The organism is Paenibacillus thiaminolyticus (assembly GCF_007066085.1).
GTDB lineage: Bacteria > Bacillota > Bacilli > Paenibacillales > Paenibacillaceae > Paenibacillus_B > Paenibacillus_B thiaminolyticus.
The window spans coordinates 2,306,311-2,767,683 of record NZ_CP041405.1; the positions used below are offsets into that span (position 1 = coordinate 2,306,311).

The 461,373-nt window shown below is 54.1% G+C and carries 403 protein-coding genes, 7 tRNA genes, 10 pseudogenes, 1 CRISPR repeat array, 4 riboswitches and 2 other annotated features (1 of these 427 only partly in view); of the genes and pseudogenes, 131 read left to right on the plus strand and 289 right to left on the minus strand.

The features are described 5' to 3' along the window. Positions 1 to 72 precede the first annotated feature (72 nt). A complete protein-coding gene (locus tag FLT43_RS10365; RefSeq protein WP_087444959.1) occupies positions 73 to 1,137 on the minus strand; it encodes a nucleoid-associated protein in 1,065 nt (354 codons plus the stop codon). A 282-nt stretch (positions 1,138 to 1,419) separates the two neighbouring features. Between FLT43_RS10365 and FLT43_RS10370 the strand changes: the two genes are divergently transcribed. The 3 genes from FLT43_RS10370 (at position 1,420) to FLT43_RS10380 (ending at position 4,170) form a co-directional block, all read left to right on the plus strand. Further along, positions 1,420 to 1,968 (plus strand): acyl-CoA thioesterase, encoded by a 549-nt coding sequence (locus FLT43_RS10370; protein WP_087444958.1) that lies wholly within the window; start codon positions 1,420 to 1,422, stop codon positions 1,966 to 1,968. A gap of 295 nt (positions 1,969 to 2,263) precedes the next feature. Further along, positions 2,264 to 3,556, plus strand: coding sequence for a helix-turn-helix domain-containing protein (locus tag FLT43_RS10375; RefSeq protein WP_087444957.1), 1,293 nt, complete (start codon positions 2,264 to 2,266; stop codon positions 3,554 to 3,556). A 467-nt stretch (positions 3,557 to 4,023) separates the two neighbouring features. Then, a complete protein-coding gene (locus FLT43_RS10380) occupies positions 4,024 to 4,170 on the plus strand; it encodes an aspartyl-phosphate phosphatase Spo0E family protein (protein ID WP_255321586.1) in 147 nt (48 codons plus the stop codon). A 94-nt stretch (positions 4,171 to 4,264) separates the two neighbouring features. Here FLT43_RS10380 and rplT read toward each other — a convergent pair whose 3' ends face one another. The 4 genes from rplT to FLT43_RS10400 all read right to left on the minus strand — a co-directional run bounded on the left by rplT (position 4,265) and on the right by FLT43_RS10400 (position 6,969). Continuing rightward, the gene (gene rplT, locus FLT43_RS10385) at positions 4,265 to 4,624 is read right to left on the minus strand and encodes a 50S ribosomal protein L20 (RefSeq protein WP_087444955.1); all 360 of its coding nucleotides are present in this window, start codon (positions 4,622 to 4,624) and stop codon (positions 4,265 to 4,267) included. Between the two features lie 37 nt (positions 4,625 to 4,661). After that, the gene (gene rpmI, locus FLT43_RS10390) at positions 4,662 to 4,862 is read right to left on the minus strand and encodes a 50S ribosomal protein L35 (protein WP_006677982.1); all 201 of its coding nucleotides are present in this window, start codon (positions 4,860 to 4,862) and stop codon (positions 4,662 to 4,664) included. A 66-nt stretch (positions 4,863 to 4,928) separates the two neighbouring features. Further along, positions 4,929 to 5,426 (minus strand): translation initiation factor IF-3, encoded by a 498-nt coding sequence (gene infC / locus FLT43_RS10395; protein ID WP_115057834.1) that lies wholly within the window; start codon positions 5,424 to 5,426, stop codon positions 4,929 to 4,931. A 301-nt stretch (positions 5,427 to 5,727) separates the two neighbouring features. Beyond that, positions 5,728 to 6,969, minus strand: a complete 1,242-nt coding sequence (locus tag FLT43_RS10400; protein WP_087444954.1) for a glycosyltransferase family 2 protein — start codon at positions 6,967 to 6,969, stop codon at positions 5,728 to 5,730. A gap of 740 nt (positions 6,970 to 7,709) precedes the next feature. Here FLT43_RS10400 and FLT43_RS10405 point away from each other — a divergent pair. Both FLT43_RS10405 and FLT43_RS10410 read left to right on the plus strand, forming a co-directional pair. Further along, entirely contained in the window at positions 7,710 to 8,237 is a 528-nt protein-coding gene (locus tag FLT43_RS10405) for a phosphatase PAP2 family protein (RefSeq protein ID WP_373994960.1), read from the plus strand. Positions 8,238 to 8,295: 58 nt separating this feature from the next. Beyond that, complete coding sequence (locus FLT43_RS10410) at positions 8,296 to 9,507, plus strand: MGDG synthase family glycosyltransferase (RefSeq protein WP_244194387.1); 1,212 nt, start codon at positions 8,296 to 8,298, stop codon at positions 9,505 to 9,507. A gap of 139 nt (positions 9,508 to 9,646) precedes the next feature. Here FLT43_RS10410 and trmB read toward each other — a convergent pair whose 3' ends face one another. Next, positions 9,647 to 10,375, minus strand: a complete 729-nt coding sequence (gene trmB, locus FLT43_RS10415) for a tRNA (guanosine(46)-N7)-methyltransferase TrmB (protein WP_087444952.1) — start codon at positions 10,373 to 10,375, stop codon at positions 9,647 to 9,649. Positions 10,376 to 10,749: 374 nt separating this feature from the next. Between trmB and mnmL the strand changes: the two genes are divergently transcribed. The 3 genes from mnmL to FLT43_RS10430 all read left to right on the plus strand — a co-directional run bounded on the left by mnmL (position 10,750) and on the right by FLT43_RS10430 (position 13,643). Next, positions 10,750 to 11,712: a tRNA modification radical SAM protein MnmL/YtqA gene (mnmL, locus tag FLT43_RS10420; protein WP_087444951.1), complete on the plus strand. Its 963-nt coding sequence runs from the start codon at positions 10,750 to 10,752 to the stop codon at positions 11,710 to 11,712. 1 nt (position 11,713) lies between these two features. Next, the gene (gene mnmM, locus FLT43_RS10425; RefSeq protein WP_087444950.1) at positions 11,714 to 12,319 is read left to right on the plus strand and encodes a tRNA 5-(aminomethyl)-2-thiouridylate-methyltransferase MnmM; all 606 of its coding nucleotides are present in this window, start codon (positions 11,714 to 11,716) and stop codon (positions 12,317 to 12,319) included. A 355-nt stretch (positions 12,320 to 12,674) separates the two neighbouring features. Next, positions 12,675 to 13,643 carry a type I phosphomannose isomerase catalytic subunit gene (locus FLT43_RS10430; protein WP_087444949.1) on the plus strand — a complete coding sequence of 323 codons (969 nt, stop codon included), beginning with the start codon at positions 12,675 to 12,677 and terminating at the stop codon, positions 13,641 to 13,643. A 96-nt stretch (positions 13,644 to 13,739) separates the two neighbouring features. On the opposite strand, the gene FLT43_RS10435 is transcribed toward FLT43_RS10430, so the two are convergent. Further along, complete coding sequence (locus FLT43_RS10435; protein ID WP_087444948.1) at positions 13,740 to 15,665, minus strand: helix-turn-helix transcriptional regulator; 1,926 nt, start codon at positions 15,663 to 15,665, stop codon at positions 13,740 to 13,742. A gap of 126 nt (positions 15,666 to 15,791) precedes the next feature. On the opposite strand from FLT43_RS10435, the gene FLT43_RS10440 reads away from it, so the two are divergent. The 5 genes from FLT43_RS10440 (at position 15,792) to FLT43_RS10460 (ending at position 21,175) form a co-directional block, all read left to right on the plus strand. Further along, on the plus strand, positions 15,792 to 16,619 hold the full coding sequence (locus FLT43_RS10440) for a CPBP family intramembrane glutamic endopeptidase (RefSeq protein ID WP_244194386.1): 828 nt from the start codon (positions 15,792 to 15,794) through the stop codon (positions 16,617 to 16,619). Between the two features lie 109 nt (positions 16,620 to 16,728). Further along, positions 16,729 to 17,217: a DUF4358 domain-containing protein gene (locus FLT43_RS10445; RefSeq protein ID WP_087444946.1), complete on the plus strand. Its 489-nt coding sequence runs from the start codon at positions 16,729 to 16,731 to the stop codon at positions 17,215 to 17,217. Positions 17,218 to 17,264: 47 nt separating this feature from the next. Further along, positions 17,265 to 18,674 (plus strand): MBOAT family O-acyltransferase, encoded by a 1,410-nt coding sequence (locus FLT43_RS10450; protein ID WP_087444945.1) that lies wholly within the window; start codon positions 17,265 to 17,267, stop codon positions 18,672 to 18,674. A gap of 42 nt (positions 18,675 to 18,716) precedes the next feature. After that, positions 18,717 to 19,844 (plus strand): DHHW family protein, encoded by a 1,128-nt coding sequence (locus tag FLT43_RS10455; RefSeq protein WP_087444944.1) that lies wholly within the window; start codon positions 18,717 to 18,719, stop codon positions 19,842 to 19,844. Between the two features lie 92 nt (positions 19,845 to 19,936). Then, on the plus strand, positions 19,937 to 21,175 hold the full coding sequence (locus FLT43_RS10460; protein WP_087444943.1) for an aminopeptidase: 1,239 nt from the start codon (positions 19,937 to 19,939) through the stop codon (positions 21,173 to 21,175). A gap of 108 nt (positions 21,176 to 21,283) precedes the next feature. Here FLT43_RS10460 and FLT43_RS10465 read toward each other — a convergent pair whose 3' ends face one another. From FLT43_RS10465 to FLT43_RS10505, 8 genes are all read right to left on the minus strand, one after another. Continuing rightward, complete coding sequence (locus tag FLT43_RS10465; RefSeq protein ID WP_087444942.1) at positions 21,284 to 21,751, minus strand: hypothetical protein; 468 nt, start codon at positions 21,749 to 21,751, stop codon at positions 21,284 to 21,286. Positions 21,752 to 21,810: 59 nt separating this feature from the next. After that, positions 21,811 to 22,731 (minus strand): DUF2167 domain-containing protein, encoded by a 921-nt coding sequence (locus tag FLT43_RS10470; protein ID WP_244194385.1) that lies wholly within the window; start codon positions 22,729 to 22,731, stop codon positions 21,811 to 21,813. A 1,093-nt stretch (positions 22,732 to 23,824) separates the two neighbouring features. Continuing rightward, positions 23,825 to 24,457 carry an SMI1/KNR4 family protein gene (locus tag FLT43_RS10475; RefSeq protein WP_087444941.1) on the minus strand — a complete coding sequence of 211 codons (633 nt, stop codon included), beginning with the start codon at positions 24,455 to 24,457 and terminating at the stop codon, positions 23,825 to 23,827. Between the two features lie 114 nt (positions 24,458 to 24,571). After that, entirely contained in the window at positions 24,572 to 25,147 is a 576-nt protein-coding gene (locus tag FLT43_RS10480; protein WP_087444940.1) for a hypothetical protein, read from the minus strand. A 42-nt stretch (positions 25,148 to 25,189) separates the two neighbouring features. Beyond that, positions 25,190 to 25,813 carry a M23 family metallopeptidase gene (locus FLT43_RS10485; RefSeq protein ID WP_244194384.1) on the minus strand — a complete coding sequence of 208 codons (624 nt, stop codon included), beginning with the start codon at positions 25,811 to 25,813 and terminating at the stop codon, positions 25,190 to 25,192. A gap of 241 nt (positions 25,814 to 26,054) precedes the next feature. After that, positions 26,055 to 27,257, minus strand: coding sequence for a GNAT family N-acetyltransferase (locus tag FLT43_RS30655; protein WP_307719705.1), 1,203 nt, complete (start codon positions 27,255 to 27,257; stop codon positions 26,055 to 26,057). 3 nt (positions 27,258 to 27,260) lie between these two features. Beyond that, entirely contained in the window at positions 27,261 to 27,458 is a 198-nt protein-coding gene (locus FLT43_RS10500; RefSeq protein ID WP_087444938.1) for a DUF4177 domain-containing protein, read from the minus strand. 41 nt (positions 27,459 to 27,499) lie between these two features. Next, positions 27,500 to 28,063, minus strand: a complete 564-nt coding sequence (locus FLT43_RS10505; protein WP_087444937.1) for an AAA family ATPase — start codon at positions 28,061 to 28,063, stop codon at positions 27,500 to 27,502. Positions 28,064 to 28,205: 142 nt separating this feature from the next. Here FLT43_RS10505 and FLT43_RS10510 point away from each other — a divergent pair, with 142 nt between their 5' ends. Continuing rightward, a complete protein-coding gene (locus FLT43_RS10510; RefSeq protein WP_115057898.1) occupies positions 28,206 to 28,892 on the plus strand; it encodes a L,D-transpeptidase family protein in 687 nt (228 codons plus the stop codon). A gap of 100 nt (positions 28,893 to 28,992) precedes the next feature. On the opposite strand, the gene FLT43_RS10515 is transcribed toward FLT43_RS10510, so the two are convergent. The 8 genes from FLT43_RS10515 to FLT43_RS10550 form a co-directional block, all read right to left on the minus strand. Further along, positions 28,993 to 30,273, minus strand: a complete 1,281-nt coding sequence (locus tag FLT43_RS10515) for a Gfo/Idh/MocA family protein (protein WP_087444936.1) — start codon at positions 30,271 to 30,273, stop codon at positions 28,993 to 28,995. Positions 30,274 to 30,462: 189 nt separating this feature from the next. Further along, positions 30,463 to 32,658, minus strand: coding sequence for an alpha-L-rhamnosidase-related protein (locus FLT43_RS10520; RefSeq protein WP_087444935.1), 2,196 nt, complete (start codon positions 32,656 to 32,658; stop codon positions 30,463 to 30,465). A gap of 34 nt (positions 32,659 to 32,692) precedes the next feature. After that, entirely contained in the window at positions 32,693 to 33,532 is an 840-nt protein-coding gene (locus FLT43_RS10525; protein WP_087445427.1) for a carbohydrate ABC transporter permease, read from the minus strand. Positions 33,533 to 33,548: 16 nt separating this feature from the next. Continuing rightward, the gene (locus FLT43_RS10530) at positions 33,549 to 34,445 is read right to left on the minus strand and encodes a carbohydrate ABC transporter permease (RefSeq protein ID WP_087444934.1); all 897 of its coding nucleotides are present in this window, start codon (positions 34,443 to 34,445) and stop codon (positions 33,549 to 33,551) included. Between the two features lie 150 nt (positions 34,446 to 34,595). Beyond that, complete coding sequence (locus FLT43_RS10535) at positions 34,596 to 35,900, minus strand: ABC transporter substrate-binding protein (protein ID WP_087444933.1); 1,305 nt, start codon at positions 35,898 to 35,900, stop codon at positions 34,596 to 34,598. 49 nt (positions 35,901 to 35,949) lie between these two features. Then, positions 35,950 to 38,283 carry a glycoside hydrolase family 65 protein gene (locus FLT43_RS10540; RefSeq protein ID WP_087444932.1) on the minus strand — a complete coding sequence of 778 codons (2,334 nt, stop codon included), beginning with the start codon at positions 38,281 to 38,283 and terminating at the stop codon, positions 35,950 to 35,952. Between the two features lie 142 nt (positions 38,284 to 38,425). Next, complete coding sequence (locus FLT43_RS10545; RefSeq protein WP_087444931.1) at positions 38,426 to 39,436, minus strand: LacI family DNA-binding transcriptional regulator; 1,011 nt, start codon at positions 39,434 to 39,436, stop codon at positions 38,426 to 38,428. Between the two features lie 108 nt (positions 39,437 to 39,544). Continuing rightward, positions 39,545 to 40,495 carry an Rpn family recombination-promoting nuclease/putative transposase gene (locus FLT43_RS10550; RefSeq protein WP_164776441.1) on the minus strand — a complete coding sequence of 317 codons (951 nt, stop codon included), beginning with the start codon at positions 40,493 to 40,495 and terminating at the stop codon, positions 39,545 to 39,547. Positions 40,496 to 40,849: 354 nt separating this feature from the next. Between FLT43_RS10550 and FLT43_RS10555 the strand changes: the two genes are divergently transcribed. Beyond that, positions 40,850 to 42,040, plus strand: a complete 1,191-nt coding sequence (locus FLT43_RS10555) for an MFS transporter (protein WP_087444929.1) — start codon at positions 40,850 to 40,852, stop codon at positions 42,038 to 42,040. Positions 42,041 to 42,102: 62 nt separating this feature from the next. Here the strand turns inward: FLT43_RS10555 and FLT43_RS10560 are convergent, their stop codons facing one another. After that, positions 42,103 to 42,324 (minus strand): DUF488 domain-containing protein, encoded by a 222-nt coding sequence (locus tag FLT43_RS10560; protein WP_087444928.1) that lies wholly within the window; start codon positions 42,322 to 42,324, stop codon positions 42,103 to 42,105. Between the two features lie 161 nt (positions 42,325 to 42,485). Between FLT43_RS10560 and FLT43_RS10565 the strand changes: the two genes are divergently transcribed. Further along, positions 42,486 to 42,788: a hypothetical protein gene (locus FLT43_RS10565; RefSeq protein ID WP_087444927.1), complete on the plus strand. Its 303-nt coding sequence runs from the start codon at positions 42,486 to 42,488 to the stop codon at positions 42,786 to 42,788. A 400-nt stretch (positions 42,789 to 43,188) separates the two neighbouring features. Here the strand turns inward: FLT43_RS10565 and treR are convergent, their stop codons facing one another. The 4 genes from treR to FLT43_RS29680 all read right to left on the minus strand — a co-directional run bounded on the left by treR (position 43,189) and on the right by FLT43_RS29680 (position 47,986). Then, positions 43,189 to 43,923, minus strand: a complete 735-nt coding sequence (treR, locus tag FLT43_RS10570) for a trehalose operon repressor (protein WP_087444926.1) — start codon at positions 43,921 to 43,923, stop codon at positions 43,189 to 43,191. Positions 43,924 to 44,064: 141 nt separating this feature from the next. After that, positions 44,065 to 45,756 carry an alpha,alpha-phosphotrehalase gene (gene treC / locus FLT43_RS10575; protein WP_087444925.1) on the minus strand — a complete coding sequence of 564 codons (1,692 nt, stop codon included), beginning with the start codon at positions 45,754 to 45,756 and terminating at the stop codon, positions 44,065 to 44,067. A 75-nt stretch (positions 45,757 to 45,831) separates the two neighbouring features. Next, positions 45,832 to 47,253: a PTS system trehalose-specific EIIBC component gene (gene treP, locus FLT43_RS10580; protein WP_087444924.1), complete on the minus strand. Its 1,422-nt coding sequence runs from the start codon at positions 47,251 to 47,253 to the stop codon at positions 45,832 to 45,834. Between the two features lie 610 nt (positions 47,254 to 47,863). Then, entirely contained in the window at positions 47,864 to 47,986 is a 123-nt protein-coding gene (locus FLT43_RS29680) for a YjcZ family sporulation protein (protein ID WP_208620102.1), read from the minus strand. A 272-nt stretch (positions 47,987 to 48,258) separates the two neighbouring features. Between FLT43_RS29680 and FLT43_RS10585 the strand changes: the two genes are divergently transcribed. From FLT43_RS10585 to FLT43_RS10600, 4 genes are all read left to right on the plus strand, one after another. After that, positions 48,259 to 49,446: an MFS transporter gene (locus FLT43_RS10585; protein ID WP_087445426.1), complete on the plus strand. Its 1,188-nt coding sequence runs from the start codon at positions 48,259 to 48,261 to the stop codon at positions 49,444 to 49,446. A gap of 150 nt (positions 49,447 to 49,596) precedes the next feature. Beyond that, entirely contained in the window at positions 49,597 to 50,391 is a 795-nt protein-coding gene (locus tag FLT43_RS10590; RefSeq protein WP_087444923.1) for a fumarylacetoacetate hydrolase family protein, read from the plus strand. Beyond that, complete coding sequence (locus tag FLT43_RS10595) at positions 50,388 to 51,149, plus strand: fumarylacetoacetate hydrolase family protein (protein WP_087444922.1); 762 nt, start codon at positions 50,388 to 50,390, stop codon at positions 51,147 to 51,149. The genes FLT43_RS10590 and FLT43_RS10595 overlap by 4 nt, the downstream gene beginning before the upstream one ends. Positions 51,150 to 51,182: 33 nt before the next feature. Further along, positions 51,183 to 51,569, plus strand: coding sequence for a 5-carboxymethyl-2-hydroxymuconate Delta-isomerase (locus FLT43_RS10600; protein ID WP_087444921.1), 387 nt, complete (start codon positions 51,183 to 51,185; stop codon positions 51,567 to 51,569). A 538-nt stretch (positions 51,570 to 52,107) separates the two neighbouring features. Here FLT43_RS10600 and FLT43_RS10605 read toward each other — a convergent pair. The 12 genes from FLT43_RS10605 to FLT43_RS10660 form a co-directional block, all read right to left on the minus strand. Further along, positions 52,108 to 53,526: an aldehyde dehydrogenase family protein gene (locus FLT43_RS10605; protein WP_174818224.1), complete on the minus strand. Its 1,419-nt coding sequence runs from the start codon at positions 53,524 to 53,526 to the stop codon at positions 52,108 to 52,110. 19 nt (positions 53,527 to 53,545) lie between these two features. Next, positions 53,546 to 54,529, minus strand: a complete 984-nt coding sequence (gene hpaD / locus FLT43_RS10610) for a 3,4-dihydroxyphenylacetate 2,3-dioxygenase (RefSeq protein ID WP_087444919.1) — start codon at positions 54,527 to 54,529, stop codon at positions 53,546 to 53,548. Positions 54,530 to 54,555: 26 nt separating this feature from the next. Next, positions 54,556 to 56,025: a 4-hydroxyphenylacetate 3-monooxygenase, oxygenase component gene (hpaB, locus tag FLT43_RS10615; protein WP_087444918.1), complete on the minus strand. Its 1,470-nt coding sequence runs from the start codon at positions 56,023 to 56,025 to the stop codon at positions 54,556 to 54,558. Between the two features lie 51 nt (positions 56,026 to 56,076). Further along, positions 56,077 to 57,576 (minus strand): 5-carboxymethyl-2-hydroxymuconate semialdehyde dehydrogenase, encoded by a 1,500-nt coding sequence (gene hpaE / locus FLT43_RS10620; RefSeq protein WP_087444917.1) that lies wholly within the window; start codon positions 57,574 to 57,576, stop codon positions 56,077 to 56,079. A gap of 30 nt (positions 57,577 to 57,606) precedes the next feature. After that, on the minus strand, positions 57,607 to 58,536 hold the full coding sequence (gene hpaI, locus FLT43_RS10625; RefSeq protein ID WP_174818225.1) for a 2,4-dihydroxyhept-2-ene-1,7-dioic acid aldolase: 930 nt from the start codon (positions 58,534 to 58,536) through the stop codon (positions 57,607 to 57,609). Further along, positions 58,533 to 59,303 carry an ABC transporter ATP-binding protein gene (locus FLT43_RS10630; RefSeq protein WP_087444916.1) on the minus strand — a complete coding sequence of 257 codons (771 nt, stop codon included), beginning with the start codon at positions 59,301 to 59,303 and terminating at the stop codon, positions 58,533 to 58,535. Before FLT43_RS10630 ends, hpaI begins: the two co-directional genes overlap by 4 nt. Then, positions 59,303 to 60,085 carry an ABC transporter ATP-binding protein gene (locus tag FLT43_RS10635; RefSeq protein WP_087444915.1) on the minus strand — a complete coding sequence of 261 codons (783 nt, stop codon included), beginning with the start codon at positions 60,083 to 60,085 and terminating at the stop codon, positions 59,303 to 59,305. Before FLT43_RS10635 ends, FLT43_RS10630 begins: the two co-directional genes overlap by 1 nt. After that, complete coding sequence (locus FLT43_RS10640; RefSeq protein WP_087444914.1) at positions 60,051 to 61,133, minus strand: branched-chain amino acid ABC transporter permease; 1,083 nt, start codon at positions 61,131 to 61,133, stop codon at positions 60,051 to 60,053. Before FLT43_RS10640 ends, FLT43_RS10635 begins: the two co-directional genes overlap by 35 nt. Positions 61,134 to 61,142: 9 nt before the next feature. Continuing rightward, entirely contained in the window at positions 61,143 to 62,024 is an 882-nt protein-coding gene (locus FLT43_RS10645) for a branched-chain amino acid ABC transporter permease (RefSeq protein ID WP_087444913.1), read from the minus strand. A gap of 34 nt (positions 62,025 to 62,058) precedes the next feature. Continuing rightward, on the minus strand, positions 62,059 to 63,258 hold the full coding sequence (locus tag FLT43_RS10650; RefSeq protein ID WP_087444912.1) for an ABC transporter substrate-binding protein: 1,200 nt from the start codon (positions 63,256 to 63,258) through the stop codon (positions 62,059 to 62,061). Between the two features lie 211 nt (positions 63,259 to 63,469). Continuing rightward, the gene (locus FLT43_RS10655; RefSeq protein ID WP_087444911.1) at positions 63,470 to 63,940 is read right to left on the minus strand and encodes a flavin reductase family protein; all 471 of its coding nucleotides are present in this window, start codon (positions 63,938 to 63,940) and stop codon (positions 63,470 to 63,472) included. A 226-nt stretch (positions 63,941 to 64,166) separates the two neighbouring features. After that, complete coding sequence (locus FLT43_RS10660) at positions 64,167 to 64,835, minus strand: GntR family transcriptional regulator (protein ID WP_087445424.1); 669 nt, start codon at positions 64,833 to 64,835, stop codon at positions 64,167 to 64,169. A gap of 317 nt (positions 64,836 to 65,152) precedes the next feature. Between FLT43_RS10660 and FLT43_RS10665 the strand changes: the two genes are divergently transcribed. Continuing rightward, positions 65,153 to 66,421 (plus strand): esterase/lipase family protein, encoded by a 1,269-nt coding sequence (locus FLT43_RS10665; protein ID WP_087444910.1) that lies wholly within the window; start codon positions 65,153 to 65,155, stop codon positions 66,419 to 66,421. Between the two features lie 83 nt (positions 66,422 to 66,504). Here FLT43_RS10665 and FLT43_RS10670 read toward each other — a convergent pair whose 3' ends face one another. From FLT43_RS10670 to FLT43_RS10685, 4 genes are all read right to left on the minus strand, one after another. Further along, positions 66,505 to 67,836, minus strand: coding sequence for a CitMHS family transporter (locus FLT43_RS10670; RefSeq protein WP_087444909.1), 1,332 nt, complete (start codon positions 67,834 to 67,836; stop codon positions 66,505 to 66,507). Positions 67,837 to 68,012: 176 nt separating this feature from the next. Beyond that, a complete protein-coding gene (locus FLT43_RS10675) occupies positions 68,013 to 68,735 on the minus strand; it encodes a response regulator (protein ID WP_087444908.1) in 723 nt (240 codons plus the stop codon). Beyond that, the gene (locus FLT43_RS10680; protein ID WP_087444907.1) at positions 68,732 to 70,354 is read right to left on the minus strand and encodes an ATP-binding protein; all 1,623 of its coding nucleotides are present in this window, start codon (positions 70,352 to 70,354) and stop codon (positions 68,732 to 68,734) included. Before FLT43_RS10680 ends, FLT43_RS10675 begins: the two co-directional genes overlap by 4 nt. A gap of 165 nt (positions 70,355 to 70,519) precedes the next feature. Continuing rightward, positions 70,520 to 71,284, minus strand: a complete 765-nt coding sequence (locus FLT43_RS10685; RefSeq protein WP_087444906.1) for a TrmB family transcriptional regulator — start codon at positions 71,282 to 71,284, stop codon at positions 70,520 to 70,522. 265 nt (positions 71,285 to 71,549) lie between these two features. Here FLT43_RS10685 and FLT43_RS10690 point away from each other — a divergent pair, with 265 nt between their 5' ends. Next, positions 71,550 to 72,323 carry an effector binding domain-containing protein gene (locus FLT43_RS10690; protein ID WP_087444905.1) on the plus strand — a complete coding sequence of 258 codons (774 nt, stop codon included), beginning with the start codon at positions 71,550 to 71,552 and terminating at the stop codon, positions 72,321 to 72,323. 327 nt (positions 72,324 to 72,650) lie between these two features. Continuing rightward, entirely contained in the window at positions 72,651 to 74,981 is a 2,331-nt protein-coding gene (locus tag FLT43_RS10695; protein WP_087444904.1) for a S9 family peptidase, read from the plus strand. Positions 74,982 to 76,063: 1,082 nt separating this feature from the next. Here FLT43_RS10695 and FLT43_RS10700 read toward each other — a convergent pair. From FLT43_RS10700 to recQ, 3 genes are all read right to left on the minus strand, one after another. Continuing rightward, a complete protein-coding gene (locus FLT43_RS10700) occupies positions 76,064 to 77,827 on the minus strand; it encodes a B12-binding domain-containing radical SAM protein (RefSeq protein ID WP_087444903.1) in 1,764 nt (587 codons plus the stop codon). A gap of 69 nt (positions 77,828 to 77,896) precedes the next feature. Then, a complete protein-coding gene (csaA, locus tag FLT43_RS10705; RefSeq protein WP_255321637.1) occupies positions 77,897 to 78,262 on the minus strand; it encodes a chaperone CsaA in 366 nt (121 codons plus the stop codon). 44 nt (positions 78,263 to 78,306) lie between these two features. Beyond that, positions 78,307 to 80,136: a DNA helicase RecQ gene (gene recQ, locus FLT43_RS10710; RefSeq protein ID WP_087444902.1), complete on the minus strand. Its 1,830-nt coding sequence runs from the start codon at positions 80,134 to 80,136 to the stop codon at positions 78,307 to 78,309. A gap of 375 nt (positions 80,137 to 80,511) precedes the next feature. On the opposite strand from recQ, the gene rlmD reads away from it, so the two are divergent. Beyond that, positions 80,512 to 82,020, plus strand: coding sequence for a 23S rRNA (uracil(1939)-C(5))-methyltransferase RlmD (rlmD, locus tag FLT43_RS10715; protein ID WP_244194382.1), 1,509 nt, complete (start codon positions 80,512 to 80,514; stop codon positions 82,018 to 82,020). 411 nt (positions 82,021 to 82,431) lie between these two features. Here rlmD and FLT43_RS10725 read toward each other — a convergent pair whose 3' ends face one another. From FLT43_RS10725 to FLT43_RS30500, 10 genes are all read right to left on the minus strand, one after another. Then, a complete protein-coding gene (locus FLT43_RS10725) occupies positions 82,432 to 82,956 on the minus strand; it encodes a recombinase zinc beta ribbon domain-containing protein (protein ID WP_087444901.1) in 525 nt (174 codons plus the stop codon). A gap of 470 nt (positions 82,957 to 83,426) precedes the next feature. Further along, positions 83,427 to 84,146 carry an ABC transporter permease gene (locus FLT43_RS10730; protein WP_087444900.1) on the minus strand — a complete coding sequence of 240 codons (720 nt, stop codon included), beginning with the start codon at positions 84,144 to 84,146 and terminating at the stop codon, positions 83,427 to 83,429. Then, positions 84,146 to 84,931, minus strand: coding sequence for an ABC transporter permease (locus FLT43_RS10735; RefSeq protein ID WP_087444899.1), 786 nt, complete (start codon positions 84,929 to 84,931; stop codon positions 84,146 to 84,148). The genes FLT43_RS10730 and FLT43_RS10735 overlap by 1 nt, the downstream gene beginning before the upstream one ends. A gap of 1 nt (position 84,932) precedes the next feature. Beyond that, a complete protein-coding gene (locus FLT43_RS10740; protein WP_087444898.1) occupies positions 84,933 to 85,649 on the minus strand; it encodes an ABC transporter ATP-binding protein in 717 nt (238 codons plus the stop codon). A 41-nt stretch (positions 85,650 to 85,690) separates the two neighbouring features. Continuing rightward, entirely contained in the window at positions 85,691 to 86,377 is a 687-nt protein-coding gene (locus FLT43_RS29685) for an ABC transporter ATP-binding protein (RefSeq protein WP_208620101.1), read from the minus strand. 63 nt (positions 86,378 to 86,440) lie between these two features. Continuing rightward, positions 86,441 to 87,298 (minus strand): ABC transporter transmembrane domain-containing protein, encoded by an 858-nt coding sequence (locus FLT43_RS29690; RefSeq protein WP_208620100.1) that lies wholly within the window; start codon positions 87,296 to 87,298, stop codon positions 86,441 to 86,443. Then, positions 87,273 to 87,710 (minus strand): lasso peptide biosynthesis B2 protein, encoded by a 438-nt coding sequence (locus tag FLT43_RS30840; protein ID WP_208620099.1) that lies wholly within the window; start codon positions 87,708 to 87,710, stop codon positions 87,273 to 87,275. Before FLT43_RS30840 ends, FLT43_RS29690 begins: the two co-directional genes overlap by 26 nt. After that, positions 87,710 to 87,958 (minus strand): PqqD family protein, encoded by a 249-nt coding sequence (locus FLT43_RS10750; RefSeq protein ID WP_087444897.1) that lies wholly within the window; start codon positions 87,956 to 87,958, stop codon positions 87,710 to 87,712. Before FLT43_RS10750 ends, FLT43_RS30840 begins: the two co-directional genes overlap by 1 nt. A gap of 34 nt (positions 87,959 to 87,992) precedes the next feature. Continuing rightward, on the minus strand, positions 87,993 to 89,561 hold the full coding sequence (locus tag FLT43_RS10755; RefSeq protein WP_087444896.1) for an asparagine synthase-related protein: 1,569 nt from the start codon (positions 89,559 to 89,561) through the stop codon (positions 87,993 to 87,995). Between the two features lie 365 nt (positions 89,562 to 89,926). Beyond that, complete coding sequence (locus FLT43_RS30500; protein WP_115057833.1) at positions 89,927 to 90,055, minus strand: putative RiPP precursor; 129 nt, start codon at positions 90,053 to 90,055, stop codon at positions 89,927 to 89,929. A 218-nt stretch (positions 90,056 to 90,273) separates the two neighbouring features. Between FLT43_RS30500 and FLT43_RS10765 the strand changes: the two are divergent. Further along, a pseudogene (locus tag FLT43_RS10765) lies at positions 90,274 to 90,963 on the plus strand (transposase). Between the two features lie 201 nt (positions 90,964 to 91,164). Here the strand turns inward: FLT43_RS10765 and FLT43_RS10770 are convergent. Next, positions 91,165 to 91,338: a transposase gene (locus FLT43_RS10770; protein ID WP_115057832.1), complete on the minus strand. Its 174-nt coding sequence runs from the start codon at positions 91,336 to 91,338 to the stop codon at positions 91,165 to 91,167. A 737-nt stretch (positions 91,339 to 92,075) separates the two neighbouring features. On the opposite strand from FLT43_RS10770, the gene FLT43_RS10775 reads away from it, so the two are divergent. From FLT43_RS10775 to FLT43_RS10790, 4 genes are all read left to right on the plus strand, one after another. Continuing rightward, the gene (locus FLT43_RS10775; RefSeq protein WP_087444895.1) at positions 92,076 to 92,789 is read left to right on the plus strand and encodes a LytR/AlgR family response regulator transcription factor; all 714 of its coding nucleotides are present in this window, start codon (positions 92,076 to 92,078) and stop codon (positions 92,787 to 92,789) included. Next, complete coding sequence (locus FLT43_RS10780) at positions 92,789 to 94,078, plus strand: sensor histidine kinase (protein WP_087444894.1); 1,290 nt, start codon at positions 92,789 to 92,791, stop codon at positions 94,076 to 94,078. Before FLT43_RS10775 ends, FLT43_RS10780 begins: the two co-directional genes overlap by 1 nt. 210 nt (positions 94,079 to 94,288) lie before the next feature. Beyond that, positions 94,289 to 94,357, plus strand: coding sequence for a hypothetical protein (locus tag FLT43_RS30110; RefSeq protein WP_244194423.1), 69 nt, complete (start codon positions 94,289 to 94,291; stop codon positions 94,355 to 94,357). A 138-nt stretch (positions 94,358 to 94,495) separates the two neighbouring features. Continuing rightward, a complete protein-coding gene (locus tag FLT43_RS10790) occupies positions 94,496 to 94,834 on the plus strand; it encodes a hypothetical protein (protein WP_115057831.1) in 339 nt (112 codons plus the stop codon). Between the two features lie 23 nt (positions 94,835 to 94,857). Here the strand turns inward: FLT43_RS10790 and FLT43_RS30850 are convergent, their stop codons facing one another. Further along, positions 94,858 to 95,229: a GNAT family N-acetyltransferase gene (locus tag FLT43_RS30850; RefSeq protein WP_087444893.1), complete on the minus strand. Its 372-nt coding sequence runs from the start codon at positions 95,227 to 95,229 to the stop codon at positions 94,858 to 94,860. Positions 95,230 to 95,400: 171 nt separating this feature from the next. Between FLT43_RS30850 and FLT43_RS30855 the strand changes: the two genes are divergently transcribed. From FLT43_RS30855 to FLT43_RS10840, 9 genes and pseudogenes are all read left to right on the plus strand, one after another. Further along, the gene (locus FLT43_RS30855; protein WP_115057830.1) at positions 95,401 to 95,595 is read left to right on the plus strand and encodes a GNAT family N-acetyltransferase; all 195 of its coding nucleotides are present in this window, start codon (positions 95,401 to 95,403) and stop codon (positions 95,593 to 95,595) included. A gap of 29 nt (positions 95,596 to 95,624) precedes the next feature. Further along, positions 95,625 to 96,134 (plus strand): GNAT family N-acetyltransferase, encoded by a 510-nt coding sequence (locus FLT43_RS10805; protein WP_087444892.1) that lies wholly within the window; start codon positions 95,625 to 95,627, stop codon positions 96,132 to 96,134. A 128-nt stretch (positions 96,135 to 96,262) separates the two neighbouring features. Next, entirely contained in the window at positions 96,263 to 96,853 is a 591-nt protein-coding gene (locus FLT43_RS10810) for a DUF3238 domain-containing protein (RefSeq protein WP_164776623.1), read from the plus strand. Between the two features lie 162 nt (positions 96,854 to 97,015). Next, positions 97,016 to 97,540 carry a DinB family protein gene (locus FLT43_RS10815; RefSeq protein ID WP_087444890.1) on the plus strand — a complete coding sequence of 175 codons (525 nt, stop codon included), beginning with the start codon at positions 97,016 to 97,018 and terminating at the stop codon, positions 97,538 to 97,540. Between the two features lie 210 nt (positions 97,541 to 97,750). Beyond that, a pseudogene (locus FLT43_RS10820) lies at positions 97,751 to 98,530 on the plus strand (dihydrolipoamide acetyltransferase family protein); the annotation flags it as partial. Positions 98,531 to 98,547: 17 nt separating this feature from the next. Beyond that, positions 98,548 to 98,988 carry a GNAT family N-acetyltransferase gene (locus FLT43_RS10825; RefSeq protein WP_087444888.1) on the plus strand — a complete coding sequence of 147 codons (441 nt, stop codon included), beginning with the start codon at positions 98,548 to 98,550 and terminating at the stop codon, positions 98,986 to 98,988. Positions 98,989 to 99,303: 315 nt separating this feature from the next. Continuing rightward, a complete protein-coding gene (locus FLT43_RS10830) occupies positions 99,304 to 100,686 on the plus strand; it encodes a branched-chain amino acid transporter BcaP (protein ID WP_087444887.1) in 1,383 nt (460 codons plus the stop codon). A gap of 434 nt (positions 100,687 to 101,120) precedes the next feature. Then, on the plus strand, positions 101,121 to 102,071 hold the full coding sequence (gene rsgA, locus FLT43_RS10835; protein ID WP_164776621.1) for a ribosome small subunit-dependent GTPase A: 951 nt from the start codon (positions 101,121 to 101,123) through the stop codon (positions 102,069 to 102,071). A gap of 16 nt (positions 102,072 to 102,087) precedes the next feature. Further along, positions 102,088 to 103,071 (plus strand): phosphotransferase enzyme family protein, encoded by a 984-nt coding sequence (locus FLT43_RS10840; RefSeq protein ID WP_087444885.1) that lies wholly within the window; start codon positions 102,088 to 102,090, stop codon positions 103,069 to 103,071. Between the two features lie 910 nt (positions 103,072 to 103,981). Here the strand turns inward: FLT43_RS10840 and FLT43_RS10845 are convergent. Next, positions 103,982 to 104,719, minus strand: coding sequence for a WecB/TagA/CpsF family glycosyltransferase (locus FLT43_RS10845; RefSeq protein WP_087444884.1), 738 nt, complete (start codon positions 104,717 to 104,719; stop codon positions 103,982 to 103,984). A 78-nt stretch (positions 104,720 to 104,797) separates the two neighbouring features. Then, entirely contained in the window at positions 104,798 to 105,280 is a 483-nt protein-coding gene (locus tag FLT43_RS10850; RefSeq protein WP_087445420.1) for a GNAT family N-acetyltransferase, read from the minus strand. 106 nt (positions 105,281 to 105,386) lie between these two features. Here FLT43_RS10850 and FLT43_RS10855 point away from each other — a divergent pair, with 106 nt between their 5' ends. Both FLT43_RS10855 and FLT43_RS10860 read left to right on the plus strand, forming a co-directional pair. Further along, positions 105,387 to 106,250: a helix-turn-helix transcriptional regulator gene (locus FLT43_RS10855; protein WP_244194380.1), complete on the plus strand. Its 864-nt coding sequence runs from the start codon at positions 105,387 to 105,389 to the stop codon at positions 106,248 to 106,250. A gap of 97 nt (positions 106,251 to 106,347) precedes the next feature. Continuing rightward, positions 106,348 to 106,938, plus strand: coding sequence for an ankyrin repeat domain-containing protein (locus FLT43_RS10860; RefSeq protein WP_307719662.1), 591 nt, complete (start codon positions 106,348 to 106,350; stop codon positions 106,936 to 106,938). Here FLT43_RS10860 and FLT43_RS10865 read toward each other — a convergent pair. The 5 genes from FLT43_RS10865 to FLT43_RS10885 all read right to left on the minus strand — a co-directional run bounded on the left by FLT43_RS10865 (position 106,935) and on the right by FLT43_RS10885 (position 110,384). Then, positions 106,935 to 107,285, minus strand: coding sequence for a RidA family protein (locus tag FLT43_RS10865; RefSeq protein ID WP_087444882.1), 351 nt, complete (start codon positions 107,283 to 107,285; stop codon positions 106,935 to 106,937). The two genes, FLT43_RS10860 and FLT43_RS10865, sit on opposite strands and share 4 nt — an antisense overlap. Before the next feature lie 203 nt (positions 107,286 to 107,488). Further along, entirely contained in the window at positions 107,489 to 108,220 is a 732-nt protein-coding gene (locus tag FLT43_RS10870) for an aminoglycoside 3'-phosphotransferase (RefSeq protein ID WP_087444881.1), read from the minus strand. Between the two features lie 40 nt (positions 108,221 to 108,260). Next, positions 108,261 to 108,962, minus strand: coding sequence for a class I SAM-dependent methyltransferase (locus tag FLT43_RS10875; RefSeq protein ID WP_087444880.1), 702 nt, complete (start codon positions 108,960 to 108,962; stop codon positions 108,261 to 108,263). A gap of 67 nt (positions 108,963 to 109,029) precedes the next feature. Further along, positions 109,030 to 109,974, minus strand: a complete 945-nt coding sequence (locus tag FLT43_RS10880; RefSeq protein WP_087444879.1) for a DMT family transporter — start codon at positions 109,972 to 109,974, stop codon at positions 109,030 to 109,032. 89 nt (positions 109,975 to 110,063) lie between these two features. Then, positions 110,064 to 110,384 (minus strand): ArsR/SmtB family transcription factor, encoded by a 321-nt coding sequence (locus FLT43_RS10885; RefSeq protein ID WP_087444878.1) that lies wholly within the window; start codon positions 110,382 to 110,384, stop codon positions 110,064 to 110,066. A gap of 332 nt (positions 110,385 to 110,716) precedes the next feature. Between FLT43_RS10885 and FLT43_RS10890 the strand changes: the two genes are divergently transcribed. The 3 genes from FLT43_RS10890 (at position 110,717) to FLT43_RS10900 (ending at position 113,968) form a co-directional block, all read left to right on the plus strand. Next, complete coding sequence (locus tag FLT43_RS10890) at positions 110,717 to 111,613, plus strand: putative RNA methyltransferase (protein ID WP_087444877.1); 897 nt, start codon at positions 110,717 to 110,719, stop codon at positions 111,611 to 111,613. Positions 111,614 to 111,816: 203 nt separating this feature from the next. Continuing rightward, on the plus strand, positions 111,817 to 112,494 hold the full coding sequence (locus FLT43_RS10895; protein ID WP_087444876.1) for a response regulator transcription factor: 678 nt from the start codon (positions 111,817 to 111,819) through the stop codon (positions 112,492 to 112,494). Next, complete coding sequence (locus tag FLT43_RS10900; RefSeq protein WP_087444875.1) at positions 112,484 to 113,968, plus strand: sensor histidine kinase; 1,485 nt, start codon at positions 112,484 to 112,486, stop codon at positions 113,966 to 113,968. The genes FLT43_RS10895 and FLT43_RS10900 overlap by 11 nt, the downstream gene beginning before the upstream one ends. A 209-nt stretch (positions 113,969 to 114,177) precedes the next feature. On the opposite strand, the gene FLT43_RS10905 is transcribed toward FLT43_RS10900, so the two are convergent. After that, positions 114,178 to 114,816, minus strand: coding sequence for a DUF5701 family protein (locus FLT43_RS10905; RefSeq protein WP_087444874.1), 639 nt, complete (start codon positions 114,814 to 114,816; stop codon positions 114,178 to 114,180). A 179-nt stretch (positions 114,817 to 114,995) separates the two neighbouring features. On the opposite strand from FLT43_RS10905, the gene FLT43_RS10910 reads away from it, so the two are divergent. Continuing rightward, positions 114,996 to 115,700 carry a MerR family DNA-binding transcriptional regulator gene (locus FLT43_RS10910; RefSeq protein WP_087444873.1) on the plus strand — a complete coding sequence of 235 codons (705 nt, stop codon included), beginning with the start codon at positions 114,996 to 114,998 and terminating at the stop codon, positions 115,698 to 115,700. A 57-nt stretch (positions 115,701 to 115,757) separates the two neighbouring features. On the opposite strand, the gene FLT43_RS10915 is transcribed toward FLT43_RS10910, so the two are convergent. From FLT43_RS10915 to FLT43_RS10970, 12 genes are all read right to left on the minus strand, one after another. Continuing rightward, positions 115,758 to 116,057 carry a YrdB family protein gene (locus tag FLT43_RS10915; protein WP_164776145.1) on the minus strand — a complete coding sequence of 100 codons (300 nt, stop codon included), beginning with the start codon at positions 116,055 to 116,057 and terminating at the stop codon, positions 115,758 to 115,760. A gap of 290 nt (positions 116,058 to 116,347) precedes the next feature. Then, the gene (locus FLT43_RS10920; RefSeq protein ID WP_087444871.1) at positions 116,348 to 116,554 is read right to left on the minus strand and encodes a cyclic di-GMP-binding domain-containing protein, MshE-related; all 207 of its coding nucleotides are present in this window, start codon (positions 116,552 to 116,554) and stop codon (positions 116,348 to 116,350) included. Between the two features lie 492 nt (positions 116,555 to 117,046). Next, entirely contained in the window at positions 117,047 to 117,964 is a 918-nt protein-coding gene (locus FLT43_RS10925; RefSeq protein WP_087445419.1) for an N-acetylglucosamine kinase, read from the minus strand. A 155-nt stretch (positions 117,965 to 118,119) separates the two neighbouring features. Further along, positions 118,120 to 119,262 carry an exo-beta-N-acetylmuramidase NamZ family protein gene (locus FLT43_RS10930; RefSeq protein ID WP_087444870.1) on the minus strand — a complete coding sequence of 381 codons (1,143 nt, stop codon included), beginning with the start codon at positions 119,260 to 119,262 and terminating at the stop codon, positions 118,120 to 118,122. Positions 119,263 to 119,293: 31 nt separating this feature from the next. Next, on the minus strand, positions 119,294 to 119,998 hold the full coding sequence (locus FLT43_RS10935) for a PIG-L deacetylase family protein (protein WP_087444869.1): 705 nt from the start codon (positions 119,996 to 119,998) through the stop codon (positions 119,294 to 119,296). Beyond that, positions 119,998 to 120,966, minus strand: coding sequence for a GNAT family N-acetyltransferase (locus FLT43_RS10940; protein WP_087445418.1), 969 nt, complete (start codon positions 120,964 to 120,966; stop codon positions 119,998 to 120,000). The genes FLT43_RS10935 and FLT43_RS10940 overlap by 1 nt, the downstream gene beginning before the upstream one ends. Before the next feature lie 17 nt (positions 120,967 to 120,983). Beyond that, positions 120,984 to 121,844: a carbohydrate ABC transporter permease gene (locus tag FLT43_RS10945; RefSeq protein ID WP_087444868.1), complete on the minus strand. Its 861-nt coding sequence runs from the start codon at positions 121,842 to 121,844 to the stop codon at positions 120,984 to 120,986. 21 nt (positions 121,845 to 121,865) lie between these two features. After that, positions 121,866 to 122,768, minus strand: a complete 903-nt coding sequence (locus FLT43_RS10950; RefSeq protein WP_087444867.1) for a carbohydrate ABC transporter permease — start codon at positions 122,766 to 122,768, stop codon at positions 121,866 to 121,868. Between the two features lie 92 nt (positions 122,769 to 122,860). Continuing rightward, a complete protein-coding gene (locus FLT43_RS10955; RefSeq protein WP_087444866.1) occupies positions 122,861 to 124,291 on the minus strand; it encodes an ABC transporter substrate-binding protein in 1,431 nt (476 codons plus the stop codon). 31 nt (positions 124,292 to 124,322) lie between these two features. Continuing rightward, the gene (gene murQ / locus FLT43_RS10960) at positions 124,323 to 125,237 is read right to left on the minus strand and encodes an N-acetylmuramic acid 6-phosphate etherase (RefSeq protein ID WP_087444865.1); all 915 of its coding nucleotides are present in this window, start codon (positions 125,235 to 125,237) and stop codon (positions 124,323 to 124,325) included. A 187-nt stretch (positions 125,238 to 125,424) separates the two neighbouring features. Continuing rightward, positions 125,425 to 126,285, minus strand: coding sequence for a MurR/RpiR family transcriptional regulator (locus FLT43_RS10965; RefSeq protein ID WP_087444864.1), 861 nt, complete (start codon positions 126,283 to 126,285; stop codon positions 125,425 to 125,427). Positions 126,286 to 126,689: 404 nt separating this feature from the next. After that, entirely contained in the window at positions 126,690 to 127,280 is a 591-nt protein-coding gene (locus tag FLT43_RS10970) for a TetR/AcrR family transcriptional regulator (RefSeq protein ID WP_087444862.1), read from the minus strand. 210 nt (positions 127,281 to 127,490) lie between these two features. On the opposite strand from FLT43_RS10970, the gene FLT43_RS10975 reads away from it, so the two are divergent. Further along, positions 127,491 to 128,723, plus strand: coding sequence for a cytochrome P450 (locus FLT43_RS10975; protein WP_087444861.1), 1,233 nt, complete (start codon positions 127,491 to 127,493; stop codon positions 128,721 to 128,723). Positions 128,724 to 129,026: 303 nt separating this feature from the next. On the opposite strand, the gene deoD is transcribed toward FLT43_RS10975, so the two are convergent. From deoD to FLT43_RS10990, 3 genes are all read right to left on the minus strand, one after another. Then, on the minus strand, positions 129,027 to 129,743 hold the full coding sequence (deoD, locus tag FLT43_RS10980) for a purine-nucleoside phosphorylase (RefSeq protein ID WP_087444860.1): 717 nt from the start codon (positions 129,741 to 129,743) through the stop codon (positions 129,027 to 129,029). Between the two features lie 38 nt (positions 129,744 to 129,781). Continuing rightward, positions 129,782 to 130,786 carry a DNA-binding transcriptional repressor DeoR gene (locus FLT43_RS10985; protein WP_087444859.1) on the minus strand — a complete coding sequence of 335 codons (1,005 nt, stop codon included), beginning with the start codon at positions 130,784 to 130,786 and terminating at the stop codon, positions 129,782 to 129,784. A gap of 253 nt (positions 130,787 to 131,039) precedes the next feature. Beyond that, positions 131,040 to 132,902, minus strand: a complete 1,863-nt coding sequence (locus FLT43_RS10990) for a bifunctional metallophosphatase/5'-nucleotidase (protein WP_087444858.1) — start codon at positions 132,900 to 132,902, stop codon at positions 131,040 to 131,042. A 365-nt stretch (positions 132,903 to 133,267) separates the two neighbouring features. Between FLT43_RS10990 and FLT43_RS10995 the strand changes: the two genes are divergently transcribed. From FLT43_RS10995 to FLT43_RS11035, 10 genes and pseudogenes are all read left to right on the plus strand, one after another. Further along, positions 133,268 to 135,628, plus strand: coding sequence for a S9 family peptidase (locus FLT43_RS10995; RefSeq protein WP_087444857.1), 2,361 nt, complete (start codon positions 133,268 to 133,270; stop codon positions 135,626 to 135,628). A gap of 71 nt (positions 135,629 to 135,699) precedes the next feature. Then, positions 135,700 to 135,810, plus strand: a riboswitch (SAM riboswitch). A gap of 119 nt (positions 135,811 to 135,929) precedes the next feature. Continuing rightward, positions 135,930 to 136,934, plus strand: a complete 1,005-nt coding sequence (locus FLT43_RS11000; RefSeq protein WP_087444856.1) for a methionine ABC transporter ATP-binding protein — start codon at positions 135,930 to 135,932, stop codon at positions 136,932 to 136,934. Further along, entirely contained in the window at positions 136,935 to 137,594 is a 660-nt protein-coding gene (locus FLT43_RS11005; RefSeq protein ID WP_087444855.1) for a methionine ABC transporter permease, read from the plus strand. It abuts the gene before it with no gap. Between the two features lie 45 nt (positions 137,595 to 137,639). Next, positions 137,640 to 138,485 (plus strand): MetQ/NlpA family ABC transporter substrate-binding protein, encoded by an 846-nt coding sequence (locus FLT43_RS11010; RefSeq protein WP_174818132.1) that lies wholly within the window; start codon positions 137,640 to 137,642, stop codon positions 138,483 to 138,485. Between the two features lie 83 nt (positions 138,486 to 138,568). Further along, the gene (locus tag FLT43_RS11015) at positions 138,569 to 139,672 is read left to right on the plus strand and encodes an iron-containing alcohol dehydrogenase family protein (protein ID WP_087444854.1); all 1,104 of its coding nucleotides are present in this window, start codon (positions 138,569 to 138,571) and stop codon (positions 139,670 to 139,672) included. A 312-nt stretch (positions 139,673 to 139,984) separates the two neighbouring features. Next, positions 139,985 to 141,040 (plus strand): DUF2332 domain-containing protein, encoded by a 1,056-nt coding sequence (locus FLT43_RS11020; RefSeq protein ID WP_087444853.1) that lies wholly within the window; start codon positions 139,985 to 139,987, stop codon positions 141,038 to 141,040. A 395-nt stretch (positions 141,041 to 141,435) separates the two neighbouring features. Beyond that, positions 141,436 to 141,993: pseudogene (locus tag FLT43_RS31000) on the plus strand (ATP-binding cassette domain-containing protein); the annotation flags it as partial. A 24-nt stretch (positions 141,994 to 142,017) separates the two neighbouring features. Next, positions 142,018 to 142,974 (plus strand): ABC-F family ATP-binding cassette domain-containing protein, encoded by a 957-nt coding sequence (locus tag FLT43_RS31005; protein WP_438944421.1) that lies wholly within the window; start codon positions 142,018 to 142,020, stop codon positions 142,972 to 142,974. 181 nt (positions 142,975 to 143,155) lie between these two features. Further along, on the plus strand, positions 143,156 to 143,893 hold the full coding sequence (locus FLT43_RS11030) for an MBL fold metallo-hydrolase (protein ID WP_087444851.1): 738 nt from the start codon (positions 143,156 to 143,158) through the stop codon (positions 143,891 to 143,893). Between the two features lie 68 nt (positions 143,894 to 143,961). Continuing rightward, entirely contained in the window at positions 143,962 to 144,438 is a 477-nt protein-coding gene (locus tag FLT43_RS11035) for an NUDIX hydrolase (protein WP_087444850.1), read from the plus strand. 446 nt (positions 144,439 to 144,884) lie between these two features. Here FLT43_RS11035 and FLT43_RS11040 read toward each other — a convergent pair whose 3' ends face one another. Then, the gene (locus FLT43_RS11040) at positions 144,885 to 145,634 is read right to left on the minus strand and encodes a class I SAM-dependent methyltransferase (RefSeq protein ID WP_087444849.1); all 750 of its coding nucleotides are present in this window, start codon (positions 145,632 to 145,634) and stop codon (positions 144,885 to 144,887) included. 496 nt (positions 145,635 to 146,130) lie between these two features. Here FLT43_RS11040 and FLT43_RS11045 point away from each other — a divergent pair, with 496 nt between their 5' ends. Continuing rightward, a complete protein-coding gene (locus FLT43_RS11045; RefSeq protein WP_087445416.1) occupies positions 146,131 to 146,895 on the plus strand; it encodes a class I SAM-dependent methyltransferase in 765 nt (254 codons plus the stop codon). Positions 146,896 to 146,970: 75 nt separating this feature from the next. Here FLT43_RS11045 and FLT43_RS11050 read toward each other — a convergent pair. Further along, a pseudogene (locus tag FLT43_RS11050) lies at positions 146,971 to 147,679 on the minus strand (ArsR/SmtB family transcription factor). Positions 147,680 to 147,721: 42 nt separating this feature from the next. Between FLT43_RS11050 and FLT43_RS11055 the strand changes: the two are divergent. From FLT43_RS11055 to FLT43_RS11075, 5 genes and pseudogenes are all read left to right on the plus strand, one after another. Next, positions 147,722 to 148,183 (plus strand): annotated as a pseudogene (locus FLT43_RS11055) (flavin reductase family protein). A 160-nt stretch (positions 148,184 to 148,343) separates the two neighbouring features. Beyond that, the gene (locus tag FLT43_RS11060; RefSeq protein WP_087444848.1) at positions 148,344 to 148,874 is read left to right on the plus strand and encodes a PadR family transcriptional regulator; all 531 of its coding nucleotides are present in this window, start codon (positions 148,344 to 148,346) and stop codon (positions 148,872 to 148,874) included. Continuing rightward, positions 148,871 to 149,614, plus strand: coding sequence for a CPBP family intramembrane glutamic endopeptidase (locus tag FLT43_RS11065; protein ID WP_087444847.1), 744 nt, complete (start codon positions 148,871 to 148,873; stop codon positions 149,612 to 149,614). Before FLT43_RS11060 ends, FLT43_RS11065 begins: the two co-directional genes overlap by 4 nt. A gap of 121 nt (positions 149,615 to 149,735) precedes the next feature. Continuing rightward, positions 149,736 to 150,452, plus strand: coding sequence for a DUF421 domain-containing protein (locus tag FLT43_RS11070; RefSeq protein ID WP_208620098.1), 717 nt, complete (start codon positions 149,736 to 149,738; stop codon positions 150,450 to 150,452). 20 nt (positions 150,453 to 150,472) lie between these two features. Further along, positions 150,473 to 150,844 carry a DUF4363 family protein gene (locus FLT43_RS11075; protein WP_087444846.1) on the plus strand — a complete coding sequence of 124 codons (372 nt, stop codon included), beginning with the start codon at positions 150,473 to 150,475 and terminating at the stop codon, positions 150,842 to 150,844. Here FLT43_RS11075 and FLT43_RS11080 read toward each other — a convergent pair. Both FLT43_RS11080 and FLT43_RS11085 read right to left on the minus strand, forming a co-directional pair. Next, positions 150,841 to 151,830, minus strand: a complete 990-nt coding sequence (locus tag FLT43_RS11080; protein ID WP_087444845.1) for a hypothetical protein — start codon at positions 151,828 to 151,830, stop codon at positions 150,841 to 150,843. The two genes, FLT43_RS11075 and FLT43_RS11080, sit on opposite strands and share 4 nt — an antisense overlap. A 20-nt stretch (positions 151,831 to 151,850) precedes the next feature. Continuing rightward, the gene (locus FLT43_RS11085; protein ID WP_087444844.1) at positions 151,851 to 152,609 is read right to left on the minus strand and encodes an RNA polymerase sigma factor; all 759 of its coding nucleotides are present in this window, start codon (positions 152,607 to 152,609) and stop codon (positions 151,851 to 151,853) included. Between the two features lie 284 nt (positions 152,610 to 152,893). Between FLT43_RS11085 and FLT43_RS11090 the strand changes: the two genes are divergently transcribed. The 4 genes and pseudogenes from FLT43_RS11090 to FLT43_RS11105 all read left to right on the plus strand — a co-directional run bounded on the left by FLT43_RS11090 (position 152,894) and on the right by FLT43_RS11105 (position 157,173). Beyond that, the gene (locus tag FLT43_RS11090) at positions 152,894 to 153,802 is read left to right on the plus strand and encodes an ABC transporter permease subunit (RefSeq protein WP_244951377.1); all 909 of its coding nucleotides are present in this window, start codon (positions 152,894 to 152,896) and stop codon (positions 153,800 to 153,802) included. 14 nt (positions 153,803 to 153,816) lie between these two features. Then, positions 153,817 to 154,719 (plus strand): ABC transporter permease, encoded by a 903-nt coding sequence (locus FLT43_RS11095; protein ID WP_087444842.1) that lies wholly within the window; start codon positions 153,817 to 153,819, stop codon positions 154,717 to 154,719. 1,296 nt (positions 154,720 to 156,015) lie between these two features. Beyond that, positions 156,016 to 156,624: a DUF2087 domain-containing protein gene (locus tag FLT43_RS11100; protein WP_087444841.1), complete on the plus strand. Its 609-nt coding sequence runs from the start codon at positions 156,016 to 156,018 to the stop codon at positions 156,622 to 156,624. A 112-nt stretch (positions 156,625 to 156,736) separates the two neighbouring features. Next, a pseudogene (locus tag FLT43_RS11105) lies at positions 156,737 to 157,173 on the plus strand (NUDIX hydrolase). 204 nt (positions 157,174 to 157,377) lie between these two features. On the opposite strand, the gene FLT43_RS11110 reads toward FLT43_RS11105, so the two are convergent. The 5 genes from FLT43_RS11110 to FLT43_RS11130 all read right to left on the minus strand — a co-directional run bounded on the left by FLT43_RS11110 (position 157,378) and on the right by FLT43_RS11130 (position 163,398). Continuing rightward, positions 157,378 to 158,391 carry a zinc-dependent alcohol dehydrogenase gene (locus tag FLT43_RS11110; RefSeq protein WP_087444840.1) on the minus strand — a complete coding sequence of 338 codons (1,014 nt, stop codon included), beginning with the start codon at positions 158,389 to 158,391 and terminating at the stop codon, positions 157,378 to 157,380. Between the two features lie 24 nt (positions 158,392 to 158,415). Further along, entirely contained in the window at positions 158,416 to 159,237 is an 822-nt protein-coding gene (locus FLT43_RS11115; protein WP_087444839.1) for a carbohydrate ABC transporter permease, read from the minus strand. A 43-nt stretch (positions 159,238 to 159,280) separates the two neighbouring features. After that, complete coding sequence (locus tag FLT43_RS11120) at positions 159,281 to 160,213, minus strand: carbohydrate ABC transporter permease (RefSeq protein WP_087445414.1); 933 nt, start codon at positions 160,211 to 160,213, stop codon at positions 159,281 to 159,283. Between the two features lie 123 nt (positions 160,214 to 160,336). Continuing rightward, entirely contained in the window at positions 160,337 to 161,656 is a 1,320-nt protein-coding gene (locus tag FLT43_RS11125) for an ABC transporter substrate-binding protein (RefSeq protein ID WP_244194378.1), read from the minus strand. A 350-nt stretch (positions 161,657 to 162,006) separates the two neighbouring features. After that, the gene (locus FLT43_RS11130; RefSeq protein ID WP_087444838.1) at positions 162,007 to 163,398 is read right to left on the minus strand and encodes an extracellular solute-binding protein; all 1,392 of its coding nucleotides are present in this window, start codon (positions 163,396 to 163,398) and stop codon (positions 162,007 to 162,009) included. A 354-nt stretch (positions 163,399 to 163,752) separates the two neighbouring features. Between FLT43_RS11130 and FLT43_RS11135 the strand changes: the two genes are divergently transcribed. Next, complete coding sequence (locus tag FLT43_RS11135) at positions 163,753 to 164,688, plus strand: helix-turn-helix transcriptional regulator (protein ID WP_087444837.1); 936 nt, start codon at positions 163,753 to 163,755, stop codon at positions 164,686 to 164,688. A 257-nt stretch (positions 164,689 to 164,945) separates the two neighbouring features. Beyond that, on the plus strand, positions 164,946 to 165,695 hold the full coding sequence (gene map / locus FLT43_RS11140; protein ID WP_087444836.1) for a type I methionyl aminopeptidase: 750 nt from the start codon (positions 164,946 to 164,948) through the stop codon (positions 165,693 to 165,695). 121 nt (positions 165,696 to 165,816) lie between these two features. Here the strand turns inward: map (FLT43_RS11140) and FLT43_RS11145 are convergent, their stop codons facing one another. Further along, positions 165,817 to 166,209: a rhodanese-like domain-containing protein gene (locus tag FLT43_RS11145; RefSeq protein WP_087444835.1), complete on the minus strand. Its 393-nt coding sequence runs from the start codon at positions 166,207 to 166,209 to the stop codon at positions 165,817 to 165,819. 248 nt (positions 166,210 to 166,457) lie between these two features. On the opposite strand from FLT43_RS11145, the gene FLT43_RS11150 reads away from it, so the two are divergent. After that, entirely contained in the window at positions 166,458 to 166,820 is a 363-nt protein-coding gene (locus FLT43_RS11150) for a VOC family protein (protein ID WP_087444834.1), read from the plus strand. 101 nt (positions 166,821 to 166,921) lie between these two features. On the opposite strand, the gene FLT43_RS11155 is transcribed toward FLT43_RS11150, so the two are convergent. Further along, complete coding sequence (locus FLT43_RS11155; protein ID WP_087444833.1) at positions 166,922 to 167,254, minus strand: MazG nucleotide pyrophosphohydrolase domain-containing protein; 333 nt, start codon at positions 167,252 to 167,254, stop codon at positions 166,922 to 166,924. Between the two features lie 78 nt (positions 167,255 to 167,332). Here FLT43_RS11155 and FLT43_RS11160 point away from each other — a divergent pair, with 78 nt between their 5' ends. Beyond that, on the plus strand, positions 167,333 to 167,911 hold the full coding sequence (locus tag FLT43_RS11160; protein WP_087444832.1) for an LOG family protein: 579 nt from the start codon (positions 167,333 to 167,335) through the stop codon (positions 167,909 to 167,911). A 416-nt stretch (positions 167,912 to 168,327) separates the two neighbouring features. Here the strand turns inward: FLT43_RS11160 and FLT43_RS29315 are convergent, their stop codons facing one another. Continuing rightward, on the minus strand, positions 168,328 to 168,504 hold the full coding sequence (locus FLT43_RS29315) for a hypothetical protein (protein ID WP_164776147.1): 177 nt from the start codon (positions 168,502 to 168,504) through the stop codon (positions 168,328 to 168,330). Between the two features lie 351 nt (positions 168,505 to 168,855). On the opposite strand from FLT43_RS29315, the pseudogene FLT43_RS11165 reads away from it, so the two are divergent. The 4 genes and pseudogenes from FLT43_RS11165 (at position 168,856) to FLT43_RS11180 (ending at position 171,694) form a co-directional block, all read left to right on the plus strand. After that, positions 168,856 to 169,775, plus strand: a pseudogene (locus FLT43_RS11165) (IS1595 family transposase). A gap of 347 nt (positions 169,776 to 170,122) precedes the next feature. Further along, the gene (locus FLT43_RS11170) at positions 170,123 to 170,872 is read left to right on the plus strand and encodes a hypothetical protein (RefSeq protein ID WP_087444830.1); all 750 of its coding nucleotides are present in this window, start codon (positions 170,123 to 170,125) and stop codon (positions 170,870 to 170,872) included. After that, positions 170,839 to 171,084: a hypothetical protein gene (locus FLT43_RS11175; RefSeq protein ID WP_115057828.1), complete on the plus strand. Its 246-nt coding sequence runs from the start codon at positions 170,839 to 170,841 to the stop codon at positions 171,082 to 171,084. The genes FLT43_RS11170 and FLT43_RS11175 overlap by 34 nt, the downstream gene beginning before the upstream one ends. 199 nt (positions 171,085 to 171,283) lie before the next feature. Continuing rightward, a complete protein-coding gene (locus FLT43_RS11180; RefSeq protein ID WP_087444828.1) occupies positions 171,284 to 171,694 on the plus strand; it encodes a YjdF family protein in 411 nt (136 codons plus the stop codon). Positions 171,695 to 171,953: 259 nt separating this feature from the next. Here FLT43_RS11180 and FLT43_RS11185 read toward each other — a convergent pair whose 3' ends face one another. Then, the gene (locus FLT43_RS11185; protein WP_087444827.1) at positions 171,954 to 173,696 is read right to left on the minus strand and encodes a protoglobin domain-containing protein; all 1,743 of its coding nucleotides are present in this window, start codon (positions 173,694 to 173,696) and stop codon (positions 171,954 to 171,956) included. 226 nt (positions 173,697 to 173,922) lie between these two features. Here FLT43_RS11185 and FLT43_RS11190 point away from each other — a divergent pair, with 226 nt between their 5' ends. Continuing rightward, complete coding sequence (locus FLT43_RS11190; protein WP_087444826.1) at positions 173,923 to 175,416, plus strand: gluzincin family metallopeptidase; 1,494 nt, start codon at positions 173,923 to 173,925, stop codon at positions 175,414 to 175,416. A gap of 39 nt (positions 175,417 to 175,455) precedes the next feature. Here the strand turns inward: FLT43_RS11190 and FLT43_RS11195 are convergent, their stop codons facing one another. The 7 genes from FLT43_RS11195 to FLT43_RS11225 form a co-directional block, all read right to left on the minus strand. Next, positions 175,456 to 176,331 carry a sugar phosphate isomerase/epimerase family protein gene (locus FLT43_RS11195; RefSeq protein ID WP_174818133.1) on the minus strand — a complete coding sequence of 292 codons (876 nt, stop codon included), beginning with the start codon at positions 176,329 to 176,331 and terminating at the stop codon, positions 175,456 to 175,458. 84 nt (positions 176,332 to 176,415) lie between these two features. Then, positions 176,416 to 178,392 carry a hypothetical protein gene (locus tag FLT43_RS11200; RefSeq protein WP_087444824.1) on the minus strand — a complete coding sequence of 659 codons (1,977 nt, stop codon included), beginning with the start codon at positions 178,390 to 178,392 and terminating at the stop codon, positions 176,416 to 176,418. A gap of 36 nt (positions 178,393 to 178,428) precedes the next feature. Further along, positions 178,429 to 179,496, minus strand: coding sequence for a Gfo/Idh/MocA family protein (locus tag FLT43_RS11205; RefSeq protein ID WP_087444823.1), 1,068 nt, complete (start codon positions 179,494 to 179,496; stop codon positions 178,429 to 178,431). 76 nt (positions 179,497 to 179,572) lie between these two features. Beyond that, positions 179,573 to 180,436, minus strand: a complete 864-nt coding sequence (locus tag FLT43_RS11210; RefSeq protein WP_164776151.1) for a sugar phosphate isomerase/epimerase family protein — start codon at positions 180,434 to 180,436, stop codon at positions 179,573 to 179,575. A gap of 715 nt (positions 180,437 to 181,151) precedes the next feature. Further along, positions 181,152 to 181,892 carry an ankyrin repeat domain-containing protein gene (locus FLT43_RS11215; RefSeq protein ID WP_174818134.1) on the minus strand — a complete coding sequence of 247 codons (741 nt, stop codon included), beginning with the start codon at positions 181,890 to 181,892 and terminating at the stop codon, positions 181,152 to 181,154. A gap of 129 nt (positions 181,893 to 182,021) precedes the next feature. Beyond that, entirely contained in the window at positions 182,022 to 184,034 is a 2,013-nt protein-coding gene (locus tag FLT43_RS11220) for an endonuclease MutS2 (protein WP_087444822.1), read from the minus strand. Between the two features lie 605 nt (positions 184,035 to 184,639). Then, positions 184,640 to 185,584, minus strand: coding sequence for an AraC family transcriptional regulator (locus tag FLT43_RS11225; protein WP_087444821.1), 945 nt, complete (start codon positions 185,582 to 185,584; stop codon positions 184,640 to 184,642). A 684-nt stretch (positions 185,585 to 186,268) separates the two neighbouring features. On the opposite strand from FLT43_RS11225, the gene FLT43_RS11230 reads away from it, so the two are divergent. Together FLT43_RS11230 and FLT43_RS11235 are read left to right on the plus strand one after the other, a co-directional pair. Beyond that, complete coding sequence (locus FLT43_RS11230) at positions 186,269 to 186,799, plus strand: matrixin family metalloprotease (RefSeq protein WP_164776153.1); 531 nt, start codon at positions 186,269 to 186,271, stop codon at positions 186,797 to 186,799. 27 nt (positions 186,800 to 186,826) lie between these two features. Further along, positions 186,827 to 187,369, plus strand: a complete 543-nt coding sequence (locus tag FLT43_RS11235; protein WP_087444819.1) for a hypothetical protein — start codon at positions 186,827 to 186,829, stop codon at positions 187,367 to 187,369. Between the two features lie 63 nt (positions 187,370 to 187,432). Here the strand turns inward: FLT43_RS11235 and FLT43_RS11240 are convergent, their stop codons facing one another. From FLT43_RS11240 to cobD, 17 genes are all read right to left on the minus strand, one after another. After that, entirely contained in the window at positions 187,433 to 188,134 is a 702-nt protein-coding gene (locus tag FLT43_RS11240; RefSeq protein ID WP_087444818.1) for an ABC transporter permease, read from the minus strand. A gap of 15 nt (positions 188,135 to 188,149) precedes the next feature. Next, positions 188,150 to 189,046, minus strand: coding sequence for a glycine betaine ABC transporter substrate-binding protein (locus tag FLT43_RS11245; protein WP_087444817.1), 897 nt, complete (start codon positions 189,044 to 189,046; stop codon positions 188,150 to 188,152). A gap of 62 nt (positions 189,047 to 189,108) precedes the next feature. Then, positions 189,109 to 189,768 (minus strand): ABC transporter permease, encoded by a 660-nt coding sequence (locus FLT43_RS11250; protein WP_087444816.1) that lies wholly within the window; start codon positions 189,766 to 189,768, stop codon positions 189,109 to 189,111. A gap of 3 nt (positions 189,769 to 189,771) precedes the next feature. Next, positions 189,772 to 190,935 (minus strand): ABC transporter ATP-binding protein, encoded by a 1,164-nt coding sequence (locus tag FLT43_RS11255; RefSeq protein WP_087444815.1) that lies wholly within the window; start codon positions 190,933 to 190,935, stop codon positions 189,772 to 189,774. A 335-nt stretch (positions 190,936 to 191,270) separates the two neighbouring features. Then, positions 191,271 to 191,786 carry a DUF2179 domain-containing protein gene (locus FLT43_RS11260; protein ID WP_087445410.1) on the minus strand — a complete coding sequence of 172 codons (516 nt, stop codon included), beginning with the start codon at positions 191,784 to 191,786 and terminating at the stop codon, positions 191,271 to 191,273. 370 nt (positions 191,787 to 192,156) lie between these two features. Then, positions 192,157 to 193,008 carry an alpha/beta fold hydrolase gene (locus tag FLT43_RS11265; RefSeq protein WP_087444814.1) on the minus strand — a complete coding sequence of 284 codons (852 nt, stop codon included), beginning with the start codon at positions 193,006 to 193,008 and terminating at the stop codon, positions 192,157 to 192,159. 755 nt (positions 193,009 to 193,763) lie between these two features. After that, the gene (locus FLT43_RS11270; protein ID WP_087444813.1) at positions 193,764 to 195,377 is read right to left on the minus strand and encodes a cobyric acid synthase; all 1,614 of its coding nucleotides are present in this window, start codon (positions 195,375 to 195,377) and stop codon (positions 193,764 to 193,766) included. A gap of 5 nt (positions 195,378 to 195,382) precedes the next feature. Beyond that, entirely contained in the window at positions 195,383 to 196,222 is an 840-nt protein-coding gene (gene cobS / locus FLT43_RS11275; RefSeq protein ID WP_087444812.1) for an adenosylcobinamide-GDP ribazoletransferase, read from the minus strand. After that, positions 196,219 to 196,830: a bifunctional adenosylcobinamide kinase/adenosylcobinamide-phosphate guanylyltransferase gene (cobU, locus tag FLT43_RS11280; RefSeq protein ID WP_087444811.1), complete on the minus strand. Its 612-nt coding sequence runs from the start codon at positions 196,828 to 196,830 to the stop codon at positions 196,219 to 196,221. Before cobU ends, cobS begins: the two co-directional genes overlap by 4 nt. After that, complete coding sequence (gene cobT / locus FLT43_RS11285) at positions 196,827 to 197,906, minus strand: nicotinate-nucleotide--dimethylbenzimidazole phosphoribosyltransferase (RefSeq protein ID WP_087445409.1); 1,080 nt, start codon at positions 197,904 to 197,906, stop codon at positions 196,827 to 196,829. The genes cobU and cobT overlap by 4 nt, the downstream gene beginning before the upstream one ends. A gap of 421 nt (positions 197,907 to 198,327) precedes the next feature. Then, complete coding sequence (locus FLT43_RS11290) at positions 198,328 to 199,263, minus strand: ABC transporter ATP-binding protein (protein WP_244194377.1); 936 nt, start codon at positions 199,261 to 199,263, stop codon at positions 198,328 to 198,330. Next, positions 199,260 to 200,303, minus strand: coding sequence for a FecCD family ABC transporter permease (locus FLT43_RS11295; protein ID WP_087445408.1), 1,044 nt, complete (start codon positions 200,301 to 200,303; stop codon positions 199,260 to 199,262). Before FLT43_RS11295 ends, FLT43_RS11290 begins: the two co-directional genes overlap by 4 nt. A gap of 20 nt (positions 200,304 to 200,323) precedes the next feature. Continuing rightward, entirely contained in the window at positions 200,324 to 201,319 is a 996-nt protein-coding gene (locus tag FLT43_RS11300; protein WP_087444810.1) for an ABC transporter substrate-binding protein, read from the minus strand. A gap of 326 nt (positions 201,320 to 201,645) precedes the next feature. Continuing rightward, a riboswitch (cobalamin riboswitch) is annotated at positions 201,646 to 201,867 on the minus strand. 119 nt (positions 201,868 to 201,986) lie between these two features. Then, a complete protein-coding gene (locus FLT43_RS11305) occupies positions 201,987 to 202,871 on the minus strand; it encodes a histidine phosphatase family protein (RefSeq protein ID WP_087444809.1) in 885 nt (294 codons plus the stop codon). Between the two features lie 32 nt (positions 202,872 to 202,903). Then, the gene (gene cbiB / locus FLT43_RS11310) at positions 202,904 to 203,866 is read right to left on the minus strand and encodes an adenosylcobinamide-phosphate synthase CbiB (protein ID WP_087444808.1); all 963 of its coding nucleotides are present in this window, start codon (positions 203,864 to 203,866) and stop codon (positions 202,904 to 202,906) included. A 92-nt stretch (positions 203,867 to 203,958) separates the two neighbouring features. Further along, the gene (locus tag FLT43_RS11315) at positions 203,959 to 204,696 is read right to left on the minus strand and encodes an adenosylcobinamide amidohydrolase (protein WP_087444807.1); all 738 of its coding nucleotides are present in this window, start codon (positions 204,694 to 204,696) and stop codon (positions 203,959 to 203,961) included. Between the two features lie 243 nt (positions 204,697 to 204,939). Beyond that, the gene (cobD, locus tag FLT43_RS11320) at positions 204,940 to 206,037 is read right to left on the minus strand and encodes a threonine-phosphate decarboxylase CobD (protein ID WP_087445407.1); all 1,098 of its coding nucleotides are present in this window, start codon (positions 206,035 to 206,037) and stop codon (positions 204,940 to 204,942) included. 345 nt (positions 206,038 to 206,382) lie between these two features. Here cobD and FLT43_RS11325 point away from each other — a divergent pair, with 345 nt between their 5' ends. Then, entirely contained in the window at positions 206,383 to 206,841 is a 459-nt protein-coding gene (locus FLT43_RS11325; RefSeq protein ID WP_087444806.1) for a phosphatase, read from the plus strand. Positions 206,842 to 206,933: 92 nt separating this feature from the next. Here FLT43_RS11325 and FLT43_RS11330 read toward each other — a convergent pair whose 3' ends face one another. After that, positions 206,934 to 207,491 (minus strand): nitroreductase family protein, encoded by a 558-nt coding sequence (locus tag FLT43_RS11330; RefSeq protein ID WP_087444805.1) that lies wholly within the window; start codon positions 207,489 to 207,491, stop codon positions 206,934 to 206,936. A 150-nt stretch (positions 207,492 to 207,641) separates the two neighbouring features. Here FLT43_RS11330 and FLT43_RS11335 point away from each other — a divergent pair, with 150 nt between their 5' ends. After that, positions 207,642 to 208,646, plus strand: coding sequence for a lipoate--protein ligase (locus FLT43_RS11335; protein WP_087444804.1), 1,005 nt, complete (start codon positions 207,642 to 207,644; stop codon positions 208,644 to 208,646). A gap of 94 nt (positions 208,647 to 208,740) precedes the next feature. Here FLT43_RS11335 and FLT43_RS11340 read toward each other — a convergent pair whose 3' ends face one another. Further along, positions 208,741 to 209,598: a MurR/RpiR family transcriptional regulator gene (locus FLT43_RS11340; protein ID WP_087445406.1), complete on the minus strand. Its 858-nt coding sequence runs from the start codon at positions 209,596 to 209,598 to the stop codon at positions 208,741 to 208,743. A gap of 208 nt (positions 209,599 to 209,806) precedes the next feature. Here FLT43_RS11340 and FLT43_RS11345 point away from each other — a divergent pair, with 208 nt between their 5' ends. Next, positions 209,807 to 210,721, plus strand: coding sequence for a DMT family transporter (locus tag FLT43_RS11345; protein ID WP_087444803.1), 915 nt, complete (start codon positions 209,807 to 209,809; stop codon positions 210,719 to 210,721). A 92-nt stretch (positions 210,722 to 210,813) separates the two neighbouring features. Continuing rightward, the gene (locus FLT43_RS11350) at positions 210,814 to 211,614 is read left to right on the plus strand and encodes a Cof-type HAD-IIB family hydrolase (protein ID WP_087444802.1); all 801 of its coding nucleotides are present in this window, start codon (positions 210,814 to 210,816) and stop codon (positions 211,612 to 211,614) included. A 43-nt stretch (positions 211,615 to 211,657) separates the two neighbouring features. Here FLT43_RS11350 and FLT43_RS11355 read toward each other — a convergent pair whose 3' ends face one another. After that, positions 211,658 to 212,539: an MBL fold metallo-hydrolase gene (locus FLT43_RS11355; protein ID WP_087444801.1), complete on the minus strand. Its 882-nt coding sequence runs from the start codon at positions 212,537 to 212,539 to the stop codon at positions 211,658 to 211,660. Between the two features lie 234 nt (positions 212,540 to 212,773). Here FLT43_RS11355 and FLT43_RS11360 point away from each other — a divergent pair, with 234 nt between their 5' ends. Further along, on the plus strand, positions 212,774 to 213,520 hold the full coding sequence (locus tag FLT43_RS11360; RefSeq protein ID WP_087444800.1) for a glycerophosphodiester phosphodiesterase: 747 nt from the start codon (positions 212,774 to 212,776) through the stop codon (positions 213,518 to 213,520). 789 nt (positions 213,521 to 214,309) lie between these two features. Here FLT43_RS11360 and FLT43_RS11365 read toward each other — a convergent pair. From FLT43_RS11365 to FLT43_RS11400, 8 genes are all read right to left on the minus strand, one after another. Next, positions 214,310 to 215,596 carry a helix-turn-helix domain-containing protein gene (locus FLT43_RS11365; protein WP_087444799.1) on the minus strand — a complete coding sequence of 429 codons (1,287 nt, stop codon included), beginning with the start codon at positions 215,594 to 215,596 and terminating at the stop codon, positions 214,310 to 214,312. A gap of 261 nt (positions 215,597 to 215,857) precedes the next feature. Continuing rightward, positions 215,858 to 217,749: direct repeats of the CRISPR family, unit length 32 nt; unit sequence ATTTCAATCCACGCATCCGCGTAGGATGCGAC. Positions 217,750 to 218,303: 554 nt separating this feature from the next. Then, on the minus strand, positions 218,304 to 219,455 hold the full coding sequence (locus FLT43_RS11370; RefSeq protein ID WP_087444798.1) for a sulfate ABC transporter substrate-binding protein: 1,152 nt from the start codon (positions 219,453 to 219,455) through the stop codon (positions 218,304 to 218,306). A 16-nt stretch (positions 219,456 to 219,471) separates the two neighbouring features. Further along, the gene (locus tag FLT43_RS11375; protein WP_087444797.1) at positions 219,472 to 220,542 is read right to left on the minus strand and encodes a sulfate/molybdate ABC transporter ATP-binding protein; all 1,071 of its coding nucleotides are present in this window, start codon (positions 220,540 to 220,542) and stop codon (positions 219,472 to 219,474) included. Between the two features lies 1 nt (position 220,543). Then, a complete protein-coding gene (locus FLT43_RS11380) occupies positions 220,544 to 221,416 on the minus strand; it encodes a sulfate ABC transporter permease (protein ID WP_087444796.1) in 873 nt (290 codons plus the stop codon). Beyond that, positions 221,413 to 222,228 (minus strand): sulfate ABC transporter permease subunit CysT, encoded by an 816-nt coding sequence (gene cysT / locus FLT43_RS11385; protein ID WP_087444795.1) that lies wholly within the window; start codon positions 222,226 to 222,228, stop codon positions 221,413 to 221,415. The genes FLT43_RS11380 and cysT overlap by 4 nt, the downstream gene beginning before the upstream one ends. Positions 222,229 to 222,712: 484 nt before the next feature. After that, a complete protein-coding gene (locus FLT43_RS11390; RefSeq protein WP_087444794.1) occupies positions 222,713 to 223,315 on the minus strand; it encodes a TetR/AcrR family transcriptional regulator in 603 nt (200 codons plus the stop codon). Positions 223,316 to 223,329: 14 nt separating this feature from the next. After that, the gene (locus tag FLT43_RS11395; protein ID WP_040732978.1) at positions 223,330 to 223,962 is read right to left on the minus strand and encodes a YigZ family protein; all 633 of its coding nucleotides are present in this window, start codon (positions 223,960 to 223,962) and stop codon (positions 223,330 to 223,332) included. A gap of 149 nt (positions 223,963 to 224,111) precedes the next feature. Then, the gene (locus FLT43_RS11400; RefSeq protein ID WP_087444793.1) at positions 224,112 to 225,467 is read right to left on the minus strand and encodes a glucose-6-phosphate isomerase; all 1,356 of its coding nucleotides are present in this window, start codon (positions 225,465 to 225,467) and stop codon (positions 224,112 to 224,114) included. Between the two features lie 250 nt (positions 225,468 to 225,717). Between FLT43_RS11400 and FLT43_RS11405 the strand changes: the two genes are divergently transcribed. Further along, positions 225,718 to 226,608, plus strand: a complete 891-nt coding sequence (locus FLT43_RS11405; protein ID WP_087444792.1) for an NAD(P)-dependent oxidoreductase — start codon at positions 225,718 to 225,720, stop codon at positions 226,606 to 226,608. A gap of 171 nt (positions 226,609 to 226,779) precedes the next feature. Here the strand turns inward: FLT43_RS11405 and rarD are convergent, their stop codons facing one another. From rarD to FLT43_RS11425, 4 genes are all read right to left on the minus strand, one after another. Continuing rightward, positions 226,780 to 227,724, minus strand: a complete 945-nt coding sequence (gene rarD / locus FLT43_RS11410) for an EamA family transporter RarD (RefSeq protein WP_087444791.1) — start codon at positions 227,722 to 227,724, stop codon at positions 226,780 to 226,782. Between the two features lie 145 nt (positions 227,725 to 227,869). Beyond that, the gene (gene tkt / locus FLT43_RS11415) at positions 227,870 to 229,888 is read right to left on the minus strand and encodes a transketolase (RefSeq protein WP_087444790.1); all 2,019 of its coding nucleotides are present in this window, start codon (positions 229,886 to 229,888) and stop codon (positions 227,870 to 227,872) included. A gap of 338 nt (positions 229,889 to 230,226) precedes the next feature. After that, the gene (purU, locus tag FLT43_RS11420) at positions 230,227 to 231,132 is read right to left on the minus strand and encodes a formyltetrahydrofolate deformylase (protein ID WP_087444789.1); all 906 of its coding nucleotides are present in this window, start codon (positions 231,130 to 231,132) and stop codon (positions 230,227 to 230,229) included. Between the two features lie 107 nt (positions 231,133 to 231,239). Further along, positions 231,240 to 232,358 (minus strand): deoxyribonuclease IV, encoded by a 1,119-nt coding sequence (locus FLT43_RS11425; RefSeq protein WP_087444788.1) that lies wholly within the window; start codon positions 232,356 to 232,358, stop codon positions 231,240 to 231,242. Positions 232,359 to 232,590: 232 nt separating this feature from the next. Between FLT43_RS11425 and FLT43_RS11430 the strand changes: the two genes are divergently transcribed. From FLT43_RS11430 to FLT43_RS11460, 7 genes are all read left to right on the plus strand, one after another. Next, positions 232,591 to 233,004 carry a DUF2621 domain-containing protein gene (locus FLT43_RS11430; RefSeq protein WP_087445405.1) on the plus strand — a complete coding sequence of 138 codons (414 nt, stop codon included), beginning with the start codon at positions 232,591 to 232,593 and terminating at the stop codon, positions 233,002 to 233,004. A gap of 39 nt (positions 233,005 to 233,043) precedes the next feature. Further along, complete coding sequence (locus FLT43_RS11435) at positions 233,044 to 233,949, plus strand: TIGR01777 family oxidoreductase (RefSeq protein ID WP_087444787.1); 906 nt, start codon at positions 233,044 to 233,046, stop codon at positions 233,947 to 233,949. A gap of 298 nt (positions 233,950 to 234,247) precedes the next feature. Continuing rightward, a complete protein-coding gene (locus tag FLT43_RS11440; protein WP_087444786.1) occupies positions 234,248 to 235,960 on the plus strand; it encodes an ABC transporter substrate-binding protein in 1,713 nt (570 codons plus the stop codon). Between the two features lie 72 nt (positions 235,961 to 236,032). Beyond that, on the plus strand, positions 236,033 to 236,986 hold the full coding sequence (locus tag FLT43_RS11445; protein WP_087444785.1) for an ABC transporter permease: 954 nt from the start codon (positions 236,033 to 236,035) through the stop codon (positions 236,984 to 236,986). Positions 236,987 to 237,002: 16 nt separating this feature from the next. Continuing rightward, positions 237,003 to 237,953, plus strand: coding sequence for an oligopeptide ABC transporter permease (gene opp4C / locus FLT43_RS11450; protein WP_373994936.1), 951 nt, complete (start codon positions 237,003 to 237,005; stop codon positions 237,951 to 237,953). After that, a complete protein-coding gene (locus FLT43_RS11455) occupies positions 237,950 to 238,948 on the plus strand; it encodes an ABC transporter ATP-binding protein (RefSeq protein WP_087444784.1) in 999 nt (332 codons plus the stop codon). Before opp4C ends, FLT43_RS11455 begins: the two co-directional genes overlap by 4 nt. Then, on the plus strand, positions 238,929 to 239,894 hold the full coding sequence (locus tag FLT43_RS11460; RefSeq protein ID WP_087444783.1) for an ABC transporter ATP-binding protein: 966 nt from the start codon (positions 238,929 to 238,931) through the stop codon (positions 239,892 to 239,894). Before FLT43_RS11455 ends, FLT43_RS11460 begins: the two co-directional genes overlap by 20 nt. A gap of 361 nt (positions 239,895 to 240,255) precedes the next feature. Here the strand turns inward: FLT43_RS11460 and FLT43_RS11465 are convergent, their stop codons facing one another. The 13 genes from FLT43_RS11465 to FLT43_RS11525 form a co-directional block, all read right to left on the minus strand. Further along, complete coding sequence (locus FLT43_RS11465) at positions 240,256 to 242,115, minus strand: DUF6382 and FHA domain-containing protein (protein ID WP_244194376.1); 1,860 nt, start codon at positions 242,113 to 242,115, stop codon at positions 240,256 to 240,258. Between the two features lie 24 nt (positions 242,116 to 242,139). Beyond that, positions 242,140 to 242,661, minus strand: coding sequence for an A24 family peptidase (locus tag FLT43_RS11470; protein WP_244194375.1), 522 nt, complete (start codon positions 242,659 to 242,661; stop codon positions 242,140 to 242,142). Between the two features lie 50 nt (positions 242,662 to 242,711). Then, the gene (locus FLT43_RS11475) at positions 242,712 to 243,662 is read right to left on the minus strand and encodes a TadE/TadG family type IV pilus assembly protein (RefSeq protein WP_244194374.1); all 951 of its coding nucleotides are present in this window, start codon (positions 243,660 to 243,662) and stop codon (positions 242,712 to 242,714) included. 40 nt (positions 243,663 to 243,702) lie between these two features. Next, positions 243,703 to 245,955, minus strand: coding sequence for a coiled-coil domain-containing protein (locus tag FLT43_RS11480; RefSeq protein WP_087444782.1), 2,253 nt, complete (start codon positions 245,953 to 245,955; stop codon positions 243,703 to 243,705). Positions 245,956 to 245,977: 22 nt separating this feature from the next. Further along, the gene (locus tag FLT43_RS11485; protein ID WP_087444781.1) at positions 245,978 to 246,673 is read right to left on the minus strand and encodes a TadE/TadG family type IV pilus assembly protein; all 696 of its coding nucleotides are present in this window, start codon (positions 246,671 to 246,673) and stop codon (positions 245,978 to 245,980) included. A 35-nt stretch (positions 246,674 to 246,708) separates the two neighbouring features. After that, complete coding sequence (locus FLT43_RS11490; protein WP_087444780.1) at positions 246,709 to 246,900, minus strand: Flp1 family type IVb pilin; 192 nt, start codon at positions 246,898 to 246,900, stop codon at positions 246,709 to 246,711. 43 nt (positions 246,901 to 246,943) lie between these two features. Beyond that, positions 246,944 to 247,822, minus strand: coding sequence for a type II secretion system F family protein (locus FLT43_RS11495; RefSeq protein WP_244194373.1), 879 nt, complete (start codon positions 247,820 to 247,822; stop codon positions 246,944 to 246,946). Between the two features lie 50 nt (positions 247,823 to 247,872). Further along, positions 247,873 to 248,646, minus strand: a complete 774-nt coding sequence (locus tag FLT43_RS11500) for a type II secretion system F family protein (RefSeq protein WP_087444779.1) — start codon at positions 248,644 to 248,646, stop codon at positions 247,873 to 247,875. Then, positions 248,621 to 249,919 (minus strand): TadA family conjugal transfer-associated ATPase, encoded by a 1,299-nt coding sequence (locus FLT43_RS11505; protein ID WP_244194372.1) that lies wholly within the window; start codon positions 249,917 to 249,919, stop codon positions 248,621 to 248,623. The genes FLT43_RS11500 and FLT43_RS11505 overlap by 26 nt, the downstream gene beginning before the upstream one ends. After that, positions 249,916 to 251,058 (minus strand): nucleotide-binding protein, encoded by a 1,143-nt coding sequence (locus FLT43_RS11510; RefSeq protein WP_244194422.1) that lies wholly within the window; start codon positions 251,056 to 251,058, stop codon positions 249,916 to 249,918. The genes FLT43_RS11505 and FLT43_RS11510 overlap by 4 nt, the downstream gene beginning before the upstream one ends. Before the next feature lie 297 nt (positions 251,059 to 251,355). After that, positions 251,356 to 253,560, minus strand: coding sequence for a methyl-accepting chemotaxis protein (locus tag FLT43_RS11515; protein ID WP_422732035.1), 2,205 nt, complete (start codon positions 253,558 to 253,560; stop codon positions 251,356 to 251,358). 377 nt (positions 253,561 to 253,937) lie between these two features. Further along, a complete protein-coding gene (locus FLT43_RS11520; RefSeq protein WP_087444776.1) occupies positions 253,938 to 255,431 on the minus strand; it encodes a potassium/proton antiporter in 1,494 nt (497 codons plus the stop codon). A gap of 177 nt (positions 255,432 to 255,608) precedes the next feature. Next, entirely contained in the window at positions 255,609 to 257,504 is a 1,896-nt protein-coding gene (locus tag FLT43_RS11525; protein ID WP_087444775.1) for a heavy metal translocating P-type ATPase, read from the minus strand. A 322-nt stretch (positions 257,505 to 257,826) separates the two neighbouring features. On the opposite strand from FLT43_RS11525, the gene FLT43_RS11530 reads away from it, so the two are divergent. Next, complete coding sequence (locus FLT43_RS11530; RefSeq protein ID WP_087444774.1) at positions 257,827 to 259,164, plus strand: Nramp family divalent metal transporter; 1,338 nt, start codon at positions 257,827 to 257,829, stop codon at positions 259,162 to 259,164. Positions 259,165 to 259,224: 60 nt separating this feature from the next. On the opposite strand, the gene FLT43_RS11535 is transcribed toward FLT43_RS11530, so the two are convergent. The 4 genes from FLT43_RS11535 to FLT43_RS11550 all read right to left on the minus strand — a co-directional run bounded on the left by FLT43_RS11535 (position 259,225) and on the right by FLT43_RS11550 (position 262,552). Next, the gene (locus tag FLT43_RS11535) at positions 259,225 to 259,467 is read right to left on the minus strand and encodes a hypothetical protein (RefSeq protein WP_087444773.1); all 243 of its coding nucleotides are present in this window, start codon (positions 259,465 to 259,467) and stop codon (positions 259,225 to 259,227) included. A gap of 25 nt (positions 259,468 to 259,492) precedes the next feature. After that, a complete protein-coding gene (locus FLT43_RS11540) occupies positions 259,493 to 260,797 on the minus strand; it encodes a DUF4097 family beta strand repeat-containing protein (protein ID WP_087444772.1) in 1,305 nt (434 codons plus the stop codon). After that, on the minus strand, positions 260,787 to 261,110 hold the full coding sequence (locus tag FLT43_RS11545) for a PadR family transcriptional regulator (RefSeq protein ID WP_087444771.1): 324 nt from the start codon (positions 261,108 to 261,110) through the stop codon (positions 260,787 to 260,789). The genes FLT43_RS11540 and FLT43_RS11545 overlap by 11 nt, the downstream gene beginning before the upstream one ends. Positions 261,111 to 261,298: 188 nt before the next feature. Continuing rightward, entirely contained in the window at positions 261,299 to 262,552 is a 1,254-nt protein-coding gene (locus tag FLT43_RS11550; RefSeq protein ID WP_244194370.1) for an MFS transporter, read from the minus strand. A 265-nt stretch (positions 262,553 to 262,817) separates the two neighbouring features. On the opposite strand from FLT43_RS11550, the gene FLT43_RS11555 reads away from it, so the two are divergent. Beyond that, positions 262,818 to 263,030: a Ni2+-binding GTPase gene (locus FLT43_RS11555; RefSeq protein ID WP_087444769.1), complete on the plus strand. Its 213-nt coding sequence runs from the start codon at positions 262,818 to 262,820 to the stop codon at positions 263,028 to 263,030. Positions 263,031 to 263,150: 120 nt separating this feature from the next. After that, complete coding sequence (locus FLT43_RS11560) at positions 263,151 to 263,561, plus strand: GNAT family N-acetyltransferase (RefSeq protein WP_087444768.1); 411 nt, start codon at positions 263,151 to 263,153, stop codon at positions 263,559 to 263,561. A gap of 172 nt (positions 263,562 to 263,733) precedes the next feature. Here FLT43_RS11560 and FLT43_RS11565 read toward each other — a convergent pair whose 3' ends face one another. From FLT43_RS11565 to FLT43_RS11655, 20 genes are all read right to left on the minus strand, one after another. Continuing rightward, a complete protein-coding gene (locus tag FLT43_RS11565) occupies positions 263,734 to 264,606 on the minus strand; it encodes an alpha/beta hydrolase (protein WP_087444767.1) in 873 nt (290 codons plus the stop codon). A 34-nt stretch (positions 264,607 to 264,640) separates the two neighbouring features. After that, positions 264,641 to 265,672 (minus strand): FecCD family ABC transporter permease, encoded by a 1,032-nt coding sequence (locus tag FLT43_RS11570; protein ID WP_087444766.1) that lies wholly within the window; start codon positions 265,670 to 265,672, stop codon positions 264,641 to 264,643. Continuing rightward, a complete protein-coding gene (locus tag FLT43_RS11575) occupies positions 265,665 to 266,672 on the minus strand; it encodes a FecCD family ABC transporter permease (RefSeq protein ID WP_087444765.1) in 1,008 nt (335 codons plus the stop codon). Before FLT43_RS11575 ends, FLT43_RS11570 begins: the two co-directional genes overlap by 8 nt. A 10-nt stretch (positions 266,673 to 266,682) precedes the next feature. Next, on the minus strand, positions 266,683 to 267,690 hold the full coding sequence (locus FLT43_RS11580) for an ABC transporter substrate-binding protein (RefSeq protein ID WP_164776155.1): 1,008 nt from the start codon (positions 267,688 to 267,690) through the stop codon (positions 266,683 to 266,685). Between the two features lie 143 nt (positions 267,691 to 267,833). Further along, complete coding sequence (locus FLT43_RS11585) at positions 267,834 to 269,450, minus strand: AraC family transcriptional regulator (protein WP_244194369.1); 1,617 nt, start codon at positions 269,448 to 269,450, stop codon at positions 267,834 to 267,836. A gap of 1,441 nt (positions 269,451 to 270,891) precedes the next feature. After that, the gene (locus tag FLT43_RS29700; RefSeq protein ID WP_167386831.1) at positions 270,892 to 271,032 is read right to left on the minus strand and encodes a hypothetical protein; all 141 of its coding nucleotides are present in this window, start codon (positions 271,030 to 271,032) and stop codon (positions 270,892 to 270,894) included. Positions 271,033 to 271,282: 250 nt separating this feature from the next. Beyond that, positions 271,283 to 271,368: transfer RNA gene (locus FLT43_RS11590), tRNA-Leu, on the minus strand. 90 nt (positions 271,369 to 271,458) lie between these two features. Beyond that, the gene (locus tag FLT43_RS11595) at positions 271,459 to 272,058 is read right to left on the minus strand and encodes a response regulator transcription factor (RefSeq protein ID WP_087444760.1); all 600 of its coding nucleotides are present in this window, start codon (positions 272,056 to 272,058) and stop codon (positions 271,459 to 271,461) included. Positions 272,059 to 272,069: 11 nt separating this feature from the next. Beyond that, positions 272,070 to 273,191, minus strand: coding sequence for a sensor histidine kinase (locus FLT43_RS11600; RefSeq protein ID WP_087444759.1), 1,122 nt, complete (start codon positions 273,189 to 273,191; stop codon positions 272,070 to 272,072). 57 nt (positions 273,192 to 273,248) lie between these two features. Next, positions 273,249 to 274,304 (minus strand): Delta(5) desaturase DesA, encoded by a 1,056-nt coding sequence (desA, locus tag FLT43_RS11605; RefSeq protein ID WP_087445398.1) that lies wholly within the window; start codon positions 274,302 to 274,304, stop codon positions 273,249 to 273,251. Between the two features lie 227 nt (positions 274,305 to 274,531). Next, on the minus strand, positions 274,532 to 275,902 hold the full coding sequence (locus FLT43_RS11610; RefSeq protein ID WP_087444758.1) for an MATE family efflux transporter: 1,371 nt from the start codon (positions 275,900 to 275,902) through the stop codon (positions 274,532 to 274,534). After that, positions 275,886 to 276,794 (minus strand): metallophosphoesterase family protein, encoded by a 909-nt coding sequence (locus FLT43_RS11615; RefSeq protein WP_087444757.1) that lies wholly within the window; start codon positions 276,792 to 276,794, stop codon positions 275,886 to 275,888. Before FLT43_RS11615 ends, FLT43_RS11610 begins: the two co-directional genes overlap by 17 nt. Next, positions 276,791 to 277,693 (minus strand): CehA/McbA family metallohydrolase, encoded by a 903-nt coding sequence (locus FLT43_RS11620; RefSeq protein WP_087444756.1) that lies wholly within the window; start codon positions 277,691 to 277,693, stop codon positions 276,791 to 276,793. The genes FLT43_RS11615 and FLT43_RS11620 overlap by 4 nt, the downstream gene beginning before the upstream one ends. A 210-nt stretch (positions 277,694 to 277,903) precedes the next feature. Further along, complete coding sequence (locus tag FLT43_RS11625; RefSeq protein ID WP_087444755.1) at positions 277,904 to 278,803, minus strand: carbohydrate ABC transporter permease; 900 nt, start codon at positions 278,801 to 278,803, stop codon at positions 277,904 to 277,906. Between the two features lie 80 nt (positions 278,804 to 278,883). After that, complete coding sequence (locus tag FLT43_RS11630; RefSeq protein ID WP_087444754.1) at positions 278,884 to 280,614, minus strand: extracellular solute-binding protein; 1,731 nt, start codon at positions 280,612 to 280,614, stop codon at positions 278,884 to 278,886. 65 nt (positions 280,615 to 280,679) lie between these two features. Further along, positions 280,680 to 281,654 carry an ABC transporter permease gene (locus FLT43_RS11635; protein WP_087444753.1) on the minus strand — a complete coding sequence of 325 codons (975 nt, stop codon included), beginning with the start codon at positions 281,652 to 281,654 and terminating at the stop codon, positions 280,680 to 280,682. Positions 281,655 to 281,684: 30 nt separating this feature from the next. Next, entirely contained in the window at positions 281,685 to 282,494 is an 810-nt protein-coding gene (locus tag FLT43_RS11640) for a glycerophosphodiester phosphodiesterase (protein ID WP_087444752.1), read from the minus strand. A 293-nt stretch (positions 282,495 to 282,787) separates the two neighbouring features. After that, positions 282,788 to 283,600, minus strand: coding sequence for a DeoR/GlpR family DNA-binding transcription regulator (locus FLT43_RS11645; RefSeq protein ID WP_087445397.1), 813 nt, complete (start codon positions 283,598 to 283,600; stop codon positions 282,788 to 282,790). A 65-nt stretch (positions 283,601 to 283,665) separates the two neighbouring features. Further along, entirely contained in the window at positions 283,666 to 285,420 is a 1,755-nt protein-coding gene (locus FLT43_RS11650; protein ID WP_087444751.1) for a LamG-like jellyroll fold domain-containing protein, read from the minus strand. Positions 285,421 to 285,444: 24 nt separating this feature from the next. Continuing rightward, on the minus strand, positions 285,445 to 285,987 hold the full coding sequence (locus tag FLT43_RS11655) for a 5' nucleotidase, NT5C type (RefSeq protein ID WP_244194367.1): 543 nt from the start codon (positions 285,985 to 285,987) through the stop codon (positions 285,445 to 285,447). Between the two features lie 477 nt (positions 285,988 to 286,464). On the opposite strand from FLT43_RS11655, the gene rocF reads away from it, so the two are divergent. Both rocF and FLT43_RS11665 read left to right on the plus strand, forming a co-directional pair. Further along, positions 286,465 to 287,373 (plus strand): arginase, encoded by a 909-nt coding sequence (gene rocF / locus FLT43_RS11660; RefSeq protein WP_087444750.1) that lies wholly within the window; start codon positions 286,465 to 286,467, stop codon positions 287,371 to 287,373. A 143-nt stretch (positions 287,374 to 287,516) separates the two neighbouring features. Then, positions 287,517 to 288,698: an ornithine--oxo-acid transaminase gene (locus FLT43_RS11665; RefSeq protein WP_373994959.1), complete on the plus strand. Its 1,182-nt coding sequence runs from the start codon at positions 287,517 to 287,519 to the stop codon at positions 288,696 to 288,698. Positions 288,699 to 289,861: 1,163 nt separating this feature from the next. Here FLT43_RS11665 and map (FLT43_RS11670) read toward each other — a convergent pair. The 14 genes from map (FLT43_RS11670) to FLT43_RS11735 all read right to left on the minus strand — a co-directional run bounded on the left by map (FLT43_RS11670) (position 289,862) and on the right by FLT43_RS11735 (position 302,841). Beyond that, complete coding sequence (map, locus tag FLT43_RS11670) at positions 289,862 to 290,611, minus strand: type I methionyl aminopeptidase (RefSeq protein WP_087445396.1); 750 nt, start codon at positions 290,609 to 290,611, stop codon at positions 289,862 to 289,864. Between the two features lie 160 nt (positions 290,612 to 290,771). Continuing rightward, positions 290,772 to 290,857, minus strand: a tRNA-Leu gene (locus tag FLT43_RS11675). Positions 290,858 to 290,905: 48 nt separating this feature from the next. Beyond that, positions 290,906 to 290,981, minus strand: a tRNA-Lys gene (locus FLT43_RS11680). A gap of 46 nt (positions 290,982 to 291,027) precedes the next feature. Then, positions 291,028 to 291,102 (minus strand) — tRNA-Glu (locus FLT43_RS11685). Between the two features lie 374 nt (positions 291,103 to 291,476). Continuing rightward, positions 291,477 to 292,868 (minus strand): magnesium transporter, encoded by a 1,392-nt coding sequence (mgtE, locus tag FLT43_RS11690; protein ID WP_087444747.1) that lies wholly within the window; start codon positions 292,866 to 292,868, stop codon positions 291,477 to 291,479. Positions 292,869 to 293,117: 249 nt separating this feature from the next. Then, positions 293,118 to 294,353 (minus strand): alpha-L-fucosidase, encoded by a 1,236-nt coding sequence (locus tag FLT43_RS11695; protein ID WP_087444746.1) that lies wholly within the window; start codon positions 294,351 to 294,353, stop codon positions 293,118 to 293,120. A gap of 144 nt (positions 294,354 to 294,497) precedes the next feature. Then, positions 294,498 to 296,177, minus strand: coding sequence for an ABC transporter substrate-binding protein (locus tag FLT43_RS11700; RefSeq protein WP_087444745.1), 1,680 nt, complete (start codon positions 296,175 to 296,177; stop codon positions 294,498 to 294,500). A gap of 56 nt (positions 296,178 to 296,233) precedes the next feature. Then, positions 296,234 to 297,130 (minus strand): carbohydrate ABC transporter permease, encoded by an 897-nt coding sequence (locus FLT43_RS11705; protein ID WP_087444744.1) that lies wholly within the window; start codon positions 297,128 to 297,130, stop codon positions 296,234 to 296,236. A gap of 15 nt (positions 297,131 to 297,145) precedes the next feature. Beyond that, positions 297,146 to 298,108, minus strand: a complete 963-nt coding sequence (locus tag FLT43_RS11710) for an ABC transporter permease (RefSeq protein WP_087444743.1) — start codon at positions 298,106 to 298,108, stop codon at positions 297,146 to 297,148. Between the two features lie 815 nt (positions 298,109 to 298,923). Next, entirely contained in the window at positions 298,924 to 301,170 is a 2,247-nt protein-coding gene (locus FLT43_RS11715; RefSeq protein ID WP_244194366.1) for a helix-turn-helix domain-containing protein, read from the minus strand. 91 nt (positions 301,171 to 301,261) lie between these two features. Continuing rightward, positions 301,262 to 301,350: transfer RNA gene (locus FLT43_RS11720), tRNA-Ser, on the minus strand. 9 nt (positions 301,351 to 301,359) lie between these two features. Then, positions 301,360 to 301,435: transfer RNA gene (locus FLT43_RS11725), tRNA-Asn, on the minus strand. 88 nt (positions 301,436 to 301,523) lie between these two features. Beyond that, positions 301,524 to 302,351 (minus strand): uroporphyrinogen-III synthase, encoded by an 828-nt coding sequence (locus tag FLT43_RS11730; protein WP_087444740.1) that lies wholly within the window; start codon positions 302,349 to 302,351, stop codon positions 301,524 to 301,526. After that, entirely contained in the window at positions 302,344 to 302,841 is a 498-nt protein-coding gene (locus FLT43_RS11735; RefSeq protein WP_087444739.1) for a SprT family protein, read from the minus strand. Before FLT43_RS11735 ends, FLT43_RS11730 begins: the two co-directional genes overlap by 8 nt. Positions 302,842 to 302,931: 90 nt before the next feature. Here FLT43_RS11735 and FLT43_RS11740 point away from each other — a divergent pair, with 90 nt between their 5' ends. Together FLT43_RS11740 and cmpA are read left to right on the plus strand one after the other, a co-directional pair. After that, a complete protein-coding gene (locus tag FLT43_RS11740) occupies positions 302,932 to 303,297 on the plus strand; it encodes a hydrolase/acyltransferase (RefSeq protein ID WP_087444738.1) in 366 nt (121 codons plus the stop codon). A 183-nt stretch (positions 303,298 to 303,480) separates the two neighbouring features. Continuing rightward, positions 303,481 to 303,600, plus strand: coding sequence for a cortex morphogenetic protein CmpA (cmpA, locus tag FLT43_RS11745; RefSeq protein ID WP_006677697.1), 120 nt, complete (start codon positions 303,481 to 303,483; stop codon positions 303,598 to 303,600). A gap of 153 nt (positions 303,601 to 303,753) precedes the next feature. Here the strand turns inward: cmpA and FLT43_RS11750 are convergent, their stop codons facing one another. Then, the gene (locus FLT43_RS11750) at positions 303,754 to 305,988 is read right to left on the minus strand and encodes a Tex family protein (RefSeq protein WP_087444737.1); all 2,235 of its coding nucleotides are present in this window, start codon (positions 305,986 to 305,988) and stop codon (positions 303,754 to 303,756) included. Between the two features lie 573 nt (positions 305,989 to 306,561). On the opposite strand from FLT43_RS11750, the gene FLT43_RS11755 reads away from it, so the two are divergent. Further along, positions 306,562 to 309,033, plus strand: coding sequence for a M60 family metallopeptidase (locus FLT43_RS11755; RefSeq protein ID WP_087444736.1), 2,472 nt, complete (start codon positions 306,562 to 306,564; stop codon positions 309,031 to 309,033). 665 nt (positions 309,034 to 309,698) lie between these two features. Here FLT43_RS11755 and FLT43_RS11760 read toward each other — a convergent pair. From FLT43_RS11760 to FLT43_RS11785, 7 genes are all read right to left on the minus strand, one after another. Then, the gene (locus FLT43_RS11760) at positions 309,699 to 310,049 is read right to left on the minus strand and encodes a type II toxin-antitoxin system PemK/MazF family toxin (RefSeq protein ID WP_087444735.1); all 351 of its coding nucleotides are present in this window, start codon (positions 310,047 to 310,049) and stop codon (positions 309,699 to 309,701) included. Positions 310,050 to 310,052: 3 nt separating this feature from the next. Then, entirely contained in the window at positions 310,053 to 310,334 is a 282-nt protein-coding gene (locus FLT43_RS11765; protein WP_040731899.1) for a CopG family ribbon-helix-helix protein, read from the minus strand. Positions 310,335 to 310,584: 250 nt separating this feature from the next. After that, positions 310,585 to 311,778: an alanine racemase gene (alr, locus tag FLT43_RS11770; RefSeq protein WP_087444734.1), complete on the minus strand. Its 1,194-nt coding sequence runs from the start codon at positions 311,776 to 311,778 to the stop codon at positions 310,585 to 310,587. Positions 311,779 to 312,019: 241 nt separating this feature from the next. Beyond that, the gene (locus FLT43_RS11775; protein WP_087444733.1) at positions 312,020 to 313,138 is read right to left on the minus strand and encodes a DUF4367 domain-containing protein; all 1,119 of its coding nucleotides are present in this window, start codon (positions 313,136 to 313,138) and stop codon (positions 312,020 to 312,022) included. Between the two features lie 248 nt (positions 313,139 to 313,386). Next, a complete protein-coding gene (locus FLT43_RS11780) occupies positions 313,387 to 316,389 on the minus strand; it encodes an S-layer homology domain-containing protein (protein WP_087444732.1) in 3,003 nt (1,000 codons plus the stop codon). Between the two features lie 28 nt (positions 316,390 to 316,417). After that, complete coding sequence (locus FLT43_RS29320; RefSeq protein ID WP_164776382.1) at positions 316,418 to 316,594, minus strand: hypothetical protein; 177 nt, start codon at positions 316,592 to 316,594, stop codon at positions 316,418 to 316,420. Between the two features lie 166 nt (positions 316,595 to 316,760). Next, on the minus strand, positions 316,761 to 319,100 hold the full coding sequence (locus FLT43_RS11785) for a 5'-nucleotidase C-terminal domain-containing protein (RefSeq protein ID WP_087444731.1): 2,340 nt from the start codon (positions 319,098 to 319,100) through the stop codon (positions 316,761 to 316,763). Positions 319,101 to 319,423: 323 nt separating this feature from the next. Between FLT43_RS11785 and FLT43_RS11790 the strand changes: the two genes are divergently transcribed. Beyond that, complete coding sequence (locus FLT43_RS11790; protein WP_087445395.1) at positions 319,424 to 319,705, plus strand: hypothetical protein; 282 nt, start codon at positions 319,424 to 319,426, stop codon at positions 319,703 to 319,705. 24 nt (positions 319,706 to 319,729) lie between these two features. Here the strand turns inward: FLT43_RS11790 and FLT43_RS11795 are convergent, their stop codons facing one another. The 8 genes from FLT43_RS11795 to FLT43_RS11830 all read right to left on the minus strand — a co-directional run bounded on the left by FLT43_RS11795 (position 319,730) and on the right by FLT43_RS11830 (position 328,568). Beyond that, positions 319,730 to 320,551, minus strand: a complete 822-nt coding sequence (locus FLT43_RS11795; protein WP_087444730.1) for a carbohydrate ABC transporter permease — start codon at positions 320,549 to 320,551, stop codon at positions 319,730 to 319,732. Continuing rightward, a complete protein-coding gene (locus tag FLT43_RS11800; protein ID WP_087444729.1) occupies positions 320,552 to 321,532 on the minus strand; it encodes a carbohydrate ABC transporter permease in 981 nt (326 codons plus the stop codon). Positions 321,533 to 321,633: 101 nt separating this feature from the next. Further along, positions 321,634 to 322,971 carry an ABC transporter substrate-binding protein gene (locus FLT43_RS11805; protein WP_087444728.1) on the minus strand — a complete coding sequence of 446 codons (1,338 nt, stop codon included), beginning with the start codon at positions 322,969 to 322,971 and terminating at the stop codon, positions 321,634 to 321,636. A gap of 330 nt (positions 322,972 to 323,301) precedes the next feature. Next, positions 323,302 to 324,687 carry a response regulator gene (locus FLT43_RS11810; protein ID WP_087444727.1) on the minus strand — a complete coding sequence of 462 codons (1,386 nt, stop codon included), beginning with the start codon at positions 324,685 to 324,687 and terminating at the stop codon, positions 323,302 to 323,304. Then, positions 324,662 to 326,125, minus strand: coding sequence for a sensor histidine kinase (locus FLT43_RS11815; RefSeq protein ID WP_087444726.1), 1,464 nt, complete (start codon positions 326,123 to 326,125; stop codon positions 324,662 to 324,664). The genes FLT43_RS11810 and FLT43_RS11815 overlap by 26 nt, the downstream gene beginning before the upstream one ends. A gap of 6 nt (positions 326,126 to 326,131) precedes the next feature. Continuing rightward, positions 326,132 to 327,124 carry a substrate-binding domain-containing protein gene (locus FLT43_RS11820; protein ID WP_087444725.1) on the minus strand — a complete coding sequence of 331 codons (993 nt, stop codon included), beginning with the start codon at positions 327,122 to 327,124 and terminating at the stop codon, positions 326,132 to 326,134. A gap of 188 nt (positions 327,125 to 327,312) precedes the next feature. Then, positions 327,313 to 327,543 carry a cupredoxin domain-containing protein gene (locus tag FLT43_RS11825; RefSeq protein WP_087444724.1) on the minus strand — a complete coding sequence of 77 codons (231 nt, stop codon included), beginning with the start codon at positions 327,541 to 327,543 and terminating at the stop codon, positions 327,313 to 327,315. Continuing rightward, a complete protein-coding gene (locus FLT43_RS11830; protein ID WP_087444723.1) occupies positions 327,540 to 328,568 on the minus strand; it encodes a TIR domain-containing protein in 1,029 nt (342 codons plus the stop codon). Before FLT43_RS11830 ends, FLT43_RS11825 begins: the two co-directional genes overlap by 4 nt. Positions 328,569 to 328,755: 187 nt before the next feature. On the opposite strand from FLT43_RS11830, the gene FLT43_RS11835 reads away from it, so the two are divergent. Beyond that, on the plus strand, positions 328,756 to 330,582 hold the full coding sequence (locus tag FLT43_RS11835) for an adenine deaminase (RefSeq protein ID WP_087444722.1): 1,827 nt from the start codon (positions 328,756 to 328,758) through the stop codon (positions 330,580 to 330,582). A gap of 187 nt (positions 330,583 to 330,769) precedes the next feature. Here the strand turns inward: FLT43_RS11835 and FLT43_RS11845 are convergent, their stop codons facing one another. The 9 genes from FLT43_RS11845 to FLT43_RS11885 all read right to left on the minus strand — a co-directional run bounded on the left by FLT43_RS11845 (position 330,770) and on the right by FLT43_RS11885 (position 341,026). After that, positions 330,770 to 332,095, minus strand: a complete 1,326-nt coding sequence (locus FLT43_RS11845) for a DRTGG domain-containing protein (protein WP_087444721.1) — start codon at positions 332,093 to 332,095, stop codon at positions 330,770 to 330,772. Between the two features lie 162 nt (positions 332,096 to 332,257). Beyond that, positions 332,258 to 332,437: a hypothetical protein gene (locus tag FLT43_RS11850; protein ID WP_087444720.1), complete on the minus strand. Its 180-nt coding sequence runs from the start codon at positions 332,435 to 332,437 to the stop codon at positions 332,258 to 332,260. Positions 332,438 to 332,461: 24 nt separating this feature from the next. Beyond that, positions 332,462 to 334,060: a malate synthase A gene (gene aceB, locus FLT43_RS11855; RefSeq protein WP_087444719.1), complete on the minus strand. Its 1,599-nt coding sequence runs from the start codon at positions 334,058 to 334,060 to the stop codon at positions 332,462 to 332,464. A gap of 49 nt (positions 334,061 to 334,109) precedes the next feature. Continuing rightward, positions 334,110 to 335,393 (minus strand): isocitrate lyase, encoded by a 1,284-nt coding sequence (aceA, locus tag FLT43_RS11860; RefSeq protein ID WP_087444718.1) that lies wholly within the window; start codon positions 335,391 to 335,393, stop codon positions 334,110 to 334,112. 487 nt (positions 335,394 to 335,880) lie between these two features. After that, positions 335,881 to 337,680, minus strand: a complete 1,800-nt coding sequence (locus tag FLT43_RS11865; RefSeq protein ID WP_087444717.1) for a flavocytochrome c — start codon at positions 337,678 to 337,680, stop codon at positions 335,881 to 335,883. A 564-nt stretch (positions 337,681 to 338,244) separates the two neighbouring features. Next, complete coding sequence (locus FLT43_RS11870) at positions 338,245 to 338,436, minus strand: hypothetical protein (RefSeq protein WP_087444716.1); 192 nt, start codon at positions 338,434 to 338,436, stop codon at positions 338,245 to 338,247. 494 nt (positions 338,437 to 338,930) lie between these two features. Further along, positions 338,931 to 339,233 carry a DNA glycosylase AlkZ-like family protein gene (locus FLT43_RS11875; protein WP_315974105.1) on the minus strand — a complete coding sequence of 101 codons (303 nt, stop codon included), beginning with the start codon at positions 339,231 to 339,233 and terminating at the stop codon, positions 338,931 to 338,933. Then, on the minus strand, positions 339,163 to 339,444 hold the full coding sequence (locus FLT43_RS11880) for a hypothetical protein (RefSeq protein ID WP_087444714.1): 282 nt from the start codon (positions 339,442 to 339,444) through the stop codon (positions 339,163 to 339,165). Before FLT43_RS11880 ends, FLT43_RS11875 begins: the two co-directional genes overlap by 71 nt. Before the next feature lie 94 nt (positions 339,445 to 339,538). Further along, positions 339,539 to 341,026 (minus strand): serine hydrolase, encoded by a 1,488-nt coding sequence (locus FLT43_RS11885; protein WP_244194365.1) that lies wholly within the window; start codon positions 341,024 to 341,026, stop codon positions 339,539 to 339,541. A 440-nt stretch (positions 341,027 to 341,466) separates the two neighbouring features. Between FLT43_RS11885 and FLT43_RS11890 the strand changes: the two genes are divergently transcribed. After that, positions 341,467 to 342,618, plus strand: a complete 1,152-nt coding sequence (locus tag FLT43_RS11890) for a serine hydrolase domain-containing protein (protein ID WP_087444712.1) — start codon at positions 341,467 to 341,469, stop codon at positions 342,616 to 342,618. Between the two features lie 87 nt (positions 342,619 to 342,705). Here FLT43_RS11890 and FLT43_RS11895 read toward each other — a convergent pair whose 3' ends face one another. Further along, positions 342,706 to 342,951, minus strand: a complete 246-nt coding sequence (locus FLT43_RS11895) for a hypothetical protein (RefSeq protein ID WP_087444711.1) — start codon at positions 342,949 to 342,951, stop codon at positions 342,706 to 342,708. 351 nt (positions 342,952 to 343,302) lie between these two features. Here FLT43_RS11895 and FLT43_RS11900 point away from each other — a divergent pair, with 351 nt between their 5' ends. Beyond that, complete coding sequence (locus FLT43_RS11900) at positions 343,303 to 344,445, plus strand: trypsin-like peptidase domain-containing protein (RefSeq protein ID WP_087444710.1); 1,143 nt, start codon at positions 343,303 to 343,305, stop codon at positions 344,443 to 344,445. A 103-nt stretch (positions 344,446 to 344,548) separates the two neighbouring features. On the opposite strand, the gene cysC is transcribed toward FLT43_RS11900, so the two are convergent. From cysC to FLT43_RS11930, 6 genes are all read right to left on the minus strand, one after another. After that, on the minus strand, positions 344,549 to 345,079 hold the full coding sequence (cysC, locus tag FLT43_RS11905) for an adenylyl-sulfate kinase (RefSeq protein WP_087444709.1): 531 nt from the start codon (positions 345,077 to 345,079) through the stop codon (positions 344,549 to 344,551). After that, positions 345,072 to 345,962 (minus strand): STM4011 family radical SAM protein, encoded by an 891-nt coding sequence (locus FLT43_RS11910; protein ID WP_087444708.1) that lies wholly within the window; start codon positions 345,960 to 345,962, stop codon positions 345,072 to 345,074. The genes cysC and FLT43_RS11910 overlap by 8 nt, the downstream gene beginning before the upstream one ends. After that, positions 345,959 to 347,305 (minus strand): STM4012 family radical SAM protein, encoded by a 1,347-nt coding sequence (locus FLT43_RS11915; protein WP_373994958.1) that lies wholly within the window; start codon positions 347,303 to 347,305, stop codon positions 345,959 to 345,961. Before FLT43_RS11915 ends, FLT43_RS11910 begins: the two co-directional genes overlap by 4 nt. 173 nt (positions 347,306 to 347,478) lie before the next feature. Continuing rightward, complete coding sequence (locus tag FLT43_RS11920) at positions 347,479 to 348,261, minus strand: STM4013/SEN3800 family hydrolase (protein ID WP_087444706.1); 783 nt, start codon at positions 348,259 to 348,261, stop codon at positions 347,479 to 347,481. After that, the gene (locus FLT43_RS11925; protein ID WP_087444705.1) at positions 348,258 to 349,517 is read right to left on the minus strand and encodes an STM4014 family protein; all 1,260 of its coding nucleotides are present in this window, start codon (positions 349,515 to 349,517) and stop codon (positions 348,258 to 348,260) included. Before FLT43_RS11925 ends, FLT43_RS11920 begins: the two co-directional genes overlap by 4 nt. A 2-nt stretch (positions 349,518 to 349,519) precedes the next feature. Next, positions 349,520 to 350,359, minus strand: coding sequence for an STM4015 family protein (locus FLT43_RS11930; protein WP_087444704.1), 840 nt, complete (start codon positions 350,357 to 350,359; stop codon positions 349,520 to 349,522). A gap of 385 nt (positions 350,360 to 350,744) precedes the next feature. On the opposite strand from FLT43_RS11930, the gene FLT43_RS11935 reads away from it, so the two are divergent. Continuing rightward, positions 350,745 to 351,128 carry a hypothetical protein gene (locus tag FLT43_RS11935; RefSeq protein WP_087444703.1) on the plus strand — a complete coding sequence of 128 codons (384 nt, stop codon included), beginning with the start codon at positions 350,745 to 350,747 and terminating at the stop codon, positions 351,126 to 351,128. Positions 351,129 to 351,254: 126 nt separating this feature from the next. Here the strand turns inward: FLT43_RS11935 and FLT43_RS11940 are convergent, their stop codons facing one another. The 8 genes from FLT43_RS11940 to mgrA form a co-directional block, all read right to left on the minus strand. After that, positions 351,255 to 352,832 (minus strand): FAD-dependent oxidoreductase, encoded by a 1,578-nt coding sequence (locus tag FLT43_RS11940; RefSeq protein ID WP_087445394.1) that lies wholly within the window; start codon positions 352,830 to 352,832, stop codon positions 351,255 to 351,257. 211 nt (positions 352,833 to 353,043) lie between these two features. After that, positions 353,044 to 353,187: a hypothetical protein gene (locus tag FLT43_RS29325; RefSeq protein WP_164776380.1), complete on the minus strand. Its 144-nt coding sequence runs from the start codon at positions 353,185 to 353,187 to the stop codon at positions 353,044 to 353,046. A gap of 30 nt (positions 353,188 to 353,217) precedes the next feature. Next, positions 353,218 to 353,823: a response regulator transcription factor gene (locus FLT43_RS11945; protein ID WP_087444702.1), complete on the minus strand. Its 606-nt coding sequence runs from the start codon at positions 353,821 to 353,823 to the stop codon at positions 353,218 to 353,220. Continuing rightward, complete coding sequence (locus tag FLT43_RS11950) at positions 353,820 to 354,956, minus strand: sensor histidine kinase (protein ID WP_115057823.1); 1,137 nt, start codon at positions 354,954 to 354,956, stop codon at positions 353,820 to 353,822. The genes FLT43_RS11945 and FLT43_RS11950 overlap by 4 nt, the downstream gene beginning before the upstream one ends. Positions 354,957 to 354,959: 3 nt before the next feature. Continuing rightward, the gene (locus FLT43_RS11955) at positions 354,960 to 355,697 is read right to left on the minus strand and encodes an ABC transporter permease (RefSeq protein ID WP_087444701.1); all 738 of its coding nucleotides are present in this window, start codon (positions 355,695 to 355,697) and stop codon (positions 354,960 to 354,962) included. Continuing rightward, a complete protein-coding gene (locus tag FLT43_RS11960; RefSeq protein WP_087444700.1) occupies positions 355,697 to 356,608 on the minus strand; it encodes an ABC transporter ATP-binding protein in 912 nt (303 codons plus the stop codon). The genes FLT43_RS11955 and FLT43_RS11960 overlap by 1 nt, the downstream gene beginning before the upstream one ends. A gap of 1,127 nt (positions 356,609 to 357,735) precedes the next feature. Then, entirely contained in the window at positions 357,736 to 359,421 is a 1,686-nt protein-coding gene (locus FLT43_RS11965) for an alpha/beta hydrolase family protein (RefSeq protein ID WP_087444699.1), read from the minus strand. 156 nt (positions 359,422 to 359,577) lie between these two features. Continuing rightward, on the minus strand, positions 359,578 to 360,570 hold the full coding sequence (gene mgrA, locus FLT43_RS11970; RefSeq protein WP_087444698.1) for an L-glyceraldehyde 3-phosphate reductase: 993 nt from the start codon (positions 360,568 to 360,570) through the stop codon (positions 359,578 to 359,580). 254 nt (positions 360,571 to 360,824) lie between these two features. On the opposite strand from mgrA, the gene FLT43_RS29705 reads away from it, so the two are divergent. After that, complete coding sequence (locus FLT43_RS29705; RefSeq protein WP_220182437.1) at positions 360,825 to 360,929, plus strand: DUF6254 family protein; 105 nt, start codon at positions 360,825 to 360,827, stop codon at positions 360,927 to 360,929. A gap of 138 nt (positions 360,930 to 361,067) precedes the next feature. On the opposite strand, the gene FLT43_RS11975 is transcribed toward FLT43_RS29705, so the two are convergent. Beyond that, complete coding sequence (locus tag FLT43_RS11975; RefSeq protein WP_087444697.1) at positions 361,068 to 361,847, minus strand: DeoR/GlpR family DNA-binding transcription regulator; 780 nt, start codon at positions 361,845 to 361,847, stop codon at positions 361,068 to 361,070. A gap of 335 nt (positions 361,848 to 362,182) precedes the next feature. Between FLT43_RS11975 and FLT43_RS11980 the strand changes: the two are divergent. Next, a pseudogene (locus tag FLT43_RS11980) lies at positions 362,183 to 362,682 on the plus strand (aldehyde dehydrogenase family protein). Positions 362,683 to 362,753: 71 nt separating this feature from the next. After that, entirely contained in the window at positions 362,754 to 363,608 is an 855-nt protein-coding gene (fba, locus tag FLT43_RS11985) for a class II fructose-1,6-bisphosphate aldolase (RefSeq protein WP_087444696.1), read from the plus strand. 101 nt (positions 363,609 to 363,709) lie between these two features. Here the strand turns inward: fba and FLT43_RS11990 are convergent, their stop codons facing one another. The 22 genes from FLT43_RS11990 to FLT43_RS12095 all read right to left on the minus strand — a co-directional run bounded on the left by FLT43_RS11990 (position 363,710) and on the right by FLT43_RS12095 (position 383,973). Then, positions 363,710 to 365,023, minus strand: coding sequence for a serine hydrolase domain-containing protein (locus FLT43_RS11990; RefSeq protein ID WP_087444695.1), 1,314 nt, complete (start codon positions 365,021 to 365,023; stop codon positions 363,710 to 363,712). Beyond that, complete coding sequence (locus FLT43_RS11995) at positions 365,020 to 365,559, minus strand: shikimate kinase (RefSeq protein WP_244194364.1); 540 nt, start codon at positions 365,557 to 365,559, stop codon at positions 365,020 to 365,022. Before FLT43_RS11995 ends, FLT43_RS11990 begins: the two co-directional genes overlap by 4 nt. Positions 365,560 to 365,843: 284 nt before the next feature. Further along, positions 365,844 to 366,359 carry a hypothetical protein gene (locus FLT43_RS12000; RefSeq protein WP_087444693.1) on the minus strand — a complete coding sequence of 172 codons (516 nt, stop codon included), beginning with the start codon at positions 366,357 to 366,359 and terminating at the stop codon, positions 365,844 to 365,846. Between the two features lie 32 nt (positions 366,360 to 366,391). Then, the gene (locus tag FLT43_RS12005; RefSeq protein ID WP_087444692.1) at positions 366,392 to 367,690 is read right to left on the minus strand and encodes a hypothetical protein; all 1,299 of its coding nucleotides are present in this window, start codon (positions 367,688 to 367,690) and stop codon (positions 366,392 to 366,394) included. Between the two features lie 475 nt (positions 367,691 to 368,165). After that, positions 368,166 to 369,275, minus strand: a complete 1,110-nt coding sequence (eutH, locus tag FLT43_RS12010) for an ethanolamine utilization protein EutH (protein ID WP_087444691.1) — start codon at positions 369,273 to 369,275, stop codon at positions 368,166 to 368,168. Between the two features lie 120 nt (positions 369,276 to 369,395). Further along, on the minus strand, positions 369,396 to 369,941 hold the full coding sequence (locus FLT43_RS12015; RefSeq protein ID WP_087444690.1) for a BMC domain-containing protein: 546 nt from the start codon (positions 369,939 to 369,941) through the stop codon (positions 369,396 to 369,398). Then, the gene (locus FLT43_RS12020; RefSeq protein WP_087444689.1) at positions 369,934 to 370,212 is read right to left on the minus strand and encodes a EutN/CcmL family microcompartment protein; all 279 of its coding nucleotides are present in this window, start codon (positions 370,210 to 370,212) and stop codon (positions 369,934 to 369,936) included. Before FLT43_RS12020 ends, FLT43_RS12015 begins: the two co-directional genes overlap by 8 nt. Positions 370,213 to 370,228: 16 nt before the next feature. Then, positions 370,229 to 370,930 carry an ethanolamine utilization protein gene (locus FLT43_RS12025; RefSeq protein WP_087444688.1) on the minus strand — a complete coding sequence of 234 codons (702 nt, stop codon included), beginning with the start codon at positions 370,928 to 370,930 and terminating at the stop codon, positions 370,229 to 370,231. A gap of 24 nt (positions 370,931 to 370,954) precedes the next feature. Further along, entirely contained in the window at positions 370,955 to 371,590 is a 636-nt protein-coding gene (gene eutD, locus FLT43_RS12030; RefSeq protein WP_087445393.1) for an ethanolamine utilization phosphate acetyltransferase EutD, read from the minus strand. Positions 371,591 to 371,600: 10 nt separating this feature from the next. Continuing rightward, positions 371,601 to 372,398 (minus strand): cobalamin adenosyltransferase, encoded by a 798-nt coding sequence (locus FLT43_RS12035; protein ID WP_087444687.1) that lies wholly within the window; start codon positions 372,396 to 372,398, stop codon positions 371,601 to 371,603. A gap of 146 nt (positions 372,399 to 372,544) precedes the next feature. Beyond that, positions 372,545 to 372,832, minus strand: a complete 288-nt coding sequence (gene pduA, locus FLT43_RS12040; RefSeq protein ID WP_006676866.1) for a propanediol utilization microcompartment protein PduA — start codon at positions 372,830 to 372,832, stop codon at positions 372,545 to 372,547. A gap of 135 nt (positions 372,833 to 372,967) precedes the next feature. After that, a complete protein-coding gene (locus FLT43_RS12045) occupies positions 372,968 to 374,434 on the minus strand; it encodes an acetaldehyde dehydrogenase (acetylating) (protein ID WP_087444686.1) in 1,467 nt (488 codons plus the stop codon). 30 nt (positions 374,435 to 374,464) lie between these two features. After that, entirely contained in the window at positions 374,465 to 375,139 is a 675-nt protein-coding gene (locus FLT43_RS12050; protein ID WP_087444685.1) for a BMC domain-containing protein, read from the minus strand. Positions 375,140 to 375,150: 11 nt separating this feature from the next. Further along, complete coding sequence (eutL, locus tag FLT43_RS12055; protein WP_087444684.1) at positions 375,151 to 375,804, minus strand: ethanolamine utilization microcompartment protein EutL; 654 nt, start codon at positions 375,802 to 375,804, stop codon at positions 375,151 to 375,153. A 39-nt stretch (positions 375,805 to 375,843) separates the two neighbouring features. Continuing rightward, positions 375,844 to 376,647 carry an ethanolamine ammonia-lyase subunit EutC gene (gene eutC / locus FLT43_RS12060; RefSeq protein ID WP_373994957.1) on the minus strand — a complete coding sequence of 268 codons (804 nt, stop codon included), beginning with the start codon at positions 376,645 to 376,647 and terminating at the stop codon, positions 375,844 to 375,846. Between the two features lie 165 nt (positions 376,648 to 376,812). Beyond that, positions 376,813 to 378,177, minus strand: coding sequence for an ethanolamine ammonia-lyase subunit EutB (locus FLT43_RS12065; protein WP_087444682.1), 1,365 nt, complete (start codon positions 378,175 to 378,177; stop codon positions 376,813 to 376,815). A gap of 47 nt (positions 378,178 to 378,224) precedes the next feature. Further along, positions 378,225 to 379,655: an ethanolamine ammonia-lyase reactivating factor EutA gene (gene eutA, locus FLT43_RS12070; RefSeq protein ID WP_087444681.1), complete on the minus strand. Its 1,431-nt coding sequence runs from the start codon at positions 379,653 to 379,655 to the stop codon at positions 378,225 to 378,227. A gap of 137 nt (positions 379,656 to 379,792) precedes the next feature. After that, the gene (locus FLT43_RS12075; protein WP_373994956.1) at positions 379,793 to 381,214 is read right to left on the minus strand and encodes a sensor histidine kinase; all 1,422 of its coding nucleotides are present in this window, start codon (positions 381,212 to 381,214) and stop codon (positions 379,793 to 379,795) included. A 1-nt stretch (position 381,215) separates the two neighbouring features. Next, positions 381,216 to 381,788 carry an ANTAR domain-containing response regulator gene (locus FLT43_RS12080; protein WP_006676858.1) on the minus strand — a complete coding sequence of 191 codons (573 nt, stop codon included), beginning with the start codon at positions 381,786 to 381,788 and terminating at the stop codon, positions 381,216 to 381,218. A 47-nt stretch (positions 381,789 to 381,835) separates the two neighbouring features. Then, positions 381,836 to 382,267 carry a EutP/PduV family microcompartment system protein gene (locus tag FLT43_RS12085; protein ID WP_087444679.1) on the minus strand — a complete coding sequence of 144 codons (432 nt, stop codon included), beginning with the start codon at positions 382,265 to 382,267 and terminating at the stop codon, positions 381,836 to 381,838. An 11-nt stretch (positions 382,268 to 382,278) separates the two neighbouring features. Further along, a complete protein-coding gene (locus FLT43_RS12090) occupies positions 382,279 to 382,632 on the minus strand; it encodes a BMC domain-containing protein (RefSeq protein ID WP_111156031.1) in 354 nt (117 codons plus the stop codon). Positions 382,633 to 382,830: 198 nt separating this feature from the next. Further along, positions 382,831 to 383,973, minus strand: coding sequence for a 1-propanol dehydrogenase PduQ (locus FLT43_RS12095; RefSeq protein ID WP_087444677.1), 1,143 nt, complete (start codon positions 383,971 to 383,973; stop codon positions 382,831 to 382,833). A 383-nt stretch (positions 383,974 to 384,356) separates the two neighbouring features. Continuing rightward, a riboswitch (adenosylcobalamin (AdoCbl) riboswitch) is annotated at positions 384,357 to 384,508 on the minus strand. Between the two features lie 270 nt (positions 384,509 to 384,778). On the opposite strand from FLT43_RS12095, the gene bluB reads away from it, so the two are divergent. Continuing rightward, a complete protein-coding gene (bluB, locus tag FLT43_RS12100) occupies positions 384,779 to 385,420 on the plus strand; it encodes a 5,6-dimethylbenzimidazole synthase (protein WP_087445392.1) in 642 nt (213 codons plus the stop codon). A 494-nt stretch (positions 385,421 to 385,914) separates the two neighbouring features. After that, positions 385,915 to 386,844, plus strand: a complete 930-nt coding sequence (locus tag FLT43_RS12105; RefSeq protein WP_087444676.1) for a manganese-dependent inorganic pyrophosphatase — start codon at positions 385,915 to 385,917, stop codon at positions 386,842 to 386,844. A 757-nt stretch (positions 386,845 to 387,601) separates the two neighbouring features. Here the strand turns inward: FLT43_RS12105 and FLT43_RS12110 are convergent. From FLT43_RS12110 to FLT43_RS12130, 5 genes are all read right to left on the minus strand, one after another. After that, a complete protein-coding gene (locus FLT43_RS12110; RefSeq protein WP_006676852.1) occupies positions 387,602 to 388,462 on the minus strand; it encodes a MurR/RpiR family transcriptional regulator in 861 nt (286 codons plus the stop codon). Between the two features lie 93 nt (positions 388,463 to 388,555). Further along, positions 388,556 to 389,245 carry a hypothetical protein gene (locus FLT43_RS12115; protein ID WP_087444675.1) on the minus strand — a complete coding sequence of 230 codons (690 nt, stop codon included), beginning with the start codon at positions 389,243 to 389,245 and terminating at the stop codon, positions 388,556 to 388,558. A gap of 12 nt (positions 389,246 to 389,257) precedes the next feature. After that, a complete protein-coding gene (locus FLT43_RS12120; RefSeq protein ID WP_087444674.1) occupies positions 389,258 to 391,405 on the minus strand; it encodes a hydantoinase/oxoprolinase family protein in 2,148 nt (715 codons plus the stop codon). A 61-nt stretch (positions 391,406 to 391,466) separates the two neighbouring features. Beyond that, positions 391,467 to 392,759, minus strand: a complete 1,293-nt coding sequence (locus tag FLT43_RS12125; RefSeq protein ID WP_244194363.1) for a citrate transporter — start codon at positions 392,757 to 392,759, stop codon at positions 391,467 to 391,469. 46 nt (positions 392,760 to 392,805) lie between these two features. Continuing rightward, positions 392,806 to 394,164 (minus strand): FAD-dependent oxidoreductase, encoded by a 1,359-nt coding sequence (locus FLT43_RS12130; protein WP_087444672.1) that lies wholly within the window; start codon positions 394,162 to 394,164, stop codon positions 392,806 to 392,808. A gap of 305 nt (positions 394,165 to 394,469) precedes the next feature. Here FLT43_RS12130 and FLT43_RS12135 point away from each other — a divergent pair, with 305 nt between their 5' ends. Next, a complete protein-coding gene (locus FLT43_RS12135) occupies positions 394,470 to 395,540 on the plus strand; it encodes a hypothetical protein (protein WP_244194362.1) in 1,071 nt (356 codons plus the stop codon). Positions 395,541 to 395,677: 137 nt separating this feature from the next. Here FLT43_RS12135 and FLT43_RS12140 read toward each other — a convergent pair whose 3' ends face one another. The 3 genes from FLT43_RS12140 to FLT43_RS12150 form a co-directional block, all read right to left on the minus strand. After that, positions 395,678 to 396,343, minus strand: coding sequence for an N-acetylmuramoyl-L-alanine amidase (locus FLT43_RS12140; RefSeq protein ID WP_087444671.1), 666 nt, complete (start codon positions 396,341 to 396,343; stop codon positions 395,678 to 395,680). Positions 396,344 to 396,679: 336 nt separating this feature from the next. Beyond that, positions 396,680 to 397,015 carry a type II toxin-antitoxin system PemK/MazF family toxin gene (locus tag FLT43_RS12145; protein ID WP_087444670.1) on the minus strand — a complete coding sequence of 112 codons (336 nt, stop codon included), beginning with the start codon at positions 397,013 to 397,015 and terminating at the stop codon, positions 396,680 to 396,682. Next, positions 397,012 to 397,281: an AbrB/MazE/SpoVT family DNA-binding domain-containing protein gene (locus tag FLT43_RS12150; RefSeq protein ID WP_307719709.1), complete on the minus strand. Its 270-nt coding sequence runs from the start codon at positions 397,279 to 397,281 to the stop codon at positions 397,012 to 397,014. The genes FLT43_RS12145 and FLT43_RS12150 overlap by 4 nt, the downstream gene beginning before the upstream one ends. Positions 397,282 to 397,890: 609 nt before the next feature. Between FLT43_RS12150 and FLT43_RS12155 the strand changes: the two genes are divergently transcribed. The 4 genes from FLT43_RS12155 to FLT43_RS12170 all read left to right on the plus strand — a co-directional run bounded on the left by FLT43_RS12155 (position 397,891) and on the right by FLT43_RS12170 (position 404,507). Beyond that, positions 397,891 to 399,381 (plus strand): peptide MFS transporter, encoded by a 1,491-nt coding sequence (locus tag FLT43_RS12155; RefSeq protein WP_087444668.1) that lies wholly within the window; start codon positions 397,891 to 397,893, stop codon positions 399,379 to 399,381. A 561-nt stretch (positions 399,382 to 399,942) separates the two neighbouring features. After that, positions 399,943 to 401,997, plus strand: a complete 2,055-nt coding sequence (locus tag FLT43_RS12160; protein ID WP_087444667.1) for a methyl-accepting chemotaxis protein — start codon at positions 399,943 to 399,945, stop codon at positions 401,995 to 401,997. Between the two features lie 137 nt (positions 401,998 to 402,134). Further along, positions 402,135 to 403,007 carry a ComEC/Rec2 family competence protein gene (locus FLT43_RS12165; protein WP_087444666.1) on the plus strand — a complete coding sequence of 291 codons (873 nt, stop codon included), beginning with the start codon at positions 402,135 to 402,137 and terminating at the stop codon, positions 403,005 to 403,007. Positions 403,008 to 403,526: 519 nt separating this feature from the next. Next, complete coding sequence (locus FLT43_RS12170) at positions 403,527 to 404,507, plus strand: EndoS/ChiA family endoglycosidase (RefSeq protein WP_087444665.1); 981 nt, start codon at positions 403,527 to 403,529, stop codon at positions 404,505 to 404,507. A gap of 211 nt (positions 404,508 to 404,718) precedes the next feature. Here FLT43_RS12170 and FLT43_RS12175 read toward each other — a convergent pair whose 3' ends face one another. Next, positions 404,719 to 405,102 (minus strand): SDR family NAD(P)-dependent oxidoreductase, encoded by a 384-nt coding sequence (locus FLT43_RS12175; protein WP_244194361.1) that lies wholly within the window; start codon positions 405,100 to 405,102, stop codon positions 404,719 to 404,721. Between the two features lie 116 nt (positions 405,103 to 405,218). Between FLT43_RS12175 and FLT43_RS12180 the strand changes: the two are divergent. Next, positions 405,219 to 406,300 (plus strand): annotated as a pseudogene (locus FLT43_RS12180) (IS3 family transposase). 230 nt (positions 406,301 to 406,530) lie between these two features. On the opposite strand, the gene FLT43_RS12185 reads toward FLT43_RS12180, so the two are convergent. Together FLT43_RS12185 and FLT43_RS12190 are read right to left on the minus strand one after the other, a co-directional pair. Continuing rightward, positions 406,531 to 406,986: a PPC domain-containing protein gene (locus tag FLT43_RS12185; RefSeq protein WP_127510930.1), complete on the minus strand. Its 456-nt coding sequence runs from the start codon at positions 406,984 to 406,986 to the stop codon at positions 406,531 to 406,533. A 161-nt stretch (positions 406,987 to 407,147) separates the two neighbouring features. Beyond that, positions 407,148 to 407,229 (minus strand) — tRNA-Met (locus FLT43_RS12190). 225 nt (positions 407,230 to 407,454) lie between these two features. Here FLT43_RS12190 and FLT43_RS12195 point away from each other — a divergent pair. Beyond that, positions 407,455 to 407,709 carry a type II toxin-antitoxin system HicA family toxin gene (locus FLT43_RS12195; protein WP_242069290.1) on the plus strand — a complete coding sequence of 85 codons (255 nt, stop codon included), beginning with the start codon at positions 407,455 to 407,457 and terminating at the stop codon, positions 407,707 to 407,709. 51 nt (positions 407,710 to 407,760) lie between these two features. Beyond that, the gene (locus FLT43_RS12200) at positions 407,761 to 408,159 is read left to right on the plus strand and encodes a type II toxin-antitoxin system HicB family antitoxin (RefSeq protein ID WP_087444662.1); all 399 of its coding nucleotides are present in this window, start codon (positions 407,761 to 407,763) and stop codon (positions 408,157 to 408,159) included. Positions 408,160 to 408,479: 320 nt separating this feature from the next. Here FLT43_RS12200 and FLT43_RS12205 read toward each other — a convergent pair whose 3' ends face one another. Both FLT43_RS12205 and FLT43_RS12210 read right to left on the minus strand, forming a co-directional pair. Beyond that, positions 408,480 to 408,845, minus strand: coding sequence for a hypothetical protein (locus tag FLT43_RS12205; RefSeq protein WP_087444661.1), 366 nt, complete (start codon positions 408,843 to 408,845; stop codon positions 408,480 to 408,482). A gap of 15 nt (positions 408,846 to 408,860) precedes the next feature. Next, the gene (locus FLT43_RS12210; RefSeq protein WP_087444660.1) at positions 408,861 to 409,088 is read right to left on the minus strand and encodes a hypothetical protein; all 228 of its coding nucleotides are present in this window, start codon (positions 409,086 to 409,088) and stop codon (positions 408,861 to 408,863) included. A gap of 746 nt (positions 409,089 to 409,834) precedes the next feature. Here FLT43_RS12210 and FLT43_RS30860 point away from each other — a divergent pair. Together FLT43_RS30860 and FLT43_RS30120 are read left to right on the plus strand one after the other, a co-directional pair. Beyond that, a pseudogene (locus FLT43_RS30860) lies at positions 409,835 to 410,263 on the plus strand (Arm DNA-binding domain-containing protein); the annotation flags it as partial. Beyond that, entirely contained in the window at positions 410,214 to 410,606 is a 393-nt protein-coding gene (locus FLT43_RS30120; protein WP_244194360.1) for a site-specific integrase, read from the plus strand. The pseudogene FLT43_RS30860 and the gene FLT43_RS30120, both read left to right, overlap by 50 nt. A gap of 317 nt (positions 410,607 to 410,923) precedes the next feature. Here FLT43_RS30120 and groL read toward each other — a convergent pair whose 3' ends face one another. From groL to ftsW, 8 genes are all read right to left on the minus strand, one after another. Then, a complete protein-coding gene (gene groL, locus FLT43_RS12230) occupies positions 410,924 to 412,552 on the minus strand; it encodes a chaperonin GroEL (RefSeq protein WP_087444659.1) in 1,629 nt (542 codons plus the stop codon). Between the two features lie 118 nt (positions 412,553 to 412,670). Beyond that, a complete protein-coding gene (gene groES, locus FLT43_RS12235) occupies positions 412,671 to 412,952 on the minus strand; it encodes a co-chaperone GroES (protein WP_006676838.1) in 282 nt (93 codons plus the stop codon). Positions 412,953 to 413,340: 388 nt separating this feature from the next. Next, positions 413,341 to 414,123 (minus strand): twin-arginine translocase subunit TatC, encoded by a 783-nt coding sequence (tatC, locus tag FLT43_RS12240; protein ID WP_087444658.1) that lies wholly within the window; start codon positions 414,121 to 414,123, stop codon positions 413,341 to 413,343. Positions 414,124 to 414,192: 69 nt separating this feature from the next. Then, the gene (gene tatA, locus FLT43_RS12245; RefSeq protein ID WP_087444657.1) at positions 414,193 to 414,465 is read right to left on the minus strand and encodes a twin-arginine translocase TatA/TatE family subunit; all 273 of its coding nucleotides are present in this window, start codon (positions 414,463 to 414,465) and stop codon (positions 414,193 to 414,195) included. A gap of 113 nt (positions 414,466 to 414,578) precedes the next feature. Continuing rightward, positions 414,579 to 415,070 carry a MogA/MoaB family molybdenum cofactor biosynthesis protein gene (locus FLT43_RS12250; protein ID WP_087444656.1) on the minus strand — a complete coding sequence of 164 codons (492 nt, stop codon included), beginning with the start codon at positions 415,068 to 415,070 and terminating at the stop codon, positions 414,579 to 414,581. A gap of 118 nt (positions 415,071 to 415,188) precedes the next feature. Beyond that, positions 415,189 to 415,872: a 5-formyltetrahydrofolate cyclo-ligase gene (locus FLT43_RS12255; RefSeq protein WP_244194359.1), complete on the minus strand. Its 684-nt coding sequence runs from the start codon at positions 415,870 to 415,872 to the stop codon at positions 415,189 to 415,191. A gap of 267 nt (positions 415,873 to 416,139) precedes the next feature. Then, positions 416,140 to 417,303 (minus strand): FtsW/RodA/SpoVE family cell cycle protein, encoded by a 1,164-nt coding sequence (locus tag FLT43_RS12260; protein ID WP_164776445.1) that lies wholly within the window; start codon positions 417,301 to 417,303, stop codon positions 416,140 to 416,142. A 43-nt stretch (positions 417,304 to 417,346) separates the two neighbouring features. Continuing rightward, complete coding sequence (gene ftsW / locus FLT43_RS12265) at positions 417,347 to 418,456, minus strand: putative lipid II flippase FtsW (RefSeq protein ID WP_087444654.1); 1,110 nt, start codon at positions 418,454 to 418,456, stop codon at positions 417,347 to 417,349. A gap of 182 nt (positions 418,457 to 418,638) precedes the next feature. Then, positions 418,639 to 418,813, plus strand: a riboswitch (M-box (ykoK) riboswitch). A 367-nt stretch (positions 418,814 to 419,180) separates the two neighbouring features. On the opposite strand from ftsW, the gene mgtE (FLT43_RS12270) reads away from it, so the two are divergent. After that, complete coding sequence (gene mgtE, locus FLT43_RS12270; protein ID WP_087444653.1) at positions 419,181 to 420,527, plus strand: magnesium transporter; 1,347 nt, start codon at positions 419,181 to 419,183, stop codon at positions 420,525 to 420,527. A gap of 327 nt (positions 420,528 to 420,854) precedes the next feature. After that, on the plus strand, positions 420,855 to 422,828 hold the full coding sequence (locus tag FLT43_RS12280; RefSeq protein WP_087444652.1) for an ABC-F family ATP-binding cassette domain-containing protein: 1,974 nt from the start codon (positions 420,855 to 420,857) through the stop codon (positions 422,826 to 422,828). 136 nt (positions 422,829 to 422,964) lie between these two features. Here FLT43_RS12280 and FLT43_RS12285 read toward each other — a convergent pair whose 3' ends face one another. The 6 genes from FLT43_RS12285 to tsaE all read right to left on the minus strand — a co-directional run bounded on the left by FLT43_RS12285 (position 422,965) and on the right by tsaE (position 429,231). After that, entirely contained in the window at positions 422,965 to 423,441 is a 477-nt protein-coding gene (locus FLT43_RS12285) for a YbaK/EbsC family protein (RefSeq protein WP_087444651.1), read from the minus strand. A 402-nt stretch (positions 423,442 to 423,843) separates the two neighbouring features. Further along, on the minus strand, positions 423,844 to 425,472 hold the full coding sequence (locus tag FLT43_RS12290) for a 2-isopropylmalate synthase (RefSeq protein WP_087444650.1): 1,629 nt from the start codon (positions 425,470 to 425,472) through the stop codon (positions 423,844 to 423,846). Between the two features lie 60 nt (positions 425,473 to 425,532). Next, positions 425,533 to 425,783 (minus strand) — a binding site (T-box leader). A gap of 40 nt (positions 425,784 to 425,823) precedes the next feature. After that, positions 425,824 to 426,142: a binding site (T-box leader), on the minus strand. A 155-nt stretch (positions 426,143 to 426,297) separates the two neighbouring features. After that, a complete protein-coding gene (gene tsaD / locus FLT43_RS12300) occupies positions 426,298 to 427,350 on the minus strand; it encodes a tRNA (adenosine(37)-N6)-threonylcarbamoyltransferase complex transferase subunit TsaD (protein WP_087444648.1) in 1,053 nt (350 codons plus the stop codon). 14 nt (positions 427,351 to 427,364) lie between these two features. Next, positions 427,365 to 427,892: a ribosomal protein S18-alanine N-acetyltransferase gene (gene rimI / locus FLT43_RS12305; RefSeq protein WP_087444647.1), complete on the minus strand. Its 528-nt coding sequence runs from the start codon at positions 427,890 to 427,892 to the stop codon at positions 427,365 to 427,367. Between the two features lie 15 nt (positions 427,893 to 427,907). Continuing rightward, positions 427,908 to 428,747: a tRNA (adenosine(37)-N6)-threonylcarbamoyltransferase complex dimerization subunit type 1 TsaB gene (gene tsaB / locus FLT43_RS12310; RefSeq protein WP_087444646.1), complete on the minus strand. Its 840-nt coding sequence runs from the start codon at positions 428,745 to 428,747 to the stop codon at positions 427,908 to 427,910. A gap of 4 nt (positions 428,748 to 428,751) precedes the next feature. Next, a complete protein-coding gene (gene tsaE, locus FLT43_RS12315) occupies positions 428,752 to 429,231 on the minus strand; it encodes a tRNA (adenosine(37)-N6)-threonylcarbamoyltransferase complex ATPase subunit type 1 TsaE (RefSeq protein WP_040731209.1) in 480 nt (159 codons plus the stop codon). 488 nt (positions 429,232 to 429,719) lie between these two features. Between tsaE and FLT43_RS12320 the strand changes: the two genes are divergently transcribed. Together FLT43_RS12320 and FLT43_RS12325 are read left to right on the plus strand one after the other, a co-directional pair. Further along, on the plus strand, positions 429,720 to 430,310 hold the full coding sequence (locus FLT43_RS12320; protein ID WP_087444644.1) for a TetR/AcrR family transcriptional regulator: 591 nt from the start codon (positions 429,720 to 429,722) through the stop codon (positions 430,308 to 430,310). A 2-nt stretch (positions 430,311 to 430,312) separates the two neighbouring features. Beyond that, complete coding sequence (locus FLT43_RS12325; protein WP_087444643.1) at positions 430,313 to 430,870, plus strand: HXXEE domain-containing protein; 558 nt, start codon at positions 430,313 to 430,315, stop codon at positions 430,868 to 430,870. Between the two features lie 90 nt (positions 430,871 to 430,960). Here the strand turns inward: FLT43_RS12325 and FLT43_RS12330 are convergent, their stop codons facing one another. Then, positions 430,961 to 431,149, minus strand: coding sequence for an H-type small acid-soluble spore protein (locus FLT43_RS12330; protein ID WP_087444642.1), 189 nt, complete (start codon positions 431,147 to 431,149; stop codon positions 430,961 to 430,963). A gap of 228 nt (positions 431,150 to 431,377) precedes the next feature. Between FLT43_RS12330 and ku the strand changes: the two genes are divergently transcribed. The 3 genes from ku (at position 431,378) to ligD (ending at position 434,395) form a co-directional block, all read left to right on the plus strand. Then, positions 431,378 to 432,394, plus strand: a complete 1,017-nt coding sequence (ku, locus tag FLT43_RS12335; protein ID WP_087444641.1) for a non-homologous end joining protein Ku — start codon at positions 431,378 to 431,380, stop codon at positions 432,392 to 432,394. Then, positions 432,394 to 433,389 (plus strand): ATP-dependent DNA ligase, encoded by a 996-nt coding sequence (locus FLT43_RS12340; RefSeq protein ID WP_087444640.1) that lies wholly within the window; start codon positions 432,394 to 432,396, stop codon positions 433,387 to 433,389. The genes ku and FLT43_RS12340 overlap by 1 nt, the downstream gene beginning before the upstream one ends. An 85-nt stretch (positions 433,390 to 433,474) precedes the next feature. Next, positions 433,475 to 434,395 (plus strand): non-homologous end-joining DNA ligase, encoded by a 921-nt coding sequence (gene ligD, locus FLT43_RS12345; RefSeq protein WP_087444639.1) that lies wholly within the window; start codon positions 433,475 to 433,477, stop codon positions 434,393 to 434,395. Positions 434,396 to 434,429: 34 nt separating this feature from the next. Here ligD and cls read toward each other — a convergent pair whose 3' ends face one another. Further along, positions 434,430 to 435,857, minus strand: coding sequence for a cardiolipin synthase (gene cls, locus FLT43_RS12350; protein ID WP_087444638.1), 1,428 nt, complete (start codon positions 435,855 to 435,857; stop codon positions 434,430 to 434,432). Between the two features lie 429 nt (positions 435,858 to 436,286). Here cls and FLT43_RS12355 point away from each other — a divergent pair, with 429 nt between their 5' ends. Then, the gene (locus FLT43_RS12355) at positions 436,287 to 437,450 is read left to right on the plus strand and encodes a M23 family metallopeptidase (RefSeq protein WP_087444637.1); all 1,164 of its coding nucleotides are present in this window, start codon (positions 436,287 to 436,289) and stop codon (positions 437,448 to 437,450) included. A 45-nt stretch (positions 437,451 to 437,495) separates the two neighbouring features. Next, positions 437,496 to 437,939: a bactofilin family protein gene (locus FLT43_RS12360; RefSeq protein ID WP_087444636.1), complete on the plus strand. Its 444-nt coding sequence runs from the start codon at positions 437,496 to 437,498 to the stop codon at positions 437,937 to 437,939. Between the two features lie 808 nt (positions 437,940 to 438,747). On the opposite strand, the gene FLT43_RS12370 is transcribed toward FLT43_RS12360, so the two are convergent. From FLT43_RS12370 to rfbC, 4 genes are read right to left on the minus strand one after another with little or no spacing between them, the layout of a single operon-like run. Continuing rightward, the gene (locus FLT43_RS12370; protein WP_087444633.1) at positions 438,748 to 438,954 is read right to left on the minus strand and encodes a diaminopimelate decarboxylase; all 207 of its coding nucleotides are present in this window, start codon (positions 438,952 to 438,954) and stop codon (positions 438,748 to 438,750) included. A gap of 28 nt (positions 438,955 to 438,982) precedes the next feature. Beyond that, positions 438,983 to 439,699, minus strand: coding sequence for an ATPase (locus FLT43_RS12375; protein ID WP_087444632.1), 717 nt, complete (start codon positions 439,697 to 439,699; stop codon positions 438,983 to 438,985). 28 nt (positions 439,700 to 439,727) lie between these two features. Continuing rightward, on the minus strand, positions 439,728 to 440,600 hold the full coding sequence (rfbD, locus tag FLT43_RS12380; protein ID WP_087444631.1) for a dTDP-4-dehydrorhamnose reductase: 873 nt from the start codon (positions 440,598 to 440,600) through the stop codon (positions 439,728 to 439,730). Between the two features lie 4 nt (positions 440,601 to 440,604). Continuing rightward, positions 440,605 to 441,174: a dTDP-4-dehydrorhamnose 3,5-epimerase gene (rfbC, locus tag FLT43_RS12385; protein WP_087444630.1), complete on the minus strand. Its 570-nt coding sequence runs from the start codon at positions 441,172 to 441,174 to the stop codon at positions 440,605 to 440,607. A gap of 613 nt (positions 441,175 to 441,787) precedes the next feature. Between rfbC and FLT43_RS12390 the strand changes: the two genes are divergently transcribed. Then, complete coding sequence (locus tag FLT43_RS12390; RefSeq protein ID WP_087444629.1) at positions 441,788 to 442,156, plus strand: helix-turn-helix domain-containing protein; 369 nt, start codon at positions 441,788 to 441,790, stop codon at positions 442,154 to 442,156. Between the two features lie 565 nt (positions 442,157 to 442,721). Here the strand turns inward: FLT43_RS12390 and FLT43_RS12395 are convergent. From FLT43_RS12395 to FLT43_RS12415, 5 genes are all read right to left on the minus strand, one after another. Then, the gene (locus tag FLT43_RS12395; RefSeq protein ID WP_244194358.1) at positions 442,722 to 444,128 is read right to left on the minus strand and encodes an MFS transporter; all 1,407 of its coding nucleotides are present in this window, start codon (positions 444,126 to 444,128) and stop codon (positions 442,722 to 442,724) included. Positions 444,129 to 444,246: 118 nt separating this feature from the next. Then, on the minus strand, positions 444,247 to 448,875 hold the full coding sequence (gene gltB / locus FLT43_RS12400; RefSeq protein WP_087444628.1) for a glutamate synthase large subunit: 4,629 nt from the start codon (positions 448,873 to 448,875) through the stop codon (positions 444,247 to 444,249). Positions 448,876 to 449,266: 391 nt separating this feature from the next. Continuing rightward, on the minus strand, positions 449,267 to 450,118 hold the full coding sequence (locus FLT43_RS12405) for an EamA family transporter (protein ID WP_087444627.1): 852 nt from the start codon (positions 450,116 to 450,118) through the stop codon (positions 449,267 to 449,269). Between the two features lie 240 nt (positions 450,119 to 450,358). Continuing rightward, the gene (locus FLT43_RS12410; RefSeq protein WP_087444626.1) at positions 450,359 to 452,548 is read right to left on the minus strand and encodes an Ig-like domain-containing protein; all 2,190 of its coding nucleotides are present in this window, start codon (positions 452,546 to 452,548) and stop codon (positions 450,359 to 450,361) included. A gap of 446 nt (positions 452,549 to 452,994) precedes the next feature. Then, positions 452,995 to 453,567 carry a TetR/AcrR family transcriptional regulator gene (locus FLT43_RS12415; protein WP_087444625.1) on the minus strand — a complete coding sequence of 191 codons (573 nt, stop codon included), beginning with the start codon at positions 453,565 to 453,567 and terminating at the stop codon, positions 452,995 to 452,997. Between the two features lie 211 nt (positions 453,568 to 453,778). Here FLT43_RS12415 and FLT43_RS12420 point away from each other — a divergent pair, with 211 nt between their 5' ends. From FLT43_RS12420 to FLT43_RS12430, 3 genes are all read left to right on the plus strand, one after another. Further along, a complete protein-coding gene (locus tag FLT43_RS12420) occupies positions 453,779 to 454,900 on the plus strand; it encodes an MGDG synthase family glycosyltransferase (protein WP_087444624.1) in 1,122 nt (373 codons plus the stop codon). A 21-nt stretch (positions 454,901 to 454,921) separates the two neighbouring features. Next, positions 454,922 to 455,299, plus strand: a complete 378-nt coding sequence (locus tag FLT43_RS12425) for a permease (protein ID WP_087444623.1) — start codon at positions 454,922 to 454,924, stop codon at positions 455,297 to 455,299. A gap of 1,105 nt (positions 455,300 to 456,404) precedes the next feature. After that, positions 456,405 to 456,611 (plus strand): hypothetical protein, encoded by a 207-nt coding sequence (locus FLT43_RS12430; protein ID WP_140399045.1) that lies wholly within the window; start codon positions 456,405 to 456,407, stop codon positions 456,609 to 456,611. Between the two features lie 484 nt (positions 456,612 to 457,095). Here the strand turns inward: FLT43_RS12430 and FLT43_RS12435 are convergent, their stop codons facing one another. Continuing rightward, on the minus strand, positions 457,096 to 457,893 hold the full coding sequence (locus tag FLT43_RS12435) for a C40 family peptidase (RefSeq protein WP_087444620.1): 798 nt from the start codon (positions 457,891 to 457,893) through the stop codon (positions 457,096 to 457,098). A gap of 330 nt (positions 457,894 to 458,223) precedes the next feature. On the opposite strand from FLT43_RS12435, the gene FLT43_RS12440 reads away from it, so the two are divergent. Further along, positions 458,224 to 459,252, plus strand: coding sequence for a hypothetical protein (locus FLT43_RS12440; protein WP_244194357.1), 1,029 nt, complete (start codon positions 458,224 to 458,226; stop codon positions 459,250 to 459,252). A gap of 242 nt (positions 459,253 to 459,494) precedes the next feature. Here the strand turns inward: FLT43_RS12440 and FLT43_RS12445 are convergent, their stop codons facing one another. Then, a complete protein-coding gene (locus FLT43_RS12445; RefSeq protein WP_127510980.1) occupies positions 459,495 to 460,481 on the minus strand; it encodes a hypothetical protein in 987 nt (328 codons plus the stop codon). Positions 460,482 to 461,056: 575 nt separating this feature from the next. Beyond that, positions 461,057 to 461,373, minus strand: the end of a protein-coding gene (locus FLT43_RS12450) for a cation diffusion facilitator family transporter (RefSeq protein ID WP_087444617.1). 598 nt of this gene lie beyond the right edge of the window; the window shows 317 of its 915 coding nt (coding positions 599–915); the start codon falls outside the window, past its right edge — the gene reads right to left on this strand; the stop codon is at positions 461,057 to 461,059.

The window sequence follows — 461,373 nt, forward strand, 5'->3', positions numbered from 1 at the left end:
CCTTCCATCTCAAATCTGGGTCTCGCAAGCTCTTAATCTGCTCTTCATCCTGCGCTGTCACCAGCCGCGAATCTATTCTTCCTCGTTATAGAAAACTTTATAGTAATGCATGCCCCGCTCTTCATCGAAGCCCTTCTCCACGTAAGCGAAGCTCTCGCTCTTCAGCTTCAGCTCGACCCCCGTATCGGTCCGGATATTATTTTTATACGTTCGTTTCGCCTTTTTCAAGGCAGCCTGGGAGATCGGAAATTCATTCAGCGGAGGCAGCTCATTCGCTTCCTCATAGGTCTCCTTGTATGCTTTGAAGATCGGCACAATCTCCGGCTGCACGATAACCTCCTCGGCAAAGGCCTCCTCCTCGAACTGCTCATGCTTGGCGAAGTACTCCATCGTATGGTGAATGAACTCCAGCTTTTCTTTCTTCTCCGGCGGTTCCTCCGCCGAGGCGGCGATGACATCCTCGTAGAAATGCGTACACATTTCGATATATTTATCCGTCAAATAATGCTCGTCCTCCAGCAGCCGCACATTCAAAAAATCTTCCTGCCAATAGCGGGCCGCTTCGTTGTTCTTGCCTGCCGAAGTATCGACGATGCCGACCGAATAGCCCGCTTCCGCGCGCACGTTGAGGATGAGACAGCCCTTGTCCAGCTTGCGGATGTTCGTTCCTTCCTGGATGCTGACCTGAAGCTCCTCCGGATTGCGCTCCTGCACCTGCAGAAAGACATCCTTATGCTCGGATTTCATGATGCCGATGGCGTCGATGCTGAAGTTGTTGTACAAAATGTTGTTCAGATGAACGACATACAGCTCCCCAGGCTTAATCTGCGGATGGGAGGATTGCTCGTACAGATGATTCAACAAATGAACGGACTGCTCGTGAAAGGAGTTCGCCTGCTGAAACATGCGGCTCACGTAGGTGTATACCTCATTCAACGGCAGCTCGGCCTCATGATGGAAGCGGTAGAAGGCGTCGAATTTGAAGCCGGAAATGAAGTACTTCATCAGCGTCGCCTTCACTTCGTCGCTCGGCACGTCATACAGCGCGTGAGAGACGCGAACCCCCTCTTCGCGGGCCTTGCTTCCGACCTGATGGACAACCATTTGCTGGATTTCCGCTTTGGATAAATCGATCATAACATTCCCTCTTTTCTCGAAGTCGCATCTCTCTATTGTATCGAAAATACGCGCCAATGGAAACGGAAACCGAAGGCAATCCTCCATGGCATGCCGCCGTATTTTCCCCTGTCGATCCAGACCAGAAAAGGCTCTGCTTCGCCCCGGGGGTCCGGGAGTCTGCCTTGGCATTGAGTTGGCTTATCCCCTGCTCTGGAGTACAATAGAAGGATGAGAAGCGCAGCCGTTCAGGCTGCCCCGCATTCGTGCGGAAGAGCTGATGCATGGAAAGGACGATTGAGTGTGAAGAAAGCTGATACGGATGTTCATCAATCCGTGCTTGCCCCCAAGCTATGCCGCGAATCCCGCGTGTTCAAGACGAGCCGCGTATTTCCGAACGATGTCAATAACCATGATTCCCTGTTCGGCGGCAAGCTGATGAGCGCCATCGACGAATTGGCCTCCATCTCGGCCGTGCGGCATTGCCGGTACAACGTCATAACCGCTTCGACCGATTCGGTAGATTTTCTGCGTCCGATACTGCAGTCCGATTCTGTCTGTCTGGAATCGTATGTCACCTGGACGGGACGAACGAGCATGGAGGTATTCGTCAAGGTCGTCTCGGAGAATCTGTTCTCCGGCGAGCGCGCCATCGCGGCGACTTCCTTCCTGACATTCGTAGCGGTGGATGAGCACGGCACGCCGATGATTGTGCCGCCTGTCATCCCTGACTCCGAGGAAGAGAAGCTGCTTCACGAATCGGCGCAGGAGCGGGCAGAACTGCGGAAGAAGAGACGGGCGGGAAGCAAGCAGCTCGCCAGCGAGCTGTCGACCCGCAAATATTGGGAATAATTTGCACAGTAAAAAGGGGCTGTCCCATAAGTAGTTTCTACTGCCTGTAGGATGGCCGCTTCCTTTTGCCTTGGTGCAGGCTGCTTTGAGAGAGCAATCCGAGCAGTCCTGAGTTTGGTAATGCCTCAATTGAATTTCATACCCACGATCGTTTTGCTGGCAATCTGTACACTATAAGCAGTGAGCGAATTCCAGCTCCTTTTTATGTAGCTCGCCCTCTACACCTCTTATTTACATACGATTCTTCTTATGGCAAAATATAGATAACCAAATCATGAAGCAAGGAGGGCTGATATTGGAAGCCGCAGTCGTCAGAACAATCGGGGAGCTAATCCAAGATACAAGGCGAGCGTTAGATATGACGCTCACTCAGTTATCAGAATTATCAGGTGTTCCTAGAGGGACGATATCAAGAATTGAGAATGGCGAAGTAAAGCGTCCAGAATTTTCGAGTGTTCATCCATTGGCAATGACATTGGATATCCCCTGTGAGACATTGATTGCTTATTACGTAGAGGTTGAGAAAAGATCGGATTCATTGCTACATATTCTGCAATCAACGATTCAGCAAGAAAGTTCTATTGAACTGATTCGAAAAGTCGCAACCAAATTTCTTGAATCTCCAAATGAAGACAGCTTTGACTTAACACAGAAGCTTTATCAATCCATTGACTCCGTTGATAATACCTCCGTTAAATTATCATTATACAACCTCATCATTGACTACTCGCGATCACATGGAATTATGCCTTACATCGCCAAAGGGATGTATCAACGATACCTGATTGAACGAAATGATTTCAGCAAACTGAAGGAAACGTATTATAGCGGAAAGTATATTCTTCATTATGCTGATTTCTTACCCCAACAAGAACGGGTAGAACTTTACTACAAGTTAGGAATTCATGCATACAATCTGAGACTCTATAACGATAGCATTGCACACTGCAAGAAAATTCTTACGGAAGATGCTGGTTCAAATCCATATAGGGTACATGCACTTGGTATCCTTCGAAATTCGTACTATTGTCTAGAAGATTATGAACAGACTGAACTATATGCATTACAATATAAACAATTCGACTATCCTTACACCCGAGAAAACGTTGTACTTATGGAAGCATTATTAAGTGCTAAAAAGGGGAAAATCGAACAATCCATCGATCAGCTCCTTTTATTCTTGAAATCATGCAGTAATGATTATGTCGTTCCTGCTACCAATCAACTGCTTCGCCTGTATTTACAACAAGACAACTTCGAAGGCATTAAAAACCTACTAAGCACTATCAAAATAGATCCATCCGTTATTAACAAGAACAATCCCTTAATCTGTTCAAGATACGCTGATTATCTTCAAATCAATGGAGAATATTATTTAACTATAGGTGATTATGAGACTTGTATCAATCACTTATTAGAGGCAGCACTGAACTATTCAAAGGTTAACGACACAGTTGAGGAGAAACAATGTTTGAATATGGTTATGCGTATCCATTTAGAAAAAAATGTCCCTATGCACATTCAGACAGTTGAAAAGTTAAGCTCATACTTTACTCAAAGTGTTCGAGAAACGGAGGATTTGGCATGAAACAGTTCATAAAAAAAATGTATACCCGCTATTCCCTTTATGCAATCACGATCTTGACGATAACAGCAGTATCAGGAAACGACCAAGGAGGAATTTTCCCTTGGTAAGCGCAGCGTTAAGCATTTTTTAAGTTGAATATTTCACAGCGAAGAAGCAAAAGTTAAGCGCATATTATGCTCATAGCATTAAAGAAACGGAGGTTTCAGCATGAAGCAGTTTTTTTTCAAAAAATGGTACGTTAAATCCATTCTCTGCGCAGTCATCCTTGTAACAACGGCAGCGGCATTCTCAGGAGATCATGGCAGCATACATCCGTGGTAGTCGAAAAAGCACCTAAAGGGTGCTTTTTCATTTTCCGACAAAATGTGCAAGTAACACAATTATACATTTTTGACTGAAACGTACATTACACTCAATAGAGTTAGATGCATGTGAGGTGAACAGCCATTAAGTCTATTGAGGATAAAATAAACGAATTAAGGAAAAAGTTAGTTGAGGCGGTGGGAACTAAAGGGAAATTTACGGATGAAGAAGTGGTTCGGATCAGCCAACAACTGGATTCATACATAGTTGAGTTGCAGTCGCGTCAAGCTGCAAAAAGAAGGGATCAATAAGTTTTGAAGCACCCCAATATTATACATGCCTGTTGTATTATAACGAACGCCGCACTGCCGTTCCCGGCGATGCGGCGCTCTATATGAATCCAGCTTACGCGTTTACTTTTTCTTTGGCTACCGCTGCAAGAGAGCTGAATGCATTGGCATCGTTAACTGCCATGTCAGCCAGCATTTTGCGGTTGATGTCCACGCCTGCCAGCTTCAAGCCGTGCATCAGTTTGCTGTAGGACAGTCCGTTCATGCGAGCTGCCGCGTTGATGCGGGCGATCCACAGCTTGCGGAAGTCACGCTTCCGTTGACGGCGATCGCGGTATGCATACAGCAACGATTTCATCACTTGCTCGTTCGCTGTTTTGAAGATGCGGTGTTTGGAACCGAAGTATCCCTTTGCCAGTTTCAATACTTTCTTATGACGACGACGTGTCGTAAATCCGCCTTTTACTCGTGCCATTTCGTATTAACCTCCCGATTCGATGTCTCCGAATTGCTTATTTCAAGTTTTTCAATTGCTGCTTCATGCGGTTAACGTCGCCTGCTGCCATCACTGGGCTCGTTGCCAGGTTGCGCTTTTGGCGTTGCGATTTATGGGAAAGCAAATGGTTGCGGTACGCTTTGTAGCGACGCACTTTACCAGTACCCGTAATTTTGAAGCGGCCCTTCAAGCTGCTATGCGTTTTCATCTTAGGCATAATCAATTATCCTCCTCAAGTTCGGTGTTCATCCATCCCGCCGCCTTCTCCAGCGCGGCAGGTCGTTTAGGTGCTCTTCGGCGCCAAAATCATAATCATGCTGCGGCCTTCCAGCTTCGGAACGCGTTCTACGATGCACAGTTCGTTCGCTTCGACGAGAACACGGTCAAGAACCTTCTTACCGATAGCGGCGTGAGCAATCTCACGGCCGCGGAAGCGGACCGAGCATTTAACCTTATCGCCTTCACGCAGGAACTTCAAGACGTTGCGCAGCTTCGTCTGGAAATCATGCTCGTCAATGTTCGCGCGGAACCAGACTTCCTTGATATCGACCGTCTTCTGATTCTTGCGCGCTTCTTTCTCTTTCTTCTGCTGCTCATAGCGGAACTTGCCGTAGTCCATAATCCGGCATACGGGCGGCTTCGCCTGCGGAGCCACATTCACTAGGTCCATGTTCGCATCGTAAGCCATCTGCAGCGCTTCGCGGTACGGCTTGATGCCGATCTGCTCGCCTTCCGGGCCGACTAGTCGAACTTCCTTCGCACGAATCTCCTCGTTAACCAAATGATCTTTGCTAATGGTGTGCCACCTCCATAATCGAATTCCCACTTCGCTCTTGCAAACTTCTATTGTATGCAAAAAGGGATGCGGGCTCAAGAGCCCACATCCCTCACATCGACTAATTATCATCATGTGAAACACCGCCAACGCGGCAAATCGTCAGAACCAGCCAACCTACGTCGGACAGGTGAGAAGCGGGCGCTCCTGCTTAATCAAAATCATATGCAATTTGAACACTCAATTACTATATCACTCTTGCGGATTCATTGTCAAGACATTCTTTCCGCTCCAGGATAATCCCGAATCAGGATACCTGCTTGCCCTGCATTTCCTCCAAGCGCACGACCCGCGTATGCTCGGTATGGCTCCATACTTTGTTGTTCTGCGTGAAGAATGCATAGAACGTAATCGGCCACCAGGACAGCAGATAAATTGGGAACGTGATGAGCGACGCGTAGATGCGCCATGACTTGACGCCCTCCAATACGAGCGCCAGCACGAACACGCTGCACGTCAGCACAAACGACACCACCGTCACCCATGACGGCAAATATTCAAAGAACGTAGCTACATTCGGCCCGTTGAAAATCGCCGCGTCCACCCACAAGAAGGCGGTCATAAGAAACGTCAGCAGGACGGTGTATACCGTAATCGTATAGAGCGCCATATCGAACTTCGCCATATTGCGCTCCTTGATGCTCTTCCACAGCAGCGGGAAGAAATAGCGGCGCGCCACCGTAAAGTGGCCCTGCATCCAGCGAAGACGCTGGCGTGCCGACGCCTTGAACGTCAACGGCTTCTCGTCGTATACGCGCGCATTGTAATTGAGCACCGGATTGATGCCGTTCATGACGCAGCGCGCCGTGAATTCCAGATCCTCGACCAGGCTTGTCGCGCCCCAGCCCATATCCTTCAGCAGTTGGCTCTCGAAGCACATACCGGTTCCGCCGAGGAAGTTCGCCAGCTTCAGATTTTTGCGGGACAGCTGCCACAGCCGGTTGCAGTACCAGTAAGTGACCCCGTAAGCGGCCGTAATCCACGAGTCATGCGGGTTCTTGGTATCGATATAGCCCTGGATGACGCGCGCGCCGGAGCACAGATCATTGTTCATTTCACGCAGGAAATCCATGCTGACCAGATTGTCCGCGTCGAGCATGACGATCGCATCGTATTGGCGCGGCATCTCCCACAGATTCTTCAGCATCCATTCAATGGCATAGCCTTTGCCTCGCTGATGAGGATTGTGGCGCTCGCATGCCGTCACGCCATGCTCTCTTACGATGCCCGCCGTGTTGTCGGTACAGTTATCGCAAATGACAAAGATGTCATACATTTCCTTCGGATAGTCAAGCTGCTTCAAGTTCTCGACAAGCGCTCCAATTACCGCTTCCTCGTTATGTGCGGCCACAATGACGGCGAACGATTTCTGCGGGTCGTAGGCTTGTCGTTTCTTTTCACGGTAAATGCCGAACAGCGACAAGGTGAATTGATACACCCCGAGCGCGGCCAACAACACCTGCAAGCCGATAAATAACTTATCCACCATGTTGGTGTCCCCCTTTTAACCCCTGATGATATTTCACTTTTTCTGTAAGCACGCCTTTTCTTTGTTTTTCATGGCATGCCTCGGTCATGTTTACCCCGGCAGAAAACGGTCGATCCCGATTTTCTAACGTTTGCATCCGTTTGTCAAAAGCCTAATATTGGCTTTCATTCGTTATTTGCTTCATTTTCATGCAAAAATGATCATGAAGTGGCAGGCGTTCGGGCTCTGACGGGGTATTTTCTTTATTTTCGTCCAAATGCTAAGAAATTATGGCTTTGGACCCCCATTTCGTCAAAAAAAGATAACGAACCCGACTATAGAGGCATTCCGCCTTCCCTTGGACCGCATGGGCATACGCCTACATCATATAATAACGTAACCGCTCGCGCAAAGGTTGCTGTCCAAAATCAACCTCCCAAGGCTGACTTGCAGCTATCACCATGTTACCCCTAGCGTTCGAAAGTGAAACATCCGTCAGGCGCTGCCGCCGCAATCAGGAGAAACGTCCTACGGACAGAAGAGACCGAACGGGAGGATGGAACAGCTTTCGTCAAGCTTCGCCGTTGGTCTGTACGCTCTTCCCAAATTAGATTGAAATCATGAGCAAATATAAATATGATTAAGTATGTTTGCCGCTCCCAGGAAGGGGTACATCAAAAATTCACAAATTCCTTATCTTCTGTTAATGTAAAGTTGTTACGATTGCATCAAAATCTATCGCATAACGGAGGGGTGACATGTTGACCCGTGTTATCGCGTGGCTTGGATACCGTGAACGGCAGTTGTTTCTGTGGATTAATCAGCGTCTTCATCATCACTGGATGAACTTGGTGCTCTATACAATGACTCATCTCGGGGGAGCGACATTCACGATCGCATTCTCGCTTATCCTTGGCCTGTTCGCGCCTGACCCTTGGAGCCGGATTGGCTGGCAGTGTCTGGTTGCGCTGGCTGTAAGCCATATTCCTGTTTTCCTTATAAAAAAATGCTACCCGCGGGTTCGCCCCCACCTGGCGCTGCCCGATATACGAACATTTCGCAAGCCGCTCATCGACCATTCTTTCCCGTCGGGACATACGACGGCCATCTTTTCGATCGTTATGCCGATTATGATGGCTTTTCCGATTCTAACCTGGGCACTGCTTCCCGTCGCCTTGATCGTGGCGTTGTCCCGGATGTATCTTGGCCTTCATTATCCTTCCGATTGCTTGGCCGGGGCCTTGATCGGAACCGGGGCGGCCGTAGGCACGGTCTCTTTCTGGACATAATGGAGGCGGGTTCGGACAACCAAGCAGTAACACTAATTAGAATAGAAGGGTGACCAACATGGAGGAACCTGTCACATGGTCCGTGCCGGCAGGCTTCGCTTTTATACACGATAACGAAGGCAAGAAGCGGATTCTCGTCCTGTCGGAGCGCTTCGGAGCCGGACACACTCAGGCCGCGCACGCCCTGGCCGTCAGTCTTCGGAAGCTGTCCCCGCATGTGCAGACGCGCGTGATTGAGTTGGGCAGCTTTTTGAATCCGCGGACGGCTCCGCTCATTATCGAGGCTTACCGCAAGACCGTCACCGTGCAGCCTAGATTGGTCGGCTTCATGTACAGGACTCAATATAACAAATCATTGAACCGGCTGACCACGATGGCGCTTCATCGCGTCTTCTATACGCAGGCGATGACGGTCATGCGCCAGCTGAGGCCAGATATGATTGTATGCACCCATCCGATTCCGAATGCCGTCATCTCGCGGCTGCGCCGGCTGGGCCTGAATGTGCCGCTCTGCACGGTCATTACCGATTATGATGCGCATGCTACCTGGGTCAGTCCCGGGGTAAGCCGTTATCTCGTGCCGACGCCCGAAGTGCAGGCGAAGCTGGAATCGCATGGGGTGCCGGCCGAACGCATCCAGGTGACCGGCATCCCCGTTCATCCGAAGTTCTGGGAGACGCATGACCGGAATACGAAGGCGGCCATCCGCCGGCGCTTCGGCCTGAAGGAGATCCCGACCGTCCTCGTCATGGGCGGCGGCTGGGGACTCATGGACCCGAGCTGCTCCAGCGAACTGCTGACCCGTTGGCGCAATGACATCCAGTTCTTGTTCTGCATCGGTGACAATGAGAAGCTCCGCCAGCGCCTGCTGGACACCCCGAGATTCCGCCATGAGAACATCCGTCTCATTGGCTACACGCAACAAATCGATCAACTGATGGACGTATCCGATCTGCTGATCACGAAGCCGGGCGGAATGACCTGCACCGAAGCGATGGCGAAAGGCATTCCGATGCTGTTCTACGAACCGTTGCCGGGCCAAGAAGAAGAGAATTTGCATTATTTTGCAGAAAAAGGATACGGCGAACCGATCGGGAGCTCCCATACGATAACGAGCTGGATGAACAAGCTGGCCTATCACTATGAGGAGGTCGCCTCGCGCCGGCGCGAATTCGAGCTGAACGCCTCGCGGTATCATCCGAAGGCGTGCGCCGACGCCATATTGAGCATGCTATACGAGCAGCCGCCCACCGGCAGCTCCTCTGCCTGACTTGTCATTTCTTAAGTTAATACGCCTATTCCCCGCCCGGGTCTGGACTCGCATCCAGGACCGGGCTTTGTGTTGCGGCCGGACATGACAAAGCCGCCGGCTTCCGGGCATCGCCCAAGCCGGCGGCTAACCTGACGCCTTATTGCTGCGGGACAGGCTGTCCTCCCTTGCCAAACGGCAGTGAAGCCCGGTATTGCTCGTAAGCCTCGCGCCCCACCAGAACTTCCACACGGTGAATGTTCATGCCTCTGCTCGAGAACTTCTCTTCATATTCCGTCATGACATGATCCGGATGAGGACCGTCCCGGTGCAGGTCAAGCGAGATATTCCGCATCTGAAGACCGACCTCGGCGTAGGAATTCAAGGAGTATTCGAACAGTGTCACCGAGTCAGTCTTCTGATGGATCTCTCCGCGTTCATTCAGAACATGCTTATATTTCTCGATAAAACGGGGATGAGTCAAGCGCCGGCGCGCATGGCGCTTCTTCGGCCACGGATCGCTGAAATTCAGAAAAAGTCGCTCGATCTCGCCCTCCGCAAACATCGATTCCAAGTATTCAATGTTCGCCCGCACCAGCCTCAAGTTCGCATCGGTGTCCACACCCAGCTCGCCGCGGATCGTCTCGGCCTTCTCGCAGGCGCGCGCGATTAATTCATCGTACATATCGATGCCGATGAAGTTCACATCCGGGTGCCGACGGCTCATTGCGCTGATGAACTGGCCTTTGCCCATGCCCAGCTCCACATGGATCGGGCGGCCGTTGCCGAAAATATCATGCCAGCGGCCCCGTGCCGATTGAGGGTCCAGGATCGCAATCTTCGATTGCTCCAGCAGCTCAGGAGCCCCTTTTTTGCCTCGTAAACGCATCTGTTTTCCTCCAACCTCAGTATGCTCTAATCCTCTATTCTGCATGACCGGCACGCAATTGTAAAGAGCCGCCTGCCATCGCCCTGCCTTGCGCTTCCCTGCACATCAGCAAGACGCCGTCTAGTTCAAACATGAACACGAAATTATCAGCCTCTCGGCTCCCCTCCGTCCCTCTTCCGGTTCCCCCCGCGGACGGTGCCGTATCTTCGCTTTTCAAGCGAGATCTGCTACAATAAAACCACGGCCGCCTGCCGCTCGCCAAGCGCGCTGCGGCAGGCTGGCGGCGGGTTGCAGGCGCAACCGGACGCCACAGACTGCCGGAAGCCGCTGCTTCCCTCCGAGGCCGACTTAGATGAGGAAAGGGCTTGTCATCATTGAAATATCCGAAGCTCGAACGGCCGCCTGTCCCCCTCGATTGGGGAGACAAGCGGTTCCATACATGGAACGCCGAGATGCGCCGCCAGTTCGGGGGCAAAGTCTTCAAGGTGATGCTGGATGCCGGCTTCACCTGCCCGAACCGGGACGGACGCATCGCCATCGGGGGCTGCACCTTCTGCAGTTCACGGGGCTCCGGCGATTTCGCGGGCTCCCGCCGCAACGATCTCGTTACCCAATTCAACACGATTCGCGACCGCCAGCATGAGAAATGGCCGAATGCAAGCTATATCGGCTACTTCCAGGCCTACACGAATACGTATGCGCCGGTCGACACGCTGCGCGAGTATTTCGAGGTCATCCTGGAGCAGCCGGGGGTGGTCGGCCTGTCGATCGCCACCCGTCCCGACTGCTTGCCGGACGATGTCGTCGAGTATTTGGCCGAGCTGAACGAGCGCACGTACCTCTGGCTGGAGATGGGCCTGCAGACGATTCACGAATCGACCTCTACGCTCATCAACCGGGCGCATGACACCGCCTGCTATGAGGAGGCGGTCGCGAAGCTGCGCAAGCACAATATCCGTATCTGCACCCATATCATATATGGACTGCCGCAGGAGACGCATGAGATGATGATGGAGACGGCCGCAGCGGTCGCCCGCATGGACGTGCAGGGCATCAAGCTCCATCTGCTCCATCTCATGCGCAAGACGCCGATGGTGAAGCAGTATGAAGCGGGCCTGCTCCGCTTCCTGGAGATGGACGAATACGTGAAGCTCATCGTCGACACGCTGGAGATTCTGCCGCCCGAGATGATCGTGCACCGCGTGACGGGCGATGCCCCGCGCGACCTCTTGATCGGGCCCACGTGGAGCCTGCGCAAGTGGGAAGTGCTGAACGCGATCGACGCCGAGCTGCGCCGCCGCGATACGTGGCAGGGCAAGCTGTGGAGGGAGAGCTAACATGGGCTTCCTCTCCGTACTCAGCTTCGCGCAGCAGGCCGTGAAGGAGCGCGTGCAGCCGGGCGACCGCGCCGTGGACGCGACGATGGGCACCGGCGTGGACACGCTCTTCCTTGCCCGGCTCGTCGGGCCGCGCGGGTCGGTCGCGGCCTTCGATATCCAGGCGGCGGCGCTCGAGCTGACCCGCCGCCGCCTGGAGGATGCCTTCGGCGCGGACGGCGGCGCGCAGGTCGAGCTGCTGCAGCACAGCCATGCAGCGATGACCTGTGCGCTGCCCCCGGCATGGCACGGAACGACGGCAGCCGTCATGTTCAACCTCGGCTATCTGCCGGCGGTGGACGCGGACAAGCGCGTCATGACGGAGCCGTCCACGACGCTGGCGGCGCTGGAGGACGCCCTGACGCTGCTGCGTCCGGGCGGGGTGCTGACCGCCGTCGTGTACCCGGGCCATGCCGGGGGCGACCGTGAAGCGGACGCCGTCCGCGCCTGGGCGGAGACGCTGCCCGCCGCCAGAGGCCAGGCAGTCGTCTACCGCATGCTCCAGCGGCCGGAGGCGCCTTACGTCATCGCGGTCGAGAAGGCACGCTCCCGAAGCGCGGAGCAATAACCATAGAAGACAGGGCGGTTCAGGCGCGGCGACGCGGACGCTGACCCATACGAATGGCGTACTTCGCCTCGCCTTTCTCGGCTTCCCGGGAACGGATGAATCCGGGATCGAGTTAATCGAAGGCTGCCGCGAGGCGCTCCCGGCCGAAGGACTCGTTCATCATATCGCCTTCACCGTTGACGATATCGATGCCGAATTGGCCCGCATTCAGTCGCTCGGCTCCGTCGAGCTTATTGATCAGGAAATCGTCACTTTGCCGAACGGCAGCCGCTACTTTTTTTCAAGGTGCCGGACGGCGAGTGGCTTGAATTTTCCATACGACCACCAAATAGAGATAACGGGAGTGAGAGACATCATGACAACACCATACCCACTGAAGTTTCAACCTGAGTTCAAGGAACGTGTCTGGGGCGGCCGCGCGCTGACCCAATTCGGCCTGGATCTGCCGGAAGGGCATATCGGCGAAGGCTGGATGATCGGAGACCATCCGAACGGAACGACGAAGGTTATCAACGGCGAGCTGGCCGGCCAAGGCCTCGATCAAGTGCGCGAGCAATACGGCAAGGAATGGTTCGGCTTGAAGGGCTTCTCCGAGAAAAACGGCCGCTTCCCGCTGCTGATCAAGCTGCTCGATTGCAACGATGATCTGTCGGTGCAGGTGCATCCGACCGACGATTATGAAGGGCTGCCGACAGGCGAGCTGGGCAAGACCGAGATGTGGTATGTGCTCGATGCCAAGCCAGGAGCCAAGATCATCTATGGCTTGAAGGATGGAGTCGACCGCGAGGCACTGGCGGCAGCAATCGCGGAAGGCCGCATCATGGAGGCGCTGCAGGAGGTTCCAGTCCAAGCCGGCGATTCCTTCTACATTCCGGCCGGCACGGTGCATGCGCTGTGCGCCGGCGTCGTCGTCGCCGAGGTGCAGCAGAACTCCGACACGACATACCGCCTGTATGACTATAACCGTCCGGGCCTCGACGGCAAGCCGCGCGAGCTGCACATCGAGGATTCCTTGAATGTCATCGCCTATGAAGGCGCTGGCGCGACCCGGATGAAGACCGACAACGCGGAGCCGAATGAATGGCTGACGCTGGCGGAATCGCCATACTTCCGGGTAGAAAAAGGCATCGTCACGCAGCCGTGGAGCCTGTCCACGACGGCGGACAGCTTCGTCATCCTCGTCGTATGCGAAGGCAAGGGCACACTGCGCTGGGCCGATCAAGAGCTGACGCTGGCGGCCGGAGAATGCTTCCTTCTCCCGGCGAACCTCGGCGCGTACACGCTGGAAGGCGGCTGCACGGTGCTCCGTTCCGTTGCCCCTTAATGCGATAGGAACCGTCCCGCTCTTCTCTTGCGAGCAGAGCGGATAATAGATGGACATGCAGCAAGAAGCCGGGGAATCCCCGGCTTCTTGTCCTATTCACGGCTTGGAACTCGCCGCCGGGATGGCACTCCCTCCCGTGCCGTCCCTCAGTAGCCCGGCCTCGCGCCCGACGTTCGCGGCCGACTGGCGATCGCGGACGCCGAGCTTCGCGTACAGCGTGGATATGTAATTGCGCACGGTCCCCTCCGACAAATACAACCGCTCGGCAATTTGCTGCCGGTACTTCAAGCCTTGGGCCAAACCGTCCAGCACCTCGCGCTCCCGCTCGGTCAACCCGAACGGATCCGCGGCCGCATCGGCTTGAGGCGGAATGTCCCGCGCTTCCCGCTCCCGCAGCCGCTTCATCTGAGCGATAAGCGTGCGCGCCATCGCCTGATCGACCAAGGTTCCTCCTTGATACAGCATGCGCACGCTCGCCAGCAGCTCCCGGGGATGAATCGATTTGAGCAAATATCCTTCCGCGCCGGCTTCGATCGCGGCCATCGCCAGATCGACCTCGTCCACCGTCGTAATCAGAATCACCTTCACCTGCGGATAGCAGGCCTTCACCTTCTTCGTACAGGCAAGACCGTCCATCTCGGGCATGCGCACATCCATCAGCAGCACATCGGGAGGCTCCCGCTCCAGCAAGGCGAGAACCTCTTTGCCATGAGATGCCGTCCCTATCACCTCAATGCCGTCTTCTTGGCCGAACAGGAAATGAAGGCTCTCTCTCACCAACTGCTCATCATCGGCGATCAGAAGGCGAATCGGGCGCTCCCCTTTGTCGAGAGGCATATTCGACAGCGGCAGCGCGCAGCGCACGGAGGTGCCGGCCTCCCGCTCTGAACAAATGTCCAATGAGCCGCCATAGGCCTGCAGCCGCTCGCGCATCGAGGATAAGCCGAAGCCCGGCTCCAACTGCTCCGCTCCCTGTCCGTCATCCCGGACAAGCACCGCAACCTCATCCTTCGTATAGGTGAGCAGGCAGTCCACCTGCCTCGCATGACCATGCTTGACTGCATTGGTGATCGCTTCCTGGGCGCAGCGGATCAGCAGCAGCCGATGGGAGGAAGGGACGGTCAGCCGTTCCCCCTCCACCGCGAATGTGCCTGCGATCCCGGTATTCTCCTGCAGCTGCTCCGTAATCCTGCTCAGCGACTCCGCCAGCTCCTCCCCTTCTGCCGGCGCCAGACCGTGAATATGGCTGCGGATTGACCCGAAGCTGGCTCTCGCATGCTCCAGCAGCGAAGCCAACCGCTGCTGCGCCTGTCCGGGGTCGCGCGCGATAGCCGATTGCACCGTCTCCAGCCCCATGACAAGCGAGACATGGGCATGTCCGATCGCGTCATGCAGCTCAGCCGCCACCCGGGAGCGTTCCTCCTGGAGCGTAAGACGTTCCACCTGCTCGGCATACTGCCGGATGACGCGGTACTGCCGCTCATTGTCCTGAAGCAGCTGCTTCAATCGCGATTGTGTATGAATAAGGAGATTGAATCCGATGCCGATCCCGTACAGCACAAAATGATTTACGCTCTGATCGACGGCTTGGGGTACGGACAATTTGCCGCTGAACAGTCCGATAAGCGGGAACAAGATCAGAATGGGAGCCGACCAGCGGACGGAGCGCGCCGTTGCCAGATACCCCGCCAGCAGCGTCGCCAGCACCATATTATCGACATACTCCCCGGCAGAGAAATGCATGATCAGATTGATGCTGCCGAGGCCGATGATTTCCGAGGCAATAAACCATTCCGCCCAAATATGCGACGGCCGCCAGAACAGCAGCGGAACGAGGCTGGAGATGAGGAACAGCGTTACCGCGGGCCACTTCGGATCTCCCGCCACCTCAGAGAAGCCAGCCACATAGATGGCGCTCGTCGCGATCCAGAATAAGTACAGTCCAAATAATGACCAATCTATCCACTGCCACGGACGATCGGCTGCAATCCGATCAGGCAGTGACAATCGTTGTCTATCCATGAATTGCTCCTTCTTCACTATCATATATTCGTATGGTCACAGACACGATATTCCTCACTATGACTGCATTTCCCATTGTAATATGCTGTTCCTGCGAACAAAAGTAAAAACTTTGGAGGAATGCACATGTTTCCACGAATGAATGACACAATAAAAGCACTTACCTATGCTGCAATCGTGCTGCTGCTCGGCATCGGCTTCGCCTTCCTGCCGCAGGTCAATACGCTGCTCTATATGATGACACCGGCTATCGCCGCACTTCTTATGATGTTCCTCGTTACCGGAGAGGGCTGGCGCAAGCCCGGCTGGACAAGTCTTGGCCTGTTCCGCTTCGGCTGGAGGGGAATGCTTCCGGCCCTGGTAATCCCGCTCGCCATCATGCTCCTGAGCTATGGCACCGTATGGCTGGCCGGCCTCGCGGACATCCATATCCCCGACCAGTTCGGCGGATATCCATGGAGCGGCTTCCCGCTCATTCTCTTCGCCACGTTCCTCGGAAATATCGTGACCACCTCGCTGGGAGAAGAATTGGGCTGGCGCGGCTATTGGCTTCCGCTGCTCGTCCGGGCATGCGGGGAGCGGCGAGCTTATCTTATCAACGGCTTCATCCATGGGGTATGGCATCTGCCGATTATTTGGCTGACTGGGCTGTATCATTCGGAGCAAGCACCCTGGTACGCTTCCCTCATGATTGTGCTAAGCTGCTTGGCCCTCGCTCCGGTTATCGGCAGCTTGCGGCTGCGCACGGACAGCGTCTGGCCGGCCTCTGTGCTGCATACGGCGCATAATCTGTCCTGGAATGTGCTGTCCGGCCTGACGGCTGCCAGCTCGCCGCTTGTCTACTACATTAGCGGGGACAACAGTATCATGATTACGCTCTGTTATGGAATGATAAGTCTGTTCGTATGGGCCCGCACCGGGACGGCACGAACCTCCCAATCCGTCGACCGTTGACCGGCGCGATCCAATTTGTGGATGCTGCAACCTATTCTCTGCTTTGCCCGTCTACAATTTTGCAAATATGAAAACATGAATAAGACCTTAGAAGAAAGAGGGGATCAAGATGAGAAAATGGTTGGCGGTTATGATCATACTGGCGATTGCTGTCGCCGGATGCACCACGAAAAAAGAAGAGGCCGTTCAAGTGCCTGTGGCCGATATTATGGCGAAATTAAAGGAAAGCGCGGAGTTCCCTCCAATGGCTGAGGAGATTGATCTGAAAGCCGATGCGGATATGGCCGGAAAGCTTCATATCGATCCTGCCCAATTGGCCGAGGGACGGATGCTGAAGGCGATGCTCAACGTCAAAGCGGACGAAATTATCGTGCTCAAAGCAGCAGACGAGAAATATATCGCAGACCTGAAAAAAGCGCTGGAAGAAGAAGGTGCGACGCAGGAAAATCTATGGAGCACCTACCTTCCCGATCAATACGAGATTGTCAAAAACCGGATCATCAAGCAGGAAGGCGCTTATCTGGCGCTGATCATTTCGGAAAAAGCGGAAGATGTCGAGAAAGCATTCATGGCAGCGCTGAAGCCGGACGGCAAGTAATGTTACCGCCTTGCGCGTATCGGCAGACTTGAGGGGAGGAACAGCTAGTGGTATTTAGCTCAGTCGTCTTTCTGTTTACGTTTCTCCCCGCAGCGCTGCTGCTTTACTATGCATCTCCCCGGCGGGGGAAGAACGCGGCGCTATTGCTGATCAGCCTCCTGTTCTATGCGTGGGGCGAGCCGGTATATATTGTGCTGCTGCTGTTCTCTGCGGTCACCGACTACGTGAACGGACTGCTGATCGAACGGTTCCGGGGCAGAACAGCGCTGCAGCGCCTCACGCTCATCTTCTCCCTCGCGGTGAATGTGGGCGTGCTTTGCTTTTTCAAATATGCCGATTTCCTGATTGATTCGCTGAACGGCGCATTCGGGACATCCATCGCTCCGCTTGACCTGCCGCTTCCGATCGGCATCTCATTCTATACGTTCCAGACAATGTCCTACACGATTGACGTCTACCGCGGCCGCTGCAAGGCGCAGCGCAGCTTTATCGATTTTGCCGCCTTCGTGTCAATGTTCCCCCAGCTTGTCGCTGGGCCTATCGTGCGCTACGACGAGGTGGAGAAGCAACTGTCCGAACGAAGCATCTCGCTGGAGCAGATCGGATACGGGGTAAGGCGCTTTATTATCGGGCTTGGCAAAAAGGTGCTGCTTGCCAACAATATCGGCATGCTGTGGGATATGAGCCGCAGCGGAATCGATGATCTCACGACGGCGGGCGCATGGATAGGCATTATCGCTTTCGCGTTCCAAATTTATTTCGACTTCAGCGGGTATTCCGATATGGCCATTGGGCTGGGAAGCATGCTCGGCTTCCGCTTTCCGGAGAACTTCAACTATCCGTACATTTCCGCGAGCGCTTCGGAATTTTGGCGCCGCTGGCATATGACGCTTGGCGCCTGGTTCCGGGACTATGTTTATTTCCCGTTGGGCGGAAGCCGCACCAGCAAGCCGAGGCTCGTATTGAATCTGTTCGTCGTCTGGTTCCTGACCGGATTATGGCATGGCGCGAGCTGGAATTTTATCTTGTGGGGACTCTATTTCGGCCTGCTGATCGGATTGGAAAAGCTGTTCCTCGGTCCATGGCTGGAACGGCTGTGGCGGCCCGTCCGGCATGCCTACCTGATCGCGGCGGCCCTGTTCGGCTGGGTGCTGTTCGGACTCGACGACATCGCTTCGATCGCGAACTATATAGGGACGATGCTCGGACTCGGGGACAGCGTTCTCCTCAGCGGAACGGATATGTACAATCTGCGGAATTACGGCTTGCTGCTGGTCATCCTTGTCATCAGCGCGACGCCTCTCGCCGCCCGGGTAGGCGCCCTGCTGCAGCGCCGGCCTGCCCTCCAAGCCGCCGTCTCGGTTGCCGATTACGCGCTGCTAGCCGGAATGCTGTTCGCCAGTACCGCTTATTTGATTGACGGAACGTATAATCCCTTTCTCTATTTCCGCTTCTAACAGCGAGACGTACCCCGATCATTTCAGGAAGGAGAATGGAACATGACCAACAGACGCGCCGCCTGGCTAACGGCCGGCTTTGTCGCCTATCTCGCCGCGCTGAGCCTGTGGAGCATCGCGCAGCCGGACCGCAAGCTATCCGAGTTCGAGAACCGGGCCCTGCAGCAGTTCCCTTCCTTCTCCGCCGCGAAGCTCTGGGATGGGCGTTATACGGAGCAGTTAGGGAATTATTTCGCTGATCAATTCGCTGCCCGCGACGCTTGGGTCGGCATCAAGTCGGATCTGGAGCGCATGAGCGGCAAGACGGAGAATCGCCAAGTCTTTTTCGGCAAAGACAATTATTTATTCGAGCGCTTCCAGACGCCCGGGGCACAGTACGAAGCGAACTTGAACGAGATCCGCCGGTTCGCTGCCCGGCATGCCGTCACCCCGATGCATATGCTGCTCGTCCCTTATTCGCAAGCCGTATACGCCGACAAGCTTCCGGCATACGCCGAGGCGACGAGCTATGATACCGCGGAATTCATTCGCGGCACGTATGATACGCTGGGCAGCGCCGTGACGTCCGTGTCTGTGTTGGATGCACTGAAGCGGCACAAGTCCGATTCGGTCTTCTTCCGAACCGACCATCATTGGACGATGCGCGGCGCTTATTATGGGTATGCGGAATTCGCCCGCGCCGCCGGCTTCGAGCCGATTCCGCTGGAGAGCGTGCCATCACGCGTCATCAGCAGCAGCTTTTACGGGACCTATTACACAAAGGCGAACAACCGCCATCTGCTCCCAGACAAGCTGGAGCTGCTGGAACAGTCCCTCCCGCCCTATAAGGTCTGCTATTCCGATGCCTCCGCATGCTCGGATTCCTTCTATCATATGGAGGCGCTGTCCGTCCGCGATCAGTATAAGGTGTTCTTCAACGGCAACCGCGCATGGACGACGATAGAGACGGGAGCCGGGACTGGCCGCAGCATCGTCATATTCAAGGATTCGTATGCCAACGCGTTCGTTCCGCTGCTCGCGCCGCACTATTCCAGCATCCATATGATTGACCTGCGTTTTTTCCATGAATCGGTAGACGACTATCTGACCAGGCATAACTTCGATCACATTCTGTTCCTGTATGGCGTGAAGACGGTGGCGGAAGATGATATTTTCAAATGGCTCAATTAATCGAAGCTTATCATCCCGCCGGCTTTTGATTGCATTGCGGAAATGAGTTATATTGGAAACATAGGTCCATTTTCAAATCGAGGAGGATTCCGATGACTGCAGCAACATTCGAACAGAATTTGAAGAAATATGCCAACCTCATCGTCAAGGTCGGCGTCAACGTGCAGCCGGGACAGGAAGTGTATGTGTCGGCCACTACCGAAGTCGCGCCGCTGGCCCGCCTGGTAGCACGCGAAGCGTATGAAGCTGGCGCTTCCAACGTCCATGTCGATTGGATCGACGAAGAACTGTCCCGCTTGAAATATGAAAAGGCCGCTGACGAGATGTTCACGGAGTACCCGGAATACGAGGCTTTGAAGCGGAATACGTTCGTCGACAAGCGCGCCGCCTTCGTCGCTATCGTCTCATCCAACCCGGATCTGCTCAAAGGAATCGATCCGAAGCGCATCGGCAGCTTCCAGAAGGCTTCCGGTCAGGCGCTGGACCATTACCGCAAGGCCGTGCAGTCGGACAAGGTCAGCTGGACGGTCGTCGGTGCAGCCAGCGCAGACTGGGCAGCCAAAGTATTCCCGGATGCAGGCCGCGAAGAAGCGGTAGAGAAGCTGTGGGACGCGATATTCGCTTCCGTGCGTCTCCATGCGGACGATCCGGTGCAAGCCTGGGAAGAGCATAATGCCACCTTACATAAAAAGGTCGATATTTTGAACGGCCATCATTTCCACAAGCTGCATTACCGCGCTCCGGGAACCGATCTGACTATCGAGCTTCCGGAAAAGCATCTGTGGGTAGGCGCAGGCAGCACGAACGAGCAGGAGACCCCGTTCATGGCGAACATGCCGACGGAGGAAGTGTTCACCGTGCCGCAGAAGGAAGGCGTCAACGGATATGTGTCCAGCACGAAGCCGCTCAGCTACGGCGGCAATCTGATCGACAACTTCAAGATCACGTTCGAGAACGGACGCATCGTCAAAGTCGAGGCCGAGCAAGGCCAGGAAATTTTGCAGCATCTGGTCGATACGGACGAAGGCTCGCATTATTTGGGCGAGGTGGCGCTTGTGCCGCATCATTCGCCGATCTCGGAGTCTAATATTTTGTTCTACAATACGCTGTTCGACGAAAATGCCTCCAACCACCTGGCCATCGGCAGCGGCTATGCCTTCAACATCGAAGGCGGCAAAAAAATGTCCCGCGAAGAGCTGGATGCGAACGGCGTCAACAACAGCATTACACATGTTGACTTCATGATCGGCTCCGCCGAGATGGACATCGACGGCATCCTCAAGGATGGCACCGTTGTTCCGGTGTTCCGCAAAGGGAACTGGGCCATCTAATCGCCCGTGAATTTCGCGCGATTTCACGCACAGCGCCCCTGCGTCAGGCGGACTGGAGATGTTCTCCGGCCGCCCGGACGCAGGGGCGCTGTATTTCTTTACGATATTTTAGATCGTCTGCAAATCAGAGAGAAGGTGCTTCAGCCCCTCTTCGTCGTCTACATGACGGGCCAGCTCCTCTGCCCTCATTTTGTATCCGGCGGAGTCTTCGGCCTTGTTCATCAGACTGGAGGCTCGTGCCAGCGCTTCATACGCATAGGCGGTGTCGAACGCCCCCAAGGTGAACTTGCGGCAAATATCCATGCAGCGTCTGGCATGATACATGGACGCTTCCGCCATCCCCGCGACGGCATAGACGCGGGAGATCTGCCACTCCCCGCGGGCGAACTGGAGCTCGCGACCAACGACGCCCCAATGATACCGCGATGCATGCGCCGCATGGATCATCATATCCGTCTCCTCCGGCGTGCGATCCGTCTTCTCCATCCATTCCCATACCTTGTTGAATAATTGCTTTGCGCTTTGCTCATGGAGGTCCAGATCGGTTTGCGCCGGGTAGTTCATCATGGAGGTCATGGACATTGCTCCTTCTTCTATTTAAGTTGTCATGATTGACATGCTTTATCCTGATTCGATTACGTTGCCGGCGGAGGCGGCGTATTGTTGTCCCGCACCGACTCGTTCTGCATCTCGTTCTGCGCCTCGGCCGGTTCTTCCTGTTTCTTCTTCTTGCCTGTAATAAGACGCCATACGCCGACTATCGCCGCGACAATGACGATCCAGAACTTCTTCAGCAAGGCCAAAAATCCAAGCTTCTTGGCCACCGCCAATCCGGCTCCGCCCAGCACGAGTCCGGTCAATCCGTACTCCGCTTTTTTGTCCGTTGATTTGTCGAAGTCCTCATACCGCTTGCCTGCCGTAACCTGGAAGGTAGACAGCACCCGCTGCTCCAGTTCCTTCCGATCGGCCTGCAGATGCTCCGGATCGGATACAAGGATAATCGAAATATAACCGGTCCGCGTCAATACCCGCATATTATAGTTAATAATTTTCTCATTCTGCGCATTATGCGCTAGCAGGGACCAGACGAGTCTGTTGCTGTCCGCATCATACGTTGGCTTGACATCCCAATCATCGACGAACAGATGCATGCTCGGATCCTTTTCCTTATTATCTTCTTCCGTGCCTTCCTTATAACTGTCAAGAAGAGCATCCGCGTCAATGTTGTCTTTCTCGCTGTCTTCGATATATCCGGAATCCGTATATTCGAAGATCGCAATCCAGGTCGAGTCCTCGTCATCCGGAATGACTGTGCCTATTTCTTCTCCGCTTGGCACCGACTGGATCTGCTTTTTCCAAGCCCTCGTATTATTGCCGTCCAAGAAAATCAAGCCCTCATCCAGCTTAAATGAAGCGATACCGGTATCAAGCTGAACTTGCTGTCCCTCACCATCAACCCATTGGACTTCTTCCTCCGCTGCCGCAGGCATGGCTCCGCCGACCAGCAACACGAGAGCAATCAGGGCTGCCGCGCCTTTATGAATCCATCGTTTCAACTTACTTACCTCCCAGAACATGGTAGTATGTATTTTTCCAAATACATACTATACAGGATTGCATACACCTTGGATATCCTCTGTTCGCAAATTGTTCCTATTGACGCAGGTGATGCAGCACAATTTCTGGATAAACAATGACTATATAACCAAGACTTTGGAACCAATGATATAAAAAGAAGCGATTTTTCTTGAGGGAAAAGGGACAGGCAGTCCATGCCTCCCTTCTTTACGACAATCTCCCGTTGGCTCAGGTTCGTATTTCCACTTTGGGGACCTTCATTCCCCCTCCGAGCCAAGATACCCTCGTCTGCCCTTTGCACCACTCTCCCCTTGAGTCAGGACCGATCCTTTTTATTTTTAGCCACATCTTTCTCCTCCCTAGCGTTGTTCAAGCTCCCTTGCCCTACTGACTTCGCGAGAGGCAACATTTCAACAATGAAGATCTCGCCCTGTATCTAATTACTGAGTGGTTGGGAGAATGCTTGTAAGGAGGATAACATATGCTCATTTCTGAACAATGGGGATATCGTCTGTAAGGACGCAGGACATTTACCCATTCCTGAACAGTGGGGATATTGCCTGTAAGAGGCAGGACATTTGCTCATTCCCTGACTAGCGGGGATATTGCCTGTAAGGGGCTCACATACAGCTCCATCCATCATCCCAACAAAAAATGGGGCGGCAACCCGCCCCACCCGTATGTTCAAAAAACAGCGCTGTCCCATAATCCGATACAGCGGTGCTTCTCGTTGAAATCAATGTTCTTCTGTTATGGCTGCATATAGATGCGAAGCTCGCTCTCCGCCTCTTGGCGCACGTTGTGGTTGCTATGCTGTGCCAGTTGTTCCGCGACGTTCGGGCTTCTGCCTTCATCTGCGGTGTCATCGCGCCGAAGCAGCGGATCACGGTGGACGTAGCCGCTTGAAGAGTTGATGAATCGCTATCCCGCAGGCTCGCGATAAGCATCGGGAGCGCAGGAAGCACGTCCTGACGCTGTTGGAATTGATCATCATCCGATGTCTCCAGATTATCGGGTGACACTCTCAACTCCTAATCCATATCCTCGTTATACTCCCTCGATGGAGCTTCCTTACTCCCTAGCCGGCTGCAGGCCGCACAGCGTCTCCATCATCTCCCGGAAGGAACTGAACAGTTCTCTCTCCCAAGGCTGCACCCGTTCCCGGATCCGGCTTTGTTCCTCTCCCAGTTCATGCAAATGGTCGTGCAAAAACCAGACGACAGGGTAATCCCCGCTGTCATCGATCCGGGTCATATCGAAGCAGACCGGCCCCTGACTGTCTTCCGCTTCCGTGAAGGGAAGGTAACCGGCCGCGAGCAGCGGTTCCCATGCCTGGATAATATCCCGGTAGCGGGTCAGCCTGTCCTGAGAGGACATCGGAGGCAGCTCAATGAACTGGCAATCTCCCCTGTGCCCCGTCTCATCCTCGATGTTGTTAAAATGCAAATCCATATAATGATATGTACGGAACAGAGCTTTCATCAATGGCGGAAAGGAGATGGAGAATTCGTTCTCCAGTTCCTTGATCTCCTCTTCGGTAATGGTCGAAGGGATGCATTTCCAGCATACCCAGCCGTCCTCGTCAATGGCGCCGTCTCTCATCTCCACGGGAACCCCTTCAGCTACCGAATGGAACAACACCGGATGCACATGGGCGAGATGAATGTCCAACTGCCTTGTGATGAAATCGATGTCCTCCTTCATTAGCAACATGTCTCCTTCCTCAACTGCTAGATTATGTCTATTATTATAGTAGCTGTGTCCAAAGACAACAAACCCAGCGCCGCATGGCACTGGGTCAGCCCGTTCATTCACTCGTCAGGGACGGACGGCTTCCACTTGATCGATTAGCAGCTTATCCGCCAAAATCGTTACCGTTTCCTCAACCTGCACCTCTATCAGTTCTTCCAGGCTGTCGCTATACTGTCCGGAGATGTGAATCCGATAGCGTCTGTCCGCCTCTGTCTTGCTCAACTTCAAGCCGAAATGAATCGAGGACAGAACGCCGAACGATTCCTGCTCTTTGAAGGAATAGTTTCCTCCAGGGCCCGCTTCAAAGTACGAATCGAACAAGCGCTTGGCCTGCTCTTCACTGTAATAGCGTCCCAGGGCAGTCAGAAAAGCTGTTTTGTCCTCTTCACTCAGGGTCAGGCGCTGCGAGTAGCGAAGCACTCCGTTCGTCCACGTCTCCGCATCGCGCAGCCATAGAAAGAGCGGGATTGCGGAATTGTGTTCCATCGTCTCCTTCGTCAACGGCGGAGGCGCGGTCTCCTCCATCACCTGCAGGACCGTCTGAACCGTTACCTTCTTGCCTTCTTTCCCCGGAGAAGAAGGCGACGTGCATGCTGTTAATAACAAGATGACGGAGATGAGTGCCAGCACAGTTTTTTTCATCGGTTAACTCCTCTGTCTGTAATAGGTTCCTCTAGAGTAGCGCTAGTCTAACGGAATTCCCTTCGATAACCGCTCATCCGCGGTCATGTTCAGAATCTCCTCCACGCTGTAGAAGATGTCATCCAGTACATCATCGATCTTCTCCGGGTCTGTTTCTCCAAGTTCAATTGATTTTGGAACTTTGCCCGCATGTTCAGGAAAGAAATTCGTGATGGGATTGACCGGATTGGAGGAATTGTCTGTCTTGCAGGCGCCCGTGCATTTTCTTGTCTCGAAATGAAGATGGACTCCTGTTGCATCTCCCGTCTTGCCCATATACCCGAGGGTGGCCCCTTTTCCTACCTTCTGGTTGGTAGACACGGCAGGCGTCTTATTCATATGAGCGTAGCGGGATTGATAGTTGGCGCTGTTGATGACATGATGAACATAGACGACCCAGCCATAGCTGTCGGACCAGCCTGATCGGGAGACGGTACCGTCATAGTAGGCGACGATCCGATTGCCGGCTACGCCGGCCGTCTTCGCCCCAATGTCGATTCCTTTGTGTGTGTTGCCTTTGAAGCCTTGGGTAATTCGCGTGGAGTCGGGTACGGGCCAGGTGTATTTACTGTTAGCGGAAGCAATCGTGGAGAGCGAGGCAATGCATAAAGCAACTACGGATAACATCGTTACCAACCTCTTCATTACTCCAATCATCCCCTTTTTTAGGTAAATACACTCTAACCATAACATATTTTTTCTACTTGTAAATATATGTAATTATTTACATTGAATGTTCTCCTCCCTCCCCTATGGCGCTTCTGTCCTGTAGCTGGGGAACGGAAAATAACATTTATAGATCGAAAAAAACAGACCGCCATATGAACGGTCTGCCATGTGAGCAGCGAGCCTCTTCCCGCTGCGTCAGTTATAGATGACGATTCTGGTCGATAAGGCTCTGCAAATGATGCAGAACAAACGTAAAATAAGCCGGCTCATGGGGGACGATATCCGTCAATGTCAGCTTTATCCCCGTGCCGCGTTCGCCATGTCCCCGACTGAACTCCTCCGCGGCAGCGGAATCCGCTTCGCCGAGGCAAAGCTTGCGGAATGCTTCCGCTTCGACCCGGACGATGGAGTCGACCTCATCTTCCTGCAGGCGAAAATCGGAGATTGCTCCAGCATGCCGATAGAAAAAGACATGGCAGAACTCATTATCGGTCATGTCCGGCTGCATGATGGAGTCGGCAATGACGCCGGCATAGACCAGCTTCCCCGGTTCCGGTTCGATGCCCAGCTCCTCGCGCAGCTCTCGCACGCCGTCCTGCGGCGTCTCCCCCGCTTCCAGATGGCCTGCCGCCGTAATATCAAGCATATTAGGGTAATCCTTCTTATGTATATGTCTGCGCTGCAACAGAAGATAGGCCGTACCCTGCTCCTGCATCCATAGCCAGCAGTGGAACGTCTGATGCCATAGCCCCTCGGTATGCACCTCATGTCTTGTTCGCACGCCGGCCGGCTTCATGGCGTCCGTAAACGTGTCGATATACTCGATGTCTTCCGGGTTGCTCTTCTGCATTGGGGGCCGCGCGCCGTCCTGCATATCATATGCAATAAGCCAGCAATCGCGCATCTCGCCCTCATGGTATTCATGCTTCGGCAGCAGGGCCAACTTGCGGAAGCCGCATTTCTCATACACATGGAGCGCGCGCTCATTCCACGTCTGCGGATCCATCACGATCCGTACCGCTTGATGCTGCGCGATCAAGTAATTCACCATCGTCTTAATCAGCTTCGTGCCGATGCCCTTGCCCCAATAGGCGGTCTCCCCGATAAATTGATCCATGCCGAACACACGGTTCATCGTGGGCTTGATCCCGTATTGGGCTTGATCCTCATGCGACAGCGGGTAGAACTGGAGATATCCGATTGCCTGTCCATCGTACAGAATGATGCATGGTGTTATCTCCTCCCGGTCCTCATAGAAATGCTTTCTTACCATCTCCATGTCATGCGGACGATCCCGGCCTTCGTAATAGCGAAGCACCTCCGGATCGGACAGCCAACGGACGAGCAAGGGAGCATCGGCAGCCCGGAGCCTCCGAACCGCGAGCTTACCGCTCTTGAACACAGCTTATCTCCCCTTTCTCCGCTTGCAGACCGCGATCACATCCCGGGATTGGCCCTGGATACTCGTATCGAAGCAGGATACCAGCTCCCATCCGTCCAGTCCGAGCCGGTTCAGTTCCTCCTCGAACTCCTGTTCGTTAACCTTTCCTCCCAGAAAACCTCCGGTTTTGAGTTTAAGCGTCTTGTATTCCCATTGTTCCATAATGTATCCTCCTTGCGGCTAGCAATCTACTCCATTGTATCTTACGTCCGGACGATCGCTTCTGTCCATGCCCGCCGCTCAATCTCACGGACCGTCTCTTCCGGCGTCAGATCGGACGTGTCGAGCCACATGCCGACCCGAGGCGAATCCTGGCGCAGAATGCGATCGAGCTCGTCCACGGTCCATATGCCATAGCCTTGCTTGGAGCGGGACGACTCCCTCGCCGCCACGACTTCCGCCCGCGGGCAGAGCACGACGGCATATAACGGCCGCGTATTGACCAATTCAATGAATGTGCCTAATTCGGGACCGACGATGACATCCTGCACTACCGTGCTGAATCCCGCCTCGACGTAACCATCGGCAGCTGCAGCCGCCATGCGGTAGCGAATATGAAGCTGACGAACCGCTTCGTCCGACGGCTCGGGAAGCATCTCCTCCCGCCCGCTCACAATCATGCGGCGGAAGGCGTCGCCGCGTACATGAACGCCCCGCTCGAATCGTTCGGCGAGCATCTGTGCGACCGTAGATTTGCCGGATGCCATAATGCCTGTAATCAGGAACAGGCTTGGATCCGTCGGTGCAGCAATTGGATTCGGGTTCATAGTAGACCTCCTGCCTATGGAATGGCTCACCGTTGAATGAAAATAAAGCATCTGGATACACTACCTCCAACTACTTGGATCCGTTGAGGTGGTGGAGGTAGAAATGATGCATTCTATTCGAATCTATCCATACCGTGCCCATATGATTGCCATGGCGGTCTTCCTGCTGAGTCTGACTCCGGGGATACATCATATCTCTGCTTACGCGGATTCCTCCCACCCGGAGGATCCGCTTCCGATCGTCGCCGACCAAGGCTTGTATTCGATAGATATTTATCCAGATCGTCATAAGCTGATCGTACGGGCACAGGGTGAAAAATTCAAGACCTATACCGTCGCCGTCGGCAACCCGTCAACCCCTACTCCCGTCGGAGAATACAAAATCATATATAAAGGCAAGGATTGGGGCCCTTCCTTCGGTCCCCGCTGGCTCGGATTAAATGTCCCTTGGGGATATTACGGCATTCATGGGACGAACAAGCCTTATTCCATCGGGCAGCATCTGAGTCATGGCTGTGTCCGGATGCGCAATCGGGATGTCATCGAGCTGTTCGAGCTCGTTCCGGTCGGTACGAAGGTGACGATTCACGGGCATGTATTGGGCGGGTTGAGGCATGATCCGAGAGTCGTAGCCGAAGGCGACGTGGGCGGAGAGGTGCAGCTGGTCCAGTCCCGGCTGAAAAGCGCCGGCTACTTCAAGGGCGTGTGCAACGGGAAATTCCGCGCCGATACAACCTATGCGGTCAAGCGGTTCCAGCGCGACCGGCAATTGCCGGAGGACGGAGTCGTAACCATTCGAGTCTATGAGGAACTGGGGCTGTATGAGTAAAAAGAGAAGAAGGAATCGGACGGAGCAAGCGCAACAGTGCTGCCGCAGTCCATTCCTTCTTCCGTGCTGCGGCCCGTGCAGGCCGCATATGGTTCTGCCGTTATACTCCTGCGGAAGCCAATGCTTTGGCGGAGGTTAACCGATAACGCATGATCATCTCCTGAATCTCGATCGGCATGCCTTGGCTCAACCGGGACTCCTCCGCCGCGAACGCCATCATATGGCTCTGCAGGGAGCCGCGCAGTGATGCTGCCGCATGGGGGTTGTCCGGTTCGGCGGCAAGCCGGCAGAATTCCCGCATCATCTGAGTGCAGCCTTCGCTGCCTTCATCATGAACCCGAACTTCCCGCGCCGTCCCGCTGACAAAGTCGTAGACGGTGAACGCCTGATCGGTCATATTGCCCCGAATCTCCCCGCGCGTTCCCGAGATATGGACGGTGCGCGTGCTGTCATGCGTGAAGGCCGACAGCGTGAACGAAGCGGTCGCTCCGTTGGCGAACTCCATGTTGATGACTTGATGGTCGACAACGTCGTTGTCGCATTGGTAGACACAGCGGCCAAAAGGCGTGCTCCGGATCGTCTCCCGGATGCTCTCGTCCGATCCGTCCTGCGTAAAGTGCAGCGCGCGGCGGCGTCCTTCTCCCAAATAGAAACGCAAATCGGCATAGCAGCAATTGTCCGCGTGAATGCAGCCGTCCGTACAATATTCGGTCGCGCCCTCCGGCATATTCTCCTTTTTGAAATGAAAGAGGGAACCGAATGACGTCAGCCGTCTGCAATCCTGGTTCATCAGCCACAGGATGATGTCAAGATCGTGGCATGACTTCGCCAGCACAAGCGGGCTCGACTCCGCCGTACTGCGCCATGGGCCCCGCACATAGCTGTGCGCCATATGGCCGAAGCCGATATTTTCGCGCAGCTGGATATTCACGACTTTCCCGATACCGCCCTGCTCGATGACTTGACGTATTCCGGACCAGAACGGCGTATAGCGGAGAACATAGCATATGGTCAGCACCCGCTGATTGCGGCGGGCGGCAGCTTCAATCTCAATGCATTCGGTCGGAGAAGGCGACATCGGCTTCTCCAGCAGCACATGGTAACCTCGCTCCAGAGCTGCCATTGCGGCTTCGTAGTGCATCCGATCCTGCATGCAGATCAACACCGCATCGGCAAACCGCGGCCGTTCGAACACTTCCCGCCAATCTTCATACGTTTGCCCGGCATCGATATGATGCAAGCCCGCAAACGCCTCTCGTTTCTCCACATCCGGCTCCGCGACGGCGACGAATTCCAGTTCTTCCGGGTACTGCAGCGCATGCTTGGCATATACTTCCGCGCCCCGGATACCTGCCCCGAGCAAGATTGCCTTAATACTCATTGCGTCAACACCTCTTTGCAGGCTATCTGCGTTGTCAATTGGTATGGAACTTCGGTTGAAGTATCTCTACCATAACAAATGATTCGGATCGGTACTATAATTATCTTCCGAAATATTTGCACAAACAGCCTGCCGCGTAACTTCGTTGCGTAAGCGCAAACATAGCTGCCCGACTACAGGGGCGTCCCGTTAGAGCGTAACGCGAATCATGCGCTCCGTAGACGTGATCGCTTTGCCATTCCATTCCACGGTCACGCGCAGTCCTTGCTCATTATTCACGCTGGCCTGCAGCTCGCCCGCCTCTTGGCGCAGCTCCACATCGAGCCACGCCGCGCCGATGCGGATTCGCTTCAAGGCGACACGCTTGCCCTGCCAAGCCTGGGGCAGATCTGGCGCGATCCGCACCTCGCTCCGGTGAGCATCCGGCTGAATGCCGATCAGATGCTTCACTATCGGCACGGCCAGCGCATAAATGGTCCATGCCTGCACCGCACAGCCGTAATCCGGCGACATCTCGCTCATCGAGCCCGGCAGGGCCAGCGAAAACGTGTTCATCATGCGCTCTAACAGATCGAGCGCCGCGTCGGGATTGCCGTACGCCGCTTCCGCCACGGCATGCGCTCCGGTCGAGATCGTCATCGTGCCCTGCCGGAACATGCCGGACAAGTAGGTGCCATAAGTTCCGATAAATTCAGGGGTTCGCATGCGCTCAAGGGCCAGCTTCCCCTTCTCCCGGTCGGCTATGCCTGCTTCCATCGGCGTCACGATGACCCAGTTCTTATTCAGCAGCCAGCCTCGATCTTCCTGGTCATCCCCGGCCGCCTGAAGCAGCTTGTCCACATAGTCCCGGTAATGTTCGACACCGTGCTTGGCCGCCATCGCCACCATGAAGTCGGCCTTCGGCTTGACATCCTTCTTCGGCGCCACCGCATCGGCGTACAGTCCTTCCTGCTCGCACCAATAGACCCGGTTGATCGCTTCTGCCAATTGCTCCGCCTTGGCCGCATAGCGATCCGCTTCCGCTTCGTAGCCGAGCACCCGGCTCATCGCGGCCAAGGCCGCTGCCGCCTGCGCCGTATAGACGGCCGAATCGATCAGTTCCATATTCAATCCGGCGATCTCGATGATGCCGTAGCCGGACGGGAACCCGTCGCCGTCCGGATCCATCTCGCCAAGCAGCCATTCCATCCCCAGCGCGCATAACGCATAATGCTCCGCTAGCCATTGCTTGTCGCCCATCCAGCGGAACACGTCCCAGATGAGCGCGATATAATGCGCGGTCTCCTGCGTATTGCCCGGATTGGACACCGCCCCCATCGTCGTCACCTCATGGATAATCCGCCCGTTCCCGTTCGTCTGCAGCGAAGTGTCGCGGATCAGCTTCAGCGTGTCCCGCACCAGCTCGAAGTCTCCGATCGCGGCGACGCCCTGCAGAGCGTAGGAGTTGTCGCAGCCGAACCACCACGGATAATGGGGCGATCCCGCCGTCAACCCTCTGCCGATGCCGTCGACGCGCTGCACGAGCCATTGATTATTCCATTTTGTCCACGCAAAAATATCATTGAGGCGGGACTCGCCCTCAATCTGCAGCTGCGCCTGTCCCTCGATACGCGCGTACAGGCGCTGCTTGGCCGCCAGCAGCTCCGCGTGCGACGATACCAATCGCTCGTACGTCGCCTCGCACTCCGCCCGCGATGCGTATGAGCCCGCAACATATACCTGGAAGCGCAGCCGCTCGTCCGGCTTGAGGACGACATCGGTCTTCATCGACACGCCTGCGCCGTTCCCGCTCGTCCATTCCGGACCGATAAGTCCGCGTTCAAAGCGGATCTCCGGCTTCGTCCAATCGGTGCCGACCATGACGTACCAGTCATGATCGCAGTCCTTGGCCAGACAGGCGGATGCCGATACTTGCTGCCATTCGTCCCGTTCCCCGTCATGAATGCCGATCTCGTCCGAGAACCAGACCGGCCGCAGATCGGAACGCGCGACCAACTCCAGTTCCAGGGCGGTGTCCTCACTGGCGTAATTGCAGATTTCATAGCTGACGACGAGGCCTTTTTCCTGCTCCGGCGCGAACTGGACCCGGCGAATCGATACCGGAATATGGCCGAGGCCGTGATCGTAGCGGAACTCGTTCCCCCACGGATGGGTGATGAATTCATCCGCCTTGGTCCATACGGCAATGCCGCGCCGTGCGTCCGTCACGCGCAGCCAGAAGCCGTCCAGCAGCTTGATCGGATGCAGCCAGACGCCGCCCATTTCATTCGCGACATGATGGCCGAAGTCAGGAAAATGCCCGTCCTGCGTTCCGATCGCTTTCATATATTCGCCAGCGGTCACGTAGATCGGAAAAGGACGCTGGTTGCCCACGCTTTTTATCATATTCGCTCGCCTCGGTTCTCCATAGGATGGAGCATCATCCCTTCATCGCAGAAGAGAGGGAGATGCCTTCGATGAAATATTTCTGCGCGAAGAAAAATACGATTAGGGCCGGCAGCATAATGAGCACGGTCGCGGCCATCAGCATATTCCACTCGACGTTATACATGCCCTTGAACATGGACAAGCCTAGCGCCAACGTATATTTTTCCGTCGTATTCAAGTAAATCAGCGGCCCCTGAAAGTCGTTCCATACGCCCATAAAGGTGAAAATGGAGACGGCAATCAGCGGCGGCTTGCACAGCGGCAGCATCACGCGCGTGAAGATTGTCCAGCGATTGGCCCCATCCACAAAAGCAGCCTCATCCAAATCCCGCGGGATGCCGCGCATGAACTGGCGGATTAAGAAGATGTTGAAGGCGCCCCCGCCGAAAAAGGCCGGGATGATGAGCGGCAGAAAGGTATCGACCCAGCCCAGCTCTTTGAACAGGATGAACATCGGGATCATCGTTACTTGACCCGGCAGCATCATCGTCGCCAGCAGGATGAGGAAGAGAATCTTCTTCCCCTTGAACCGGAAGCGGGCGAACCCATAGGCACATAACGCCGCGGAAAAAACCGTTCCGATCATGACGGGAATCAAAATGATTAGCGTGTTTTTCAAGAACAGGAAAAAGGGAATGGCGCTGACCGCGCTTGCATAATTGTCCCATTTCCATTGCTTCGGCAAAAACGAATCCATAAACACTTCGGCAGGCGTCTTCAAGGAAGTAGATATCGTCCAAAGAAGCGGCACCAGTACGATTGCCGCCCCGACGATGAGCAGAACTAAGGATAGAAGACGTGAGATGTCGGTTTTGTGGCGTAAGGCTTGCATATTCTTATTCCCCTCCTTAATCCCGCTCGTCGTCGCCATGGTAGTACACCCACATGGAAGAGCTTCGGATAACAATCAATGTAAATATGAGAATGATGGCAAACAAGATCCACGACAAGGCGGAGGCGTATCCCATCTCGTAGCTGACGAATGCTTTGTTATACAGATACAAGTTATAGAACAGCGTCGAGTTCAGCGGTCCGCCGTTCGTCATCACGAAGGCCTGGGTAAAGTATTGGAACCCGCCGATGATGCCCATAATCAGGTTGAAGAAGATCGTCGGAGAAATCATCGGAATCGTGACGCTGGCGAACCGGCGGAGCCGCCCGGCCCCATCCAGTTCGGCCGCTTCATACAATTCCTCGGGGACCCCCTGCAAGCCGGACAAATAAATGATGATCGTATTGCCGATTCCCCAGATGCCCATCACGATCAGGGCGCCGAGGGCATACTTCGGATCCTGCAGCCAGGCTGGCCCCTCGATGCCGAACCAGCCCAGCGCGCGGTTCAAAATCCCGTATTCGGGGTTGAAGATCATTATCCACATCATCGATACCGCTACCGCCGGAATGACCGACGGCATGAAAAAGATCAAGCGGAAAAACTTCATCCCGCGCGCTCTCATATTGAGCAGCATCGCAATCAGCAGCGACATGATCTGATATAACGGCACCGAGACGAGCGCAAAGATAAAGGTGACTTTTAAGGACTGATAGAACAGCTCATCCTGGAAGATGGCTTTGAAATTATCAAGCCCGACAAATTCGATCGATTGAATCCCGGTTATGATATCCCACTTGCTGAACGAGAGGACGAATGAAAATAGCATCGGCCCCAATGTAAACAGGAGCAAACCTAAAAACCAGGGAAGAATGAATAAGTACCCTGCCTTCTCCGAGCGTAAATTGCGCATAGGGACCTCCTTGGCGATCAGAAATGGACGCGCTGCCAGGAGTGGCCATTTCCGTTAATGAATAAGCGCAGTCTTTTCATGAATGTTCGTTGTCATTGCTTACTCACGAAAGGGAAGGTGAGGCATCGTTCCAAGCCCCACCCGCGTTGATTATTTGCTGATTTTGCTGTCCACTTCCTTGGCGGCCTGATCCAGCGCATCCTTAACTGTCGCGTCGCCGAGCAAAATGCGTTCGACAGCTTTGTTGAACTGCTCCGTGAAGACAGGCGCATTGGCCGATCGCATCGAGATAGGCTTTTTGGCGAAATCCATCATTTCAATGACCGGCTTGTCCACCACTTCTGTTGTCTTCACTTCATCCAATTCCTTGACGGTCGCCGGAAGAACCTTGCCGCCTTCCGATCGCGCCTGTTGCGCTTCCGTTCCGGACAGCCATTTCATCAGCTCATACGCTTCCTTCTTATGCTTGCCGTTGGCATTCATCGCCCAGCCCGCCGCAGCAATGATGCTTGCCCGCTCCCCGTCAGGACCTGTCGGAATCAAGGCCGAGCCATACTGCACATCGGATTTGTCCAGATCGGACTTGACCCAGCGGCCGGTAATCATCATCGCCAGCTTGTCCGTCATGAACATAGAGGAGTCTCCGCCCATCGTCTCGGTATCCTGCGGCGTCGGCGACACGCGGTCATCGCCCTTGGATAGGGCGATATAGCTCTCCATCGCGGCGATCGTCCTGTCGCTGTTCATGTAGCCTTCCGCCTTCGTTCCATCCTCGCTGCCGATATCTGCCCCATGCAGCCACAGATAGATGTAAATCGGATACTCCCATTTCGTCGCATTGAAGCCGAATTCTTTGATTTTGCCTTTATCGTCTTGCTTCGTTAATTGCTTCGCGGTGTTGATCATGTCATCCCATGTCCAGTCGTTCGTCGGATAAGGGATGTTCGCTTCATCGAACATGCGCTTGTTGTACCAGAGCGCGAGCGGGTTGAAATCCTTCGGCAAATAATAGAGCTTGCCGTTGATGTTCCCCATATTCAACAAATCCGGCTGAAAAATATCCGTATTGAATGCGCTGTCAGCCTGAATGTACTCGTCCAGCGGTTCAATGACGCCTTTATCCACATATTTAAAGTAATCGCCTTCCCCAATCAGGAATACGTCCGGCGCTTGCCCCGAAGCCAGCGAGGTCGTTAGCTTAGTGGCATAGCCGTCACCCGGCACCGGCTCGAACGTAACCTTGATGTTCGGATGGGTGTTGTTGAATTCCTCGGCCAGCTTCGCTTCCACCGAATCGCTGTTCAGTTCGCCCCAGGTCGTGAACTTCAGCTCAACGACATCCGCGGCCTTGCCTCCGTCCGCTCCCTGGGTGGAGCTGCCCCCGCCTGACGAGCAGGCGCTTGCCAACAGGCTGACAATCAAAGTAAGTACGAGAGCTGCAGACCATTTTTTCATTTTCTGTGACCTCCCTAGTCATGACAAGGAATATGTTGATGATGCTACCTTAGAAATGAAGTTCAAGCTGGTTCACGAAGCTCGTTGCTGTACCGCGGATAATCAGGGTCAATTCCTCATTCGCGTCGGTGGAGATCCGCAGCGCATCATGCGTTATGTCCACCTCCAGGCGCGCACTTTTCCAATACAGCGGGAAGGTTAAGCGCTCCCACTCCTGCGGCAGCTTCGGGTTCAGATGCAGCGCGCCGTCCAGCATCCGAATGCCGGCGAAGCCCATAACGACGCATTGCCATACCCCGCCCAGCGAAGCGGAATGAATGCCCGCATCGGAGGAATGCATATGGGTGCCCAGGTCAATCTCGGCCGCCTTGCGGAACAGCTCATAGGCAAGCTGGCTGTCATCGAAGTCGTTAGCCAGAATGCAGTGCGTGGAATACGACAGCGAAGAGTCGTGCAGTGTTTTCGGCTCATAATAATTGTAATTGGTATGCTTCAAATGGGCAGAAAATCTATTTTCCAGCAAGTAAAAGAGCATCATGATGTCCGCTTGCTTCGAGACCTGAATCCCGTTGACCTGATCCAGATTGTAATCTTCGAACAGCGTCCCGACCTTCTGCTGCGCCTTATACTTCGTCAAATCGATCAATTGCTTCTGCAAATACGTATCGTCCTGCGGAATGACGCCGTCTTCGTTCGGCTGCGGCAAATACATTCGCCCAAGCTTCTGCTTCCAGTCCGCATAGGCGCGTTCCAGATCGAGTTGCTCATTCAGACGCCGGAATAATTCAGGCTGCTCCCGCCGCAAAAGCTCGTAATATTGTATCGCCAGTTCCATATTGAAGTGAGCCATATAGTTCGTAAAGGCGTTGTTATCGACATGCTCCTTGTACTCATCCGGCCCGATCACTTCATTAATCTCGTAGCGGGCGAGCGCTTCATTCCACTCCAGACGGCTGGCCCAGAACTTCGCCGTGTCCAAAATCATCTCGTAGCCGCAGCGATCCATGAAGTCCCGATCGCCGGTCGCCTGAACATAATGCCAGACGGCATACGCGATATCCGAGGTGATATGCTGCTCGATGAAGCCGGACCATATCTTCGTCTGCTTCCCGGTCACGATGTCCACGGCGCCCCATACCGGCGTCACCTCCCCGTCGGTCGGCCAAGCGGCCTCCCATGGATACATTGCGCCTTCGTAGCCATTCTCCTTCGCTTTGCGCCGGGCGCCTTCCAGCCCTTGATAGCGATATTCCAGCAGCCTGCGCGCCACGTCCGGACCGCTGTAAATGTAGAACGGCAAAATGAAGATCTCCGTGTCCCAGAACGAGTGCCCCTTATACCCTTCGCCGCTCAGCCCCTTCGCTCCGATTCCCATCCGGTTGTCATGAGCCGGTGTCATGACAACGAGATGATAGACGGCAAAGCGGAGCGCCAGCAGGTCGAAGTCATGCTTCGATTCAATCCGGAAGAGGTACTTGTCCCACACCTCCGCCCAGGCTTGCCGATGGCGCTCGAACAAGGCGTCATACCCTGCGTCAAGCGCCAGCCGGATCTCTTCGCGGGCTTGCTCACGCATGACGGCCAAATCATAATCCGTAGCATGCTCGGCATCTCTGCTCGTATGCACGCTCGCCAGCTTCTGCAGCTCGAAGGTCTGGCCGGCCTTGATATCGCATCCGTACTGCATCGCCATTTTGCGGCGTTCGATCTCCATCTTGGGCTCGATAGAGAGCGGCTGCCCATCCAGGCTGAAGCGGTGGGCGGCATGGATGACGAAGTCCACCTTGGATTCTGTCGTCGTCTGGATCAACTGCATCACCGTCTTATCGAAGATGCGTTTCTCCCCTTCATGGAAATGCTGGCTCCCCGAATTGCCAAGCTGGGCATCGATGCCGGATACGGCGCGGAGCGAAATATCCGCATCAAGCGGCGTCACCTCCGCCTTCATGCCGATAAGATGCAAATTACCGAGCGAGACGAAGCGGCGAAAGGCAAAGCGCACCCTCTTGCCTGCCCGGTTCTCCCATACGAACGATCGGGTCAGCTCAGCATCGCGCATATTTAGACTGCGGGCATATTCCGCCGTCTTGCCTGTATCGAGGCTAAAGCGCTCGCCATCGATATAAATGTCCATCCCGGTGACATCCGCCGCATTCGGCAGCTCAGTCACCTCGAACTCGTCGAACCGGTTGAACGTTCCGTTGACGAACAGATTGCGGGTCTGGCCGATGTATGCTTCCTCCGTCGCGGAACGAAGCCCCATATATCCATTCCCCAGCGACATAATCGATTCGCACTTGCCTTGAGCCAGCGGGTTGAATTCTGTCTCAGTGAAGCTCCATTGCGTCAAGTCCGGTCGCGATGTGTTGTCGTACGCAAGCATTGTCCTCTCTCCTCGTTGTGATCTCTATTTATCTCGATGTCAGACCAGAACCGAAATCGTTTTCGATAGCAGATAAAAAAATCGAAATCGTTTTCGATTTCGGGGAAAATAATAAGGCTTGCAGAAAGCGCTTTCGGGTCGATTATAGCATCCTTACCGATTCTCTGTCAATTCGCTCAAATGAAATCGTGATATGCTTTCCTTGCTCCTTGTGTTCGATAATTTGCACGGCATGATCGAAGGCCGCCATCGCACTGCCTTTGAAATTCTGGCGGATCGTCGTCAGCCGCGGTGTCGTATAGTCCGACAGCACAATATCATCGAAGCCGATTACGGACAGATCTTCCGGTATGCGGATGCCCAATTCGCGGCAGCGCTTCATGAATCCGATAGCCATCAAGTCGCTCGCACAGAAAACCGCCGTCATCTCCGGGTTATCCTTCACGTACCTGTCGGCAATGTCGTAAGCGATACTCTCCGAATAGTCCGCATGGACAACCAACGCCGGATCATACGGAATCCCGTTGGCCTCCAGCGCCAGGCCGTATCCTTCGTGCCGCTGCTTGCTGACGACAGCGAAGTCGTGCCCATTGATCATGCCGATCCGCCGGTGCCCGCTATCGATCAAATGCTGTACCGCATGCCGGGCCGCCTTCACGTTGTCCGTCATTATCGAGCCCGTATACTCTCCCACGATATCCGCATCGATGACGACACAAGGGAAATTGCTGTCCACAATTTCGAGGAAATAGGGGTCCGTCGTCTTCAGACCGGTAATGATCGCGCCGGACAGCTTATGCTCCTTGCAAAATTGCCAATATGACTTATCCTGCTGCTCCGATAGACTGCGCGTATAGATAACGACCTCATACTTATAGTTCATCGCTGCTTCGTAGATGCCGCTCATAATTTGAAAAATGACGCCGTCCTTGCCACTGGAGCGCTCGAAGTTGGAGAAGATCAGCGCAATCGATTTCGTTACCTTTTGCTTTAAATTTTTGGCCACCATATTCGGGGAATAGTTCAATTCCTCCACGGCCTTCATCACTTTCTTCTTCGTTTCCTCGCTCACGTCGGAATATCCGTTCAATGTTTTCGATACGACGGTTACCGATACGTTCGCATACCTTGCCACATCTTTAATTGATACCACGTTATCACCCAGTCTCCTGTTCCTTCATATTCCCGCCGACATGCGGCATTCCTATCATATCGTAAAAAGGTATGCGCTGCCATTGAAAATCTCCAAGCTGCCTGATGCTCAATTCACCGATGTTCCGTTCGACTTAGGCTCAAGCAGCATCGTTTCCCTCACACGTTCAAGCTGTGCGCCATCAAGCCCTGTGATGCGGCTAATGAAGGTCGTCTCCAGCCCTTCCCTCAGCATGTTTAGTGCCGTTTGATATATACCTTGTTCAAAACCTTGCTCAATACCCCGCTCAATCCCTTGCTCGATCCCTTCCTGGAACCCGGCCGTACGCGCATCCTGCAGGAGGCTGGCGCGATCATGCAAGGCCTTTTCCCGCAGGGCATAGCGCCGGCGCGTCTCTGCGTCGCTAGCCAAGCGGGCTAGACGGTCCTCGGCTTCCTTGAATACCTTATCCAACATCATCAACTCCTCCAATTGTTCGGCAGTGGCTTTCTGTTCCAAAAACCGCAGCCAGCGATGCAGCGGATCATGGAGGTCAAAGGGCAGCTGCCGGAATTTCGGGCATTCGATAAAATGGATCTCCAAAATATCTGTCAGCATATAGTGGCGATCATCGTCTTCATATAAATGAAAGGTGCTGTGATATTTTTCTAGCGGAAGATAGTAGTGGTCGAGAATATTGATTCCAATGGAGCGCTGCATGCGATCATAAGGTTCGCCATAGTGAAGCGACTCGGTCAGCAGCTTGCCCACATAGAACAGGCTCCGGTAATCCATCCGTACAAAGCGGCGCACTTGCATTTCAACATTCACTTTTTCGCGGCCATCGATTTCACATAAAATATCGAGAACGGCTTCCTTATCTTCCACTAGCTCGCGGGCGAGCTTCGTATCCTCCAGAATCGCCACATCGGTGATCTGCCGGGCGCCTTCACGTTTAAGAATGGCATTGAGTAAGCTAATGAGGAGTTTTTTACCTTCCTCCTCGCCAAAAAGGCGCTTGAACAAAAAATCATTTTTTGGGTTAAGTCTTTCCGTCTGCTGTATATTAGCGGATATCACCAGATTTCCTCCTCATTGTATCATATTTGACTGCCCTTTCCATACGAATCCAAACATGTAAAAAGCACGCGCTATCCACAGCTCCTGGTTAAAGGAGATGCAGACAACGCGTGCTTCGCGGTTATCGTTCAGCTATAATGTTTAATTCAAAAGCCGGTATCTTAATCGGTTTATATTTCCAGTATATCACATATTAGGTGCTGTGGCGAATCCCAGTAATACCGAAAGCATGTATAGACCTGTAAAATATATCCTTGTCGTTCGCCCAAGATCGGCCGCATAATGGTAGGTAAAGTTTCGCTCAATAGATGTTGAACTACCCTAAAAGCGCTTCCAGGAAGGAGTTTCTCTCCCATGCGTATATGGCAAGATTTCAATGTATTTGTCAAAATTCCGGGGGCTTGGCTGCTCGTGCTCACCCTCTTCTTGTACGGAATCGGAACCGGGATTCTCGCTCCGATGAACGCTGTCTATCTGCAGGAATCAGTGCAGCTGGGCAAGATCGAAATCGTCTCGATCTTCGCCATCTCGCTCTTCCTGAATATGGTGCTCACGATTACGGTCGGCATCCTAAGCGACCGCATCAAGCGGAAGAAGACGATTCCGATGATCGCGTCCCTGCTGTGCATCGGCGGCCTGCTCATCTATATGAATGCGGACGGCTACGCCACGGCCCTCGCCGGGATGGCGCTCGCTACCGCGCCTTCGGGCATGATTATGGGGCAATTGTTCGCCATGGCGCGCAATCACTTCACGCGCCTCGCCCCCGACGTCGTGGAGATTGCGCAGATCTGGCTCCGCGCCACATACAGCGTCGGCTTCTTCACCGGCCTGCTGCTCGGCGCCAATCTGTATCTGGCCGCTACGTTCCATGGCGTCCTATGGGGCAATCTGGCCGGCTATGCCGCCTTATTCCTGCTGCTGACGTTCTACCGGGAGATTACTGCCTCGCCGCTGACGGCGAAGCAATCCAGCACGGGGGAGCCGTTCTCGCTCATCATGCTGTTCGCCATCCTGCTGCTCTCCTGCGCGGACGCGATCCGGGGCTTGTATCTCCCGCTCGTCGTGCACGAACTGTTCGGCGATCCCCGGCTCATGTCCTATATCTGGAGCACGCAGGCCGTCTTCGAGCTGCTGTTCATGACGATGGCCGGCTACTGGGCCGCCAAATACGGCAGCAAGCGGATTCTGCTGCTCGGCAGCGCCTTCGCCCTGATGACGTATTTGACGTACAGCATGATCGGATCGCTGCCTGTCTTTTTCCTGGTGCAGCCGCTCTATTCCTTCTTCGTCTCGGTGCTGTACGGCGTCGGAATGGGCTATGTGCAGCGCATGTTCATCCATCGTGCGGGCTTCGGAGCCAGTCTCTATGTGTTCATCTCGCAGACCGCTTCCTTGATCGGATATTTCCTGCCGCTCCTGATCGAAGGAGTGTCGCCAGCGATATTCTGGATTCCGTCGCTGCTCATCGCCGCCTCGATGGGGCTGATGATCAAGGTGCTGTATACGGATCGGAGGCTGAACCGGCAGCGGCTAACGATGTAACTATAGAAAAAAGGGCCGAAGACAGTGCGCAGGCGGTGAGCGGACTTCCGGGTACAACAGCTTTAGTGCATCATCCGCGATCGGTTCGTCAAAAACCGATGCAGGATTAGAGCCTGATTATACTGCTCGTCTTTGGCGGCATACAGCAGCGTCACATCGCTCTCCCGCACCCAGGAGATCAATTGCCGGATATCGTCCTGCATCGCTGCGCTCGTCAATTCGGCTTCATACCGGCGCTGGAACTCCGGGAATTTCGCAGGAATATGGTTGAACCATTTGCGCATGACCAATTTCCTCCCTGTCAGAAAATCGGGCTGACCTTATAATCTGTTCCGAATACCTGTTGCCAGCTTCGTTATCGAACCAATAAAAGGGATGAAAAATGAGGAGGGGCAAGACGGGACAGCGGCGATTGCGGAGGCGGGACAACGGGGAGATGTGACGAATGCGGGGTGTGGAGACGGACGCGGGACGAGCGGCAGAAGAGGGGGAGGCAGCGAGTCCTGCATATGTGCAGGAATTTACGCGATTTCAACAGCGATCTGATGCCATTCCTGCAAAAAAACTGCACCATTTCCCTAGATACGTCTATCCGGCAGGCGAAATCCGCAAAACTGCACGATTTCTCCAGACACGCCTATTCGGTAAGCGAAATCCTGCGCAAATACAGCAATTCGATATGGGCGACTTTCCCAGAAAGGGAATCCTGCAAAACCGCAGCAATTTCACCCGTTTCGCCTCAGCTTGAAGCACAAGGGCCTAAAATGATGTAGATTTGCAGCAATTCCTCGGGATGTGGACTCATTGAGCCGAAATTCCTGTAAAATAGCAGCAATTCCCTCCACACATTCAAGCCCCAGGAGGCAACGATGCCTCCATCTCGTCTCTCAGAAGAAAAAATCGATTTAAAACGCTATGGGTGGCGAGTTTTGCTTAGGTAAATGGACATCTCCACCCTTCGTAAAAAACAGGGGTTTTCACCAGCCTGGGTATTGCAGGAATTCCTTTAACGGAGGGACCTTCACCAGGGAAAACTGTAATTTCGCAGTTTTTTTGGCAAATCGAGCTGTGAGAAGCAAGCGGGGTTGTCTCAGTGCAGCTAAACACTGCCATTGGACAACCCCTGCATGCCTGGAGCTGGCTGCCGATCACTTGAACGGCAAACCGATATGTTCGCGTCTGGCGAAATCGACAAACCTGAATTTATCGGGCCGATGCCGCGACTCAGTATACTGCAACAAGGCGGTATCATTCAAATAGACATGGTTCCTGACGACGACGACATACGTGTGTTCGCCTAAATCCATGTATTCGCGATCGGCCTCGGTCGCCTGCTCCACCGTGATTTCTTTTTTGGCGAAGCTAATGACAAGTCCCAGCTGCGACTCGAAATACGCGTAAAGCGAATGCTCCACAATATCTTTCGTAATCGTGGGGACAAATTCTTTATTGACGTAATCGATATCTAAAATAATCCTCTCGCCGGCGATTTCTCTGGATCGGACAATTTTCCATACTTCCGCTTTACTGTTGATTTTAAGCTCCTTCTGAATAAAGCTATCCGGCTTGGCAAGGACCAACTCATGGACAATCGTTCGCCATTCCTTCCTTGACCGGTTAGCGATTTCCTTGAAGCTGACCAACCCCGAGATGGGAAAATTGAATTTCTCGATATCCAAGACGACAGAGCCTTTTCCTCTTACCTTGTGGATATAGCCGTTCTGCGACAATTGGTTCAACGCCTTGCGAATCGTCTCGCGAGAAGCATCGTACATCTTGGCTAATTCATGCTCCGAAGGCAGCAAACTATTGGATTTCAATTCGCCGGTTTGAATTTTTTTGGCGAGATCATAATAAATCCCTGAAAATTTATTGTTTCTCATTCCATTTCTCACCATTTCTCCAATAGCATAATCATCATTATAAGCATATATCCTTTTATTCCATTAAGCAACGGATGACACGCTTGGACGAGCGGTTGACGTCCTGTCTAAGCTAAAGCTTGCTTCGGGTTGGCCTTATTCTTACTCTCCCCTCCAATAATAAACGACGGACTCGTAAGGCCGCAGTTGCAGCGCCCGGAAATCTTCCGGCGAGCCGGCATAATTGGATAGTAAAATGCTGCCTTTCCCGTGCTCAGGTGACATTCCAATCTCGTCGGCTGTGAGCGTAACCGGTTCGCGGTAAAAGTTATTGACGACGAGAAGCGTTTCATTTTGCCATTGTCGCGCATAAGCAAATACCTGTTCATGTTCCGCAAGCAGCAGCCGATAATCTCCATAGGTGAGAATGTCATATTGTTTGCGCAGTTGTATTAGTTTTTGATAATGATAAAAAATCGATTCCCGATCTTGTAACGCAGCCTCCACGTTGATCTCCGGATAATTGGGAGCCGCTTGAATCCAAGGCATGCCTTTCGTGAATCCCCCGTGGGCGCTGCAATTCCATTGCATCGGCGTTCTCGAATTATCGCGAGATTTCTGCTTTAATATGTCCATGATCGTGTCATGGCTTTTTCCCTGTTCCCGCAGCATGTTATACATATTTAGCGATTCGACATCACGATAATCCGCCAGATGATGGAATTCCGGATTCGTCATCCCGATTTCTTCGCCCTGATATATAAAAGGCGTCCCTTGCATCATATGAATCGTTGTTCCCAGCATTTTGGCGGCTTCCACCCGATACTCGCCGCTGTCGCCGAATCGCGATACAATGCGCGGCTGATCATGGTTGCACCAGAACAACGCGTTCCAGCCTCCGCCGGCATGCATGCGAATTTGCCATTCCGACAAGATTTGCTTCAATTTGATAAAATCAAAATCGGATTTCGCCCATTTCTCGCCTCCCGGATAATCGACCTTGAGATGGTGGAAGTTAAAGGTCATATTTAATTCCTGCCGCTCGGGATTCGTATACTTAATGCATTCCTCGATCGAGGTGGAAGACATCTCCCCGACCGTCATCGTGTCATGCCGGGCAAACACTTCAAGATTCATTTCATGCAAATATTCATGAATACGAGGTCCGTCCGTGTAATATTTGCGGCCGTCCGCCTGCGCATGCTCGCCAGTGTCATTCGGGAAATTCTGATCTTTCGAAAGCAGATTAACGACATCCAGACGGAAGCCGTCGACTCCTTTGGCGAGCCAAAAATTCATCATTTGATACACTTCCTGACGCACGTCCGTGTTTTCCCAGTTGAGATCCGCCTGAGTGACGTCAAAAAGATGCAAATAATACTGCTTCGTCTTGTCATCGTATTTCCACGCGCTTCCGCCGAATTTCGACTGCCAATTGTTCGGCGGTTCCTGCCCGTTAGCCGGTTCTCTCCATATATAGTAATCCCGGTATGGATTATCGAGGGAAGTGCCTGACTGTTGAAACCACGAATGCTCCGTCGAGGTATGGTTCACTACAATGTCCATGATCACCTTTATTTCCCTGCGGTGAGCTTCGTCTAATAGCTTGTCGAAGTCCTCCATCGTTCCATATTGCGGATTAATCGCGTAATAATCGCTGATATCATAGCCATTGTCTTTTTCAGGCGACACATAAATCGGGGTTAGCCAGATCACATCCACGCCCAGTTCGTGAAGATAATCCAATTTGGCGATAATCCCGTTAATATCTCCAAGACCGTTGCCTGTCGTATCCAGAAAACTTTTCGGATAGATTTGATAGACGGCCGCTCTTTTCCACCAAGGTTCTTGCATCGTTACACTCCTCTACTGTAATCCGCTCAAATGCCTGCATGAATGCCTGCGCACTCGCCCATTCTTGTCTGACTCTTACTTTTCGGTTCCTTTTACTTTGGCAAACAGAAGGGTCAGCACAAACGGGACGGCAACGGCGATGCCCATAGCTATAAAGTAAATGCCCCAAAAGTCAGTGAAGATAGACAAAAATGCCGGAATACCGCCAATTCCGATCGAAGAAGCCGTGACATGCTTCCAGGCGACCAGCATGCCCGCACAAGCCGCGCCGATCATAGCGCTGATAAAAGGAAACTTAAAGCGTATATTCACGCCGAACATCGCAGGTTCCGTCACGCCCAGGAAGGCGGAAATGCCCGAGGTGAGCGCCGTCCCTCGCAATTTATCGTCTTTGCTGGCGAACATCATCGCAAGCGCCGCCGCTCCTTGTGCGATATTGGACATGACAATCACCGGCCACAGGTAGGTTGTGCCGATACTCGATATCAACTGCAAATCAAGCGCCAGGAACGTATGGTGCATCCCCGTCATGACAAGCAATGCGCCGATTCCAGCATAGATAAACCCTGCCAGCCAGCCGAAGTGATGGAACATCGCGACGACGGCATCGCTAATGGCGTTGCCGATCTGAAACGTAACCGGCCCGATAACCGCAAATGTAATAAAACCGGTAACCAGCAGCGCGATGGGCGCCACCAGCAGCAATTGAATCGAATCAGGAATGCGTTTTCTTAACAAGAGTTCAATTCGGGCAAGCAAATAGGATGAGAGCAAGACAGGAATGACTTGACCCTGATAACCGATTTTATTGATAGACAATCCAAACAGATCCCAGCGAGGAATGTCTCCGCTGCTTAACGCATCGCTGGCAGGGGCGAGACTCGGGTGAATGAGCATCAACCCTAGCACAATGCCGAGCAGCGGGCTTCCGCCGAAGCGCTTCACTGCAGACCATCCAATCAGTCCCGGCAAGAAGGTAAATGCCGTGCTCGCAATCAAGCTGACAATGTCGGCAAATCCTTCCCAGGCCGGATAAACTTCAATCAACGACTTTTCTGCGTAAAAAATGCCCGGTCCCACCAGTAAATTATTGAGTCCAAGCAGCAAACCGGATGTGACAATGGCGGGAAGGAGCGGAATAAAAATATCCCCCAGCACCTTTACGAATCGTTGCAGCGGATTTATTTTTCTCGCTTCCCCGGCTGGCGCTGTCCCCTGTGCCGGAGCGGGTGCGGAAGTCCCTGCCATTCCTGCGATTTGCACCAATTCCTTATGCACTCTATCCACGATTCCCTGGCCAATGACAACTTGGAACTGACCATTCGTGGAAAAGCTGCCTTTCACTAAGTCATTCTGGTCGAGCGCTTCTTTATTGACTTTCCCCTCATCCTTCAAGGAAAATCGCAGTCTGGTAATACAGTGTATAACATCTGAAATATTGTCCGAGCCTCCAACAGCCTCAATAATCTGTTCCACGGACTTTCTCTTTATTGCCATCGCTAGCTCCTCCAAAACTCTATGATGCGGTATATATATTGCTACAAAAATATCCAACTGTCCAATCGGAGCATCGTTTTTCATGGTGATCGCATTCCGCGATCTTATCGTGAATCATTTCACTTCCCTTGCCTCGCTCTGTCTTCCATTTTTCACATACATCATGTCATCTATCCATCTAGTAACGCTTACAATCTCCTTTCTTCACATAACTTGTATATACAAATTACAGGGAAATAATATCATGTATATACATGTTGGTCAACCGCCGAATAGGAGTCTGCCTTCAAAAAAAGCTTCCGCTATGGGTAGAGGTTACTCCTTCAAGACAGAACCTTTCCGTCTTATAAATGATTTTCGGGTAACACTTTGCCGCCTCTGTTTTAGTAGGCATGCTAATGAAGATCATAGATACGCTCAAAATAATTCCAGTTATTTCATGCAACCAAATAAAAAAGGAGCCCCATCAGCACAATGCCAGCAGAGCTCCTTTTCACCGGTTCCTCCGGATCTGTGTACAGTATACCAAATAAAATAGCCCTGCCTCTTCAGCAGGGCATGTAATGAAGCTGCTCCATGGGTATAGACGCAGGTCTTGCCAATGATCTTACTAGTAGATAAATCCACGAGAAATAATGACAAGCAAGATAAACAGAACCAAGATTACACCAATAGAAGTAAAGCCTCCGAATCCACATGAGAAGCCTCCAACACCTCCAACAACACCGCTCATAAGCCAACCTCCTCTCTCCTAGGTACTCATATGATATGAAATGAGCCGAGTTTTGACTTGGCTTGGACCCAGTAAGAGAAAATTAGGCTTTGTCCCCTAGCGTAAAATGCCGAGGATCAGGCGTGCCCGCGCGCGGATAACCGGCGGCAGGCACATAAGTTCGCCTGTGGGAAAAAATTAATTGTTGTGTTCTTTCACCTAGGTTACTATAATGGTAGTAACTTTTTTAATCCTGCAGATTGGAGTTGTTTCCTTTGAATTTCCGGGTATATATGCTGGCGGTCGCCGCCTTCGTCGTCGGCACGGTGGAGCTGATTATCGGAGGGCTGCTTGACCAGATCGCAACCGACCTCGGCATTACGGTCAGTGCTGCAGGCCAGTTAATCACGATCTTCTCCGTCGCCTTCGCCATATCCGCGCCGATATTGATGAACGTGACCGCGCGGTTCGAACGGAAGAAGCTGTACTTATTCTTTTTGCTCGTCTTTATGCTGTCCAATCTGATTGTCGCCTTCAGCTCCGATTACGGGGCGTTGATGGCCGCGCGGGCGCTGTCCGCCGCCAGCGGATCGCTCATTATCGTCCTGTCGGTCACGATCGCGTCGAAGCTGGTGAAGCCCGAGTATAAGGGCCGGGCCATTGGAATTATCTATATGGGCGTCAGCGGCTCGCTCGTGCTCGGCGTCCCGATCGGCATGGTTATCGGTCATGCTTATGGCTGGAGAGCGCCATTCTTGTTCGTCGCGCTGCTTACGGTCGTCGCCATGATTGCGATTTTCTTCTCGCTGCAGCCTGTCGCGCCGTCGCCGGCGGCGCCGCTTCGCGCCCAGTTCGCCTCGCTGAAGAACGCCAAGCTGGTAAGCGGGCATCTGCTGGCCTATTTCATGCTGACCGGCCACCTGACCTTGTATGCGTACTTGACGCCATATCTCCAGGCAACCTATCAATTAAGTCCGGAGATGACGAGCGTCGCCTACTTCCTGTTCGGCATCGCCGCCGTCGCCGGCGGGGGAATCGGGGGCTGGATTGCGGACAAATGGGGCACGAAGCGCTCCATCCTGACCGTCGTAGCCAGCTTCGCCTGCATCATGTTCATCCTGCCCTTCGCGGCCCATCTGCCGTTCTACCTGTTCATGGCGGTGGTCATGATGTGGAGCGCGCTGAGCTGGGCGCTAACTCCGGGACAGCAGAGCTACCTGATGCAGTGCGCGCCCGATACCGCAGACATCCAGCTGAGCCTCAGCTCCTCGGTGCTGCATATGGGCATCGCGACCGGCTCGGTCGTCGGCGGGGCTGTGATCGAGAAGAGCGCCGTCACCTACAACGCCTGGGTCGGCTGCTCCATCGTTCTGATAGCGCTGGCCGTGGCAGTCTATTCCTTGACCCGCCCGTTCCGCGGCAAGGCGGCGGCAGCTCATCAAGCAAGCGCCGGCGCTTCCGCGCCATTAGCTGAATCGTAACCAGAAGCCGCCCCGGGGCAGTGAGCCTCGGGGCGGTGTTATGATCAGGAGGCATATTCACTGCAGAACAATGAAACCATATTGCCCTCTTCAAATCATATATGATATGATATATGAAAACTATTACAAATAGAAACTGAGGCGAAGCACATGGGCAATGCAATGATTAAGCTATGCGGCATGCAGCAGTGGGCGGAGGCAATGGTATATCCGGAGAATAATACGGTCGAACAAAATGGTAAGCGCATTCATTCCTCCAAGCTGGCGTTGGCTACTCCCGTAACCGGCATGATGTACGGAACGCTGCTCAATTACAAGGGAGTGCTTGAAGCACTGGGGAATGCGGTGAATGAACCGCCTTACAACGCCCCCCCTGTCGGCCCGGTCCTGTATATCAAGCCCGCGAATACTCACATCGGGTACGGCTCGGCCATTCCTCTTCCCGCAGATGCCGAACAGGTAGCCATCGGCGCCGCGTTAGGCGTCGTCATCGGCCGCACCGCAACCCGGGTAAGCGAATCCGAAGCGCTTGATTATGTGGCAGGCTACACGATCGTGAATGATGTCCAGATCCCGCATCAGCAACTGTTCCGGCCCGCTATCCGCCACCTGTCGCGGGATGGCTTCTGTCCCGCAGGTCCTTGGGTAATGAAGCCGGAAGCGATCGGCGACCCGCATAATCTGAAGATCCGCGTATATGTGAATGGGGTACTGAAGCAAGAACAGACGACGGCCCGTCTGATTCGCACTATCCCCCGCTTGCTTGTGGAGATTACGGATTTTATGACGTTGAACGCAGGGGATATGCTGCACGTCGGCATTCCCGAGAACGCGCCGCTCGCTGCAGCGGGAGATGTTGTTCGGATTGCAATCGATGGCATCGGCTGCCTGGACAATCCCGTTGTACGTAAGCAGGGGAGAGCCGAAGGAGGAGAAGCAATATGAGACACGCACGCGTCGCTTATTCAGGATCGATTCATCACGCGATAGACTTGGGCGGACGGTTGAAGCTTGATGACGGACGAGAAGTTAGCGAATCGGACGTCGTATGGCTTCCGCCGCTGCAGCCCCGTACGATATTCGCGCTAGGCTTGAATTATGCTGATCATGCCAGAGAACTATCCTTTGCTGCTCCGGCTGAACCGCTTGTGTTCCTGAAGGGACCCAACACATTAATCGGTCATCGCGGGCATACTCGCCGTCCCGCTGACGCCGCTTATATGCATTATGAGTGCGAACTTGCCGTCGTGATCGGCCGTACTGCACGCGCCGTGAAGCAAGAAGAGGCTTACGATTATGTAGCTGGATATACGGTAGCGAATGATTATGCCATCCGCGATTATCTGGAGAACTATTATCGGCCGAATCTGAGGGTCAAGAACCGCGATGCATGCACTCCAATTGGCCCTTGGCTCGTAGATGCCGGCGATGTGCCCGATCCGATGAATTTGACTCTTCGTACCTGCGTGAACGGCGTCTTGACCCAGGAAGGCTCTACCACCGACATGATCTTCAGTATTCCTGCACTTATCGAATATTTGAGCAGCTTCATGACGCTGAAGCAAGGCGATATCATCCTGACCGGCACGCCCGAGGGATTGGTTAACACCGAGATCGGGGATGAAGTGGTTACCGAAATCGAAGGCATTGGCCGGCTAGTGAATACGATAGCGGGCGATGATGTTTTTCATATACAGGTCTGATTCCCTGTGGACAACGATTGAAGGAGGAAGTGTATGCCGCATATTATCGTGGAATATACGAGTAATATTAAAGAGGAAGCCAATATTCCATCCCTATTACAAACGATCCACCATGTGCTCCTCGCACGGCGCGATAGTTTCCCTATCGGAGGGATTCGTTCGCGGGCGATCGAGCTGCATGATTACCTCGTTGCCGATGGCGCGGAAGATGACGCTTTCGTTCACATCACCTTAAAAATTGGCTCCGGCCGTTCGGAACAAGTCAAGCGAAATACATGCGACGCGCTGTTCGATGCGGTCAAGGCCCATTTTTCCCCGTTGTTCGACCAACGATATTTGGCGCTGTCGCTGGAGCTGGCGGAATTTAGCGAAGGCGGCACCTACAAGCATAATAATATTCACGCAAGATATGCAACTTAGCCTGCATCGGCCAGTCAAAAGAGGGTGTCTCATAGGCATTGCATCATGATTGGGGGGTATCGGGTCAATAGAGAACAGGGGTGGTATAAAACGGTATGAGGCAAAGCGGTGGAGGAGGGATGAGGCAGTGAAATGCTGCGTCAGTGCAGCAATTTTCGTCATTTGAGGCGACATTTGATAAAATTACTGCAATAGTACATTATTTACATCGATTTTTGTGTTTTATCTATTTGAAAGTCTGAAATTGATGCCGTTTTGCAGGATTCCCTGGAACGGAGTACACGTCAAAAAGGAAAGGTGCATTATTGCAGTTTTTCGGCGAATCGAGCGTCGAGATTCAGGGGGCTGTCTCACTGTAGTGAAATACTACTTGCGGGACACCCCCTTTCTCGTTCTGATTTGGAGACTCTGCTTCGTCTTTGGAGATTCTACTTCGGATTTGGAGACTCTCGTTCGAATTTGGAGAATCTCCTTCGGCTTGGGAGACTTTCCTTCGGCTTACCCTGTTGAATCCGTCCCCTGATGAGTGAAGCTCACTTTACTTTTTCCAGACGACAAGCTTCATTTCTGTCATCTCTTCTATGGCATATTTAATTCCTTCACGCCCGATCCCGCTCTCCTTCACGCCGCCATACGGCATATGATCAACACGGAAGCTCGGGATGTCGTTAATCATGACGCCGCCGACATGCAGTTGGTCGGCAGCATGCAGCGCTGTATGCACATGCTCCGTATAAATGCCGGCTTGCAGGCCGAAGCGGGATTCATTCACCTGTTGAATCGCCTCGTCAACCGACTTCACCTGATTAATCACGACAATCGGTCCGAACACTTCCTGGCAAGAGACCTTCAGCTTAGACCCCGCCTCCAGAATCACCGTCGGATGCAGCACATTGCCGTCGGCATAGCCGCCAGCTGCAATCGTCGCTCCGGACTGCCTTGCTTCTTCAATCCAATCCAGCAATCGCCGGACATCTTCAGGCGAGATCACGGCCGATACATCCGTAGCAGGGTCAAGCGGATCGCCAATCTGCAGCTGCCGCGTTCGCTGAATGAATTTGTCCACAAATTCATCATATGCCTCTTCATGGACATACACACGCTGCAACGAAATACATACTTGGCCCTGATAAGCAAAAGCGCCTGTGACGGAACGCTCGATCATATCGTCTAACCGAACGCCTTTGTCCACAATAAGCGCCGAATTGGAGCCAAGCTCCAGGGTTACGCGCTTGAGACCGGCCTGATTGCGAATCCCGATGCCAACCGCCGGACTGCCGGTGAACGTAATCATCCGAATCCTGTCGTCTGTCACGATTCGCTCGCCAATGAGGCGGCCGCTGCCGGTCACGACGTTCAAAGCACCGGCCGGCAGTCCGGCCTCCTGCAGCAATTCGGCGATGAACAGGCTCGACAGGGGCGATTGCGAGGCAGGCTTGAGCACCATCGCATTGCCCGCTGCGATCGCCGGGCCTACTTTATGAGCGACCAGATTCATGGGGAAGTTGAACGGGGTAATCGCCCCTATCACTCCAAGAGGTTCTCGCAGCGTATAGGCCAATCTCCCCTCGCCGCTCCTCGATGCGTCCAGCGGCAGTGTTTCCCCGTGTATCCGCTTCGCTTCTTCCGCCGCGAACCGATACGTCTCAATCGTACGCTCCACTTCAAGCATGGCCGTCCTGATCGGCTTGGCCACCTCGAGCGCGAGAAGCCGAGCTGCCTCGCCCGCGCGTGCTTCGAGCAAGCTGGACAAGCGGTCAAGGATTGCCGCGCGCTGATGTGCGGGCATCCTGGCCATGACGATTCTAGCTTCATAAGCAGCTTGGATAGCCTGCTCGATGTCTTCTTCCCCGGCGGCGGGAATCTCCGCAATCACTTCGCCTGAATAGGGAGAACGCAGCATACTGTAATGCTGCGTGTCCACCCATGCACCGTTAATGAACAGTCTTCTCTTCATCTTCGTCACCTGAATATCCTTAGATCAAGTGCTGCGGCTGCCGGGAAGGCAGCGCCGCCGTCAGCAGCTCAGCATGCTCGCCGGTCTCGATATCGACGAATGGCGTCCCTTCATTGAACCAGGATTCCGGTGTCGCGCTTCCCCAGAACGTCTGCCGTCTCGGATCGTGGATGTCCCATTTAATCGGTCCAAGATCAGGATCGCTTGTTAAATAATCTCCATTATACAGTTCAATCCGAATGCCATCGGGATCTCTCAAATAGAGGAAGAAGGCATTAGACAACCCATGTCTGCCGGGTCCGCGTTCAATGCTGCCCTGATAACCAAGCGATGCCAGCACGTCGCACGCATGAATCAGCGCCAACGGATCCGGAAGCCAGAAGCCAACATGATGCAGTCTTGGACCCGGTCCATTCATGAAGGCTTGATCATGTACGTTATGCTTGCGATGCAGCCAAGCTGCGTACAAACTGTCATCTTCGAGCGCCGTATACTCGGAGCAGGCGAAGCCCAGTTCATTGACGAAAAAATCATAGGCCCGGGCCACATCGGAAACAAAGCAATTGACATGGTCAATGCGCTGGATGCGCGCACCCGTATATAAATCATACCGCTGCAGCAATCTTTCCACCTTATCCATCTCCGCGTAGAACTGCAACGGAAGTCCGCTGACATCCTGCACATGCAAAGCCCGGCCCATCGCATGCAGCGTCCCTGGCGGTATCCACCGGGTCGGAAGGCCCCGGGACGCAAAGAGCCGTTCCAGTGCTTCCAGGTCGCTTTCCCGCATGACTTTGTAGCCTAGAGCGACGATTCCCGGCTTGTCCGCTTTGACCAGATGCAAGCAGTGATGGTTATGCTCTTCCAGACCGCGGAGATATAAATTGTTTTCGTCGCTTTCCGTTTCAATGAAGCCCAAGGCATCCACATAAAATTTCCGCGACTGTTCCAGATCCGTAACATTCATAATGACATTTCCGATTCGAATAATGGAGAAATCCAAATCTATCGCCTCCTCACCTCAATGGATTAATGAGTAACAAGTTGCTCGGAACGCTCCAGAAACTCCTTGACCCGATCGACATATTCCTGCTTATCGTAGCCATTGTATAACGCTCCGGCCATTCTTACCGGATCGCCGAAGAAGTACCGTTCATACAAGGTTTGGCGGCTTCCAAAGGCGCTCATGCACACATCCCATGCCAGCCGGTACAGCTTGACGCGATGGTATGCGTCCTGATTCGCAGCCTGCAAATATTTGTCCAGATCTGGCCGAAGCACGGATTGAAAATCCGCCTCGTTCGGAAGCGCCATGAGCCCGCTTGCGCCAAGGAGCTGCATAATCTCTGAAAAACGGGGGTACATCTTCGGGAAATAGTTCCGCGCGGCATTCAGAGGCCCAAAATCAGGGGTCATCACGCCCCAACGATCGAGCTTGGCGTTGGCCTCCGAAGCGGTTAAGAACGCTTTCAATGTTTCCAAGGCAATGATGACTTCCGCCATTTTCTCCTGCACATGCTGGTATTGGCCGATATTAATGGTCTCCACCATCAGCTGAAGGATGCCAAGAATGAATTCGGTTTTCGCTACGTTCTTCGAGACGACCTGGTGTGTCATATGAACCGCGGCGTTGCTGTCCGCATATGCGCGGTTGCAAATATCGGTATTGCCCAGGGCAAAGATTCGATTCCATGGCACCGTCACATCATCGAAGACAACGATCGCGTCCATTTCTTCAAAACGGGAACCGAGCGGGTGATCAAAAGGAGATTTGCCGTAATCGAACGATTCCCGGCATATAAATTTCAATCCAGGCGTGTTGTTCGGAATCGAGAATGCAAATGCATACGGATTCTCCTCTTCCGATTGCTTCAATACCGTTGAGGGAAATACCATAATTTCATCCGTAATCCCGCCCTGGGTCGCAAGCAGGCGGGCGCCGCGAATCACCAAGCCATCGTCATTCTTCCTTACGATTCGAGCCGCGATATAAGGATCGGACAACTGATGAGTCTGGACTCCCCGATTCACTTGCGGCTGAATTAACGTATGGGTAAGCGACAGATCGTTTTCACGAATGTATTCAATATATTGCCGCATATTGTCGGCATACATCGTATCTTGTGCACCGAATATATCTGCTGCCGCGCCATAGGCCATCATCCCCGAATTGATGTAGTCAGGAGAGCGTCCCATCATTCCGCCATTGAACTTGGCCCACTCCTGTATCATGTTTCTTCGTTTCTCCAGATCTTCTCTGGTGCTTGGCTGGAGGAAGGATGTTCCTACCCGCTCCCCTGTTGTTGGAGATACGCAGGTCATGATCTCGATCTTGTCAGGGTCGAATTGCATATCATACAGAGCGGCCTGACTTCTCATCACCCCCCGGAACGCCGGATGCTCGGACACTTTTCCTTGGACTTGCTGTCCGTCAATCCAGACATTGGATTTCGCTGCATCAATGCGGTCAATATATTGTTGACCTGTCTTGGCTGGCATAGAATGACCTCCTTGGCTTCATTCGGATCAGGCAATCTGCCTGTCAGATAACTATCTGGCTGCCTTCTTGCCGAAAGCAGGAATATGTTGTTCATCAAGCGCGACGTGGATAATCTGGGTTTCCGTATAGAAGTCGAACCCGTAATGGCCCCCTTCTCTGCCGATTCCGCTTGCTTTGGTCCCGCCGAACGGCGTGCGCAAATCCCGCACATTTTGGGAGTTAACCCAGACCATCCCGCACTCCAGCTGCTGTGCCATCCGGTGCCCGCGCTTCATATCGTTCGTCCAGACATAACCGGCCAGCCCGTATTTGGAATCATTGGCCATTCTAAGCGCTTCCTCCTCGGTGGAGAAGGGAATGACGGTGAGCACGGGGCCGAATATTTCCTCTTGGGCCACCGTCATTTGATTGTTGGCGTTCAGAATAAGGGTGGGCGCTACATAATTGCCTGCGCTCAGTCCGTCAGGGATCGAAGCGGAGATGACTTCTGCGCCCTCATTCCGCGCTGTGCCGATATAGCGGTTGACATGGTTATAATGTTCGCGGTGAATCAGCGGGCCCACTTCCGTAGCCGGATCTTGCGGATCGCCGACGATAATATTCCGCAATCTGTCCTTCAGCCTGTCAACAAACGGATCATGGATGGATTCGTGAATAAGCAGTCTCGAATTGGCAGTGCACCGCTCTCCGTTGAAGGAGAAAATCTGCCATACGACCGCGTCCAATGCCGTATCCAGATCAGCATCCTCAAATACGATGGCCGGTGACTTGCCACCCAATTCCATCGAGACGCGCTTCAGCGTATCTGAACCGTTCTTAATAATTGCCGACCCGGTCGTCGTCTCCCCCGTGAAAGAAATCAGCTGCACGTCAGGGTGAGCGACTAACGGCGCGCCGCAAGTCTCGCCATATCCATGGACGACATTGAATACGCCTGGAGGCAACCCGGCTTCATGAATAATCTCGGCCAGCTTGTTCGCCGTAAGCGGAGACCACTCGGCCGGCTTCAATACACAAGTATTTCCGGTCGCGAGGGTTGGAGCCACTTTCCAGGTGGCCAGCATGAACGGCGCATTCCACGGTGTAATCAAGCCCGCAACACCGACCGGCTTATGAATCGTATAGTTGATAAACGAGTTGTCCACTTGATACGATTCGCCGACAAGACGCGTCTTGACCATCTCTGCATAGAAGCGGAAATTGGCAGCCGCGCGTTCGGCCTGCTTCTTCGTCTGGGCAATCGGCAACCCGCTATCCAGCGATTCCAGGTACGAGATATCTTCCGCATATTTCTCTATCAGCTCGGCAATTCTGATGATATATTTCATTCGTTCGTTAACGCGCATCGTCCGCCAAGGCCCTTCATCGAACGCTCGGCGCGCTGCCGCCACAGCAAGGCCGATATCCTCGGCGAATCCTTCTGCCACTTCATTGATCGGCACATTGTTGAACGGATTGAGGTTGCTGAATGCGCGGCCAGACACGCTCTCTACGAATTGGCCGTTAATATAATGCAATACGTTGCCGATATGACTCTGTGACTTCTTCATGTCTTCTCTCCTTCCTCTCCGAGTATGTCATCACGAAGACGCATTCATTTGCTTGGTTAAGATCCCGTACTGAACGAGCGTCTCCTCGATTTCCTGACGAAGAGCTTCGGATGGGGGGCCAAGCGGGAGCCTTACTGCCGGATTGATTTTCCCCATCATGCCCAATGCCGTCTTGACAGGTACCGGATTCGTATCCTTGAATAGAACGTCATTCAGCGTCAGCAAATGGTAATGAAGTTCTGCCGCGCCTTCGACATCCCCCGCAGTCCAGCGATTATACAGCTCGGCGACTTCCTTCGGCGCTACGTTCGCTGTGGCTGCAACATGGCCTGCCCCGCCGATCGCCAGCATCGGGTAACACAACAACTCAATCCCTGAATACAGCAGGAAATCCCTTCCACAGCGATGAAGAACCCGGTTCACATGTTCGAAATCTTTGTTGGACTCTTTGATTCCGACAATGTTATCGCAATCTTCTACCAGACGAGCCAGTGTGCTTACCTCCAAATTCACGCCTGTTCGGCCCGGGATATTATACAGAATGATCGGAATATCCACGGAATCGGCAATCGTTCTGAAATGTTGATATAATGCTTGCTGGTTCGGACGATTATAATACGGCACGATGACAAGCGCCGCATCTGCCCCCATCTCTTGGGCAAGCTTCGTCAAGTGCAGCGCTTCCTCATGATTCGTTGATCCCGTGCCCGGAGCAACAGGAACGCGTTGATTGACCGTACGAATGACATGCTCCATAATCATCTCGCGTTCCGCAAGCGTGAGCGAGCTTGGCTCTCCGGTCGTTCCGGTAACCGAAATTCCGTGAGAGCCGGATTCAAGATGCCATTCAATCAAGCCGCTCATCGTCTGCAAATCCACTTGATTATTGCTGTCAAACGGAGTTACAATCGGCGAGATCGAACCTCTCAATCGTTGTTTCATTTCTTTCGCGTTGATCATTTTGCCAACATCCTTTCGTTCTGTATTGGGATTGATTCCGCTTCCGCTGCCCTGCTTTTGCCGAAATACGCGCTTCGAACATCGGGGTGATCCATGATCTCCGCCGCTGCTCCATGCAATGCGATCTCTCCCCGCTCAATGACGCACGCATAATCGGCAACGCCTAGCGCTGCCTTCACATTCTGTTCGACGAGAATGATCGTCGTCCCGATGTCTTGCTTGAGCTGTACAAAAATGTTCATCATGTCAGTGACGATCAGCGGCGCAAGTCCAAGCGAGGGTTCGTCCAGCAGCATTAGAGCGGGGCGGGACATCAAGCCGCGGCCAATCGCCAGCATCTGCTGTTCACCGCCGCTCAACAGGCCTCCCGGACGCGAAAGCATCGTCTTCAGCTTCGGGAACAACTCAAGCACCCGATCAAAGTCTTGCTGGATTCGGCGCTTGTCCTTCCTTCTGCGGTGGTACGCGCCCAGCAACAGATTGTCCTTTACCGACAGGGAGTCAAAGATCTGCCGCCGTTCAGGCACGAGACAAATCCCCTTCGCGACAACCTGCTCCACAGAGAGCCGCGTAATATCAGCGCCTTCGAACATAATCCTTCCTGCCCTTGGTTGGAGCAATCCTGCCAAGGTTCCCAACAGCGTGCTCTTACCGGCTCCATTCGATCCGACGATGGCTAGCAGTTCTCCCTTCCTGACTGTGAATGAAATTCCTTTAAGAGCATGTAAATGGCCGTAATACGTATGCAAGCCCGTTACTTCCAGCATTAGAGCGCGATCTCCTCATCTCCCAAATAAGCGGCTATAACCGCAGGGTTATTGTAGATTTCTTCCGGCGTGCCTTCTCCAATGTTCTTGCCAAAATCAAGCACAACGATATGATCCGCCATCGACATCACGGTTTCCATGTCATGCTCAACAAACAGAAATGTCAACCCTTCTGCCCGCATTCGTTCGATTGTCGTTACCAGCTTCTTGGATTCTTGCGGATTTAAGCCAGCCATCGGCTCATCAAGCAAGATCAGCTTGGGGGCCGATGCCGCAGCCCGGGCGATTTCAAGAAGCCGTTGATTGCCGTAAGGGAGCTTGTCTGCTTCTTCATAGGCATATTCAAGCAATCCTACATTCTCCAGCAGCTTCAGAGCGTTCTCGTGAGTCCTTCTTTCCTCGCGGCTTACCGTAGGCGGCCGGAATGCCGACCGTATCATCCCCGTCTTGAGCTGCGTATGCGCGCCTGTCATCACATTCTCCACAACGGACATATTCCCGAAGATTTGCAGGTTCTGAAATGTTCTCGTTATGCCTAACCTCGCAATTTGCGGAGCTTTCATCCCGGTAATCTCGGTATTCTCCAAAAAGATGCGGCCGCTTGTCAGCGGGAGAATAGCCGTGATCAAATTGAACAGAGTCGTCTTGCCCGCACCGTTCGGGCCAATGACTGCCGTGATTTGCCCTGGATACACGTCAAAGGAAACCGCTTCGACCGCGGCGACTCCACCGAACCATTTCGTTACCTTACACATCCGAAGAAGGGGCGCTCGCGCTGCCATGTCCACTCTCACCTCCCGAAGAACCCGCCAGATGGTCTCGTGCGGCTTGCTTCTTCGCTGCCGGTCTCAGCTTCCTCATCATCTTCCCAATAATAGGCGCCAACCCGCCAGGCATGTAGATTAATATCGCAACAAGCAGCATCCCGAAAAAAATAATGTTGAATTCATCGCTGACATTCGGCAGGAAGAACGGGACGATATCCTTCAACGCTTCGCCGAGCGTTACATAAGCGAGAGCGCCAACGAACCCGCCCCATATACTTGTCCCTCCGCCCAGAACCGACATGATTAGAAATTGAATAGATGCGTTGGAATGAAAGAGCATCGGGTTAATAAACGAAATATAATGGGCATATACGCTTCCGGCAATCGAGGCAAAAACGGAACTCATCACAAATACTTGCAATTTGTATTTCTGGGTATCAATGCCAATCGAAGCGGATGCGATTTCACTGCTCTCAATCGAGCGCAGTGCGCGGCCGACACGGGAATGAATCATGTTCCGAGCAGCCAGAATACCGAGAAGCACCAGGCACCAGACGACGTAATAATATTGAACGTCCGTATCAATCATTAGCCCGAATAGGGATAATGACGGTATATTTAGAAACCCGTCCAGCCCTCCGGTGATCCCCTTGAGCTGCTTGAACAAGGCAAACATAATCATTCCGAACCCGAGCGTGGCGAGCGCCAAGTAATGACCGGTTAATCGGAGGGTAGGGATGCCGACGATATAAGCAATGAGCGCTGCCAGCAATATGCCGACCGCCATGCCTGCCAGCGGCGGCATGCCCAGCTTTACGGTAACGAAAGCAGATGAATAGGCGCCGACTCCATAAAACGCGGCGTGACTCAACGAGATTTGACCTGCATACCCCATTAGCATGCCAAGACCGGTGCCCACCAAAGAATAAAGCCCGATGATGACCAACGTGCTTAGAATATAGGCTGACGGAGAGAAGAGCGGAATGATCGCCAACAGCAAGGCAACAACGGCAATTCCCGTCAAACTCCGATTATATACATTACCTGTTCCCGATTTGATCATGAGGGCCTCCTATACTCGCTTACCTGACATTTTGGCAAACAGGCCGTTAGGCAAAATGAACAACACGAGCAGCAACACCCCAAAAATGACGAGGTCTTTGTAACCGCTGGACCACAACCCTTCCGTGAACGATTCAAGCAAACCGACGATCAAGGCGCCGACAATCGCTGCCGGAGCGTTCGTCAGACCGCCGATCACAGCGGCGATGAACGCCTTCATCCCGAGCATGAGGCCCATCTCGTAAGAGGCGCCGGAGATAGGGGCGATAATAATGCCGCCGATCGCTCCGAGCGCGGCGCTTGCGCTGATCGACAACAGCGACATCTTCTCCGGCTTGATACCCATTAACCGGGCTGCAAAGCGATTGATCACACAGGCGGTTACCGCTTTGCCCATAAATGTGCGCTCAAAGAAAACATACATCGCGATTAAACTAATCATGGCTACCCCGATGGCCCAGAGACTCTGTAATTGAACGACGGCCCCGAACAGGTTGAACGGTTCACCCGGGGTAAAAGGAGGCAGCATCTTCGGATCGGTCCCCCAGATGAAGAGCGCAATCCCGCGGACGGCAATCGCAACGCCGATCGTAATAATAATCATGGCCGAGCCTGTGGAATGTCTGGCCGGGTGAATCGCTGCCCGCTCGAACAGCGCGCCGCTAACCAGTACAATCAGAATGGCCATGATAAATGCCAGCATGCGGGAGACCCCTGCAGCAACGAGCGAAATGGCGATCATGGCCCCAAGCATGGCAAACTCCCCTTGAGCAAAATTCAATACACCAGTAATGTTGTACGTAATGACGAACCCTGTCGCGATTAACGCATAGATACTGCCAATGGTTAATCCCGAAATGATTAATTGAATGATTTGCTCATGGAACCCCATTCGTCATGTCCTCCCCCCAAATCATGTTCGTCCCCTACTGTGTCAATATCCATTTCTTATCTTTGATCTTGATCATCGACAGCGCATCCGGCTTCAGTCCATTATGATTATTGGCCGACATGGTAAAGATTCCGCTCACACCTACAAGGTCCTTCGTCCCGCTTTCCAATTCATCCCGCAGTGCAACCGGGTCCGTGCCTGCCGTCTCAGCCGCTCGCTTAATCATTTCAAATGCATCCCAGACATGACCGCCAAAGGTGCTCGTCTCATATCCGAATTTGTCTTCAAATTGCTTCTTATACTGCTCCAGCACGTTCTTCTGTACATTGTCATCTGCTAGCTGACTGGATACGAGGAGGCTGCCTGCCGGAAACACGATACCTTCTGCAGCATCGCCCGCAAGCTCAATGAATTGGGAATTCGCAATGCCGTGGGACTCAATAAGAGGCAAGTCAATCCCAAGCTCGCGCACGTTCTTCGTTACGATGGCCGACTCCTGTGCCGTGCCCCAGATGATGATGGCTTGCGGATTGGCATTCTTCACACGTGTCAGCATCGGCTTCGCATCGTTCACCGAAGGTTCGAACACATCCTCGATGACAATCGTAATTCCGGCCTCAGACGCCATATTCTTGAATTCTTCATGCGCGCTGGAACCGAAGGAGTTGTCCACATTGAGCCAGGCAATCTTGGTCAGGTTATGTTCTGTGGCATATTGAATGACACGCGGGACGACCAGATCGTCACCCTGGGCTGTTTTGAAAACAAACGGTTTCGTCGGGACATTAATGTTTTTGCTCGCTGCCACGGCGATGAGGGGAACCTTTGCCTTTTCCGCAAGAGGAATGATGGCCAGCGCATTGCCGGATATGGTGCCCCCGATCACAACCGACACGTTGTCCTGCTCCAGCAATTTCTTCATAGTAAGAACGGCTTCGTTCTGATCCGACTTATCGTCATACGTATACAGCTCGATCATCCTGCCGCCAATGCCTCCGGACGCATTGGCTTCTTCAACTAGCATTTTGAGTGTATCCATCTGAGGCTTGCCAAGGGTGGAGGCTCCTCCCGACACGGAGAACAAGCCGCCGATTTTAATCGTGTCTGAACCGTGTGCCGAGGAATTCGATGGCGAATGGCCTGCGGAAGATATCCGGTTGGCATCCCCTCCCCCGCAACCTGACAGAACGAATACAAGCAGCAAGCTGATGAATATGGACCAACTCTTCCTCATAGAAATCCTCCCATATTCCGAATTGCGAGCAGATACTTTTCTCGACATCAACATCTCGTCATCAGGGCGCATAGCTCTCGAAGTTAGCAGCCACTCGATGGTATAAGCTTATTGGTAGATTGCGGTTGATACGTAACAAGCTGAACGAAACTGTAATTGTGACGGTCGTTCTAGATGAGGGAGACTTACAAAGGCGGGACGGCCATTGAGTTTAGAGCGATGAGGCTTGCAGCATTCGATAGTTGCCGCCAAAAAATAATAAGGGTTCAAGCTCATGTGTCGTTATATGATTAACCTTCCCGATAAATAAAGTGTGGTCGCCGGCGGCATGCGCATCATACACGTCACAGACAAGCGCCGCAAGAGAATTGGGCAGGACGGGCATATCGTTCACCAACGTAAATTCAATTTCCCGCCGCTCCTTCGCCTGACCCGCAAAATATACCGACATTTCTTTCTGTTCCTGACTCAGGACACTAACGGCAAATGCTCCGGATTCTTTCATCGTTTCAAGCATTTTGGCGTTCTTGCTTATCGACACCAAAATCAACCTGGGATCCAAAGATACCGATACGAAAGCGTTTGCAGTCATGCCGTGAACTTCCCCTTGCAAGCATGTCGTGATGACGGTGACGCCCGTGGCAAACTTACCCATGGCCCTTCGAAAAGCTTTATCGTCCATTCCAAAACCTCCCATACTTTAGAATGAGTTCATTCTACAATAAATCATATATGATTTCAACTAATATACTATATTTTATTTTATATTTTAATATATTATATAATTGATTGATCATATATCTATTGATGTGTGATGCTTAATCTCGCAACCTTCCAAACCGATCCGAATATATTCTCCTGATAGAAAAAAAAGGAGTGCTGATTAAGCACCCCAAAAGGTCCTGCGGCTACGTATCCAGTACGATATCCGAATCTTTGCGCTCCTTAAAAGCTTTGACGGTATTGAGCTTATGCTGCCGCACGAATTGTTCATCAAGGTTCTGTTCCTTGATCATCGCGATCATCTGTTCATGCTCTTTTATCGATTCCTTGGCACGCTTGGGCATAAAGGGAAAACCGGATTTGCGAACTCGACTGAGACGATCCCAGCATTGACGTATTTGTTCCTTCAAATACTCATTCTCGCAATTGTCGATCAGGACATCATGGAATTTACGATTCAATTCACTGAATTGTTCAAACTCAAATTCATACAATGCATCGCTCATGCTGTGGTTAATCTGTTCCAGAAGCCGAATGCCATCCGGATTCATTCGCTTGGCACTAAGTGAAGACGCATATCCTTCAAGGACTGCCAACACGGCCAATGTCTCCATATATTCTTCTTCGTTGATTTTACTGACTATCGCGCCGCTGTATGGCTTGTATTGGATTAAGCCATCGGCTTCGAGCTGGCGAATCGCTTCCCGGACGGGAATAATGCTAAGTTTAAGCTCTTTGGCAATCTGATCAATCACGATGCGATAGCCGGATCCGAACACGCCGTTCACAATTTGCGAGCGAATGTAATCATAAGCTAACTGTTTCTTATTTACACTTGGTTTTGTCGTTTTCATATGATAATCATAAATAATATCATATATGATTTCAAGTGCTTTGTATAAGATAAGCGCCACATCACCCCTCCTTGCACCAGGATGAAAGCTGCGTTAAGCTGGATTCAATGAGTTGTAATTTATGGTTTCATATGGTAAATATGTATATAGAACATAATATCCTTGCCGCCACACCACGTTACACCGACCCGCCATGCATACTCGCATCAGGAGTTCCATTGATGTCTTCATGAATCCAGCAGCAGTGCAGCAGAAAATGAGACGTACATTTGCAAACAACCCCATTGAAAGCGATTACAATATGAAGGAGGCTGTTTATGATCCGCAAACTGTCACTTTATGTGGCGCTCTTCTTTCTTCTATTCTACTCTATTTTTCTTGTCGGCTTGCCGTCTGCCCGCGCACAGGCCACACATGCCAACAATGATTACCCCATCATTCTCGTCCATGGATTTGGCGGCTGGGGAAGAGACGAGATGTTTGGATTTAAATACTGGGGCGGCTTCGGCGATATTCAAGAGAAGCTGCGTAAAGACGGGTATTCCGTCTTCACGGCCACGGTAGGAACGGTATCTAGCAATTGGGACCGCGCCTGCGAGTTATATGCGCAGATTAAGGGAGGCACCGTAGATTACGGCAAAGCCCACTCGGAAATGTACGGTCATGCGCGCTATGGAAGGACGTATGAAGGTCTGTATCCGGAATGGGGAGAGATCGACCCGGATACGGGGCAGCCGAGGAAGATTCATCTGATCGCACATAGCATGGGGGGACAAACCGCACGGATGCTGGTTCATCTGCTGGAGAACGGAGACGCCGCCGAGCGCGATGCTGCCGCTGCATCTGAGCTATCGCCCTTATTTAGCGATCGGCCGCTGCCGCATGTAAGCAGCCTCGTGTCCATCGCCACGCCGCATGACGGCACCAGCTTCACGCACTTCGTTGAAGGAGTCGCGCCCTATACCCACCAGTTGATAGGCCTGGTTGCCGCAGCCGTCGGCAACTTCGAACACCCTCTATATGATTTCAAATTGGATCAATGGGGGTTGAAACGATTGCCCGATGAATCATGGCTCCGTTATTCCAAACGCGTCATAAACAGCGAATTCTGGACGCTATCGAAGGACAGCTCGCAATGGGATCTAAGCCCTGACGGGGCCAAAGAGTTGAACGAGCGGGTACAGGCCCAGTCCCGCGTCTACTACTTCTCGATCGCAGCCAACAACTCCTATCGGGTGCCGCTACTGGGCTGGCATGTGCCGAAAACGTTCATGAATCCGTTTTTATTGCCGTCCAGCTTTTTTGTCGGCTCCTTTACCTATCATGCCCCGGGGCATGTCACCATCGATCGGACATGGTGGCCGAATGATGGCCTGGTCAACACGATTTCAATGAACGGGCCGAAAAACGGGTCAACCGATCATATCGTGGCTTACCACGGAAAGCCGCAGCGCGGCAAATGGAACTATATGGGCCTCATGAATTCCTGGGATCATCTCGACGTGGTGGGACTGGGGATGAAGCCAACGGATGATTTTTTTCGCAACGTAGCGAAAATGGTCGCGGGTTTGCCTGTTGGGGATTGAGGGAACCCAAAACAAAAACCTTGATCGGCACAAAGCCAATCAAGGTCCATGAACAAGTAACAATTAAGTCCTGCTATTCATCTTTAAATAATTCCCATAAATATAGCCGTAATGACGAGAACAATACTGATGCCCCATATCCAGAACAGCGAATAGCGGATATGGCGGCCCATCTCCAGGCCCGCTAACCCTAGCGCCAGCCACAAGGCCGGGGACAGCGGGCTCACGAACGTGCCGACGATATTGCCGATCACCATCGCGTACGCCGTGGATAGCGAAGCGACGCCGAAGCCGGAAGCAATCTGATCGACGACAGGCAGCAGGGCGAAGTAATACGCATCCGTGCTCAAGATTAAATCGAACGGCACGCCTAGCAAGCCGACAATAATATGCAGGTATGGCGCGATGCTGCCTGGAAGTATCGTCACGGCATCATTCGCGATGGCCGTAAGCATGCCGGTTCCGTTCAGTATCCCCAAAAATAAGCCGGCCGCAAGAATGATCGAAGCCATCGTGAGCGCATTGGGCGCATGGGCGCGCAACCGTTCCATCTGATCATTCACCTTGAAGAAGTTAAGCGGCAAGGCGATGCTTACCCCAATCATGAAGGCTAGGCCCGCCGGGATAATTCCGGCCACGAGCACGCCCACGACCGCGACAGCCAGGCAAGCATTGACCCACAGCAATCTAGGACGAGCGAGACCATTCGCTGGTCCGGTCTGGACGGAAGCGGAAGCATCCGGCCCTGCAGCTGTCGCTTCAAGCGTGGCGGCAACCTCCAAGGAGCCGTACTTGCGGATGATTCTCCGCTTCTCCCTGATGCCGAGAAGTACGGCCAGTCCAATCATGAGCACCATGCCGATGATCTGGATAGGAATGAGCGGCTGCCATAATTCCGTGACATCTGCTTCCAGGACCGTAGCCGTTCGTCCCAGAGGACCGGCCCACGGAATCATATTCATAATACTTGCGCTTCCCCCAACTAACAGGAGCAGCAAATACGGATTCATTTGTAAGCGCTTGTAAACAGGTAAAAGCGCAGGAATCGTAATTAAAAAGGTCGAAGCTCCCGATCCGTCCAAATGGGCGATCGCGGCCACCAATACCGTTCCGACACTTACCGTAATGACGCTTCCGCGCGAAACAGCGACCATTTTATTAATTAAAGGATCAAAGAGCCCAACGTCCTGCATAATGCCGAAAAAGATAATCGCAAAAATAAACATTATCGCGACATTAATAACCGAGCTGACGCCATTGCCAAAAAAGCCGCCGATTTCCGTGAAACTGTAACCAGCGAGTAAGGCGCCAAGGATCGGTGGTATGACCATGGCTACAATCGGGGTCACTTTGCCGCTGATAAGCAAGGCGACAATAATTAAAATCGTAATCAGACCAATCAAACTAAGGCTCAATAGGATATCCCCTTTCCGTGATGTGCTTGCCAGCGTTCCACACCTAACCTCATTCCACACCATATGAATGCGTTTACAATTCGGTGTAAAGCATAATCCTTTGTAGATTAGTATGAAATTTATCACAGATAGAACGAGGGATAAATATTGTGAGCATAAAAACAATATCGCTCATTTTACTGATTTTGTTCATAAGTGTCACAGATCATATATCTTCGTTCCGGCCTTCCTACCGTGCCATAGATGAGCTTCGTCCTGACCCTCTTCAAGGACACTAAATATTCTAAATAACGCCGCGCCGTCGAACGGCTGATGCCGAGCTCGGAGCTTAATTCTACAGCTGTAATTCCGCCGATCTCCTTGTGCGTGAAGACGCGGTGAATCTTATCCAGCGTGATCGAGTCAATCCCCTTCGGGAGCGCCCCATCCGCCCTGGCGGAGGAGCCCGAAGCGCGATGCAGTCCGAATACAGCGTCGATTTCGGTCTGTTCCATTTCTTTGGCAGAGCGCAGCAAGCTCCGGTATTCCTTATACTTTGTCAGCGTATAGGTGAAACGCTCCTCATCAACGGGCTTGACGATATAATCGAACACGCCGGCGCGAAGCGCTTCCTGAACCGACTTCGCTCCCTTCTCCGCCGTGACGATAATGATATCGCTGTCATGACTGGACTGACGAAGCTCCCACAACAGGTTCATTCCTTCCACATCCGGGATATATACATCCAATAAAATGAGATCGGGAGCCGCTTCGCCGCTTTCCATATAAGCCAGCGCTTCTTTTCGGCTCTTGGCGATGTGTGGTACGGCAAAGCCGATTGTTTTTTCAACATATTGACGATGAATATCCGCTACGCGAAAGTCATCCTCGATAATCAGCACCGACAACAAGTCCTTCACAGCGATCCCCTTTCATCCTGCGGCATGATAATCATAAAACAAGCTCCTCCGAGCTCCCCTTCCCCTGCTTCTAACAAAATCTCGCCGCCAACGCCATTCAGCATCAGCTTCGACAGCGCAAGCCCCGTTCCCCGATAGCTGCCCTGCTTCGTCGAAAATCCTTGCTCAAAAATGCGGGGGATATCCGCCTCGGCCACCCCTGGACCAGAATCTTCAACCTCAAAAATACAATCCTCTCCGATATCCGTAAAAAAAATGGCCACCTTGCGTTGACCGTCTTCCTTCTGCTTGACCGACTCCAGCGCATTTTCAATGACGTTGCCCAGTGCGGTTAACAGCGCATCCTGCTTCTCCTCTGCAAATGAGCCTTCCAGCCGGCTGTCCGGATGAATGACCATGGAGATGCCCAGCTCATTGGCTTGGTTGAACTTCCCTTGTAACAATGCCTGAAGCAGAGGGTCCGCTACCTTTTCCGATAAAAATGTCAACCTGGCCTGCTGCATATTGCTTTCCTTTTTAATAAAATCGATTGCTTCCTTATACCGCTGGTTCTGCACCAGACCAAGGATGATATGCAGCTTATTGGAGTACTCATGCGTCTGCGCCCGCTGTGCATTCGCATATTGCTTAATGCGGGACAGCTCCTCCGTCACCGTTTCCAGCTCTGTTTTGGCGCGGAACGTATAGACGCTCCCCGTAACTGCATTCTCCCTTACAATAGGAGTCTGATTGACGAGCACGACATCCTCGCCCAGCACCATTTCCCGGTTCACCAAGCGGCTTCTCTGCTTGCCATGCCTGTTCAAGGAAGGAACAATCTGTTGAATGGATGCGCCTGCATAATTGGTTTGTTGCTCCGCCATATCCGTGAACAGAATCTCCTTGGCCGCTTTATTCATCGCCGTAATGGCCCCATCATTATCCACCGCGATAATGCCTTCATGCGTGGACTGCAGAATCGCTTCCTTCTGAAGATACAGATGAGAGATCTCCTCGGGCTCCATATTATGCAATAATCTTTTGATATAAGAGGCAATGAAGACAGCTCCTGCGACGCCGAACAGAATTATGAGACTTAAGGTCAGCCAGAGGGCTTTGCTCTGGTCCGCCACGATGCGGTGCACATCATTATTGAGAAAACCGACCGACACGACCCCCACGATCTTCCCTTCATCGAAAATGGGCACCTTCCCCCGAATCGACAACCCGAGCGTTCCTTCCTTCTTCGAGACGTACGACTCGCCATGAAGCAAGGCCCTGTCATTGTCGCTTCCGACCATTTTGGCTCCGATAATGCTAGCATTGGGATGGGATTGCCGGATTTCCTGCGTATCCCCGACAACAATGAACTCCGCGCCCGTCTCCCGCTGTATCGGCTGCACGATCGGTTGAATCACCACGGAGGGGGTGTCCGAGCGGAAGGCTCTTTGGATTTCCGGTATATTTGCGACGCTTTGCGCCAAATTCAACGCTCGTTTTCCGGTCTGATCCTCGGCCATATTCCAGATAAACCGTTCCAGAAACACCGCGAAAATCGCACAGATTCCAATAATCAAGAGGCTGATAAGCAAAATCATCTTCAGCCGTAAATTACATTTCAGATTCAATAATCGGCCCATTCTCGTACTCCTAAAAATTGAAATCAATATTTTTGAGTTACCTATCGTCAAATAATTCCATTATATCATTATCCGCTTTTCTGAGCAGAAGGGAGATTGCTCGTAAGGAACGCAACATAAAAAACACTCCCGCAGCGGCAGAGCCATGCAAGAGTGTTTTCCCTTCTAATAACGAAGCTGCATCAACAGAGCCTTCATTTCCTCGTCCTGCATCAGCTCGTCATAATATTTTTGCGAGATGGCCGCGAGCGCGACATCATGGTAGAAAAATTCCGTGAAGAAGGTGACGAACGGCTGCGCGCCCGTCTGCATCGCCTGCCAGTTCCCGTGGTCGAGTCCGCCGAACATCAGACGCTCGCCATCGACGACGATGATCGCGAACCGCTCCAGCCGCTGATGCTCGTCCGTCGGCGTAAGAGTATGCAGCTTCGACAGCCGGGCCTCCGGCACATGGTAGCCGGTCACCATCGCCTCGACCCGGACTCCCTCCTGCTCCTTCCGTTCCAAGAGCGGCACATAGGCGGCGAAGTCGTCCTTCCACATCGAGATCAGAATCGATTGCTCCGCGCCCTCGATCAGATGCTTGCCATACGCTTGAATGCTCGTGTCCGATTTGATGGTCCACACCTGATCGTCGACGTACGCCCTGCGTTCGCTGCTTCGTCTCAGTTGGGCAATGCTGTTCTCGAATTCCTGGGCCAGCTTGTCGATGACGACCTCCAGCGGCAGCGCCGCATACAGCTTCTTCTTGCCGGAGATCGTGTCGGACGCGACGCCCTTGTCGATAAGCCGGGCCAGCACCTCATAGATTTTCGCTTTGGGGACGCCCGAATATTTCACGACGGTCGTCGCGTCCAACGGTTCGCCGCTGGAGACGAGCGCCTCGTATACTTTGCTTTCATATTGGGAAAATCCAAATTTCTGAAGCATGGCTCCTCCTTCTTCCCTTCGTACTCAGCTTACCGCCGCTTAGATACCTGTTATTTATTTTACCATGTTCTATCACCGAAAATAGAGAAAACCGGCTTAGCCCGATGTCTCCCAGTGTGTCCGGCGCCTCGTTCATTCATTCTTTACTCCTGCAAGAAGCAGGATCACTCCAAAAAACAATTTACTCTACCTGTCTAACCTGACACAGGGTTGTCAAGTTCCATGGCGTATACTAAAGCCATCATAGGATGAGGAGTGATTGTTCATGGAACAAACCCTGCAACGCGAATGCCAAAGCTGCGGAATGCCGCTGCGCAGCGAGGAACAGCTTGGAACGGACAAGGATAACAATAGAGTGCTGGATTACTGTATCTATTGCTATGAGGGCGGAGCCTTCAAGCAGCCGGATATGACGATGGAAGAGATGATTGAGGTGTGCGTCCCCTTCGTCGTCGAGAACGGGATGGAAGAACAAGCTGCGCGAACGATGCTGAACAATTATCTTCCGACGCTAAAGCGATGGGCTGCTCAAGCAGGGACGGTTGTTCCGGATCTGAAGCCGGTAAAGATCATCGAGCGCGGAGAGATGATGCTGGCCGGCATCTCGGCTCGCACCTCGAATATGCGCGAATATACGCCGGAGGCCGTCATTCCGCAGATGTGGGACCAATTCTGGAAGGAAGGCCTGCTGGAGCGTATTCCAAATGCAGCCGAGCCCGGCGTCGTCTACGGCTGTTACCATGACTATGAGAATGGGGCGGCGGGCGAATATTCGATGCTGATCGGCACAAGCATCATTACCGACGCGGCGCTGCCGGAAGGAATCGCGACGGTCACCGTCCCCGCGGCGAAGTACGCGGTATTCACGACGGAACGCGGACCTGTGGCCAAGGTCGTGCCGGAAGCATGGGCGGCCATCTGGACATGGGCCGCGGCCTCGGGAATGACGCGCACGTTCACCGGAGATTTCGAGCGGTATGACGAACGGTGCGCCAATCCGGAGGACGCGCAGGTGGATATTTATATCGCGGTGCAATAATGAAGCGGGCACCGGGCCAGTCGGCTCGGTGCTGCTGTTCCAGGCGAGGTAAAAATTTCCCTCAACTTTTCTCCTGACCTCCCGTATTATTAAGAAGAGCGGCCCAGTCTGACAACGCCTAGGTCGATGTGATGGATATAATGGAAGAAAGAAGGTACTCATTGCGGGCAATGACGCATGCGGACACCGGAATCCCGGCCGTCAAGCCCGTACTACATAATCGCAGCTGCGCTCACCTGACGTTGAAGAATGGAAGCCGCCGGAACATGGAAGAAGATGGCGGCATATTCGCATGTCTTCCATAGGCATAAAGGGGGAAGATTCAAGTTGAAGAAAAGAATCGTAGCGGCTGTACTGGCCGCAGTCATGGCATGCTCCATGCCGTTGACCGTCATGGGAGCAGAGACAGGCTCATCTGCGCCCTGGTATGCCCATGGCGTGAATTCGCTTGTCACGGCAGGAGCCGTCGACGCCAAGGCCGATCTGACCGCCAAGGTCACGGCCAATGAGTTCATCCGCTATGCGGTGACGGTGCTCACGTACAAGCACGGCGTCGATCCGATGAAGGTCGCACTGGAGGAAGGCTGGATCCGGGAAGGCGAGCTCGCAACCCCGGATGACGCGATTACGCGCGGCGAGGCCGCCCGCATGTTGGTGCGCGCCTTCGGGCAGGACAGCGGGGAGAGCAGCCTGACCGCCTATGCGGAACAGGCCAAGTCGCTCGGTCTGCTGCACGGTTATCGCGATGGCAGCCTCCGCGCCGACGAGGCGGTTACGTTAAGAGAAGCGGCTGCAGCGCTGGACAACGTGAAGAAGCTGCGCTTGGCCTCGATCAGCGATAACGGCGTCGATCCGATTCCAGTCGAAGACTTCATGCGCAATCCGGGCAGTCTCGCCTACCAGATCTCTTCGGACGGCAATTATTTGACATTTATGGCGCCATGGGAGAACCGGGCCAACGTATTCGTGAAGAATATGGGAGGCAGCGGCGAACCGGAGCGGGTAACCAGCTCCAAGGATCGGGATATCGCGGGCTTTTTCTGGAAGGGCGACACGCTTCTGTATGTGAAAGATAACGGCGGAGATGAAAACTTCCATATCTACTCGTCCAGCTTCAACGGAGCGCAGGAGAAGGAGCTGACGCCGTATTCAGGAGTGCAAGCCGGTCTGGTCAGCCTGCTGTCGGGAGTCAAGGACGAGATTCTCGTCACCTTGAACAAAGAGAATAAAACCGTCTTCGATGTCTACAAGCTGAACATCAAGACAGGCGCGCTCCAGCTCGTCGCCAAAAATCCGGGCAACGTCCAGGGCTGGCTCGCGGATCGCAACGGCAATATTCGCATGGCCGTCGTATCGGACGGAGTCGTGGGCGAAATTATGTACCGCGAGTCGGATAAGGAAGAATTCCGTTCCTTCCTGAAGCTCCAAGCCGGAGACGAAGTGAACCTGCTTGGCTTCACGCAGGACAATCAATCCGTCCTCGCCGTATCCAATCAAGGACGGGATAAGGCAGCCCTCGTCCGCTTCGATCTGCAAGCGAACGAGAAGGTGCTCTTCGAGCATCCCGAAGTCGATATTGCCAAAGCGGTGTATGATTCGAAGCGGGACCGGCTGCTCTACGCGGCTTATGCGACAGACAAGGTTAATCTGAAATTTTTCGATAGCGAATTCGAAGGGCTGTACCGCAAGCTGATGGCGAAGCTGAAGGTGAGCGCAAGCGAAATCGGCATTAACGATTACAATCAGGACATGAACAAGTTCATCGTCAGCGTATCGAACGACAAGACCTACGGCCGGTACTACTATTACGATTCCACGACCGATCAGTTGACAGAGCTGGCCAATCTGAGCCCGTGGCTGAAGCCGGAGCTGATGTCTGATATGCATCCGATCTCTTATCAGAGCCGGGACGGTCTGACGATTCACGGATATTTGACGCTGCCGAAGAACAAGAAGCCGGAGAATCTGCCGCTAATCGTCAATCCGCATGGCGGGCCATGGGCGCGGGACATGTGGGGCTTCAATCCGGAGGTGCAGCTGCTGGCGAACCGCGGCTATGCGGTGCTGCAGGTGAATTTCCGTTCGTCTACGGGCTATGGCAAGGAATTCCTGAATGCCGGCAACAAGCAGTGGGGACGGAACATTCAAAATGATATTACCGATGGCGTTCAATGGGCGATCAAGCAAGGTATCGCCGATCCGGATCGCATCGGCATCTACGGCGCATCCTTCGGCGGATACGCGACCTTGGCCGGCATCACCTTCACCCCGGATCTGTATGCCGCCGCCGTGGACTATGTCGGGGTCTCGAATATCTTTACGCTGCTGGAGACGCTGCCGCCGTACTGGGAGACGTTCCGCAATATGTTCTATGAACGGGTCGGACATCCGGAGCAAGACAAGGAGCTGCTGAAGGCCGTCTCACCGGTCTTCCATGCCGACCGCATCAAGACGCCGCTCTTCGTCGCTCAGGGCGCCAACGATCCGCGCGTCAATCAGGCGGAATCGGATCAGATTGTCGAAGCACTGAAGAAGCGCGGTGTCGATGTCCAGTACATGCTGAAGGACAACGAAGGACATGGATTCAACAACGAGGAGAACCGGATCGAGTTCTATAACGCGATGATCAAGTTCCTCGACGATCACTTGAAGAAATAAGCAAGGATACGGGCCGGCTCTCGCTGTAGCAAGGCCCGATTCTGAAGGAAAAGAAGCCCGGGAGGTTCCTCTGCGATATGCAGGGGGCTTCGCGGGCTTTGATTCGGGTACATCCGCCTCGGCCTTCACCGCAGATAGCGCGCAGATAGCGGCCATTGCGCGCAGATAGCGGCGATTGCGGCGATTGCGGCCGCTCGCCGCTCGCTAGGAACCGCCCTATCCCCAAGCCTCAGGCCGGATCACGGCACGAATAAAGTCCCTTGGACTTTCTCAACAGCCTGATTTACGGGATCCAAGAGAAGCGTTGGCTCCTGGGGGCATCATCGCCTTCTGGAGGCATCGTTACCTCCTGGGGCTTGAACGTGTCGATGGACTTGCTGCTATTTTACAGGAATTTCGGCTCAATGAGTCCACATCCCGAGGAATTGCTGCAAATCTACATCATTTTAGGCCCTTTTGCTTCAAGTCGAAGCGAAACGGGTGAAATTCCTGCAGTTATGCAGGATTCCCTTTCTGGGAAAATCGTCCATATCGAATTGCTGTATTTGCGCAGGATTTCGCCTACCGGATAGACGTGTCTGAAGAAATCGTGCAGTTTCGCCTACCGGATAGACGTGTCTGGACAAATCATGCAGTTTCGCCTACCGAATAGACGTGTCTGGACAAATTGTGCAGTTTCGCCTACCGAATAGACGTGTCTGGACAAATCATGCAGTTTTGCGGATTCGCTTACCGAATAGGCGTGTCTAGGGAAAGTGTGCAGGTGTCAGGCCGTTGGAAACTCCTTTTTTTTACGAAAGCGTGGAGATTATCCATTTTCCTAACCAAAGCTTGGCACTCAGAGCGTTTAAAATCAATTTTTTCTACTGAGAGACGAGTCCAAATGATGTGCCGAAAAATACATAGCGCACTGTTTTGCTAATTCAATGTGCTGCTTCTCTTCAGCGTTCTGCTTCTTCAGCGCCGGCCACGATTCACGCTGAGGCGGAAAGACCTGCTTACCCCAAAAAATTTATAAATTCCATAATATTGCACAAAAACGCCGGGGACGCAAATCCTCCGGCGCTGTCAAATTGTTTTACTTACTGGGCACCTGCCCCGATGGAAAAGAGCAGCGGCTTCTCGTCTTCCGTCTGCTGATAGACGACGAGCAGATAGCTCGGGGCGTCTTCCACATCCAGCCTCCCCGCCGCTTGGACGGCATCCGCCTTCCATGCAAAGGGGATCCGCTCGACGACGGCATGCTTGTGCAGCTCCTTCTCGCTCAAGCCCAGCGCCGCGAAGGAGGGAGACACGTCCTCCGGCCGCTCGGCAGCTTGCCGCATAACGCGGGCCGCTTCTTCCTTCGGCACGATCGTCTCCCACCACGTCTTGCGCGGCTTGTATTTGTGATTGCGGAAGTAGTCCAGCTTCATCAGCCCGTTCGCCACGTCCGGCCGCCGCAGACCGTGCGCGTCCAGGAAGGCTTGCAGGCGAACGAACAGATCCTCCAATTGATGCCCGATCTTCTGCCACCCGTTCTCTTCCCAGAAATCACCGAACGCCTGGAAGAAATCGAACGGCGAATCGAATTCCTCCTGCATCAGATGCTCCATCGTATAGTCCATCCGGTGGGCATTCCAATATTTCTCCAGCACATCCTCCAGCCGCTTCAGGCGTACGACGTCGCTGAAGGGCAGTACGTCGTTGCTCAGCATTTCGTAGGGAGCTTGATCCATATATACATATCCGTACTTGTCCGCGTCATTGCGCAGCCCGGTGCCCCGCAGCATCTTCAGGAAGCCGAGCTGCAGCTCTTCCGGACGCAGCTCGAACACATCATTGAACGTTTTGCGGAATGTTCCATAGTCTTCGAGCGGCAGACCGGCGATCAGATCGAGATGCTGATCGATTTTGCCGCTGTCCTTCACCTTCGTTACGGTGCGGGTCAGCTTAGTGAAGTTCTGACGCCGCTTCACGAGCTCGTTCGTCGGATCATTGGTCGACTGGACGCCGATCTCGAAGCGGAAAATGCCTGGCGGCGCGTTCTCCGCCAGGAAATCAAGCACCTCCGGCCGCATAATGTCCGCCGTAATCTCGAACTGGAACACGCAGCCGCGGTGGTTCTCGATCAGGAAGCGGAACATTTCCATCGCGTAATCCCGCTTGATGTTGAACGTGCGGTCGACGAACTTGATCAGCTTCGCCCCGTTGTCGATCAGGAACAGCAGATCCGCCTTCGTTCGCTCGATATCGAAGTAGCGGACCCCGACCTCGATACTCGACAGGCAGAATTGGCAGCTGAACGGACAGCCGCGGCTCGTCTCGAAGTAGACGACACGCTTGCCCAGATACGGCAAATCCTCCGCGAACCGGTGCGGAGACGGGATCGCGTTCAGGTCGAGCTTCGGACGGCCCGGATTGATGCGGACCTCGTCCCCTTTGCGGTACGCGAGGCCGAACACGAAGTGATACTTCTGTTCGTCGCGAATCTCGCGCAGCAGATGCAGGAAGGTCTCCTCCCCCTCCCCCATCACGATGAAGTCCACGTCCGGCAGCCGATTCATCCAGTACACGGTGTCATAGGATACTTCCGGCCCGCCCAGGACGATGCGCAGCTCAGGCCTAACCTTCCGCAGCATGCCGATGACCCGGATCGTCTCCTCGATGTTCCAGATATAGCAGGAGAATCCGATGACATCCGGCTCGCGGCGGAACAGATCGGAGACGATATTCATCGCCGGATCCTTGATCGTATACTCCGCCAGCTCGACGTCGAACTCGTCGCCGCAGTGTGCCTTCAGGCAGCGGATGGCAAGCGAAGTATGAATATATTTCGCGTTCAATGTGGATAGTACGACTTTCATGTTGACTCCCTTCTATCGTCACGCAAGGGCGCCAGACAGCATTCTGTCCGGCTCGCCTTGCGCCATGGCCTATGCAATCGGCGTTCCGTTCGGCACCGCCTCGTCTGTCCGCAGCAGCACGACATCCCCTTCTTCCGGCACGCCGCCGAGCACGAGCACCTCCGAGGAGAAGCCCGCAATCTTCCGCGGCGGGAAATTGACCACCGCGGCAACCTGACGTCCGATCAGCGTTTCCGGCGTATAGCGGACCGTAATCTGCGCGCTCGAGCGCTTCAGGCCGAGCGGACCGAAATCGATCAGCAGCTGGATCGCGGGCTTGCGCGCCTTCTCTAACGGGGCCGCCTCCACGATCGTGCCGATCCGGATGTCCAGCTTCATGAAATCTTCGATGGTCGCCTGGGCAACTTGCGGCTGCGCTTCTTCCGCCGCATTCACGCTGCCCGTATCGGCGCCATTGCTATGCTTGTTGTTAGCATCCATCATGCCCATTCCTCCTGTGCGTCAAGCCGGGCCGACTCTTCTTCCCGTTGACGGAAGAAGGCCATGAACGGCTCGCCGAATTGTTTTAGCTTCGCTTCCCCGATGCCTTTGACGAGCATCATCTCGGCTTCCGTCGTCGGCATCCGCTCCGCCATCTCCCGCAGCGTGCTGTCGTTGAACACGATATAAGGCGGCACGCCCGCCTTGCTCGCCAGCTCGCGCCGGATCAGGCGGAGCTGCTCGAATATCGTCTGGTCGACCGCGCCGGCGGCCTTCGGCTTCAGCGAGGTCGCGACCCGCTGCGTCACCTGGCGCTGCCCCTTCAGCACCTCGGCCGCGGGCGGCAGCAGGCGGACAACCGGATACTGTCCTTCGCTTAACTGCAAATAGCCTTCCGCGATCAGCACATAAATCAGGTCGGCGATCGCCTTCTCGGTCAAATGCCGCATCTCTCCGTGCGTCGGCAACTTTTCGAAGCCGTATTGGACCACCTTTTTGTTGCGCGATCCCTTCAGCACAGAGGCTACCATCGAGACGCCGAACCGTTCCCGCATCCGGAAGATGCAGGAGAAAATTTTCTGCGCTTCCGTCGTAATGTCGATCGATTCGCGCTCATCCTTGCAGTTCCCGCACATGCCGCAGGTCTCGTCCGACATTTCGCCGAAGTAGCGCAGCATGTACGTCTGCAGGCAGCCAGTCGTGTAGCAGTAATCGATCATCGCCTGCAGCTTCTTATATTCATGTGTCTTCCGCTCTGGCGCGGCTTCACTCTGTTCAATAAAAAACTTCTGCGTCAAAATATCCTGCGGATGGAACAGCAGCACGCATTCGCTCGGCTCGCCGTCCCGGCCCGCGCGCCCGGCCTCCTGCACATACGCCTCCATATGCTTCGGCATATTGTAGTGCAGCACATAGCGCACGTTCGATTTGTCGATGCCCATGCCGAAGGCGTTCGTCGCCACGATGACGCGCAAGTCGTCATACAGGAACGCCTCCTGCATATGCGCGCGCTCCTCGTCCGACATGCCGGCATGATACCGGCCGGCGGCAAGACCCGCCTTCCGCAGCATCTCGCACAGATCCTCGACTTCCTTCCGCGTCGAGGCATAGATGATGCCGGGCTGATGCGTGCGCTCCCGCACATAATTGAGTGTAAATGCCCGGCGCTCCTCGCCGCGCAGCACGGCGAACGCCAGGTTGTCCCGCTTGAAGCCGGTGACCACCAGCTCCGGCTCCCCAAGCTCGAGCAGCCGGATTAAGTCCTCCGTCACCTCCGGCGTCGCGGTAGCCGTAAAGGCCGCCATGAGCGGGCGCGGACGTCCCGCCTCCTCCAGCTCCTTCAGGAAAGGCGCGATCGCGCGGTAGCTCGGGCGGAAATCATGCCCCCACTGCGACACGCAGTGGGCCTCGTCCACCGCAATGAACGCGATCGGCAGCGACTTCGCCCGCTCACGGAACCATTCGCTCTCCAGCCGCTCCGGCGCGACATAGAGCAGCTTCAGCCGCCCTTCCTCCGCCCGGCGCACAATTCGTCCCGCCTCCCCCATCTCCTGGGTGCTGTTGATGAACGCCGCCTCCACGCCCAAGCTGTGCAGCGCATCGACCTGATCCTTCATCAGCGAGATGAGCGGCGAGACGACCAGCGTCACGCCCTGCAGCATCAGCGCCGGAATCTGGTAACAGATCGACTTCCCGCCGCCGGTCGGCATAATGCCTACCGTATTTTTACCTTCCAATATATATTCAATTATTCGCTTCTGTCCCTCGCGGAAGTCATCGTAGCCGAACACCCGCTTCAATGTGCTCCGTGCTTGGTCCATTGATATCATATCCTCGAACTCCTTCTCGCTCTCCCTGCTATTGTTCTAGTATAACCTAACGCGAAGCCGGTTGGGAGGGCCAGGCCGGATTCTCTCGGGGCAAGGTTGAATTCGTGCCCCGCTCTTTGGTCTTGATATTGGCTGCTGCATTAAGGCCGCATTCAACAAACACGAAGCCTAGGGCATTCATATCCCCGGTCCATAAGCATCAATCATTGGGCATTAGAATCACGCCATATGCAACATCGACCCTATCGGCCCGTCCTAGCTTGCCTGCGTGCTTCGTCCTCGCTGTTCAGACCCCGTTGCTGGCGGTTGGCGCCCACCCGTTCTTTTTGCTATAGTGAGAGCAGTTGAATCTGAAGGCAGGAGCGAAGACCAGACATGAACGAACGAAGAACCGGTACGGACCGGAGTCATAGAGGAAGCAATCCTAAGGAGCGGGCAGGTTGGAAAAAGGGACCCCGTCCCGGCGCGTCCGGAGCGCGGCCGCGGGTGACCGATGCCTCTGCGGAGCAGGTGAAGAGTGGTGATCGCATCGTCGTCACGATCAAGCGGATCGGCATTAACGGAGAAGGCGTCGGCTATTATCGGAAAAAAGCCGTCTTCCTCGACGGCGCTCTTCCGGGCGAGGTCGTGCGGGCGAAGGTAAGCGCCGTGCACGATAAGCATATCGTCGCCGCTGTGACGGCGTACGAGAAGGAATCGCCGGACCGGCGCCAGCCGCCTTGTCCGGTGTATGATCGCTGCGGCGGCTGCCAGCTGCAGCATCTCGCTTACGAGAGCCAGCTCCGGGCGAAGGAGGAGCTAGTGCGGGAGGCGTTCCGCCGCTATGCCGGCATCGAAGGGCAGGCACTGCCGCTCAAGCCGATGCTAGGCATGGACGATCCGTGGCATTACCGGAACAAAGCCCAACTGCAGCTCGGCGCCGGACGGGACGGCCGCATCGTCGCCGGACTATATGAGGCCCAGTCCCATCAGCTCGTCGATATTACGGGCTGCACGATCCAGCATGACTGCATCAATCAGACGGTCGAGGAGGTCAAGGCGATTCTGGAGCGGCTGCACATTGCGCCGTATGACGTGAAGCGCCGCAGCGGCGTCGTCCGCACGATCATCGTGCGGACGGGCTTCCAGTCCGACGACCTGCAATTGACGCTCGTCACGGGCACAGAGACGCTGCCGAAGAGCGACCAGCTCGTCAGCGAGCTGCTGCGCAAGGTCCCCGGTCTGACCACAATCGCGCACAATATCAACACACGCAAGACATCGCTCGTGTTCGGCGACAAGACGCGCATTCTCTGGGGCAAGCCGACGATGGAGGACTCGCTCGGCGACTTGAAATTCTCGCTGTCGCCGCGCGCCTTCTTCCAGCTCAACCCGCAGCAGACGCTGAAGCTGTACGAGGCGGTGCGCGTGGCCGCGGCCTTGAGCGGGCGGGAACGGGTCGTCGACGCCTACTGCGGGACGGGCACGATCGCCCTCTGGCTGGCCCCGTATGCAGCCGAGGTGCGCGGGATCGAGATTATCCCGGAGGCCGTCGACAACGCCCGCCAGAACGCCGATCGCAGCGGCCGCACGAACGCCGCCTTCTATGCCGGAGAAGCCGAAGCGCTGCTTCCCCGCTGGGTGAAGGACGGCTACCGCCCCGACGTCATCGTCGTCGACCCGCCGCGCACCGGCTGCGACGAGCGTCTGCTGCGGGCCATCCTCGCCGCCAAGCCGAAGCGGCTCGTCTACGTTTCCTGCAATCCGTCCACCTTGGCGAAGGATTGCAAAGCACTGCTGGCCGGCGGCTACGAACTGGCCTCCGTCCAGCCGGTGGACATGTTCCCGCAGACGGCGCATGTGGAGGTGACAGTGAGACTTGAAAGAATAGATACAGCCAAGTAAACTGTACCTAATTTGAGGGGAGAGGGTGGGAAAGTTTGTAGTGAATTTTAATCTTTCCGCCCTCGAATACTTCAATTTTGTGGATTAGCCTTTGGAGGATTTGCTTCAACACCTGTTCACCTTCAATGTCTAGGTTAACGAAGGTCCTACTTCTTTTCTAAAGGCTTGTAGCTGTTCGTTGAGGTATTTCTTTGCTTCTACAATTCAGCTTTCTTGTTCGCTAGGTCTTACTGTTGTTGAGTGATACGCTCATTCTGTTGCTTGAATTGCTCCGTTGAGATAGCCCTCTCAACGTGAAGCCTTAACAACCAGTCAAAGCGTTTGTCAAGTTGGGCTAACTCTCTATCAACTCGTTTTAGTTCTTTTTATGGTAGAGGACTGTAAAGCGTTCGCTTTTTCCTCCGCTATTCCCTAAAGATCCTCTATCTTTACCCTGTCCTGTATCAATGCTCCTAGGTCATTCTTGACGGTCTGCAACAGGGCTTGCTCCTCAATGATATGGGAGGAACAGTAGGAGGATGTAAACTTCACATAACCGCCACACACATACGCCCCATTACGTCTATCTGGCTTGAAGTGCATACCGCTTCCGCAATCGGGGCATTTCACGATATAAGAAAACAGGCTTTCTTTGCCGTTGCTCTTATGCTTCCCTTTCCTTTGCATGAGTTCCTGTACAGTTTTATAGTCATCCTCTGAGATGATAGGAGGGTGGGCGTTCTCAATGACAATATGCTTATCACTTTCAATCTTTCGTCTTTCCTTGTAAAGTTCAGCTTTTGCTAGTGTTCCTGTAGTCTCTTCCCGATAGTCTTGTAACATTTCTAGTAACGGATCAACGCCAATTACTCGATTACCATTCCATTCGTGCAAATTTGCATATAGTCGAATTAATTCTTGATACGTGTTGGGTACCTGCATTAATGACCTTTGCAAATAGGCTGCCTCATCAAGTAGCCTCTGTTTTAGTTACTTCCCGATAAAAGCAATAGTTAAATAATAAGGATATAGGAAGTAACACTAGTAGCACGGTTTTAAGGATTTTACTGTGTCTTAACATGCATTTCACCCTTTACCGAAAAAACAGGTATTGGCGGCCTTAGGCCGCCAATTATAAATATAAAACTATTTTTTCACTTGATATTGGAATGTAATTTCCTTGCTTTTAAAATATGTATTCTGATTGGCTTTATTCCGTTGTACACCAACTTTGGCGTCGGGATCTGAAAATGTTTTTTCGCAATTGCAAGTTTCTTTATCTTCACAGCTACAGCGTTTCTTTATTTCGCTAAAGGTGCATTTTTATTTTAGAAGAAAAATAGGAGCTTTTTGAACACACTCTGCTAGATAAAAAATTATGCTAATAAAATAAGTTTTACATTAGCATAAGCCACTCGCTTACTATATTAACGAACACTACGATATGAAAACAACCAAGCAGAAATAGTTAATAATAATACTACCCAAGAAAATTGAACCGCTAGTCCGGGCCATTTATCTAAATAGACATTTACCGCAGGTAGAGAAAAAAGATTCATTGTAGCCAGAGTAGGTAAAAACTTAGCTAACTGAGAAAATGAAAACAACATGTGGCTAAGTCCCAAAACAAGCGGGAGCATGATAGCGACAGGTGCTATAAACGATTTTGTCATAATAGATAAGGCAGAGGTAATCCAAGCTAATTGAATCCAACTAAGTATCCCAAGAGAAATACTTCCAAGTAACCGGATCATGAAAGAACCAGTCCATTCGATATCATGTTGAAACATAAGAACGATTAAACCAATTACACTTGATACTATTCCCGTAACTAATATAATTATGGACATGTTAACAAATTTCGCACATAAAAGTTTTAATCTAGATGGTTGTGTGAGAAGTGTTGTTCTTAGAGCAGAGTGCGAATATTCTTGACCAAAATAACCTGCACTGGCAACAATAACTCCATGTTGGCCTAAATAGAGAGCTTGCAAGCAAAGAGAAAGAACTTCCTGCTCTCTCCCTGTCTTTGGTGTATCTGATGTTAATAAGTAGAGTAAGGGAATGATAATAGCTCCAACTGCACCTAGAACACACCAACCATAAGAAAAAAATTTAGTTTTCTCACTACGGAGCGCAGCATGCATCAATATTTCCCTCCTACATCATTACGAGTAAAAGCATAATATGAGATGATTAATGTTAATATCACCCATACCAGAAGTACGATGCCACCTTGTAATGGATCATGTTCAAAAGGGTCTGTTGGTCTTGCAATGAGAAAATTACCTGCTGCCACAGGGAGATACTCCGCCCATTCCCACCTTTGTGCTAAATAACCTCCAAGATTGTATAGCTGAGGAACTAAAAAAGCTAAAGGGACGAGGGCATTTTTGAAGAGCATCCCTATCCCGAAAGAAAGTATGGTTAGTAAAATCCAATTTAGCGCTGAAAATCCAATAAACTGCCATGCTATTGTACTTAAATAAAATGGATGTAAGCCTAGTTCACCCAAGCCAACATGTGTGATAGAAATCGTAGCATAAATTGTTAATAGTGATATGAATACACTACATATTAAAAGTGCGAGTACTTTCGCCCAAAACACCTTAATTCGACTACTTTGACATAGTAAAGTTGTACGTAATTGATGATTTTTATATTCACTTGCCCCTATCATTCCTCCAAAGATAACCATTGGTAAATTCCCAGTCAGAGAGGAAAAACCCAAATAATCCAATGGGGGTAATGCTTGCGCTAATTCCGGGTGAGTTTCTGGTGTCGCGTCTAAACCAATCTTAACAAAGCTTTTTGCTGCGATAAGTGCCATTAATGGTTGAATAACGATAACTAAAGCACAAATTACCCACCACACTCTACTTGAACCAATCTTTATCTGTTCAATTCTTATGGTTCTAGAAAAAGTCTTCATCTTATGCTCCACCTTCTGTAAGAGAAAAGAACACATCCTCCAATGATTCTAGGTTCTTCATAACATGCCGAAGTTCACCAGCTGCTATTATTTTTCCATGATTAATAATAACTACATCGTCCGCCACAGCTTCCACTTCAGAAAGAAGATGTGATGACAACAAAATAGTCTTTCCCATGTCTGATTGCTGACGAATAAATTTTCTAAACCAGCGAATTCCTGTTGGATCAAGTCCATTAGTTGGTTCATCAAGAACAAGATATTGAGGGTCTCCCAAAAGAGCCGCTGCAAGTCCAAGACGTTGTCCTTCACCCAATGATAAAGTTCCCAGCCTCGCTTTGCTTTTTTCTGATAAACCGACTATTTCCAATACCTCGGACACACGCCGGAAAGAGATGTTGTTGCTTTGTGCTATGATCTTCAGATGGGTTTTTACCCTTCTAGAAGGAGCACCTCCTATACCATCAAATGCTGCTCCTACCACTTTCAATGGAGTATCAAATGTTACATAGTTACTTCCGCCAAAAGTTGCCGTTCCTGTTGAACGATCAAGTCCTAACAAAATACGAAGTGTTGAGCTTTTTCCTGCACCATTTGGTCCAAGAAAAGCTGTGATTCTCCCTTGTTTTGCTTCAAATGACACATCTTTTAATATATTTTTTTCTCCATGTCGCTTACATAATTGTGATATAACAATATTGTTTGTAGTATTCGTCAATATAAATATCTCCTCCGAAATAAATTAGTCTTGATATTTATTTAAATGGCCCTGACAAGAAATTGTTCTTTAGCTAATTTTCTATATAATGGTACTTTATCCAGTAACTCATTGTGATTACCTGAACCAACAATTCTTCCATGTTCAAGAACATAGATTATATCTGAATCAACTATTGTCGAGAGACGATGTGCTACAACAATGACAGTTTTAGACTCTCTCATCTTGTCAACAGCTTTTTTCAATCCAATTTCATTTAAACTATCTAAATTGGATGTCAATTCATCAAGAAGAACAATCTTTGCCTTTGATAAAAGAGAACGAGCCATAGCTAAACGCTGGCGTTCTCCACCAGATAAAGTAGTACCCGATTCTCCAATTTTCATGTCGAGTTTGTCAGGAGAACGTTCTATCAAATAGCTAAGGTTTACCTCTTTTAAAACATCGTAACATTCTTGATCAGATACATTAGAATTTCCTAAAAGGAGATTATCTCGTAAAGTCCCTGCTACAACAGGGGCATTTTGTTCAACATAAGTAATAAGTTTACGAAGTTCTTCACGAGAATAGCTTCGATAATCCTTTCCGTCTACATAAATTTGCCCGCTGATAGGATCATAAAATCTTTCTATTAATTGTAAAATAGTACTTTTTCCTGCACCAGAAGGCCCGACAATAGCTGTGCGCTTCCCATATTCTGCACTTAAAGTAACTTCTTTAAGTATCATTTCCCCTTCTTTTTGAGCAATATCTGCTCCAAACTCTAATTTGTTATATCCAAAACTAACTTTTTAAAAAAGTACCATCCCTTTTTGTGCAGAAGAATTGGGTGAAAATGTTACTGTAGAATTTGTATCATAATCAGTTTCTAAAGCAAGATCTAATAATTCTTTAATTCTTGCAAAAGCTCCAAGTGATTCGCCTATTCCAGAAAAAGCACCAAAAATTTGCCCCACTGGTCCAATCATTATAAATAGTAGTAAAGCAAAAGCAATTAAATCTGCAATCGTCATATATCCCATAGAAACACGATACCCGCCAAAACCAAGGACAATCAGACCACATACTTGTAAACTCAAATTTGAAATTGGCGTCATAAATGACTGTATTTTTGCTAAACGTATTCCTAACTTTCGTAAATGCTCTGCCTGTAGCTTAGCTTTATTCTCCTCTATTGAAGTAGCATTTGTAGAACGAATAGTTCTAATCGCCTGTAAATCACGTTCAACAAGTCCACTAAGTTTTCCGAGTTCTTGTTGGACCCTAAAACTTGCCTTTTGTATCAAATGGCTAATCAGATTGCTTCGTGCTTCAAAAACAACACCTTCGCCTATTTTCTGTAACAAATAATATTGTATAGTAGTTAAAATCATAGAAACTGATAAAACCAAAATAAGAAGCACTAAAGTAATATTGACTGTAAATCCTGAGCTTGATTGCTTTACTAAATCTGCCACTAAGTTTGGTTGAATAAGTGTTAAAATCGCACTTAAAATACCAAGTATTACTACCAAGATGAATTCTAAATTATGTCCCTTAGTTAAAGCGAACAATTGTCGTAAACTAGCTCTTGGAATCGGTTCATATCGCTCATCTTGTTCAAGTTCTTTAGGTTTGGGATTATTATTTTCCGTTTTTTTCCTCAACATAATTAGATACACTTATAACTTTAGAATATAAACTTACTTCATCCGGCTCTCCAACTGGAGTACTGTTTAATTCAACCCATGCATGTGCCCTAAAAGGTTCTAGGGCGTATCCAGTACACCAACTAACAGATCTTCGTATTAACCACGTTGCTACTACAACTGCAAGTGAACGTCTCAGACAACCCTCTTGACTTCGACATCTCTTACTTACTGTACATACTGCATCACGAATAACCTGAACTTGTTCCTTTGAAGCCGATGGATATCTTCTCGTTAAACGAGATAATATCTTTTCTACCATACTTGGAGAGAGCCAATTCAGAGGTGCTGATAGAAGTATAGCTAGTCTAGCAAGCCATCTTGCTCCATTTGATACTTGTTCTGGCTGCTCTGGAAAAAGTGGTATGTCCATTATGCTAGTCCCACCTCTCTAAGCATGGAAAGAAATTCATTAACATCATTCTCTGCATTAGCACTCTCTAAACCAAAAGTCTTTTCTAATTCAGCCACTAATTCATTCCTAGTTTTTCCTTCACCTAATCCTTGAATTAAAAGTCTTCCAACGTGATTTACTTGAAAATAAATTCCTCTTCTTTTGTCAAAAATCATTGCCCCATTATCTTGTTCAATTATTTTAAGTTCTCTTTTTATCTTTTTCATAAAATTGCCCCCTTTCTAATTAATATTGTCACATTTATGACGGATAACTCATTGCATTATGAAGCCATCGCTCAACAGCAGATAGTCTTTCAAAGGCTTCAATTCGATTATGTAAAGCAGTTGGCATAGATAATTCAGAGACTAGTATGTCGGGGTCAACAATTCCTAGCTCAACAACTTTGAAATCTCTAACGAAATGAATATTTTTTTTTACAGATTCCTTATATCCTTTGTATAAAAATGTTGAATAATCTCCTTTAAAGCCTCGAGTAAATACTTCACGGGGAACAATTCCTTTTGTAGCTTGATACAACATGGGTTTCGTCATCCCAGATTTTAAGTGATACCGCATTGGTATAGATAATGCAGATTCAATAATCTTTGAATCTAAAAATGGAGCTAGCCAAGTTAATCTACTTCCATAAATAACATTAAGTTGGCTTAGTAAACGCCTTTGAAAAAGCAATGACTCTAGTGCTTGATGTTTAGAACGGTCAGAATCAAGACCTCCAGAAATTTCATTTAGAGTTTTCATAGCAATCTGATAACATGGAACATGATAATCTTTTGCAAGCCATGCTGGAATCGTAATTTTTCCGAACCAATCCAAAACAGACTCTTTCCTCCGTGATTTAGCATAGCCAAATCCAATATCTATTTCCGTTTTTAGTGCTTCTTTAAATGATGTATTGTTCATAAGATTAGATACACCTTGTAGGAATGATGTTCTCGTAAGTAAACAATATTGGAAGCCAAACGATAAACTACGCATTCTGTTCTGCCTTACAACGGACCACGCATATGCTGGCGTAGGTGTAAACAATTCATCACCACCAACACCTATGAAATGAACTGAATCTCCATAATTCTCATTGAAATTAACTATTTTTTCAACATAGCCCTCTGTATCTGCCCAAAATACTGGGGAATCCGGAAGAGTTAATCCTGAGTATGGCATGTCTGTTTCAAATCTACGACCAGACACACCGATTGATGGCAATAAATTTAGCGATACATTCATATCATTTGCAATCATAGCGGCCCACTTCGAATCACTGTTCCATTTACTATCTGTTTTTGCATGATATAGCTTAATGTCTGCATAATATGCTTTTAAAACATATGCAATTGCGGCTGAATCAACACCTCCAGAGAGGTCAGCAGATATATTAGCATAGCTCTTAGTATGATTCCTTAGTAATCCAAAAAACCGCTCTCTTATATTGTGCAGCGTCAATTCTACATCATTACTTAGTTCTGGCGGCATCCAAACTTTGAATTCTTCAAATTGTTGTTTTTTCCCATATTTCAAAACGCAAAATGGGTGGATTTTATTCACACCTTCCCATAAAGGTATGTCTTGAAAAGGATAATATGGTAGACTACTTATCAAGTTCAATGCAACTGCTGCTTTTGATATATTTAAATCACAATATCGCGCAATATCACTAGCCGAATCACTAATAATTAAAATATCATTTAACATTTTCCATGATAAAGAAACATCAAATAATGCTCCTCCTACAATAACTTCGTGATTATCAACTAGAACAAAGATCCCTTTAGAAAGAATCTTTTGAAAAATTACCGCTAATTTTGACATCTCAAATTCCTTAGTTCCCTGTATCTGGTCTGCAACTTTTGGATATTCACATCGTATACAGTATATCTCTAGGTCGCCTTTAGAATGCTTAACATACTCATGTTGAGAAATAAGCAAAATGCTTGCCGAAACTGTTTTTATATGTACTTGAAATGGTACTTTATCAGAACTTGATTTTGTTAACTTTTCTTTTAACTGAGTGCGAATAATAGTCTCCCCTCTCGCTTAATTTTAAATATTTTCAACAAAATTTACATACGAGTCTCTAAAACAATCGATTTTTCACAAAAAGTGGTCACTGGACATCTCAAAATTATCCAATGACCACTTTTCTCTCAGTTGTTTACAATCCATAATATTGAGCTCTACAACCAAAAAGATTGAGATCTACCACCAAAAAGATCTCTGTAGTAACCAAACCTTTGCCCTTTAGTAGACTCTTTAAAAATAGCAACTTTCTCAATTGTTGGTTTAGAGTAAACAACGTTTGTCATTGAATTCCACCTCCTTTACTATATGCTCACACCACACACATTAGATTCAAAATAGAAATTAATATTCTATTTGTTTTAATAATAATCTATTTTTAACTCTTTTTTTCTTTCATGTAACAAACTGCAACTTAAATGTAATCATTGGCTTATTCGCCGTTAAAAATACAAATACCTATTAAGACTGGAAATCAAGAGACAAGTAGAAGATGAGGTTTCATATGTTTGTCAATCTAAAGGAAGGGCAACTAGAGGAGCTTCTTCATACCGTGGTACATTCGTGAGGTGGAGTTCAGCCTGGAAGCCAAAGCAATTGGACGTATACGTCAAGTTTCGAAAGCGGGCGTTATTCCCATGTGCAAAGTGGTGCAATTCCATCACCCGAGTCAATGTTCCGTGGGCACTGGATAAACCGAAGCATTACTTTCCCCTGCTCTTCGATGCGCTCATCATCAAGCTGGCCAAGGATATGCCGATGAATGCCGTCAGTCGATTGCTCGGAGAACATGAAACTCGGCTGTGGCGTATGCTTCATCATTACGTGGACAATGCGTTCGTGGCGCAGGACTTGTCCTACGTCACTAAAATAAGTACGGATGAAACGTCGGCTAAGCGCGGTCACAACTACATAGCCATCTTCATGGATCCTGAGCAAAAAAACATTATTTACGTAACTCAGTGGGGGCTGCGCTGCCGTTTAGATCCGATGGTTGAAGTCGCAAAAATGCTGCAGAAGCATGATGACGGTGTCATTCGACGGTTTTACATCCAAGCTGAACAACGGTTTACTGGAAGGTGTGAATAGTCTCTTCCAAGCCGCCACACGAAAGGCAAGAGGTTACCACTCTGAGAAAAACATCATCGCCATGGTCTATGTACTGGCAGGGAAGCTCAATTTCGCCTTGAAATGAAAAAAGAATTGGCAACAGCATGGAGCCACGCATCGCTAGCGGCGAAGATTCCATTATTGACATCATTTTCTATTCTAGTATAATAATTGGATATAGAGAACAGGATCTTTGGCTCTTCGCTCTACTGGGTGGGTACAGTTTTGAATATTAGTTTAAGAGCCCCTTCCGCCTTTAAGAGATTTTCAGATGTAGAAATATCTGTCAAGTATACACCATCGCGATCAAGTTCTCTACGTTCCTGTGGCCTCTGGCCCGACGTTTAGCTGCTTGAACCAGACCATTAATGCCTTCCAACAAGCCGTTCGTCATCTTACTATGGAACCATCGAAGGCTCCCTTCTTCATGCTGCTTAATCGTTCTAGCCAAACTTACCATGGGTGGAAGTTGGGACGAATAGCCCACCCAATCCACTCCTATTATCGTAATATTGAGCAGTATTGACCATTTTTCTATGATTCAGACTTTACGCCATTCAGTATAGCGAGGAAGCATAATTTTTTAGCAACATAAATATGATTTACTGTCAATAAAGTAGACAAAATAAGACGGCTATGCAGTTTTGCTTCTGTAATATTGGGACTCAAATCGATCGGGTGAAAGATACCCCAACGAGCTATGGATTCTCTTTCGATTGTAGAAGAATTCAATGTACCAATGGACTCGACGAGTTATTCTTTGATGTCGCTTAGATCTTTCCGATTCTTTCGCATTCAGCCACTTGTAAAATCCGCTCCGTGATACGCTAAGAATTGAGCACATCTTCTCGCTCCGAAACACAGAGCGGTGTTCCTTGATAAAGCTAAACTTTATTTCGGATCTTTGGTGAAGTAGTGCATGGCTTTTTTTAGGATGGCATTTTCCTCCTCAAGATCTTTTATCCTTTTTTCCAATTCTTTTTGTGCTTGATCCTGAGGTCGTAAATTACCGCTACCAACAAAAGCCTCATCTCTAAATTGCCGGTTATTATCTACTCAATCCATTCGTTGTGTCTACTTATTAGTCTAATTGCAATATATACTAATTGTAAAATAATATTCTTTACACATAAATTGTTGTTTATACCACGATCGTGCATCATAGCTACAATTCACCATTATTAAAGGAGTAAAACGATGGTAATAAAAGTTGCTATTTGTGATGATGTTCCTGTTATTGCAAAAGCTATCGAAGATTTAATGTTAGAATATGACTCCTCGTTATTTGAAATTGATATATTCTACAATCCATTTCGTTTAATTGAATTACTTAAAGGAAATACATATGATTTGTTTATTTTAGATATTGAGTTTCCTAATCTATCGGGAATAGAGATTGCCGAGATCATTAGAAAGAATAATTATACTTGTCCAATTATCTTTATTACAAGTTTCAGAGAATATATGGAAGAGGCTTTTAAGGTTAACACTTTTGATTACATTTTAAAACCAGTAACAAAAGACAAACTATATCCTGCCTTGAATCGCGCTATTAAATATTTAGATTTAGATGATTCAAAATTTATGTTTACATTTAACAAAGTTTTTTACAGTCTTTCTTTTAGTGAAATTATTTACTTTGAAAAAAATAAAAGGAAAGTACTTATTCACACACCCTCTGATATATATGAAACGATTCTTCAAACAAGAGCCCTTTTATCCAAAGTTAATGATAATTTTGTGCAGGTACACACCTCGTTTATTGTTAATGTTAGATATGTAAAACAAATTGGCAATAATATAATTATTGCCAATTTAAGTGATAAGCAAACTGTTGAAATACCAATAAGTCGTAAATTTATAGATAGTGCCAGAAAACAAATTTTGATGAAATTAAGAGACTTAATATAATGAATGATACTATCGTTGCATTATTCAACTTTGTTGTTAATTTAGTGTTGGCTAATCATTATTTTCCAAATAACTCCATCCATAAACTGTTTTCTAAAGAAAACGTAATTATTACATTCTTGACTTTTTTTCTTACCGCATTTTATCTGTTTTCTAATCAACAATCATATATTCTTATGAATATCATCTTCACTGCTTTATTGTTTTTAGTTATCGCAAAGAGGAATCAGATAGATATGAGAAAAGAGTTCTTTTGGTTAATTTTCTTACTTTTAATGTTTTTAATTTGTGATTCCGTTTCGTTTTTTATTACGAAAGCGGTATCGCTATCAGAAGGTTATGATTCAAATTTACTCTTTATGGCTGGAGGAGGAGGTATTGCTATAATTTTAAAACTAATGGCTGTAGCTGTTCTTAAAATTATCGTTCTCCAAAAGCGTAAATTAAAGAGACCAATAAATGTTTTTCTCCTAATGACACTACTTTCTATACCAATGATATCGGTATTTGTATTAAGTACTGCTGAAATTAATTTTATTAATCCTCCTAATTCTATATTTATATTGATTGCTACTTGTATTATTTATATGAATATATGCATACTATATCTTTATATAACCCTCGGAAGTTATTTTGAAAAGCTTGAAAAAACTACAACGCAAAAAATAGTATTTGAATCAGAATTGAATTTTTTTAAACAACTAAAGCATTCACAATCCAAACTATATTCAATGAAGCATGACTTAAAAAACCAATACGTAGTTCTAATGGGGATGTTAAGTCAGGGAGATACTGCTGGAGCTGAAAAATATCTTCAAAATTCGATACAGAAAATCGAACACATTGATTATTTTTTTACAAATAACTATGTGCTAAATTATCTTCTGAATGAAAAAAAATCTATTGCTGAAAGCAATGGAATAACTTTAAACGTTAAATCTTTCCTTCCTGAAAAGATTAATTTAGATACTGATATTTTTGCAGTTGTGCTAGGAAATTTAATAGATAATTCCTTAAACGCAGTCTTACGTTTATCTAATTCTAAAGAAAAAGAGATTTCACTTCTTATCAAACAATTTGATAATAACCTACTTATAGAAATTTCAAATTTATTTGATACTGTGGAGCTTAAAATTCGAAAGAATAGACGATTCGAGGGAATAGGAATTAAAAATGTGAAAAGAATTGTAGAAGAGAATGGTGGAATTTATAATCAATGGGTTCAAGATAATCAGTATATCGTAAGTATACTTTTACTCAATGTATATGATAAAGAAGATGAAGAATAGAAAAGACTGGTAGGGTCGCTCCTGGATCGGCTACACTTAATTGGACAGTAGCAGCAGGAAGACAACATCACGAAGCCCATCATTGAAATCTTCGAGAAGAATCGAAAAGCATATGGCACAAGCTTCATGAACGTGGACTCCGGAGCCGACCGAGCTTGATGCGTACAGCGGCAAATTCAAGTACGTTCCCCGAAGATTCTTCACCGGCAGCTGGCGGAGCAGGCAGAACGGGAAGGCGGATCCTTAAACCAATACGTGCTTTACAAATTGAGTCGCTGAATAAGCGGTTTTTTCTTTTGCAGAAACCCAATAACCTTACAATAACCTTACAATAGCTCTAAATATATTGTGAAATGTTAAATTATAGATTACGATGACCTTGCTACAAAAAATAACAAAATTGTGGAGGTTGTTACAGTGAAAAAAGGTCTTATCGTATTAAGTGCGGCGGCAACACTGCTGGCAGGTGTCTTGGTTCCAACAACAGGTTTTGCAGCTGAAAGAAGTAGCACACAACCAGAAACTAAAAATGTAAAAGCCAATGCTGGCTATGACTATGTGCCTTCTTTTATTTCGGTAGGCGGTTTTTTCTATTTTCCAAGCAGATATAAACACCCTAATGTCTGGTTTGATAATGGTGTGGTATCAATTGATGTCTTTGGTAGAGTAACAGGTCTGAAAAAGGGTTCGGCAACAATTCGGGTATGGGATGAAGAAGAAAAGGAGACAAAGACGTTCTGGATTTCAGTATATTAATTTTGTTTTAGGTCGCTGATTATTCAGCGGCTATTTATTTTATCGAGGGGAGATGATGTACATGGCATTGACGGACAAGCAGAAGGCGTTTGTCTAGGAGTACCTGATAGACCCCAATACCACGGATTCGGCAGACGGCGCATGTGGAGAGTTGTTCGCTGCTGATACGAATTGGAGGTGTAGCGGCGTTCTCCATATAACGGGAACGTATCGAGTTTAATGATATCGCACTCTTTCTCCTTAGCGAGCTTTTCGGCCTCTAATAAAAGCTTCTTCCCATAGCCTAATTTACGAACCTGTTCATCAATAACAAGATAGTGAATCTCCATCCAGTTCCAACATATTTCGCCGGCGAGTCCCCCAAGAGTTTGACCTTCATCAATTTTTAAAAACAAATTTACCTCTTACAACCCCATACTTCGACATATTCAACGATGATTCCATCCGGATGCTGTACGCATGTTTTTCCGGTTGGAACTTCCTTCACTCTCGAACGAACCTTGTCCCTATTTCCTTACGCCTGTCCCATATCTCCTATGGTAAAATAAGTATACTCTTCTGAATAGGTGACAACAAAAGAGAACAACCAACGACAAGGATTATCGACCTCACTCGTGAAATTATTATTACATAAGTTCAATGAAAAACAGATTATTGCCTGGTGGGAGTGCATGGAGAGCAATATCGCTTCTCAAAAAACAGCCGAGAAGGCAGGCTTATGTAAAACGCATCGTTACAAAATAAATTGGTTTTCTTTTTAATTTAACTAAATGAAAATGAGTGATAAAACATGACTATCATGGAAACTCCAAGGTTATACCTAAGGCCATTCGATGATGAGGATGCCGCCTCCCTCCATCCTATTTTTTCAGACCCGGAGACGATGGCGTATTATCCGGCTCCTTTCAGCTACAAGCAAACCCAAGCCTGGATCATGAGAAATCAAGACCGATATGCGAATGACGGTTATGGATTATGGGCCGTTTGTCTGAAGGATTCGGGGCAGGTTATTGGGGACTGCGGACTTATTAATCAAAATGTAGACGGCAAAACGGAGGTTGAAATCGGCTACCATATTAACAAAAACTATTGGTGCAAAGGCTATGCTTCGGAAGCAGCCGCAGCTTGCAAGGAATATGGATTTCACCGTTTAAGATTAAGCAGATTGATTAGCATCATCGCTCCCCAAAACGCAGCATCGATACGTGTAGCTGAAAAGATCGGATTTTCCAAGGAAAAAGAGGCTTATATTTTCGGCAAAAATCATTATATTTTCTCGGGTACTAGGGCTACTGATTAATCTTTTTTCCATTGATGGTGATGATTCGTTGTAAAGCATCACGACTTTCTCTTTTCAATTCGACATATATATCGATAATGACCCTATACAGCATGGGTGTTCATCAATCAATAAAGGAGGTTGTTCCTATGGCACACATTGTTGAGATACGCTTCGCTGCATTTATTCCTGAAGCATGGATAGAGCATAAGCGAACCGCGAGTGCGCTCATTCAATTCAATGGCAACAACAGAAGCTTTACTTATTTCACCGAAGATCAACCCGAGCTTTCGAAAATGGCACAGCATATTGTCGTGGATTTCGAGAAAACGAAAATAAAACATTTTCGGTCGACAGGCCCGACAATCGAAAGAACCGTTGAACTAAGCAGCGGTAACGTTTTGCGGGAAGTATTCGGCCATGCCTCTGATTCAGGACTGACCATCTCGAATGAGAGTATCTCAAGCACGTCAGCGTCGTTTTTCATACAAGGCAGTGCGGCAAATCCTTTGAACGCCGATGCTTCTCCACTTGACTGGGAGTATGACGTAACGGTTGACACTACAGGAAAGGTAACCGTTAAGGGGCGCCATGACGGCTTTCCGGCGCATGAAATTTATAAACGTGTAGATAAGGGCGAGCCGGTTACTATCTATACTCACGATCCGCGCGTTACAGGCGATACGCCCCTGTCTCTGCTCCCTCCAATGGAACGTATTGTAGACAGAATCGCTCCTTAAACCCTCATACTGTGCTTCGCCTTCTCCTTCACCCAAACCCATTTCGATGTAGCAGAGATCCGTGAAAATTCGGTAAACTGCAAATATAGACCAAAAGCTGGCATATCTTATTGATGGATTGAGAAGAGGAGCTTGGCATGAATCACGGGAAGGAGCTGGCCCATGAATTTTAAGATGACGGAAGCCATCGAGGTTCTGGAACGCACACCGCAGACATTGGAGTGTTTTTTGTCTGGTTTATCGGAGGGGTGGCTGCAAGGCAATGAAGGCGAAGGAACTTGGAATGCCTCTGAAGTGATTGAGCACCTTATTGAGGGAGAGAAGCAGAATTGGATGCCACGGCTTGAGTTTATTTTGCAGGAAGGGAAAGACAAACCCTTTCCCCCGTTCGATCGCTATTCTCACCTGCATGACAAGCATGACCGATCCATGGAACACAAGCTGCTCGAATTTAAAACGATAAGAACGCAAAATATAGCCAGACTGAAGGAGCTTATGGAAACGGAAGCGCAGCTTGAATTGTCGGGCTTTCACCCTGCGTTTGGTGTCGTGAAGATAAGGGAATTGATTGCGACGTGGGCGGTTCATGATTTAACGCATATGGCTCAGATCGTTCGCGTCATGGCTAAGAGATACACTACCGATGTCGGGCCTTGGATAGAGTATTTGGGAATCTTGAAAAAGTAGGCATGAGGGGCGGCGAACCCCTCTTTTTTGTTGTTAAGCCGGCTATCGTTCGGTGCCAGTGACTAGTTGGCGGATGTCAAAATAGATAGTTGAAGCATTCCAATAATTGGGCTATCATAATTAGTATCTGATACTAATAGCAATTACTAAGTCCGTTTATTCGTCTGCAGGGTATCGAATGGAGGAATGATTTTGGAGGACCTGTCTGCTCCACAACGTCGCACTGATAATCATCAACCCGATCATCAACCGCCAACTCCATGGACAGAAGTTGACACACAGGTCACCGGGGCCGGCGATTATGTTATCGATGTAACCCCGATTCGCCATACTATCGCTTCGCGTACGAGGCTGAGCAGAACGGAAATCCCTCATGCCGGGATGATGATAGAAGCGGATGTTACTAATTTAGTATTGCTGCGGAATAAGCGTAAAGATGAGTTTATGCGCCAGGAAGGGATTCATCTTACGTATTTGCCCCTCTTTGTCAAATCGGTGGTTAGCGCGATCAAAGATTATCCCATCATGAACGCGGCGTGGGCGGCCGACAAAATTATTGTCAAACGCGGCATCAACCTGTCCCTTCTTATTAGGAACGAGGATTCCGTACTTTCACCTGTCATCCATCACGCCGATCAGAAAAGTATAGCCGGTCTCGCCCTGGCTATCGACTCCCTAACGAAAAAAGCCCGTTCCGGCAAACTGACCCCTAACGATATGCAAGGGGGGACATTTACGGTCAACAATACCGGCTCGTTCGGTTCCGTATCCTCTAGCCCAACCATTATTTATCCGCAAGCAGCCATCTTAACGCTAGAGTCCATCGTGAAGAAGCCTGTCGTCATCGGCGAGATGATTGCGATACGCTCGATGGTGAATCTATGTTTATCCATTGACCACCGCATTCTCGACGGCGTCATATGCGGACGTTTTTTGCAAAGGGTGAAAGGGAATCTGGAAAGCTACGAGTTGAATACGAAGTTGTATTAAGAAAGGAACATCATTCAATGGAAATTAGAAAACCGAACAACGCAGAATTGGAGACTATTTTAAAACTGTCGCCACAGGCATTATTTGAAGGAACATTGGGGAGGGTGAGGCCAACAGAAGAGAAGATCAAGCGGCTTGTTGAACCTCTCATGGAGAAAGGCTGCTGCTATTTAATTGCGGCAGAACAAGATACTCTCACAGGGTGGATTCTGATAGGATCAGCCACAGACCAATTCACCGATGAGACGATTGGTTTTATATACGAGCTATACGTAATCCAAGAGTTCCGAGGCAATGGCATTTCCAAGCGCCTCATGAAAAGTGCCATGGAACACCTGCAAGCAGAGGGATACCGCGAGATACGTCTGGGTGTGTTCGCAGGCAATCATGCGATTGAACTATATAAGCAAATGGGGTTCACAGAAAGAAACACAACGATGAGCCTGATGCTGTCGTAAGGAGAGATTGCATGCTTATTCGCAAGGCAATCCCGAATCGACGGTTTTTCCGGGACGCAAGCTGAAATTGCTGGAGATTGATATCAGAAATTGACATCAACGCAGCCCCCAGCCCTTCCCACATGCAAATTAGTGCAAAAATTTAACGAAATTCTAAGTGATATATATCACCATCCCCCTATTTCCTCCTGTGCTACATTCTTAAAACGACAGCATAGTAGTGGTGTGCAGAGTAATGAATTTCTCAATCATTGGGATACTATCTGTGTCTTTATGTATCTTCTTCTGCGTACCCTTTGCATGGGAGGAATAATATTGAATCAGCTTTTCCGCAAAAAAACACTAAACCTCATGCTTGCTCACAGTGAGAAAAAAGAATTAGCGCGAACGATGTCGCTGATGGATTTAATCTTTCTTGGCGTGGGCTGCGTGATCGGGACCGGAATTTTTGTTGTGACGGGTGTCGTTGCGGCAGAATCCGCAGGACCCGGTATTATGTTATCCTTTGTTATCGCAGGTATTGCCTGTGCGCTCGCTGCCTTCTGTTATGCCGAGTTCTCCTCCGCCGTACCTGTCTCAGGAAGTGTATATACGTACACGTATGCCACGTTAGGCGAACTGTTTGCTTTCCTGATTGGATGGGATCTAATGCTTGAATATGTACTGGCGGTTTCTGCCGTTTCAACAGGCTGGTCTGCATACTTTCAATCCTTGCTCGCAGGCTTTCAAATACACATTCCCGCAGTTATCTCCTCCGCTCCCAGTGTGGGAAAAGGGGGAATCATTGATTTACCGGCCGTTCTGATCATCTTGGCAATTACAGCACTCGTCAGCAAAGGCGTTAAGGAAAGCATTAAATTCAACAATATTATGGTGTTCGTCAAATTAGCTGTTATCTTACTATTTATTGTAGTAGGGGTTTGGTATGTAAAGCCAGATAACTGGGTGCCTTTTGCGCCCTTCGGACTTCAGGGGATCGTAACCGGAGCAGCGACGGTGTTCTTTGCCTATATCGGGTTCGATGTTATCGCTACGGCATCAGAAGAAGTGAAGAATCCGAAAAAAACCATGCCGATCGGGATTATCGCGTCCTTGCTTATTTGCACTCTATTGTATATGACCGTATCCGGGGTATTAACAGGAATGATCTCGTATACGAAGTTGAATGTTGGCGCGCCTGTCGCGTTAGCACTGGAATCTGTAGGGCAAAACGCTATAGCGGGTCTCATTTCAGTTGGAGCGGTATTTGGCATTACCACCGTAATTCTTGCATTAATCTATGCTCAGGTTCGTTTATCCTACGCCATGAGTCGTGATGGATTATTGCCGAAAAAGTTCTCACAAGTCAATGCAAAAACCAAAACTCCATTCGCAAACACATGGGTAACCGGATTTGTTGCCGCAGGCATTGCAGGTTTTATTGATCTAACGACACTCGCGCATTTGGTGAACATGGGCACATTAGCCGCGTTTACCCTAATCTCTCTTGCCGTCATCGTCTTGCGGAAGAAGTTCCCTGACATCAAAGCTTCCTTCCGGGTCCCGTTCGTACCTGTGCTGCCGATCATTAGCGCATTGTTTTGTCTTTACCTTGCATTGAGTTTGCCGTTAATCACCTGGATTTCCTTTGTGATATGGATTGCGATTGGTACGGGCATTTACTTTATTTATTCGCGGAAGCACAGCAAATTGAATTGATTTCGTTATAGCAATTGCCTCCACCCAGCTTCTGATGTATGATGGGAATACCTTACTTTGAAGGGAGTGATCGGCATGACACGCCGGACTAGATTGACTACTGTTGCTAATAAGGTGATCCTGAACTGAATACGACAGGCAGACGCAACCGGTCTGCCGCAACTTAAGGATATCGCTGCCCATTTTTCCTGTTTACATTGAGGGTCTGTTTGCTTATGCGTCTTTTACCCTCTCATATGGATAATGCAGACCGCAGGCGTTAGCCTTGCGGTCTTTTTGCGTGCAAAAAAAAGAGTGGTTCGGAGGAAAAGATGGTAACAAAATCATTGCAGTCATTAGGCTGGGGCTCTTTTTTTCATGATCAATGCCTGCCTTCGGCACATCACAGCTATATTCCGGCGAGAGTTATCTCTCAACATAATGAGAGGTACCGCGTGATTTCGGAATTTGGCGAGTTTACGGCCAAGGTTACGGGGAAATTCCGGTATACGGCCCTTCGCCTTGCAGATTACCCCGTCGTGGGGGATTTTGTATGGATAGAACCGAATGGAGACCAAGCACGGATTCATACGGTTCTGCATCGAAAAAATAGTTTCTCGCGAAAAATGCCGATCTCAGGCGGACGGAAGATGAAGAACGGCGTAATAGAAGGCGGAGTCACCGAAGAACAAGTGATTGCCTCGAACCTGGATACCCTTTTCATCATGTGCGGGGTGGACGGCAATTTCAGCATTCCAAGATTAGAACGGTATCTGACGCTTGCCAGACATCAGAAGCTGGAGCCAGTTATCCTTATTAATAAAATCGATCTGTGCAAGCAGCCTGACAACTATGCAGCGCAGGTAAAGGAAATTGCCGGAGGAGCAGCCGTCCTGCCAATAAGTGCCGCACACCGCACAGGACTCGACCCGCTGGCAGCTTATATGGCCCCGGGCCAAACGATTGTCTTCCTTGGCTCATCCGGCGTGGGAAAGTCAACCCTGCTGAATACGCTGCTTGAACGGGAGGTTCAGACAACCCGCCACACAAGCCATTATTCCGGCAAGGGCAAGCATACGACGACCCATAGACAAATGTTTTTTCACTCTTCCGGCTGTATGATCGTGGATACGCCAGGAATGAAAGAATTGCAGCTATGGGCAGATGACGATGATCTGGATTCGGTATTCGCTGACGTCATCGATGTCATATCACAATGTAAATTTTCGAATTGCACACATCGAAGCGAGCCGGGCTGCGCTCTTCAATCAGCGCTCAAGAGCGGCACCCTGCCACGGGAACGTTATGAGCGGTATATCGCCCAGTTAAGGGAACTGAAGCGGCTGCAAGACAAGAAAAAAGAATACACAAGAATGCAAGGCAAGAAAAATAAATACCAATCATAAAAGGAGCTGCAACCGAATGTTGAAGCTGAAATATTTATTTAATAATGTGAACTTGGCGGAAATGCTTTTGAAAAATTGGGAGTACGATTCAGAATCGTTAGATATGTTTCAATACTATCGCATCTCATCCAATGCCATTTATCCGTTCCGATATGAAGGAAAGACCCGTCTCTTGCGGTTTGCTCCCTCGTCAGAGAAATGCAAATCGAATATCGCAGCAGAGCTCGGATTTATTTCGTACTTGCGCGGCAACGGCTACGGAGCATTGGAACCTGTTGCATCGTTAGGCGGGGAGGAAGTTGTCGAAGCATGCACTCCGTGGGGAACTTACTATGCCTCCGTCTTTAAGCGTGTACCCGGAGTACAGATCAGCCAGACCGATTGCAACGACGAGATTATGTTCTGCTATGGCAAAGCTCTAGGGAAGCTTCATCAATTATCCAGCGAGTACGTTCCTGTCATGGCCAAGCGCTGGTCCTGCCTCGATGTGTTGGCTTGGATTGAGGAGCTGTTCATCGATTCTCCACAGGAGGAAGCCGCGTTGGCGGAGGCGAGATTGCTTCGGAACTACTTCGCTTCGCTTCCCGTCACCAAGCACAATTTTGGGCTCGTTCATTATGATTTTGAATACGACAACGTGTTCTATGATGAGGCATCTTATTCATGCCATGTCATCGACTTCGATGACGCGATGTATCATTGGTATGCGATGGACATAGAGCAAGCATTGGCCTGTTTGCAGGACTGTGTGTCCCCGGACAGCTTCAACACGAAAAAACAATGCTTTTTAGACGGTTACCGCACGGAATTTGACATCTCGGATGATATGGAGGCGCTCCTCCCGGCATGCCGGCGGTTCGCCGCTGTGTACGGTTATGCCCGCGTATGGAGAGCCATGGCCGAAGAATGGGCGAACGAGCCGGATTGGCTCGTACAGTTGCGAGAGAGCTTGAGAGGGCATCTAACAGAAGATTCTTCCTGCTTCGGGAAGGAGCTCTAGGAAGCCGATCGCGATAGCCAGGAAAATGTAGAAGAGGGGCTTCCCCTCTTCTTTCCTTATGGCTCGGTTCGATCATTTGCACTCGCCAAGCCGGCGAGAACGCTAGGAATCGACTGGAATATGCCGTTCAGCCATCTGCAGGAGCGGCAATGGGGAGATTTGTTCCACGCCAGCTTCGGCATGTAGAGCCTTTTCGCTGGCCGAGGATGCCGAAGAAAACTTGGCACTCAGAGCGTTTTAAGTCGATCTTTTCTACTGAGAGACGAGGGATCCTGGGGGCATCATCGCCTTCAGGAAGCATCATTGCCTTCTGGAGGTTTCGTTGCCTTTAGGAGGCATATCATTGCCTCCTGGGGCTTGAACGTGTGGAGGGAATTGCTGCTATTTTACAGGAATTTCGGCTCAATGAGTCCACATCCCGAGGAATTGCTGCAAATCTACATCATTTTAGGCCCTTTTGCTTCAAGTCGAAGCGAAACGGGTGAAATTCCTGCAGTTTTGCAGGATTCCCTTTCTGGTAAAGTCGTCCATATCGAATTGCTGTATTTGTACAAGATTTCGCTTACCGAATAGGCGCGTCTGGAGAAATCGTGCAGTTTTGCGGATTTCGCCTCCCGGATAGACGTGTCTAGGCAAATGGTGCAGTTTTCAGGCCGTTGGAAAACCCCTGTTTTTTACGAAGGGGTGGAGATTGTCCATTTTCCTACAGGCTTGCATCGGGGTCCCCTTCCTGTACAGCAAGTGATTTTCACGTTTCCCGAACAGGCGACATGACCAGGCATTTTCCACATGATTCCCGGTGTTAACAGATTAACAACCGAACCTATACCAAACCTATACATACATGTCGATGTACGCCAAAAAACCCCTGTCACTAGACAGAGGCCTCGAACTCAAATGAAGTTAGGTCCTACAACCTTTCCCTGTAAAACAGCGCTCGCACCGCAAAGCGAGGCAAGATTAACTGTCTTCGCCATCTCGACGGCTGTTGAATGAGCCGATACAGCCATTCGGCGTGAAGCCTTTGCCAGAGCTGCGGCGCCCGCTTCACTGTCCCGGCGATAATATCGAGGCTTCCGCCGACGCCAATCGCGACCTTGGCTTGCAGAATCTCCCGATGCTTATGTATCCAATGCTCGGCATAAGGCGCTCCCAGCGCGACGATTAAGAAGTCAGGCGCGCAAGAGCGGATTTCTTCCACAATCTTCGCTTCTTCCTCCGGCTGAAAAAAGCCATGATGCCTGCCCCGAATCGCCACATTCGGGTAGGTGCGGGCAATAACTTCCGCCGCCCTGCGGCTTGTCTCCTCCTCGGCCCCCAGCAGATAGAAGGACCATCCCTTCCGATTGCCGGTCTCCAGCAGCTTCAGAAGCAGGTCGCATCCGGTCACTCTTTCCGGAAGATGCCCGCCGCGGAGCCGGGATACCATCACGATGCCGATCCCGTCCGCCGTGACAAGCCCCGCCTCGTCCACGATGGAGCGCAATAGCGCATCCTGCTGACAGGACATGACGATTTCGGGATTCCCCGTCACGACGTGGAACAGATCGGAACGCTCCTCGGCGACGACCTCGCCAAGCGTATGCAGCGTCTTATCCATCGTCATCTGGGGGAACGATATCCCCATAATCTTGGTGACATTATCCATGAGCGTACTCCACCTTCGACTAAGATATCCATATCGTACCATGCTTCGACGCCTCGAGCCATCACCGGACCGTCCGCATTAACAAGGAGTACCTATTTTTTTGAAGAACAAGACTCTGCTTTCTCCCCGCCTGTCATAATTGGAATGAACGGAGACACCCTCCGCCTCGCTGTCGCCCGGCTCAATACGGAACCCCATTCGCGTATGGAACGCAATCGAGGTGGTATTGAGGGGAGAAGTGATACAGCGGACCGTATCGCACCCGAGCTGTCCTACGTTATCTATAAATGTCTCATACAACCTTCTCGCCACACCGTTCTTCCGGTGATCGGGATGAACGCCAATGAAATGAATGTACGCTTCTTGCGGATAAGTCTGGGATGGGAACCCGATGAGGAACCCGATAATTGCTCCATCCTGTTCCGCAATGAAGCTGGTCGGCTGGAAATGGACAAAAAACAGCTTCGGCAGCATATCAGACATCGGCCTGCCTCCCCACCAATCATTAAGGACCGCAATCACTTCCGCATAGTCCGACTCTTTAACCGTGCGAATGTTCAATAGGCTGACTCCCTTCGTTATGTATAGGATTCCATCTTTTTCTAACCGCTGATATACTAATAACATTACATCTATAAGATAACATTTTCCAGACATAGGTGAAAAAATGACGATTGCGAACCGAACGGCCCGGCCATTCGCCCCTATCCTGCACGCCATCTCCACAACCCATTATTGGAAGGGGCATGGCGCCTTGTCCATTAAGACGTTCCGGAACGGTCGCGCTTTTTACGAGGCGGGCCAGGGCCATTTTTCCGTGGACGAGAACAGCTATCTTGTGCTCAATCAAGGCCAGGAATATGCCATCACGATAGAAGCCGAACAGCCGGTTGAATCCTTTTGCGTCTTTTTCCCCGATTCTGTGGCAGAAGCGGTCTTGCATGATCTGACGGTGTCGGACAAGCAACTGCTGGACGACCCCTTCTCGCCGAAGCGTGGGACCATCGAGTTCGTGCAGAAAACATACCCGCATGATCAATGGGTCGCTCCCGCTCTTCGGAGGTTGCGGTCCGAGTATGCCTCCAGACAAGGCGAACCGATGTGGCTGGAGGATAAGCTGCATGGGCTGGCACAGGCGCTCCTGCAGGTTCACCTTCAAGTCCGGCGGGACATATCGAAGCTTCCGGCTCGGAAATCAGCGACGCGCTCAGAGTTGTACAAGCGGGTCCATATAGGCCATGACTATATGTCAGCCTATTACGATCGCCCGATTACCTTGACCGACATCGCAAGGGCAGCGTGCCTGTCGCCCAACCATTTTCTCCGGAGCTACAAGCAACTGTTCGCCAGATCTCCCCATCAATATATTATGGAAAAAAGGCTTCAAACAGCGAAGCAGCTGTTACTTCACACCGAGAAGTCCGTAACCGAGATTTGCCTGGAGGTCGGATTTCACAGTCCCGGTTCGTTCAGCAGCCTGTTCTCCAGGCGGTTCGGCATTCCTCCATCCCGGCTGCGGATAAAAAGGTGATTTTCAAGAAGCGCATCCGCTTGAATTCGGCTAACGTAAAGATCGCAGCATCACGAGAACATAACTCAATCACTCGAAAGAGAACGGAGGATGCCAAGTGATCGAAGAGGTATGTCAAGCGGCGCAGTCCGGCGACGCTTCGCGGCTGTCCGTCCTGCTGGAAGCGAATCCGCAGCTCGCCAATGAAGAGAATGTCGACGGACTTCTTCCATTGGGAATTGCCGCCCATTGCGGCCGCACCGAAGCGGTCCGGACGCTATTGGACTCGGGTGCCGACGTCAATGCCATATCCCGCTCCGCCATCTCCATCATCCCGTCCAACACTGCATTGCATGCCGCGATTGCAGGAGCCCGGGACCGGGAGGTCATCCAATTGCTTCTGGATCGCGGCGCGAACCCCGCTTTGCTCGACAGCAACGGTCATACTTGTCTGCATGTGGCGGCTCTGCACGGCGACGGCATAGAAGTGATTCGTCTGCTGCTGGACCACGGAGCCGACGTCAACGCCCGAGTAGAGGGCGGCGACACCGCCTTGTCGCTTGCCCTGGCGCAAGGGCATCAGCATCAGCCCCGTTCCTGCGCCGGAACGGGGCCAGAGAGTAGGCGAGACGCAGGCTCTGCCTATAGCTTCCAGCGAGGCGAGGACAGGACAGCGATTCAGCCGCTGTCCTGTCTCGTATTTATTTAATGAGAACTCGGATGATAGGCTACTCCATCCATCATGAGCAGGCAATCCGAATCGATGAACTCGGTTGTCGAGGTCATCCTTGCAGGACACGCATCCGCTTCAAAATAATCAAAGAACACCTTTTCCATCTCGGGTAAATCCTTTATGTTCTTGAGATATACATTTACTTTTACAACGTGATCTAACGAGGCATTACATTGTTGGAGCGTCTTTGTCAGATGTGCGAATGTATCGTGAATTTGTTGCGTAAAAGTATCGCCGAAGCCCCGATGCAAACCGATAAATACATAATCCCCTGCTGCTACTGCCGATGAATAACTAAATGGAGTCGGAATTCGCTTCACCATGAGACACTTCTCCTTATTGATTAGAATAAACATCCACTTTATCCAACTATAGAACATGCGTTCGTTTTAGACAACCCATTATTCTCCTATGCATAAAAAAAATAACGCACAAACTGTCGCCAGCTTGCACGTCATCATTTCTCTTTATAACCATAGGCTTATGCACTCATCCGAACGGAGAAACCGAGTGGTAGCACCGCCTGTTACGCTGAGTGCTCTATGAAACTCGTGAAATCCGCCAGACGATCCGCATCAACATCCTGTCTTCCATACGCGTCAAGAAACCGCTCATGATACCGGTCTGTCTTCAGATTATAGCGAAGCGTCCACAATCCCCAATACAGATCGAAATGTCTGTCGCCGACTCCGCCATTTCCCACATCGATAAACGATCGAAATGAGAAGCGATCCAGAATCACATTCGGCAGGCAATAATCCCCGTGAATCAAGACATCATCGCTGGTGAAATTCTCCAAGCGATACACAAGTCCGGAATCGATCCCCTTGCCGATCGCTTCCTCCAGCATCTCTGCCGTCCGGTGCCGATAAGGACAGCCGCCTACCGGAAGCGAATGCAGCATCCGCAGCGATTCACCGAAGACAGCCGCCAATCTGTCCGGCTGTTCAAGATGCACGGCCTCGGCGCCATCCTGCCCTTCCACGGCCTCGGTCAACAAATAATCCCGCTCCCCGTCCGATTCATACACAATGACGTCTGGCGCGAGGCCAAGACCGTGCATGAACCGCGTCATCCGGCATTCCCGTTCCAGACTGCCGCCGGCGCATATTTTAAGGAACGCGTGCTCCGCCCCCTCTACGAACAAGGTCTTCGCCGCTTCCGAACAGCTGCTGTCATAAATAGTTGCCTGTTCAAGATACGGCCGCATGGCACCCGGCACCGTTCCGATATCAAAAGCTATTTCCGTTCTCTTCATTTCTCTTCCTCCTGCCGCCAAAGACGCTCCCCCTGCCCGCTTATGCTCTCCGGGACAGCTTCAGCATCGTATCCGCATTCTTCTGGAAGCGATACGGAACGCGCACCTCTTCCGCGTCCCAACCTTGGCTGTCAATATACTCGAGCAGCGGTCCGGCATGCTCATACTTGCGGTTCGACAAGTCCGCCAGCGGGAAAATGCGAATCTCTTCACGCGTCACCCGCATCAGCTCGCGAATCGTCCGCATATGAAAATCATAATCCAGCCGATCCGCATACATGAACAGGAAATGGGCCGACAAGGTGATGTCGAAGGCCTCGTCCGGGAACGGCAGCTCGGGCAGCACGGCCGGCACATAGCGCTCCGGGGCCTGCTTCATGTCTGCCGCGCAATCACGCAGCGCCTGCATCCGAGTCCGCTTCAATCCGGCTACCGATTGATATTCGTCCCAGATGTAGTTCGCCTGCGCCTTCTCCATATGCTCCATCGCATGCTCAATATCCTGCAGTCCTTTGCGTTCCAGTTCTTCCGCCGCATAATAGTAAGCGATATCGGCTGCCGTCACATCCACCCCCTGCCGACTGGCGACAGCCGTGAAGGAGCATGCCCCGGACGGACAATCCAATATCCGCTTCTCCGCCATCTGCTCCGCCGACAGATCGAACATCTTCACATACTCTTCGAACGTCCTTCCAATAAACACGATCCGGCTCAAATCCAGCTTTACCTCGGCTTGACTCATCTCTGCTCAACTCAGCTTTCTCCGCTAAATAATAACTCATTGGCATTGTACCATATGGTGGAGAATTTTACTGCATATCCGCCTGCCTCGCAGACGGCTTGCCGCCCGGTCTGCGGGGAGCGGAGGTGGCCAGGTATACCCCGGCCAGGACGACAGCCATCCCTGCGGCTTGCTCCCAGGTAACGGTGCTGCCATAGACGGCAACGGACATCAGCGTCGCCACGATCGGCGTCAGGTTCAAGTACATGCTGGCCATGTTCCCGCCCAACAACTCTACCCCTTTATTGAAAATAAGATATCCGATCAGCGTCCCGCCGACAATCATATAGATCATCTCCGCCCAGCTCTGGGCCGACATCGCCGCTGCCCGTTCCCAGCCTCCTTCGAACAGCGTCCCGGCCGCAAGCAGGACGGAGCCCGACAGCATCATGACCGCATTTGCCGGCAATGCGGGAACACCTTGCAGGATCGATTTGCCTGTCAGGCCATACAGAACCCCGCACACTAGGGCCGCCACGAACAGCAGATCCCCGTAATTCAAGCGCAGCGAGAGGAGCGCCGAGAGGGAGCCGTTCACGATGACGGCAATGACACCGACGAGCGACAGCGCCATACCGAGTCCGGCACGCGGATTCCACGCCTCCTTGCGCAGAAGAACGGAACCGAGCAGGGTGAAGGCCGGCATCGCCGCAATGATGAGCGCTCCATTGGTCGCAGACGTATATTTCAACGCGGTGAAGAACAACGCATTATAACCGAATATGCCGACCACGCCGATAAAAAGCAGCCCCTTCCAGCGGCTTGCGATCTCGGACCAACGCCATTCCTTCCGCACCGTCACGACGAGCGCAAGGAGAAGTCCGGCGATGCCGAAGCGGATTGTCGCCGCGACAAGCGGGGGAATTTCGGTAATGACATGTTTGGCCGTCGCGAACGCGCCTCCCCAAAATAAAGGTACGAGCAGCATCAGCCAATACATCACTTTCGGTTTCGTCCCATCCTCTTTTCCCATCCTGGTTTCACATCTCCCATGTCCGATTCATTTCCGCTATATGTTTATATGTTTAAAACCTTAAACCTATAAGTCGAAAAAAGAACAAATTAACAATCCGACTCGATCGCCAAGCACAGATCTTTAATTTGCTTCAGGAACTCCCTCGAGCTCAACGCATAATATTTTTCATTTCCTTGCTTGTCGAACCCAATCAGTCCGGCCTGTCTCAATATTTTCAAATGATGGGACACGGCGGGCCGCGACAGCTCCATTCTCTCTGTAATCTGGTTCACATTCAAGCGTCCCTGTTCCAGCAGCAGCATAATGATCTGCTGGCGGTTCTCGTCCCCCAGCGCCTGAAAAATCGGCGTCGCCAAACGGAACTTCTCCAATACAAGCTCTTTGTTCGTACATCCGGAAGATTCCATATGATTCACCCTTGTAGGTTTAAATTTTTAAACATAGATCATTATCTTCGAATCATCTCCTCGTGTCAAGCCACCCCTTGCCTGCGTCCGTCCGGGAAGGCCGCCCGAGCATATGTATGCCAACCTTATGTTATAATAAAACTTGTCAGGAGCCATGCTGGCCCTGCCTATGAGAATGTTCAGAGAGGGTGCTCCCGTTCATGATCCATTACATTCGGTTGCGTTAATGAGAGGTGCGGATGAAGGCTCAGCCATTTTTTTGAGTAATGGCCTGGGTTTATTTTTCTGCGCCTTTTTTCATTCACCAATCCGAATGAATGGGGTGTTTTTGCATGTCTATCTATGGCAAAAAACAGATGAGTATCCGTCTCCTAACCGAATATGAAGCGATGCTGGCCTGCCCAATCTGCTCCGGCCCGATACAAGTGATGCAGGCGGCGAACACAGGCAGCTTGCGCTGTTCTCGCGGGCATTGCTTCGATATCGCCAAGCAGGGGTATGTGAACCTGCTTCCGCATCCTCCGCGCGCCGCTTACGACAAGTCGATGTTCGAAGCCCGCAGGAGAGTATGCGCCAGCGGTTTTTTTGAACCGCTGCTGGAACGGATCAGCGGCCGAATTTCCCGGGAGCTCGCCTTCGATGCAGAGCCGCCGCTTCTGTTGGATGCAGGCTGCGGGGAAGGCTCCGCTTTAGCCCGCATTGTACACCAAGTACACGAACGTACATCAGCCAAGCTGCTGGGCATAGGCGTCGACATTTCCAAGGAAGCCATCCGGATCGCGGCAAGAGAATCATCGCGGGCGATATGGTGCGTTGCGGATCTGGCCCAGTGCCCTTTCGCCGATCGGACCTTCAGCTTCATCCTGAACCTGTTGTCACCTTCGAACTATGCCGAGTTCCGCCGGCTGCTGTCCGATGACGGAATGGTCATTAAGGTTATTCCCGGAAGCGCCTATTTGCGCGAGCTCAGAGAGGTGCTGTATCGGCAGACGGATAGACAGCACTACGATAATGAGCGTACGGCAGCGCTCTTTGGCCGTCATTTTCATCTGATAGAGACCGAGTTGGTGCAGTATCGTCTCCCGGCTGGCCCCGCATTCCTGGAGGATGTGATCCGCATGACGCCCTTGTCCTGGGGCGCGCCGGAAGAGCGGATCCGTCAGGCGCTGCATATGGAGAACGCCGAGATTACCGCAGACTTCACGATCCTATACGGGAAGAACAAATAAAAGCTTGAATCAACATCCCCCCCCTCCTGTCGGGGTGGATGTTTTTGCTTGTGCCCGGGTGCGCTGACATCTTCCTGACACCTTCATCCTGTACGCTGTCGGCAGGGGAACTGAGGCCGCCAGATTAATCTTTTTTAAGGCAACGCTCCCCTGCCTGCTGGTACAATAACCTGTACGTATGAAGCTCGAAAGGATGTCATGCCATGAAAAAAATATTGCTGATCGAAGATGAAGCGCCCATCGCCCGCTTGCTGCAGGCGTATCTGGCGCGTGAACAATATGAAGTGCGCTGGGATGCGGGAGAGGGAGATCTGGAGGGACTTTTTTTGTCATGGAGGCCGGATCTGGTGCTTCTCGATTTAACCTTGCCCGATCAGGACGGGATGGAGATCCTGAAGCAGCTAAGGCAGTATGGCAGCTGCCCCGTCATTATTGTGACGGCGCGCGGCGCCGTGCCGGATCGGCTGCGGGGACTGCAGGAAGGGGCCGATGACTATATTCCGAAGCCGTTCGATCCGGAAGAGGTTGCCGCCCGCGTCCAAGCGGTTCTGCGGCGCTCCACCTATATGGCCGATCACGAGGCTGTACGGCTGGGAGGCCTGGTCATCGACTTCACCTCCTGTGCCGCTTACTTGAACGAGCAGGCGGTGCCGCTGATCCCGCGCGATTGGAATGTGCTCGCCTTCCTTGCCCGGCATCCCAATCAATGCTTCAGCCGTGAGCAGCTGCTGGACAACATATGGGGAATCGATTATGAAGGCGGCGATCGGGCGGTAGACACGACAATCAAACGGCTGCGGCAGTGCCTGAAGGATTGGCCGGAATCTGAAGGCGCTATTCGGACCATGCGGGGAATGGGGTATTCTCTCCATGTCCGCTAGACAACCGCTCCCGATGCTGCGCGTCTGGACGTGGCGCTACGCTCTGATTCTGTTCGCCGCGCTGCTCCTCATCGGTCTCCTCGCCGGTATCTGGATCTATGCGAACACATACCGGCACAGTTATGATGTGCTGCAAGCGCGGGCGGAGCAGTTGGCCGATTCCTATGTCCGGTTCTCCAGTCTGGCCAGCCTGCAGGCCGAGACGCAGACCTCAGCGAACAGTCTCGAGTCGGAGCTGGCCGGCCGGCTTATCATTCCGTTCGAATCTGCCCAAGCGACCGTAGTAGCAAGACCTGCGAATGGCGAGACGATGCAGATTGTTGATGCGAAGGGCATGGTGCTTAATACAGCGGAAGATGGCGGGAACGACGAATCCGGAACCGCCGCCGCACCTTCCGACTACAAGACCGTGCTCACCGGGCAGCCGACCCGGGAACGCCTCATCAAGCAGGATGTGACGTGGCTGCGCATCGGCGTGCCGCTCAAGCAGCAGTCGGGTGTGGCAGGGGCGCTGTATTTGAGCGCGCCGATTCAGGAGGATATCGACAACACGAAGCAGCTTTATGTCCTGATCGCGTTGATGGCCTTCGGCATCGCCGCGGCCGGCTGGGCGGCGATCTATCTGCTGCTGCGGAAGCTGACACTGCCGCTGCGCCAACTGGCGCATGCCGCGCTGCAGGTCGCCGACGGGCAGTATTCGCCGGCGCTGCCCGCCGTCCACGGGATCAAGGAGCAGGAGCTGAGGCAGCTTATCTCCTCCTTCGGCGACATGACCTCGCGTCTCAAGCAGCTAGAACAGATGCGCACCGATCTGCTAGCCGGGGTGTCGCATGAGCTGCGGACGCCGCTCACCTCGATTCGCGGCATGGTCCAGGCCGTGCATGGACGAGTCGTCGCGGGGAGCGAAGCCGATGAATTCCTCCAGATCTCGCTAGAGGAAGCGAAGCGGATGCAGTCTATGGTCGACGATCTGCTCGAATTCTCTTCTCTGGAAGCAGGGGCCATCAAGACCGAGCCCGAGAAGGGTCCGCTCTCCCCGCTCATCCGCAGCGTCATTCGGCAGCTAAGATCCTTGCCGTCGTTCACCTCGATACAGTTGAATGCCGTCCTGCCGGACGAAGAACTCGAATGCGATGGGGATCAGGGGCAACTCAAGCAAATTTTGACGAATTTGATTATGAACAGCTCGGCAGCCGGGGCGACCGAGATTGCCGTGGAGGCCGCGGTGGTCGAAGAGGACATCGTCATCGAGGTCCGGGATAACGGCGGCGGCATCCGGGAATCCGAGGTCCCGTTCATCTTCGAACGATATTACCGCGGCAGCAGCCGGCGCAAGAAGAAGCAAGGACTCGGACTGGGCCTGCCGCTCAGCCGGCTGCTGGCCCGCGCCAATGGCGGGGAGCTCGTCCTTCATGCCACCTCGCAGGCCGGCACCGTGTTCCGGCTGTCCCTGCCCAAGCCGCCCGCGCCATAGCTGCCCGGCTGCCCGCGGCTGTCCTGGCGCACGGGTGAACATTGCCTGCCGGAACAGTTGTGGATGTTGCGCAGCAAGATCAAGGCCGCCCCCGGAAGCGGAGCGGCCTTCATTTCATGCCAGGCCGGCCGGGCTCTCCGGGCTGGGCGGGTTTGCCAGGCGGGACGCCTTGCGCCGCTGGGATAATGGCGGGCCGAGGCGCCTTGCCTTTATCCCCCGATTCGGCGGCCGCATGAAGCGGAGCCGAGCCAGGTATGCGGATTGCCCGCCCAGCACCAACCCAGCTTCGGCCGGCCGCCGCTTATCCAGAGCGCGGTGACCCTGCGGTCGCCGCAGCGGGAGGCAAGCAAGGAGAAGCCGTTATTTTTCTGCAAAATGTCCGGGTAATGGGTAAGAAGCGCAATTCCCTCCTCGATCGTAAGGGGAGAGCGGCCCTGCTGCACTAGCGTCTTGAGCGCTTCATTCGGCGTCACGTTCAGCGTCTCCATTCCCCTGTCGATATCGGCTGCCACATATGCGATGCCGGCGGGAAGCTCAACGCCCTCGATCGGTTGGAAGCCGCGAAGCTCTTCGGCATCCATGATGCTGAAGCCCCGCTTGCCCTGCCGCTCGACCTGCTCCATGGCCTTATCCCCAGACAAGCCATCGCTCCTCACGACGATAATGTAAGGTACATGCCCTTGCCGGGCTTCGATCTCTTCTGGCATAGGCAGCAGCTGGACGCGCTCCCTTAGAGGCGCAAGCTGCTCCTTGAACGCCTCTTCGTCCAGCCCGACGAATGCTGGATAGCCCGCCTGAATCAAGTTGCCTACCTGCCGATCGAATTCATTCCTATCCGGTCTCCTCATCTGTTCTCCTCCTCCATGCTTCTCTCGCTATCCATCTACAAATCCATCGTACAACATGGAAGCTAATTATAAGCTTCGGCGGCAACAGTACCTGTCATTATCGCTCCAGCTTGCCAAAACATTATAAGTCAGCTTTAATCTTTAGTAACGAAGACAATTGCCGGGGAGGACAGAATACGATGAGACCGATCGATGCAGCAAGACGATTGAAGCTGAGCACCAGCGCCCTCCGCAATTACGAGGCTCAGGGCATCATTCCCCCTGCGCTGCGCGATCCGAACGGATACCGGAAATATACCGAGGAGCATCTCGCCTATCTGGAGTGCATTGCCGCCATGGCTGCCGGATATGGCATGGAGGTGACTTCCGATGTGATGCGGCTGCTTCGAGCCAGGGATACCGCATCCGCCCTGTGGCTGGTGAATGAAGCACAAGCGCTGCTTCATCGCGACCGCGGCCTGGCCGAAGAGGCGATTCGCCGCTTCGAGCTGGAAGAACGCGGCCCTTCCGAGCCGGACGCGGACAACGATGGGATGACGATCGGCGAAGTGGCGGCCGAGACCGGTGTCCCCCGCTCCACCCTCCGCTACTGGGAGAAGGAAGGGCTGATCGCCTCATCCCGGGACGAACAGAACGGCTACCGCCGGTTCAGCCCGCCCCAGCTTCGCAAAATCTGGCTGCTCCGCACGCTGCGGACCGTCCTCTACTCAGCGGATTCGGTCCGGCTGAAGCAAGCCATTCGGAAGCTGAAGGACAACGACGCGGAGCGCGCCTGGGACATTGCCCATGAATCGCTGCAATATTTGAACCGGCTTAATCAGGAACAGCTTCGCGGCTCCTACTATTTGTTCCGGCTGTGCCGCCGCTTGAAGCTGCTGCAATAACCGGCGCGCGAATAAGCCATTTGGAACTGTCCGGGGCCGAAACGGCCAGTTTCGCTCTTACTGCTTCCAGACATACATCAATATTAGGTTAAGCAGAGCCACGGCCCCATAGCCGATCGCCCCGCCCGTTCGGCCAAGCAGCGCCAGGAACACAACCGGAAGACCGAACATGGCAAGCTGTAACAGGAAATAATAAGGTTCGCCCAAGCGGATCGAAGCCTTGGGCGAGCCCATCATGCTCCACAACAAGGCGAGGACGAGCGGGAGACCGATCCCTGCAATCCCTCTCCACATCCATCCTTGCGCCGTATGGAATCCCCAATAGCTGGCAATCGCGAGCACCCCTAGCTCCAACAAAAAAACGAACGCCGAGATTGGCATATTGCAGTACCGTCAACAAGCCCATTAGCGAGCGCCTCCTCCCTTTTGGCACGATTCAAAACTAATATGATTAGTTAAAATTCTATGCTAAGATTATTAGTTTAGCAATCGTTTTTTCCTATTCCGCCAAGAAATCCATCCCCGGAAGGAGTGTGTCAGACAAAGGCCACGTTCGCATGCCCCGAGGAAATAAGCGCATAGCTGCATAACCAAGAGAGGCGTCCGCATAAACGGCGCCCCTCCTGCCCTTCTATATGATGTTCCAATCAGAGAACAGCTTCAGCATTCCCAGCACCGCAAGCGCAATCCAGCACCTCGATTAATTGCTCTTCGGTAATAAGGCCCTCCGACAGCAGGACATCGCCAAGCCGCCCTTTATGCTTCGCCTGAACCGCCAACGCGTGCTGCAATTGCGCGGGGGTGATGAGACCGACCTCGACCATCAATTCTCCAATTCGCTTGCGCTGCTTCATGAGTTCACCTCATCTGGAAATCGCGACGGCAATCCCGTCCCGCAGGTATGTACAAGTGCATGAAAACCTCGACTGAAAAAGGCATTCTTCGACAACTTACCCTATAAACTAAAAGCAAGATTCGATGTCAAGCCGCTCCCTGATTGGGTTCATCGCTTTCAGCTATTTAAAATTTTAGCGTTTAAACTATTTATAAGGATATGTAATCACAGGCTATCATCACTGTAAATATATCCCATGTGGTTTATTCCCTAAATTTCCGAACTTTACCGTTAACAAAGTCGAAAACGTTCACAATTTTGTAAATCCAGGAATGATTATTCATTTTTCCGACACAAACGAACGGTTCCTGCCTTCCCCTCCAGAGATGTTCCCTCTCTACAAGCTAGCGTGGCCAGCCGCTTCCCGAAAACGCAAAAAAAGAGCGCGAACCGCTTTCCCCATTCGCACTCTTTCTGTATGTTTGCTTCAATTCCGAACATTGCTTCAACTTCATCCCGCGGCCAGCTTCCCTAATGCCAGCAGCACCGCGCCATAGGCCGCATTCTTCTCGGCGTTAATGCACTGCATCCCGGGGTACCGCTCTGCCAACAAAGCGGTCAAGCCATTCCGCACATCGTTGTTCTTCAGCAGCACGCTGCCGGCCATCGCCACCGTTCCCGCTTGCAGGCCAAGCTTCTCCACGACTGGAACGATGAGCTGGCACAGGGAGCGGGCGCATTTGTCCGCGATGGAGAGAGCGGTCTTGTCCCCGAGCGCACAGGCCTGCGACAAAATCGGGGCCAGGGCCGCGATATCTTTTTTGTTCGTGCGCTGATCATACACGAAGCGGATAAGCTGCTGAATCGATTCCATCTGCAGCTGACGGTACACCATCCCCGTAATGGGCGTCTCGGGGAGGCGGCCGTCATGCGCGCGCACGACCGCCGACAGCAGTTCGCGGCCAATGCTGTAGCCGCTGCCTTCATCATCGATCAGATGGCCATAGCCGCCCGCGCGATGGGACTGGCCCGCTTCATTCTGGCCATAGCAGATCGACCCCGTGCCCGCGATGAGGATGACGCCGACGGCCTTGCCGTGCGCGCCCCACAGCGCCGTTGCTTGATCGCCCGTAATGGCCAAGCCGCCTTCATACCCGCATTCGCGAACGCTCGCTTCCAGGCGGGGAACGACCGTCGGATTGCTGATCCCAGCCGCGCCGATACAGACCTGCACGCAGTGATCCAGCCCTCCGCATACCTTCGCAATCATCGCGAAAATATCCCGCAGGCTGCTTCGCACACTCGCCTCGTCCTGTCCGTTGTAGTTGATCGCACCAGATGTGAACGTATGCACTACCGTCCCCTTCACATCCGCAACGGTGACGGCCGTCTTCGTGCCGCCGCCGTCCACCCCTGCCACATATTTCAACGTAAGCTCACATCCTTCTTCTGCCTTAAGCTCCGCGCAGACGCTCGACGCACTGACACCAGACGCACGACCGCGCAGACATACGACGCGCTGACGCACGAACAGCGCTCATTCCGGCATGCGGCGACGTTTGGCCCTATTCGCCCTACTCGGCCCTATGAATACAAATGATATTGCCGCTTCATGTCCCCAAATTCCCGGCTTTCTTCCCGGAACCGCTCCAACATCGCCGGAACGTCCGCCGGCTCCGCGCGGTAGATGCTGTCCCCGCCTAACAGATCAATGAACGGCCGCGAATTCTCCTTCACCGGGGGCAAAAAGGAAAACTGCTCATAATTGCGCTTGATGGCATACAGTAGCTGAACGCCCGTTGCCAGCGGCTGCAGGGCGCGGCGATCGAGCACATGAAGCTGCACCCCGCCGCATTGCTCATCCCGGAACTTCGAGAACGATGGCTTGAAATAGACCGGACGGAAGATGACTCCCGGCAGCTTCATCCGGTTCATCTCCTCAGCCAGCTTCTCCGCTTCGATGAACGGCGCTCCGATGATCTCGAACGGAGCCGTCGTGCCGCGGCCCTCCGAAATGTTGGTCCCTTCGAACAGGCAAGTGCCTGAATACAGCAAGGCCGAATCGAAGCGCGGCAGCCCCAGGGACGGCATGACCCACGGGAGCCCGGCGTCAGGGAACTGCATCGTCCGTTCCCAGCCTTCACAGCGCACGACATGCAACCGGCCGTTCCACTTCATCTGCTCGTTCGCCATCTCCGCCACCTCGCCTGCCGTCAAGCCGTAGCGGACGCAGAGCGGATAATTCCCGACGAAGGAGTGATAGCCCGGCTTCAATAGATTCCCTTCCACCGTCACGCCGTCGAGCGGATTGATCCGATCCAGCACGACGAACTCCTTGCCTGCCTTCGCGCAATCTTCCAGGGCGTACAGCATCGTGTAAATGAAGGTATAATACCGGACCCCGACATCCTGAATATCGTACACGACCACATCGACCTCATCCAGCATCTCCCGGTTCAAGCGCTTGGAATCTTTGCGGTACAAGCTGTACACGGGCACCTGCGTATACGGGTCCACATACGTCTCTACCTGGGCCCCCGCGGCCTGATCGCCGCGCACGCCGTGCTCCGGCGAGAACAGCGCGGCCAGATTGAATTTCTCGTGCAAAATTTGAATCGTCGAGACGAAGTCCTTCGTCAAGCCGGTCGGGGCCGTAATTAGCCCGATACGCTTCCCTTGGAACAAATGCGCATACTTATCGATACAATCAATCCCGTTGCGGATCATAGCAGCCTCCTCTTCATGTGCGCATCCGCCCTTACAATTCGGACTGGCGCAGGCGCATGCTTTCTTCCGGAATCATGAACGTCTCCGCGAATTCCTTCCGTGCCTCGATGCCGCGCACCCGGGCCAGATGCTTATAATACTCCAGATAAGGGAACGAGGTGCTGCCCGTCACGAACCAATGCAGCGATACCGCCTTCACCCACAAATCATAAGCCTCTTGCGAAAAGTCGACATAGACGTAAGGCTTGTAGTCCACCGCGTCCTCCCAGTTCTCGGCATAATAGAGCTTGGAGGCGAAGAAGGCGGGCAGCTCCCGCTGGAACGACGGCAAGCCGGCGAAGAAGCGCGCGTCATTGACAATGCGGTGCGTCGTCATATGATCCTTGTGCATGCTGTTCTTGAAATGCGTAATGATAATATTCGGGCGCACCTCGCGAATGACATCGCATACCTTGAAGCGGTTCTCTTCATTGTCCTGCAGCTCGCCGTCCGGCGTATCGAACACGATAGCCTCGCCGCCCAGCATCTCAGCGAACGCCTTCGCCTCATTCACCTTCTGCTCGCGGTACTCCGCCATATCCCTGCCTGCCGGGACCCCGCGTTCCCCTGCGGTCAACGCCAGAGTGACGATGCGATCCCCCTTCAGCGAATGGCTTGCCAATACGCCGCCCGCGGTCAGCTCCATATCCCCGACATGACCGCCAATAGCCAGAATCGTTATCTTGTGCTCCCTCATTAGACAAGCTCCTTTCTCATCACAGCGAATGATTTGACCGTGCGGAAGCCAGCCTTCTCATAAATGCGAATCGCGGGATTCTCGCGCCCGGTATACAGCGACATATACTCAGTTCCGATGGTTCGGAACGCCTCGCACAGCTTGAAAAACAACACCGTTCCCAAGCCATGCCCTTCATGCCCGGGATGAACGCCGATGCCCGCGAAGTAGCCGCGTCCGTTCTCCTGGCGAATAACCGGACCGGCGAAGCCGGCGGCCTTCCCTTCATGCGCCGCGACGACGAACGGCACGCCGTTCGCAGCCGCTTGGGCAATCTCCCGCTCCCAGAGCGGATTGTTCAATCGCCGCAGCATCTCCTTCAGACCGCTATGCCGAGCCGGGTCAAACCGCTCGACCGCATAGCCTTCGGAGACGGCACGCGCCTCTTTGGCCCGGATGTCTTCGGGGATGGCGAACCCGGCCAGCGGCATATACATGGCGCATTCGATCGCGCGCTCGATATACCCTTGCCGCAGCAAAAATTGATGATACGCGCTGCCGACCGGCACGCCGGGCGCGTTATTATGCTCATACTTCGGCGTATCCGGGATGTACCAGGGCAGCATCATCGGATTGAAGAACAGCACCTCCGCCTGCTTTTTCCCCAATGCTTGCAAGCGGCGCTCCACCGCCTCCAGCATCACCTTATAGTTCTCATCGCTGCCGCGATCGCGGGACAGCACGATGCAGGTAATATAGCCGGCCGCCTTCCCGAGAGGCAGGTCCTGTCCGGTGCACCCGCACGCAAATCCGATAACCCGGCCCGCGTCCAGCAGCACAAACGTATTTTCCGGGTCGAAGTACGCATTCGATACAAAAATCGCTTCAAAGCTTGCCTCCGTCAACTCCTTGTACCCGTCTCTCACGGCTTCTTCATTCCATAGCGCAATCACATCGCCGCTATACTTCCGGTCCCAGGTTGCGAGCATCATAAGCACACCTCCCATTAGCCTTTGACCGCGCCTACCGTTACCCCCTTCAGGAAATACTTCTGTAAGCTGAAGAAGAGAATGAACATCGGCAGCGCAGAGATCGTAGCGCCTGCCATCATCGGCGCGAAGTAGGTCGTGTTGGCGAAGCGGAAGTTTTTAAGACCTACCTGAATCGTCTGCATATCCATCGTATTCGTGACCAGGAACGGCCAGAAGAAGGTGTTCCAGCTATCCATGAAGGTGAGAATCGCCATGACGGCCAAGACCGTTTTCGACAACGGCAATATAATTTTGAAATAGACCTGAAGCTGGTTGCAGCCCTCAATCTTCGCGCATTCCAGCACCTCGGTCGGAATGCTGCCCATGAACTGCTTCGCAAGGAAAATATTATATACAGTAACGAGACCAGGCATGATTAAGGCACTGTACGTATTTTGGATTTGAAAAATGTTGACGATCAAAATGTACAATGGCACTTGCGTTACCTGATACGGAATCATCATCGCTATTAACAGCAGAGTGAACAGCGCCGTTCTGCCCTTGAATTTAATTTTGGAGAAGGCGTATCCGGCCATGCTCGCAAAAAACACGTTCGACACCGTCACGACACTTGCCACAAACAAGGAATTTAACAGCCAACGAAAGGAATGTTCGCTGTATTCGAAGAAAAATTTGTAGGATTCAAGTGATATCTTCGACGGAAAGAGCGAGTAGCTCATCGCACCGGCTTCGACAGGATCCCCGAAGGAAGAAATAATCATAAAATAGATAGGGAAGATCGTGGCCAAAGCAAAAAGCAAAAGTACGGTAATGATGACAGCATTTCTAATATATTTGACTGCCACATTGCCATTATGTGAATGATAGAGTGACATTATCGGCTTCTCCCCTTCCCCTTAATATTCCACGTCTTTGCCCATAAATTTGAACTGAATTAACGAAATTATCGCAATAATGGCGGCCAGCACTAACGATTGTGCCGCGGCTTTCCCGAATTCAAAGTACTTAAATGCGTTGTTGAAAATAAGCAACCCAACCATTGTCGTTGAATTGTCCGGGCCGCCGCCCGTCATCAGATAAGCGTTCTGGAACACCTGGAAGGAACCGATAACGCCGGTTACAAGCAAGAACAACGTTGTTGGCTTCAAAAAAGGAATGACGATATACCACAGCTTCTTCAAAAAGGATGCCCCATCCAATTCCGCTGCCTCATAATAACTGTCATCAATGCCGAGCAGGGCCGCCAAGTAAATAATAATGGCCGTGCCATGGCTTGCCAGCCAGGACATCAGGACGAGAGAGAACATCGACGTCGAGCTTGATCCGAGCCAGTTCAAATTGCTGATGCCGAACAGGCCAAGCAGCTGGTTCAAAATTCCCGCTTCCATCGGATCGAAGATCCACAGCCATACGACAGACATCGCCACCCCGGACGCTACAGCAGGCAAATAGTACACCGCCTTGAACGTCGTCTGCAGCTTTTTATTCAGCGGCAAAATAAGAATGGCCACGACAAAGGAAATGATCAGGGCCACGGGAACCGTCAACACCGTATAGACGGCCGTATTGACGATCGATTTCCAAAACAGCGGATCCTTGAAGGAATTAATATAATTGTCAAAACCGATAAACGTAGAGCCTAGCGGCTTATAATCCTGGAAGCTGATAATAAAGGCGCTGACAACCGGATAGGCCGTAAATACGGCGAACACAACCAGGGCTACGGCGATAAACGCATATCCCCAGCCTGAATCCCCTCTAATTTTCCGTCTCTTCAACGGCTTCGTTAATTGGGCCATAATGTGAAACCCCTTTCAATACGCAGTGGTGCAATCATTTCCGGATAGCCGCATGCGGGCGGTTCCATGCGGCTATCCGAATACTGTTCTGTCTAGTCTGTGACAACTCCGTCTTCGCCGAATGCAGCTATGGCTGCCGATTTCACCGCATCATACATTTGCTCAGGCGAAATCTCGTTGGCGATCAAGGCCTGCAGCTTCGGAACAATCACTTCGTCCTCGAGCTTAATCGCCTTGGCGCCCAGATCCGTCGGAATATCCGGACGTGCCGGCGTCGCTTGCTTGAGCAAGGTTTCTACAGCCGCTTTATTGTCCTCGCTTCTTTCAATCGGCATGCTTTCCGCCGCTTTTCTGCCGGACTCGGTAATATGTGCGGCGAACAGATCATTGTTCGTCGTAGCTGCAACCTTGCCGCTGGCCAAGAAGTAAGCCGCTTTGACGACATTGGCCTTATGCTCAGGTGTCGGCTCCTGCTTGCCGCGGAAGGTTACATAACCGTCAACCGCGACGCTTGACTGCTGCTTCTCGCCCAAGAACGTAGGAACCGGCAATACGACATAATCGACCGGGATGCTTCCTTTGACTTCACTGCCGTCTTTTTTCTCGATTTTTTCGTTATTTTGGTTCGCATTATTTTCGAAAGTGGCCAGACCTTTGCCTGTAATCATCGTTTGACCTGTCAGGAACATATTCCAGCGCTTCCCGGCATCGACCGAGCTGAGCTCCTTCGGCATGGAACCGTCATCAATGAGTACGCGAATCGCTTTGAGCACTTCCAGGAAGTTTTTGCTCGTGTACGCATATTTCAAATCTTTGTCGAACGCGGCCGGCATGCCCGCATTTTTAAGCAAAATAGCCAAGTAGTCCTTGGACGCTACGCCCGCGGTCGCAAAGACGAAGCCGTAACGGGACGTTTTGTCGCCATCCTTCACGACGCCTTTTTTGACGTCTTCACGGAATTGCTCGAACGTCCAGCCTTCCTTCTGCACCTTCTTCCAATCAATGCCCGCTTGCTCCAGGAACTCTCGGTTGCCGCCAAGCGCGTGAACCTCCATGTACGCCGGGAAGCCGTATAATCCGTTGCCGTTCTTCATATATTCCAGCGGAATTTCATCGTAATCGGCAATCATGTCAGGCGTGGCAATATCGGTAATATCCATCAGCATGCCTTGTTGGATATACTTCGGAATTCCGGCTGAGCCAATGAACGCAATATCCGGCGGGCTGCCCGCATTCACTTGCGTATCCAGCTTCTGCGTCATGTCTTCCCAGCTCGCCGGCTCGATTTTCAACGTCAGATCCGGATACAATTCATTGAATTCCTTCTCCATTTGCTTGAAGTTGTCTTGGAAATTGCCAGACACCGGCGGGAGCAACGCGGTTATCGTATCTTTTGCACTGTTCCCTCCGTTAGCGCCCGCATCTGGCGATTTCGCATCATTATTCGAGCTTCCGCATGCCGTTAAAGAGGACAAAGCCAAGGTTAATGCCAAAATGGATGCCAATACACGCAACTTCCTCATTGATATAAGCCCCCTCAGGTTATCGAATGAATTACACCACTTTTGTAAACGTGCCGATCGCTTTCTTCAAGCTGCCCTCGCATTGCTCCAGCGCTTGCTCTGCCGCGGCCGCATCCAGACCGGTCTTAATCATCATGATGGCCAGCTTGCAGTTCATGGAAGCGCTTTCTAAATACGTAGCAGCGGTACCCGCATCAACGCCTGCAGCTGCCTGTATAATCCGTACGGACCGATCGCGCAGCTTGATGTTGCTCGCCTTCACATCGACCATTAAGTTGTTATACGTCTTGCCCAGCTTCACCATCGTACAAGTGGTAAGCATGTTCAGAACCAGCTTCTGCGCTGTACCCGCTTTCAATCGGGTCGATCCCATAATGACTTCCGGTCCTACAATAGGTGATATGCAGATATCGCAGACGCTCTCCAGCAAGGATTCCTTGTTATTGACTACGCCGATGGTGGTGGCCCCGATGTCCCGCGCCTTCTTCAAGGCTGCGATGACAAAGCGCGCGCTTCCGCTCGCCGTAATGCCGACAACCGCATCCTTGTCTGTCACGCCGCAACTCTCGATTAATGCAACCCCCTCCTCCGCATTATCTTCAAAGCCTTCTACGGCCCATCTCAGCGCAGTGTCTCCCCCGGCGATATGTCCTTGCACCAGCTCAGGGTCTGTTCCGAACGTGGGCGGACATTCCGAAGCGTCGAGGACGCCCATTCTCCCTGAAGATCCAGCACCGACGTAGAACATCCTGCCACCATGTTTGAGCACTTGATGAAGTGAATTAACCGCTTTCACAATTTGCGGAATTTCAGCCGCAACCGCTTGTGGAACCTTCGCATCCTGCTCGTTCATGAGGCGGAGCATTTGCTCGGTTGTACACTCATCAATGGCCGCTGTCTCCGAATTGATTGCTTCCGTCGTTAGACCCGCTAGATACTCATCCATAGCCATCCTCCTATCCTGTTTGTGTAACTTGCTTATACTGCAATCTTAGCCCCAAAGACATTTATGGTCAACAGTTTTTGAAATAAAATTTTATTATAAAATAAATTGTTGTTTTTTATTTTCTTCATTTCAACAAAAAAAGACATCGGATGCGAGCCGATGTCTGACCGTCAAGCCGCTCTCAACATTAGCGATGCTTGCTTGCCAGTATATTGTGCGTCTTCGTCAAATATTTCTTTACATGCTTGTATTCGGCGCTGGCGACGCCGGCGAATAAAATGTCGATCACCGTCAGCATCGCAATCCGCGAGCCCATGGCGCCGCTGCGGATCGTAATCTCGGGCGTGGAAATGCTCAGCACGATATGGGCGTTTTCCGCCAACGGGCTTTTCGTATACTTCGTAATCGCGATGATGCAGGCGCCGTTCTTTTTGGCGATGTCCAGCGCATCAAGAATATCGGCCGTATTGCCGGAATTCGAGATAAAGATCGCCACGTCATTCTTCTCTAGCAGCGTCGCCGCGGTAAGCTGGCTATGGCCGTCGGTGTACGCATGGCAAATCTTATTAATGCGCGAAAATTTCTGCTCTGCATCGATCCCGACCAGACCGGAAGCGCCGATGCCAAAAAACACGATCCGCCGGCTCTCCCTTAGCACCTTCACCGCGCGCTCGATTTCTTTTCTATCAATGACACAAAGCGTATCCTCGATAGACTTGCTATTATTGCGGGAAATGTTCGAAATAATCGTATTCAGATCATCTCCAGGCTGAATATCCGTGTACTGATCCTTTTGCTCATCCTCCATTGAGCCAAGCGAAGCGGAAATACTGACAATAAAGCTCCGGTAGCCGGTATAGCCCATCGTCTTGCAAAAACGAAGAACCGACGCGTCACTCGTCTTCGTCAACTGAGCCAGACTCTTGATGGAGAGATGCGGAATTTCCTCCAAATTAGCCAGCACATACTCTGCGACTACCCTTTCCACCGGCGTCAGGCTGTCCTTCATGTCACGAATCTTAATTAAAATATTGTCGTGGATTGACATCGTTTTTCCCTACTATCTTTTGAAATTTTATTTTAAAGTTTTGCTCCAATAATAAATTTTATTTTATACTGTACCCCTGCTATTTGCAATACGATGCCGTACATCCCGCGAGGCCGATCTATCCTTGGCCGCCCTTGCTGCCATTCGCCTTTGTCCCGTCCGGTCGGGACTACCCTTCTCGTGCTCTTGTCAGCACTCTCCCATCGAGTCAGAAGGCCCTGCCCGCTCCTTGTCAGCACTCTCCCATCCGGTCAGAAGGCCCTGCCCGCTCCTTGTCAGCACTCTCCCATCCGGTCAGAAGGCTAGTAGAGGCAGAACAGTCACCTAACTCGACGTCACAGACCGAATACAAAACTAAACTGATATATTTTATGTTCGGATAACAAATCCACATTTGCATTTGATTACAGATCATGGGTAGTTAGTAAGTAAAGTTGTTTTGCGAGGAAACCTGGCGTGTACGGCATGTCGTTACGCAGCCAGCCCACGATGGTCCCAATTAAAGCAGAGGATCCATACCAAATGGCAATATCCTTCTGAATGACTGCTTTAGAACCCGATGAAGCGGTCTCCCTATTCTCGAACCTTGCCGTAATTAACTCGGTAAACATCTGTAACAGACGTTCGGTAAAAATATGGGGCCGCCTCGATCCTAAAATAACCTTGTAAAATGGTGCATTTTCAGCAATATGTTCAAGCATCTTTACTAACCTCAACCAATCTTTATCTTCAGGAGATGTGGGCAGGGCTGGATTACTGTTCATGGCGTGCTGAAGATCTTCAATCATCTCATCCGCCATCTTATCCAACATGTCCGGGATATCGCGATAATGCAGATAAAATGTAACACGGCTAATGGTCGCACGCTCCGCAATACTGCTGATAGACATTTTCTCAATATCCATCTCTTGCAGCAGAGCAACAAAAGCATCCTTTATCAACTGCCTTGTACGGCGTATTCTGGGGTCTGTTTGGTGTTTGGAAATGCCCGGCATTTCGTTCCTTCCTTTCTGAATTAGAGTAAAAATAAACAATTTCTAAATAAATTGTACTAAATCCCCAGTTTCTTTTACACTTTGAAGCCAAGTGATAACTAATTCTGTTCATCATGATTGTGGGCCTCACAACATGGAAGCAGACGATCATGAGGTGACCATGCCGGACTTAAACATGAACCTTAAAATTCAAATTTGGGAGGGAGTATTATGCAGAAGGAAATTATCCAGGCAGCTAAAATTACTCAGTTTCGATCCGCCGTCGAAGAGTTTAGCCCCTTTGAATGGTGCAAGCACCAATTGGAGCATGAACCGATTAGCTACAACGAAGCTACGAATACTTGGAACGTTTTTCGGTATGGCGATGTCAAAAGAGTACTTAGCGATTACGAGTATTTCTCCAGCGAGAGAGTCCGAACAACAATCAGCGTCGGAGCCGACAATGAGGTGGGAAGCACTCCTGAACGAATCAGTTTGAGCAAGGATCCTCCGCTACACCGAAAAAGCCGAAGCCTGTTATCCGCTGCATTTACGCCTAAAAGCCTAAGTTTGTGGGAGCCTCGAATCCATGCTGTGGTCGGTATGCTGATCAAGGATATGGGAGATGAACCGATTATTGATATCGTCAAGAGCTTTTCCAGCGCGCTGCCGACCATCGTCATTGCAGATCTGCTTGGTGTTCCATCGGAGGATCGCTTCCTCTTTAAGGAATGGGTGGATCATCTGTTCCTTCCGCTTCCGATCGATAACATTGAGGATGTCCGGGAATTGAAGCGGCAAGCAGCGAGAAACTATTACAACTATCTCTACCCGCATGTGGTTGCCAAAAGAACTCATCTGACCGACGATATCATCTCCGACTTGATTCGAACGGAAGTCGATGGTGAGCGATTAACAGATGACGAGATCGTCCGGATGACCATGTTCCTTCTAGGAGCCGGCATTGAGACGACAAGTCATTTACTAGCCAACACGTTCTATTCTTTTTTATATGATAATGATCAGATCTATGCTGAGGTACAGTCGCATCGCGAACTGCTTCCGAATACGGTGGAAGAAATGCTCCGCTACCGTTTCCATACAGCCAGAATGGATCGGACGGTGAAGCAGGATAACAATGTTCTTGGAGTGGAGCTCAAAAAAGGCGATGTCGTCGTTGCCTGGATGAGCGCCGCCAATCTGGATAAGACGGTGTTTGAGGATCCGTTTACGCTGAACATCCACCGTCCCAATAACAAACTGCATTTAACCTTCGGTAACGGTCCGCATTTCTGCCTAGGCGCTCCGCTTGCACGGCTGGAGGCGAACATTGGCCTTGCCTTGTTCATGGATCATTTTCAAAGCATTGAGCCTGTTCCCGGTTTCAAACTGGAAGCGAATCTGACGCCTTTTGCCGCTGGGCAGACGTTAACTTATTTGCCCGTACGTGTAACACGATGGTAGCAAAGTCGTTCGATTGGGCAGCCTGTTGATTTTCACAATCAACGGGCTGTACTCGCTCACTTTCCAATCAAGCTTGCAAACGAACTTCATTGTGACCGTGCAACGGCTAGGGGGAAATTGGCGTCCTGGTTCAAGGAAGATGTCCTCTGAGCAATGGGGATAATGCTCATAAGATGCGCAGCCCCCTAATCATTCAGCACCAACAGCATGCCCTCTCCTCCATTTCCAAAAGAAAAAACGACATCTCTGTCGTTTTTAGCGATGATTCCTGATCAAGCTTCATCCGTTCATCATTCTGTGTGCTTACTCCTGCGCCTGCGCCACCGCCAGATCCAGGGCGAGCTCAATCATCTCCGTGAACGTGCTCTCCCGCTCCTCGGCGGTCGTCATCTCGCCCGTCAGCACGTGGTTCGACACGGTCAGGATCGACAGCGCGTTGACCTGATGCCGGGCAGCGAGCGTATACAGCGCCGCCGTCTCCATTTCCAACGCCAGAATCTGATAGTCGGCCCACAGCTGAATTTCTTCGCGGTCCTCCATGTAGAACGTATCGGTCGTCATCACATTGCCGACCTTGACGGGCAGCTTCTTTTCACAGGACAGATCATACGCCTGCTTCAAGAAGCGGAAATCGGCCGTCGGCGCGAAGTCGATGCCCCGGAACCGGCGCTGGTTCATCGCCGAGCTCGTGGATGCGCTCATCGCGATCACGATGTCCCGCAGCCCCACGTTTTGCTGAATTGCTCCGCAGGTGCCGACGCGGATCATGTGCTTGACGCCGTAATCATGAATCAGCTCATGCGCGTAGATCGAGATGGAGGGCACTCCCATTCCCGTGCCTTGCACGGAGACACGCTTCCCTTTGTACTTCCCGGTATAGCCGAGCATGCCGCGCACCGCGTTATAACAATGCGCCTCTTCCAAAAAAGTATCCGCAATAAACCGGGCGCGTATCGGATCGCCAGGCAGCAGGATCGACTCTGCGATCTCCCCTTGCGGAGCACCAATGTGTACGCTCATATCTGTCATATCCTCCCCATCATTAAGTAACCGCGTGCTCAGTACAGAGGAATGCCGGAAAGAGGGAAGGAAGAGGATGTCCCTTCCGGTTGAAGATATTCCTTCTCCTTGTCGGCAAGAGATTTGGCCGTGAACTGATCGGTTATGAGCACATTCGCATACCCGCCTTGGAGCGCGCCGAATATCGCCTCCACCTTGCCCGGGCCTCCGGCCACAAGGATGGAATGCTCCTTCCGGGCGAGCGAATCAAGCGGGATCCCGATCGTCCGCGCGTCCAATTCAGGCAGACAGATCCGGCCATCGGCATCGTAGAACCGGGCGCCAATCTCCCCGCAAGCCCTGCCTGCCAATTCCTTCACCTCTTCTTCGGTAAAGTATTGCACCGGTAAAACCGGAGAATTCGGCACCGGGACGCCTACGCTGTACAGGGCGATATTCGCCTGTTCCCCCATGTCCAGGACGGCGCGCATATGGCGCTCGGACTCTATCGCCTGCTTCACCAGCGGGTGGTCCACGATAACGGGGAGCGGCAAGAAATAGGGAGACGTATGATAAGCGCTGCCGAAGAGATGCATAATCTCGCAGCTGTACGTATTCGTTCCCGATTGGCTTACGCCGCCTTGCCACTGCACGACATTGACATTGCTTACATGCTTATGATTCAACTTGTGCGCTACCTGATAAATTGTCTCTCCCCAAGCCAATGCGATCGTATCTCCATCGGTAATCAGCTCATCCAGATAGCGCGAGGCATCTTCGGCTAAATATTCTCCGATCAGGTCCTCTTCATAATGAGGCACCGGGACGACAATCGCCTTTTTCAAGCGGTATTTGTCCTTCAATTGGTAGGCAAGCCGGTGCGTATCCTCGGACGGATCCAGAATCCGAATCTGCACCAATCCGTCCTCCCGCGCCTGCTGTAAAAATCGGGAGACGGTAGGCCGGGACACGCCAAGCTTGTCCGCGATATCCTGCTGGCTGCAATCCATGAAATAATACATTTTCGCAGCATCAATCATTTTTTTGATTTTCTCTTGATCCATCCCAAGCCACCCATCTATCCAATGTCGAATATAGGAAAAACCGTATATAATCTCTATTATAGCATTGTCGCCGCATCTTATCATTTGGCTTTCCCCGGAACCGGATGGCAACTGGCATCCCTCGGACATCCATAACGAGAACAAGCGCCCCCCTGCACAATCGCCGGGGAGCGCTCGCCGCATTACGCTCAGCCTATTCCATTATCCCGCGGCAGGCCAGAATCGAGATGAATAACCTGCGCCTCGCCCCGGATTAGTTGACTCTTACAATACGGTTCTCTACTTTTGGATGAATGACCTTATTGTTCACCAAGTATTCTTCTACGATATCATAGAAAGTATAGCCGGTATCCAGCACCTGATCCTTCTTCAGCATCGAGTATCCGTCACCGCCGGAGGTAATGAAGTCATTCGTCGCCACCTTGTACGTCTTCTCCGGATCAAGCGGCTGTCCGCCGACCTTCACCTCGGTGACCCGTTCGCCGGCCGGCTTCTTCACGTCATAGACGAAAGACATGCCGCCAACTTGAAGGAAGGAGCCCGGCAGATCGTCGGTATTCTCCGCTCCTCTGACCGACACTTCCAGCGCAGCCTTCAGATCGGCTCCGGTCGCCTCCACGATGGTCAGCGTATTCGGGAACGGCAGAATGGAATAGAGATCCTTCTTCGTCATGTCTCCCGCCTGCTTGCTGGCGCGGATGCCCCCGCCGTTGACCAGCGCCACATCGGCTTCATAGCCTGTGATCGTCTTCGTCTTGGCAATGATCGCATCAGCGATGAAGTTGCCCAGATTGGTCTCCTGCGCCCGGACCTGCGTGCGCTCGCCGTCCAGATCGACCTCGGTCTTGCCCACGACGGCCTTCATCGATTCCTCGACCTTGACCACGACCTCTTGCACGAGCTTCTCGATCTCCGGATCGGCCTTCACATTCTCGTCATACTCGACCAATCCGCCGCTGAAGCCGACCAGTTCCTTATTGTAATAGAACAGATCGACGCGGCCCAATGATTTGCCGTACTCCCAGTCCTGAACGATATAGGTGCCGTTCACGACTTCCGGCGTATGAAGCGGTGTATGGGAATGGCCCCCGATGATGAGGTCGATGCCCGAGACGTTCTTCGCGATCTCCCGGTCTTTGTCCACGCCGATATGCGAGACGATAATGACATGATCGGCCTCCTTCTTCATCTCCGGCACCAGTTCCTTGGCGATATCTACCGGATCCTTGAACGTCAGCCCCTTCACATTGTTCGGATGCGTCACGATCGGCGTCTCTTCCGCGACGAAGCCGATGAAGGCGAACGTCTCGCCGCCCACCTCGGTCTGGAACGTCGGCACGAGCAAGTTGCTGCCGTCCGCCTTGAAGACGTTGGCGCTAATCATCGGATACTTCAGCTGGTCGCGAAGCTTCAGCAGCTGCTCGTAGCCGAAATCAAATTCGTGGTTCCCGGCTGCCATCGCCGTGTAGCCGAGCGAATTGAGAATCGGAAGAATCGATTCTCCCTTGAATTGGTTCGTATAGATCGTGCCCTGGAACGTATCTCCCGCATCCATCAACAGGAAATTGTTGTTCTCCTTCTCCCATTCCTTGACGAGCGTCGCGATTTTGGCGTAACCGAATTCCTTGCCCTTCTGATCCTCCTGAATGTGGCCATGGACATCATTCGTATGGGCAATCGTAATATGCTCCGTCAGCGCGGCTCCCAACGCTTCCGTGAATTGGTCGCGGGTCACGGAGGCGCCGGCAGGCAGCTCAAGCTCAACGCCCAGCTTCTTCGCAATCCCGGCAAGGCGTTCGGCGGAAGGCGCCAGTCTGTCATTTGCGCTCTCCTCCTCCGTAATCGCGCCCTGTCCAGCCGCCCAGTCAAGATAGCCCTGCGCCCAATAGCCGCTCTGCTCCGGAATCGAAGCTCCGGTTCCTCTCGCAATCAGCGCGACGGCTTCCCCCAATGACACGGGACGCTCAAGCCGCAGATCCCCATGCTCATAGCCTGCAATAATATGCTTCTGCTGCATCCATTCATTGTGCTCCACCGGTTGGAGCGGGGCGGCAAAGGCCGATGCCGAGAACAGCATCCCCAATGCGCCGGTCATGAGGAATGAAGCCGCTTTCATTTGGAGTCTCAAATAATTCACTCTCCCTTTCATCTTGTTGATAGAATACCGACCATCATTGAACAAATGTAAATATACAAAATACTTTTTATCAACTCATAGTATACATAGTTTATTTTTCTGCGGTCAAGACAAAGTTTCATGCCGAGATAGTATGGAAAACATAGGATTTTCATCGATTCTTGCTTTCTGCGAAATGAACATTTGTAAAACCGATCGTTTCATATCGAAATGAAAGCGAATTTGAGCCAGCCTTCCGCTGGGCCATCCCTTCTCCATACCGAGTTCATACTCCGTTCATAATCCTTCCTTAAGCTGAAGCTGAAGCTGCAGTATACATCGAATTTAATAGGAGGAATGCCGATATGAGCAACATAATATCCCGCGAACAGTATGATCGCGCCGCGAAGCTGTTGAGTAGCGAATGGCAGCAGCATGTGTTCAACGGCCGCGTCGTGCCGAACTGGCTGGACGGCGGGAACCGGTTCTGGTACCGCTGCGACGTGCGGCTGGGCAGAGAGAAGGGAACCGAGTATATCCTCGCCGATCCCGAGACGAACGCCTCGAAGCCGGCCTTCGATCATGAACGTCTCGCTTCTTCCCTGAGCCAGGAGGTTGGCCGGACGCTGGATCGCCATCATTTGGAGCTGGATCGGCTGGAACTGCCCGAATCATGCCATCTCATCCGCTTCGATATGGACGGGGCACGCTGGGAATGCGATCTGTCCAGCTATCGGTGCACCCGCCTCCCGGCCCCGGACCGGCCGCTGCCCGAGCCGTATGAGCTGCTCTCCCCCGACGGGCAGTGGGGCGCCTACGCCGAGAAGCATAATCTGTTCACCCGCCATGTGGAGAGCGGGGAAGTGCGGCAGTTGACCTTCGGCGGCGAGCCTTATTATGATTATACAGGCAGTGTGGAGGCGATGAACCTGAATCTTCGCCCCGAGGGCAAGTCATTCCCGGCCGCCTTGTGGTCGCCCGACTCGACGAAGCTCATGACAATGCGGCTCGATCAGCGTTCGCTCCGCGAGCTTCATCTGCTCCAACACGTGCCCTCTGCGGCAAGCGGGGACCTCCGGCCTGTCCGGCATTCGATACGCTATGCTTGTCCGGGCGATCCCCATATCCCGCTGGCCGACATCGTCATCTGCGATATTAAGCGGCAGGACAGCATCGTCGTGGACGCGCCCCGCATCATACTCGGTTCCGACAGCCCCTTCAATCCTCTGGCCCCCCAGGCCTGCTGGAGCAAGGACAGCAAGCAGGTCTGCTATCTGTCCATGGCCCGCGATTACCGTTCGGCCAAGCTGATTGCCGCCGATGCGGAGACGGGGGCGGCCCGCACCGCCATCGAAGAACGGAGCGATACGTTCCTGTTCATCGATCTGTATCATTTCGGCAATCTGGACCTACAGTTACGGCCGGATCCGAACTTCCGCCTGCTGGCCGACGATACCGCCCTCTGGCTCTCCGAGCGCGACGGATACGCTCATCTGTATCTGTTCGACAGCCGCTCGAGACAGCTCATCCGTCAGCTTACATCCGGCGAGTGGAACGTCCGGCGGCTGGCGGCCGTGGATGAGCGGCAGCAATGGATATACTTCACGGCCAGCGGCCGCGAACCGGGGCGCGATCCGTACTTCCAGCACCTGTACCGCATCCGTCTTGACGGGACGGGCTTGACGCTGCTGACGCCGGAGGATGCGGATCATAAGATCGCCTTCGCTCCGGATCTGAGCTGCTTCACGGACACCTATTCGCGCGTCGATCTGCCTCCGGTATCCGTGCTTCGCCACAACGACGGCAGCCTCGTCCGGGAGCTGGAGCGGGCCGATATCGAGCTGCTGCTGGAGCAGGGCTATCAGCTTCCGGAACGGTTCACGGTCAAGGCGGCGGATGGGGTTACGGATCTATACGGCATTTTGATCCCTCCCGCATCCTGCGAGCCTGGGCGGAAGTATCCGCTGATCGATTATTTTTACGGGGGACCTCAGCTTCTCAATACGCCGAAATCGTTCCTGTGGGAGTCCGCCATCGATTTCTCCGGCGGATCGCAATCGTTCACCCAACTCGGATTCGTAACGATCGTGATGGACGGAACGGGCACTCCTTACCGCTCCAAGGCGTTCCATGACGCGTCCGACGGCAATCTCGAGCATGCGGCCGGATTAGCGGATCATGCCGCCGCCATCCCTCAGCTCGCCGAACGATATCCGTTCATCGATCCGAAGCGCGTCGGCATCTGGGGTGTCTCCGGGGGAGGCTACGGCTCGGCCCGGGCCATTCTGACCTATCCCGACGTCTATTCCGTCGCCGTCTCGGGGGCCGGCAATCACGATCAGCGGGCCTACATTGCAGCATGGGGCGATCGGTTCCAGGGACTGGCCGACAAGGAACATCCGGAGAGGTATGGCCGTCAGGACAACGCACAGCTGGCGGCTAATCTGAAGGGCAAGCTGCTGCTCGCGCACGGCGATATGGATGACAATGTTCATATGGCGCATACGATGCAGCTCGTCGACGCACTGATCCGGGCGAACAAGGACTTCGATCTGCTCATCATGCCGAACGTCGGCCATAGCATTCAGTCGAACCGCTATTTTATCCGGCGGAAATGGGACTATTTCGTGAAGCATCTGCTCGGAGCCGAACCGCCTGCCCAGTATGAGATTGCGCCGGAGGTGCAGCACTTGCCCGCACAGGCTGCTCTGTCCATTCCCGACTAACCCAATGAAAATTAAATTGACAACCGCAGCATTCCTGTGTATGATTCTCACAAGACAATTTCATTATCTTGACCTTATCAAGAGCGACTGAGGGAATAGGCCCTATGACGTCCAGCAACCTTACCCATTATGGTAAAAGGTGCTAAATCCTACAGAATGCGCGGCATTCTGAGAGATAAGTGGTTCCTATCGATGGAATGCAGCAGCCTCTTTCTCTCATGGAAAGAGGCTTTTTTTCATTCGCTGGAATAGATGCTGGCCGGACGAGACAATACAGCATGAACGTTGGAGTGTGAGAGAGATGATAGAGATAAGGAATCTTATCAAGGAATACCGAAGCAAGACGGGAACGGTCGTCGGTGTCGATAATGTCTCGCTGCAGATAGAGAAGGGCGACATCTACGGCATCATTGGGCGAAGCGGAGCCGGCAAAAGCTCCCTGCTCCGCTGCATCAATCTGCTGGAGCAGCCGGCATCGGGCAGCATCCTCGTCGACGGCGTCGATCTGACCAAGCTGCAGGGCGAGCAGCTGCGGCAGGCCCGGTTGAAGATCGGCATGATCTTTCAACATTTTCACCTGATTCGATCCAAGACGGTCTATGAGAACATCGCCTTTGCGCTCAAGGCGAACCGGACATCCAGGGCGGACATCGAAGCGCGGGTGACCGAGCTATTGGAGATGGTCGGCTTGTCCGACAAGCGCGATGTCTATCCTTCGCAGCTGAGCGGCGGCCAGAAGCAGCGGGTGGGCATCGCCAGGGCGCTCGCGAACGATCCGCATGTGCTGCTCTGCGATGAGGCGACATCCGCGCTCGATCCGGAGACGACCCAGTCCATTCTCGACCTGCTGCAAAAAATCAACCGTGAATGGAAGCTGACAATCGTCCTGATTACCCATGAGATGGAAGTCGTCAAGGCAATCTGCGATCGGATGGCCGTCATGCAGAACGGCCGCGTCGTCGAGGAGGGGCCTGTCTATGATATCTTTTCCGATCCGCAGCATCCGATGACCCGCTCCTTCATCAACAGCCTGTTCCAATTCGATCTGCCCGACCGCCTGCTCCGGCACAGCACGGGAACCGTCGTCAAGATTCACTTCGTCGCGCCGCAGGCGGAGGAAGCCGTCATTACCGACATGCTGAAGCAGTTCGATGTCACAGGCAATATCCTGCATGGCAAGATCGAATACATCCATGATACGCCTCTCGGCATCCTCATCCTGGAGCTGAACGGCAATCCGTCCGAAGTGCAGCGGGCCATGGATTATATCGCATCACGAACGCACCGATTGGAGGTAATCAGATAGATGGACTCCCTCATACAGATCTTGCCCGATCTGTACAAGGCGTTTTTTCAGACCTTGTATATGGTGGGCATCTCATTAGTTGTCGCTTTAATTCTGGGTCTTCCTATTGGAATAATATTATTTGTAACGGATAAAGGACTGTTTCTCGAAAATCGCCTTACCCGCGTCGTCCTCGGCTTCATCGTCAACATGATCCGATCGGTTCCGTTCATCATCCTGCTCGTGACCCTGCTGCCGCTGACGAAGCTGATCGCCGGCACTACGATTGGTCCGACAGCCGCATCTGTCTCGTTGTCGGTGGCCGCCATCCCGTTCTTCGCCCGGCTCGTCGAGACCGCGCTGCGCGAGATCGACAAGGGCGTTATCGAAGCTGCCGTGTCGATCGGGGCCACACCTTGGATGATCATCCAGGATGTGCTGCTTCCCGAAGCGAAGCCCGGCATCGTGCAAGGGATTAATATTACCGCGATCAGCCTCGTGGCCTACTCGGCCATGGCCGGGACGGTCGGCGGAGGCGGCATCGGCGATCTGGCGATCCGGTTCGGCTATTACCGCTATGACAATACGGTCATGTTCACCACCGTCATCGTCCTGATCTGTCTCGTGCAGCTCATTCAATATGCCGGCGATTTCCTGGCCAAAAAGGTAGACAAGCGCTAACGCAAGGTTACAACATCATTTCACATATATATGGAGGGTATCATCATGAAAAAGACAGCCATTCTTCTCTCGCTCATCCTGACGCTCAGCCTGTTGGCCGCCTGCGGCAGCGGCCCGTCCTCCAGCGGCGGGGACAATGCGAAGCAGGAAGAGCGCAAAACATTGAAGTTCGGGGCCACCGCCGGCCCATACAGCGATATGCTGACGAAGGCGATCAAGCCGATCATGGAGAAAAAAGGCTACACGATCGAAATCGTCGAATTCGGGGATTACGTGCAGCCGAACCTGGCGCTGTCCAACGGCGATCTGGCCGCGAACCTGTTCCAGCATAAAATCTACATGGATAACTTCGCCAAGGAAAACAAGCTGGAACTGACCGATCTCATCGTCGTGCCTACGGCGCCAATGGGCATCTACTCATCGAAGTACAAGGCGCTCGGCGAGATCGCCGACGGCAGCACCGTCGCGCTGGCGAACGATCCGACCAATCTCGCCCGTTCGCTGGGGCTGCTCCAGGACGCCGGCCTGCTGACGATGAAGGATGACATTGACCCGCTGCGCGTCTCGGAGAAGGACGTCAAGGACAACCCGAAGCAGCTCGTGCTGCAGCCGATCGAGGCCGGCCAGCTGCCGCGCGCCGTCGACAGCGCCGATATCTCCCTTGTGCCGGGCAACTTCGCGCTCGCGGCCAAGATGAATCTGCTGGATGCGCTGCAGCTGGAAAATATGCCGGACGACTACCGCAACCGGGTCGTCATCAACACGGCCGACAAGGACAAGGCCTTCGCGAAGGATCTGAAGGAAGCGGTCGAATCGCCGGAATTCGAGCAGATTATCGATGAGCAGTTCCAGGGGTTCGGGAAGCCGGAGTGGATGCTGAACCGGAAATAAGGAAGAACCAATGGGGATTTGCTAGGATTGCTAGGATATTCAGGATTGCGGGGATTACTAGGATAGATAGGGGGGGTTAGGAAATGACAACGCTGAATCAGCCGCTTATCGTGAGAGGCGCTCCCGCCGTCTACCGCTGTGAAGCCGGCATCCTGCATCGGCTGGAGTCTCTGCTCCAGCCGTACGGCAGCCGCCGGGCGCTCGTCGTGCACGGCGAGCGCTCCTGGGAGGCCGCAGCTCCGTATTGGCCGCAACAGACGGGGCTGACGCTTCTGCCGCTGCCGTACCGCGGCGAGTGCACGCTGGCGGAGGCCAGCCGGATCGCCCGCGAAGCGCGAGCGGCGCAGGCCGATATTGTGCTCGGCGTCGGCGGCGGCAAAGTGATGGACCTCGTCAAGGCCGCAGGCATCGAAGCCGGACTCGACACGGTGCTCGTGCCGACGCTCGCTTCGAACTGTGCGGCCTGGACGCCGCTCAGCGTGTTCTACGATGAGCAGGGGCGCTTCACGCATTATACGCTCCATCCGAAAAGTCCGCTCATGGTGCTGGTCGATCCGCAGATCGCCCTGCGCGCGCCAGCCGCTTACCTGCGGGCCGGCATCGCCGACACGCTGGCCAAATGGTACGAGGCCGACGTGCTCGTCCGCGAGTGGAGCCGGCAGCCCGCGGCGGTGCAGATCGCCCACCTCACGGCCCGCCTGTGTCAGACCGCTCTGCTGGAGCATGGCCTGCAGAGCGTGCGGGATGCCGAGCGGCAGCAATTGACGGATGCGTTCACGCTCGCCGTGGAGACGATCATCATGACGGGCGGCACGGTCGGCGGCTTCGGCGACCATGCGGGCCGGATCGCGGGAGCCCATTCCATCCATAATGGGCTGACGGCAGCCCCGGCGACGCATCACCTGCTGCACGGGGACAAGGTCGCCTATGGCATTCTCGTCCAGCTCACGCTGGAGGGCAACCTGCCCGAGGTCGAGCGGCTGCTGCCGTTCTACCGGGATATGGGCCTTCCCCGCTGCCTGTCTGATCTCGGGCTGTCCGCCTCGGATCGCGAGACGCTGGACCGCGTCGCGGCCGCATCGGTCCTTCCGCAGGAATCAATTCATCTGATGAACAGGAACGTGACGGCGGATGATGTGCGGCAGGCGATGCTGCAGCTGGAATCGGTGGCGGCCGGAGTTGCATAACAAATGGAGGGCGGGAGCAGGCGCTTCCGCTCAGCCTCTGTCTCGGCAATTGCGAGCTCTATCCTATCTCCCTGTGTCTCCGCAACTGGCGAGTTCTATCCTGTTTCCCTCTGGCTCTGCAACTAGCGAGCTCTATCCTGTTTCCCTCTGACACTGCAACTGGCAAGCTCTATCCTCTCCCCCTCTGGCTCTGCAACTGCCTGGCCGTCCCCTGTTCTCCCTAAGTCTCCATCTATCCCACCTTCTCAATCACTTTTCTTAATCGCCTCGACAAAAAATTAGAAATTTCACTTATCACCCGCTCGTTGTAAAATGGTGGAAAAAGGAGGGGTTGACTTGGGTAACGCAAGCTTGTCCAACCGTTTCGAACGCTTTGCGCACGAAGAATGCACGGGCTCCTGCGATCTGTACGAGCATCTGGCGCTGCGCATCGCCGCCGATAATGAATTGCTCCGAATCGCCTCGCATGCAAGGCCGGGGCAGCCGGTGCCGAACCTGCTCTTCGGCGCGGTTCACTATTTGTTGCTCGCCGGCGCTGACCACGATCTGCGCCGCTATTATGACGGTCTCGTCGAGGAGCCGGGAGACATCCGGCAGTCGTTCCCCCCGTTCAAAGACTTCTGCCTCAAGTACGCCGACGATATCGTGCCGCTGCTGAAGACGAAGATCGTACAGACGAATGAGGTCAGGCGCTGCGCCTATCTGTACCCGAGCTTCTGCCTTATCTATGAGAAAATACGCAAACCATTGGCGCTAATCGAGATCGGCACGAGCGCGGGGCTGCAGCTGATTTGGGATCAATACGGATACACCTATGGAACCGGAGACGTATACGGGAACACGGCGGGGGAAGTAAGGATTGCGGCGTCCATCCACGGGGACGCTTACCCGCCTATACTGCCACAAAGCCCGCCTGTCACCGCCCGAATCGGCGTTGATCTGCATATCAACCGCCTGTCCGAGCCGGAAGACTACCGGTGGCTGCAGGCCTTGATCTGGCCCGGACACCGGGACAGAGTCGCGCTGTTCGACGAAGCAGCCCGCTGCCTGGCCGGACAGCCGCTGCAGCTGATCGAGGGAGACGGGATCGAGCGGCTTCCGAGTCTCGCGGCCGGTATCTCCGACGACGCGGCGATCTGCGTCTTCCATACCCATGTCGCCAATCAGATGCCGCCGGAGGCGAAGCGGCGCCTGGAGCGGCAAATCAAAGAGATCGGCAGCAGGCGCGATCTGTTTCACCTGTACAACAACATATGGGACCCGAATCTGCATCTGGATGAATATATCGGCGGGACGGAGCGCAGAGCGACGCTTGCCGAGACCGACGGACACGGACGCTGGTTCCGCTGGACCTATCCCAGGGCATAAAAAACATACAGCGAGCTCAAGTTAAGTTCGTCCGAATTAATGGACGGCTGGCATGACTTGACATACCGGCGCGTTGATGCGTATACTTCACACTGTAAGGAATTAACTTTGTAATGAGGTGGAAAGGAAAATGTTGCATTTATCGACTGTTCTTCAACGGGATTTGGCTTAAGACGGGATAGATCTGCCCATTTTTAGCTCTAAGCCAACCGAAGAACAGAAGATAAAGAACCGATTTCCTTTCATGCATATCGATCTGTATGGGTAAGGTGCGCGTTCACCTTACCCATTTTTTGTATATTTTTTTCACTTCCCGATACAATTGAAAATTGTCTTTATTTTGCTGTTCTCCCGGTTGGCTTCCTATCTTGAAGCGAACAAAGGAGAGAACCAATATGAGCATTGTCACGGTTGAACAACTGTCCCATACGTACGGGGACAAGAACGTATTTCACAATATTAGCTTCCGTCTGGTGCGGGGAGAGCACGCCGGACTGGTCGGCGGCAACGGCGCTGGCAAGTCCACGCTGCTCCGCATCCTGTCGGGCGAGCTGCTTCCCGATCGCGGCACCGTCGATTGGCTGCCGGGCATCCGCGCCGGCTACCTGCAGCAGCATATCGATCTGCAGGAGGGAATGACCATTATCGAATATTTGCGCACCGCTTATGCGGATCTGTATGCGATGGAGACCCGCATGAATCAGCTCGCGGCCCAGATGGCCGAGGGCGGGGATGATCTCGATTCCTTATTGACCCGCTACGGCGAGCTGCAGCAGCAGCTGGAGCATTCCGGCTTCTATCTAATCGAGACGAAGATCGAGGAGGTCGCTGCCGGATTAGGCATTCTCGCACTCGGCCCGGATCGTGACGTGAGCGAACTGAGCGGCGGCCAGCGCACGAAGCTGCTGCTGGGCAAGCTGCTGCTGGAGCAGCCCGATGTCCTGCTGCTCGATGAGCCGACCAACTATTTGGATGACGTGCATATCGAGTGGCTTACCGGGTATTTGACCCGCTACGAGCAGGCCTACCTCGCCGTCTCCCATGACGAACGGTTTTTGAATGCAATCACGACGACAATTTTTCACTTGGAGCACCAGTCGATTCGGCGGTACCCCGGCAATTACCAACAGTTCAAGCGCAGCTATGAATTGAACAAGGAGCAGCTGCAAGCCGCCTACACGCGGCAGCAGCAGGAGATCGAGCGGCTGGAGGACTTCATTCAGAAGAACCGCATTCGCAAGGCGAAGCAGGCCAAGAGCCGGGAAAAAATGCTGGAGCGGATGGAACGGATCGACAGGCCATCCTCCGGGCCGCAGCCTCGCTTCGCCTTCCGGGTGCATGCCGATCCGGCGGGCACGGTCATCGAAGCAAGACTACTTCAGATCGGGTATCGCGAGCCGTTATTCGCTCCGGTCGATCTGACGGTAAAGCGCGGAGAGAAAATTGCCATCGTCGGCTATAACGGAATCGGCAAGTCGACGATGCTCAAGACCTTGCTCGGTTATATTCCGGCTCTGGGCGGAACCGTGCAATTCGGCGACCGCGTCAAGACCGCCTATTTCGCCCAGGAAGAGCAGGCTCCCGATCATAGCCCGCTGGAACATTTATCGGCGCTCCGCCCGGATATGACGCTGAAGGACTTCCGCCGCCTGCTCGCCCAGTCCGGGCTGACCGAGAAGCACATCCGGAAGGAGATCGGTCTCCTGAGCGGCGGGGAGCAGGCCAAGGTTCGGCTGTGCGAGCTGATGCTGACCGACAGCAACGTGCTCGTGCTGGATGAACCGACCAGCCATCTCGATGTTCGCGCGAAGGACGCCTTTCAGGACGCGCTCAAGAAATATGCCGGCACGATCCTGCTCGTCTCCCATGAGCCGAATTTCTACGAGGGCTGGGTCACGCAAGTATGGAATGTGCAGGAGTGGATGAAAAAGTAACACCGAGGGGCGCCGGCCATAGTATAGCGCCTAGGGGAGCGGGCTGGGCCTCTCTGTCCCCTCCCCCTTGCCCGCTGCCGAATCCTTCGTTAACGGAGGCGGCAGCAGGCAGGGAAAATAATCGCTAATGTCAACCGTTTGCGGTGCAATCGGTTGATGAACAGGAGAATCGATAATCGATATGAATCATATACATCTGCTCGAGATCAAGTTCGAATATAATGGACAGCAGCAGGCCATAACTCCTGTCCTGCTTCAGGATGGGAACGAGACGATACTCATCGACTGCGGGTATCCGGATTTCACTCCGCAGCTCGAAGAAGCGGCCAACCGGCAAGACATTCGTCTCGATTCGATGACCGCCTTGATCGTGACCCATCACGATATGGACCACATCGGCTCGCTGGCCGCATTGAAGCGGGCATACCCTCGCATCGGAGTCATCGCGCATGAGCTGGAACAGCCGTACATCGAAGGCAAGCACAAGCCGCTGCGGCAGCAGCAGGCGGAAGCCACACTCGACGACTTGCCGGAGGAAGCCAAGCCGGACGCGAAGCAGTTCATTCGCTTCCTGCAATCGATCGAGCCGGCCCAGGTCGATCGGACGGTGACCCACGGAGAGCGGCTGCCCTGGTGCGGCGGCATCGATATCGTCCATACGCCCGGGCATACGTCCGGACATATCTCGTTGTATCTGCCTGCGAGCAAGACGCTCATCGCGGGAGATGCTGTCGTGATCGAAGACGGACGACTGAATATCGCCAATCCCCGGCATGCGTGGGATTTGAAGGAGGCGGTCCGCTCCGTTCAGCGCCTGCTCGACTACGACATCGAGCGAATCATTTGCTACCATGGGAGCATCTTCCAGGGCGATGCCAAACAGGCGCTCCGGCAGCTCGTTCATGCCTATACGACTTGAGCAGGAACGATTTCCGGGCGGGGAATTCAATGCCTCGGCCGTGATCATTTTATAATGGAGGGGATGTTATGGAGTACACCGCTCCGCAGCATGGCGTGTCGGTATCGGCTTATATGCAGAACGCGGAAGGGGAAGTGCTGCTGCTTCGAACGCATTGGCGTTCAGACACCTGGGAGCTCCCCGGCGGGAATGTAGAGGAAGGCGAAGCGCTCGATGCCGCGGCATGCCGGGAATATATGGAGGAGACGGGCATTGCGATACGGCTTCTCGGGATTACGGGCGTCTATTATAATGCGACGAAGCGGGTGCTCTCCGTTGTCTTCAGGGCGGAGTATGTCAGCGGGAACATCCGAATCCAACCGGAAGAAGTGCTCGAGGCGAAGTTCATCCGTATCGACGAGTCGAATATCGGCCAGTATGTCACCCGCCCGCTAGCAAGATCCCGCACCTTGGACGCCATGCGTGCGACTTGCTTCGTCCCGTATGAGACATGGGAAGCCGCGCCAACATACAACTTGCTCGGAAGGCTGGACAACCATCGTTAGAAATGGCATCCATCCCAACCTTAAAAGGGGCTGTCTCATAAATAGTTTTTAGCTGCAGGAGACAGCCCCGCCCCTTTTCCTCACCCCTCAGCCTGCTGAAAATACTGTAAATATGCATTATTCCTTCATGACGTATAATCCGTTACAGGCATTGCTGCACAACTGCATCAATTTCAGACTTTTCAATAGGCTAAAGATAAAAATCGCTGAAAATAAGGTACTTTTGCAGGAATTTCATCAGATCGCGGCTCAAACAGCACAAATTGCTGCATTTACGCAGGATTTCGCTGCCTCCCCCATCATCCCCGCTTGCCCGGCTTCCGCTTTGCCTGCCGCCGTTTATCCCGCCTCCACATTCGCTGTTGACCCGTCACGCCAACCGTCGACCCAAATCACTATGCACTGCCTATGAGAGACCCTAATTGCTTTTTCCTTGCGCCCGGCTTCTAACGGCGGGCAATGATGAGGAAGCGCGCCGAATTGGTCTGAATGCCCCGCTCAGTGCGGTTCGCCGCGACGAACCGTTCGAAACGCTCAGCATCCCCCTCGACTTCTCCGAAGCAGGGGATAATCGGGGTATGCTTCAGCAGGAACAGCAGATCCTCTGCCTCACGCATATACTCAACCGCATCGTATTCCTCGCAATGAACCTCGGTGAAGCCCGCTTCCTTCAGCTGCTCGGCGCAGCGTCCCATCAGCGTTCCGTTCGGCTCGCCATAAGCCTGGCCCCGTCCGAACGCCTCCTTCACATTCCATTTGTCACGCTCGCTCACCTGCTGCGTGACGAATACGCCGCCCTCCGTCAGCACCCGGGCGACTTCCCCGGCGTGGAACGGAGCATGGCGGCAGATGACGGCGTCGAACAGCCCGTCGGGGAACATCAGCTCTTCCGCATCCATGCATGCATACCGGACATGGCACGCGGACGAGCGGGCCGCATGACGCCGAGCCACTTCGATCATGCCTGGCGAGCGGTCGATCCCGATGGCCAGCCTCACGGCTGCCGCCAGCGGCAATAGCGCCTCTCCTCCGCCGGTGCCGATATCGAGCAGCACATCGGCCGGCCTGCATAATTCCGTTACCTTCGCACCATAATCCCAAGCCGCACCTTCGGTGACCGAGCGCACGGAACGGAAATCCCAGCCGTTGATCGCTCCAATCCGGTCATAAAAAGCTTTTTCATCAAATGCAATCATCGTTCATTCTCCTTCCAATGGATATGGACTGATAGGGCTTGCCCTGCTGCAATCGCTCCGGTTCCGGGTCACAAGGGCAGACTGATCCCTTGATGGCTGGCACGCGTGTTAACCCAGCCCGGAGACTAGCTACCTCGAACGATTCGGAAAGGCATTCCCATCACCCCGTTGGAAAGATATAATCAAATTATACGCATTCAGCAAGCACTTCAACAAGCAACACAATCAAGAGGCATTCATTCAAAAGGTATGCAATCAACAGTTATGCAATCAACAGGTATGAATCAAGAGGTATGAATCAAGAGGTATTCATTTAAGCCCAACCTATCAGTGGCATTCATTTAAGTCGAACCTATCAATAGAGAGGAGAACGTTCATGCGATCAATCGAGCACGAGACCTAACAACCTTGCCCTTATGCCCGGGGTCCGCCGGATCGTATCCGTATAGAATGACATTCGATTTGCGGAATAACGAACAGGAGGGACCTGGATATGATGACAAAAGACACGCAATTTCAATGGTGGATAGAGCAATCGAATCAGCCATTTTCGGGATGGGATTTTTCCTATATTTCCGGGACGGGCCGCATGGACAGCGACTGCCTGGATTGGTCGTACAGCAGTATGGCCATTCCGCTCATGCAGGGCGCGCAATCGATGCTGGATATGGGAACCGGCGGCGGCGAGCTGCTGTCGAGGCTAAGGCCTTGGCCGAAGTCCGTCTGCGCCACGGAAGGCTATCCGCCGAACCTGCCCGTCGCCAAAGAACGATTGGAGCCGCTGGGCGCGGCCGTCCTCCCGGTGGAGGATGACGAGCAGCTCCCCTTCGCGACCGGCCAATTCGACCTCGTGCTGAACAAGCACGAATCGTATTCGCCGCGGGAGGTGCGGCGGGTACTCGCCGATGGGGGCATCTTCTTCACCCAGCAGGCGGGCGGCAGCGATTGCTTCGAGATCAACGAGCGGTTCGGCGTTCCGCTGATTGAAGAATTTGCGGAATGGAAGCTCGACATCGCCGTGCGGGAAGTGCAGGAGCATCGCTTCAAGGTCGTGAAGCAGGCGGAGCAATTCCTGAGCCAACGCTTCTATGATGTCGGCGCGCTGGTCTATTATTTGAAGGCCATTCCGTGGCAGATTCCGGATTTCGAGGCCGAGAAATATAGAGAAGAGCTGTACGGCATTCACCAGCTTATCGAGCAGCAAGGCTATTTCGAAGTGACGCAGCATCGGTTCTACTTGCTCGCCACAGCGTTATCCTAGTCCGGCCGCAGCAGTTGCGCAGTACACAAGGCCGCAGTGCGCAAGGCCAGCCAGAATATCTGGCTGGCCCCTTTTTTATGAATGCGATCCAGTCTCTCGCTCCATATCAATCCCGAACATGTCCTGGAAGCCCTGCTTGCCGGCCGCCGTAACCGTGATGGCTCGGGTGCCCTCCCGGCGCTGAATCCAGCGAAGCTCAATCCATCTCTCCAGCATAGCATGGCCCAGCGCGCCCGCAAGATGATGGCGCCGTTCGCTCCAATCGAGGCAGCAATGACTGAAAGAACGCCGCTTGGCCCGGGTTCGGGCCAGATCGATCCCCAACTCCGCCAAAAATCCCTCACCGCTTGCCGTAACGACAAACTCCTTCTCTCCCTTTATCAACAGCCATCTTGCCAACAACCCCTCCGTTACCTGCACTCCTGCAAATCCAGCCAGATGATCATAGCAGGTCCTTGCGTACCGAACCGTCTTGTCCTGCACCGATTGCTTAAGAGAGGAAATGGCAGGAGGCGGGGCGATAGATATCATCATCTCCATAACATGGGCCACTTCCTGATTCCGGGTGCCGTAATAACGGTGCCGTTGCTTTTCTACCCTGACGACATCGGCTTCCGACAGCTTGGCCAGATGGAAGCTGGCCGTCTACGGCTTAATGCCCGCCATATAGGCCAGTTCGCTCGCGGGATGGAAGCGTCCGTCCAGCAGCGCGGTCAAATATAGCCGCCCGCGACGGTTCGCTAACGAGCGAAGCGATAATAGCGACGTTCGCGTTGGCTTTCACAGTCATCTCTCCTTTGCATTCCATATTTCGATGTTAGTTGAAATGTTTCCATTTTACAAAGTTATCCGCCCGAAAATTTTATATTACGGAATGCCTGTCATTTTGCTGAACACGTTGAATGAAGACGGAACGGTCAATATTAGCTCGATGTTCCTCGTCCTGGGCTCTGGGAGATTCGATTGTCTTAGGAATCGGTCCCGGTTCGAAGGCGCTCGAGAATGTGCAGCGGCATCCCGAATGTGTCATCAATGTCCCTGGCCCGGAGCTGTGGGAGCATGTCGAGAGGCTGGCTCCCTATACGGGACGGAACCCTGTCCCATCTCGGACAGCACGCTTCCTTTTGCCGTCGTCGAGACGCAAGCGGTTCACGTCCATGCCCACGAGGAAATCATTGTCGGAGAGCATCACATCAACCCGAAGCAGTGGAGTCCCCTCATCTATAATTTCCGGCACTACTTCGGTCTTGGCCGCGCACTCGGCAAAACGTCCAAGTCGGAGACATAACCGGAACCACAGTCTTGGGCCGAAATTCGGGTAAAACGGCGAAGACGATGACTGCCTTGCGGATTTCTGTTGACAACCGACCGCAATCGAGTATGATTAATATATCGAATTGATATATCGATTCGATATATTATAGTGCACGGTGAAGGGATGTCTGCAGATGCTGGAATATATTATATTGGGCCTGCTGATGGAGGGTCCGATGAGCGGGTATGATATGAAGAAGACCATTGACAGCTCGGTTGGCCTGTTCTACCGAACGAGCTACGGCAGCCTCTATCCCGCGTTGAAGCGGTTAGCGAATAAGGGTCTCCTGTCGGTAGCCGAGACCGAAGGCGGCAGGAACAAAAAAGAATATACGCTGCTTCCCGCAGGGGATGAACAGTTCGTGAGCTGGCTGGCCGAGCCGCTTCCCGTCTCCCGCAATGAAGTGCTGCTTCGCATTTTCTTTTACGATTATTTGGACGAAGACACGCGGCAAGCGCGCCTGACCGAGTACGAGAACAAGCTTGAATCCGAGATGAGGCGGCTTCAGGCCGTACAGGAGATGGTAGCGGGGGAGCTTGAGTATATCGAACAACCGGAGAACTACTATTACCGCGTGTCCGTGCTCACCTATGGACTCCATTATTTCGGGATGGAGAAGCAGTGGATGCAAGTCATTAAGCAGCGGGGGGAAATGAAGCCATGACCTTACAAGCTACAGGATCATTTTCGAAGAACCGTCCGGTGTTGACAGTCGTATTGGTGGAACTATTCTTATTGCTTGCCGTCTTTGCCGCCGGAGCATATGCCACGATCAAGCAGCTTCCATATACATCGCCGGTGCTGATCGCCTTCATTCCGATTGCGCTTGCACTGCTATTCTATATGACACTGAAGAAGAGATGGGCGCATTACGGATTCCGCTCTCTCTCCACTCTCTATGCCCGAGACTGGATCGACTACGCCCCGCTGCTTGTCGTGCTTGTCATTCTCAGCATCAAGGGCTTCCAGGACATTTCGCTATCCGAATCCGGATTCTTCCTGTTCTTCACGCTGCTCGTCGCCTTCGTGGAGGAGACAATATTCAGGGGATTGATTCTAAGGACCCTCATGCGCAAAAGCGCCGCCGCAGCCGTGATCACATCCAGCGTTCTCTTCTCTCTGACCCATATGCTCAATATGCTGTCAGGACAAAATGTGGCGGACACCGCTATGCAACTGATCTATGCTCTGTTGGTCGGCTTCGAGCTAGGCCTGCTGATGGTAAAGCATCACAACATCTATCCGTTGATTCTTTTTCATTTCGTTCATAACTTTATTCAGTTCATCGGTAATGACAGCAATCAAGTCTATACCTCCCTCGTTCTCCTCGTACTGGGCGCGCATTGTGTCTCGCTGTTGATCAGTGCAAGAACTTCCGCCTCCAAGACAACCGCTTCGCTCTGAATCTCATCGCCCGCATAATTGCCGCATGGACTCGGACTTCTCCGTCTTCATGCGGTTCTTTGCATATTTCTGTCTTTCACGGGAAAACTACCTCAAAAAGAGGGAAAGGCTGGGATAGTACATGATGGAGGAAACCTGGGTCGTCGTCGTCCGATCCATAATCGCCTTCTTCAGTCTCGTGATCTATACAAGGCTATTAGGCAAGCAGCAGATGGGGTCTCTCTCCTACTTCGACTACATTAACGGCATCACAATCGGATCGTTGGCGGGGACATTGGCGACTGATCTGTCCTCGAAGGGTTGGCTGCATTTCATCGGACTTACAGTGTTCGTAATCATTACATTTCTATTCCAGATTTGGACATTGAAAAGCCGATTTTTCTCCAAGGTAATAGATTCGGAACCGACCGTAGTTATTCAGCATGGCAAAATTCTAGAGCAGAACTTAAAGAAAATGCGGATCCGCTTCGATGAAATCATGATGCTGCTGCGCGAGAAAGATACGTTCGATATCACGAAGGTCGAATATGCGATCTTGGAGCCGAACGGCGGACTCTCCGTCTTGCTCAAATCCGAAGATCAGCCGTTGACGCCAAAAGATCTGAATCGTACCGTCACGCCTGCCCGCATGATGACGGACGTCGTGCATGAAGGCAAAATTTTGACCGATAACCTCCAACGGAGGAATAAGACGACGAAATGGCTTCATCATGAACTAAAGAAGCAAGGGGTCGAAAATATCAAGCAAGTCAGCTTTGCCGCCATCCTGCCTAACGACACACTGTATGTTGACTTGTACAAAGATAACCTGTCCGATGAAACAGATAACCGCGAATAGTTCTTAGCGAGGTGAGCAGCATGAAAATGAGAAAATGGACGATGTTGGCCGTGGCCGTTCTTCTTCTCGTTATTTTCGGCGCCGTCCTGGGCTCGGGCAATTTTTTGAAGCAGCCGCTGGGCAAGGAGGATCGGCTGCTGGAAGCGGTCCAGTCCATAGAGCAGCATGTCGAGAAGAAGAATTGGAAGCAGGCTAAGGACAAAGTCGAATACGCCTCCAATGCATGGAGACGTATTGTCAATCGAATTCAATACAGCGTCGAACGCGAATACATGTACGATATTTCCGGCATCCTCAGCCGCATCCGGGGAGGAATCGTAGCTAAGGACGATGCCTCTGTCATGGAAGAAGTTTATTTTTTCTACGAGCTATGGGAAAATCTTGGACGCTAACTCACGCTCTCCCGCGTCAATGCTTCGTACATCCGTTCCAGCGCCCCGACCCCTTGCTCCTCCGCCGCCTTCGCGGTCTTCAGAAGAACCTCCGCCTCGCTCGCGCTTGCCGGATCGTTAGGCTCTCCGCCTTGCGGGAAGGGGAACAGCCGCTGCAGCCCGCGGAGCGCTTCTGCCACGGCCCCATAATGCTTCGCCGCTTCGGCGCCAAGCCGGCGAAGCGATTCCTCCCGCTCGGAATTCCCCGGCCAGCGTTCCGGGAACGACTCCAAGAAGCGAACTCCGAACTCTCGGGCGCAGCAGACGACCGCCGTGTTATACGCATTGCCGAACGGATCGACCGTCCGGTTGCGGAAGGCCTCAATCCAGGCGTCATAGCCCGCCAGGCCATGCTTGTATTCCGCCGACAGCGTCGGCGCCTGTCCCCGCGCGAATTCAATAATCGACCGCAGTCCCTTCGTCCACGCCTCCAGCGGATCCACGTCATCACTGTCCGTTACCCGCAGCATGTAGACGAATTTCATCGGCAGCTCGTTCAGCTTCGTGTACGGAAGCGCCCCATCCTGCTGCGGATCGCGGCAGTACAGCTCCTGCTTCTCATCGTCATAGCCATAAATCAGCCCGAACTCCGGCACGAACAGACTCCACCCGATGACCGGCAAGCCCCGATCGATACTCGCTTGGGCGAACTCAACCGCTTCCCGCAATTGCTCGGGGGCTGCGGGCGTATGGAATCCGTGCAGCGGCTCCGTTCCGAAGCCGAGCAGATGGAGGCCGTGCTCCAGCAGCTGCTCGGGGTCGAACATCGTCGGGCCGGCCGCATTCACATCGGCCGGATGAATATTGATGCGGAAGGCATGGCCCGACACCCCCATAACGTCTGTCAGTGTATAGCGGTCCTTCTTGTCGGTGTACGGCAGCAGTGCATAGATCGCCTGCGCCGCAGAGGTCCATGTCATCGTCCAATCGTTGCAAGTTGTTGTCATCTTTCCGTGCTCCCCTCGGATTATATTCGCAGTGGCGTGGCCAATACACGGCGCGTCTGCCGTCCGGCCTGCTTCTTCTCGGAGGCATAGTCTTGAAAATAGACCCGGATGCGCTCCCGCTGCACTTTGGTCCGCGAGCGGGAAAGGGCCGTATAGACCGAGCCGGGGGTTGTATCGAACAAGCTGGCGATCTCGGAGGGCGGAAGCTGGCGGAATACATGCGCTTCGAACATCTGTCTCTCCCTGGCCGTCAAGCAGGACAGCAGCTCCCGGATCTGCTCCATTAGTTCACGTCGAAGCAGCCACGCCTGCGGGTCCTGCATCTCGCGCGGGGGCGCGGTGCAGAGCCGGTGCAGCACCCGGTCCAACTCTGAATCCTGTGCGGGCCGCCTTGGGGCCAGGCTCGACCAGGGCCGTTCTTTGCCGTACGGCCCTCCCCGCCGCAGCTTCATATTGGCCTGATTGCGCACAATGCGCTGCAGCCAATACTGGAAGCGGGACGCATCCAGCAGCGTCTCCAGCCGCAGGAACGCATTCAGCAGCGCCTCCTGCACAATATCCTCCGCCAATTGATCATCGCGGGCCATGGAGCAGGCCCAGCCCAGCGCCCGCTCCCGGTGCCGCCGCACCAATTCGCCGAACGCTTCCCCGCTGCCTGCTCGGGCCGCCTCTACCAGTTCCTCGTCGCGTTGCGGACACTCCGATTCCTCCTCATCCATTCCGGCCTCCGCTTCCGCCTCATCCGTTCCGGTCTCCGTCCTCCACTCCGCCATATGCATTTATGCTTCCCCTCCTCCTCAGGAACCCAGACGGCCGCACTCCGTAAGAGCCACTTATACAAGATGCCGCCGGGCCCCAAAATCTTACCAACCGTCTCAAAAAAATGAATATGCCGAATTAACCTCATTTCCTCTTCAACTTCTTCTCTCTATCATAAATAAAAAATCGGCGCTAATCGACAAATATTGTACTTATTTTGCAGATTTATGAATAAATATGTAGACGAATTGACCCGTGTATGATATCACTAACATAAGGTGAAATAGGTGAATATTAGGAGGAAATGATGAGTTTTCGAGCACAATTTCTACGAACGTTGATCATCAGCATATTGGCCATGCTGATGGTTGTCCTCATCGTATTGTTCCCGCGCGACCTTGATATCCGCATGGCTGAATATCGGATGGACATCAATTATAGCTTTAGTTGGGCAAAGTACGGGAACAATATCAAAGGATTTTTTGCCGCTCTGTTCGAAGAGGGAAGCCTCGGCATCGATCGATACAACCTGCCGATCGTAACAGTCGTGCTCACTTCCGTAGCCAAGAGCCTTGCCGTCATCGTCACGGCGCTTATTCTTAGCTTCGGACTCGGCGTGCTGAAGGGAATTATAGACTACAAGCTGTCGCGGACGAAATGGAGCTTCTTCGGCAACTGGACGACCTGGCTTTTTCAATCGCTGCCCGATTTTCTGGTGCTGCTGCTGATCCAGTGGTATGTCATCCGCTATCTGCCGTTTATCCGCATTTTCTCACCGGATCAATGGTATTCCTTTCTTCTGGCTGCCGTGCTGGTATCGATATATCCGACGATGTATATCGCACGCATCACGAGCGCTTCCATCGCGGATCAGGACGGCAAGATGTACATAATGGTAGCCCGTGCCAAAGGCTTGACCCAGCGTCTCATTTTTTACAAACACGTCTTCTATAACAGCTTCGGCACGATATTGACACATCTCTCCTCTCTCTTCGTCTATGTCTTGTCGAATCTGCTTATGGTCGAGTACTTCACGAATTTCCCGGGAGCGGCTTATCGGTTATTTCTTGCCATCGATTACAGCGTGAACTTCGGAACCGGCTTCAATTATGAGCCCGGCGTCATCATCGGCATCGCCTTCTGCTTCATGATCATGGTGCTTATCGTTCAATGGATCAGTCTGGCGGCAAGAAGACATTTCGAAGCGAGGTAAGGAAGGAGAACGACATGAAAAATATTACATTGTGGATCGGAGCCGCGATGCTGGCCATTATTGTGTTCTTTATGTTTTTCGGCCCCGAGCTTCCCATTGTCGACCAAGAATTGCAAGAAGTGAAGCACCGCTTCAACGAGAACAACCGGCTGCAGCTGCCGCCCTACCCGCCCTCGGCGATCAATCCGCTAGGCTCGGACAAGAACGGCGTCGACCTGCTGAGCAAGCTGATTATCGGCACGAAGGCGACCATTCTCATCGTGTTGACGATTACGGCGGTGCGCTATTTGATTGCCGTCCCCCTTGGACTGATGGCCCGTCGCAAGACAGGGATTGCCCATTTTATCGTGAACAGCATGAATCAGGTGTTCTCCTTTTTGCCGTCCATCTTTTCGGCGGTGCTGCTGGTGAGCGTTCCTTTTATCCAGACCTCGGACAATCGGCTGTGGTGGGTCATTTTTATCGTGGCCGTCATCGAGGCGGGCCGCGTCGCCCATATCGTTCAGGAGCATACGCATAAGTTGTCGCGGGAGTTGTACGTCGAGGCGGGCAACAGTCTCGGCTTGAGCCCGTGGCGGATGTCGAAGAGTTATTATATGCCGGCGATCCTTCCTGAATTGATTGTGAACTTCTGTCTCGACATGGGCAAGGTGATGCTCATCATCGGCCAGATGGGTGTATTAAGCATCTTCCTGACGCATCAATGGATCGAGGTCAATTACTTCACGCCGAAGTTTTTGAACACCAGTCTGGACTGGGCCTCGCTGCTCGCCGAGCACCGGGCCGAGATCTACGTGAACAAATTCGGCTTCATCTTCTATCCAGCGGCTGCGATCGGCTTCGCCATCCTCACCTTCAATATTTTGGGCGAGGGGCTGCGCCGCCATTTCAACCGCCGCATGAACGTATTGCTGTAAGCCGTTCATAACGTGAGGGCGTGAGGGCAGATACCAGCGAAGCCTGCCGGCTGCGGCTGGCGCCTGCCCTCTCTCAGTTACGCTGTCGCTCCAGCTTCGCTCCATCGCTTCCGGCGTCACGCCACCGGTTCCGGCTTCACTCCATCGTTTCCGGCGCAACTTCATCGTTTCCGGCTTCACCGCTTCACCGGCCGCCCCGCTGTCATGATGCCTGCTAGAGCCCTATTCTCTTATTATCCGTAGCCGTTTTTCATGAATCGTCTCTCATAAATCGTCTAGGTAAAGATCACGGTTGCATAGCGGACAACGGCGGGAGACCCCTGTCTATACAGTGGAGGATGAGCAGTAGCCTGATATGCACCGTACCGTACATCGCATATTCCGCGCAGGATGCACGTTAGCTAGGCTAGGTTCCCGCCTATGTGGTGCACTATCCCCAAGCCTCAGGTGCTGCACCATGCGGTGCACTATCCCCAAGCCTCAGGTGGTGCACCATACATTGCAATTATCCCCAAGCCTCAGGTGGTGCACCCTACATTGCATTATCCCCAGGACTCATGTGCCTGCGCCCATGGCCGGGTATGCGTGGTGAAAAGCATAGATGCAGCATTACTCCACGCAGGATGCACAGCTGCCTCGTTTACACGCACGCCGCATCACAATACGCAGCAAGCACACATCTATCGCCATACCGCCGTAGGATGTGCAACTCTAACATTTCCACTCTTCCCGTATCGCGATGCAACATCCACATAGGTCCCCGCCGCAGCATCAATCCTGCACCTTTCCACCAATCCTGCAAAATTACAGTATTCTTTTTTGGGGCAGGCGTACTCGACACCAATCCTGCAAAAATACATCATTTTCCCTCAGTCCCCACTATCCCCCCGTTTTTTCACCAAATTGATGCTCCTGCGCAGGAATTTCTTCTTTTCATCACCGAAACGGCCAAAAATACTGCACTTTTGCAGCTTTCACCCCTCATCGCTCCAAATCGCCCACACACGCGCCTGTCCTCTCGAAATTTATCACTCTTCCTTCCTCATACTACTCATGCCCCTTCCCTCCTCCCTACTACCCATGTCCCTGCCTATGTCCCTTCCCTCCCCTACTCCATCCCCTGCCCTCAACGCCTCCCTCGACCTCCACCTGCCACAGCAGCACAACCACAACTGACCTTCCGAAATTCGCCAAATGCTGCTTGACAACGGAATCTTATTTAATTATCATCTAATTTAATAAATATATTATTAGATAATGATTAAATAACGTAAAATGTGAGGCGTGAGACATACCATGCAATTGGAAAAAATCGTAGCGTATCATAAGGCGCTCTCCGACCCGACGCGCATCAAAATGCTCGTCCTTATCGCCCAGGAGGAATACAGCGGGCAGCGGCTTGCCGAACGGCTCGGCGTCACCCCGGCCACCATTACCCACCATGCCGCCAAGCTGAGGGAGGCGGCTCTCATTAACGAGCGCCGGGACAAAAACACGATCTATTTTTCATTGAACGATTACTTTATGAAAACAAACGCGACGGCGACCTTTGACTTCATCTATCGCCACGCCGCCCAAAAGGAGGATAGTCTTATGCAAGACCAAGAAGCCCAACAGAAATACCAGCAGTCCGTTATCAACAATTTCTTCACGGCGGATGGCCGCTTGAAGACGATTCCGGCCCAGTTGAAGAAAAAGCTCATCGTGCTCGAGCATCTGGTCTCGCGCCTGGAGCACGGGCGGAAGTATACGGAACCGGAAATCAACGCGTTCATCCGCTCCTATCACGACGATTTCGCGACCTTGCGCCGGGAATTTGTTATGCAGCATTTCATGTACCGGGAGAATAGCATCTACGAATTGAACCCGCCGGAAATGTGGGCCTCCTGGAGACAACTCAAATAAACCGGCCCGGGCGCCTCAAGCAAGAGGAGATAGGAGCCGACGCTGGCTGGCAACCTTCAAGACATAGCAAGGAATGTATCCGGTACACTCAAAAAACGGGGAGGGACGGGAAATGTTCATCGTTAATGTCGAAGCGGCGATTTATCGCGAGGGAAAGTGGCTGATTATCGAACGCAGCCAACAGGAGGAGCATGCCGGCGGCACGTTAGCGCTCGTCGGCGGCAAGGCAGAGCGGGAGGGAACCGTGCCTGATATATTGGAGAAGACCATCGCTCGCGAAGTGATGGAGGAGGTCGGGCTGGCCCTTAGCGGGACGCCCATCTACGTGAACAGCTCCTCCTTCGTCACCGATCGCGGTGAGGCGGTCGTCGACATCGTCTTCCTGTGCGAATGCGAGAGCGGGGAGCCTCGCATCGCCAGCCCGGAGGAAGTAGCGGCCGTCTGCTGGATGACCGCCGAGGAGGTGCTGCGCCATCCGCTCTCCCTCCCTGGCTGAAGAGGAACCTTCAGCAGGCGGAGCAAGTGAGGTTGCAAGCGCGGCAGCAGTGACGAACAGCGCCAACCCGGGACGGTGGAACGCAGCAACGGGCAACAGCGCAACGGCACTAGCTCCGAACAGAGTAAACGAACAACCAAGCACCAACGGAACCAACTCCGAACAGAGTAAACGCCCCACCGAGCAACGCTCAATGGCCCGGTCCGGGGCTGGATACCATCTAATCCCGGACCGGGCCGCCTCATTCGTGCCGCTTCCTATGGCCGGCTGGCGTCCGCATAGCGCAGCACGACGCCAATCGTATCCTTCGGCGATTGCTTGTAGCGCGCATAGGCGATGTCCGCCTTCTCCATCGGCAGCTCCGCCGAGATAAGCGGCTCGACGCGAATTCGGCCCGACGCCAGCAGGCGGACATACTCGGCCACATTGCGGCCCTCCGTCCAGCGCACATAGCCGAGCGGATAATCGAATCCGCCCACCTCATATTCACGCGCATATCGTCCCGGGCCGCCTGCCCGCGAGATGAGCACCTCCGCTTCCTTCGCGAACATGCGCTCGCGTTCGAACTCCATTTTCAGGTCGCCGACGATGACGACCTTGCCCCGATCCCGCAGCCAGCCAAGCGAGCTGTCGATCAGATCGGTGGCGCTGCCGCCGGCGCAGAGCAGCACCGCATCGGCGCCCTCCCCGTTCGTCAGCTCCCGAATCGCCGCTTCCAGCTCCTGCGGGTCGGCATAAACCGCCTCGACACCCGCTTGCTTCAGCATCGCGCACCGCTCCGGCAGCAGGTCATAGCCGATGACAGTATAAGCTGCCGCATGGGCCACTTGCGCGATGATCTGCCCCAGGATGCCGAGGCCGACCACCACGACCCGCTCCCCGAATTGAAGCTGCGCTTGGCGCAGCGCGTGAATCGCAATCGCGCCGAGCCCCGCGAAGGACGCTTCCCGCAGCGATACTTGCGGCGGCAGCGGCGCGGCCAGATGCTTCGGCACGGCGAGCAGCGAAGCGTGCTTGACGAACGGCGCCCCGTAGCAGGCTACCCGGTCTCCCGGTCGGAGATGGCTGACGCCCTCGCCGACCTCTCTGACGATGCCGGCGGCGCTATAGCCCAGAGCGAACGGCCCCTGCACCTTTTGCTGCATCGACATCTCGGTTCCCGGACTTATCGCCGAATAGACGGTATCCACCAGCACGAAATGAGGCTGGAGAACCGGCGCCTCCTTTTCCACAGTGTGAACGACACCATCTGTAGATACGACTGCTCTCATGGGTAATCTCCTCTTTCTATGATGTTAAGACTTGATTCCGGACATGGCGATCCCTTCCGTGAAATACCGCTGGAAGAAGACGAAAATGAGAAAGGTCGGCACGAAAGAGATAGCCGCTCCCGCCATTTCGATTCCGAAATTCCCTTCCTTCGTCAGCAAGGACGCCAGTCCGACCGTAATCGGGTACATCTCTTCCGATGTCATGAAAATCAGCGGCGTGAACAGATCGTTCCAGCAGCTGATGAACGCGAACGTCCCGATCGTCGCGATGGCCGGCTTCGCGAGCGGCAGCATAATGCGGAAAAAAATCGTGAAGTCTCCTGCGCCGTCGATATAAGCCGCTTCCTCCAGATCCTTCGGGATCGTCATCATGAACTGCCTCACGAGAAAGACCCCCATAATGGCCCACAGCTCCGGAACGACAATCGCCCCGTACGTGTTGATCCAGCCGAATTGGCTGAACATGATATACTTCGGAATAATGAGCAGCTGGCCGGGCACCATGACGACAGCCATCATGAGCCAGAACACGATCTCCCTGCCGGGGAACTGCTTCTTGGCGAAAATATACCCGAGCACCGCTCCGAAAAAAATCTGGGTCGCCACCGGGATGAGTGTGATGACAAGCGAGTTCTTAATCCAATCCAAGAACGAACTCTGCCCGATAATATACGTGAAATTGTACAGCGTCGGATTCGTCGGAATCCAGAACAACGGATCAGCCGTTGCCTTCTCCACCTTTTGCAGCGAACCGAGAATCATCATCGCAAAAGGAAAAAAGAACAGGATGCCGAGAATGACGAGCAGCACATAAATGGCGGCTTTATGCTTCAAACGAATATTCATGCGAGCCCCTCCTTCGGATGCTGGCGTTCACTGGGGGCGCGCATCAGTAATGCACCTCTTTGCCCAGCACGCGGCGCTGTACGAGCGATATCGCGAAAATGATGAAAAACAGTATATACGCAAGCACGCTGGCATATCCGAGGCGAAGTCCGGTGAAGCCTTCCTCATACAAGTAATACACCAGAGTCGTCGTTGCATAGTTCGGTCCCCCGCCCGTAATGAGGAACGCGGAATCGAAGACTTGAAAAGAACCGATCGTCGTAATGATGGCCACGTAAAAATGAATCGGCAGCAGCAGCGGGAACGTGACGCTCCAGAACGTGCGCCAACGTCCGGCGCCATCGATCTTGGCCGCCTCGTACAAGTGGTTCGGAATCGATTTGAGTCCGGCATAATAGTAGACCATCGTGCTTCCCGCCACTTTGAAAATACTCAGTCCCGCCAGCACCGGCAGCGCCTGCGACGAATTCGAGAAGAACAGCTGCGGCTCGATGCCGAGCCAGCTGAGCACATAGTTAATCATGCCGTATTCGGTTCCTTTGAACAGCCACGCCCAGATTCCCGAAATAATGACGAATGAAGTGACAACGGGCAAGAAGTACAAGCTCTTGAAGAAGCCGGCCGCGCGCACGCCCGAGTTAACCAGCAGCGCCAGCAGCAGCCCGACCCCCATCGTCGGAACAATATAGTAGACCGAGAAGAGAACCGTATTCCAGATCGCCTTCCAGGCAATCTCGTCCGTGAAAAAATAACGCCAGTTCGCTAGCCCGACGAAGGACGGCGAGCCAATGATAGGCCAATCCATGAACGTCAGCACGAGACTGAAGGCCAGCGGGAACACTTGGAAAATAAGAAAATGGATCAGTATCGGAATCAAAAATACGTACACGATGGCGTTCCGCCGGAATTCCTGCCGGAACCGCTCTCCCGGCGGCCGCCGTGCGGCAGATTCCCGAGCGGCGGCTCCCTGCTTCACTGTTAGCACGTGCTATCACCTTCCATCCCTGTTAATGAGGCCGGCAGCGCCACGCGAGGCAGCGGGCTGAGCGGCGGCCCGGCAACATCCGGTCCGCGCCCTCCCGCCGCATCCCGCCAAGAGTCAGCTTTTATTCATATCGTCCTGAATCGCCTTCGCCGCCGCATCCGCCGCTTCCTGCGGCGATTTGCCGCCTTCCAGCATCGCGGCGAGCTCGGCCTGGATCTTCGGCATAATGGTGCGCGCCACCGGGCTCATTACGCCGGGACGAGTATAGGCCGTTACTTCCAGGAAGATTTCCATATCTTTATCCCCTTCATAGATGGACGAAGCCGATTTCCGGGTCGGGATATAAGTGGCCAGCTTGTTGAACTTTTTCTGCGCTTCCGTATTGGTCAATACTTTGATGAATTCTACCGCTGCTTGCTTGTTCTTGCTGTTCTTCGGCACAGCGAACATGCCGACCGTTCCGAAGCTGGCTTGCTCCGCGCCTGTGAGCGGCGGGCCGGCCGCATAATTGAACTTCTCTTCCTTCAGTACGGTTTGGGTGAAGCCCGAGCCCCAGACCGCCAGCATTTTACCGGACAGGAACTCCGCAGACTGATCCTGGTTCGAAATGGAATCCTTCGGAATCCAACCCTTGTCGTACATATCTTTAATCATCTGGAACGTGCGGACGCCCGCCTCGTTGTTGATGACGATCTCGCCGTTGCCGTCGATGACGTCGCCGCCTTGCTGCCACAGAATCGGATACAGCGTTGCGTTGCAGCATGCGCTGCCGCCGTTGAAATCGCGGGCGTAATAGCCCTTCGCTACGGCCTTCTCGGCCCATACATTGAACTCATCCCATGTCTGCGGGAGCGCTGAAGGGTCCTCACCAATCTCCTTAATGATGTCCGCGTTGTAGAACATGAGCTGCGCTTCTTGCAGAATCGGCAGCGCATACAGCGTATCCTGATACGTCCCCGCCGCGAGTGCGCCCGGGGTGAAATCATCCATCTGATTGTCATCCATATAAGGGCCTAGCGGCTCAAGAACATCCTTGCTTGCGAACTGCGGGATCTGGTCGGGAAGCTGATAGAACACATCCGGCCCGTTCCCTGCCGCCAGCGCTGTTAATATTTTTTGCTCCCGGTTCTTCCACGGAATTTCCTCCAGCTTCACCTTCACGTCCGGATATTTGCTGTTGTATTCCGAGATAACGCCGTCGAACACCGCTTTCATGTCGTTCTTTTTCTCCTCCGACACATAAGGATGCACCCATACCGTAATCGTGCCGGACAGCGTTTGCTCTTGCTGCCCCTCTGGCTGGTCAGTGCCCGGTGTTGCCGTTTCCTTCCCCGGGGACTCGGAGCTTCCCGCTCCTCCCGAGCCGCAAGCCGTCAGCAGCATGGACAGCGCCAGCACAAAGGCCAGCATCAACAGACTGGAACGTTTCGTCATCTTGTTAGACCATCCCTTCTTTTCATAACTTTTATAATCTAGATGTAGACCAATCCCCTTCGCTTCCGTCCGGACAGCAGTTTTTCACTACCTTTGAAATGAAGATGATTTGACAGCTCCCGCCTCCCTTTCCTTGCCGTTTTTTATCAAAATCCAGTATTACCCCTGATCATCATGCATGGATTGCAATAACCCAGACAAGCTGTAGTTCATATCTGGTATGTAAACAATCATAGATCCCAAAGAAAGCGCTGTCAATCCTGTTTTTAAAAAGACGAATTAAAGACATAACGGAAAATCGCGGCCATGCCTGGGATGACCTTTCTCTTGACACTATAAAAAAACCGCCCTTAACGGGCGGCCCTCTCGGACAGCAGGCCTTCCAGTCTGCTGCACATCGCTGCTTCGTCTTCGAGACGCGACCAATACAGCTTCAATGCATTGCATACGTGCTGCAGATCCGCAGAACACAGCCCCAGCTCCGTGAAGAAGCGGAGGGATGGAATAATTTCGCGGTACATCGAGAAGCGGCTCGGCCGCGGGAACATTTCCTTCCCGTTCCATTCCGCCGCCTTCTTGTGCGCCGGGATGCTGAACGTATGCTGCCGGATATGGAGCTGGGCTTCATATGAGAGCAAGTAATCGACCAATTCAAGCGCCGCTTCCTTCACCGCCGATGTCCGGTTCACCATCAGGCCGATAGCGAGCAGCAGCGACTTCGCCTCGTTCAAGTAAGGCAGCGGCGCCACTTCGAACGCAAACGGCGCATCCATCAAATGGTTCAGGCTGAAATAGGTCGCGATAATGACCGACAGCTTGCCCTGCAGGAACAGCCGCTCGGCATCCATATCATTCTCCGACAGGTAGGCCGGATACGCACTCTGCCTGTCGATTAGCTCGCGGGTCAGCCGGAGGCCCTCCATTAGCTTCGTTCCGCAGACAGGGACATTTCCCGCTTCGTTGAGCTCGAATCGTCCGCCGCTCTGCAGCAGGAACACCGGCCAGCGGTTGTTCGAGAGCATATGGAAGTAGAAGCCGAACGTCCCCGGCTCTTGGCCGAGCCGCTCCGCCGCAGTCATCAGCTCGGACCACCGCCAGCTGCTGTCGGGCTCGGGCAGATCATGCGCCAGGAAATGATCCCGGTTGTAGCAAAGCATGACCGGGGAGAAGATAAGCGGCAGGCCCAAGAGCTGCCCTTCATGCCGGAAGCAGTCCGCGATGAACGGATACTGCTCCGTGCGGGGAGCCAGCGGCTCCAGCAGGTCATGATGCCCCTCATCCGCGAGCCAGCGGAAATCGTTGTAATTGACCGTCGCCACATCCAGCATGTCATGCCCGATATAGCCGGAGACCGCATCGGGATAATTTTCGTACGGAAGTGGGACGAGTTCTACCCGTATATGCGGATGAGCTTGCTGGAATCCCTCGATAAGCTGATCCAGCGCCGCCTCCTGGATGACGGAGCGGTAATATCCGAACCGCAGCAGCACTGTGCCTGACGCCCCCGGATCCGCGATCCGGTTCCCGACCCGGGGCACCTTCTCGATCAGCTTCTCCTCGACGAGCCGCTCCAAGCCTTTGCGGACCGAATTTTTGCTTAATTGGAATTGCTCCGCAAGCGCCACCTCCGAGGGCAAATAATCGCCAGCGGCCCGGCGGCCCGTAATAATATCATCCCGCAGCACGGTAACCATTTCGTCCAATCGCTGTCTAAACGTAGTGCGGCTTGGTCTGCTCGTCATCCTATACGCTCCTTCAACTTATCGTTACTTGCAGCTCTCTGTCGTTACTCTCTAAGCCTTAGTCTCTATCATTAGTCTCTATCATTAGTCTCTACCATTAGTCTCTATCGTTAGTCTCTATCGTTAGTTTCTGTCATTAATCTCTAACATTAATTGATCGCTCAATCGTTCATATTCTAGTATATATCTAGTATATTACTTCATGATATCGGCCCGAAGCCAAAAAGTCAATGAACGCTCCCCTTCCTTGCCCGCCTCTTTCCCCGCACTGCACCATCCACTACAATAGAGGAAAGAGCAGCTTCCCGTGGGGGATGCCGCTTACGATAATCGATACTGTGGAGGACGCCAATTGTGAAAATCGATCGCCTGCTCAATATCATCATTCTCCTGCTGAATCGCCCGATCGTGCAGGCCAAAGACTTGGCCGAGCGGTTCGAGGTCTCGGTTCGCACCATTTACCGCGATATCGACGCGATTAACCAGGCCGGCATCCCGATCGTGACCTACCAAGGAGCGAACGGGGGCATCGGACTCGCCGAAGGCTACCGTCTGGACCGGAACCTGTTGACGAACGAGGAGCTGGCCGCGATCGTGACCGCACTCCAGAGCGTGTCCTCCTCCTATCCGGATGAGGGTCACGCCATGCTGGTCGAGAAGATCAGCAGCATTATTCCCGCTTCGCAAGCGGAAGACTTCCAGTTCCGGACGAAGCAATTTGTCGTTGATTTATCCCCCTGGGGGAACCATGAGAAGCTGGAAGCGATGATTTGGACGCTAAAAAAAACGATTGAAGAACGGCAGGCCGTCCGCTTCTCCTATCGCAGCGCCGAGGGAGTGGCAACGGAACGGATCGTGCAGCCCTACACCCTTGTGCTGAAGGGGCATGCCTGGTATTTATACGCGTACTGCACCGGCAAGCTCGGGTTCCGCTTCTTCAAGCTCGTCCGAATGAAGCGGTTGGAGCCGCTGGACACCCGATTCGAGCGCGAAGACATCGCCCTGGAGGAACGGCCATGGGACAAGGAATGGCATGCTCCCGAGCGCACCGTCTCCCTCACGCTTCGCTTCGGGCCTGGCATCCGGCATGTCGCCGAAGAGTGGTTCGGGGCGGAGTCGCTCCAGGAGGATGAGACGGGACATTCGATCGCCAACGTCTCCTTGCCCGACAATGCTTGGCTGTACGGCTTTATTCTCAGCTTCGGCCCCGAGGCCGAGGTGCTGGATCCGGAATCGGTCCGCCTCCGCATTCGCGACCTGGCCGCCGGCATCGCGGCGAACTACTGCTAATTATTCCGTCCGCACTCACCATCGCGCATTTCAGGCATATATTTACTGCAAAGGACCCTAATCAGGTGATTGTCCGCATGCCGGCGGAGTGTCTCAACCGCTCTGCGAGCCGCTGCGGCAGTTACCGATCAGACCGTTTTAGATCTGACCGCTTTCCCATAAAAGGCAGAATTCAGGCAGCACAGGATTCTGTTGAAGTAAGATCGAATGGAGCAGGGATTCCGATGAACAGGTTCTGATGAAGGAGAGACAACGCGATGGTGAAGCTGAAGACGGCAGCGGAGATTGAGCAGATGAAAGGGGCGGGGCAGCTTGTCGCAGCCTGCCACCGCGAGCTGGCCAAGCGAATCCGGCCCGGCGTCAGCACGCTCGAGCTGAATGATTTCGTGGAGCGCTACATTGAAAAGCAAGGCGGACAGCAATATACGAAGGGCTACAAAGGATTTCCGTATGCGACCTGCGCCTCGGTGAACGATGTCATCGCCCACGGGTTTCCCAGTCGGGAGCCGCTGCGGAATGGCGATATCGTCAAAATCGACGTCGTCGCGGTGTACGACGGATGGGTGGGCGATTCCGCATGGTGCTATGGGGTCGGCGACATATCATCAGCCGCGCGCCGGCTCATGCGGGTCGCGAAGGAATGCCTTGATATCGGCATTAAGAAGGCGCTCCCGGGCAACCGGATTGGCGATGTCACTCACGCCATCCAGAAGCATGCCGAGGCGAACGGCTACTCGGTCGTCCGCGATCTGCTCGGGCACGGGGTCGGCCGCGCCCTGCATGAGGAGCCGAAGTTCGCCCATGTCGGCAAGCCCGGGCGAGGCTTCCGATTCCAGGAAGGGATGGTCTTCACGATCGAGCCCGCGCTCAACGAAGGCACACCTGAGATGTGGATCGACGATGACGGCTGGACCGCCCGCACGTGGGACGGCGGCTTGTCGGCCCAATACGAGCACACCGTGGCCATCACGAAGCATGGCCCGATCATACTGACAGAGCAGCGCTAAGACAACCCGGCTGCTCTGTCTTTCTATTTCCCGGCAGGCCGGCTCCATCTGCAGCCGATCCTGACCGGACTTCGCCGCCTGCAGCCGCCGCAACGCCGCAGCCTGTATCGGCCGGCTCTGCTTACGCGCAGCCGCAGCAAGGATGCATGCGCGGCACGAACGCCTTGCACGGGTACAAATACCCGTACACTCGGCCGAAGCCACGGCGCTTCAGCAGCCGCGCCGCCTTGCGGATATGCCGCTTCCGCGCCCCGATCAGCACGACAGTATCCCCAGGGCTCAGTACCTGTCTCCACACATAAGGCAAGCGGCCGACATACATCGACACTGCTTCCTCCATATGGCGGCAATAATAGTCGACCGGCTCGCGCACATCCACCTGCTTCACCGGGGCCTCCCCCTCGAGAAGCGCCTGCAGCTCATGCGGCTGCAAATATCGAAGACCTTGCACCGGCCGGTGCGCCCACACGGCATACAGAAGGCCCAATATCAATAACATGACGAGAATCCACACCGGCTTCTCCCTCCTGACATATACCCCACACTGTATAAAAGAGAACAAAAAAAATGTTCAAAACACATACCCTGATGGGTATGTATTATACACAAATTCGTCCGCATTGTAAATGCACCCGCCATCTCTCTTCAACCGTACTTCCCCAGTGATGCGGCTGTCTGCCAATTTGAAGGCGGATACAATACCATGCTGATAAAATATTTTCTGACGCCCGGCGCATATTAAAGAGAAAAGGAGGCATTTCTATGATCAAGCAAATCGCCACCGTCGCGATCTATGTCGAAGATCAGCAGCAAGCCAAACTGTTCTGGACCGAAAAGGTCGGCTTTACAGTGACCGCGGAGCATCCTATGGGTCCCAACGCCTTGTGGCTGGAAGTCGCTCCGGCAGGCGGGGGAAGCCGTCTCGTCCTCTACCCGAAGTCGATGATGAAGGGCTGGGAAGAACAAAAAGCCTCCATCGTGTTCGAATGTGACGACATCATGTCTACATACGCAACGATGAAGGCCAACGGAGTTGAGTTCAATGGCGAACCCAATGAGATGCAATGGGGAACCTACGCCAGCATCTCCGACCCGGACGGCAACCAGTTCTTGCTGAAGGGCTGACAGCTCAGGTTAGGAAGAGACTGCTTCTCACCTGTAGAGAAGCGTCTCCCTATCCGGCCAAGCCTGTATAGCGCGCTCCCCCATTGCACAGTCCCTTCCTTCTATTTTGTCGGCGACGCCGTGCCGAACCGTTCCGACAGCTTGTTCATATGCGCCTCGGCGATCTCGGACAGACCGACTCCGTATTTCTCCGACAGAATCAGCAGATTGGCCAAAACATCGCCCAACTCCTCAACCAGCTCCTGTCTGAGCTCCGCCGAGGATAATTGCGTCTCATCCGGACGATCCCGGCCGATTTCCAGAGCCCGGACCACTCTGGCCACTTCCCCAACTTCTTCCATCAAAAAACCAACTCGAATAAAAGAATTATATTGCGACCATTCCCGTTTCTTGTAAAATTCGCTTACCCATTCCTGAAATGCATTCATATCCATTTCCGTCTCTTTCCTTCCTTATGTAAGATGTCTATACTAGATAGTGCGTACTATCGAATTGAAGGAGATGCCATACTAATGAAAAAAATATGTGTATTTGCCGGCTCGAACCTAGGCAACCATCCCGACTTCGCCAACCTGGCAAAAGAACTTGGCCAAGCAATGGCTGAACAGCAATTCGAACTCGTCTACGGCGGTTCGACTGTGGGGCTCATGGGCGAAGTCGCCAACGAGATGCTCCGTCTCGGCGGCAGAGTCACCGGCGTCATGCCGAGCGGCCTGTTCCGCGGAGAGATGATGCATAGCGGCTTGACCGAATTCATCGAAGTAGCGGATATGCATGAACGCAAGGCGACCATGCACCGCCTGTCCGATGCATTTATCTCCTTGCCAGGCGGGCTCGGGACATTCGAAGAACTGTTCGAGGCGCTAAGCTGGGCTCAGCTCGGTATCCACAAAAAGCCGATCGGCGTCCTCAACATTCAGGGTTACTTTACGCCGATGATTGAGATGATTCGCCACTCCATCCAAGCCGGATTTGCCAGAGCCGAGCACGAACAGCTGCTGCTCTCCTCAACCGATCCGCGTGAGCTGCTGACCATGCTGGGAAGCTTCAAAACGCCTGAGTTCGGCAACAAATGGAATCAGCTCGACTAACCTGGTCCGCTATTGTACAATGCAAGTTCATCTGTGGAGATTTCCGCGCGGTCTTCCAGGCTTCTCCACAGATAGAACGTAGCATAATACCCCGATCGACGGCATAACGCTGTATCTTCTTCAAAGTCGGCTTTCGCCCCAAGCCCAGCGTCCGCCTCGCTTGACCGTCCGTAACCAAGCAGCCGTTCACCGTACGGTCCAGATGCTCTCAGCATTGGCGGGAATCAAAATATCGTGAACCTCAAGCCGAATAACATTCGGCTTCCTTCTACCGCCCCATTATTAATGCTCCTTCCCTGCTCCATTCTCCCTCGCCCTGCACGCACACTATTCTATCTAGTACTTTATCTTATTTTTTCGATAAGAACAAACGCTCGCTTTTCTCTGTTACTTTACTCTGTTTTTTACTCTGTACTTTACTCTTTTACTTTACTCTGTTGCTCTGTTGTTCTGTTGCTTTTCTTTACTTCTTTTCTTTGCTCTTTCACTTTGTTGCTTTCACTTTCTTGCTTTCCCTTTGTTGCTTTCTTTCCTGCTTTCTTTCCTGCTTTCTTTCCTGCTTTCTTTTGCAAAGCAATTTTATTGCAGAGCACCTCCTGTTTCTAACCTTCCCCAGCAAGTATGGGGTCTTCCGTACCTTAACAGCACTCTCCCATCTAATCAGAACCCAATGCGAATATGTTTTCGATACTTCCCGAATATATGCGGGTATTATTCGAGTATACTTCGAGTGTATTTCGGGTATATTTTGAGTATATTTCAAGCAATGTTCTGAATACTTCCTCTACAGTACTATCCCTTCCCATCAGAATCGCGCCCCGAAAATGTTCTCCTCCAAAATATCTATAAGTTTCCGCGATATTCCATTTCAATCTTGAAACAAGAACCTATGTTCGATATAATGGAATTAGAACAAATGTTCTTTGTGAAGGAGGCAGACGTTGGTGTTAAATAAAGTGGAGAACATAGCTACTCTAGAGGAATTGTACCGCCGCTTCCCGACAGAGTCCGCATGCGCCGATTACCTTGTTCAATGGAAATGGCCGCATGGCTTCTCTTGCCCGCGATGCAAGCATCACACCGCTTATATGACGAAGACCCGCCGGCTTCCCATCTATGAATGCCGCGCTTGTCGCCATCAGACTACGCCCACCGTCGGCACGGTCATGGAAGGCAGTCGTACACCTTTGCGCAAGTGGATGACCGCGTTTTGGTTATTTTCCCGTGCTCAGGAAGGAATCAATGCCGTTCGCCTCCGCTCCCTCATACAGGTTACATATAAGACCGCCTGGTCGATGCTTCATAAGATACGGGCTGCAGTCAGTCATGCTCACGCTAAGAAGCAGCTGTCCGGCGATGTTCAGGGCATTGTCGTATTCTATGGCAGAGCCTACCGCCCATCTGTCGAACTCCATCCAGGAGAATGCGCTCTAATCGTTGCTGAATCCATCGAGCCGGAAGAGGAGCTTCCTCAGCTCAAGATGACGCTAGTGAACAAGAAGCATGTTATCGAAAAACGCCTGTACCGTACTGGCTCGAACAGTTTATTAACGACCATGTCGAGCCGAACTCTACTGCTCGCGTCTCCATTATCGACCAGTTTTTTCGGGTACGCAGAAATAGCCCATTATATCAGACATTCCAACAAGCATGCCGTTGGCTGAACGATACGTTTCACGGAATTGGGCCCAAGTACTTGCAGCGCTATGTAGATGAGTTTATTTTCCATAAAAACTTGGATAACACCGTTAGTCCATGGACACGGCTGCTTTCGTTATGCGCATCCGTCTGTCCCCGTTCTTTCCCTGGAAATAAGCCGTATACAAGACCTAACGCAATTCACTCGAAATCACTTGCAGCTTAATTCTCTTTATTGTTCGTCTATTTCGGCCCAGCTTGCACACCTAGTGTCAGCTAGCTTTATGGCTGTTAAATCTGAGCCAATGGGAGAGTGCTAATAAGGACGTAAGGACATTGGACCCTTAGCTCGTCCCGGCCTCTCATCTTATTCACCCCATAATTCATCTATCTTGCCCTCTTCTCTTAGAACAGCCTTCACAAATTTCAACCGGACGTGGGTACCACAATCACCCAATCGTATACTGGTCAATTCTGCTATTTTCATATATGAATATCCGGTAGTCATTCTAGTAATTGGAGTTCGCAACGATACGGACAAAAAGAAATGTCGAAGGGAAGGGAGCCATAACCATGAAAGCAATGAGAAAAGTGATTAGCGGGCTTCTGGCCGCCACGCTGTTGCTGGCACCGGTATCCGCGTTCGCGGCGGAAAATGTAAAAATGAATGTCAGTTTCAATGAAGCCCGTGTGAAAGTGAACGGCAAACTTGTGCAAAGCAACGTCCTGCTCTACAAGGATAAGGCCTACGCTACCATCGAAGGGATGGCCAATCTGTTCCAACTTGATTATTTGTACGATGAAGACAGCACTGCCTTCTATCTTGGCATGCTTCCGGCCGGAGTTATCTCCGACGAGGTTATTGAAGCATGGGAATCGCTCGGCAAAGAGGTGAAGAAGACTGGCGAGCTGGGAGAGGTCGCCGGAGATCGCCGTACAACAGGCATATTGAATGAATACAAGGTAAGCATTCATGGCATACCAGTCGAAGACGATACCATCTCGACCGGAGGAAATTTATATATTTCGTTCCAGGCTGTAGCCGATATTTTAGGGCTCAAAATGAAATATGACCAGGCTACGAATACAACCTATGTCGGGTCGATTCCGGACTCCATTTTGAACCCTCCGAAGAAAGATTCTGCCAAGAGCAAGACGGCCCAGAATAAAAAGTCAAAGATGTATGATGTGGCCGCAAGTGGAGATATGAAAGGTTGGCGATTGCTGAAGGGTCATCCTAATGAAAGGGTATTGCCATTTATTACAAACAAGATGGTTCCATCTTGCAAATGGAATTCAAAGATATCCGTAAAGTCGATTTGAAGCGCAAAGTGCAGTGGGTGGATGACAATGGATTTAAGCATACCAACACGGTTAGTGAAATATACCAATTGTTCACATTAAGCAATCAGTACACGTCGAATTGGTTCACCTCTAAATTCGGCAAGCTGTATACTGACTGGATGATGGTTCAGGCCTTTCATGGCGAAACACTCGTAGAAGATTATTTGAAATCGAAAGGCAAGCTGAAGTAGGTAAGCGTCGTCTGTGCATCAAGATTTGTGCTATGGTCGAACCGGGTCAAAGCGTTATAATAGAATCGAGTGTAAAAACACGGTCCGGTTGGTAGTCCGGGCGCATCCGCTTCCACAATGAATATTGCTGATGCGGATGTCAGTAACCTTCCCCCCTCGGGATGTCCCTCACTCGAAGTTCATTGAGGGGGAATGGAATGTGAAACTAACCGTTTATTTTGAGGACCCGTTCTGGGTGGGCGTAGTTGAGGAGCAATTCGGCAATCACGTGAAGGCTTACCGCCATGTATTTGGTGCCGAGCCCAAGGATGCCGAAGTAATGGAATTCGTGAATACCCGGATGAATCCGCTAATGGAGAGGGTTCAGTCCGGCGTTGGAACGGAGACCGCCTGCAAACGTCCGGTCAATCCGAAGCGGCTTGCCAGAATCGTCGCCAGAGAGATGCAGCGGCACGGAATTTCGTCGCAATCTCATGAAGCGCTGAGGCTGGAACTCGAATCGAGGAAGAAAGAGCGGACGGTACGTTCCCGCGAACAGCGCGAGGCTCTCAAGGAGAAAAAACGGAGCATTCGCATCCAGAAGAAAAAAGATAAACATAGAGGCAGATAGCCTCCGTGCAATCTTGGAAGCCCCGAACGCGCAAGCGCAGCGGGGCTTCTCTCTATTTTCGATAGCCGATACGAGAATTACAGCATCCTTCCCTGCCTGTCGAAATTCATTTCCCGGGCAATCAATCTATGTCGATTTCATCAGGCGGCAACTGTCATTCTCGCTGATCCCTTATCCTAGTGCTATGCGTAGCGTTATTTGGGTGAATGCTGCTCCTGATGCTATACCTGCGGCACTTGGGTGAATGCTGCTCCTGATGCTATACGAAGCGGCACTTAGGTGAATGCTGATCCAACAGCGTTCGCAGGCCATCGAGATCCTCCAGCAGTTGTGAGGACAGCTCACCAAGCTGCCGATAGCTCTGGATGGCTTGCTCCGTCTGTCCAGCGTCGATCTGCCGTGCTGCCGTCTCCGCCAGAGAATGCACTTGATCATGCCGTTCGACCATCTCTCGGAACGCCGGCTGCTCATTAACCAACGACCCCGGATTGGACTTTTGCGCTTCAATCCATTTCCCGAGCCGGCATTGATGTGAATTGCCGATAATTTGAATATCGCTCTTATCGTAACCAAGCATCCGATTATAGATCCACCATTTCCATAACAAATGGTCGGTCTTGAGAACCCGCAGAAGCTGAGAATCGTTCAAATGATGGAACCATTGCAGCGACTCTGACCGCAGCCCTTCCACCGAGCGGCTCGTATCATATAATTGTTCCCCTGTGTCTATTGCCAGCGTAACGACCTGCCGGGTCTGATCGACGATTTCCTTCATATGCTCCGTGATTTCTACCGTGGCTGCCGCTTGCTGTTCGACGATCGAGGCTATCGACTCTTCCGACATTCCCATCTCATCGATCGCGCGCATCATTCCCTCCAACTGTTCGAATGCCCCACGGTTCTTCTCATGCTGCAGCTCCATCTTGCCAGCCATCAGGTCGGTACGTTCCTGAACGGATGTCGCCAGCTGCTGGATGTTGGCGATGACATCATATACCTCGCCTACGGAGGTCTTGGTCTGTTCCGACAGCTTCCGCACCTCGCCCGCCACGACAGCGAACCCGCGCCCTTCTTCACCGGCCCGCGCCGCCTCAATCGAAGCGTTCAACGCAAGCAGATGAGTGGAATCCGCAACGGAGTTGATCATATCGACGACTCCGGACAGTTCCAGCAGCGATTGCTGAAGTTCCTCAAACCGTGATTTGGTGTCGCGGAACAAGTCGGTCATTTCCTCCAATCCGTCTATCGTCTGCTCGACGATAGAACGGTTATCCTGGAGCGTGCCGAGCATTTTTTCCGTCGTGGCCGCAGCTTCAGTCGTCTGCGAGGACACTTCCTCGATAGAAGCGGTCAGTTGCTCCGCGGATTCCTGGATATGCTGGGCATCCTTCATTGAAGCTTCGGCAGACATTAATAATGTATGTATTCCGTCCATTTGAATCAGCTTCTCCATCGTCTCGCTGTTCGTATCAAGCAAGCGGAACTCGTAAGCGGATTGATAGGCCTCCAGCACAATCTGGGCATCCAGCATCAAAATACGGTGCAGGGCCAGCAGCAGGTCCGATGCTTCAGCAGTTCGAAAGTCCTGCAGGATCAGCGGGACAAGGAATTCGTATATTCGTAAAAAGGAGGATACGAACCATTCCGGCGCCAATTGGATATGGCTATGCATAATGCCAATCCGCTGCCGTACCCGAATGTACTCTTCATCCAGTTGAACATTCGGAATGGAATTTAGATAGATGATGAATGTCTTGGTTAAGCGTTCACGCGTGCTGTGACGCTCGATTAATTGCTTCATCTCGGGAATTTCGAACAGCAGCTCATAATGACGATCGGTAATGGCTTGGGCATACTTTTCGAAATAAGGGATCAAACGCTTCAATAGCTTCAAGTCATGGGGCGTCATCTGCAGAAACATCAGCTTGGTTCGAAGCGAGGGAAGCGTTTCCATATGTACGGCCTCGATATCACCTGGCATCTTCGGCTTACGGTAAATCAAAATATCCTTCCTTTCTGCAACCAGTCATGATTTCTGTATCAATAAGTTTTTTCACACTTATGTAATAATACCATATTTTTCTGTGACAATAGTCCTGAATTTTTGGTTCGGTTGCGGATGACAAAATCGTAAGCATGGCGTAAGTCAATTCAATAGGACCCGGAACGTCCCTTCGATACAATGAACATAACATACGACAGGACCGATGACGGAAGGAAGATGGCCAATGAGGCTAACGGACGTTTCTATATACAATACACCCTTGCTGCGGCATGCCGGCATCTTTATCACCCTGCTTGCCCTTCTGGCCATCCTTACCGGGTGCACGGGAAAGGACAGCAGCGCACAGGCTCTTCAGGGATCATCTCCTATTCAGTATCAAGTGACCGCCGTCTGGGATGATGCCACTCATTCGCTGAAGGCGACGACGGTGCTTCATTTTCGCAATGAATTCAATCAGGCCTTGAAGGAACTGGTCTTCCATTGGTATGCCGATAGCTACCGCATTCCGGACACGCAGCCCGTTCATGAACGGAAGCTCAATCAACGTCTCGCCTCCGAAGGACTACTGGGGACCACTCTATCCGACCTGTCTGCCAGCGGCGGCGGAGTCACCACTACCGCCGTAACGCTGGAGAACGGCCAGCCTCTGGAGTACGAGCATGTCAATCAGTCTCTGACTGTACAATTGAAGCAGCCCCTTGCTCCGAACGGCTCCGTTTCTCTCCGCATCCGCTACGAGATCCAGCTTCCATACGGGGCTTGGCGGCTGGCCTATAACGAACAATTCGCTGGCGGCACCTATTGGACGCCGCAGCTTGCGGTATATAATCCGCTGCGCCATGCATGGAACCGGGTGCCGAATTATCCCGGATACCCGAGCGATTATTTTTATGCGGCCGATTACGACGTTCATCTCCAACTGCCCGCTTCCTGGCTTGTCGTCACGACAGGGCAGCAGTTGGATCATTGCGTGCAAGACGGCGTGCAATCCACTCATATCCGCGCCAATGGCATCCGCCAGCTCGCGTTCTACGCCAGTCCGGACTACACTGAGACGAAGCGCCCGCTACCGGATGGAAAATCCCTTGCGGTCTACACATTGGACGACGGGGAACAGCCGTCCGAGCAATGGCTTGACGCCGCAGCTGATGCTATCGCGTTCTTCTCCGATGCGATCGGGGAGCTGCCGGGCAAGCATTGGACGTTCGCCGAAGCTCCATATGCCGGGATGAACGATAGCCTTGATGGCATCGTTCTGTTCGGCCGGGAAGAGAAGCTGAACGGTCCGCTCTCGCCCGACATGCTTCGCTTAATTGCGAAGCAGTGGTTCGGCTCCGCGATCGGCATCAACTCGCGGACCGATGGATTCCTTGATGAGGGGATGTCCGAATTCGCCGCACGCTTTTATCGGCATCAGCGGCTGCAGGAGCCTTGGCCATCCGCCTCAACAACCGATTACCGGGCACTCGCACTCCCGGCCGCCCAGCTCGGGGAGGACGCCGTGACCATCTACCGGGAACGGGGCGCCGAACTGCTCGCCGCCTGGACGCAGGTCGTTGGAACCGATGCCGTTCCTGTGGTCTGGAAGAGCTACTACAATCGCTACCGTGGGCAATTCGCGACTATCGACAGCTTCCTCAATGTAGCAGAGGATGCGCTCGGGCAGGAGGCACATGACCGGCTCCGGCAATTGCTGAACAATCCACCCTCATCCTAAGAAGAAATAAGCCACCCGTGAATCGGGTGGCTTGCGTGTTTAACCTTTATAACGCTTAATGAATTCAACCGCTTTGCGAATGTCGGTCTCCGGAGAGTCGCCAACTTCGCGTTCGATGGTCAAATAGCCAGTATAGCCGATATCAACCAAGGCTTGGAAATAAGCATCGAAGTCTACTTTGCCTTCGCCGAGCGGCACTTCCTGGAATGGCCCATCGGTCGCCATGTCCGCAATCTTCTCATGCGACATCGGCTCGAATCCGAGCATGCCGTAGACGAGGCGCGGATCGACTTCACGGAGACGAACGCCGTCCTTGACGTGCGTATGAACGATATACTCCTTCAGAATATGAACGCCTTGCACCGGATCGTCCCCGGTCACCATTACCATGTTCGCCGGGTCGAAGTTGACGGCGACTCCTTTTCCCGACAACGTATCCAGGAACGACTTCAAATGCGCCGCCGGCTCGGGTCCGGTCTCGATCGCAAAATGCGCGCCCAGGCTGTTCGCATACTGGCTCAGCTCTTCACAAGCTTGCTGCATCGCATAATAAATCTCGTTCTGCTCATGCGGCACGATGCCAATATGCGTCGTAACGACATTGGTTCCCATATCAAGTGCCAGATCGAGGATGCGCTTCGACTTCTCGATTTTGGCCGGATTCGCCTCCTTGTCCTGGAAGCCATGCCCGCCTAGATCGCCGACCAGCGCCGATATTTTCAAGCCGAGCGAATCGATATACTTCGCCAGTTCTTTGCGTGCCTCCTTCGACAAATTATCCGGGTCCATCTCCCCGCTCACCGCATAGATTTGCACGCCGTCCGCGCCTACTTCCTTCGCCTTGGCCAGAGCTTCCCGAAGCGGAAGACGGAAGCTGTCTGTAATGACACCGATTGGATTCGTTAACAATGCCATGATGAATCACTCCTTAATTAAGTTTATGATTTTAATGCGCTGCTGCGCGTATTCAGAATTCAATTGAGCAGGTCAAGCGGCGGTCTAGCGGTTCGGGTAACCCGTTCCCTTCCGCCTATTCGCGGCATGCTCTTGGAAGAGAGCCGCAAGCTCATCCTTCAGTTCGCCGACCATGAGCCCGCTCGCAATCTCCGCCACCGTCCAGCCCGATTCAATCGCCCATGGGCCCCATCCCATGTCCGACGGCGATCCGAATACTTCACCGAGCTCGACGTCATACGCCCGTGCCCAGGCGCCGTCGATGTCCGGGTTCGGGCTGGTGAGCTGAGCTTGGACCATGAAGTCAGAGCTCTCCTTCCACAAGTCAAGGAATATGCTGTCTCCTGTCACGAAGTAAGCCTGCATCCAAGCCATCGGCAGCCAGTTGTTGGAATAGAGCAGGTCGACGACAGGGTGCCCGTTCTCGGTGACGAGCGAATTGTCCCGCATCCCGTTCTCTTCCCACATCGGCGCCTTATAGCCTTCATCCCATTCCAGATAAGCCCCGCTCGGATGCTTGAAGCGCTGCAAATCCTCGGTTACCCGGTATAGCCACTCACGATGCCGTTCATCCTGCGTCGACCAATAAAGCCAGCTCAGCGGCAGCACGAGGCGGCACAGCTCCTGCGTCTGGCTCTGCTCCCGCACCGTATCCGGGTAGACACGCATCAAGGCCTCCAGCCCTTTGCGCCCGGCATCAAGGAACAGGCGGATGCCGGTGAGCTGGTACGCGAGCAGCAGCGCCGCGTAATAATAAGCGTTGTAATGCGCGCTCGGGAAGTGGGCCGGCTCGCTGCGCATTTTATGCAGCTCCTCGGGATGGCGGTCGAATATCATATTATTCGTGCGCGACACCCGCATGCCATCCGACCCGGTCGTCTTCAGCAGGAAGTTGAGCGCCAGCAGACAGTCGTCCAGATGACGCTCGCTGCCCTCTACGAAGCACTGCCACATTTGCGGCAGGATAGCGCGCGAGACGTCATCCTGATAACAGATGCTCCACGCCTCTGCGTTAAAACGCATCATGCCGGACCAGGGGACATCCTCTTTGCACAGGAAGTACTGGAATACATAATCATGCAGACGATTGGCAATGGCGAGGCTGCGCTCATCGTTCGTCACCTTGTAATGCATGAAGTAGGCCATCGCCGTCTCGCCGATGCAATCGGCCCGCTGTTGGCGGCTCAGCCGCTGGCTGCCGTTGCCGTATATCTCGGTGCCCCAGCCTTCATGCACTCCTGTGCGGCCTTCATCATACAGCACGCCCGACTGCTCGAACCAGCGGATGGCGCGTTCCGCGGCTTCTCTGTAGGAAGCGGCCCGCCTTCCGTCAAGGCCGGTGCTGACGACCGGCTCAAGCGGAGACAGAGCGGCGACCTCAACCGGGCGATCCAGCAGCCAGCCGATGACAAAGGCGACGACATGCCGGATTCGCTGCAGCGGAGAATAGCGCGCGCGCAGCCACGGGCAGAGCCGGAAGCCGCAGACGAGCAGCGTATCCTGCTCGAACCAGAGCGCGCGGTCGGACACTTCCCCGAAGAAGGAATCATCCAGCTCCACGCGGTCATGCGCATGCACCCGCGCATACTGCAAAATCGGCACATCATGCAGGCACGCCCCCGCGAAGGGGCGCAGCCGCAGGCCGCACTGGTCATCGAGCAGCGCGCCGAGCGGCAGGCCCGCCAGATCCGTCTCCTTGGAGCAATAGATGAGACGATGGTACCGCGTCGACAGCGGCGGCTCGCAATACACATGGCCGATGCTGGCCACATATTCCGCGAATACCCGCTTGCCAGCCGCAATCTGCCTCTCCAGCAGCACGCGTTGATGCGCGGGGAACAGAAGAGGAGTCTCTTCCGTTCCGCCAAGCAGCGCAATCGCCTCATACGCATCCAGCACGCCTTCCCGCACCTCATCTGGATGCAGGACGGCCACATTCGGCTCAATCAGCCGAATCGCCTGCAGCATATCATTATCAGTGCTGCGTGTTATAACAGCTAAAGCGGGGTATATGCCGTTCATGCTGTTCTTCCTCCCTCCCGCTTCTTCGCCCTGGCATTACGAGAAAACAATTTCGGTTCCCTTCGCGCTCGACTCGTAAATAGCGCAAAGGATTTTCATCAGTTCCACGCCGTCTTCCACCGGACAGATCGTCTTGGTGCGTCCGAGGCAGCAATCGATAAAATGATCGACTTCTTTTTGGAAGCCCCGCTCGAAATCAAAGCTGAGATGGTCGATTTGCGGCGTCATGTTCAAAATCGTATTATGCTTCTCACCCATAATGAGCAGCTTCGGCTCAACTTCCGCGCCGCCCTTGTCCCCGAACAAGCGGACGCTGATCTCGTCCTGCTTCAAATGCAGCGCGAAGCTGACATCGACAGCGAGCGACGCTCCGTTCTCGAAGCGGATAAGCGCGTTGGCCATATCCTCGACCGTGTTCACGTTTGCATCGTAATCTGCTGCCTGGTAGAAGGACAGATTCTCGATATGGTTCCGGTTGCCGAGGCGGTTGTACGCATTGCCGCTGACCGATTTAACCTTCGGCTTGCCCATCAGATACCAGCACAGATCGATGACATGGACGCCCAGGTCGATAAGCGGCCCGCCCCCGGAACGCTCTACATCGCTGAACCATCCGCCCGGATTGCCCAAGCGGCGCAGACAGGAAGCCTTCGCATAGTAGATTTCGCCCAGGTCGCCAGCATCGATAAATTTTTTCAGTACGCGGGTATTCATGCCGTAGCGGCGGACATAGCCTACTTGAAGCGTCTTGCCGCTTTTCTTCTGCGCTTCCTGAACCGCCAGCGCTTGCTCTACTGTCTTGCAGAGCGGCTTCTCAACGAGGACATGCTTGCCCGCTTCCAGCGCGGCAATGGCAATCTCTGCGTGAGAATTGTTCCATGTGCAGATGCTGACCGCCTCTACGTCCGGATTCGCAAGCAGTTCATGATAATCCGTGTAAATCTTCGCATCGGGAGCCCCGAATTTTTCGGCCTTCTCCTTCGCCCGATCCGCGTTCAAATCGCAGACCGCAATCAACACGGCCTCATCATTTTTTTGATATCCTCCAAAATGCATTTCCGAAATGGAACCTGCGCCAATGACGCCTACTTTGACTTTGCTCATGATGGCCTTCCCCCCATAGATTTGATAAGAAATAGTTGCTTAACTACAGTTATAAAAAAATCGTATTTTGATGCGTTTACACTTCAGACCAGATGCGCCGCGCATTTTCGATTCCGATTTTCGTGCCTTTCAGGCAATCTTCCATGCCTTCAAATTCGATGCTGACATATCCGTCATAGCCCGTTTCCTTCACGGCGCGGATAATATCATACATTGGCAGATCGCCTTGCCCCACGATGGCGCCGCGCAAGTAATTGCCGTGCAGCGAGCGGAACCAGCCTTCGCCCGGATTGCGGTCCGCCGGACGGATGTAGAAATCCTTCAGGTGAACCATGGACGCCAGCCCGATGTTATTGCGGACAGCATTCAGCGAATTCTCGTCCGCGCACGTGAAGTTGCCCACGTCCATCGTCGTGCGGAAGTTCTCGCGATCGACTGCGAGCACGAGACGCTTCACCCGTTCGCTTGCCTGAATGTAGAAGCCGTGGTTCTCCACGCTTGTCGTAATGCCGAAGTCCGCCGCATAGTCGGCGATTTGGCGGCATGCCTCTACGAGCGCCGGGAAATCCTTCTCGAAGTAGCTGACATCGGTCTCCGGATAGGACCGCCATGCGACATCATGACGCATACGCTTCACGCCGAGACGATGAGCCACGTCCACATGCGACTTGACGCGCGCCACTTCCTTGGCGAACGCTACGTCGTCGAGTCCGGCGAAGTTCGCCCCGATGCAGTAATTGGACAATTCCAGACCGATTGCCGCCGCCTTCTCGCGGATGGCATCCACTCGCTCGGGATGATTGGCCAGATCGAGATCCATATCCACGATCTCCGCATGATCGGCTCCTTGCGCCTTCATCCAGTCCAGCACGTCCAGTACCTTCATCCGTTTGTCCTGCAGCGCGGCATGCAAGCTGTAAATACTGACTCCTAATTTCACCCTGGCTCACTCCATTTCGTCTTGGTTCAACCGGCTGCTTCCCGCCCTGGTGCTGCAAACGGTTACACTTCCGGCCGCTCCTCTCACCTCTATTATAGGAAAGCCCGGGCAAAACACATTGAACTATAGTCCACAATTGTTGGACTTTCTTACACAAATAAACCCGGCAAGCCGAGGCTCCCAGGCAAATTGATAATCAATACTGTCGTTGAGCAGGGACGACTCGGCTGTGCAGTACAGAAATCTATAGCTCTAATCATTCTCTCTAGCCTCTTACGACCACTATCCCATCGGCGCAGGGAGTGTACTGCTCGGTGTCTTTTTATGACTAATAGCCCATCGGCGCAGTGAGCGAACTGCTCGATGTCTCTTACGACCGATATCCCATCGGCGCAGGGAGCGAACTGCTCGGTGTCTCTTATGACCACTATCCCATAGGCGCAGGAAATGAACTGCTCGGTGTCTCTTATGACCACTATCCCATAGGCGCAGGAAATGAACTGCTCGGTGTCTCTTACGACCGATATCCCATCGGTACAGATAAAAAATTGACCTGACTTAATGGGATAATACACATAAGGACTTAAAAGGGGGTTAGACGAGCAAACGGGGAATCTGAACCAATGGGATAGTAAACATAAGAGCACGGAGACAAACCACTGTGCCGTCCTGCGTCGTCACACCCGGCCGTTTTCAACGCGAGGCGCTGCCACCTTTAAGGCGAATCCGCCTTGGCTCCAGCCTGCTCTAGCAGACGCGCGATCTCGGTGAAGCCGCGTGACTGGGCATGGCTGAGCGCGGTCACCCCGTCACGGTCCGGGATGTTCACGTCCGCGCCATGCCGGATCAGCAGCTCCACCGCCCGCTGGTGCGGCTCCCCGCCGCTGCCCAGCACTACCGCTTCCATCAGGGCGGTCCAGCCGAGGTTGTTCACATGGTTCACATCCACATTCGAGCCCGTCAACAAATACTCAATGACGTCGAGATGCGCATGCTCCGCCGCGGGGATGAGCGCTGTTCCGCCGAAGCGGTTCGTTCGCTTCGTGTCCGCGCCGGCTTCAATCGTCAGCTTCAATATATCGAGCAGCCCCTCCGCGCCCGCATACAAATACGGGTTGTCCAGGTTATCTGCCTGGATATTGACATCCGCCCCCGCCTCAAGCAGAATGCGAACGACCTCCGTATGTCCGCCGAGCGTCGCCAGCATCGCCGGCGTGCGTCCGCTGCCGTCCTGCGCATTGACATCGGCACCTTCCTTAATATATTGCCGGACGTCTACCTCCTTGCCCTTCTTCGCCGCATCAAGCAGCGCCGCATCGTGGGACTTCCCTTCCCTGCTTCCGCTGTCCTTCCCCGGTTCGGCCTGCATATGGCCGCCTGCGGATCGATCCTCCGCAGCGCCGCAGCCCGACGCCAACACGAGCGACAGGCAGAGCAGTACTGCACGCAGCATCATGAATCCCCCTCCTCAATTAGCCAATTATCTCGCTCTACTGTATCACGTCCCCATCGATACCTAAAATATTTTCATCGTTCGCGCTCCATATGATTCGGATCTGGCGGGGCCCGCAGGCCCCGCCCGGCATCACTGCTCCGACTCATGGACAATGCTCAAGCCTTCCACATGCTTGCGCTTCATCAGCTTTCGCTTTTTCCGGTTCTCCTTCGTCTCGAACACGATGTCCATATCATAATCTTGCGGATACAATTCCTTGCCTTCGATATACAGCGACAGCCGCTTATGATTGATTTTGACCTTCTGCCGCTCAATCATCACCCCGACATTGCCCCGTGCATCCGCTGCTTCATATACGATTCCGGTCCGTCCCAGATACGAAATGTAGACGCAATCTCCAATCTCCAGCGGACGGTCCTGCTTCTCTTCCTCTCCAGCCGCATTCTCCGCTGCCCCATTCTCAGGCGAAGCGGCCTCCTTATCATAGTCGGACGCCTCCGAGTCAGGCATCGGCCGGGACACCGATTCCAACAGGGAACCGCCGGCTTGCAGCAATACGGCGTCATAGCCCGCCGCCGTCCCCGCATCCGCCTCCACTCGCAGCCCCGGCCCTTCCTCCCGGCGCGCCGCCAGTTCCTCTGCCCTGCGGATCAGCTCCGGGTTCAGCCCGAGCTTCCGCGAGATGAGGAAAGCGTAGCTGCTGCCGGCTTCTCCGATGCAGAGCCGATAGAGCGGCCGCAGCGTCTCCGGATCGAACTCCATCCGCGCGTTGCGGAAGCCCGGCGTGACGCCAGCGAAATGCTTGATCTCATTGTAGTGGGTTGTCGCGATGACCATAGTCCCGCGCCGCGCCAGTTCCTCCAGCAGCGCGATCGACAGGGCGACTCCTTCACCCGGATCGGTGCCTGACGCCATCTCGTCGATAAGCACGAGCGTAGCCTCATCCGCAAAGGTCAGCATATCGATGACCCGCGTAATATGAGCCGAGAACGTGCTAAGCGACTGCTCCAGACTCTGCCCATCGCCGATATCGGCCGCGATATGCCGGAACACCGGGAAGCTGCTTCCTTCTCCGGCAGGCACGAGCAAGCCGGACTGAACCATCAGGCACAGCAGCCCGACCGTCTTGAGCGCCACCGTCTTGCCGCCCGTGTTCGGCCCGGTGACGATCAAGGCCCGGTAACCCCGGCCGATCTGAATATCGAGCGGCACCGTGCCGCCGCCGAGCAGCGGATGCTTCGCCTGCCGCAGATCGACGACGCCATTTCCGTTCAACCGGACCGGCTGCCCTTCGATCGATTGCGCATACTTCCCCCGCGCGAACACATAATCATACCAGCCCACCGTCTCCGCATTGCCGCGCAGTTCCTCGGCCTTACCATCGAGCAACTCGGTCAAATAACTGAGAATCTTCGCCTCTTCCTTCCCTTCCTCAATACGTAGAATCGACAGCTCCTGCTGCAGGACAGCCAACTCTTGCGGCTCGACATAGACGGTCTGTCCGCTGGACGATTCATCAACGACGCTGCCCTTGATCTGCTTCCGGTACTCCTTTTTAATTGGAAATACATAACGTCCGTTCCGCTGGCTGACGAGATTTTCCTGCATCAGCGAGCGGTACCGGTTCAACAGCGCGTCGATTTTACCGCGGATCTTGTCTTCGACGGCGGTCAATTTGCGCCGGATCTTATGCAGTTCCTTGCTCGCCTCGTCCCGAATCCGGCCGTGTGCGAGGCAGCGGTCGATCTCGGACGCCACCCCGTCCAGCGGATGCATCGAAGCGGCATAGGCGGCAACTGTCGGAGCGATCCCCTCCTTGGCCCGCATGTAGGCGATCAGCTGCGAGCAGCTGTGCAAGAACTGCCGCACATGCGCGATATCCTTCTCGGCGAACAGGTATCCTGACCCAAGCAGAGACAGCACCGTGTCCATTCCTTGCAAGGAAGGAATCGGAACGCTTGCCCCCTTGGCGAGCATCCGGGTCGCCTCTTCCGTCTCCAGCAGCGCGTGCTGCACCGCTTTTGCATCGGTGAGCGGCTTCATCTCCTCAATATGCCGCTGCCCTGCATAGGAGAGGGCATACTTCATTACCTCCTGCTTCACGCGTCCGTATTCCAGGCGCTCCATCATTTTGTCGTCCATTGATCAGCACTCCTTCTCATATCTTCATCCCATACAGATGTCCGCATACGACAAAAAAGGCAAAAGAATGCGCAACTATCGCATCTTCTGCCTTCTGTCATAACGTAGCGCGACCCGACGCTCCCGGTCCCTCCCGGGCAGCGCATCTCGTGCGAGGATCTGGAGTGCGTGTCATAGGCGTGCGTCTCCCCTTCTCCTGAACACAAAAAAACCGTGCTCTAACAACAGCACGGATCGGTGTCGCAAGACGTTAATCTTGGCTTCAAATGAATATCCGCTGTTCTTAACTAATTCCGGAAGTCTGACTCACACATGCTTGAATAAACGTCCAGCAAGACGTAATTTCGAACCTATGCCAGGCTTCCCTATGGAATTGATTAGTTAAGAACGACCGCCAACATTAACATCTCTCCCTGTATTTGGATAAATTTATCATAAACGATAGCATCTGCAAAGTCAAGCATGCCTCCAAGCTCCCCAGACCCGCTGGCTCCGCGCGCGTCTCTGTCCGCCCGTGGCACGGGCCTGCGTCCGTCTGGGGCACGGGCCTGCGCCCGCCCAGAGCGAGGGTCTGCGTCTCGCCGCTTGACAAATAGGTGAATTCTCTACTCCAGGCGCCCAGGCGCCTTCTTCTTGTACTGAGAGGGAGACAGGCCGGTATGACGCTTGAATATCCGCGAGAAATAAGCCAGATCGTTAAATCCGACGCCGAAGCAAATTTCCGTAATCGACATATCGGATTCCAGCAAGCATTCGACCGCCTTGCGCACCCTGAGATCTATTAAGTAATCATTGAAAGTTTTGCCGGTAAAGCGCTTGAACAAGTAGCAAAAATAGGTCTTCGACAAGCTGAACTCGCGGCACAGCCGCTCTAGCCTCAGCTCTTCCGCATAGTGAAGATGAATATACTCGGTGACGGAGGTAATCACGTCCCGGTATTTTTCCACCCGATCGTCTTCTTCGCTTGTCTTGTCGGCCGGCTTCGTATACTCGCGGATAATAATCGCCAGCAGCCGGAGCAGATCGGCCTTCAGCACCAGCTCGTAATAACGGCGGGTATGCTGATACTCCTCCAGCATCTCCTGCAGCAGCCGCCCCACCTGGATATCGGTATCACCCGTCAAGGCCACCTTCGGCGTCGACTGCTTCTCATCCATCAGGAACTGCTCCAGATAAGAAAAGTCAACGCCCCGCTCGCCGTCGCGCTCCGCCGGCTCAAGGACGAAATGCGGCAAAAATTCGCAGCCGATAATCTCAACCTCTTGCCCGGCGACCATCTCGACCCGATGGACCGCGAACGGCGGGATAATGAATAAATTCCCTTTGACCATATGATAACTGTGATGGTTGATCGTATGCTTGAACTCGCCTTTCAGCACGTACCAGATCTGAATGTAGTCATGAGTATGATCCCAGATGCTGCCGATCGACTGATCCAACCGGTACACCTTGCAAGGAAGATGGGCCTGCAGTTCCTGTTCCGAACGAAATTCGATGACGCCGCGCGCCTCAGCCTCGCTGTCATGACCGCGCCTGCCGTCATGTGACATGTACATCACCCTGTCTGTCCATTTAAGAGGTTGTTCACAAAGTCCGCTTTAGATCACGAAATGATCACGAAGAGATTTGCAGAAAGCAATCTCAATATCGAATCTTGAGTTACACGAATCCATTTGAACACGCGTTTTCTGATTGCCGATCATCTTTATTGTACAACGCTTGAATGCGTTTGCCCATCATCGTTTGCAAACGGTCCTATGCTTTTACTACTATTAAGTTCCAAAAGATAACAGTAAATAAAATAGTTAACGAGGAATGACCTTGTCCCACTTCTATTCTGGAGAACCCTTCTTAAGGATCGGAGCATTCACACACTCCTCCCATTGAGTATCTACACATACCCAAAATATCTTCTCTCCTACTCAATGCAGTTATTTCGCTGCCTAACATACTAATCTTTTTTTCGAGAATTAATCCGTAGTATGGAAAATGGGAATAAAGAACCACTTTATTTTGGTGTAAATGTTTTACAATTGTATCTATCATAATGTAAATTTTGGATTTAAAGGAGGGATTAGGGGATAAAAAACGAGATTAATATAGTTCATTAAAATGTTAGACTTAATTAATGGGAGCCGCTCCGTTCAGATGCCTCAAGTTTTCACAAAAGGTGGAATAAGTGTAATTGTTAGTTTGAAACAGGAATTATGACAATAATCCCCCAGGAGGTAACCATGAAAAAGAAGATTATCTTCTTGTTGTTACTATTAACTCCATTACTAGCAACAAGTGTGTCTGCATATACTTTTTTAGGAGGAAAACATTCCAAAACCAATTTGCGAGTGGTTGTTAAATCAGGAACCAAATCTAAATATGAAGATTTTATTTATGATGCAGCACGTGACTGGTCTAACACTCCTACGAAAATAAATATGAGTGTATATCTAGGAGGAGGCGGTGATATTTATTTCGGTGGCGATAACTACGGCAATACCGACTGGAATGCACGGTGTACAAATTTTAGAGAATATATCTGGTATGGGGACTATACTACGTCTTCTATAGAAATGAACTATGACCTTATGGACTCAAGAAGCAACTTATATAATACAGCAACAATAAACCACGAACTAGGTCATGCCTTAGGACTCGATCATGTCGATGACTCTTATCAAATCATGTACCATACAGGAAACCCAGCACGTAAAGTATATACCCCCCAATCTGATGATATAGATGGAGTCAATGCTTTGTACGGTAAATAAATGTAATACCCAACTGGAGGTGTTGGAATGATACGATCACCACGATTCATTTATGGGAGTATTATCGGTTTGATACTTTTGGCTGGAATTGTTATATATTTTTTTCAAATCCCCCTTTTTACCGTGAACAGCGGCGGTGAGTTAAGTGTAAGGTATGATACAATTCAACAACTTGAAAATGACGCCGAGCTGATAGTTGAAGCGCATGCGGAAAAATCTAAGTCATTTAAACATAAGAGTGTCATTTTTACGCTAAGCGATGTCCAAGTAAAACAGGTGTACAAAGGATCCGTGAAACCCAATGAAATCATACAGGTTCTTGAGACGGGCGGAGTATACAATAATATTCTACACACGTTTGATGATAATAAAGCGATACGTAGCGGGGATAACGCCCTGCTGTTCCTAAAAAAATACAAAGGTCCTGTCGCACAAGATGCGTATACCGTACTAGGCGTTTATCAAGGGAAATTCAACATCGATTCGAACGGTGTCCTCTTGCCCTCTCATCACGTGACTGGAGAACTCCAGAACATTCAAAAAATAAGTGATTTGAACCTTTCTCAATAAACGCCGAGGCTGCCAACCAAAAGCCCGCAACCCGATCACGATCAGGTTGCGGGCTTTGCCGCGTTACGTGGCGGAGCGGGTGGAATCGGCCTGAACGCCGTTCTTCCGCGACTTGCGTTCGGCGAGGTTCCATCGTTTTTGCAGGATGGCGAGCAGCACATCCGCGACGATGGCGAGCAGCGCCGCCGGGATCGCCCCGGCGTAGATGCGCAGCGGGTTCTGCGAATTGATGCCGGCATAGATTTCCCGGCCCAATCCGTCCCCGCCGACGATAGGCGCAATCGTCGCGACCCCGATCGCGATGACGGCCGCGATGCGCAGCCCCGTCAGCATATACGTCAGCGCCAGCGGGAATTGCACCTTGAACAGCAGCTGCAGCGGGCTCATGCCGACGCCGCGGCCGGCTTCGACATAGCTCGAATTGACTTGCTTCAGCCCGACGTACGTATTGCGCACGATCGGGTTGAGCGAGTACAGGAGCAGGCCGACGACGACCGTCTTCGTGCCGAGCCCGAACGCGAGCATCAGCAGCACGAGCAGAGCCAGGCTCGGGATGACCTGCAGCGTGCTCGTCACCGCGAGAATGAGCTTGGACAAGCCTTTGTACCGGGCGCACAGCACGCCGAGCGGAACGCCAATGACGAAGGCAAGACCGACGCCGGTGAGCACCATTATGATATGGGTCACGAAATATTCCCATAATAAATCCGTATTGCGGCCCATATACGCGAGCAAATCCGCAATTGTCCATTCATAGCTTCCCATAGCGGGCCTCCTTTCTTACTGAATCAATCCGACTCGTTTTAAATAATTGACGGCGACTTCCCGTTCACTTTTCTTCTCGACATCCACTTCATAGTTCAAATCGATCATCGTCTTCTCGTCCAAGGTCCCCACAAGCAGGCCGAGAACCTCCTTCAATTCCGGATGCTCAGCCAGCACATCATTGCGCACCACAGTCGAAGCGTCATACGGCGGGAAAAATTGCTTGTCATCCTGCAGCGTCTTCAATTGATAAGCCTTCAGACGCGAATCGGTGGAATAAGCAAGCACAATATCGACCTGTGTGTTCGCCACCGCTTCATAGACGAGGCTTTGCTCCATCGGGAATTCCTTCCCGAACCGGAAGCCGTACTCATCCTGGAAGCCCTTGTATCCGTCCAGCCCCCGCTCGAGCCAGGTCGTATCGACGCCCAGCCGCAGACTGCCGGCATCCTTCTGCACATCGGATATTTTCTCATATCCGCGTTCCTCAGCCAGATCGCTGCGTACGGTGAATGCATACGTATTCTCGAAGCCGAGCGGATCGAACCACGTAAAGTCAAAATATTGATCGAAGCCCTCTTGGGCTTGCTTCAATACCTCATCCCGCTGCTTCGTCTCGACGACCGGGAAATGATTGTTGAAAATCTCGCCCGTATAGAGCGTGGCAATCTGCAGCTCGTTCTTCTTCATCGAGTTAATGATGATGCCGCTCGCTGCCAGGTCTGGCAGCACCTTGGCCTTCAAGTCAGTACGGTCTTCAATGAGCGCCTTGTACATTTCGGCCAATATTTTCGCCTCGGAATAGGTCTGCGCCCCGATGACAAGCCGATTGTCCAGCCCGCAGGAAGACAACAATATCGTCAACGCCAGCAGGGCGATCGCGATGCCCGCCGGCCGTGTTCGTCCAGTCATACCGAATCCTCCTCCTTCATTCACTCTAGTCCCGGACCGTACACCCCGTTACGGACGGCAAATTAAGCAGACAAGCTGCTCGTCCGTCCAAAACGGCGTGTAAGTGCTTTTTCCAATAGCCCGAGAAGTCCGTCGATAACAAACGCAAGCACGATGGCCCCGACGGCTCCGGTAACGATCAGCTCCGGCTTGTTGACGCCCATGCCCGATACGATCAGCTGTCCCAGGCCCCCGGCCCCAATCAAGGCAGCGAGCGTCGCCCAACTGATAATATAGACCGTCGTCACGCGCACGCCGGACATAATATATGGCAAGGCTAGCGGAAGCTGAATGCGCACAATTCGCTGGAACGTCCCATAGCCCATGCCGCGGGCCGATTCCAGCACGCTTCGGTCCACAGATTCGAAGCCATCGTATGTATTACGCAGAATCGGCATAATCGAATAGAGGAACAAAGCGAAGATCGCCGGCTTCATGCCGATGCCCATCAGCGGAATCATAATGGCCAGCAGCGCCAGACTCGGCACAGTCTGCAGCAGATTGGCGACGAAGAAGACGATGCTGTTCAGCCAGGACAAGGTGTTGTAGATAAGCGCGATGCCAAGCGGAATCGCAACGAGGCACCCGATCAGCACCGAAGCGGCTGAGATGACCATATGTTCAGCCAGTGCTGTGAGGATGTCGCTTCCCCGCTCTTGCAGAAATGTCAACCATCCACCCATCGGTTACGCCTCCTCTCTGAACGTATTCGGCGCGCTCTCCATGATGGAAGGATACACGTCCGCCAAATGCTTCACGACGCTGCCGCGGGTAATCAAGCCGATGAACTTGCCGTTCTCGTCGACGACCGCCAAAATCGTAAGCCGATTGTCGTTCATAATCTGAACCGCCTCCGGCAGCGGCGTTCCCGGACGGACGAAGTAGCCGATCGGCCGCATCACATCCTTCACCCGCTTATTCTCCTCGCCGTATTGGTCCAGCACCTTATAAATGGATACGATGCCTTGCAGCTTGTCCTCACGGTCGACGATGAACAGCGAGTCCACCTTGCGGCTCTCCATCATCTTGATCGCTTCCGCCAGCCCCCGGTTCGGATACGCCGTGACCGGCTTCGGCACCATCACTTCATCCACTATCGGAATCTCGAAGCCGGACGCTCCTTCCAGCCGCTTCTGCCCAATGAACGTGCGGACGAAATCATTGGCCGGATGCCGAAGAATATTTTCCGGGGATCCGGTCTGTACGACCTCGCCATCCTTCATCAGCACGATCGTATCCGCGATTTTGATCGCCTCATCCATATCATGGGTGACAAAAATAATCGTCTTGTTCAACTCCTGCTGCAGCCGGATCAGCTCATCCTGCAGCTGCTCCCTGCTGATCGGATCGAGGGCGCTGAACGGTTCGTCCATTAAAATGATATCCGGATCGGCGGCGAATGCCCGGATGACGCCAATGCGCTGCTGCTGGCCTCCGCTCAGCTCGGAAGGATAGCGATCGCGGTACACTTCCGGATCGAGGTGAACGAGCCGCAGCAGTTCATCCACCCGTTGTTCGGTCTTGGCTTTATCCCATTTCTTCAATTGCGGGACGACGGCAACGTTTTTGCCGATGGTCATGTGGGGGAATAATCCGATGTTTTGAATGACGTAGCCGATATTGCGCCGCAGCTCGACAGCGTTCTGCTCGGCAATATCTTGGCCGTTAATGAGGATTTTTCCGCTTGAAGGGGTCATCAGACGGTTAATCATTTTCATCGTGGTCGATTTGCCGCAGCCGCTCGGTCCGATCAGGACGGTGAGCTCGCCCTTCTTGAATTCCAGATTGATGTCTTTCAACGCCTGAAAGCCACCTTCGTACACCTTATTCACTTGTTGGAATTGGATCATACACCATCACCTCTTTTTATAAAAAATATTGATAGAAGCTGTTGGCCCCTGCGGGTGCTGCCAAGTATGTAGATGAGTCCGGCCGGCCTGACATAGGAAGCAGTTATGTGTAATGTGTACGCGAATCAGCGCACGGAATAGAACGCGCCCTCGCTGAGAGCGCATCTACACATAAGCATACTTTATAATTACACCTATCCTGACCATATGAAACAAAAGACTTATATTTCGACAAAAACTCAGGTCTCTGGTCTTCATTATCTGCAATTTTTGGATTCTTATGTTTACCAAAAAAACCGTCCTTCTCCAACCACAATAAAAAAAGGCCTCGCGCCCTAACGGCGCGTGACCTTGGTCCAAAATCCTCCGTGAAGCTGTGTCGGCTCGGAGGTGACGATAAATGCTTTCGGTTCGATCTCCAAAATCGATTGTTGGAGCATACTGCGGTTCTTCCGCTTCGCCAGCACCTCAAGCATGAGCCGATTCCCGTCCCGGCCGCTTCCGATCCAGGAGGTAACGCCGAAGCCGTGATCCCGTAAATAATTCGGCAGCGGGCTGTCCGGATTGTTGACGATGACCTTGAAGACAACATAGCCGAGCGCGATTTTGTCCTCGATCCAGGAGCCGGCCAGCACCCCGATGCCGTACCCGACCGCGTACACGATCAGGCTGACCGGTTCGTCCAAATATTTGAGCACCATATTCAGGCCAAGCACATAGATGATAATCTCAACCGTGCTGATTGAGGCGGCCAAATACCGCTGTCCCTTCAAGGTCAATATCATACGCAGCGTGAAAAAAGAGACATAGATAATTTGTATCGTGAAAATGGCGATGAGAATCATAAACATGGCGTATTCCTTTCCTTCCGCCGATGCAAATGCAACGCGAGTAATATAGATCTTTACCCCTCTTCTCCCTTCCGGAAACGCAAACAACAAAGAGGGACCCCGGCCGGCTGCCAGACTCCCTTGATTGTAATCTCTTTACAGCTGCAACACAAGCGGCTTCTGGCGGACTACCTTTGCCAATTCAAGGCTTCAGGCCCTCCCCGTTGTTGGGTTGGCCGAAGGCATTGTTCTCCTTCGCCTGCCGTCCTTCCCGTCGCTTTGCCCATCCTTCCATGCGCCCTGCTCGTCCTCCCCCCTTCATGCCCCTCTTCCGTTCCGGCACGCTTGCGTCCCTTACCTGCTATCCGTCCCGCTCCCGCTTGAAACGGATCTACCTTCTTGCCAGCCTGCGGTCCATCCATCCGGCAATGATCGGCACAGTCCATTCGACATGCTCGATCAAAAGCATGTGCCCTGCATTGGCGACGACTGCCAAATCCTTCTCCGTCGTGGCCAGACTGCAAAAGACTTCCTTCGTATAGTCAAGCGGCAGCATGCCATCCTTGTCCCCCGTAATCACTAGCGTATGCAGGCTGAAGTCGTTGATATGCCGTTCATCAGGCACATACCCGAGAAAAGATGCCCATGAGCGGACCGACCACTTGCGGTGCCAAAGCTTATCCTTGAACATGGCCAGCAGCCGGAGCTTGTTGTCGAACAAATGCCATGTCATCCTCAGCCCCATCATGACGGGCAAAGAAATCATTCTCTCGGGCTCATGCCCGTATTTGCTTAGTAGGGAGTCAATGCGCGGCTTGTCTATCGATGCGGGCAGATTCCTAATATCCCATGCATTATGTAAAATAAGGCCCTTTAGTCTCGGCTCGCGGACCGCCGCGTAATAAGCAACCGACGCCCCGAAGCTCGTGCCGAACAAATAGACCTCCTGCCCATACTTGCGTATCGCGGCGTCCACGACATCAAGCGTGTCTTCTAGAAGCTCCTCATACATGTGAAGCCCTCGCTCCCCCAAGCTCTTGCCATGCCCGCGAAGGTCGACAGCGACAACTCGCAGTCCTTCCCTCCTCAACCGGCTCATCAGGCGGGTATAAAAGCCCGCATGCCAGCCGATGCCATGGACAAGGACAACCGTCGCCTTGGCATCTTCAACGCCGGCTACGGTCAGATGAAGGTCTGGCGCTCCCTCGCGCACAAGCCATTCGGTGTCGAATCTATCCTTCATATCTCCCGCTCCCTATGCCATCGTCTACTGGACGCGCGCCGGTTCGTGTTCTTAGATGGCTTCCTATTTTATGAAAAGCTGCCGCGCTGCCATTCTATTGATTTATTATGATAATCATTATCAATTATGTTGTCAAACGAGGCTTTGCTTAGGACATGCATTATGAACATGGTGAGGGAACATGCTCCATGAACAATGCTCTATGAATACGCTTAATGAACATGGTGAGGAACATGCATGGGAACAGAGGATGAGGAACGGTTTCTGCCCCTTACGACCACTCTCCCATCGGGTCAGAATCCCGGGAGGCACGAAATATAGAGAGGGCACGATACATCGGAAGGACACGATATGTCGGCAGAGACAAGTCACCGGGAGGCACTCTCCATGGAGCGAGGACACTACATCGGACAAGCGCGATACATCAGGAGGTACGATATGTCAGAAGAGCACCAGAGCGCTATACATCGGGAGGCATAATACCTCGCGGGGCATAATACATCAGAAGAACACCGAGGCGCTACACATCGGGAGAAGACGACTTATCGGGAGGGCACGATACCTCGGGGACAGAAGCACTTTTGAGCAGGACAGATTCTGAGTAAAAGGGAGAGTACTCATAGGAGCTTGAGCCCCCTCCCCCCGCCAATTAAGCGGACGCCACAAGCCCGGCACCTGCAGCGCAAGCGCCGGGCTGCCCGCTGTCCGATTACCATCCAGCGGGGAGGCGGCATTGCTGCCCATCCCCTTCTGGACTACTGTGGATCCGTAATCCGCAATATACGATAGATCCGCTCCATATCCAAGTTGCTGCGAGCCCGATCCGCCAGGCGGTCGAAGGCAGCCTCCCGCTGGCCGGCAAAGTTCAATTCGACGGGCAGAGGCGCAAGCCCCTTCGCCTCGCGTAGCCTGTTCAACCAGCCCCTGCGGAAGGCGTCATTATGGAACAAGCCATGCAAATAGGTGCCCATGATGCGCCCATTCGGATGCAGCAAACCGTCATGCCCGATGCATGCCGTATCTGCCTCGACCGCAGCCCGCAGTTCCAGCAGCGGTTCAGCCAACATATCCGTCCCTGTCGGCAGCGAACGGCCCATATGAATCTCATAGCCTTCCATAGGGCAAGCCTCAAGCGCCGTCCCGCGCAGTCCGGAAGCGATGACCGTTCCCTGGACGCGCTCCGTCCGCTTATCGGCAGCGAACACCGTCTCCATCGGCAGCAGCCCCAGGCCGTCGATGACCGCGCCCGCTTCGGCCTCCGCTCCGTACGGATCGCGCAGACACTCGCCTAACATTTGATAGCCTCCGCAAATGCCCGTCACGACCCCTTCCTTCGCATAAGACACCAACGCGTCGGCCAGCCCGTTCTCTTGCATCCAATGCAAATCGGCCATCGTGCTCTTGGTCCCCGGAATAATGATGGCATCCGGAGCGCCGAGCTCTTCGGGCTTGCGAATATAGCGAATGCGCACATCGCGCTCGGCGGCCAGCGGATCGATGTCGGTGAAGTTGGAGATGCGGGGCAAGCCCACGACCGCAATATCCAGGTCGTTCTCCGGGAGCACCTTCCCCTTCCACTGCTCCAGCGCGACTGAATCCTCCGCTTCAATGTCCAGATCGTCGGCATAAGGCAGCACGCCGATCACCGGAATACCTGTGCGCTCTTCGAGCCAGTCGAGCCCGGGCTGCAGCAGCGTGACGTCGCCACGGAATTTGTTGATGATGAATCCTTGAACGCGCTCACGTTCATGCGGCTCCAGCAGCTCCAAGGTGCCGACGATCGAAGCGAACACGCCGCCGCGATCGATGTCCGCGACGAGAAGGACAGGAGCCTCCGCCCAGGCAGCCATGTTCATATTGACGATATCATTTTGCTTCAGATTGATTTCGGCCGGGCTGCCTGCCCCCTCCATGACGACAATATCGTAGGCGGCACGCAGCCGGTTCACCGCGTCCACCACGGTCCGCTTCGCTTCGGGCAGGAAGCCGGAACGGTAATCGCGGGCGCTCAGGTTCTTATAAGGCTTGCCATGGACGACGACCTGCGAATGCATGTCCTTCGTCGGCTTGAGCAGCACCGGGTTCATATCGGTCGTCGCCGCGATGCCGCAAGCTTCTGCCTGCACGCCCTGCGCGCGCCCAATTTCCTTGCCGTCCGGCGTCACATACGAATTGAGCGCCATATTTTGCGACTTGAACGGGGCTACCCGGAACCCGTCCTGCTTGAATATGCGGCATAGCGCCGTCGTCACGACGCTCTTGCCGACGTCGGAGGCGGTTCCTTGCAGCATGATCGTCCGCCCCTGCGGCCGTTCTTCCGTCTCCTTCGCCCGTTCCGCGCCTTGCCCGGCGCCGGATTTCTCGCTCATATCCTTCACCCTTTCCCGGTTGCCGCCAGGAGAAGCAGCAGCAAGCCGACGGTCTCCGTCCATTCGTTAATCGCGCCGTACGTATCTCCGGTCAGCCCGCCCAGCTTGCGCGACAAGTATTGCATCGGCAGGCAGGCCCCCGCCGTGCACAGCAGCGGCGCGGCGACGCTCATCATGATGGCGGCATCCGAAGACGAGAGTCCCAGTCCCGTGAGCACGCCCAGGCTCGATCCGGCATCTGCCGTTCCCGATGCTGCGACGGCCAGTGCGGCAAGCGCGAAGCCTAGCAGATAGGCGATCGTGACATGCCCGGCCTTCACGCCAAGGAAATACCCGCCGAGTCCCTCTTCCGGTCGCGCCTGAGGCTTGCTCGCCAGTGCCAATACCATCGTGACACGCGACCAGATGAACGGAACGATAACCCAGCCGTTCCACAAGCCCAGCTCCATCAGAGAGACGAGGAGCGTCCATTTGAGCAGCAGCAGCAGAACGCATGCGATGACGCCCATCGCGCCGCTGCGGCTATCCTTCATAATCTCCAGCATCCGTTCGCGGGAACGCGAGCTGAGCACGCCGTCGGCCGTATCCATCCAGCCATCCATATGCAACCCGCCCTGAAGCGCAACGGCCAGGGTAAGCGTCAGCGCAGCCGCCGGGAAGACGGGAAGCAGATGCTGGAGTCCCCAGCCTGCCGCCCAGACCAGCCCGCCGATGCAGAAGCCCGCCAGCGGGAAGAAGTAGGTGCTTCGCTTCAGCACCTCGTTCGTGAACGGCACCGAGAACGGAACGGGAATTCGGGTCAGAAATTGCATCGCAGCGACGAGTCCTTGCCATGTCCGCTTCATAGCTGCACCTCCCGGCTCTTCAGCTCGATCGGAATGCCTGCCGTCACCAGATACACTTCATCCGCCTTGCCGGCGATGCGCTGGTTCAAGCGGCCGGCCGCATCACGGAACATCCGGCCGAGCTTGTAGACAGGAACAATGCTGTCCCCGACTTCGTTCGTAACCATCACCAGCGTGCCGCGGAAGCGGCCAGCTTCCTCCGCAAGCCTTTCGATGCGCGCCTCCAGATAGCGCTCGGCTTCCAGGCTCTCTCCCCATTGCCGCTCCGCCTGAAGCAGCTCGTTCGACAGCCAGAGCGTCAGGCAGTCGATGAGTACGGCCGGCCCCTCATAGGCGGCCTCTGCATCCGCGCTGGTGATGGCGAGCCATTCCGGCAGCTGGAACGGCTCGTTCACCGTCTTCCAGCCGTAGCCCGATTGCTCCCGGTCCGACTGGTGGCGGCGAATCCGTTCGCGCATCTCGTCATCATGGGCTTCCGCGGTCGCGACGTAGATGCCTCCATCCAGGATGCGCTTCATGAACAGCCGCTCCGCGAATCCGCTCTTGCCGCTCCGCGCGCCGCCCGTTACGAGGACAAGCTTATTTCCTTCGTCGGCCGTACCCGTCATTCTTGTCCCTCGCTATCGTCGGTGTCTTTGTTGGATACGCCCGCTTGGGCGAAGGTCGCCATCTCTTGCATAATGCGCAGCGCAGCGTCGATAATCGGGAACATCAGAGCGCCGCCCGTTCCTTCGCCGAGGCGCATATTCAAGTGCAGGCCCGGCTTCAGGCCAAGCTCGGCCAGCAAGGCGGCATGACCGCGCTCTTCGGACAGATGCGAAGCGATTAGATAAGGCTGCGCCGCCGGGGCGAGCCGCACCGCTGCCAGCGCCGCCGCACTGGAGATGAAGCCGTCGACGACGACCGGGAGCCGATGGGCCGCCGCGCCGAGAATGACGCCGGTCAATCCGGCGATCTCCAGCCCGCCGACCTTCGCGAGCACATCCAGCGCATCGTTGCGATCAGGCTGGTTCACTTCGAGCGCCTGGCGCACAACGTTGCATTTATGCGCCCACTGCTCATCGCCGATGCCGGTTCCCCGGCCGACCGTCTCTTCCGGCGCCAGTCCGGTCAAGGCGCACAGAATAGCGGCGCTCGGCGTCGTATTGCCGATGCCCATTTCCCCAGTAGAGAACATGCGATTGCCAGCCTGAACGCATTCGTCCACCGTGTCGACGCCGGCCAGTATCGCCGCCACCGCCTCGTCCCGGGTCATCGCCGGGCCTTGGGCCATGTTGCCGGTTCCGCGGCGCACCTTGCGCGATTGCAGCTGCGGATGGCTCAAATCGGCGTTAACGCCGACATCGACGCAAATGACCTCGGCTCCGGCCTGACGCGCCAGCACATTGACGGCTGCGCCGCCGGCAAGGAAGTTCATTACCATCTGCGGGGTCACTTCGGCCGGGAAGGCGCTGATCCCTTCCGCGCATACGCCATGATCGCCCGCCATCACAACAATCGCCTTTTGCTTAAATTCAGGGGTGACTGTCCCCGTAATGCCGGCCAGTTGAACCGCTATCTCCTCCAGCAGCCCGAGGCTCCCCGGAGGCTTCGTCAGCTGATTTTGATGCGCAGCGGCTGCCTCCATCGCCGTCTTGTCCACACCAGAGATCCGCCCAATTACTTCGCTAAGCCGTTCATTCATCGCATTCATCTCATTCATCTCATTCATCTCCGTCTTCACATAGTTGGTTGCTAGCTGTCATTGCCATTGATGTTCATCCCAATTACAGAAATGATTCTTCTCCTGCGTGTTCGTCACTCCATTTCCCGCCATGCCGTGGAATCAGCCTGATTCCCGTTCATGGCTTCCTCGTTACCGGATCTCGCCGCTTTCACGACCCCGTAACCTGCACGTTACCGCTCCTTCATGCTGTCGTTGCTTCTCATTGACGCGTCTTCACGACGCTGCTGTCTTCACGTTGACGCGCCCTTCACGACGCCGCTCCATTCACGTTGTCTCTGCCTTCACGTTGACGCGCCTTCATGACGCCGCTGCATTCACGTTGACAAGACTTCATGACGCCGCGGCCTTCACGTTGTCGCTGCCCAATCTCTCGTCGCCTTCATGCTCTGGCTGCTTCATCGTCCACTGTTCTGGCTTCCTCTTCCTTCTGTGCCTCTGTTCCCGCCTTCTGTTCTGCGTCCGTATGGGCCGGACACATTAGCAGCTGCGGACGGCCGTTCCCCGGATGCGGCACGATGGCGGCGCGGGTATCGAAGTAGCGTGCGATGACATCCGGAGACATCATCTCTTCCGGAGCGCCATCGGCTGCGATGCGCCCCTCATGCACGACGACGAGCCGGTCGCAATACAACGCTGCAAGATTCAGATCGTGAAGCACGGAGACGACCGTCAAGCCGCAGTCCTGCTGCCAGTCGCGGACGACATCCATGAACTGCACCTGATACCGGATGTCCAGATAGGTCGTCGGCTCATCCAGCAGCACGATAGACGGCGACTGCGCCATCAGCTTCGCCAGGGCGACACGCTGGCGCTGACCGCCGCTGAGCCGGTCGATCGGCCGCTCCTCCAGTTCCATCAGCTGCAGCCGCTCCATAATCGAATCGATATAGGGTCCGCTGTCCTCCGCCTCCGAGCCGAACCAGGATTGATACGGGAAGCGGCCCATCTCAACAACCTCGCGGACCGTGTATCCAATCGGCGGAAGCGACTCCTGGAGCAGGACCGCCATCGTTTGCGACAGCGATTTGCGCGTGTAGGAGCGCAGGGTGCGCCCCTTCAGCTCGATGCGCCCGCCAGCAGGAGAATCGGCGCCGGACAGCAGCGACAGCAGCGTCGACTTGCCGCTGCCGTTCGGCCCGATGATGCCGACCCATTCCCCGGCGCGGACGGTCAAGGAGACATCGTTCAGCACCGTTCGGCTGCCGTAGCTTTTGCTGATATGCTCGGCCTGAAGAATCGGCTCTCCCGGGCGGATCTGCCCGGATGAGGCCCCCGGCTTCGCTGTAAGTTCCCGATGCGCGGCTCCCGTCTTCATGACCATCTCCTCCGTTTCGACCGTTTATTTCGGATTAGCAGATACGCGAAGAACGGAGCGCCGATGAAGGCGGTCACCACGCCAAGCGGTATTTCCGTTGGCGCCAGCGCCGTCCGCGCGATCGTATCCGCCCACATGACATAGATCGCTCCGCCTACAGCCGAGAACGGCACGATCAAGCGATAGTCCGGGCCGACCAGCAGCCGAATCATGTGCGGGACGACGAGCCCGACGAAGCCGATAACCCCTGATACGGAAACGGCTGCCGCCGTAATAAACGTCGACACGAGCAGAACGACCCACTTCGTGCGCTCGACATTGAGTCCGAGATGAGACGCCTGCCGCTCCCCAAGGGCAAGCAGGTTGAGCGGACGGGCATAGGCGATCAGGGCGATGAGCCCGATCGCCATATACGGCGCCAGCACGGCAGAAAAAGACCAGCCCCGCAGCGCCAGGCTTCCCATGACCCAGTACAGAATCTCGTTGATCGTCTGCTTCGACATCGCGACGAGGAAGGAGACGATCGAGCCTAGGAACGCCTGCGTAACGACCCCGGCCAGAATCAGCGTCTCGATCGGGATCTTGCCGTCTTCTCTCGCCAGGCGCATGACGGCCAATAGCGTCAGCGTGCCGGTCACGAAGGCGACGATCGGAACCGTCCACTGGCCGAGCAGCGCATACTGCAGGCCGAAGTAGATCAGGAACGCGGCGCCGACGGAGGCCCCGGAAGACACGCCCAGCGTGTACGGATCTGCCAGCGGATTGCGCAGCACGCCCTGGAAGCCCGTCCCCGCCAGCCCCAGCGACGCGCCGACGAGCATCGCGAGCACGACGCGCGGGAAGCGGACCTTCAGCATAATGGTCGCCGAAGCATCGTCCCAGGTGACGGGAATGAGCGATTCCAGTCCGGGAACATGATGCAGCAATATTTTCGCAATCTCACCCATTGGCATCTTCACCGATCCGACGGACAGACAGCCTACAATAGATAAAAGGAGCAGCGCCAACATCGCTACTCCAAAGCCAAACCCTTTTTTCATCGATATGTCCATCCCATCATCTATTTGAACAAATCAGGATAGATCGCCTTCGCCACATCCTGCAGCGCTTCGGCCACACGCGGGCCCGGGCGGCTCAGCTTGTTGTTGTCCAGTCCGAACAGCTGATTGTCCTTGATCGCGGTGATGGCTTCCCAGCCGCTGCGTCCGCGGATAATGTCCTCCAGCGTCTTGTTCGTCTCGCTGTCGACAAGGTCCTTCGCGAACAGAATGACGTCCGGATTCTCCTTGATGATGTTCTCCTCATTAATCTGGTTCCAGCCGGTCATGTCCGCGGCCGCAATATTGACGCCGCCTGCCAGCTCGATCAGCTCATTCATGAATTCGCCGCTGCCGACGGTCCAGCCCGGAGAAAATTCAATATAAACCTTCTTTTTGTCGGTAACGCCCTTGACCGCTTCAGCGACGTCATCGCGCATCTTTTTCATCTGATCGGTAATCTCTTTTGCTTCCTTCTGATGATCGGTAATGAGACCATACAGCTCGATGTTGCTGATTACATCGTCATAGGTTTTCGGCTCGACCTTGAAAATTTCAATGCCCAGCTCGCGGAATTTGTTGACGGCTTCTTCCTTCATCGAGATGCCGCTAAATACGACATCCGGCTTCGCCGCAATGATCGCTTCCTCATTCGGTTTCGTGATGCCGCCCATTTTCGGCTTCTGCGTCGCTTCTGCCGGGTAATCATCATAATCGGACACGCCCACGATATTGTCGCCAAGGCCAAGGGCAAATAATGATTCCGTCTCTGCCGGCGATACGGAAATGATCCGTTCCGGCGCTTTGTCGAACGTGAATTCATGCCCGGTCGCATCCTTCACCGTCAGCGGATAGGTTGTCTTCGCGGCATCAGAAGCCGCATTGCCGTTCTCCTGCTGCTGCGCAGATTCTGGAGCCTTGTCCGCCTCCTTCGACGGAGCCGCTCCGCAAGCCGCCAAGCTCAAAGCCAGCACGGCCGCTGCCGCGACCGCTATCGTTCTGTTCCACCATTTGTTCATCATGTTTATCTCCCTCACTTACCTGAATATCATGCCTGCTTCATTGCCGAAGCAGTGCGAACGCCGTCCCTTCACGCGGAAGGGCTGGCTCCCAGTCTTCCTGGTGCGGCATCCTGCCTTACCAACTTTTCCATCCGCTTCGAGGCGGAATTGTCAAAGAGCGCACAAATACAAAACCCCCGATCCTAGGATCGGGGGAACGCAGTCTCCTGGATAGGACCTTCCGAACTGAACTGCAAAGCCATCTCACGCCGTTAGACAGCATGACCGCTCAGCAGCAACAGGAAGTCCATTCCAATGACGCCGCTCCTCTCCGCGAAGGAAATAACTCGTCCTCCTATCGGGCAGGTCTCCTGACTTAGGAGCATCTTGCTGTGCTCGCCTTCCCATCAGCGGATTCACCTGAATCCGCGCAGACAGTGGCATTCTGAGCGCAGCACTCCATTTACAGTGGCGGGACCGTGCCGGATTCACACCGGCTTCCCTATTATCCTTGGGCACAAGCTCAATGCTCGTGCGGCGCAAGGACCCGATAGATTACTATTCGCTTGTCTTTCCATCATAGCTTGACTATTGATTATAGGGGAATTACCCTATCCTTGCAATAACATTCCTCACAAACTTCAGGGCATCTATCTGTTCCCTCGCTCACCCGCCGCTCGCTCCATCAAGGAAGCCGCTCCGCCCGCAGGAACTTCCAGCGGCGGGGAGACTTTGCAGCCGTAATCAAGATCCCTGCCCCGATCGGGACGGTCGCTTCCCAGAACGTCTTCTTCGGGAATGCGAGCGTGTACAGCCTCCGCACCATTCCTCCGTGCGTAACGACCAGCACATCAGGCCGCGCCTCATACGCGTTGCCTACCCGGCCTGGCCGCTTCCGGCGCAGCCGGGCCGTTCTGCAGCGCTCGCCGCCCGGATCAGAACCTTCCCTGTCCGGCTCGCATTCCCGCCGATGGCGCTGTCCGCGGGCGCCTTGTCCCGCCGCCACAGCCGTTTGTCTCCCGGCCTTCTGCAGAATCTCCCACCAGACATGCGCCGTCCGCGTGCTGAATGTCTGCCATGGCTCGCCGCGCGGCGGCTGAACGGAGGTCATATCATCCAGCCAGCGGCGGTAAGCCGGATCCTCCTTCAGGTCGTTGTACGTCAAGCCTTCCCACATGCCAAAATCGTATTCGCGCAGCCTCGTATCGACGTGAGCCCTTCCCGCATCGCGCGGACGCAGCTGAGCCAGCGTCTCGCGGCAGCGCCGCATATCGCTCGTATACAGGAGCGGCGCCGGATGGGCGACTGCCCTGCGCATCGGCCGCAGCACCTCTTCCGCTTCCGGGAGAAGCGGGCTGTCTGTATAGCTGATATACCGCCGCTCCACATTCGCCTGCGTCAGCGAATGTCTGACGAGCGCGAACCGCACGATGACGCTGGATGCGCCTGAACGGCGGCGGATATGCCGGGTGCCGCAGCGCGGAGGCTTGGGCCGGGCTTGTCGTCTAGCTCCTGCTTGACGCCGCTTGCGGCGAACGGGGGGAGCTTTGTATGTGCGCTTTTGTTTCATTTCATCCCATTACTCCTTCATTCGCCTTTCGTCTACAGGAGCCATCCGCCGCAGGCCCAGAGGACGCTTGCGGCCAGGATGGCGAAGAGCAGTGTGCTTCGGGTCAGCAGCCTGCACACTGCCGCAATATGTTCCCCTCCCGTCTCCTCGACGGGATCGCCCATATAGGCGCGGAAGGAACATACGCCTTTGTAACAATTCAATCCGCCAAGGCGGATGCCAAGTGCCCCGGCGGTTGCCGCTTCCGGCCAGCCGCTGTTCGGGCTCGGATGCTTCGGCGCATCGCGCAGCGCCGTCTTCCATGCCCGCTTCGCGTCATAGCCGAACAGGGCGCATATGACGATCAACAGCGCGGTCAAGCGCGCCGGTATCCAATTCGCCAGATCATCAAGCCGCGCGGAGGCGTAGCCGAGATTGGCGTATTTCTCATTTTTATAGCCGACCATGGAATCCAATGTATTGATAGCCCGATAGGCCATAGCCAACGGCGCGCCGCCGATAGCCGCGTACAGGAGCGGAGAGATGACGGCATCCATAATATTTTCAGCCACCGTCTCGACGGCAGCGCGGGTAATTTCCGGTTCATCGAGCGTCTCGGTATCCCTTCCTACGATCATGCCGACCTCGCGCCGCGCTCCCGCCAGATCACCTTCTACCAGTCGGCCATAGACGGCCATTCCGGCATCGCGGAGCCCTTTGGTGGCAATGGTCGTGCCGATGAGCAGCGCCTCAACCGCCGCGCCCAGCCAGACGTTGATAGCATAGAGCCCTGCCAGCACACCCCACGTCAAGGCAAATGCCCCGCCCGCCATCACTAGCGGTAGCAAGAAGCCCAGCGGCTTGAGCGCCGCTTCGGACGGAGCCGCTCTCCGGATAAGGCGTTCCAGTGCCGAGATCGCTTTCCCCATGCCGATGACCGGATGGGGGAGCCACCTTGGATCGCCAACGAGTCGATCCCATACATATGCTGCGATGATTATTATAGCCGCGATCATGATTGCTCACCTGACTCCTCTTGCCTGCAGCCCGTTCCTCCACCGCCGTGGCACCGTTCCCCGGCTGCCTGGCAGTGGCGCGCCTGCTTCTCTTATTCGAACAGCGGCCCGTCGTCTTCCCGCTGCGTGCGCACCGCCTCCGCCACGGTGCCGTACACCAGCCGCCCCACGGCGGCGCCCAGCGTCGTCGCGGTGCCCCCATAACGGTGCACGGCCTCGTAGCGTCCGCTGTCGGCGATCGCGATCGCCACCGCATCGGTGGTCGTTCCCGTCGCCACGCGGCCCGTCTCCTTGTCGATCACCCGCAGATCGTCCAACGCCGCGCACTTGGCTTCCGTAGCGGTAATGACCGCATTCCATACCGCCGCTTCCGCGAGCTTGCCGTCCAGCACGATGATCGTGTTGATCGTGCCCGGCTTCAGCGGCTCGTAAGCGGAGTATACCTGCCGCGGCAGCCCGGCGCGGGCGGCGTTGCCCGTTCCGGCCGTCGTGACGCACAGCAAGGAGAAGCCGTCGCCCTCCTCTTCCATCACGGACGCATGGGTCACCTTCGCCGCCGTCATCAGGCCGACCGTCGTCGCCGGCGCGTAGCCTTGCTGGAGGCATATCTCCTGCATATATGCGGCCGGATCGGAGCAATCGAACCCTGTCCGAACCATCCGGTTCATGATGCGCGACGCCAGCTTGGAGCCGCCGTTCCATACCGCGCTGCTCCATACCGGAGTCCGCTCCGGCAGTTCCACGGTCATGGTCTCGCTGCCCCAGCATACCGTCACGCCGGACATAACTTCCGATGCATAGCTGCGAATGCCTTCGCGGCAAGGCTGCATCACGCTTCCCCCTTGCTTGTCCGCTCCGTCTGCGTTCTGTCTTCACAGAGCTTAAAAGGTGCTGATTTTCCTGGCACCTTCCCGGTTTTGAAAACCCGGCTTTTTGAACACGCACTTCCAGAGCGGGCTTCATCAAAATGATCTATCGACCCGATACCGGACATCCTCACAACTCGTTCCTCATATCCTCGCAATGAGCAAAGCCAACAGGAGAAGGCCTCTGCACATTGCAGGATCCACATCTTATAAATGTAACACAGCTTGCAGGGCCTCGACTAGACGTTTATTTGCCTGACGATCCTTCACCGCGATGCGGAAATGTCCGGCCCCCAGTCCTGCATACCCGTCACAATTGCGGATCAGGACTCCCCGGCGTCCAAGTTCTTCCTGCAAGCGCCGGGCGCTCCACGGCGCCGCGGCCTCAACGAGCAGGAAGTTCGCCCGGCTCGTCCACAGCCGCAGGCCAAGCGCGGTCAACTGCCCGCATAGCCATTCCCGCTCGCCGGCAATCAGGCTTCGGGTCCGTTCCGCATAGTCATCCGCCGCTTCATCAAGCAGCAGCGCTTCCCCCGCAGCCAGCGCCAGCCCGTTCACGCTCCACGTGACCTGCTTCGAAGCAAGCGCGCGAATTGTATCCGGATGGCCCGCCGCATACCCAAGGCGAAGGCCGGGGATAGCGTAGAACTTCGTCAGCGACCGGATGACAAGCACGTTCCGGCTGGCTGCCGCGAACCGCAACAGACTCGCCTCCTCCTCATCCGGGAGAAAATCGATGAACGCCTCATCCATAATCAGCAGCGTGCCGTTCCGCTCCGCCAGCCGGCCCGCATCCTCCAGCACCCGCCGTTCGTATACGGCGCCGGTCGGATTATTCGGCTGGCCGAGGAAGACGACATCGGCATCCGCCATCAGCCGTTCCAGATCAGGCCAGTCTGCCAGGTAATCCCGGGAGGCTTGTCCGATGACACGCACGACGTCAGCGCCGAACTGCCGCGACAGCGCCTCGTATTCCGAGAAGCATGGCGCCACCACGCCGACAGCGCGCGGCGCGTGCGCCAGAATCGCCAGCGCCATGCATTCGGCCGCGCCGTTGCCGATCAACAGCTGCTCGCTGCCCACCTGAAGGCGGCGTGACAGCGCCTCCTTCATCCGCCGGTGCCCCGGATCAGGATAATGAATAATGCCCTCCAGTTCCTCCGCGAGCCGCGCCATGACGGACGGCGGCGGTCCGAGCGGATTGATGTTCGCGCTGAAGTCCACGAACTCTCCGCTCGATCGTCCGAAAGCCTCCGCGGCCGTCCATACGTCCCCGCCATGCCCAAACCGTTCAATTGTGACCATAAGCCCCTCCTTGAAGACGGACAGACGGTCGCGTACAATATCTCTATAGCGATTGTTCCAACGGAACTTCGCCATCGTCAATCGGTCCGGTCTGCCCTTGTTCTGCCGTACGCTCCGTACTCCCCAGGTCCAGCCTGAAGGCAGACGGAGGAAGCAGGATGCGCATGATTTCTCATGGTACATTATGCGTAACGCAGACCCATTCGTCAAACGGTTTTTCCTTTTCTACGAAATGCCGAAAAACATTGGCACATCGCACACTGTAACGCTACTGTTAAATGCTGTATAATCACATTGCAGACCGGTATTGGCGCAATGCTATGTCAAGCTCAAGGAGGTTCAATTATGTCGGTGCATCACAAAACATCATGGGCATCCCTGGGCGCCGCCATTATCGTCACCACCTATTACGGGGTGATACTGTTTCGCCTCAAGGGTGACATCGGTTTGTACAGCACAGAGATGATGGCGCTGGCCCGCAATGTTTTCGGCGTCGCCGCCGTCGTGCAGGCCGTCATGTACTTCGTGAATTTCATGTCCAAGGACGAGCCGGAGGACAAGGAATTGTCACGTCTGATCTCGCTGCAGGCGAACCAGATGGGATTGATCTTCCTCGTATTCTCGGTTGCCTGCTGCGCGGCCTATCTGATCTATGTGTCCGATACAAGTACTCTGCTGCTGTCCCCGCTCGTCAGCGCCCATTTGCTGGTCAGCGTGCTGTTGGCCGCCTGGATCATCAAGTATACGGTCGAACTGTTGCTGTACTACCGCTATCTGAAAACCGACTCCTCAGACCTTTCCTAATTATGAAAACGATTACTTTCGTTCCTGACATTGACAACATGAAGCAAGCGCAGCGGCCCTAGGCCCTGCGCTTGTCAGTTCAGAGTATGATTTTAAAATAGCTCGGTGAAGCGTTCCGACGCGTTCGTACGCGGGCGCGCCGGCGGAATCTCATCGAAATGCCCCATGCGCAGCACCCCAACGATTTTCTCGCCCGGCTGCACTCCTGCCATTTCACGGAACTTGCGATTATAAATATAGTCCCCGGTGTGCCACAGCATTCCGAGCTCCTGCTCCCACGCCAGCAGCTGGAAGTTCTGAATCAGGGCGCTTACGGCCGCCAGATCCTCTTCCCAAATATGCGGCCGCGGATCCTCAGGCATGACGACGATAAGGTAAGCAGGCACGGCCAGGTTCGTCCGGATGAACTTCGTCTTCTGTTCTTCGTCCCAGCCCCTCATTTTCGTTCCTTCGACCAGCTCTATTACACAGCGCACGAGCCGATCCTTCGCCTCTCCCGACGCATAAATGAACCGCCACGGCTCGCGCAGCCCGTGATTGGGGGCCCAGACGGCATCATTGAGCAGGGAAAGCACCAGTTCCTTGTCGACAGGCCGATTTGAAAATCGATGAATGCTCCGGCGTTCCCGGATTGTATTTGCAATTGACATTGTTTGTCCTCCTTGAATCCCTATTTACTCTCATACTCTTTCTATGCATCCGATATCCTCATTATATTGATAACGATTATCAATATCAAATATAAGTTGTCTTTTGTTCCAAATCGATTACAATTAACAGAAGAAGGAGGCGGACGAGCCATGAAGTTTATCGACAATCAAGGCATCACCGACCCTCGCGTCAACCTGGCGATCGAGGAATTTGTTCTGAAGCATTTGCCGCTGGAAGAGGATAGTTATTTGTTATTCTATATCAACGAGCCTTCCATCATTATCGGCAAAAACCAAAATACGATCGAAGAAATCAATAGCGATTACGTCAAAGCGAATAACATTCACGTTGTGCGCCGCCTGTCGGGCGGAGGCGCCGTGTATCATGATACAGGAAATTTGAATTTCAGCTTCATCACGAAGGATGACGGGCAGTCATTCCACAATTTCCGCAAATTTACGCAGCCCGTCATCGATACGCTCCGTTCTCTCGGCGTCAATGCTGACTTGACCGGACGCAATGACATCCAGGTCGGAGAGCAAAAAATATCCGGCAATGCCCAGTTCTCCACGCGCGGGCGCATGTTCAGCCACGGCACGCTGCTGTTCAATTCCGAGATGGAGCATGTCGCCTCGGCGCTCAAGGTCAAGCCGATCAAAATCGAATCCAAAGGCACGAAATCGATTCGTTCCCGCGTCGCCAACATTTCCGAGTTTCTTGCCGAGCCGATGACAATCGAGCAGTTCAAGGATACGATACTCCGTCATATTTTCGGGATGGAGCCGGATCAGGTGCCGCAGTACAAGCTGACGGAACAGGATTGGGAGACGATTCATCGCATCTCGCAGGAGCGTTATCAGAACTGGGATTGGAACTATGGCTCATCGCCGAAGTTCAACGTCGAGCATTCGAAGAAATTCCCGGCCGGAATCGTCGACGTGCGCATGGATGTCGAGGACGGATTGATTCAGCGTATGAAAATATACGGCGACTTCTTCGGAGTTGGCGAAGTCAGCGATATTGAGGCGCGCCTGCAGGGGGTTCGCTATGAGGAGCAGGCGATTCGCGAAGCGCTTGCCGATATGGATATCAATCATTATCTCGGCAATATCAGCGCGGAAGACTTCATCGGACTCGTCATGCTGAATGAATAGATAACTAGGCCCGGACTGTCTTGGATGCCAAGGCGGCCCGGGCCTGTCTATGTTTGCCTGGCAGCCCGCGCATGGGCGGCAGGCCGTTCGATTGTCAGTATAGCTTGTCCTGCACGGCTTGAGCCGTCCGGTTGATGGCGCGATGCGCCCTCTCCTTTGCCTGCAGCGCCACCGCGGTAGACAAAATGTCCAGCACATGAATTTGCGCGATTTTGGACGAGAACGCCCCGCCCTGAAGCGGCGTCTCCTTCGCTTGGATCAGCAGAATCGAATCCGCGTATTTCGTGATCGGCGACTTCGCATGGCTCGTGAGGCAGATGAAAAAGACGTTGTTCTCCTTCGCCAGGCGCACGGCGTCCACCAGATCCTTCGTGCTGCCGGAGGTGGAGATACCAAATACGACATCTTGATCGGTCATCAGCACCGCGTTCATGGCCATCACATGCGGATCCGTTACGGCCTCTCCCGCGAAGCCCAGCCGCATGAAGCGGTACTGCGCATCCATCGCGGTCATGGCGGACGAGCCGACGCCGAAGAAAAAGATCCGGTTGGAGCAGACGATCGCTTCCACCGCTTTTTGCAGGTCCTTCATATTCAGCAGGGACAGCGTATGCTCCAGCGACGCGACGTTCTCCAGCGTCATCTTCTGCGCCACGGCCGCCAGATCGTCCTCCTCGTCAATCTCGCTCTCTTGATGCTTGAGCGGGGTCACCAGATCTTTGGCCAGAGACAGCTTGAACTCCTGGTAGCTGGTAAAGCCCAGATTGCGGCAGAACCTCAGCACCGACGTCTCCCCGGCATCCGACTTCTCAGCCAGATCCGTCACCGTCGCATACAGGACCTCATCCGGGCTTCTCAGCACATAATCCGCGATTTTTTTCTCCGTTTTCGTCAATGAAGGATATAAGCTCCGTATTAAAAGAAGCGTGCTCGTATGCTCGCCAGTGGTCATGATGGATTCACTTCCATTCCTCGTTCTCCCCTCATTATACCGAACCGGAAAATAAGCCGTCCACACCGATTCCCGGCATGCTTCTTCCCGCTCCCGGCCCCGCAAGCAAGGAAGCAGCTCTACACCAATGCACTGCGTTCTTGCCAACTCGCCGCGCCTGCTGTAAAATTTGAAAATTCATGTGCACATCAAAGGAGCGTCGCTTGCTGTGAAACATCGTAAATTAGCGTCGGATTTATGCTTGTTGTTTGTCGCTTTCGTATGGGGAAGCACCTTCCTCATCGTCCAGCATGCCGTGCTCGTCCTGCCCCCGCTGGCCTTCAACGCCGTAAGATTCGCCGGAGCCGCGCTCCTGTTCGGCTTCGTCGCCCTGCTGAGCAGAAGGCGGCGCCAGAGCAGCAGCCGCTCAGGCACGCGAGCGCTGCTTCTGCACGGCGCGCTGCTCGGCGTGTTCCTGTTCGGGGGCTACGCCTTCCAGACCATCGGCCTCGTGTACACGACGACAACCAATGCCGGCTTCATTACCGGGCTGTCGGTCGTACTCGTGCCCTTTATCAGCCTGTGGCTGGCCAAGCAGCGCCTGCAGCCGCCTACCTGGATCGCCGCTGCTCTGGCGCTGGCGGGGCTCTATTTTCTCGCCTTTAATGGCGGTGCGGTTCACTGGAATGAGGGCGATGGCTATGTGCTCCTATGCTCGTTCTGCTTCGCGCTCCATATTGCTTTCACCGGGAAATATGCGGCCATCCATGATACCGTGCTGCTCGTCACGATGCAGTTCGCCGTCGTCGCGCTGGCCGCAGCCGGCAGCTCCTTCCTGTTCGAGCCGCAGCTTACGGGAGCGGCGCTGTGGGGAGCGCTGACGGAGACGAAGGTTATCGTCGCCCTGCTTATCTCCATCTGCATCTCCACCGCCTTCGCTTATTGGGCGCAGACGTGGTGCCAGCAATACACCTCCGCGAGCAGAGTTGCCGTCATCTTCGCGATGGAGCCGGTCTTCGCTGCCATTACGGGCGTTACCTTTGCCGGAGAGACGCTCGGCTTGTGGGCGATCGTGGGCTGTCTGCTGATTTTGGCGGGAATGATCGCCGCTGAATTGAAATGGGGCCGGCATGCGGTACAATAGAGGGAGAAACTCGCATCTATTGACTATCATCGGAGCGCCGGTCTGACATAGAGAGAGTGCCAGGCGGCTCGGAAAAAGGAGAGACATCGACATTGTACAAGCTTATTGCCATTGATATCGACGATACGCTCATTACAGACGATAAGGAGATTACGCCCGGCACGAAGCACGCGCTTGAGCTGGCTGTCGCCTCAGGCGCCACCGTCACGCTGGCCACGGGCCGCATGTATGCGTCCGCCCGCAACCTGGCCTTGCAGACCGGACTCAACGTTCCGCTTATCACCTATCAGGGCTCCCTCGTGAAGAACGTGATGGACGGTCATATTTTGTACGAGCGGGCCGTGCCGAAGGAAGCAGCGATGCGCCTGCTCCGTTATTGCGATGAACAGGGACTTCATCTTCAGCTCTATATCAACGATCATCTGTACGCCCGCAAGGAGAATGACAAGCTGATCGCTTATGCCCAGCTGTCCGATATTCCTTATACAATCGAACCGGATTTCGATCGGCTGCTCGCTTCCCCTTCCACCAAAATGCTCATCATCGACGAACCGGCGACGCTGGATGCAGTCGCCGCCGAATTGAAGGAGCTGCTTGGACCGGATGTCCATATTACGAAGTCGAAGCCTCACTTCCTGGAAGTAACGCACCGGGAAGGAACCAAGGGCAGCGCCCTGCGCCATTTGGCGCAGCATGTCGGCTGCAGCCTGGAGGAGACGATCGCCATCGGCGATTCATGGAACGATCATGACATGATCGAGACGGCCGGCCTCGGCGTCGCTATGGGCAATGCCGTCGACTCGCTCAAGGCCGTGGCCGATTACGTGACGCGCACCAACAACGAAGAAGGCGTGCGGCATGTTATCGAGAAATTCATCCTGAACCAGGCGTAAAGCCTGCCTACCGCCGCCGGGCCCGTTCCCGGCGGCTTCCTTGTTATTGCAGCGGAATGTTCAGCCCCGTACGGGCCAGCGTTACCGAGGCCGGCAGCTCTGGATAATTCCCCCGGAGGTCGACGCCGTGAGACAAGTGGGTGAACACCGTCTTGCGCGGCTTCACCTCGCGAAGGACTTCGACCGCTTCCCGCATGTCATAGACCGAGCGAGTCTCGTAAGGTGCCTCCTCATGGACGAAATTCGTCCCCAGAATCAACAAATCCAGCCCCCGGAACCAGGCCAGCTCCTGCTCGCCGAGCCCGAGCGCATCCGAGGCATAAAGCCAGCTGTGAATCTCCAGCTTGTTCTTGCCCGCGGGCCTTCCGCTTGACCATGGATCGAAGCGATAGGCGTACGAATAGCCATTCTTGCCGTGATTGACGCGAATGGGCTGAATGCTCCAATCCTTCCAGCGCCACGGCCCTTCAATATATTGAAACTCGATATACCGTTCCAGCCAAGGGTACATCGTCCGGATCGTCTCTCCTACCTCGGGCGGCATCGTCGCCCGCCCCTTCCGCTTCAACCAGCGGCAGGCATCCGCGTAGGCCGTCAAGCCTGCGATATGATCCTGATGCGCATGCGTAATCAAAATATCGTCCAGCCAGTACAGCCCCGCTCTCTCCATCTGCCCCGTCCAGTCCGGCCCGCAATCGACGAGCAGCCGTTCCTCGCCCCGTTCAAGAAGCACAGACGAACGGTAGCGCCGGTTCACTCCTTCCTTCCTCGCCTCCTCGCACACCGGACAAGCGCAATATACGCGCGGCACGCCCATCGAGTCGCCAGTTCCCCAGAACGTAACGGTCCAGCCTCTGACGTAACCTGCGGCGGAACCGTCTTCGTCATAGGGGAATCCTGGAAGCTGCATCGATTGGTCTATCATCTCTATTCCTCCTCTTGAACAGGCGGTGCCTTTACAATATTCATATGTTCTGTTGGCAATTCTCCATTGTTCTCCTGTCATGCTTCCAGTATAATCGGTTTCGAATCGATATGCATGGCAAACAAGCGGCAGACTGCAGATTACCTGTGCCGACGAAAATACAGCCGACAGCCGGCCGCCTCATTCACCCAAGGATACTGCTACATAATCGTCAATACCGAAGGAGGCCTATCCATGACTGTTCCCTTACACACGAGCCCCGTGGAAATCGTTGCCCACCGCGGCTACGCCGCCCTTTTTCCTGAAAATACGATGATTGCATTCCGGCGGGCGCTTGACATGGGCGCGGATGCGCTGGAGATTGACGTGCACCATTCGGCTGAAGGCGTCCCGGTCGTCATTCATGACGATACGCTGGACCGGACGACCGATCGCTCGGGACCTGTCCGAAGCAAGAGCGTGGGGGAGCTGCAGAAGGCTGACGCCGGCATCAAGTTCCATCCAGATTACGCCGGAAGCGGCATCCCTCTCCTCGAAGAGGTGCTGGCGCTGCTGTCCGAAGGCCGGGCTGGCCTGCAGTTGGAATTGAAGGAGCACATTAACGAGCAGGAAGCGGCAGGGCTGCTGCATTTGCTGGATACCTATAAATTGACGGAACGAACCATGATTATTTCATTCCATGTGGACAATTTGCGGTTGATTCGAAGCCTGCATCCCGCTATCGAGGTAGGCTGGCTCTCCGACAAATTGGTCGATCTCGACATCCTGACCGGACTCGGCCATGCTGCGCTACTGCTGCAGTATCGGGCCGTCTTGAACCATCCTGACATTGTCGCCACCGCCCGGGAGAAGGGCTTCAGTCTCGCTGCCTGGACCATCCGCGACGAAGCCGATGCCCGCAAGCTGTACGATCTGGGCGTCCGGCGCATAACGACCGACATTCCATTGAAGGGCGTCTTGCCCGCCTCGGCCTCGGAATAATCAGGAGCTGGAGCGAGAGGGAAGCTTTCGTGATCAACCAACACTTTCGTACCTTCCTCCTTGGAAGAAAATCTATCGCCTCGCTCAAGACTCGGAATGCCGTCTGGGCGGGGCGTTTTTTGCTTTTAACTCGCTCAGTCGGCTCCATGCTTGGCGCAGCATATCCCCCTCTTCTCTTCCTTATGAGCAATCTCCCATCCGCTCAGATTACGAGCACATTTCTGACCGAAGGGGAGAGTGCACATAGGGAACAAACAGAACATACCAACGCAATTATTTACGGCATGCCCCCTGGCTGGATGCGACGTAACTTGCGATACGCTCAGGCATACAGCGTTCTTCACACCGCCGCCTTTCATTTCAACCCACAACCAGCCATGTTCGGAATGGCAGCGCATCGTTCCCGTTCGGCATCATCACATTGCCTGTCATACTGGATGTCCCAGAGTCGCCCAAGCCTTTCCAAGGAGGACTGAGCATCATACCGCTGGACTTTATATCGTCTAGCGGCGTTCTTTCTTTTCTGATACTCCACAAGGTAAATATCCAACTCTTGGTACGCTCTCAATTTTGTATCTCAAGCAATCGACTTCGTTAAGAAAAAAAGACATGAAAGTTGCCCCCATTCGCGATAAGGTATAACGTTAGTTGCTCGCATCTAGAAGCCGCTCTTGGTGCAACTGTATCATGATTTTCCTTTAATTCCCTTACTTAACTTCGAGGAAAATTCGACGAGTTTTCTCATTTTTTTCAATAAAAAAAGACACCTCATATATGGCGTCCCTTGAGTTACCTCAATTCATATTTCATGCATTGGTCGAAGATATTCTGAAATTTTTTTATAATCTCAATGTCCATCCGCTCGTCTTTTTCCATAACCAACTTCATCATGAGATGGCTGCTTCGCTCATTAAATTTGTCGTTGACTTTGGAATACCACGAGGCGCTTTCCAAATAACATTGAGCCCCAATTTCAATATTTCCGACAGAAACGCAGTAGTCTCCTTTTAGTTTATAGTAATGGGCCAGTTCCGACTTTTTATACGGTGTATGGCAGGGGATAGAAATAACCTTCTCTTCCCACCGGAACAACTTTTCAATGGAAGTCCAATCCTTCTTCTCAAGATAGATTATCATAAGCTGCTTGATAACATGCAACAAAGCATTATCGCCGCAACTCTGCAAACATTCTTCAAGCTGTGCCAAGGCAAGATCCCTTTTGCCTTTTTTGGAATACAGAACAGCGGTCATTAATTTTGCGTTGTCTTTTATGTGGGGATAAGGAAATGTCATATATTGTTGTAAATATGATTCGCTCAAGTCATACTCGCCTAAATAATAGTAAGAATTATGAACTACAGCAATGGACTCTGCCTTGGTCAAGCTTATCGGTATTTCCTCGGTTACGTTATTCATGCATAAATCAATACTCTCTTGAAAGAGCCGCAAGTTATACGCATGAACGCCTAATTTATAATACAAGCTTACCCGTTCTTCTGCCGATAAAAAGTCAACATAATGGAGAACATATCTTCCCGAATCATAGGTTGCATGTAGTTTGGTAAAGTCATTTCTTTCAATCAGGTATTTTTGAAAAAGAGCTTTGGCGGCAAACTTATTGATACCGTGCCCGCGGGACTGACGGATAATGAGATCATACAACACGAGTTTGAGCGAGTCGCTAGTCACTTCCAGATCCACAAACTCGTACAATCTTTCCATTAAATCGATGCTGTCCATATCTTTACTATGTAAACAGGCAGATGCCACTTCAACAATTAAATCCGTCGCATCTTCCTTGATCACTTCTCGTAAGATTCCGAACAAAACATTGGATTTTTGCCTGATTTCAAGATAAGGTTGGACGATTTCATGAATAGGGATTTGTAATGCCTTAGCTATGTGACAAACTTTTTCAAATGAAGGACGCTCTACCTCATCATTTTCAATTTTAGAGATATAGCCTGTGCTGACGCCTGACAACTCGGCAAGCTGGCTTTGCGTTAGATTGGCTTTATTTCTGTATTGTCTTATGCTGTCGCCAATAGTGAAATATTGTAGCGACGATGCTTCCATATCCTCACCCTTCCAAGAAATCTTTATTTTCACATTACCATAATATTCAATTTTTTCAAATCGACTGAGAGGCTTTTAAAGCGAGGTTTCCCCTTTGCAAACCTATGGCAATACTATCCCGCCTGACATCTCCACAGCAGTTGCCGAAACCGCCTGTAGATGTGTCCTTTACAGTTGAGAAAGGGAATATAATCGGTATCAATATAAGCGTCCTCGTAGGATGCGACCCAGGGGATTGCGTCAGCAATCCAAATCCTAATGATTTCAATCCACGCATCCGCGTAGGATGCGACGATGCGCGTACTGCCTTCCGTTCCGTCGTATTATTTCAATCCACGCATCCGCGTAGGATGCGACGAACTGTACCAAGATGGAAAATTGATATATACGCAAATTTCAATCCACGCATCCGCGTAGGATGCGACCGGCAGATTCATGCGGGTATTCTCGATGTCATTGCATTTCAATCCACGCATCCGCGTAGGATGCGACCAGCGGGGATTCGAACATGTTGGCACATGGTCATTTATTTCAATCCACGCATCCGCGTAGGATGCGACTATGTCTGGGACGAAAAAAAGCAAAAGTTCGTGAGATTTCAATCCACGCATCCGCGTAGGATGCGACGGCGGATGTCAGTTTGATTAGATCTACGCCTAATATTTCAATCCACGCATCCGCGTAGGATGCGACGTTGAAACTCGCCCATAATGGTTCCTGCCGTAGCGACATTTCAATCCACGCATCCGCGTAGGATGCGACAGGGCGGTCTGAAAGCGTCGGGTCTGCGATACATATTTCAATCCACGCATCCGCGTAGGATGCGACGATAGGACGGATTAATAACCACGCTGCTGTCATAGATTTCAATCCACGCATCCGCGTAGGATGCGACCCCTAAGCGGAAATGGTTTCCCGTCTCGCTTCATATTTCAATCCACGCATCCGCGTAGGATGCGACAGTGGTTACTGTTCAATGAGTTTCTTCCTGGAGCATTTCAATCCACGCATCCGCGTAGGATGCGACTTCGCAGCTGCTTACCCTATTTCCTATTCAATATATTTCAATCCACGCATCCGCGTAGGATGCGACAATCTATGGTGGCAAAACGAAAGCCTCCTGCTAAATTTCAATCCACGCATCCGCGTAGGATGCGACGGAATCCATTCCGGCCAATAGCTTGAGCATCGATATTTCAATCCACGCATCCGCGTAGGATGCGACCTAATCATCCAGACCGTGCTCTTGAGGTTCCGGATATTTCAATCCACGCATCCGCGTAGGATGCGACTTACCGTCGAATGCCCAATCCGAAATCGCAGGTATATTTCAATCCACGCATCCGCGTAGGATGCGACCCCGAACTCCTTTGCCTGATAGTCATACACGAAGTTATTTCAATCCACGCATCCGCGTAGGATGCGACGCGGGATCAGACTATAGCTCGCGGATATGGGAATTTCAATCCACGCATCCGCGTAGGATGCGACGATTTCATATGAATCTATTCCAAGTAGGTAGTACATTTCAATCCACGCATCCGCGTAGGATGCGACGTGAAACTCCGGTGCCTCATCGTAACATGTGATATCATTTCAATCCACGCATCCGCGTAGGATGCGACTGATTCGCGTAATACCTCGCGCGTCGTCGAATTATTTCAATCCACGCATCCGCGTAGGATGCGACTATACAGCGCGAGATAGACCGTTGCAGGCGACGAATTTCAATCCACGCATCCGCGTAGGATGCGACTGCGGGTAGCCACAGCACTACTCGCGAATGGGTACATTTCAATCCACGCATCCGCGTAGGATGCGACATTCACGGACAACGACAGTCCAGGCAAAGAGATATTTCAATCCACGCATCCGCGTAGGATGCGACCGTGGGATACGATGACCGCGATGCACCTACTCAATATTTCAATCCACGCATCCGCGTAGGATGCGACATATCGCGAGGTGAACCGGAAGGCAGAAATAGGCATTTCAATCCACGCATCCGCGTAGGATGCGACGCGGCCTCATACCCGAGCCTGTCGTTAATTAGTCATTTCAATCCACGCATCCGCGTAGGATGCGACCATGTGCGGATCGTAACGCGATATGGATAACGGGATTTCAATCCACGCATCCGCGTAGGATGCGACAGCGAAAAATAACACAATATATAATAATATAAACATTTTCTTACATGAATTTCACACCAAGTGAGCGATTAAGCACGAAATAGTCTTCAAACCATTGAACTTCCATCACAAAATTGGATAATATTTCAATAAAATTGGTGCGAATCCCCCGGGAATTTCATATGCACTCCACATTCGCACTTGCCACAGAATGGGCTTTTTATTAAATAATAAAAATAAAAACCATTTTGTTATTTTCTTTTGCCCTGATTTTGAGTATATCATGCTTACATGTGTTGCACTAACTTTCTACATCGGTTTTAAGCAAAAGATTGCTTTTCTGAGCCGAAGGGAGAATGCTTATAAGGAGTGAGCAAGGTCTATCCCCACCAGCGAACAGCGACACGGGCACTTCCTCCGTACCCACACTAACTCGATAAGCACTAACAGCCTCACCCTACTACCTGAACCGGAAGCATCGGCACCCGTGAACCTTCCGACCCATTTCCCTGGAAAAAGAAAATGCGCAGGCATCACCGCCACGCGCACTTCATCCACGTTCGCTTAACCGGGTTCTACTCTTCAATCCCTGCAAGCACCTCGTACCAGATGCCCCGCTTGCTGTACAAGGTCTCGCGGATATGCTTCCAGCCGCCCATATCTTCGATGCCGAACAAACCGGCCGACTCAGGATAACGGTCACCCGTCTCCGCCCTCACTGACGGAGAAACAGGTCGGAACCCGGCTTCCGCCAACAGGCGCTGGGCCTTCGGCTCCCGCAAGTAATCTACGAACGCCTGGGCGATGTCTGTCGTGCCATGCTTTTGTGCATACTGGTCAACGACGACGACGGGGTTGTCGATGCGAATCGTCCGCTCCGGCCGGACCAGCTCGTATGGGACGCCCGCCTGCATGCGGGACAGAATTTCGTTCTCGTAGGTCACGATGACATCGCCTACGCCGTATTCGAAGGCGGCCATCGATGCCCTGCCGCTTTTGTCCATCGAGATGACGTTCCGGTGAACGCTCATCAGCAACTCCTTGGCCCGGCGCTGGCTATCCTCTCCCCGCTCCTTCGCCTCCAACAGGCCGGCTCCGTAGATCGCATTAATATCCCATTGGGCGCCGCCCGATGTCTTCGGGTTCGGGTAGAGGACTTGAATGCCCGGCTTGGTCAGGTCGCTCCAGTCGCGAATCTGATGCGGGTTCCCTTCCCGCGTACCGAGCACGACGATGGAGCCGGTGACCATGCCTCCATAAGCGTCAAGCGCTTGCCAATCCGCCGGTACGAGTCCAGCCTGCACGAGCTTATCGACATCGCCCTCCATCGAGAAGAGCGCGACATCGGCTTCCAGGCCGCCGGCAATCGAGCGGGCTTGCGTGCCTGAGGCTTCGTATGATTCCTGGAAGACGACCTGCTGCCCGGTCTTCGCCTTCCAATCCGCCGCGAATTCAGGCAGTATCCGCTGCATCACGTCCTTCACGACGGAATAGGCGCCAATGACGAGCGTGACGCTATCTTGACCGGACTCCTCCGGCAAGGGAGAGACCGCAGCCTTCCCAGACGAGGACGATTGAGGGGCAGATTCGGCAGTAGAGGTCTGGTCCTGCTGCCCCTTCTCCTGCGGAGAGGCATCCCGCCCGCCGGGACTGCAGCCAAATAAGAGAATAAAGATGATGACTGTCGCAATAAAGCCGGATAGGCCGCGTGATTCGTCCCTGTCCATCTTGCCCCTCCTCCGTTCAGCCCGTAATATGAACAGGCAGTTGCTCTGTCTTCAGCCGGTTCTCGACCATCCAGCTCGCGTCTCCCTCGAACATATAGACCCGATGGATCAAAACCTGGACCTGCTCGCCTGCTTGAAGCTGCGGCCTTTCCAGCGAACGGTACGTCTTCAGCACCAGATCGCCCACCTGGACCTCCACCATCCATTCGCTGCCCCGGAAATGGACCGCCTTGACCCGTCCGGACTCGCTCGCGGACGCCAGCCTTACCTCGCCTTCTCTTCCGACCTCGATATATTCCGGCCGAATGAGGGCTCTCATCTCTTCCCCAACGTTCACTATTTCGAAGCCTTTCAAGGCGTATATATCGTTCAAAATGGTCGATTCCCCGATGAATTCGGCTACAAAAGGCGTCTCCGGCATTTTATAAATTTCCCATGGCGTCCCTTTCTGCTCGACACGTCCCTGGCTGATGATCATAATCTCGTCCGCCACCTCAATCGCCTCATCCTGATCATGCGTCACGAAGATCGAGGTGATGCCTACGCGCTCGATCAGCTCCCGCAGCCAGCTCCGCAGCTCCTGGCGAATCTTCGCATCAATGGCCGCGAACGGCTCGTCGAGAAGCAGCAGCTGCGGCTCAGGGGCCAGCGCCCGGGCGAATGCGACCCGCTGCCGCTGCCCGCCGGACAACTGATGCGGGTACCTCCGTTCCACGCCGGACAGTCCGGTCAGCTCCACCAGTTCGGCCACGCGTTCGCGAATCCGCGGCTTCGGCCATTTCTGAATATGCAGCCCGAAGGCGATGTTGTCATAGACATTCATATGCTTGAACAGCGCATAATTCTGGAACACGAAGCCGATGCCCCGCTGCTGCGGAGGCACATCATTGACGACGGTCCCCTGGAACAAGATCTCGCCTTGATCCGGATGCTCCAGCCCGGCCAGCATCCGTAGCACCGATGTCTTCCCGCCGCCGCTCGGCCCAAGCAGGCCGATGAGCTGGCCTGCTTCAACAGAGAAGCTAACGTCACGAACGGCGTGATAGGCGCCGAACCATTTATTTAACTGGCGAACCTCAATATGCATGTCAATCGACTCCTTTGTGCCCTTTATGCTTTTTCGCCCATTCCATGAGCAAAAGCAGTACGACCGAGACGCATGCCAACACGAGCGCGAGGCTGCCGGCCGAACCGATATTGAAATTCTCCACATCCTGATAGACGAGCGTCGTCGCCGTCTGTGTCTTATTCATGATGTTGCCGGATACGACCAGGACGGCCCCGAATTCGCCAAGCGAACGGGCAATCGTAAGCACCACCCCGTACGTGACCGCCCACTGGATAGACGGCCAAGTGACCTTCCAGAAGATCGTCCAGTCATACGCGCCCAGCGTCGAAGCCGCCTCTTCCTGCTGCGTGCCGAGTTCCTGCAGCACGGGGGCCACTTCCCTGACCATCATCGGGAACGTCACGAACAAGGTCGCGAGCACCATGCCGGGAAAAGCATAGACGACAGGCATGCCCATCCCGGAGAAGAGGGCGCCCAGCACGGTATGGGGCCCGAGCAGCAGCACGATCATGAAGCCGCCGATGACCGGCGATACGGCGAACGGAAGATCGACGATGCTGTTCAGCAGCCGCCGGGCCCGCTTGCCCAGCCAGCGCCCGCGAACGAGCAGCAGGGCGAACAGGACGCCGAATATCGTGTTGAGTATCGTCACGACGATGACAACGGCTCCGGTCATGGCCATCGCATGCAGCGCCTCCGGCCGGGTGAGGGAGGCAGCGAAGGAGGAGAAGCCGCCACGGAACGCTTCGGCTCCGATCTGGGCCAATGGAGCCAGCAGCAGGAGCATAAAGACGGCATACGTCATCCCGATTAAGGCGGCGCGCGTTCTGGAAGACTGCGCCGGTCTTGAATGCCGGGAAGAGACAGGGAGGGAGGCAGATTTGTCTATCATGACGATACCCTCCGCAACTGCAGCGTGCCGGCCAGCCAGAGAATCAGGAACGAGATCGTGAGCAGGAGCACCGAGACGACGGCGGCGCCTTGGGGATTGTCGCTCTCGATCTCCCCGAAAATATACACTGACGCAACGAGCGTCTTGCCTGGGATGTTGCCCGCTACGAGCACGACCGCCCCGAATTCGGCCATCGCCCGGGAGAAGGCGAGCATCGCGCCGCTGAGGATGCCCGGAAGCATCTGCGGCAGCAGTACGTGCACGAAGGTCCGCAGCCGGGACGCGCCGAGCGTGTAGGACGCTTCCTCCTCGGAACGATCCGCCTCTTCGAGCAGCGGCTGCACCGCCCGGATGACGAACGGGAAGGTGACGAAGACCATCGAGACGACGATTGCCGGCTCGGCGAGTACAAGACGCCAGCCCGCCTCCTCTGCCGCGCGGCCCGCCAGGCTGCCGGGACCGAGCAGAAGCAGAATCATCAGCCCGCCTACCGCGGTCGGCAGCGCGAACGGGAGATCAACGAGGCTGTTGAGCCATGCTCTTCCCGCGAACCGGTACCGGTGAAGCACCCAGGCTGTCATCGTGCCGATAATCATATTGATTGCGGTCGCGATCAACGCCAGCCGGAACGTCAATGCAACGGCATGCCAGGCCAGCGGCTCGGCAATGCTCTCCCGGAATGCCTGCCAGCCTCCACTGAACGATTGCACATAGATTCCGCCGATGGGCAGTACAATGAGCAGAAAAACATATAACAGCAATGTCGAGCGGAATCCCCAGATTGCGCCTTTGTGCCGCAGGACACCATTCACCCCAGACTCCTCCAATCCGCAACAAATATAACATTATTCCTACTTGTTTACTCGGTGTTTATTGTGATTACTTTACCAAAAACTAGAACAGAACGTCAATACCTAACTAATTCTTATGCAACTTATTCGAAATGCTTATGATAGGTGATTACCTAGTGCCTGGATTTTTGCGGAGGGGGATAATCTTGGGGTTGATGCTTCAGGCAAGAAGGAGAAGAGCGGAAAAGTGCTTCGGAGGAGAGGGCAGCGATAATCGGAGGTGAAGACAGCGAAATCGGAGGTGAAGTCAGCGATAATCGGAGGTGCAATCAGCAGATTTCAAAGCGGATGATGCGGGCATGGGAAGCCGTTGTTTCCCGTGTTTATGGATGGCAGCGGAAAGACAACCCTGGCGGGGGCAGATCAAAACAGGACAGCCGCTGCAAGAGTTGACGGACTGCCCTGTCTATCGGATGAGCAGGATATATTCGGGGAAAGGCAGGAACTACGCCGATTGGGCCGCATCCAATACCCTCCGGTACAAAAAACGAATATGGGCCAGAGCAGCCGGTTTGATCTCTTCATAAGTGACTTGATCTTGAATGTAGAAGGAGATGAACCCGTGCATTGCCAAAAATATACTAAGCGGAATATTATGACGCTCTTGCTCCGAATGCGCATTGCCTGCCATGGCCTGCCTGACGATGGTCGAGAACATCTCCAGACAGCGAGCCTGCTCTGTCCGTGCATAGGCAAGCAATTCCTCATCTCGCGTCATGAACATAATCTCGTAATGGTGGGGATGATCCAGACCGAACCGGATGAACTCCAGCAGGACTTGCTCCATCTTGGATAATCCTTCGGAAGGAGTCTGGTTGAGAACACGTTCGAACAGCCGTTCGAGCCGATTGAAATCTTCCCGGACAAGCGCATAGAACAGTTCGGCTTTATCTTTGAAATGATAGTAGAGCGAGCCATGGCTATAACCCAGGTGCTGGCCGATGCTTCGCATGGAGATAGCCCGGTACCCTTTGGTTACGAACAAGTGGCGCGCCACTTCCAAGATTCGCTCACGCGACAATTCTTGATCCACTGCTTTTCTCGGCATAGCGGTTGTTCTCCTTATTCCCCTTCAATGTAATAAGTAGGATCTCCCTTCCGAATCACGGCCTGCCCTTGCGTGAGATCCGTGATCCATGCGACAAACCGGTCGGCGTCCGACGCCACAGGCAAGCACGTCAAGGTCACCTTGTCGGTAAATTGCGTCTCTCCCATCCTCGTCTCTTTGTTACGCAATTCATTTTCCAATTTGCCAAGCCATGTGTAATCAATGTCAACGAACACTTCCTGATGCAGTACTTTCTCAATGGCCTCCGCCGCTTCGATAGCGGCAACGGCCCCATCGGTGTAGGCCCGAATCAGACCTCCGGCTCCGAGCAAAATTCCGCCGAAATACCGGGTTACGACGATGGCCGTATTTTTTAACCCTTGATTGCGAATGACCTCCAGTATCGGCTTGCCGGCCGTTCCGCTTGGTTCGCCGTCATCCGACGCCTTCTGAATCTCGTCGCGCTCGCCTATCATATAGGCCGAGCAGTTGTGCGTGGCATTCCAATGTTTACGCTTAATTTCCTCTATAAATGCAATTGCCTCTTCCTCGGTCTCGACTGGCCGGCCGTATCCGATAAAGCGAGATTTCTTGATGACAATCTCCTTGCTCCCGAATTGACGAACTGTCTTGTAACGTTCTAACAGGGGAATCACCTCTCCATGCATGTTCAACAAGGCCTGGTATCCGCTCCTGTCGAACACCCTCTTCCATGAGTGCCAAGAAAGCAGTTCTCCCGTACGGAGAACTGCTTCCCGGCTTATCGCTTATCTTCGATGTATCGGCGGCTGCCCGATTAGCGGGACAGTCTCGCCTCCAGTTCAGCCTTCTCTGCCTCATAGCCTGGTTTGCCCAGCAAGGCGAACATATTTTTCTTATAGGCTTCCACGCCCGGCTGATCGAAAGGATTGACGCCAAGCAGGTAGCCGCTGATCCCGCATGCCTTTTCAAAGAAGTATACCAAATAACCGAAGGAGTAAGGGGTCATGTCCGGAATCGTGACAATCAGATTCGGCACATTGCCATCCGTATGCGCAAGCATCGTTCCTTCGAACGCTTTTTTGTTAACGAAATCCATCGTCTTGCCGGCCAGGAAGTTCAGCCCGTCCAAATCGTCCGCATCTTCCTGAATCGTTACTTGATGCGGCACTTCCGCAACCTGAATAATCGTCTCGAACAGGTTCCGCGTTCCTTCTTGAATGAACTGCCCCATCGAGTGAAGATCAGTGGAGAAGTCAACGGCAGCCGGGTAGATTCCTTTGTTGTCCTTGCCTTCGCTCTCCCCGTAAAGCTGCTTCCACCATTCCGACACATAGTGCAGGGACGGCTCATAGTTCACGAGAATCTCGATAGCCTTGCCTTTGCGGTAGAGCGCATTGCGGACGGCTGCATACTGATAGCTCTCGTTCTGCTCCACATCGGGATTGCTGTACGCTTCCGCCGCGGCTTGCGCCCCTTGCATCATCTCGTCGATATTGATGCCGGCTGCCGCGATTGGCAGGAGACCTACCGCCGTCAACACCGAGTATCTTCCGCCCACGTCATCCGGAATGACGAACGTCTCGTAGCCTTCCTCGGTCGACAGCTTTTTCAGCGCCCCCTTCTCGCGGTCCGTCGTCGCAAAGATGCGCTTCTTCGCTTCTTCCTTGCCGTATTTTTTCTCCAGCGCCTCGCGGAAGATGCGGAACGCAATCGCCGGCTCTGTCGTTGTGCCGGATTTGGAGATGACATTGACGGAGAAATCCTTGCCCTCGATCAGTTCCATCAAATGGGCGATATACGTCGAGCTGATGTTGTTCCCCGCGAAATAAATCTCCGGCGTCTTGCGCTTGTCCTTCGGCAACATGTTGTAGAAGGAATGTCCCAGCATCTCGATGGCTGCGCGCGCTCCCAGATAGGAACCCCCGATGCCGATGACGATCAGCACGTCGGAGTTGGATTGAATCCGGGCCGCCGCTTCCTTGATGCGTGCGAATTCTTCCTTGTCATATTGGGAAGGGAGATCGATCCAGCCTAGGTAATCCGAACCGGCTCCGCTCTTATTATGTAGCTGCTCATGCGCCAGGCGAATGGGCTCTTTGAAGTAATCAATTTCATGCTGACTTACGAATGTCAACGCCTTGCTGTAATCAAAGTGCACTGTTTTGGTCATCGTACACCCTCCTCGAGTATTGGTTGACTTTGCCACTTTAACCCATGAAAATCAATATAGTCCTAGGATAATGGATTTTTCTTTGAAACACAAGGGAACGCACTGTATTGAAAAGGTTTACATGATAAAATTAATTGATATTATACCATGAAACGGGCGGTAACATACAGAAACAACGTGCGGACAAGAAGGTTGCTTTCCTATGTTACAATGGAGACGAAGGAAAAGACAACGTGAGGTGACGATGCGAATGAAAGTAGCCGTATTGGGTTTAGGAACGATGGGGGCGCCAATGGCCGCCAATCTGATTCGCCAAGGCTTCGAGGTGACGGTATACAACCGTTCCGCCGGCAAAGCGGACGAGCTGGTGGCGATGGGTGCCCGTGCAACGCAATCGCCGCAGGAAGCAGCCCTCAATCAAGATATCGTCTTGACGATGGTAAGCGACGACCAGTCAATTGAAGCGGTCTATTATGGCGAGCAAGGTCTGTTGAACAGCGTTCGCGAAGGCATGATCGTAATTGATTCGAGCACCATCTCGCCTTCTCTGGTCAAGCGGGTGACTGCGGATGTGGAAGCTCGCGGGGGAACCTTCCTTGACGCCCCGGTTACGGGGAGCAAGCCAGCCGCGATCGCGGGCACGCTCGTGTTCATGGTCGGCGGGCCGCAGGAGGCGCTCCATAAGGCAATGCCTGCATTCGAAGCAATGGGAGGCCGAATCGTCCATGTCGGACCGAACGGCAGCGGATCCATTACGAAGCTGGCACATAACGCAATCGTCGGCATCAACAATGCGGCACTCGCCGAAGGCTTCTCGATGGTGGCGCGCGCAGGCGTCGACCCGGCGGCATTTCTCGAAGTGGTGCGCAACGGCAGCGCCGGCAGCAAGGCAGCCGAGCTGAAGGGAGAGAAAATTATCGAAGGCAACTTCGACAATCAGTTCTCCTTGAAGTTAATGTTGAAGGATCTGAAGCTTGCTTCCCGTCTCACTGAAGATATGCAATCGCCTTCTCCGATGCTGGATGCAGCCAAGAGCCTATTCCAGATGGGGCAGACGGCCGGGTATGGCGAAGAGGATTTGTGCTCCGTCGTGAAAATGTACGAGCAGTGGATCGGACAGCCGATCGGGAAAAGTAAATAAACGTCAATGCATAACAAAGGGAGTGGGCGCATCTGCGCCGCACTCCCTTCGTGCGCTTATCCGCGAATGGCCGCGGACATCAGCTTCCCGCCGCTAGCCGGCCCTGAGCCCTGTGCACGGCCTAGGACTAGGCGCCTCGGGCTAGGGCCTTGCACGAGCCTCAGACTCAGGCTAGGCCTGCAGCTTCTTGCGCGCGTCAAGCTTGCCCTCGCCCGTTCTGCGCACGAGCATGCCTCTAGACCGCGACCAGGAAAAAATAATCAGCGCGACCCAGATCAAGGAGAACGCGAACAGTTGCGACGCGTCGAACGGTTCATGGAACACGAACAACCCCAAGAGCAGCATGATCGTCGGCGCGATATATTGTAGAAAGCCCACCAGCGTAAACGAGATGCGCTTCGTTCCGGCCGCGAACAAAAGCAGCGGAACCGCCGTCACGATGCCTGCCCCCATCAGCAGAAGCACGATCGATAGCTGCTCCTCCGCCAACGGAACCGCGCCGGAATTGAAAAAGAACAAGAAGATGAGAGCAAACGGCGCCATAATGAAGGTCTCCAAGGTCAACCCCGTCCAGGCGCCAACCGGAATCTTCTTTTTGATGAGCCCGTACACGCCGAAGGTCGCCGCCAACGTCAGGGCCGTCCAAGGAAAGCTGCCGTAGTGTACCGTCAGCCACAGCACGCCGGCCGCCGCGATGGCAACCGACAGCCATTCGGCCTTGTTCAAGCGCTCCTTCAGGAAGAAGGTCGCCAGAAATACATTGAACAGCGGGTTGATGTAATAGCCCAGACTTGCCTCGACGACATGATTGCTTTCTACCGCAAAAATATAGATGAGCCAGTTGATGCTAATGAGCACGGAGGCGATGACGACGCCGGCGGCCTGCTTTTTGTGCCGGCAGATCTCTTTAATCTCCGCGGCGACCACCTTCCATTTCCCCAGCAGGAGCAAGAGAAGGAGCATAAATACGAGCGACCATATGATTCGATGCGCCAATACCTCTCCGGCAGGAACCGTGCCGACGGCCTTCCAGTACAGCGGCAGAAAGCCCCAAATCAGATAAGACAATCCGGCTGCCAGCACCCCCGTCACATATTGGCTTTGCTTTTGTTCCACGGTTAATCCACCCTTCCATCCATTACAAAGACCGCTGGCACCGGAATGAGTGCTATGCCCATATCCGTCCGCCAGCGGCCTGTATGCTATTGCAACCCGGCACATCGTGCCGGATCACGGTCTATGTTATTGCTGAGGCTTGCTCTTACAGCAACGCCTTCACGCGGCTGACGACATTCTCTACCGTGAAGCCATATTCGGCCATGACACGGTCGCCAGGCGCGGATGCGCCGAACGTCGAGATGCCCAGGATGTCGCCTTGATCGCCGACATAGCGTTCCCATCCGAATGGATGAGCCATTTCCACCGCCAGGCGGGCTTTGACATTCGGCAGCAGGACGGAATCCTTGTATTCCTGCGGCTGCTTCTCGAACAGATCCCAGCTCGGCATGCTGATGACGCGAACGTGGATGCCTTCTTCCGCCAGCGCTTGCTGCGCGCGCACAGCCAATTGCACTTCGGAGCCCGTCGCGATAATTTGCGCCTGCGGCTGGCCGTTCGCCGCGTCGCTGACGACGTACGCCCCGCGGGCCACGCCTTCGCGCGCACGCTCTGCCGACGTATCCAGAATCGGCAGGTTCTGGCGCGTCAGGACGAGCACGACCGGATTCGAACGGTTCTCCATCGAATACGCCCAGGCAGCCGATGTCTCGTTGCCGTCTGCCGGACGGATCACCGTCAAGCCCGGAATGATGCGAACGGAAGCCAGCTGTTCGATCGGCTCATGCGTCGGTCCGTCTTCGCCGACCGCGATGCTGTCATGCGTCAGCACGTAGGTGACCGGAAGCTGCATCAAGGCAGACAGGCGAACCGCCGGACGGAGGTAATCCGTGAACACGAAGAACGTGCCGCCGAATACCTTCACGCCGCCGTGCAGCGCCATGCCGTTCATGGCTGCCGCCATCGCGAACTCGCGAACGCCGAAGTAAATGTTGCGGCCGTCATATTGGCCCGGACGGTATACCGGCAAGCCTTTGAGATGCGTCATCGTGGAGCTCTCCAGATCCGCCGAACCGCCCGTCAGATGCGGCACATTGCCTGCCAAGCCGTTCAGCGCGTTGCCGGAAGCGACGCGTGTCGATACTGGCTTGTCCGCTGTCGTGTAAGCCGGCAATTCCGCATCCCAATTCGCAGGAAGCTCGCCCTTCGCCGCCGTCTCGAACTGAGCGGCCAATTCCGGATACGCCTGCTTATATTGCTCGAACATGCGATCCCAAGCTTCGTTCGCCCGGAGTCCCTTGTTCTTCACATTCTCTTCGAAATTTTGGTATACTTCCTCAGGCACGAAGAAATCTTCATGCTCCCATTGGTAGAATTGCTTCGTCAGCTTCGCTTCCTCCGCGCCGAGCGGGGAACCGTGGGTTCCGCCATGGCCGCCCTTGCCTTGCTTGTTCGGGCTGCCGTAGCCGATCACCGTTTTCACTTCGATAAGCGTCGGCTTATCCGCTGCTTGCTTCGCCTGCGCAACTGCGCGCGCAAGCGCGTCGAGATCGTTGCCGTCCTCGACCAGCAGCGTCTGCCAGCCATACGCTTCATAGCGCTGGCGCACATTCTCGCTGAAGGACAGGTCTGCTCCCCCGTCCAGCGTAATATTATTGGAATCGTACAGCACGATTAGTTTGCCCAATTTCAGATGGCCGGCTAGAGAAGCCGCCTCGCTGGCCACGCCTTCCATCATGTCCCCATCGCCGCAAATGACGAAGGTATGATGGTCAATGACTGAATAACCGTCACGATTGTAAGTGGCTCCCATTTGCGCCTCGGCCATTGCCATGCCGACAGCCATGGCGATGCCTTGACCCAGCGGACCCGTCGTCGCGTCTACCCCTGCTGTATGGCCGAACTCAGGATGCCCCGGCGTCTTGCTGCCCCATTGGCGGAACTGCTTGATTTCATCCATCGGAAGATCATAGCCGCTCAGATGAAGCAATCCGTAGAGCAGCATCGATCCGTGGCCCGCGGACAATACAAAGCGGTCACGGTTAATCCATGTCGGATTGGCTGGGTTATGCGTCATCTCTTTCGCGAACAGCTGATAACCCATCGGTGCAGCCCCCATCGGCATTCCCGGATGTCCCGACTTTGCCTTTTCGATCGCATCGATAGCCAGAGTTCGGATGGCCGCTACAGAGAGCGTGTCCAATTGCGCTTGGTTGACAGTCATTGCTGATTTCCTCCTCATATCCTTCTATGTCCAAGCCAACGAGCGGCCGCGGCAATTCACCCGCCCTCGCTCAGCTTGTCCTTATATGCATTTGATTTATTGTACCATTACTCTTGCTTCGACGCCACTTTTTACATGACGAAAAGCCGCCTGCAGCCGGAATGAAATCATTTCCATAAAGAACCGATGCTCCTTCTATTATGGTTCGATTCCCGGCTCTGCATTCGGGCGGACGCGGCAGCAGGACGGGCCCAAATGCGGCAACGCCCTTCTGCAGCGAAGGGCGTTGCCGTTGACTCTCACATTTTAAATGATGTTCAAAAAGGCCGGTTTTCACTTTAACTGAAAACGACCGTTTTGTTCTGGTGCACCAAAATCCGGTCTTCAATATGCCAATGGACAGCCCGCGCGAGGACGACGCGCTCGATCGTGCGCCCCATTCGCTTCAGCTCGTTCACGTCGGCGCGATGGGTTACCCTCTCTACGTCCTGCTCGATAATCGGTCCGCCGTCCAGTTCCTCCGTCACATAATGCGCCGTCGCGCCGATCAGCTTCACGCCGCGCACATAGGCCTTCTGATAAGGCTTGCCTCCGATAAAGGCGGGCAGGAAGGAATGGTGGATATTGATAATCCGGTTCGGATACCGTTCGATGAATTCCGGAGCGATGATCTGCATGTAGCGGGCCAATATAATTAGATCGGCCTTCCCATCCACCGCTTCCAATTGGAGCCGTGCCGCTTCCGGCTTATTGTCCGGGGTGACCGGAATATGAACGTACGGAATGCCGAAGGATTCCACGTATTCCCGCATGTCCGGATGATTGCTTACAACCATCGCGATGTCAGCGTCCAGATCGCCAGCCTGCCACTGCCAGAGCAGCTCGACAAGGCAATGATCCTCCTTCGATACAAAAATCGCCAACCGCTTCTTCTGGCTGACCCGCGAAAAGCGCCACTCCATCTTGAAATCTTCCGCGATGAGGCGGAAGTCCTCCTCCATCTGCGGCAACCGCCGATCCAAGCTGGCCATGTCGAACTCGATCCGCATGAAGAACATGCCGCCCTCCGGATCCAATGTATATTGATCCGACTGGACGATATTCGCTTCATGCTCGTACAGGAAGCGCGATACCGCCGCGACGATCCCCGCCCGGTCCGGGCAGGAGATAAGCATGCGCGCGCGGTTCCGGGTGTTCTCGCCGGCCTGCTCGCGGGCGTGAACCATTGTATGCTGATGCTTCATTAGCCTATGTCCTCCACTGCTCCAATATTGGTCTATCTTTCTCTCTGTCCGCAATTCTATATCTGGGCATCCCTATCGGCCATCGCGGCCCGCGGGGCCCGCAAGCGTTATTCTGCAGCTTGTCCCGTATACCATGCGGTAATACGCTGATTGATCTCTTCTTCCGTTCGATCCGGCAGCAGGTCCGCATCGACGATCATATCGTACAGCCGCTCCATCGGCTCGCGCGGATCGGCCTTCTTCGCCTTGGCGTCGTTTTTGAGCACATTCCACGTCTCGAGCACGAAGGCGCGGGAATCGACATCCTGCTTCTCGAAGAAGTGGCGCATCCGCTCGACGTCCGCCCAGAACTCTTCGCCGAAGCGCTCCTTGGCATCGCCGCGCAGGAACGCGATCTCCGCCTCGTACATCGGGCGCTGCTGCTTCGGATCTTTGCCGATCCACGGCGTCTCCAGAATGAACGGTCTCCCGAGCAGCGCTTCATGCTGCACGACATTGCGAATCGCGTCGAAGCCGAGATAGCCCGCCCCGATAGGCGCATGGCGGTCTTTGCCTGCCCCGGTTGGATTTTTGCTATCATTGATATGAACGACAGCGATGCGGCCAAGTCCGACTACGCGGTCGAACTCCTCCAGCACGCCGTCCAGATCGTTGACGATATCATAGCCCGCATCATGGATGTGGCAGGTGTCGAGACAGACAGTCAGGCGGCCGTTATCCTCGACCTTGTCAATAATCGCCGCGATCTCCTCGAAGCTGCGGCCAATCTCGGTGCCCTTGCCCGCCATCGTCTCCAACGCGATGTTCACGTTCGTCTCCTTCGTGTTCCGCAGCACTTCATTCAAGCCCTCCGCAATGCGGTTAATTCCATATTCGGCATCCTTGTCCGTATAGGCGCCCGGATGAAGCACGATATTATTTACGCCGATGCAATCCGTGCGGTGAATCTCATCCTGCAGGAATGATACGGCCAATTCGAACGTCGCGGGCTTGTACGATCCGAGATTGATAATATAAGGCGCATGGACCACGATCTCGTCGATGCCATGCTTGTTCATCAATTCCTTGCCTTCCTCGATGAACAGCTTGTCTATCGGTTTGCGCCGCGTATTTTGAGGCGCTCCGGTATATATCATGAACGAGCTGGAGCCATAGCTTACCGCTTCCTTCGTCGCCGTCAACAGCCCTTTTTCGGAAAAGGATACATGAGAACCAATCTTCAGCATACGCTGTCTCCTCTCAAATCATTTCCCTTATTCTACAAGGAATATCGAAATAAATCTAGGAATGCGGTATAATTTCTATAGCTATCGTTCATGTTCATATAAAGCTGATTTCGGAACGAATCTTAGGAAAAATAAGCGCGCAAAGCGAATAGATTATCATCCGGTGAGGTGAATTGGTGTGCATTCTTTCTTCTATTTACCACTGGCGGCCGGTGCGCCTAACACGTGGTTCATGAATTCTATCGCGTTCTGGACTTTCGTTCTGCTTGGACTCATGGCGATCGGCGGATTTTTCATGTTCCGCAAATTTCTTAAAGTGCTGCCAAAGAGTGACGGGATGTCCAAGCTCGACTGGCAAAATTACTGGGTGGAGCAAAGCCGGGAGCTGTGGACCGAAGATGCGAAGACGTTCCTGGATATGCTGGTCGCCCCGGTTCCGAAGCCGTTCCGCGATATCGCTCGTCATTCCATCGCCGCCAAGATCGGCGAAGTCGCGATTGAGAGCGGTGCCAACGAAGTAACCCGCGATCACTGCATTAAGGGATACATTATGGCGACGCCGAAGCGCGATTACCGCAGCCTCGTCCGCTACCTGGACAAAAACAACATCGACTACAGTCCATACCGGCATCTGTTGAACAAGTAGCCAGCCGTCGCCGGAGCATCCGTTCGAGGGGGGATTGGATTGAAAATCATGATTAGCGGCGGCACCGGACTGATCGGGAAAGCGCTGTACAAAGCATGGCTGGACCAAGGACATGAAGTCATTATTCTGTCGCGTTCCCGCACGAAGCTGCGGGCCAAGCAGACCCATCCGCATGTTCATGTGGTCAGCTGGTCCGAACTGGAGACTCATCCCCCAAGCTGCCGCGACGTGGACGTGGTGGTCAATCTGGCCGGCGAGACGATAAGCCAGCGGTGGACTGTGACAGCGAAGAACCGGATCGTCGCTTCGCGCATTGTGCCTGCCCGCAGACTGGCGGAATGGGCGGAGCAGCAGCCGCGCAAGCTCCCCTTGCTCATCAATGCCTCCGGCAGTTCGGGCTACGGCTCGTCCGAGACGGCGGTCTTCGACGAACAGATCCCGCTTGCGGGACAAGATTTTTTGTCGGATGTCATCCGGCAATGGGAGGCAGCGGCTGACGCGATTCCCGCCGAACGGCGCGTCAAGCTCCGCATCGCCCCCGTGCTCTCCAATGACGGCGGCGTCTTTCCGCTCATGAGATTGCCCTACAAGCTCGGCTTCGGCGGCCGAGTCGGCAGCGGCCGCCAGCCTTTCTCTTGGATTCATATTGACGATATGGTACGTCTGATTGATTATGCCGTGCAGGAACCGTCCCTGTCCGGTCCCGTCAATGCAAGCGCTCCGGATGCGGTGACGAACGATGAATTCGGCCGGAAGCTGGGCGCCGTCTATCGCCGTCCGCACTGGTTCCCCGCTCCCGCTTGGGCGCTCAAGCTGGCGCTCGGCGAGATGTCGATGCTGATACTGGAAGGGCAGCGTGTCTATCCGGCAGCCGCCTTGAACGCCGGCTTCACCTTCCGTTACGGGGAGCTGGATGAAGCATTGCGGGCGCTGCGGGACGAGTAAGCGAAGCCCCTACGTTTTTTGCATTCTTCGCTTTGCTATACAGCGATTCGATCGAATGACGGCCATCTGATTGCTATCGCGATACGGCATACCGAGCTCATGCCACATCATAAACGGTGCCTGTCCTTGAGACAGACGCCGTTTTTTGCGTTCGCAGCTTCTCCGCTTCCTCCTGGACGACAGATTCTTTTACCCAAAATGAAATCAACTTTTAATGTTGACTTATCCGATCGGATTAATTATACTTTGGCTTACATTTCAATGATTTTCCATCTCATCGTTCAGGAGGTTTTCATTCATGGCCAAATTAATCCGCACGCTCGTCCTGCTGTCCCTTATCGGAGGCCTGCTTGCAGGCTGCGGGGCCCAGCCGCCTGCCGCTTCCGGCATGGAGTCTGCCGCCGCCGATCCCGTCAGCACGAGCGTTCAACATTTGGGCACCGATGTGATTCCCGCTTCAGATATCAGCAAGCTGCCGGAAGCGGCCAAGAAGCGCAGCGATACTTTTGTCGCCGGCTTGATCGAGCCAAGCGGCGCGTTCACGCCGCATTTCCACCAGAGCGGCTATGACGGCAATGTCGCATCCGTCCTATTCGCTCCGCTGGTCACGGTTGACAAGACGGGACTCCCTATTCCGCTGCTGGCAGAGAAGTGGGAGATATCTCCTGACCAGCTTACGTATACGTACACGCTGCGCAAAGGCTTGAAGTTCAACGACGGTTCGCCGCTGACTGCAGACGATGTCGCCTTTACGCTCACGATTCTGCACGACAAGTCCTATGACGGGGGCACGGACATTTTCCAGACGCATATCAAAGGCGGGCAGGCTTACAAGAAGGGCAAGGCCGATACGATCGAAGGCATTCGTGTTATCGATCCGTTGACCATTGAGATCACGACTGAGCAAGTGAACGCGACCGCTCTGCTGACCCTTGGCGGCATGGTGCTGTCGAAGGCCTATTATGGCAAAGATTACGTGCCGGGCCATCTCGATTACATTCGCGAGCTTCATGCGAAGCCGGTGGGCGCAGGCCCATACAAGCTTGAGAAGCATCTGCCGGGACAGGAAATCCGGTTTATTGCGAATGAGCATTATTTTGCCGGGAAGCCGCAGGTTGAGCGTTTCATTTACAAGACGACCGAGGGCGACACGTTCCAGTTCCTGGAGACGGGCGAGCAGGACTTCGCTTCCTTCGCGGCGACACAGGATAATCTGGAGAAGCTTCAGCGGCTCGGCTTCGTCAATCTGCAGTTGAATACCTCCAGCGCTTACGGCTATATCGCATTTAACCACGCGAAGCCTTATTTGAAGGATAAAAAGGTTCGCCAAGCACTCATCTATGGACTGGATCGCAAGACGATCGTTGAAGGCGTGTCGCAAGGCTCCGCTCAAGTCGCCAATGTGCCGGTCTCTCCTACCTCCTGGGCTTATACGGAAGAGGGCATCAACCCGTACGACTATGATCCGGACAAAGCGAAGCAGCTGCTGGAGGAAGCCGGCTGGAAAGCCGGGGCTCAAGGCATCCGGGAAAAAGACGGGCAAAAGCTGGTCATCCGCTATCTGTCCTCCAAGAGCAAAAACAGCGACGCCTTCATCGCCATCGCCAAAGAAAATTATGAAGCAATCGGCATCCAATTCGAGCCGGAGCAGTTCGCCGACTTCAACTCGCTGCGGGCCAAGGTCGAGGGCGGAGATTACGATCTCGCCAGCTTCTCGACGCCAATGATCATCGATCCGGCATACGGGGTGTCCGAATTCTCCACGAAGGAGGCCAAAGGCTACTCCAATCCGACCGTCGACAAGCTCATTCAGGAAGGGTTGGGCACGTTGGATACCGAGAAGCGGAAGGAGATTTACAAAAAGCTGTATCAGGAGCTGAACGAGGATCCGCCATACATTTTTTACAGCTATTCGAAGCTGCTCTACGCCTATAACTCCCGGATTCAAGGACTTGACCCGAATCCGTACCGGGGCATCGCCACGAGTCTGCCGTCGATCCGCATCGAATAGAAAAGCATCCCGCCTGATGCCACCGCCGAAGCCGGCGGGCGGATTCATCTTTAGCCAAAGGGGGCGCATCCATTGGGCACGTATTTGCTGAGAAGAACGCTGTATATGCTGCTTACGCTGCTGGGCGCATCCGTCCTTATTTTTGCGCTGTACGCGCTGACGCCGGGCGATTTCGTCGACAACGACATGAATCTGACCCAAGCACGCAAGCTGGCGCTGAAAGAAATGTACGGCCTGAATAAGCCGATTATCGAGCGTTATCTCATCTGGATCGGCAACGTGCTGAAAGGAGATTTCGGTTATTCTCTTCAGCATCAGCAGCCGATCACCACCCTGTTCAGCCAATATATTTGGAACTCTTTCCTGCTCGCGGCCGCTTCTACGTTCCTGACCTGGTTCATCGCCGTCATTATCGGCGTCTTGAGCGCCTATAAGCAATATTCATGGTTCGATCGGATCGTGACAATCAGCATCTTCGCGGCGATGTCCGTACCGGTGTTCTTCATCGGGCTGTTCCTCATCAAGCTGCTGGCGGTCGATGCCAAGCTGCTTCCGCCAGGGGGGATGATTACAACCGGAAGCAATGCGGCCGGGCTGGCCTACATTATGGAAGTTGCGCATCATATGTTCCTGCCCGTCATGGTGATGACGCTGCTTGGGACCGGCGGGCTGACCCGATATTTCCGGACGCATATGCTCGAAGCGATGAAGCAGGACTACGTGCGCACCGCGCGGGCCAAAGGAATGAAGGAGCGGGTGATTCTGTACCGCCATGCGTTGCGGAATGCAATGCTGCCAGCCATTACGCTCATCGGCTTCGAGCTGCCGGGGCTGTTCGGCGGATCGCTGATTTTAGAGAAAATCTTCAACTGGCCGGGAATCGGGCAGTTATATATGCAGTCGTTCACCATGCGGGATTATCCCTTGCTCATGGGCTTCACGATGCTCATCGCGATCCTGACTGTTATCGGGACATTGCTGTCCGACCTGCTGTATCGCGTCGCCGATCCGCGCGTTCGGCTGTAGTAAGGAGGAATCGATCATGACCAATTTATCGATGACAGGGAAATTATCACGCCGGCGTTCCGTCTCTCAGCCAACGGCGAGGCCCTCGCTCTGGAGCCAGTCGCTCCAGCGGCTGCAGCGCAATAAGCTGGCGCTAAGCGGGTTGGCGGTCATTGCTTTCATGTTCGCGGCCTGCTTCATCGGTCCCCTCTTCTCGCCCTATGCGGCAGGCAAAGTGAATCTGGCCGTCATGAATCAGGCGCCCAGCGCGGCGCACTGGCTCGGGACCGATCATTTGGGCCGCGATGTGCTCACCCGCCTGCTGCAGGCCGGACGCATCTCCTTGACGGTCGGGCTGGCCTCCATGGTGCTATCGGTCCTCATCGGCACCGTTCTTGGCGCGATCGCAGGCTATTACCGCGGCATGGTCGATCAGTTGATTATGCGAACCGCGGATCTGCTGATGACCATTCCCGGCCTGCCGCTGCTGTTCATTATCGGCGCCATTCTGTCCGAATGGAAGGTGCCGACCGACTACCGGCTATACATTGTCATGCTAATGCTCAGCCTCGTCGGATGGCCGGGGCTCGCCCGGCTCGTGCGCGGAGAACTGCTCAGCCTGCGGGAACGGGACTTCATGCAGGCGGCGGAGGCGCTCGGACTGAACGACCGCCGTAAGCTGTTCCACCATCTCCTGCCGAATCTGTTCCCTCTGTTGATCGTCGTGGCGACGCTCAGCACGGGCGGAGCGATTCTGAGCGAATCGGTGCTCAGCTACTTCGGCCTCGGCGTTATGCCGCCCACCCCGACATGGGGCAATATGATCGATGCCGCGAATTCGATCATCGATTTCGAGAAGCGGCCTTGGCTCTGGATCCCGCCGGGATTGGCCATCTTCGTCACGGTCATGTCCATCAACATCTTCGGAGACGGCTTGCGGGACGCGCTCGATCCGAAGCAAAAGCGACAAGCGGAGGGTAGCTCATGAATGCACTGCTCGACATCCGGAAGTTAAGCACTTATTTCTATACAGGGGAAGGCATCGTCAAAGCCGTCGATGATGTCAGCCTGCGCATCAAGGAAGGAGAGACGGTCTGCGTCGTCGGGGAATCGGGCTGCGGCAAAAGCGTGACCGCGATGTCGATCATGGGGCTGCTTCCCGAGCCGTCAGGGCGAGTCGTCTCCGGCGAAATCCGCTTCGACGGCCAGGACATCAGGCATTGGAGCAAGGAGCAACTGCGGCGGCTGCGCGGCAACGAGATCGCCATCGTATTCCAGGAGCCGATGTCGGCCATGAATCCGGTGCTGACCATCGGCAAACAGATGACCGAACCGCTGCGGGGGCATCTTCATCTGAAGGAGGCCGCTGCACGGGCCAAGGCGGTTGAGCTGCTCCAACTCGTCGGCATTCCCCGGGCTGAAGCGATCTTGAACGCCTACCCGCATGAGTTAAGCGGAGGAATGCTGCAGCGCGTCATGATCGCGACCGCTTTGGCGTGCGGCCCCCGCCTGCTCATCGCCGACGAACCGACTACAGCCCTCGATGTCACCATTCAGGCGCAAATTCTCGATATTTTGCATCAGGTGAAGGAGGAGATGCAGACGGCGATCCTGCTGATTACGCATGATCTGGGCATCGTGGCCGAGATGGCGGACTATGTCGTCGTCATGTATGCCGGCAAAATCGTGGAGGAGGCCCCGGTCGAGGAGCTGTTCGAGCACCCTCAGCACCCCTACACCAAGGGGCTGCTCCGATCCAAGCCGGTGCTGCATCAGCGGCGAAAGACGCTCTATTCCATACCGGGCCAGGTGCCCAATCCGCTGGAGCTGGGCTCGTCCTGTTACTTCTATGACCGCTGCGATCAGCGGACGGAATCATGCCGGACAGCCCATCCCGAATTGCGCCGCACAGCGCCGGATCATCATGTCGCCTGCTGGCTGTGCGGGGAAAGGGAGGAACACCATGAGCGAAGCATTGATTGAAGTTCACCGCCTGAAAAAATATTATCCCGTTCGCGCAGGCCTGTTCAACCGCACCGTTAACCACGTCAAGGCGGTCGATGATATCAGCTTCTCGATCTACCCGGGCGAAACGTTCGGCCTCGTCGGCGAATCCGGCAGCGGCAAGAGCACGGCCGGGCGGGCTATCCTGCGGCTGACCGACAAGACCGCAGGCGATATCCGGTATCAAGGGACCGACATCCATCAGTTGTCCCGTACGGACATGCGCCGGCTGCGCCCCGAACTGCAGTTCATCTTCCAGGATCCGTACAGTTCGCTGAATCCGCGAATGCGCATCGGCGATGCGATCGGCGAGGCGCTTCTGCAGCACGGGCTGGCCGCCAAGGAAGAGCTCCGGGATCGGGTGGAGGACATCCTATCCGTATGCGGCATGGCGGCCTATCATTATGACCGGTACCCCCATGAATTTTCCGGGGGGCAGCGCCAGAGGATCGGCATCGCCCGAGCTATCATCCTGGAGCCCCGCTTCATTGTCGCTGATGAGCCGGTATCCGCGCTGGATGTGTCCATACAGGCGCAGATTATCAATCTTTTCCGCCAGCTGCAGGAAGAGAGAGGACTGACCTATCTGTTCATCTCGCATGATCTGAGCGTCGTCGAGCATTTATGCTCCCGGATCGGCGTCATGTACTTGGGCTCGCTTGTCGAGCTTGCGCCGCGGGATGAACTGTTCCGCCAACCGCTCCATCCGTATACCCAGGCGCTGCTGTCGGCCATCCCGATCCCCGATCCGAAGCGCAAACGGTCGCGGATCGTGCTTCGCGGCGACATCCCGAGCCCGGTCAATCCCCCCTCCGGCTGCAAATTCCACACCCGCTGCCCGGCCGCCAAGGACATATGCCGTCAGGAGACGCCCCTGTTCCGGGAGGCGGGCAGTCAGCATTATGCCGCATGCCACCTTATCTGAGCAGACAGAGGGAAAGGGGGAGTGCCCCCCTCTTCTGTCCTCCAATTGTGGAATATGAGGAAAAATGTCTTTCAAATGGAGGACACTTTTTTGAGAGAGAGATCTATTCTATTATGGCGCCCCGCTACTATATATGCAGCTATCATTCTCCCCAATCGCTATATATGGACATCCGTCCCTTCAGAACAATATCCCCCTCCTTGTCCGCCTTTGTATAGACAAACTCGCCCTTTATCCACTCTGAGTGAACAAAGAAATCATCTACCCTTCCGTCATAAGCACTATGGCATCAGCCCTTATATTCATTCCTCCATCTGAAAAAGAGAGAATAAAATGTCGTCCCGCATTACCCTGGTCAAGTTCAGCAATGAAACTGAAAAACCGTGCCGGCCACCGAAAAGCGATCCCCGCTCTGTAATGGGTACAGCTTATAGGGAATAATCGGCTCCCCCTCCAGCTCGGTTCCGTTGCGCGATCCGAGATCGCGGATCGCCACTGCGCCATCGTCATCCTGAACCAGCTCACAGTGATGCTTCGATACGCCCGCACTGGCTTCACGCCACTGCACCCCTTGTTCCGAGCGGCCAATCACGAAGGGAAAGGCCAGGGAGATTCGTTCAACAGCGGCACGGCGATCACGGCCTGCAGCATGCGGCTGACCTCCGTGGACGCGATCCACGGCTGCTGCTGCTTCCTTCGGAATACCCATCCCTCCGGCTCCCGCACTTCCGCCCAGCTCTCCCAACCTCTGCAAATAAGGCGCGAAGCGCTCCCCTTCTCGCAAGTCCGTATCGATGCCGGGCCTTTGTCCAAGGACGACCGTCGCTTCGGAGCCGGAACAGTCGAGCAAGGATGTGTGCATAGGGAGCTCAGCGTAGAAGGAATCCATCCGCGACCCATCAGGCATTGAAAGTTGTTCATTGCCCGCTACCTGCGGGAAGTTGTTATATTCCCGTGGCTGGCGATCACAATCCGCGGCTGGACGAACGCCCTGCGCCCCAGCCAGGGGAACGGCATCCGCTCCTGCCAGGCGAACACCATGCCTCCCAGCCGGGTGAACGGCATCTGCCGCAGCTGGTTCGCCCTCTGCCTGGAGCTCCAGCTTCATCCATTCCGGCCGCAGCAGCTCATCCCCGGAGTGCTGCCCAGGGAATGAAACTTCCGGTCCTTCCGCCGCAGATGAAGCGTCGCTCTCCCGGCGGGCGAGCATTCCCGGAATGCGGGGCAACATTCCTGATATCCAGGCGGCCCCCAATGCAACGGCTCCCACGCTGATGCCAACCGAGATAAGCAGCGTATTCAGGCCTGGATTGTCCATATAGATATATCTCCAGGCCAGCGCAGCCGTCACGATGGCGGCGCCTCCGGCCGCATAATAGCTCTTACCGGAAGGTATTCCCCTGGTATCCGGAACGGTATCCTCGTCCTCTCCCCGAATCGTCTCGGCTCCTTCCTGGACCGGGACGCCCGCCGCAGACGGGAAAGGTCCGGAAGCAGCCGGTTCATGAAGGGATCCGGATCGTTCATTATCGTCCCCCGGCCACCTCGAGCAACCGATGCCTGCATCCGGCGGAGACATGCTTGCCATCCCCTCGGGAAGCCGTTGGCTGACCGGGCGTTCTGCTTCCATCCCGCTTGTTCCGGCAATGAGGGATTGCAGCAGCTTCCGTACCTCGGCGAGGGAATTGTCCTCCTGGGACAAGCATTGAACCAGCCGCTGGAATCCGTCTCCATTCCACTGGGTAACATGGGTGGAGAGCAGAATGCCCAGCCTGCGCAGACCGTCCATGCCCGCCCGCGGCTGCAGCGGTTCCAACAACGGCAGGTAGGCGACATGCAATCCTCCGTCGACGGCTTGTTCGTCGACAAACACGCATTCCTCATGCAGAAGCACATGATCCGGATGTAGCATGTAGGCCCGGCAATTCTCCAAAATGCGAACCAATTGCAGCATCCACTCAAAATATTGACTTGAAGTCATTCGCATGCTTCTTAGAGCCTGCTTGAGCATTCGTTTGCCGCTGATATCATACACAAAAGAAAGCTCCAGATCGAGTTCCCGGATATCTAGGCGAAGGAAATGCGGCACCCGGTTATAGGTCAGCATCTTGGCTTGATGCGGATCCAGCGCTTCGGATGGAACGGGATTATCGCGGGTCAGCATCATGCCCATTCTTTCTTCCAGAATAAATTGAACCCGGTAACCGTAAATGAGGTTCACGCTCCTTCCTGTTCGAATGGGTCATCACCCGGGGGAGAGCACGGTCAGGTAAGCCGTAAGCGCTCCCGGCAGTACGGCCCACATGAAAGGAAAGGTTGCTTGCCTCCCGGCTTCCGCCTGAACGGGAGCTAAGGAGCGAAGCAGCCAACTGCTCGCCAGCACAGGCCACCAGCCGCGAAGTCTCCCGCTGCGGCCGCATAGCATAATGCATGCCGCGATGAGCCCGCCATACAAAATTGAAAAGATAACGATTTGCCAAGTCAAATAGACTCCCGTCAGTGCGCCAATGGCTGCAAACAGCTTCACGTCCCCGCCCCCGACGGCCTTCATGATGTACAGGAGCAGCATGATTCCGAACCCGCATCCCGCTCCGAGACCGCTAAAAGCAAGCCCCTGCCATCCATTCGCGGCACCGTGAATGATGAACCCGGCGGCAGCGGCAAGCATCGTCAGCCGATTCGGTATTTTATGCGTGCGCACATCGGCAGCAAACGCGGCGAGCAGCAGCACCCCGCATGTCCATATCGCACCATCCATCGTGTTCATCGCTTTCTCCCTTCTATCATCCGCTTCAGTCCGCTTCTAGCCGCAACGCGTTATTTTACCTCAAAAGCCCGTTCAGCGCTTCGCCCGTCCTCCGTCTTCACGGCCAGCCGCCATGTTCCTGTGGTCGTATTGCCCGAGACATGCCATTCCCACGTAACGAGGCCATCCGCATCGGCGGTTGCCCAGCCGACATGCTTCGCCTGGCTCTTGCCGCTCTTGTAGAAGACGACCAGCTCCACCCGCTCATTCGGCTCCGCCTTGGCGATCAGCCGGGCTTTTCTGCCGGGAAGAAGCGGCTCGGGCGTCAGCTCCACCAAGGCCGGCGCCGGCTTGCTCGACGAATTGGTGCCCGAATCAGACGGGGCCGGCCCGTCTCCGACCCAGACTCGCTCAACGGCTCGCGCGGACAACGTCAGCGTCGTGTTCAGGAACGGAACGCGCATCGGTAAATCATAAGCGACCTCGATCGCGAAGTAAGGATCGATCTTCTTATCCAGATCCGGGAGCTTCATATGCGTGACCCGAAGCCGCTCCTCTCTCAGCACGCCCTGAACGCCATACCGGACAAGCATTGGCTTGACCACCGTCTCGGCGAGGCGAGCCTGGCCCCATTCCCCTGCCGCCTCCGCCTGCCGGGCAGCCCACTCCGTGCCGTCCTGCACCCATTCGCTGACAGGCTTCGGCAGCGCGCTCCCGAAGGATCGACCGAATTCCTGCACCGTCATCTTCATTCTCTGGGCCGGAGGCAGCCACTTGCCCGGCTCCCCCGAACGATCTCCATCCGCACTAACGGACTGGACGGCCAGCAGACTGACAGGATACAAATGGGCGGATACCTGCTTCACGGCATTCATGGCAGCTGACTGCAGAGACGTCGCGATGACGGCGGCCTGAATCATGAACACGAAGAACATGAATACGAGCAGCACCATCGGCAGCAGCAAAGCCGCTTCAACCGTAATGCTTCCGCGCCAGTCACCGAACAGGCTGCGGTACGGCATCGGGCGCGCCCGCCGTAGAGATGCCGGAGCAAGTCTGCCTTTAATAGGAGAACACGGAACGCTTGACCCCGTAATACCGCCCATTCTCGATCTCACCGCCCCATAGCCCGGCATGGCCCAGCAGCTTCATCAATCCCGGCAGGAACCACAGCGGCGTGCTGAGACGGACTTCCGTCTCGCCATATGTCCCCCTTGCACCCGGATCGATTCCGGTATTATAGTGGATCAGCGCCAGCATCCGCTTCAGCATTCCTTCCCGGCTTCCATGAGCCAGCATGAACAGGCGAAGGTGATCGGCATAGTTCAGCTTCACCACCGGCAAATAACGGGAGATCGGAATCTCGTTCTTCGCAACGAGCAGCAGCATATCCTGCATCGCTTGCTGAATGCCGTAGAGAATCGCTGACGCCAGGATAAGCAGCGGATGTCCGAGCTTGCCGAATTCCACGAAGCCTTCCATCGTGCGAATGGCGAGACGCATCGTAAAAATCTCTCCATAGGCGGCCGCAATGTTGCCGACCGGATTGTGAAAACCGTATAGAATATACTCCAGCTCCTGGTTGGCTATGCCCAGCGACTTCACGACCTCCTCTCCCGGATTCCCTGAATCCAGCAATGATTTCAATTGCCGCGGGTCGTAGGAGGTGAAGTATATATAGGCATACTCGTTCCGGTACAGATGATCGCGCAGCGATACTAACCCGTCCGCCGCTTGATCATACAGCGTGGTAACGGAATCCATGGAATGCTTGCTCTCCTCGACGGCATCCTCGCCGGCCGCTCGTTCCGCAGGCGCCTCGGTTGACGATTGATTATGCGCATCAATGGCTTCCATCTTGCTGCGGACATCCTCGAAAGCAGCTTGGTGCTCCTGCAATTTGCTTTTCAGTTCAGACAGTGAAGAGAGCAAGTTTTTCGCTTTGTCCAATTCCTTGTCCGCTTCCTTCTCTATCCGCTTGCGCTCCTTGTCCTTGCCTTGGTGATTGATCATGGCGGCCTCTCTCCGTTCGATATAGCTGCCGGGCGGCCGGATGAACTCGGAAGCATACGTTTGGTAAGCCTCCATCAGCTCTCTCCCCTTATCCTTCAGTGTGTAAGCAGAGGTGGAGTAAGCGGATATGCCTTCCGCCAAGCGTTGGAAGACGGAGGCGGCTTTATCGGTCTTAGACATGACCGCTTGCTGGCGATTCATCTCTCCGCTCCATTCCTCGAAGAAAGAATCAGGCATAACCAATTGCTCCGCGGAAGCATTGATTTCTTTGATGGCATCTTCAACCTGCTGGTTATTCTCCATCGTCCCCCCATCCGGAATATCCGATCGGCCTACGTTATCATAGCCGGCATAGTCTGGGCTGGAGCGCACCTCTTCGATAACCCGCTTCATCTCTTCGTTGAAATCCTTGGCTTCCTTCAGATGCGATTCGGCATCGCGAAGCCAGCGGTCATGATTCCCATTATGCAGGGAGACCGTCCGCTGCAATCTCCATGCATGCTCGCGCGAATCCTTCTCGTAACGATCCGTATCGTCCCGATGTTGCAGCTCCTCGTCCTCTCCCCTGCGGTCATCTTCACGCTTCTTCTCCGCATAATCAGCATATTGGGCTGCAATATCTGCCGCCGATCGAATCGAGCCGAGGGGACGATCCTCCATCATATCGTTTCTATGGGCTGCGATTCCCTTGTCCAGCCCAGAGCGGTTCAACTCGTCGCGGGATTTTTTCTGAAGCTTCAAGACAGCCAACAGCTGCTTGTCCCTCCGATCAACCAGCTTCTGCAGCTTCGCCAGCAGTTCTGTCGCCTGGGCCGCTTCCTTAAGCGCCCCCGACATCGGCTTCAGCTTGCCGGACAGCTCGAACACAAATTGCACCGGCGCTTTATATTTCATATCCTCCACTATCTGGCGTTCCATCTCGTCATAGTCCGCAAGCGGGCGGGTGACCGATGTCGAGTGACTGTCCAACAGCAGAGGAACCCAAGGGAATACGCCTGTCGATCGCAGTTGATTGTGATCCTGCATCACATAATCCAGGATCTGCGCCGGATCGGTGGCTCCGTATGCGAATAATTGGTATCTCTCCTGCAGCGCCGGCTCATAAGCGGACATGACCGAGCGGATGCCTGTCCGGGCCAACGCCTCGATTCGCCACTCAGCCGCCGCGATACGGGCATAATCAATGAACACCGATGTGAATAAGAACATGGCGGCCACAATAAATACCAGCAATATTGACACCGATCCGTCCTTTGCCTTACAAATCCGCTCTGCCCATCGGTTCAGCCGATTGCGATTCACAGGAAGCACTCCCCTCTGCTTGTCATGACGGTCCCGCAGTCTGTCCCGCCGCTTTCTTCAATATGTCTTCCGCTTCCCCCGTCGGAACGCCTTGCCCTTTCCATTCCTTCAGCTTCGCTGCCATGTAGCGCGCGAACTCCACCGCACGAATAAACTCTGCCGGCTCCACGACGGCCGTTACGGCCTGCCCCTCATTCGAGATCTCCCTTCCCGACATGTTCCGGAACATCACCTGATATAGGGGCTTGTCCAGAGCTGCGGTAATTCTTCGATCCAGCAGGCCGTTCTCGTAACTCATCTTCCCGTGAAAGGCCTCAGGCACCAGTCTGGCGGCCCGCATCAGCTTCCGTTCGGGAAGTGACTCGCCGGCAGTGACGGCAGGCAGCTGCACCATATAGTTCTCTCCGCCGAAGCCTCCCCCGAACACCTTATCCAAAAGCCGATCGTCGAGCAGGCGCCAGTACATTCCGTCATGCCGTCCTTTGTCATAAGCGCCGGTCACCGCCTCCTTGTGGCTGTTATCCCAGAAGGCCGCCGCCCGTTCCGCGGCCAGCGCTGCGGCATGCGAGCTTATCACCGTCTGATAGATGAGCATGGCGAAGAACAGGATCGCCAGCGTACAGTAGAAGATGACGGGAAATATCAGCGAAGCTTCCACGATCATCGAGCCTTCCTCCTCCTGAACGGAACGCAGCCAGCGGCGCAGCTTCGTATTCAAGCCAGCTCCTCCTTTGCAAAACAATGCACACAGAACTACTTTTCTTTAAAAATTTTATCTGTCTCTTTTGTTGCCCTTGAGATCAAATTTTCCAGGAACGTGCTAATCTGTTCTCTAAATACAAGCGCCAACACAACGATCACCGCGATAATAATGACTATCTCCACCATGCCAAGCCCATCTTCCTCTTTCCATAGCCGTTTGAAAAAGAGCAAGCTTCTGTCCATATCCGCTTCCTTCTTTCTGATTCATTTTCGTTGCTTCATCCCCTTACTTCATCATGAGCAGAGCGGGAGCGCCCACGACGGCCAAGATGACCAGGAACATCAGCATCATCGGGAAGACGAGCTTCGTCGACGCCTCCTCCCCTCTCCGGCGGGCCACCGCCTTGCGCTTCTCCCACAGCTGCCGGCCGACATCCTGCATCGCCAACACGAACGTATCTCCGCCCCGGCGCTGATTGATCAGCACTGCCGTGACGAACATCGATACCTCCTGCAATGAGCATCGCTTCGCGAACTGCTCCATCGCCTGGGCGAACGAGTAGCCGTTATGCACATCCTTCTGCATTCTGGCAAGCTCGGCGTAGAGCGGGTGGCACCATTCCTCCCGCTTGCGCTCGATGCAGATGGCCAGCGCCTTCTGTACCGTCTCGCCCGCCTGCACAAGCAAGGTCAGCTTACTGATCAGCTCCGGCAGCTCCAGCTGGAGATCCTGCTTCTTCCTCTCAGCCCGGTGCAGCGTATCCTTCACCTTCGCCAGCGGCAGAACGACGGCAACCAGCAGGCCGCCAACCAGATTCGTCACGCTGCCGTCCGTCAGCGCCGGAAGCAGCAATGACCCGCAGATTCCCGCGTACAGGTATAACGCCAGCTCAGCCAGCAGCACCCGGTACATCGTATGGCTGTGCGCAGGGCCATGGATTTGCATGAGCGCTTGGCGAACCGGGGAGAGAGCCGGAATCGTATCGAGAGCGGGCTGAACCCTCTCCAGCCAACGAAGCGGCGCCGCCAGCCAGCGGAACGTCTTCGTCCGGGGGTTCAATCCGGCCAGCAGCGTCCCGTAGTGCCGCTGATTGCTATGATTCACCAGCAGGAACACGAGCAGGAGAACGGCGGAGCCGGAAGCCCACATCCACGGCGGCATCATCGGTTCCCAACACCTCATTTCCAAAAAAATGATACAACTGGCGTCCAAGGCTAAACACGGATATCCATCAGCTTGTGAATCAACCACGCACCAAGCAGCAAGAGCAACAGCGCCACCGTTGCGATAACGCGGCCAACTCCTTCATACAGTGCTGCCATGAAATCCGGGGAAGCCAGATTAAGAAAGGCCAAAAACAGAAATGGAGCCGCCATCATCACTTTCATCTCCAGCCGCTTCTGAGCGACGAGAACGTCAATCTCCTGCTTAATATCCATCTTCTCGCCAATGACGGAAGACGTTCTGCGCACGACCTCGATCAAATCACCCCCCGTCCGTTTGCAAGTGACCAGCACATCGGCAAAATTCGAAATATCCTCCTGTGCCGCCCGGCGGCTCAAATCTATGACCGCCTGTTCAATTGGCTCTCCATTCTCCAGCCGCATCGCAATAATTCGCAGCTCCCGCTCCATCTCCACCTCGGTTCCCGGGTAGAGCAGCTTCAGATCGGCTATCGCTTCGCGGAACGCGTTCTCCATGGAACGCCCGGCTGAGAGCGATGATGATAAGGAATAGAGAGCTTGCTTGAATTGCTGCGCGAGCCGGGCCCGCTTGCGCGCGAGCAGCGTGTGCCGGCGAATGCGGGTATAGCGCAGTCCGGCGGCAGCAAGCAGGAGCATCCCCAACCAGTGATGATAGAACAAGTACCCGACAGCGGCCATGACAGCGGCTCCGGCACTCAGGGCCGCCGCCTTCTCCCTGCGGCTCAGCATATACTCGCTGTATTGCGGCAGCCGCCTGTCAGCCGCCTCGGGCTGCTTCCCCATCGGCATGCACCTCCTTGTCCTCCGGCAGCCGCAGTCCTGCCATCGCCAGCTTATGCCTGTCCCGAAGCATATGCTGCGCGGCCAGGCGACCGGCCACTTGGCCTTCTTCTGTACCGGATTCCTCGAACCGGAACAGCGGCCCGAGGAGCACCTCCCCGTCCTGCAGGCCGATAATCTCTGAAATCTCCATCACCTTGCGCGCTCCGTTGCGAAGACGGGCCAAATGCACGATGATATCGATGGCTGAGGCTATCTGCCGCCGAATGACCTCGACGGGAAGATTCGCGCCGCTCAGCACCATCGTCTCCAGACGGCTGATCATATCCGCGGGCCCGTTGCTGTGGCCGGTGGACAAGGAGCCGTCATGCCCTGTGTTCATCGCCTGGAGCATATCCAGCGCCTCCGCCCCCCGGACTTCCCCGACGATGATGCGGTCAGGCCGCATCCGCAGCGAGGCCCGGATCAGATCCCGAATCGTGACGGCTCCCTTTCCCTCCGTATTGGCATTGCGCGTCTCCAGTGACACCAGATTCGGAACAGTGCGAATCTGAAGCTCGGCCGCATCCTCGATCGTAATGACCCGTTCCTGGGGAGGAATGTACTGCGACAATGCATTGAGAAATGTCGTCTTGCCCGAGCCGGTCCCCCCGCTGATGAAAATATTGAACTTGGCTGCGACCAGCGTCTGCAGGAGCACCGCGGCCTGCTCGCTCAGCGCGCCCACACGGATAAGATCGCCCATCTTCATCGGCTCTGCCGGGAATTTGCGAATCGTAACCGTCGGGCCCTTCAGGGCGATCGGCGGCAGAACCACATGCACCCGTGAGCCGTCCGGCAGCCGGGCATCCACGATCGGGGATGATTCGTTGACGACCCGGTTCACCTGGGACACGACGGCCTGGATAACATCCTCCAGCTTCTCCTCATCCTCAAAGCCGATCTCCAGCCGCTCGATCCGCCCCTTCCGCTCAATGAAGCATTCCTGATGGCTGTTGATCATAATCTCCGTAATGTCCGGATCGTCGACCAGCGGCTGAAGGGCGTCCAGGCCGCGGAACGAATAATAGACCCGCTTGACGATCTGCTCCAAGGCTTCCGCCGTGAACAGCCCTGCCTGGGAGCTGGAGAATAATGTCTGCTCAATCCGCGCCATGAGCGCTTCGTCTGGAATGGGGTCTCCCCATTCCAGGCTGTCCCGAACGCGCTGCCGGGTCCAGGCATACGCTTCCTCCATCGCTTCCGGAACGGAAGTAACTGCTGTGCTATCCTTCATGAGACCTCATATCCGGACGCCAGCCTGTGCAGAAGCTGCCGATCGGCCCACTCTGCGACGGCAGATTGATAGATGGCGGACTGCAGCCACTGATCGATGCGGTGCATCTGCTTCCAGCTCGGAATATACGGCAAATATCCGGTAATGGGCGCATCGCGGTACATCCAGCGGTTCGCCATCATGCCCATATATCGGTTCACGAGCAGGGCAAGTCTGCGAATCCGATTGCGGACCGCCGCATCGCCGGAGCGTTCCCATTGCCGGAACAGAAGCTCCGTCTTATGCAAATGCGGCAAATCATCCTGCAGCAGCCAGACGATTCGATCCGCCTCTTCCCACAAGGCAGCGAATGCCGGTTGGTTGAACCCTCCCTCCGCAATAATGAGGTCGTGCCGGCCGCTCTGACGAAGAAGCCGAAGCAGCTTCCGCATGAGCAGCCCATCAATGCCCTCCCATTCCTTGATCCAATCGGCCGGGGCGAAAATATCCGCGCCTTCGAGATCAGGAACACCTAGAAGATACGATTCCAGCGGCAGAGACTCTCCCGCCTGATCCTTGCGCAGGTAGTACAGAAGCTGCGCCAACGGAGCGATCGCCGCCGGCTCTGGACGAGCATCCAGAAGCGCATACTCCTGCACCGGGTCAACATTCAGCAGCAGGACGCGCTTCCCCTTCGCTGCAGCATGGCGGGCGAGATGAAGGGCTGCCGCCGTCTTGCCTGCACCGCCTCCCAGCGAGCTGATGCCGAGCAGCATGCAGGAGTGACTCTCCATCCCGAAGGCAGCGCCTTCGTATTCCGTCCTGCAGCGCTCGATCAAGGATTGGAACAGCTGCGGTAAGGGCTGATACGGAATCTCTACCGCGTGGGCCAACGGAAATGCATCGATCCGCCCCTCCGCTGATAATACCGTAATCAGGATTCCATCCATCTCCTCCTCGCTCATCTCCTGCAGCACTTCAGGGTCGGCCACCACCATATGGATGCCCGGCTTCAATCCCAGGTAACGGCGCAGCGTGTCCGCCTGCGTGAACATCCGGAGGTGAAGCTGTTCCGCATAATCGGACTGCCTCCAATATTCCGTCCATGCATCCAGCACTCGCTTCTGCGTATGGGCAACGACAATATTCCAAGCCTTCATCACTCTTCCTCTCTCCTTCCGGGTACGGATCCGCAGAACGCAAAAAAGCACCGCCATCAAGCAGGACATGCGCTGCATGTCCCATCTGCTTGATGACGGTGCTTCCGTACCAACGTTCATGTGAAGTTATTCCTAACATACCATAATCTTGATGCCGTTGCAACTGACTATTCTCAATTTTGGAATTAAAAATGAGCCCAAAGCGTCAGGCCGCTATTCCGCTTAATAATAGAGCATGCCCGCGTCCTTGCTCCAAGGATGCGGGTGGCTGCTGGTGCGATCAGCACCGGTATATACTTAATACTTGAACTGAGAGAGCGTGTCCTTCAGGTTGGAGGATACCTCCTCCAGCTCCTGAGACAGCTCGACCAAGCGGTTGGAGATGTTCAACTGCTCGGTGCTAAGCGACGCTACCTCTTCCGAAGTAGCCGAAGCCTCTTCGGCAACGGCGCTTACGTTGCTCATCGCTTCGACGAGAATCGATTGCGCCTCGTTCAGGCGGTTGATCGAACCGGTTACATTGCCAAGATGCTCGATCATGCCGCCCATCTGCTGTTGAACCGTGCCGAAAATGGCATCCGTCTCTTGCACCGCTTCGGCTTGCTTCTGGAATATCGGGAACGCGGCAGACAGCGCTGCTACCGTCTCGGTAATCTCCGTCTCAATCCGCTCCGTAATCTGCCCGACGACATCGATCGATTGGCGCGATTGATCGGCGAGATTCCGTATCTCGTCGGCTACCACCATGAAGCCTTTGCCGGCGGCTCCCGCTCGCGCCGCTTCGATGGTCGCGTTCAAAGACAGAATATTCGTCTGCTTGGTCATGTTATGAATCATTTCCAATACTTTGCGAATCGACTGCGTGCTCTCGCTTAATTGCTTGATCCGTTCTGCCAGCGAACGCATCATATCTCCCGTCGATTCCGTTCTGGTCAGGAGCGAGGTCATGTTGGATGCGCCCAATTCGCTGGATTCGGCAACCGCTTGGGCAGATGTATCCATTTGCTCATTCGCATCGACCACATGCTGCATATGAGAAGCCATGTTATGGGTCAAATCATGCCCGCGCTCGGCCTCGACAGCCAGCGAGGTCGCTCCCTTGGCGATCTCTTCGGTCGCCACGGCAATCTCTTTGGCCGAGGTAGCCGTCGAACGGGAAGCTTCCGACAGGGAAGTCGCCGTGTCCAATACGGAACGCGCGCTCGCCTCGGTGCTCTGAACGAGCGACGTAATCTGCTCCATCATCGTATTGAAGCCGGCAGACAACTGCCCGATTTCATCTTTGGTCTTGACGTCGGACCGAACGGCCAGATTTCCTTGCGCCCCTTCATTCATCAGCTTGAGCAGCTTCACTATCGGCGTTGCCACCCACTGAACGACCAGTCCGCCAATAATAATCGCGAGCAGCAAGGCTCCACCCATGGACAAGAAGGTAACCATGAGAATCGTACTAGCGTCCTTGGTCAGCTCCGTCACCGGCACGGCACCGACAAGCGTCCAGCCATTCACTTTGATCTGATCATAGACAAGCATCATCTTGCCATCCTGATCGGAAGACACAATGGAGCTTCCGCTCAGGCTCTTCTGCCCTTCTTCCTTGACCGGCTGAAGCCATTCGGCAGCAGCTTGAGTCAGCAGCTCGTCGTTCGGAGCGTGGATATATTGCCCGTTCGAATTCAAAATTTGAATACTGGATCCGTCACCGATATGAATGTCCCGCAACGAATTTTTCAGCGTGCGCTGCTTGATTTCCAAATAAATAATAAAGTTCGCCTCGCCCGAGTTCAGATCCCGCATCGGTCTCGCAATCCCGAATGTCGGCTCCGCAGCATCGCTCAACCCGCCCATTTGCGTGCTGACCCATATCGATTGTCCGCTGCTGCTCTTCGCCTCCTGGAACCAGTCGGAATCCCACACCTTGTCCAGACCGCGGCGAACGCCCATGGCGGCGATGACCAGATCGGTCTTCTCCTTCGGAATCAAGTATATGTTCTCGATCTGATCATTGCTCATGCTATAGGTCTGCAGCGTCTTCGAAATGCTGTCAATCCCCTGGATCATATCATAAGTGCCATCTTTGAGCCCTTTCAGCTTCGCCACTTGGGTCTTCAAGTTCGGATCGAACATAATCTGCATCGTCATATTGTTGAACTGCGTCAGCTGCAGGTCCAGCTTCTGGGATGCTTGAATCATTGTCTGATAGCTGGATTCCGCCGAGCGATCCTCGATCGCATTCTTCGCTACCGAATAAGCGAACATCCCGACGACGAATACGAAAATGCAAATGTTGATAACAAAGACCAGGAACAGCTTCGCCCCGACCGAGCGAGTCGGATTTTTGAACACGGAGGAAGAGACCATCCGAACGGTCTCCTTCACTGAATTCACAAAAGCGCGCTCTTTCCGCTGTCCCGATTTAGCTTTGGGCGCTTTTTCTTTAGGCGCTTTTGACCCTGATGTCCTATTTTTGTCTTTCTGTTGCTTCTCCTTCAATTGTTTCATCTCCTTGTCACAGTTGCGTTCTTAGCTGCGAATACGGCGATAGCGATATCTCCGTTCGTGGCGATATTCAGATATTCATTCGAGACAAGCTCTGCGACTATGGTGCTCGCGAACCATATGGGGAGCGGTAAGCCTGTTCATGCCGCAGTTCCGCTGGTTGCCGTCCGGCTGCGCAAAGCACTGTCATGGTAAATGAGGGCACATAATAATAGTATCGGATCGTAGGTCCTATTTCACAATAGGAACAGGGAAAATTTCTCTGAGAATGTAACACGCCCCTGGAAATCAGCAAAAAAAAGACCGCATACCTACGATCTTGCCGCAAATATCGGTCTATAGTTGCTTTTTTGTTGATGTATGCCGAATCCTGTCTCTTACTATGGTACCTCTGCGTCCGCTTCCCGCTTCCGGTCGGAGCAGCATGCCTCCCTGACCGGCTCGGTGAACATGCTGCGCACCGTATCCAGATTTTTTTTGGCCACGAGCATATAAGCGACATCGCCGGCCTGCAAGCGGGTATGCCCCCGGGGGGCAAGCATTTCCTCCCCGCGCACAATGGCGGTAATCAGCGTATCTTCCGGTAGTTCCAGCTGCTGCAGCGTGCAATTCTCGACACAGGTTCCCGGTTCGATTGACTTTTTGACCATATCCAGATTCGTCTTCCCGACCGATACCAATTCAAGCCCTTGCGATATTCCCGCAGACGGGTCTCCGGCTAACCCCAGCCTCCTCGCCAGAGGCGAGATGGTCGCTCCCTGCACCAACGCCGAGGTGAGGACGATAAAGAAGATGACATTGAAAAATAATTGCCCTTGCTCCAGCCCCGCAATCATCGGGTAGGTGGCGAGAACAATGGGCACGGCGCCCTTCAATCCCGCCCAGGCAATAAGCGTCTGCTCGCGGAGCGAGAAGCGCCCGAACAGCAAGCTCACCGCTACCCCTAGCGGACGGGCGATCAGCATCAAAATCAACGACAATAGGATGGCCTGCCACATCACTTCAACCAGTTCCCCGGGAAAGACGAGAAGCCCTAGCAAAATGAACATCAAAATCTGCATCATCCAGGCGAATCCTTCATTGAAGCGGCTAATCGTGAAGCGGTATTGCAAATCGGCGTTGCCCAGCACCAGCGCCATGACGTAGACGGCCAGGAACCCGCTGCCATGCAGCATCGCGGCTCCGCTGTACGTCACGATGGCAAGTCCGATCGACAATACCGGATACAGTCCGGAGGTGTCCAGATGGATGCGGTTAACGATCTGAATCGCCAGCCAGCCGACGCCCAGCCCGAATACAAGTCCGAACCCCATTTCCCACAGGAACGACAGGAACATAGAAAACAGATTCGCATCCGGCACTTGAATCCATTCAATGAATGACACAGTGAGGAACAACGCCATCGGATCGTTCGTACCCGATTCCGCCTCCAATGTCGAGGACAGCTTGCGCCTCACCCGTTGGCTACCCATGACCGCGAACACGGCCGCCGCGTCAGTGGAACCGACGATAGCGCCGATGAGCAGGCCTTCCTTCCAGGAAATATCGAGAATATAGGCCGCGCACAAGCCGAACACCAAGGCTGTGACGACTACGCCGAACGTAGCAAGCGAGACGGCTGCGCCGACAACGGGCCGCATTTGCTTCCATCTTGTCTGCATCCCGCCTTCGAACAGAATTACAATCAGCGCCATGATTCCGAATAACTGCGTCAGCTTCGTGTTGTCGAAGTAGATGAACCGGTTCATAATCATGCCGACGGCAATGAACAGCACGAGCGAAGGAAGATTAAAACGATTCGAAAACTTGGCACTGACGACTCCGGTCAGCAGCAAAATGCCGAGCAAAAATATAATGGTGTCGGTCGTCCACAATGTTGCTCACCTCCGCTGACACCGTATTGTCCGACTACAATACTAGGATACCCAACGGAAACGCGAATAAGCCGGAGACTGCTTGCGCAGCTCCGGCTCTTCGGCTTATTATCTGTATGCTATATGAAATAATTCATTTCATAATATACCTACGAACCAGATAACGGCGGATAGCTCTTACGATCGAAGCAGACGCAATCCGTTCAGAATGACGAGAATTGTGCTGCCTTCATGCCCGACGACGCCTAGAGGAAGCGGTATGCCGAACAAGAAGTTGGCGGAGATAAGGCCTACGATCACGGCACCGGCAAAAATAATATTCTGCTTCACGATAGTCTGAGTGCGTCTGCCAAGCGAAATGGCATGCTCGATATTGCTCAGATCATCATTCATCAGCACCAAATCTGCGGTCTCCAGCGCCGCATCGCTGCCGGCGGCTCCCATCGCAATACCGACATTGGCCGCGGCAAGCGCGGGCGCATCGTTGACGCCGTCCCCTACCATCGCTACCGCTCCATACTCCGACTTCAGCTTTTTGACGATCGTTAATTTGTCCTCCGGCATTAATTCGGCATATACAAGGTCGATTCCGGCTTCCGCCGCAATCGCATGGGCCGTCAACTCCTGGTCCCCCGTAAGCATTGCCACCTGAATACCGTTCTCCTTCAAACGCCGGACAATGGCCGGCGTCTCCGGACGAATCCGATCCTGGAGTGCGATCAAGCCGACGACGGCGCCGTCCCGCTCAACCGCAATAACGGTCTTGCCTTCATTCTGAAGCTCGGCCATCCGAGCAAGAACCTCCGCATCCGTCTCGTTCACAATGAAGGACGGCTTGCCAATGCGCCAGCGCACGCCTTCCATCTCTGCCTCGATTCCAAGTCCCGACCGGGCTTGGAAATCTGTCGGCCGGGCCCAAGCGGATTCGCTGCCGGATGCCCGCTCGCGCTCCGCTTCCAGCACGATTGCTTTGGCAATTGGGTGGGTCGACAGCGACTCCAGCGCGGCTGCCGCCTGAAGCAGATCCGAGGCCTGCAGTTCGCCGTGCGGTTCCAGGTCGGTTACCGTCAATCGGCCTTGCGTCAACGTTCCGGTCTTGTCGAACGCGATCACCTGCACCCTCGAGATATGATCGAGATAAGCGCCGCCCTTGAACAACAATCCTTTGCGGGCGCTGTTCGATATCGCCGACAAGGTAGCCGGCATAATGGACGCGACAAGCGCGCAAGGAGAGGCGACGACCAGGAACACCATTGACCGGTAGAACGCAGCCTCCCACGTCTCTCCAAGAAGGATCGGCGGGATGGAGATCAGCAGCAGAGTGACCAGAATAATAACCCGCGCATATATCCGCTCGAACTTCTCAATGAAGCGCTGCGATTTCGGCATCTCGCTCTGCGCTTCCTGGACAAGCCGAATAATTTTGGAGAAGAGCGACGATTCGCTGGATTGAGTGACTTCTATATAAAGCGCTCCTTGGCCGTTCACCGTGCCTGCGAATAATTCATCGCCAGGGCCTTTGTCAACCGGCACGCTCTCCCCGGTAATCGAAGCTTGATCGACCGCCGACGTTCCTTCCTGCACGAGCCCGTCAGCCGGAATGCGCTCCCCTGGCTTGACCAGGACCGTCTCGCCGACTTGCAGCTGTTCTACCGGAACAATAACTTCCTGCCCGTCCCTTAGGACGATGGCCTGCTCCGGCTTCAAATCCATCAAGGCGGAAATGTCGCGCGAGCTCCGATTCATTGTGAATGTCTCCAGCGCCCCGCTCAAAGCGAAGATGAAGATGAGAACTGCGCCTTCCGACCAATACCCGATGCTGGCAGCGCCCAAGGCTGCGGCTATCATTAACAGGTTGACATCCAGATCCTTATCCCGAATGAGCGTAACCAGCCCATCCTTGAGCTTCAGCCACCCTCCCATTACATAGGAGAGCGCATAGAACACAATCGCTAGCGTCTCCGAGGCATAGCCGGCGATGAACGCCAGCGCGATAAAGCAGGCGCTTCCGGCCGCCGCCAGCGCCTCGCCGTATTTATCCATCCATTCTGTGAATGATTGCTTCTTATTCATTCTTCACACACCCTCTTCATTGATAATGACTATCGTTGTTATTCCCCTTAAAATGCGACATGCTGTTCCCTGTCAGGGAACAGCATGGTATTGAGAATGAGATTAGTTTTCACTGGGGTCATTTTTTTTGAAGAGAGGCAATACTTCAATTTTTATTATAATACTCTTTTGGCGAAAAGTGAATCCCTGCCGCGCAAGAAACGAGCTGTCTCTGATACATGCCGCCTGTCAGGGTAATAATATCACATAAATATGAAGGGAAAACAGGAAGCCGCGCGGCCTCGCCATATAGAGTGGTGTCATTAAGGAAGGGGGAGTTGAGATGGGCAAGAGAACGAAATCCTCCGGCAGCGGATGGCGCCATGAGCGAAATGAGCCAACGCTGGCCGAATCCTATAAATCGATGCCCGTGCCGGCCAAAGGATCCCGGTTCCGCAAATTTTTAGCGTTTGTCGGGCCCGGGTATATGGTTGCCGTCGGTTATATGGACCCTGGCAACTGGGCGACTGATATTGCGGGAGGCTCCCGCTTCAATTATACGCTGCTCTCCGTCGTGCTGATCTCCAATCTGATGGCAGTGCTGCTGCAATCGTTGTCCGCGCGGCTCGGCATCGCGACCGGACGGGATTTGGCGCAAGCTTGCCATGATCATTACAGCAAGCCGGTGAATTTCGCCCTGTGGATATTATGCGAGCTGGCCATCGCCGCCTGTGATCTGGCCGAAATTATCGGCTCCGCGATCGCGCTTAAGCTGCTGTTCGGCCTGCCGCTGTTGATCGGGGTCATCATTACCTCTCTCGATATATTTATCGTATTGCTGCTCCAGCATAAAGGCTTTCGCTACATCGAATCCATCGTCGTCACGTTATTTCTTATTATTATGGCGTGCTTCGGCGTCGAGTTGTTCCTGTCCCGGCCGGATATTCGCGAGGTCGCGCAAGGCTTCATTCCAAGCCCGGAGATTATCCGGAATCCGGAGATGCTCTATCTTGCCCTTGGCATATTGGGAGCTACCGTCATGCCGCATAACTTGTACCTGCATTCCTCGATCGTGCAAACGCGCAACTTTGAAGACTCGCTTGCAGGCAAGAAGCAGGCGATCCGCTTCGCCACGCTCGATTCGACGATCGCCTTGATGCTGGCTATGTTCGTCAACGCCGCAATTCTCATGCTGGCCGCTTCGACGTTCTACCGGACCGGTCATACCGAGATCGCGGAGATCGAAGATGCGTATCAAATGCTTGCGCCGCTCCTGGGCACGGGGATGGCCAGCATCCTGTTCGCCGTCGCTCTGCTCGCATCCGGCCAGAATTCGACCTTGACGGGCACGCTGGCCGGCCAGATCGTGATGGAGGGCTTCTTGAACATTCGCTTGAAGCCATGGGTTCGGCGTCTCATTACCCGGCTGATCGCGATTATTCCCGCGGTAGCGGTCATCGCCATCTATGGGGAAAAGAGCACGGGCGAGCTGCTCATTCTCAGCCAAGTCATCTTGTCGCTGCAATTGTCGTTCGCCGTCTTTCCGTTAATTCGCTTTACCGGAGACCAGCGCAAGATGGGCCACTTCGCCAGTCCGCACTGGATGCAGGCCCTCGCCTGGATTGCCGGAACGATCATCGCCGTGTTGAATCTGTATCTGCTGGTCACTACGCTGGCATAGAAAGAAAGGCCGGTGTCCTGTCCCGCGAGGGAAGTACCGGCCTTATAGGATATGATATTATTATCTTAACGCGAACCATCGGCGCTGGCGGCTGCCGCTCATAATTATCTCGGCCGCGCGCAGCCTTACGTCGTCCCGCTCCGAACTCAGCAGCTCATTCAGAACATGAAGCGCTCTCTCCCTTACTTCCTCGGCTGTCAATCTTCCCGCCATAAAGGTTCGCCACAAACGGCTCTGCTCTGCCTCCCGTGCCGCTTCCAACTGTAACTGTTCACAATGCTTGTACGAACTGAAATAGTCCACTTCTCCTCGTCCTCCTTCTGCTGATTCATATCGACGCTACGGAAATCGATCCTACCTTCGTCGCCAATTGAACTTTAGGGCCGTTCTCCCCGAGCTGTCCGCGGAACCGGCTTGTCTGGGCTTGTCCATCCGGGAATTGAGGAAGACGGACCGATACCGATCCAAGCACGGTGGACGCCTCCAGCTCCAGCTCCTGCAGTTCGGATGGGACGAGAAGCCGGACGTTCCCTGACTTATTCTCGAGCGCGGCTTGACGAGTCCCGGAAGCGAGCTCGCATTCGACTTCCCCGCTCTTGGCCATAACGGTCAATGAACCGCATACGTTCCTCGCCGAGATGCTGCCGGAAGCCACGTCAATGTGAACGTCGGCATCGATGGATGCCAGCTCCAAATCGCCGGAGGCCGCCGTAAATGTCCAGGTAGCGCCCTGCCCTTCCACGATATGCATATCGCCGGACAGCACCTCGGCACGCAACGCTTGCGCCGCCAACCGATCCAGTTCAATATCCCCGGACACCGCCCTCAACGCGAACTCGTCCGCCTGCAGATTAAATATCCGCACATCGCCCGACAGCGTATGCAGGTCGGCCTTGACGCATGTGCAATCATGCAGTTCGGCATCACCCGATTTCATCCGTGCTGTTATATGTCCGCATGTGCTGTCACGAATCGTGAGATCGCCCGATTTCAGATCCGCTTCAAAGCGCTCTGCCCGAATCTGCCGTACCTCTGCATCGCCGGATCCGCATGCCAACTCCACCGCGCCCCCGAACGAGGCAGGGATTCGAACCTGAAGATCGCCGCTTACCGAAGAGAAAAACCGCTTCATCCCGCTGCGCCGAAGCTGGACGGTCAGACGATAGACATCGCCTTCTCTCGCTTCCCGCACATCGAATTGGCCGGCATCGAATGAGTCAAAATGATAAAATATGTCTTCGCCGTCATGAGTATCGAGATGCACATCGACAACATCCGTCTCCAGCCGGATAAGCCGGAGTGGAGAATCCATTCTGGATCCGAGCGGTGCTGTGAAGGTGCTATGCGCTAAAGCACTGCGATCCGAAGCGGCATGCGGTTCGGCTTCCTTTTCCGCTGCAGGGGGCTCCTGGACGCTCGGAAGCTCCAATCCATACTGGGCCAGTATCTCGCGGGCAATCGCCTGTTCGCTTCCCAGCGAACGGAAGATCTCTTCCTCGGATCTTCCCGCCTCGTAAGCCTCCTGAAAATGAGACTCGAAATCGGACATAATCTCCCGCCGCTCCGATTCTTGAACCGCTCCCAACAATTGCTCCAGCCGTATCAAAAACTGCTGTTTACGATCACTCAACATTCATAACCTCCTTAATTATATCGTCTACGCCTTGCGAGAACAGAGTCCACTCCTTCACCATATCCCGCATATACGCCTCTCCCGAATCGGTGAGCTTATAGTACTTGCGGGGCGGACCTTCCGATGATTCCTTCAAATAAGTCGAGCAATGCCCTTCCTGGGTCAATCGGCGCAGCAACGGATACATCGTGCCTTCCGCAACCTGGAATTTCTCTGAAATCCGGTTCACCAGTTCATAGCCGTAACGATCCTTCTCATAGGTGAGAACGAGGACGCACAATTCCAGCACGCCTTTCTTGAATTGCGTATTCACGCCCCAGCCAACCTCCCCTCAACGTAATATGGGATCCATCAAATAAGAGTACAACTTTAGTTGAGTACATCGTAACATACGCTACTGTATATTGCAAGGTACCTTTCCAAACACAAATCTTGGTGATGCAAAAAAAACGGAAGCCCAGGCTAAATGCCCAGACTTCCGCTATTATGTTTGTCAGGTTGTTAGATAGAAGCTGCTTCTGTCCGCTCCCTCCGCCGTTCCAGCCGATCTGCCGCGGCGAAGCCGCCTGCCGCGATCGCCAACACCGCCCCCATTACGAGGAAGAGCGCTTTATTGCCCCACTGGCTGTAAATATACGCCCCGATAATGCTGCCTGTCATCGTCGCGCCAATACTGAGCGCCACCTGCATCACCGCCTGCCCGCTGGCCCGGAACTGATCCGGTATCAGGTCCATCATGTACTCGGCAAGATAGACGAAGAACAGCGCAATGCCGATTCCCTGAACCGCCTGCATGAACAGAATCAGAGGCAGCCAATCGGTAACGTAGATGACGAGCGCCCGAATGCCGAGAATGACGGCAGACCAGGCCAGCATCGTCAACGGACGGAACTGTCGGCCCGCACGGCCTAAATACAGAAAAATAATGACTTCCGTTGCTGCCGGGAGCATCCAGCCAAGTCCGATATGGAAGGACGTCCCGTTCAACTCCCGAATGAGGAAGCTGAAATATTGATCATTAAATATTAAGGTCATGTTGTACGTAATGAGCACCGCGATGAACAAAAGGAAGCGCCGGGTGAACACGTATTTCCAAAATTGGGACATGTTCGCCGCTTCCGTACGCGAGGGCGTTCCATGCTCTACAGTTCCTTCCCGGTCGTCCGCCCCCGGACGACGGGGATCGCGGATCATCAGCAGCACGCCTCCGGTTGCGGCCAGCAGAGCCATCATAATCCATCCCATGGCAGCATGCCCCGGCAGACGGCCGAGCAGCCAGCCAATAATAAGCGCGGACACCGCGAACCCGGCCGCGCCGAAGCCGCGAATGACCGCATAGGAGTCTCCAAGTCTCCGGGAAGCCAGCATCGCCATCCCGTCCGTCAAGGTCATCATAGGCACCCACAGAAATTGGAACAGGAAAATCAAACCCATCACGGTCCAAGGATCCGTGACGTGAAAGACAAAGTAAAGTACGGCTATCAAAGCGAGGATCAGCCCTAAAATCAACGGCTTCATCCGCGCGAATTTGTCGCTCACATACCCGAACAGATAGTTGCCAACCACGCCGATAATCGGCATAATCGCGTTCTGCATCCCATACATCGCGTCGGTGTATCCGATATCGCGGTAAAAGAGCGGAAAGAACGAAGAAAATACCGCTCCCGGCGTAAATATCATAAACATGTACAGATACATGCGGCGGATTTGCGACTGGCGCATATGCATGGCATCTTGGACGGTTCGGGTCGTCATCGTTTTGCCGCCTTCGCCGCTGCGATAGTGGAAAGTGATGCAGTACAGCATCGGTGGAATCGGCTCTCGTCTAGTATATTCATGGTGATAGGATCCCTTCTGCGATTAAATTGGCAACCATCATTGTATCACAAACAGAAGATGAATACGGCCAACTTTTTTATATCCTTCTTTTGGCTTGTATCCATCTGTTCTATAATAGAATAAGAGTGAAATGGAAGAGCAACTATGAAGCCATAGAAGCAGAAGAAAGAAGGCAAATTCAATGAGTAAGGAAACATCCATTCAAGCGTTCGCGGAGAGAATAAAAGCTCTGGAAGGCGGAGTAAGCGAAGAAGCTGGCCAATTGCTCGATGAGATGCTGCACCGGATGGAGACATTGACGCGCGAGAACGAACGGCTCCGCAAGTCTGCGCTGGCTGCGGCCCGCAGCCGTTCAGGCATGTCCACGAAGCTGAAGGACGCGCTGTATGAGTAAGGGTGATATTTCAGTACGTATTTTGAAAAATCTGAGCCTGTTCTATAATGATATGGAGTTGCATTATCCCTGAATGACAGCACAATTCCGCCCGCAGCTCAGGGGAAATGGAGGGTATCTATGAATTCCAATGTACTTATTTTGCATGAGGCTCCCAGCCCGGAAGAGTATGTTGCCATTCGAAAAGCGGCCGGGCTGAGTCCCAAAAGCTTGGAGGGAGCCGCCGTCGGCCTGCGGAATTCCCTCTTCACCGTAGCGCTGAGGCAGGATGGCAAGCTGATTGGCATTGGCAGAATCATTGGAGATGGAGGCTGCTTTTTTGAAGTGGTCGATATTTGCGTGATGCCTTCCCATCAGGGACAAGGGTGGGGGAAAACGATTATGACGGAGATTTCCCGTTACCTGGACGAGAACGCGCCCAAGCAATCGTATGTCAGCTTAATTGCGGATCTGCCCGCCGATCAATTGTATGCGCAGTTCGGCTTCCATTACACTTACCCCCACTCCGTAGGAATGTATAAACGATACTAGGCGCAAGGAGAGAAGCCGAACTATTGCGAAGCGGTGGAGCCCTTAAGCGGCCGCAGGACCTCACAGCAGCAAGCCCCCAAAGCCGAAGACGGCATAGGGGGCTTCGTTGCGTCCGCGGATAGGGCCGGCCTTCACTCAGGTAGCGAACCCGCTCGGCCCTCCCGCCCATCATTCAGTCCGACTTGCTCGGGCTCGTTAACGCATAGCGGGCCGCATGGCTCATCAAGACAGGAAGCAGTGAGATATGGCCTTCGCCCGCGAACTCATAGAACGCGGTCCGCACCCCGGACGGCGAGACGGCAGCCAGCCTTTCGGCCAGTTCTCTCGCATTCTCAGTCATGCGGCTGGAATGGCCTTGTTCCCGTTCTCCTACCGCAATCATGACGTGAATATCGGCATGTTCCTGCTGCATGCGAGCCAGGAAACGCGCTCCTGCTTCGCGGATGAACGGCCTGTTCCAATGAATGGACGGGCTGCCCGCGATATAGGTCCGGAACGCCTCGGGGCGGGTGAACAGCATCTGCAGCACGCACAGGCCGCCCAGCGAATGGCCGATAATCGCCTGTCTGCTCCGATCGATGGGTAACTTACGCTCGATGGCCGGCTTCAGCTCTTCTTCAATGAAGCGGCTGAATGCTTCGGCCCCGCCCATTTCCGGCCACGTGTCTCCGCGCGGATGAGGCGGCAGCTCTTCGGCCGGAACCGGCAGCGTAAAATCATAGAACCGCGCCGGATCGAACGGGGCATCGGTCGGATAGCCGATGCCGACGACGACGGCCGGATCGACGCCCGTCTTCACTCTGGCGCGGGACTGGGCGCGAACCGTCTCGACTAACGTGCCGAACGTCGAATTCGCGTCCAGCACGTAGATGACCGGATGGCCGGCAGGCGGCGCCGCTTCGACCGGCACGGCCACAAAAATCCGGTACGGCCGGCCGCTGCCTTGGGAACAGATATCCCATTGCTCTGAACGCGGCACGGTGACTTCACGGCCCGCTTGATCCGGGAGCAGCGGTTCAAGCGGAGCCATATGGCTATTAGACATTCATGTCCACTCCTATCTCGTCCTAAATAACTGTCTAGCCTCGCTTTTTTCTTCCCCGGTACAGCAGAATCATGAAATAGGGAACGCCGATGATAGCCGTTACGATGCCTGCCGGCAATTCCGCCGGGGCGAACACGGTGCGTCCGATGTAGTCAGATACGAGCACCAGCAGCGCGCCGACGATTCCGCATACCGGGAGTATGCGGCGATGCGCGGTTCCGACGAGCCGCCTTGCGATATGCGGGGCCATCAGCCCGATAAATCCGATGCCACCGGATACCGATACGCAGGCGCTTACGATGCCGATACTGCACAATAAGAGCACGGCCTTCTCTTTTTCTGAGGAGACGCCCACGCTAATGACACTTTCCTCCCGCAATTGAAAAATATCCATAATGTATGACTTGCGAATAATGGCCGGAAGCAACAGCACAAGCCAAGGAATAATGGAAACGATGTATTTCCAGTTCGCATTGTAAATGCTGCCGGAGCTCCATACCGCGGCCATTTCGAAATCATTCGGGTTCATCTTCAGCGTCAAAAATAGCGATACCGCGCTTAGGCCCGATCCGGCGGCAATCCCCGTAAGCAGCAGCCGCTGCGGCTCCAGCCTGCCATCCTTCCAGGCGAACAGGTAGATGAGGGCAGCCGCAAGAAGTCCGCCCAGCAAGCCGAACAGCGGCATCGCCATAATCGACAGCAGCCCGGTCCCCTTGATCTGACCTTGGAAAAAGAACATAAAAATAACCATCGCCGCGCCGGCTCCCGCATTGATCCCGAGAATGCCCGGATCCGCCAGTCCGTTGCGCGTAATGCTCTGAATGACCGCACCGGCGATGCCAAGTCCCATCCCGACTAGAATGGCAATGACGATCCGCGGCAGGCGGAACTCGAAAATAACGAGATCATAGTCGTCTTGCGGCTGAATGCGCAGCAATGTATCGATAACATCCTTCACGCTCATATCAAATATGCCGTTGGTCAAGCTGACATAGGTGACGATCAAAATCAGGGCGGCTCCGGCAAGCAGCACGGCCGCAAAGCGGGCGCCCGAAATGTTATTCATGCTTCGCGCCTCCTCTCGTCCGCACGAGATAGAGGAAGAACGGAACGCCAAGCAGCGAGGTGATGACGCCAATCGGCATCTCGAACGGATAATTCACGTATCGGCTGAGCAAGTCGCAGAGCGCAAGGAACAGGGCGCCGAGCACCCCCGAGCACGGGATGATCCATTTATAGTCGAGCCCGACGAGCATCCGGACGATATGCGGAATAATGAGACCGACGAACCCGATTTTTCCAGCGATCGCGGCCGAGATCCCGGTCAGCAGGACGACGCTGAAGGTGGCGCCGAATTTGATCCACGCCGTTTTTTGTCCAAGTCCAACCGCTACCTCTTCGCCTAGAGACAGGACCGATATCGATCGGGACAGTCCGACAGCCAACGCGATTCCGACAACCGCGAACGGGATCGCCATCTTGATCAGCTCCGGATCCAGCTGATGAAGCCGGGCGTTGTACCAGAAGCTGATATTTTGCGAGATCTGAAAATAGGATGCCATCGCTGCCGAAATACTGCTTAGAAACGTACCGATAATCGTGCCCAAAATGGCCAATCTCACTGGAGACAGCCCCCCAGGCAGCAGCGACGCCATGCCGAATACGAGAACGATGCTGAGCGCCGAGCCGATAAAAGAAAACACGATCAATTCGAGCGACGAGGAGCCTGGCAGCCAAATCATGCATACCGTCACAGCAAACACGGAGCCGTCCAGCACCCCCATAATAGAAGGGGATGCAAGATCATTTCTTGTCATCCCCTGCATCAGCGCGCCCGATATAGCAAGGAATGCGCCGATGAGCAAAGCCCCAATCACCCGCGGGAACCGGGAGTGCATAATGATTTGATGATTCACATTTCCCGGATCAAAGTGAAACACCGCTTCATAAATCGTACCGGTATCGATGTTTTTGGCTCCGTATTGAACCGATATTAGAATGAGCAGCACGGCAAGCAGAGGCGAGCCCCACAGGATGATCGCTGTTGCATATGACTTTAGCCGCATAGGAATCGGCTCACTTGGCTTGAACAAGCTTGCTGTTTTTTAGAGCTTCCAGGAAGGCAATTTTGCTGTAAGCCGTGCCTCCCTGAGCGGTCGGGTCGACCAGATTGACGAACAGATTGTCGTTCTTCACGGCATTGATGCTGCCCCATATCGGATTTTTCTGCAGCTCCTCCAACGCCTTCGGATTATCTTTGTTCTCCGCTTCCGCGAACTGAACGAACAGATAGTCCGGATTCATCTGAGACAACTGCTCGATTGTAACCATCTGCTGCGCCTCCGCCTTCTTCACTTCCTCCGGAACGGAGGCTCCCAGATCGGCATAGACGGAAGGATTGAAGAACACATCTTCCGGATAAATGAACAAACTGCCTGCGCGCAGCCGGAGAATCAGCACGTTTTTGTCCTTCAGAACGGGGCCGATTTGCTCTTTCAAGGCTTGGACCTCGTCATTGTAGTTCTGCAATGCCTGCTTCGCCTGCTCCTGCTTGCCGGACAGCTCGGCCAGCAGATTCAGATTATCCTGCCAGTCGGTCGCGATATGCGAGACCGGGATGGTGACGGCAATCTTGCTCAGCTTCTCAATCGCCTCCGCCGGGAACTTGGTGCTTGCCAGAATCACGTCCGGCTTCAGCTTCAAAATCGCTTCCAGATTCGGTTGGGCTTTCTCACCGATCCCTTCCGCTTGGTCCGTAATCTTGGCGAACAACGGCGCGAACTCGCCGCCGGTCGTCATCGCCCCTGCCGGGTGAACATCCAGCACGAGCGCGTCTTCCAGCGATTCCACCGAGCCGGTAATGACCAGCTTGGCCGGTTGCACAGGGACGGTATACTCCTGTCCAAGATATGTAATCGTTCTTGTCTCGCTGGCCGTATTGTCTGTATTTGCAGCCGGAGCGCTCTCCGTCTTCGTCTCCTGCTGCTGCGGAGCCGATGCAGCCGGCTCATCCTTCGATCCGCATGCCGCGATACTGAACATCATAGCTAAAGATAATAGTAGAACCCCTATTTTTTTATTCATGTTCCTGCTCCTTCTCAATGAATAATATATGAGAATTATTATCAATAAAATGATAACGATTCTCAATGAAAATTATATACTTGCTCATCCCCAAGCGAACATGGATAATCTCCGGAATTCACTTGGACAAAATCCAGAACAGGCTATTCTTCCATGCGAAGCTCGCACGCAAGCTGCTTCATTAGGTCGTCGATCATCCGCTCGCAAGCATAGGCCGAGTATTCACGCCACGGATCGGAAGAAATGGGATAGACATGATTGCGGCGCACAGCCTTCATATCGGACCATAATCGGGAAGCCTGGACAGATTGCCACGCTTGCAGCGACTCCGGCTCCTGGCATACATTCAGCAAGATCCGATCAGGCTCCAGACGCGCCAGTTCTTCCAAGCTCATCTCCTGTCTTCCGAGATGCCCTGCCGGATACGGCGCTCTGTTCAACTGCAGCTCATCGTACAGCACCTCGTTCATTCCGCGGCAGGTGCAAGGATAGCAGCAATCTTTGTGGATGCACATAATGAAAAACGCCTCGCCGAACAGCAGCTTCTGCAGACGCTCCCTTGCGGCAGCCGCTTTCTGTTCGTAAGCGGACAACCAGATTTCCGCCTCCGGCTCTGCGCCGATGTAGCGGGCCGTCAATCGGAATTGCTCCCGCCAGTTGTGATCCCGGCCGGATATATACTTTACCTCGGCTGCGCTTTCCAGACAGCTCTTCTCCTCCGGCTGCAAATATTCCGAGTCGCAAATGACGAGCTCCGGCTTGGCGGCATATAACGCTTCGATATTGGTTTTCCAATCCTTATTGTAGCGATAGGCGCTCAGATGATGCGGGATATCAAAGCGGTATTTTTCATAATAATGAGCCGTCCATTTCGGATGAAGCGGCGCGGCATACGGAATTTGCCCAAGTGCAAGCATATGGCCGGCAATCCCCGGCGTATAAGCGACGATTTTGCGCCGCCGCTTTTTCATATAGACGGTCGGAGCGACGCCGATCTGCTGCTTGAACTTGCGGCTGAAATAAAATTCATCGCTGTATCCGACTTGCTGGGCAATATCCCGCAGCCGGGCATCCGCCTGCAGCATCATGCGCTTCGCATGGCGCATTCTCACTTCCGTGATATAGTCGATCGTGCTTTGAGCGTATGTTTTTTTGAAAAGATCGACATAGTATTTCGGACTGATGTCGGCCATCCGCGCCAGCTTTCCAATTGTCAGATTCTCGTGGAAATGATTATCGATGTACGCCTTCGTCCGCTCCAATGCCGCCCGCGGATCGTCCGGCAGCAGGCGAATATTAGCTGCCACCCCGCACAACAGCTCGTGGAAGGCCGCTTGAGCGAGAAGCCGTTCCGTCCTCAGCTCAGAGCGGCTCTTGTCATACAATATTTCAGAGAGCACGACGGTCGGCGCTTCCCGGTGTACAGGCACCTCCCCGCGCAGTGGAAATTCCGCCTCCAGCCCCCCATCGGATTGGATATCGAAGCGAATCACATACGCTTCCGCCTCCTGTCCTTCTTCCGCCGCCAACCCTATCGTCTGTCCGGGCGCGGCCACATGAACGGCTCCCTCGCCCAGCCGATATTCGGCATAATCAATGGCCAAGCGCCCTTCGCCATGCTTGGACAGGACGAGGACATGCGTATTCAGCAGCTGCGGCTCCATACGCCCGAAGCGCGCAATATCAACGCCGCGCAGCTTGAACCAAAATTGCTCCAAGCCGCGGCAAATCTGTTCGGAGTCCATCATTGTCGTTATCAATATTCAAGCACCTCCATTGTGGTTCTCAGTAGTCAAGCACCTCTGTCGTTCAATAGTCAAGCACCTCGGCTGTATGTTAATGTATGATAATGATTATCAGTATCGCTTTATTAAAGTAGCATAGCTCCCGAGCCCGGTCAATGCACAACAAGCACGGAAGGCGCCGCAGGAGCGCCAGGATGGTCATTGTGCCATCGCTGTCCAGCGGGCAGCCGATCGGAACAGTTCGGATTCTCCTAACTCCTGTCCTTACTCAAATCCTGTCCTTATTCAAAGGAGCATAATTCTGTGAATTCGAGAGTATGCAAGAGAAATGCGCTGCATGTAAAGGGAACCTCGGGGAGATGGTTCTTGATTATGCACCTGCGCGTTAGGGAGGGCGTCATGCGCGAATGGCTTGCGCGTAGGGCGAGGGCATCCACATGGGCGGGCGCCATGCGCGTGGGGCGAGCTGTCATGCGCGTGGGCGGGGGCATCCGCGTGGGCGGGGACATGCGCGGGGGCGGGGGTCATGCGCGTGGGGCAAGGGCATCCGCATGGGCGGGCGCCATGCGCGTGGGGCGAGCTGTCATGCGCGTGGGCGGGGGTCATGTGCATAAGGCGAATGGCATGCGAGTGGGGCAAAGGCGAAGCGCAAAGCCTGCAAAAATGGCGTTATTGTTCCACAATTCAGTTGAGGAGCGACTTTCATGCAATACAAATTATTCCGCAATCGTGTGAGAAAGCAAAATTCCTGCAAAACAGCATCAATTATTCCACAATCGTGCCAACCAGCGTAATTCCTGCAAAAACGCATCAATTTCACCCTATTACGGCACATATCCGGTTTACATTCCCAAAAAGATGTATTTTTGCATCAATTCTTACGAAATCCCCTATTTGGGTGAATAAATACTGTAAATTTGCAGGATTTACTCCTTGGCTCACAGTAGTCGTTGCGGGGCGAAGAAATTGCCGGATTCTCATTCCGGCCCCTCCCCCCCTCATTCCGTAGCATCCTCTTCATTCCTCCGCACCCTTCCGCATTCCTCCGTATCACTCCTCACTCCTTGGCACCCTTCCACATCCTTCCGTATCCTTCCACATTCAGCCCTTCCTCAGTTCTCCTGCTTCCTCTTAACCTCTCCCTATTTCTCTTCATCCCTCCCTATTCCTCTTTATTCCTCCCATAACGCTGACTCTCCTCACCCTCGTCCATCGCACAGGCTACTCGCCCCCGCTTACGCGCCAACTAAAAAAGCCGCTCTCCATCCGGAGAACAGCCCTTCTTGCTTGCGATGCGGTTCAATCTTCCTGCCCAACCTTCAGCACTTTTCCGGTCTGAGCATCCACTTCTATACGAACACCTTGTGATCCACCAACAGGATCACTTGAGGATCACTTGAGGATCACTTATGCTCCTACATGGGGAGTTCATGGTCATTTCGCAACCACCTCATAATCACTTCATAAGCACTACATAGTTCTTCTTCCCGGTATCGGACTCCAGAGCAACATGAAGAGCTTCTCCCTTCTCCTGCTGAAGAGCAATCGACTTCGCCTCTTGTCGCTCATCACTCTTGGACCGAATGATTAGCCTCATAGAGGGCATCATGCGCTTGGGACGCCGCAGCGGGCGGCGATGGCCGGCGTGGCCGTCCATCTGCGGGTGAGCATTTGCCAGAGTTAGGACACCAAGCCCCGTTTTTTCACACTTGAGACGATACTATGTCCTGGTCCTGATTATCGTTAATGCTATGTTCTGTACAAGAAGCTGCAATTATTCATCCAAAAAATAGTTCCCAAAACACAAAAAAAGCCTTATCACCAAGGCTTCCTCATTAGCTCTGTTATGGTGCGGTAGAGAGGACTCGAACCTCCACGGGCGTACGCCCACTACCCCCTCAAGATAGCGTGTCTGCCATTCCACCACTACCGCACATTGAATTCCTCAACAAGAGGACAACAACAGTTACTATACCATCATTTGAGCCGGATGTAAAGTGGAATTGTTCTCCATATGAATCCCTTACTTGAACCAGCCCTTCTCCTTGAAGCGCGTAATCGCTTCAATTCGGTTGCTCACATTGAGTTTATCCAGAATAACGGAGATGTAGTTACGGACGGTCCCCGTCGTAATAAATAACTGTTCGGCGATTTGCTTCGTATTTTTACCGTCAGCGATAAGCACCAGCACTTCTTTTTCCCGCTCGGTCAATGGATTCTCTTCGCCATACGCCTCGTCCACCAGCTCCGAGGCATAGATGCGCCGCCCGGCCATAATGATGCGAATCGAGTCCGCCAGCTCTTCACTGGGACTGTCCTTCAACAAATAACCGTGCGCCCCCGCCTTCACCGCCCGTTCGAAATATCCGGCTCTGGCGAATGTGGTCAAAATGATGACCTTGCATCCCCAGCCCTTTATCTCTTCGGCCGCATCCAAGCCGCTCTTCCCTGGCATTTCAATGTCCATGATGCAAATATCCGGCTTATGCTGATGAACTAATTGCACAGCTTCCTCCCCGTTAGAGGCCCGCCCGACGACACTCATATCCTCTTCCAGATCAAGCAGGGACGCGAGTGCGCCCAGCAGCATCCGCTGGTCCTCTGCGATTACGATTCGAATCATAACCCCGCCTCCTATTCTGACTGCTTGCATACGTTCGGCACTGTAATGATGACCGTTGTCCCATGATCAGGCACGATGTCCATACTTCCATTTACGAACTCAAGCCGCTCCTTCATGCCCCGCAGCCCGTTGCCCCGTAACACGGCTGAATCCGCCGCGATGCCGATTCCATTATCCTTCACCTTCACGCGCAGCTCGGTATCCATGGGCTCCATGATGATTGAACAGGCGGAAGCATGGCTGTGCTTAACGATGTTGGTCACTGCTTCCTTCAGGCACATACTGAGCACATTTTCGTTCAACAGGGAGGTGTTGGTTAGCTTCTGTTCGGCTTCCAGGGTGAACTCGATCTCGGCCGCCTTCAAAATCTGCTTGATCCGAAACAGCTCATCCTCTAACCTCGTCCCCCGCATTTGAGTAACCATTTCCCGCACTTCCTTCAAGGCGCTTCTGGCCGTTTGCCGGACATCCTTGAGTTCGAGTTGGGCTTGAGCAGGGTTCTTGCTTATTAATTTATTGGCCAAATCGCTCTTCAAACCGATTAGCGACAGCTTCTGCCCAAGCGTGTCGTGGAGGTCGCGCGCAATCCGTTGGCGTTCTTCCAGCTTGACCAGCTCGGAGATCCGCTTATTCGCATCCTCCAATTGCCCCTCCAGCTTCTCCCGTTTATTGCGGTTATACGTGGTGACGGGAAGGAGAATTACACCGATGAGACTGATAAGCACGAACGGAAGCTGGGAGATCAATACCGGATTTTTCGTGACGAATCCGAAGTTGAGCGTTGCGATCGTACTGACGAGATGAATCGAGTATAGCGTAATAAATCCGATCCGGTGTTGAATATTGCCAATAAAAAACGCCAAGAACAGGGCGAAATAGACATAGCCGAACAGCAAAGTCATCGTAATGGAAATCAATATTTGCAAAGAAGTCCAAAAGTACACTTGCCAACCTTTCACAACAAAAGAAAGCACGTAGCAGACGAAAAACATCAAAATCATGGCGATGCCAATGACGACTTCGTATGTCGAGGAGGAACGAAATATAAAATAAAACGGGAGGATGTAAAAGACGACCCATACATACGGACTAAGACCCGTGCTTTTGTAAAAAATTTGATACCACTTCTGCATGGCCGTCCTCCCTGATGATCGATGTAATTGTATAGTAACACAAACGCCGCTGAACGGTCATTTTCCCTGGATGCTTTGGGTGCTCCTTGGAATGCGATCGGCCGCGCGGTTGGGCTTGCCCAGCACATGCTTCACATCCTTGAACCCAACGAACGTTTTGTTCTGTTCATCCCACAGCCGGAACCGCAGCGACTTCAGGCTGGTCCCGAGCGTAATCGTCGTCGCCATTTGGAGCGGAGGGGTTGCCTCATGTGCCTTCTCCAGATAATAGTTGGGCACCTTGGGACTCAAATGATGGACATGATGGAACCCGATATTTCCGGTTATCCACTGCAACACCTTGGGCAATTTATAATAAGAGCTTCCCTCCACGGCAGCCTTCACATAGCTCCACTCGTCCTCGTGCTCGAAGTAAGAATCCTCGAATTGATGCTGAACATAGAACAACCAGATGCCGAGCATGCCAGATAGGTAAAAAACCGGCCCCTGAACGAGCACAAACGCCTGCCAGCCAATAGCCCAGCACAGAAGCGCATACAGAGCGGCGATGGACACATTGATTACGTAAGTATTGAAGCGCTCCTTCCGTCTCGCCCCTCTGCGGTTAAAGCGGTATGATATCAGGAAAATAAAAATCGGCCCCAGTCCCAGCATAACGAATGGATTGCGGTAGATGCGGTAGGCAATTCGCTTCGAGAGCGGAGCCGCGGCATATTCATCTACGGTGAGCACCCACATGTCCCCGGTTCCCCGCTTGTCTAGATTGCTGCTCGTCGCATGATGGATCGAATGACTGTGCTTCCACTGCTGGTAGGGCACAAGTGTCAGAATCCCCGTAATGGTGCCAAGGATATCATTGGCCCTGCGGCTCTTGAAGAACGATTGATGACAGCAGTCATGGAAAATAATAAACGTACGGATAACAAATCCAGAAGTAATTACGACAAGGGGAAGCGTAAGCCAGTACGAGACGGAAAGGCTTGCGTATGCGGCATACCAGAGCAGCAGTAAAGGCCCCAAAGTGTTAACCAGCTGCCGCATGCTGGACTTCGTATCGTTTTTTTCATACGGAGCGACGCTTTTCTTTAGATGGGCTAGCTTGGAATGAATCATACTCATCTTATGTTTTTCCTCCTAGTATAACGCATGGGGAACGTATCCCTTCATTAGCGGCAGATTCCTATCCTCAGTATAGAAAAGACAACCCGCCGCTTGTAGTCATAAACGTCAACTCGAGAGTATGATAAATGTCATATAAGGAGGATAAATATGTCATCCGCGCTGCTTTTTATCGCCAAAAAAGAGCCATAGGCCCGCCTATGACTCTCTCCTTCTTCCGTTTACCCCGCGGCTTGCTCCTCCACCGCATTGCCCGGAATAATGCTTAGCCGTTCCCAGCCGCGCTTGCTCCATCTGCGCAGCATGACGAGCGCCCTCAGCCACTCATCGATGGCGAAGGCGAGCCAGATTCCCGCCAGCCCCAAGCCGAATACAATCCCGAACAAGCAGGCTAAGGGCACGCTGATTCCCCACATCGAGACGAGACCGATCAGCACCGGGAATTTGACGTCCCCCGCCGCGTTCAAGGAGCTGATAAGCACCATGTTGCAGGCGCGGGCCGGCTCCAGCAGCACCGACAAGAGCATCAGCTGCCGGCCGAGCTGTATAATCTGCGGATCGGAGGTGAAAAGTCCGATCAGCGGCCCGGATACGGCGAACAGGAGAAGGGAGACTCCCAGCGTCACGCCGGCCCCAAGCTTCAGATGGCGGATGCCGGAATGATAGGCTTCCTCCTTGTGCGCCGCCCCGATGAAATGGCCCACGATGATTTGCGTGCCTTGACCGATCGCCATCGAAAAGACAAAGACGAAGGACGTAATGTTCTGCGTATAAATTTTGGTCGTCAATGCCGCCGCCCCCAGTATGGCGACCAAATACGTTATAACCACTTGGGACAAATTATAGGAAACATGCTCCCCTGCGGACGGAATGCCCAGCTTGAAAATAAGGCGAAGATCGGCTCGCCGCATGCGCAGCGGATGCATCAAGCGGACGGGCTGTTCTAGCCGCCGGCTGCATATCGCCCAGTACGCGATCATGGCGGCAGCACGGCTGATCCAGGTCGACACGGCCACGCCCTCCACGCCAAATGAAGGCAGGCCGAACGGCTCCATCAGCGCAAAATAGTTGCCCGCGATATGCAGCACGTTGACGCCGAACGAGATGATCATCATCTCCTTCACCATGCCCCGGCACCGCAGCATCGTTCCGAGCGTCATGCTTAGGGCGATAAGGAAGACCGAGCTGCCGGTGATGGTCAAGTAAGCCCCGCCTTCCGCCAGCAGCTCGGGAGGCAGCTTGAACAAGAGCAGGAAGGCGTCGGCGCAGGTGCATAAAATGACGCTGTACAGGAGGCCGAAGATGAGGTTCACCGTGAGCGCCGTCCTCCCGATGTCCCCCGCCTCCCTCAGCTTGCCCGCGCCAAGCCATTGATTCAGGATGACGCTTGTGCCAACCGTGACGAAGCCGAACATGAGGCCGGCCACCGTCAAGATTTGATTGGCGACGCCCACGGCCGCCACGGCGCCGTCGGAATGGCTGCTGAGCATCATCGTATCGGCCATGCCGAGCAGCATCCCGAACAAGGACTCCATGAAGATGGGCCAGGTCAAGGAGAGAATGCCGATGGGGCGGCTATTCGCGAGACTCATGGCTTACCTTGCTCCCGTCATCCAGCCTGATCCACGTCCGGAAGTGGCTCCGCCCTTCCAGTAGGCGAATAATCCGCGCTCCCCGCTGGAGGCTTCCGTAACCCCCGTACCCGGCTACTCGCCCATACCCGAGGCGAATGCCATGCACGCTGCCTACATAATCATTATCATGATCATGGCCGGCGAAGGCGCCGATCATATTTCCGCTCTCCAGCATCGCGGCGAAGAGCCCGCTGTTCAGGCGGGGGCAGCATTCGTCTTCTTGCCGAATGCCCGCGGCCTGCCCGGATTTCCAGGCCTCCCTGAACTCCGGGAGCGGAATGTGGAAGAAGGCCAGGCTGGGCAATGCGCCATGACGCCGCTGAAACCGGTTCGACTCCCGGCGGTACCAGTTCACTTGATCCGGGCGGATCCAAGCGTAGCCGCCTACGGACGCCGGAGCCATATCGCCGGAGTCGAATAGATACAAGAGAGCGGCTGGCCCCGCCTGGGCGGACGCCTTCACCGCGATGACATAGTTGCCAACCCCGTGGATATCCGCGGGGCCGGCTTCCGCCAACGACATCCGGCAGGACGCAATGCCCTCCAGCAGCTCCTCGCGGGTGGCGCCGCCCTCCGCATCATGATTGCCGAAAATGACGGCGAACGGCACCTCCCTCCGTTCCGCGGCCTCGACAATGCGGCGAAGCGTCGCGACGGGCTCAGCCGTCTCCTTCCCGTACAGCATGTCTCCGGAGTAGACGGCCAGATCGGGCCGCTCCGTCTCGATGATGCGCTCGGTCAAGGCCAAGGTGCGGGCATCCAGCTCCGTCCTGCCGCCTCCAACATGCAGATCGGTGAATTGCACGATCGTGAACGTGCCGTCCGGACGAAATTGCGGCGGTATGCTCATTCCGCTCCTTCCCCCTTGCTCAGGAACAGCGGCTGCGAGAACGCGCCGAAGCCCCCTTCCAAATAAACGGCTAGACGCACATACTGCTCGTTCCCCGTGCACTCGTACACGATTTGCTTAAATCGGCCTGTCTGCTCGTGAAGCACCCGGCCGTCCTTGCCGATAACCGACGCGTACTTGTACATGCCGTCCAGATGGACGTCGGACAATAAGTCGGCGACAATGACTGTCCCTTCGACGCGGATCGAATCGAAGCCGTATCCGGTCGAGACATAGAAGCTGCCTTGCCGGATGGCGCTCAGCACCGCCTCCCGGCTGTTCTCGCGGGCATACACCATATTCCACGCCCGCCGTTCCTGGCCGTACGCGTGGAAGTCGTCATTGCCGAAGCCCCATACTTGGCGTCCGGAGGACAGCAGCGCGTCCCATTTGTCGAAGGCGATGTCATACTGCGGATGTCCGTCGCCATTAATCACCTCAATGCCGGTGTACTCGGGCAGCCGCAGCATATCGCCGAATTTCCAATATTGGGAGAAAAACCGGTTCGGATGAACGAGCACCGAGATGCCGCCATTCTCCAGACAGAGGGACGATAGACGCCCGTAATTCTCGATCGTAAATTCATTCGAATAGTGTTCCATCAGCGTCTCCGGAGGCTGCAACAGCAGCATATGCGCCTGCGGGCTGCTCACCTCGATCGCCTCGAAGAGCGTCGGGATGGGACTGTCCACCGCATGCGGCGTAATCTGATCATGATCCGAGATGCCCAGGAAGTCATAATCATGATACATCCGGTATACCGTCGCCAACGGGTGATGCCCGTCGCTGTTCGTCGTATGGTTGTGGAAGCTTCCCCGCAGCCATACCCCTTCTTGTGCATATGGATTTCGAATATTCATCCAGCCGGCCTCCTGTCTGTCATAAGCATTGCAGCGGGTGAAGCGATGTATTTCTGCCGGCCAGGTGGCATCGCCGCCCTTCGACCATCGGCCTATCAGTCCGCGAGCCTATCGGTCAGCCGTTCCATCGATCCTTCGGTCAGCCGACCCATAGGTCCGCCGGTCCATCGGCCCATCGGTCCATCGGTCATCGATGCATCGTCCCATCGGCTATTCCTTCATGGAGCCAATCATGACGCCCTTGGCGAAATATTTTTGCAAAAAAGGATAGACAAGCACAATCGGCGTAATGACGATAATAATCGTGGCCATCTTCAGAGACGTACCGGTCACCTGCATCTTGTCCAGCATATCCATTTGCAGCGAGCCTGCCGTATTCATCAGCGTCTCCGTCAATGCCTGCTGCTTCGTGAGCATCTCCTGCAGCACCGTCGACAATGGCTTCAAGTTCGGATCACGCACATAGAAGGTGCCCGTGAACCAGTCATTCCAATGCCCGACCGCATTGAACAGTGAAATGGCCGCAATGACAGGCTTGCTTGTCGGCAGAATGATGCGGAAGAAAATCCCGAGATCGCTGCAGCCGTCAATCCGTGCCGCCTCCTCCAGCCCTTCCGGAACCTGCTGGAAGAAGGAGCGCATAATCATCATGTTCCAGACGCTGTACAGCGCAGGCACAATATACACCCAGATGCTGTTCGTCAGATGAAGCTCCTTCAGCACGATATAGTAAGGAATGAGTCCGCCGCTGAACAGCATCGTGAAGAACACGAAGAAGGTAATCTGCTTGTGCCCGGGCAGGGTCTTGCTCTTGAGCACGTAGGCGGCCATCGCCGTCAGCATCACGCTGAGGAAGGTGCCGACGATCGTGCGGAATACCGAGATGAAGAAGCCGTTCACAATGTTGGATTGGCTGAACACTTCCTTGAAATTATCGAGCGTGAATTGGCGCGGCCAAAAATAGATACCGCCCTTCGCCGCATCCGTCCCCACGTTCAATGCCAGCGCCAGCACGTTCAAGGTCGGCAATATAATGGACAGGCACAGCAATAGGAGCAGAGCGTAATTAAGCCCCGTCAGTAGCCGTCCGAACGCAGCCGTCTTTCTCATCCTCGTTCCTCCCCTTTATCCATGGATGGAGAGCCCCTCCGCTCTGGCGGAAAGGCCCTCTCATCTCCTCCTCCGTTCGCTTAGAACAGGAGCTTCGTTTTCGAATCCTTGTCCTTTTCTTCCAGCAGCTTGATGTAATCTTCCAGCCCCGCCGTCTTGAGCAGCGCTGCCGCGCTATCGAGAATCGCCTGCGCTTCGGTCATGTCTTTGGCATAGTAGGCGCGGATCAGGCTCTCTTTGTATTTATCGAGCGCCATCGTCAGCTGCGTGCCTTGGTTGAACTCGCCGATGAACGCCAACGCCGCATAGCCGTCCTTAATATTCGCCTGCTGCTTTTTCTCGTCGTAGTGCCAATAGTCAGCCATCTCCAGCGGGCCCTTATTCATGTCTGGCTTGGCGGCTTCGCCATAGCTCGCCTCGCCGAAATCGGCCAGGTCATTCAAATCCGTGCCGCCGAGGTACCAGCCCCAGTCATTGCCTACGCCGGCAAAGCCAAGCTCCTTCGCCTTGACCGGATCCTTGTCGAGCAGATCAAGCACCTCCTGCTTCGGCACCGGGTTGCCCTTCGCGTCGAGCTCATAGTCCCGTCCTTCCAGGCCGTACTTCCACAACAGCTTGCCTTCGCGGCTCGCCAGGAAGTCGGCCAGCTTCACGATATCTTCCGGATTGTCCGTCGTCTTCGGAATCGACCAAGCGCCATATCCGCCCTTATAGGTCAAGTTCATCTGATATGGGCCATTGACCGAATTCAACGGTCCGAGCGGAATGTAGCGGTTGTCCTTGTTCTCGATGACATAATTATGCATATCTCCGATGATGGCGAACGAATCGTTGAGCACGCCTTCCTTGGCGCGATTTTCTTCCATTGAATAATATTCGGGATGCATCAGCTTCTCGCGGAGGAGCTTCTGGACGAATTCCACGCGCTTCTTGCCATACTCGGTCTGGCTCTCATGCCGAATGCTGCCGCTCTTGTCCCGATTGAACCCTTCACCATTGAATCCCGTCCATACCAGGTCGTTATACAACACATCGCGATCGATGCCTCCCCATACCGTCGGCCCGATCGGGTACACTTCTTTGCCGTTCTTGTCCTTGAAGTGACCGTCCTTAATCTTCTTGGCCAGCTCATAGAGCTGCTCCGAAGTCGTGATCGTGCGCGGATCGACGCCAAGGGCATCGGCAATATCTTTGCGGATGTAAGGGCCCGATACATATTTGCGCACCTCATAACCGCCCTCGCGCGGAATGTTCAAATGCATCGTATAGGCGGCGCCGTTGAATTCCGGCCGGAACACCACGCCATACTGCGTATCGAGCGGCAAATACCCTTCTTCCGTATACTTTTTATAGATATTTGTATTTTGCAAAAACGGGGTCAGATCGTGGAACATCTCCTCGCGCGCCGCCTTGTTGATCATCTCCATCTCCGGGCGTCCGCTATGGTTGAGGTAATAGCCGATGAAGTCCGGCAGATCGCCCGCCGCCAGACCCGCCGCTAGCGCCTTCTGCGATCCGTCATGCCCGACGGCCTGCAGCTCCAACTCAATTCCGGTCATTTCCTTCAGCTTCTTCGCAATCTCCGGATTCATGGCCTCGGTGACGTCGCTGCCCATGAAAATCAGGCCTTTGATTTTGCGATCGGCAATCCAGGTCGATGGCTTGCCGGCGGCAGCGTTATCCGCATTGGTTCCCGCCTCCTGGCTGTTTTTCGTATCGATTCCCCCGCCGCCGCATGCGGTCAACAGAATGGAAAATACAAGCGTCAATGCCGTCAATTTGGACCAGAGCTGCATTCGATTCACTGTCATGTTCTTCTTCTCTCCTCTGCATTGAATATGTGAACGGCTGCGGGCAGGATCTCCATCCCTGCGGCCTACCACAACGATGATTGGAACCATTTCTTGGCTACCCGGTTCACGGTCAGGACGAGAATCAAGCCGACGACGCCCTGCATCATGCCGATGGCGGTGCCGAAGCCGAATTGGCCGCTCTCGAGTCCCATGTAGATGATGTACGTGTCCAAAATTTCCGAGACATTCATATTGCCCGGCGTCTTGAGCAGATAGATCTGGTCGAACCCGGCGGACAAAATATTGCCTAACGATAAGATGAACAGCACGATAATCGTCGGCCGGATGCCCGGCAGCGTAATATGCCAGATCTGGTGCCACTTGTTCGCCCCGTCCATCTTGGCCGCTTCATACAGCGAAGGGCTGATGCCCACGATGGCCGCAAAATAGATAATCGAGCTCCAGCCGACATCCTTCCATATATAGCTCCAAAACATCGTCGGATAAAACGCCTTCTCCTCCATCAGGAAAAAGGTGCTGCCATCGCCGCCGAACCAGGAAATGATCTGATTGACGAGCCCGGTATCCGGCGCCAGAATGCGCTGCAGCATGCCGATAACAATGACCCAGGAGAAGAAATGGGGCAAGTATGCGATTCCTTGAAACAGATTGCGCAGCCTCGAGTTCTTCACTTCGTTGAACATCAGCGCGAGCACAATCGGGAACGGCATCGCCAGGAACACCTTCATTGCGCTAATAATGAGCGTATTCCGGATTAACTGGAGGCTCTGCGGATCCTGGAAAAACATTTTGAAATAAGTAAAACCAATCCAGGGACTGCCGAAGATTCCTTTGTTGAATTGATACTCCTTGAACGCGAGCACCAGCCCGGCCATCGGGATATAGGAAAAAATAATGAAGAACGCGATGCAGGGCAGCAGCAGCAAATACAACTGGTAATGGCGGCTAACCCGCTTCCATAACCGCGAGCGTTCGCCGATTCCGGATCGGTGCCGCCGGCTCCATCCCGCCTTCACCGCAGACGCTTCCTGTGACATCCAACTCCCCCTCCCATCACATCGATGCACTTACGCTTCATGCCGCTCATCCACCTTCCTCAGCCGGAGCAGCTGTTCCGGCCGCTTCGTCGTTATGCTGTCCACCTTCATATTCATCAAGCTCCGCATCGCATCGGCATCATCGACCGTATAGACCGAGACGATAAGCCCGAGCGCATGCGCGCAGGCGACGAAGTCGGGACTGCACCGTTCATAGGGGACATTGACGCCCTGGTAGCCTTGCCGCTTGGCCTGCTCGCAGACAGAGCGGATGAATGCCCCTTCGGCAGCCGCATTCATAGCCCCATTCCCAGCCGCAGCCGCATTTTGAGCCGCATCTACAGCCCCAGTCGCACCCTCATTCGAAGCCGCATCAGCGCTCTCCGGCACATTCAGCAGCAGCGAGATCCCTTCCGTATCGACCTCGATTCCCTCCGTACAGCCCGTAACGAATACGAGCCGTTCCGCTTGGAGCTCCTTCACGAGCCGCAAGGCCGGATTGACGCTCTCCCCGTTTTTGATATCGAGGTTCAGCATCAGGCCGCGGCGCTTCGCCTCTTCCAGCACATCGGCCAGCATCACCAGCCCGTGCTCGCGGTGCGGCGGCCCGAGTCTCGCTCTGGCCGGCATCCGGTTCAGCTCTCTCGCATCGTACAATTCAAGCAGGAGCGAATGATCATGGAGCAGCACGGGTTCGTCCTTGCAGGTGACACGGATATCCAACTCGGCGACATCCGCTCCCGTCGCCGCCGCTTCCATCAATGACGCCCACGTGTTGGCAGGCGCTTCGCCACAGCCGGTATGGGCGGTGACGAGCAGGCGTGTCTCTCTCGTTGGCATGGGATTCCCCTCTCTCTCTTTCACGGCGTGAACAGGCGATCGGCCGATTCACGCCGGATGCGGTGACTGACTTCAACACTTGCTGCAGGTTTCTTTTGATTCCTTCTGATGTTGTGATATGTACACTATAAGGAGTGAATGTTTTCGTGAGATGAACGGGATATTAACGTTTTTTGAAGCCCGTTCTTATCCGGTGCCCCGCAGTCCGGGTCACTACAGTCAAGGTTCAGCCGCGGAGAGAGAGTGATTTGTGGTTTGTTGTGGCGTTTTCCAGCGCAAAAAAAGAACCGGACTCATGTCCGGTTCCCCGTCTCCATACCGCCATCCGCCACGATCCAGGTGATGGCTTTGATCTCCAGCTCCTGCGTCCATGACGCCGGATGCTCCTGATCGCATACGATGACATCGATCTGCTCCAGCGGCGCGATATGGCAGAAGGCCTGAATGCCGATCTTGCTGTAGTCGGCCAGCACGATGACCTCCTTCGCGTTCGCGGTCACCATCCGGGAGATCACGGAATCATTCATATCATAGTCGCTGATTCCGGTCATCACCGACATCCCGCCAACGGAGATGAACGCTTTGTCTACATAGAAATTGCGCAGCATCTCCTGGCAGAGATGCCCGCTTACCGACTGCTGCTCCGGCGAAATCTCCCCGCCAAGAATGATGACCCGGCCGCTGAACAAGCCCTGCGTCAGCGACTCGCGGAGCAGACTGGCCACCGCCAACGAATTGGTGATGACTGTCACCCGCTTTTTGCCCTTCACGGCCCGGGCCAGCTCATGAATCGTCGTGCCTGTATCCATATAGACGGTATTCCCGTCCTGAATCAGCTCGGCGGCGCGGCGGCCAATCGCCTGCTTCGCTTCATGGTTGAGGACTTGCCGCTGCTGGTACGGAGGCTCGCCTTCCTCATACTGCACCTTGACCGCCCCGCCGTATACCCGCCGCAGCCGCCCTACCTCCTCCAGCACCGCCAGATCGCGCCGGATCGTCTCGTTCGAGACATGAAGCCGTTCAGCGAGCGAGACGACCCGCACCTTGCCGACCGCATCGAGCTGCTCGATAATATAACCTTTGCGTTCTTCCGCCAAAAGCGACATCGGCATCGCCCCTCCCCTTTTCCCAGGAAATCGCCTTGCACTTTAAATCAACTGCCTTAAATCATCTATTCCCGCAGTGCGAAGCGCTCTTCGAATGACAGTGGAATGGAGAAGCATTCATAGGGTCCCGTCAACAAGCGGTAATCCGGGTAAGCCAGCTTCTCGCATCCATTCAAGTTCGCCAAATGGTCCACCCACGGGGAGAACGTTCGGAACGTGATGCGGTTCGCACGCTCATCGAATTCCGCCAGCCTCAGCCAGCCGTTGCCGCCGCGATAGCTATCCTGATAGTTGATGAGCAGTTGGATAACGTCCTGCCCACTCGCATTATGCCGAATCCGATGCGCCGTGCCATCATAATGCCCGTTCACCGTCATAAAAACTTGCGGAAAAGGCCAGACCAGCTCCTCCCAGATGAGCAGCCCGCTCTCCGAATCTCGGGCCTTCCGCCGCCCTGCTTCATCCCGTTCCGCATACAGGATATCATGCGAGACGAGAACGGTAGGCAGCGTCCTGTGCTGCTCCAGCAACTCCTTGCACCAAGCCATATCCTGCCGCAGATACTTCATATCCGCCATCAGCCAGCCGTAATGGTAGCTCCCCGCTTCGATGATGCCATACGAGCTGTACCCGGAAGGGGAGCAGCCCCGGACATAACGCTTGGGGAGGAACCGTTCCGGCCCGAAATGCCGTAAATAGGTCCCGGCCGCATCATAGTCATGGTTGCCCGCAGTCATCATGTACGGGACATTCGCGTCATCCAGGATGGCGACCGCCCGTGACGCCCGCTCCCATTCCTCTTCCGCTTCGCTATGGTCAACGACATCGCCCAGCACAGCCGTCATGGCGATACGGCCCCGGGCCTGATGCTTCGCCAGCCATTCCGTCTGAGCCTCGAACATCTCGGGATTCAGATAGACCAGCTTCTGCGGATCGGGGACAAAAGCGAATTGATAGTTCTCTGCCCGTTCCAGCGGAGGGAAGGGGTCATTAGTGCCTTCCAGCACCCGCATCGGCTCAATCTCCACTAACCAATCCGTCCGCTCCAGAGGTTCGCCTGCAATGCGGATCTCCCGAATCGTTCCGGTGAATAGCTTGTCCAGACGCCCTCCCCATTCGGATGCGCCGACATTCCAGCCCTTGCCTTCGATGGCGGCGATGCCGATGATGCTCCGCGCCGGACTGTTGAAGTCGCAAATGCCGTTCACGTACAGCAGCGTCCGATCTCCATCGTTGATGATGACGACATGATGCCACTCCTCTTCCTTCAAATAACGCGACCAACTTGTCGCCGGCACATCCCGTGTCCAGGAATGGCTGACCCATTGATATTCCATGCAGTTCGAGACAGATAAGGTGGCGAGCAGTTCATTCTCCCCCTGCCTGCCGATATCCGCTCCGCGTCCCTGCCGGGTGAGCACCCCCATCCAGCTATGCTTCTCTTCCCGGAACGGACGGGGAAGATGGACGATGGCTTCGATCGTGTAGCCCCGCTCGAAGCGTTCCTGGTTAATGGGCGCGTCCCCTGCCGTCCGGAAATAACACCCGGAGGGAGCGTCATCATTCCGGAAGACGAGGCCATCGTCTGCCCACGACAACGGCAGGCTTGGCTGAGCCTCCGGCTCCTGCGGCGCGGAGCCCGGCCCCTGCCTCACCGCAACCGATTCCAGCCGGTTCCCGTTGCCGCTCTGATCAGCGAGCACAAGCGCGCCCGCTTCAATGGAGCCCGACACGACCTGTCCGGGTTCGAACCGCCAATGCGCCAGCACGGACAAGGGCTGACATCGTTCCGCTAACGGCATCATGCGTTCATGCTGCATGACAAGCCTCCCTCCACAGCCGCTTCATCTGTATCCCGCAGCTTTGCCATCAACCACGCCCCGGCTTCCAGCCATGAATCCACCCGCACGAACCCCTGCTCCCCCCGCATTGTGCGGTGCGGAGAAAAGAATGCCCTGACCCCGGAAGCGCCGGAGCTGGTTCACATTGTCGTCAATCATATAATCGGCGCGAATGATGCTCTTGTCCCCGCAGAAGACGAAGTTCATATCGGACAAAAAGCCAAAATGCTCCTGCAGCCATTCGTACTTGGCGCGGAACGAGGCCGGCACCTCCATCGCCGCCGTCGTGATGAAAATCTCATAATGACGGCTGAGCTCGCGGATAACCTCCTGGCTATGTTCCATCACCTTCAACTGCCGGAAGAAATCTTCGCGCCCGAAGTAGCTGTCAATCTCCCGCTTCCGATCGGGCCTCACCTGTGCCAAGGTTCTGCCCTGCAGCTCCGCGGCCGTAACCGTGTCGCCGTAATCCCGGTTGTACCATTCCCGATGCGTGCCGGCCGTATCGGCCATCACCTCATCCATATCGATTGCAATGCGTTCCATCGCGATTCCTCCCCTTTCAGACCTGACTGAATGCAACCAAGCAACAATACAGACAAAACGCAATCAAACAAACCAGATACCACAATCATAGAAAGATTATGTTTTCATCAGGTCAATCTATTATAAATGTATTGTAAAAAGTATCATTTTTCCAACAACTTGTTCCTTTATATTGATGCATGGCGATTAAAATCCATTCATCAAGTATGCAGATCATGCACTCGATGCCCCTGCCTATAAATTAAAAATAAACTGATGTTATGCATTTATGCATAAAAAACCTGCATAAAAGCTTGCCTTTCCGGTTTCAAAATGCTTAATTTTTAAGCTTTTTCCCCGAAAACCGCCGCATCCCAACCGCAACTTCCTTCCGAAGCTTCCGTAATATATAGAGCTTCATCCTGATTGTTCCATTACATCCTGAATCCTCCTTCCTATATTTGTGAACGCTTACATTCTCAAGAGAGGAGTCTTACCATGGACCGTAATCTAATTGCATTGCTGCGCGTTCCCTACGGCAAGGGAGGCGCACGGCCGGGAGCGGAGCAAGGACCGGATGCGCTAGTGAAGGCCGGGCTCGTCCGGCATTTGTCGCAGCTGGGCTTGCAGACGACAGACGAAGGGGCCGTCCTTCCTCCCGGCGCGCAAGACAGCGGCACTCAAGCCTCCGGGACGAAGCTGAAGCATCTGGAGGAAATCGCTGCTCTCAACAGCGATCTGGCCGACCGCGTCGCGGATGTCGCCTCCAGCGGGCGGTTTCCGCTCATTCTCGGCGGCGATCACAGCATCGCCATCGGCACGATCGCCGGATTGACGAGACATTACCGCAATCTCGGCGTTATCTGGTTCGATGCCCACGGCGATCTGAATACCGAGGACACGAGCCCGAGCGGCAATATTCACGGCATGTCGCTGGCCGTCAATTTTGATCAGGGGCATCCCCTGCTCACCCGGATCAGGCGGGAATCGTCCCGCATCGATCCGTCGAAGGTGGTCATAATCGGGGCGAGATCGCTTGATGAAGGCGAGCGTGCGTACATCCGCCAAGCCGGCATTGCCTGCTTCACGATGCATGATATCGACCGCAAGGGCATGCCGTATGTGATGGAGCAAGCCTTGCGCATTCTCGGCGACGGAACCGATGGCGTCCATCTCAGCTTCGACATCGACAGCCTCGATCCAGCCGAGGCTCCCGGTACAGGGACGCCTATTCCGGGCGGGGTCAGCTACCGCGAAGCGCATCTTGCCCTCGAAATGATGTATGAATCCGGCCTGATCACATCCGCCGAATTCGTGGAGGTCAGCCCGCCGCTGGACAGCCAGAAGCGGACGGTCCGCTTAGCCATCGGCCTGATCGGCTCGCTGCTGGGCGAACAGATTTTATAATTGCAGGCGGGAGGCCACCCGAGACTACGCTCTGTTATCGTAAGGGTGCAGAGTAAAGAAGCAGACCAAGCGGCTTTTCCGCTCAGACCTGATTACATTTTTCCGTATTTTGAAAAAAGGAGGAGACAAGAGTGAATCAATCGATGCGAATTATCGACCAGACGGAGCACTACGGGGCGCGGAACTATCATCCGCTGCCGATCGTCATTTCGAAGGCGGAGGGCGTCTGGGTCGAGGATCCGGAGGGGCACCGCTATATGGATATGCTGAGCGCCTATTCCGCCCTGAACCATGGCCATCGTCATCCGGCCATCATCCAAGCGCTCAAGGACCAGGCCGATAAAGTGACGCTCACCTCAAGGGCGTTCCATAATGATCAGCTCGGCCCCTTCTACGAGCGCCTCTCCGACCTGACCCGCAAGGCGATGATCCTGCCGATGAATACAGGCGCCGAGGCGGTAGAGACAGCCATCAAGGCCGTGCGCCGCTGGGGCTACGAGTGCAAGGGCATCCCGGACAACCAGGCCGAGATCATCGTCTGCGACGGCAACTTCCACGGCCGGACGGTCACGATTACGTCCTTCTCGTCGGAAGAGGAATACAAGGCAGGCTTCGGCCCGTTCACGCCCGGGTTCAAGCTCATCCCGTACGGTGATATCGGGGCGCTCGAGCGGGCGATCACGCCGCATACGGCCGCCTTCCTGGTGGAGCCGATTCAAGGCGAAGCCGGCATCATCGTGCCGGAGCCGGGCTTCCTGAAGGCGGCACGCGCGTTGTGCAGCCAGCACAACGTCCTGTTGGTCGCCGACGAAATTCAGACCGGGCTCGGCCGCAGCGGCAAAATGTTCGCCTGCGACTGGGAAGAGGTCGTGCCGGATATGTACATCCTCGGCAAGGCGCTCGGCGGCGGCGTCATTCCGGTCTCCGCCGTCGCCGCCGATGCCGAGGTGCTCGGCACGTTCACGCCCGGGTCGCACGGCTCCACCTTCGGCGGCAATCCGCTCGGCTGCGCCGTCGCCAACGCCGCGCTGGAGACGCTGGTCCGCGAGCGGCTCGCCGACCGGGCGCGGGAGCTTGGCGATTACTTCATGGACGGACTTGCCAAGCTCCAATCGCCGCGCATCAAGGAATTGCGCGGCCGCGGCCTGCTGATCGGGCTCGAGCTGACCGAGCCCGCCCGCCCTTACTGTGAGCAGCTCCAGAAGGTGGGCTTGCTCGCCAAGGAGACCCACGACCATACGATCCGCTTCGCCCCGCCGCTCGTCATTACGAAGGAAGAGCTGGACTGGGCATTGGAGCGGATTCGGGAAGTGCTGCCGGCGTAAGTCCGCTTCAAGCCAGGCCGCGTTCCCCCGAGACCGAACTCAAAAGAAAGGGGCCGTCCCATAAGCAGTATTTAGCTTACAGTGAGACGGCCCCTCCTGCTTCTCAAAGCTCGACTTGCCGAAAAGCTGCAAGAAAGAATGCAGTTTTTCGGTCTGACGTTTATTCCGTTACAACAATTCCTGCAAAACCGCATCAATTTCAGCCTAACCATATAAATAGAAAGCAAAGATCAGCGGAATTAGTGCACTTCTCAGGCTGTTGAGAAAATCCAAGGGATTTTGTGGCACTTCATTTTTTATGTGGCGGATCTCGTCTCTCAGTAAAAAAATCGATTTAAAACGCTGTGGGTGCCAAGTTTTGAGTAGGAAAATGAACAATCTCCAACCCTTCTTAAAAAACAGGGGTTTTCTAACGGCCTGAAAACCGCACCATTTCCCTAGCCACGTCTATCCGGTAGGCGAAATCCGCAAAACTGCACGATTTCTACGCCTATTCGGTAAACTTGAAATCCTGCTCAAATACAGCAATTCAATATGGACGACTTTCCCAGAAAGGGGATCCTGCAAAACTGCAGGAATTTCACCCGTTTCGCTTCGGCTTGGAGCAAAAGGGCCTAAAATGATGTAGATTTGCAGCAATTCCTCTGGATGTGGACTCATTGAGCCGAAATTCCTGTAAAATAGCAGCAATTCCCTCCATCCGTTCAAGCCCGAGGAGGCAACGATGCCTCCAGAAGGCAATAATGCTTCCTGAAGGCAATGATGCCTCCAGAAGGCAATGATGCTTCCTGAAGACGATGATGCCCCAAGGATCCGACGCGGTCTCTTGGATCCCCAAAAATCCGGCCGTTGAGAAGTATATGGGAATTTTCTCCACTTTATTTTTTATATAGTGGAACTCATCTCCGCCCATTCGTAAAAAACAGGGGTTTTCCAACGGCCTGACTTCTGCAGCAATTTAATAAAATATCGGCTCAAATTAGTGTAAATTCCTGCATTAACGCAGGATTCATTTCCTCATCCATCTTCCGAAGCCTTCCGCCGCTTTTCAGACGCTTTTCAGACGCTTTTCAGACGCCGTCTTCCCGCCTCTATAGTCTCTGCTGTCCTGTCTTGCCCCGCATCCTTGTGCACTGAATGGGACAGTCTCGTATTTCAGCAATTTAATCCTGCTGTGTCAAAATGAGCGGGCCGTCGGCCGTAATCGCGAGCGTATGCTCATACTGCGCGGACAAGCCGCCATCCTTCGTTCTCGCCGTCCAGCCGTCCGGATCGCGCTTGCTCTGCCAGACCCCGGTATTCAGCATCGGCTCGATCGTGATGACCATGCCTTCCTTCAGGCGCATGCCTTTGCCGGCAGGCCCGTAATGGAGTACCTGCGGCTCCTCGTGCATATCCTGCCCGATCCCGTGGCCGACGAATTCACGCACGACCGAGAAGCCTTCGGCCTCGGCCAACGCCTGAATCGCATGGGCGATATCGCCAAGGCGGTTGCCGATGACCGCTTGCTCGATGCCCTTGTACAGCGACTCTTCCGTCGTGTTAAGCAGATGGGCAGCCTCGTCAGAGATGTTGCCCACCGCGTAAGACCAAGCGGAATCAGCCAGCCAACCGTTCAGATTCACGACCATATCGATGGTGACGATATCCCCGTCCTTCAGCTCGGTCTCGCTCGGAAAGCCGTGGCAGATGACATCGTTGACGGAAGCGCATGTCGCATAAGGATAGCCCATATAGCCTTTTTGCTCCGGCGTTGCGTTATGCTCCTTCAAAAACCGCTCCACAAAGCGATCGATTTCCATCGTCGTGATGCCCGGGCGGATCATTTTCGCGATCTCTTTGTGGCAGGCCGCCAATACTTTGCCCGCTTCGTGCATTTTGGCAATTTGCTCTTTTGTCTTGATAATAATCATATTCAACACCTCTTGGTTCGCTGCCTGATCAGATTCGGAACGATCCTTCGCTCCGTCCGGCGCTTGGAAATGGAAACGAGGTTCAAGTTCAATGCGATATCCCAGTAAAAACAAAAAAAGCCTTGTATGCCAAGACTTCGCTCATTCGTCGTAAAAGTTATGGTGCGGTAGAGAGGACTCGAACCTCCACGGGCGTACGCCCACTACCCCCTCAAGATAGCGTGTCTGCCATTCCACCACTACCGCACGTATGTTGGGAACGATGCTTCCGCATTGCAACCATAAAAAGAAAACTGGTGAGCCATGAAGGACTCGAACCTTCGACACCCTGATTAAAAGTCAGGTGCTCTACCAACTGAGCTAATGGCTCGTGCTGACTGAACATTGCTGTCCGCCATATCATCCATAAGAAAAGATGGTGACCCGTACGGGATTCGAACCCGTGTTACCGCCGTGAAAGGGCGGTGTCTTAACCGCTTGACCAACGGGCCATGCCTTCAAAACTTCATCACCTCGCGGCGACAATTAAGAGTATAACAAACGACATGGCCGTTGACAAGCTTTTTTTTCGGTATTTTTTCAAGGTGCTTTTCAGGGTCCTTTTCCCGGCGGATTCGTGCAGGACGGTCCATCCGCAGCATCAGTCTGCATCGATCCGCAAGAATCCAAAAATCGGGAATGACCCCGGACGAAGAACAGACTCATCATGCTGACGATCGCCGCATTCGTGAAAATGTCCTCATTTCATGTAAAATATAAAGAAATGCCTTTCAAATAGTGGACACTATTCTGTGAAGGAGATATGTTCTCTTCGGCATCCGGCGCAACTCAACTCCGGGAAAGCATGGCCCCAGCAGCACGCTTCTCACATGATATAGGACAAGAACAGGGTCGCCGTCCCGAAATAGACCGTGAGCGAGAAGATATCGTTCAGCGTCGTAATGAGCGGGCCGGACGCTACCGCCGGATCGGCATTCATCCGGTACAGAATAAGCGGAATGACGGTCCCTGCCATCGTTCCGATAATGACCGTCAGGAACAAGGAACTGCCGACGACAAGTCCGAGCGGAAGGCTGGACTGCCAGAAGCCCGCGACGAGCGCGACCGCGAGGCCGCATACGGTGCCGATGATGAGCCCGACGACCAGCTCGCGTCCGATCAACCGGCTGACGGAGCCTTTGTCCAGCTTCTCCGACGCCAGGCCGCGAATGACGACCGCCAGTGATTGCGTGCCTGTATTCCCTGTCATCCCGGCGATCATCGGCATGAAGAAGGTCAAGGCGACGACCTGCTGCAGCGTCTCTTCGAAGCGGCTGATAATGCTGCCCGACACCAAGCCGAGGAACAGCAGCATAATGAGCCAGGGCAGACGCCGCCGCGCCGCCGTGAACGGATTCGTGCGGAAATCGATCGTCTTGTCCGTAGCCGAGTATTTATTGAAATCCTCATGCGCCTCTTCCCGCAGGACGTCGATGACGTCATCGACCGTCACGATCCCGATCAGCCGGTTATTTTCATCCACGACCGGCATCGAGAGGAAGTCATACTGCTCGAACAGGCGGGCGACTTCTTCCTGATCCGTGTCGGCCGTAACCGAGATGACCTTCTCATTCATCAAGGATTGAATCGTCTCCGTCTCCTGGGCCAGCACCAGCTCGCGGTATGCGAGCGTGCCGACGAGACGCTTTTCTTCATTTACAACATAAAAATAATGCACATGCTTCGTCAATTCGGCGAATGCCTTCACCTTCTCGACGGCTTCACGCACCGTATAGCGCTGATAGAACCAGACATAGCGGTTCGTCATCAGACCGCCAGCCGTCTCCGGCTCATAGGTCAAGAGCTGGCGGACCGTATCGCGCTCTTCCCGCTTCATCAGCGATAATAGGAATTCCTTCGCTTCCACGCTGACAGCTGCCATCGTATCGGCCAAGTCGTCGTTATCCATGCGGTTCAGTACTTCCGCAGCACGCTCGTGCCCGAGCATCTGAAAAGACTCCAGCTGCAGCGCCGGATCCAGCTCGCGCATGATGCCTGTAAGCTGATCGACGTCGAGCACCTCAAGCAAGCGGGAGCGCTGCGTTATCATTGCGTCCCGGTAGACGAGAGCGAGGTCATACGGGTGCCAGTACCGGAAGGCATGCCGGATCGATTCCTCGTCTCCCTCTAGAATCTGAATCGCCTCCGCCATAATATCTTCCGGCTCTCTGCCTCCGCTGACCGCTTCGTTCGGGTCATTGGTCTGTTGTCTGCTCACGCCGTCACCTCCTTCATGATGTTCTGCCGGCTTGCTTCCCCCATTGGCCATCCGCGCGCTAAGGCCCATCTCTTCATGATATGATTAACACAATCCTTCGGTACCGACACATCGCACGGCCATCGGGCAGCCGTGAACTTTACCTATTAAATCTTTCATATTATATGAAAAAAAGCAAGGATTAACCGCATTCCTTCCACTGCGGTCCATCCTTGCCGTTACTGCTCCGTATGCCAATCCACTTCCGCCTTATTCGCCCGCCGAATAGGCGGCCAAGCTGCGAATATGCGGCTCTGCCGCCTCCTCTGTGACGCGGAGCCGGATGCGGGATGTCCGCGTCGGCTCGATGCGGTCGATTTTCTTGTGGCCGATGGCGCTTCCCGCTGCAACCGGCTTCCATTCCCCGCCGACCTCCGCTTCAATCGTGTAGGCACGCACCCGTTCCCCGTAGGCAATGTCCTCCATCGACACCACATGATCGATAAGCGCTTCCTCGTCCAGCGCCAGCTCAAGCTCAGACCCCGTCCCGGAGGCGGAGCCCAGCGGCCGCCCGAACCGGCGGCGGATCGCCGCCCCGAATTCGAGCACGCGCTCCGTGTCGGGATCCGGCAGCAGGCCGCGGGGGTCCGGAGACACATTCAGCAGCAGCGTCGTCCCATGCCCGACCGAGCGGTAGTACAAATCCATTAAATGATCGAGGGTGTGCAGGCTGTGCTCATCGTTGGGATGCCAGAACCAATGCCGCTTCCGGATCGGAACATCGCATTCCGCGGGCACCCAGCCCGGCGTCTCTTCCATCCATGTATTCATGTCGCTCGTGAACATGCTGACCCGGGCGCTCTGCGCCGTGTTCCAGCACGGATACGGCGCAACTCCGTCCTCATTCCCGACCCAGCGGATCGTCGGAGCGCCCATATTGAAGATCATCGCGTCCGGCTGATGCTGCTTCACGAGGCCGATAATGCGCTTCCAATCGTATTCGCGCCCTTCGGAGCCCGCCCCGTCGAACCACACCTCGACGAGAGGCCCGTATCCGGTCAGCAGCTCGGTCAACTGCTCCGCATAGAAATCGTCATATGCAGCCGGATCGGCATAGCATGGCGCATTGCGATCCCACGGCGACACATATACGCCGAACTTCATCCCTTCTTCCCGGCAGGCGTCCGCGACCTCGCGCACGACATCGCCCTGGCCGTTCTTCCACGGGCTCGACCGGATTGAATATTCGGTCGTCTTGGTCGGCCATAGACAGAAGCCGTCATGATGCTTCGCCGTCAAAATGACATACTTGAAGCCGGCCTCCTTCGCGGTCCGGATCCATTGGCGCGCATCCAGCTCCACCGGGTTGAACAATTCCGGGGAATCCGTTCCGTCTCCCCATTCTTGATCGCAATACGTATTGATGCCGAAGTGAAAAAACATCCCTAACTCCAAGTCCTGCCACGCCATTTGCTGCGGCGTGGGCACCGCCAGCCTCAGATTCATCCTGCCGCTGCTCCTCTCTACCGATAGATTGGTTGCTCGCTGTCCTCCAGTTGAGATCAATTTCGGTTCCTCGCCACTCTCCAGGTGACGAGGAGGCCGCCGTCCGGAATCCGCACCGCAGTGCTTCGGATGGCAGCCTGCCCCTTATTTTTTCAACGCCTTGCTATAAATTTCAAGATACTTCGCTAATTGCAGCCCGTCAAACCCTTTTACATAAGCATCCCAATCCTTGTCCACATCCTTGCTGCCGGTAATGAATTGCGCCATATTCGATTCGACGTAATCATTGATCGAGGTCTGCAGCTGCGCGGCCAGGGAAGCATCCTCCGCCGCAATGAAGATATCGGACGGGAAGGCGATCTCCGGCTTCGCGAATGGCTCGTATTTCTTGGATTCAGTGCGCAGGCGCAGCCCGTAGCCGTCTTCCGAATACATATCCTCCGGCACGGCGAAGGAGTCGCGCAGCTCGTTGGTCATTTTCATGATGCCAAGCTCTTGCCATGTTCCGTTCTGCACCTGGGCCACATTCGGCTTCGGCGTCTGCTTGAAGCGCGCCGGCGTTCCATCCGCCGTCTTCTCGCCCGCCTCGGCCTTGCGGTACCCATCCCCTTCTCTGCCCATGCTGCTGAACAGGGTCGCTTCCTCCGAGTAGAGATAGTCCGCGAACCGGATCGCCGCAATCTGCTGTTCGGCCGTCGCCTTGTTCGTAATCGCGAACTGGCCGTTGCCAGCCCCGACGAAATAGCCTGCAAGCTGCACACCTTCCGGACCCTTCAGCGGCGGAACCGTGACATAGTCCTTGTGGCGCGGGGTCAGCTCATTCGGCGAATACACATAGCTGATCAGCGCGGTGGCGACCGCTCCCATCACATTGTCCGGCCGGTTGCCGACCTGCTTCACGGCATCCGCGTTTTGGGTGAAGGACGCTTTGTCAATCAACCCTTCCGCATACAGCTTATGAATGTAGCGCAGCCCTTCCCGCCATGGCTCTTGATTCGGCGAGAACTTCAATTCCCCGTTGTCCAGATACATATAGGTCGTGGCATCATTATAGATGAACGCATTCATCAAGTACGCGTCCAGACCTCCGCCCCACATTTCCTTTTTCCCGGCGGTCGTGAGCGGTATCTCATCCTGCTTGCCATTCCCGTTCGGGTCTTTCTCTTTGAATGCCTTCAAGGTTTCATAGAACTCATCCGTCGTCGTCGGCATCTTCAGCCCGAGCTGATCCAGCCACGTTTGGTTGATCCACATTTTCGAGGCATAGGTACAGTGATAGCACTCGTTCACTTTTGGTATGGCGTAAATATTGCCGTCAGGCGTCGTTATCGCGTCCTTCAAGTACGGGATGTCCGCCATCGCCTGCTTCATGTTCGGCGCATACTTCTCAATCAGATCGTTCAGCGGGATGAAGACGCCTTGTTGGCCGTACTTCATTTGATCCGCCTTGCTGAAGGAGCCTGCCAGAATCACTTCCGGATAGTCGCCGCTCGCCATCATGAGCTGCTTTTTCTCCTCCAGCGCGCCTTCCGGCACGACATCCCATTTAATCTGGATATTGGTCTTCTCCTCCAGGTACTTCGTGAACTCGTTCGTCTCCAGATTCTCGATCGCCGCCGACTGGGGAGCGAACATTTTCAGCGTCATCGGCTCCTTCACAATCGGGAATTCCCCGACCGGGCTGAATAGCTCCTCCGCCTTGACCCCATCGGCCGGATCGGTTGCCGCGGCTCCCTGCTTCGCGCCCCCTCCTCCAGAGCAAGCCGCCAGCAGCAGCGAGATGCTCAACATCATGGCGAGCAAGACAGATCCTTTTTGTCTCATCATTAGACCCTCCTTGAAAATGTCATCTCATATCGAAATGCATGAGGCATGCCGTGTTACCCTTTTAACGATCCGATTAAGACGCCCTTCACAAAATGCTTCTGCACAAATGGATAGATCATCAGCACGGGCGCGCTGGCCACCACGATCAGCGAATATTTGAGCAGCTCGGCGATGCCCTGAAGCTGCAGCATGTCATCGACATTGGCCATCATGGCCGGGTCCACTGAATTGAGAATCAAAATGTTGCGCAGCACGATTTGCAGAGGGAACATGTCAGGCGACTTCAAATAAATGAGCGCCCCGAAATACGAATTCCAATGCCCGACCGCATACATCAGCGTCATGACGGCCAGAATCGGCTTGGACAGCGGCAGCACGACGCTGGTAATGAAGCGGATATCGCTGCAGCCGTCAATCTCCGCCGCCTCCGACAGCTCCTCCGGGATGGACGACTGGAAGAAGGTGCGGGCGATAATGACCTGGAACACCGCCAAGGCGCCCGGAATGATCATCGCCCAGCGCGTATCAATCAGACCGAGCGACTTCACGACCATATAGTTCGGGATGAGGCCGCCGTCGAACAGCATCGTGAACACGAGCAGCATCATGAGCAGATGCCGTCCATAGAACGTCGTGCGCGACAGCGGGTAAGCGATGAGCACCGTCATGACGACATTGACCAACGTGCCGAAGACGGCGTAGAAGATCGAATTCGCATAGCCAATCAATATATTGGAATTCGCGAAGACGGCCTTGTAGCCGGCAAGCGTGAACTCGACGGGAAAGATCCAGACCTGTCCCGAGTTCACCGCCTGCGGCGAGCTGAACGAAGCGCTCAAAATATGAAGCAGCGGGAATAAAATAATAACTAGGATCAATGTTAAAAACACGTACACGCCAGCGAGGAACAAGCGGTCGGGCAGTGATTCCCTGATCGTCGTGTTGCTCATGAACGAGAGCCCCCTTTACCACAGACTCGACTCGGACAGCCGGCGCGCAATCGCGTTAACCGTCACGATCAAGATCAGATTGATGACTGAGTTGAAGAGCCCGATCGCCGTGGAGAAGCTGAAGTTCGCATTCAGCAGCCCCACCTTGTACACATAGGTCGAAATAATTTCTGACGACTCCAGATTGAGCGGGTTCTGCATCAGATACATTTTCTCGAAGCCGACGCTCATCATGCTGCCGACATTCAATATAAGCAAAATAACCATCACCGGGAAAATGCTCGGCAAATCGATGTTCCATATTTTCTGGAACCGCGTCGCGCCATCGACCTTGGCCGCTTCATACAGCTCCGGATTGACCCCAGCCAGCGCGGCAATATAAATAATCGCGCCGTAGCCCGTAAATTGCCATACATCGGACCAGACATAAATCGATTTGAACAGCTCCGGCCGTCCCATGAAGTCGATCCCTTCGAACCCGAAGAGCCGCAACACATTGTTCACCATGCCGACGTTCGGCGACAGAGCAACGATAACGATAGACACCATAATGACGGTCGAGATGAAATAGGGCGCATACGTCACCATTTGCACGGTTTTTTTGAACCAGCCGTTGCGAATTTCATTCAAGAGCAGGGCCAACAGGATCGGAGCCGGGAACCCGACTGCCAGCCCGTACAGGCTGACGACGATCGTATTGCGGATGTAATTCCAGAAGTAGGGGGACTCGAGGAACTGCTCAAAATATTTCAGTCCGACCCACGGGCTGTCCCAGATGCCCTGCACAACGTTATATTCTTTGAACGCGATCAGCACGCCGCCCATAGGCACATATTTGAAAATAAGCAGGTAGGCGACAGGCAGCAGAACCAACAGGTAGAACTGCCAATGCTTCTTAATTCGCTTGCCGGTGCCTGGGGCAAACGCGAAGCGCGATGTCAGGCGGCGGGATGCAGATCCGGGCGTGACGTTTGCCATGGGGCATTCCTCCTTTGTGACCAACATAATGAGATGCATAAATTGCAGGATGGTACCGTTTTCAAATCTGCGTGGCCCATGGCAGGCTCCTCATCTCCGATCGAAGCGCATGAAGCGCATTTCGAAGTACATGACGAAGTGCACGCCGAAGTCATGGCGAAATCATGGCGAAGTGCATGGCAAGTGCATGGCAAGTGCATGGCGCACAGCGAAGCGATAGCTTCCGGCTTCCGAATTTCGGCTTCCGGATTTCGACTTCCAGAACACTAGTCCGAATGCCTCCCGGGTTGAGTCTGATTATAGGCGACGGAATTCCGCCGGCACAATCAACCATTTTCCCGGCAAAGAACCATTTTCTCCCGTCGAGCTTCCCCTTGCGGCAAAGAGTCAATTAACCGTTTTCCCTTCGCTTGATAACTTTCGCACGCCGCTTCCTGGTTGGATCGCCTTGCGCGTTCAAGGACACTATGAGCTGATCGTTACCCGCCTGATCCGGAGCACACGATTTTCGGATTCTCGCACTTGTACTCCGAAAAAACTGTAAAAGTACATCTTTTCCTGCATCACTGGGGCGTGGAATAGTGAAACCTGCAAATATACAGCAATTCTCTCCGCCATCGCTCGGATCGGGACAGTTTCGGGCAAAAAACTGCACTGTTGCAGCTTTTTAGCCGCTTCTGGTTCCGCTGGCGATCAATTCCTGCACTTTTGCAGGCTCCCGCGCGTCGCTTCCTGGCGGGATTGTCCCATTCGTTCAGGGGACTCACGATCCCCGTGAACGCCAAAAGGGCGCCGTGCACGCACGTCGCCCCAATTTATTGCGCCATATCCGCCGAAGCGGCGGCGCTATAGCTGCTCCGGTATTCCCCCGGAGAGATGCCTTCCATTCGTTTGAAAACCCGGCTGAAGGAGACAGCCCCTCCATATCCGATCTGCTCCGCAATCGTCTGCACCGGCAGCTCGGTCTGCCGCAGCAGCCGCTTCGCTTCTTCCAACCGCAGCCCGATCAGGACATCGATGAATTTCTCGCCCGTTACTTCCTTGAAGTTCTTGCTCAGCAGCTTCGGCGCGATGTCGAACGTATCGCCCAGCAGATTCAGCGACATTTGCGGATTCGCGAAATGCTCCTGCACATAGGCCTGCACACGGCCGATAAGCTGAACGTTGCGCTCCTGATCGGCGCAGGCCAGGCGCTCTGCCGCCCGCTCCAGCCTGTCCCGCAGCGTCCGCTCCAGTTCCTCCAGCGTCAAGCACGAATCCAGGCGCTCCAACCAGTCAGCTTCCGGCGTTTCTTCCCCCGTGCTCTTCAAGCGGCGCGCCACATCCGGCACCCATTGGCGGCAGGCATGACGAACCTCCTCCCGGGTCAGACACCCGGCGCGGAGCCGTTCCACCCATTCCGACAGGCGGGCCTCGCGTTCCGCGGCCGTTCCCGTCAGGCTGTGGGCGAGCAAGCGTGCCAACGGCTGCAAATCCGGCGGGTCCCGGCGCAGCTCCTCCTCGATCAAGACCTGATTCGAGCCGCAGGTCAGCTTCCGGTTCAAGGCGCGCAGCGCTTGGTCCAGCGCATGCGGGATCACCCGGATCGACGGCGCCGTACCGCCCATGCCTACTGTTGCCGTCCATTTCAGATAGCCGTTAATCCACACCAGCATATCCAGTACAATCGCCGCCAGCCGGCGTTCGGCTTCGGCCAGCGGAACCGGCTCCCCATCGCACTCCTCCGGGGGCTGCCACAGCATCACCAACCGCTCTCCGGTCAGCCAGTCCGTCCACAAGGACCAGCCATGCTGAGCCGCGGTCTCCTGGCATGCGGACTTGGCCGCATATTGCAGCAGGAACCGGTCCCGCTTCGAATACGCCTCGACGAAGGCGGCGTAATTGTCGATCTCCAGTACGGCGACGAGACATGGCCGTTCGGACGAGAGCGGCACATCAATATGCTGCGCCGTTCCGAGCGGATGATCCTCATATGTTCCATCCAGCCACTGACGGAACGTGTAATTGCGCAGGAATAGCGCATCCTTCTTCCCCTGCTCGACAGACTGGTCCCGCTCCGCGAACATGCGATCCAGCGCCGATTCGATGACGGCGAATTCATCCCAGCGGACCGTGTCCGACCGCTTCGAAGCCGGGGTCGCGGCAATCTCGTTCACGCGGTTCACCAGCTTCGCGATCGGCTGATAATGCCGGTGAGTCACATAGACGATCCAGGCCACCGCAGCGAGCAGAAGCGCCATTCCCCCGATAATCCACACATTGAACCACCGATCGGCGGACAGCACCCCCTTGTCTTGGCGGAACCCGCTCTCATATACCCAACCGGTATAGGGAGACATGTAATTCGAGACGACCTTGAAGCTTTTGCCTGAAGGGTTAGCGGTATCATCAAACAGCAGATCAACAGCATCCCCATCCATGATGCGGATGCTGTTCAATTCGGCTCCGTACCAGTCCTTCACCATCGAGATGACCGAGGCGGCAGCGACATTTACAACGACCATCCCGCCGCTTCCGCCCGAATTCGGCACGCTGCGCACAAGCGAGATGACGCGCTTCGGTTCCTGGAAGTCGAATTCCTTGAATGGCCGGGCTCCAGTCCAGGGATAATCGGTGCTCTTCAGATTCCGGTGCTTCGCGATGAATTCCCGGTCAAGATACTGCTCCAGGCTCCATTCCTTGCTGCTGCTGAACACTTTGCCGTCCTGGAAGCGAACGAGGTAAATCGAGTCGATAAGCGGGTAGCTGGCGCTCATTCGCCGCATCAGCTTCATGATTCGCATATGGAGCGGAACGTCATCATTCGTCGTTTGTTGAAAAAACTGGGCAAGTTCCAGAGAGTTCACCACTTCGGAGACCAGCGTCTGATCGATGGCTTTCAGCGAGGCATCGGCCGCGCGCAGCGTCTGCAGCAGAAGCGAGGCATTGGTGCGCATGGCGTCATTCCGGCTCTGTTCGCTCAGCGTCTGGAAAAAGACGAAGAACAAGAAGCTGACGACGATGATGAACACGGGCATATACGAGAACAGCAGACGGTAGAACCATCGCTTGGCATTCATCATATGGCCTCCCTTACTTGAACTCCCTTAAAGTAAACGCTTACATTCAGATAACAAAAAAATCCCTTGCGGGACTTATTGTTGAAATCATAAGTGGCGGAGAGAGAGGGATTCGAACCCTCGCGGCTGTTACACCCTAACGCTTTAGCAAAGCGCCCCCTTCGGCCTCTTGGGTACCTCTCCGTATAAAAATGGCTCCCCGAACAGGACTCGAACCTGTGACAACTCGGTTAACAGCCGAGTGCTCTACCAACTGAGCTATCGGGGAATGACAAGTATTAATGTATCACAGGATAGAACAGATGTCAAGCAGGGGGAGATGAATTTCGTTGTCTCTGTCATCTCCCTCCCAGCACCTACTCTGCCGCCCCGCTCTCCTTCCCGAAATGCTTGGACAGCTCCACGATAAGCGCGCCCATCCGCTCCTCCTCGGGGATCATGATCCGCTGTACCCCTGCCTCAGCGATGGCAGCTGCCGTTACTTTGCCGACTGCGGCCATCCATGTCCGGTTGGCGAACACCTCCAGGAGCCGCTCGGTCAATCCGTTCCGCTTCGCGTAGTCGAACAGGAAGCGTGCCTGCGGAGCGCTTGTCATCGCGACGGCATCCACTTCCCCGGCGAGCAGCTCGCCCGCAAGCTGACGCAGCACATCCTCCGGCGGCGGCGTATGGCGGTAAGGCATCAGCTCCATTGTATCGGCTCCGGCTTGCTTGAAGTACTGCACAAGCGCCGGCGCCGGATCGCCGTGCAGCTGGAGCGAGACGAGCCGCCCGGCCAGGCCGGTCCCGCTGGCGTCAAGCGAGCGCAGCAGGCCGGCTGTCGAGCCGTCATCATCCCGGACGGCAGGGGCGATGCCGATTCGCTTCAGCGCATTTACCGTCTTGTATCCGCGGGCCGCGTGCTTCATCTCCGTCATCTTGCGGAGGAACGCCTCCTCCTTGCCTGCTTCGCGGGCCGCTTCCACCAGCCTGTCCAAGCCCATGCCCGTCGTCCAGACGGCCAGCGACACCGGAGCCTCCAGCAGCCTGTCGACTTCCGCCTCCAGCCGCTCGAAGCCCTCGAGCATCGTTCCTTGCATTGGTCTCACCCAAGGCGTCCCGCCCTGCTTGCGCACGAGCGCGGACATTTCTTCCGCCTTGCGAGGCCCCGTGATGACAATCGTCTTCCCTTCCAGCTTAGCCATTATCCTTCCTCCCCGTCTCTGTGCGGACCGGAACGAGCCGAAGCTTGCCGCGGCAGCGCCCGCACACATATTTCGTCACATCCACTCTCCGCTTGCGGAGATAGGTGTGGCGGCACTCGATGCACTCCAGGCGGTAGCGGTAAGGCAGCCTGCGCTTCCCCTCCGCGCCGGGCAAGGAACGGCAGTAGCGCGAGCCTCCCACGGCCTGGAGCAGCTCCTTGAATTCACGGTCGCGGTGCCGGTAGCCTCTTCCTTCCAGATGAAGATGGTAATGACACAGCTCATGCTTGATGATCCGTTCGACTTCCACCTCGCCGAAGGCCTCCAGCTGCTTCGGATTGATCTCGATATGATGCGAAGCCAGCAGATAGCGGCCTCCTGTCGACTTCAGCCGTCCGTTATAGCGCGCTTGATGCCGGAACGGCTTGCCGAAGTCCCGCAAAGACACCGTCTCCACCCATTGCTGCAGCGACTGATTCGTATAGGTCATCTGTATCACCCTGCTTCCCTACTTGAATTTGTACTGGAAGTCCAGTACACTGTCAAGAGTAGAATTGCGGATGAAGAGAGGGATTGCCGGATGGCGAAGATGCGCTATATTCTGTTTCAACTGGGAAGCGACTGGGAATTCGTCGAGATGCCTGCCGAATACGCCTACCAACTGAGTGCGCTGAATCTGCGCTTGCATAAGGAAATCAGTAAGCTGACAGCGGAACGGGTGCCGAAGCTGCCCGTGGCGATCGCGGAATGCGAGCAGCTGGATCTGCTGCAGGAAGAGGCGCGCGCGGTCAATGGACTGGAATACATGAACCGGCTGGAACAGTCCTTCGCCGGGATTCAAGAGGATCATTATCCCCTCATCGCGCTGCTGACGGAGATACGGGCCCTGCAGGCCCAGATGGAGCAATGGTACGAAGAGGAGGCCGAAGCTGCCGGCATCCAGTAAGCGGAATGTCAGCCTAACAAGCCGTAAGCAATGAACCGAATAAGCAACGACCGATCCTAACCGGAACGAAGCCCGCCGCTTCGTTCCGGTTTTTTGCGTCGGACCTGCACCAAATGCGGCGGCGGCCCATAAGATAGCGTTACAACAAGGAATCTGCGTCCCCGGGCTGAAGGAGGGATACTCATGCCGCAATGGTTATGCAACCAGCTGATGCGGGCCTTTCACAAGAAAGACCGCCGCCAGATCAAGCTGTTGAACGAGTGCTGGTTTTTTTATCGTTCGAAGCAGCGCGTTCATCCGTAAATGCAAGCGCTATTTCCACAAATCCAAGGCGCCTGAGGACATGTCCGGACGGCGGCCGTAGCCCCGATCGAATGAAGCCCCCGCGGCGCCCGTCTAAGCGACGGATGCCAGCGGGGGCTTATTAGCGTTCGCGTGCAGGCGAACGCGGTATCCCTATTGCATGTTATCGACGCTGGATCGCTTCATCGTCAAGCCAACGCGGCCTTTTTTCACATCGACGGACAGTACCCATACCGTGACATTGTCCCCGACGGAGACGACATCGAGCGGATGCTTCACATACCGATCGCTCAACTGCGAGATATGCACGAGGCCGTCGTTTTTGATGCCGATATCGACGAAGGCGCCGAAGTCAATCACGTTGCGGACTGTTCCCTTCAGCTCCATGCCCGGCTTCAAATCTTCAATCTGAAGCACGTCCGTGCGGAATACGACCGGAGGCAGTTCCTCCCGCGGGTCACGGCCCGGACGGAGCAAGCTGCCGATAATATCCTTCAAGGTCGGGACGCCCACTTCCAGCCGTTCCGCATAGCCGTTCACGTCCACCTTCCGCAGACTCTCAGCCAGATCTGGCGTGCCGATCTTGTCGGGACGGACCCCAAGCTCCGCGAACAGCCGGTCGACTACCGGATACGATTCCGGGTGAATCGGCGTATTGTCCAGCGGATGCGCGCCATCCGGTATGCGAAGGAATCCGACGCATTGCTGGAACGCCTTCGGTCCGAGGCGGGCGACCTTGGACAGCTGCTTGCGCTCGGTGAATTTGCCGTTCTCCTCGCGGTGCTTGACAATATTTTTGGCCAGCGTCGCATTGATGCCCGATACATAGGACAATAGCGACGGGGAAGCCGTATTGACGTCGACCCCAACGTGGTTGACCGCAGACTCCACGACGGCACCCAGACTCTCCTCCAGACGCTTCTGTGCGACATCGTGCTGGTACTGTCCGACGCCGATCGCTTTCGGGTCGATTTTCACCAGCTCGGCGAGCGGATCCTGGAGCCTGCGGGCAATCGAGACGGCACTCCGCTCCGCTACATCGAGGCTCGGGAACTCCTCGGCCGCCAGCTTCGAAGCCGAATAGACGCTCGCCCCTGCCTCGCTGACAATCGCGTAATGAAGCTTCAAGTCCGGACGGGATTGAATCCAGTCGGCCACGAACTGCTCGGTCTCGCGCGAAGCCGTGCCGTTGCCGATGACGACCAGTCCGACGCGATAGGAATCCGCGAGCCGGTTGAATGTCTTAACGGCTTCCGCCGTCTTATGATGCGGGGCGGTCGGATACGTGACGGCCACCTCCAGGAGCTTGCCCGTGTCGTCGACCACCGCCAGCTTGCAGCCGGTCCGGAAAGCCGGGTCGACGCCAAGCACGGTTTGTCCCCGTACCGGCGGCTGCAGCAGCAGGCTGCGCAGATTTTGCGCGAAAACTTGAATAGCCTGTTCCTCCGCCTTCTCCGTCAGTTCCCCACGCACTTCCCGCTCAATCGAAGGCGCGATCAGGCGCTTATAAGCATCCTCGATTGTGGCTTGCAGCAGATCGTTCACGACCGAAACGCCCCGGATCGTGCGCTTGCTCATATACGCTACGATCTTGTCCACGGGAACATCGAGCGCCACCTTCAGGATGTCCTCTCTCTCCCCCCGGTTAATCGCCAGAATCCGGTGGGACGGCAGCCGCTTGACCGGCTCCGAATATTCATAGTACATCTCATAGACCGATTCCTGCTCTTTATCCTTCGCTTCGGTGCGAATGACACCCTGATCCATCGTATACCGGCGTACCCAAGCGCGTATATCCGGATCGTCACCCAGCATCTCCGCGATAATGTCCTGGGCGCCCTGCAGCGCATCCTCCGCAGCCTTAACGCCCTTCTCTTCATTTACATACGCGGACGCCTCTTGCAGCGGATCGCCCTGCCTCGGCATGGAGAGAATCCACTGGGCCAGCGGCTCGAGCCCGCGTTCCTTCGCCACGCTGGCGCGCGTCTTGCGCTTCTGCCGGTAAGGGCGGTATAAATCTTCCACTTCCTGCAGCTTCGCGGCATGGACAATCGACTCCAGCAGCGGCTCTGTCAGCTTGCCCTGTTCGTTGATGAGCCGGAGCACCTCGCGCTTCCGTTCCTCCAGACCCCGCAAATAACCGAGCCGCTCCTCGAGCGTCCGGAGCTGCGTCTCATCCAGCTCGCCGGTCATCTCCTTGCGGTACCGGGCGATGAACGGGATCGTGTTCCCTTCGTCCAACAGCTCGATCGTTCGTTGGACTTGTCCGCGTCCAAGAGACAATTCCGAGGTAAGCTGATGAAGGAGACGCTCCGGTTCGCTTGTCTTCATCTGGTCAATTGCCGCGTCTAATGCTTGAACTTCCTTCGTTTCGTCACGTACGGTCATGTATGACTTCCTTTCCATACCTGTTTCTGCAACCCTTTACAACCTACTCATTATTGTCGCAAAAACAAGCCGCAAAATCCACACTCTTCTTCATTGCGCCCTTCATGCCTATATGCAGAAAGACGACCGGATGCGTTGGGGAACTCTGCGCTGGACGTGCTTCGACATTTCCTGTCTCCGTTCCTTGCATCCCACGGCGGCTCACGTCGAATTCGGAGAGAATATGAAGCCTTCCCGGCTGGGTCAGGGCTTTTCGGACTAAGTGCTGTGACGTTAGGAGCATTTTAGCCGAATCATGTTCCGTCTGATTGTCAAGATTGTTGCGCTTATGTACAATTTAGAACACAACTAGAGCACTATAATGGCAGCATGCATCATATGCCATATGAAAGGAGGCCCGTAATGTCTCGCGGGCAACGGTATGTTGTCCCGCCGCGCCGCTATCGCGCACGAGAATATAAACGCAACATCGCCCCTATGAAGAACCGGCTATGCAAAAACAAGGTTTATTATGGCTGTGAACCTATCGGCAATCCTTTTCACCAAACTTATTTAGAGATAAGGAGTGTTCGAATGTTGAATAAAAAGCTATCCGGTATCCGCGCGATCTGGTCAATGACTCTCGCTTTATCCCTGCTGCAGCCTGCCCTCCAAATCCATGCCGAGCCTGCCTCATCTGGGCAGCAGTTCTCTTCTTCCGTAAATGCAACTGCACCATCCTACTCCCAGCATGATCTCGACGTGCTCAGCCGTGATCTGGACGGCATTCCTCTGGACGGCAATTCCTATAACGGCGGCGTGGCCGCATTCGGGGAGCATGCCTTCGCCGTTGCTGCCGATCCGCGCTCAACCTCGATTATGGCCGCGGCCCGCTACGGCCAAGGCCGCATCGCCGCAATTGGCGGAGAGGCATACTTCAAGCTTACCGAGCCCGATTCGAGCGGAAATGCGATCATCGCCCGCAACATATTGAACTGGATTACGGAAGATTTACCGCTCAGCTATGAACAAGCCCGCGCGGGACAAGGCCGTATTGCCGTCATTACGAAGACTTCGGATTTCGCCGCCCGTCCGGATCTGCCTATCGATATTACCCATGTCGACCGATGGACGGCCACAGATGAGAACGGCAAGACTCTGCTTAATCCCGATGCATTTCCGGTTGCCTTTATCGACTATACCTATGTGGAGGAAGAGGAAGTGCAGCCGCTGCTGGACTACATACAGGAAGGCGGCCGCCTCGTCTTCGCCGCCAAGGGCTGGGTATTCGAGCAGTATCCATCCGTCTCGAAGGGCACCGTTCAAGCCCCTGCATCCCTCGCATCCGATTATCCGCTGCAGCGCCTCCTGAATACGGCGGGCTTGTCGCTCATGAACAACCAGGCCACGACATGGGATGGTTCGGCGCCGTTCCTGAATCTGTCCCAGGCCGCTCACTATGACGCGAACCATATTATGGCCGAAGCCAAAGCGATTGAAGCCGGAACGAAAACAATCGGCGAAGCCGCCATCGGGTTCCCCGATTCCGACGGCAAGGCCAAAATGAATATCATCACCCTGACATTGGGCTCGACGCTCGGCTCCCTGTCTCCGGCAAGCCCGGTATATGCCCAGGTCCAGGAGGATGCGGCCAAACTGGGCGGCATGACGCTGCCTGTCGAGCCTCCCGCCAAGCCATACAGTGCATCTCTGCTGCCTGCCCTGATGGAACGGCTTCTTCGCGATCCGTCCGGCGCCAAATCGCCTTTCGCGGATGCGTTCCCAGGGAAAGCCGAAGCCGGCGCTCCGGAAGTAGCCAACAAGCGCATTTGGGTTGATTTAGACTATTCCACCTACTCCTACCTGCGCCAATTCTACGTGCCTCAGAACTGGATCAGCACCGGCGTGTACGCAGAAGCGGGCAAGCCGATTACGATCGATGTCCCGGAAGGGACCACGAATCTGGATGTCCAGATTGGGGCTCATACCGACAACCTGAGCAGCTTGTCGCTGGACAACTGGAAGCGCGCCCCGGTTATTACGAAGCGGGAAACATTGTCTCCGGGAAGAAATACGATTACAAGCCCTTATGGAGGCCTCATCTATTTGATTCCGACACAGCCGAATCCAGGAACTGCCGTCACGGTCAATCTGAACGGCGGCGTTCAAGCCCCCTATTACATTAAAGGCACGACAAAGCTGAAGGATTGGCAGGATACGATTCGCCATTACGGGTCGCCTTGGGCCGAGCTTCAAACCGATCGAGTCATTTTGACCCTTCCTTCGGAGTACGTCCGCAATCTCGATCATCCGGATGAAGTGCTGAAGCTGTGGGACGACATGCTGACCGAATATGACAAGCTCGTCGGCACGGCGCCGAACCGAAGCTTGCCTCATCGAAGCATCTCCCTGCCTTACCGCTATGTGGGAGACATCCAGATCAGCGCCGGCTTCATGCATGCCGGATACCCGATCATGTTCTTCAACGATCCGTCCGCCATCGATGCGGTTACCGTGGATGGCATCAAAACACTGGACGGATGGGGTTGGTGGCATGAGACGGGCCATGAATATCAGCAAAATGCCTGGACCTGGGGCAAGGTGACGGAAGTAACCGTTAACATTTTCTCCCTGTACATTCAGGATCACTTCGGCAATCCGTCACGCCTGCTGCAGAAGCGCTCCGACGGCACGACCATCTATGACACGGCCTTCAAATACATCGAGACGACAAATGCGGACAAAAACTTCAATGATGACAATCAGGCAGATGTCTGGACGCGTCTTGTCATGTTCCGCCAGCTTCAGCTCGCTTACGGCTGGGATCTGTACACAAAGCTGAACCATGACGTTCGCGAGATGCCTGCCGATCTGCTGCCGAAGACCGATCAAGAACGCATCGATTTGTTCGTGACGAAGGCGTCGCAACTGAGCGGAAATAACTTGCTGGAGTTTTTCGACAAATGGGGCCTAAAATATTCCGCTTCCGCCAAGAGCAAGGTCGAGGCAATGAAATTGCCCAGGCCAAAAAAAACGATCTGGACATTGAAGGACAAGGAAAAATGATTAGCAGCATAAACAGGCAGATATCCGCATACGCACAAAAGCGACAAGGGGATGGCGCGTTGCCGCCGTCCCTTCTCTTATGTTCAGGTACTCGCTTGGGGATACCTTCCAGGTTCCTTCAGCCCAATATCCCTACCGCTCAGAATGGAAGTCCTTGAGGGCTTGTTCGTATTTGGGTTGTTCGTTTGTTCGTATTCGGGTCTCACCTCGTTTCGAATCCTTGTGATTATTCTCCCTGTCGAACAGGTAAAATATCCTCCAACGTCCCTTATGAGGAATCTCCCTTCCGCTCAGGATCCCTTATTTTCTGAGGTGTTGGGATAGTGGATATATAGTGAAAGTGAAAGAAATGGCTGGTATGAATGTCCTGACTGCTCTGAGTCACGGGGATGTCGAGCGTAAGAGACACAAATTGCTTCGTATAGCCGGCCTTGGCTGTTCTGACTCATGGGGATATTGAACATAAGAGGCACAGATGACTCGTATAGCCGGCCTTGGCTGCTCTGAGCCTCGGGGATATTGAACATAAGAGGCATATATATGCCGCCAGCCCCTCAAGCAGGCAACAAAAAAAGGCAGGGGCCAGCCCCCGCCCAATGATACAGGTCTTTCAAACGCGGTAACAAAAAAACGAGGCAGGCCTCGTTCAGTCGGTCGTATCGGTTTTAAAAATCAATCAATCCGAGGCTGATAAGCAGCCCGTCATCGACCTTGCGCATCGTCTCTTCATCTAAGTGCGTTATTTTGTCAGTGAGCCGTTGTTTGTCGATGGTGCGGATCTGTTCCAGCAAAATGACGGAGTCGCGGTCGAAGCCATGCGTCTTCGCATCAATTTCAACATGGGTCGGCAATTTGGCCTTCTGAATCTGCGCCGTAATTGCCGCCACGATGACGGTTGGGCTGAACCGGTTCCCGATATCATTCTGAATGACGAGAACGGGACGCACCCCTCCCTGCTCTGAACCTACGACGGGCGATAAATCCGCAAAAAAAACGTCGCCGCGCTTTACAATCAATGTCTACACCCCGCTAACCAGGCGGTCGAGCGTGCCATCCGCTTCGACTTCTGCGTAAAAAGCCTCGGATGCCATCGTCAAGTTAATTTTGGCCATTTCCATATAGCCGCGCTGCATCGATTCACGGATGTGACGCTTCTTGCGCTCTTGCAAATACAACTTCATCGCTTGGCGAATGAACTCGCTTCGATTCGATTTTTCCATAGCAACGATACCGTCCACTTCTTGCAATAGTTGGTCGGGCAAGCTGATCATAATTCGTTTGGTGTTCTGAATATTAGCCACCTGTCCTCGCACCCCCAAAGCCTTTGCTGCCTAGTACCCATTATGTCGATTCTGTAGAAAAATTATACAACAGCATATATATGCTACATCCATATCGAGTATGTTGCAGACCTTCTGCCTACAGACAATCCCTGATACTTATTCTCTCTTCAACGTGAAAATCCTGCCGAAAATGTAAAAATGATTTCGGTAAAAGGTGCCATTCCCCTAAATTGCCACAATTTATGGCAGATTTGGCGTATGCCTCCTCTTACAGCAACGGGTTAATGACTTTGACGGGCTTACCGCTCTCGATATAGAGGCGCGGCATACGATGGGCAACCATGCAGACGACTTCATAATGAATCGTCCCGAGATGCTCGGCGATCTCCTCCGCTGTAATGCGCTCTTCTCCCTGCTCGCCAAGGAGAACCACTTCTTCTCCCGGTCCCGGCAAGGGCCCATCATGACCGAGCGGCTCCAGCGAGACCATGCATTGATCCATACAGATGCGCCCCAGCACCGGGACGCGCTGACCGCGGATCAGCATATGCGCTTTCCCGCTTAGCATGCGGGAATACCCATCCGCATATCCGACAGGAATGGTCGCAATGCATTCCTCCGCGCTCGTATAGTAGTGCATGCCGTAGCTGATCGCCTCACCAGCGGTAACCGTCTTCGCATGGACGATGGCCGTCTTGAGGCTAAGCACTGGCCGCAATTGAATTCGCTGCCGGTTCACATCGGCTGACGGGTACAACCCGTAGGCGCTAATGCCCACCCTTACCATATCATATGCGGATTCAGGCAATTCCATTGCCGCCGCACTGTTGCTCGCATGTATCAACGGAACGGACAGTTCCTGTCTTGTCAGCTCATCGATGACGGCCTGGAACCGCTCCTGCTGCAGACGGCTGTATGCTTGATCCTTCTCATCTGCACCTGCGAAATGGGTAAACATCCCTTCGACCAGGACACCCGCTATCGACTGCAAGCGGCGCACGCAACCGGCCGTATCCTCCGGCGTGCGAAGACCCAGTCGTCCCATGCCGGTATCCGTCTTGACATGCACCTTGAGCAGGCGCCCTCCGCACCGGGCCGACAGTCCAGGTGCCTCTTCCTCCAGCTTGCGGATACACTCCTCGGTAAATACCGTCAAGGAGATATCATGCTCAAAGGCGGCTTCAATCCCGGCAGGCGGCGTATAGCCCAGTACCAATATCGGCACCTGTACGCCGGCCCGGCGCAATTGCACGGCTTCATCCAGGAACGCCACGTTCACATAATCCGCTCCGAACCGTTCCGCGGCGCGCGCGATCTCCACGGCGCCATGTCCGTAAGCGTTCGCCTTCACACAGACGCTCAGCTTCGTAGCAGACGGAAGCGCGGCACGAAAAGCTTCCATATTGTGATGCAGCGCATCCAGCGAAATCTCCGCTCGCGTCGGACGGTAATACGCCTCCATGGTCAGTCACCTTCTTCATGTCTGTTCATCCCGTTCCATGTAACAAACCTATGTTAATGCCCATGGCGGAGACTGTCAACCAAAGAGAGATGGAAATAACCAACCATTACATAGGAAAATTCCGCTGCTCGCGGTCGGTCGTTGGACGGAGATGCGCTGATTCGCGCTGCGCACCGATCACGAGAAGGTCCGCATCCGTGGAGTGCCACGGAATACGGACCGGAGAACTGTGCTGCAGCCGTTATTTCCCAGGCTGATCCACGAGCGATTGTGCAATTTTCACCATTTCTTGTTCCGGCAGGTCGCCGCTGAGCATCCGATACTTGACTCCCTCATAGGTCCAAGTCAGCGTCTTCTGTTCCTCGCCGGTCATTTGTCCATAGGTGAAGCCCAGATCCACCGCCTTCGACCCGCCGACCTGAAGCCCGACTTCCATATCCTTCGGCCGGGATTCGATCAGCGTGAACGAATATGTGCCCGTATAGCGCATCATGACCGGATGATCTCCATTGTTCGGAAGCTCCTTCTCATCGAGCTTCGCCACGCCTTCCGGCAGATAGGACGGTTCAATCAAGCCGAACGGCCCCATATCCTCTTCCACGTTCGCGCTGTCATGCTGCTGCTCTGCCGCATCCGTGCCTTCAGCTCCGTCCGTAGGGGCGAGCGTCTCCTGCGATGGCAGCTGTCCGTTCTCATCCAACTCGCCGTTCGGGATCATCGCATGATTCATGCCTGTCATATTGCGCTGCATGTCGAAGGAATCTTTATCGAATTTTTTGCCGAATTCGAATTGATTGAACTTCATCTCGACGACAACCTGCGCCTCCGAATCGGTGACCTGCACCTGCTTCGGCGTGTAATCGCTCTTGTGCAGCCAGATCTTCTGGCGGACGAGCGAGTCGGTCTGATAATCGGCTGCCACATCGAATACATAGCTGTCGCCATCCTCGGTGAACTGGCGGCCCTCATCCGAGAGAATGCTGCGGACCAAGGTCTGATAGAGATATACCTGTCCTTGATTCTCCGGCCATTCGCTCTGGAAGCGGAATATCTTCTTGAGGCTCGGCGTCAGCACGAACACGCCCTCTTCATTGCGAAGCACGATCTGCTTGATGTCCTTCTTCTCGTTCGTCAGCTCAATCCGATAATAGGTCGGATCCTGATACCACACCTCCACGCGATACTGCAGCGGCTGAGTACCGGAATGCAGCGTCATCGTGCCGATGCCGGCATAGCTTTCCAATTTGCTCATTACTTGATCCAGGTCATGGACCACATCGGTTGCGTCCTTCTTCCCGCAGCCGGCGACCAGGATCGCCACACTCATCACGATGGCCAACATCCACGTGATTCGACGCATGTAATCATCCCCTCTGACATGAGTATTCTTCGATTCGGTGTACTCCGCATCACTGATAACATGTCTATGAGGGACCTTGGCCGATTATGCGGACTAGTTTGACGAGCCTTCGCCGGTCTCGAACCGGCTATCGACTGATGGATCGGCTTCCAGCACGGCGGCTGCCACGGACCTTGAGCGAGTGAAAAAGCGAAAGCCTTCCGATCATGATGCAGCGGTCGGAAGGCTTCTATCAGGCTGCAGCAGCCTTATGTTGATTTGGCCCGTAATTTGGCCAAGACAACGGCGGCTTCCGCTCGGGAGGTGAACCCCTTCGGCCGGAATTGGCGTTGAGCGTTCCCGATCATAATCTGTTGTCCGGTTACCCAGTGGACTGCATCTGCTGCCCATACTGAGATATCGGCAGCGTCTTCATAAGCCAGTGCCGACTCTTCAGATGAAGGCACTCTATCTCCCGCATACACCCGGGCAATGACGGCAGCCATCTGTTCACGCGTTATTCGATCGTCTGGGCCGAAGGTGTTCGCATTGTACCCTTTAATCAAGCCGTACTCTTGAGCAATCGAGATCGCTTCGCTCGCCCAATGGCTCGCGGAATCCGTAAAAATGGGTTCTCGATGCATTTCCAGCTTCAGCGCATGGACAAGCAGGGTTACAAATTCCGCTCTCGTTAACGAACGGCTCGGCCTGAACGTACCGTCGGGATACCCCGCAATGATACCAGCGGCCGCAAGCTTAAGAATCGCTTCGCTTGCCCAGTGGCCTTCCACGTCCGTGAAGCGAGGAATGCTCCTTGTGCTGTCGCAGGCCCCCTCTGGCGCACACTGCTTGTTGTCTTCGGGTACATCAGGTTGCTTAGGCTCTTCCTTGTCCTTATGGTCATTATGTTGAGGCACCTGTGCAGGAACCTTGTGATCATCCTGTGGCGATGTACTCCCGCCTCCAAGACTGCCTCCATTATCGTTGTCATCGACAACCGGACGAACAGTCACCTTCACGGTGCGGATGACTTCGTCAGCCGCATTTCCCGCCTTATCGGTCACATTGTACCGCAAAACATATTCGCCCGGGATCTGGGTATTCACCTGTCCGGATACGATGATGGAAGCAGAGATATCCCCGTCGGTATTATCTAGCGCGGATGCGCCAGGATCCTGGAAACCCGTGCCTTGGACAACATGGATGACCGGTTCGCCAATGAGGATAATGACCGGCTTCTCCCGATCGATATTTGTAATCTCAAGCTGCTTTACCGTCTCGTTCCCCGCCGTATCTGTGGCATAAAAGCTAATCCAGCCGTTATCCCGAACTTCTATCGGCTGCGACCAAGGCTCGCCTTCGCTGTGGAAGAAGGCCGCATCGTGAAGTCCAAGCGCCATCTTGCGATCCGCGATATCAATCGGAGCGTACACGGAAGCCGTTACCGTGACCGGACCTTGGGTAGGCTCCGTCGGGAATAGAGTCAATGAAATCACGGGCTCCAGCCTATGAATATTGGTCACTTCAATCGTTACGATGGCGGAATTGCCGGCCTCATCCTGGGCATATACCGTATAGACATCGTTGACTTCGACCTCGAACGAATCCGAGCCCGTAAAGCTAGTTCCGCCGGATTCGAAATAGCTTTCGGGCTGCTTGCCCGCCGCCCATTTCTGTCTGGCGATAGAACTGGTCCTGTCGCTAATCCGGGCCTCGATCATCACGTTGCCGTTCGTTTTCCCTTCCGGATGCACGGATAATTGGATGACAGGCTTGTCTACATCGATCTGCTTCACTTCAATATACTCGACAGCCGCGTTACCCGCTTCATCTTGGGCGAAGATCGTATAGTCCCCGTTCGCGCAGACAGTGAACCGGGAATCAGCAATCACGGATCCCCCCGTCTCAAAAAAACTCGCTGTCCGGATGCCCTCGCCCCATTTCAGCACTTTGATCTCGCCCGCCTCATGGGTGGCCAGCACGTTCACCGTAATCGGTTGATTGGTCCACCCCGAGGGTTCGAACGTGCTCTGAATGTGCGGAGGTGTAGTGTTCACATTCGTAATCGCGATCTGGGCGATCGCCTCATTGCCTGCTTCATCCTGTACATAGACGGTGTAGTCGCCGTTATCGTTCACGATGAAGCTGTTCCCCTCCAGAAGCTCCCCAGCGTCTTGAAAATAGCCGCTTGGCTGCTTCCCGCGCGCCCATTTCTGGAGCTTGACCGCGATTCCTTGGCCGGTCCCAATCACGACCGAGATCGTCACAGGCTGGTTCGTCCACGTATCCGGGGAACGCGTCAGCGTCAACTGCGGAGCCTGCTTGTTAATATTCGAGATCATAATCGTTGCGACAGCTTCATTGCCAGCCCGATCGGCTGCATAGACGGTATAGGCGCCATTCTTCTGGACGGCAAAGGAGCCGTTGACAATCATTGTCCCATTGCTATCGAAGTAATCGGCTGTCCGGGTTCCCGCGGCCCATTTCTGCACCTCTACTCCGCTTCCGCCTTCATCCGTAACCTGGGCCGTTACCTGGACATTATCGCGTGTCCAGGCTGTCGGCGCTTGCTTCAGGACAATAGCCGGCGGGGTGTTATCGAACCGGACCGAGCTGCCGTCGGTCGTCTCCGTTCGCGACTTTACGATAGCGCTGTCCTCTTCTTCGTAGTCAATGCGAACAGCAATCTCTCCTTCGGCATCGGCAGAGGTTAGCCGGTAGCGCGCTGTCCATTTTCCGCTCTCTTCCTTCGCTTCAATCGGATGTCCTGCAATGGTGACGGTCGCTTTTTTTAAAGGAAAGATGGCAGTAAAAGAAAGCGTCACTTCATGGCCGGCCTTCGCGATGCTCGTGTTGGCAGCATGATTCGATGCGATGGCGACCGTTCTGATCGAATCGATGTCCAGCGTATAGGTCCCGTAAGAGCGATCGTAGTCCAGTGTTTTGTGCTCTCCTGACCACACGGTATCATACTCGCTTAAGGTCCCCCATAAAGCATTGGCCGGAACCTCCGGTCCGATCAAAACATGGATTCCATCCACGCTGTACCTGTATTGTTGATTGGTAATGCCATGGCCTTCGCCAAAGGCTCCATCGAAGTTGCTAATCGTCAGCCACTTCAGATCGGCCGGTGCATCATTCCAATTCTGCATCTTAATGAATTGTTTTTCCGCGGTGATACCGTCACGGCTGTAATAAAGCTCCACCCCTTCTTGAAATGCGCTGAGTGGAATAAAGCTGACCCAACGCGCATGGAGCGTACCCTTGTCCACGTCAATAAAAGATACCTTGCTTCCATCGCTAATAAAAGTGCATCACGCCGGAAAAGCCGCTTGGCTTGTATACAATCTGTTTGATATATTCCGCCTGGACCTGCTTCGCCGACACTTGGTCCGGCAGAAGCATAAGCGCACATATAGAGACGAATAGTATGGATAGAGCCAGCCGCAACCTTGTCTTTTGGTCTCTGTTTTTCATGTATTTCATCCTCCTTTCCCCACTTTTTGTCGTAATCCATACCAAATTGTAGAGCATCCCTTATGAATCCGATATTCCCCGTTTGAGGGATTTTTGGCGCATCCGAGCACACGGATCAACAAAAAAAGCTCTCCGAAGAGAGCTTTTAGCGCGAGAATCGGGCTTATTATTTCACATACATCCCATCGACGTATGCGGTCTTCCCATTGATGGCAATTTGAATCCAGCCGTCCTTTTTACCCGTCACTTCAAGAATGGTTCCTTGCTTGACAACGGCTACGATCTTGCTGTTCGGGGACGCTTGGTTGCGCACGTTTAAATAGTAGGCTGTGACCGTCACCTGGGTAGCTGGCTTCGCCGGTGTGACCGACTGTGCCGGTTTGCCTGTGTCCGGTTTGCTCGTGTTCGGTTTGCTCGTGTTCGGTTTGCCGGTGTCCGGTTCCCGTTTATCCGAATTCGTCTTGTCAGATTCAGGCTTCGCCGCTTTGTCCGGTTGGGCCGGCACCTCCGTTGCAGGCGTTGTGTTCTGTTGGGCCGCTTGATACGCAGCGTTTAACCGGGAATAGAGTTCACCTTTGTTCTTGGCCCCGGCAACCAATTTCACGTCCACATTGGCTTTCTCGGCAAGCGCCTTAGCTTCATCCGCCTGTAGTTCATCCAAAATGTTAATGGAGGCCACATTCGTATATTTGCCGTCTTCCGTCGCCGGAACCTTCAGAATGCCCGCATTGACTAGCTCGATGACATCTTTGCGCTCTGGGGCGTCCGTATCGACGCCGACAATCTTCCAGCGATTTTGCGCCTTTTGCTCCAGCACGCCCTTCTTCTCTTCCTTAATATATTTGATTGACAGGTTGCGGATCGTGCCGCCCATTTCACCGAACGCGCCGTTGTCCTTGGAAGACCAGAGCTGCTCGAACGTTCTTCCTTCCAGAGCCCCGCCCTGGGCCACAAGCGCATCCATTCGATACGCATTCATTCCGAGCACCAGCGAATCGGTTGCCTGAATCGGGGAATCATCCAGACGGCGCAAGTTAGTAATCCGCTGGCCATAAGGCTTCCGCAGATCGATATCATAGTTGATGTTCCCGAAAAAATCATTGGTGCTGTACTTGGAGGAACGGCGCTTCAAATCAAAGCTAACCGTCACATCTCCCGGACGCGTGGAGTTAAAATACCCTACAGCCCACTCCATATAATCTTTCAGATCTTGGCCTGTTACTTGATAATTCGTTACTTCGCCAAATGTAAATTGATAGTTATAGGCGATATCCTTCTTCTTGATGTCGCCGACATCTAGTCTTGCCTTATCGTTATCAATCTGAAAAGCGACGACATCCGCTTGACTGTAATGCTGCATCACATCCGCAAAGAAATCCGACAGCAGCGTTTGTTGTATCTGAACCTGTGGAATGCCCTCGATTTCGTTGGTCGGAACCAGGTTCTCGCCAACGAGCCGGCCGACAACGGTATTGGCATCTTGACGCGCAAATTCATGGAATGGCTTCAGGATCGTCTCAAGCCCCGGATCGGAAGCAAGAACGTTGCCGTCCGCATCTACGACCGGGATCGTATTGGCATCCTTGGACGTCAGCACCATCTTCCCGTCTTCCTGGCTAAAATGCAAATCAATGCGGGAAAGATGCGTTCCATATTTATTCGGTTCTGTAATCAATACCCCATTTACTTCTTCTTTGTTGACCAGTGCATGCATATGCCCGGCAAAGATCGCTGCAAGCTCCGGGTTCCCGTTGGCAATATCCCGCACGCCGGAATGAGGGGTGTTGTTCTCATTGTCCAGCCCCATGTGCATAACCCCGATCATGACATCCACTTGTCCTGTTAATTCTTCAATCACTTTCTTGGTTTCTTCCACCGGATCGGTAAAGACCAAGCCTTTCACATGATCCGTTCCCTTTTCGAAGTCGGGGACCAACGGCGTCGTCATGCCGATCAATCCAATTTTGACGCCTTCCTTCTCTATAATCGTATAGGCAGGAAGCAATCGTTCCCCATTGTCCTTGTATACATTGCCCGCTAACCTTACGCCTTCAAATTGGCTGCTCACCTTGTCCAATACATCCAGCCCGAAGTTGAACTCATGATTCCCATACGTCCATGCATCATAGCCCATCGCATTCATCGCTACCATCATCGGCGATTGAGGCTCGCTATTGAACAGCTCCGCAGAGTTGTCTTGAATCATGTCCCCGACGTCCACCAAGATCGTATTCGGATTCTCCTGGCGAATCTGCTGAATGGCGGTGAATAACTGTGTCAGGCTTCCGCTCGGATTGGGCGCATCCGAGGCATAATCCCAAGGCATGGAACGACCATGGATATCCGAAGTCCCTAACAAGGTAATATGTACATCTTTCTTAGCCAAGCCTTCATTGGCACCGCTTTCAGAAGCGGCCGCGGAAGTGACGACAAGACTTGTCAGCATCGTAACCGCCATCAACGCGCTCAGCCATTTTTTCCAATTGGATCTGTTCTGTTTCATCATGCTGCTGCTCCCCTCATATCAATTCCTCATCGTTGACGAGCGCCGCTCTCCCATGGGCTGAAAAGCCAGGCTAGCACAGAGTTGGCAGCGCTTTCGAGAAATACTATACTCCTCCTTGCCGCATCATAGCTATGAATGGATTAACATGCATTTCGTGAAATCCGCCCCTTTTCGAGATGCTAAAGGTTCAATTTATCGCGCGGTTGTTCTTCCAACTTGTCATCCCGGAACGGTTGCTTGCGGCGCGGTGAAAGAAGAGCTTCGAATGACGGCGGGACTTCACGGATACACTACTCGAAAAAGGAAGGCAGGTGCTCCCAGTGATAGATCCATCGGATCACGAGACCGAACATAACCATACCGATGTGTCAACGGTGCAATCGCAGCGCAATGACTTGACGGCGGAGGAGTTCCCGGAAGGGCCGTACGGCGCGAGCATCGAATCGGAATCGCTTGGCAAAAGCGCGCCATGGCGCAAGGGGCAGCATGGCCCGCGCCCGTACGGCAATGAAAATCTGCAATTGCATCAAGGGTTGAAACGGAACTATCCCGATGAAGACCTGATGACAGAGGACTCGCAACGGGAACGGATTGAAGATGAATAGACCCGCCGGATAAACGGCACCGCATTATCCTTTTATCGATCCGGCCAGCAAGCCGCGAATGAAATACCTCCCCAGGAAAATATAGACGAGCAGCGTTGGCAAGGCCGCCAGCAGCGCCCCGGCCATCTGTACGTTCCACTGCACAATCTGGCTGCCCGACAAATTTTGCAGCGCGACCATAATCGGCTGCTGCTTCTGCGTTGTCATCGTCACCGCGAACAGAAATTCATTCCAGATGTTCGTGAATTGCCAGATACCAACGACGACGAAGCCCGTCACCGAGAGCGGCACCATCATGTTTTTGTAGATGCCGAAGAAGCCGCAGCCGTCGATTTTGGCCGCTTCCAGCATTTCATTCGGTATCGCCACATAGAAATTCCGGAACATGAGCGTGCAGACCGGCAAGCCATATACGACATGAATGAGGATGAGCCCCGGAATCGAATTATACAGTTGAATGCGCTGCATGAACTGAATCAATGGAATCAAAATACTCTGATAGGGGATGAACATCCCGAACAGCATCAGCGCGAACAGCGCATTCGAGCCTTTGAACTGCCACTTGGACAACACATAGCCGTTCATCGACCCGAACAAGGCCGATAATAAGGTGGCGGGAACCGCGAGCAGGAAGCTGTTGCTCAAATGCGGATACAGCTTGGACGCAGCTTCATGATACCCCGACCAATCGAGGCTCTTCGGCAGCGCCCACATCCGCTCCAGCGTAATCTCGTCCAGACCTTTGAAGCTCGTGACAAGAAGCACATACACCGGCACGAGAAAAAGCAAGGCCAAGCACGTCAAACCGGCGTATAACGCGATCCGTTGCACCCGCTTTTGTGTCATCTATGCCTCCTCCTTCCTCATGCTTGACAGAAGATACGGGACGATTAGCAGCGAGATAAGCACGAGCATAACCATCGAGATCGCGGCCCCCTGCGCGTAATGATTGCCCCGGAACGTCGTCTCGAACATGTAGACTCCGGGCATATCCGTGACGAACATCGCTCCCGGACCAGTCATCGCGTAGATGAGATCGAATATTTTCAAGGAAATATGGGTCAGCATAATGATGAGACTGACCGTAATCGGGCGCAGCTGCGGCAGCAGAATACGCCGGAATATCGTCCATTCGCCGGCTCCGTCCACCCTGGCCGCTTCCTTCCATTCCTCGGGGATGCCGCGCAGTCCGGCCAGATACATGGCCATTGCGAAGCCCGACAGCTGCCAGACGGTGGCGATGACCACCGCAATCAGAGCGACGGGAAGGCCGAGCTCAATCTGCCCGAAGCGGAAGCCCGGGATAATGCCGGTGCTGACATACCATTTGGGCACATCCGTCAGCCCGATGGCCTTCAGGATCAAGTTCACCCCTGTCGACGGGTTCAGGATCCACTGCCAGACGACGCCGGTAACGATGAAGGAGAGTGCCATCGGGAAAATAAAAATGTTGCGGAACAGCGACTCGGCGCGAATCTTCCGATCGACGAGCATGGCCAACAGCAGGCCGAAGCTGATCGTCACGGCAATGAATAGCAGTGTGAACACGAAGGTATTGCGCAAATCCGATTGGAACCGGAAATCTTGAAATAGAAACAGATAGTTCTTCCAGCCGGCAAAGTCCAAATTGCGGGCCAGCGTGTTCCAATCGGTGAAGGACACATATCCGCTCCATCCGATAAAGCCGTACACAAATATCGCAATCGCGACAAAAGAGGGCAGCACCATCAATATCGGCACGAGGCGGCCCCTTCTTCGCCGCCTCGCCTTCCGCTCAGGCTGAACGGATCGGCGCAGCGTCTTTCCGCCTATGTCTGCGGCATTCATATTCATCCCTCCTGAACACGGCAGCCGGCAGCGGAATCCCGCCGCCGGCCCCGGTCTGCAATGTCCGTCAGAGCCATCCGGGGGCGGCCCCGGTCAGCCGCCTACTTGGCGATACCGCTGGATAGCTGGGCGTCGCGAAGCGAGCGGGCCGCTTGCTCTACGTCCCCGTTCGTCACGAAGATGGTCATCACCTGATTAACCTGAGTCACGAAGCCTTCGGGAGCCGCGGAGCCATGCGCCAGACTCGGCACGAGACTGCTTTTCTTGAAATCTTCGATTGTGGCTTGACCGTAAGCGTCGTATTTGCTCGCATCCGCATCGATGCGCGCCGGAATCGACCCTTTGAGCGGATTGAACACATCCTGTCCTTCCACAGAGCCGAGCACCTTCAGCCATTCCTTCACCGAATCGGCGTCCTTGACGTTCTGAGGCAGGCCGAACGTATCCGTAATGACCATGAAGCTGTCCCCTGAATTCGGGGTCGCAATCCAGCCGAAATCGACATTCGCCTGCATTCTCAAATCGGTCGTAAAGTAGCCTTTTGCCCAATCGCCCATAATGTTCATCGCCGCCTGACCGTTAGCGACGAGCTGCGCAGCGTCCTGCCAGTTGCGCGCCGCATGATCGTCGTTAATATAGCTGAACATGTGCTTCGTCTTCTCCAGCGCGTCCTTCACTCTCGCATCGTCGAACGCGATCTCGCCCGTGTACAGCTTCTTGAAGTCTTCCGGGCCGAGCACGCCAAGAAGCGCCGCTTCGAATACCATCGTCGCGGTCCAAGGCTCCTTGTCTCCAAGCGCCAGCGGGGTGATGCCTTTCTCCTTCAGCGCATCGGCCGCTTGGAAGAAGTCGTCGAAGGTAGCGGGAGGAGTCAAGCCATTATCGTCAAAGACCTTCTTATTGTAGAAAATGACATTGCCGCGATGGATATTGACAGGGACAGAGTAGATCGCCCCGCCCTCGCTCACCATCTCGATTAAGTCTTGCGGGAACTTATCCATCCAGCCTTCGCTCGCGAACAGCTCATTCAAGCCCTCCATCTTGCCGGCCGCGACCCAGCCCGTGTTCAGCTCGGCCCCGCCATGCACCTGGAACGTTCCCGGCGGATCTCCGCCCTGCATCCGGCTGGCGAGCACCGCCTTGGCGTTCGTGCCCGCGCCTCCGGCCACGGCGGCATTGATGACTTCGATATCCGGATGCTTCTCATTGAACAGCTTAATCAGGCCTAATAGCCCTGCCTCTTCCCCCGCTCCCGTCCACCAGCTGAAAATCTCAACCGACTTCTTCTCGCCGGAAGACGGCTTGTCTGCATCTGTCTGTCGTCCTTCCTCCTGCCCGGCCGCCTCCGGCGGCTTCGCATCCGAACCGGAGCCGCAGGCCGCCAGGAACAGGCTCATCATACAGATTAGAGAGAGCATCACCAGCATGTTTTTCCTCATGTCATATCCCCCTTCACGCTTGGAATTTCGATTGCGGATTTCATCGTCCCTATCGTGAAATCGCTTACATTCAAAGTAACATAATTCTCTCCCCTGCCGGGACGCCAAGACCTGCACTCCTTTGTCATTCAACTGGATTGATTTAAGGAGGGGGAAAAATACGGAGGCGATAGCTGATGAACTAGCACTTATTTGCTGTATTCCGCTTACACGAGGCAATTCCGTCCAGACCATGAACGGAATAGGCGATTGCGCTGCAGGGGAACGGGCCGGCCTCTTCGTACGAATCTTTGTGACTTATGCTTCGCCGGCCCATGCAGGAGCTCGCCGCTAGTCGCCGCTATGACGGCTGCGGTATTCAGTCGGGGCTGCCCCTGTCACCTTTTTGAACACGCGGCTAAAATAATTCGGGTCCCGGTACCCGACCTGGTAACAGATTTCCTTCAATGACAGCTTGTTTTCTTCAATATACTGGCATGCCCGGGAAATGCGGAGCTGCGTAATGTAGTCGGTGAACGTCGCTCCGGCCTGCTGCTTGAACAACTTGCTGAAATAATACGGATTAAGATGAACCATCCCGGCCACTTCCTCCATCGCAAGCGGCAGATGGAACCGTTCGTGGATGATCGTTCGCGCCTGTTCGATCACTGCATGCGCTTCCCGATCACGGCCCGCCTGCACTTGATGGATGGCTGCCTGAAGCGCCTCTTCAGTATGGGCTCCGGTATGGGCTCCGCTCCGGGTCGCTTCAAGCCGTTCCGTGCGGGAATAGCTTCCGGCTCGGACCGGAACCTGTTCGAAATGAACGGCCGCAGCAGAAGCGGCATCCCGGGCATATGCCGCCGCGCAAGCCGCCTCCACATACGATTCGCGCAGCTTGTCAATGCCGAGCTTCAAGCGCCCGATTCCGATATGGACCATGCCCTCCGCCGCTTGCCGCAGCATGGGAACAAGCTCCTCTCCCAGCGCGAGCACCTCCTCCTTCGCATATTGCGTGCCGTCCTTCAAGCGGACGAAGACTGTCATCTGTTCGTCTATCATCGGGCTGACGATACAGGACAGGCGGCCGGCCAGCTCATGCCTGACGGCGTTGTATACTGTCTCCAGCCGCAAGCGCCGGCTCCCGCCCTCGCATGCCTCGACCGTCCCGGGAGCGGCTGCGTCGATGACAAGGGCATACCCCATCTGCAGCGGGAACTGCGCCAGTTCGGCCAGCTGCTGCACATTCCAGTCCTGGACCTGGTCATGCATCAGCATCATCGCCAGCTCGTTCTCAACCAGCGGCATCAACCGCGAGACGGTATCCCGCAAGGCCAGCTCGGTGTTACGCTTGCTTCGCTCCTGCTCCAGCTCCTGGACCAGCCGCTGCAAGATGCCGATGATCTGTTCCTTCTTCGCGGGCTTCACAATGTAATCTCTCACTCCCAGGGCAATGGCCTGCTTCGCATAAGCGAAATGATCATAAGCCGTCACCAGCACCATCTTCACCCGGCTGTGGAGCGCCTGGATGTCCTGCAGCGCTTCCAGTCCCTGAATGCCCGGCATCTTCACGTCCATCATCACGATGTCCGGACGATGCTCTTCCGCGAGCTCGATCGCCAGGCGCCCGTTGGGCGCATGAATAATATCGAAGCTGTCCGGCATGGCGCGGGTAATCATCAACTCCAGGCCTTCCCGTTCCAATGCTTCGTCATCCGCAATTAACAGACGATACATCCACTTCCACCTCCTCATAAATGGGCAGCCGGAGCCTTACCGTGGTCCCCCTCCCGATCACGCTCTCCAGTTCCACGATATCCTGCCGGCCATAGAAAAGTTGCAGCCGCTTGAAGACGTTCTGCAGGCCGAGCCCGGTCGAACGGTGCACTTCGCCGCGGGAGCGGGCGTCCGCTTCCCCCTCGCCCAACAACGAGGCGCGGGTCGCCTCATCCATCCCGGCCCCGTTATCCGCGATGGTCACGGTCACTTCCGTATCCGAGCGGGTTATGGACACGCGCACGGCCGCCCCTTCTTCCATTCCCTCGACGCCATGGATGAACGCATTTTCGACGATGGGCTGCAGCGACAGGCACGGGATGTACTGTCCCAGAGCCCGCTCCTCGATGCTCATCTCGCAGCGGATGCGCTCTCGGAAGCGCGCCTGCTGAATCGAGAAATATTCCGCGGTATTGTCCACTTCCTCCCGCAGCGTCACCGGGGTATCCAGCTTGCGCAAATTGTAGCGAAGCAGATTCGAGACGGATACGGTCAAATCGCTTGTCCTGTCGGCCCCCTCGATCAGCGCCAGCTTCGACAGCGCATTGAGCGTATTGAACAGGAAATGAGGGTTAATCTGGCTCTGCAGCGCCCGCAGCTCCAGCTCCTTCACAAGACGCTCCCGCTCCAAATGCTCCATATCCTTGGCAATCAGCTTGCGGATATTGGCCAGCATATGCCGGAACGCCTCGGACAGAATCCGGAATTCATCATCTTGCCGGAACACGGGAGGCGCAATCTGCAGATTGCCCTTCGCGATCTGCTTGGCGGTGCGGACCAGCATATGTATCGGGCGGCTGATGCTCCGCGACAGCCAGATGACGAAGACCATGCTGAGCAGCAAGCTGACCCCGAACAAGGCGAGGCCGATCTTGTTCATCTGCTGCGTATTGTGCAGGATTTGCCGGTAATATGGCTGATAGCTGCTCAGCTCCAGATCCACGAGCGACTGGCCTTGATCCCGAATGAAGCCCGCGATTTTTTCCGTATCCTCATACAAGACGGCGAACGACCGCAAGCCGCGCACATCGGTCGCTCCCAGCACCTCCTCCACTTTCTCCAGGAATGAATCCAGCATATGGTCATAATTCCGGACGGAGATTTCGTTGCTGTCCGTCTCCGCCTGCTTGGCCAGGTTGCCCTTCAAAGCGAGCAGTTCTTCCTGCTGGATCGCCAGCTCGTCGTATGTCGTGTCCTTCTGGTCGATCAAGTAGCTGCTGAGCGTGCGGAGATGCTGCTCCGTCTGTTGGGCAACTTGCTTGTACAACAAAATGCGCTCCATCATCATATTGTAGCTCTCCTGGATCGTCCGGCTGCTGAAATAAATAAAATAGGTGACGGCGCTGACAAGGATGACAAGAAGAGGAATAAATACGAATAACTTCGTGCGGATATTCATTGTTCGTCACTCCAATCGGATTCCATCCTTCGTCAGTACCTCCGTATCCATCAGATGATGGGCCGGCGCGCTTCTCCCCTGCAGCACGTCATGAATGATCGAGACGCTGTCATAGCCCATCCGGTACGGCTTCTGAATGATGCTCGCCTCGATCTCGCCGCGGGCAAGCGCCTGCTTCGTCTCCTCGATATCATCGAAGCCGAAGATGAGCACATCGTCCCGGCCGGAGCTCTTGGCGGCCTGCAGGATGCCCGCCCCGTCCAGCGCGCTCATCCCGACGATAATCGCAATGTCCGGATGCAAATACAGCATCTCCGACGCTTTCTGCGCCGCTTCAATCCGTGAAATATTCGAGACCCGGACATCGACGATTTGCAGCGAGCGGTGCCGGCTGATGACCGAGCGGAATCCGTCCAGCCGCAGCGTCTGATTCTCGGCCAGATTGCTGCCGATGAGAACGCCGATTTTGGTTGCCGGACGCTCGGATAAGGCGAGGCCGGCTTCGGCGACGATCTCGCCCAGTCTCCGCCCCGACTCATAATTGTCGGTGCCGACATAGCTGAGCCGCTTGCTGTCCGGCGAATCGGCATCCACGGTTATAACCGGGATGCCCTGCGCTACCGCCTGGTCAATCAGCCGGGTATAAGCGATGCTGTGAATGCCCTGCAGCAGAATCGCATCCACCTTGGCGGCGATGGCCTTTTCCAGCAGCATCGTCTGTTCCTCCGGATTGATGCGGAGCGGCCCGGCATATTCCAAGGCAAGGCCCAGCCGGTTCGCCGCATCTCTCGCCCCATGCTCGATCATTCGCCAGTACGGATTGTCCAGCTCCTGCGAGATAAGCATGACGTGGGGCTTATTGGACACGCCGGTCTCTGTCTCGCTCAGCTCACGAATCAACGCCTGGTTGCGATAGGTGGATGACATGAACTGCAAGAGCAGATACAGAAAGGACAGGAACAGCAAGACAAGGGCAGCGGCCCATCTCTTATCCGACATGGTTCATCCCTCCCAACATAAATGAATACGCTTACAAGTTTGTTCATAATGATACTCCCTCCGCTGACAATCCAGCAACCGTCTCCAACCTCGGCAAGGATCTAAAAAAGATGACTCCTCGCTGGAAGAAGTCATCTTGCGCCCGCTGAACGGGTTGAATTCGGTATCGATTTACGCGTTGACGCGGACTATGCGAATGAAGGCTTTCCTCGATCGACTTCACCGCTGAGCACCTTCACATATTCTTCGTCCGAGCCTTCGACGGAAGGGCCAATGTAGACAATATCTGCCGCGTTATGCGGACCGCTTCCACGAATGCCTTTCTTCCTGGAACGGCCAAACGGACCTCTTGCCTGGCGGTTAAGCTTGTTGATTCCGGCACTTCCCTTATGCAAGTGAATAGGATGATCGCCCGTCATGCGGAATCACCTCCAATTAAGTGGTCAATGGTTCGCAGCAAATCATTGTTCAGCTGTACAATCGCGGCTAATTCGGATTCATCAAGCAGCTTCTGCCCCGCAAAATACACGGACAGCACGTGCTCTCTACCAAGAGGATAGCATAGCACATATACCAGCGCAAGCTCCTCGCGCTTGAAAAAAGACCATTTTCCGTGAAGGAAGACATCTATCACATAAATTTGATGATCCTTGTCCTGCTGGCGCTCCGCCGCGCTGAACGAGAAAAATTGTCCTCTCCCTACATTACCCGCCACCTGCCCGATGCCATCATGGCCTTGCTTGCGCCATAATGCCGCCCCCGTGACGCGGAACCCTTGCGGAGGCATGATAGAGTTGCGGACCGCCTCATACAGCGCTTCATACTTCTCCTGCGCGCTGGCGGTCGTCAGATTGCGAGTGTATTCCCAAAAAAAATGAAGCAAGCTTTGCTTCTGCAGCAGCTCGGTTTCTTTGTTAGCCAACAAGCTGCGAGGGTTTTGAAAGAAGCCCTCCTCCTTAATTTTGCGGATCAACTGCTGGCAGGCCACAGACACGGCCGCCTCATGCTTGTTATCCGTCCGCAGCTCATAGCTCAACAGCGTAAGCCCCTGCAGATCGGAGAGCACGTGGAATTCATGGATCGTCTTCCCCTCAATCAGATCGCTGCGTTCCCGGACTTGGCCGGGAATGATGGCGAACACTCTGCCCCGCCCCAGCTTTCCCCAAAAAAGCCCCATCTCGAACAACGTATTGTCCCGTGGAACGAACACATATTTCCCGCGATGCAATGCCACATCATCCGGCGCGAAAACGAAAATACCAAAATCATGCTGTTCAAGTTCTCTCTCCAATGTCTCCATCGTATATTCATTTCCGCCAAAGGCCCCGGCATACCAGGGGGAAACTTGACAGTAATAATTGAGTTGCGAGTGCACGGCAGTCGCGATGTCAATCGCTTCCCTTGATGAGCCGATAAACAAATTCGGTTTCGCAGAAATGGACACAAGCGCAGCTCCTTTTTGAACTTGATAGCCCTAATTATACTATGATTTTCCAGTCCTGTGTGAGACCAAAGCTTTGAAACCGATTTTTCATAGGATTCGCTTCAATCGGTCAACGTGTAGAAAATCTTTCCTTGATCTATACTTATGCTGTTGCCATAATTTTTAGCTCACCAAAGGAGACGACACAATGGATACTAGCAACCGCTTTGCCCGGCCTCATCTTGCCGATTGCGTGCCCGACCTGGTCGCGACGGCGCGAGGGGACAAAAAGGCAACCCTCGTCATTCAGCACGCGAAGCTCGTCAATGTATGCTCCGGGGAGATACAGGACGAGATGTCCATCGGCGTGCAGGGCTCGCGCATTGCCTTTGTCGGCAAAGATGCAAGTCATATGATCGGCGAAGACACGAAGGTTATCGATGCAGGCGGCCGCTATGTCGCGCCCGGACTGCTCGACGGCCACTGCCATATCGAGAGCAGCCAGATCACGCCGTCGCAATTCGCGCGGGCCGTGCTCGTGACAGGAACGACCGGCGGCTTCTTCGATGCCCACGAGATTACCAATGTTCTTGGCCTGCCCGGCCTGCGCCTGATGCTGGACGAAGCGAGAACGACGCCGCTCGCGGCCTATATGCAGGTCGCTTCCTGCGTGCCGTCGACAGGACCGGAGCTGGAGACCAGCGGAGCTTCAATCGGCCCGGCCGAAGTGGCGGAGGCCTTCACCTGGGGGCCCGATATGATCGCCTTGGGCGAAGTGATGAACTTCCCGGGCGTCGTGTTCAGCGATGAGAAAATGATCGGCGAGATCCAGGCGACCTTGCGCGCGGGGAGAGTTGCGGACGGGCACTATACGTGGCCGGTCGACGACTGGAGAATCTCTGCGTATGCCGCGAGCGGCATTAGCGGCTGCCACGAGAGCGTCAAGGCGGAGGATGTCATCGAGCGGGTGCGCCGCGGCATGTACGCGAAGATGAGACGCGGCTCGGCATGGCATGACGTCGCCGAATCGATCAAGGCGCATACCGACCACGGCATCGATACGCGCCGCATGATTCTCGTCACCGACGACCGCAGCCCGGAATCGCTGGTGGACGAAGGGCATATGGACTTCGTCGTCCGCCACGCCATCGCCCAGGGCGTCCGTCCGGTGACCGCCTTCCAGATGGCGACCATCAACACGGCGGAGCGCTTCGGCGTCGCACGCGATGTCGGGACGATCACGCCGGCCTCGTTCGCCGACATCATTATCCTCGACGGCAACCTGGCCGACGTCAACGTCGCCATGACGATTGCCGCCGGTCAAGTCGTAGCCGAGAACGGGCGCATGGCCGTGGATCTGCCGGAGTTCAGCTATCCGGAGGAAGCCATCCGTTCGGTGCATCTGACGCGGGAAGTCCGTGCAGACGACTTCGTCATTGCCGCCCCGGCCGCATCCGGCGAGCAGAAGGCAAGAGCGATTCAAGTGCGGGAGAATCATGTCGATACGAAGGAGCAGGTGGTATCCGTCCGCATCGAGGATGGCCGCGTGGCGCTGCACGTAGAGGACGGCCTATGCAAAATCGCCGTCATCGAGCGCCACAAAGGAACCGGCAACCAAGCGCTCGGCCTCGTGTCGGACGTCGGCTTCCAGGTTCCGGCCGCCATCGCGACGACCGTCGCCCATGATTGCCACAACCTGATGGTGATCGGCAACTCGGACACGCTGATGGCCAAGGCGGCCAACACGGTGGCCGATATGCACGGGGGCATCGCCGTCGTGACCGAGGATGCCGTCGTCAAGCTGCCGCTGCCAGTAGCCGGCCTGATGTCTAATGCGCCGTTCGAAGAGGTCGCGGAGCAATCGCGCGCCATCAGCAAGGCGCTGTACGATGCGGGCTGCACGATGAACTACGCGTTCATGACCTTGTCCCTGCTGGCGCTGATCGTCGTGCCGGAACTGCGCCTGTCCGATATCGGCCTGATCAAGACGACCGAGCAAGGCTTCGTAGAAGTTCCGTTGTTCGTCGAAGAATAAATGATACTTATTGACATGACAACAGGCAGCCGTCCCGGGGGATGGCTGCCTGCTTTGACATTCTATAAGATATTACGCGTGTACCTCAGGGCGATGCTTCGGCTGTTCCCCGACGGTATGGCCGTCGCTCTCGCGAATCCATGTCTCGAAGCCGCGTTCCCCGGCCTTCGATTGAATAACGCGCGCGCTAATCCAAAATTCGAGCCGTCACCATCGCCTTGATCACTCGCTGCCCTTGGACGAACATTTCCACTTCGATCTTGCAGAACCTGCGGCTCAGTTCAATCACCGTCGGAATCATTTCCACGATGTTCTCGATTTCGATCGGCGCCAAATAATAAACGGACGTGTGGTCGATCAGCAGATCCTTCTTCTTATGCTGCTTAATCGTGCGGGTGACGGCAAGCGTGATCATGCTGCCCAGAATGCCCTCGGAGATGTACCCCATCTGGTTGATCATCGACGTATGAACAGGCCCGCGGAAATAAAGCCTGCCATCGTCGTCCCGAATCTCCTCGAACGCCGACCAGATCTGATCCTCCAGCGTCTCTCCCTTTTGAGGCTGGGAATGAACCGATTGCATCGCTTTCAATATATCCTTGCGGCTAATTACGCCGATCAGCTTCTTCTCCCCGTCAACGACCGGAATCAGCTCAATGCCTTCCCATACCATCATATGGCCTGCCGTCGCTATCGAGGTGTGAGGCATGACCGTAATCGGATTGGGGCTCATTAAATGCTCGATTCGTTCACTGTCGGAAGCGCCGATAATGTCCTTGGCGATAATCATGCCCACCGGCTTGTTCGCATCATCCACTACGGGAAAACGGTTGTGATCGGATTCCTCGATCAGCTTTTTCAGATGCCCGACCGTACTGGCTTGGTGAATCGCGGTGAGCGGAATATCTTTTCGAATAATATCGCCGACCAAAATGATCTGCTTCTTGATCATCCGTTCGGATAAAGCGCGGTTCAGAAGCGCAGCCACCGTGAAGGTGTCGTATTTGCAGCTGATGACCGGAAGCGCCAGCTCGTCCGCCAGCTCGCGAACCTCCGCCGGGGTATCGAAGCCCCCCGTAATCAGCACCCCTGCCCCCAAGGTCAAGGCGCTGTGATGCGCCTTGTTCCGGTTCCCGACAATCAGCAGATTTCCCGGTTCAATGTAGCGGATCATCGCTTCGAGCTGCATGGCCCCGATCACGAACTTGTTCAGCGTCTTGCCGAGGCCCGCTGTGCCGCCCAACACCTCGCCGTCCACCAGACTTCGTATTTCTTCGAAGGTCAGTTTATCGATATGCTGCGGCTCTTTCTTCTCGATCCGTACGGTGCCCGTGCGCTCTCTCGTGCTCACAATGCCCCGGCCCTCCGCTTCCTTGATGGCGCGGTAAGCCGTCCCCTCGCTCACGTTCAACGCCTGCGCGATTTTGCGCACCGAAATGCGCGTCCCGATATCAAGTTCCTCAATGTATTGGATAATCTGTCCGTGCTTCGTCGTCATTTCGTAAGAATTCATAAGCTATCCCCTCTGTTATATAGCGGAATACTTCTATTATATAGCATGGGGAAAATATTGAAACGGAAGCGGTAAAAGAAAAATTCCAACAGGCCCATCCGCTTCTCGAACAGGCTCTGTTGGAAATCCGCTTGCGGGGTAATCGGCTTGCGGGGTAATTACTCAATCATTGCGGTAGCAATAATAATTGGTAATGAAATAATGCGACAGCGGCAAGGAGGACTCCTGGACTTCCTCGCTGCTCGAATGATAGTACAAGTCCAAAAATACGGGAGACAGCGGATAAAACGCCGTGTACTCCATCGTCTCGTCTGTATCGTGTTCGACCTTGTTCATCGCCATATGCGTGAACCTCCTTATGCGTAATTAGGATAAGTGCATATAACCCGGGCGGGTCAAAAACGGCTCAAACGTATCCGCAACCGTCATATCGCGGAACAAAGAGGCAGCCAGCGTCAGGCGGGAGCCGGGGACTTGCTCTTCGCCCATGCGAAGATGGAGATTCTCCAGCTCTTCCTGAAAGATTCGATCGAAGAGCTCGACCGTGACTTTGCGCCCATCGTCGAGCACGCCCCGCGGATGGCGAATCCACTGCCACAGCTGGGCTCTCGAAATCTCGGCGGTCGCGGCATCCTCCATCAGATGGTTGATCGGCACCGCCCCCATTCCTCGAAGCCATGCCTCCAAATATTGAATGCCGACCGAAATGTTCATTCTCACGCCAGCCTCGGTAATCGGCCCTTGAGGCACCTCCAGCAAATCCGCCGCGGTGATCTCGCGTTCCGGCAGCTTCCCGAGCTGGTTCGGTCCCGGCATGTGGGCGTTGAACACTTCCATGGCGACCGGCACGAGACCGGGATGCGCCACCCATGTGCCGTCATGACCGTTCAGCGCTTCCCGCAGCTTATCCTTCCGCACCTTCTCCAGCGCCGCTTCGTTGGCCGCCGGATTGTTCTTGATCGGAATCTGGGCCGCCATGCCCCCGATGCAGTAGGCTTGGCGCCGATGGCAGGTCTGGATGGCGAGCAGCGAATAGGCCGTCATAAAAGGCGATTCCATCGTCACGATAGCCCTGTCGGGCAAAATGACGTCCGGGTTGCTCCGGAGCTTTTTGATATAGCTAAAAATGTAGTCCCAGCGCCCGCAATTCAAGCCGGCCGCATGATCGCGAAGCTCGAACAGAATCTCATCCATCTCGAAGGCGGCCAGAATCGTCTCGATTAAGACGGTAGCCTTAATCGTGCCGCGAGGAATGCCCAGCTCCTGCTGCGCGAATTCGAACACGTCATTCCACAGCCTCGCTTCCAGATGGCTCTCCATTTTCGGAAGGTAAAAATAAGGGCCGCTTCCCTGCCGAATCAACGTCTTCGCATTATGAAAAAAGTAAAGGCCGAAATCGAATAGCGACGCCGAGATCGGCTGACCGTCGATCAACAGATGCTTCTCTTCCATATGCCAGCCCCGCGGCCGCACCTTGAGCACAGCCGGTTCCTCATTCAGTTCATAGATTTTGCCCGCCTCGTTCACGAACCGTATCGTCCGGTTCACGGCATCCCGCAGATTGACCTGGCCTTCCAGCGTGTTGGACCAGGTTGGGGAATTGGCGTCTTCGAAATCCGCCATAAACACTTTGGCGCCCGAGTTCAACGCATTGATGACCATTTTGCGATCCCCGGAGGGACCTGTAATTTCCACTCTTCGGTCCTGCAAATCGGCCGGGATGGACGCAACCGTCCAATCCGCATTCCGGACCTGTGCCGTCTCCGCCAAGAAGCCCGGCCACTCGCCCGCGTCCAGTCTCTGCTGGCGCTCGTCTCTCATGTGAAGCAGTTCCTTGCGGCGCTTCCCGAACCGCCTTTCCAACGCCGTCACGAAGTCCAGCGCTTTAGGCGTCAGGATGACGCGATGGGCATCGGAGCTGCAATCCCCTTTCAATTCACGGTCTGACTGGCTCACACGGTTCATAGGTGGAACCCCCTTTGTTAAAATGGCTGAAGTGCTGAAATATGGTTCATTAACGGCTGAACTGCTCCTGTTCTGTCGAACCTGCCAGCGCGGTAGTGCTGGCCAGGCCTCCGGCAATAAGCTGGGTCACTTCGTCAAAATAACTGGCTCCCACTTCCCGTTGATGGCGGACCGCTTCATATCCTTCCGCCTCGCTGGCGAATTCCGCTTGCTGCAGCTCGGAGTAAGCTTCCATCCCCCGCTCCTTGTACCCTTTCGCCAGACGGAACATGCTGTGGTTCAAGGCATGGAAGCCGGCCAAAGTGACGAACTGGAACTTATAGCCCATGGCGCCGAGCTTCTGCTGGAAGGTGGCGATCTCCTTGTCGCTCAGCTTCCGTTTCCAGTTGAAGGATGGGGAGCAGTTATAGGCGAGCAATTTGCCCGGATAGCGGGCATGGATAGCTCGTGCGAATCGTTCCGCCTCCTCCAGATTCGGCTCGGCGGTCTCGCACCAGACCATGTCGGCATAAGGGGCGTAGGCCAGGCCCCGCGATATCGCTTGATCCAATCCCGCCCTTACATAATGGAAGCCTTCCACTGTCCGTTTGCCGGTCAGGAATGGCCGATCGTTGTCGTCGATGTCGCTGGTGAGGAGCTGCGCCGCATTCGCATCCGTCCGGGCAATCAAGACCGTATCCACCCCCATCACATCCGCCGCCAACCTCGCCGCGATCAGATGACGAATCGCCTGGCCCGTCGGCAGCAGCACCTTGCCGCCCATATGGCCGCATTTCTTCTCCGAGGCAAGCTGATCTTCCAGGTGGACTGCCGCCGCTCCCGCTTCGATCATGGACTTCACGAGCTCGAATACATTCAACGGTCCTCCGAAGCCGGCCTCGGCATCCGCGATGATGGGCGCGAAGAAATCGATGTCATTCTTGCCCTCGGAATGCTGGATATGATCGGCGCGCTGCAGCGCCTGATTGATTCTCTTCACGACATGAGGAACGCTGTTCGCCGGATAGAGACTCTGGTCGGGATACATCTGTCCGGACAGATTCGCGTCCGCCGCCACCTGCCATCCGCTGAGATAGATGGCCTTCAATCCCGCTTTGACCTGCTGGACGGCTTGGTTGCCGGTCAAGGCACCCAGCGCATGGATATAATCTTCCGAATGAAGCAGCTCCCACAATTTCGCGGAACCCCGCCGGGCCAATGTATATTCGATTTGCACAGACCCCCGCAATCTCAGTACGTCTTCCGGCGAATACGCACGCCGGATGCCTTGATACCGGGTTCCAGACCAATGCTCCTTCATCTGCCCGAGTTCCGTTCTCCCTGTCTCTCTCATCGTGAATCCTCCTCCATCGATTTGAATTTGGTTCGATTCATGCTTCCTGCTCCAGGTAACCGTTGCCGGAGCACCGGCTGCAAGGCAGAACCCGCCTGCCCTCGCATAATGGGCAATCATGATGTTCCTGGGTTTCAGCTATCGGGTTCATGCATTTAAAGCAGTCCAAATCGCCATTGCCGCTGCATACGGGACAATCCATGCCGTGCACCCCCTCTTAACTGTTATATAACAAAACTGTTTTGTTGATGTCATTATATAACACTGGCAATAACTGTTCAATACTGTTTTTTAAAATTTTTATTGTTATATAACAAAATGGGCAATATTCCTTAGATAGAACCCTTGCAGCGGAAAATAGAAAAGAGCCTGCACCTTGGTCGCAAGATACAGACTCTTCTAGGCAAAAGGCTTGCTTCAACGCCCGCCGCCCCATGCAAAAAGCCGCAGCTTGATGCTGCGGCTTCGGCTTCTGAACATTTGCTATTTACTTAGCGGCTTGCTGGCCGGCGATGCGCCCGAATGTGATCGCATCGGCAATCGCATTCCCGCCCAGACGGTTCTTGCCGTGAATGACGCCTGTAACCTCGCCTGCGGCGAACAGGCCCGGAATCGGCTGGCCTTGCTCGTTCAGCACCTCGGTCGTCTTATTGATAACAAGTCCGCCCATCGTATGGTGAACGGAAGGCACCGCTTTTTGAATATAATAAGGCCCTTTGCTCATATCCTTCAATCCTGCACGGTGGTTGAAATCCTCGTCTTTGCCCGACTTGGCGAATTTGTTGACGCGGTCGATTGTCGCCTGCAGCGCTTCCGGATCGATCTTGAAAAACTCCGCAGCTTCTTTCAGCGTATCCGCTTTATACAAGAGGCCGTCTTTGACGAGCATTTCATATTCGTCTTTATGTGTTTCAACTGTTTTGCTGATGTCCCCAATCTCCTGATTCCACAACTGGTAGGCGTAGCCGCCTTCCTGGGCCAGAATCCCTTTGGAAATGACATCGCGGCGTTCCAGCTCTTCGACGAAACGCTGGCCGCTCTGATTCACGAGAATCGCTCCGTCAAAACGGCTGTCCGCAACGAGCGAGATTACACCGGTCTTCGGACTGCATACCGGATAAGTCTGAATGCTCTCCATATTGGTCAGGGCGGCGCCAACCGCCTCAGCCATCACAATCCCGTCTCCCGTCGTACCCGGCGCATCCGTAGTCATGTATTTCTCATCGTATTCCGGATTGTATTGCTTTCTCATCTCGACATTGGATCCGAAGCCGCCCGATGCAATAATGACGCCTTTGTTGGCATGGAAGGTGATAGTGCCGCCGTTCGCTCCGGCAGCTTCGACGCCGATCACTTTGCCGCTGTCATCCGTGAGCAATTTCTCGGCCTTCGTATTCGTCTTCAGATCGATGCCCATCTCGTCCAGATGCTTTTTCAGCTTCGTAATCAGCTCGGCTCCCGTATGCCCTTCCGGAATGAGCGCACGCTTGACCGAGTGGCCGCCGAATTGGAACAAGTGATCCTTCAGGAAGTTCACCTTCACTTCATCCTTCAGCCATTCTGCCGCCGCAGTCGCATTCTCGGCGAGCACACGGACCATTTCCGGATCGCCGACATTATCTCCGCCTTTGAGCGTATCTTCAATAAACAGCTCGGTGCTGTCCTCAATGCCCAAGTTTTTCTGTACCCACGTGTTGGCCGCGTTCATTTCGCCGCCGGAAATCAGCGTGTTGCCGCCAACGCTAGGCATTTTCTCCAGCAGGACCACCGAAGCGCCCGCCTGCTTCGCTTCCAATGCCGCACTGAAGCCGGCGCCGCCAGCCCCGATAATGACGACATCATACGTCTGCTCGGCCGGCTCGTCTGTCTGGCTTTTGCCTGCCGCCTGCTTCGCCACAAGCGTCAAGCCTGCCTTCGCTACCGCATCCTTCACCGCGTCGATGTAGCCCTGGCTTGTGACCGTCGAGCCGCTGATCGCATCCGCCTCCGCGCTGTTCGAGGCGATCATAGTCTCTCTCAGCTCTTTATATACAGGCTCGGCCAACACTTCGTTTTCCTTCTGTTCGAGCACTTTAATATCAGTAATCTCGTCGTTCTCAAACGTGACCTCTACCTTAATCGTACCGTGCTTGCCATCACCTTCTCCGATGGACGTTACGATCCGATCTTGATCCCCTCCGTTATTGGCCTCCTTGGCATCTTGCTTGTTACCGCTTCCGCATGCCGCGAGCATCGCGACCATGCACAGGACAAGCACCATTAGTCCCGCTTTCTTCATCCTTTTCATGTCCCTTAAACCCCTTGTCTTCTCTTGTTGTATTTGTCTGCAGCGTAACAGTACTGTGCACTACATCATCATGATAGCACAGTAATTAATGTTGATTAGTGAAAGTTATCACTTTCACTATATAAAAGCGTAAATATATATGAACAAACAACTTTGTCTTGGACAGGGACCGCGAGAAGCTGCTCCTCATTCCTGTAAAAGTGCAGGATTTTCGCCTGTGTCGCTTGTTGGAAAAGGGACTGCTGCAAATATACAGCAATTTCGTTGATTTCGGTTCGTATTTAACATTAATGGTGTGAAAAGCTGTATTTTTGCAGGACTCATTACAAAATGCGCCGTCCGAGGGAATAAATGCTGCAAATTCGCAGGATTGGTACCGTTCATGCGTGGCATGCAGCGCGGACTTCAGGCACATGGAGATGCGCAGAGGAAATGCATTTATTCGCTGTTCGCCGCGCTTCAATCAGAGGAACTCGCCGCCCGCGATCCGCAGGGCCCCTTCGGCGTGAACCGCCGCGCTGCTTCGCACAAAAAAGCTGCAGCCCCCCAGACTGCAGCTTCCATTTATGCTCCCGCTTCGAACGAGACGGGCGTGACAATCAGCGGCGCATTCGCCCTGCACTTCAACGCCCGCTCCTGCCCGCGGTACCGGACGAGGCATTCTCCGTCCGCATCAGGCACCACTTCCGCCGCGGCCACGGGCCGCGCGTACCACAGCTTCAAGTCCTCGTCACGTGCTGTCTTGCTCGTTGCCATCGCGTCTCACACTCCTTGCATGCGCAGGTTCACTGTCACGATGTGCTTCGTTTCCCGGAAAGCTGAGCCTGCGGTCTGCTGCGGTATTTTCATAGAGGCTCGGAACGCACGGAAGCAGAGTTAGCCGCCAGCACGATGCAGCGCGGAGCTTTGATTGAAAAAAGAGACTGTTCTCTCTGCTTCCTGGCTGAGCTCGGCCCCCAAACCTCCATCTTCATCTCCAAACGGCGCATCTCCACTTTTTTTCCTTTTACTTTCCATGTTCCCGCTATCATGCCGTTGATCAGGACAGCCGGATGGACATGACCGGCCGCGCCATAATTTTTTTTTTTAATGCTCGCTTTCCAGATAAAACTTTTCTTTATGCCCCAATAACAACGGATCGAATTTCGGCAGCAGCTTTACTGTCGGAATAGCCGCCGGATTGTTCGTTCTATATATGTTTTTATTATCGTATAGATCGCCAATCGAAATGAGATCGGCACTGCTATTTTTCAATTTTTTTTAGCCAGCGTGACCGTAATCCCCGACCAGTACGCAAAATCCTCGGCTCTTGCCGGACCATAAGCCTGCAAATAGCGCAATAGAATCAGGCCAAGGGCTTCTTCCTGATCATACATATGATAGATGTCGGGCTGGTCCTGCAGCCACGAGCTTGTAAGATGGAATGCGTTGTCCGGCTCAAGCGGGTTCCCGTGAATCACCATCCGCTTATAAGACAAGTCCTTAAGTATTCCGCCCCACGGAGACAGTAAATAGTCTATGAGAGAGGGCTCGAATTTCAATGAGGCGTTCAAATCCGCTTTTACCTGTTGTCTCGTCTTCGGTCATTTCATTCAAGGATACGTTGCTCTGCAGTCTGCACTGTATCGCCAGTAAGGAATGGCTGAAGATCTGTGACTGAATTCCGAACTCGTGTTCCAGCAAATCCATCACATGGGCAAGGGAGTTTTCTTGCGAAAGTTTTTGTCTGTGCAGCAGCTCTTGGCATCTGCTCCTCGTGTCCATCGTTATGCCTCCTTCCGATTTTCCGATCCGAGACAGCCGGATGACGTTGATGTACAGGAGCACCTTCGGCCGCCGTGTTGCCAGATTCCCAAGTCTACCTGCTTGGCACCGGGTCCTGGACTTTCACAAATTCGATCTCCTTCGCTCCTGGATCCAGCAAGAATGAGACCGTAAGACGAGAGAAACGTCCCCCTGTATCCGCATGGAAGGAAGCTGGAATGGAGAGATCGAAGACGTCAAAATAAAGCTCATACCTGTCGTCGCCGAGGGGCGTCATCGGAAAGGCCAGTCCATGAAACAAGGCGCGTAATTGGCCATCCGCCCTCTCGACAACCAACTCTCCATAGGCCGGGTGTTCGAATCTCCCCGCATACTCATTCGCTGCCCGTACGGTTACGCTTCCCCGATCCTCATTGCCGGGACGGTCCGCCTCCTTCCGCATCGCCTCTTTCCCTTGCTTCGCCCATTCCTCGTACTGCTTCATCTCCGTAGCCATTCGCTCGCTCCAGTCAAGAGGCTCCAGCTCCAGCAGCCGGTCGAACAAGGTGTAGGAGAGGAAGCGCGGAAGCAGTGAGCCATTTTTGTTCGTTAAAAGGACGACACCGATGTTCTCCTGCGGCAAAAAGGAGATGAGAGAAGAAAATCCGTCAATTCCGCCATTATGATGAACCAACTGATAGCCCCGATACGATTCAATGCACCAGCCTAGGCCGTAAGTGCAGATGGGAAGCTCCTTTTTCCAAAAATACGAGGAATCGCAAGGCATCTGGGGTGTATGCATCGTGGCGATGCTTCCTTCCGTAACTAGCCGCTGCCCCTGGAATGCCCCCTGATTCAGTTGGAGCAGCACCCAGTTCGCCATCTCCATGACATTGCTGTTAATCGAGCCAGCCGGACCAATCACATCAAGGTTGCGGTAAGCGGTTGCCTGCACCTGATTGTCCTTGTCTATATATGGCACAGCGGCATTCGTATGACGTGCCGTCTCTTCAATGGAGAAGTTACTGTTCGCCATCAGCAGCGGCTCAAATATCCGCTCCTGCACCCATTGCTCCCAAGGCACTCCTGCAAGCTGCCCCACGAGATATCCCGCAGCCGTGTACATTAAATTATTGTATTGCCACTTGGAGCGGAAATCGTGGTTCGGCTCCAAATATTGCAGCCGCTCGATGATTTCTTCCCGGGTGAACGGCGCATTGTACCACATGAGATCATGCCGCGGAAGGCCGGAGCGGTGACACAGCATATCCCGGATTGTGATTCGTTCCGTCGCGAAGCCGTCAAATAGTTTGAAATTCGGAAGATACTCCTTCACCGGCCGATCCCAGTCCAACTTGCCCTCGTCTACGAGCATTCCCGCTGACATGGCCGTAAATGCCTTCGTGCAGGAGCCAATCGCGAACAGCGTCTCCGGCGTCACCTTCAGCCCCAGCTCCACATTCCGCAGGCCGAAGCCTTCCGCCATCGCGATCTGCTGCCCTTGGATGACCGCGATCGCAAGTCCCGGCACCTTCCATTGCTCCATCTGCTGTTGAATGTATTCCGAGAATCCATGTAACTTCGCTTGCATGATGCTCATCATTGTTCCTCCTTATACTTTATTTGAGGCCGTACAACCGCCCGCTTTGGCCGCCTTGCCTTGTGCAATTTTGCTCTCCTTCGCTTCCGGCTCCGGAGTCAGCGGCATCGAGATCCGATCAACTTGTAGCCCAGATATGTAAGCGTTCCCGTATCATCGTGCAGCGGAAGAGGGGCGTCCGAACCTCTATCTCCTTTGACGGCGGAGAACCCTATTCCCCTTCTATTCCGTTCTCCCGGTTCGCCATATCTTCGCATTGCTGTTAATCGTGCCAGCCGGTCTAATGACCTACAGGTTACGGTACTCAACAGTTCAACACGCAGCCGGGAACTCCTGTCCGGGCCCTCTGGATTTCATTGTGAAATTTGTCCTTCTCCGCAGGGTGCAGTAAAATTAAGGAAGTGCCGAAGCACAGATTGAATAGGGGAGGCTTGAGAAAAACGATGAAGACAGACACGCAAACCGGGGCATGCCAGCCACAATATGATCTTGCTAAGCTGGATACGCTCCTGCACGAGGATCATATCGCCAGGAATTTCCGCAATATGGACCATATTTTGCCGAAGCACGATATTCTCGCGCCGGCGGACAAGTTCCGGTTCTCCGAGGACTTGCAGCATCTGGACGATGTCCGCTACAGTTACAACGGGCAAGCATCCACCGCCGGAGAATATATGGAGAAGGTGAAAGCCACCGCTTGGCTGATCATCAAGGATGATGCCATCATAACAGAGCGCTATTATAACGGATATACGCGGGAATCGACCGCCACGTCCATGTCGGTCGCCAAATCATTCGTCTCGGCCCTGACGGGCATCGCCTTCGACGAGGGCGCGATGCGGGACGTCCACGATCCGGTAACGCGGTACTTGCCGGAGCTGGCCGGAAGCGGCTATGACGGAGCTACCATCAAGGATGTGCTGCAAATGTCCTCCGGCGTTCGCTTCAATGAAGACTACGCCGATCCCGATGCGGAGATTTATACGTTTATGAACGATGTCTTCGGGGAGTCGGCGATGCCGATCTCGGAGTACGTGCGCAAGCTGACTCGTATGCAGCCGCCGGGACATTACCAGTACAAGAGCGTGGATACCCAAGTGCTATGTATGCTGCTGGAGCGGACAACAGGGAAGAAGGTATCAGTTTATTTGGAGGAAAAGCTGTGGCAGCCGCTTGGCATGGAATACGATGCCTATTGGAACACTGACCTGCACGGCAATGATATTGCATTCGCCTTCTTGAATGCCGCTTTGCGGGACTACGCGAAATTCGGCCGCCTTGTCCTGCATCAGGGAGCCTGGAACGGCCGGCAGATCATTTCGGAGAAATGGATGAAGGAATCGGTCATTCCGGATCGGGCCGACTTGCAGCCGGGGCAAGCCGAGGAATGCTTCGGCTATCAGTATCAGTGGTGGACGCCGCACGGAAGCGACGGCTCGGAGGTGATGGCCCGTGGCATTTACGGACAGCACATCTATATCAATCGAAGGCATCATGCCGTCATCGTCAAGTCCGGCGTCGATCCGACCGTCTTCAATGTTCACGACGGCGAAGCGGTCACGGCCTACCGGACCATTCTCGAACATCTCGGATAGCGTGTAACGCGAATGGGCGCACCGGCCTGCGGCGGAACACGGAATGTGGATACCAATCCGGCGGTGCGTTCCGGGCTGCAGCATTCGCTACCCGAGCGGAGGCTGCAGCCGCACTGGCCGGACAACGATGGCATGCTCCTTCCCCGGCTTGGCCTGCCGGTCTGCTTGTCTCTCCCGGTGGCCGGCCCGCTTCCGCTTCTCATGCAGAATGTCATAGAAGCTGGGCTTGGCGTTGGAGCGGCCACTGCGAATCGCCGGTCTCGCGTAAGGGTGAGCATACCAGGAATGGTAAGGATCGTATCGGTGCACGTTGATTCGAACATCCCATAACATCGGGGATTCCTCCTCTTCATGATAAGCTTATGGAAGCAGCCTTTGCCTAGTGAAGACAAGACTCACGCTTGCTTGTTCTCTGGCTTCTGTAGACATCGAATGCGAACAGTTCTCTCGATAATACATACCCGCTCTGATCCCGCTTCAATCTAGAACCGCCGGCAGCAAACTGCTTCTTCCTCATTCTACTATTTCATACCGCGATTTGCATCCCGTTCAAGCTCCCGAGCCCGGCCTGATTGGTTCGTTGACCGGAAGGCGATTTGCTATAATATCCGTATGAGCCCCGCAGCAAGGGGCATGACACATTCCATGGTCCCTGCACGAACCTGAAGCGAGGAGGATAAAGCGATGAATCCAAGCAAGCCGAACGATGCCAGGCGAGCGTCCGATCCGGCCCCGGCCGATGAAGCGGCACAGCGATCCGTTCCCGGTAGCTCCGTAAGCGAGAGCGGGGATGCCCGGGGTGTCCCATCTGCCCGCAAGGAAACGATGGAAGAGCGGGATGCGAGCGAAGGAAATAACCTCCTGGAAGTGGAGCCGGGCAAGGAACAAGTCCAATCCGAGTCAGCCGAAGCCTCCAGCGAACGGCAGCCCTCTGCCATGGCGCAGCGGCCCGGCGAATGGCCGCAACCGCCCGGCGAATGGCCGCAACCGCCCGGTGAATGGCCGCAACCACTCCGCGAACGGCCGCAGCACGGCCATTCGGAACCGTTAACTGCAGCAGAATTCGAACAGTGGATTCAGGAGGACGAGGAGGAGGAGACGGAGCCTGCTCCGCGGAGAAAATGGATGGCAAAAACGATAACGCTACTGCTTGCCCTGCTGCTGTTCGGCAATGTGCTCGCGTTCTGGCCGCAGATCTACAATCTGCCTGCCCTCCGCTTCCTCCATACAGACAAGGAATTATCGCAGAGTGAACAGATACAGCAATACAAGCAGGCGGTCGTCATCGTCAATGCCCATGATCGGAAGGGCACCGGCTTCAATGTGGCCGCGGAAGGCATCATTATTACGAACCGACATGTGATGGCGGAGGACAAGACCGGATCGGTCACGTTTCAAAATAATAAGACGTATCTCGCCGATGTGGTCGCAAGCGACGCCGCCCTGGATGTGGCCGTCTTGAAGCTGCGGGACAATTCGGAGCCTTTGCCCGCCTTGCCCCTGGAGACAGACTCCGGGTGGCGGGAAGGCGCCCAAGTTCATATCATCGGCAACCCGCTCTCCTTCTACCATATCGCGATCGAAGGCAGTATTCTCGGTCTGACCCCGCTGCAGCACCGCGAGCGGCCCGTGCTAATGATTCAGGCCCCGATCCATTCCGGCAACAGCGGGAGCCCGGTCCTCAACGAGCAGGGCCGTGTCATCGGCGTCGTCTTCGCCACCACGACCGTGAAGCAGGGCGAAGAATCCGAGGAATCCATTCAAGTCGGACTTGCCATCCCGATCGAAAATGTTCGGCCCTATCTGAACGAAGCCGGTCAGAAGTAGCTTCACGGCCCGCTGGCTTCCTGGCCGCTTGCATCCGCCCCTCTCCGCCTCCGGTCCAAAAAGACGGATGCAAGCGGCCTGCAGAGAGCCGTGACCAAGACTTCTAGGTAAGCAAGGACAGCTCCTTCAGCCGGTTCAGGGCGAGCTGCACCCCGTCCTCCACGGAACAGCGGTCTGTCGGGAGGATAATCTCGGGCGCCTCCGGAGGCTCGTACACATCCGAGACGCCGGTGAACATAGGGATAGCTCCCTGCCGCGCCCGCGCGTACAAGCCCTTCGGATCGCGCCGTTCGCACTCGGCCAGCGGACAATCGACGAACACTTCGACGAAGGGCGCTAACTGCTCGCGCGCGTAAGCACGCATGTCCCGGTACGGGCTGATCACCGAGACAAGCGGAATAATTCCGTTGCGGGCCAACAGCCCGCTAATATATACGATCCGGCGGATATTCTCCATCCGATCTTCCCGGCTGAAGCCAAGCCCCTTGCCAATGGCGGCGCGAAGCTCATCGCCGTCCAGACACTCGACCCGGCGGCCATGCGATCGGAGCGCTGCCGCGATTGCATGCGCCATCGTCGTCTTCCCCGCCCCGGAGAATCCCGTCAGCCATAATGTGATTGCGTGTTCAGACAATGGTTGTTACCTCCTTCCGCATGGAATCATGCCGCACAGGGATGCGTTCCAGCAATCCCCCCGCATACGTTGTGCCCAGTTCCAATTCCGGCATATGAATATACCCGATATAGCAGCCGCAGTTATTCATCCCGCAGGCACGCTCTGCCGCCAGCCCTTCCAGCCCGTCCCGATACAAGTGGCCGATGACGCGCCGATCCTGATAGCAGCGCTTCACGATGCCTGAGCCCTGTACGTAGAAGACCGTCTCCCCCGCTGCGCAGGGCCGGCCGAGGCTGTCATAATCCCTAAGATTGATTGCAAAATAAGGATCGACGCCCTGCAGCCGCTTCTCTTCTTCCGCCATATAATAATCCGGCTGATCCTTGTAGGCGTTCACCCAGACGTATACGTCTTCCGGCAGCCGCCGCCGGATCTCCTCGATCGCGTCAAAGGCGCTTCTGACCCCGACGGTCCCGACGCTAAAGGAGATGCCCTGCTCATACAGCCGCATGCATTGCGACAAAAAGCCGTCCCGGCTTGTCTGTCCCGGATGGTACGTTACCCAGAAGGCCGCCTTGTCCCGATTCAGCCGCTCCGTCCAATCCAACTGGCAGGACAGGTTCGTCTGAATGGCCACCTTCTCGATATGCGGAAGCTCGGACAGCTCGATCATCGCCTCCCTGTACCAGCGGTGAATGAGAGCCTCCCCATACGGATTGAAAAACAGGGCAAGACGATGCCCGGCCTCCTCCTGCGCCCGGATCCAGCCCATGAACGTCTCCAACTGGCGCTTGTCCTGTGCCAGCGTCTCCCGGCTGTCCTTCGTCTTGCTGAAGGGGCAGTACGGGCAGCTGTAATTGCAGGACGACAGCTTCCCCCGATAATAGAGCACTGCCCTCATCGCAGCTCATATCCTTCCATCCGCTCTCTCACGGCGGAGGAGATCAGCTCGTCCCCGATCGCGTCGGAATACGCCATCCCGAGCGTTGTCAGACGCAGCACGCCCGCTTCCAGCTCGGCCAGACCGAGGCGCAGCAGCTGCTCCAATTCGGGATGCTCCTGCATCGCTCCACTGCCGAAGCGCTCCTCATAGGCGGTCAGCTCCAGCCCTTCGCGATGCAGAATCGCCTTCAGCAGATAGCGCCGCTTCTGTTCCGCCTCGTTCAGCACGAAGCCGTAATCGGCCTGATCATGCCGCTCCGCCGCCACATAGTCGGCGATGATGCTTCTCGTCGCTGCCTGGCTTACCCCGTAGCGCGACGCATAATGCACGCGGCGCGTATACGAGCGGGCGCCGCAGCCCAAGCCGACCATCCCTTCTTCCTGACAGCTGAAGGGCAGAATCCGCTTGTGAGCGAAGCCGCTCACCTTGGAGAAGCGCCGCATCGAATACTGCGTGTAACCCGCTTCCTCCAGCCGCTGGCGCGCCATCTCGTACAGCTCCAGCCGGATGTCCGCACCCTGCTCGCGTATCCGATCCGGCTTCAGAATCGTATTCTCCCGCGTGTAGAGCGGGTAGATGAAGATCTCCCCCGGCCCGTAGCTGAGCGCCTTCTCCAGCGAGTAGAGCCATGATTCCGGCGTCTGCCCAGGCAAGCCGTAGATAAGATCGACATTCACCAGCGGGAATTCGAACGCCATCAGCCGTTCCAACGCTTCCTCGGCCAACCGCGGCTTCTGCGGCCGGTAGATCGCCGCAGCCTCGTGCTCGACGAAGCTCTGAATGCCGATGCTGACGCGGTCCGTCAGCCGATCCTTGAGGACATGCAGCCGTTCCTCCGTTACCGTATCCGGCGATGTCTCCACCGAGATGGAGGCCTGCGACGGGTCCAGTCCCATCACCCGCTCCGCAATATCGAACAGCCGGTTCAACAAGGGGGCTTCCAGCAGCGTGGGCGTTCCCCCGCCTACGGCAAAGCGGGAAAAAGGCCGCCCGGCGAACCAAGGCGCCCATTGCCGGGCCTGCCGCTCCAGCGCATCCACATACTGCTCATGCACATCGGCCCGCCGGTCCGGCAGCGTGAACAGATTGCAGAAGCCGCAGCGAGCGCCGCAGAACGGAATATGCATATAGAGGAAATAATAGTCCGTCTCCTCCCGCTGCCACAGCTCCTCTAGCGGCAGAGCGGGCTCAAGGGGACGGTAGGCCGTCTTATGCGGATACGAATACAGGTACGAACGGTACGGGGACTGCAGCCATCGCCGCCGCTCCTCTTCCAGCTCGGGGTCCATAAGCCCGCCCATTGGGCTATCCGGTAGCCTGTTCATTTGCCCGGCCGGTAGCCTGTCCGTTCGCCCGTCCGCCAGCCCCTCCATTCCCCCTTCCGTCAGACTGTCTGTTTTTAGCCTGTCTTTTGGCCCGTTCACCGCAGCCGGGATTGAATTCGGCGCTCTCATCATGCCTCTCCCCTCTCTCATCACAGAAAAAACTCCCGGTACGGCACATTCCATACGACCTCGTGCGCAAGGCGATGACCTTGATAGCCATCCTCGCCATAGGCGGTGCCATGATCGGAGAACGCCATGCAGAATGTTTTGCCCCGCTTGCGCAGCGCATCGAACAGAACGCCGAGCTGGCTGTCCACATAGCGCAGCGCCGCCCGCTGCGTCTCGACCGAATCCTCCCTCGCGCCGGGAATGAAATAATGGTTCGGCCCGTGAATCGCGGATACGTTCAGGAACAGGAATTGCCGCTGCCCCGGATCGGCCCGCTCCAGCAGCTTGAGCGCATGCTGCACCTGATGCTCGGTGGAGCGGGGATTCGTTACCCCGAAGGTCATGCGCCAATAGCTCTCCTGGAAGTAGCCGGGAAGCACTTTGGCCAGCTTGTTCTTCTTCGTGAAGAAGATGACCCCGCCGATGCAAATCGTCCGGTATCCTTCCGCCGCCAGGCCGGAGACAATATCCGGCGCATCGAATTGCCAGGTGTACGGGTGGGTCTTCAAGCCAGTGTTGCGCGTATGGAACAGCCGGACGTGGGATGCCTTGTCCGTGTTCGCCGGCGTTGGCAGGAAGCCGCCGAAAAAGGCATGGTGCGCCGCATAGGTGAAGCTGCCCGGCGTATGCCGCTTCTCCCACGGGCCGTCCGCGCACAGGTTCGGACAGTTCGCCTCCTCCAGCTTCGCCACGTCATACCGAAGCGTATCGAGCGTTATCATGACAATATCGTGAGTGCCCACGATTTGATTCATATCAATCATTGGTGATTCTTCCTTTCCAGCAGCTGACGCATCTGCCATTCGTAGGTGTTCCACCCTTCATATTCGACCCGGTAGAGCAGATCGCCGAAGGGATTGATGTCGACGGCATAGGTCATCCCGCTGCCGCGCCGGACGAGCACGTCGATTCCTGCAACCGTCGAGCCCGGAAATGACGCCAAGGCCGCTTCCGCGGTCGAGGCTACCGCTTCCTCCACCCCGGAAGCGATCATGCCTTCGTGCAGCGGGCGGCGCTCATTCCGCAGGTGCAGGTTCGTGATCGGGCTGGAGCTAAGCCGCAGGACGGCATGGCAAGCCGACCCGTTCACGACGAGTTGGCGCACATCGAATGATTTGCCGTCGAGGCGCTCCTTCGCGATCCAGCGCTCCACATGAGCCCCCTCCCCGCACAGCCAGTCGACCATGCGGCGGATCTCCGCATGGTCCCGGTATTGCCGCAGACGGCCGGAATTGTAAAAGACGGTCTCTCCCGCCCGTTCCTCCAACTCCAGCGTCGTGACCGCCAGCTCGGCTCCGGTCGCGGGCTGGCACTGATACGCGATGACCCCGGCCGCTCCAGAGCCGCAGGCCAGCTTGAGGAAGAGGCGATGCATGCCGCTCGACCGGATGGCGGCCTGCAGCTCTTCATAGCCGGCAATCGAGCCGGCCGGGGCCGGGAGGTCTGGCATGCGCACGCCATGCCGGGACAGATGCTCCCAGCAGCGCCGCTTGTCGAACATGACGGCAATGTCGGCGGGATCGTTCACCCAGCGCACCGGGATGCCGGCAGATGACGCCTGCAGCCGCAGCCGGGCGAGCAAGCGGCAATAGCCCCGGAACCATTGGGCCGGATAGCGGATCCGCCCATGCTCTTCCAGAAGGCGCCGCGCCGCGTCCGCCGGGATACTCTCTTGCGCCCCCGCCCCTTGCTCGTCGGCGGACCCGTTCAGGGCGCCGAGCGCGATCAGCTCGCGTTCGACTTCGGGATGCTCGCCTGGAGCATCCAGGCGAATGATCGGGCTTCCCGCTCCCGAACGGCGCACGCGGTCCAGCATTTCCTCCAGCGAGGCGGCTCCCTGCAGCAGCTCCTGATAGGTGAGCAGCAGCGCGGGTGCCAGCCCGAATCTGCGGCGGGCTGCCTGGAGGCCGTCCGTGCGCCGGTTCCCGGCATTGCCAATCAGGATGTACGGCGCATTCCCGGCCGTTCCTTCCCGCACGGCAGCCAGATCGGCCCTCGGTTCAAGCTCAGATACATTCATCGCTACTCGGTCAGGAACGGATAGCGCCAGTCGTCTTCCGTATCCTGCTGATCACTGACATCGACGGACAGCCCGGAATCTTTCCAGCGCTTCACCATCTCGTCCGACATGTAATGGTATTTGAGATCAAGATGCTTCAGCTTCTTCACCCGGGCGCTGGCGAGCAGCGCTTCCGCGCCTGCATCCGACAAGGTGCCGTATGACAGATCGAGCGTCTCCAGTTGATCCAGAATCGGCGCATCGGCCAGCGCTTGCGCAATCTCGTCCTGAATCTCGCTATCTTTCAACCCGAGATAGGCCAGCTTCGGAAATAAACCGGGCTCCGCTACAGACAACACGTCATCCAGCGAACCGGAGAAGCCGTATTCATCGACGCCGAGATACAGCTCCAGCTTCCGCAGCTCCGGCAGCTTCGCGTTCCGGACGTCAGACAGCACCTCTGCGGGCAGTCCGCCGCAAATAATGACCAGCTCCTGAAGCCGCGCATGCTCCAAGGGCTCCAGACGCAGGTCCGTGCTTCCTTTGGCCGTGAATGATTCCAGATTCGGAAATGCCTTCAGCAAGGGAGACAAGTTCGTCTGAATAATCCAGGAGACCTCGCAGTCTTCATAGTCCATATCTCCGATGAACAGCTTTTTCAAGTTCGGGAACCGTTCCCGATTCGCTATCAGGGTGTCGAGGAAGTCGTCAGGGGAATTCTCGTAGGCTTGCCCCCAGTCGCCGATAATTAAGCTGACGAGCTGCTCGCTGTGCTCTCCGGCCGCCAGCTTCTCGATCAGTTCAGACATCCTCTCTCCATCTTCATATTCTTCATATCCAACCGACAAACGAATTTCAATCATAGATAGCCCTCCCGTGGCGATATTGGACGTTCCTATCATTACGACAACCTATTCTTTTTCAACAAATCGGGTAAAAGTCCTGTTATCGATGCCACATTTTGGGCCTAAATTGCCGTAAAATGAATCCAAAGTCACGGGACGGTGGAAATGAATGGTTGATACAATAGAAGTCCCCTCTTCTGTATATTGTTCGGAACCGGGAAGCGGCGGCCCCTGCCCCGCCCCGAGCTGGAACCAATGAGGATGGGACGGCACAACACGATGCAGATGGGGATACCGCTAACAGCAACATTGCGGTTCAAGGCTCTTCCGGGTTTTGCGCTCAAGTTGCTTGCCTGCTGAGCAGGCTCCGGCGGCATCCTGTCCGAGACGAAGGAGAATCCGAATGGAGAATACGACGATGTGGATCATCATTGGAATTTTGGTGACCGATATTATCATTGTATTGTGTGTGGTATCCTCAATCTTGCGCAAGAAAAAGAACGAAAGACAACAAGAACATGAAGTGATGACACGAGGCATCCCCGCTTCCGCCACGATTACGTCTCTCTCGCCGACAGCATCCATGATCGATGATCAACCTGTTGTTATGCTAGCATTGGACGTGGTGATGCCGAACGGAGAATCGTTTCCAATCGAGATCAGAACAGCCATTCATATGATAAATATTCCGAAATTCCATGAAGGGGCGCAGATCAGCGTCAAAGTGCTGGAGGAGCACGGAACGAAGCGCGTCGCCGTCCTTGGCACCGGCATGAAGACCTATTGATCAGGCTGCCTCTCCCGGGCAGTTCGCCGGGCCAGTCTTGACGAGGCGCATATGCGGCGCAATTCAGGTTGGGATACGGACATGAAAAAGGGAGGCCGACGCCCCCCTCTCCCGTTCCGCCGAGGACTACATCTCGAAGCCATCCGGCCAATGGATCTGGACGCCCTTCTCCTGAATGAGCGACTGGAAGCAGTCGAGATGGGATGGCTCCTCATATACTTGATGCGGCGTAATCCGATGCTGCAGCGAATAGGCGACCAGATAGCCTGCTGATTCGCCAATGTTCCATTCCGTCGGATGCAGCCGGTAGCTGCCGTTAGACACTTGGGTCGTACCGATATTTTTGCATACCGGCAATATATTGGTCATCCGGACAGGCAGCAGGGCGCCCAGCGGAATCTCATATGGATAACTAGGAAGGTAGAACTTGCGGTGCGAGACCGTTGTCGTATGAAGATCCAGATGATAGCTGCCCACGCCGATGCTGTCGGGGTAGCGGCGAATTCCTGCCTCTCCCCGCATCTCCTTGCCGACATCGGCTTCGGTAATGGTATAACGCGCCTTGATCCGGCGCGATTCCCGAATGTACGGCGTTTTGGCCATGCCATCCTCGGTGCCGAGCACGTCGGTGCGCAAGCGGAGACCGGGGTAGCCCTTGCCGCCGTCCGGCCGTGGCATCTCCGTCTGCAGCCAGTAGAGGAGCGAGAAGCTCAACTGCTTCGCATTCTCCAGGTGCTGCCGCTTCTCTGCCTCGCTAACGCCGATAATCGGGCCCAGGTAGTAATCGTTCTGCGGCCAGTTCACCAGCGTGATGTCGCTCTCATAGAAGCCCGGCTCGAACAGGGCCTTATCGATAATCCGCCGGTACGTCCACAGCGGCATTGGATCCTGGCCGTCGGAGAACAGGTTGAATTTGCGGTATTTGGCCGGATCGTTGACATTGATCGTATACATGCTTAACAAAGGATAGATGGACGGCGCCGGAACATACTGCCGCCAGAAATCATATTGCTCCGGCTTCTCGATCGTAAAGTTCCCTTCCGGGAAATACTCGATGGCGAATACATGGGTGAATGACTGGATATCAAGGGGATTCGCCTGCTCGGACGCATGCAGCTCGCCCGTCTCGGCGCGCGATTCGGCCCCGATTACATGCTCCACCCCGGCCAGCGGCAGCAGGTCGCCGCATTCGGTTGCGTCGAGAAAGTATGAACCTGTCAAGCGGGTCAACTGCTGTGTGCGCACATGCGATACCGTGACCGAACGGACGATATCGCCTTCCGTCTCGGCCTCCACCGGAATCGTCTCGTAGAGAATCGTAATCCGGCCGCTGCTCGTGTACGGTGCCAGCATGTCATGCAGCACGCGCAGCGCCACCTTCGGCTCATGGCAGAGGCGGCTGACCCATCCCCGTCCGGGGTTGAGCAGGGGATTATCCGCAGCTTGCTCGGTAAGCGGATAGTTCGCCCGGTAATAAGCCCGCACTCGCTCGCGGAGCTCCCGGTATGTACGGGTGCAGCCCATCGACTCAATGACCTTGTGCTCATCGGGAGGAACCGCCTGCGACGTCAATTGACCGCCAATCCAATCCGTCTCTTCCGTCATCACTACACGCAGTCCCATTGCGGCGGCGGACAAGGCAGACGCGACGCCCCCCAATCCTCCGCCGATGATTACGACATCGGCCTGGATGTCATCCTTCATCAGCTTCAATTCCTAATCCCTCCCTCTCATGTTAAATTCATGTATACTATAACACATCTTTCCGGCCCTTTTCTCCCCTGCTTCCGAGGCCAAAAGAGTTCCTCCTATCTTTTACCCGCTGCCAGACTCTCGAATCCTACATAAAATCGATACAAAAAGCCGGAGGAAATACACTCCCTCCGGCCTCGTTTTTTGGTGCTACCAGATCCCATTAACACTTGTCGATGAGCACGATGCTGTCCACTTCTTCATCGGTCAGCTTGACGTTGGTCTTGCCGTCATCATACATGCGGTATAGACGTCCATTATCGCTACCATTCACGCAGAAGAAGCCGGCGACGCCGTCTGCATACATGAAGGAATCCCAGTTCGTGCTAATTGGGAGTTATAGCCAACCTTTCGACCTTGCGTTCTCGATGGCCTCGATGCGTGTCCTCGCCTCCAGCTTGCTCATGATACTGGACAAGTAATTGCGCACGGTGCCATAAGATAAATACAGCGCCGATGCTATCTCATTCGCGGTGCGCCCTTCGGCGGCAAGCTTCAAAATCTCACGCTCCCGCTCGGTCAGCGGATTATCTTCTTTACGAATGACGGCAAAAGCGAGCTCCGGCGAAATCTCCCGTTCACCCCGCATCACGCTGCGTATCGCCGCGGCAAGCCGCTCGCTCGGCTCATCCTTCAGCAGATAGCCTTGAACCCCGGCTTTCACGGCACGCTCGAAATATCCCGGCCGGCCAAAGGTCGTCAAAATAATAACCCGGCAATTCAAGCGCTGGCGCTTCAGCTCTTCGGCTACATCCAGGCCGCTCTTGGCCGGCATCTCAATATCCATCAGACATACATCCGGCTTCAGCCTTGCGATCAGCGCCAGCGCTTCGTCCCCGTCGCCGGCCTGCCCAACCACTTCAATATCATCCTCCAGATCAAGGAGGGATGCGAGCGCGCCGCGCAGCATTCGCTGATCCTCAGCGATCACAATCCTTATCATGCCACACCTCCTCCATCTTTCCCGTCTTTGACGATAATCGGAACCGTGACCGTCAATTGTGTGCCGCTCTCATCCGAATCCAACATCAAGCTTCCATCTATCAAGACAAGTCGTTCCGACATGCCATTCAAACCGTTGCCCATGCCGCTCCCGCTCCGTAAGCCGATACCGTCATCCTGCAGACGAATCCGGACCACGGCATTCGTCCGCTCGATCTGAATGCGGCAGTTCTTCGCGCGGCTGTGCTTGACAATATTGGTGACCGCTTCCCGGACGCATAGGCTGAGCATATTCTGTGTCAGATCCGGGACTCCCTCCAATGACAGATCTCCCCGCACCTGGAGCTCGATGCCGGCACTCCCCAGCATTCGCTCGGCCTCCACCAGCTCCTGAGCAACCGTGACGGCACGCATATCGGAGACGAGCTCACGCACCTGCCGCAGCGCGGCCCGGGAGGTCTGCCCAATCTCCCGGGCTTCCTCCCGCGCCCGATCGGTCTCCTGCTTCATGATCAGCTTCTCAACCAATTGGCTCTTGAGCGTAATAAGAGACAGCGTATGCCCGAGCGTATCATGCAGATCACGGGCAATTCGCAGCCGTTCCTCCCGCTTGACCAGTTCCCGAATCTGCTCATTCGCCTGGTCCAGCTCCTTCTCCAGTTGGTGACGCCGATGCATCGACCGCATGCCAAATGGAGAGGCTAATATGGTGGCAATAAAAGGAATGAAAAAGATATACTCCGACACATCAATGGCTCGCAAATGAAATAACATCGGCAACAGTATGTACGCGACAAGCGCGCCGTACGCAATATTGAATTTTCGCCTGTCCCGATAAAATGAGATGAAGTTCGCTGTATAAAAACCAAGAAATATATAGTTGGGATTATAGAACGTGAGCAGAATAGCGCTTAACAGCATCTGCAGCGCAACCCAGGAATCATAGGCCCGGCCGGAAACGAAATAAAGCTGCCGATAGGTTACGACAAATAAGGCGAGCAACGCGTAGCCGATGGTTTTCTTCACTCCATGCTCGAACTGCATATTGTAAATAAACAGGGCCATATAGATTAACCATATATAAGGATAAATTCCCCAATGCCGGGGGAACAAGCTGAACTTCGTCCGGGACATGAACTACACCGCTTCCTGCTTTTTTCGGATATACGTAGATAGTATCATAAACAGAAGCAGATAACCTGCCAAAAACAATGCGTGCTCCCATTGCGGCGTCTCGCCGCGCACAATCTCCCAGGCTCCTCCCCCGAAATGATAAGCCGGCAGCAGCTTCGCAGCCGTCTGGAGGAACTTCGGCATGATATCCAGCGGGAACCACATGCCCCCTGTAATCGCCAGCAGCATGAAGATCGCGTTGCTGACACCGCTCGCCGTATCTACCCGCTTCATCGTCCCCACGAGGGCGCCAAGCCCGAGGAACGGGATCGATGCAAGCAACAGCCACAAGCCGCAGCTAAGCCAGGCAGACCAGGACAAGGACACTCCATTCAATAGATACCCGCACAGGAAAATAGTGATAATCGAGAACAAATGCATCATGAACTGACCGAACATTTTCCCCGCAAAATAAATACTGCCCTGCAGCGGCGTAATTCGGATATATGCAGTCCATCCGTTCTTGCGCTCCTGCACGATGCGGATGCCCAAGGTCATAATCGCCGATCCCATAATGCTGAATCCGGTCATCGACATCAAATAATGCGCCTGCCACCAAGCCTTATTATCCACGCCCACATTCACGATGCGGGTAAAGATAAAATAGAAGACCATTGGCATCAGCAGCGACCAGAATACAAAGTACGGGTTGCGAATAACGCGCAGCAGTTCCATCTTGCACTGGACAAATAACAGCTTCATCAGTATGCGACCTCCTGAGTGCTCGTAGTCAATTGCTCGAACGCCTCATCCAGACGCCCATGATCGATGCGGATATCTCTGGCAGGAAGCTGCCGCGAGAACATGGCTGCCAGCACGCCGTCGGTGTCATCCGTACGGATGTGGATTCGCCCATCAATATATTCGCAATCCGACACATTCGGCCACTGGCGAATGCTTGCGCAGGCAGCAGCCGCATCTCCCTCAAGCTGGAAGGAAACAGATTTCTTCAGGAGCCGCGCCTTGATCTCTGCTGGCTTGCCATCTTCCACAATCTTTCCCTGATGAAATAAAACAATCCGGTCGGCCGCATCATCGGCTTCCTGCAAGTAATGCGTCGTAAACAGGACCGTCTTCCCTTCGGATGCCAGTGTGCGCACTTGCTCCCAGAAGCGGCGCCGCGCCGCAACGTCCATGCCTACCGTCGGTTCATCGAAGAAGACCAACTCTGGGTCACCGGCCAACGCGAGCGCGAAGCCCGCTCTGCGCTTCTGCCCGCCGGACAGCTTCTCCGCGTACATATTCAGCTCCGGCTTGCTTAAGCCGGTCAACTCGATCAGCCGCTCCATCGCCAGCGGCTTCGGGTAATAGCTTCGGAACATCTCGATGACCTCATGCACCTTCAGCCGGTCGATGATACTGACCTCCTGCAGCATAGCGCCAATCCGCTGCCTTACTTGCTGGTGCTTCGGCTCCTTGCCGAACAACCTGACCGTTCCATCGGTCGGCTCCATCAAGCCGAGCAGCATCGAGATCGTCGTCGTCTTCCCGGCACCGTTCGGCCCTAGGATGGCAACGACGGAACCTCGCCTAACGTCCAGCGACACCCCGTTCACCGCCGTTTTATTTTTGAATCGTTTCGTGACATTGTCCATCTGAATCACTGCATCCATCTTGCGTCCCCCTCACTCCTTGCTTCTATCCTTATCATAAATATTCGGGGTTGGGCAGGTTAGTATAGACTGTCATGATGTCAGTATGACAATTGTCATCCTCATTACTTGGCGCGACAAGACTTGGCCCAATTGCGGTTGTAGTTCCCGGAAGCCTTGACTCTGCTGCTTTTTTGGTTGCTGCTATCCCAATCCGTCAGATATGTCCCTGATCCTTATGATCGTTATCCCATTCAGTCAGGTATGTCCCCCACTCTGTTCCTTTTGAGCGCTATCCCATTCGGTCAGATATATCCTTGCTCTGCTCCTTTTGGTCACTATCCCATCCAGTCAGCTATGTCCCCCACTCTGCTCCTTTTGAGCGCTATCCCATTCTGTCAGATATATCCTTGCTCTGCTCCTTTTGGTCGCTATCCCATTCTGTCAGATATATCCTTGCTCTGCTCCTTTTGGTCGCTATCCCATTCCGTCAGGTATGACTCTACCTTGTTGCTGCACCTGACTGCTCGGGATAGTGGCGCTAAGAGGCTCAGCAAATACATACATTCACCTGACTGCTTGGGATAGCGACGGTAAGAGGCTCAACACATACATACGTCCACCTGACTAGTTGGGATAGCGACGATAAGAAGCTCATCACATACATAGATTCACCTGACTACATGGGATAGCGACGGTAAGAGGCTCATCACATACATACGTCCACCTGACTAGTTGGGATAGCGACGGTAAGAGGCTCAACACATACATACGTCCACCTGACTACATGGGATAGTGACGGTAAGAGGCTCATCACATACATACGTCCACCTGACTGCTCGGGATAGTGGCGCTAAGAGGCTCAGCAAATACATACATTCACCTGACTGCTTGGGATAGCGACGGTAAGAGGCTCATCACATACATACGTCCACCTGACTAGTTGGGATAGCGACGGTAAGAGGCTCATCACATACATACGTCCACCTGACTACATGGGATAGTGATGGTAAGAGGCTCATCACATACATACGTCCTCCACCTGACTGTTTGCGATAGTAGCGCTAAGAGGGGCAGCACACAGTTACGTTTATAAAAAAAGAACCGTCGCAGCTTTTGCGCTGCGGACGGTCCTTGATATGATCAGTTTAGTTACTGCGAATCCAGGCCGAGATATCCTGCATGACTTGTTCTGGAACGTTGCCTGGAATGGTGTACTCTTGGCCGGTAGATGGCTTGTCACTCTCCACGAATACGTGGTTCAGCTTCGGATACAGCTTGTATTGGACGCCCGCGCGGCTTTGGAGAGCCTTCTTCCAGCCGTCCAGATGCTCTTTGCCGACCTGAACGTCATTGTCCCCCTGGATGATGAACAGCGGCACCTTCTGATCCTTGGCGATCTCTCCACCCTGGTGGTTGCGGAAATCGATCCACCATGAAGCGTTCGGCAGCGGGAAGTTAGCCGGAAGATTGTCGAGTGTATATTGCTCATCCTTGATGATGGCAACCATCTGCTTCCACATCTTCAATTGACCTTCTGCTGCCGCGATGGCTTCTGCCGGTTGTTTGTTGTCTTTGGCAGATTGAAGCTGGCGTTCCATCTGCTCGATCATCAAATCTTCGATGGACCCGGATGGACCGGCCGCGATGACAGCCCCACGGATCGCCTTCCCCGTGTCGGCCTTGACGATATTCGGGATAAGCATGCCTCCCTGGCTATGGCCGAGCACATAGATGCGGTCCTTGTTCAGCCGCATGTCTTGCCCTGCCCACTGCACCGCCAGCAGTGCATCATCCACAGTCTCTTCCTTCACGGTGAAGCGCGGAATCGCAGCGGATTGAACCGGATATTCCCGCGTCCGCTTCTCATAGCGGATGGTGGCAATCCCTTCCTTCGCCAATCCGATCGCCATGTCACGGAACGTCTTGGCCGCCCCGATCGACTCGTCACGGTCGTGAGCCCCCGACCCATGAACCAGCACGAGCACCGGATATGTGCCAGACGCATTCGCTGCGGCCGGCAGGGTCAATGTACCGGGCAGCTTGAAGTGGCCATCGCCGATAACAATTGTCTCTTCCTTGTAGAGGGAGGCGTCGTCATAGGCCGGCGGCTGGTAGCCCCCGGATGGGAGATACGAGTATAATACATCGTTCAACAAGCCGTTCTCCTTGTAACGAAGTGTAAGTGACAGCGTCAAGTCCTTGTCCGTCTTGAACAACACCTGCACGTTCTGATGCACGCCATCGTTGTCCGAGGATGCTTGAACGAATTGCGTCGGCTTGCCGACCATAGGAATAATCTGCTGCGCCAAGCGCGACAAGTGGGCCACCTTCGTCGCTTCCTTCAATTCCGGCGTCAAGAGCGAAGCCAGCTGCGCTTCCTCTTGCGGCGCCTCCGCCAGGGCGGCCCACTGGACCGTAAATTGGGCGGCACGCGTTTTCCAATCGGCCTCATCGGCCAGCACCTTGCCGTTCACCCAATTCCCTTGAACCTGCAGCGCTTCCTTCATGGTGCTCCAAGCTACGTAATAACGGGGGTCCTTCTCCTTGCCTTGCAAAGCACCGGCGTCAAGCTTAACGACGGTTCCGTTCACCTCGGAACGGCCGCTCGCGGAATTAATCGTCCATACCCGATCACCGTAGGTTACGGTGATCGTCTTCGTCGGTTGATCCCATTCGACGAGAGCCCCGATCGATTCCGCCGCCTGGCGCAACGGCACCAGTTCAGCCGCGGATTCAGTGGCCGCCCCGGCTTCCTGCGCCATCGCCAACGGCGCCATGCTTCCGAATAACAGACACCCGGCGATCAACCATTTCCAACTTGATCTCCCCATTAGTTTCTCCCCCTCACCTTTTCATATGTAGCTTCAGCGGCATAAATCATTTCCATTTCGAAATCAATAGCCAAAAAAACAATAGCACAGCGTTTCTTGGGGTGTCAAAGAAATTGCCAATAAGGGAGACGTGACGGTGACGCCTCCCTGCTATCCTTATGATTGCAATACTTGTTCGATATCTGCTAATTCTTCCGTCGTGAACGCCAACTGCTCCAACGCCTTCACATTTTCTTCGATCTGGCTAACCCGGCTGGCGCCAATGAGGGCGGAAGTGATCTTCCCGCCGCGCAGGACCCAGGCAAGCGCCATCTGCGCCAGCGACTGGCCGCGACGTTCCGCGATCTCGTGAAGCCGGCGAATCTTGGCGATGACTTGGTCAGACACTTCTCCCTCTTGTAAAGATCCCGAAGCTTTTTTGGCTCTGGAATCTTCCGGGATCCCGTGGAGGTAACGATTCGTCAACAGGCCTTGCTGAAGTGGACAGAACGCGATGCTGCCTACGCCTTGGTCCTCCAGCACGTCTTGAAGGCCCTCCTCGATCCAGCGGTTAAGCATCGAATAGGACGGCTGATGAATGAGCAGCGGCGTGCCTAAATTCTTCAAAATCCGGATCGCTTCGGTTGTCTGCTCTGCATCATACGAGGAAATGCCGACGTACAGCGCCTTGCCCTGGCGAACAACTTGGTCGAGGGCCATCATCGTCTCTTCCAGCGGCGTATCCGGATCTGGACGATGTGAATAGAAAATATCGACATAATCAAGCCCCATCCGCTTCAAGCTTTGATCGAGACTGGAAATGAGATATTTCCTCGATCCCCATTCTCCGTACGGGCCTTCCCACATGTAATAGCCCGCCTTGGTCGAGATGATCATTTGATCCCGGTACGGACGGAAATCCTCCTTCAGCATTTGCCCGAACATCAGCTCGGCGGAACCCGGTGGCGGACCATAGTTATTCGCCAGGTCAAAATGCGTAATCCCCAGATCGAACGCGCGCCGCAGCATGGCCCGTCCGTTCTCAAATGAATCGATTCCTCCGAAATTATGCCACAGCCCTAGCGAAATCGCGGGCAGCTTCAACCCCCAACGGCCGCAGCGCCGGTAGACCATCGAATCATAACGCTTCGAGTCTGCTTGATATATCATTCCCTCATCTCTCCCTTCGTAGAGCCGCTCAGGATGGATCCTTGCTCTCACATCTTATTATACCTGTACTTCCCTCCGCTGCATCTCCTGACTTTGGCGGGGATAAGAGCAGTCGTCCGGAACCATATTAATGACACATTCGATGGGGAGGGCGTTCCACGGACGCCGGACAGGCCGCTACGGTTGTGCAGCGGCCCATCGAATGACTTACGTTATCGCACTTATGTTCCATTATCATGAAGGAGGCTAAGCCGATGACCTCTCCGAAGCACCGGCGTGAAAATGCGGATAAAATCCGCAAACAAACTCCGCACTCCCACGGCAAAGTGAAATCGTTCCGAGAGCTGGCCGAGGAGTAGCACGGCAAAGGGGCAGACATCTCCGGCACGGAAACGGCTGACGGGGATGTCTCCCTCCCCTCCACATGAGTTATGAGAGGCGCAAACGTTCTGATTTAAGCGAATGAGAGCGTCCTTCTCGGGCCAAAATAACGGTAATTATATCCCCCTTGTATCTGCTCCATGTTCCGTCAGGAAGACGGCAATTCCATGTTCGTCACAATACTCTTGATATTGTTGCGGCAGCGGCTCTGAAGTGATCAGCGTATCGACTTGATCGAGCGGAGCATAGGTCAACAGCGTGGAACGCCCGAACTTGGAAGCGTCGGCTAGCAAGTAGACCTGCTGCGCCTTATCCACAATCTTCTTCTTAATCTCGTATTCTAAAATATCCGAGTTCGTCAATCCGCTCTCGGTCGATACGCCCGTCGCCGCCATAAATGCTTTGTTGATATTGTATTTGTCGAGAATATGCAGACTCTCGCTGCCGACGAACGATTTCGTATCCCGCTTATAGCAATTCCCGATCGCCATTAGCGTGATATGCTCCAGATTCGCTGCGGCATTTATAATATCAAGACTGTTAGTCAAAATAGTCAACTTCGGAACCAGCGGCAAATACTCCACTATACTGCGCGTCGTCGTACCGGAGTCGATAAATATCAATTCATTTCCTTCCACAAATTGAGCCGCGCATTTGGCAATGGCCGTCTTTTCCAATGAATTCGTAATATCCCGGTTCTCGAACGGAATCAGATGGCTGGACACCGAAGTGACGCCGCCATAGACCTTATGTATCGTCCCCTTGTCCAAAATATTGCTGATGTCACGGCGAATCGTGTTTTTCGAAACATTGAAGTGCTCGCACAGCTCATCCAACGAGACAGTTCCTACCGAATGGATATACTCTTCGATATCTTGCAGCCGTTTCTCCCGCATCGGCTCCTCCTCCTTTCTCTTTTACAAAAAAATATAACATATCACCACAAGGTAATCAACAGTTACCAATATAGGTCGTTTCTATTCAGTTCATAACTCAATCAATTGCTTAACATAACCATAAAATAACCATGAAATAGATTGACAATCCCCCATCTCGGGATTAGTATGTACCCAAAAGAGAACCAAGTAGTGAGATAAGTTCATCAAAAACGTAACTATACTTACTAGCCACCCGGAGGAGGAAGCACCATGAACGAGATCAGAAAAATCAAAAACTACATCAACGGCGAATGGGTGGAAAGCGGCACGGCCCACTATGCTGGATGTTCCCGATGGCGATCGCGCTTGGCAATACGTTCATCCTCAAGCCTTCCGAGAGAACGCCCCTCCTGACGGAGAAATTGGTCGAGCTGTTCACGGAAGCCGGGCTGCCCAAAGGCGTATTCAACATCGTCTATGGCGCGCATGACGTGGTGAACGGCATCCTGGAGCATCCTGCCGTCAAAGCTGTATCCTTCGTCGGCTCCAAGCCAGTAGGCGAATATGTGTTCAAAAAGGAAGCGAGAACCTCAAACGCGTTCAAGCGTTAACCGGCGCCAAAAACCATACGATTGTGTTGAAGAATGCGAATCTGGAAGAGACGGTGACGAATGTCATCTCCGCCGCCTTCGGATCAGCCGGCGAACGATGCATGGCTTGCGCTGTCGTCACGATCGAGGAAGACATTGCCGACGAGTTCATCGCGATGCTGCGCGAACGGCAAAGACAGCGTCGATTTCTATACGAGAAAAAAGTCGTGACGGCACGATATCCAAAACCTGCATTTGAATAATGGCGGTTCTGTATTTTAAGGCCAAGAAGGAGCCTTGCGGAGACTATATTTAGGCAAAGAGGGGGACAAAAATGACATTCGTATCAATGACAGAGATGCTGCAATGCGCTCGGAAGGAAAACTATGCCGTAGGGCAGTTCAATATTAACGGTTTGCTGTGGGTTCAAGCCATTTTGCAGGCGGCGGAGGAAACCCGATCTCCTGTCATATTGGCGGCCTCCGATCGAATGATCGAGTATCTCGGCGGATTCGCCACCATCGCGTCCATGGTTAAGGCGGTGAAGGAAGAACTGGAGATTACCGTGCCTGTGGCGCTTCACCTCGATCATGGAACCAGCTTCTCCCGATGCGTGCAAGCGATTGATGCCGGGTTCAGCTCGGTCATGTATGATGGCTCCCATCTGCCGATACAAGACAATATTGCCAATACGCAAAAAGTAACCTCTTATGCCCATGCTCATGGCGTATCCGTCGAGGCCGAAGTCGGATCGGTCGGGGGGATGGAGGACGGACTCGTCGGCGGGATCCGGTATGCCGATCAATCCGAATGCGAACGCCTGGTCAGAGAAGCCGGCGTCGATGCCCTCGCTCCCGCGCTCGGCTCCGTTCACGGGAAATATCAAGGCGAGCCCGTGCTCGGCTTCAAGGAAATGGAGGCCATTGCAGAAGCGGTGCGCATTCCGCTTGTCCTTCACGGCGCATCCGGCATTCCTCTTCCTCAATTGAAGAGGGCGATTGAACTAGGCCACGCGAAAGTGAACTACAATACGGAGTTAGTCACGGCTTGGACCGAGGCAGTCCGAGCGGTGCTGGAGGAAAACCCGTCTCTGTGCGAGCCCAGAGCCATTATGATGCCTGCCAAGGAAGCGCTGGTTGCCATAGTGAAAGAAAAGATAAACAAACTGGGCTCTGCCGGCAAAGCGTAGAGCCTGTGCCGTCCGGCGTCTGCTGCCGCCATAGACTGCGAAGCGTCTTTCCCGGTATATGGCGGCACACGCGGTTCGCCAGCAGCCTCCCGTATCCCGCTCTACTCGACTCGATGGGCGGTATGCCGCGCTCCGCAGCAGTCCGTGTACTCTACACACCCGAATTCACCCGTCTGAGAAGCCGAGAACTGAAGCCGTTCGTGAATCATCTCGGTCACAAAGGTAGCGTGGTTGCCATCGTAATGGACCGGGATAAGCTTGAACTTATAACTTACCCCATACATTTTCGGCACGGTCAGATACAGCTCCCCTTGCTTGACGGAAATATCAAGCACAGGAAAGGGCTCCTTGTCCATCGCATATTTCCCCGCTACCGACCCAACCTCAGTGAAAGAGACGGGAACAGCGGGAAGCGGCAAGGACACTGGCTTCTCAAATAAGATCTTCGCCAATTCCCGGCTAACCTGCGTCACCGGAACGACATTCATATTGCTCAGCACGATAATTGCCGCATCTTGATCGGGGAGGCGGAGCAAATCGCTGTAATAGCCGCTAATATCTCCAAAATGATTCACGCATCGACGGCCGAATAGCTCCGAGATCATCCATCCGCAGGCATACGAACCATGGAGCGGAGCGAACATCTTCTCCGTCAATTCGCGGCTGAGCAGCCGGCCTGATGACAATGCCGCATCCCACGCAAGCAAGTCCTCCGTCGTCGAATACATGCCATAGGCTCCTAACGGAAAAGACATATCCGCGTATGCCGCATGAATCGGCCGCTCCCACCAGGAATAACCCGCAGCCAGCCCTGGTATCACCTGTATTCCCTCATCGCAGCCAGTATGGCGCAGTCCGAGCGGCCGGCATATATGCTCTTCCACATAATCCGCATAGGACAGACCGGATACGTTCGCGATGATGGCCGTCAGCAGTGCATAGCCCGAATTGGAGTAACCGAATCGGCTGCCTGGCTCGAATTCCAGGTCAAGCCCGCTGAACGATTCTATTAACCGATCCAGCGTCTCAGGAAGTCTCATTGTATGCGGCCAGAAGTCAGAAAAGCTGGTATAGTTCGGAATTCCAGAGCTGTTCGTCAAACAATGATAGATCGTGATGCGCTCCCCGTACGGATAATCAGGGATATACTTGCCGATCGCATCATCTATGCTCAGCTTCCCCCGCTCATGCAGCTGAAAAATGCACATCGCCGTAAATGACTTCGTAATGGAGCCGATGCGGAAAGCCGTCGACGGCCGATTCGGCACCTGATGCTCCCAATTCGCCATCCCGAAGCCTTCATTTAACAGGATGCGGCCTTTCATGGCCACCAAGATCGATCCATGCAAGTAGCCGTTCCGCTCATAGGCTTCTGCCCAATGGCGAAGCCGTTCTTCAATAGAAATCGAATTCATTTAGTTCCGCACCTTACGAGTGAGATGATTTCTTCCGCACACTCCTCGGGAGTTTTGTCTTTGGTATAAATTATATGCTTTGCCAGCTTGTAGTTCGATTGATGCTCAACAAAATGCTTGTTGATTGCATGGAACTCTCTCTCGTTCAAAATCTGCAATGATTCCGTTTTATCCGCCGAGGGCAAGATTAAAAATATATTTCTTTCCTCTTGCAATACCTGCTCTACCTTAGAGAAGAGTTCCGAATCTTCGTATACGGAATGCCCTCCGCCGAAGTCTATGACATGCTCCTTGTGTTCTTGTAGTATCCTTATCACAGCATGCGCTTCAAACGGCTTCCAATACTTATACACCCCTTCTGAACCGCTATGGCTGCGGATCTCCCTTTCCTTTTCCTTGCTGTAGCCGATTTCCTCATAATATTGCCAACGCACATCATCTACGCTGCAGCGCGGATATCCTAGTTTTTGTGACAGAATGTCTGCTAGCGTGGATTTACCCGTTAGTATAGGACCAATGAGTATGATATTGGACACGATGATTTCCTCCTTAGCTTTATCTCTTCTTCAAGGAAATTACGCCCGCCGTTGTTACGTTCCGTACAGTATACCATCTTGTTCCAGTATATCAAGGAAAGTTCTTCCTAAATGGAACCATCCAACTCCATGTCGGGATTGGCCCCGGCATCAGCAGAAAAAGCCCCGCAGCCGATCGCTCGGTCTGTGGGGCATCAAATATATAAGAGAGCTTACTATGAAGAAAAAACGTCGCACAACAGAGCAGCGGGCTTGCCATGCCTCTCCCGTCGGGAACCGTTGAATTACGGCACTTCAATAGGCAGCTCTCCATTATAATTATTGTAATACCAGGTAGAGTACCCATCTGCTTCGTGCTCTGAGCCAGAACCTTTTTTCTCATCATAAACCGATTCGTAAGCATAATCACTTACTTTATCCCCATCGATATCAAAGCTGATAGAGATTCGAGGGTACTCTCTTGCCTTTTTTGCGAATTTATAGGCTTCAAAATATTGACCCTCTATGACTTCGTTGAACACACTAGGTGTTGTAACAAACTTCCTCGTGTCCAGATATATTTCTTTCGTCTCTGTCTCCTGATATTGCTTCTTCATCGTGTATACAAATTGCAGCTCCGTTGGAGCAAACATGACTTCCATATGATCTATTCCGCTGTAATGATCGAGCATGCGTTGCCGGAATTCATCCACAAGCGGTGAAGTTACCTTTTTATAACTCATACAACTTGCTAGCAGGACAATCGCAAGGAGTGAACAAACCCAGAAGCGCTTTCTCATAACCCCACCTTCATTCGCCATCACACAACCCTTCATGGCACTGCATAGAGGCGTCACTCGAAGTACATCAATCCGCCTTGCCACCAACCGTATTTCATTGCGTCAAAATGAACCCGGTAATCGATACTATGACGTTTTCCCCAAGTTGACACGGCAATCCATCGGTTGTCATTAGGATCTCTGTAATATTTCGTTATCGTCATCCAATGCCATTCATAATCATAATTCGACCATTTTTTTGTATTCAGTGTGGCCACAGGCGAATCAATCGACAACCCTGCTTTAATGTAGTTCGCAGTATTATCCAATGTAAAAGAAGAGTTATCCGTAACCCGGCTCAAGGTAACGCCTTTATCCTTGGCGTAACGTTCCACTGTAGAAGCAAAGTCGCTAACAGACACTTCACCAAACATACCCGGATTTATATAATCGTATAAAGTATTCATATGCTTCATAAAGTCTGACAATGACCATGTGTTTCCGCTGTATAATTTCCCATACTTCCTAGAGTCTTTAATTTTAGCTAAGTAATTGGTAATATTAGCAGCAGCAACAGGGCCACATCCCCGTTCTGCTTGATTACTGCCACTATCCCACCAATTTTGGTTGCCTCCATAACTATACACACCATTAGAATACTCTATCGGAACAAAATTTCCATACGTCCGTTCCGAATATAAGCTGACGTCTTCTTTGGCTGCAAGCGTCGAGTAGCTAGGACTTGCCTGTTGCAAGTTCCTCATATGTTCTCTATTTTCTTCATTTCTGATGTTTTTATAAGCATCTTGAATAACGGATTGATTCTTCTCAATAGTATTTGTTACTTCATGAATTTGCCTTATATTCGTTATATCAAAATACTGCACGCTTTGATTCATTTCTCTTTTTAATATATACTGCATTGGCGGTATAAATACGAGCTGAGCGGAACCTGCGTCGGAAGCGTTCGTTTCATTCAGTTTGCTGAGGATGTTGGAAATAATATTATCTTCAATCAAAATATTGTAGGTAGCATATCCATCTTCAATAGCCCCTACGGTCATGTAGCCGATATCTTCTCCATTTTCCAAGAGAGGAACCATATAGGCAAACATATTATTTTGCAAATCATACAACGGAATAAAGTCTTCAGAAGCCGTAAGTGTCTTGCCTTGGGTCTGGATATCCGTACTTAAATATCCTTGCAGATTCATATCAACGATCTTCATGACATCGCTGCGCGGAAGTAGCTTTGTTGAACTTACAGCTAATCCGTTGTCAACCTCTGTAGTTTCAGCAAATACACTGGTCGAAAGTAATGATGCAAGCAATGTTATGACCATGAAAACAGCAACTATCGACTTACTCCTCATTCAAAAATTCCTCCATTTCATATTGTTGTGAAACAAAAATACCTAAGCAGTTAGTTGTCTCTTGGCATGCTGTAATTAGCGTTAAAGGGGGATCTAGTTGGCTCTATGATAGCGATGAGGTGATGAACAAGTCGTGGCAGTCATACCGATATGTAAACATTTTATAATTTTGGTTATTTTAATTATTTCATATTTTTTCCAATAAACAATAGGTACCCAGTCCTATATATACAGAGAATATCATTTCGAGGCACGGAATTGCTCTATTGCGAACAGAGACGAAGCAGCAGGCCGCTTGCGTTGAACTGCAACTGCTGTGGAGTTTCCCTTTCTTTTTCTTGCAAAAAAAGCCCCGCAGCCGATCAATCGGCCTGCGGGGCATCCAATATATATATGAGAGCTCAGTATTGAGAGAAAACGTTACACAACCGAGCAGCGGTTACCTAGGCTTTCTACTTGCTAGGCAATCCTGGCCTTACGCGGCCTCCTGCTGCCCTTCGTTCGGTTCCGGCGCCATTTTCTTCGCCAAATATACGGCTACGAAAATGGCTGTAATGCCGCCTACCAGCTTCCCGACGATCATCGGGAAGATCATGTCCTTAGCGACCCCCGCCGTAAAGCCGAGGTGATCGCCGAATACGAATGCCGCGGACACGGCAAAGGCCACGTTGATAACCTTGCCCCGGGCATCCATGTCCTTCATCATCCCGAACATCGGGATGACGTTGGCGAGCGTGGCGACCATGCCTGCCGCCGCAATCTCGTTCATGCCGAGCATCTTGCCCAGCTTCATCAGCGGCTTGTTGAACACCTTCGTGATAACAAAGACCATCGCGAAGGCGCCCGCCAATACAATGGAAATGTCGCCGACAATCTTGATTCCTTCCTCAATCGGCGCGAGTCCGGGAATAATCGTGATGTCTGTCAACTGCTGCGTAATGCCAGCTGCGAGTCCCAGCGTCGCGACGATAACAATGAACTGTCCGAAGATGGTGAAGCCTTTGATCATGCCTTGCGGGAACTTCCACAAGCCAAGCACGATAAGCAGGGCGAACAGCAGAATCGGCACCAGGTTGGACAAAATCATCGTAATCGAAAAACCTGCCGCCAATCCCCCGATTAAGCAACCGATCGGGATCGTGACGATGCCGGCCAATACGCCGGTAGCCAAATATTTGTGGTCTTCCTTCTTAATGATGCCAAGCGCAACCGGGATGATGAATACGATAGTCGGCCCCAGCATGGCGCCAAGAATCGTACCGGCGAACAAGCCGGCTTCCGGAGTCTTCGCCAATTCCTGCGCCAATGAAAATCCGCCCATGTCATTGGCCAGCAGCGTGGTCGCGAACATCGCGGGGTCTGCTCCCAGCGCGCTGTACAACGGGACGACAATCGGACTTAACAGCTTGGCCAGCACGGGAGACAGCGAGATGATCCCGACCATCGCCAGTGTGAGCGAGCCCATGGCCATGAGTCCTTCATCGAATTGATGGCCAAGCCCGAATTTGTAACCGATGCACTTGTCGATGGCGCCGAGAATCATGAAAATAACCATGCCGTAAATGATGATTTCGTTAATCTCCACGAACGTGCTCCTCCATTCTTAGTATGCGTGTTGAATTGCGTGTTAGCGTTCGTATCGAACGGTATATCGGAAATGTTCAAAAAGGCGGTATTTACGTCAAAAGCCGGCTTTTTGAACTGCCTATCGGAAATGCTGTTTGATTTCCTCGCTCGGGGAACGAAGCACGGTGCAATGAACAATCCGCTTTTCATCCATGGAGGAGGCGATCACCTTCATCCCTTGTTCCACGTCGCTCACGCTTCCCGTGAACACGGCGAGGAACTTGCCGCCAATCGCCATGCCGAGGTTCATCCTTTTCACATAAATATCGCACTGCTTCAAAGCCTCGTTGAACGCATAAATCCCGGAAGAGACCGTTGACGTCTCCATAATTCCGACGGCGTCCACAGGTTCGGAAGAATAGCGCTTCTTCAAGCCATCCACGAGACCGGGATGAACGCCATGCAGCATAAAATCGCTGATCCGGAATTCACCCGCTTCCGCCTTCGCGGAATCCATCGCCGCCTGTACGTCAGCAGTATCGCCGCTCATAATGATGAGGAACTTGCCTGGACAGATCGGCTTCAGATGATGCACATCCACGGGTGAGGTCTTCAGCATGCGATCCGCCGTTTCGTATCCTTTGCTGATGCTGCGAAGCTCTACCACGCCAATCGCGCTACTCATGGCGGGCCACCTCGATCGAATCGACGATGCCCACGATGACTGCGTCAACGGGCACATCCGCAGTGGCTAGCGATGCCCGGGCAGCGCTTCCCGTCGTGACGAGCACCGTGTCGCCGATGCCTGCTCCCGCGTTGTCCGCGGCGACAAATGGATCGCGCTGAACCGGCGCGCCGTCCACCGATAACGGCTTAACCACCAGAAAAGTCAGTCCGTTCAGCTTATTGTCTTTACGGGTAGCCCACAGGCTGCCCGCCACTTTTCCCACGATCATAGGTTCACCTCGCCCGTTATCTTCTGTGCACCCGCATCTGCTGCGTGCGCATGTAATCCTGCGCCAACGGCGTAATAATCGCGTGCCGATCAATTACGATTTCTGTCCGGTTTTGGAGACGGCATTTTTTGAGCTCGGCTTCGGTAATGACTTTGCCGTGCAGAGATTCCAGCTGGGAAGGCGCATCAGAATCCGCATACGCCGCTCCGCGGTCAGCTTGGGGCACAATCGCCGCCCCTCCGTCTTCCAGGCAAGCCAGCGGCAGCTCCGTCTGCTTCACCACATGGATACCATAACTGCGCAGCTTGTCCACCATGCCGTCGTACAGCTTGTACAGCAGGACAGGCGCTGTCGGCTTGTATTTCCGGTAAGCCAGCCCGTCCTCCAGCAAGACAACCTTCCTTCCCTTCAACAGCAGCGTCAGCACGAATCGCTCGCGCGGGCCTGCGCTAATGCCATTGGCCAGGTTGGACAACAGCTGGATGCATGTCTTCGGAATGAGGAGCAAATCGCAGTCTCGGAGCGACTCGTCGTAATAACACACGTCATAATGCGGCTGGAGGACGCTCTCCAATGCCGGAGCCGGCTCCGCAGCCAGCAGGACCGCTTGCTTCTTGGATGCGATCGGCTCGGCTTCGCTGGCCTGCCGCAGCCTTTTCAATACTTCGGCCGCGACCGCTTCAATCAGTGCCGCCCGATCCGGAGCTTCCATGTTCATAATTTCACACTCCTAGACCTAGTCCTAGTTGGTCTTTTTCACAATCTTGCCCTTCGTGCCTTTCACAAAGCCGCAAGCATTCGCCTCGTCATAGTCGATGTGCATGTACGTTTCATAATTCGGGCTCACCCGCACCAGCACGTCATCGAAGATGAGCGGACGCTTGCCGTACACTTTCACCTGCACGATTTCGCCGTTCTCCACGTTGTATGTGGCGGCGTCTTCCGCCTTCACGTGAATATGGCGCTGCGCGGCAATCAAGCCTCGCTCCAGCCGGATCATATTGCTGCCCGAAGCGATGACGATGCCCGGAGTTCCCTCCAGCTTGCCGCTCTCTCTGACGGGAACAGAGATGCCAAGCACGACGGCATCCGTCTGCGAGACCTCGACCTGCGATTCCTTGCGTTCCGGGCCGAGCACGACGACGTTATGCAGGGCGCCCTTCGGCCCGATCAGCGTAACGCGCTCTTTGCAAGCGTATTGTCCGGGCTGAGACAGATCCTTCGCCTTCGTCAGTTGATAGCCTGGGCCGAACAGCGCATCAATCGCTTCCCGGTTCAAGTGCACATGCTTGCCGGATGCTTCGATTTCGATGCAGGCTTCATCCCGCACCCGCTTGACCACTTCATTCACGATGCTTTCTACCAGTTGATTATCCACCATTCTCACCTCAAGAATTGTACTGTCCTACGCGGATTCGGAACATGATGATCCAGAACAATGAAGACAGCCGGTTCAGCGTCCGAATGATGTCTTCGCGCTCGGCGCCTCCGTGCTCCGTTTTGAAGGCTTGGTAAGCCAGCAGCTCCGTCTCCCTCGTCAATGTGCGCAACGCATTTATAACAACAACCGCTTCGCCCATATCATAGCTGGGTTGAAAATGTTCCAATCCAAAGTATTTCTTGGGAAAATGGGACTGCTCGCGCAATTCCTTCGGTGTCATCCCAAGCAAATGAAATTCCTCTATGCTTTCGTTCAACACTTCACAGCGCACGATTTTTCGCACGAACTGTAAAATTTCTTCCAAATCGTCGACCAGCTTGGTCATGTTCAGCTTAAAGCAGCTGATTTGCGCTTCTAAAATTTTGGTTTCCAATGAATCCAGCTTGCCGCGGAATAAAATCCGGGGATGATCTTTAAAAACAAGCATATTGCCATATAAATGGGTCATATGCTCGGGCTTCGTCTCCAGAAAACCGCCGTACAGCGTACGGAAACGTTTTTTTCCTTCGGCCGGTTCTTGCTTAGTGTCCAAGTTTTTGGTGATTTGAAGCTTAACTTCCTTCTTGGGCGCCGGGCTGTCTGCAGCGGGGGCTCCCACATAACGAAGCTCAATCTGATGATCGCTCAAAAAGCTTTTGGCGGAAGGGGTCAGAATCGCGCCCGTCGGAGCCTCATATACGGCAACCTCTTTCAGATTCTGATTCCGAAAGTGCTTGCGCAGCTCGCTTTCCGTAATCACAGCCATGTTTTCACATCCTTTTATTGCGTGCATCTTTGGTTACACGCGGGCGTCCGCGCCGCTAAGCGATGGGCCGTCAGGCGGGGAGGCAGATACGGCAGAAGCCGCATCTCCGCTCCCTCTTCCCCTTCAGGCTTGTCCGGAATCGGTTATTATTCCGCTTTTGTCTTAGGAAGGATGGCATCCACTTCCGTGTGTGGTCTTGGGATAACGTGAACGGACAGCAATTCGCCCACGCGCTCCGCTGCAGCCGCGCCTGCGTCGGTTGCCGCTTTGACTGCACCTACGTCCCCGCGAACCATGACGGTTACGAGACCTGCGCCGATTTGCTCTTTGCCGATCAAAGTAACGTTAGCTGCTTTGACCATTGCGTCTGCTGCTTCGATTGCGCCTACCAGACCTTTAGTTTCTACCATTCCCAATGCGTTTGCGTTTGCCATGATTAAATTCCTCCTAATGAGTTGTATGGTTTATATGAATTGTTGTGAAAAACCAGGTTAGCTTAAAGATTCGATGCCGAGCTGCTTTCAGTATCACATCGTGATCAAAATCGTCTTTTTGAACTACCTCCCGAATTACATTTCTGCCAGGATGCGTTTGACGATCATATTGATCAACTGCTCTTTGTCGCTCAGATCGATGCTTGCCGCTTCGGTCTGCGCTGCCGGCTTCTCAGCCAGGTCTTCCATTTCTCTAAGCCCGTAAGCGACGCGACGGATGTTGAGCAGATTGAGCGGGCTGATGTTGTCGGATGTCGAGCTTCCGCCGACCGCGCCGCAGCCGAGCGTAAGCGCCGGTGCAATCGCCGTCGTAGCGCCGATGCCGCCGAGTGTTCCCGGCGTATTGACCAGCAAGCGGGATACCGGCTTCTTCAGAGCGAACTCCCGGACAATCTCTTCATTCTCGGAATGAATAACCATCGTATGTCCGGCGCCTTCCCCGTTCAAAATCTCGATGCAGCGCTCGCACGCCGCTTCCCAGCTGTCTTCCGTGTAGAACGCCAGGATTGGAGCCAGCTTCTCGCGCGAATACGGAACGTTGCGGCCGACGCGGGTCTCTTCGGCAATCAGCACGCGCGTGCCCGCCGGAATATTCAGGTTCGCCAGCTTCGCGATATGCTCTACGCTGCGGCCGACGATTTGCGGGTTCATCGTGCCATTGGCCCGCATAATGAATTTGCCAAGCTGTGCGCCTTCCTCTGCGGAGAGGAAATACGCGCCCTGCTTCTTGAATTCAGCGATAACCGCATCCTTGCTGCAGGCTTCGACGACGACGGATTGCTCCGAGGCGCAAATGGTGCCGTTGTCGAATGTCTTGGAATCCATGATGCGCTTGACCGCAAGCGAAATGTTCGCGCTCTTCTCGATAAAGGCAGGGCCGTTGCCCGGGCCGACGCCGATGGCCGGCGTGCCGGACGAGTAAGCTGCTTTGACCATAGCGGTTCCGCCGGTAGCGAGAATCAAGGCGACATCGTCATGCTTCATCAATTGATCGGTTCCTTGAATCGTCGGAACCGTCATGGCCGCAATCGCGCCCTCTGGACAGCCTGCCTGCATGGCAGCCTCGCTAATAATCTTCACCGTCTCCAGAATGCACTTCAGCGCATTCGGATGCGGGGAGAAGACGATGCTGTTCCCGGCTTTAAGCGCAATGAGCGCTTTGTAGATTACGGTCGATGTCGGGTTGGTGGATGGAATCAGGCCGGCAATAACGCCGACAGGCACGGCCACCTCCATCACCTTATGCGCTTTGTCCTCTTTCAGGACGCCAACCGTCTTCATATCCTTAATCGAATCATATACTTGCTTCGAAGCGAATGCGTTCTTGATGATTTTGTCCTGCCAACGTCCGAAGCCTGTTTCTTCATTGGCCATCTTCGCCAGCTTCTCACGGTTCTGATAGCCGGCATCGGCGATCGCTTTGACAATCGCGTCGATCTGCTCCTGCGACATCGTGGCCAGTTGGGCTTGCGCCTCTTTGGCCTTTTTAATCAGATTCCGGACTTCTTGAATGGATCTCAGATCCTTATCCAATGTTTCCATCAATACTCCTTCTCTCTGTTACTTTTTTTGTTACGAGGTAGCTTTTTTCGTTTTCTTCGCTCGTTTCGCTGCCGGCGTGACGGCCGGCTCTGTGCGCGGTGTCTGTGCCTCGCTGCGGCTTGCCTGCGCGCTTGCCTTCGTATCAGCCGGCGCAGTAACTTCGGCCTTGGCGGCAGGCGCAGACACGCTTCCGGTCCGGCCGGAATCCGGTTGGACCGCGGCTTCCGCCTTACTTGCCGCGGCGGCCTCCCCTGCTGGCGCTGCGGCGGTCACCTTAGCCTCATCCGCAGCCGCTTCCGGCGCGGGAGAAGCTTCCGTTGCTTCCTCAGCGGCTGAAGACGCCGCCGCGGCTTCCTCGCCCGCCGGCGCTTCGTCTCCGGAGGGGGCTGCCTCCTCGGCAGCAGCCTGCGGCTTATTGGCGTCGGCGTCAACCGGGCCCGCCACCATGGCGGCCGTCTCCTCATGGAGACGCGCAATGACATGCCTTGTCAGCAGAACATTCAACTGCTTCGCCGCCTCGGCTCCCGCTTCCACGGCAGCCTGCACGGCGCCGACGTCGCCGCTCAGCTTGACCGTCACCAATCCGCCCTTGACGATCTCCGCGCCGATGCAGGTGACGCTCGCCGCTTTCAAGGCGGCATCCGCCGCGGCGATGGCTCCCAGATAGCCTCTGACTTCCACCAACCCTAACGCGCTATGTCTCATGGGCCGCTACCTTAATAGCTCGCCGGGTTATCGGCGACGAACTGGACAGCGTCCGCGAACGCGTCGCATGCCGCCTTGCAGGCAGACTGGCTGCCCGTCAGCAAGGCGCCGGCGAAGTTGGTCTCGGAAGGCGGGCCGAAGAAGGCGGCCATCGTTACATCGGCGGCCTTCAGCGCCGCATCGATCGCATACATCGCTTCCAGCGGCGGGGCGATGAGATACGCCAGCGCTTCCCCTTCCTTGATGTTGGCGGTCTGGGACAAATAGCTTCCTGTACGGGAGACGCAATGGGCGAAATACGTGATACTGTCATCCTCATTGGCACTAACGAAATGAGCGCCGGTCTCGATATAATCAACGGCAGCGCTCAAGCCGCTGCGCACTTCCTCCGGGCTGGGACCGGCCAATATCCCGATGACCTCGCCCGCCAGCTTCGTCGAAGCATTAGCCGAACCGGCGTACATGCTTCGCGCATAGACAACATCGACAGCAGCCGCTTTAGTTGCTTCGTCCAGGGCCGTATAGGTGACATCGTCAATGTCGGCGGTAAGGATCCCCAGGCTTTTATGATGCGGCTTCAGCTCCAGCGTGCCAGCCAGATCCGGACTTACGTTGGAAATCAGCTTGACGCCTAACACCTTGGCATGAATCGGATCGTTTCTCATACGAGCCTCCTTGCGATTTTATAATTGCGAGAACTTCCTCTAGAGTTTCAGATCAATCCCCGATGCTTTGCGGTCAATCATCGTCTTAATTAATTCAGCGATATGCGCGCCCGCTTCCACCGCAGGCGTTCCGCCCGAATGGATGTTGGAAATGACCGTGCGCCGCGCTTCCGGCATGCCGACCGTCGGCTTATAGGCGATGTAGGCACTCATCGATTCCGCCGTAACCAGTCCCGGCCGTTCCCCGACCAGCAGGCAGACCACGTCAGCCTCAGTGACGTCGCCGATGACATCCATCGATGGCACGCGGCAATGCTTGACGAACAAAATATTGCCGGTCTCGATGCCATACATCTTGAGACCTTGGGTAATCGCCGGCACGATGTCGCGCAGATTGGCTTCAATCGCGGCCGAGCTCAGGCCGTCGCCGACCATCATCTGCACCTTGGCGCCCTTGGCCGTGTGCTGCTTAATATATTCAATCGTCTCTGCGGAGAACTGGCGCCCCAGATCCGGCCGGGTAATGTATTCATCCTTGTCCCGGCACATCGTCTCGATCGCCACCAGATTCATTTCCTTCACGAAATCCTCGGACACGTAAGAGAATACGGCATCCTGGGCGGCGGCGTGGTCAGCGCGGAACCGCAGCGACGTAATTGTTTTGTAGCGCGGGCCCGCACGCCATACACCAAGGCGGGCCGGCGTTTTTTCCTTCATCTTCAAATAGCCCTCGCGATCGGCCGGTTCAGGAACGAGCAACTGCTTGCGCAGGTCGATCTCCGTAATATCGTCCAGACATTCTCCGCTGTCTGCTTCCTCTTCCTCAGGCAGCGCCATCTGCATGGCCGCGGCAGGAACCGGCTCGGACACCGCCGTCTGCGGCTGGACAGGCGCCTCGGCTTGGGCCGGCTTGGCGGCTTCCCCCGGCGTGTTGCCTACCATCTCGTTCAGAATCGATTCAATCATCGATTTCAGGTCTTTTTCATTCATGAGAGCTTCCCCCTTTCCTCACTTGAGAAACACTGACGCGTCTCCGGCTTTTTTCGTCAGCTTGCCATTTTCGATGAAGCCCATTTTCTCCATCCACTGCTCGAACTCCCGGATTGGACGCAGGCCAAGCAATTCACGCAGCGTCGCGGTCTCGTGATAACCGGTTGTCTGATAGTTCAGCATGACATCGTCGCCATGCGGGATGCCCATGAAGAAGTTGCACCCTGCCGTCGCCAGCAGCACCGCCAGATTTTCCAGGTCGTTCTGATCGGCCTTCATATGGTTCGTGTAGCAAGCGTCGCAGCCCATGGAGATACCCGTCAGCTTGCCCATGAAGTGATCCTCCAGCCCGGCGCGGATAACCTGCTTCGCGTCGTACAAATATTCAGGTCCGATGAACCCGACGACCGTGTTGACGAGGAACGGGTTGAACCGCTTGGCGAAGCCGTAGCAGCGCGCTTCCATCGTCACCTGGTCGATTCCGTGGTGCGCTTCGGAAGACAGCTCCGAGCCTTGGCCCGTCTCGAAGTACATCACGTCCGGACCGGACACTTGGCCATGCTTCAGCACGAGCTGCTGCGCTTCCTCGATCGTGGCGGCGTTGAAGCCGAATGCCGCGTTGCCTTTCTCCGAGCCGGCGATCGATTGAAAGATAAGGCCGGTCGGCGCTCCGCGCTTGACAGCTTCCATCTGGGTCGTGACATGGGCCAGCACGCAAGTCTGCGTCGGAATCTCCCACTTCTGGCGGAACTCCTCGAACCGCTTCAAGACGCGCGTTACGCTCTCGACGGAGTCATCCACCGGATTGAGCCCCAATACCGCGTCCCCGATGCCGAACGTCAAGCCTTCCATCAGGGAAGCCATGATGCCGTCCGGATCATCGGTCGGATGGTTCGGCTGCAGGCGGGCCGACAACGTGCCCGGACGGCCAATCGTCGTGTTGGCGCGAGCCGTCACCCGAATCTTTTTCGCCCCGTACATCAGGTCGAGGTTAGACATAATTTTGGCCACCGCGGCCACCATCTCGGCGGTCAGCCCGCGGGATACGCGCTTGATGTCTTGTTCGGTCGTGTTATCGTCCAGAATCCACTCCCGCAGCTCTTCCACAGTCCAGTTCTGAATCTCGCTGTAAATGCGCTCATTGACCTGATCCTGAATAATGCGGGTAACCTCGTCCTGCTCATAAGGAACCGCAGGATTGTTGCGCAAGTCCTTCAGCGTAATCTGGGACAGGACCACCTTGGCGGCCACGCGCTCTTCCGAAGACGTGGCCCCGAGTCCAGCCAGCATATCCCCCGATTTTTCTTCATTCGCTTTGGCCATCACTTCCATCAGCGTTTTGAACTGATAGGTGCGGCCGAACAGTCTCGTTTTTAAAATCACAAAAGCTCCTCCTTTCAAATGCACCCAATGGATTGGTTCAACCTCGATTAATGAAACACAAGCGTTTTGATAACGACTGGCAATACCTTGCCCTCCGCAATCGGCTTGCCGATGTCGATATAGTCGCCGTTGTCGACCTGCACGCTGTCGATACAGACGACATCCTTCTTGTAATCCAGCAGGGCGTACAGCGTCTGTCCCAGCACCTTCGCCATATCGTGATGGACAATCACGATCAGCGGGTACTCCCTTTCCAACAGCTCCGCCATGCCTTCGCGCAATCCGTGCGCATACTTTTGCACCTCTTGGAAGCTTGGACTCTTCTTCCCTTCCAAAGCAATGGCGACCCGCTGCAGATCATTGTTCAGCTTGAACCAGTTCAATTTGTCGGCGATAGCCTGGGCCAGCGCCTCGGCGCCCCCCGATTCATCCGCCGACGCAAGCTTCAGAATCGGAATGTTTTTGATCGGGAAGCTCTCTTCCGTGTAGGTAATCGTGCTTCCGCTAATCTCGGTCGTATGGGAACCGGCCCCCACGACGGTGGCCCGGATGGTCTCAGCCGATCGCGCCACGGTCATCTGCTGCCTCAACGGGGAAGCGGCGATCGCTCTCCCAAGCAGGATTCCGATATCTCCATACTGGAACACATCGCCCGACGCTTCCTGGTACACGTAATCGGCCACCCCTCCAGAGAAGGAAATGCACGGTATGTCCCGGTCCAGCTTCAGCCCTTTGTTAGTGACGATCGTGTCGTAGAAATCACCCGGCGGCCGGAGCCCGACGCTTTCCTCGAGCAGCTTCACCATCTCCCCGATGATCGGCTCCAGCGCGGCCGGCGTCACCTGCTGCCCAAGGGCCAACTGCAATCCCCTTCGTTCCGCGAGCCGCTTGATCTTCGGCGCGATATACGTAATCTCGTGCGTCCGTTGGTCGACCTTGATCAGGCGGCCCCCGATGTCGAGACATCCCGTGTCCAGCAGCTCCCCATCAGCGAACAAGGCCAGATTGCTGGTCCCGCCGCCAATGTCGATATTGACGATGGACGTCGAATGCTCTTTGGAATACGTATGGGCCCCCGCGCCTTTGGCGGCAATGATGCTTTCCAGGTCCGGGCCTGCGGTGGCGACCACGAAGTCTCCGGCGAAGCCGCTTAGCGACTGCAGCACTTCATTGGCGTTATCCTTGCGGGCCGTCTCGCCGGTAATGATGACGGCGCCGGTCTGGATTTCTTCCTTGCGGATGCCGGCTTTCCGGTACTGCTCCTGCACGAACGTCTGGATTTGCCCGGCGTCGATCCGGTTGTCCGCCAGCACGGGCGTGAAGCAGATATCGCTCCGGTAGACCACTTCTTTGTCCGTAATGACCAAGCGGGGCACCGAAAAGGACGATGCCAGGTTCTGAATATGCAGCTTCGACAGCACGAGCTGGGTCGTCGAGGTTCCCATATCGATGCCAACGCTTAGCAATTGCTCGTTCACGTCTCTCCCCCCCATCGCTTGATACACATATATGCACGCAAAAAGGCTTAAAGTTATATCCCCCTCCCGCTTGACGGGAATGGGTAACCTTAAGCCTCTTTGCTTACGGAACTACATCCTTGTAGCCCGATTCATTATTATTTTTTGAAGGTGAACGCCACGGTCGTGCCTCTCGACGGGCCGGACTCGATGTCAAGCTTGCCCTTCAGCTTGTCCTTCACATAGCTGCGGACGATGGACAATCCCAAGCTTTTGGTGGAACCGTCCTTCACGGAGAAGCCAACGCCGTCATCCGCCACGACCACGGTGACCAACCCGCCATCCAGCTGCGCGTTGACCGTAATCGTGCCGTCCGAGCAGCAATCCCCGAACGCGTGCTCATAGCTGTTATGCACCAGCTCGCTCACAATGAGCGCGATCGCTACCGTGCGATCACTGTCCAGGCAGATGCTTTGCGAAGCAGCAATGTTGATTTTGACATTGTTGCAATCGACGAAGCAGCGCTCGATATTCGAAGCGATGAGCCGTATGACGTCAAGCAGGTCCACCTGCGCATCGATCTCCGTCGACAACAGTTCATGGGTCGCCGCAATGGCGAGCACCCGGCTGACACTGTCGTTCAAGCATTTTTTGGCTTCCGGGCTGTCGCACTGCCGCGCCTGAATGCGGAGCAGCGACGCCACGGTCTGCAAATTGTTCTTGACCCGGTGATGAATCTCGCGGATAGCCACCGACTTGGAGACAATCTCTGCTTCCTTGTGCTTGATCTCCGTCACGTCATGCAGGATGACGCCGATGCACAGATCCCGCTCCGCAATGAACAACCGCTTCACCTGATAATAAGAGCCCGCTACCTTCACATCTGTCGTCAGCGGACAGGAAGGAGAGGTGGAGTACTGCTTCATCACGTCGGAGAAAATCGTCTGATCCAGCGACAGATTATCATAATGCAAGCCCTGAATATCCTCCAAATAGCCAAGCTTGCGGTAATAGGCTTCCGCCTTCTTGTTCTTCAGCTTCAAAAATCCGTGCTTGTCGAAGACGAGAACCGCATCCTCCAGCTGATTGATGATCGAATCCTTGAACCGCAGCATGGCGGTCAGCATCGAGGACATCTCGCCGTCTTCGTATTGCGATCCCGTGACATTGAAGTGGGCTTGAATATTGTCGCTCACATCTTTTTCATAGATGACGACCGCAATGACGCCGTCTTGGTTTTTAATGGGATACACCGTCTGCCGGACGAGATGATTTTCCTGCGTGTTGGCGATGAGACCCTGCGACATGATTCCGGTCTCCAGCGTCCTCAGAACGCCGGGCTCGTTCTCGCGCAGCGCTTTCTCGCCCTCGACAGGGCGCTGATACAGCGATTTGCCGTCATCCGGACGACGGTGGTACACCACAATCGCCTCATTGCCCACGCCGGACAGGACATCGATGAACACATCATCCTTCACTTCGGACGATTCGAACGACTCGGCTATCTCCGTCAGCCGGACGATATCCGACTCCGTCAGTGCCGTGTGCCGCTTGCACAGCCGCCGAATCCGTTCTTTGATCTCAATCATAGGAAATGACGATGGTTGTAGCAATTTCGATCATCGGACACCGTCGATCCATGCTGAGTTTGCGCAGGGTCTGATAGGCTTCCTCTTCGGTGCAGCCATTTTCCTTCATCAGAATCCCTTTCGCCTTTTCCACTGCTTTCCGCTCTTCCATCTTCTGCGACAGCTTCGATAGATTTTGTTCCAGCTTGCGTATTTCCTTGCCTTTGGCTATGGTCACTTCAACCATGGGAATGAACGACTTTTCATCGAGCGGCTTCACCAGATAACCAAGCGCACCGATAGAGGTTGCTTTTTCAATCGTCTGTTTGTCGCTGAATGCGGTCAGAAGAATAACTCCGCCCGCCAGCTGCTCTGAAATGATTCGTTTACCCGCCTTCAACCCATCCAGAATGGGCATTTGAACATCCAGGATGACCAGGTCGGGCAGATGCTTTTTGCATAATTCGATGGCTTCAAACCCATCAGAAGCTTCGCCTACTACGTTGTAGTCCGCCTCTTCCAGCATCTCACGAATATCCATTCTTGTAATAGGTTCGTCGTCGACTATTACAATTTTTCCATTCATGTATCATGCACCTCAATGTCGATATTTGCTTGTATCTGGCTAACCGCCTACTCCTCCAAGTATGCCCGAAGAGCTTCCACTCCCACGTTCTCCATCGTCGAGACCTCGAAAATGCGCTCTGCGCCCGCCGCCTGCAAATAAGCTCTCGCTTGCGCGATATCCTCATCCGTCCGGGCGAGCTCTGTCTTGGTCACGATTCCTATGACCGGCTTGGCGAAGACCGTCGCAAAGGCCGGCGGAAAATAGCTTTCTTCTTTTGTGCAATCTTGCACAAGCCCGATGACATCGGCGTCAACACTCGAGACAAGCAGCATCTTGTACAAATAACGGTTCTCGATGCACTCCCCCGGCGTATCGATCGCTTGGTCGAAGGTCTCCACAGCTTGTGTCTTTTTGTAAGCAATCTCTTGGCCATGCAGCCATTGGCACAGCGTCGTCTTGCCCGAGCCGGTGCTGCCGGCGAAAATGATGGTCTTCATGTGCGCTTCTCCTACGTTCTCGTAATCTTCGCAGCCGAGAAGCCAAGAATGTTATGCAGGCCCAGCAGAACTTCGTTCACGGCCGACTCCACGGATGAGACATCGCCTGTAATGACGAGCGATCCGCTGAAGCGGTCAACGAAGCCGATCTGCACGCCGGCCGCCTTGGTCGCGATGTCCGCGCCAATAATGGAGGCTTCGCTTGGCGTGATGGTCATAATGCCGATGGCATCCTGCGCTTCGCTCCCCAATCCCAGCTTCTTGTAAATATCCGGGTTCGGGTTCGCGATAATATGAGCCAATGTGACCTGCTTCCCTGGCACGTACTCCTGAATGACGCGTTGCTTTTCGTTATGTTGGTCCATACTCTCATCACTCATTTCTTTGTGAGAAACAACATCAAATAGCCATAAAAAAACATAAAGACCCCTTAAAAGTTCACGTGGAATTTTTAAGAAGCCTCTTCGCTTTGATCGTATGCAACACGCCTTTGTGTTACTTTTACTATACTTTGTAGCTGCAAACGTTGTCAACCTGAACACGCATGGTATTTATTTGATTACTTAATATTGAAACATTTTGTTCAAAATTTCGACAACGTCAGGAGCGGCCGGAACGCGCGGATTCGTGGCCGTGCAGCCGTCCTTGAGCGCTCCTTCGGCAATCGATGGGCTCATCTCTTCCAGCAGCGCTTCGTCCACGTTGCATTCCCGCAGTGATTGCGGCATGCGCAATTGCTTCTGCAGCTGCTTGATCGCTTGAACCAGGCTGCGAACGCCGCTCTTCGGATTCGGTGCCGACAGTCCCAATATCTTGGCAATTTCGGCATATCTGACCGCCGCGGCATTGCTTTCCTCTTTGCCGTAGCCCGGCTTGTAATCGGCATTGAATTCAATCACATGCGGCAGCAGCAGCGAATTCATGCGCCCGTGCGCAATCTTGAACTTCGCTCCGGCCACATGGGCGATGCCGTGATTGAGGCCAAGCGACGCGATATTGAACGCCATGCCCGCCAGACAGGAGGCATTGTGCATTTTCTCCCGCGCCTCCAGGTCGTTCCCGTCCTTGTGCGCTCGCGGCAAATACGCAAAGACCAGCTTGATCGCCTTCTCTGCCAAAGCGTCGGACACATCATTCGCTTTGGTGGACACATAGGCCTCGATCGCGTGAGTCAGGACGTCCATCCCCGTATCGGCGGTAATGAAGTCCGGCACGCTCTTGACCAATTCCGGGTCCAAAATCGCTTCCTGCGGCAGCATGTCATCAGACACGAGCGGGTACTTAATGTTCTTCTTCTTATCGCTGATCACGGAGAATGACGTCACTTCCGAGCCCGTTCCGCTCGTTGTCGGAATCGCCACGAACGGCATATTGTGCTGATTCAATATTTTTTGGGCAAAAATCTTCATCGCCTTGGCCGCATCGATCGCGGATCCGCCGCCAATCGCAATCATCCGATCGGCCTGGAACGCGCCAAGCGCTTCCACGCCCTCGGTCACGATCTCGATTGGCGGATCGGGCACGATATTGCTGAAAATGTATTGCTCATTGCTCTCATGCAGCCGTTCGAACAGCATGTTAATCATCCCCGACTTGACCATGAACGGGTCGGTGACGATGAAGATTCGTTGATTCCGCCATTCCATCAGGCGATCCAACGCGCCTTGCCCCAGATAAATGTCGGTTTTCATCGATATTTTGTCCATAACAGGCACCTCCAATGAAGTAGTTCGCAATAAAAAAAGAGACTTTTAAAAGAACGGATTCCTTTAAAAGCCTCTTCGCTTATGATATAGGTGCACGCCATTGTGCAACTCGTCATCATTCAATTGTCTACCATCACTCTACACCGTCAACCGGACATTCGTCAACCCGCCCGATCACGGCTGCCGCTATCGGCAGGCAGTAAAAAAAGGGACCTGCACGCCATTGTGCATCCGTTCCTCGGCCTTGAAGAACGTCCCTGCTTCCTAAGCTATACGTCATCGTATCTGTTCGGCGGCGACCACCCGGCTGTGCCGACATCAGCGTCGGCTGCCTTCCTGGAACCTAAAAAAAGCCTAGCGAGGCGGTTATCGTCACTAGACTCGTAAACCAGCCACTTTCGCCTCGAAATGACTGGTCCTTCAAAGTTACTAGGCAAAAGACCTGACTTAAGACCGTGAATTCGGTCTATCACAGTGGCGGGACCGCGTTGGATTTGCACCAAACTTCCATTGCCTATAACTTCTTCTGTTGTGCATGACGTGAATGGTCGTCCATTCGACACCATTATAGCACAAAAAAGGGGATTGGCAAGAGGGCGCGATCAATCAGAAATGTTACTACAAGAAGTACCGGTACTTTTACATCGAAATGTGATGAAAATGTCAAGCGCCTAAGTAGAAAATTGATGTAATTTGTCGAATATGTGGAACCTATGATATCGTAGAGAAAGAAAAAATCCACATTATCAAAGGATAGCTACAATGGATGATGGAGACACGATAAAGAATGAAAGAGGCGCATCACATGTTTAATGAGATCGAAAAAGAAGCCGTTTATAATGTCATTTATAAAAGAAGAGACATTCGGAATTTTCTTCCGAATCCTGTACCAAAAGAGATTATCGACCGAATTTTACAAGCGGCACACCATGCACCCTCTGTAGGATTTATGCAGCCATGGAATTTCATTATCGTGGATTCTATGGAAGTCAAAGAGAGATTAGCTTGGGCGACAGAAAAAGAAAGACGAGCTTTGGCGATTCATTACGAAGAAGAGCGCGCTACCCAATTTTTAAGTTTAAAAATTGAAGGAATTAAAGAGGCACCCTTAACGATCTGTGTCACCTGTGATCCAACAAGCGGGGGCTCGCATGTACTAGGACGAAATTCGATTCCGGAGACGGATATTCTCTCTACAGCATGTGCAATCCAAAATATGTGGTTAGCGGCGTGTGTAGAAGGCTTAGCCATGGGATGGGTAAGTTTTTACAAAAAAAATGATGTTCGAGATATTTTGCAAATACCTCCGCACATTGACCCTGTTGCTTTAATTTCCATTGGATATACGGACGACTACCCTTCTGCTCCCATTTTAGAACAAGTGAAGTGGGAAAAACGAAAATCTCTTGAAAATCTAATATTTCATAATAAATGGGGAGAACAATAAGCGAATGGATTGTAACAAGCTATAGTTATTTAGCTTGTTACTTGTCATCGGCTTTGTTCTGGGCAATTTAGAACATATTACGGGTACAGGAATAGCCCCCCGCCCTGTCCGTTGCTGTGCTTCTCGTGCAAACGATCCAGGCAGAAGCTGTAGCTTTCCTACAGCTTCTGCCCCTAAGCCGTCATAGCGGTACTTTTTCCTCCAGCAACTGGTTTGCTGCAGCAGTTATCCTGCTAATTCCTTTCATTTCCCCACATTTTCAAGGAACAAAGATCACGGATTCAGGTTACTATTTACTCCTATGTGATGGTAAGGCCAGTAGAATTGTTCATTATTCGCCGGGTATTGACAAAAGGGTTTGGAATTGAAAATGGCTAAAATCGCGGCTTCGATTTTGCGATCATCTTGCCTGCCATCCGCTGTAACCTTGATTGTTAAATGGATTCTAAGGTATAATTTTCTCGCCAGTATATCGTTGTAAGGGAGTAAACATCATGGAAAAAGTTCTCATTTTCGGACATAAAAATCCAGACACAGATACGATTTGTTCCGCCATTGCATATGCAGATTTGAAAACACAATTGGGCTTCGATGTCGAGCCGGTTCGCCTCGGCAGCGTGAACGGGGAAACGCAGTTCGCCCTGGATACGTTCCAAGCGGAAGCGCCGCGCCTGGTAGAGACCGTGGCTAACGAAGTGAACGGCGTTATTCTCGTCGATCATAACGAACGTCAGCAAAGCGCCAACGACATTGATCAAGTTCAGGTGCTGGAAGTGATTGACCATCACCGCATTGCGAACTTCGAGACGAGCGGTCCGCTGTACTACCGCGCAGAGCCGGTTGGCTGCACCGCTACGATCTTGAACAAAATGTATAAAGAGAACGGCAAGACGATGAGCAAAAATATTGCCGGCCTGATGCTGTCTGCCATCATTTCCGATTCGCTGCTGTTCAAATCCCCGACTTGCACGGAGCAAGACGTGGCTGCCGCCCGCGAGCTGGCCGCTATCGCCGGCGTCGATGCGGAGAAGTACGGATTGGACATGCTCAAAGCCGGTGCGGACCTGAGCGACAAGAGCATCGAGGAGCTGCTCTCGCTCGACGCGAAGGAATTCACCATGGGCAGCGCGAAGGTGGAGATCGCGCAAGTGAACGCGGTGGACGTGAACGATGTGCTGTCTCGCCAAGCGGAAGTGGAAGCGGCATTGTCCGACATGATCGCGAAGAAAGGCCTTGACCTGTTCGTGTTCGTCGTCACCGATATTTTGAACAGCAATTCTGTCGCCATTGCGCTCGGCTCCAAGTCGGATGCCGTCGAGAAAGCATACAATGTAAGCTTGGAGAACAACACCGCGCTCCTGAAAGGTGTCGTATCCCGCAAGAAGCAAATCGTGCCTGTGCTGACAGACACATTGAGCAAATAAATCCCCACAGCCGGATATTAGGACAAGCCACCGGATGTGGACCCAATGGACCGGGCCGCGCTTACCAGTGCGGCCCGCCGTTTTGTTTCCTCCCCTACTTGCATTGACATCACCGCCAGATCGGCAAGGGGGCATCAGATAGCTTCCCTGGATGGAACGAGGTACAAATAGATGTGGAAAAAGTTGTTGTTCCTGCGTAATAAGAAATAGAAGGACATCTTATCCTGTCCCATTGGGATAACGTACATATAAGCCCAGAAGGGCATTCTCATCCTGATCTAGTGGGACACGTCGATTCGGTAAGCCTGTTTGGTAAGCAAAATCCTGCTTTAATACAGCAATTCGATATGGACGACTCTACCAGAAAGGGAATCCTGCAAAATTACAGGAATTTCCCCCGATTCCCTTCGGTTCGGAGCAAAAGGCACTAAAATGATGTAGATGCGCAGCATTTCCTCGCAATGTGGAGTCATTGAACCGAAATTCCTGTAAAATGGCAGCAATTCCCTCCACACGTTCAAGCCACAGGGGGCGATGATGCCTCGAGAAGACGGCGATGTCTCCAGAAAGGCAACGATATCTCCAGAAGGCGATGACTCCCCCAGGTTCCAACACCGTCTCTTGTATCCCGTAAATCAGGCCGTTGAGAATGTCCATGGGGGCTTTTGGCGATTCATTTTTTATGCGGCGGATCATAAATTTATTAAAAAAACGCCCCCGCCACGCATTTGCGTGACAAGAGCGCCTTTTCCAAAAATCACAGAAAATAATTCGTTATCGACTGATCGCTGGCCAATATCCCTTCGCTGTCCAGCTTTTTCTTCAAATACTGCTTATCCGATGAAATGAAAACGCTCATAATGAGATCGACGACAAACAGAAACGTGATATGGTTGGACATAAAAGCGCTGTTATTGACCGAGATTTTATCCGGCGCAATAATATCAACCACCGCATTTTCCGTAATCGGCGATGAGTCATAACAGGTGACTGCCACGGTCTTGGCCTGATTGACCTGCGCGATGGAGACGGCATCGATAATCTCCCGCGTCGAACCCGAACGCGAGAAGGCGATGACGACATCCTCGGGACCGCATTGGGAGGCCGCGATTTTCATTTCCCTGCTATCGTTGATGGCATCGGCATGAACGCCGATAATCGCGAGCCGGTTCTTCAATGCCATGGCCGCGAGGAACGAATCGAACAAGCCGATGAGGACGATTCGGCGCGCCCCCTTCAACAGCTCGACCACTTGATGAAGCTGATCTTCTGTAATAAGAGCCGAAGTGTTGACGATCAGCTCGTTATAGTCGAGAGCCAGCGCATCAATGACGTTAATCTCGCGTCTCTCTTTCTTCTTGGCCTGCATATCCCGGTAAAACGCATCCTGGGCAAACGCGATTTTAAAATCGTTGAACCCTTTGAAGCCCACCTTTTTGCAAAAACGGTTGATGCTTGTCTCGGATACGCCGATTTCATTCGCGATCGCCGTAATCGTGTTACGGGTGATGAATTCCGGATTGTGTATAACAAAATTGGCGATTTGATTTTCGCCGTATGTTAATTTTTGCGTTTGCGATACAATTTTTGCGATGACCGCCGGAACCTGTGAAGACATGGTACCTCCTCCTGACTGCCAATGGGAAAAATGCTATCCGGTAACCTCGTTAGCACACCCCATTATATCATATCAAGGGAGGCAATGAGAAAATCAGGCCAGCATCATTTTCCATTTTGCCGCCCTCCGGCGGAGCTCGCCTGCATCTATCTCCCCCGTCTGAACAAGAAACGCGTAATCGAGCGCATTCGGCATACAGGGCAGGTCCAGCATCGTCTTGCAGAATGCATGCGCCGCGATTTCACTGCATTTCACCACGCTTGATCTCTTCGTATACCAGCTTCCGAGCTTGAAAATCTCGATCGGCTCCAGCGTCTCATTCGTGAATTGCCCTGTTCGGTACTCTGTATAATGAAAAAACTCATGCGCCAAATGAATGTCGATCAGCCGATCCAGCTCCTGTTCCTGCTCCTCGCATCCATTCCCCATCACCGTCCGGTACGCCTGCCGCATATCGCGGAGCGACGAGGCATAGATGATAATCGCCGGCGGATTGTTGGCGAAATCAATCTGCGCGCGGAAGCTGACATTGTGGAAGGTGCCGGACCGGTTCGTCACTTCATACTGCAAGCCTTCCATCTGACACAGCTCCCGGATGGACTTCCCCTTGCCTTTGTAGGCAGCCGCCGTCTCTCTGCCCCGCTCCAGCGACATGCACACATAGTACGCCATTCGGTCCTTCGGTATTTTGTGGAAAAGGGGGTCCTGCTCCAGCTCCGCGCACGCCAGCAACTCATCGGACCCTTCCTCTTCCGCCAAGCGGCAGATAACCTCGTCCGGCATACCTTCCCCTCCTTACTGATAGGCAACGACGATTAGTTCTTCTTCCTCTGTCAGCATCTCCGTCTCGATCTCGAGAATCGACATCAGCTGTTCCTTCGTCTGCATTCCGGTCAAATCAAGCATCTTCTCCCGATAAAAGACGAATACCTTCGGTATCGTGGCGTTCGCGTCGGAGTAGATCGTATTGTCATCCAAAAAATCTTGCAACCGGCCCCCGAACTGGGCCTTGGTCACCTTCGCAAAGTGGACATTCCCCTTCTTGAACCGGACGACGCCTTCCCGATCGAGCACGCTCACATAGGTCGTCTTCTTCTTGATCAGGCCGAAGAACGATTTCTTCGTCTCCTCGCAGGCAAACAGGCTCCAGCGGCCGCACTGGGATGCCAGCTTCATGCTGTCCGCCGGCTGATCGACCGAGCTGGCGGCGATGGCGGCCATCTCCTTGACAGACAGCGCTTGCTGGCCCAGATCTTTGGAGCGAAGCTCTGTCGAGCCGGTAGCGACTGCCCGCAGAATGTTTTTCTGGCTGTCGATCTCGATCGTCACCTCGACCGTATCCTCACTGGCTCCGGACTTGACAATGCGCTCGACGATTTCGGACCGAATACGCTTGATGTCCTCTTCCGTCGGATTGACGACGGTTCTCTCCAACTGCTCCTTCACCATCGCCAGGGCGACGCCGATGGTCGACACGTAAGGCGCGTTATTCGCGATCTGGAAGCGGAGCCGCTCCCGCTCCGCCATCGCCGGGACGAGCACCGCCCCGCTGCCGCCGCCGCCGACCAGCGTCACGAACGAACGATCCAGCTCATAGTCCTCGATCATCTCATTGACGGTCTTCATCGTTTTGTCGATCGCGATATTCATCACCTGTCTGGCGGCCTCCTCGACGCTCAGGCCGACATGGGCGGCCAAGGCTTCCCATGCCCGCACGGCCGCTTCCTTGTTCCCCCGCGCGTAATCGCCTTCCGGAACATAGCCGAGAATGTTGGCCGCACCGGCCAGCGTGTAGGAGAATTCCTTGCCGTTCCCGCACTCGAAAATGATATATTCGGCCGGATCCCCTTCCCGCGGGCTGACGAACTTGACCTTCGGATTGACGATCTGCTCCGTCGGGGCGAATGCCTCATATTCCTTGCCCGCAATATGGGCGCTTCGCGGACCGACGTCGATGATCTTCCCGTTCGCCACCTTAATCATGCTTCCGCCGGCAATACCCAGCGTCCGGACATCCAGGGACTGCAAGTAGGTCCGGTGGCCGCCGACCTGGGCATTCTTGATCATGACCTTCCCGTTCTTGATGACGGAAATATCGACGCTTGTGCCGCCGACCTCAAAAAAGATGCCGTCCGACACCTTCTCATACATCAGCACGCCGGCAACACCGGCAGCAAGTCCTGACAGCATCGTCAAAATCGGACGTTTGCGCACCTCGTCGATACTCATAACACCGCCGTCGCAGCGCATAATCATGAGCGTAGATTGAATATTCGCGTTTTTGACCGATTTCTCCGTCATATTTGCCGTTTCCATCATTTTCGGAATGAGAGACGCATTCACGACCGCCGTTCTTGTCCGTGTCTTGAGTCCATACAACTGGGAAATTTCATGCCCGCCGGTGGCATACATGCCTTTGCGGCTCGCTATCTCGACGACGCGGAGCTCATTAGCGGGATCATCGACGCTATACGCCTCGGAAGCGACGATAACCTCCGCCCCCTGCCGTGCAAGCTCGTCAATAGCGGCTTCGATGTCCTCGTCCCGCAAATTTTTGGAATCCAGGTAGGTATGGTAGGTCTTCAAATATTTTCCCGGCGCCAGTTCGATGTCCCCGGGATTCGACTCCGAGCGCGCGCTCATGCCGTCAAGGCCGGAACCCATGCCGATAATGCCAACCCTGGCAACATCCCCTTCCAGCAAGGCGTTCGTCGCTTGCGTCGTTCCATGGGCGATAAAGGTCACATCGTCCGGAGCAATGCCCTCGCTCTCCAAAATCCGCTTCAATATTTGCACAATTCCCTTCGCCACACCGTCTTCGTCATGATGTGTCGTTGGAATCTTCATCTTCCCGATAACCTCGTACGTCTCATTGTCAATGACGGCCGCATCCGTGAAGGTGCCTCCGACATCAATCCCAACCCTTACTTTTCTTCTCTCCATCGTTCTCCTCCTGCGGCAACGGGCGGACACTCGCAAGTCTCCGCCCGGATTCTATCTGCTTCTAAAAGACCATGAATGAACCCAACACCATCGAAATCAGCACCGCAACCATCATCCAAGGAAGCGTCTTTTTCAAAATATCGTTAATGTCGCTCTTCGTAAAATCCGCGACCCACACATTATGCGAGTTGGTCGGGTCGGATACGGCCTGCACGTTGCTGACGACGCGCAGCGCCAGCATCGCCGCGACCGGGGTCATACCCGCCGAGACGAACAGGGCGGCAATGCCGCTGCCCAGTCCCCATACGTTCAGCGGCCCGCGGTAGATGGCGAGCGGAGACAGCAGCGTGAAGAACAGAATGTACATCAGCGGGCTGGTTGGCAGCACCGCTTCAATCAACGGGCTGATCAGCGCCGACACCTGCGGCGCCATGACGGAATTCAACAGGATTCCGATGCCGATCATGAGCGCCATCGCGCCGGCGACGTCCTGAATCCCTTCCACCAGCGCGCTGGACAGGACATGAATCGGCCGCTTCGGCCAAGTCAGCAGTATCGTAACCAACGCGCCGATGACCACCGCCGGCACGATGTCGAGCTTGAATGCAAAGACGAGAATGACCGGCACAAGCGGGCTAATGAGGGCAAAGGCAGGAACTTTTTTGCCTTCTCCACCGGAAGCCGTCGGCATCGCCCATGCTTTGCGGCCTTTGCCGTCCCGCCGGATGTAGAAAATAATCATCGCCAACGAGACGAGAATGAGCGGCAGCGCGGCGACCAGCGTATAATCCGCAATCGTCTGAACCGAGAGGCCGAGCACATCGACATAGACTGCCCAGTTGGAGACGTTGAACAGCGCGCCGACGCCGACGGCGGAAATGACGACGATAGAGGCGACGAACTGGGAAATGCCCGCCGTCAGCATAATCGGAATGACGATCGTACCGACCAGGATGACCATGCCCAGTCCGCCGGCCGCCGAGAAAATAATAGATGCGGTTGCAAAAAACAAGACCGCAATCAACACCGGCTTGTCGCCTGCAAGCTCGGCCGCTTTCCGGATAATCGACTTGGTAATGCCGACTTTATTCAAGATTTGCCCGAACCAGGCCCCGAATATCAAGCCTGCGATGGCGCCGGACAGGCGCATTGAGCCGGATGACAGAATCGTCTTGGCAATCGTGGTCGCCTCGGGATCGTTCGACATCCACGGCACGCCGGCGATGACGGCGAACAGAATCGCCATCAAAGGCAGCGCAAGAATAGTCGGAAGCTTCCGGGTCATCATTAACCCGACGAACACAAGAAAGACAAGTAAAATGCCGATGGCTTGAACCCACATTAACGATGTCACGATGATTTCCCCTCTCGAATCAAGTTCTTATCATGGTTAGGTTCATCTATATTTCTAAATAAGCGCCTTGTGCTTTGAGTACGGATTGCACTTCCTTGATGTCCACATCCTGCACGCGGATGCCGTTCTTGGCGGCTACCGCAGCGGCTACGCCGCCGGCATGGCCGATCGCCCCTGTCGTCGGCGTCGTCCGCATCGCTGCCTGCGCCTCGAAGGTGGCCGAGATGCATCTGCCGATGACGATCAGGTTCTGTACGGAATCCGTGATCATGCAGGAGTAAGGAATGCTGTACATGCCGCCCCATTCCAGCTTCTGATGCTTCGTTCCTTCGCCGTCCGGACTATGGATATCGATCGGATAACCGGAATGCGCGATCGTATCCTCGAACATCCGCTGCTCCAGCAGATCCTCGGCCGTCAGCGTGTACACGCCCTTAATCTGGCGGGATCCCCGAACACCGATACTCGGGCCGGTTGATTCCACGACCGCATGCTCGAAGCCCGGAATATACTTGCGCACGAACAGCTCCAGCTCGCGGCACTGCTTCCGGCCTTCCATCTCCGCCTTGCTCAGACTGAACGCATCCGTCGGATCATGGCCGAGAATCCGGGTCGTATTCATGATGACCTCGCCCGGGTTATTCGTCTCGAAGAACAGCACATTTTCCCGCTGAATCGAGATCTCGCCCCTCTCCTTCGCCAGCTTGAACAGACTGTCGAACCCGCCTACCGACAAGCGCGGCGCCTTCTCGATGATGGACGTGTCGCCCTGATACAGCGGAAAGTCTTCCGGATGGGCGTGAATATATTGCTTTACCTTCGGAATATCGACGTTATACATCTTCATCTTCAACGTCATCGGCTGCATGGCCCCGTCGGATTCCCTGCCCTTGGTGAACTCAGCTCCTGCGCCGACAGACAAATCTCCGTCTCCCGTCCCGTCGATGAACACGGACGCCTCGATATCGCTCAGGCCCGATTTATTGCATACCGTGATGCTGATGATTCGTCCGCCCTCGGTCTTCACGCCAGCCAGCATCGTATGGTACAGAATCTCGCCACCACTCTCGGTGACCATCAGCTCCAGCTCATGCTTCATCGCTTCGGCATCGAATGGGGTGACCGAATACGTGAAGCCGACCGTATCGAAAATATGCCCTGGCGACTTGCCCTGCTTCTTCAGCCGTTCAATCAACTGATCCGTAAATCCTTGAATGGCAAGCTTCTCTCCCGCATGGAATGTCATCATTGGGCCGACCCCATTCGCAGTAAGCGTCCCGCCCAGAAATCCGTGCGACTCTACTATCAGCGTCTTCGCCCCCAAGCTGGATGCCGCAACGGCAGCCATCGCTCCCGATATGCCGCCGCCCATGACCACCACATCATACTTCAGCCTGTTCCCCATACCGTCCTCGCTCCTTCTGATTAAGTGATGTATGATTGCTGCTTACCCATAGCCTATCAGACAAAAACTTTACTGTAAATGCTTTCAGGAAAATAATTTTCTATATATCCGAAAATTATGTTTATTATTTTCCGAGTGTTCTAAAGCTATGATCTAGCGCATAAAGCGCCAAAAATCACCGAAGCTTGTGCTCCCGTGCTCTGACCTTACGTCCGAAATATTTATAATCATACTTTTCGAGTTATTTTCATTAATGTAAAAAGACGGTGAAACCCCGATTTCAATCATTAAAGGAGAGAACTGGTATGTACGGATGGATGCCGGGCCGCTTCGGCATAGTTATGCATGTCAAATGGTTTGCAGCCGATCAGGAGTGGACCCCGCAATCGATGGATCGAGTCATTACCCCTACTTTTCTGTTCTGGTTAGGCTTTACATTCATTGTCTTGCTCCTTGTCGCCATGTTTAATGAATCGTTGGAACGCCTTCGCGTTGTCCGCCAGGTTCATTCTTTGCTCAATCAGTTAAAACGCTTTCAATTTATGATTATGCGGGTCGGCATCGGGCTTGGCCTCCTCTTGCAGCTCGTCACTCGAACGTACATCGCTCCCACGCTGGCCGTCGACATATGGTGGATCTACGGCCTGCTCATCGTTGGCCTGCTTGGCCTGCTGCACCGGAAGCTGCTTGCCGTAAGCGGAGCGGCTCTTGCCGCCTTATATGTTAAAGCGATTATCGATTATGGACTGTTCCATTCGCTCGACTATATGTTCTATGTCGGTGTCATCTATTATTTGCTGTTCATCCATACGAAGTGGAGCCGTTCTTGTCTCCCGGTGCTTTATTTTTGGGCTGGATTGTCTCTTGCCTGGTTAGCTATGGAAAAGATGACGCTGGCGAAGCTGGCCGGTTCATTAATACACGAGTACAGCCTTCCTACATTGGGCTTTACCGTTGAAGATTTCGTGCTGATCAGCGCCTTTATCGAGCTGGGGCTGGCCTGGGCTTTTATCATCGGCGTCATGAACCGGTTCACGGCTCTGCTGCTGACCGGATTATTTGTGGCCACCACCACCGTATTCGGCCTGACCGAGATCATCGGCCACATGGTCATGCACACCTTGCTGCTTATCTTCTTGATCGTCGGCAGAGACGATTCCAAGACGCTCTATCATGTTCACCGTTCACCCAAGCTGCGCTGCTTCTTCATGGTTTTTCATTTCACCGTATTGCTGTTCGTCCTCATGCCGATCTACATATGGATGGGGCAGCCGGAGAGCGGCTTGAATGTCGACAGCCATCATGCGCCATCCCACACTCGTCCTGGTCCGGACACCACTCCTGCCGGATCTGCTCATCACTCGCATCACGAGTGACTATTGGCGGCCGCAATCGGGCCTCGGCTGTTCTAGCTCGAATTACGAACAAATGCCATGAGCATCACCTCATGATCTTTTCATATGAATAGGCCAGCCAGGGGCTTCTGGTTGGCCTAATTTTTTATTCTCCAAGGTTATTTGTTAAAACGGCTCAATAGCCGCTCAGCGACCACAGCCACCTCGGCGCGGGTGATTGGCTGATTCGGTTCAAAATTCCCAGAGTCGCGGCCCACCATAATTCCGGCGTCGATCACCGCCCTGATCTGTGCTTCCGCCCAGTGGCCGATGATGTCGGGCGGAACCGGCTTACCGCTTGAATTCATTGCCTTTTCTACCAATTCCATAAACTCCTGCCATCGCGGGAGAATACGGGACGGGCACGCCTTCCCGCTCCAGTGGCGGTGTGGTACGACAGCGCTCAGCCCGATGCCGTGCCGCTTGGCCAGCAGAGCAATCAGCTCCGCGGCCCGCTGCCATGCCAACGGCTCGTCCATTCCCTGGTACATGCAGACCTCGATGCCGATGGATGACGCATTTCCGGGGCCGCTGCCGTCGCCCGCGTGCCAGCCCTGCTCATTATCCCGCAGACTCTGGTAGATTTCATGGTCATCTACCGTGTAGTGCCAGCTGGTCTGCGTTCCGCCGCTCCCATTCAAAATATAACGGCTATGCGCTTCGGCCGTAGCCCCGGGAGCCGTATTATCCGTATTGTGAACGGTAATATACTGCGGCTTCATCGGGCGGCTCGGCTTGTTCGGCCGGCCGTCGGGAAGCAATCGCTGCTTGATCTCGATAGTCACTTTTCATCAGCTCTCTTCAGCAAAATTTTGTCTGGAAGAAAACAAATTCGATTGCGATAGAAAGAGTGACTGCTTTGCTATGATGGTTCTATCTTCCATAGTAAATTTTATGAAGAGAAGATAGAGTGCGCCGCTTGCATATATCCCGTGCCAAAAGATTGTTTTTACGATTTCACCCCTGGATCACTCTACATCTGGGTCAACCTGTCTATCCATTTAAAACAAATTAAGGACAGGTTTCGCTCCCTTTGATGTAAGTAAGCAAAAGAAAAGGGCCTGCCTCTAGAGAAAATTGCTCTCCATAAAGATAAGCCCTGCCCTTCAATAAAGGTAGGCCTAAGCCAGGATAGCTCGGGCATTGCGAAGCACAGCTTTCATACATTCTGATTCTACATGGATATTCCCCACGGTTTTCATTCTCCGATTTCTTACATTCAGGCTTTTCAATTGATCAGTAAGGACAACCCCTGTAAACGGAAGTCCTTCCGGAAGGGGAACCTCAAAAGGATAATTTTTGACTTGGCTTGTAATCGGACATACTACCGCAAAACCGGTCGCTTCATTGAAATCGGATTCGGACAGCACAATGGCAGGCCGCCGGCCGGCCTGTTCATGTCCGGCTTGCGGATCAAAGTTAAGCCATACCAAATCGCCACGTCTTGGAACCGTCAAATCATTTCGTCTCCTTCAATTCCTACATCCACTTCGTCATGACGAGGCGAATCTGGCTTAATTTTTGACAGAAGCAATTTCAAATGAGCGCGCAACTCCTCGTTCGATTCTTGCGGCTTTTTCGTAGGGCGAAGCAATAAATCATTTTCTGGAGTTACGATTAGTTCAATTTCCGCGCCTTCTTCCAAATTAAGGCGTTTAACAATTTGGTTCGGAATACGGACAGCACTACTGTTGCCCCATTTACGGAGCGTTGCAGTCGTCATAAGAATCACGTCCTTCTCCTGCTTATGATCCAATTATACTTTAGCCCCTCGCAAAAATGTATATACTTATGATATACATTAATCTTATATTTGATACCGCTAACTGTTCTCTGGATTAAATTATAAAGTGTGTCACTGGTGATACTCTAGATGGAGATTTCGTAACGATGAAAGGTGTCCCAACAGCTGGGTTTTCGTTCGTTAACATCAGTGGCGGAACCACTAATGCAATTTTATTAAGAGTTTGAACCATTCAAAAAAAACTAAGCACCCTGAATTCATGAGGATGACTTAGCCTCAGTTGCTTTTCTCTTATTAATAAGCCAGCCAGGAAGCGTCTGGTTGTCCACTTTCTTTTTTCACATTTATTTTCCATGCATATTTGTAAACGCTTCAACAGTACATTTTAATATAACCTCTTAACTAAGCAGAGTTCACTGGTCAAGCCTAATTTTGCTTGCCAAGTAGCATTGTGACAGACAATGAAAATGGTTAATTGTCTTATATTGTCACTTGAGAAAGATTGCAGTCTAACTAAGTAGGGTATTATAATAAAAAAAACGTTAGCTTCATTACGTTAAAGGATTATTGATTTAAAGGAGAGTTGATATGCCGAGCAATGACAGACAGAAGATTGTAGAAAGTGTTCCACAAAAGGGGTTTTTTGGTCATCCCAAAGGCCTGTTCACCCTCTTTTTCACCGAGTTCTGGGAGCGCTTCTCCTATTATGGAATGAGGGCTATCCTTGTATTCTTTATGTACTATGAAGTGTCGCAGGGCGGACTCGGGTTTCCGGAGAGCACCGCACTCGCCATAATGTCAATCTACGGATCACTCGTATATATGTCCGGCATCATCGGTGGCTGGTTGGCTGACCGTATTTTAGGTACGTCGAGAGCCGTTTTTTATGGCGGTATCTTGATTATGCTGGGTCATATCGTGCTGGCCATACCGGGCAATGCTACGCTATTCTTTGTATCCATGATCTTGATTGTGCTTGGTACCGGCCTTCTGAAACCCAATGCATCTAGTTTAGTAGGGGATATTTACAGCGATCAGGATAACCGCCGGGATGCGGGCTTTAGTATTTTTTATATGGGGATTAACCTCGGGGGCTTCCTCTCTCCATTAGTTGTAGGAACCGTCGGGATGAATAATTTCCACCTTGGGTTCGGTCTTGCGGCTATCGGGATGTTCATCGGATTGGTCGTTTTTATGGTTACCCGATCCAAAAACTTAGGCCTTGCCGGTACGATTGTGGTCAACCCGCTCTCCCCCGCCGAGAAGAAAAAGGTCTTCACAATTCTGGGTGTGGGTGTCGTTGTTCTGGCTGCCTTAATCGCGGTTACCATTGCATTTGGTATTCTTACCTTCGATACCTTTATCAAGCTGGTTGGGATTTTAGGACTCCTGATCCCCACCCTGTACTTTGTTGTTATGTACCGCAGTCCTAAAACAACGCCCGTCGAGCGTTCCCGAATTATTGCGTACATTCCTTTGTTCATTGCATCGATTATGTTCTGGGCAATTCAGGAGCAAGGGTCCACGATTCTAGCCAACTATGCGGACAAGCGTACCCAATTGGAATTCGCAGGCATCCATCTTTCACCTGCCTGGTTCCAATCCCTGAATCCGCTCTCTATTATTATACTGGCTCCTGTATTCGCTTGGTTGTGGGTAAAGCTCGGAAATCGCCAGCCGACCATACCGCAGAAATTCTCACTGGGCTTATTGTTCGCCGGGTTGTCCTTCTTGATCATTCTGCTGCCGGCTTACTTCGGCGGAGCCGCTTCGCTCGTCAACCCATTGTGGCTCGTGCTCAGCTACTTCGTCGTTGTACTCGGAGAGCTATGCTTGTCGCCAGTGGGTCTCTCGGCTACTACGAAGCTCGCGCCCGCTGCCTTCACGGCCCAGACCATGAGCCTATGGTTCTTGTCCAATGCAGCAGCTCAAGCCATTAACGCTCAGATCGTAAAGTTCTATACTCCAGAAACCGAGATGCTTTACTTTGGCGTTATTGGAGGGGCAGCCATCGTGTTGAGTCTTCTGCTCTACCTGCTGTCCCCAAAGATTCAAGGCTATATGAAAGGGGTAAAATAAGCAGGCCCCCTCTAGTGATACAACCGGATTCCTTGTCTCAAGGAATGACCATTATATGTACTCGCAGCTCATGACCGTCAGCAAGCGACATCTTCTGGCGGTCTTGGGCATGCTCGTAATCAAACACCGAGACTCGATGAAGCCACACAGCGCCCCAAAAATATGACAATCTATTGAACGTGACGATTCTGTGATAAGTCTACCATGTTTTTGATATTTCTTCAACCATAACAGGGGCAATGACATCGGCTAGAGTACAAATGTACTAGGTTCGTTATGACCCAATCCGTTCTCATTCATCGCGGAAATTTCATTCAAACTACAAATCTACATATTCTCTTCTATACATCGCCCCTCCCCGCGACCCTGCGATCCCTCTAGCGCTCACTACTAGAGGACTAAGCTCTTTGCAACTGCCAATACAATTTTCCTACTTCCATCCGACATAAGTATTAAAAAGACCCTTTTTTTGGTCGATAAATACTCATGTCGAATTTCACTGTTTGTTGTCGAAATTCATTGGCAAATTCACTACTGCGAACATCCTAGAGGAGGGACTCTATGTTAAAAAGCATTAAACTGAAACTAATTCTATCCTTTCTAGTAACGATTCTTATTCCGATTTCATTAATTGGGGTTATTGTGCAAAATAGTATGGTAAAGGAAATAACCGATAATTTCGTAACATCAACGACGAATGAAGTCGCACAGGTGGATGGCCGGATGTCTCTTTATTTCGAAACGGTGAAAGAAAATGTCCAGCTCTTGGCTACCAGCCCGATCGTCCATAAAGCCGATGACACCATCACCTCTTATATGAACAATTCACAAGGCAAAAAGGCAACACCTTCAAAGAACGGCGGTATTGAAACCGAAATTTATAAAGAATTAGAGCGTTTTGCCAAAACACATCCTAACACGTCTTCCGTGTTTTTGGGCACTGTTGACGGCGGCTACGTGCAATGGCCTGAAGAAGAAGTGGCCGCCCAATATGACCCGCGCAGCCGGCCTTGGTATACCGACGGGCTGGCGAATCCCGACCAAGTCACAATGTCAGAGCCTTATGCGGATGCGGTTAGCGGCATGTTGAGAATGAGCAGCGTCACCGCCGTCAACAACGGCAGCAACAAGCCGCTGGGCGTAATCGGACTCAACATGAGCCTGAGCAAGCTGGCCGAGCAGCTGGACAGCATCCAGATCAAGACGACAGGCTATGTTATTCTATTGTCCCATGACGGAACGATTCTGGCCCACCCGCGGAACCCGGAGTTAATCTCTAAAAATATTGCTGATATCGGCGTACCCGAATTTGCCAGCATCAAGGAAAAAACTTCGGATTATTTCGAAATTCAGATGGATGGCACAGGCTACATGACCAATTTATATACGTCACAGCAAACCGGTTGGAAATACCTATCTGTCGTTGAAAAAAGCGAATTGACTCAAGAAGCCAACAAAATTGGGAAGATCAATCTCCTTACCAGTTCAATATGCGCTATCTTGGCCGTGCTGCTGGCGCTGGCGCTTGCATCAAACATTACGAAGCCGCTTCAGATCGTCGTCACCAATCTGAAGGCGATTAGCGCAGGCGATTTCACGGGCGAGGTCCCTGCTCATATCCAGCAGAAAAAGGATGAAATCGGCGTGTTAGGACAATCATTGCAGACGATGCAATCATCCATTCGTGATCTGGTTGGAGAAATACGCGGGGCCGCAAACACATTAGCAGCCTCCTCGGAGGAGTTGTCTGCCCACACGGCAGCGAGCACGGAACAAATTCAAGAAGTCGGATCTGTCGTTAAGATTGTCGCAAGCGGCGCTGAGACGCAGATGCGGGGCACGGAAGAAGGCTCCAAGGCCATGGAGGAGATGGCCATCGGCATTCAGCGCATCGCGGAGAGCACAACCAACATATCGGAAACGTCGATGGATACGTCCGAGCAGGCGAAGAATGGCAACATGCTGCTGCAGGAAGCGGTACAGCAGATGAACACGATTGATGAATCGGTGCGTAATTCGGGAGTCCTGGTTCAAAATCTGGGCGAGCGCTCGGAACAGATGGCCTCTATCGTCGATGCCATCACCCAAATCGCAACGCAGACGAACCTGCTTGCCCTTAATGCGTCAATTGAAGCCGCCCGCGCCGGGGAGCATGGTCAAGGCTTTGCCGTCGTTGCCCATGAGGTAAGGAAGCTCGCGGAACGCTCGGCAGAGTCCGCGCGCGAAATCGCCGACCTGATCGAAGAAGCGAGAAATGATGCCTACAAGGCCGTCGAGTCGATGGATGACGTTCGGGAAAGCGTTGCCGATGGCATTTACAAAGTACAAAACTCCGGGAAGCTGATCGAAAGCATCTTAGCGGAAATTACCGATATGGCGGGACAAATTCAAGACACGTCAGCCGTAACCGAAGAAATGTCCGCCGGCTCCGAAGAAGTGCTTGCATCCGTGAATGAAATCGCCCACATCGCCGAGAAGAACGCGGAACATGCCACGACACTCGTGAAGTTCACGGATCAGCAGCTGCAGGATATGTCTACCTTGATGAAAAATGCGGAGCAGCTTAATCAAATGGCACAGACGTTGAGCCAAATGATGAGCCAATACAAAATTTAAGAGCAAAGTAAACCGCAGCAGGGATCATACCTCTGGCTCCAGGCCATCGGTATACATGATTTCCAAGCAAAAAGGCTCCATTCGGGGCCTTTTTGCCTTGCTACGCCAAGCTTTTCCCAATTACACGGGAGGTAAATATGAAGAAATACTTATACATAACGACGCTTACTCTTATTTTCGTACTACTTCTGGCGGCATGTTCATCGGGGAATCCGGCACTACACGAGTCAGTACAGCCACTGCAACCAGTTGGGACACTGCAAGTATTCTATTTGGACGTCGGCCAAGGTGATTCTACTCTGATCAAGACTCCAAAAGGACAGCACATCTTAATTGACGGCGGAGACAATCACAAGGGACAGGATGTCGTCGAATACCTTGAAAGCCTCGGCATCACGCAATTGGATGTGGTGATAGCAACCCATCCGGACGCCGACCATATAGGCGGTCTGGATACGGTGATTGACGCGATGCCAGTAAAGTCTGTTTATGCCCCAAAAGTCAGCCACACGACCAATGCATATCGTGACTTTTTAATGGCCGTAAAAAACAGAGGATTGAAGATAAAGACGGCCAAGGCGGGCCTTGACATCCCACTGGAAGGCGTCACAGCGGAGTTCGTTGCCCCCGTCGCGGAGTATGGCAAGGATCTGAATGCTTGGAGCGCCGTGCTGCGGCTGACGTATGGGAACACCTCCTTCCTATTCACCGGCGATGCTGAAGCCCGGAGCGAAGCCGACATGTTGAAGCAGCCGAAGCCGCTGCATGCCGACGTGCTTAAGGTGGGACATCATGGGTCGGACACGTCCACGTCACAGGAATTTATTGACGCCGTGCAACCAACCTACGCCGTGATTAGTGCGGGAGTGGACAATAAATATGGTCATCCCAAAAAAGTGATCATGAACCGGCTCAAGAAGGCCGGCGTTGAAATATATCGAACAGACAAGCAAGGAACAATAACAGCGATCAGTGACGGCACGAATATAAAATGGGAGATAATGAAATAGCCTCGTAGCGATTCGGGGCTTATCTTTTTCCAATTGCGTCATAAACGAGCTTTCCGCCATAGTTGAACTTTTGCAAGGGTAAGTGCCGCGAGAAAGCTCCCGCGGCTCTCTGAATGGCTCCTTATCGGGGCCTTTTTGTCTTGCTATACTACTAACTATCACCTCAACGACTAATGAATCCGGTCTATTCATTTTTTTGTACTTCTATACGATAATATATAAGACGACTCAACTTTTGCAAAAGTGGCGCCCCTTTGACGTATTTGACTCATAAGGGCTGCTAGCAAACTCCACAGCGAAAAAATCCTTATTTGGGGAGGCTTTTATGCATTTGGGATGAAGTATAGCGCAAGCTAGCGTCACAAACCAAGAACTATCTCAAAGTCCATCATCGCTTGTTAAATCCCGATACGAGTGGAAATCGAAAGAAGCACATGGTATGACTGCTCTCCAACCTTTGCTGTAACCGCTTACTTTATTGTCGCAAATATTGTAATTTAAGGAAGGGAGTTATCTTTTATGAAGAAGAAAACATCATTGTTGTTAATCTTGTCGACAGTTTTAATTTTCTCTTTTATGAGTGGCTCAATTATTACAGCTAGTCCTTCAACTTCTGCAGTAAACGAGGTAACTGAGGCTCAAAAAGCTCCTATAATGATGGCATACTATAGAACATGGCGTGACGTAACCATGCCTCATGATGCAAATTCAACTCTACCATACCCTAATGTGACAGCTATGACAGACATTCCTGAAGAAGTCGATATCGTTTCCGTCTTCCACTATGTAAAACCAGGTACAGATGAACAACTATTTTGGGACACGCTTCGTGATACATATGTGCCTATCTTGCACGAACGACAAACCAAAGTGATACGCACTATAGATATTAGGGAGCTATATAACGTACCTAGCATGGGTACAATGCCCACATCCAAAGAATATGATGATCATGCGCAATCCTTAATAGATAAATACGTAACTCCCTACAATTTAGATGGCTTAGATATTGATATGGAGGAAAATTTAACTCAAGAAAAAGAAACAAAAGCTTTTGGTGTTTTTGAAGCTCTGTCTAAACGGTTAGGACCAATGTCGAATAGTGGCAAACTGCTTATCTATGATACAAACAAAGACAATCATAGCCTATTCAAAAAAGTAGCTCCATTTTGTGATTATTTGTTTCTGCAAGCTTATGGCAGAGACCCTGGTAGATTAGATAGTACATGGGCAACTTATAGAAATACGATCTTCCCTGATCAGTTTCTTCCGGGGATATCTTTTCAGGAAGAATTAGGTGCAAACTGGGCTGATACTCAGGAACCATTTGAAACAAGCAGAGCTTACAAATATGCTGTTTGGCAACCGGAAGATGGCCCTAAGGGAGGAATGTTTATCTATGCCATCGATAGAGATGGAAAAGAATACGGCGATAATACAATTACGGAAACAGACTTTAGTTGGACAAAAAAATTAATTGATGTCTTGAAAAACAAATAAGGGACCATTCAGCAAACGAATGGATTATGTGATCTTCAACAATATTCTTTACGTTTGAAGTAAATGAATACACAGGAAGCCCTTCGTCCTACAAAGGATGAAGGGCTTTTTTATGATCATCGGTATAACCTTATCATATATTTGACAGTTTAGTTGGATCAATTCCTCCTGTATGAATGTTCCGATTGATAGATGTCCGACATAAATGCTTTTAAAGGTTCGTTGCATAATTGCGAAGACCAGACATGACGATTCCGACATTCCCTATAGACGGCAATGGAAACATTGCAGATAAGCCTGTTGTAAAAAGTATCGCTCCCGAACGATTCTTTATCATGTCGGGTAATACTTCATTGACAGCAAAAATCGCAGGCAGTATATGGCCTTTTACTTGTTCTAAGACGTTTTCAGGTGTTGTTTCCAACACATGTCTGAAAATACCCGGTCCTGAATAAGGGCTATATTCGAGCACATCAATACGGCCAAAGTCTTGTTTAGCAGCCTGTAAAGCTTGCTTTAGAGCTGGCAAATCCGTAACATCTGCGACATAAGACTTCGCTTCAATATTTAGCTTGTTTAGTTCACTTATGATCATCCCCAATTTCTCAGGGTTACGTGCAATGGCAGCTACCTTAATGATGCTAGTCTTTACATTGGACACGGAAAACCGAGAGTGCGACAATAAAAGTAATTAAACTCGAGGTGTCCAACATGACGAAAAAGTACGACAAGGAATTCAAACTTCAAACCGTAAGACTCATCCAGGAAGAAGGGAAAACGGTGGCGCAGGTAGCCCGGGAAATGGGGTTGCATGAGAATACGTTGTACCGCTGGGTCGCCGAATTCAAGAGCAGCGGGAATCAGGCATTCCCCGGTAGCGGACAACTTAAACCGGAGGATAAAGAGCTCGGTGACCTTCAGAAGCGAATTCGCGATCTGGAAGAAGAGAACGAAATTCTAAAAAAGGCCATGCACTATTTCGCAAAGGACCGGCACTGATTTATCCATTCATCCACAGACACCGCTTGCAGTTCCGTGTCGCGAAGATGTGCTCTCTATTCGGCGTTTCCAAAAGCGGTTATTACGAATGGACGAAACGCAAAGAAAGCAAACGCAGCAAACGCCGTAAGCAGCTTGAGAAATTAATTCGTAGACTTTTCCCAGAAAACCGTTTCCCGCATCATGAAAGAGCTTGGATTGAAATCGCGTATAGTCAAGAAATATAAGGCCACGACAAACTCGAAACATCACTTGCCCGTTGCGGAAAACGTCCTCAACCAGGCGTTCACGGCGGAGAAGCCAAATCAAGTCTGGATGGGCGATATCACATATATTCTCCAACGGACGAAGGTTGGCTCTATCTCGCCAGCCTAGAGGACCTCTGCACGCGCAAAATCGTCGGCTTCCATATGGATGAACGGATGACGAAGGAGCTTTGTCTGAAAGCTCTGGATCAGGCGTATCGCCTTCAAAAGCCAAAAGGGAATGTGCTGCATCATTCTGATCGTGGCAGTCAGTATGCGTCTTCGGACTATCAACAGCGGCTTCGCCAATATCGCATGAAAGGCAGCATGAGCCGCAAGGGTAATTGTTACGACAACGCTTGTATTGAGTCCTTTCATAGCATTTTGAAAAAAGAGCTTGTTTACTTGCAGAGATTCAAGACAAGGAAAGAAGCTAGAGAGAAGATTTATGAGTACATCACGTGCTTCTATAATGGAAAGATAATCTATTCCTCTATAGGGTATTTCACGCCCACTCAATTCGAACGTACGTTTCGTTCAGCTGCGTAATTCTCTCGATTTTATGTGTCCAATCTATTGACAGAGGTCCAACCTCAATACGCCGCGTTACACTGCCCTGTTGCCCGATCAAATCTTCTCTTTTGCGTTCCTTCATTTGTATCAATCCCTTTCTGGACATAATAAAAAGTCGCCCATATGGGCGACTTGCCGAACTATAAAAGTATGCATCTCATTGTTTCTACCGAACTCACAAAAAGGAAGCTACTATCTGCTTTATTTTACAGTCTATCAATATCTAATGTAAAATCGGTTTCGCTTCTCTTAACGCTCCATACACCAATATAGTATTTTTTCCCGGCTTCCAGCTTCCAAATAATTTTTTCATCTTTAGAGCCTTTTCTTTCGGAAACAGCTATAGTCCTTTCATTTTCATCAAGAAGGAACAGATCAGCGTCCTCTGTTAAATCAGTCAGCGTAATTTTATACTTACTGGTTTTTTTCGGAATAAAGTAATACCATGCCCTGCCTTTGCCGGGGTAAAGGGAACCTTTTTCACTTTCATATTCTGTAATCTCATAGATTGGACCCTGGATGTATGACGACTCCATCACCTTTGATTTCGCAGGCATAGAAGATACTTCTGTTTTTGGAGCAGCAAATCCTGCTGTCGGAGCCAACACGCTTGCCAGTAATGCTGCAGTTGTACCGAATACGATCAGTGCTTTTTTCATCATAATAACCTCCATATTATGGATATTTTGTCTTTCATGATCATTATAATCTATTTTATTGAAGTAAGCAATATATTTGGTATATTCTATATTTTTTGGTTTTTAATTAAAATACCGCCCCCGAAGGAGCGGCTTATATAGAAAAGGGGATTAACATAAGTTGTGGGAAAGGGGCGGATTCGAACCGCCGACCTTCGCGGGCTATGGGCCCTGCCCCGAGCGCTCTGTCCGCTGAGCTACCTTTCCACGAGACGCGGTGCGGTTTCCACCGGTAGCCTTTGACCGCATGCGGCCAGTATCGCCGGAATTGTTCCCCGCGCCGATTTACCCGTCTATATATAAGTGGCTTTTGTATGGGGTGAAAATCACCGTCTACTTATAGGTGACAATCGCCCGACAAAAACACGGTTCCCGCTCCCAACCATTCAACGCGCATGTTTTATGCGTATTTCATATTGACGCGCATTAATTATGCGTGTTATAATAGAACATGAAGGGAGGGAGAAATCATTGGGGAAGCAACGTACCGTCAGGGAAGTCTTACAAGCGCTCAAAGCTGCGGGGTTTTATAAATCCCCCACTCACGGCAAAGGCACTAGCCACCGTCGGTACATACACAAGGACGACCCTAAGCGCTACGCCGATGTTAGTTACCACTCCAGCGGCGATGTACTAGCGAAGGGCACGTTAAAAAGTATTGAGCGAACGTCAGGGGTTAAATTCTAGCCCCTGATGTCCCCCACTCTCTCCCTTCCACAAATATAAGGAGGTTCGAAGATGCCGAATTACATTTACCCCGTTGTTGTCGAAGAAACGCCAACCGGCGTAAGCATGTACTTCCCAGATTTCCCGGGCACCGCTGTAACGGCTCCGTCCGTTGTCGCTGGAATTAAAGATGCCAAGGCCATGCTGATACACCGTATCGAAGAACTGCACGACAACAATGATTCTGTGCCGGAGCCTTCCGGGATTGATGCAATCGAGTTGGAGGCTCCGAACGATTGTATTATCTATGTCGAGGTCTTCGTGATTCCGCCGACCGACGATAAGACGGTCACCAAAAACTGCACCTTGCCTAAGTGGCTGCGCGATGCCGGAGAGGATGCGAATCTCAACTTCTCCCAATTGCTGCAGCAATCCGTACGTGAAGCCTTGGGCATAGAAAAGCGGCCGTGATTAGGCCGCTTACTTTTTTATATTGGGTGCATATCCCGCTCCTTCCTTCATCGTGATTCCTTAACGGTATCACTGTGACAGCGCCGTTCCCACGCCCCAAACGACGCCATCACACTAATACCATTGATCCCCCGTATCACACAATCGCAATACAGCTAAGGTTGTATTCTCCACAACCGTTCAGCGTGACCGAGTGCCTACCACGGTGATAAGGGTACAGTAGACATCACCCGAGCAACTTCCTCGCTCTATATGCCTACTGTATCCCTGTGCTACAGACATCGTGCCGACGCGCAACAGACATGATACAGACATGTTTTTTATATTTTTCCGTATAACTTTAGTACATCTGCCATCGCTTTAAAGCCTTCAACAATCTTCCGGTCAAAAGTTCTATCCGTGAATGTCCTCCACCTCACAACTGCTGATTTACGCGGGAAATTCTCGATGAATCGATACTTCATAATTTGTCTTATTTCAGCATCTGCAATAGATTCGATTGCCGTTTCAACATTTTCTATCTCGGTCGAATACTCTTTGTATACCTCTTTTTCTATAGGCGTCAGTTCTGCTTTCTTTGATAGAACTTCAATCCTCCTACGCATGGTCGGATATTTGTCTACCATGGCTTTGACGGTTTTTATATCTTCCGCGTTTGCCCGTGGGAAGATTTCTAATTGTCCCATCGCCTCAGCCCCTAACTAAATAATGAATTCAAACAGATCCATTTGTCCGTTCGCCGGGATGTAGTCCGTCGCGTCTATCACATATCCTCTAAGTAACCATGCTGGATCAACTTCTCGGGAGTCTCCCGCTTCATTCTCTATTGGTTGTCCCGCCTCACGCTGTTTCCCTTTGTATCGGTTGTCCCAATTTTGCTCGGCCAGCTCCGTCCATACCCAATATGACCGTGCCTGTACTTTCTTCATATCCAGTCTTCTCCATCGAAAGGCCCGATGTCCTCGCCGTATGCTCCCTTGTATACCTCTCTATCGTGATCCCAACAGTACCGGCGCATCTTGCCGCCATTCGGCGCCCTGTCGAATATATGAGGGCTGCGCAACTCCTTGCGTACCTCGCCACACCATGCGCACTCTCCACCGCCTGCGTGTTCTGCTGCTATTTGGCTGTATTGCTCTTCGGTCAACTGTATTGTTCCCACGACAGGCGCCGGGCTAATGTCCGCAAGGTCGAATGTTTCAGGTAGTCCGGTGTAGCCCTTGGCCCTGAAATGATCATCATGGTCAAGCAAATCTATTACGAATTTCCCATTCTTGAATGTTCAACAACCAGACTATGCGTAAAGAGTTAAAGGTGACTCGATGAAGAATGCTGGAATGGAAAATGGAGACATTGTTTTTCTACGCAAAGCCTCATAAGCAGAGTTTAAACGGTCAAATTGTGGCCGCAATTATTAACAGTAAGAAGGGAGTTTAAAGAGGATCAGTGAAGGTTCTCCTAAATTCATGCTTTCTCCCAAAAACGAAGCTTATCAGTCTGAGGAGGTGAGTCCGAATGAACTGATAATATGCGGCGTTTACGCAGGGCACTATAGACCATCAATGTAAGGAGTGACTCCTTGAAAGGAAGTTTTTACAAGCGAAGGAAAACGTGGTCTTTCATGATAGATATCGGGAAAGATCCAAGGACAGGAGAACGAAAACAACTCGGTTAAGGCGGATTTAAAACAAAGAAGGACACTCAAGCAGCTGCAGCCGAGATACTTACTGAGATAAACCGCGGGACCTATGTTAAAGAGAACAAAATTACTTTTGAGGAATTATCAAGCCAGTGGTTAGACCACTACAGTAAGCACGGAAAACCCAAAAAGAACGGAACAATTAGAGCTAGGAGCCACGAGAGAGATGTTTTTTTAACATGTTTCGCAAAATTAATTGCTTGTGACATTTCATCTGACGACTATCAAAAAGCGCTAATAACTCTTAAGGAAGGTGATGAAGAAAAGAAGGGACTTGCCGAAAACACACTCTCCGGTGTCCATTCAACTGCAAGGATGATAATTAGATACGGAATAAAGATCGGGGCCGTAAAAAATGATCCTACCGAATCCGCATATGTACCTAAGACAAATAAGAACTGTTGAGGAGCTTGAGAAGAACGATGAACTTCCTATTCTTGCTTACACAGGCCTTCGGGTAGGGGAACTTTGTGCACTTAAAGACACCGATATTGATTTTGAAGAACATAAAATTTGCATAACGAAGACGTTATACAACCCAAATAACAATTACAGTAAATATGTTCTAAACACACCTAAAACCACATCCTCGATAAGAGAGATTGATGAGGAGCCAGAAATAATCGAAGGATTTAAAAACCTCCTTACAATTCAACAAATTGAGAAGACAAAAAGGCCGAACACTTACTATGACCAGGGTTTTGTTTTTGCCAAGGTAGCCAATATGCCGGATACCCCGAGGTTATAAAGATGATTCAACTTAGAATGAAACACCTCTTAAAATTAGCTGAACTGAACGAAGAACTTACACCCCACCAATAAAACACACTCACACTTCATTACTCGCTGAAGCTGGAGTCAGCCTTGAGCAGATCATGCAAAGACTTGGACATGCAGACGACGACATTACACGAAAAATTTACCTACACATAACCAAACCAAAAAGAATAGAGGCTTCTCAAAAGTTCGGCGAACTAATGAGAGCCTCTAAAAAACGGATTCAGAGTTAACAAAATGAAATTAACAGACGCGGAACCCTTGGTGCAACAAGGGTTCCTGGTCTTATTACATCATTCCGCCCATGCCGCCCATTCCGCCCATGTCAGGCATAGCTGGTTTTTCTGGTTCTGGCTTGTCAGCGATAACCGCTTCGGTCGTCAAGAACATAGCTGCTACGGAAGCGGCGTTCTGCAGTGCGGAACGCGTTACCTTCGCAGGGTCGACGATACCCGCTTCGATCATGTTGACCCACTCGTCGGTAGCGGCATTGTAGCCGATACCTGTCGCTTCTTTCTTCAGACGCTCAACGATGATGGAGCCTTCTTGACCTGCGTTGTCCGCAATCGCGCGAACCGGAGCTTCCAGCGCGCGAAGCACGATGTTAACACCAGTCAATTCATCGTCATTCGATTGAACGGCCGCTACCGATTGGTATACGTTCATCAATGCCGTACCACCGCCGGCAACGATGCCTTCTTCCACGGCTGCGCGAGTCGCGTTCAGAGCATCTTCGATGCGGAGCTTGCGCTCTTTCAATTCGGTTTCCGTTGCAGCGCCGACTTTGATAACGGCTACGCCGCCAGCCAACTTAGCCAGACGCTCTTGCAGCTTCTCTTTGTCGAACTCGGAAGTTGTTTCTTCGAGCTGCGTACGGATTTGCTTGATGCGAGCATTGATGTCTTCTTTTGCGCCAGCACCGTCAACGATGATTGTGTTTTCTTTCGTAACACGGATTTGACGTGCTGTACCCAATTGCTCGATCGTAGTCGATTTCAATTCAAGGCCGAGTTCTTCCGTGATCACTTGACCGCCAGTCAATGCAGCGATATCTTGCAGCATGGCTTTGCGGCGATCGCCGAAGCCTGGAGCCTTAACGGCTACGCAAGTGAATGTGCCGCGAAGCTTATTCACGATCAAGGTTGCTTGAGCTTCGCCTTCCACATCTTCAGCGATGATCAGGAGCTGCTTGCCTTGTTGAACGACTTTCTCAAGAACAGGAAGGATTTCTTGGATGTTGGAAACCTTCTTGTCTGTGATCAAGATATATGCGTTATCGAGGATAGCTTCCATTTTGTCGGTATCCGTGATCATGTATGGAGATACATAACCGCGGTCGAATTGCATACCTTCTACAACTTCAAGCTCCGTATTGAAGCCTTTGGATTCCTCAACCGTAATTACGCCGTCATTGCCGACTTTCTCCATTGCTTCTGCGATCAATGCACCGACTTCTTCGTCATCGGCAGAGATAGCAGCGACTTGAGCGATGCTTTGCTTGTTCTCGATTGGCTTCGCAATTTTCTTCAGATCTTCGACTGCAGCTTTTACTGCTTTCTCGATCCCTTTGCGAACGACCATCGGATTGGCGCCAGCCGTAACGTTCTTCAAGCCTTCGCGAATCATCGCTTGAGCCAGAACCGTAGCGGTCGTCGTACCGTCACCGGCAACGTCATTTGTTTTGGTAGCTACTTCTTTAACCAGTTGAGCGCCCATGTTTTCAAACGCGTCTTCCAGTTCGATTTCCTTCGCAATCGTCACACCGTCGTTCGTGATAAGCGGAGCACCGAATTTCTTCTCCAATACGACGTTGCGGCCTTTCGGTCCAAGTGTCACTTTCACCGCATTAGCCAAAGCGTCAACCCCGCGAAGCATGGAACGGCGTGCGTCTTCCGAGAACTTGATTTCTTTTGCCATCGTGAAACCCTCCTCAATTCATTCAGAATGATACGACGTGCATGTATGTCCGTCTGGGAGTCTTCCATTCCGGAGACTCGAGCGTACTTATGTCAGTAAGGCTGTTCCGCCGGACCGATTAGCCGATAACAGCGTGAACGTCGCTTTCTTTCATAATCAAATACTCTTTGCCTTCATACTTCACTTCAGTACCGGCATATTTGGAGAAAATAACGCGGTCTCCTTCTTTCAGATCGAGCGGCACACGTTGACCGTCTTTCCATACCCCGTTGCCTACCGCGATAACCTTGCCTTCTTGCGGCTTCTCCTTCGCCGTATCCGGCAGAACGATACCGAAAGCTGTAGTTTCTTCCTTCGCGATTGGTTCGATCAATACGCGCTCACCTAATGGTTTGATCATGAAAAATAGCCTCCTTTGAACAAGAGTTTATAAGGTGAAGAATTCCCCGGCGCCTGACGGACAGGCAGCGGTAGAATCCTCAAAAACGAAGCATTCGCCCGGTGTTAGCACTCGATGATGCTTAGTGCTAATAACCAATTTCTATGATACTGATTTTGGGTTTACATTGCAAGAGGGTTTCGTATGAAAAAATTATTTTTCCGATCCGGCGCTTCCGCGATCACACCTTACCCATTTTATCCAATCCTCCTCATACCAATCCACTCTTCCCACGGCTTAGCGTCGAGCGCGCATAGAGGCCGCATTCGTCACCAAGGCACAAAAAATGCAGGCACAACAAGATGAACGCTCCATGCGAACCTGTTACACCTGCATAACGAACTCATAATCAGACCGCCGTCGTATCGGCGCCTTCCTCAAATTCCTTCTCCCATGCCTCTTGCTCCAGCAACTGCTTCCGATAGACGAGCGAAGACATGAATACGCTGATCTCATAGAGAATGAGGAGCGGTATCGCCACGAGCAAATCCGAGACAATATCCGGCGGAGACAGCATCGTCCCGAGCAAAATCAAGACAAAGTAGGCAATCCGCCGCATTTTCCGCAATCTCAGCGGGTTCAACAACCGGATCCGGGTCAGGAACATAATGACAACCGGCAGCTCGAAGAGCAGAGAGATCGGGATCAGCAGATTGAACATGAACGTAAAATACTGCGTAATGCCGTACGTCTCGGTCAAGTTCATATGCTTGTTAATGCCTGACGTAAAAGAAAACGCCATCGGAAAGACGACGAAATAGGCGAAGGACAGTCCGAGCAAAAACAGCACAAATACAAAAGGGACGTACCGAAGGGCAGCACGCCGTTCTATTTCCCGAAGCCCAGGGCTGACAAAAGCCCACAGCTGGTACATCGCAAACGGGAGTGTCACAGCCAATGCAATAATGAAGGCGAACTTCATGTATATCCCAATCCCGTCCCATAGCGAGAAGCCGTGAAGCGGCATCTGATTGGCCGGCTCCGTATTGCGCAAATATTCGTATATCGGATCAGCGACGAGGAGCCCTGCCACCAGGCCGATGACCAGGACAATGATGATATAGACGACGCGTTTGCGAAGCTCCGTAATGTGCTCGACCAGCGTCATTTGTTCTTCCGTTACATTCGACATGCCTCACCAACCTGTTCCTTCCATGGTAAACGGCGGGCCCGGCCCGCAGAATAACAGACAGTGCTCCCGTTACTCAGGGAGGCGGCGCTGATTCGCGCTGTTCGCTTCGACGGAAGCCTTGGCCGGCTCCTGACCAGCCGGTTCTAAGTCAACCGTCTGAATTTCTTGGCGAGCGGGCTTCGCGCTCGGCTCATCCCCCATAATATCGCGTGCGCCTTCCTTGAATTCCCGCAGAGTGCGGCCGAAGGCCCGTCCCAATTCTGGCAGCTTATTCGGTCCGAACAATAATAGCGCAATGACCAAGAGCAGAAGTATTCCCGAGACGCCAATGCCGTTGAACATAGCAAAATTTCTCCTTTCTGCAGATCCTAGAATAGAGTGCTTGTGATCTACATCATATCATACGCGCCATCCGTAATATACCAAATAATCTGTAACATTATTTAAGACGGGTTCTATTCCGCGCCCTTATAGTGACCGTTCAGCACAGCGAGCGCATGCGGAATCTGATCCATAATCGGCAGCAGATTCTCATGTACGCCCTTCGGGTCTCCGGGCAGATTGATGATGAGCGTCTGTCCCCTCACCCCGCACACGCCGCGGTTCAGCATCGCCCGGCGCTGCTTCTGCATCGAAGCGAAGCGCATCGCTTCCGCCATTCCCGGCACGAGCCGATCAACGACCTTGAGCGTCGCTTCCGGCGTCACATCCCGCTCCGCCATACCGATTCCGCCCGTCGTAATAATCAAGTGGGCCTGAAAATAATCGGCCATCTCAATGAGTGATGCGGAGATGTCATTCATCTCATCCGGCACAATCCGATATTCCACAATCTCACCATGCAGTTCTTCTTCGACGAGTTCCCGAATGACCTGGGCGCTCGTATCCTCGCGCTCTCCCCGGGAACCTTTGTCGCTCGCCGTCAATATTGCTACTTTCCAGCGCATCAGGGCTCCTCCTCCCGCCTAGCCGGCGTAACCGGCCTTCTTCAATATACTAGCACGACTAGCACGCGCAGGAAGGGCGCCTGCCCTTCTTCCGCATGCGATGTGATTCTATCCACGCTTACCCGCGGCTGCCGTTCTTCCCGGTTAGCAGATCTGTGTCGGCTGCGCAAGCAATGATCTCGTCCTCCGTAATCAGCCACTCGACGGCAATATCATGCGCTTCCATCGGCACGCGCTCCGCCAGCTGCCACGAATAGATGCAGGCCACCCGCACGGCGGGATTGGCGCGTCTTCGGCCATGTGGCGCGCGGTCCAGCACCTCCAGATAAGCATGCCAGAACCGGTCATAATATCCGGCACCCAGCCCGAGCCGTCCGCCCTGCCGGTCGTAGGCGATGCCGGGGACAAGAATGGCGTCCAGCTGGTCCCAATGCTCCGGATCCAGCCGTTCCGCATCGGGGCCTGGCTCCTGCAAGCCGAAGGTGCCGCTCGTGAACACCGTATCCTCCGTCCATGGGTGCAGCGTCATCGTCCGCGAAGACGCTTCCGTGCGCGGAAGATAGACGGCATCGCCGTGCTGCCGGCAATCAAGGAGCAAGGCGGTAATATCCAGCTCATTGCCAAAAGGAAAATAGGCGCACAAATGCAAGGGGCGGGAATGCCGCTCTCGCAGCGCTTTCATGAATGGGTACGCCCGCCGGCATACGGCCTCGCTGCTGGCCTCCCGCTCCTGCTGGCTGACCGCCTTCCTGCGCGCCTTGTATTGCAGACGAAGCATTCGCTTGTCCTCCGCTGCCGTCAACGTTACCGCCCCCTTCGATATCCGCCCTGAAGTGGTATCGGAATTCCGCAGGGCAATCTATATTAGGTATGTACTCACATTTTCATTCATTTTTCATTATTTTCAACCTTAGTTTACCATCCTTCCCCCGTTAGCGCCACCATCCGGCCCATATTTACGCAGCAAACGCCGTATCGCACGATCTCCGCGTGTCATATACGCTAGCGGCTCCCTATCTCAACGAATTCGAAAACCCCTGCGCAGTGCGCAGAGGGTTAATTCGCTGCGTTACATTTTTTGTCCACCATCTGTATCTGGTACGATGCCGATGTCCTCCTTGAGCTCGTCCTTATGGATATGGACGCTCAGCACCAAGCCGATGCACAGCATATTCGCCAGCAAGGAGCTTCCCCCGTAACTGATGAACGGAAGCGAGATGCCCGTCAACGGCATCAGGCCGATATGCATGCCGATGTTGACGAATATTTGGAACAGCAGCATGCCGGTCAACCCGACAACGAGATAGGACCCCGCCAGATCCCGGCTCTCCCGGGCGATATACAGCATGCGGAAAATAAGCAAATAAAATAAGAGCAACAGAATCGAAGAACCGATAAATCCGAATTTCTCGCCAATGACCACATAGATGGAATCCGAATACGCATACGGAATGTACCCACGCTCAACGTAGAAGCCTGAATTTCCGCTCATTTGACCCGATCCGATCGCGTTCATGGCGTTATTGACATGCCACGATTTATCAGGATCGAGGCCTGGTTCAAGGAAGGTCTCGATTCTTGACAATTGATGGGGCTTCAACAGCTCGGCCAGGATATCATAATTCGCAAAATACAGCCAGCAGACGCCCCCAATCGGCAGGGCCATCGAGGCGAGCAGCAGCAGCATATGCCAGACGCGAATGTTGCCCATCCACAGCATGACGGGCAGGACGGCGACGAACACCAGCGCAGTGCCCAAATCCGGCTGCTTCATAACGATGAATGCAGGAATGAAGAACACGGCGCCAATCGGCAGCAAATCCTGAATGAACCGGAGCTTATGGCCGGACCGTTTTTGCAGCAGATTACAAGTAACGAGCACGGTAGCTATCTTCACCAATTCGGAGGGCTGAAGCTGGAAGCTGCCGATTCTTATCCATCGTACCGCTCCATTGATATTTTCTCCGGTGAACATCACGAGCAGAAGCAGAGCAAGCCCGATTCCGTACAAAATATAAGATACGGCGCCGGTGAATATAGAGTAATCAAGCAGCGCTATCAGCAGCATCGGAATAAGGAAGAGAGCGAAAAATATAATGCTATACTTGTACAAGCCATCGAGATTCGTGCCCGAAGTCGCTTCATGCACGGCTATCGTCCCGAAAATCATAAGGCCGAGCAGCACCAGGAGCATCGGCTTGTCCAATTTTTTCAGCTTGCGAATATAATACATCATGTGAGTACCTCTAGTTCGTAGGTTGTGTAGGAAGGCATGCCTATTCGCGCTGTCTCCGATCGTTATCACGAGAAATGTTTAACAGAATTCCGGTGCTGGCCATGCACAACAAGAGAGAAGAGCCTCCATAGCTGATGAACGGAAGCGGTACGCCCTTAATCGGCATCGCCCCGGTTACCGCCCCCAGGTTGAACGCGAATTGGGCGAATATCATGGTAATAATGCCCGTTCCGAGCATAATTCCGAAGGGCTCATCACTGCGAAGAGCTGCCATCAGGCCGCGCCAAAAGAAGAGAAAAAAGCAAAACAAAAGCAATAACCCGCCGACAAAACCGAATTCTTCTCCGATGATGGCAAAAATAAAATCGGTGTGCGCTTCCGGCAAATAGAACAGCTTCTGCACACTCTGGCCGTATCCCGTTCCGGTCACCCCACCGTGAGCCAGCGCGATTAAAGATTGAATCAATTGGTAGCCTGACCCTTCCGGATCATCGAACGGATTCAAAAACGAAATAATCCGCTGGTAGCGATAGCTGCGGCTGAAGGCAAGAAAGACCAACAGCACTCCAAATCCCCCGCTCAGCATCACAATATGACGCATATTCGCCCCGCCGATAATAATAATGGTCATGGATATAATGGTAATGATCATCACCGAGCCAAAATCCGGCTGCAGCATAATTAGAAGCAGCATGACCCCAATCACAATCAAAATGGGCAGCAATCCCCTAGCGAAAACGCGAATCCGCTCTCCTTTTTTGCTGATTAGATGTGACAAATAGATGATCAGGGCCAGCTTGGCGAATTCCGTAGGTTGGAACCGCATGCCGCCGACACTGAACCATCTTGTCGCCCCATTCACCTTGATGCCGAAATAAGGAACGAGCACAAGCAGCACAATCGAGAACAGAAGCAAGAAGGGTGCGGCCTTGCTCCATTTGCGAAAGGGAATGTTCATGAATACAAACATAGCGACAAGGCCGATGAGAGCGAACAACATTTGCTTCGACATATAATAGGACGGCTTCTCATACTTCAGGCTGACGACGACCGAGCTGGCGCTGTATATCATCGCCAATCCGAACATGACCAGCAGCAATGTCACAAAAAGCAGCAAAAAATCCGGACGGCCTTTTATCGTTTGCTTCAAAAAAAATCACCTCGTGCATCCTGCAAAATGAAAACGTTAAAAGGATGGGCATCTATGCCCCCGCTGTTCCTGTAACACTATCAAGTGTATTGACTCATCAGCCAAAAAAGGTTATGAAAAGGTTAAAGTTGTTCCCGGGAGGTTGACAAAATCAAAAAGCCGGGTTAAGGTTTAACATGTCGTAAAGACCTTGTTAGGTGAGGCTCCTATGCAAACATAGGCCACTGCCCAGAAATATCGAAAGATGCCCATGGGTAGAACAGGAATTGCCGGATTAAGGCTTTTCTTAAGGTGGCTAAGAGAAGAAGGCTTCTCTTTACGTTGCATAGTGCTAAAACTCAACTAGGGGGCGCGGGAATGTTATATTTGCGTGCATTCATTCAACCCTCTAGGACTCCTGGAGGGTTTTTATTTTATTCGAAAAAGGGGGGAGAACACCCAATGGATAGTAGTTCCAGTAGTCCATCATCTAAGCAAGTTCATAGTCTTGTGAAGAGTGAGAACGAGGTTCTCCTTACCCTTACCTGTGATTCATACTGTGATTCGCATGCTGCCTGGTATCAGGGCAGGTGTATTTAAGTATGCATAGATGTAAGCAGTGAGTGTAAGGAGAACAGGAACTACAAGCTCTTCCTATGTGCAGGGAGAGCTTTTTTGTGTCTGTTAGGAATGGATAATAAGGAACAATGTGTGGAAGGATGTTTGCGGATAGGAGGAAATTATGATGGAACAAAAATGGATGATTCAAGAATTGAAGGACAGATTGTCCGAACAAAATCAGGACGCCCTTACCGATTTTCTGGCCCGGTACCAACCTTATGATTTAGCCGAGATGTTAATCGAGCTTCAGGAAAACGACCAAATTCGATTTATTGCCGTACTACCTATTCCCCTCGGGGCAGAGATTTTGGAGTATGTCGATCCCGAATTGCAGTACCGAATTTTGGACCGCGGGACCAAGGAGACAGCAGCTTCCATGCTTAATGAAATGTCCAGCGATAAAGTGGCCGATCTGCTGCTGGCCATACATCCCCACCAAGCCGGAACTTTATTAGGGCTTCTGCCTGCCGATTACCGGGAGAAAATCAGCGCTCTGATGCAATACCCTCCAGAGTCGGCGGGAAGTCTGGCTACCGTTGATTATATTGCGGTGCGGAATTATTGGACGGTGGAGCATACGCTGCAGCACGTCCGTAAAGTCGGGCAAGATGCGGAATTGGTCTCTTACTTTTATGTGCTAGATAATAACGGCAAGCTGGTAGGGATCGTCTCCCTGAAGCAAGCTATCCTCGCCCAGGCTGACTCCAGACTAGAGGACATCATGCTCAAAGATTTCGTGTCGGTGTCTGCGCGCATGAACCAGCAGGAAGTGGCGACGATTTTATCCAACTATGATCTGGTGGCTCTTCCCGTAATTACCGATGAACAGCGAATGATCGGGATTATTACGGTCGATGACTTAATTGACGTTATCCATGAGGAAGCAACGGAAGATTTTCAGAAAATAGGTGGAAGCCAGCCTTTAGAAGAGCCGTATTTTAAAAATTCCTTTTGGAAATTATTCCGCAAGCGAATCGGATGGCTGCTTATCTTATTTGTAGCCGAAGCCTATACGGGGAATGTGCTGCGTCATTTTGAAGACACGCTCTCGGAAGTAATTGCGCTCGCATTCTTTATCCCCTTGTTAGTCGGCACGGGCGGAAATACGGGAACACAGACCGTAACGACGCTCGTTCGCGCCTTGGCTCTCGGGGAAGTGAAGCCGAAGCATATCTTCAGAGTCATCCGTAAAGAGGTGTCCACCGGATTGATTCTGGGACTTTGTATGGGAGTCGCAACCTTTATTCGTGCACAGATACTGGGCGTTGGCTTTGATATCGGAAGCGTCGTCGCTGTCACGGCTATTTTTATCGTGATTTGGGCCTCCCTCATCGCCGCTGTGCTGCCTCTGGTGCTGCACAAGCTCAAAGTCGATCCGGCCGTTGTCTCCGGCCCGTTTATTACCACCTTGGTGGACGGTACCGGACTCATCATCTACTTTACTTTGGCTAAAATGATGCTGAACTTGTGATTCGAACGGATCCAATCCTGCGTGTTTTAGTGATAACGAATATCGCTATCGCTGCCTATCGAGAGCCCTATCCTCTGCCGGGATGGGGCTCTCGGTGCATAATACTATCTCCTCCCGTTGCTGCTATCCGGATCCGGAGCCGCTTGCCCGATCATAAGTGAATCGATATAGCACTAGCGACGATATCTATCGGTTCACGGCCGGATTGATTAGACAAATTTCCCGCGATCGGCGAGAATAGAAAATGTGTCAGGCCGAAACAGATGCTTCTGTTATTTTTGGATCCTTATGCGAAAATAGCTTGTTATCAACGGAGGAGATACCCCTATGCTGCTTCAAGTGAACGGCATGAGCAAGAGTTACGGGATAACTCCCGTATTGTCGAATATTACGCTGCAGATTCTGGAGCGCGAGCGGATTGGGCTGGTCGGCGTCAACGGGGCCGGCAAATCGACGCTCCTGCAGCTCATCGCCGGAGAGATGTCCCCGGACAACGGGACCATTTATAAAGCCAAAGAAACGCGGATCGGTTACCTGGCCCAGAACAGCGGACTGCAATCGAACCGCTCCATCTGGGACGAGATGATGCTCGTATTCGCCCCATTAGTGGAAGCGGAACAAGAGCTGCGGCAGCTCGAACATGAGATTGCGGACCCGGAGACCGCCGCCGACTCCGCCCGCCATGAAGCGGTGATGCGCAGATACGCCGAGCGCTCGGAATGGTTCCGCATGCAGGGCGGGTACGAGATGGAGACGCGGGTGCGGAGCATTCTTCACGGGATGGGCTTCAGCCAGATGGATCCGGGCACGCCCATCCATACGCTAAGCGGCGGCCAGAAGACCCGGCTGGCCTTGGCCCGCATTCTGCTGCAGCAGCCCGATCTGCTGCTGCTGGACGAGCCGACGAACCATCTGGACATCCATACGCTGACCTGGCTCGAGAATTATCTCCGTTCCTATCCGGGAGCGGTGCTGGTCGTGTCTCACGACCGTTATTTCCTCGATGCGATGGTCACCACCATTATCGAGATCGAACGCCATCAGGCGAAGCGCTACACCGGCAATTATACGAAGTATATGGAACTAAAAGCGGCCGAGTACGAGCAGCAGATGAAGCTGTATGAGAAGCAGCAGGACGACATCGCCCGGCTGGAGGATTTCGTCCAGCGCAACCTCGTGCGCGCTTCGACGACGAAGCGGGCGCAGAGCCGGCGCAAGACATTGGAGAAGATGGAGCGGCTGGACAAACCGGCCGGCGAGCTGAAGAAGGCGCATTTCCGCTTCGAGACGACGAGGCAGAGCGGCAAGGATGTGCTGCATGTGCAGCAGCTCTCCGCGGGCTATGACGGCGCCGATCCATTGTTCCGCCATGCGGAATTCGATCTGAAGCGCGGCGAGATGGTCGCCCTTATCGGTCCGAATGGAATCGGCAAGTCGACCTTGCTGAAGGTGCTGATCGGCAAGCATCCCCATCGCGACGGAAGCTGCCGCTGGGGTACCAATGTCTCGATCGGCTACTATGATCAAGAACAATCGACGCTGAATCCGAACCATACGGTGCTCGAAGAAGTGTGGAGCGCCTATCCTCATCTGGAGGAGGTACGGATACGGACCGTATTGGGGAACTTCCTGTTCAGCGGAGATGATGTGACGAAGAAGGTCGCTTCCCTGAGCGGCGGGGAAAAAGCGCGCGTCGCCCTAGCCAAGCTGATGCTGCAGCAGGCGAACGTGCTGATTCTCGACGAGCCGACCAACCACCTCGATCTGTTCAGCAAGGAAGTGCTGGAATCGGCGCTGTACGACTATGAAGGCACGCTGCTGTTCATTTCCCATGACCGCTACTTCCTGAACAAGATGGCGGAGCGCATCATCGAGCTGGATGCGGACGGAACGCACCTGTATCTCGGCAATTATGACGACTATATGACCAAAAAGCAGGAGCTTGCCGAAGACGAAGCGATTCGCGCCTCGCTCCAGCCGGCGGCGCCAAGCAAGCCGGCCGCGTTCCAGGGCAGCCCCGCGGCGGACTGTGCGGCCGATGCGGGCTTGAGCGCGGCGGAGGCCTATGAGGCCGACAAGCAGGCCAAGCGCGAGGAGCGCGCGCGCCAGCGGAAGCTGGAGCAATTGGAGACGCAGATTGCCGCCCTGGAAGCGAGGATCGCGGAGCGCGAGCTGGAGCTTGCCGAGCCGGACGTCTATAACGATTATGTCCGCATTCAAGCGATTCAGGCGCAGCTCGATGAAGACAAGGAAGCGTTGAACGCGGTATACGCCGAATGGGAGCAGCTGATGGAAGCCTAGCAAGCCGTGAAGAAGAGGCACGCTCGCATGCATGCCGCCCTATCATAAGAACAAGGGGCCGCCCCGAGGTCTGTTCGGACCCTGAGGGCGGCCCCTTGCCATAAGACGGCAGGCACGTCCACGATGCCGCTGCCTCCTAGACGATCGGCATCACCCGCCCGCCCGTCATGACGATCAGCTCCTGCGGCGTGAGCGGCAAGACGGCGTGCGGATGTCCCGCCGCAGCCCAAATTTCCGCATACCTAAGCAGATCTTCATCGATCAGCGTTACCATCGGCTCCTTATGCCCGATTGGCGGAATGCCTCCGATGACGAATCCCGTATGCTCACGCACAAAATCTGCGTCGGCTTTGCCCAGCTTCTCGCCGATCTCCTGCCCAATCCGCTTCTCGTTAATGCGGTTGGTTCCGCTTGCGACCACCAACAGCGGCTTCTCCGACTGCTTCATCCGGAAGATGATGGACTTCGCGATCTGAGCGACCTCGCATCCGATCGCCTCTGCCGCTTCCTGGGCCGTGCGCGCGCTGTCCGGAAGGACGACGACCCGATTGGCGAAGCCAAGCTCCTCCAATTTGTCCTGCACCGCTTGCACTCGATCATTCATTTTTTCCATTATGATGATTTCCTCCTGCCTCGAATCCAATCCACTGCTGAAATCAATAGCGCGTTATTCCTCGATCATCTTTATCCTGCAGGCTGCGGCGGCTGCCCGTTTTCATGTCATGAACCCCGGGATTCACCACGCACTTGTAAATCACAAGTTATACACAGATCGCGACAGGGCGAGAGGCTGCTGATTCCATGCTTCATGTTCATTTTTCGCTGTCATACCAATGGTTTTCGTGAAACCCCCAACATTATCCACTGTTTTATCCACATTATCCACAACTAGCAGGGCATATCTTGAAAAATCTATCCTCTTTTTCACCTGGATCTAGACCTTGGTCCTAAAGGGGAGTAAGCGTTTTATCCCCATTTTCAACAGGATATGTGGATAACTTTGTCCACATCCGCATCAGGATACATCGTGACGCTGGGCGGACACGAGCTCCGCCTCTTCAATAGGTGTTCCATGAGCACCGGCGCCGCGAAGCGCCTGATTGCAAGCAGCCATATAAGCTTGGGCCGCAGCCAGTACGATATCCTGATGCGTCGCGCTTCCCTGGTACACCTGATCATCGAGCGACACCGTCACGACCGCTTCACCCGACGCCTCTTCCCCGGAAGAGAGCGAATGCAGCTCCAGATCCTCGAACCGGATCGGCTCCCGAACAGCTTGGGACAAGGCGCGAATGACGGCTTCAATCGGTCCGCTGCCTACACCGGCATACGTCTGCTTCTTGCCTGTCGCCTGCTCCTGCACGGTCACGGACGCGGCCCGCTTGCGGTCAGTGCCCGCCACCACTTCGACGTCAAGCAGGCTCAACGGCTCCAGCTGCTCGTTCAGTGTCTCGCCGATGCATTGCAGCAGTTGATCATCCGTTACGACCTTCTGCGCATCGGCCACGCGCTTGAAGCGATCATACACTTCGTTCAACTGGTCGGCATTGAGATGGACGCCATATTGCTCCGCGCGGTGCTTGAGCGCGTGCCGGCCCGAATGCTTGCCCAGAACAATCATATGATGCGGGATGCCCAGCTTCACCGGATCCATAATCTCATACGTGCTGCGGTTCTTGAGCAGGCCGTCCTGATGGATGCCGGATTCATGCTGGAAGGCGTTGCGTCCGACCACCGGCTTGTTGTAGGCAATGGGGAAATGCATCATCCGGCTGACCGCGCGCGATGTCTCGTACAAATATTCGGGCCGAATGCGGGTCGCGGCCTGCAGGGCATCGCCGCGCGTATCCAGCGCCATGATCAATTCCTCCAGCGCGCAGTTCCCCGTCCGTTCGCCAACCCCGTTGACCGTCACCTCGATCTGGGTCGCGCCCGCTTGAATCGCCGCCAGACTATTCGCGACCGCCAGCCCCAGGTCGTTATGGCAGTGCGCGCTGAAGATCGTATGCTCGGCCCCGCGGGCACCCTGGCGCACCTTGCGGAACAGCGCCCCGTATTCCTCCGGCAGCGCATAACCGACCGTATCCGGCAGGTTGATAATCGACGCGCCTTCCTCAATCGCCGTCTCCACCAGCTCGATGACGAAGTCCACATTCGAACGTGTCGCATCCATGGCCGTGAATTCGATGCGATCGGCGAATTGCTTCGCATAGGCCACTGTCTCTCTCGCCATCTGCTTCACCTCGGCGCGCGATTTGCGCAGCTGATGCTGAAGATGGATATCCGATGACGAGATGAATACATGAATCCGGCGCTGGGCGGCATCGGCTGTCGCCCTCACGGCCGCGTCGATATCCTCCCGGACCGCGCGCGCGAAGCCGCAGATCTCAACCTGCGGATAGAGGCGGGAGATGCGCTGCACCGCTTCGAATTCCCCCGGACTCGAGATCGGGAAGCCCGGCTCGATCACGTCCACCCCGAGCCGGACGAGCTGCTCCGCCAGTTCCAGCTTCTGCGGCAGCGTCAAGGCCGCGCCCGGGGCCTGCTCGCCATCCCGCAGCGTCGTATCGAAAATCTGAATCATCCGCTTCTCCTGCTCTTGCCCAACTGCCTGCCTCGCATTCCCTTGTGCATGTATAGTCATTGCGATTCCTCCCGTAATCTATTTTCTCGTCACTCGTGCATAAAAAAAGCCTGCCGTCTCTAAAGAGACGACAAGCTCTGCTCTGCCGCGGTACCACTCTCGTTGGAAGATCATCTGCATGCTCCTCCCCCTCGGCCTGATAACGGTCAGGTACCGTAGCCGCCTACCGCCGCGGATATCCTTACGGACGCCATCAGCCGGTTCAGCCGCTCCACTCCCGGGCGAGTTCAGACGTTCCGCCACTGCGTCGCACCACCCCGCAGCTCTCTGATCGGCTTCCGTGTCTTACTGCTCCCGTTCTACGTGTTCGATATATACATGTTCGTTGATAACAAAAAAACCTGCCATCTCGTTAGAGACGACAGGTAGATGCCGTGGTACCACTCTAGTTGACGACCTTCATCTTCGCGCTCAAGATGAAGCGTTCGTCCGCTTATGCTTCACATCGCCGGATCCGGATCATGGCGATGCGCGCGCCCGATGACGGGGGCTCCGTAACGGCATACCACCGCGCTTGAGGGACATGCGTCCAGCTGCTTCCGCATCTCAAGCCGGCATTCCGCCGTTCCGCTCCCAGGCGAGTTCAAGGCAACCGCCGCTGCGTCGCACCATCCCGCAGCTCTCTGGTTCGGGCCGTTCATCCTCTACTGCTCCTGTTCATTGCGTGTCAATCGATATTCCCATTCCATGGAAGGATTGAGGTTTGATGACTATTATATTGTCCCGATAGAGCGGAGTCAATACCTAATTTGAAATTCCTAATTTGAAATTCCTAATTTGAAATAAAGGCACGCTCCTCGCCTCTCCACCGGCAGCGCTTGGCAGCTATTCCACTGACCACGCCTCGAGCGAGAACAGCGGCTGCGCCTGGAAATCAAGCGGCGTGAACTGCCCGTGCTTCCACTTGATATGCGCCGCGGCCGCGATCATCGCCGCATTGTCCGTGCAATATTCGAATGGCGGAATCAATAGCGGCACGCCTTCGGCCTGGCAGCGCTCCGACAGCGCCGATCGCAATCCGCGGTTGGCGGCCACGCCGCCGCACAGCAGTAATTGGGCCGCGCCATATTCCTTCACGGCGCGCATCGCTTTCTCCGTCAGCACATCGATGACGGATTCCTGGAACCCGCGGGCGACGGCGGCGTACATCGGCGGCTCGCCCCGCATCTTGGCCTGATTAACGACGTTCAGCACGGCGGACTTCAGTCCGCTGAAGCTGAAATCATAAGAATCAGGCTCCAGCCAGGCGCGCGGCAGCGTGATCGCGTCGTCCGCGTCCATGGCGAGGCGGTCGATATGCGGGCCGCCCGGATACGGGAAGCCAACCGCGCGGGCGACCTTGTCGTAAGCCTCTCCGACCGCGTCGTCGCGCGTGCTTCCGATGACGCGGAACACGCCCTCCCGCTCCAGATGAACCAGCTCCGTATGCCCGCCGCTAACGACGAGCGCCATGCATGGATAGGCCAGCTCCTGCACAAGCCGGTTCGCATAAATATGCCCGGCGATATGATGCGTCCCGATCAAGGGCACGTCCAAGGCCATCGCCAGCGACTTCGCCGCCACGATGCCGACGAGCAGCGACCCGACGAGCCCCGGCCCCTGCGTGACCGCGACGGCCGTAATGTCAGTCAGGGCAATGCCTGCCTGCTTCACCGCTTCCTCCAGCATGACGGTAATCGTCTCCACATGCTTGCGCGAAGCGATCTCCGGCACGACGCCGCCGAAGCGCTGGTGGACGTCGATCTGGCTGGAGACTTGATTCGCCAGCACTTCGCGCCCGCCGCGAACGATGGCCACGGACGTCTCGTCGCAGCTTGTCTCGATCGCGAGTATGACGTCCGCTTCCGCCGGATTGGTATGAGAACTTGATATATTCACGAATGTCACCTGCTTTATTCCGCTTGTTGATAGGAAGAAGCGGCCAACGCTTTCAGGTCGGTCCACATAATGAGCGCATCTTCCTTGTTATCTGAATAGTATCCTTTGCGCACGCCCGCTCCCTGAAAGCCGAACTTCGCATACAACCGCTGGGCGATATGATTCGACACCCGAACCTCGAGGGTCATCGCCTCCATGCCGTAGGCCATCGCCTGAACGACCATCTCCCGCAGCAATCGCTCTCCGAGCTTCTGCCCCCGGAAATCGGGATGAACGGCGATATTGGTAATATGAGCTTCATCCACAACCGTCCACATGCCGGAATAACCGATAATGCGATCGCCTTGAAGCATTACCGTATATTTGGCAAAATGGTTCTGCGTCAATTCATTCCGGAACGCATCCATCGTCCATGGCACCGTGAACGAAGCGTGCTCCACCTCAAGCACGCCGGGAATATCCTCAAGCCGCATCGGCCGGAACTCCACTCCGCCCGGTTCCGCCTGCCGTTCATCCTCATCGTATTCAGGTCGTTGTCCCATATGACATGCTCCCTTCTATTCCTGCTGCCTCCGGTCCGCCCGCTCCTTCGCCAACAGCTTCGCTTCCGCTTCCGCCAACTGCGTATAGTTCGGTTCTAGCCGATGAGTATCCGTCCGCTCGCCTTCGGCATAGGCGCGCAGCCCGAGACGGCCGATCCAGCGCGCCTCCATCCCGCACGGGATGACGCGAATCCGGTCTCCCCATTGCGCCTGCAGGCCGTTCAACGCTTCCTGCTGCGCTCCGGTGTCGCCGACGAACCATACTTCTGCGGCCGCTTGCGGATGATCCGCGCCTTCCGACCCAGCTTCCAGCGCTCGGGACGCCTCCTCGGCGACCAGCGAGAACAGGCGAATCCCGTCCTCGCCATGCCGCTCCACTCCGTCCGTCAGGCCCTCGGACCCGCTTCCGTTCCAAGCAAAGGGAGCCGTATAGACCTGCCCCCTTCTCGCATCCATCAGCGGGTACACAAAGATGCGCCCAGCGCCGCCCGCTTCGGCGCCGTCCTGTTCGGCCTGCTGCACGCCGGAGAGCGCCAAGGCCTTCAGGCTGGAGACGCCGATAACCGGCTTGTCCCATGTCCAGGCCATCGTCTTCCCCGCGGTGACCGCAATGCGCACGCCCGTATACGATCCGGGGCCGACACCGACAGCGACAAGATCCGTCGACTTCCCGCTCCACCCGTTATCCGCCATCAGCGACTGCACCGTCGGCAGCAGCTTGATCGAATGATTGCGCTCGGCCTGGGAATGGCGCTCGTCCACGAGCTGGCCCCCTTCGAGCAGGGCGGCGGTCAGAGCGGCCGTCGATGTATCCAGGGCCAGCACCCGCGTTCTGTTATAATCCTGTTGATGCACGATGTCAGACTCCCATCCGTTTAAGTTCATTAACCCAGCTTACATAAGGCTCGCCGTATGCGGTCAAGCGAATGATCCGCTCCGTCTCGCCTTCCGTCTGCATAAAAAGATGCAAATATCGCGGCGGCAGCAGCGGCGTAATCAGGCTTGACCACTCGACCAGCGACACGCCGTCGCCATACAAGTACTCATCCAGCCCCAATTCATCCGCTTCCGCCATCGAGATGCGGTACACATCCATATGATAGAGCGGCAGCCTGCCGCTGTCATATTCCTTAATTATCGTAAACGTCGGACTGTTGACGATCCCCTCGATACCGAGCGCACGCGCGACCGCCTGCGAGAACCGGGTCTTGCCCGCCCCCAGATCTCCGTCCAGCGCGAGGACCGTGCCGGGCTGACAGCGTTCGGCCAGCTTCGCGGCCAGCCGTTCCGTATCCGCTTCGCTCGCGGAGTAAAAGGCGAATTCCGCTGATTGATTCATAATTCCCTCCACGATGATCAACTGTAACTGACACCTCATTATAACATAAAAACGCCGCCTCTCCTCACAAGCGGAAGGCTGACAGAGCAAGCCGCCTGATCCAGACGACTGCCCCGTTCCCCTGCTGCCTATATCACCTCTCCCCGGGGCATATATTTGCCCCGGATGCTAATCATCAGCAGCGTAGTTCTATGGCCGGCCGCGATGCAGCCGCAATAATACGCGTTGCCTTCTTCGATATGATTACACGTATCGGGCTCATTCCTAATATATTTGCAGGTTTGCAGAAGCTCTCTTTTTACATTTATTCCCCTTATCTTGCAGGAAGTTTTGGTCAGGCGCAAGATCGATTTTGAGCTGGGCTCGGAAGTGAACCGAAACTGGGCGATAGATCGGATTCCTGTGCAGAGTATTGGGTCCCTTTACAGTGCAGGTCACGAATGATAAGATATTACTAACTAATTAGTTAGTAATGAAGGAGGATGCCTATGGCACGCAATACCGCGCAGGAGAGCAAGCGCAAGCTGATGCAATCAGCCGAGGAGTTATTTGCCGCCAAAGGGGTGCGCGGCACGAAGGTCAGCGAGATCGTCGCCGGGGCGGGCTTGACCCAAGCTGCTTTTTATCTGTATTTCACAAGCAAGGACGATCTTGCCGCTCAGCTCCTGCAGCAGTTCAATGAGCAGCTGATGCACCTGGGCAACGCCGGTGCGGAAGTGAAGCATCTCCCCGCTTCGGATGTCGAGGCGTATATCGTCTCGTCTTTTACCGCGCTGTTCCGTCTGTTCGGGGCACAGCCGCAGCTGACGAAGATCGCGCTGCAAATTTCGGAGGACAGCGATCAGGTGCGGGAACGCATCGTCCGCCAGATTGTCGCCAACATGCTTCATAACCAGTCGCTTGGAATCGTCAAGCCGGAGATCGATCCGGAGCTGGCGGCCGAATCGGCCGTCGCTGCGATGGAGAGACTCGTCTACCGCTATGTGGAGACCGGAGAAAGAACGCCGGAGGAGCTGGGCGCCCATACAGCACGCCTGTTCCTTCAAGGCATACTGCTTCATTCGGGGAAGGAGAGATAATCATGATTGAAGCGATAACCGGCTGGTTAGCCGCTCATCTTGATGCGATTACGGTCATGTGGCTGTTTCCTATCGTGTTCATGTTCCATGATTTCGAAGAGATCCTCTATGTCGAGCCCTGGATTCGCCGTCACGGCGATCGCATTCTGAGGCAGATGCCGCCTGCTGTCCGCCGCTTTGCCGGGAGCAGCCTGAAGATGACGACGCGGGATTTCGCAGGCGATGTATTCTGGGTCTTCCTCGTCATCGTTACGGCGACGCTCGCGGCGGTGCTGTTTTCCTGGTACGACCTGTATCTGATTCTGGTCCTTATCTTATTCCTGCATGTATTTACCCATATCGGTCTGTCCGTCTATACCCGCACTCTTGCGCCCGGCGTCATTACCGCCGTCCTGCTCGTCCTCCCCTACTCCGGCTATGCCTTCTTCCGCCTGTTCGCAGATCATGTCATCGTGCCGGAACAGCTGCTGTGGGACGGCCTCGCTGCCATCGTCCTGCTCCCTGCCATCTTTCTTCTTATGTCCCGCTGGCGCAGTAAGTTCCGGACCGCAGGTGAATGATACAAGTCGGGAAGGCCGATGCCACACAACGCGCCTTCCCCTGCTGCCGCTCCTGTGTCTGACGCGGCTTGTCCAACTTCTCCCGTTCGCTTATTGTTGCGGCTCCTTCAAGCGGTCAACCGATACCGTCTCGGTATTTGCCGGGTTGGTGCCGACTTGCACCGTCGCCATTCCATTGGCGACATCCACGCTCTCGATCCAGACCGGCTGCTCGCCGTCTAGCTGGACAGGGACCGTATCCTTCATTTCCAAAATATGCTTCGCACGATGCACATCCATGTTCAAAACCTCCCTTCCACAGCATCTAAGCCTTAACGTGACGCAAAGGCGCCTTTTTCATGCATGCGTAGAAGAAAGCGAACTATCGCATACTGACCTATAGAGGTTGTCCCACAAGTCGTCATTTGAACACTAACATATAGGCAGGAACCCGATGAATACAGTGATACAGATGCCGGTACAGCGATGTGCAGGCGAATGAGTGAACAGGCGCAAGGAGGATAATTGATGCATACGGTCTGGAAAGGGGCAATCAGCTTCGGCTTGGTCCATGTCCCCGTCAAAATGCATACCGCCACCCAAGACAAAGACATCTCAATGCGAATGATACACAAGGAATGCGGCAGCCCGCTCTCCTATGTCCGCTCCTGCCCGGTCTGCAAGGAAGAGGTGGGCTGGGACGAGATCGTGAAGGGCTATGAGTATGAAAAAGGGAAATTCGTCCTGTTCGACAAAGACGAGCTGGAGCAGCTGCAGGATGACGCAACCCGGGCGATTGCGATTCTCGATTTCGTCGACCTCGCCGAAATTGATCCGATCTATTATCAGAAGACGTATTATTTATCTCCCGATCAAGCGGGGAACAACGCGTATCAGCTGCTGCGCGAGGCGTTGGTCCAGACGGGCAAGATCGGCATCGCCAAGGTAACGATCCGGGCGAAGAGCAGTCTCGCCGCCATTCGCGTCATCGAGAATTGCCTCGTCATGGAGACGATGTTCTATCCTGATGAGATTCGCGCGGTCACCCAGGTTCCGAATATTCCGGAGCATGTGGAGGTCAATCCGAAGGAGCTGGAGATGGCGAAGCTGCTTATCGGCCAACTGTCGACCGCCTTCCAGCCGGAGCAGTACACGGATGAATACCGCCAGCGCTTGCTGGAGCGGATCGGGCACAAGATCGCGGGCGAGGAAGTGCGCACCGCGCCGGCCGCCCAGCCGGCAGCCAATGTCGTCGACCTCATGGCCGCGCTGCAGGCGAGCATCGAGGCGATGAAGGGGCCGCGGCCGATCGGCACCGCCCCGGGTCCGGCGGCTGCAGCGGGTTCTGCCGCAGCGGCGGAACCGAAGCGGCGCAAAAAAGCCGCTCCGGCGGCCGCGGCCGATACGCCTGCTGCGGAAGCCGCCCCGCGGCGCAAGAAGACGTCCCGCAAGGCGGAAGCCGGCGCGCAGAAGGCGGCCAATGACGGCCAAGATCCGGCCGCCACCGGCGGCACGCGGCGCAAGCGGGCGCGGACGGAGCCATAATGCTGCGGCCGCCGATGGAAGGCTCGGGACAGCCGCCGCACCGGGAGGAACGGAACGCCGCGGGCTTCCCCGAGGCGCTCCCTCCTTCTCTGGCGCTGCCTGCGGCGCCGATGTCTCCGCTTCGGAGCGACCGCATCCCCGCAGGCGAAGAATGGCTGCATCAACTGAAATGGGATGGCGTCCGGATACTCGCCCTGTGCATTCAGGGCCGAGTGCGGCTGTTCTCCAAGCGAATGCTGGAGAAGACGTCCATCTATGCGGACGTGACGATGATGATGGAAGCGCGGCCCGAGCTTCGGGGGCGTACGCTGCTGCTTGACGGCGAGGTCGTCGTCTTCGATCCGAATCTCGGACGGCCTTCCTTCCCGTTGGCACTCCAACGGGAGCGGATGCGCCAGCGGCCCGACGGCGCCCTCCCCGCCGTCTACGTCCTCTTCGACGTGCTCGGGATCGAAGATCGGAATGTAAGGCGGCTGCCCTATGAGGAGCGGCACCGCTTGCTGCTGGATCTGTTCCCCGACAAGCATCCCGCTTGCTTCGTGGCGGATATTTTCGAGGATGGCGATCAATTGTGGAATTGGGTGGAGCAGCACGGCTGGGAAGGCGTGGTCAGCAAAAAGCGAAGCTCCCCGTATCAGGAGGGCAAGCGTCATCAGGATTGGTTCAAAATCAAGAAGGATCTTCTTATCGAAGCCTTGACGGTCGGCTATATGATCAATAACGGCCGTCCGGCCAGCGTCGTCCTGACTGATTTGGAAGGACGCTATATCGGCAAGGCGTCCATCGGACTTGATGAGACCCGCCGGCTGCTGCTGGAAGGCTGGGCGGCGCGTTATCCGGCCCCGGGCCCGCCAGGAGGACCGATTGCGGCTCTCCGCAGGGAGCCGATCGTCTGGATGAGTGTGCCGATTCCGTGCCGGGCCGCGGCCTTGGAATATACGCCGACCGGACAGCTCCGCCATCCGCGCATCGATACGCTGCCGCTGCTGAAGTAACGGGCGAACCGTGAACGCGGGAGTTAGAGAGACACGAGATCAGAATGCCGAGAATACGGGAATGCAGATACAGGAAGGTGGGGCAATGGCCAGCAAAGAACCGCCCGCGTCCTTAATGGTGGAAGGGCATGAAATCCAAATCACGAATCCGAACAAGCTGTTGTGGCCGGAGGCGGGCATAACGAAGACAGACTATATCCGGGAAATGATCCGGCTGAGCCCATATTTACTGGCAGCGTGCCGCGACCGCTTCCTGACGACGATCCGGTATCCTCACGGCGTTCCCGGGGAGTTTTTTTACCAGAAAAACGTGCCGCCTGGGGCCCCCTCCTTCGTCGAGACAGCGATGTCCGGGGACATCCGCTATATCGTGCTGCAAAATGTGCCTACACTGCTCTGGCTGGCCAATCTAGCCTGCATCGAGTTCCATCCTTCACTGCACCGCATCGGCGACCCGCTCCCGGCCGAATGGATTATCGACCTGGATCCGTCTGTTCGGGAGGAGGAGCGGATTATGGAGGCCGCCTGGATCGTAGGCGAGGCGATGGAACGGATCGGCATCCGGACGATTCCGAAGACGTCCGGCGCCACCGGCGTGCAGCTTATCGTGCCGATCAAGCGCGGCCCGACCTTCATGCAGCTCCGCGAGCTGGGCGAGATGCTCGCCATCTACCTGTGTGAGCTTCACCCGCAGCTGTTCACGATCGAGCGGCTGAAGAAGAACCGGGGCACCCGCATTTACATCGATTACATGCAGCATGATGTCTCACGGACGATCGCAGCGCCGTACACGCCGCGGGCGACGCCGTATGCTTCGGTGTCGATGCCGCTCACCTGGAACGAAGTGAAGCGCAATCCGAAGCCGCGCGATTACCATCTGCTCAATGCCGCCGATCGGCTCGCCCAGGTCGGCGATCTGATCCGCGATGCCGAGCCGCAGGCAATCGAGCCGATTTTGGAGGCCTTCTCCAGACAGATTCAAACAAGCCGATCTCGAAGAGGCTAACCTCCGTCCCTATCCATCAGATCACGAAAGCGGCCTATAACAGAGGCGACAGCAGCCGCATCACCGCTTCGGCGGCACGCTGTCCGCGGGAACGGGTCACGAACTTGTTGTAATCGATCTCGACGCTGTCTCCGAAATCACGCAAAAAGTCTTCCTCCAGCCGATCGACCGCCGCAGCTTCGAACAGCACTGCATTGACTTCGAAGTTGCTGAAGAAGCTGCGCATATCGAGATTCGCCGTCCCTACGCATCCCAATGTCCGATCCATGAGGAAGGTTTTTGCGTGAGCGAAGCCTTTTTGATACTGATAGAACCGGACACCCGCCTGCAGGAGCTCCTCCACGTAAGAGAGGGACGCCCAGTCGACGAAGCGGGAGTCCGATTTGCCCGGAATAATGACGCGGACATCGAGACCGCTTACGGCGGCCGTTTTGAGTGCGAGCCGCACGCTGGCATCGGGAATGAAGTACGGCGTAATGATCCATACCCGCTCCCGCGCTGAACTGAGTACGCCGAAGAACAGCTCCTGGATCGCATCCCAGCTTGCGTCCGGACCGCTCGAGATCATCTTCACCTGATCCGTCCCCTTGCATGGATGCGGCGGGAACAGCTCCTGCAGCGCCAGCGACTGGCCGGTCACGAACGTCCAGTCGTGCAGGAAGATTGCCTGCAGCGCATATACTGCATCTCCTTCCACCTGCAAATGCGTATCGCGCCAAAAGCCAAGCTTGCGATCCAAACCCAAATAATCGTCACCGATATTAATTCCGCCGACAAACCCGATCCGGCCGTCTACGATAAGCAGCTTCCGATGATTGCGGTAATTGAGGCGGCGGCGGAAAAACGAAACCGACAGCGGCAGGAACCAGTGAAATTCCACGCCCGCTTCCTTGAACGTCCGCAAATATTTGCGGCGCAGCTCGATGCTGCCAACGCCGTCGGCCACGACCCTCACCTTGACGCCTTCCTTCGCCCTGGCAAGGAGCGCCTGCTGAAAGATGGTGCCGATGCCGTCGTCCCTCAGTATGTAGAACTCCATATGGATATGATGCTTCGCTTCCCGAATCGCGGCCAGCATCGCTTCGAACGTCGCTTGACCGTTCGTCAGCACCCGCGTCTCGTTACAGCTCGTAATCGGACTTTCCGACAAAGCAGAGATGAGCGAAAATAACCGTTCCTGTCTATGCATTTCCGGATTGTTCAGCTCTTCCGGACGGTTCACCGTCTGGATGGCAATGGAACGGGTCCTCTTCTCAGGATGCGCCCAGCCTCCCCTTTTCCGCACTCGCAGCCGGGCCGTATATTCCTGGGCGAGAAAGTAGTACATAACAAAGCCGATAAGCGGGAATATGAACAGGATCAACAACCACGCAACCGCCTTGGAAGGATGCTTGTACTCGAGCAGCACGATCGTAAAAATTTGAAATATGTATATGAGCAAGGCGACTACCAGCCATAACATCAATTTTTTCTAACCTCCGCCTGTCATTGACCTCGTTGCCTTTGCAGGGCTTATTTCTTGTATTACATCAGAGCGGACATCCTGTCAACTCTGCCCATCCCGCTGGCCCTGTCCCATTCTGGTTGCCCCGTACTTCCAGTTCCCCTCCGGCTCCCCTTATCCTGTTCCGGTTGCCCGACTTCCAGTTCCCCTTCGGCTCCCCTTATCCTGTTCCGGTTGCCCGTACTTCCAGTTCCCCTTCGGCTCCTTATCCTGTTCCGGTTGCCCGCACTTCCGGCCGCCCCTTTCCTTCCAGTATTGTGTATTTTTCGGCGCAATCATACGTGCAAAATCGTTCCTTCGGACAGATATCCGTTCTGTATAGCAGGACAATGGAATAGAGTGCAATAGGTAGACTTTGCAAGATTACGCGGAATCTGAGGTGATGTGATGAAAGGGCGTTGGTGGAATGGCCGTATGACACTGCTCGTCATCCGCGACGCGGAACAAGCGGTTAAGCAGATGAATGTGCCGAAGATGCTCGTTGTCTCCGTCCCGATTGCCGCCGTCTTGTCGATATCGGGTCTGGTGCTGAGCATGCAGTGGAAGGCCGCGGCGGAGATCAGCGAATTGGAAGGCATGCTGGCCCATCAGTCCGAGGCGCTTGAAGTTACGGTCAAGAACAAGGACGAAGCGATTCAACGGCTGCAAAATGAGATCATTCGCCTCTCTTCGGAGACCGAGACGGTCAAGCAGCGGCTTAATCACATGAGCAGTCTGGAGAAGCAGCTGGAGGACTTCGTGGAAGGAACTTCCGCCGTGCCCCAGGAGAGCGGCGAGGAGCAGGCCCGCTTCGTCCACAGCACCGCCTGGAACGAGCAGCGGCAGGTCGGCGGCGAGGAGATAGGCGTCGATATAGAGCAGATGCTCGAATTGGCCGAGCGCTCGCGGCTTGATCTCATCCAGATGCAACGCATGCTGTCCTCCATACAGCGCAGTGCCCCGGCCGTATTGAATCAAGCGCAGAGGAAGCAGGAACTCATCGCGGGAACGCCGTCCGTCTGGCCGACAAAGTCGCGTCGCCTGACCTCCAGCTTCGGGTACCGGAAGGACCCGTTGACCGGATATGCCGCTTTCCATGCCGGCATCGACATTGGCGGCGAGACGGGCGACTCCGTCCTCGCAGCGGCCGAGGGAGAAGTAATTGAAGCCAGCTTCAACACTTCGCGGGGCAATTATATTATTATCCGGCACGTCAACCAGTTGGACACCTGGTACATGCATTTGCAGCAGATTCACGTCTCCGTGGGCGACCAGGTCGGCAAGGGCGATATCATCGGCGCGCTGGGCACGACCGGCCGCAGCACCGGGCCTCATCTCCACTTCCAGATTGTAGAGCGGGGCGATCCGATTGATCCGCTTCCGTTCCTGAGCGATGCAGCAGCCGAAGATACCCCGGCAGAGGGGCGGCCCATGAAGGTCTCTGCCGCCTCCGGCGCTTCCGGGTCCGGGAGTTCCGGTCCTGGAAGATCCCCGTCCTCCCCGCCATCCGTTAAGAGACTGTCGCCGCTTCCGAAATGGATTACGGGGGAGGCGCAAGCCTACGGAACATAGACCGGACGCATGCAAGCCAAATCTGTCAAAGCAGGAGGGATTACGATGTTTCAACGCTCATCCCAGCGCATCAAGCCGACGGATACGTTCATCGGCCACGGCACCGATATGAACGGCACCATTTACTCCCAGACGAATGTGCGCATCGACGGGAAATTCACGGGCGAGCTGAGCAGCAGCGGCACAATCACCATCGGCGAGCGCGGAGAGGCGCACTCCACCTTGACCGCCCGCCATGTCGTCGTCGCCGGGACCGTCGTCGGCGATATCAAAACGACGGGCAAGCTGCTCATCACCTCGTCTGGACAGGTGCTGGGTCACTGTGAATCGGGGCTGCTTGTCGTCGAGGAAGGCGGTATTCTGAACGGCACGAGCATGGTGGAGCGAGAGGCGAGGGAAGGCGCCGCAGCCGTTCACGAGCCGCCCGGACGGGAACGTGAAGAGAAGAAGGACGACAAGGCAGATATCGCAGAAAAGCAAGCGGGCTAACCAAGCCGCTTGCTTTTCTTCGTGGCCTCTCCCTTCCACTCAGGGGATGTTCGGGCCTCACGCAGTATGTAATAATGAGTCTTCAGCCCTTGCGAAATAGCACTTTGCTTCAAGCTCGTCATCATGTCAGCTCTTGCTTTTTCATTCAACGCTTTCGGGGCAAAAACGACTGCTTGGATTACATGCGGTATATACGTGAGCATGTACTCTCCAAACGGACAAATTAGCAAAAGTGTCTACATACAAGTGGACACAAGGGGGATATGATTTCTTAAAGGAAAAATATCAGTATATAGATTTAAAACGCTGCAAGGACACTACTTATAGTAGGTGGAGAGAAAGAGGGGACTCAACTCTTTTCCAAAAACATGTCCACTATTTGAAAGACATGATCTCTGATTATCCACCATACAAGGACAGTGAATAAGGTTCTCAAAGATCGTAATCTGGCACCCGCTTCTCCACCCTTTGCTTCGCCGTCCACCAGCCGCCTCAGCCATTATTCCTTCATCACTCCCTCCCTATTGTTCCTGTTCGTTCTTCCCCCTCTGCTCTCTCCTTCTATCCCCTGTTCCCGCTTCCCCCTTTGCTCTTTCCTTCTGTCCCCCTGTTCCTTCTTCCCCTCTGCCCTCTCCTTCTGTCCCCCTGTTCCTTCTTCCCCCTCTGCTCTCTCCTTCTATCCCCTGTTCCCCCTTCCGCATTCCTACTCCCTGATTCCATAACCCTTATCGCTCTATCCACTCTGCCGGCCGCGCTTGCTTCGTCCCAGAACTGCTTCCTGCCGGAGGACCGCAGCCGCTCTTGTCGGCTAGTGCAGCGAATCATAGGGCAAGTCCGTCAGCCGGACGCGCCACATACGGTTCAACGGCGGATATATCGCGACGCACTGCTCACACCCGCCTACCGGAACATCGCCGCAGAAGCCTGTCCGAAATACCAGCATCGCTTCCTCATTAGCCAGCAGGCGCCGGCAACCCAAGCACTTCACTTCCGTGTGCAACTGCTTCACTCTCATTGGCTTGCTCCCCTCGTCCAGAATTGAATTATTCCTGTATTCCCCGCGTTGCCGCGTTCTCGCCGGGCACATTCCGCCGCACCGGCCCGTTCACGTCCGGCGGAGACAGCTCGCCCGGCATCGGCTTGGGCCAGGATGGATAGCGAAGCCGCTCCACCCTGTCCAGCACCGGGCGGCAGCAGCTTCGCCACAGCCGGCGGGCCTGCTCTTCCGCCGGTTCGGCGGGACGCTCCCGCCAGAGAGGGACCCCGCCGCGCGCCGCCCAGCGCTGCGCGTATTCCGCCACCCGGTACGGCACATAGCGTACCGGCCGCTTCATCGGCGCGAACAGCTCCGTGAGCGCCGCCAGCGGCTGGCCGTCCGCCGTGCCGAGGAGGACGGTGCCGGTCGCCTGCAGCCAGGCGGGAGGCAGATACGCGACACCGGTCGCCGTACCTGCCTCCCCGCTCCTGCGCAGGAGCTCCGTCGAGCCGGGCGCAGGAGCCGTCGCGGCCACGATGGCGAGGCGCATCGCATCCGCCAGCGCAGCGCTGCCCGGCCAGGAGCCCGGCACGATGACGGCGTCGGCACGGCGGACGGCGTAATCCGCATGTACTGTGCACAGCATGCGGTCCGCGCAGACGCGGCGCCAACGTTCGGCCTCTTCGGCTCCCGGGAGGACAAGCCAGACGTCATGGCCGAGCTTCCTCAGCCGCCAGGCCAGGTCCAGCCCCCCCTCGCGCGCTCCCAGTACGGCACATCGCATGACTTCTCCTCCTTTGCCGCCATGATTCCTAGCGAACCGGACCGTTCGCGGCGTAACGGCGCAAATAATCCGCCAGCGCTTCGCGCCACGGGCGCATCGGCGGAAAGCCGTTCAAGCGCAGCGCCCATCCCTCCAGGGCCGAAAAAGACGGCCGCCGGGCCGGACGGGGGAATTGCGATGTCGGCACCGAACGCACCTTGACGGACAATCCCGCCTCCTCCATAATGGCAAGCGCGAATTCATGCCAGGAGCAGATCCCGGCATTCGTGACATGATACGTCCCAAAGCGGTTCGTCCGCAGCAGCCGCAAGATCATCTCGGCCAAATCAAGTGTATACGTTGGGCACCCTGATTGATCGTGCACCACCTTCAGCTCCGGCTGGACCGCCGCTTGACGCAGCATCGTCTTGACGAAGTTGTTGCCGTGCGGCCCATATACCCAAGACGTGCGAACGATGAAAGAGGTCGGCTGCAGAAGCTGCACGAACCGCTCCCCTTCCCGCTTCGAAGCGCCGTATACATTAATCGGGCGAGTGCGGGCCGTCTCGTTGTACGGCTTGGTCGCCCGGCCGTCGAACACATAATCGGTGCTGACGTAGACCAGCTTCGCGCCGGCCTGGCTCGCGGCCGCCGCGACATTGCGTGTCCCGAAGGCGTTGACTTGATACGCCAGATTCGGGTTCAACTCCGCTTCATCCACCTTCGTATAAGCAGCGGCATGAATGACGGCGGACGGCCGTTCCCGCAGGAATATCCGCAGCACCTCCTCCGCATCCGTCACATCCAGATCCTGGCGGCCATAACCCCGGGCCGGCACGCCATAGCGGCGCAGCACCGCCATCATATCTTTGCCGAGTTGGCCCTCCGCTCCGGTAACGAGTACAATTCCTCCCTGATTCATCGTCTCACTCACCTCGTTCCGGACTGGACAGGAAGAACGTCTCGGCGTGTTCCAGCAGCGGCAGCGCCTTGTCCTTTTCCGACATTATCGGATTCGATGCCGGCCACGGAATCCCAAGTGCGGGATCATCCCATCGTATGCCCCGATCCCATTCCGGCGCATAGTGGGCATCCACCTTGTACATCACCTCGGTATCGTCCACCAAGGAGCAGAATCCGTGGGCATAGCCCGGCGGAATAAGGAGCTGCCGCTTATTGGCCGCGCTCAGAATCACGCCGATCCATTGGCCGAACCGCGGAGAGCCGCGGCGGATATCGACCGCCACATCGTAGATGGCGCCGGCGAGCACCCGCACCAGCTTCGTCTGCGCCATCGGTTCCAGTTGATAATGCAGTCCACGAATCGTGCCAGCCCGGGCAGAGAGCGAATGATTATCCTGTACGAACGTCTGCGGAATCCCGGAAGCCTCCCATTTTTCAAGATGATAGCTTTCCATAAAAAAGCCGCGTTCGTCTTCAAACACCTGCGGCTCCAACATCACAACGCCGTCCAGCGGCGTAGACATGATTTTCACAAACCCCAACTCCTTGTTCTGACGAATCGGACGGTTTAGACGCCTGACCGCGCCCTTATCGTGGGACCGCCTCGCCGAGCGCTGATTACCTCTGTCCTCATCTTATGCAGAACCGCAACGCAGCGTCAGTATGGCCGGAATCATATCGACGCTACTCATATATATGCCCGCGGATGCCGAACGATGATCCCGCCGCAGCGGCCGTCTTCCCGCGGCTTGAGCCTTTCGCCCGGAGCTCGGAGAACGTTATTCAGAGTCGTGGTGTCCGTGCGGAGTCCAGGAACTTTGCCATCGGGCAAGTCGGAGCAGCCCGTTGCGCGCCTTGTCCCGCCGAACAGCGCTCCTGAACATGCCGATCCGGGACGTCAAGCCATGCCTGAACAGCAAGCCATGACGGGACGACTAGCCGAGCCTGAAATGCATGCTCATTGCGCCCGGACGAGACCAGGCCTATAATGAGACGGAAACCGGCGGCAAAAGACAAGCCTTCGATGGGCACAGCACGACTGACAGGAGTGGTATAGCCGCTTCGGTTCAACGCGGCCGCACACCCGGTACCGCATACGACGCATATGATCGGATATACGTGTCCGAAGCAAGGAGGAGCACTAATATGGAGTTGGGAAGCCGCCTAGGGCAGCTGCGCGAGCGCAGCGGCTGGACGCAGGAGGACATGGCGGAGAAGCTCGGAATTACGCGGGCGGCTCTATCGCATTACGAGAAGAGCCGGCGCAAGCCCGACTTCGACACCTTAATACAGGCAGCCGACCTGTTCGGCGTATCGGTTGATTATTTGATCGGCCGCCTCCATCACGGGGACATACGGCCGAATTCGGAGTCCGCTGAAGCCGCCCCCAGGATCGAGCTGGCGGATCTGGCGACGCTCAGCCGCCTTCGCCTTGAGGTAGACGGGGAGGCATTGACTTACGAGGAGGCGCGCCGGTTCGTCGCGTTCGTGCGGGCGGAGCGAATGATGCGATAGGGGAACAGGGGCTGAACCCAGGCCGCACCGAGCCCTTTCCCGTTCAGCAGCTACCAAAAGGTGCAAAAATGCAGGATTGGTCCCATACCCGCTTTTCGAAATCGAAAAACCTGCAAATCTACATCAATTTTCCTGATTATCGCTTGAATTGGGATATAACAGGTGAAAAACCTGTAATTTTGCAGCAATCATACTTAAAATGCCGTTTATCTCCATAAAATGATGTAATATTGCAGGATTGATATCCTCGGTGCATCATACGAAGCACAATGGGCCAAAAGAGGCGGCCATGCACATTGTAAGTGACATAAAAAAGACACCCCCGCCTTGTAGGCGAGGATGTCCCGTTGAGTTAGGGCAGCTATGTTACGAAACAATGCTAGGGAAGCTATGTTACTGGAACTATGTTTACTAAACTAGGCTAGTGGATCTATCTTACTGAAACCATGCTAGTAGGGCTATGCTATAAAACTATGCTGGTGAAGCTCTGTAACGAAACTATGCTGGTGAAGCTCCGTCAGTAAGGCTAGGGAAGCCATGTTAGGGAAGTGCTTGCGCTCGCCCCTTACCCGTGCATCATCATGTCATGCTGCGGAGAACGCTCCTTGCGCTGCAGCGCCGCGTGCATGATGAAGCTGAGGACGGCCAGCACCGCGATAAACACGGAGATGAACGATACCCCGTCGAGGCCGCCGTGATCGTAGGTCAGGCCAAGCACATACGGGCCGATCATGCGCCCGATGGAAGCAATTCCCCCGGACACGCCCATATAGAAGGGCGCCTCCCGTCCTGCGCGCGCCGACAGGAAGGCCGGCACCGCTGGGGAGACCAGCATCTCGCCCAAGGTGGCGAGCGCCATCGCCAGCAGGAATCCGCTGTAGAAGGGCAGGAACCAGATGACGACATACGCCAATCCGTAAAATATCGCGCTCCATGTCAGCTGCGACGTCAATGGCACCGCGATCGTCCGCTTCATCCATGACGTGATCGGCTGCGCCGCGAAGATAAGCACTCCGTTCAGCGTCCACAGCAGGCTGTACATGGAGAAGTTCATCCCTTGATCCGCAATATGCGGGGCCACCCCAGTTCCCCAGAGGGAATTGGCAAGCCAGATGAACAAGGCGCCTACCGACATGAACAGATAGATCCGGTAGGCGGACAGCTTCTCCCAGATGCTGCGCTCCGGCAGGATGCCGCGTTGGGCCCGGGCGGCAGTTGTCTTCTCCTCCCCGTTGGCTCCATCCGCCGATTCTCCATTTGCCAGCGTTCCCTTCACCGACGCACCATTCACCAGTGTTCCATTCACCGACGCTCCATTCGCCGGCGCACCGTTCACCGGCGTTCCCGTCTCCACGGTTCCGTTCACGGCGCCGGCTGCAGCCGACTCCTCGCTCTGTCCCCGCAGGAAGCGATAGAAGAACAGGGCGAAGCCAGCGGACGTCAGCCCGTTGAGCACGAACGTCAGGTTGAAGGAAATATCTGCCAACACCCCGCTCAACGCGGTGCCCAGCGCAACTCCGACATTGTTCCCGACGTAGATGACGTTGAACAGCTCATCCCGCCGATCCGCCCAGCGGAAGCCGACGAACGACTGGATCGCCGGCATCGATGCCGAATTGGTCAGGCCAAGTACCGTCATCGTCATAACGTACAGCCACCAGTCGGCATGCGCCGTCACGACCAGCGACAGCTGCAGCAGCGAAGTCGCGGCCAGCGCGCCGATAAGCAGCTTCCGCACCCCGAGGCGGTAATACAGCCCCCCGCCCAGCAGCTGGCCGAAAAATCCGCCCAGCATCTGCATCAAAATAACGAAGCCCGCATCCGCCAGCGGCCGGTTCAGCTGCGTATGCACGAACAGCGTCGTCAACGGCCACATCAGGGCACCGCCGGTCGAGTTGATCATGCTGGCCCATATAAATACTTTCATTTCCCCTGTATATTTGCTCATCATGCCGCGCGGCATTAATTTCATGTCGATTCACCGTCAGTTCCCCGGAAGGTTAGGCCTTTCCCCCCCAACGGGAAATAGCCTTGCTCCGCCGCCAGGCCCGAGGGGCCCGCACTGCGAAACAAGGCTATCGTACCATATTTTAATTGCCTCCGGCACGTGTTAAATCTTTTACATTGGCCATAAATGCCGCGTGCAGCGCATCCTTGCCCGTCATTCCGGACGCCTCCGCGAGCGCGATTTGCTCCCGCATCCGCTTGTAATCTTTCGGAATGACCCGGACGAATTGCTGGCGCGTCAATTCCCACCGCGACAGCAGACATTCGGCAAGATCGCTGCCCGTGTAGGCGGCATGCCGCTCCAGCATGCGGCGAACCTGCTCTTCCTCCGCATCCGAATCAAGCCGTTCCAGCAGGACCATCTCCAGATTGCAGCGTCCGGCGAAGACGCGTTCCGGATCGAGCACATAAGCGATGCCGCCGGACATTCCGGCCGCGAAGTTGCGTCCGGTCGGGCCAAGAACGACGACCATTCCGCCGGTCATATATTCGCAGCCATGATCGCCGACGCCCTCGACGACCGCTTCGGCGCCGGAGTTGCGCACCGCGAACCGCTCGCCCGCCACGCCGCGGATGTATGCCTCGCCGCCGGTTGCGCCGTACAGCGCCGTATTGCCGATGATGACATTGTCCTCCGGCCGGAACGTCGCTTCCGCCGGCGGCTGCACGATCAGCTTGCCGCCGGACAGCCCTTTTCCGACATAGTCGTTGCAGTCGCCCATGACGGTCAGCGTCACGCCAGGCGGCACGAATGCGCCGAAGCTCTGCCCCGCCGAGCCGTGGAAGCTGTACCGGATCGTGTCCTCCGGCAAGCCGGCGGCGCCATGGCGGCGCGTAATCTCGCTGCCGAGCAGCGTGCCGGTCGCCCGGTCCTCGTTACAGATCGCGAACACCCCTTCCACCGGATGGCGGTGCTCCAGCGCCAGCTTGGCGCGCGGGATGAGCTCCCGGGCATCGAGGGTCGCGGCCAGTTCCTGCTCCTTCCGCTCGGCCATCGCTTCCTTGTCAGCCGCGGCGCCGTTCCCGGCGGCGCTGGACGGGCGGTGGAAAAGCGGCGACAGATCCAGATGCCGCAGCTTCTCATGGCGCTCCATCTCCGCGCCGGCCTGCAGCAGGTCGGTGCGGCCAATCATCTCCTCCAGCGAGCGGAAGCCAAGCTCTGCCATCAGCTCCCGCAGCTCCTCAGCGATGAAGCGCATGAAGCGGACGACATGCTCCGGGTCGCCCTTGAAGTTTTTGCGCAGCTCCGGATTCTGTGTCGCTACCCCGACCGGGCATGTATCAAGCTGGCAGACCCGCATCATGACGCAGCCCAAGGCGACCAGCGGCGCGGTGGAGAAGCCGAATTCCTCGGCCCCGAGCATCGCGGCGACAGCGACATCGCGGGCGGTCATCATCTTCCCGTCCGTCTCCAACACGACGCGCTCCCGCAAGCCGTTCAGCAGCAGCGTCTGGTGCGTCTCGGCCAGACCGAGCTCCCACGGCAGACCCGCATGGCGGATCGAGCCTTGCGGGGACGCTCCCGTGCCGCCGTCATAGCCGCTGACCAGGATGACATCGGCCTTGCCCTTGGCGACCCCGGCGGCGATCGTTCCGACGCCCGCCTCCGAGACGAGCTTCACATTGATGCGAGCGCGCGGGTTGGCGTTTTTGAGATCGAAGATCAGCTCCGCCAGATCCTCGATCGAATAAATATCATGATGCGGCGGCGGCGAGATGAGCCCGACGCCAGGCGTCGAGCCGCGCACTTCCGCGACCCACGGATACACCTTACGGCCCGGAAGCTGTCCGCCCTCGCCCGGCTTGGCGCCCTGCGCCATCTTAATCTGAATCTCATCGGCCTCCACCAAATATTGCGAGGTGACGCCGAACCGCCCGGAAGCGACCTGCTTGATCGCGCTCCGCCGGAAGTCCCCGTTCTCATCCCGCTGGTAGCGCGCCGGGTCCTCGCCGCCTTCGCCGGAGTTCGAACGACCGCCGATCCGGTTCATCGCGATGGCCAGGCTCTCATGCGCCTCCTTCGAGATCGATCCGAACGACATTGCCCCCGTCTTGAAGCGGCGCAATATGTTCTCGGCAGGCTCCACTTCCTCCAGCGGAACCGCAGGGCCGTTCGGCTTCAGCTCCAGCAAGGAACGCAGCGTGGAATGGCGCTCGCCCTCTCCCTGCACCCGCTTCGAGTACATCTTGTACTGCGCATAATCGCCGTTGCGGCACGCTTGCTGCAGCGCATGGATCGTGTGAGGATGGTACAGATGCTCCTCCCCGTCCCGCCGCCATTGGTACTCGCCGCCGGGATCCAGAGTCCGGTCGCGGTGCTCCGCTGCGGCGAACGCCCGCTCATGCGGAAGCAGCGCTTCCCGGGCAACCTCCTCCAGTCCGATTCCCCCGATGCGGGACGGCGTTCCGGTAAAATACTGCTCCACAAATGCCTGATCCAGACCGACCGCTTCGAAGATTTGCGCTCCGCGGTACGATTGGATCGTCGAGATCCCCATTTTGGACAGCACTTTGACAATGCCTTTGATGGCCGCTTTCCGGTAATTTTTCACGGCCTGCTTCGGCGAGATGCCAACGAGCAGCCCTTCCCGGATCATATCCTCGATCGACTCGAACGCCAGATAAGGATTGATCGCGCTTACGCCATAGCCGAGCAGCAGCGCATAATGATGCACTTCCCGCGGCTCGCCCGATTCCAGCAGCAGGCTGACCTTCGTCCGCGTCCCCTGCCGAATGAGATGGTGATGCAGGCAGGATACCGCCAGCAGCGCCGGAATGGCCGCTTCCTCTTCGCTGACGCCGCGGTCGGATAGGATGAGCAGATTATGCCCCTTCCCAATGACCCGGTCCGCCGCTTCGCACATCGTCTGCAGCGCCTCGCGGAGACCATCCGTCCCCCGGGACGCAGTGAACAGGATCGGCAGCGTGATCGCCCGGAAGCCGGGCAAGCGGATATGGCGCAGCTTCGCGAATTGCTCGTTCGACAGAATCGGGTTCTCGATCATAATCTGGTGGCAGCTCTCCGGCCCCGGCGCCAGCAAATTCCGCTCCGGACCGATGGTCGTGCCCGTAGCCGTCACGATCTCTTCCCGAATCGCATCGATCGGCGGATTGGTGACCTGGGCGAACATCTGCTTGAAATAGTTGTACAATCGCTGAGGACGGCGGGACAGCACAGCCAGCGGCGCATCATAGCCCATCGAACCGATCGGCTCCGCCCCGCTGGACGCCATCGGCTCCAGCACCTTGCGCAGATCCTCGAACGTGTAGCCGAACGCCTGCTGGCGGCGGCGCACACTCACATGCTCCGGAGCAGGCATTCGCGGCGCATCCGGCACCTCCTCCAGATCGACGAGATGCTCATCCAGCCACTGCTGGTACGGCTGTTCACCGGCGATGGCGGATTTCACCTCTTCATCGGAGATAATCCGGCCTTGCTCCGTATCGACCAGCAGCATCCGTCCCGGACGAAGGCGATCCTTGCGGAGCACCTGTTCGGGCGCGATGTCTACGACCCCGGTCTCCGAGGAGAGGATAATGACATCGTCCTTCGTCACCCAGTAGCGGGAAGGACGCAGTCCGTTCCGATCGAGAATCGCCCCGATCTGGACCCCGTCGGTGAACGCCATCGCGGCCGGTCCGTCCCACGGCTCCATCAGACAGCTATGGTACTCATAGAACGCCCGCTTCGCCTCGTCCATCCGCTCATCATTGGCCCAGGGCTCCGGCACCATCATCATGGCGACATGAGAGAGCGGCCGACCCGCGAGATAGAGAAATTCCAGCGCATTGTCGAACATGCCCGTATCGGAGCCATCCCCATGTATGACAGGAAGGACCTCCTCCAGTCCGACGCCGAACGCCTCGGATTCGAATTGCTTCTCGCGAGCATTCATCCAATTGACATTGCCGCGGAGCGTATTGATCTCCCCGTTGTGGATCATGTAACGGTACGGATGGGCCCGCTCCCAGCTCGGGAACGTATTCGTGCTGAAGCGCGAATGGACCAGCGCCAGCGCCGTATCCAGCGACTCCTCCTGCAAATCCACATAAAAGCGGCCGAGCTGCTCTGTCGTCAGCATCCCTTTGTACACGATCGTGCGGCTGGACAGGCTCGCGATATACATCGCTCCGTCGCCTGCATCGGCCGCATAGCGGATCATGCGCTCCGCGCGCTTGCGGATTACATACAGCTTCCGTTCGAAGTCAAGCGGACCTCCCGCTTCTTCCGGCAGCGCCTTCCCGCGGCCGATAAAGACTTGCCGGATGCACGGCATCGCTCCAAGGGCGGTGGCCCCCAATCCGTCCGCATTCACTGGCACCGTCCGGAAACCGAGCAGCGTCTGCGCTTCTTCCTCAATCAGCCTGCCGAGATCCGCTTCCTGTCCCGCACGGATCGAGTCATCCGGAGAGAGGAAGAGCATACCGACAGCATACTCTCCGGGCGGAGGGAGCTCCACTCCTTGAGCGGCCATCGCTCGCGCGAAGAATTGATGGGGGAGCTGAAGCATAATACCCGCCCCATCCCCGGTATTCGCCTCGCTGCCTTGGCCGCCGCGATGCTCCATCCGAACGAGCATGCCCAACGCTTGCCGGACGATATCATGAGACCGCTTGCCCTTGATATGAGCGACAAAGCCCATGCCGCATGCATCTTTTTCGAATTGGGGATTATACAAGCCTTGCTGTGGAGGTAAACCATTCGGCTTCATGAGGGCACCGTCCTTTCCTGATGAAAATGTATTTTGTACATACGAAACCACATATTTATGCATTTGTATTGTTTCATCATTTTATCATTATGTTTTTTTTAGAGCAATTGAATGTTTTTATGGATCCGATAACTTATACGGATATCGGGATTACGCCTATATTATCAGTATTTCACACTAAATTAGGATACATGAACATCCTCGTACCCGATTTGCACCGATTGATATTTCTTTTGCACAATACTACATATTATTAATTAATTCACAAGAATACCCCCAATCATTTCCTGCAAGGACTGAATTATTATTCATCAACACGAATAAAAAAACTGCACCTTCCTTTTTCCGGAAGATACAGTTTGCGATTCAAGTTTTGTTATGGAATTTTTCCTCAGCCCCACATGCTGATTAAGGCCATTCCGGCCGCGACAATCGTCGATGCGACCAGCCGCTTCTTGCCTTGCTTCTCCTTCAGAATCCAATATCCGAGGAGGGTACCGATAACAATGCTGAACTCGCGTATCGGCGCCAGATGAGCCAACGGCCCCAAGGTCATCGCGAACAGGAATAGCAGATACGATCCTGGCGAAATAACAGCCCCGAGTCCGATCGTGCTCCAGTTCGCCCGCCACTCGCGCCGCAGCAGCCCGGCCCGCTTCACGGCAGGCGCCAGGAAGATAACGGCCCCGATGTTCGAAATCTCAATCAGCCCCAGCGGGCTGAAAAATTCGATGACGGCTTTGTCGGTCAAGGTGTACGCCGCAGTGCACATGCCGACCGAGGTCGTCAAGGCAAGCGCAATCCACCATGACCTATCCTTCTGCTTCACGGAGAGCATGCCGCTCAGGCCGAACAGCCCTCCCACGATCAAGCTCCACCCGAGCCAGCCGATTGCCGACATGCTCTCTCCGTAGAGGGAGACGCTGACGAGCGGCACGAGCAGCGCGGCCGTCCCCCGCATCATCGGATATACCTGCGACAGCTCGCCTGCCTTGTATGCCTGGGACACCAGATACAGATAGGTTCCCTGCAGCAGGAAGGATACGATAAGGAGCAGCGCATGTCCCCATGTCCAGGTCATCGTGATCAGATCGCGGATAAAAAAAGGGAAAAACAAAACCGTGGCAACCGCATGGAGCGAGAACAAGAACGATTCCTTGTGCAGGCTGCGCTTGGCGAATAAGTTCCACAACGCATGCGTGAATGCGGATGCGATGACGAGCAAAAGGCCATAAACCATCATGTTTTGCGTTCCTTCTTTCGTGTCGCCATCCCTTGGCAGGGACGAATAGTCCGGTACCATAAAACAATGCTATTGTATCACATTAGCCGTGAACGACAAGACGCGAATTGAATCCGCTGCCAATACAAAAACACTGGCACGCGGTTGCACGCGGTTTTTCTTTCACGCCGAGGCTGACCACCCGTCATATACGGACGGCCTGCCGCTTCATAGGAAGCCGGCAGGCCGCATATCATTGCTTTATTTCACGCTGACACGCAGCGACGTGCTCTTGCCCTCGAAGGTCAGCTTTACGCTGGTCGAGCCTTTGGATACGCCCTGCACGCTGCCCCGCTCTACCTTCACCTTCGTGTTGGATGGCACGAACGTGACGGAGGAAGTGACATCGACGACTTCCCCGGTGTCGTAGATCGCCTTCACCTTCCAGTTCGCTTTCTGGCCGGCGGTCAGCTTCAGGCTGCCCGGCTCGGCAATTAGCTTCGTCAGCTTCGGCGTCACCTTTACAGGCACTTCCAGCTTCTGTCCCTGGAACTCGCCGTTCAGCACCGTGCTGCCGATGGCGACTCCCTTGACGGACGAGCCTTTCACTGTCGCTATCTTTTCATTGTCCGACTTCCAATCCACCTTGGATCCGAGCGAAATTTTCTTTCCGTTCTTGTAGTAGCCCGTTACCTTGATGCTCTGGCTCTTCTTCACATTCAAGGTGAGCTGATCCGGTTCAATCTCGAAGCGGACGACCTCTTCTTCAATCGTGACTTTGACCGATATTTTGACATTCCCATAGGTTCCGTTCAACGTCACCTTGCTGGCTACCAGTCCTTTGAGCTTGCCGTTGACGACAAGCAGATTCGGAGAGCTCGACTCCCATTTCACTTCGGAGGTGACATTCTCCTCATCCCCGTTCATATAGATGACCGTCACATCCGGGACCGCCTGCTCCCGTCCCGTCACGATAGTCATTTCCGACGTGTTCGATTGGAGAATAAGCGCCTTGCGCTTCACGGTCACTTCCATCGAGATCTCATGACCGCGCACGTTCGCGGTAAGGGTGGCCGTTCCCCGGCTCTCCGCCTTCATCTTCTCGTCTTTAATGGAAATGACGCCGGTATTGGAGCTTGTCCATACCGCCAGATCAGATACATCTACAGTATCTCCCCCCAGCGTAACCGCGCTTACCTTCGGCAGGCTCTGGGATTCTTCCATATAAATATCCATCTTGCGGATGCCGTCTTTATCTTTATCCTTGTCTTCCTCCGGCCATGTCAGCTTCTCGATCGCCGGAATGACATTCACTTCGACCGATTTGGACAGTCCTTTGTACTTCGCTGTCACCGTCGCCGTGCCGGCAGCCTTGGCATAGACCTGGCCCTGTTCGACCGTCACCGCCATGACATTGCTCGATGTCCATTCCGCGAGATGCGTGACCTCTTCCTGCGTATCGCCCGAGTTCAGGACGAATGTCTGCACTTGCAGCGGCGCATCGCCTAGGAGCATCGTCTGCTTCTTGTCCGGCGAGATGCGCATCGCTTGGTACGATGGACGCACGACGACCGAGACCGACTTCGTCGCGCCCAGATAGGTGGCTGTAATGGTGGCCGTGCCGACGCCAATCGGCTTGACGGACCCGTCCTTCACTTCCGCGACGCCGCTGTCGCTCGTCGACCAATCGGCCTTGTCGGTTACATCCTCCAGATTGCCGTCCTTCGTCTTCGCCTTCGCGATCACGTTGACTGCCGAATCGCCGAATTCAAATTCAATCAGCTTGTCCGGAGACAAGGTAAGCTCTTCATACGGAAGCTCGACCTTGATTTTGATCTTGCTGCTCAAGCCCTTATACTTGACGGTGATCTCGGCTTCGCCCTTGTCCTTCAGCGTAAGCTTGCCTTTGTTCACTTCAACGACGCTTGAATTGGAAGAGCTCCAGGAAGCATCGGCGGTCACATCGTTCTCGGTATTGGCATCATTGTCAAAAGCAAACGCCTTCCAATTCGGCTTCATGCCGAGGTACAGAGTCGTTTCTTTGTCAATATCTACGCCGGTGTCTTCGGAACGTACACTCAAGTCATCATACATATAATTGGAGATGACCGTCTTCTTCACGGTATACCCTTGGTATTTCGCCGTAATCTCCGAAGTCCCCTTGCTGGCGCCCTTTACCCAGCCTGCGTCTACCGTGACCGCGGGATTGGAGGAGCTCCAGTCCGCCAGGCCGGTCACATCCTTCTGTTCTCCCTTGATCGTCCCGATCAGCTTCAATTGAACGGACTGTCCCTCCACGATGACATGAACCGGGTTTACATCAGATTCAAAGTGGACGTCGGTTACCGTATCCGCTGCGTAAGCCGCTCCATGAAACGGCAGCAAGCCGATCACAAGCGCACATGCCAACACGATGCTGAGCCACGATGTTTTTTTCCACGTTGGGTTCACTCGTTATCTTCTCCCTTCCAGCCTTGCTCTGCACTAAAATACAAATTACTGCTAGTTAATATAACGGACAAAAGACGCCAGAATGTTACCTCAGGAAATAAAAATATAAGCGGAGATTTCCGATTTAGGGCTTATGTCCTATATTCATCCGCTTAAGTCTCACTGGACCGTTAGCCGTACCCTCCAACAGAAAAAGCCCGCGGCAGAGGTCATCCCCCGGGGCTGTTCGTTGGCATATGGTCAGGGCGAACTGGAGCCGCCGCTTCTCCCGAAATTGCGGCGTGTCCAGTTCATCGGACAGCCGCTTACGGTGTGCACGGGAAAAGTGTGCATATCTTCGGGTCTCCCTTCCAAGTCCTGCCGGAACAACAAAAAGATACCCGGCCGGCAGCCTTAGCGGCCGCGGACCAGGTATCTTCTCTATAATAGCCAATAGCCGGCAAATTCTACGGCGCAAGCCCTTCCATAAAATGAAGCCGGAAATGGAACTTAATCTCTTCCTTATCAAGCGGATCGTACAGCTTGTTCCATTCTGTCGTCAGCGCCTTATACATCTGCAGCATGACGAAGCTGATAATCTTCGGATTATGCCCCTTCACTTCGCCCTTGTCCATGGCAAGTCGCACCTGACGCTCAATATAGGTGAGCAGCTCGCCCTCCATCTTCTTAATCGCCTCACGGGCCATTGGCGTGCCCAGGTCGCGGACTTCCTGCGAGAGCTTGATGGCCAGCTCATGGCGGCCCCGGAATTCAAGCACCCGATCAAGAACGCGATACAGATTGTCGAAGAAAGGCTTGTCTTCCTGAATTTCTCGGTCGGCAATCCCTTTCATTTCCATAATCAGTTGTTGTAAAATCTCATCAAAGAGTTCTTCCTTGTTCGTGAAGAACGTGTAAATCGTTCCCTTTCCTACCTTGGCGATTTTGGCGACTTGATCCATCGTTGTCGCCTTATAGCCGAACAAGGCAAAGGACTGGGCAGCCGCATCTACGACGAGCTTACGGCGGTCAACGGACATGTACTCCGCCTCCTTCCTCCCGCTGGGAGGCTGATATGACTAAATGACCAATACGATTTTTCGGTCATCTCTTTTATACTATTGAACATAGCATATATCCGGCCTGTTTTCAACTTTGACACCTTCCGGCACCGCAACTGCCTTTGGCATTTCCAAGTGCAGTAAGATGCTTCCTTTTCATTTTCCGGTTATAATGAGAGTAGGTGAGAATATGCGAAAGAAAAGAATTCTTCTGTTGTCCGAAGGCTTCGGAACCGGACATACGCAGGCAGCCTATGCATTGTCCGTCGGAATCAGGCAGCTGGCGCCGGAAATGCAGACCCGCGTCATGGAGCTGGGCAAATTTTTGAACCCAACGGTCGCTCCCTTAATTTTTGCAGCCTATCGCAAGACGGTCAGTGTATCTCCGAAGCTGGTCGGCATGCTCTACCGCAAGCAGTATAAAAAATCATTGAACCGGGTTACGCAATCGGCTCTGCATCGCATATTCTATACACAAGCTTCTCATGTCATTAGACAGCTGCGGCCGGATGCCATTGTCTGCACTCATCCGTTTCCCAGTATCGTCGTCTCCCGGTTGAAGCGGGCGGGAATCGACGTTCCTTTGTATACGCTGATTACCGATTATGACGCGCACGGCACCTGGATCACGCCGGAAGTGAACAAGTATCTTGTCTCCGCCCCCGAGGTGGAGCAGAAGCTGATTCAACGGGGCATCTCCCCCGGGCAGATCATCGTCACCGGCATTCCCGTCCACCCGAAGTTCTGGCAGCGCTGTCCGCAAGCGGAGGCCCAGCAGCGGCTCGGGCTGAAGCCGCTCCCGACCGTCATGCTGATGGGCGGAGGCTGGGGACTCGCGCTGGACGAAGAGCTGCTGCGTTATATGACGAAATACCGGGATCACATCCAGCTTCTCCTCTGCATGGGAAGCAATGAGAAGGCGATGCAGCGGATCGAGCAGGACCCGGTCTTCCAGCATCCGAATATCCGGATCTTCGGTTATACGCAAGAAGTATCGATGCTGATGGACGCTTCCGACCTGCTCATTACGAAGCCGGGAGGCATGACCTGTACGGAAGGGATGATGAAGGGCATTCCAATGCTCTTCCATGCGCCGATTCCCGGTCAGGAGGAAGAGAACTGCGACTTCTTCATCGAGCACGGCTTCGGGGAACTGCTGGAATCGAGAGAGACGATCGACCGCTGGTTCCATGATTTGAGTCAACACTACGAGACGCTTCGGCAGAAGCGGCAGCTCGGGCCTTCCCCGGAAATGAAACCGGACGGCTGCCCGCGCGCCGTCATTGATTTGCTGTGGCATCCGCAATACTGAATACAAAGGAATGATTCACTTATGATGTTCACCCCGATAGGGTTCGCAGGCTACATGATTATCGGACTGGCCCTGCTCTCCAGGACGCTCGGCTGGATAACAAATTCCTTCCTGTTCGCCGCGCTGATTATTGCCGGCTTCGTCTGCTTCGGCATCGTGGAGAACCGTTGGGGGCGGCGGCACTGGCTTGTCCGTTATCTCGATTACACGCCGCTCATGGTTCTCGTCATTGCCTATGTCGTTGCCGGGAGCACGGTTCCCCAATACGTGGCGATTGCGCTGCTGCTCCCGCTCGGCGCCGCCAGCTCCTTCGGAGCGATCCGGCTCTCTCGCACGAAGAAGTACCGGACGATGCCGGTCATCGACGAGCATAAGAAGGAACCTCCGAAGTTCCAGTGATCTGCCGATCATCCCCGCGCCCCGTCGACATTCCCGCGGGCGCGGAATATTATTAATTAGTGCCCTTTTCCGATTGTAAGGGAGCCAGGAGTGACCATATGCTGAAGAGAAGGCTCCAGTCTCTAGTTCATGTCTTGTAGGGAATCTCACCTCATTTTCAAGCCAGCCGTAGTGGGGCCCATCATTATGGTAGTTAAAGTCAATGTCTCCTCTTGTACTACAAACTGAACTCACATCAATAGATGAAAAACCAGGCTCAAAAATACTATTTCCATAATCATACTGGTATAATCCACTATAATCTACACGTGTGGTGTGACTTTGCCATGCTGCACCGACGGTGTTTAGATGTTTTCCCTAAGTAAGTTATCATTGCCCGCCGCTGAAAATACCATCTCTTACTGAACCCATGTCATAAGTGGTAGTATCATCGAGTCTAATTTTTTCCATAAGCATTCTAATGATAGATACAGCTTCTTTATTTTCTTCGGTAATGACATGATCGGTACCATTTAGATCGGTATAAATGTGCTTCATTTGGCCAATGTTGAAATCAATTTTAACGCCGCCTTCTTATTTAATCCTTTAATATATCCTTCATTAGATTGTTGGACACTTACATAGAATATTGCAAAAGTAAATATTTTCAACAAGGTGATATATATTAAAAAAAAGATGATTATTACCACTGTTGTTTGTCTTGTAATCTTGTCGCCTTGGCTGCTCAGTACCGAGAAAACGGCAGCGATAGTGACCCTAATCCAAATCAATCAAAACTCAATCCGAATTGTAGACAGGGCGAATAACCAAGTTACGGTGTATGGTGAGGAAGAAGAAATCCGAACTTTGCAAGTGAATAAAAATTACTCTATTGTCTATGAAAACTACTGGTTTACGCGACCGACTCTGGTTTCGATTAAGCTGATGCCCGATGATGTATGACTCCAGGAACAGTTTAAGTGTGTAAAAAAAATTGATAACCGCCTTTCAACTAGTCATTCAGCTATCATGCCGATTGCTCCCCTGAAAGGCGGGAATGTCTCATACTAGGGAGAGTTCGTTTAAATTGCCTTCTGGAGGCATCGTTGCCTCCTGGGGCTTGAACATGTGGAAGGAATTGCTGCTATTTTACAGGAATTTCGGCTCAATGAGTCCACATCCCGAGGAATTGCTGCAAATCTACAGCATTTTAGGCCCTTTTGCTTCAAGCCGAAGCGAAACGGGTGAAATTCCTGCAGTTTTGCAGGATTCCCTTTCTGGGAAAATCGTCCATATCGAATTGCTGTATTTGCGCAGGATTTCGCTTGCCTAATAAGCGTAGAAATCATGCAGTTTTGCAGAATTCGCCTACCGATTATTCGTGTCTGGAGAAATCATGCAGTTTTGCAGAATTCGCCTACCGATTAGGCGTGTCTGGAGAAATCGTGCAGTTTTGGTGGATTCGCCTACCGGATAGACGTGTCTAGGAAAATGGTGCAGTTTCCAGGCCGTTGGAAAACCCCTGTTTTTTACGAAGGGGTGGAGATGTCCATTTACACAATCAAAACTTGGCACCCATAGCGTTTTAAATCGATTTTTTCTACGGAGAGACGAGATCCACCACATAAAAAATGAAGTTCCACAAAATCCCTTGGACTTTCTCAACAGCCTGGGATTTATGCAGGACAACAGAGCGGGTTTTTGCGGATGTAATGTTTTGAGAGTTTGTCATTAATCTGAAAGAGGCCCCACAGGGCCTCTTTTCAGATCCAAGGCAACAGAAGTGCCTGTAGAACTGTGTTTAAGCGATTCCAAACCTATTTCACTACGCTGCCGCCGAACAAGAAGCGGTGCTCCCAAGTGGTGTTGAGCACATTGTCGACCCGCACGCCGCCGGATTTTATGGAGTACGTATGCAAAATTTTGCCGTCTCCCAAGTAAATCCCTACATGCGTAATCCGCTCCGTGCTCTTGTTGACGCCTTTATAATCGGAGGCCTTAGAGCCTTTATAGGACATAAAGAACATGAGATCGCCGCGCTTCAGCTGGCTAATGCTCGTCTTCGCCGTGGAATTCTCCTTAATCCAGCTTCCTTGCTTGCGTGAATCCGTCGGCAGCACGATGCCGAGCGCTTCCTTATAGGCTTGTCTGACGAAGGCGGAGCAATCGAACGTTTTGGTGCTGTTCCGGTTGGAGCCGAATTCGTACGGCGTGCCCAAATATTTTTGTCCGACCTTGATGACCTTCTCGATGTCGGCTGACTGGTTGGACTCCGATGGCTTACTGCCTGTAGCGGAGTTCGCCACCTGTATGTATTTGCTGCTCGTGCTCATATATCCGGTATTGCCTTTTTCATCCCGTACTTTGTACCAGCTGCTGTTATGCTTGTCCAATATCGTAACTTTCTCGCCTTTTTTCATCAATCGGATAACCGAAGAAGAAGTAGAAGGTCCTTTGCGCAAATTAACCGAAGCGAGAATATTACCCGTCTGATTGGCCGACACTTGCTGCGCCGCCGCGGCAGCCTGGGGAGCTTCGGCAGCCTGGGACACCCCTGCGAATACTTGTCCTGCCATCGTTACCATCAATAATCCTAACAATAGTTGTTTTTTCATGTCATCCTCCTTGTTGTTCTACCAATGCTGTAGTGTGACGCTGCAACGGAATATTGAATTGTTGTTCATATGAACAAGATGTCAAAGAATAGTATATTTTAGTAGTTATACTAAAATTGTTATGACATCCCAAAAACAACTTGCCCTAATTATAAATAGAGCCGGACAGAGGAAACTATCCGACAATCTGCTTAAAAATAGACAAAATTGTAACCTTCTCTAGTTCAATATACCTAATACCCGTAAGAAAAAAGAATATTTTGTAACTATTACCCAGGAAATTAAGGTATATTATAGAAAAAGGTTGATTGACTGGAGAGGAGTGTTTTGATGGTTCGGATGTCCCGGAATTCCATTTCGTGGCCATTTTTGATCCTATTATTAGTTGCAGCGGCGGATATTTCCATGCTGCTGACTTCCCCGTCGCCACCCTTGTCATTGGGAGTGGTTCTCGATTTCATGGTCGTCCTGCCGCTGCTTGTATTCTGGCTATGTATGCGCCGGATGGGCAATCAGAAGCTGGCCGCCTTCGCTCGGGCGCTCGCCGCCACTCTTGCCGGTTACGCCGCTGCCCGGCTGTTCGTGCCTATTCACGGTACCGAGCTACGGTTAGCGCTTGACTCGGCCGCGCTTGGCGCCGGAATCGGACTGGCGGCGTGTGCGCTTTACTATGCGGCGCGGCTTCGGGCAACCTACCGCCAATCGCGGAGCGGCGGTGCTTCTCCCGTAGACGCTATCCGGAACGCCTTCACCAAGACGGCATCCTCCGAGAAGCTGGGTCGGCTGCTTGCTCATGAAGCCTCCATCGGCTACCATGCCTTCCTCAGTTGGCGGAAAAAGCCGTATACGACAGAGCATGCTGCCGCCTTCAGCGCGACGGAGCAGTCCAGCATGCTGGTCATCGTTATCGGCGCCATCCATTTGCTCGTCCTGGAAGGAATCGGCCTGCATTTTCTCGTGCACCAGTGGTCGGCGCTCGCGGCGTGGATTTTATCGCTGTCCAACGTATACCTCATCTTCGTCATAATTGCGGATTACCGACTGACGAAGCTGAACCCGGTGGAGGTGACGGAGCGCCTCATCCGAATCCGCATCGCGCACGACATCTGGACCGATATCGATCGGGATCAGATTGCCGCCGTCCGGCTCTTGAAGGAGCCGCTGTCGAATGACGAGCTGCGCCATACGGCCGCCCCCTTGTTCGGCACGCCAAATATAATGCTGGATTTGACAGCTCCCGTATCGGTCACGGGCCGGTTCGGAATCAGCCGCAGCCTGGAGCATATCGCGCTCTGCCTTGATCAGCCCCATGAATTCATCGCGGCGCTGGAAGCGGAGGCGGACGGGTCGCTTTCCTAATACCAAAAAAAGCGTGCAGGCAGAATCGGGTTCGAATCCCGAGTCTGACTGCACGCTTTTTATTAATATCGGTCAAGATAGAAACCTTTAATATTCCGGTCCGCTTGTACTTGGTCTCCGAATTAACAAAGTTCAATCGTCCCCGCTGGCGCTTGGCCAAAGAACACTGGGGGAGAACATTGTACCGGCCCCAAGCGTATGCCTGGAGCCGGTACGGGATCAATGCGATTGGATGGAGTGCATTATTTATACTTTACGCTCAAAAGCTGTCTCAGCTCCTCATTCGAATATTGGCCTTTCATGCCTTTGATGTTGACCGTCAGCTTTTTCTCGGAGGCAGCTTGAATCGATTTTGCTTTGTTCTGATTTACAATCGTTTGAGAGGCACCATCGGATACGACATATTGCCCGATGTCCGGCCGGTATGAGAGGAAGAGCAAATATTGTTGGCCGGCCTTCACCTTGTCAACGGATTGATAGAGCTCAATCGTTGACGACTCTGACTCACCATACAGCGTGTCATCGATACGCAGGACAGCCTCTTGATGCGAAGCGAGCGGATCAGCTCCGTTTTCCTGGATTTCACTCACCGCATTGACATACGCAACGACAACCAAGTCGGTATTGCCATCTAGCATTTCTTCAATATGGTAGTAAGGAAAATCCGCATAGACCGCTTCATCCGCGGAGGAAGGCGCGACAGAAGACTTTCGTAATTGCTGGAGGTCGCTCAAATCGTGAGACTGCGGCGTAGTCATCGTAGCGCGATTGCGGTTGTAGCTCATGATGGACGTGGTTCCGTAGACACCCTCGCCCGCCGTATCATGATCCCCCAGAAATTGAGTATGCCCGAACTCGTGGGTAGTGGAACTGAGACTGGCGTTCCAGACTGAACTCGGGAAATCGCGAGCCAGTAATCTCTTGTTTACCTTAATCGTAAAGTAGGAGTTATATTTGCTGTAGAGGCCATACCAAGACTCAGGATAGTCTCGATAATAGCATTTATTCTGGGAAGAAGATTTCTCGGTCATAGTCGTACCCGCAGCCACCGTCCAGTTTTTGGCCCCTTGAGCACAGAGTCCGTTGTCACTGTCCGCACTGGCAAAGGTAATAGAATATAAATCCCACCCGGAAGGGATCGAATGGTTTTGGGCAGCGGAGGCTACAGGGGGCACTAGCGAGACAAGAAGCAAGAAAGAGACGCAAACCGATAAAAACCTTGCTTTCATTCGCATCAACCTCTTTTCTTATTCGTTTTTAAACTTCTTTACCATACTTTTTGCTGTAGAATACGGGAGTGAAAAACATGAAGGAGGTAGTTTCAAAGATGATCTGCAGATCTGAAGAACGGCAAGGGTTCGAGAACATGAAAGATAAAAGCACTTGGAGTCGCCTGGCGGCAAAGAGAATGCTGCACTGGAGTGTACTTGGAAATGCTGCATACGCAAATTTTTACCGATAACCGAAGACAAAATTAGGCTACGTTATCTCTCCCCCTTCCAGATCCGGATTTTCTTAATCGCGAAGCAATCAAACAGAGCGGCCGAGCGAGTATGTATGAGGATTGACTTCGCCATATAAGAAGAGGCACCCCGAACATCCCTGACCATTATTGGGAATGTTTGTTAACGACATCATATTTAAAAATTCAGTCATTTGTCAATCGTTTTTTTGAAAAAAGTACCTTCTGTTCGGTTACGCCATACCCCGCCCGATCACATAAAAGCGTCCAAAAGAGTCTGATCGCTCAGAGTCTTCCGAACGCTTTTCTGATCACAGAACATGATTCCGGTACGGCATCCGCTTAATGAACCGCCCGTCCTTGAAGCCGCTTCGGCTCCGCTCCTGCTACCATCGGCTCGACGTGAACATGGACATGGGCGATATTATGCTTGCGCTGCATCCGCTGCTCGATATCGTCGCAGATGCGATGGCCCTCCACGAGACTCAATCCCGCATCGACCAGCACAACGACATCCACCAGCACCAGGCTTCCATGCAGCCGGGCCTTCACCTCGCGAATCGCCCGCACGCCTTCCGTGCTCTCCACCGTCTTCCGCAGCCGCTCCAGTTGAGCTTCGTCGAAGCCGTCCGTTAACGTATGAGTGGCCTCGCGGAAAA

Excerpts from the sequence above, each read along its gene's own strand:
- FLT43_RS11125 (WP_244194378.1), bottom strand. The coding sequence starts at position 161,656 with ATGACGAAACGTTCCAGTCTGTTGATGCTGGCCTTTGTGCTGGCGCTG.
- FLT43_RS11430 (WP_087445405.1), top strand. The coding sequence starts at position 232,591 with ATGAATTCTATCGCGTTCTGGACTTTCGTTCTGCTTGGACTCATGGCG.
- rplT (WP_087444955.1), bottom strand. The coding sequence starts at position 4,624 with ATGGCACGAGTAAAAGGCGGATTTACGACACGTCGTCGTCATAAGAAA.
- cobT (WP_087445409.1), bottom strand. The coding sequence starts at position 197,906 with ATGAATGAACGGCTTAGCGAAGTAATTGGGCGGATCTCTGGTGTGGAC.
- FLT43_RS30840 (WP_208620099.1), bottom strand. The coding sequence starts at position 87,710 with ATGGACATACCACTTTTTCCAGAGCAGCCAGAACAAGTATCAAATGGA.
- FLT43_RS10945 (WP_087444868.1), bottom strand. The coding sequence starts at position 121,844 with ATGTCACTCTATCATTCACATAATGGCAATGTGGCAGTCAAATATATT.
- cmpA (WP_006677697.1), top strand. The coding sequence starts at position 303,481 with ATGCCGCAATGGTTATGCAACCAGCTGATGCGGGCCTTTCACAAGAAA.
- FLT43_RS11820 (WP_087444725.1), bottom strand. The coding sequence starts at position 327,124 with ATGTCGGATAAGAGATGGGCCGCTGCCCTTGTCTTGCTGTTCCTGTCC.
- FLT43_RS11405 (WP_087444792.1), top strand. The coding sequence starts at position 225,718 with ATGAAAGTAGCCGTATTGGGTTTAGGAACGATGGGGGCGCCAATGGCC.
- FLT43_RS30500 (WP_115057833.1), bottom strand. The coding sequence starts at position 90,055 with ATGACAAACGTTGTTTACTCTAAACCAACAATTGAGAAAGTTGCTATT.
- FLT43_RS10560 (WP_087444928.1), bottom strand. The coding sequence starts at position 42,324 with ATGCGCAAATGGTTCAACCATATTCCTGCGAAATTCCCGGAGTTCCAG.
- FLT43_RS10970 (WP_087444862.1), bottom strand. The coding sequence starts at position 127,280 with ATGCCGGGCATTTCCAAACACCAAACAGACCCCAGAATACGCCGTACA.
- FLT43_RS11220 (WP_087444822.1), bottom strand. The coding sequence starts at position 184,034 with ATGGACGACAAAATGATGGAGCGCCTGGAATACGGACGCGTGAAGCAG.
- FLT43_RS10920 (WP_087444871.1), bottom strand. The coding sequence starts at position 116,554 with ATGAAGCAGCGCAAGCGAATTGGAGAATTGATGGTCGAGGTCGGTCTC.
- recQ (WP_087444902.1), bottom strand. The coding sequence starts at position 80,136 with ATGATATCAATGGACCAAGCACGGAGCACATTGAAGCGGGTGTTCGGC.
- ku (WP_087444641.1), top strand. The coding sequence starts at position 431,378 with ATGCATACGGTCTGGAAAGGGGCAATCAGCTTCGGCTTGGTCCATGTC.
- FLT43_RS10410 (WP_244194387.1), top strand. The coding sequence starts at position 8,296 with ATGGAGGAACCTGTCACATGGTCCGTGCCGGCAGGCTTCGCTTTTATA.
- FLT43_RS11005 (WP_087444855.1), top strand. The coding sequence starts at position 136,935 with ATGGACTCCCTCATACAGATCTTGCCCGATCTGTACAAGGCGTTTTTT.
- FLT43_RS11080 (WP_087444845.1), bottom strand. The coding sequence starts at position 151,830 with ATGACAACAACTTGCAACGATTGGACGATGACATGGACCTCTGCGGCG.
- FLT43_RS11300 (WP_087444810.1), bottom strand. The coding sequence starts at position 201,319 with ATGAACAAATGGTGGAACAGAACGATAGCGGTCGCGGCAGCGGCCGTG.
- FLT43_RS10905 (WP_087444874.1), bottom strand. The coding sequence starts at position 114,816 with ATGAGGAGACCGGATAGGAATGAATTCGATCGGCAGGTAGGCAACTTG.
- FLT43_RS12250 (WP_087444656.1), bottom strand. The coding sequence starts at position 415,070 with ATGCGCTGGAAAGTAGCAATATTGACGGCGAGCGACAAAGGTTCCCGG.
- FLT43_RS10965 (WP_087444864.1), bottom strand. The coding sequence starts at position 126,285 with ATGTCAATCCACGACAATATTTTAATTAAGATTCGTGACATGAAGGAC.
- FLT43_RS11620 (WP_087444756.1), bottom strand. The coding sequence starts at position 277,693 with ATGAATATTCGAAATCCATATGCACAAGAAGGGGTATGGCTGCGGGGA.
- FLT43_RS11160 (WP_087444832.1), top strand. The coding sequence starts at position 167,333 with ATGAAAAAAATATGTGTATTTGCCGGCTCGAACCTAGGCAACCATCCC.
- aceB (WP_087444719.1), bottom strand. The coding sequence starts at position 334,060 with ATGAACCGTGTGAGCCAGTCAGACCGTGAATTGAAAGGGGATTGCAGC.
- FLT43_RS11380 (WP_087444796.1), bottom strand. The coding sequence starts at position 221,416 with ATGATAGACAAATCTGCCTCCCTCCCTGTCTCTTCCCGGCATTCAAGA.
- FLT43_RS29320 (WP_164776382.1), bottom strand. The coding sequence starts at position 316,594 with ATGAAAAACAGAGACCAAAAGACAAGGTTGCGGCTGGCTCTATCCATA.
- FLT43_RS10865 (WP_087444882.1), bottom strand. The coding sequence starts at position 107,285 with ATGGTGAAGCGAATTCCGACTCCATTTAGTTATTCATCGGCAGTAGCA.
- FLT43_RS12435 (WP_087444620.1), bottom strand. The coding sequence starts at position 457,893 with ATGAAAAAACAACTATTGTTAGGATTATTGATGGTAACGATGGCAGGA.
- FLT43_RS10500 (WP_087444938.1), bottom strand. The coding sequence starts at position 27,458 with ATGGAACAATGGGAATACAAGACGCTTAAACTCAAAACCGGAGGTTTT.
- FLT43_RS11650 (WP_087444751.1), bottom strand. The coding sequence starts at position 285,420 with ATGCAGCATGAACGCATGATGCCGTTAGCGGAACGATGTCAGCCCTTG.
- FLT43_RS10910 (WP_087444873.1), top strand. The coding sequence starts at position 114,996 with ATGAGACCGATCGATGCAGCAAGACGATTGAAGCTGAGCACCAGCGCC.
- FLT43_RS11090 (WP_244951377.1), top strand. The coding sequence starts at position 152,894 with ATGATGAGTTTTCGAGCACAATTTCTACGAACGTTGATCATCAGCATA.
- FLT43_RS10485 (WP_244194384.1), bottom strand. The coding sequence starts at position 25,813 with ATGTTATCCGTAGTTGCTTTATGCATTGCCTCGCTCTCCACGATTGCT.
- FLT43_RS10585 (WP_087445426.1), top strand. The coding sequence starts at position 48,259 with ATGCTGGCGGTCGCCGCCTTCGTCGTCGGCACGGTGGAGCTGATTATC.
- FLT43_RS12440 (WP_244194357.1), top strand. The coding sequence starts at position 458,224 with ATGGTTCGGATGTCCCGGAATTCCATTTCGTGGCCATTTTTGATCCTA.
- FLT43_RS11365 (WP_087444799.1), bottom strand. The coding sequence starts at position 215,596 with ATGGAAGCATCGTCGCTACAATATTTCACTATTGGCGACAGCATAAGA.
- FLT43_RS11070 (WP_208620098.1), top strand. The coding sequence starts at position 149,736 with ATGATGGAGGAAACCTGGGTCGTCGTCGTCCGATCCATAATCGCCTTC.
- FLT43_RS11665 (WP_373994959.1), top strand. The coding sequence starts at position 287,517 with ATGCGAATTATCGACCAGACGGAGCACTACGGGGCGCGGAACTATCAT.
- FLT43_RS12175 (WP_244194361.1), bottom strand. The coding sequence starts at position 405,102 with ATGATCATAAGTGAACTAAACAAGCTAAATATTGAAGCGAAGTCTTAT.
- FLT43_RS10605 (WP_174818224.1), bottom strand. The coding sequence starts at position 53,526 with ATGAAGAGAAGACTGTTCATTAACGGTGCATGGGTGGACACGCAGCAT.
- FLT43_RS10815 (WP_087444890.1), top strand. The coding sequence starts at position 97,016 with ATGAATTTTAAGATGACGGAAGCCATCGAGGTTCTGGAACGCACACCG.
- FLT43_RS11900 (WP_087444710.1), top strand. The coding sequence starts at position 343,303 with ATGAATCCAAGCAAGCCGAACGATGCCAGGCGAGCGTCCGATCCGGCC.
- FLT43_RS10365 (WP_087444959.1), bottom strand. The coding sequence starts at position 1,137 with ATGATCGATTTATCCAAAGCGGAAATCCAGCAAATGGTTGTCCATCAG.
- FLT43_RS11325 (WP_087444806.1), top strand. The coding sequence starts at position 206,383 with ATGTCGGTGCATCACAAAACATCATGGGCATCCCTGGGCGCCGCCATT.
- FLT43_RS12165 (WP_087444666.1), top strand. The coding sequence starts at position 402,135 with ATGAAGAAATACTTATACATAACGACGCTTACTCTTATTTTCGTACTA.
- treP (WP_087444924.1), bottom strand. The coding sequence starts at position 47,253 with ATGGCAATAAAGAGAAAGTCCGTGGAACAGATTATTGAGGCTGTTGGA.
- FLT43_RS11110 (WP_087444840.1), bottom strand. The coding sequence starts at position 158,391 with ATGAGAGCAGTCGTATCTACAGATGGTGTCGTTCACACTGTGGAAAAG.
- FLT43_RS10730 (WP_087444900.1), bottom strand. The coding sequence starts at position 84,146 with ATGCATGCTGCGCTCCGTAGTGAGAAAACTAAATTTTTTTCTTATGGT.
- FLT43_RS11085 (WP_087444844.1), bottom strand. The coding sequence starts at position 152,609 with ATGCATATGGCGGAGTGGAGGACGGAGACCGGAACGGATGAGGCGGAA.
- FLT43_RS10440 (WP_244194386.1), top strand. The coding sequence starts at position 15,792 with ATGTTTCCACGAATGAATGACACAATAAAAGCACTTACCTATGCTGCA.
- trmB (WP_087444952.1), bottom strand. The coding sequence starts at position 10,375 with ATGCGTTTACGAGGCAAAAAAGGGGCTCCTGAGCTGCTGGAGCAATCG.
- FLT43_RS11795 (WP_087444730.1), bottom strand. The coding sequence starts at position 320,551 with ATGACACAAAAGCGGGTGCAACGGATCGCGTTATACGCCGGTTTGACG.
- FLT43_RS12015 (WP_087444690.1), bottom strand. The coding sequence starts at position 369,941 with ATGAGTAGCGCGATTGGCGTGGTAGAGCTTCGCAGCATCAGCAAAGGA.
- FLT43_RS11375 (WP_087444797.1), bottom strand. The coding sequence starts at position 220,542 with ATGCATATTGAGGTTCGCCAGTTAAATAAATGGTTCGGCGCCTATCAC.
- FLT43_RS12020 (WP_087444689.1), bottom strand. The coding sequence starts at position 370,212 with ATGATCGTGGGAAAAGTGGCGGGCAGCCTGTGGGCTACCCGTAAAGAC.
- FLT43_RS12150 (WP_307719709.1), bottom strand. The coding sequence starts at position 397,281 with ATGACGACTGCAACGCTCCGTAAATGGGGCAACAGTAGTGCTGTCCGT.
- FLT43_RS11490 (WP_087444780.1), bottom strand. The coding sequence starts at position 246,900 with ATGGACAGAAGCTTGCTCTTTTTCAAACGGCTATGGAAAGAGGAAGAT.
- FLT43_RS11525 (WP_087444775.1), bottom strand. The coding sequence starts at position 257,504 with ATGAATAAGAAGCAATCATTCACAGAATGGATGGATAAATACGGCGAG.
- FLT43_RS10665 (WP_087444910.1), top strand. The coding sequence starts at position 65,153 with ATGATCCGCAAACTGTCACTTTATGTGGCGCTCTTCTTTCTTCTATTC.
- FLT43_RS10685 (WP_087444906.1), bottom strand. The coding sequence starts at position 71,284 with ATGCTTCAGAAATTTGGATTTTCCCAATATGAAAGCAAAGTATACGAG.
- tkt (WP_087444790.1), bottom strand. The coding sequence starts at position 229,888 with ATGACTGTCAACCAAGCGCAATTGGACACGCTCTCTGTAGCGGCCATC.
- cbiB (WP_087444808.1), bottom strand. The coding sequence starts at position 203,866 with ATGATCGCGGCTATAATAATCATCGCAGCATATGTATGGGATCGACTC.
- FLT43_RS11205 (WP_087444823.1), bottom strand. The coding sequence starts at position 179,496 with ATGAGCAAAGTCAAAGTAGGCGTCATTGGCGCAGGTTCCATTTCGGAA.
- desA (WP_087445398.1), bottom strand. The coding sequence starts at position 274,304 with ATGATTCATTCCAAGCTAGCCCATCTAAAGAAAAGCGTCGCTCCGTAT.
- eutL (WP_087444684.1), bottom strand. The coding sequence starts at position 375,804 with ATGAGAAACGATCCGATTCATGCCAAGGTGTTAGGCGTCAAGCTGATT.
- FLT43_RS11550 (WP_244194370.1), bottom strand. The coding sequence starts at position 262,552 with ATGACGACCCGAACCGTCCAAGATGCCATGCATATGCGCCAGTCGCAA.
- FLT43_RS11515 (WP_422732035.1), bottom strand. The coding sequence starts at position 253,560 with ATGAAACAATTGAAGGAGAAGCAACAGAAAGACAAAAATAGGACATCA.
- FLT43_RS10690 (WP_087444905.1), top strand. The coding sequence starts at position 71,550 with ATGGAACAAACCCTGCAACGCGAATGCCAAAGCTGCGGAATGCCGCTG.
- FLT43_RS11335 (WP_087444804.1), top strand. The coding sequence starts at position 207,642 with ATGAAGTTTATCGACAATCAAGGCATCACCGACCCTCGCGTCAACCTG.
- FLT43_RS29705 (WP_220182437.1), top strand. The coding sequence starts at position 360,825 with ATGACCTCTCCGAAGCACCGGCGTGAAAATGCGGATAAAATCCGCAAA.
- FLT43_RS10895 (WP_087444876.1), top strand. The coding sequence starts at position 111,817 with ATGAAAAAAATATTGCTGATCGAAGATGAAGCGCCCATCGCCCGCTTG.
- treC (WP_087444925.1), bottom strand. The coding sequence starts at position 45,756 with ATGCAAGAACCTTGGTGGAAAAGAGCGGCCGTCTATCAAATCTATCCG.
- FLT43_RS11000 (WP_087444856.1), top strand. The coding sequence starts at position 135,930 with ATGATAGAGATAAGGAATCTTATCAAGGAATACCGAAGCAAGACGGGA.
- FLT43_RS11810 (WP_087444727.1), bottom strand. The coding sequence starts at position 324,687 with ATGTATCGTCTGTTAATTGCGGATGACGAAGCATTGGAACGGGAAGGC.
- FLT43_RS10840 (WP_087444885.1), top strand. The coding sequence starts at position 102,088 with ATGTTGAAGCTGAAATATTTATTTAATAATGTGAACTTGGCGGAAATG.
- FLT43_RS11355 (WP_087444801.1), bottom strand. The coding sequence starts at position 212,539 with ATGATAGACCAATCGATGCAGCTTCCAGGATTCCCCTATGACGAAGAC.
- rfbD (WP_087444631.1), bottom strand. The coding sequence starts at position 440,600 with ATGAATCAGGGAGGAATTGTACTCGTTACCGGAGCGGAGGGCCAACTC.
- FLT43_RS10655 (WP_087444911.1), bottom strand. The coding sequence starts at position 63,940 with ATGGACGATAAAGCTTTTCGAAGGGCCATGGGTAAGTTTGCCACGGGC.
- FLT43_RS11630 (WP_087444754.1), bottom strand. The coding sequence starts at position 280,614 with ATGACAGTGAATCGAATGCAGCTCTGGTCCAAATTGACGGCATTGACG.
- FLT43_RS10520 (WP_087444935.1), bottom strand. The coding sequence starts at position 32,658 with ATGATAAAAAGCGTGGGCAACCAGCGTCCTTTTCCGATCTACGTGACC.
- FLT43_RS11695 (WP_087444746.1), bottom strand. The coding sequence starts at position 294,353 with ATGAATCTGAGGCTGGCGGTGCCCACGCCGCAGCAAATGGCGTGGCAG.
- FLT43_RS12360 (WP_087444636.1), top strand. The coding sequence starts at position 437,496 with ATGTTTCAACGCTCATCCCAGCGCATCAAGCCGACGGATACGTTCATC.
- FLT43_RS11940 (WP_087445394.1), bottom strand. The coding sequence starts at position 352,832 with ATGAAGGATGACATCCAGGCCGATGTCGTAATCATCGGCGGAGGATTG.
- FLT43_RS11715 (WP_244194366.1), bottom strand. The coding sequence starts at position 301,170 with ATGATGAATGCCAAGCGATGGTTCTACCGTCTGCTGTTCTCGTATATG.
- FLT43_RS11195 (WP_174818133.1), bottom strand. The coding sequence starts at position 176,331 with ATGGCATTGTTAACGAATCCAATCGGTGTCATTACAGACAGCTTCCGT.
- FLT43_RS11955 (WP_087444701.1), bottom strand. The coding sequence starts at position 355,697 with ATGAAGCTGTTATTTGTCCAGTGCAAGATGGAACTGCTGCGCGTTATT.
- FLT43_RS10735 (WP_087444899.1), bottom strand. The coding sequence starts at position 84,931 with ATGAAGACTTTTTCTAGAACCATAAGAATTGAACAGATAAAGATTGGT.
- FLT43_RS10680 (WP_087444907.1), bottom strand. The coding sequence starts at position 70,354 with ATGGGCCGATTATTGAATCTGAAATGTAATTTACGGCTGAAGATGATT.
- FLT43_RS11560 (WP_087444768.1), top strand. The coding sequence starts at position 263,151 with ATGAATTCCAATGTACTTATTTTGCATGAGGCTCCCAGCCCGGAAGAG.
- FLT43_RS11265 (WP_087444814.1), bottom strand. The coding sequence starts at position 193,008 with ATGAAGGATAGATTCGACACCGAATGGCTTGTGCGCGAGGGAGCGCCA.
- FLT43_RS11950 (WP_115057823.1), bottom strand. The coding sequence starts at position 354,956 with ATGTCCCGGACGAAGTTCAGCTTGTTCCCCCGGCATTGGGGAATTTAT.
- FLT43_RS12105 (WP_087444676.1), top strand. The coding sequence starts at position 385,915 with ATGGAAAAAGTTCTCATTTTCGGACATAAAAATCCAGACACAGATACG.
- FLT43_RS10565 (WP_087444927.1), top strand. The coding sequence starts at position 42,486 with ATGCGGGGTGTGGAGACGGACGCGGGACGAGCGGCAGAAGAGGGGGAG.
- FLT43_RS12160 (WP_087444667.1), top strand. The coding sequence starts at position 399,943 with ATGTTAAAAAGCATTAAACTGAAACTAATTCTATCCTTTCTAGTAACG.
- FLT43_RS11235 (WP_087444819.1), top strand. The coding sequence starts at position 186,827 with ATGATACGATCACCACGATTCATTTATGGGAGTATTATCGGTTTGATA.
- FLT43_RS11885 (WP_244194365.1), bottom strand. The coding sequence starts at position 341,026 with ATGATGAGCATCATGCAAGCGAAGTTACATGGATTCTCGGAATACATT.
- FLT43_RS10465 (WP_087444942.1), bottom strand. The coding sequence starts at position 21,751 with ATGACCTCCATGATGAACTACCCGGCGCAAACCGATCTGGACCTCCAT.
- FLT43_RS12130 (WP_087444672.1), bottom strand. The coding sequence starts at position 394,164 with ATGGGGAACAGGCTGAAGTATGATGTGGTGGTCATGGGCGGCGGCATA.
- FLT43_RS12135 (WP_244194362.1), top strand. The coding sequence starts at position 394,470 with ATGTACGGATGGATGCCGGGCCGCTTCGGCATAGTTATGCATGTCAAA.
- tatC (WP_087444658.1), bottom strand. The coding sequence starts at position 414,123 with ATGTCGAATGTAACGGAAGAACAAATGACGCTGGTCGAGCACATTACG.
- FLT43_RS11825 (WP_087444724.1), bottom strand. The coding sequence starts at position 327,543 with ATGACGGGCGATCATCCTATTCACTTGCATAAGGGAAGTGCCGGAATC.
- FLT43_RS10650 (WP_087444912.1), bottom strand. The coding sequence starts at position 63,258 with ATGAGGAAGAGTTGGTCCATATTCATCAGCTTGCTGCTTGTATTCGTT.
- FLT43_RS29690 (WP_208620100.1), bottom strand. The coding sequence starts at position 87,298 with ATGTTGAGGAAAAAAACGGAAAATAATAATCCCAAACCTAAAGAACTT.
- FLT43_RS11990 (WP_087444695.1), bottom strand. The coding sequence starts at position 365,023 with ATGAATTCGATTTCTATTGAAGAACGGCTTCGCCATTGGGCAGAAGCC.
- FLT43_RS12425 (WP_087444623.1), top strand. The coding sequence starts at position 454,922 with ATGATGTTCACCCCGATAGGGTTCGCAGGCTACATGATTATCGGACTG.
- FLT43_RS12375 (WP_087444632.1), bottom strand. The coding sequence starts at position 439,699 with ATGCGATGTGCCGTACTGGGAGCGCGCGAGGGGGGGCTGGACCTGGCC.
- FLT43_RS11065 (WP_087444847.1), top strand. The coding sequence starts at position 148,871 with ATGACCTTACAAGCTACAGGATCATTTTCGAAGAACCGTCCGGTGTTG.
- FLT43_RS12405 (WP_087444627.1), bottom strand. The coding sequence starts at position 450,118 with ATGATGGTTTATGGCCTTTTGCTCGTCATCGCATCCGCATTCACGCAT.
- FLT43_RS10645 (WP_087444913.1), bottom strand. The coding sequence starts at position 62,024 with ATGGGGTTCCATGAGCAAATCATTCAATTAATCATTTCGGGATTAACC.
- FLT43_RS11260 (WP_087445410.1), bottom strand. The coding sequence starts at position 191,786 with ATGTTTATGATTCTCATCGCCATTTTCACGATACAAATTATCTATGTC.
- FLT43_RS11460 (WP_087444783.1), top strand. The coding sequence starts at position 238,929 with ATGAGCGAAGCATTGATTGAAGTTCACCGCCTGAAAAAATATTATCCC.
- hpaI (WP_174818225.1), bottom strand. The coding sequence starts at position 58,536 with ATGATCAACGCGAAAGAAATGAAACAACGATTGAGAGGTTCGATCTCG.
- FLT43_RS12045 (WP_087444686.1), bottom strand. The coding sequence starts at position 374,434 with ATGGAAACATTGGATAAGGATCTGAGATCCATTCAAGAAGTCCGGAAT.
- FLT43_RS12330 (WP_087444642.1), bottom strand. The coding sequence starts at position 431,149 with ATGGATGTGCATCGTGCGAAGCATATTTTGGAAATGAAGGATACGGTC.
- murQ (WP_087444865.1), bottom strand. The coding sequence starts at position 125,237 with ATGGATGAGTATCTAGCGGGTCTAACGACGGAAGCAATCAATTCGGAG.
- FLT43_RS10810 (WP_164776623.1), top strand. The coding sequence starts at position 96,263 with ATGGCACACATTGTTGAGATACGCTTCGCTGCATTTATTCCTGAAGCA.
- FLT43_RS11930 (WP_087444704.1), bottom strand. The coding sequence starts at position 350,359 with ATGATTGAAATTCGTTTGTCGGTTGGATATGAAGAATATGAAGATGGA.
- FLT43_RS11505 (WP_244194372.1), bottom strand. The coding sequence starts at position 249,919 with ATGAAGGATAGCACAGCAGTTACTTCCGTTCCGGAAGCGATGGAGGAA.
- FLT43_RS12025 (WP_087444688.1), bottom strand. The coding sequence starts at position 370,930 with ATGAACATGGAAGCTCCGGATCGGGCGGCACTGATTGAAGCGGTCGCG.
- FLT43_RS12390 (WP_087444629.1), top strand. The coding sequence starts at position 441,788 with ATGGAGTTGGGAAGCCGCCTAGGGCAGCTGCGCGAGCGCAGCGGCTGG.
- FLT43_RS10600 (WP_087444921.1), top strand. The coding sequence starts at position 51,183 with ATGCCGCATATTATCGTGGAATATACGAGTAATATTAAAGAGGAAGCC.
- aceA (WP_087444718.1), bottom strand. The coding sequence starts at position 335,393 with ATGAGAGAGACAGGGAGAACGGAACTCGGGCAGATGAAGGAGCATTGG.
- FLT43_RS10480 (WP_087444940.1), bottom strand. The coding sequence starts at position 25,147 with ATGAAAAAAACTGTGCTGGCACTCATCTCCGTCATCTTGTTATTAACA.
- FLT43_RS12205 (WP_087444661.1), bottom strand. The coding sequence starts at position 408,845 with ATGGGACAATTAGAAATCTTCCCACGGGCAAACGCGGAAGATATAAAA.
- FLT43_RS11215 (WP_174818134.1), bottom strand. The coding sequence starts at position 181,892 with ATGATGCTGCGTGCAGTACTGCTCTGCCTGTCGCTCGTGTTGGCGTCG.
- FLT43_RS11600 (WP_087444759.1), bottom strand. The coding sequence starts at position 273,191 with ATGCAGAAGTGGTATCAAATTTTTTACAAAAGCACGGGTCTTAGTCCG.
- alr (WP_087444734.1), bottom strand. The coding sequence starts at position 311,778 with ATGGAGGCGTATTACCGTCCGACGCGAGCGGAGATTTCGCTGGATGCG.
- FLT43_RS10640 (WP_087444914.1), bottom strand. The coding sequence starts at position 61,133 with ATGATCAAATCGGGAACAGGTAATGTATATAATCGGAGTTTGACGGGA.
- FLT43_RS10530 (WP_087444934.1), bottom strand. The coding sequence starts at position 34,445 with ATGCGCAATTTACGCTCGGAGAAGGCAGGGTACTTATTCATTCTTCCC.
- FLT43_RS10975 (WP_087444861.1), top strand. The coding sequence starts at position 127,491 with ATGCAGAAGGAAATTATCCAGGCAGCTAAAATTACTCAGTTTCGATCC.
- FLT43_RS29685 (WP_208620101.1), bottom strand. The coding sequence starts at position 86,377 with ATGATACTTAAAGAAGTTACTTTAAGTGCAGAATATGGGAAGCGCACA.
- FLT43_RS10985 (WP_087444859.1), bottom strand. The coding sequence starts at position 130,786 with ATGGATCAAGAGAAAATCAAAAAAATGATTGATGCTGCGAAAATGTAT.
- rimI (WP_087444647.1), bottom strand. The coding sequence starts at position 427,892 with ATGGGACAACGACCTGAATACGATGAGGATGAACGGCAGGCGGAACCG.
- FLT43_RS11330 (WP_087444805.1), bottom strand. The coding sequence starts at position 207,491 with ATGTCAATTGCAAATACAATCCGGGAACGCCGGAGCATTCATCGATTT.
- FLT43_RS11925 (WP_087444705.1), bottom strand. The coding sequence starts at position 349,517 with ATGAATGTATCTGAGCTTGAACCGAGGGCCGATCTGGCTGCCGTGCGG.
- FLT43_RS10875 (WP_087444880.1), bottom strand. The coding sequence starts at position 108,962 with ATGAGTCAAGCCGAGGTAAAGCTGGATTTGAGCCGGATCGTGTTTATT.
- hpaB (WP_087444918.1), bottom strand. The coding sequence starts at position 56,025 with ATGCCAGCCAAGACAGGTCAACAATATATTGACCGCATTGATGCAGCG.
- FLT43_RS10780 (WP_087444894.1), top strand. The coding sequence starts at position 92,789 with ATGAATGATACTATCGTTGCATTATTCAACTTTGTTGTTAATTTAGTG.
- map (WP_087444836.1), top strand. The coding sequence starts at position 164,946 with ATGGTGAAGCTGAAGACGGCAGCGGAGATTGAGCAGATGAAAGGGGCG.
- FLT43_RS10955 (WP_087444866.1), bottom strand. The coding sequence starts at position 124,291 with ATGAGGAAGTTGCGTGTATTGGCATCCATTTTGGCATTAACCTTGGCT.
- FLT43_RS10430 (WP_087444949.1), top strand. The coding sequence starts at position 12,675 with ATGACAACACCATACCCACTGAAGTTTCAACCTGAGTTCAAGGAACGT.
- FLT43_RS11640 (WP_087444752.1), bottom strand. The coding sequence starts at position 282,494 with ATGCCAACGAGAGAGACACGCCTGCTCGTCACCGCCCATACCGGCTGT.
- FLT43_RS10635 (WP_087444915.1), bottom strand. The coding sequence starts at position 60,085 with ATGGCAGCGCGAGCGCCCCTTCTTCGGATGTGTAAGGTAACGAAATGG.
- FLT43_RS11730 (WP_087444740.1), bottom strand. The coding sequence starts at position 302,351 with ATGGCTAAGCTGGAAGGGAAGACGATTGTCATCACGGGGCCTCGCAAG.
- FLT43_RS12085 (WP_087444679.1), bottom strand. The coding sequence starts at position 382,267 with ATGAAGACCATCATTTTCGCCGGCAGCACCGGCTCGGGCAAGACGACG.
- FLT43_RS11625 (WP_087444755.1), bottom strand. The coding sequence starts at position 278,803 with ATGAGAAAGACGGCTGCGTTCGGACGGCTACTGACGGGGCTTAATTAC.
- FLT43_RS10870 (WP_087444881.1), bottom strand. The coding sequence starts at position 108,220 with ATGAAGAGAACGGAAATAGCTTTTGATATCGGAACGGTGCCGGGTGCC.
- FLT43_RS11610 (WP_087444758.1), bottom strand. The coding sequence starts at position 275,902 with ATGAGTCTCGCGAATAGCCGCCCCATCGGCATTCTCTCCTTGACCTGG.
- ligD (WP_087444639.1), top strand. The coding sequence starts at position 433,475 with ATGGCCAGCAAAGAACCGCCCGCGTCCTTAATGGTGGAAGGGCATGAA.
- FLT43_RS29680 (WP_208620102.1), bottom strand. The coding sequence starts at position 47,986 with ATGAGCGGTGTTGTTGGAGGTGTTGGAGGCTTCTCATGTGGATTCGGA.
- FLT43_RS11270 (WP_087444813.1), bottom strand. The coding sequence starts at position 195,377 with ATGAGCGAGAAATCCGGCGCCGGGCAAGGCGCGGAACGGGCGAAGGAG.
- FLT43_RS11040 (WP_087444849.1), bottom strand. The coding sequence starts at position 145,634 with ATGATTGCATTTGATGAAAAAGCTTTTTATGACCGGATTGGAGCGATC.
- FLT43_RS12000 (WP_087444693.1), bottom strand. The coding sequence starts at position 366,359 with ATGGCGAATGAAGGTGGGGTTATGAGAAAGCGCTTCTGGGTTTGTTCA.
- FLT43_RS11775 (WP_087444733.1), bottom strand. The coding sequence starts at position 313,138 with ATGCGTCGAATCACGTGGATGTTGGCCATCGTGATGAGTGTGGCGATC.
- treR (WP_087444926.1), bottom strand. The coding sequence starts at position 43,923 with ATGAGAAACAATAAATTTTCAGGGATTTATTATGATCTCGCCAAAAAA.
- FLT43_RS11800 (WP_087444729.1), bottom strand. The coding sequence starts at position 321,532 with ATGAATGCCGCAGACATAGGCGGAAAGACGCTGCGCCGATCCGTTCAG.
- FLT43_RS10855 (WP_244194380.1), top strand. The coding sequence starts at position 105,387 with ATGACGATTGCGAACCGAACGGCCCGGCCATTCGCCCCTATCCTGCAC.
- tsaE (WP_040731209.1), bottom strand. The coding sequence starts at position 429,231 with ATGAATCAATCAGCGGAATTCGCCTTTTACTCCGCGAGCGAAGCGGAT.
- FLT43_RS12420 (WP_087444624.1), top strand. The coding sequence starts at position 453,779 with ATGCGAAAGAAAAGAATTCTTCTGTTGTCCGAAGGCTTCGGAACCGGA.
- FLT43_RS10555 (WP_087444929.1), top strand. The coding sequence starts at position 40,850 with ATGCGTATATGGCAAGATTTCAATGTATTTGTCAAAATTCCGGGGGCT.
- FLT43_RS11130 (WP_087444838.1), bottom strand. The coding sequence starts at position 163,398 with ATGACGAGCAGACCAAGCCGCACTACGTTTAGACAGCGATTGGACGAA.
- FLT43_RS11750 (WP_087444737.1), bottom strand. The coding sequence starts at position 305,988 with ATGACCGTACGTGACGAAACGAAGGAAGTTCAAGCATTAGACGCGGCA.
- FLT43_RS11935 (WP_087444703.1), top strand. The coding sequence starts at position 350,745 with ATGGAGAATACGACGATGTGGATCATCATTGGAATTTTGGTGACCGAT.
- groL (WP_087444659.1), bottom strand. The coding sequence starts at position 412,552 with ATGGCAAAAGAAATCAAGTTCTCGGAAGACGCACGCCGTTCCATGCTT.
- FLT43_RS11340 (WP_087445406.1), bottom strand. The coding sequence starts at position 209,598 with ATGACCACTGGCGAGCATACGAGCACGCTTCTTTTAATACGGAGCTTA.
- FLT43_RS11115 (WP_087444839.1), bottom strand. The coding sequence starts at position 159,237 with ATGAATATTCGTTTGAAGCATAAAGCCGCCATTTATGTGCTGCTCGTC.
- FLT43_RS10995 (WP_087444857.1), top strand. The coding sequence starts at position 133,268 with ATGAGCAACATAATATCCCGCGAACAGTATGATCGCGCCGCGAAGCTG.
- FLT43_RS11455 (WP_087444784.1), top strand. The coding sequence starts at position 237,950 with ATGAATGCACTGCTCGACATCCGGAAGTTAAGCACTTATTTCTATACA.
- FLT43_RS10630 (WP_087444916.1), bottom strand. The coding sequence starts at position 59,303 with ATGCTGGAAGTAACGGGCTTGCATACGTATTACGGCCATTTACATGCT.
- FLT43_RS11290 (WP_244194377.1), bottom strand. The coding sequence starts at position 199,263 with ATGAAGACGGGAGCCGCGCATCGGGAACTTACAGCGAAGCCGGGGGCC.
- FLT43_RS12395 (WP_244194358.1), bottom strand. The coding sequence starts at position 444,128 with ATGAAATTAATGCCGCGCGGCATGATGAGCAAATATACAGGGGAAATG.
- FLT43_RS12285 (WP_087444651.1), bottom strand. The coding sequence starts at position 423,441 with ATGGAAAAAATGAATGATCGAGTGCAAGCGGTGCAGGACAAATTGGAG.
- FLT43_RS11020 (WP_087444853.1), top strand. The coding sequence starts at position 139,985 with ATGGTGGAAAAAGGAGGGGTTGACTTGGGTAACGCAAGCTTGTCCAAC.
- FLT43_RS11895 (WP_087444711.1), bottom strand. The coding sequence starts at position 342,951 with ATGTTATGGGATGTTCGAATCAACGTGCACCGATACGATCCTTACCAT.
- FLT43_RS11190 (WP_087444826.1), top strand. The coding sequence starts at position 173,923 with ATGAGGCTAACGGACGTTTCTATATACAATACACCCTTGCTGCGGCAT.
- FLT43_RS11255 (WP_087444815.1), bottom strand. The coding sequence starts at position 190,935 with ATGATCCAATTCCAACAAGTGAATAAGGTGTACGAAGGTGGCTTTCAG.
- FLT43_RS10505 (WP_087444937.1), bottom strand. The coding sequence starts at position 28,063 with ATGAACCCGAATCCAATTGCTGCACCGACGGATCCAAGCCTGTTCCTG.
- FLT43_RS10845 (WP_087444884.1), bottom strand. The coding sequence starts at position 104,719 with ATGGATAATGTCACCAAGATTATGGGGATATCGTTCCCCCAGATGACG.
- FLT43_RS12170 (WP_087444665.1), top strand. The coding sequence starts at position 403,527 with ATGAAGAAGAAAACATCATTGTTGTTAATCTTGTCGACAGTTTTAATT.
- FLT43_RS11475 (WP_244194374.1), bottom strand. The coding sequence starts at position 243,662 with ATGCCGTACCGCAGCCTGTTCGGTGACTGGCGCGGAAGCATTACGGTT.
- FLT43_RS29700 (WP_167386831.1), bottom strand. The coding sequence starts at position 271,032 with ATGAGGCTAATCATTCGGTCCAAGAGTGATGAGCGACAAGAGGCGAAG.
- FLT43_RS10755 (WP_087444896.1), bottom strand. The coding sequence starts at position 89,561 with ATGTCAAAATTAGCGGTAATTTTTCAAAAGATTCTTTCTAAAGGGATC.
- FLT43_RS11645 (WP_087445397.1), bottom strand. The coding sequence starts at position 283,600 with ATGTCGCTTTTGGCGGAAGAACGCAAAGGTTATATTATCGAGCAGCTC.
- FLT43_RS11735 (WP_087444739.1), bottom strand. The coding sequence starts at position 302,841 with ATGACCTATACGAATCAGTCGCTGCAGCAATGGGTGGAGACGGTGTCT.
- FLT43_RS11570 (WP_087444766.1), bottom strand. The coding sequence starts at position 265,672 with ATGAATAACATTTCGGGCGCCCGCTTTGCGGCCGTGCTGCTTGCCGGA.
- FLT43_RS10940 (WP_087445418.1), bottom strand. The coding sequence starts at position 120,966 with ATGCTCGCAACCTGGGACCGGAAGTATAGCGGCGATGTGATTGCGCTA.
- FLT43_RS11785 (WP_087444731.1), bottom strand. The coding sequence starts at position 319,100 with ATGATGAAACAGAACAGATCCAATTGGAAAAAATGGCTGAGCGCGTTG.
- FLT43_RS11035 (WP_087444850.1), top strand. The coding sequence starts at position 143,962 with ATGGAGTACACCGCTCCGCAGCATGGCGTGTCGGTATCGGCTTATATG.
- FLT43_RS12415 (WP_087444625.1), bottom strand. The coding sequence starts at position 453,567 with ATGTCCGTTGACCGCCGTAAGCTCGTCGTAGATGCGGCTGCCCAGTCC.
- FLT43_RS11015 (WP_087444854.1), top strand. The coding sequence starts at position 138,569 with ATGACAACGCTGAATCAGCCGCTTATCGTGAGAGGCGCTCCCGCCGTC.
- FLT43_RS11060 (WP_087444848.1), top strand. The coding sequence starts at position 148,344 with ATGCTGGAATATATTATATTGGGCCTGCTGATGGAGGGTCCGATGAGC.
- FLT43_RS10510 (WP_115057898.1), top strand. The coding sequence starts at position 28,206 with ATGATTGCCATGGCGGTCTTCCTGCTGAGTCTGACTCCGGGGATACAT.
- FLT43_RS11495 (WP_244194373.1), bottom strand. The coding sequence starts at position 247,822 with ATGATGCCGCCGTGGATGTGGGCTTCCGGCTCCGCCGTTCTCCTGCTC.
- FLT43_RS11850 (WP_087444720.1), bottom strand. The coding sequence starts at position 332,437 with ATGGCGATGAACAAGGTCGAACACGATACAGACGAGACGATGGAGTAC.
- FLT43_RS11555 (WP_087444769.1), top strand. The coding sequence starts at position 262,818 with ATGAGTAAGGAAACATCCATTCAAGCGTTCGCGGAGAGAATAAAAGCT.
- FLT43_RS10525 (WP_087445427.1), bottom strand. The coding sequence starts at position 33,532 with ATGCAAGCCTTACGCCACAAAACCGACATCTCACGTCTTCTATCCTTA.
- FLT43_RS12195 (WP_242069290.1), top strand. The coding sequence starts at position 407,455 with ATGCGTGTTATAATAGAACATGAAGGGAGGGAGAAATCATTGGGGAAG.
- FLT43_RS10590 (WP_087444923.1), top strand. The coding sequence starts at position 49,597 with ATGGGCAATGCAATGATTAAGCTATGCGGCATGCAGCAGTGGGCGGAG.
- purU (WP_087444789.1), bottom strand. The coding sequence starts at position 231,132 with ATGAAGCATCAGCATACAATGGTTCACGCCCGCGAGCAGGCCGGCGAG.
- FLT43_RS10885 (WP_087444878.1), bottom strand. The coding sequence starts at position 110,384 with ATGGAATCTTCCGGATGTACGAACAAAGAGCTTGTATTGGAGAAGTTC.
- FLT43_RS11390 (WP_087444794.1), bottom strand. The coding sequence starts at position 223,315 with ATGCCGAGAAAAGCAGTGGATCAAGAATTGTCGCGTGAGCGAATCTTG.
- FLT43_RS12280 (WP_087444652.1), top strand. The coding sequence starts at position 420,855 with ATGCTGCTTCAAGTGAACGGCATGAGCAAGAGTTACGGGATAACTCCC.
- map (WP_087445396.1), bottom strand. The coding sequence starts at position 290,611 with ATGATTATTATCAAGACAAAAGAGCAAATTGCCAAAATGCACGAAGCG.
- FLT43_RS10900 (WP_087444875.1), top strand. The coding sequence starts at position 112,484 with ATGTCCGCTAGACAACCGCTCCCGATGCTGCGCGTCTGGACGTGGCGC.
- rlmD (WP_244194382.1), top strand. The coding sequence starts at position 80,512 with ATGAACGAACGAAGAACCGGTACGGACCGGAGTCATAGAGGAAGCAAT.
- FLT43_RS11845 (WP_087444721.1), bottom strand. The coding sequence starts at position 332,095 with ATGAATTCTTACGAAATGACGACGAAGCACGGACAGATTATCCAATAC.
- FLT43_RS10950 (WP_087444867.1), bottom strand. The coding sequence starts at position 122,768 with ATGGCCCAATTAACGAAGCCGTTGAAGAGACGGAAAATTAGAGGGGAT.
- FLT43_RS11705 (WP_087444744.1), bottom strand. The coding sequence starts at position 297,130 with ATGAGCAACACGACGATCAGGGAATCACTGCCCGACCGCTTGTTCCTC.
- FLT43_RS10435 (WP_087444948.1), bottom strand. The coding sequence starts at position 15,665 with ATGGATAGACAACGATTGTCACTGCCTGATCGGATTGCAGCCGATCGT.
- FLT43_RS11710 (WP_087444743.1), bottom strand. The coding sequence starts at position 298,108 with ATGGCAAACGTCACGCCCGGATCTGCATCCCGCCGCCTGACATCGCGC.
- FLT43_RS12325 (WP_087444643.1), top strand. The coding sequence starts at position 430,313 with ATGATTGAAGCGATAACCGGCTGGTTAGCCGCTCATCTTGATGCGATT.
- FLT43_RS11655 (WP_244194367.1), bottom strand. The coding sequence starts at position 285,987 with ATGGAACGCATTGCAATCGATATGGATGAGGTGATGGCCGATACGGCC.
- FLT43_RS12115 (WP_087444675.1), bottom strand. The coding sequence starts at position 389,245 with ATGCCGGACGAGGTTATCTGCCGCTTGGCGGAAGAGGAAGGGTCCGAT.
- FLT43_RS11075 (WP_087444846.1), top strand. The coding sequence starts at position 150,473 with ATGAAAATGAGAAAATGGACGATGTTGGCCGTGGCCGTTCTTCTTCTC.
- FLT43_RS11010 (WP_174818132.1), top strand. The coding sequence starts at position 137,640 with ATGAAAAAGACAGCCATTCTTCTCTCGCTCATCCTGACGCTCAGCCTG.
- FLT43_RS30120 (WP_244194360.1), top strand. The coding sequence starts at position 410,214 with ATGATCCTACCGAATCCGCATATGTACCTAAGACAAATAAGAACTGTT.
- FLT43_RS10890 (WP_087444877.1), top strand. The coding sequence starts at position 110,717 with ATGTCTATCTATGGCAAAAAACAGATGAGTATCCGTCTCCTAACCGAA.
- FLT43_RS11965 (WP_087444699.1), bottom strand. The coding sequence starts at position 359,421 with ATGGGGAGATCAAGTTGGAAATGGTTGATCGCCGGGTGTCTGTTATTC.
- FLT43_RS12200 (WP_087444662.1), top strand. The coding sequence starts at position 407,761 with ATGCCGAATTACATTTACCCCGTTGTTGTCGAAGAAACGCCAACCGGC.
- FLT43_RS12080 (WP_006676858.1), bottom strand. The coding sequence starts at position 381,788 with ATGAATGGAAAAATTGTAATAGTCGACGACGAACCTATTACAAGAATG.
- FLT43_RS10805 (WP_087444892.1), top strand. The coding sequence starts at position 95,625 with ATGACTATCATGGAAACTCCAAGGTTATACCTAAGGCCATTCGATGAT.
- FLT43_RS10825 (WP_087444888.1), top strand. The coding sequence starts at position 98,548 with ATGGAAATTAGAAAACCGAACAACGCAGAATTGGAGACTATTTTAAAA.
- mgrA (WP_087444698.1), bottom strand. The coding sequence starts at position 360,570 with ATGATATATCAAGCAGACTCGAAGCGTTATGATTCGATGGTCTACCGG.
- FLT43_RS11425 (WP_087444788.1), bottom strand. The coding sequence starts at position 232,358 with ATGCTGAAGATTGGTTCTCATGTATCCTTTTCCGAAAAAGGGCTGTTG.
- FLT43_RS10515 (WP_087444936.1), bottom strand. The coding sequence starts at position 30,273 with ATGAGTATTAAGGCAATCTTGCTCGGGGCAGGTATCCGGGGCGCGGAA.
- FLT43_RS10400 (WP_087444954.1), bottom strand. The coding sequence starts at position 6,969 with ATGGTGGATAAGTTATTTATCGGCTTGCAGGTGTTGTTGGCCGCGCTC.
- FLT43_RS12210 (WP_087444660.1), bottom strand. The coding sequence starts at position 409,088 with ATGAAGAAAGTACAGGCACGGTCATATTGGGTATGGACGGAGCTGGCC.
- FLT43_RS11500 (WP_087444779.1), bottom strand. The coding sequence starts at position 248,646 with ATGGGGAAGCAGCCCGAGGCGGCTGACAGGCGGCTGCCGCAATACAGC.
- FLT43_RS11920 (WP_087444706.1), bottom strand. The coding sequence starts at position 348,261 with ATGATTGATATGAATCAAATCGTGGGCACTCACGATATTGTCATGATA.
- cobD (WP_087445407.1), bottom strand. The coding sequence starts at position 206,037 with ATGGTCACAATTGAACGGTTTGGGCATGGCGGGGACGTATGGACGGCC.
- mnmM (WP_087444950.1), top strand. The coding sequence starts at position 11,714 with ATGGGCTTCCTCTCCGTACTCAGCTTCGCGCAGCAGGCCGTGAAGGAG.
- FLT43_RS12320 (WP_087444644.1), top strand. The coding sequence starts at position 429,720 with ATGGCACGCAATACCGCGCAGGAGAGCAAGCGCAAGCTGATGCAATCA.
- FLT43_RS10540 (WP_087444932.1), bottom strand. The coding sequence starts at position 38,283 with ATGCTTGCGTACGACAACACATCGCGACCGGACTTGACGCAATGGAGC.
- FLT43_RS12005 (WP_087444692.1), bottom strand. The coding sequence starts at position 367,690 with ATGAGGAGTAAGTCGATAGTTGCTGTTTTCATGGTCATAACATTGCTT.
- FLT43_RS10770 (WP_115057832.1), bottom strand. The coding sequence starts at position 91,338 with ATGGTAAGTTTGGCTAGAACGATTAAGCAGCATGAAGAAGGGAGCCTT.
- FLT43_RS11225 (WP_087444821.1), bottom strand. The coding sequence starts at position 185,584 with ATGTCACATGACGGCAGGCGCGGTCATGACAGCGAGGCTGAGGCGCGC.
- FLT43_RS11315 (WP_087444807.1), bottom strand. The coding sequence starts at position 204,696 with ATGCAGCCTTGCCGCGAAGGCATTCGCAGCTATGCATCGGAAGTTATG.
- FLT43_RS11045 (WP_087445416.1), top strand. The coding sequence starts at position 146,131 with ATGACAAAAGACACGCAATTTCAATGGTGGATAGAGCAATCGAATCAG.
- FLT43_RS11580 (WP_164776155.1), bottom strand. The coding sequence starts at position 267,690 with ATGAATAAAAAAATAGGGGTTCTACTATTATCTTTAGCTATGATGTTC.
- FLT43_RS11305 (WP_087444809.1), bottom strand. The coding sequence starts at position 202,871 with ATGAAACAAAAGCGCACATACAAAGCTCCCCCCGTTCGCCGCAAGCGG.
- cobU (WP_087444811.1), bottom strand. The coding sequence starts at position 196,830 with ATGACGGGTACGGCCGACGAAGGAAATAAGCTTGTCCTCGTAACGGGC.
- FLT43_RS11100 (WP_087444841.1), top strand. The coding sequence starts at position 156,016 with ATGCAATTGGAAAAAATCGTAGCGTATCATAAGGCGCTCTCCGACCCG.
- rocF (WP_087444750.1), top strand. The coding sequence starts at position 286,465 with ATGGACCGTAATCTAATTGCATTGCTGCGCGTTCCCTACGGCAAGGGA.
- FLT43_RS11805 (WP_087444728.1), bottom strand. The coding sequence starts at position 322,971 with ATGAGGAAAAACATGCTGGTGATGCTCTCTCTAATCTGTATGATGAGC.
- FLT43_RS10460 (WP_087444943.1), top strand. The coding sequence starts at position 19,937 with ATGACTGCAGCAACATTCGAACAGAATTTGAAGAAATATGCCAACCTC.
- FLT43_RS10750 (WP_087444897.1), bottom strand. The coding sequence starts at position 87,958 with ATGAAAAAGATAAAAAGAGAACTTAAAATAATTGAACAAGATAATGGG.
- FLT43_RS12355 (WP_087444637.1), top strand. The coding sequence starts at position 436,287 with ATGAAAGGGCGTTGGTGGAATGGCCGTATGACACTGCTCGTCATCCGC.
- FLT43_RS11615 (WP_087444757.1), bottom strand. The coding sequence starts at position 276,794 with ATGAGCATACCGCCGCAATTTCGTCCGGACGGCACGTTCACGATCGTG.
- FLT43_RS11915 (WP_373994958.1), bottom strand. The coding sequence starts at position 347,305 with ATGGGCGGGCTTATGGACCCCGAGCTGGAAGAGGAGCGGCGGCGATGG.
- FLT43_RS12290 (WP_087444650.1), bottom strand. The coding sequence starts at position 425,472 with ATGACTATACATGCACAAGGGAATGCGAGGCAGGCAGTTGGGCAAGAG.
- FLT43_RS11230 (WP_164776153.1), top strand. The coding sequence starts at position 186,269 with ATGAAAAAGAAGATTATCTTCTTGTTGTTACTATTAACTCCATTACTA.
- FLT43_RS10475 (WP_087444941.1), bottom strand. The coding sequence starts at position 24,457 with ATGAAGGAGGACATCGATTTCATCACAAGGCAGTTGGACATTCATCTC.
- FLT43_RS11755 (WP_087444736.1), top strand. The coding sequence starts at position 306,562 with ATGTTGAATAAAAAGCTATCCGGTATCCGCGCGATCTGGTCAATGACT.
- FLT43_RS11870 (WP_087444716.1), bottom strand. The coding sequence starts at position 338,436 with ATGGCAACGAGCAAGACAGCACGTGACGAGGACTTGAAGCTGTGGTAC.
- FLT43_RS11635 (WP_087444753.1), bottom strand. The coding sequence starts at position 281,654 with ATGTCACAGGAAGCGTCTGCGGTGAAGGCGGGATGGAGCCGGCGGCAC.
- FLT43_RS11960 (WP_087444700.1), bottom strand. The coding sequence starts at position 356,608 with ATGGATGCAGTGATTCAGATGGACAATGTCACGAAACGATTCAAAAAT.
- FLT43_RS11945 (WP_087444702.1), bottom strand. The coding sequence starts at position 353,823 with ATGATAAGGATTGTGATCGCTGAGGATCAGCGAATGCTGCGCGGCGCG.
- FLT43_RS10595 (WP_087444922.1), top strand. The coding sequence starts at position 50,388 with ATGAGACACGCACGCGTCGCTTATTCAGGATCGATTCATCACGCGATA.
- FLT43_RS12340 (WP_087444640.1), top strand. The coding sequence starts at position 432,394 with ATGCTGCGGCCGCCGATGGAAGGCTCGGGACAGCCGCCGCACCGGGAG.
- FLT43_RS12185 (WP_127510930.1), bottom strand. The coding sequence starts at position 406,986 with ATGATGAAAAAAGCACTGATCGTATTCGGTACAACTGCAGCATTACTG.
- FLT43_RS10455 (WP_087444944.1), top strand. The coding sequence starts at position 18,717 with ATGACCAACAGACGCGCCGCCTGGCTAACGGCCGGCTTTGTCGCCTAT.
- FLT43_RS11880 (WP_087444714.1), bottom strand. The coding sequence starts at position 339,444 with ATGGACACGAGGAGCAGATGCCAAGAGCTGCTGCACAGACAAAAACTT.
- FLT43_RS11440 (WP_087444786.1), top strand. The coding sequence starts at position 234,248 with ATGGCCAAATTAATCCGCACGCTCGTCCTGCTGTCCCTTATCGGAGGC.
- cobS (WP_087444812.1), bottom strand. The coding sequence starts at position 196,222 with ATGAAGCGGACATGGCAAGGACTCGTCGCTGCGATGCAATTTCTGACC.
- FLT43_RS12035 (WP_087444687.1), bottom strand. The coding sequence starts at position 372,398 with ATGGCTGTGATTACGGAAAGCGAGCTGCGCAAGCACTTTCGGAATCAG.
- pduA (WP_006676866.1), bottom strand. The coding sequence starts at position 372,832 with ATGGCAAACGCAAACGCATTGGGAATGGTAGAAACTAAAGGTCTGGTA.
- FLT43_RS11575 (WP_087444765.1), bottom strand. The coding sequence starts at position 266,672 with ATGCGGCTAAAGTCATATGCAACAGCGATCATCCTGTGGGGCTCGCCT.
- FLT43_RS11540 (WP_087444772.1), bottom strand. The coding sequence starts at position 260,797 with ATGTTGAGTGATCGTAAACAGCAGTTTTTGATACGGCTGGAGCAATTG.
- FLT43_RS11530 (WP_087444774.1), top strand. The coding sequence starts at position 257,827 with ATGGGCAAGAGAACGAAATCCTCCGGCAGCGGATGGCGCCATGAGCGA.
- FLT43_RS12090 (WP_111156031.1), bottom strand. The coding sequence starts at position 382,632 with ATGGACCAACATAACGAAAAGCAACGCGTCATTCAGGAGTACGTGCCA.
- FLT43_RS11030 (WP_087444851.1), top strand. The coding sequence starts at position 143,156 with ATGAATCATATACATCTGCTCGAGATCAAGTTCGAATATAATGGACAG.
- FLT43_RS12050 (WP_087444685.1), bottom strand. The coding sequence starts at position 375,139 with ATGAGACATAGCGCGTTAGGGTTGGTGGAAGTCAGAGGCTATCTGGGA.
- FLT43_RS12430 (WP_140399045.1), top strand. The coding sequence starts at position 456,405 with ATGTGGAAGGAATTGCTGCTATTTTACAGGAATTTCGGCTCAATGAGT.
- FLT43_RS12445 (WP_127510980.1), bottom strand. The coding sequence starts at position 460,481 with ATGAAAGCAAGGTTTTTATCGGTTTGCGTCTCTTTCTTGCTTCTTGTC.
- FLT43_RS10990 (WP_087444858.1), bottom strand. The coding sequence starts at position 132,902 with ATGAAAGCGGCTTCATTCCTCATGACCGGCGCATTGGGGATGCTGTTC.
- FLT43_RS12260 (WP_164776445.1), bottom strand. The coding sequence starts at position 417,303 with ATGTATTATATTCGCAAGCTGAAAAAATTGGACAAGCCGATGCTCCTG.
- rpmI (WP_006677982.1), bottom strand. The coding sequence starts at position 4,862 with ATGCCTAAGATGAAAACGCATAGCAGCTTGAAGGGCCGCTTCAAAATT.
- FLT43_RS11155 (WP_087444833.1), bottom strand. The coding sequence starts at position 167,254 with ATGGATATGAATGCATTTCAGGAATGGGTAAGCGAATTTTACAAGAAA.
- FLT43_RS10660 (WP_087445424.1), bottom strand. The coding sequence starts at position 64,835 with ATGAAAACGACAAAACCAAGTGTAAATAAGAAACAGTTAGCTTATGAT.
- FLT43_RS12370 (WP_087444633.1), bottom strand. The coding sequence starts at position 438,954 with ATGAGAGTGAAGCAGTTGCACACGGAAGTGAAGTGCTTGGGTTGCCGG.
- FLT43_RS11175 (WP_115057828.1), top strand. The coding sequence starts at position 170,839 with ATGGAATTCAAAGATATCCGTAAAGTCGATTTGAAGCGCAAAGTGCAG.
- deoD (WP_087444860.1), bottom strand. The coding sequence starts at position 129,743 with ATGAGCGTACACATTGGTGCTCCGCAAGGGGAGATCGCAGAGTCGATC.
- FLT43_RS12110 (WP_006676852.1), bottom strand. The coding sequence starts at position 388,462 with ATGTCTTCACAGGTTCCGGCGGTCATCGCAAAAATTGTATCGCAAACG.
- FLT43_RS10930 (WP_087444870.1), bottom strand. The coding sequence starts at position 119,262 with ATGATCCGCAACGGGATTGATTGTATCGATAAGTATGCGCATTTGTTC.
- tatA (WP_087444657.1), bottom strand. The coding sequence starts at position 414,465 with ATGTTCAACGGCATTGGCGTCTCGGGAATACTTCTGCTCTTGGTCATT.
- opp4C (WP_373994936.1), top strand. The coding sequence starts at position 237,003 with ATGACCAATTTATCGATGACAGGGAAATTATCACGCCGGCGTTCCGTC.
- cls (WP_087444638.1), bottom strand. The coding sequence starts at position 435,857 with ATGTTATGGCTGGTAGTCGCCTTGCTCATATACATATTTCAAATTTTT.
- FLT43_RS11150 (WP_087444834.1), top strand. The coding sequence starts at position 166,458 with ATGATCAAGCAAATCGCCACCGTCGCGATCTATGTCGAAGATCAGCAG.
- FLT43_RS11245 (WP_087444817.1), bottom strand. The coding sequence starts at position 189,046 with ATGACTGGACGAACACGGCCGGCGGGCATCGCGATCGCCCTGCTGGCG.
- FLT43_RS11200 (WP_087444824.1), bottom strand. The coding sequence starts at position 178,392 with ATGAACGGCATATACCCCGCTTTAGCTGTTATAACACGCAGCACTGAT.
- FLT43_RS11700 (WP_087444745.1), bottom strand. The coding sequence starts at position 296,177 with ATGAGACAAAAAGGATCTGTCTTGCTCGCCATGATGTTGAGCATCTCG.
- FLT43_RS11510 (WP_244194422.1), bottom strand. The coding sequence starts at position 251,058 with ATGAAGGCTTGGAATATTGTCGTTGCCCATACGCAGAAGCGAGTGCTG.
- FLT43_RS11835 (WP_087444722.1), top strand. The coding sequence starts at position 328,756 with ATGGATACTAGCAACCGCTTTGCCCGGCCTCATCTTGCCGATTGCGTG.
- FLT43_RS29325 (WP_164776380.1), bottom strand. The coding sequence starts at position 353,187 with ATGTATGCAGACGGCGTCGCCGGCTTCTTCTGCGTGAATGGTAGCGAT.
- FLT43_RS11565 (WP_087444767.1), bottom strand. The coding sequence starts at position 264,606 with ATGTCTAATAGCCATATGGCTCCGCTTGAACCGCTGCTCCCGGATCAA.
- FLT43_RS11240 (WP_087444818.1), bottom strand. The coding sequence starts at position 188,134 with ATGGGAAGCTATGAATGGACAATTGCGGATTTGCTCGCGTATATGGGC.
- FLT43_RS11170 (WP_087444830.1), top strand. The coding sequence starts at position 170,123 with ATGAAAGCAATGAGAAAAGTGATTAGCGGGCTTCTGGCCGCCACGCTG.
- FLT43_RS11360 (WP_087444800.1), top strand. The coding sequence starts at position 212,774 with ATGACTGTTCCCTTACACACGAGCCCCGTGGAAATCGTTGCCCACCGC.
- fba (WP_087444696.1), top strand. The coding sequence starts at position 362,754 with ATGACATTCGTATCAATGACAGAGATGCTGCAATGCGCTCGGAAGGAA.
- FLT43_RS11890 (WP_087444712.1), top strand. The coding sequence starts at position 341,467 with ATGAAGACAGACACGCAAACCGGGGCATGCCAGCCACAATATGATCTT.
- FLT43_RS10880 (WP_087444879.1), bottom strand. The coding sequence starts at position 109,974 with ATGGGAAAAGAGGATGGGACGAAACCGAAAGTGATGTATTGGCTGATG.
- FLT43_RS10935 (WP_087444869.1), bottom strand. The coding sequence starts at position 119,998 with ATGAGGGAGCACAAGATAACGATTCTGGCTATTGGCGGTCATGTCGGG.
- FLT43_RS11975 (WP_087444697.1), bottom strand. The coding sequence starts at position 361,847 with ATGCGGGAGAAACGGCTGCAAGATATCGAAGAGTATATCCATTCGGTA.
- FLT43_RS11740 (WP_087444738.1), top strand. The coding sequence starts at position 302,932 with ATGGCGAAGATGCGCTATATTCTGTTTCAACTGGGAAGCGACTGGGAA.
- mgtE (WP_087444653.1), top strand. The coding sequence starts at position 419,181 with ATGGAACAAAAATGGATGATTCAAGAATTGAAGGACAGATTGTCCGAA.
- FLT43_RS11250 (WP_087444816.1), bottom strand. The coding sequence starts at position 189,768 with ATGGGTGGATGGTTGACATTTCTGCAAGAGCGGGGAAGCGACATCCTC.
- groES (WP_006676838.1), bottom strand. The coding sequence starts at position 412,952 with ATGATCAAACCATTAGGTGAGCGCGTATTGATCGAACCAATCGCGAAG.
- hpaE (WP_087444917.1), bottom strand. The coding sequence starts at position 57,576 with ATGAAGAAGTCACAGAGTCATATCGGCAACGTATTGCATTATATTAAC.
- FLT43_RS12120 (WP_087444674.1), bottom strand. The coding sequence starts at position 391,405 with ATGGAGAGAAGAAAAGTAAGGGTTGGGATTGATGTCGGAGGCACCTTC.
- FLT43_RS11095 (WP_087444842.1), top strand. The coding sequence starts at position 153,817 with ATGAAAAATATTACATTGTGGATCGGAGCCGCGATGCTGGCCATTATT.
- FLT43_RS11910 (WP_087444708.1), bottom strand. The coding sequence starts at position 345,962 with ATGAGGGCAGTGCTCTATTATCGGGGGAAGCTGTCGTCCTGCAATTAC.
- FLT43_RS10445 (WP_087444946.1), top strand. The coding sequence starts at position 16,729 with ATGAGAAAATGGTTGGCGGTTATGATCATACTGGCGATTGCTGTCGCC.
- FLT43_RS11400 (WP_087444793.1), bottom strand. The coding sequence starts at position 225,467 with ATGACCAAAACAGTGCACTTTGATTACAGCAAGGCGTTGACATTCGTA.
- bluB (WP_087445392.1), top strand. The coding sequence starts at position 384,779 with ATGTTTAATGAGATCGAAAAAGAAGCCGTTTATAATGTCATTTATAAA.
- FLT43_RS10775 (WP_087444895.1), top strand. The coding sequence starts at position 92,076 with ATGGTAATAAAAGTTGCTATTTGTGATGATGTTCCTGTTATTGCAAAA.
- FLT43_RS11815 (WP_087444726.1), bottom strand. The coding sequence starts at position 326,125 with ATGAATATCCGCACGAAGTTATTCGTATTTATTCCTCTTCTTGTCATC.
- FLT43_RS11295 (WP_087445408.1), bottom strand. The coding sequence starts at position 200,303 with ATGAAAAAAGGGTTTGGCTTTGGAGTAGCGATGTTGGCGCTGCTCCTT.
- FLT43_RS11595 (WP_087444760.1), bottom strand. The coding sequence starts at position 272,058 with ATGATTCGAATCGTAATCGCAGAGGACCAGCGGATGCTGCTGGGCGCA.
- FLT43_RS11470 (WP_244194375.1), bottom strand. The coding sequence starts at position 242,661 with ATGAACACGATGGATGGTGCGATATGGACATGCGGGGTGCTGCTGCTC.
- FLT43_RS10700 (WP_087444903.1), bottom strand. The coding sequence starts at position 77,827 with ATGAAAGTCGTACTATCCACATTGAACGCGAAATATATTCATACTTCG.
- FLT43_RS11865 (WP_087444717.1), bottom strand. The coding sequence starts at position 337,680 with ATGAAAAGGATGAAGAAAGCGGGACTAATGGTGCTTGTCCTGTGCATG.
- eutC (WP_373994957.1), bottom strand. The coding sequence starts at position 376,647 with ATGCAGATGGCGCTGCCTGAGGAAGAGGAAGCAGACAGCGGAGAATGT.
- FLT43_RS12155 (WP_087444668.1), top strand. The coding sequence starts at position 397,891 with ATGCCGAGCAATGACAGACAGAAGATTGTAGAAAGTGTTCCACAAAAG.
- FLT43_RS11370 (WP_087444798.1), bottom strand. The coding sequence starts at position 219,455 with ATGGACAGGGACGAATCACGCGGCCTATCCGGCTTTATTGCGACAGTC.
- FLT43_RS12095 (WP_087444677.1), bottom strand. The coding sequence starts at position 383,973 with ATGGACAAAATATCGATGAAAACCGACATTTATCTGGGGCAAGGCGCG.
- FLT43_RS10535 (WP_087444933.1), bottom strand. The coding sequence starts at position 35,900 with ATGAAAAAATGGTCTGCAGCTCTCGTACTTACTTTGATTGTCAGCCTG.
- gltB (WP_087444628.1), bottom strand. The coding sequence starts at position 448,875 with ATGAAGCCGAATGGTTTACCTCCACAGCAAGGCTTGTATAATCCCCAA.